Source organism: Lacticaseibacillus huelsenbergensis (assembly GCF_029726355.1).
GTDB classification, from domain to species: domain Bacteria; phylum Bacillota; class Bacilli; order Lactobacillales; family Lactobacillaceae; genus Lacticaseibacillus; species Lacticaseibacillus casei.
In genome coordinates, this window is the sequence record NZ_CP120687.1 from 1,326,443 (window position 1) to 1,787,815 (window position 461,373).

Consider the following 461,373-nt stretch of genomic DNA (forward strand, 5'->3'; position numbering starts at 1 on the left):
ATGGAAGGCTTAAATTGTTTTCAATTTCATATTTTTTAAGAGGCGTGGGTGCACTATGCTGGCTGTTTATAAGTGGCAATCTTCAATTCTTAATATATATGTCCTTATTTGGAATTATAGATAGATCTGCTGCTTCTTTAACTAGAAGTCTAATAATTTCGCCTTTATCCAAAAGAGACGCGACAGTTTTAATGGGTAAAATGATGTTGCCAACAAACATTGGATATGGTCTAGGAGCTGGATTTAGTTTTTTATTGCTCGCTATAAATTGGGGATTAATGCCAACTGTGATTACAAATTCCCTGTCTTTTTTGCTGGTGATTTTTTTATACAGAACGGCATTGAAAGGTGTAGCTGTAACGTCTGGTAAGGTTTTAAAAAAGCCAATATCTATAAAGGTGATAAAGTCTGCATTGGCAAATAAGTTTAGAAGATTGCTTATCATGGAGAATTTCCTGTTTTCTTTTCATAGGACTTTATTGAGTGTGTATGTTCCATTAATAGTTGTCATGTACTTTAAAAACTATAGTTGGCTATCACCGATGGCCTTTATTATTAATACAGTGGTTATTTCCTTATTTCAAGGGAAGGTAAACACCTGGGCCGCTGAAAATAGAAGATATGATAGGCTATGGGTTATATCAGGCGCAATAATAGCAGCTTCATTCCTTGTCACGTCCGTAACAACCGTAATGCATATTGATACTCTCATCTTTATGGCTTTGTTAATGTTAATAGTCAGTCAAGTCTTAGCCGAGTTATTTAGCAGTGCTGCCTTAGCGATGTACATGGTGATTTATAGTCGTTCTGAATCCTTAACCACTGACTTGAGTGCTATAAATTTGGGGGGACAGTTGCAGAACATTTTAGGCCCAACAATGTTTGGTAGCGCAGCAGTGTCATCTAACGGCCTCATATCCTTTCTTATGTTTACTCTAACCGCAGCGGTATCAGCACATGCGTATATGTATCGAGGGTTAAATAAAGAGGAGCTAAAAGATGAACTTTGATGGTGAAGATAAGAGATGGGACGAATACTACAAAAGAGAATGGAATGATAAACGTAAGCCATTGCCTATAGAGAAGATCATAAAGAAGGCTGTTCCTAAACAAAATGCAGGGCTTTATGTTGGACTTGGTACGGGCAGAAATGTTTTTCCTTTATTGAAAGAAGGCTGGAATGTGTATGCCTGTGATATTGCTCACACCAGTATAAAGAATGCCAAAGAAAATTATCCACAATATGCTACTCATTTTGACTATGGAAGCTACACTGAAGCCTTTCCCCATATAAAAGCATTTGATTATACGATTTGTAGTGAGGTCCTGGTCAATGGGAACTTTCCAAATGTCGTAGAAAGATTTCGACTTTTAAAAGACAGGCTCACCAAAGAGGGTTTCTTGATTTTTGAGCTTCCTGCGATAGGCACGGATATATGGCCTAATTGGAAAAGTTTGTCTATGTCAAAAAATGGCAGCTTAAAATTAAAATATAGGGCAGACGTACCTAATAAGCTATATTTGTCCTTTCAAGACATATGCCATTTATTGGAGAATGCCGGTTTTAAAATAGTATACGGGCCTAAACCCGTTAACTCTGAGAGGTCGAGGTACCCTGGCGGACTTATAAGAGACTGGTTAGGCATAGCTCAAAATGTTTCTTTAACATAGCAGTTGCTCAACAACATGCCAGTTTGTTGAAATGATCTTCATTAATTTCAACTATCAATTTATTCGCACTTTTTTGCTAGCCAATATTTTCATCGATGCCTGTCTCATTGGTGGTGTGATGATTTTACGCGGGAAGTGGCAATTCGCATTCGCATTGACGCCTTATCTTTTCATCGAGGCAGGAATTATTCTACTCGTGGCATGGCGGGCACAGCGCAGAGTTTTGGCAACGCTGAATCGCGGACTTTAAGAGCTAGCGCGCATTTAGTAACTGACAAGAGAGGAAAAAGGTACATGATTGAAGTGAAAGGACTTACGAAAAAGTTTGCCCAGCGAATGATCTTTGAAAATGTCAATTGTCAGCTGGTACAAGGTAAAAGCTATGCCATTATTGGTAAAAGTGGTACAGGGAAGACGACTTTTCTCAACATTCTCGGTGGTTTGGAAACCACCACGGCAGGCACTGTCATGGTGGATGATCAGCCGGTTTCAACCAAAAATCTACCTCAGCTGCGGCGGGATAAATTCGGCTTCATTTTTCAGAATTTTGGATTAGTCGATAAGGAAACCGTTGCTTATAATCTGAAAATCGGCTTAGCCAATCAGCGTCTACCACGTCAAGAACAAACCATTGCTATGAAAGAAGTTTTGCAGCAGTTGGGGTTGGCAAACGTTGGCCTGAAGCAACGCATTTTTACACTTAGCGGTGGCGAGCAGCAGCGACTGGCTTTGGCGCGCTTATTGCTGAAGAAACCGACAATTATTTTCGCCGACGAACCCACCGGCTCACTAGATGCAGCCAATGCCGATGAAGTGACACAGCATCTACTTCATGACTTCGGCGATCAAGCAACGATCATCGTCGCCACGCATACAGCTGAGGTCTGGCGCCATTGTGATTACTTGATTCGGGTCGAAAATTGTCGCATCACCATTACCGAAAATATCGCTAAGGGGGAGAAGCTTGCATGAAAAAGGCCAAAATTTTGGATAGTACATTGGCAGCACTGGTCATGGTTGCGGTTGCCGGCATATTGCTGATTCACAATCAATGGACAGATCTTATCAATCCATTCGTACCTGAACAAACAAGCTACGCAAAAGTCCCACAAGGAAAACAGCGTTATCGCAATGTTGAGTTGTATACCGCAACGCAGACAAAGCCGACGCTGGTACTGAAAGAAATGACCGGCTATGATCCGGATGGGAAGTATGTAGCGGTGAGGCACAAGGGACAGTACGTAAAACGTGTGACTTATGTGTCAAAAGAAGCGTTTATTAAGAAGCTACGGCAGTCCTCTAAGTCGGGTACCAAGTGATAATGGCCTATTTTTCTTTTGACTGTTGCCATATCTTAAACCATATATATATTTGCGCGGATAATAACGTCAAGACGGCAATACCGCTCACTGTATAATTTATCCGGGCGAACACCTTAAAAAGGGGGTGGTTTCGAAGTATCACCAGGTAAGAGGCGGATAATGTATACCCAAAATAAGCACATCCAATTGCCATGCCCGGGAGTATAACGAGCGAGCTAAAAGCGAAACGATACTCATTGTAGACGACTGAAAAAAGTGAACTACCTATGGATACAAAGAGCAGAAACCACCAATGTTTACAGAGGTCATGAATCGTACTTGCTAGATAAAGGGGGGGTGAGACTTAAAGTGCCGATAGAGAAGGAAAAAGAAGACTGCAGTGATTATTACTTCTAAAGTAAATACACTGATAGCCAATTTAACCTTTTTTTCATTCACACTTTCTGATATCATTTAGCACTCTCCAACTTTTTAAGGATTAGAGGGCGCGACCTCCAACAAGGGCAGTCGACAACGCCTCATAATTTTATTTGTATTTTCAATAATTATCCAGAATATACGATAATGCAAGCAAAACTTTCGATAAATGCTGATCAAAGGCCTTTTGGAAGTATTAGATCTCAAACAAAAAATTGACATCAATTCAGTCGCCATGGAATAATATGGCTACTATTGGCAGACGTGCAGCTTTTCAAGAAAGAAGGTAGCAGCCATGGCAGTGATTGGGACGATTCTGATAGTGCTGTTGGCAGTTCTGGCGTTGGTTATTGTTTTAGCGTTGATCGTTGCTGGGATACAAACGTTACTGTCTTTGTGGCCGTCCACTAAGATGAAGCGACTGCCGTATCACGTGCGTGCTGGTACAATGTTGGCTTCGCTTTTCAACGTTCTTTATAAGGTAGTCACACTTGGATCCGTTATTTGATCAAAGCAAGGGGGGGGGGCTGAGGATGACACCGAGGACGTTAAAGATTGAAGATCTGATAGCTAAATATTCGGTTCACCCTGAGGCAAAAGCGCAGTTTGATCAGGGTAAGGCTCGTTTAATGACTGCTTATCAATTTATGAAAGCACGTGAAGCCGCCGGATTGTCGCAAAGAGATCTTGCAGTGGCGGCCGGTGTACCGCAAAGAACGATTGCCCGAGTTGAACTGGGCGATAGTACAAGTCTTGACACTTTGCACAAAATTGCAATGGCACTTGGCAAAACACTTGATGTGACTTTGGTAGATGATTAGGCTACAAATTGGTCCATGCAGCGCGCATGGGCTTTTTTGCCGCATTTTTACGATTTATTTTTGGCCTTTATCTAATAGTGATGCGTCAAACTCACGGAAAGTGATTGTCAGAGAAACATCAAGATAAATGCCCAAATGGTGATCGGAGCCGGACAGCTCGCCGATCAAATTGTATTGTGCGGGAAACGAAACTTCTTAGCAGTAAAAAATATGATTGACACTCCCACAATGCCCGTTATACAATCAACCTCCGCGCTTTTAACCAAATAAATGAAGAGGTGATTCGATATGGTCGAGGTTCATTTTGAAACGGTTCCGCAAAGGCCGGATTCGGTGCTGGTTGTTCAATTTTTTAATGGCGGCATTATCTGGGTACATAATTCTAAACGCCAGTGGGAGCTGACGGGTGGCAAGTTGGAAGCCGGTGAAACCCTTGCCCAAGCGGCGGTGCGTGAGTCGTTTGAAGAATCCGGCGCTGTGATTAAGCCGAGCTCAATCGTGCCGTTGGGTTATTATGTGTTACCAACCGGACACGTCACAGCTGTCGTCCGCGCCGAGGTTGATCGACTGGAGGCGATTCCGGCGTCTTCTGAAACCGACGATCGAAAGTTGTCACTTGAACCGTTGCCTGATGCTGACAGATCGTTTCATGACGATGTTTACTGCCAGATTTTCCGCCATATCGGGTGGCCAGATGAGTAGCCGCCGTTACGGCTTACTGCTGAACGGCTCGTCGGTGGCGGTGATGGCGCTGACGCCGGTGATGAACAAATGGTCGATGATCACGCTATCGCCACTGGCTGCGAGCTTTTATAATGCACTTATTTCACTGGTGTTGACGCTGATCACGATTGCGATGACCAAAACAAAAATGGTGTGGATTAAGCAGCCAGTTGTCTGGATTTTAGGACTGACGAATTGCCTTGGCATTTTCCTGCAATACCTGAGTCTCTTTTTCCTTGATCCGGTGAGCGTCGGGTTGATCGGACGGTTTTACATTGTCTTCGCCATTTTGCTGTCGGTGCTTATGCTGCATGAAAAATTCGACCGCCGCGAACTGGTGCCGATTCTGCTTTGCATTGCCGGTACCGCACTGGTATCTGACTTCTCAGGAAATGTGAACAACATCATTGGGCTTGTCTGTGCGTTTGGGTACACCTTCAGCTTCGCTTTGACGAATACGTTAGCCAAAAAAGCACTGACTCAGGTTGATGAGAAAATATTACTCTTATACGACCAAGGCACTGCCGTTGTTATTCTCGGATTGATACTGGCTGGAAGCGGCAAGCTCTCTTTTTCACCCAACATGGGCATGGGTGCCGTTGCCATCTCAGCGTTTTGTTCAGGCTTTCTCGGATTATTACTGTTTTATCGCGGTCTAAAGTTTATCTCGTTTCGCGATGCTAATTTGATCCGAGCGCTTAACCCAATTTTTGTCTTGATCTACTCGTTGCCATTTTTCACGATTCAAATCACTCCGGCGTTTCTGCTCGGCGGCGTCCTAATTGTGCTTTCGATTGTTTGGATGTCGCTGCCGGTTAAGAAGTCGCAAATTGACTAAAATAGTCATTCATAGTAAGCAATCTGTTCAGGCCTAAATGCAAGATCATTAAACGGCCAAAACATTTGTACGCATCTTGTGGGTTGATTATTTTATCGGGATCGCAGTGAGGTTCATCGAATTAAATTTAGCAAATGGAAATCTTTGCGATTATATAAATGACCTGCAATTCCCGGAAAGTTCGGCAATTTCAGGTCATTTTATGTAGGCTGGAATCCGTATATCGGATTCCAGTAAAGTTATCAAGCGATCTTAACATAGACCTTTTTACCCATAGCATGAGCAATTTCTGCTAATTTATTAAATGAGACGTTATCGCCCCGTTCAATTCGAGCAATCGTTGTCTGTGGTACACCGGCACGTTAGGTCAGCTTGTGTGAGGCCTGCCGCTTCCCGTGCGTGATAAAGTGCCAAGGCTGCCGCCGAGCGTTCCTTGTCTAGCGTATAAGCACTGGCAAATTCAGGGTTCTGCATTTCTTTTTTTAATAAGTCATCAATTTTCATGGGTTGAATGCCGTTCCTTTCTGAAATCTATGGATTCTTTATATCATACTCGTGCATATGATATGTATGTATACCGATAGACTTTGACATCTCTTAACTATTCAAATAGGTCTGTTTTGAAGATTGGTGATTTGCATATATTCAAGTTACTTTTTTGTGGAGGTGTCACGCATTCAAAGCCAGTAGTGGATTCAGACAGAGAAAAGGCTAACAATAAGAAATTAGAAAATAATTACAAAATTAAATAATAATTGCATTCTCATTGACAAAAACTCTTGCGAGCGTAAAACCATAACTAACCTTAGTTCATCTGTGCCAACTCACGCTCAGGAGGTGTCTCAATGAACGCTGTCGTATGGCAAACACTAAAGAAGCATCGCGCAGCCTTTATCATCTTGGTGATCTTTACGATGCTGAGTACGAGCCTGATCACCGGTAATACATATCTCGAAGGCAAGTTGCTGGATAGTTTGGTGTATAGTCGCGACCCGCGCTTGTTTGTGCTGTTTTTTGGCTTAATGCTGGGCTTTGGCATACTGAGGCTCGGTATTTCCTTTTTTACAAGTCATATTCAGATTCTGACCAAACAAAAAACGGTACTTGAGTTAAATCGAAAAATCATTTTCCGACTGTTCACAAAAAATACGCTCGGCATCTTAAAGTGGAGCCCGACAACCTTAAGCGCGCGAATTAATGATGATGTAACTGAAATTGTTTCATTTTTCTCTGACACAGTTGTCAGGTTGTGCAGTGTCATTGTGTCGACGCTCACCATTACTGCTTATGTTCTTAGTGCGAATGCTGAAATTTTCACCATTATGGTTGTCTTTTTACCGGTTTATTTTCTTATTTATGTTGTCTTTCATCGAAAAATTTACCGGGTGAGTCTAGAAATAAAAGGCAAACAGAATGACTATTATTCGGCCAGAAACGATTTTATTGGCAGATATGTCGAGATTAAGGGCGCGGAAAATCTGCCTAGTGAGATAGCGCGGCTTGATCAGGTGGGTCACAATCTATTCAAGACGTTCACCAAAAGTTTTTGGATTCATTACTGGATGTCAACCTGGCAAATCGTCATGCAGTTGGCGTTTCAAACCCTTTTCTTTGTGATCGGCGGCTTGGCAGTCTTAAGAGGCAGTATCACCATCGGCTTTTTTGCGATTATTCTCCAGTACTTCGGGCAGTTACTCAATTCAGTCGATCAGATTTTTGGCATTGCCATTGGCGCTGAAGCATATCGGGCCTCACTTGCGCGGATGGAGCAAATTCTGGACATGGCGGACGATCAAACCGGGATGCAGGATGTTGCGCGGATTCACAGGATTGATGTTGATGCTTTTAACATCAAACGATTTGAGAAAAAATCTGATGTACAGGAACTTTTCTATTCGCGTGATCTATCTTGCTCGTTTAAGACACCGGGGTTATACGTTATTTCTGGGGACAATGGCGTTGGCAAGAGTACGTTTGTCCGAACGATGACAGGGATTTACCAGCCAGAGTTGAAGGGCAACATTTCAATTAACGGCATCAAGATGAAGCAAATCGATATGCGGACATTGCGGAAAAAGGAGATCGGTTTTTCGTTTCAAGATGTCCCATCTCCGCATGTGACGGTCCGCGAATATTTAGCCGGAATGACGCAAAACGACCCGTTATCAATGGTCAAAAGGTCACCGCTTTTTGCAAAAGTTTATGATTCGGACGTGTTTAATCTCCGGAATATTTATGATGAGAAGGTCGATGTGCTGTCGAGCGGCGAGTTGCAGTTAGTGCGTCTTTTAGCGGCATTTGGCAAAGAAAATGCATCCATGTACATCTTGGATGAACCGACTGCCAATATCTATCCGGAGATTCGAGCGGCGGTTATTGGGTTACTCAAAGAACTCGCAAAAAGTAAATTAGTCATTGCGATTACTCATGATGATCATCTGCTTCATATCGGTACGCCGGTTGTGATGCAGTGAGGGTTATGTGAGCTGCATTTGCGGCTAAACTTTCAGCTGATGAATTCCGACGAAGCCCGGCATCGGCATTAAGGCGGTATCTTTTAGCGAGGGTGTCGTTTTTTGAGTACAAAAAATCCGCGCAGCTTACGGCCTACGCGGATTGGTGATGATTCATGAGCAATTTCGACAAGATTATTCTAACATGGGTTCATCTAAAAAGCATATTTGTATAGAAACTCGTGACAAACCTCGGCTGACCGACGCACTCGAAAACGCGTTCGCAGTCGCAGAAATCTACGTGTAAGGACCTCAAACCTAAATGGCCAAAACCCAGCCATTTAGGCTTGAGGCCACTTACACTCCGATTTCTAAGCGCTCCTGCTCACGCTTTGAAACGCGCTCACTGGCGCAGAAGTCTGCGTGTAAGGACCTTGGTCGCAATGGCCTAAGCCCGGGCCATCGCGCCCAAGGCCACTTACACTCCGACTTCTAACCGCGCCAGTTCACGCTCTGACCCTCTTTCCAGAATCCGCTTGCACAGTATGGTAGAATAGCTAAAGAAATCCTTAAGTATCTGCGCCAAGTGAAAGCGAGTTTTTCTATATGAAGAAATTGTTTGAACGGATTCGTATGCCGGAGTTTTTGGAAGACATGCGGATGCGGTATGCAGCAATTGCGATGGTGGTTCTTGCGGTCATCGGCATTTTGATCGGAGCCTTGATCCGCCCGTGGCTGGCTTTGTTGATGCTGCTGATTTTAATCAGTCTTGTGGCGACGATTTTTTATGCCCTTGAGACCATTGCCAAGAATACGAATCAGTATATTTCGGATCTTAGTTATCGGATTAAGCGCGGGGAACAAGAAGCGCTGATTAAAATGCCGATCGGGATCATGATTTATGATGAGGATCTGAATATTGAGTGGACGAATCCGTTTCTCCAGAAGTATTTTGGTGATACGGATGTGCTGGGGCAGCCGCTAGAAAAAGTGGATGCCGAGCTGGCTGAGCTGATTCGCAGTCATGAGGACACTAATGAAACCAAAATGGTGACCTGGGGCCAGCATCAGTTTGAGATTATCGTGCAAAAGAGCATTGGCGTTGTCTATTTGATGGATGTCACGCGTTATGCTGAAATTGAAGAGCGCGCGGAAGATGAAAAGATTGCTATCGGGCAGATTTTCATTGATAACTATGACGAAATTACCCAGACGATGGATGACCAGGTTGTCACCAATTTGAATAGTTATGTCACCAACCAGTTGACAGATTGGGCCAACCAATTTGGTATGTTTTTGAAGCGGATCGACAATGATCGCTTTTTCTTACTGGCATATGCCAAGTCATTGCGTGATGTTGAGCGGGATAAGTTCAAGATTTTGGATGCAATTCGGGAAGAAACCTCTAAACAGAATTATCCATTGACGCTGTCTGTCGGGATTGCTTATGGTGACGAAGATTTAGCTCAACTCGCGGTTACGTCGCAAAGCAACCTGGACCTGGCGCTGGGTCGTGGCGGCGATCAGGTTGTGGTTCGGGCTAAAGGTCATGAAGCCCGATTCTATGGCGGTAAAACCAATCCCATGGAGAAGCGGACTCGGGTACGAGCACGCATGGTCGCGCAAGCCTTGCAGGAATTGTTTAAGCAAACCGATAAAGTCTTTGTCGTTGGCCATAAACGGCCGGATATGGATGCCGTCGGGGCAGCGATGGGGATTCGGCGCATTGCTCAGATGAATGGCAAGGAATGTTACATTGTCATCGACCCCGACCACTTGCATTCTGACGTGGAACGGCTGATGGGGCAGGTTGGTCAGGATCCGGAAGTGGCTAATGCCATTGTGACCCCGGAAGCGGCGTTGTCACAAGCAACGGATCAAAGTCTGTTGATTTTGGTTGACCACAGCAAGCCATCGATTTCAGCCGCGCCTGAGTTGTACAAGCGGTTGGCGGCACGAACCGTGATTATCGATCACCATCGGCGCGGGGAAGAGTTCCCGGACAATCCGATGCTGGTTTACATCGAACCATATGCCAGCTCGACGTGTGAGCTGATTGCCGAAATGTTTGAGTATCAGCCGACGAATGTTCCGAGTCTGGATAAGCTTGAAGCAACGGCGATGTTAGCAGGGATTACCGTGGATACGAAGTCCTTCAGTTTGCGGACCGGCACGCGGACGTTTGACGCAGCCAGTTATCTGCGTTCCATGGGTGCTGACGGGATGTTGGCGCAGAACCTGTTGAAAGAAAATATCGACAGCTTCATCCAACGCAACCATTTAATTGACACAATTGAAATGATTGCCCCAAATATGGCACTATGTACTGGGGAAGAAGATAAGCGCTATGATCCGGTGATTGCTGCCCAAGCGGCTGACACCATGCTGTCGTTGAATGGTGTTGATGCCAGTTTTGTCATTACCAAACGGCCCAGCGGTGATATCGGCATTTCCGCCCGTTCGACTGGGGATGTGAATGTGCAGGTCATCATGGAAGCCATGGGCGGCGGCGGCCATTTAAGCAATGCGGCTACCCAGATCAAGGGCAAAACAATCGCCGAAGTTCGCACCGACTTACTTGCTCAGATCAAAAAAGCAGACGAAGACGCGTGACGCAATTGTCATAACGCGTTCACCAGCCCAGAAACCTGCGTGTAAGGACCTCAGGCGCAATGGCCAAGGTCGGGCCATTACGCCTGAGGCCACTTACACTCCGGTTTCTAACCGGGCTGGCTCACGCTCAACCATAACGCGTTCGCCGGCGCAGGGGTCTGCGTGTAAGGACCTTGGTCGCAATGGCCAAGATCGGGCCATCACGCCCAAGGCCGCTTACACTCCGACCCCTAAGCGCGCCGGCTCACGCTCAACCATAGAAAGCAGGGATTTTAAATGAAAGTCATCTTTACACAAGACGTTCGTGGTAAGGGTAATCGCGGTCAGGTGAAGGAAGTACCTGACGGCTATGCCGAGAACTTTTTGATTCGCAAGGGTTTGGCTAAGGCAGCCACTCCGCAAGCCATGAGTGCTTTGCGTGGACAACAACGGCTTGAAGAGAAAAAAGAGGCCGAAAAAAAGGCTGAGGCTGAAGCGCTTAAAGCCAAGATTGAAGACGACAAGACAGTTGTGCAGATTCAAGCCAAGGCCGGTGAAGATTCCCGGTTGTTTGGTTCGATTCCTAGCAAGCAGATCGCCACGGCGTTGGAGCGGCAATATCAGATTAAAGTTGATAAGCGTAAAATCGATTTGAAGCAGCCGATTCGTTCGTTAGGCTTTACTAACGTTCCGGTTAACCTGTTCCCTGGTATCGATGCGCGGATTCGGGTTCACGTGCTTGAACAGAAGTAGAACAGGGCCTGTAGATCAGGTTCTAATTAAATAAGTGACAATCAATATGAAAATCGTGCGTTGAAAGTTTAGAGAGCCTGTCTCCCGACTTTTAGCGCGCGTTTTTGAATGCTTCAGAGGTTATGCGTGACAATGACGGCGAAAAGCGCATAAGGTCGGGCTTTTTCAGCTTAAAATCAGCAATGTTACGTTAAGCGGGAACGCTTGTTTTGGTCAGCGGTTTAACGTAGACTGTTAAGGATAAGTGCTATCACTTTGCAATACTTTAATAGCGAGGTGTTGCAAAGTGAAATGGCTGAATGGAAGGGGACGCGCATGGATAATCAGTTAATTGAACAGCAACCGCCGCATAGTGATGAAGCGGAACGTGCCGTCCTTGGCGGGATTTTTCTGAATGCCGACACATTGCCTGATGCCCAGGAATACGTGACGGCAGATGACTTCTATAAAAAGGCGCATCGGCTTTTGTTCCAGGCGATGACGGACTTACAGGACAACGGGACTGCCATTGATACGGTCACGGTAACGGACTATCTTGACAATCACAACCAGTTGGACGACATCGGTGGTGCCGGTTATATTACCGATTTGGTGGCATCGACGCCGATCGCCAGTAACGTGGTTTATTACGCCAAAATTGTGCAGCAAAAGAGCACCTTACGTAAGCTGATTAACACAGCGCAAAATATTGCCAGCCGCAGTTATACTGAGCAAGACGATGTTGAAGGTCTGGTTGAAGATGCCGAACGCCAGATCATGGATGTTTCCGAGAATCGCAACCAAGCCGGATTTAAGCAAATTAAAGATGTTTTGAATCAAGCGATGGCGCAAATCGATCAGCTGTATCAAAATGATCAGACGATTACCGGTTTGCCGACCGGATTCCGCGACCTCGATAAGATCACGACCGGGTTGCATGAAGATGAAATGATTATTTTAGCTGCGCGCCCGGCTGTCGGGAAGACGGCGTTTGCGCTGAATATTGCGCAAAATGTTGGCACCAAAACCGATAAAAGTGTCGCGATTTTCAGTTTGGAAATGGGCGCGGAGCAGCTGGTTAACCGGATGTTGTGTTCGGAAGGCAGTATTGATGCCAATCATCTGCGCACCGGCCAATTGAATGAAGAAGAATGGCAGAATCTGATTATTGCCATGGGCAGTTTGAGTAAAGCAAAAATTTATATGGATGATACACCCGGTATCCGGATGGCCGAGATTCGGGCTAAGTGCCGGCGACTGGCGCGTGAACAAGGCGACCTGGGGCTTATCATCATTGATTATCTCCAGCTAATTGAAGGCTCTGGTCAGGAAAATCGGCAACAGGAAGTCAGCGCCGTGTCGCGGCAACTCAAGAAGCTGGCAAAAGAATTACACGTGCCAGTCATCGCTTTGTCACAGTTGAGTCGTGGCGTGGAACAGCGGCAAGACAAGCGCCCGGTTTTGAGTGATATTCGTGAATCCGGCTCAATTGAACAGGATGCCGATATTGTTGCTTTCTTATATCGAGACGATTATTATCGCGATGCAGAAGGCGATGACGATGATGACCGAGGCGGCAGTGACGACGGGGATGATAATGTCGGCGAAGTCGAAGTCATCATTGAGAAGAACCGTTCCGGCCCCCGCGGCACCGTGAAGTTGTTATTCGTCAAATCGTACAATAAATTCACAAATATTGCCTATAATGGACCGGATCAGTAAGCTTTTTGAAAAATGACGTACCAAAATGAGTGACGCAAAATAATGTGTTCGTCAGTCTAGAAACCGGGCTGGCTCATGCTCAACTATAACGCGTTCGCCGGCGCAGGAGTCTGCGTGTAAGGACCTTGGTCGCAATGGCCTAAGACCGGGCCATCACGCCCAAGGCCGCTTACACTCCGACTCCTAAGCGCGCCGGTTCACGCTCAACTATAACGCGTTCGCCAGCCCAGAAACCTGCGTGTAAGGACCTCAGGCGCAATGGCCAAGGTCGGGCCATCACACCTGAGGCCACTTACACTTCGGTTTCTAACCGGGCTGGCTCACGCTCAAAATAAGAAAGTGAGGGATGCCGCATGGATGCCATTTTAATGAGTTTGATGACAGCGCTCAATGAACACCTGCTGATCAATGTTTACCAGCGAGATACCGATGATTTTTACACTGGGTATGTGCAGGTTTTGGGTCATGATGCGGTTGTTCTGGGAACCTATAATGATTCGGGGATTGCTGATGGCTGCGCTTTGATTGCCTTTTCAGCGATTGACCAAGTGGAATTTGCCGGCGACGATCTGGATAACATGAATTTTCGGATCGGGTTGGCGCAGTCGGAGCATTTTTTGACGCTTCAAGGTAAGGAAAAGCCGTTTCAATTTGATGCAACTGAGAGCCTGATTTGGCAATTAGCCAAGCAGGCGCAGGCTAGCGAGCAAATGGTCATGGTCGTGGTGGCGGATGACGATGCCTATCTTGAAGGCCGGGTCACGGCGGTCGCCGAGGATCGCTTCAGTATGGCCATATTCAATAAGTTCAATTACACGGATGTTCGGGCGTTGCAGGTTGATTTCTCGGATATTCTGGTGATGGAATTTCATGGCTTGGATCTCAAGCTGGAAACCGAGCTGGTGCGACACCGCGATCAACTACAGCATGTGCCAACGAAGCTGTTTCAAAATGACGGGCAGCTTGAAGGCGTCTTTCAGAATGCACTGGCAGAGAATCGGTTGATTTCAGTTGTGCCAAAAGGGCCGGAAGACCAGTTCTTTGTTGGCCGAGTTAAAGCAGTCAATGACCGGGTCGTGGTGCTGAGTCTGAAGGACATGGCCGGGCAATTTGGCGGCTATATTCTCATGACCCTGCCAAGTATTCAAAATGTGGCGGCTGCTTCGGATTACCTGCAGACGATCAGCTTTTATGAGCAGTGGGATCAAACGCATCATTTCAGTCAGCAACCGGTCCTAAATGCCGACCGGGAGTTTGATCCGAACGATAATCTGGTTAAGGCGATTATTTCCGAAGCAGCTGGTTTTGAACGGGTTGTCCGGATCAAGGTTGCGGATAGCGACGAGCATTTCCTTGGCTATCCGGAACATGTTGATGAAACTGATTTTGATTTGAAACTGGTGGGTCAAGACAGCGGAGAAACGGTGCGCATTCGCTACGGCCAGATTCGTGAGATTGCATTTGGCCACATTTTCGCGTACTTGCAGGAAGCTCAGTTGAAAAACGCGGATCGCTAATGGTTGATTTTTGAAAAGTTACCGCTTGTGGTTGGTAAAATCTAAAAAAGCATGATTCTCACGATGATGAAAGTGAAAATCATGCTTTTTATTTTGGCGCTGGGGGAGCCGAGATTACTTGCTGGTAACTGTAAAGACCTCATCCCCCGCCGCAACATCCTGATCCGTGAAGGCTGTCAGGGAGGCGACGTGATCCATGTTGGTGATGATGGTCATCACGGTGGTTCCTTTGCCGGCTGCTTTGACTGCCGCTAAGTCCATGGTGGCAATTGGCTGACCGGCCTTGACGGTATCCTGGTCGTTGACCTCAACTGAGAACGGTGCGCCGTTAAGCTCGACGGTGTCTAAGCCCATGTGTACCAGAATTTCCAGACCGGTAGATGTGGTCATCGTCCAGGCATGTTTGGTTGGCATGACACTGACAATCGTGCCATCCACCGGGGCAACAATTGTCCCACTGGTAGGTTCGACTGCAAAACCGTCGCCCACCATTTTTTGGGAGAAAACGTCATCTGCAACTTCGGATAGATCCTTCAGCTGCCCTGTAGCTGGGGCGACAAAGTTGATCGCGCCGGTTTGAACGGTTGTTGACTCGGCTTCCTGGTCAGCGGTTGGTTGTTCTGGGCTAGGATCCTCTTCTTGCGAATCAGCTTCATCAATGACCGTGCCATCAGCCGCCGTTGCAACCATGGCACTTTTTGGAACCCCAAAGAAGTAGGTGGCCACAAATCCGCCGGCGTAAGAGGCGAGTAAACCAAAGACGTACGCCATCCATTGGTGGTTGGCAATCAGCGGGATGAGCGCCGCACCGGAAGGACCGATGGTGATGGCGCCGACGTGGCCAAAAGCACCGACAACTTCGCCGCCAATGCCACCACCGATACAAGCGGTGATGAACGGCCGGCCAAGTGGCAAGCTCACGCCGTAAATCAACGGTTCGCCGACACCGAGAATGCCGACCGGGAGCGCGCCTTTGATGAGGCGGGTTAGTTGCTTGTTCTTGCGGCACTTGATCCACAAGGCCAAAGCGGCACCGACCTGGCCACCGCCAGCCATCGCAAGGATCGGCAGCAACGCCGTGAAGCCGGTATTTTTGATCATTTCCAGATGAATCGGTGTGAGAATCTGATGCAATCCCAACATGACCATTGGCAGGAATGCCAGTCCCAAAACAAAGCCAGAGAAGGCACCGCCGACTTGGAGAATCCAGTTGATGGAGCCGACGAGTGAATTAGACACCCATCCGGCAAGTGGCATGATGAAGAAGATCGTTAGTACACCGATGGATAGTAAGCTCAACATCGGTGTGAAAATGATATCGATAGAGTCGGGAATCACGCGGTGCAGTTGGTTTTCAACGAGCGCAAGCAGCCAAACAGCGAAGATGACGCCGATGATCCCGCCTTGCCCAGCCAATAACGGTTGATGGGTGAAAATATTGTTAATCGTCACTGGCTCCACCACGCCTGGCAGGTAAATCAGTCCGCCGATAATCCCACCAAGACCGGGAGTTGCGCGAAATTCGGTTGCCGCATTGATGCCGACATAGATGTTCAGGAAGGTGAACAGACCGCCGTTGATAACTTTTAGAACGGTAATGAATTGGGTCCAGTCTTTTGGCAGCTGGCCGGCAGCTAGCATGTTTGCTAAAATGCCGGCAATCCCGGAAATCAACCCGGCGCCGACAAACGCCGGAATTAATGGAATGAAAATGGCCGAAATGTGTTTCAAAGCGGTGCGCCACCAGGTTTGTTTCAATGATGCTTTGTGGGCAGCGTGGACCTCGGCTGCCTTGGCCTCGACAGCGGATTTGTTGTCTAGATGGTCATTTCCGGTAACAGCGCTGTCCGGGAACGGATCACCTAAGCCGACACCGACTTTAGCGACCATCGCCTGGGCGACTTTGTTGACCGTTCCGGGACCAACGATGACTTGCAGTGTTTCTTCTTCAACGACGCCGAGAACGCCGGGCACCTTTTTCAGGCCAGCCACGTTGACTTTGGTGTTGTCTTTGATGGTCATCCGCACACGCGTCATACAGTGGATCAGTTTCGCGACGTTTTGTGGGCCGCCGACTTGTGCGTAGATGCCATCCCCCATGATTTGATATTTATCTTGCCCCATTTTATACTTCCTCCTCCTGACTTAGTGCAACGGCTTTGCTGATGAAGCCGTTTGCACGATTGAGTAATGTTTGTGCGATGGTGCTGGGTTGGTCGGTCAAAATCATGACAATTGCTAATTTAACGTGCCGATTGGCTGCCTCAAAGGCCTTTGCTGAAGTTGCCGCATCACAGCCGGTTGCTTGTTGAATGATGCGCTGGCTGCGGACAACCAACTTTTCGTTCGTTGGTTGGACATCGACCATGAGATTCTTGTAAACTTTGCCAATCCCGACCATGGCACCGGTTGAGAGCATGTTTAAAACGAGTTTTTGCGCCGTGCCGGCCTTGAGTCGGGTCGAACCGGTGAGTACTTCCGGACCGGCGGGAACTTCAATGGCGATTTCGGCATGCCGGCTGATTTCTGCGCCGGCATTGCAAGCTAGACTAATCGTTGCGGCGCCGACAGATTGGGCGTAGTCGAGTCCGCCGATCACATACGGCGTCCGCCCGCTTGCCGCGATGCCGACAACGACATCGTTGGCGGTCAACTTGCGGTCTTCCAGATCCGTTTTGCCAAGCGCCGGTGAGTCTTCGGCTCCTTCAACAGCAACGGTCATGGCTTTCATCCCGCCGGCAATCAGCCCTTGCACCATTTCCGGTGATACGCCAAAGGTTGGTACACATTCGGCAGCATCCAAAACGCCTAGTCGGCCACTGGTGCCTGCGCCGATGTAAAATAAGCGGCCATTTTGTTTGAACGCGGTGGTGATCGTTTGAATTGCCGCTTCAATGGCTGGCAACGCCTGATGAACGCTTGGGGCAACAGTTTGGTCTTCGGCGTTCATGACAGTTGCGAATTCATGGACGCTCATGGTGTCCAGGTGCATGGTGCGTTGATTACGGGTTTCGGTGGTCATCTGGTCTAAATTGATTGATAAAGTCATCATTTTTCCTCTTTCATTTTTCGTTTTGGCCATTACTGCTTGAAGCGGAGCGCTTGGTGCGGACCAATGTGATCAAGCAAAGGCAGTGCTGCCGGCGCGACATGACCAATCACATTGACTTTCGGATCGGCCGGTAAATCGCAGCGCGTTATTTGGAGTTCGCCAGCGTATCTGCCATAGCGGGTGTTATCAAGGGTAATGCTGCCGCGCGGGCGTTCAACGGTGTGATGCGGCTCCGGGGCGGCGAAAATATGCTCAAGGCGGGCTTCTGCCAGTCGCACGACTTGCTGGGCGACATCCGGGCGATTATGCCAGGTCAAATGATATAAGCGCTCATCAGCGGCTTCGGTTTGAATCAAAAGTACCTGGTCGCTCGTATAGGCCTGAAAAGCAGCGATGCTACGTGGGCTGAGTTGCGGGTCGCCGATGTAAACATGGTCAGTTGCCAATTGCTTGAGGTCCAGATAAGCGGCTAGTGGTAGTAACCCGCGATGAGGCTCAAGTGTTGGCAAGCCGGCAAAAAGGGGACCTCGTTGCTGTGCATCGCCTGGAATAAAGGCCATCGTTTTAAAACCGAGTGTGTGCAGCCAGTGATTTTTTTGCTGGAACCAACATGGATCTAAGCCGGTTTCCGGTCGGGGATAGAAATTGTGCCACGCCTCGATGTGCCTGAGGTTGGCTTTGGCATTGGCCAACTGATCAATGGTTTCGGACGAAAGGGTGCTGGCATTGAGCGCAACCCCCATCGTGTGCGACAGTGCTGCGACCGTGGTCATGTCAATGCCGTCGTCAATGCGCACGCCGTCTAGTTGTAAGGCTTCAATGCCAGAACAGTCCCGCGGCGCAATCCCCAGTCGCTTCAAACTAGCCAGGGAAATATCGGCCACAACCGCCAGACCTAATTGGCGGCAGCTCGTGATTAAGTGGTTTAAACGTTGTCGTAAAGTTTTTGGATCATCTTCCGGTAACTGCAAAGATGTGAATACCCCGGTGAAGCCTGCTTGCTGCATCTGTTTGAGATAAGCTGTTTGTTGTTCATCAGCCGGTTCACTGAGATAGCATGAAAACCCGATCATCCTTATTCCTCCATAAGTTGTGTCATCGCCTGATACTGGTGATGAAGTGACAACCAACAACGAAAGGTGAAAGCCCTTTCGAGATTAAAGATAACCGATTTATCTTAGAATTTCAACATATTTCGTAATTTTTTGAAATAAAGTTTCAAAGATGACTAAAAAATAACGCATCGCTGGCCGATGCGTTCAGGGTGAAACTCGCTTGTTGTTATTTGAAGCCATGGCGCATAAATTCTTTGTAAGTTGTTACCAGCGCCTTTGAATCATCGGTTTGTTTTTTGGAAGTGTCGTAATAGCGGCTGACGTAGGCGTAATATAAAATATCAATTAACATAAACTGTGCGTGTAACGACTGCGTTGCCGCAAATCGATTAGGCGCCTCCATTGGCTGAGACGTTTGAATCACGATATCGGCATAATGTGCGAGTGAGTTGTTGCCGAGTTTGGTCGTGGCAATCACCGGCAGTCCGGCTTTTTTAGCCAACTTAGCGCCCAAGACTGCTTCCGGTGACTCACCGGAGTTTGAAATAAACCAGGTAAGGGTACGCTTAGGATCGGCTGTGGCAGCGACCGGTAGAAACAGGTTCAAGTCATCGCTGAAATGGCAGGCGTAACCGAGGCGTCCCCATTTTTGCGCAATATTTTGCGCGGAAAGATACGAGGCGCCAACGCCGAATAGCAACATCTGCCGACTATGGTGAATCAGATCGGTGATCGTTTGCACTGTAGCTTCGTCAACTTGATCAACCGTTTCGCTTAAAGAGCGCTCGGCATTGGTGCGCAATTTGGTTTTAATGGTAGTCAGACTTTCATCCTTTTGAATTTCCTGATAATCCAGCTCATTAGCCTCACCATTTAAATCAGCGGCCAGCTGCATTTTTAATTCGTTATAGCCGGCAAACTGCAATCGCTGGGCGGCCCGACTGACTGTGGCAGGACTGGCACCGGCAGCTTTGGCAAGTTCATAAACACTCATCGTCAGGACGTCTTGCGCGTGGGTTAACACGTAGTCCACGATTTTCTTTTCGGCTTCTGAAAGTTCACCGCGCGTACTTTGGTAATTACCTTCAACACTCATAATCGAGCTTCCTCCTTCTGAGCACGGTGCAATGCAGTCTAAAAAGGAAATACCGATACATATAATCGATAGACTACAAAGGTTGAGAGCCATGCTCATGTTCGTGCGAGACGAAAAAACGTACAGGTTCGTACGGATTTTGCTATCCTCAAGTCATCATGCCATGAATGACCAAGATTGCCAATGTTTTGGTCAGAAATACAGGATGGCAGATTTTTGTTGAGTGTCAAGCGTGGGATAGCTTCACTTTCGGATTCAGCTAAATAAACCCCGCTTTTCGATATAATTGTTCGTATTTTTAAAGATAAGAAAGAAAATAAAAGATTAAAGTTCGTATTTTCCTTGTCTTCCCTTACCAACCCTGTTAGACTACGAAATGGCGGGCGAATCCCGCACTAATCCGTGAGGAGCGATCGATAAATGGGAACTGTAGTTATTGTCGGCACACAGTGGGGCGACGAAGGTAAAGGGAAGATTACCGATTTCCTGAGCCAAGGCGCCAAGGTGGTAAGCCGTTACCAAGGTGGCGACAACGCTGGCCACACGATTCATGCTAACGGCCAGGTTTACAAACTGCGCTTGATTCCGTCTGGGGTTCTTTATCCGCATCAACTATCTGTGATCGGTAACGGTGTTGTCGTCAACCCTAAGAGTCTGGTCGGCGAACTGGCCCGTCTTGCTGAGCAAGGGGTGACAGGTGAAAACTTACGGATCTCGGATCGCGCCCATGTTATTTTGCCTTACCATATTAAACTTGATAAGTTACAAGAGGCTGCCAAGGGTGCCGACAAAATTGGCACCACCAATCGCGGCATCGGACCGGCCTATATGGACAAAGCGGCCCGTGTCGGGATTCGGATGGCGGATCTGCTTGATAAAGAAATTTTTGAAGAACGATTGAAGGCTAACCTGAAGGCCAAAAATGAAGAATTCGTCAAAGTCTATGACAGCACACCAATGGCATTTGATGATATTTTTGAGGAATATTACAACTACGGCCAGCAACTCAAGCAATATGTTTGCGACACGTCAATTGTCTTGAACGATGCGATTGATAAGGGTGAACATGTTCTTTTTGAAGGTGCACAAGGCATCATGCTGGATATTGACCAAGGGACGTATCCGTTTGTGACGTCATCGAACCCTGCTGGCGGTGTGACCGTGGGTGCCGGTGTCGGGGCCTCCAAGATCGATCGGGTGGTCGGCGTTGCCAAGGCGTATACATCACGGGTTGGCGATGGGCCGTTCCCGACTGAATTACTCGATGACACTGGCGACTTTATTCGCAATGCCGGTCATGAGTTCGGTACGGTTACCGGGCGGCCGCGGCGGATTGGCTGGTTTGACGCTGTTGTGGTGCGCCACTCACGCCGGGTTGCGGGCATTACTGATTTGTGCCTGAATTCGATTGATGTTCTGACGGGCTTGGATACCGTTAAAATCTGTGTGGCTTATGAACGTGATGGCGAACGGATCGAGAACTATCCGGCATCGCTGAAGTTCCTGAGTGAATGCAAGCCGGTTTATGAAGAGTTGCCTGGCTGGAAGGAAGACATTACCCATGCCAAAACGTTAGCGGATTTGCCGGAAAATGCGCGGCATTATGTTGAGCGGATTACCGAATTGCTTGGCGTTGATCTGTTGACCTTCTCCGTTGGCCCGGATCGTGATCAGACAAATGTGATTGCGAATGTTTGGGATAAGGTTGAGTAGGTGAATCACTTCGGAATGTTGGTAGGCTAAGAGCTGCTTGCCGTGCCAAACTGCGCAATCTCCGGCGGTTTGGGGCTGGCGACGCGAAGCTAGAGCGGAGGGCACAGCTTTGAACTCGCAAAAACCGCGATTTCAAAGTCTGGCCTTGTCCTAACCGGGGAAAACCGCCCCGGCAAGGACAATTTCACAGCTGAGCCCCCTCTGGCCTCCGATTGCTCCGCCTTGGCACTAGGGTTTCAACGCGATGACAAATTACCTATACGAAAACGAAGGGCGAATGAATGCCATCTGTCGTGCAGATGAAAGTTCATTCGCCTTTTTTATATACTCCTGCGTAATCTTTCAAATCCCCTAAAAATTCCAATTGACATCAATGCCAGAAGCCGGTATATTCAAAGTAACATATGAACGAATGCTCATATGAACATAAAATATAAAGGTGGTTATGATTCGATATGACGAAAGCGATTGGCTTGTATTTATTTGGTGTTATTGCTTTTATCGGCGGTTTATGGATAAGTCAGCCTCTGCCGCGGGCAACACTGCTTATTTTGGCGGCTGTGGTTGCGGGTTATCACGTCATTGCGGAAGGCGTGGTTCAAACGATTCAGGCTTCAAAAGCGCAGCATCGCTTTTCGCCGAATATCCATATTCTCATGGCATTGGCTGCGATCGGGGCGATTGCGATTGGCAGTTTTGAGGAAGCCGCGATGCTGATTTTGATTTTTGCCGGTGCCCATTTTCTTGAGGAATATGTGGAGAATAAAAGCCGCAAAGAGATTACCGCACTTTTGGCAATGGCACCACTTGAGGCCCGACGCTATGGACATGATGGCGAGTTTGAAGTTGTGCCAGTTGCTGAACTTGAAATTGGCGATCGCCTGCAGATTCTTAACGGGGCCCAGGTGCCGACAGATGGCGTGATTGTTGCCGGAACGGCGAGTCTCGATGAATCGGCGATCAGCGGCGAAAGTATTCCGCGCGAGAAACAGGTCGGCGATGAGGTGTTTGGTGGGACGATTAACGGCCAATCAACCTTTGACATGCGCGTGACGAAGAAAAGCGACGAAACGGTCTTCGCCAAAATTATCCAGATGGTTCAGGCGGCGCAACAGTCGCCGACCAAAATGGCGAGTGTCATTCAGCGGTTCGAGCCGATTTACGTCAAAGCAGTCTTGGTGGCGCTGCCGATTGTTTTCTTAGCAGGGCCATTCTTGCTGCATTGGTCGTGGATGACCAGTGTTTATCGAACCATCGTCTTCTTGGTGGCGGTGTCGCCATGTGCTTTGGCAGCTAGTGCCGTCCCGGCAACGCTATCGGGCATCTCGAACTTGGCTCGTCATGGGGTACTTTTCAAAGGTGGCAGTTATCTGGCGAATTTAACCCAGCTTAAAGCAATTGCGTTTGATAAAACCGGGACGTTAACAGAAGGCCGGCCGGTGGTGACCAACAGTGAGTTTGCGCCGCATGTGGATCAGGCGGCATTGACGGCGATCATCACTGCGATGGAGAAACAAAGTAACCACCCGCTGGCGACGGCGATTGTTGCGCATTTTCCGGCAAGTGATTTGGTGCTTGAATCCGTGCGCAATGAAGTCGGCAAAGGGCTGACCGCCGAGTATCAAGGGCACACTTACACGATCGGCAAGCCGCAGCGGTTCGCGCGTGTCGATCCGATCTATCGGCAGCGCGCCAAGGTACTGGGCCAGCAAGGGAAAACAGTGGTCTTGGTGGCGATTGATCGGCAAGTTGTTGGCTTAATCGCTTTAATGGATCAAGCTAAAAGCAGTGCCAAAGCCGCGATTGCTTACTTGAAGCACCATGACATTCAGCCGGTGATGATTACCGGGGATGGCAAGCAAACCGGCGAAGCAGTGGCCACCGATTTGGGCATCGAACAAGTTGTGACCGATGTGATGCCAGAGCAAAAAGTCTCCATCGTCAAACAGTTGCAGGAAAAGATGCGGCCAGTTGCGATGGTCGGCGATGGCGTGAATGATGCCCCGGCGTTGGCCAATGCCGAAGTGGGCATCGCCATGGGCTCCGGTACGGACGTGGCTATTGACGTGGCTGATGTGGTGCTGGTTAAAAACGATTTGTCCCGCTTAGCTTTTGCCCACCGCTTATCCGCTAAAATGAACCGGATTGTGATTGAAAATCTGCTATTCTCAATGGCAGTCGTGGTGATGTTGGTCATTTTGAACGTGTTGCAACTCACTAACATTGCCTGGGGCGTTGTTTTCCATGAAGGCAGCACCTTGGTTGTGATTTTAAATGGGTTGCGCTTATTGTTGCCGCAGAAACCTTAAGGCAAAAACCGCCTTCGATACAAAAGTCTGCTAAAATGGCCTTAAGTATCGTAAGGAGCCATGCAGATGACAACCAATGATGTTCATACAACTGCCGCCAGCGACAGTGACATTCCCGACGATGAGGGTTTACGTGATATCCTCGAAGTCTTTAAAACTATGAGTGACCCTACCCGGATGCGGATTATTTTGGCCATTGCCAAGGGACCCATCACGGTCAACGAGCTTGCGGCCATGTTAGATCTTGGCCAATCCACCGTGTCGCACCAGTTGCGAATTTTGAAACAGACGCGCCTCGTTGTGGGCGATCGCTCGGGCAAGCAGATTTATTACCACTTGGTCGATGATCATGTTTTGGAGATTTATGAGCTGACTAAGGCGCATATAGAAGAGAAACAGCATGGGCAAATTAGCTGACCGTTAGAGCCTCAGAACAACTAGTCAAGTATAAAGTTGAAACAAACCAGTAGCTTCAAACAAATGCCTTCAAACGAAGGTCTTTGTCTGGGGCTTTTTTGTTACCCAAAAGTATCTTGATGGTTGACTTTAACGGCCATAAGTTTACAGAGCCTCGATATACAGCGATGATGTGCGCCCTTACAGTGAGAATAGAAGCCAGAAAAGAGGAGGCCAAATGGTAATCAATGCGGGGGCTGTGATCAGCACTTATCGGGAACAGACGGGCATTACCCAGCAGGCTTTGGCAGATTTTATTGGTAGTTTGAAGGCGTTAGTTTCAACGTGGGACCCAGGAGTTCCCCGAGCAAAAGGACATTAGAAACAACTCATGAAATACCTTTTTGCATATAAAAGAACATACTATGATGCTGCAAGATACCGCACAAAGACCGACTCGTATAGATCTACAAACGCAAAAAAAACAAAATTAAAACTTACGAGAAATAAAATGCTGCGTTATAATATAGCTATTAAAGGTGTGGGAGGAATGAGATGAAAAAGACTAAATCGGCGTGTATTCAACACAGATCTTGCATTTCCTTTTGAAAGAGGATTATGACCATGAATATGCCATCAAGGCAATTATATGGAGAAGTAAAGAAACATAAGGAATATCTAGAGGAAATCATATAAACCATAAAATCCTCTCGTAAAAACGAGGGGATGGCGGCCCAGTTATTCCTGATATGGGAAATACAATACACCGATAGTCGGAAAACATTCGAACTGATCTTTTAATTGATAATAGAAGAAAACCTTTGGTAGAATTAAGGAGTCAAACAGCGGACAGCGTAGAATTTTGATGTTTCTACGTTGTTTTTTATTTGTCGGATTTTTTGCCAAAGCGTCTCGAATATCGGAAATCTTGTATTGTCTGAGCCGTTTTTCTATTGCACTTTTTGATTTTAGGAGGAAGTATAAAGATGGATTTTTACATGAAATTACCACGTAACAAAAAAGAATTTGCACTATTTATGGGGATTGTTTCTATTGTCTCTGTAAATATTATCGCGCCGCTTATTACCTTTTTTGAGTCAGGATTTCACCTTTATGTGTGGCGAGACGTACTGACGATACTTCCGTTTATCTGGCTGAGTGTGATTGTTATTGTGCTTATTACTTATATACCGGCAGAAAAAATGACAGCTCTGATTGCGGCGAAAGACGACAGTTTCCGCTCTCATATTGTCGTGAATATTTTATGTACAGTATTGATGATGTCTGTTTTTCTGACTGTAATCGGAACATGGATTGGGACACGCGCTATCACCTTAGAACCGATACAGATGTTTTTCTATAAGTGGCCCAGAAACTTTGCTATTTCATTATTCGTTGAAATGTGTATCGCACAGCCGATTGCCAGATTTGCACTTTTACAACTGCATACAAGACTTGATGAAAAAAGACAGTTGGGATAATTAAAAAATGTATAGACTGTTTGAATTCTGACTTTATTTATGCGCAAGCTGAGAAAGAAAATTGATCCGAAGCCTTTGAGCTTGTGATCCTGAATCCAGCCGGTGTGGGCTAACTTTCAGTTGACGGCGTTGAACGGTTTGCCAAGCAGCATCAAATCAGGACCATCGCGGGCTTTAAAACGAGATGCGACCGGTTTGCAGGACGATGAATGATCGTCTTGCGGAACGGCCGCCTTTTTTGATGACACGATAAAGCCGCAGTTATGCGAGTTTGTTATGTTCTGAGACGGATGAGCCGTTATTTTAAAAATCGATCGCTGACAATCAAATGATGCAAAACCACTATATCATGTATAGTATTGTGCCATTACCCACCAAATTTAGTGGTTTAGTGCTTTCATTTGAAGGAAAATCCTGTATACTATATGTATTGATGCAAGTGGAACAAGTCAGTGTACTGGGGGATTAGCCATGATTGAATTTTATACACAAATCAAGAAACGAGACGGGCGCATCGTTGATTTTGATGCGAGCAAGATTAGCACCGCGATTACAAAGGCGGCGGAGAGCGTGGCAGAGCTGTCACCCAGTGATGTGCTGACGATTGATCACTTGACGGATACGGTGACGGCTAAAATTCGCGATCGCTATCATGATGATGTTGAAATCGCCGAGGTTCAGACGGTGGTTGAGCAGACGCTGATTGCAGCCGAGAAGTATGACTGGGCCGAGGCGTATACGCAATATCGGCTGAAGCGGGATTTGGCGCGTAAGCAGAAGCAAGATGTCAATTACAATGTGGCGAAGCTTGTCAATCGTGACAAGAGCGTGGTGAACGAGAATGCCAATAAGGATAGCCGCGTGTTCTCGACCCAGCGCGATCTCACTGCCGGTGCTGTGGCTAAGGCGGTCGGGCTGAAAATGTTGCCGCCCGCTGTGGCCAATGCCCATTTGCGTGGCGATATTCATTGGCATGACCTTGATTACACCCCGTTTATGGCAGAAACCAACTGCTGCTTAATTGATTTTGACTACATGTTGAATCATGGCTTTTGCATTGGTAACGCCGAAGTAGAGCCGGCCCACTCGATTCAGGTGGCGGTGACCCAGATGACCCAGATTATCGCGAATGTGGCTTCCAGCCAATATGGCGGTTGCTCCAGTGATCGCACGGATCAGGTGCTGGCCCCGTTTGCCGAGAAAAATTATCAGAAACATCTAAAGGAATTCGGCGATGTGATTGATGATCCGGCCCAATTGAAAGCGTTGGCTGTGAAGCAGACCAAGAAGGATATTTATGATGCCTTGCAAACGTTGGAATATCAGGTCAACACCCTTTATTCGACGCAAGGACAGACGCCTTTTGTCACCGTTGGCTTTGGATTGGGCACCAGCTGGATCGAACGGGAAATTCAAAAGGATATTCTGAAAATTCGGATTCTTGGTCTGGGTAAAGAGCGCCGTACCGCGATTTTCCCGAAGCTGGTCTTCACGTTGAAGCGCGGACTGAACCTCAATCCGGAAGACCCCAACTATGACGTCAAGCAGCTGGCCATCGAATGTGCCACCAAACGGATGTACCCAGATGTCGTGTCATACGATACCATCAAGCGGCTGACCGGCTCATTCAAAGCGCCGATGGGGTGCCGCAGCTTTTTGCAAGGTTGGACCGATCCCAAGACCGGCAAAGAAGTCAACGCCGGCCGGATGAACCTTGGGGTGATCACGGTCAATCTGCCACGGATTGCCATGGAGTCCAAAGGCGACAAGGACAAGTTCTGGAAGATTTTTGAAGAACGGATGCGTATTTGCAAGGAAGGCCTGCTGTATAAGATCGAGCGCACCAAACAGGCGACGCCGGAAAGTGCCCCGATTCTTTACAAGTACGGCGCATTTGGCAAGCGTTTGGCTGACACAGACAGCGTCGATGATTTATTTAAAAACGGCCGCGCCACGGTATCGCTTGGTTACATCGGCTTATACGAAGTCGGCACGGTTTTCTATGGTTCAGCATGGGAAAAGAATCCCGAAGCCAAGGCGTTTTCCGTTTCAATCGTCAAGGCGTTGGACGATCATTGCAAAGCCTGGGAAAAGCAGTACGGCTATCATTTTTCGGTTTACGGCACACCGAGTGAGTCGCTCACCGATACCTTCTGCCGCGACGACACCAAGAAATTCGGGATCGTCAAAGACATTACGGACAAGGAATATTACACCAACAGCTTCCATTATGATGTCCGCAAATCACCGACCCCGTTTGAGAAACTCGATTTTGAAAAGGATTATCCGCAGTATAGTGCCGGTGGCTTCATCCACTACTGTGAGTATCCGAACCTGAAACAGAATCCGAAAGCACTTGAGGCAGTTTGGGACTATGCCTACGATAAGATTGGTTATCTCGGCACGAACACGCCGATTGATCAATGCTTCAAGTGCGGCTTCAAGGGTGAATTCACGGCGACAGCGAAAGGTTATGAATGCCCGGAATGCGGCAACCACGACCCGGCAACCTGCGATGTGGTCAAGCGCCTCTGCGGCTACCTCGGCAATCCAAACAAGCGGCCGATGGTTCACGGTCGCCAGGAAGAAATTATCCACCGGAAGAAACATATCACGTTTAGCCTGAATCAGGTGGCTAACCGGCGTGACAAGTAGGATGAAATAGCAACAGCATATTAAAACGGCGATCGCGAGAAGTTTCCTGCGATCGCCGTTTTATGTTGGCTGAAATGAGACCTGCGACTTTTTATTTTATTTGACTGCGTGTAAAATGCAAAGCAATTAATTGTTAGATTGAAGCGCTATTTTGAGGAAGACAAACGAGTCGGGAGGTGCAGCATGGTTGCCAATGCATTTACCGCCAGTCAGTGGCAGTCAGCCGAGCAATGGAACAATGGCTGGCTATTTTTCGCTATCGTTGTCATTTTACTCATTGTGAATCATATTGTAATCATTGGCGTTTATGTTCCGAATCGGTTGAAATGGAAATGGGCAGTTATTGTACCGTTTATTTTTATCTGTCTTGGGTTGGCCAGGTACAGCTGGGTTCGGACGACCAGCGCCGCGAATGTCCAGTTCAATCAGTGGGCGAAGCAAATCACGCCCCAAATACGAGTCAAAAAAGCCTCTTTTTTCCGACTTGTGCCAGTTCCTGATAGCGCCATTGAAGCGTACCAAGGACTAAATGAGTATCCGGCTTTTAAAACATTGCCCATGTATGCACACCGGCAAGTCACCGCCCCTGTGACTTATTTGGGGCGGAATGCCAACAGCGTTTATTTTAAATGGCAGGGTATGATTTATCGCTACACAGGGACAACGCGCTCGGGTGATCACGCTGCTTTAATCGGTTATCGTTTTTGGTTAAAAGACCGGAACTACACGCGACTGGGCTTTGTCAATCCATCTAAAACGTTCACTGCGGCTTTAATGATTCCTAAGGGGCAGGCCAAGCGCATCTATCATCCGGTCAAGCAGATTGTGGTCACGCTTGAGAGTATGGATGGCGATTGGACGACTGAGAAGGTATATCGGGGATCCTGATTTACTTGGCAGGCTGATGTTGCGGCCAAATTGGCTTTGTCAGGATCAGCATGAACAGGCTCCCGACAATAACCAAAATGATGTCAAGGCTAATACCGCGATACCAGACAATGGCCAATCCCGTGATTAAAAGTGTGAGACCAAGTAAGCTGAAGCCAAGTGCAGTGAGCCGGCGGGATAAAACTGACCAGTCGGCGAAGATGTCGACTGTTTTTGGGGCGATAAAATGTCCCCAAACTAAAGTGGTGCCAGTAAGTAACCACCAGATGGCTTGCGTCAGCCAGTGTGGGTGGAATCCAAAAAGCGTCGTTGTTGCCATGCCAATCAGAATGGCAACAACTGTGGTTAAGACAGCCATCACAGTTTGCCAATGATTGACCGTACTATCTTTGATCAATTTCTTCTTCAACTGTGGATTATCCAGAATAAGATGATCAAGGGAGACGTCAAATATCCGGGCAATGCGGGTGACCATCTCCAAGTCAGGCAAGTTGCGCTCGTTTTCCCAGTTGGAGACGGTGTGACGTGAGACATTAAGATCATGGGCAAGTTCGGCTTGAGTCATATGATGGGCAGTGCGGATTTGTTGAAGCTGCTTTGAAAAATTCAAATTGTTCACCTCGCTTGGTCTGATTGTGGCAGACGCCATCGGAAATCACAAGGAAGATAAGCATCCGCACGAGCTCGTCATTCGAGACAAGTAATTATTGCCCGGGAAATGCTGGTTTAACCAACACAAAAACGGCTCACAAGATTATAGATGCCACAATCTTGTGAGCCGATCAGCCGTATGACAAGGTTCTGTTTAAAGATGCGCGCCCCAGAGGTTATTGCCAAGTTGTTTGAAAGAAAAGATCTTGTCCCACAGCGCCTTCTCTGTTTCGCTAAACACGAAGTCGTCAGATAATTTAATACTTGGCCCCATGTTGAAAAATGCTTGGAGGGTAGCGTAAAAAGAGACGCCCTCACTTTTCTTTATATCTTTCAAGGTTTGAAGAACATATTTGGCCGTTTCGGAATTGGGATGAGATTCTGCCAACGCACTATTGAGACGTTCCATTGCTTGAACTACTTCGTCCTTTGATACCATGATTGCCACCATCTACTTTTCTAATGACCATGACGTGACTTTCGAAGTTCTTTTCTTTTAAAGATACCGCTATTGTAAAAACGCTTTTAATCAACTGTCAACAATTTGCGATTTGACAGAATCAGATGACAGCTAAGGATTGCCTGAAGGCCGCGGTGCCTCGAGTAAAGACGTTGCTGAAAAGTTGGGCATCAAACCTTTAATCGCGGATTTGATACCTACGAATGGCATTGTACTCATTTCCGTGTTCCGCTTCAGCATTCCTGAACTCAATATCGTTTTGAAGGTTGAGAAAATACCTGTCCGATACCCCGAAGAAACGCCCCAAACGAATTGAGGTGTCAGCTGTAATCTGCTGGCAATCATGTAGGATATCTTCAATGCGCGAAGTCGGGATGCCAAGGGACTTGGCTAGCGAGTACGCAGATAAATTGAATGGGAGCATGAACTCTTGCTTTAAAATCTCGCTAATTTTTGGTGTTGGGATTTTTCCATGGTACCCCCCTTTTTGATAAATATCCTAATAAAATGATAAAAGATGAAGCTTCTGCTGTCTCAGATGATTATAAGCGTAGTGGAGAAATTAAAGCAATAAGAAACACTCCGATTATTGATCGACAGTTTAGATTCCGAAAACATAGGGATTCTGGTAGAATTACTTGATAACGTAAAAGCTAACCGAATAAGATCTGTTTTAGATGGCAAAGTACAAGGGGACTGGACCTTATTCGCAGTTATTGACGACAAACTGTAGATTCAAAATATTTGTAAAATTCCACTTATAAAGGAGACAGGGTATGAAAATTCTAAAATCAACAGATGAGCAAGAGGCTTATATTGAGGACAGATTGGAAGCGTATAACGAAAAAAAGCATCCATTAACCCAAGAAAGGCCGGCGGTGGTCTTTAGTTATACAGCGCTGGAGGGACAGGATGTAATCGGAGGCATCATAGGTTACGCTTCCTTGTATAAGATTGGTTACATTGACACTTTGTGGGTAAATGAAAAGTATCGTCACAAATCCATAGGAACGCAACTTCTAAAAAAAGTTGAGGAAGATTTGCGAACCTTTGGGTGTGAGATCGTCCATTTGGAAACATTTGATTTCCAAGGGCCTGAATTTTATAAGGCTAATCATTATACTGAATTTGGCCGATTGGAGTATCCAACTGCTCAAGTAACGGAAATGTTTTTAAAAAAAGATTTGCGAATTACTGAGTAGAACTATGATGAATAGCGTATCGGTCCGCAGCACCTCTTGTTTTTACAACCCCAACCGTGCTATACTCCAACACGGTGCCAAACCACGGTGAGTTCGTAACGATCGGCGCGTCAGCGTTCAGAAGGTCGAAGCGACTCGCCATTTTTTTGTGAGCGCGAACCGGCGCGTTCAGAAGCCGGAGTGTAAGTGGCCTTGGGCGTGATGGCGGTCTTTGCCATTGCGCCCAAGGTCCTTACACGCAGGCTTTTGCGCCGGTGAGCGCGTTATAGAAAGCAAAAGACAACCCCGCAATTGCCCTAAATAGAAACGCTCCTTAATGCCCCGTCTCCATCAACCACCACCCCAAAACAAAAACCGCAACCAACGCTACCGGCTGCGGCCAAACAAACAATTCAACTGAGCAAGACGTCGCTGATACCCCAAGTTTCAGGACGCCGGCTCAGTGTCTAACTTTTTGGACTTAGCGTGGGCCGTTAATGCTTCCCAATTAACCAGCGGCAGTTGTGCCACGGCACCCAGAATTAAGATCAGTGACCAAGTGAGAATCAGACTCATGGTGACGTCGCCGGTGAAGTGGGCAAGAATCCGGACGCGGGTGTAGGCCATGATGGCGCCGTAAGCAAAGGTGAGCCAGAAAACCAGGCGTTGGCGCTTAGGCTTGTCGCGGTCAACGAACCAAGTCAGGGTGAGGATCGTTGCGGCGGTTTGCGTATGACCAGATGGGAAACTCATGTGGCCGTTTGCCCCGTTTGGATGGAACCAACTGGTGAAGTGCGCCGGGTTGCCATTTAATTCGTATGGACGGAAGCGGCCCCAGAAGGTTTTCATCGCGTTTACAATCTGATCGGACATGATGCAGACTAAGGTGGCCACAAGTGCGACCTTCAATAAGTAACGCAGCTGTTCATCGCTTTTGTGCGAGAGCCAATATTGACTGCCGGCAAAAACCGCAACGTAAAGCACAATGAACAGAATGAGACTGGTGGCACCAGGCAAGGCAAGCTTGCTGCCATCGGAATTTGCCATTCCCATCGGCTTGCCTGCGTTGATGTCGTTGAGCGATGTGATTACCATCGTCATCGCATATTTCAGATAACCGGCCCATAATTCCCAACCGGCGTAGATGACGCTGCCAATAACCATCAGCGTGCGAACGTACCACGCAAGTTGCGAAGAGCGCAGCGCATAGTGACAAACAATATTGCAACTGATCATAATAATCAGCGGTGCTGTCCACAGACCGACATCTTGAAAGAGTGTGGCGAACGGATCGTTCATATCGCCAATGGTTTGTGAAATCTGCCAGTCAAAACCGGCCGCTGTAGCTAACAATAAAAGTAAAATACCAGCAACAATCAGAAAAATATGTTGACGGATCGGAGCGTTTAACTTTTGCGTTTGGTCCATTTTTATACCTCCCTTGTACTTTGAAAATAGCACAGAGTTTGCAGAAAATGGGGGGATTTACGCGACCTGTACGCAACATTTAAGTCACCGATACGAAATTTACAGAGGCTCAGGCAAAGTAGGGTTCGTCAATCGTTAATTGCCGCTGGTCAAAGTCAACGGTTGCCTTTAAGCCGTACGGTAAAATGGTGCGCGGGTAAGCGTGACCGAAGTTGAGGTTGTATAGAATCGGCGTTTGATAAGAAGCCGTTACGTCCAAAAGCACTTGTTGGTACTCGGTAAAATAAGTTTCATTTTGCGGTTTGCCAACCAAAATGGCGCGTACTTGCTGCAGGACACTGTGATCATCAAGATGCCGTAGAAATTGACGATACGTCGTTGGATCGATTTTTTCCTCAGAGGTTTCAATGAAGAGGATTTTGTCTGCCCAGGATTGCGGGAAAAGGTGATACTTCTCGGCAACTTGCGGCTCATCGGAGTAGCGGACAGGATATAGCAAATCGTGAAGGCTATCAAGACACCCGCCGAGCAAGGTACCGGTGATGCGGCCATGACCGCGTAAGGTTAAGTAGCCGTGCTGCTCATGATGGGCTTTGCGCGGCACGCCTAGCTGATCGGCGGAAAAATCGGTTCGCTCTTCATACCATGTCGGACTGGATGTGATCGCCGTGGTCGCCGGGTTTTCAAAGAAATGGTGAAAACTGGCTGCCGTGTAAGGCAGTAACTGCTTATCCAATTCGGCCAGATCGTTCAGGAAGTTTGGCCCATAAAAGGTGGTCATCCCCAGTTGGTAGAACATGAGATGATCGATGGTTGTGTCAGAAAATCCCGTGAAAATTTTCGGGTGATTTTTGACCGCTTCAATAAATTCCGGGTCATCAAGTAGATACGGCACGATTCGATAAGTATCATCGCCGCCGATTGCACAAATAATGCCTTTGATGTCCGGATCGGTCATGGCGGTCTTTAAATCAGCGGCCCGAGCTTCGGGATGCGCTTTTAAATAGGCCTGTCCGCGTAAAGCGTTGGGCATAAAACGCGGCACCAGCCCCATTGCTTCAAGGCGTTTGGTCCCCAGTTCCCGTTGATGCGCGGCAAAGGCTTCCCCTAGTGTCCCTGCGCTTAGACTGACAATGGCAACTTGCTCATGTTGATGCAACTTCGGTGGTTTGATCATTTAACATGCCTCCTTTGGCAATGATTGAGTCTATTATTCATGATAGGTCAGGCACATGCAAGCAGGATTGATTTTCGCGATTCGTTAAAGTTGTGTTTCTACCCGGCATGCTGGTAAGATCGAAGGGTAGCTAGTGAATGCGTGAACGAGGGGATAAATCATGTATACCATTCAAACTGCCGCAACGGTTGGGGCAAGGGGCACGGTGATCACGATTGCACCGCCGATTGAACGGATTCGACCAGGTGATCCGATTCGGCTTAATGGCAAAAGGATTGGCAGAGTGCGCGCGATTGAAAAAGCCAATCATCCGCACCATGTTAACGACAAGCCGTGCACCGGATTAGTGATCACGATTCCGGTCAAACCCGGTGACACCATTGAGTTTCCGCAATCACCACGCAAGTCATAACGCCAGCGGATTGGCGGCGGCGCGACTATTTGATGAATGTGAATAAGCATCCACATTCATTTAAAATAAGCGTAACGCAAAAAATCGGTCTTAACCCACAAGGACTCGTCATGCGAGTTATTGTGGTTAAGACCGATTTTTTAATGTAAATGAGCTAGTCGGCTGACGCGGCCGTCATAATGCCGGCTTCAGTCATCCCGTCTGCATACAGTTTCAACTTGCCATTAATAATGTCCATGACAAGATCGCCATATTCAACACCGTCTGCTTCGGCTTCTTGTGGCAAAAGCGATAGCGGCGTCATGCCCGGCAGGTTGTTGGCCTCAATGACCCATACGCCTTTATCGTTAGCAAAGAAATCGATGCGGCCATAGTTTTGTAAGCCCAAAACATCCATGGTTTGCAGCGACACATCTTTCATTGCCTGATGGACGTCTTCATCTAAATCTTTTGGCGGGGTGATGAAGTCGGTGTATCCGGCTTGGAACTTGTGCTTGAAGTCATACCAGCCAGAATGGACTTTAATCTCAATGGCCGAGAAGGCGCGCCCGTTGACAACGCCTAACGAGAATTCGCGGCCTGGCGTGAATTCTTCAACAATCGCACTGTTATCGAAGCGGAAAACGTCAGCGATGCCACTTTCCAATTCTTCCTGGTTGTGGGCGATGTGCGTGCCGACACTGGAACCGCCAGACGTTGGCTTAACGACAACCGGAAAATCAAACGGCACCTTATGTTCGCCAGGCTGATTCCGTTTGAATTCCTTAAACGCAGCGGTCTGGATCCCGTGGTACAACATGATCTCCTTACTGAAGACCTTGTTCATGGTCATCCCTGAAGCCAGCGGACCGGAGCCGGTATATTTGACATTGTTCAGATCCAGCGTTGCCTGCACCTTCCCGTTCTCACCGTCACCGCCGTGCAAGGCCAAAAAGACAATGTCTGCGGCTTTGCAGATCGCTAAAACATTCGGGCCAAACAGCTGTGTGCTGCCATCTGTCCGTAACTTATTGATGTCAGCGTCAGTCAGGATGGCATCCGAAATCTTCAGATCCTTACTGGTGTTGGCGTCGTCAAAAACCTGGTCGACCGTTTTTCCTTCGAGGTCGTAGCCTAGAAACAGGTCAATAAAGGTGGCCTGCTGCCCTTTTTGTCGCAAGGCGTTTGTGATCCGGTAGCCGCTTGAAATCGACACATTGCGTTCCGTACTCCGGCCGCCTGCTAAAACGACAATTTTCATTGATAGTACCTCCACGTATTATCCGAGTTTGATAGAAACTACAGTTTAGCACAATCCGGTCTAACCGGCGAGAACGGCGCTTGGATTTGCGGTAAAATTAACCGAAATGAAAGGGATTACTAAAATTCGAATCGCCTTAAATTTGAGCAAAAGACTGCAGCAGTGTTAACGAGCGCAGTCTAAGGAGGTCACCATGCAATATTCGTGGTTAACAATGCCCCAGCATCGTTACTTACTGGTAGCTGATCAAGGGAAACTTATTTTTGTCGGGTCGCCTGATGCTGACTTGCAAGAAGCAGAGCACTATGTAGACGGGCCGTTTGAGTTTAATGACGAGGCGATGGAACCGTTTCAAACCGCCCTGACTGCTTACCTCACAGGAAAAACGAAGGCAGTGACGGTGCCGGTAGCCTTTCATGGCACCGCGTTGCAGCAAGCTGTCTGGCAGTACTTGCTAACGATTCCTTATGGTGCGACCAGAACTTATGCGCAGGTCGCAGCAGGAGTCGGTCACGACCGCGCATTTCAGGCAGTCGGGCATGCGGTTGGCCAGAACCCGCTTATGATGGTGATTCCTTGTCATCGGATTTTGCGCAAAGACGGCGGGTTAGGCGGTTTTCGCGGCGGCTTAGCGTTGAAACGCAAGCTGCTGGCGCTTGAACAAGGGGAACGACCACTCTTTTGATCATAGCGGGAATTTCCATAATTTTTTAAAGGGCGATGCGAAAGGTTCTATTTTTATATCAGGATCTTGTATACTGGGTTAGACAAACTAAAAACAAGGGGATATTGAGACATGAAGATTATCGCTTACGGTGCGCGAGTGGACGAGATCCAATATTTCAAGCAGTGGGCCAAGGAAACCGGCAACACGCTTGAGTATCATACCGAGTTCTTAGATGAGAATACCGTTGAATGGGCTAAAGGCTTTGACGGGATCAACTCGCTGCAAACAACGCCTTATGCAGCCGGTGTTTTTGAAAAAATGCATGAATACGGCATCAAATTTCTGGCGATCCGTAACGTCGGCACCGATAACGTTGATATGGCGGCTATGAAGCAATACGGCATCCGGCTAAGTAATGTTCCGGCGTATTCACCAGCGGCCATTGCCGAGTTTGCCTTGACCGATACGTTGTACCTGTTGCGGAACATGGGCAAGGTTCAGGCACAGCTGCACGCAGGCGATTATGAAAAGGCCGGCACCTTTATCGGTAAGGAACTTGGCCAGCAAACGGTCGGCGTGATGGGCACCGGACACATTGGTCGGGTTGCGATCAAACTCTTTAAAGGCTTTGGTGCCAAAGTCATTGCTTACGACCCATACCCAATGAAAGGCGAACATCCGGACTTCGAGTATGTCAGCTTGGAAGAGCTCTTCAAGCAAAGCGATATCATCGATCTTCACGTTCCCGGTATCGAGCAAAATACCCATATCATCGATGAAGCAGCATTTGACTTGATGAAACCCGGCGCTATCGTGATCAACACGGCTCGGCCAAACCTGATTGACACGCAGGCCATGCTCAGTAACCTTAAATCCGGCAAGCTAGCCGGTGTTGGCATTGATACTTATGAATATGAAACCGAAGATCTGTTGAACCTAGCCAAACACGGCAGCTTCGAGGATCCGTTGTGGGATGAACTGCTCGGCATGCCAAACGTTGTCCTCAGCCCACATATCGCGTACTACACGGAAACCGCGGTGCACAACATGGTTTACTTCTCACTGCAGAATCTGGTTGACTTTTTGACCAAGGGTGAGACGAATACGGAAGTAACGGCACCGGCGAAGTAAGGATCAAAGTTAAAACGTGCACGACTCATTGGCGGCTTTGCCAGTCAGTCGTGCACGTTTTTGATTTTTAATGATCTTCAACATTCACTTCAAGTGTCGTATTAAAAGCAGTTCGCCACTTTTGACCGATTGCCGGACTGATTTTTGACGTTGCTTTTAACAACGAATTCACATCTTCCTCGGCAAATTTAGAACCCATTATCTTGAACTGACAAAGCTTCTTCAGAAGATTTGATTGTAAACGAATGAAAAAGTAGGCTTCTGGCAAATGTTGTTCATTTAACCGGTCAAGCGCGGTTAACGCATCGGCATACTTGTGTCGGTGGTAGAGCGACGAGGCTGTTTTATAAAGGGCTTCAGAAAAAAGATCTTGTTGGTTCTGATGCTTTTTTGTCGAAAAGTGAATTAAAAGTAGTCGGGGATAAAGTTGCTCGAAAATGGTTGTCTGGATAAATGGCACACAGTGATTGTAGACCATGTATTCTAATCGATACCAGGTATCTTGCTGGAGAAGGTAAGCTTTGACGAGTTCTGCGTCTGGTTTTGAAAGAAATGAATGGGGATGCTGAATTTTGATAATTGTTGCGGTCACAACGATTGCTCTTAATTTATAGAAAGGTGCGTTCGTTTTCGTATACTGTCTTTCAAGTTGAAGTTGATATGAGTGCAATGCCGTAACATCTTGTTCTAACGATAATCGGGATATTCGGTCTTCAAAAGAATCATTTGAAATGTCAGTGATCGGCAATTGACTTTCCCGTAAATCACTTAGGAGTTCGCAAAATTCTGCCGGGTCTACTTTCAGGTTTTTGAGTAACTGGGAAAAGCTCTCTAACGAAATGTCGGATTGACCATTTTCAAACTTTGAGATTGTACTGATGCTTAAATTGTCAGCAACGTCTGAAATTCGCAAGCCTCTAGAAACACGTATGCTTTTAATAAGCTGTCCTTTGGTGTATTCGGTCATGGCGCAAGCGCCTCCAATTTCATATATGCAAGTATTTTAGCAATCCTATACATACTTTTATAATACGAAAATATATAAAAACTGTGAACTTTTTGTGATAACTTAGTTTTTGTCAAGAAGGTATGCGACTTTCCATTAATGAATGAGATTTAAAGAAAAAATTTTTGAATGAAAACGCATCAATATGTTGAAACACAGAGGAAAGCAAAATATAGAAAGCGGCATATCCTTTTGCAAATCGTATTGATGTAGCCCAAGCATAGGAGGATATTATGGCAAAATCCAAGCAATTAACTGTAGCTATCGTTGCTCTTGCATCAGTCGCAGGTTTTTCTTTTAGTCAGATTGAGGTTAACCACGTTGCGGCGGCAACAACGCCGAGCAAATCAAACGTGGCGTCTAACACAGCAAGCACTTCTGGAATTGATCCGAATAATCCGGTATTACCAGATCAGTCTAAGACGAGGTATATTGATGATTCGCAAGTTCTCGAAACACTAAAGGCAAAAAATCCTACTGCTTATAACAAGATTCCTCAGGCAACGATTGACAGCATAGAGAATAGTGGTTTGCTTCGGCAAGGAGGAACTTATGCGAAGGTTACAAGTGATGGGATTACCATATATATAAACTCTGCACTTGTGACTGTTGCGAAGATCGCTGGTACAGCTGCTATTTCAACTGCTCTTGCATCAGTACTTGACGTTGAAGAAGTTGGAAAAAAATCAGCAGTATTTATTACATCGTCTATGACTGGTATTCTTGATCAGTTTTCAGCAGAACGAGGTATCTGGATGCATTTTACTAATTATGACCCTGGTTCTACAGGTGAAGGGAATCTGCTTCTAAGTAGTTGCGGACAGCAGTAAGACAAAAATAGGCAGTTGTCATTACAGATTTCCAATATAAAAATATTGACTGTTGCGAAAAAAGCGTTCATGTATGGTGGGGGTGGCCAAGATTAAGATCAAAATGACGACACCAAAACTCGTTGGGATTTGTGTGATTATCGGTGCTCTCATTGGGGTGATTGCTAAATATCTAGCCAACTTGGTAGCTAATTCCGTGCTTGAGTGGGCGATCAAAATTGGTGCCCTTGCCGTTGGGGGACTGGCCGGCTATGAACTCTGGAACCATTTTGAAAACAAGAAGAATTCCAAATTGTGAACATGACAAGTTGATTTATGTCGCGAACATTCTGTAAGAAGTTCGTGTACGGAAAGTCGTGATCTTGAAAGGAGCAGCACACAGCAACTGAAAAGAGTGGTTGGATTAAGAAAAAAATGACAACGAAAAAGCTCGTTTGGATTTGCGCGTTTGGTGGTTATCTTTTTGGTGAACTTACCGGTCGCCTAGCCAAAATGGTAAGCAATGGCGTGCTGTCATGGAGTATTAACATTGGCTCTATTGTCGTTGGGTCATTGGTCGCATACGCATTCGGGCACCACTTTGACAAAAGGGAAAAATCTAATTCTTAAACATGACAAAACGCGCTGCCTCCTGTGGATTAGGAAGCGGCGCGTTTTAATATGCCAGCTTTAAATAGAATTAGTGATGACTCTGTGTCACTATCTTTTCGAATGTGTTGGCAACATTCAAATCAAACAAACGGCCGGAACTGTGCCAGCACAAAGCCCGTAACGGTCACCAGTGCGAATGCAGCAAGCGCGCTCCACAGGATGGCTTTACTTAGGTGCTGTTGCTTTTTACCTGCAAAGGCAACTTCGATTAAACCGATTAAACCAATAGCCAACAAAATTTTGACGACTGTCAGCAAAGGGTTGCGGTCGAATGCGAAACGCATCAACACCACACCAGTCACGATCGAAACTAGGTAACAAACTCGCGCGATCATCGTCCACATGACAAACTGCCGCGTGTGACTGAAAATGGCAATCCCAGCTGCAACTGCCAACACTGCCCATGAAATAAGATGTAGCCAAAGCCACATAAAGAAAACCTCCTCAGATCAGCAAAAGTATTAGTTACACTATACCGCTTTTTCTGAAAAAACGGACGATATTTGGGTGTTGCCAGTAAAACACGAACATTAACGATGACTTTTTGAAAAATAAACGTATTTTCTATTGCAAGTTGATGTGTTCTTCGGTAAACTTTTCATATTCAAAGTTTAGGGGAGCGTGTCATGGAAAACTTTTTTCATTTGAAGCAAAATAAAACCACGCCGATGACCGAGGTCATGGCGGGGCTGACCACATTTTTTGCAATGTCATACATTTTATTCGTTAACCCTCAAGTACTATCACAAACCGGGATGCCGGCGCAGGCAGTTTTCCTCGCGACGATCATCGCGAGTGCGGTTGGCACGTTGGTTATGGGATTGTTCGCCAATGTGCCTTATGCTTTGGCACCGGGCATGGGCCTGAACGCCTTCTTCACGTACACGGTTGTCTTCGCCCTTGGGTTTAGCTGGCAGGAAGCCTTGGCGCTTGTCTTCATCTGTGGCGTGATTAATATTTTGATCACTGTCACGAAGATTCGGAAATTGATCATTGTGGCGATTCCGGAAACCATTCAACATGCGATTGGTGGTGGTATCGGGGTTTTCGTTGCGTATATCGGGATCAAAAATGCCGGTTTTCTGCAGTTCACCTCCGAAGCATCAAGCATTAACACGATTAATGGTCAGCCACTGAAGGCCGGTGCGTTGACCCTCAAACATGGGGTTGAATCAGTTGTTTCAAACGGTGGGATTGTGCCGGCACTGGTTAATTTCACTCAGGCCGGTGCCGTGTTGGCCTTGATCGGGTTGGTCATCATGGTCATCTTGAATGTCAAAAAGGTGCCTGGTGCAATTTTAATCGGGATTCTGTTGACAACGATTATCGGGATTCCGATGGGTGTCACCGATTTGCATCTCAGTGCCGCAAATTCCTTTGGCAGCACGTTTGCATCGCTTCAAACAACCTTTGGCGCGGCTTTCTCGGCTAAGGGGATGGGTTCGCTGTTCACGAATCCGGATAAAATCGTGTTGTCCATCATGACGATTTTTGCTTTTAGTTTCTCGGATATTTTTGACACGCTGGGCACCTTCATCGGGACCGGCCGACGTACCGGGATTTTCTCTGATGCCGATGAGCACGCTCTGGAAGAAGGATCAGGCTTTTCATCGAAAATGGATCGGGCACTGTTCGCCGATTCGATTGCGACGGGCGTTGGGTCGATCTTCGGAACCAGTAACGTCACCACTTATGTTGAAAGTGCCGCTGGTATCGGTGCCGGTGGTCGAACCGGTTTGACTTCGGTCGTTGTTGCAGGGATGTTCCTGATTAGCTCGATTTTCGCGCCGTTTATCGCCATTGTGCCGACACAGGCGTTGGCACCGGCGTTGATTCTGGTCGGGATTATGATGATGAGTACCTTCAAGGAAATCGAATGGGAGGATCTGTCACAAGCCATTCCGGCGTTCATGGCATCGATCGTCATGGGCTTTGTCTATAACATTTCATACGGCATTGCGGCGGGCTTCATCTTCTACTGCCTGATCAAGCTGATCACCGGTAAAGCCAAGGAAATCCATCCGGTTCTGGCCGTAGTCACCGTCGGCTTCATCTTGAACTTTGTCATTCTTGCAGCGTTATAAAAGCACGCAAAAACCACTGTCAGGCGGCAGTGGTTTTTGCGTGAACGCGTTCAAAAGCGTGGGCTATTTTGGACGCTCGGCGAAAGACTGAATCTATGCTATGCTCATTTCGAGGTGATTAACAATGGCTCTTAAAGCAATTTTCCATTTAGATACAACTGGGCGCTGGCCCCATCTGGCTTCGAATCTGACTAACTTTTTGACGGCTGAGCCAAATGCTGATCTGGAAGTTCTGGTGAACGGCGATGGCATTACCGTTTATTTTGATCAGGAGGTTGTCGATTTCATTGCTGCCCATCCGCAGGTGAAGTTCTTTGCCTGCCACAACTCGCTAGCGCAACGTCACTTGGATGAAAAGCAGTTGCCGGCGACCGTGGCAATTGTCCCGGTTGGCGTGGTTAAGCTGGCGCAAGCAGAAACGGCCGGCTATGCATATATTAAGCCGTAAAAGTAGCTTAAAGTTTTTCAGCTGGTTGTGGTTCCGTGTTGAATGGGACTAGATTGCGTTCGATGGCGGCGCGCTGATCTTCCAAAAACGGCGGCAATTCAAGGTGAACGCCGGCTTGTTCGTAAGTTTCATCAAGCAAGAAGCCCGGGCCATCGGTAGCAATTTCAAAAAGCAGCTCAGGAATTGGGCGGAAATATTCAGACGCAAAGTAGAACCGATCGACGAAGCCGGAAGCATCCAAGCCGGCTCCGCCGATTTTTTTGATCCAGTAGTGCAGGCTATCGCGATCGTCTGTCCGAAACGCAAGGTGGTGAACACCGCCAAAGCCTTGATAGGCAGCGGGAATCAGACGTTGATAGTCAATGATCACTTGCGCACCATGACCGCCGTGATTTAGCTCAAGTAAAGTATATTGGCCGTCTTTGGCGATCTTTTCAAAGCCAAGTAGATCGGTCATGATGCCGATGAGTTCCTCATAGTGATCGGTGGTGATGTACTCGGGACCGAGGCCGCTGATCGCAAACTCCGGCGGCACGGGTGAATGCCGCCACGGCGTACCTGCAGGGATGCCATGGTTGTGTTCATCGCTAATCAGCTGATATTGTTGGCCATCAAAATCGTGAAACGGTAATATTTTGGCGCCGAATAGTTCGGTGATCGCGTCATGGCGCACACGTTGCTCGTCAAACCGTTTGACCCAATAATTGAGGGCGTCATCGGATGACACGCGAAAACTGGTGCGGGCAATTTCGTTGTTGCCATGCTGGGCTTTTTGGATGCCGGGGAAGTCGAAAAACGTGATGTCCGTTCCCGGAGTGCCCATGTCATCAGTAAAATACAGATGATAGGTGCGGACATCATCTTGATTGACGGTTTTCTTAATGAGATGGAGGCCTAGAATACCACTCATAAAGTGAAAAATCCGTGGTGCGCTTGACGTAATAGCGGTTAAATGATGTAAACCGGTTAATTGATTAGGCATGATGGGCACTTCCTTTTGCTTATATTTAGTAAGTGAAAGGTACCATGCTGCCCACCAAATTGCAAGGGCTTGCGTTTTCCTTAAGTTGATTAAGCTCTTTTCAAAATGTTGTGACCGGCTGCGCTATGGCTCTGATGACATGATATGCTCACCTCATTAACGTAAATCCAGGTAAAGGAGCCCGAGGCGAACATGTTTAACTTTTTAGATAATCCGGATGAATATAAACGGTTGATGAAAATGGAAATATTGATCACGGTCGTTGCCGTGGCTGCCAGTGTCGTGCTCTTCAACTTTGGCGTGCTGACTGGGGCCTTGTTTGCGACCATCGCTGCTGCATTCTTCTTGATGGACGCAATCGTCGAAGGGCTGCGACTGTTAGGAGCATCATGCGGATTCAGCCGCTTCATCGGTACAGCCGTCGCGATCCCGGCATTGGCAGGCTACTTGATGGTGATGATCGCCCGCTTCCCAATTGGCATAGCGTAACGGTGTGAAGGGTATCAGCGGCATAACAGCTGACCAAGCACAAAGACTACTCAAAAAGCGATCTCCGACATGGGGATCGCTTTTTGAGTGTCGCTGGATTGATCTGATCAGAGCTACGCCACTTTAAAAATGAAAGTCCTCTTTATCCGCCACCGCTTCGGCCGTGAGTTCATAACGAACCAGCGGCACCTTACTGCCATCGGGGAGGGTGCGTTCATGCCGATAATCGCCAACCTGCGTGAAGAAGTTGTCGGTTAATAACTTCGCGGCGCGGTCATTACTTGCTGGCAAAATGACATAAACCCGCTTAAGGCCAAGCTCGAAAAAGGCAAACCCGATCATGCGCTTAAGCACTTCGCTCATAATGCCTTGCCCTTGATAAGCAGCTAAAGTTTCAAAACGAATCTGCGCAACAGTCTTCTTCTCGCTAAAGTTCCAGATGCAGAAGCTGCCAAGAAAATCATTCGTGCTCCGGTCTTTAATGCCATAAAGCAAGGCATTATTACTCATCACCAGCCGCATCGAATGATTAATGTAACGCGCAGTATCCGTAATCCTTTGGTCAAATTGACGCCCGGACTCCGCGGCAATCTGCTGATCAGCTCGCAGCTGAAAAACGTCTTTAATCTTAAAAGTCGTCAGCCAGTCCATCGTGTAATGAACCGACATAATCGGATGGTACTTTTCAAAACTCTGCATAGCTTTCCTCCATGATCATGGTGATGACGTAAGCTTACCATAAAAGAGGGTGAGCGTGAGCCGGCGCGCTTAGGAGTCGGAGTGTAAGTGGCCTTGGGCGTGATGGTCGGGCTTTGACCATTGCGCCCAAGGTCCTTACACGCAGACTCCTGCGCCGGCGAACGCGTTATGGAGAAAGGACAAGTCACACGCATCCAGAAACCAAATCAAAAGTGGCCTCGGTCGCAATGGCCCGGTCTTGGCCATTGCGACCGAGGTCCTTACACGCAGGTTTCTGGGCTGGCGAACGCGTTATGGAGAAAGAGGCAAGTCACGCCCAGTTAGAAGCCGGGATGCAAGCGGCCTCAGGGACAATGGCCCGGGCTTAGGCCATTGTCCCTGAGGTCCTTACACGCAGATCCCTGCGCTGGCGAACGCGTTATGGGGAAAGGAACACCCCGGCACCTTGCCGTCACTCCCAACACGAGCCCATTGTAAATGGCATGAACCATTACCACCCGATTTACGAACCGCACCTATCTACCGTTATAAAAGAAATGGTTTGCGGTTTGTTTTTAACGATTATGAGTAATTTGTGAAAATGTTCTTTAGCAACCATTAAAGAACAATTTCACAAATTGATCGCAGCTGACCGGACTAACCGAATTAAATTGACGCCGTTTTCAAGTTGATTTTTAAAATCTTGTATACCAAAGAAATTAACGGGATTAGCCGTTATTTTTTTATTTTTTAAGCCTATAAATAAAAACTGAAAATGACAAACGTCAGAATCGCCTTATATAATCAATAACATTGAGAAAGGGGTGAAACAAATGAAACAGTTTTTTTTTGGCTTTTGTCAGGTGTCATGCTGTTGCAACCACTTACATTAAATGTCGGTTCACAGGCAGCTTCATCAACACCTAGCCCAGTCTTAAATGAAGCGTCGGTTTCACAACCGGATCAACAGGCGCCATCTACTAGCGCCGAAAGCAAGCTTGAGACAAGTAGCGAAGCATCGACGAGTTCGAATCAAGCGATCGCGAGCAGCACCAGCGCGGCGTCTGCCAGTCAGCCGATCGCGAGCGATACGACTCACGAAGCGCTAACTGATCAAGCCGACGACTCAGCGACCCCGAAGCGGCGGCAAAAAAGAGCAGTTCAAGCAACAAGCTCCACTCAATCCTCACCTTTTCTAGTAGGAACTGCTCAAGAATTGGCAGCCGCCATTAAAAGTGGTGAAACGCATATTCGCTTAACCGCTGATATCAATATTGGCGCCGCCGCTATCCCGGTTCGCCAGTCGGTCATCATTGATGGCGATCATAAATACACCTATATGTACAATGGCGGCCTAAACTGGCACCGCGGCATTTATTTCGCGGCCAGTGGCATCCAGATTACGTTTAAAAATATTAAAATCGGCAAGGCTTCTGTTAAACATTCAGCTAATAACTACTACGGCATTGCGCCGGCAGACAATAGTATTAAAAACAGTCAGATCATCATTGAAAATGTCGACTATTACTCAGATTATGGGGCGCAACCGATTCACATTCGCGATAAAAGTAACCAGATTATTTTCAGAGGCAAAAACAATTTTTATACGACGAAAAACCCGGGGTCAATCCTCATCCAGGAATTTGCCGAAGCCACTAATTTTTTATTTGAAGAAGATTCGGACACCACTATCACCTTAGCCAAAGGCGAGGTTCTGGGAACCTTTTGGCCGTCAACCGGGCCGTTGAATCTGGAACTAAAGAAGCGAGCGCGGTTGAAAGTCGATACCACCAATGCGCTTGTCTACACCGGCATCGGCGCAATCCACAACAACCGTATCGTCATTGGTGAAGAGGCGGTTCTGGATGTTAAGACGAATAGAACGAACGCTGGTAACTTAATGTTCTATAACCATGATCTGACCATCGATGTTCAAAGAAATGGCCAGTTATTAGCCGAAACGGTTAGTGCAACCAATTTCAATAGTAACTCCAGTATCAATCTAGGGCCGGGAGCGAAAGCAAATTTAAAAAACGTCAATGGCGATTTCTTCAAGAAAGGGAAAGGCACCATTACGCTTGATAACGCCGATGAATTAACACTTGAAACCGGAAAATGCGGGGGAACGAGTCCCACCGGTTTGGTTTCCAGTAAGGCCAATGTGCGGCTTGAACCTTTTAACCAAGAAACAAAAGGGTACGGGGTGCATGCTGACGGTCAATTACTGACAACCCAAACCGGTGACGATGATTGGATTTTTAACGGTAAGCATGTAAGTCGGCAACCAACGGCACTTCCCACTGATGTTGCAAACCAGGTGGGCAATGCTTCGGTTTTTAAATTAAAGCGGCAATTGGTTCCGAAACCAGCAGGCAAGCTAGCCGTCATTAGTGTGCCGGATTTGGATTTTGGTAGTCAAACGGTCACGGGATTAACCCAAATCTTACGGCCACGGGTTCAAGGCAGCTTGAAAATTGAAGATTCGCGCACGAATGGCTCTCAAAAATCGCGGCTCTATCTTAGAATGGCGCGCCCGTTTAAAAACGGCAATGTGGATGCGACCCGGTGCCTAACCTATACGAATCAGGCCGGTCAGGAACAAACTTTATCCAGTCAGGCGATTCTTGCTGAAGTGAATGTGGGCGTCACGGAACGCGACGTTAGCAGTGAATGGAATACCGCCATTGATAGCTCGGCTCGCGGGTTCAAATTGACCCTGCCGATTGAAAAGCAAAAAATCGGTAGCTTCTCGGGAGAACTGGATTGGTCGTTGCAAGACGTGCCAGGAAATTAAGAAAGGATAAGCCAAATGAAAAAATGGTTGCCACTGGCTGTTCTTTTGCTGGGACTCGCCTGCCACCCACGACTCGTTGCCATTGCAGATAGTCAGTACACGTCGACAGGTGAGGTTGTTTTTGTTGAACCGGCAGCATCTGAGCCTGAACAACCATCAGCGGCACCATCGGCTCAGGCGTCAAGTCACCAGCAACATCAGCCACCAGCGACGTCACAAGCCCCGCCGTCCAGGTCCGGACTCGTTCCGCGACTTGGGGAGCGGCCGGAAATACTTTACGGCTTAATCGGCAGCTTGTTGATCGTCACCATGCTCCTGTTTTTCATCATCAAACAACACAAAGAAGATAAGGAAGAAGGAAAATAAAAATGAAGAAGAGTATCTGGACAGCACCGTTATTGGGATTAACTTTGGTAGGACTTGTAGCACCGGCAGCAGTCAATGCAGCCTCAGCAAACGACATGATTTCAAACGGTGAGGTGACGTTTAAAGCCGACAATTCAAGTACTGGTCCGAAAGATCCGCTTGATCCTACCGATCCTAATCCAATTAAGCCGATCGATCCAAGTAATCCAGGCGGCAACCCGACACCGGGGACAAGCGGCCCGCTGTCACTGGACTTTGCTTCCAGCTTTACGTTCGGCGAAGCAGCGATCAGTAGCGATGATGCCAAATACTATGCGAAGCCACAAGTATTCACCCAACAAGATGGCACGACGGTTGACCGGCCTAATTATGTGCAGGTTTCCGATAAGCGTGGAACTTTTGAAGGTTGGACCTTGAAAGTGAAGCAAGACAAACAGTTCGCCGTGAAAGATGATGCTACCCGCGAATTGATCGGCGCGCAACTGAAATTCAAGAATGCGAGTCTGGTTTCAGCCACCGATTCGAAGTACGCCCCAACCGGTTTGGCATCATTTGAATTGATTCCGGGCACCGCCCAGATTGCCCCGGTTGAAGCGGTCAAGGACCAAGGGATGGGCACATGGATCTACCGCTTCGGTGACGACAAGCAAATGGGCCGTTCCGTTGAATTGTCAGTTCCGGGTAAGACACCGAAGATGGCCAAGGCTTACGTTACCGCGTTAACTTGGACCTTAGAATCAACCCCGGCCAACGTAACACCTAAGCCTTAGTCAAAAATAACCGGATTTTAGCCAGCGTTAGTATGATTTTGCCGATAGCCTCGAGACACCATTTTTAAAAAGGAGATTTCCGTGAAGAAAATACTTTTCTGTTTAGCAGCGTTTGTTGCCATGTTGTTGACCCCTGCCGTGCATGTTTTTGGTTCAGAATTGAATTTTGCCGCAAAGGCTCAGCTGCCAGACAATCAGGTGCACACAGATGTCAGTTATTTTGACATCAAGATGGATCGCGGCGCTAAGCAAACCCTTCACGTTGATCTACGTAATGATACCGAAAATGAGGTCGAAGTCGATGTCGGCATTGCTAGCGCGACAACCAACATTAATGGCGTGGTGGAATATAGTCCGAACGACATTAAACCGGCCAAAAGCCTTGCGTTTAATCTCAAGGATCATGTCAAAGCACCTAGTCAAATCAAAATTCCGGCTAAGGGCAATACGATTTTGAATTTAGATGTCACCATGCCTGATGCCGCCTTGAAAGGGCAGATGGCCGGTGGGATCACGCTCAAAGAGCATCAAACGGAGGATCAGGCCAATGAAGAAAAAGGCAAGGGATTGTCGATCAACAACCGGTTTTCCTACGTCATTGGCCTTGTGCTTCAACAGACGACCCAGCCGGTTACGCCCGACCTGAAATTGAATACCGTTAAACCGAGCCAGGTGAACTATCGCAACGTCATTTCCGCGTCTCTGGAAAACATCACTCCGACGTTCATCAATAAAGTTGCCATTGACGCGAATGTGCATGCCAAAGGGGCCAAAAAGGTGCTTTATCGTGTTAAAAAAGAAGGCATGCAGTTAGCCCCTAACACGACTTTCGATTTTCCGATCGCCTTGGCAGGGAAAGCCTTAGAGCCAGGCACTTACATTGCCCAACTAGAGGTCTATGGTAACCAAAGTTCGGATGGCAAGGTGACGCGGCAAACCAACAGTGCCAAACAACGCTATCAAAATCACTGGACATTGACCAAAGAATTTACCATTACCGACCATACTGCCAAGAATCTGAATCAAAAAGATGTGACCCTGAAGTCAACCAATCATTGGTGGGTCTATGCATTGCTGGCAGTGGTCGCAATCTTGCTCATCGTCATTGTGCTATTGGTGATTGTGCTGCTAAAACGCAAGCACAAAAAAAGCACGGAACGTGAATGAGTAGATTAAACATGTTACAATCTAGGGTAAACATTGATACTTCTTTTGACTTCGGATCAAGCGGCGCTCAACGGGCAGTACCTAAGGATATGAATGAGTTGGCTTAGGTTAAAAGTAGTTGCAACCCAACCAACTATTTTGCTTCATAATGAACGCGATGAACGCGCTTATTAAAAAAATGAGCATTTTCAAGCGGCGCCCAACTTAAACAACAGATTTAAAATCCGCACATTAGGCTGCCAACGTCTGAGGACGCTGACAGCCTAATTGTGCGAATTTTTAGTCATGTATGTGATTTGGATTGTGTAAAAGCAAAATTGAAAGCTTGATTTCATTGATGATGTGGGTATTTGATCATTAGGTGAAGGCACGACATCAGGTAAGCGGGTTGGTTTTAGTCTTAAGGTGAGGGTGGTATTTATGAGATTATCTGAATTGATGGAAAAAAATGATCAAAAGAAACTCCAGCTGCTGCATTATCTTGATCAACATCCAAACCAGAGACTGAGGAATAGTGAATTACAACACAAACTGGATATTTCGTATTATCTCTTTAAACGGCGGACTAAAGAGATTGCCGATGACATTGATACGTTTCAACTGTCTGGTTTATTTGATATTGAAGTGACCGACACGACGACAACTTTGCATAAAAATCACAACACCAACATTTTCGTCTTTTTGAATCATTATCTTGAGCGCTCCTACCAAATTAAAATCCTGATGTTGCTAGTGATGCAACGGCAGAATTTTGATCTCTATGATTTTGCGGAAGCACATTATGTCAGTTATACATTTATGTATAAACGTTTCACGGCGCTGCGCCAAACGCTGCAAAAATGGGGGATTAACCTTAACAATAACAGCGAGCTGACCGGTGATGAGTTAGCCATTCGCTTATTATTGGCGGAACTTATCATCATTACCCACGTCGGTGAAGAAACGTTTGATAACGAGATTCGGACAGCCTTGCATGAACTTCTTGAGCTGATTGACACGCCGGCCATTGCGCCATCAATGAGTCAGCTGATTGAAACCAAAGCCTATTTGCTCGCTAGCCTATTGCGATTTCAACAAGGCTATTTCGTTGCGACTTCACCGGAAGTTGCCAAACTGATCAGCAAAATCCGGCAGCAGGCGCTTGAAGAACGGAGCAAAGTGATTGCGATTTTTCAGACTCATTTTCCCGCCGATGAGCAAGCTATCAACAATGAGTGTGATTACCTAGGTACGTTTCTTGCGATTGTGGGGATCATATCCGCTCCGGCAGTGATTTTTCCGGATGAAGTGACACAAAGAAGCAGCGACTTTATTCGTGGATTTGAAGAACGGTTTGGTGTTACATTAACGTTGGAAGCGAAGCAAAATATCACTTATGAAGTTGATAAATGCTGGATTGATGTTGTTGCCTTTCCGCTTAGAAGTGGTTTCTTTGAATATCATACCGAAATTGCTTATTTTGCCAGAACGTTTCCGGAGTTTTTTGAATATTGTCAGACCTATGTGCAACAACAAGAAGCCGCGCTAGATGATCAGCAGGCCCAATTCATTTTTTATCGTTGCTTACTGACACTGGTGGCGAATGTGCCGCTGAGTAGTGTGCTTGAACCACTGTATGTTTGCGTTGATTTCACTTTGGGGGAAGCTTACAACACCATTATTGAACGGGGGATCAAGCGATTCTCGATGTTAAATGTCAAGGTCACCAATGAAGTGCAGCCGAAGACACGCCTGATCATTACTGATTTGGTTAACGCGTACCGGCATACCGATATTCCTAAAGTGATCTGGCTTTCGCCACCGCGGGCGGAGGATTGGGAGCATTTGATTAGCGAGCTTTTAGCGTTTCGCTTAGTGCCGAATGGTGTTTGAACGACTACTGTAGCAGTCTGCACCTAGAGTGATTAAACGTGAGTGTTTCACACAACTAGTTTTTTTATCCAAGCGTATCTTTTTTTGATCTATAGATTTCTTATGTTATACTCACGATATTCACAACTGGAGGCGAGGCACTATGGAACGAGAAAATGGTTTTTGGCCAGCGATAAAGGACTTCTTCTTTCGTGCTGGTGACTTCAAAGGTGTTAGTTCACGTGCGCAGTATTGGTGGGTGTTTCTAGCTCAAATTCTAGTCGGCGTTGTGGCCGGCGTTTTGATCGGTGTCACCGGGCCCGCGATTCTTAATGGCGAAAAGTCTTTTGGCGCTAGTCTTTTGCAAACGCTGGTGATGTTGCCAGCAATTGCGCTTGGGTATTTAGGTTATCCCCAACTAAGTCTGACAATTCGGCGGTTTCGTGATGCCAAGGTTAGCCCTTGGTTGTATCTAGTATTAGTGATCGTGGCTTTAGCCGGACCACTAATGGCGGCGAGTGGCATGGGACTGTTGCCATTGTTCATTCTACCGATCGTTGCGGCACTGGTAACTTTAATTATCTTGGTGTTACCGAGCCGTGAGCAGGAAGTGAAGCCTTTTCCGGTTCAACCACATTCGCCTAGCACAGTTGGCGTAGGTTTTGGTGCAGCCGTTAAAAATCTCTTCCTTCGCGGCGGCGACTTTACCGGGACATCTAGTCGGAGTCAGTATTGGTGGAGTATTTTATTTTCTGTCCTCATTATGGTCCCTACAGGATTATTCGTTATTTTGTCACTAGTTGCCACATTTGTTGGGGTAGCTGCTGCAGGAAAAATAGAACCGCAAAATGCAGCACATATTTTTAATTCATTAGGCTTTGGTGCTGTCATTTTAGTTGTTCTGTTCCTTGCTATTTTCTATGCATGGTCTATGTTGTCTTTGCCGATGTTGACAGTAACTTGGCGCCGGTTCAGAGATGCAGGCATTAGTCCATGGTGGTTTGTTGCTTTTTATGTCGTGTCGAATTTCGTCTCGGCTCTTCAAGCAAGCAACAAGAACCTTGTTTTAACTTTAATTCCGTTGATTCTCGTTATCGTGCAGATCGTCATTCTTGCCTTACCGCCTAAGAATTTAGGCGACCAATAGTAACCGTATTTTGCACCAAACAATGACGGGTTCATCAAAAAAAGTGCCGACTTCTCAAACGAAGACGAGCACTTTTTAATTTGTTTCACAACATGTCAGTTGACTCAATAAATGCCCTTTGAATCCTCATCAACCAATGGATCGTTGAAGTTCTTGTGGAAGTAGGTGCTGTCGATGACTTTGAACTTGCCGTTGGTGAAACGGGCGATGATTTCGCCATATTGAACGATGAGCGGTTCCGTATTCGGAATTTCGATTTTGAGCCGACCGATTGGTGTTTTGGTGAGGTATTGGAAGTTGGTGCCGAAGAATCCCTTCAGATCTTTCGTAGTTGTGTCCTGCGAGTAAGGTAGGAAGTGGGTCATTTTAGCGGTTGAAAAAGCCGCAAATTCGCCTTTTGGAAATCCTTCTAGCGATGAAGGTGGTTGTGCCATTTTATCCCTCCTGGGGCCTGCGTACGTTGTTGTGACAACGTCGGGTGGTTATGAATTTACTTATCATTATGTTAACACAATAATAGAACAATGGAATGATTGCGTCGCAGCTTGAAAACGCTTAAAATTAGGGCTGGACGTTGATCGGGGGTGAGCATATGGATCAAAGTCTGTTTCAAAATGGTAACTTTCAGCCGTTGGCGAGTCGGATGCGGCCACAAACGCTCGATGAGTTTGTCGGCCAGACCCACCTGTTAGGCAAGAATAAGGTGTTGAGCAATCTCATTGAACATGATGAGATTAGCTCGATGATCTTCTGGGGTCCGCCTGGGGTTGGTAAAACGACCCTGGCGCGGATTATTGCCAGGAGAACCAAAGCACAGTTTGTGACGTTTTCTGCCGTCACCAGCGGGATCAAGGAGATTAAGCAGGTGATGAAAGAGGCTGAGCAGAATCGCGAACTGGGTCAAAAAACGATTGTGTTTGTTGACGAAATTCACCGGTTTAATAAAGCCCAGCAGGACGCTTTTTTACCGTATGTCGAACGAGGCAGCATTATCCTGATTGGTGCCACGACCGAGAATCCGTCGTTTGAAGTGAACGCTGCGTTACTGTCGCGGACGCGTGTGTTCGTTTTGCATGGTCTGACCAGTGCGGAACTGGTTGATTTGTTGCAACGAGCGCTGAAGGATCCACGCGGTTATGGCTTGCAGAAGGTGAAGATCAGCAAAAAGCTGTTGGGGCAAATTGCCGATTTTGCCAATGGCGATGCGCGGATTGCGTTGAATACGCTGGAAATGGCGGTCACGAACGCCGAGACCAAAGGGGATGTTGTCTCGGTTACGCAGGCAGATGTCGCACAATTATTGACCAAAAAGGCCTTATTGTATGACAAGAACGGGGAAGAGCACTATAATCTGATATCGGCATTACACAAGTCGATGCGCAATTCTGATGTGGATGCGGCCATTTATTGGTTGGCCCGCATGCTAGAGGCAGGCGAAGATCCATTGTACATTGCCCGCCGCCTAGTTCGGTTTGCCAGTGAAGACATTGGCATGGCCGATTCCCGAGCTTTGGAAATCGCCGTCACCGTGTATCAGGCATGTCAGTTTATCGGTATGCCGGAGTGCACGGTGCACCTAACCCATGCCGTTACTTATTTGTCACTGGCACCCAAATCCAATGCGCTTTATACGGCTTATGGTGCCGCCAAAAAAGATGCAACCGAAACATTGGCTGAACCGGTCCCGCTTCAAATTCGTAACGGGGTAACTGATTTGATGCAGGATCTCGGTTATGGGAAAGATTACCAATATGCCCACAATGCCAAAGACAAGCTGACAACGATGCAGACCATGCCGGATAATCTGGTGGGGCGAACTTACTATCATCCTACTGATCAAGGTAGCGAAGAGAAAGTCAAAGAACGACTCGAACAGATTAAGGCATGGCACGCGCAACACCCTACCCCTACACCACCGGATACTAAGGAAAAGTCGTGATTGGGACGATACCGGCGCGCACTGGTTCGCGCTCATCATAACGCGCTCACTATAACGCGCTCACCAGTGCAGGACCTGCACATAAGGACCTTGGTCGCAATGGCCAAGATCGGGCCATCACGCCCAAGGCCACTTATGCTCCGGTCCCTGACCGCACTGGTTCGCGCTCACTTATCTATAGGAGGAATAAAAAAATGGCGAAGATTCTCGCAGTCAACGCAGGCAGTTCTACCCTGAAGTGGAAACTTTTTGATATGCCGGCTGAGGTTCAATTGGCCGAGGGCTTGGTTGATCGTTTGGGCCAGCCACAATCGAAAGTTAAAATTAAATATGGTGACGGTCAAAAATACGAAAGTGATACGCCGATTGCCAACTACCAAGAAGCAGTTGCCAGTTTGATGGGCAATATCAAGTCTTTGGGCTTAGTCGAGCATTTGCATGAAATTATCGGTGTTGGTCACCGGGTTGTTGCCGGTGGCGAAGTTTTTGCTGAATCCGTTGTCGTTGACGATGAGACGTTGCTGCAGATTCAAAACCTGCGTGACTATGCGCCATTGCACAATCCGGTTGAAGCTGATTATATTGCGGTTTTCATGAAAATGATGCCGTGGGCGACAGAAGTAGCGGTTTTTGATACGGCCTTTCATCAAACCATGCAGCCTGAGAACTTCCTTTACAGCATTCCTTATGATTATTACAAAAAGTATGGCGCGCGTAAGTATGGCGCGCATGGTACCAGTGTGCGTTACGTGAGCGCTCGTGCTGCTGAAATGCTGAACAAACCATTGGAAGACTTGCGGATGATTATCATGCATTTGGGCTCAGGTTCCAGTATCACCGCAGTTAAAGATGGCCAGTCCATTGATACCTCCATGGGTTTTACGCCTCTTGCCGGGGTGACGATGGGCACACGTTCTGGGGATATTGATCCATCCCTAGTCGCTTACCTGATGAAGAAACTGGATATTCCGGATGTTGGCCAGATGATCCATATTCTCAATAACGATTCCGGGTTACTGGGCATCTCCGGTTTAAGCAACGATATGCGGGACTTGGAAGCGGCCGAAGATACGAATCCGCGGGCGAAACTCGCATTGGATATTTTTGTCAATCGGGTTGTGAAGTATGTTGGCTCTTATGCAGCCTTGATGAACGGCGTAGACGCACTTATTTTCACTGCCGGTATCGGCGAAAATGGGGATGAAATCCGCGACAAGATTATGCGCTCACTGGGCTACCTCGGCGCCAAGATCGACAATGATCTCAATTACAAGTCACATGGTGTCGAAACCGATCTCAGCACGCCTGATTCAACGGTCAAGACGTTACTGGTGCCGACGAACGAAGAGTTAATGATCGTGCGCGACGTGATGGCCTTAAGCTAAGGATCCAGAACAGATTGCAACGATCACGATAAAGGGTTTGTCACAACACAAACCCAAAATAGACGCTAGAAACAAGCTTTATCGCTTGTCATCTAGCGTCTATTTTTTTGCCCTCACTAAAGCTTCGTGGCTTTAGTCAAAAATCTGCACATGGTTCGCTCGCGCGGTGCTGACGATATCTTCAGGCATGGCCTTGTCAGTGGCAATGTAATCCAGCGTATTCATGGGTGCACTCATATAGAGTTGATGTTTGCCAACTTTGGTGTGATCTACCAGCAACATGACCTGGTCTGCGTGCGCCGCAAACGCCCGCTTGATGTTGGCTTCCTGGTCGTTAGCATCAGTTGCACCGGCAGCAATCAGTCCGCGACACGAGAAGATTGCCAGATCGGCTTGGTAATTTTCAATGTCACGCGTCGCTCGGTCGCCACTAATGTTTTCCAGCATTTTATTGACCGCACCGCCAACAAGATTAACGTGCCAACCGTTATGTTTGGAAGCTTCAAGTGCAACCAGAATCCCGTTTGTGACAATGTACAGCTCATCAATAGCACTTAATTCGCGAATTAAAACCAAAGCAGTCGTACTCGAATCAATAAAAAGGCTCATACCGCTTTTGATCAACCGATCTGCCCTTGATGCGACCGTTCGCTTAGCATCCAAATTTAAAGTCACCGAATAATCATAAGGGACGTCTTCAGGTTCCTCGCTTAGCGTTACGCCATTTAGAACCCGTTTGATCAAACCGCGGTTTTCCATATCCAGTGTGTCACGCCTGACGGTAGCGGGACTGACGAAAAGTTGCTTAGCCAAGTCACTATACCGAGCGAATTGTTGTGTGTTTAAAATTTTCAGAATTTGCTCTTGCCGTTGAAAAGAAACCATTAAAGCGCCTTCTTTCCTAATTTGAATGAATTTATGCAAAAATATACCACATATTTGTAAAAATATGAAAAATTATCGATTTACTCGTCACGTGTTGTCAATATTTTTCACAACTCATATACTACACTATGAAAGCGGTTTACGAAAGCGAAGGAGGTTCTCACATTGGCACTTATGGGATTGGATCTCGGTACAACCGGGGTAAAGAGTACGATCACAGACAATCAAGGCAACATTCTCTCTGCTGCCTACCGGGAATATGAGACGTCGGTTCCCAGGGAAGGTGAATACGAGCTGGATCCAAGCGTGGTCTGGTCGGCAACGAAGGAGGTCATTCAGGAATCAAAAAAATTCGTTAAGGAAGATGTACTAGCCGTCAGTGTTTCATCGTTCGGCGAAGCATTTGTTGCGGTTGATGATCAAGGACAGCCGCTGATGAATACGATGTTGCAGACGGATAGCCGCGGCAAAGATGAGTTAAAAGATCTGCTGACACGGATTTCGGCTGAGGACATCAGGAATAAAACCGGGTTGAATCCGGCGGTGACATTCGCGGTACCTAAGATCATGTGGATCAAAAAACACCGTCCGGAACTTTATGGAAAGATTCATCGTATCCTGCTTTACGGCGCTTATATCCTATACAAACTTGGTAATGTTGATGCGATTGATTACACCCTGGCTGATCGGTCGCTGGCATTTAACGTTTCGACCAATGACTGGGATTCGGACATTTTGGCAGCAGCCGGCATTGATCGCAAGCTCTTGCCGAAGTGTTACCGCCTAGGCACCGTGGTTGGGACGATCAAGCCGGAGTTGGCGTCTGAGTTAGGTATTAACGCTGACATGAAACTTGTCACCGGTGCCCATGACCAAATTTGTGTATCGATTGGCGCCGGAACCATCGATGTCGGTGATGCCACTGACGGGATGGGTTCGGTCGATAATATTTCACCAATTTTCACAGATACCAGCCATCTCAAGGAGAATGCCAAAAAGAATTATCCGACGGTGCCGTATCTGGATAACAAATATACCACCATTGCTTACATGTATGATGGCGGCACATCGCTCAAATGGTATCGTGACACGTTTGGTTTTGAAGAAGTTCAGGCGGCCGAGTTATCAGGGGTCAGCGTCTACAACATCTTTGATAAATATGTACCGAAAAAGCCAACGAATTTGTTGGTTCTGCCACATTTTTCCGGTGCAGCGGTTCCTTACTTTGATGAAGATGCACGCGGCATGATCCTCGGACTCTCCGGTGCAACCCGAAAACCTGATATTTATCGGGCATTGATGGAAGGCGTGGCTTTCGAGATGCGCATGAATCTGGACAACATGGAAGCCGGCGGGATGCATGTCAATCATTTGCGGGCGACTGGCGGCGGTTCGCGGTCAGATACTTGGCTGCAAATCAAAGCGGATGTCTTTAACCGCGAAGTCGGCCGTGTTCATATGAAGGAATCAGGAACCATGGGTGTCATTATCATGGCTGGCGTTGCGGTTGGTTTGTTTGATTCTTTTGAAACCGCCATGAAGAAGTTAGTTTCGATCGATAAAGTCTTCAAGCCGATTCCGGAGAATGTTGCCTTTTACAATCACCAGTATAAAAAGTATCAGCAACTGTATGCATTTGGTAAGAAGTTACGGAGCTTATAGGAGGAAAATATTATGGTTTTAGTAAACACAAAAGAAATGATTAAAAAGGCTAAGGAAGGTCACTATGCAGTTGGTTCGTTTAACGTCACCGACATCGAAATGATCCGCGGGATTGTTGGCGCTGCCGAGAAAGAAAACTCACCGGTCATTATTCAGTTTGCGGAGTTGCATGATAAGTATGTGCCACTAGACGTGATTGCGCCGGTGATGCTGAATATTGCCCGCAAAGCAAGCGTTCCGGTTGCGGTTCATTTTGACCATGGCGAGACTTTTGACAATATTATGCGGGCGATTCGGCTTGGATTTACCTCGGTCATGGTCGATGCATCGCAGGAGAATTTTGCCGATAATCTGGCGCAGACCAAAGAAATCGTGAAGATTTGCAAGCCGTTGGATATCACGGTTGAAGCCGAACTCGGGCCAATGAATCGTGAAGGTAGCGGGGATAAGAAAGTGGATTATGCGGATCTGGACAAAACTTACACCAACCCGCAAGAAGCCAAACAGTTCATTGAAGAGTCCGGTATCGATATGCTGGCGGTTGCGTATGGGACGGTTCATGGTGTTTACACGCAAAAGCCGCACTTGAGCTTCAGTCGGTTGAAGGAAATTTCTGATTTGGTTAACTTCCCATTAGTTGTTCACGGTGCATCCGGCTTGACTGATGAAGAATATCGCAAGTCCGTTGAAAATGGCATCTGCAAGATCAATTACTATTCCGAAATGGTTCACCGCGTTGCCTTAGGCGTTCAAAAGAAGTTGGAACAGGATGATAGCGACAAACAACTATTCATCTCAGACGCCAGCATCTGGGAAACCGAAATGGTCGAAAAAGAAATTCGCGGTCGTCTGCGCGTCTTTGGTTCGGCAGGGAAGGCTTAATCACTTTAGAAAGCAGGCGGATAGCCGTGATGCTGTCCGCTTGTTTTTAGAGAAGGAATGTGAGCGCTTTAGTTTACGCTCATCACAAGGAGGTTTTTATTCATGAAATTTCTGGTCGATATGCTTAGCCAGCCTTCCATCATTGCCGGAATAGTTGTTTGCGTAGGGCTGATTGCGCTGCGTAAGCCTTTTACCGAAGTAATTGGCGGCACGGTGCGGGCATTTATCGGGTTTGTCGTCATGTTGGCTGGCACCAACATCATCGTTGGCGCTTTGAATAACTTCGCTAAGCTGTTCACCAAGGCCTTTAACATGCACGGCATGATTCCAAGTAACGAAGCTGCTATCGGTGTGACCGTCGCAAAATATGGCACGGTTGCCACCTTTATCTTCGTCTTCGGACTTGTGTTGAATATTGTGCTGGCCCGCATCACCAAGTTCAAATATATTTTTCTATCAAGCGACCATGCTTTTTACATGGCGTGTTGCTTGACACCGGTGATGCTTTTAGGCGGCTTGAATACGCTTGAAGCGATTGTCTTTGGTTCCATGACCCTCGGCGTGATCCTCTGCGTCTTCCCGGCAATTGCCCACCCAACGATGAAAATTATCACAGGCCGCGACGACATGAGCTTTGCCCACTTCGGCACGCTGGAATACTGGATGTCTGCTAAAATCGGTTCGCTAGTCAATAAAGATAAAAAGTCAAAATCTATTGAAGATATTAATTTCCCGAAATCATTAGCTTTTCTGCAAGATAGTAACGTTTCGGTGACCATCGTCATGACCATTCTGTTCTTCGTTGTGACCGCGGTGGCCGGTCCGGCTTATGTTGGTAAATTGACTAACCTGAATCCATATGTTTGGGCGTTGCTGCAGGCCGCACAATTCACAGCCGGGATCATCGTATTGGTCCAAGGCGTTAATATGTTACTGGCAGAAATTACCCCAGCCTTCAAAGGATTCAGTGAAAAGATTGTGCCAAGTGCTGTACCTGGTTATCCATTCGCTATTCTGTTCAAAGGTACATCTAATGCCTTGCTCGCGGGCTTCCTGGTCAGCCTACTTGGCGGTCTGCTTTCCATGGGCGTTCAGATTTTGATCGGAACCACCATTGTCATCCCAGGGATCGTCATGCACTTCTTCTGCGGTGGGATTGCAGCCATCTTTGGCAATGCCACTGGCGGTCGAAAAGGCGCTTTGATTGGACCATTTCTCGGTGGCATCATCTTGAGCTTCCTGCCACTGATTGCCACCAGTCTTTACGGTGGTTTGGGCTACACCACAACATATTGGTCTGATAGTGATTTCAATACCATCGGCGTTATCTTGGGACTCATTGCCAAAGTCGGCAAGTGGCCGATTATGATCGCAGCACTAATCATCTTTGCCTTCCCATTTGTCTTCAGTGCTTTGCACAAGAAGAAGTTGGTTGATTAATTTACTGGGTCTGATGAGTGGAGTCAGACAAAAAAAGATGCAGGCGGCTAATTTGCTGCTTGCATCTTTTTTATACTCTTGGGGTTAGCAAGACTTCTGTGGCGTTCGCTAGCTAACAAGTTCATTCAGCATTGATCCCTTGATCCGAGTCAATCATGACGCCCTTTGTTTCGTCAAAAACGCAGATATTACCGTAATTGGCTTTGAAGCCCATGTGATTGCCGCCATCAATAAAGTAACGCGGCGATTCGCCTGGGTATTGGATAACCTTGACCGGACATTTCGGATAACCCCCGGTAAAAGTCGTTTCGGCGATCGGCGGCTTAACCTGATCCTCATATTCGCCATAAATCAGCGCGGTCGGCGTGTGACCCGTAATCATGGTTTTATTAAGCGGGTTATGCGCAAAAATCGGGTGTTTACGACTTTGGGTTTGCTTCATATCATAGATATAAGGTTCACGTACCCACATCCGGTTAAACGGCGTTGTTTCCTTTAACGGGTCTGCCAGCGAAAAGTCTAGGCCGGCGTGAATGAGCAAAAGCTTATCAAAAGCAATGGCGGTTGGCATCTCCGCGATAAATGAGATTAACGGTGCCATATGTGTGCGCACCGCTTCACGAAGACTCATTCCTTTGACAGTCGGCGCAAAATCCTTGACCATTTGGCGCAACGTTGCTTTACCGCCATTGATAAACCAAGGATTATCTTTATCAGCCAGGTAGTCTAAGAGCATCTGATCATGGTTGCCCCGCACTGCGATCGCCTGACTATCCTGAACCTGTTCATGAATCTGAGCCAAGACGCGGCCGCCATAAGGGTAGCCATCTATGTAGTCACCAAGATAGACCGTCAGTACATGCGGGTACTTTTCCTGCATCAAACGGACTCGATCCATTGTCTTTAAGTTGCCATGAATATCCGAAACAACAATCATGGTCATCGCAATCGCCTCCTCAACGTCTTCCTGCGTGAGCGATTATGGTCTGATTAAAATAACCGTTACGTACAGTTTACTTTATTTTTTGCTGATTGTGCGATATTAATAAATGGTTAGGGGTGAAAAGATGGATAAACGGCTGATTGTCATGCATAATTTGAGCCGACATTATGGCAAACAGTACTGGTGGCAACAAAATTCGCTGGAAGATTGGCTGATGATGATTTTGATTCAACGGACCAGTTCCAAGAATGTTGCGCAGGCTGTCCATAACTTGCGGCCATATATGAGTGTTAAGCAACTTTTGGCATTGTCGCAGGCCGAACTTGAAGAACTTGTCCGGCCAGCGGGCTTTTATCGACAGAAGGCGCAACGCATTCATGATCTGTTAGTGTGGTTTGTGGCCCAAGGTGGCAGTTTCACCGAAATTGCCAAAAAACCGACCGAACAGCTGCGAAAAACCTTGCTGGCGTTAAACGGCATCGGTAATGAAACGGCTGACGTGATGCTAATGTACACGTTTGGCAAGAAGACATTTGTTGCGGACACTTATGCAATGCGGCTATTTAATCGGCTGGGGTTTGGCCCGTACACGAATTACGCTAAAATGCAGGCCGATTTCGCACCGTTGCTGGCGGATATCAATCTGGATGACGCGCGCGAATGGCATGCGCTGATCGACGAGCACGGGAAGACGCAAGTGCGGCATGCCTATGACGACCACTTTTTACTCCAACCGAATCTAACCGAAGATCAGTGGCCACCGGAAGCGACTCAGGTTGAACCGCCGCACGATGATCCTGGCAGTGGTAAGTGGCGTCACGCAGAAGAATCATCCAACGAGTGAATAGGAGGACGAATTTCATGAATGCAAGTATTGCGGTACAGGTTTTGCCAATGTATCCGGATCAAAAGAAAGTGCTGGAGGTTGTCGATGCGGTGATTGCCTATATTCAATCAACCGGTGTCAATTACGAGGTCAGTGCGTTTGAGACAACCATGGAAGGCGATTACGATCAGCTAATGGCTATTTTGAAGCAGATCCCCGTGGTCACGGCTAAAGCTGGCGGTACGTCCCAGATGGTGTATGCCAAGATTAATTATTTTTCCGAAGATACTGGCTTAACGATTGCCGATAAGGTCGATAAGTTCAAGCATTAGGCAGCCAAGAGTGGCCAAGCAGCCATCAAGCTACCTGTGAGAAAAGCGCTAACGGATTCAGCCAATCACTGGTATCCGTTAGCGCCTTTTCGTTAGTTACTGAATAATGTGGCGATTAGGATCACGCCAATTAATGATCAAGACGAGTACCATCATCACGACGACCATCATGAAAACACCGTGCAGACCCGTGAGAATCGCGGCGGCTGCTTGCGGATTGTGAACTGAGGTGGTTGATTTGGCGCTGATTGCCGCATTGACGGTTTTGAAAGAAAGACCATGCAGGTTCGCCCGAATCACCAAAGTCAGCACGGCCCCATACACGCCAGTCATTACCGTCTGCCCCAGCGAGCGCCCTAGCGTCAAAATACTGGTAGCCGACCCGACATAGCGATCCGGCACAAGATGTTGGCTAAGAACAGTGTTCATGCTGATGACAATCCCCATCACCGTTCCATTAACCATGGCAATCACGTAAAAAGCCCATACCGGAAAATTCGGCGAAGCAACCGTGAGCAGTAAATAGGCGCATGTCAGAATGAAGACGAGCATTAACGACAAGGTTCGCGGTACAAATCTTTTAATCAAGGGACCGACTAGAAAAGATGATGCCAGCCATAAAACGGAACTAGACGTCACCACCAGCCCGGCTGCAGTTGCGCCTAAATGGTACAACGATTGTAACCAAATCGGGAAGTAAACCTGATAACCAATTAAGACCCCACTAAGCAATAATGCCGTCAAAATCTGTACGGTAAAAGTAAAGCTCTGAAACATTTGCGGTGCGATTAACGGATCGGTTGCCCGTTGTTCTTGCCGGAATAGAAGGTACCCACCCACACATGCCAGGACTAACAAAAGTGCCGCCAGCCAGGGCTGTTGATCAAGCGCCTGAATACCTAACAGCAGGGCAATTAATGTAACCGCTAGCCAAGCAATGCCCAGCCAATCAATCGTTAATGACACATGCTTGCGGCTGGGTTCACGGTACCCGACCTGAATGAGGAAGAAGACCAGCATACCTAATGGCACGTTCACGAAGAAAACCCAGTGCCATGACAACTGATCGACCAAAAAGCCCCCAATAAGCGGTCCAACCAAAGCAGACAGACCCCATGCTGTATTATTAAGCGCCATCACGTTCGCACGGTGAGCGAAATCATAGTAGTCGGCAATGATGGTAAACGTCAGCGGCATCACCGCCCCAGCGCCAATCCCCTGCAAAGCACGGGCTAAAATAAGCAATAAAATATGCGGTGCCAAGCCGCTCAGCAAGGTGCCGACTGTGAACAGCACAACGCCCCACTGGAAAATCCCCCGGCGGCCGATCGCATCTGCCAATTTTCCGTAAATCGGCGTGGTAATGGCTGTCGTCAGCAGGTAAGCGCTCATGATCCAGCTTTGATAAGCCAGCCCATGCAAGTCACTAATAATTGCAGGTAAAGCAGTTGTCACAATCGTCACTTCAACCGAAGTCATAAACGTTGCAATAAAAACCGCTGCCATCACCAGGCCGCGGCCTTGAGGTTTCGTTGTTGTCGCCATGTTTGCATCCCCTTAGTACTTACATTGTACCAATCGGGGTCAAGACTTTTAGTATTAGATAACGGAGGAAGGGGGGATGTCGTGCACATTGCTTCGATTGTGCAACTACTATAAAAAGACCGCCCGCCATTTTCTAGCGAACGGTCGTCTTAACTTTTTACAATGCGGGACGTCGTGGATGACGTGGCATGTGACGATCCACCACGATCGCACTTGCCATTAAAATGATAATTACGGCGGCTGCCAGAATCTGATCAAATAGGATCAAACTAAGCGCGCCAACCAAGGCGAAGAACAGCAGCAGCCAATCAATTTGTGATAGTGACAAAACAATCGCCCCCCTAGGAATTAGCCTTAAAAGTCTGTCCAATCATCCTTGTCACCGGCGTCTTTGTCGGGTGAGACGTAGACAACAAGCTCGTCACTGAAACGCTTCAAGCAGTAAGCTGCCGCACCGACTGCCGCGATGGCCACAAAAGTTTTCAAAAAATGGTTTTTCATAGGCTTCCTCCTTCGCGTGCCTCCAGATCGTCAAACCTTGAATCCAACTTTATTTTACCATCACTTTGCGTTGAAACGCGTTCACCAGCCCAGAAACCTGCGTGTAAGGACCTTGGTCGCAATGGCCTAAGCCCGGGCCATCACGCCCAAGGCCACTTACACTCCGGTTTCTAACCGGGCTGATTCACGCTCTCCATAAACGCGTTCACTGGCGCAGAAGTCTGCGTATAAGGACCTTAGGCGCAATGGCCAAAACCGGGCCATCACGCCTAAGGCCACTTATACTCCGACTTCTAAGCGCGCCAGTTCACGCTCTTGTTTAAAACGCATCATTATCGAGAAGCAGCTTGCCAGATTGGCGTTCATAAAATTAACCAAATTAAGATTAAGGCAATTTAAGCGAATTTAAGTCAAAATAAGTGCTTTTTCGTCAATCTGTGTTATACTGAACTCATTAAAACCGAAAGTAGGTATGAGCATGGATACAAAAGTTAAGACTGTTGATTACTCATCCAAGGAATACTTCGACCGAATGACAGAATACTGGCAAGCCGCTAATTACGTGTCGGTTGGCCAGCTTTATTTGAAGGACAATCCGTTGCTGGAACGGCCACTGAAAAGTGAAGATGTGAAGCCGCATCCGATCGGTCACTGGGGCACGATTGCCGGTCAAAACTTCATTTACACCCATTTGAACCGGGTCATTAATAAGTACGACCTCAATATGTTCTACATTGAGGGCCCGGGTCATGGTGGTCAGGTCATGGTTTCCAATTCTTATCTGGACGGGTCATACTCGGAAATTTATCCACGGATTTCGCAGGATAAAGAAGGCATGAAGCGTATGTTTACGCAATTCTCATGGCCAGGTGGTGTGGCGTCACACGCCAGCGCCCAGACGCCGGGTTCGATTCATGAAGGCGGGGAGTTAGGCTATGCGTTGAGTCACGCAACCGGTGCGGTTCTAGATAATCCTGATGTCATTGCGGCGGTTGTGACCGGCGATGGCGAAACGGAAACCGGCCCATTGGCAGCTTCATGGTTTAGCAATACCTTCATCAATCCGATTAGCGATGGCGCGATTTTGCCAATCGTTCATATGAACGGGTTCAAGATTTCTAACCCAACGATCCTCTCCCGGAAGTCGGATGAAGATCTGACCAAGTACTTTGAAGGCATGGGCTGGAAGCCGTACTTTGTTGAAGGCGACGATCCGACCAAGCTGAATCCGGAAATGGCCAAGGTCATGGATGATGCGATTGAAACGATTAAGGCAATTCAAAAGCACGCCCGTGAAACCGGCGACACCACTATGCCACATTGGCCAGTGATTATTTTCCGCTCACCAAAAGGCTGGACCGGTCCTAAGAGTTGGAATGGCGAACCGATTGAAGGCTCATTCCGTGCGCACCAGATTCCGATTCCGGTTGATGCCGAAGACATGGAGCATGCAGATTCTTTGGCAGGCTGGCTGAAGTCCTATCATCCGGACAAACTGTTTGACGAAAATGGCAAGTTGATTCCGGAATTGGCTGCCTTGCCGCCAAAGGGTGACCAACGGATGGCCGCCAACCCGATTACCAATGGCGGCATTGATCCAAAGCCATTGGTTCTGCCGGATTATCGCAAGTATGCGCTGGACAACAAGGAGCATGGCAAGCAGATCAAGCAGGACATGATTGTCTGGTCCGATTATCTGCGTGATTTGATTAAATTGAATCCGCATAATTTCCGTATTTTTGGCCCTGATGAAACCATGAGTAACCGGCTTTACAGCTTGTTTGAAGTGACCAACCGCCAATGGCTGGAACCAATCAAGGAACCGGCTGACCAATACCTGGCACCGGCTGGTCGGATCATTGATTCACAGCTGTCCGAACATCAGTCAGAAGGCTTCAATGAAGGCTACACGCTGACCGGCCGTCATGGTTTGTTCACCAGTTACGAAGCCTTCTTGCGGGTTGTCGATTCCATGCTCACCCAGCACTTCAAGTGGATTCGCAAGGCCCATGAAGAACCATGGCACAAGGCTTACCCGAGTCTGAATGTGGTCTCAACTTCGACCTCATTCCAGCAAGATCACAACGGTTACACCCATCAGGATCCAGGCATTTTGACCCACATGGCGGAAAAGAAGCCTGAATATATCCGCGAATATCTGCCAGCGGATGCGAATAGCTTGTTGGCGATCTCACCAAAACTGTTTGGCTCACAAAACACGGTCAATGTGCTGATTACTTCCAAGCAGCCACGGCCACAGTTCTACAGTATTGATGAAGCAACCGTTTTGGCCAATGCCGGGCTTAAACGCATCGATTGGGCTTCCAATGACGACGGCGTTGAACCGGATGTGGTGATGGCTGCAGCGGGTACCGAGCCGAACATGGAAAGCTTGGCAGCGATCAACTTGTTGCATGATGCCTTCCCGGATTTGAAAATTCGCTTCATTAATGTTTTGGATCTTCTGAAGTTGCGTAGTCCGGAAATCGATCCGCGTGGTTTAAGTGATGCCGAATTCAACAGCTACTTCACCACCGACAAGCCGATTCTCTTTGCTTATCATGGCTTTGAAGGCTTGATTCGCGATATCTTCTTCACCCGCCAGAATCGCAATGTGCTGATTCATGGTTATCGTGAGGAAGGCGACATCACGACACCATTTGACATGCGGGTTCTGAACGAACTTGACCGCTTCCACTTAGCCAAGGATGTCATTCAGCACGTGCCGGCATATGCTGAAAAGGCTGCAGCTTTCATTCAGAAGATGGATGACACGTTGCAATACCACCATGACTTCATCCGTGCAAACGGGGAAGATATCCCTGAAGTGCAGGAATGGACTTGGAAGCCGATTAAGTAATCAGGTCTAAGTGTTGTTTGACGTTAACAGATGAACATGACGAAAATCGATCTCCGCAACTGGAGGTCGATTTTTTTCGTTGAGATATACGTGAAAATTACGCCATTTTGAAAACCAAGACGTTGGCGTTAATCCGACAAAAAAATGTAATCGCATACAATTCCGCTGCATCAGCATTTATGCGACTATGCCAGCTACGAGTTGACGCGATAAGTGACAAAACCGTGAAACAAATGGCAAGAAGTTGTGTAATATCTGTAAAAAATCACTTTACTTTCTCTGAAATCTAATATACTCTTAATGCAATATCATTTTGAGGGTGAGTAAATGAAAGTTAAACGATTAGTTGCAGGAGCCATGATCTTTGCTTCAACCGTTCTTTTGGCTGCGTGTGGCAGCAAGAGTAGCAGCTCAGACACTTTTAATCGAATGGAGAAAGATGTCATCTCCACGATGGACAATGCCCATATTACGGACGTTGTCAGTGGGCAGGCGGCAGTCGATACCGGCGATGGTTTGTACCGGTACAAGGGTAAGAAACTTCAGGCCGCGGTCGCAACCAAAGTGGTGAAGCCGACTAACAATGGTTTGACGTATACATTTAATTTACGTAAAACCAAGTGGAGTAACGGCGATCCCGTGACAGCCAAGGACTTTGTATTTGCTTGGCGGCGCGCGACCGATCCTAAGACCAAGTCAGAATATGCTTATCTGTTCTCAGGCATTAAGAACGCTGACGACATCACGGCCGGCAAAAAGGCACCTTCAACACTGGGCGTCAAAGCTGAAGGCAATTACAAACTTGTCGTGACCTTGGATCATCCAGTGCCTTACTTCAGTACGATGATGGTCAACCCAGTCTTCTTCCCGTTGAACCAAAAGACAGTTGAAAAGTATGGCAAGAAGTTCGGAACACAAAGTAAGTACCTTGTCTTTAACGGACCATTTAAGTTGACTAACTGGAATGGTACCGGTAATTCATGGGATGAAGTGAAGAACGATTCATACTGGAATGCCAAGCAGGTTAAGTTAAAGAAGATTCACGTTCAGGTGGTTAAGGATTCCAACACAGCCGCTAACCTGTACTCAACCAAGAAGCTTGACGATGCTGTTCTAACCGGTGAAATTGCCAAGCAGCATAAAAATGACAAGGATTACGTCGGTGACAAGCAGGGTCGTACCACATACTTGGATATGAACGAAGACAAGGTTCCTGATTTCAAGAACACGAAACTGCGTCAGGCGGTTTCCATGGCGATTAACCGGAAAGAGCTTGCTGATAAGGTTATCGGCGATGGCTCATTCGGTATCCCAACCATCACACCGGAAAACTCAGGCAGCAACCCTAAGACTGGCGAAGACTTTGCCAAGGATGCGGCCAAAGAATCCGAAACCGTTCAGAAGTATGACCTCAAACAGGCCAAGAAGCTATGGGCTGAAGGCTTGAAAGAAGTCGGTAAAACCGGCGAACAAGTTACGCTGACAACAGACGACACGGATGTTGCCAAGAAGACCGGCGAATATCTGCAATCAGCTTTGGAACAATTGCCAGGTATGAAGGTATCGATTTCTTCCGTACCATTTAAGACCCGGATCCAACGGTCATTGGATGGCAGCGCACAGTTCATCCTTTCCGGCTGGCAAGGTGACTTCCCGGATCCAATTTCCTTCCTGGATCTCTATTCAACAGGCAACACCTATAACTTCAGCCACTGGTCAAACAAGGAATACGATGATCTGCTCAAGGCTTCCAAGAACGCCGATGCCAACAATGAGACCAAGCGCTATGATGATCTCCTGAAGGCACAGGTTCTGCTCTCCAAGGAAGCACCAGTCGCAACCCTGTATCAAACCGTTCAAGGACATTTACGCAATCCGAAACTGAAAGGCGAAACCTTCAGCCCGGCCAACATGTATAACTTTGTTGGGGCGTATATGGCGAAGTAGTTTCAACATTTTTGATCAAAACGTTCCCGTTTGTGGTTAATAGCCGTGAACAGGAACGTTTTGTTTGTGTTTGTTGCGTTGATGGTCATAGAGGAGGGCGATGTTTTGGTTCAAGAAAAGGATGATCTTCGATTTCAACTAAACCCCCATGCCAAGTTTGATGTCCGGGCTGCGGTTTTATTAATTCACGACGATCAGGTTTTGGTGACGGTTGAAGCGACGAGCGGTTCTGCAATTGTCCCCGGTGGTGCCGTGAAATTTGGCGAGACAGTTGCAGAGGCTGCTGGTCGCGAAGTTTATGAGGAGCTGCGGCTGAAAGATATGCAACCGTCTCTGGTGGGCGTACTTGAATCATTTTGGGAACAACCGGAGCAAACTTATCAGCAGTTAATACTGGTGCATCGACTTGAATTGTCGTCAGCGCAGGCTGAAGCCGTCGTTTGGCAAGAAGGCTTGCAGGGTCAATGGCTGTCATTTTCAGAGGCGTCTCGGCGAATGCGGCCGCATGCTTTGGCTGAATTTATGCGGCCTAGTGAGACGTTTTTGCATCTTGTTGATCATCACAAATAGTGACACAGTGTCACCTCCCTTATGGCACAAGCTTCACCGGCCAGCTTTACAAGCAGCATCAATTATAAAATGTCTAATTAGAGGTGCTTACTTTGCCTTTACCTGCTAACCTTGATACGCTAAAGGTAGGCTACAGGCCGGAAGGGAGTTGCATTTTGATGGATATAACGACTAGACCGACGTTGCAGCAGTTTTTAGCAGACACGAAGCAAGGCCCTTATGTATCACTGTATCTATCTTGGCCGGACAATACACCAGTTGAGGAATTACGGATTCGGTTTAAGAATATGATGAAGCATGCCAAAGCGGTGATGGGCGAAACCTATCCGAAGACGGATTTCGCGCCATACGCTGCTAAGCTTGAACCGTACGAACAGGATCCGATGTTTTGGCAGACGTGCGAGACGAATGGTATTGGTGTGCTGACAAACGGCACGCAAACGTATGTTACCCCAATGTATGAAACCGTTGATGATGTGGCGATGGTCACCGAGTTGCCGCAGATTCTGCCGTTGATGCTGGATGAGGCGACCGCAACGGATTTCGATATTCTGGCGCTTAATGCCGACAGCATCAAGCTTTACCATAACCACGGCCATCAGGTGCGGCCGGTGTCCTTGCCGGATGACGCGCCCCAGACGTTGACAGGAACGCTGGGCACCGAAATTCGTGGCGGTGAGTTAAACAGTGTGCCTCAAGGTAGCGGCCATGTAACGTACCACGGCCACAATGACAAGTCCGCCGAAAAGGCCAGCGATCAACGCCGCTTTTATCAGGCAGTCGATCAGTATTTGCTCGCGCATTATAGCAATCCGAATAAAATGCCGCTTGTCCTGATGGGCTTAGCCGAAAATGTGGCGGTTTTTCGGGAGATTTCCAAGAATCATCATTTATTGCCAAAGCTTGCGGTGATGAAAAGCCCGGCAACGCTTGATTTTGTCGAATTGGATGATCTACTGGCACCGATCCGCGAAACATTACGCGATCGGCGCCGTCAGCGCTTTGCGGCGACCATCGAAAAAGCCCGCAGCAATGACAGCTACACTGAAGAGCTGACAACCATTGTCACGGCAGCATTGCGTGGTCAACTTGCTATGCTGTTTGTTCAGGCGGGCGCTCGAATTCATGCCCGACTTGATGGTGAACGAATCGAGCGTGAGTCCAAAGTTGCTCAGCATGCCAACTTGTTAAACACATTGGCAGATATCGTGTTAGGCCATGGCGGTCAGGTCGTGGTATTGCCAGAGGAACAACTACCGGCTAAGGTCGGGGCAATGATGCGTTACGCTTGAGTTTGTTTCGGGAAAGATTAGGCGTACCACTAAGCAAAAAGACAGACGCTCATATTTCCAAAATTATTTGGAAATTTAAGCGTCTGTTTTATGGTTCATTTAGTGAGTCTAAGTCAAAGTGGAAGAGCCAGAAGCATTGGGTTTACTGTATGGATCAAGTGCCGATGGGGATAAAAACGGAGGAACCAATATTCTGGTTAAAGGATCAATTCCTGTATACTGCATGATAATTGCCTCCTATGCTAATTCAAGAGTGCCAGTCAATTGTGCTTTTGTTTTAGGGGTGAGGTGATGCGTGATCATGATCACCGTGAGATCTTTTTCGGCTAATAAGGCATCTTCAATGGCTTGGGCACTTTCGTCGTCAATACCAGCCGTGACTTCATCGACAATCAAGATTGGTTTCCTGAATGATAAAGCGCGTGCTAGTGCTAATTTTTGCCGTTGCCCACCAGACAAGTTACTGCCGTGTTCGTGAATATTCGTACTCAAACTGGTGAATGTATTGATGCCAAGAAACTCCACGATTTTATTGAGTGCATTTGAAGCGCTAGGTTTTCCCAATGTTATATTTTCTTGCACACTTTCATTGAAAATATATGATTTTTGATCGACAAGTTCGATTTTGGCATTCAGCATTGATGCTGGAAGTGAGTTTAATTCTAGATCATCAACGTGAATAGAACCGCTGTAATTAGTAAGTCGGCCACTCATCAGGTTGATAAGTGTTGATTTTCCAGTTCCGCTTTTTCCGAGAATGGCATACTTACCACCTTTCTCGAAGCGATAAGAGATATCCTTGATGACAGGCTTTTCGCCATAATTAAAAGAAAGATGGTCAACCGTAAGTGCGTTTTTAAATGAATCATCTTCAGAAGAGAGCGCGGGTTCTTTTGAGGAGGTATCTTTGTGAAGCAATACTGTAACGGATTTCATCTGGAAGATACCTTGAATCATACCTGCGAGATTGTTGAAGACAGTGCCTGCCAACGAACCACTAGAAGAGATGACGCCGACTGTAAAATAACCGCCGACAACTAACAAGCAAGTCAGTGCCAAAACGAGCATTTGTGCTGTTACATTGACACCGCTGATCAACAAATTAACCAAGCCGACATTTTTGGTGTAAAGAACTTTCTCTTTTCCCTGCTGATCGGAAGCAACAGCCAGCTTATGTGTAAAGGCGTTGCCAAGATTGTGGCTGAAAAACACGGAGAATCCGCCAATAATGTCATCCGCTTTTCCTAGAAAAGAACTGTTGGCCGTTGCAAGCCGATTAGTCTCTCTGGTCATAATTTTAGAGAAGAACTGGGGGATGGTCATTGTGAGAAGTCCCAAAATAATAGCGGCCAGTGCCAAACTGTAATGATAGAAAGCTAACGACGTAATGGCAAACAGCAGCGTTGTAACATTACCTAATAGCGAGAAGAACGCATCTAAACCATTTTGTTCGATCATATTGACGTCATTTGTTAGCCATGAGACGTATTCATTATGATTGACTTTCTTGTATTCGGGAATCGATACAGTGCTGAGCCCGTCTGCAATGTCAGTACGCAACTGATTTGTTACCTTACGGATAATTTGTGCCTTCAATACTGAATTCACGTAGCCGATGGTTAGGGTGACGCCCCAGATGGTAATGGTCGACAGTAGCCAAAAGACGACACCGTTAAAGTTTTTGTTGATGAGCTGATCGGTCAAGGGCGCAAGGGTTAGTGAGCTGGCCACTTTTCCAAGCGACTCGATTAGAATCAGTAGGGTTGTTAATAACGTCAACGCCTTTTGTCGCGATAGTAAACTGATAGTTGGTTTCATGGTGATCGCCTCATATTAATTTGATGGCCCTAGTATATGTGGTAATATGATGCCAACAAAAAACGTTTCAGATATGAAAAAGCAGGGGAGCATCATGGAAAAGATTGGCGAAGTTATTCATATTTTTCGTGAGAACAAGGGAATGAGCCAGGCGGAGCTTAGTGACGGGATTCTTTCGAAGGCGCAGTTATCTAAGTTTGAAAGGAATTTAACCCAAATTTCCGCTGATAAGCTTCTGGCACTCCTTGAACGCCTACATGTCACATTTGCTGAATTTGGTAATGCCTTAGCTATTCAGGAAAACCTGTATGAGCAGTCGATATTGGAAGACATTACCAAGGCAATTGTCAATAACAACGGGGGCCAAGCTGCACTGGTAGAAGACAGGGCTGAAGCGCATTTCAAGAATCATCCAGGAAAGTATAATCGGCTCATTTTGATTATGGTTAAAGCCATGATTGCCGATATGAATGGTGAGTCGCTTTCAAAAACCGATGCCAGTTTCTTAGCAGATTATCTGTTTAATGTTGATGGCTGGACCCGATTTGAACTGTTACTTTTCGGGAATACGTTGTCAGTTATGCCGTTAGTAACCGTTAACCAGCTGGCACGGGAATTAGCTTCTCAACTTAATGAGGCTTTGGAAATACACCAAAATCTGCAACTTAATATAAGTCTTCTATACAATGTTGTACTTTTAAACTTAGCGGCTAAGGATTTAAAAACTGCCCGGCTTTTTCTACGCGTGATGAAGAACAGTCATATTGAGGATAACATGATGGCTGAACGATTTTTGATCGCACTCGCAGAAGCACTTTGCACGTACTGTGAAAATCCGTCATCCGAAAATAAAGAGCGTGTCGAGAAGATCGTGGAGATTCAGAAAACCCTTGGATCAACAAGTTTTTTTGTTGCATTCAAGAAACAGGCAGAAATGTTCATAAATGAAACGACACCTTAAATGGCACAACGGTTGATAAAAATTTAAGTCGTTTTAAAAGCGTACTGCTTCGATCAGACTTTCAACTTCTAGACATGCCGACTCACGAATACTACAAAGGCTCAGACATCCAATGCGGAATGCCTGAGCCTTTTAGATTATTTGTAGAAACTTTTAACTGCGATCACGAACCAGCCCCAGCAAAAATCGCCTTCACAATCTGCTCCGCGGTTTTCAAACTCACATCATTAACAAGTGGGCGTGGGCTGGCGGTGGTGAGCCAGTGGACGCCTTCCGTTGGGACACCCCAGAAGAAGAGGCCGGCTTGCGGCTGTTCATTGGCATCGAGCAATTGCTGGGTCCGCCTGTCGATGGCGATCGCGCCTGACTGGAAACGTTTGTCGGCATTGAGTTGCAACTCATACGGATGCGCGTAGCCGTCATGCAGCAGTTGTTGAACGAGCGGATCTTGCGCAGTCGGAGCATTGACGGCCGGAACACGCGCTTCGAGTAAGGCCTTGGCTTGCAAGGAGAATTTTGGATCGCTTGGTGTTTTCAAAAGAAACTGACCGTCGATGCCCTTAATTTGCATGCCTGGCGGTAAGATTGTGACGATACCTGCACCGATTAAGGCCTGCAGTTGATCAATGCGCAGAGCCGGTGGTCCGATCGACAGAAAATCGTTCAGTGAGTTGAACCAGCGCAAGAAGAAGTCGAGATACTGGTCCTGACTAAAGAGGCCGCGTTCGACAAATTGGCGAATGGGATCGCGCATGTCGCGTAAGACCTCCAGTGCACTGGTCAACGGGCCGGTTTTCGTGCCGCGCATCGCCTCGCGGGCATCTTGCCGGAGATAATGCCGCATGAAGTCTTGATAAGGCTGGCCACTGGGATGGGCTTTGGTCGGATCAGCGAGCACATCCCAATCGAGGCGATCTTTGGCGGCGATCGGTAAGGCGCCTAAAGTCGCAACCGGATCCGCGAGAAAATCACGTTCAAACGCTGTCTCGTCAATGTCAGGGTAGCGTTGCGGCAAAAGGAGACGATAGTAAATCAACTCAGCTTCATGCTTTAACCCTTCCCAGAAAGTCTGGCCGCTCACTTCACCGCGGGCCTGCCAGGCATTGATTTGCTCAGGCGTCAGAAATTGCGGCTGCCATTCTTCGCCTGGACCTTTTTGATTGTGGCCTTTAGCACGATATGGAAAACCGCGCCGCGAGCCAGCGAAGATGTGCGGTTCGCGACCGCTTGGGTGATAGGCGAGCAAACCATCTGCGGTTTTCTGAAACCGTCCACCGCGACCTTCCGTTAGCCGGCTCATTAAGTCAAAGAAGCTCAAGCCGAGACCCCGAACGATGACCGGAGCTTGCGGTTCGATGTTGCTGAGGTCGCCTTCTTCCGGAAAGCCCGGTTCCAAATAAAATAGTTTGTGCGTTTTGGCATAGTCGTGTAAGGCTTTTTGATCGCGCGTCAATGAGTTTTTTAAATTTCCCAGCGCCATGACAACTTGGTCGGTTTGCCAGCTTTCCTGGTCGGTTGTGATGGTGAATCCGGGATCTTTTTGATCTAAGCGGGTTACTGTTTGTTGTTTGTAGGTGATCGTATTTTGGCCGGCTTGTGCGCGTAGCAAGTCGAAGAACCACTGCTGATACACGCCGTAAAGCGCGCGGGACGCGTAGCTGTTGAGTCCAAGACTGGCAGCTTGGCGTAACAAAATTGCCCGATTATCCAGTTCAGGGTGGGCATCCAGATAGCCTGCCGCGATCGTCAGTGCCCAAGTGCTCAGATCGGGTCCGGTGATAAATGGCCCGACGTCAGTGACGCTCTGATCCGTAAATAAGGTAATTTGCGAAGCCGCAGTGTTCATAATTAAATTAGGATCTTGATTGATTTTCCATACCCGGCCGCCGATTGGATAAGGGTCGACCAGTACGATGTTAAGCCGGCGCTTAGGGTAGCGGGTCGGTTGCCAACTCAGCAGCCGACTTAAAAGCAGCAAGCCACGCGGGCCGGCACCGATAAGTGTGATGTGCATATTAAACTCCTTTTATGAATTGACCAATTAAGAAGCAACAAAGCTATTATACTTGTAAGCGTCTCAAAGCCGTTAGCGACTTGCTTTAGGTTTCGCCCTTTTCGTGTCATAATGTTTGTATTGATAATCTAGAAGGGAAGGCAGATGCTGATGAAAGTTGTCGTTGTGGGCTGTACGCATGCAGGAACTGCGGCAGTGCGCGAACTTTTAACAAGACACCCGGAAACGGAAGTGGATGTTTTTGAACGTCGCGAGGACATCTCCTTTCTTTCTTGTGGCATTGCCTTGTACCTCGAAGGAACGGTCGGGCGGCTGGAAGATATGTTCTATGCTACCCCGGCTTCGCTTGAAGCACTTGGCCCCAAGGTGCACGTTCATTTGAAGCACGATGTTTTATCGATTGATGCAGTTGATCATCAGGTCGTGGCTGAGGATTTGGCGACCGGCCAGCAGCAACATTATCAGTATGACAAGCTCATTATGACCACGGGCAGTTACCCGGTGATCCCACCGATTTCCGGTGTCAGTATTCCGCGCGTCTTGATGTGCAAAAGTTATGATGATGCGCGCAAGATTAAAGAGAGCGCCAAAGATGCCGATAAAATTGCCATTGTTGGCGGTGGGTATATCGGCGTTGAATTGGCCGAGGCCTATAGCCGCAACCACAAACAGGTCATTTTGATAAATGGCGTGTCGCCGTTGTTGAGCCACTATGTTGACTTGCCACTCAGTAAGGAAATTGCTTCGGTGTTGACGAAACGCGGCGTTGAACTCAAGACCAACACGATTGCCAGACATTTTGACAGTGATGAAAAGCATGTCTTCATTCAGACGGATCAAGGAGAGATTCAGGCCGATTTGGCGGTGGTCTGCGTCGGTTTTCGTCCGATGACCGAATTGCTGGTCGGACAGGTTGAGATGAATCCGGATGGTGCGATTCATGTGAATGATTATATGCAAACCAGCAATCCGGATATTTACGCTGCCGGTGATGCGGTTGCCGTTCATTTTAACCCGACTGGTAAAGATGCTTATGCGCCGTTGGCAACGAATGCCGTTCGCCAAGGGAAAATGGCCGGTGCCAATATTTTTGGCCCGAATATCAAATATATGGGAACACAGGCGACCAGTGCGTTAAAATTGTATGATCATAGTCTGGCGGTTACCGGACTCACACTTGCCCACGCCAAGCGCAATCATCTGCCGGCAGCCAGTGTGACCATGACGGATGATTTTCGACCGCCATTCATGCCGCATACGGTCAAGATTACGATGGTGCTGGTTTACGATACTCGTGACCGCCGGATTCTAGGGGCGCAGTTTTATAGTCAATATGACATTGCCAATGCGGCGAATCTGATTTCGGTCATGATTCAGAACCGCAATACGATTGATCAGCTGGCCTATGTCGATATGTTGTTTAATCCGAATTATGATAAACCATGGCATTATCTCAATTTATTAGGCCAGTTAGCAGTGATGCAGGCAGATAACGCAAAGTTGTAGGGGGAAAATTATGAACGCGTGGAATCTTATCGGACTGTCAGCGTGGGTGATCTTAATTGCCTACTTCATCTTCATCGTCTGGCACATTCGCCGGCGACATATTAAAGCGATCGTCAAATCCGGTCGCCAAGTGCCGGCTTCGGTGGTGCTGGTTGATCTTGCGGAAGTAGCCGTGCTATTCCTGGCGACGGCCGGGTTGGTATGGGCAAGCTGGTTGCGGCCTATCGATTACCGCGACAGTCACGCCGTCACCATCAGCCATAGCGCGCAACCGCTGATCTTACAAACAGGCGACGAGCATTCCTTCTACGTTCGTGTCCACACCGGTAACGGTAAAAATCCGATCCTCTACTACACTTACTGGACGGAAGGCGCGAAGTATGAAAACAATAGTCATAACGCGGAGGTCAGTTCAGGTGCCCAACCCTTAACGCCGCGAGCTGCCGCCTATCCGTGGTCGAAAAAGTATCTGAAACGACTTGATCAAACCGCGGACCAAGCCTATGTTGCAACTGTAACGGCACGCTACCAGCCGGGTTTCCTGAACGGTCTGGGCATGCACGTAGGCCATATTGCTGACCGGTTCTCGATTCTGCGGGTTCCCAATGATACGTTTGTTGAGATTGATCCGGTCGAGGATTAAGTCGAACAGAAACAATCTGATCGTTTGATGCAAAATGTTGCGTCAGGCGATTTTTTTGTGAGTGCGAGCCAGCCCGGTTAAAAACAGAGTGTAGGTTTCAAGGCCCTTACATGCAGGTTTCTGGGCTGGCGAGCGCGTTATGGCCTTTTAAATTGAACTGACTAAAAATTCAGCAAAACCTGATGCTTAAGTGAATGGCTCGGTATTCAGCACATGGTATGATGAAATCATTCACAACCCGATTAAATGAAGGAGGCGAGGGGATGCATCGGCACAGCTGGTGGTTGGTACCCCTATTGTTATTGCTGGGAATCTGCGTTGCTACACTGCAACCGGTTCAGGCGAGTTCAGGAAAATGGTATCGCGATCAAGGGGCGATGATGGGGCCTGAGAGTCGCCGGGTTTTAAACCAGCTAAATGACCAAACGTTTGCCAAGGTTAAAGGGCATCCGCAAATAGCGGTCATAACAGTGGCATCGCTGGATGATGATGACATCGAAGATTATGCCAATGACCAGTTTGCGAAGGCCGGCGTCGGCAAAAAGGACTGGGAAAACGGGCTCCTGCTGGTTCTGTCTCGAAATGACCACAAGTATTGGTTGGAAGTCGGGTATGGTCTAGAGGGCGTCGTACCAGATGGCAGCGCCGACGAGATTGTGACGGACAGCGTTAAAAACCAGCTCAAGGCCGAAAATTACGATCGTGCCATTGCGATGTTTTTGACGAATATCGGGAAGCGCGTCGTTGCTCATCAAAGTGCGATTACAACGCCAACTCAAATTAAGGAAAAACGCGCGCGTGCTGCGGCAATCAAGCAGGCACTGATGATTGCCGCACTGATTTTGGGCGGATTAATGGTTCTTTTCTTTTTGGCGCATGCTGCCATGAATGCGCGGTTGCATGACGCGATGAGCGACCCCGGGGCGATGGCAGCTTTGCCGATTTATGCTGCGGTGACAGCTGCTGGCATTAAGTTGCGGGTAGATTCAGCTTCCTTGCCGTTATTTCACTTTGCTTGGGCGCATGACCAATTACGCGTGATCGGAATGGCTGGGCTAGCGCGACGAAGGTTTGAATCCTGGACGCAGGAGATTCGGTTCACGACGCCACATCCATATTGGTACTATCACAATCTTCAAGGGGCACTCCGGGAACTCTCAGATCAAGAAATCGTCAACGTGCCCACGATAACGGCACTGGCTGATTTGCTGACGCCGGCCTTAACGGAGCGATTGGCAACAGGCAAGCCGTACGAAACGGCATATGCGACATGGCTCAGCGGGCAAAAAAGCATCTCCAGTCAGGAAGCCGCCACAACATGGACGAAGTTTCTTGAAAACGTGAAAGCAACGGATCATTTTTCGGATAAAACTTTGGCAGCAACGTTTTCGGCCATTCTTTTCCATATTCGTCATCCAGACAAGGATCAGCACTTAGATCAAGATGACTTACCGCTGTGGGTGATGTCTGATTTTGGCTCTGGATCCAGCAGTAGTGGCGGAAGTGGCGGATCCGACAGTTTTGGCAGTGGTTTTGGTGGCGGATCCAGTGGCGGCGGTGGTTTTGGCGGCAGCTGGTGACTGATGAATCTGCGAAGTGTGGCGACCCGCTTTTTGAAAATAGCTTGAAAATCACATATCACGTGGGCTAACATTAGAAAATACAAACAAAATGGTGTGCGGTTTTAACTGTCATTATTTAACGCATGAAAACGGGGCTAGATAAATGGAGCAAATACTATTGTTAATGGGCACCGGTTTGCTTGGCGGCATTCTGGGTGCGGTGCTTGGCATTGGCGGCGGGATGATTATTACGCCGATTCTGACGATGCTAATGGGTTTGCCGATTCAATATGCGATCGGTGCCAGCATCGTCTCCGTCATTGCCACGAGTTCAGGTGCGACCATTGCGTATCTCAAAGATGAAATGCTGAACTTGCGCGTGGCGATGTTTTTGGAAATTGCCACGACGGTCGGCGCGGTTTTGGGCGCGATTGTTACCGGGCTTGTGGACGGCAAAGTGCTGTACATTTTGTTCGGCGCGTTGTTGATTTTTTCAGCGTTCAATATGATTCGCAAAATGCGGATGAAAGAAGACGAAGCGCGCCAGACGACACCAGATGAGATTGCGACCAAGTTGCGCTTGAACGGGGCTTATTTTGACAAGGCCACCGGTAAAGAAGTCAATTATACGGTGACCAACGTGCCAGGCGGCTTTGCGATGATGTTTGGCGCCGGTATTGCCTCCGGTCTGTTAGGGATCGGCAGCGGCGCGTTTAAGGTGATCGCGATGGATACGATCATGCACATGCCGTTGAAGCCTTCCAGTGCGACCAGCAACCTCATGATGGGGGTCACCGCGGCGGCCAGTGCAACGGTGTATTATTTTGGCGGGCAATTGCAGCCGCAAATTGCTGCACCACTGGCCATCGGGATCCTCATTGGCGCGACAGTCGGTTCCCGCGTGATGCAGATTCTGCCGACCAAGGTTTTGCGCATGATCTTCATTCCGGTTATTGGCTATATGGGCATTCAAATGGCGCTTAAAGGATTTGGGGTGTCAATCTGATGGACAATAAACTTAAAACCGAAATTGATGATGTCGAAATTATGATCGGCAAGGTCATGCAAGTTGGCGTCATTTTGTCGGCGGTGGTCATTGTTTTGGGGCTGATTTTGCTTATTGCGACCGGGTCGACCGGGTATCCGGCAGGCGTTCACCCGACGCGGGTTGGCGCTATTTTGAGTGGAACCTTCGCCTTAAAACCATACGCCGTGTTAATGACAGGCATTTTTTTGCTGATTTTGACCCCCGTTTTGCGGGTGGTAGTTTCAATTTATGCGTTTGCCGTGGAACATGACCACCTGTATGTATGGATTACGACTGCCGTGCTGATTATCTTAATCGGTGCGATGACGATTGGGTATTTGGGCAATCGTTAAGTCGGTTCCGATATAACGCGCTCACCATAACGCGTTCGCCAGCCCAGAAACCTGCGTGTAAGGACCCCAGACACAATGGCCAAGACCGGGCCATCACGCCTGAGGCCGCTTACACTCCGGTTTCTAACCGGGCTGGCTCACGCTCACATAAAAAAGAGGAATTCCCGATCACAGATAGTTTTCTGTGATTCGGAGTTCCTCTTTTTGCGTTACCAAACCGCCATGGCGCCGTCTGTTCGCGATTCGGACCCGCCAACATAAGTTTGGGTTTCAGGATTGCGCCAGATGACCTGCCCGCGGCCAAAAACGTTGGGTTCAGACTGAACGACAATATGATGTCCGGCGGCAACAAGTCGATTTACCGTCACAGCTGGCACTTCACGTTCGACTTGGACAGTTTGATCGTGCATCCATTGCCAGCGCGGGGCATCTAACGCGGCTTGCGGGTCAAGGCCAAAGTCGATAGTGTTCATTAAAACCTGCAGGTGCCCTTGTGGCTGCATGAAACCACCCATCACGCCAAAAGGTCCGATCGGGGTCCCGTTTTTGGTTAAAAAGCCCGGGATGATGGTGTTGATCGGGCGTTTACCACCTTCAAGGACATTGGGTGACGCGGGATCGAAGGAAAAGTTGTTGCCACGGTTGTTCAAGGCAATGCCCGTGCCCGGAACCACGACACCTGAGCCGAAGCCCATGTAGTTACTTTGAATCATGGACACCATATTGCCATCCCGATCGGCAGTTGCCAGATAAACGGTCCCGCCACTTTGCGGGTCACCAGCTTCAGGCGGTCGGGCCGATTCACCAATCAGTGCGCTGCGGCTAGCGAGATAGTCCGGTGCAAGCAACTGATTCGGATCAAGCTGCATGGCCCGCGGATCCCCAGCAAACTTAAAGAAGTCGGCAAAGGCTAACTTAATCGCTTCAATCTGGTGGTGGACGGTGTCAAATGAATCCCGGTTGGTAAAATGCCGACCCTGCAATAATCCTAATGCTTCTAACGCCACCACACCTTGACTGTTAGGGGGCAGTTCCAACACGTCATAGCCATGATAGTGGAGCTTTAGCGGCGTCACCCAAGCCGGCTGATACGCTGCTAAATCTTTGGCCGTTAAATAACCGCCATTCTGTGACGCAGCCGTAGCGATTTTTTGGGCCAAGGTTCCTTCATAGAAATCGCGCGCCTGTGTTTGGCCAATTCGTGTTAGGGTATCGGCCTGGTCCGCAGATTGCCAAACTTCACCAGTTTGCGGCGCATGGCCATTTGGACAAAAGGTTTTGAACCATTCGTCAAAAATCGCCGGATTAGCTGCCTTTTTTTGGGCTTGGCGATAATTTTGCGCGGCGCGTTCCCAAAAATAAGCGATGGTCTGAGATACGGGATAGCCATCTTGCGCATAAGCGATGGCTGGCGCTAAGTCCTTAGCTAAGGAAAGCTGGCCAAAACGTTCAACCATCGCTGCCCAAGTCGCAGGTGCACCGGGAACATCAATGGAGGTCCAGCCAAACTTGGGCATTTCCGTTAAACCAGCAGCTTGAAGATCTGCAACTTTGAGATTTTGCGGCGCCGGACCGCTACCATTGATCCCATATTGCTGACCGTTAATGCTGATAATCGCAAACGCATCACTGCCAATGCCGTTGGTGGTGGGCTCGACAACGGTCAGACAGGCAGCGGTCGCCACGGCTGCATCAACCGCGTTACCGCCTTGTTGCAAAATCCGCAACCCAGCTTGAGCAGCTAACGGCTGGCTAGTACCCACTATGCCGTACTTAGCATAGACTGACTTGCGCGAACGTGGGTAAGGATTGTTAGGGTTCGTGAAAAAGGACATCGAATCGCCTCGTTTGTGTCGAATATGTAATGTGAGATATAGGTCACAGAATATCACAATCTAAATCTAATGTTAAATGCTTGTTATACCAGCGATATAGGCGTGTCAAGTCACGGGTCACTTTTTAACATTTTTTGTTTTGGTTATTGACATTAAGACAATCTAATTCTAACATTCAATTTTAATAAAGCTATTATTATTTTTATGCGAGGAGGCAAGCGCATGGGTCACTTCATTTTGAAACGGATGCTGCAACTTGTACTGTTATTAATTGGGGTATCGTTCATTGTTTTCTTCAGCATGCACCTAGCGCCCGGCGATCCGGCGCGAATCATGGCCGGACCGGCGGCAACCAAAAGCGATATCGCTGCGTTACATAGGAGCTTGGGGTTAGACAAGCCGATTGTGGTGCAATATCTTGACTGGATTGGCAAAGTCTTGCACGGCAATCTCGGCACGTCATATCAAACATCCCAGCCGGTAACCCAAGCCATTCTCAGTCGCCTCCCAACAACGATTAAATTAGCAACAGCCAGCATGGTTCTGGCATTGATAATCGGCATTCCACTGGGGATTGTTGCCGCCATTAAGCACAATACCTGGATTGATTTTACTAGCACGACATTATCACTGCTCGGAGTGTCCATTCCTAATTTTTGGTTAGGAACGATGCTGATTTTGATTTTCGCCGTGATGTTGCACGCATTGCCAATTGGCGGCATGTCGATGCATTGGTATACGGTCGCTGGTCTAAAAGAATTAATATTACCAGCGATTGCGCTGAGTGCAGGCTCGGCTGCCTTAATCGCACGCACGACACGAGCTACCATGCTTGAAGTGCTGCAGCAAGATTATGTGCGGACAGCAAAAGCAGCAGGTTTGCGGCCTTGGAAAATCATCTTAACCCACGAATTTCGTAACGCCTTGATTCCGATTATTACCGTTATCGGTATCAACTTTGGCACGTTATTAGGTGGAACGATTGTGACTGAACAAGTCTTTACCATCAACGGTGTCGGCCGATTGATGATCAATGCCATCTCAGCTCGAGATTTCCCGGTCGTACAAGGGACCGTATTGTTCATTGCTACAATATTCGTTCTGGTCAATCTAGTCGTCGATATTATCTACGCCAAGGTTGATCCGAGAATTAGCTATTGAACTAGGACCTAGGGCGACGCGTTCAGAAGCTGGGGAGTCAATACTTTAGGACATTTTAAGAGCGACCTTATTGCAAACTTCCGGCTTTGAATGCAACGAATTAGCAAACAGGCAAGGGAGGTAGAACATGGAACGAAATATCTCAGCTGCATCAAGCAAAGTAGTCACCGCAGCAAGCGAAAGTAAAATCAATGCGACTGTAAAATCCGAGGTGCGGTTTTTACGTGTCAAACGATTACTGCACAATAAACTCGCTGTATTCGGGCTAATTGTCATTACGTTGATGATTTTAGTAGCAATCTTTGCTCCTGTGCTGGCGCCAGATAGTCCTTACAAACAAGATCTGATTACCGGAAAGAATCTTGGTATCGGGGCGCCGGGTCATTTGCTAGGGACAGACAACTATGGGCGCGATCTTTTATCCCGCGTGATTTATGGCGCACGTATTTCCTTGGGAGTTGGTTTTTCGGCTGTAGCGATTGGTCTCAGTATTGGTGTTGTGCTTGGTTTGATCGCCGGTTATTTTCAGTGGCTGGATGGCCTCATTATGCGGTGCATGGATGTTCTTTTCGCATTCCCCGGAATTTTGTTGGCGTTATTGATCATTGCCATTTTGGGGACTGGTATTGGGAACATTGTTATCGCCATCAGCATCTGGGCCATCCCCACTTTTGCTCGTATTGTCCGTGGCAGTGTTCTAGCAGTTAAAAACGAAGAATATATCACAGCACTGAAATCGGAGGGTGCCCGCGCGCCACGCATTATCTTTAAACATATTCTGCCTAATTGCATGGCACCGATTATTGTAAATGCAACGATGCGCCTAGGATCAGCTATTTTATCAACCGCAGCACTCAGTTTCATTGGTTTGGGAGCTCAGCCACCGTCACCTGAATGGGGTGCCATGATTGCTGAAGGCCAGTCGATTATGTGGGATGCGCCGCAAGTGGCAGTGGTTCCCGGGATTGCGATTATGCTAGTGATCTTTTCGTTTAATGTTTTTGGTGACGGCTTGAGAGATGCCTTAGATCCAAACGCTAAAATTCGCTAAGTCGAGATGATGAGCGTTAAGTTGGAGGGAATGTGCATGACGAAAAAAACAAGCAAATGGCTTTTAGTTTCTGTATTGACCGCTTTATTGACGACATTGATTGCATTTGGGACTGGTCCAACCAACGTGACGGCAGCAGCTGGGCGCACGTTGGTGTATGGATCAACGGCTGATCCTAAGGGGTTATCACCGTTGTCCACGGCAGATACAGTTTCATCAAACGTCATTCAGCAAGTCTATGAAACACTTTTTCGACAAGATGCCAAGACGTTAAAAGCTAAACCGTGGTTGGCGAAGTCTTATGAGCGTAAAAGTGCCACTGACTGGATTATTCATTTACGCACAGGGATTAAATTTCAAGATGGTACGCCATTTAATGCTGCCGCAGTGAAGTACACGTTTGACCAAATGAAAGATCCTAAACGTGCCGCCCCGCGCGCCTCGTTACTCGAGCCGATTGCGTCGACAACTGTCGTTAATGACAGCACTGTTGAAATTAAGACCAAATATCCGTATGGTCCATTTTTGGCGATGCTAAGCCATCCCAATGCTTCGATTGTTAGTCCAACTGCTGATAAAAAGGGGAAGCTGAATACACATCCGGTTGGTACTGGACCATTCAAGTTTAAGAGCTGGACAACTGGCGATAGCGTCAAGTTAGTACGCAATACAGATTATTGGGGCAAAAAGCCAAAGCTGGCAGGCGTGACATTTAAAACTGTTCCGGATTATGCCACCGCGGTTTCGATGTTACAAACTGGCAAAATTCAGTTACTGGACAATGTGACATCAGATTACTTATCGCGAATCAAGTCACTGACAAATGTAAAGCTGACAAACAAAGTCGGAACGCCAATGCGATATTTTGGCTTTAATATGCAGTCTAATCCAGGTAAGAATAAGAAGTTCCGACAAGCTGCTGCTTATGCAATTAACGCCAAAACATATGTCGCCCAGTTAAACGGTTTAGGAACCTATAATCCTAGCCTGATTGGGCCTGAGCTATTTGGCTATAACAAGAACGACAAGAAAGCTGCGACAACCTATAACCTGAAAAAGGCGAAGGAACTTGTTAAAGCAAACGGCTTTAACAAGAAAACTTATACCATTTTAGTTGGTAACCAACCTGCTTATGTGCAAATGGCCCAAGTCGTTCAGCAGCAACTGGCAAAAGCCGGTATCAAAGTCAAAATTGAAAAACAAGAATGGGCAACTTATCTGACAACGCTAGCATCAGGAAAGTTTGAGGTGACCTTCTCCGGATGGGCGAATAGTACAGGCGATGCAAGCGAACTGTTTTATCCTAACCTTGATTCAAAGAATATTGGCAGTTCCAATTACATGCGGTACAGCAACAAACAATTTGACGCCGAAGTTGAGAAATCACGAGAGACGTTAAATACTTCTGAACGTAAAAAGGCTTTGAGCGCTGCGAATAAGATCGCCATGAAAGACTTACCGTGGATCGTAATGGATCACAATTCCGTTGCAGTTGCGCAAGCTAAGGATCTCAAAGGCGTGACTGTCTTACCAACAGGCATGTGGTACTTGGGCGGAGCTTACTTCAATTAGTCTAAAGTCCGTTAAGCTGAATATGTCTATCTTAGAGAAACCAGTTGGAGGGTGACAGTCATGTTGGAACCAGTCTTAGCAGTTCAAAACCTGAATGTTGATTTTGAAACAGATCAAGGTACCAAACAAATTTTACACGACATCAGTTTAACCGTTCATCCACATGAGACGGTCTGCCTCGTTGGTGAATCCGGTTCTGGGAAGAGTGTTACCTCGTTTTCGGTGATGGGTCTTCTGCCACAAAACGGACACGTTGCCAGTGGTTCGATTCGTTTTGAAAAGCAGGATCTGCTGAAACTAGGCGACAAGGCCATGCGACGACTTCGCGGAGATCAAATGTCAATGATTTTTCAAGAACCAATGACGGCGTTAAACCCGGTGTTACGCATTGGCAAACAGCTGACGGATGTCATTAAAGCCCACCAAGCAGTAGATCGTAAAACTGCTTTTGATCAGGCGTTGGCATTGTTGAAGCAAGTTGAGATGCCTGAGCCTGCCAAAAAATTGCAAATGTATCCGCATGAGTTAAGCGGCGGACAACGACAACGAGTGATGATTGCCATGGCCATTGCTTGCAAGCCGCAGTTGTTGATTGCTGATGAGCCGACAACCGCCTTAGATGTCACGATTCAGGCACAGATTCTCGAATTGATCAATAAATTGAAAGATCAAGAAGGGATGGGTGTTCTTTTCATTACCCATGACATGGGGGTGGTGGCACAAATTGCTGACTATGTGGTCGTCATGAAGCAAGGGCGAATTGTTGAGCGGGGCACTGCACAAACAATTTTTGAGCATCCGCAAAATGCCTATACTAAAAAATTGCTTGCCGCGGTTCCTGATGTTGACGCTCCCCACATCGCGCAACATTCACAGGTAACCGACAAACAGCCATTGTTAGCCGTTCAACATCTGACGAAAGTGTATCAGGATAAGAAACAGCTATTTCGAAAACGTGCTGCTGGACTAAAAGCGGTTAATGACGTCAGCTTTCATATTTATCCCGGTGAAACTTTAGGATTAGTAGGCGAATCTGGCTCAGGAAAGTCAACGTTGGGCAGAACAATTTTAGGATTGGAGCAGAAGACTGCTGGCAAGATGGTTTATGCAGGCAAGGAATTGCCACCATTCAATCATCGTCAAGCCGCATTAATCGCCAAGATGCAAATGATTTTTCAGGATCCGTTTGGCTCACTGGATCCACGTCAAAAAATTGGAGATGCGATTGAGGAAGTGATGGCTATCCATCACCAAATGAATGCGCAAGCACGCCACCAGCGGATGTTGCAACTTTTACAAGCGGTTGACCTTGATGAGGCCAGTGCGAATCGGTATCCATCCGAATTTTCCGGTGGTCAGCGGCAACGAATCGGTATTGCCCGGGCATTGGCGCTTGATCCGAGTTTGGTTGTCTGTGACGAAGCGGTATCAGCATTAGATGTTTCAATTCAGGCGCAGGTGCTAGACTTATTAAAGCAGTTACAAGAGAAGCTGAAGCTAACCTATCTTTTCATTACGCACGACTTGGGTGTTGTTCGGGAAATTAGTGATCGCATTTTGGTTATGTACTTAGGCACCATTGTCGAAACTGGAACAACTGAGCAGATTTTTACGAACCCAGTGCATCCCTACACAAAACGTTTACTAGCAGCAATCCCCCGGCCAAATCCAGAATCAGCGGTCGCAGCCCGTCAACGAAATGAGCGGATCTTGGCAGAACACATTCCGCGGCCCACAAGCACAGAGCTGCATGAGGTTGAACCACTGCATTTGGTAGTTAATTTTTGAGTTATATGGATATACAAAAGCCCCGTCATCAAATTCAGCATTTGATGACGGGGCTTTTCATGCGGCCAACTTACTTACCATTCGGTTTGTGTTCCATGTAATCCTTCAGCGTGGCGACGACGGAAGAATCCGGCATCTCACGCATAGATTTGATGTTGTGGATATGTTCCACTGATACATGGCTGTTTAGCGCCATCTCTGTGTCTGTTAGATGATTTTTGCGCTGGAAGTCGATAATTTCCCGTGAAAATGCACTGATTTGAGCTTTTTCAGCCAAAACGATTCCTCCTCGTGAGCCTTTACTAACAGTATAACGATTTTTGTCAAGGTGCGCACGTATGACATTCAATCGTAACTTTGTCATGATTCATTAGCGAAAATGTCAGGTTATAAAGACGAAATTCAGGATGATATTCGAAAAATAGTCAGGGGATGAACTTAAAGATTGCAAGAGCGAACAAATGTTTGTATAATGAAGATGTACTAAAAGAGAGTGTCAGAACCGCCAACATCCCGATGGTAAAACAGTTGATTTGGCGGCGTTTGGACAAGATTGCCAGTCGCTCGATGTTGTAAGTATTGCCTTGATTTGAAAGGTAAGGTGAGCTTATGGAACACTATGCTTACTTGCAAGACTTAGCCGCTAGTCAAAGTGACCGTGATTTGCGTGTGCGGATTTGGGACAATAAGAATATCATCATTCGGCGAAACCAAAGCCAGCATCAAGGCTTGGCAACCCAAGTTTGGGATGCCTGGTTGCGTCAGGAATTGCGGCGCTTCAACGGATTTGAGCCGATTATCGAAGTGGATGATTTTTCGGGTCATCAGGAAATCAAGTTTTTTAAAGAGAACGAGCTTGCGGATGCTGTTCATTTCATCCTTCAAGGTGAAGGAACCGTTGAAACAGCCAGTTGAATGAGTTGCGGAGTCGCAGTGTGAGTGATACTGCGACTTTTTGAGTGGTCACAGCCAAACATCGCATCTCATCAGTCATGTAAGCTTTTACAACCTCGAAGTTATCAGTATACTGAACTTAATGAGGTGAGGACGATGAAGGCGATCATTTTATACGCATCAATCACAGGCAATGCCAAAGGAATGGCACGGATTGAGCAGCAGTTTTTTGAACATTACGGCTGGGATGTCACGCTTGGCGAAATGATTCAGACGGATCCAAGTAAGATTAAAGACTATGACGTGTTGGTTTTGGCGACATATACCTGGACCGGCGGCGTGATTCCGGAAGAGACACAGGATTTCTATGAGGATTTGAGCAAGATGGACTTTTCTGCGAAGCCGCTGGTTTTTGGCGTGCTTGGCACCGGCGATCCTTATTACGGCAAGGATTACAATACAGCTCCGGAGTTGTTTGAAGCGGTTTTGAGAGCGAGCGGAGCGGTTCAGGGCGCGGAGCCGGTCAAAATTGCGTTGAACGTTAAACAGGAAGAAATGCCTCAATTTGCGGCGTTTACTCAGAGTCTGATTAAGAAAGCAGAAGCGCTTCAAAGTGAGAAGTAACCTGAGGTAGCGTGGTATACTGGAGTCACAAAGAGTTTGCTGGCGCAGGCGCTGGCTCGCGCTCACATTAACGCGCTCCCCAGCGCAGAAGCCTGCATGTAAGGACCTTGGTCGCAATGGCAAAGTGCGCCATCACGCCCAAGGCCACTTACACTCCGGCTTCTAACCGCGCTGGCTCGCGCTCACCAGAAAGTGAGGGGATCTTGATGAGTGAGGAAATTGTTTTCTTCAATCCTGGCGATGCAGTTGCCAATGATTATGACTTTGCTGCTGCCCGGCGCAGTGCGCAAATTTACAAGGCCCAACACGTCGTTGACGAGGGATTGGTTGTTGCAAAAGATAAAGATGGCAAGTACTCGGTTTTCTATGAAGCCGCTGGCACACCTGATTCAAAGGCCAAAGGTGACTATAAGAATGTCGGAAAGTACACGATCCTAGCTCACCTATGACTAAGAACACTTGGTATCGTGTTGCATTGGTGGTGATTGCCATTGTTCTCATTGCCGTTATCTATTTTTTCATGCAGCAGCATCAAATCGCGAATCCTTTTGTGGTTGGCGGTCTTGGCCTAACTTTGGGCGTTGTTCTTGCGCTGCTTTTAGCCAGCTTTTGGCAGCCACATGATTCGCAGAAACACTAGCTTATTGACACCATGATTTTTGTACAAAACAAAACGCCAAACGACCTGAAGCCGACATCGCGGCAAACAAGGTTGCTTGGCGTTTTTTGATTGGAACAGTCGCTGCTTAGCCATTTACAACGTATTGCGGGTGTTTACCGTTTAAAACAGCCAGCGTATTATCGGTGACAATTTTGGCCATGGCGTCACGTGCCTCAACGGTTGCATTACCGATGTGCGGCGTTAGCACAACGTTGTCCAGTGCCTTGAGTCCTGAACTGACATGCGGTTCAGCCTCGTAAACATCTAGGGCAGCGCCGGCCAGACGATGGTCGGTTAGCTGCTTGAGTAGGGCGGATTCATCAATTAAGGGACCACGTGCTGCGTTAATGAGGTAGGCAGTCGACTTCATCGTTGCCAGTGCCTGAGCGTCGAGCAAATGGTGTGTGGCTGGCACCAAAGGCAAATGAAGGGTGACGATGTCGCTTTGCTGCAATAAAGTCGCCCGATCGGTAAACGTTGCTCCCAGTGCCTGTTCGGCTTCAGGTGTCAGTTGATGATGTTGCGTGTAAAGAATTTTGGCATCAAATGCATGTACGCGCTTGGCAACGGCTTGTCCAATCTGCCCCACGCCGATGATGCCGACGGTTTTGCCGGCAAGTTCATGGCCTAAGAAGAACGTCGGCGCCCAGCCGGAAAAACCGGGACCGCGCATTAACCGATCGCCTTCTGTGACCCGATGCAAAACTGCCAGCATCAAGGCTAGTGTCACCTCGGCTGTTGATGTGGTTGAAACTTTTGGCGTGTTCGTCACGAGCACACCCTGCGCTTTGGCGGCGGTGACGTCGATGTTATTGAAGCCGGCCCCGTAGTTTGCGATAAGTTTCAAATGGGGCGCCTTTGCTAGTGTTGCTGCCGTGACTGGCGTTGAAAGTGCTGTAATGAGAACTTCGGTGTTAGCTAAATGGCTTTGGAGCTCCTCTTCGGTAATGAGTCCCTTACCGTTGTACGCGTCAAAATCCACTCCGGCTTTTTGCAATGCCGCGTTGGCGGATTTAGGCAAAGCTGCTGAAACATAAACCTGTGGCATTAATATTTGCCTCCCTTAGGTCAAACCGAACCTACGACAAAATCCATTCATTACTTACTCTTAGTGTAATACAGGTCCCGCCAAATGAATAAGATCACGACCATTTTTTCCAAGCGTCGCTGGCGGGCTGGAACACCTGAAAGGTTAAAAAAGAAGCAAGAACTGACGTGCACGATCAATTTGTGTTACACTGACGTTGGTAACAAAAAGTAAGCAAAGGGGATTGATCGTTGATGGCAACTTTGACGCAAGACATGAAAGACATGATCGGTGCACAGCTTAACTACTTGGCAACCGCCGATGAGAACGGAAATCCGCAAGTCGGCCCAAAAGGCACGATGCGAGTTTTGGATGATCATCACTTGATTTACAACGAAGAAACCGGTAAACAAGCGTGGCACAATTTGCAGTACTCCAAAAAGGCTGCCGTTGCCTCAGTTGATTACAAGGCTTTGAAGGGCTTTCGGTTTGAAGGCACCGTTGAATTTCATAATGATGACAAGATCTTTGAAGATGCGCAGGCATTTGCCAAGGAACGTCACTTGCCAGCAGCCATCAGTGCTGTTGTTATCAATGTTGATCGGATTTACAAGTTGGATGCCGGTCCGAATGCCGGCGATTTGATCGAAGGCTAATCGCGAACCGAATCCGTAAATGGCATTTGGATAAGTTGATGGTTTTTCGATTAATCCGTTAATCTTTTTAATTAACGGATTCATAAACCCGTCGTTGTGTAAACCGCATAACGGCGGGTTTTCTTGTGTCTTCAATTAAATACTAATTGTTATTATTAGCATATTTATTGCGAATGATAAGTTCGGTTCGTTAAGCTTAAGATAGTCAGAAAGTTGTTAGTCATAACGCGTTCCCCGGCGCAGGAGTCTGCGTGTAAGGACCTTGGTCGCAATGGCCTAAGCCCGGGCCATCACGCCCAAGGCCACTTACACTCCGACTCCTAACCGCGCCGGCTCGCGCTCAAAAAGAAAGGATGATTACCATGATGCATTTAATCTGGACACTGATTATCGGTGCTGTGATCGGTTGCATTGGGCAGCTCATCGTTGGTCGGGACATGCCGCTTGGTTGGCTCGGGAATATTATCGGCGGGCTGATCGGTGCGTGGCTTGGCACGGCTTTACTCGGTAACTGGGGGCCGTCACTGGCTGGCATGGCGTTGATTCCGGCAATTATCGGCGCAGTCATTGTTGTTTTCCTCGTTTCCTTGCTGTTGGGATCGACCCGGCGCAAGGCGTAGGAGGCCGTAAAAGATGAAACCGATAACGAAAGGATTATTTGGCCTCGTTGCCGTTTGCGGATTGCTACAGAGTGTGGGCTTTGGGTTGTTGCTTTGGCCCAATCGCGAATTTACCCGGTTCTATCTGCAGCAAGCCGTGTGGTTACGGCCGCTCATGATCGGTTTAACGGGATTGGTGCTGTTGGTCTTTCTGATCATGCTGCTGGTTGCCATTTTCCGGCGGTCAACGGCTAATGCATTGATTTTGGCAGGGGATGATGGTGATTTGACCCTTGATAAAAGTGCCATTGAAAACACGGTGGCAAAAGCAATCGTGGCCCGCCATTTTGCCAAGTCAGTGGACGTGGACGTCAGCATTCGGAAGAAGCAAGTGGCTCGCATGCGCATCGCAGCCTTTTCCGGAAACGGTAAAGAGCTGAAACAGGAAGCCAAGCAGATTGAAGAAACTGCGCGCCAAAAGTTGCAGGAATGTCTCGGCGTTCCCGTCAAGCATGTGCGGGTGCAGTTGCTTCCGGCAACGAAAGTGAAGGCCAAAACTGCTCGGGTCATTTGATGTCGCGGATGGATGAAGGCTGATTGCCAGTCAAACCGGGTGCGCACTCAAGCACCGTTGGCAGCAGTGTTCATCAGCTACGAAAGGGTGATAACAGCATGCAGCAAGGAACAATCGGAGCTGTGATTGGCGTCATTCTTGCCTTTGCCTGGATGCGCTTCGGGTTTATGGGCATGATGCTTGTCGTGATTTTTGGCGGATTAGGTTGGCTCATTGAGCGCTATCTCGTCCCTAACTGGGGCAACCTCATGAGCTGGCTAACGTCTGGCAAAGATGCATTTAGTAAAGGAAAGTAGGTGAGTCGATGGATGCAGTAGCGTCGCCAAAAACCGCACCGGCACCAAAAGCGAATCAGCACGAGACGCTGATGGCCAATAGTCGGGTGACTTTTGAAGATAAGGTCATCGAGAAAATTGCCGCCATTTGTGCCCAGAATGTCGATGGCATTCTGGGGATGGACGGCTCCGTGATGGACAACCTGACGGAGACTTTTTCTAGCGGCGAGAACCTGACTAAAGGGATCTCGGCAGAAGTCGGTGAAAAGCAGGTTGCGATCGATATGGATGTTTTCCTGGAATTCGATAGCAATGCCCAGGCCATTTTCAAGCAACTGTGCGGCAAGATCAGCGCGCAAATCGAGCGCATGACCGGTCTGCAGCTAGTTGAATTGAATATGCACGTTAAAGATGTATTGACGAAACGCGAATGGCAAAAACGTTAAGTTACGAAACGACCTCAAAAAAGGAGCGATTAAAATGGACAACAAGAAACAAAGCGGCATCAATAAGGAATTGAAATTCGACGACGCGGTGATTGCTAAAATCGTGGGCATCACCTGCAATGAAGTCGAAGGCGTATACTCGCTTGAAGGCGGCATGATGGCGAACATCACCGACATGTTCAGCAAAGATGAAGATCCGACCAAAGGCGTTAACGTTGATTTAAGTGATGATCAGGATGTTTCCGTCTCACTTGACGCAACGGTTCGCTACGGTGAAAACGTACCGGAAATTTTCAACAAAGTCACCATGGCGATTGCCAAAAACGTCCGCCAAATGACCGGGTTGAATGTGACTGAAGTTAAAATGACAGTCAAGGATATGCTGACAAGAGAAGAAATTGCCCGCAATGAGGCAAAGGATAAAGACAAGGACAAAGATAAGGAAATGCAACCGGCCTAAGAGCGTGAACTGGCGCGTTTCAATACAAAAGGGATAACCCCAGCCAACGGGGCTATCCCTTTTTAGATACTCTCATTGCGTCCGTTCAACGGTGCAACAGTCAGAAGATTGTCTTCCATAAAATAGTATCCGTTATAAATAGTTGCACACTTTAATCAATTGACCTTCCTACAAATAACCTTTAAACTTTTCACCATTATCAATAAGGAGGCACAGCATTTGGAATATTTGAAATTACTCGGCATTGTTATCATCGTTGTCGGCTTTGCTTTGAAGTGGGATACGACAGCGGTTGTGGTGCTGGCGGCTATTGTCACGGCTGTCTTCTCCGGCATGAGTGTCCCGGACTTATTGACGACATTGGGCCAGAGTTTCGTTGATAATCGCATGGTGTCGCTTTTCTTCTTGACGCTGCCGATGATCGGCCTGGTTGAAAGCCATGGGTTAAAAGAGGTAGCAGTGACCGGCATTCAGAAACTAAAGAAGCTCACGCCCAGTCGCATTTTGAATCTTTACTTAGTGATCCGTGAATTAGGTGGTGTCTTTGGAATTTCATTGTCCGGCCAGGTGCAGTTTGTTCGGCCGCTGATCACGCCAATGGTCACCGCGGCGGCTGAATCCAAACGCAAACTGACGGATAAGGAAATTGATCTTATCAAAGCGCGGTCGGCCGCGACAGATAATTTCGGTAACTTTTTTGCCCAGAATCTGTTTGTGGCAACAGCCGGGGTTTTATTGATCGCCAGTACGATGAAGGGCCTCAAGCATCCGGTTGAGCCGATGCAGGTCGTGTTGGCATCCATTCCGGTTGCGATCATCACATTAGTCGTTGTGGCTATTTATAATCGCTGGTTTGATCGGCAGTTTGAGACTGACCCACGGGCCGATAAAGGAGGCAAACGCTGATGGTGAACACGTTGCTTCTAGTGCTTTATGCCTTGATTGGCGTCGTGATGGCACTGGCCGGAATTGAGTCGTTTCGCGCAAAAGATAATCCAGCGCGTATCGGCACCGGCCTGTTTTGGCTCATTCTGGCGGTTATTTTCGCCTTTGGCACGTTATTGCCGGCGATGGTTGTGGGTATTTTGGTTGTGGTGATTGGCGTACTTGCGCTGTTCAAGCAGATTCAAATCGGAAAAATCAAACCGGTTGACGGTGCACATGCGGCCCAGGCAGCTAAGCGGCTCGGCGGTTGGGTCTTTGTCCCGAGTGTCGTGCTGGCAGTTGTTTCGATCGCGGTTGCCCAGTTCACGAAGCTCGGTGGTCAGGTCGGCATCGGGATTGGCGCAGCAGCTTCCCTAGTGGTCGCGATCATCATGACCAAAGCTTCTGGGAAAATGGTTTATAATGATACGCAGCGGATGGTTCGCTCAGTTGGTGCTGCCGGTATTTTACCGCAATTATTGGCAACCTTAGGCGCGGTTTTCACTGCAGCCGGGGTTGGCTCGCTGACGGCTAAGTTGATTGCCGGCCTGTTTCCGGCTGGAAGTCATTTGGGTGGCGTCATTTTATACTGTGTGGCGATGGCGCTGTTCACGATTATTATGGGTAACGCGTTTGCGGCCTTTGCGGTGATTACCGCCGCGATCGGAATTCCGTTTGTCATTGCCCAAGGTGCGAATCCGGCGATTGTTGCGGCGATTGGCATGACGTCAGGGTATTGCGGGACCTTGCTGACACCGATGGCGGCCAACTTTAATAGTCTGCCGGTTGCGTTGCTGGAAATGGACGATCCATTGGGCGTCATCAAGCAACAGGCACCGATTGCCGTGTTGTTATTGGTGATTCAAATCGGTTTGATGTACTTCTTGGCATTTTAGAAAGGATATTAAATATGAAGATTCTTGTAACGGGTTTTGACCCTTTTGGCGATGATAAAATTAATCCGGCGATTGAGGCGGTTAAACGGTTGCCGGACGAAATTAACGGCGCAACGATTGTGAAGCTGGAAATTCCGACTAAGTTTAACGTGTCTGCGGACGTGGTGCATGATGCGATTGTCAAAGAAAAGCCGGATTATGTGCTTAGCATTGGCCAAGCTGGCGGTCGCTTTGAATTGACGCCAGAGCGAGTGGCCATTAACTTGGACGACGGTCGGATTAAAGACAACGCTGGTTATCAACCGCTGAACCATCCGATTCACGAAGATGGGCAAACCGCTTATTTCACCCAATTACCGATTAAAGCGATGGCAAAGGCCATTCGTGAATCCGGCGTTCCTGCTTCAGTGTCCAACACCGCGGGCACGTATGTTTGCAACCACATTTTTTATCAGGTTCAATACATGCGCGACAAAGAGTTCCCGACCATCAATGCCGGCTTCATGCACATTCCATTTTTACCAGAGCAAGTCGTTGCGCGGCCAGAAACGCCAGCGTTGTCGCTTGATGACGATGTGAAGGGTATCACGGCGGCGATCAAAGCCATTGTTGAGCGTGATGGTAAGGGTGATTTGGAAACGGTTGAGGGCAAGACTCACTGAGGGTGAAGCGTCTTCCACGCTGGTGAGTTAGTTATCAAAGATGCAAGATAGGTGCTCATGCGAAAGTGTCAAATTTTTTCTGTCTGCTTTTTATCCTGTACCATGGGGATCTTACCGGTGATTCAGAATCATTTTGACAATCTCTGACGACAGTTCGATAATGAAGTGGTAACTAAACTCAGAGGCGAAAAAAATGGAATTAGACGGCAAAGAAATCAAGGAAAACGAACAACTGACCGATGCACAGCTGACTGACTTGCACCAGCAATATCAGGCTTTGTGGGATAAATTAAAAAAAGACAACTATCGAACCGAGCATCAGTTCATGGAAGTCTTATATGAAGAACCCGACAACGTCCAGAACTATGAAGCGGCGTTTTTCACGTATCAAATCCGCAAAGATACCGGTGACAATCAGTTCGATCAGTTGAATATCATTTTAAACAATAAACCGACTTTTCATGATCAGCCTGAGGAATTCGTATTTGAGATTAGTGATTATCCTGATATGGATGCGATTTATAAGGCGATCGAAGAAAAGGCCCAGCCTTGGATTAAGGCTCATAAGCGTTAGCATTTTAGCTAGGCTCGTGGTTTAAATATCAATGCGGTTAAAGAACCGATCAGGATTTACAATGACCGATCTTTAACCGCATTCTTTTTGATGCCGAAGTGTCTGATGATCCAAGCACTTCTCTTTTGTCCCAGTTTTGTGATAAGCTGTTGCCAATCAAACCAAACGGAGGCACTTGATTCATGGCGGATACAATCAAAATCGCGTACTTGTACGAAGATCTCATGAATACCTATGGCGACAGCGGCGATGTTAAAATTTTGCGCTATTTGTTGAATCAACAAGGCTACCAGGTGCAGGTCGATAACATCAGCCTCGGCGACGACTTCAATGCCGACGACTACGACTTCATCTTCTTCGGCGGCGGTCAGGATTATGAACAAACCGTGGTCGCTAAGGATCTGCTTCGGTACGCCCAAACTTTAGGCCGGTATATCGAAAACGGCAAACCCATGCTGGCGATCTGTGGCGGCTATCAATTGCTCGGAGATTATTATAAAACCAGCGAAGGTACCGTCATCAAAGGCCTCGGCATTTTGCCACTGCATACGGTGTTCAAGCCGGACAGTCGCATGATTGGCGACACTAAGTACCAAACTGAATTCGGAACCGTTAAGGCGTTTGAAAACCATAGCGGCCGAACCTATTTTGACGACAAGAAAAAACTTAAGCCTCTGGGAAAGATGATTGAAGGGTATGGCAACAATCCTGAAGACGGGGTTGAAGGTATGCGTTACAAGAATACCATCGGCAGCTATTCCCATGGTCCCATTCTCAAAAACCAGAACATCGCCAAAGCCATTGCCAAAATGATCGTGCAAAATCACAAAGACCGCATCGGACAGCCTGCGCACTAACACTGCGACTGGCACTGAACGATTCGGCCTTGATCGCTTTAAAACTTCAGACGCATCAATAAAACGGAAAACTGCCTCACGCCCGAGCCCGAAATGACGCGTGCATGAACAGCAGCTTCCCGTTATTTGTTTGCCTGCGCCCGCACCTGATCGGCATCACCCGTAAACAGGAACAACGGGCCATCTGCCTGTGCCGGATAACTATCCGCCAAATCACCAAGATCCACGACATCAAATCCGATTTTTTCAATCAAATTCGTCACGGTCTGCTTGGCAGTAGCATCATCTCCAGCAATCGGAATCGCAATTCGGTCGCTTGACTGATTCGGCTTAGCCAGACTCCGGATCTTCGTCATGGCGATGGTATTAAATGCTTTCACCACTTTCTTGGTACCGAAGTGCTGTGCCACCAGCTCCGATGAAGTGGTGTGATGCTCGGTCAATGCCAGGCGCTCGCCATCACGGCTGGGAAAATAGTTAGTCGCATCAATCACAACCGCATCGGCTTTTACCTTTGTCGGCAACTCGTCTAAGGCGTTGAACGGCACTGCCAACACGACAATATCCTGATCAGCCGCCTCAGCGACCGTGCCTGCCTCGACCGTTGACCGCATCTCGGCAATAACCGGCGCCAACGAAGCCACACCATGGCGATGGGACAAAATCACCTTTTCACCAACATGACTGAAAAGCTGGCCAAGCGCGCGGCCTACATTACCTGATCCAATAATCCCGATACTCACGCAACCACCCTCCTTGTATAGGTTCATTGAGTGAAAACTGACTTCCACTATTATTATATCGCCTATGGGGAAGAAACGGAAAAGACAGGGTTATTCTGGTATGTTTTAATCATGCTTGGTGCACGTTTTCTTTGTCGCAAAGTGAGTAGATTCAGGTGCGCATGAGAACCGAACATTTTGGCTTGATAAAATAATTTTGAAATATAAACCGCAACCAATATAGCGTAAAGGATTGTGGTCGCATGTTGCGATTACCTGTTTGGTAACTACTATCAGATATATCAGACGCAAAAAACCACTTCATTTCGAGAAGCGGTTTAAAAAGACTTTCCTTTGTAAAATGTTATTTTTGCTGTTTGCTAGTTCCAACTAAAATGGCATTAATACAAAGAAAAGCCAGTGGAATTAACCATACCGAGTTGTTCAATGAGCCAAGAATAACAAAGACTAAGCACGCAACAATAATTATTGTTACTTCAAAAAGGCGGATAGAGTTTTGGACTATGCGTCTGTTAAAGTGATTTTCAAAGCTGGAATTCCCATAAATGAGCAGAAAAGAACTGATTAGAAAAAAAGAGGGTACTGATAATAGGCTTCCAGCAAAGAAGAGGATATATCCCATATTTATTGCTAATGCGATTTTAGTCATATCATATGGTTCGGATTTTATAAGCCAGATTCCTATGCCTAATACTGAAAAATACATGTATTTTTTCACAGCTTTTTTATTAAGCAAGGATACGCATCCCCCTTAAAAATGAACTTGTTCTTAGAATTTTTTCTGATCAAAAACAGAGTATGCTTGTGTGTATTTATTTATGTCAACAACAACGCCAGCGCCAGTATTGTTGTAGGTAATTGAACTGGCCAGCCCCCCAGCATACCATGAAGTGAAAGCGGAACTTCCTGCAAAAGCAGCGCCCATAGCTGCACCGACAGGCCCAGCAGCAAGAGCAAGTGCGCCTCCAATGCCAGGCCCAAAGTAGCCAAAATCTCTTGCAGCATTGTTAAGTTGTTGTGCCACTGCCTTACTTTTCCATGTATCGTAGAAACTTCTACGGTAGTTCCAACCTTCAGCAGTTCCATTGTAATTGTAATATCTGCCGCGTTTTGTGCGTCTTGGGAGTCGTGTTGAATTGATGTCGTTAATAGCAACAGTCAAGAAGTTTTTTGCAGAGAAATTAGAGCCAGTTTCTTTGTTTAACGTTGCAAAGTCGAATTTCTCTACAATTTTCTCAATAGTGTTGAAATCATATACATACTTTCCGTTTAAAACATCCAGCTGATTTGTAATCTCATCCTGCATAGCCAAGAAATCACGCTGGATTTCTGTTCTTGCAACGATTGTCTTTCCAGCTTCTGGCGTGTTTTGAACAGTGGTTGATTCAACTACTTCAGCTGCTTGGACAGGTACCACTGATTCAATTAGTGGCGTAGTAACTAGAGCTGAAACGATTGCTAAGGTTGTCAGACGTATAGCATTGGACATTAACGTTCCTTCTTCAAAATGAGCTCGACTAGTGACAATATAGAAAGCGGTTTCTATATCGATAAAGATATCGTAAATTAATCATTGTGTCAACAAAAACTTGTAATAATGATAACGAACGTTTTTTACATGTATTATTAACGACTGGTTATAAGCAAAAATGATGTTTAAAATTAAAAGCATAAATCGGATTAATAAAAACTTTGAGGGCCGTTAAATAGGTGAAGCAATGTCAGTCACTGCTTGCAAATAAGGAACAAAAGTATCAACAAACACCAATGCTGCGGGTATTGACTGGAAATGTATGGGCAAAACATTGCCACCAAAAAGACGATGCTTGGCACTGTAGCTATGAAATCAAAAATGATGGGATTCTGATCACAAGAAATTCTTTTACCGACTACGATAGCAAATGGTCGCAAAAAGCGCTTATTGAAATGATCTTCTGACACGTCATCATCGCCGTGTCAAAAGTGAAAGAGAACGCATAGAATATGAAAAAGGCCAACGTCCTAAATTGACGTTGGCCAGAATGGGAATGCTTATTCTCAATGATTCATAGAATTAAAGTTTCCTCGAATCTTCCCTTTTTAAATTTTCGCCTTTTTAGCAGGTTGGGCACATAAATGCGACAACCTTTGTTTGATCCTTTCAAGTGATGCGCATTACGATATGCAACAAGCTGAATCGTAACGCGCTAATCGTGAGAATGTTCGAAACTAAGACCTTTTTACGATTTCCGACCATGATGCTAATTGATAATAAAGATCATGTTAGGTGACCTGATCCTTTACATCATCAATCGGAATTTTAGCAACGTCAAGGCCATCAAGTACCTTGAGGCAGTTGGAGGTCTTTAAATGCATGATAAAAAGTCTAGCATTACCGCTACCAAACCAGCCATATCAAAGGTGATGCGTGACGGTCAAGACATGCTGGGTATGCGCCCAGGCTTTTTGATTAGGAAAAGTGAGTAAGCCGCCGATCTGAACAATTAAATACGTGAGCGAGAACCAGAAAAAGGCGAGAACGGCTTTTGGCGTGATCAACCACTTGGAGCCTTCCCAATTAGCGTCATACAAGAAGCCGGCAATCATGGGGATGAAGCCTTCAAGCAAAATCAGCCAGTTGATCAATGTTATCGGTACGAAATAACTGCGATCGACATCGATGAGCCAGATTGGATGCAGACCAAGACTTGGCATCACAAGACTGATGACCCACGCGATGCCAAAGAAAGACGCGAGCAGATATTGAAAGTTTTGGCGCATGGAAAAGAGATAGCTAAGTTGATCCAAGTCACGCAAGTCGCCGGTTTTCAAAAAGTGATGCAATAACGGCAGCAAATTGTGAAAGGCAGTATACCAATGTCCGCGGCTCCACCGGAAACGTTGGGTCATACTGGCGTGCAAATGATCCGGCTTTTCATCATAAATGCGGGCAAAATGATTCCAGCCCACGGTGCCGCCGCTTTCTACAATGCGAATTTCCATTTCAAGATCTTCGGTTAAGCTGTGCGATTGAAAACCATGGTTGGCTTCCAGCCACTGACGCTCAACAACAAAGCCGGTTCCACCGATGCTGTTGTCCAAACCCAGCCGATATTTACTGAGCTGAAAGAAGCGATTCATGGTCCAGTAACTCATCGCGTAACCCAACGTCAGCAGCGTATTGTCATTTTTGCTATCAAGATAGGCCTGGATGGCAGTAAAGTGCTTTACCTGATATTGGCTGTCCAATTCTCGCAGAAGATTAGGGTCGGTGAAGTTGTCGGCATCCAGCACCATTACCAAGTCGTATTGTTGCAGGGTGCCCGAGTCGGTCAGTTCATCCAATGCGTATTGGAGGCCAGCCGGTTTGCCGACGCCGACCCGCTGATAGCGATGGCGTGACGTGTCGACCACCTGAACGCCTTGAGCCGCAGCCAGCGCCGTTGTTTGATCAGTGGATTGATCGCTGACGACCACAATGTGATACGCCGTTTTTGGATAGTCGAGTTGTTGAAGGTGCTCCAAGGTGGATGTGATGACGGCGGCTTCATTGTGTGCCGGAATGAGAATCAGAAATCGGCTCTTAGGCGCTACCAATGGATAATCGCGCCGTGCCTTGCCCCAGCCAAATAGCATCATAAACACATAATACATCGTCAGCAAAAGGACCCAGGTACTGCTGCTAATTACAATCATGAAAATCACGAAGCCGAAGTGGTGAATAAACGGTAAAAAAGAATCACTGATACTGAACAGAATGAGGATAGGGCCACCAATGACAATCAATAGGAACAAAACGAGGGCCCACGAATCCAATTTAGAAAAATGCTTAAACATACTGACTACCCCCTTTGCGCTTTTCGGGTGAGCGTGAACTGGCGCGGTTAGGAGTCGGAGTATAAGCGGCCTTGGGCGTGATGGCGAACTTTGCCATTGCGACCAAGGTCCTTATACGCAGACTCCTGCGCCAGTGAACGCATTATGGTGAGCGTGAACTGGCGCAGTTAGGAGTCGGAGTATAAGTGGCCTTCGTCGTGATGGTCGGGTTTTGACCATTGCGACCAAGGTCCTTGTACGCAGACTCCTGCGCCGGTGAACGCGTTATGGTGAGCGCATTTTTCGGTGCCCCTTTTTGTACCGATCACGCGCGGCTCCAATCCGTTCGTGCACTTAGAAAATCTCGCGTAGCATCGCCCTATTCAGGCAGACTTAACGCGGAAAATTTTCTCCCCCTTGCGTTGACGAACTTACCGAAAAAAGTGAAACGATTGAGCCAAAAAGATTGACTGATGATGCAAAGCCCCTCTTTTTGGATGGCCTTAGATTAGCACGAAAACCTGATTGTAGAATTAGTTATGCTTGTGAACTAGTACACCATATCGACAAGTTGATTTGTGGTAAAATGAAGCGCTTGAAAATTGCGTTGCCTGTGCGTACTTCATGACTAGGCACAAGGTGACGTCACAAGATTTTTGACCCGTTTTCACGTCAAGAATACGGTTGAGCACACGGCACTTTTACGTTACACTTGACGAGTACGTGAAACCTTGTTTGTTCCACAAAATCAATTAAAAAAACGGAGGCAGACATGGATCCAACAGCTTTTGTCCACGCTCTGGCTGATCACGGCATCGTCTTGGATGACCGCCAGCAGGATCAGTTCGCGGCTTATTACCAATATCTGATCAGCGAGAATGAGAAAATGAATCTGACGGGCATCACAGCTGAAGGGGACGTCTACCTCAAGCACTTCTATGACTCATTGACCTTAGGCTTGGTGCTGCCTGAATTACAGAGCCAGCCGTTATCGCTTTGTGATGTCGGTGCCGGTGCGGGATTTCCGTCAATTCCGCTTAAAATTGCGTTCCCGCAGTTAAAAATCACGATTGTCGACTCCTTGCAAAAACGGATTGGCTTCTTAGAACGGTTAACGACGCGTCTGGAGCTGACAGATGTTCAGTTATTCCATGATCGCGCCGAGACTTTTGGTGCTAAAAAATCATCGCATCGCGGCCAGTTTGACCTGGTGACGGCGCGGGCAGTTGCGGCGCTCAATGTTTTAGCTGAACTGTGCCTGCCACTTGTGAAGCCGCAAGGAAGATTTGTGGCCATGAAGGCTGCCGCAACCGCAGAGGAACTCATCGCCGCCAAGCCAGCAATCGGTTTGCTGGGCGGCAAGTTGGTCCAGGATGCGGCGCTAACCTTACCGGAAACCGGCGATCCCCGGCATTTGCTGGTGATCGAAAAAGTGAAGGCAACACCAAATAAATACCCTCGTAAACCGGGGGTGCCAAATAAACAACCATTGGGAGGTGCATAACGCGTGGCATTATCATTTTTTGGCCATAAAAAGCCAAACGACGAAACCGTTGTGCAACAGTTGCCACTAAACGCCATTACGCCGAATCAATTTCAGCCGCGGAAGGTTTTTTCAGCTGATTCGATTCAGGAACTGGCGGCCACGATTAAAGAACACGGCTTGTTGCAGCCGATTATCGTACGTGAATATGCGCCTGACCAATATGAAATCATTGCCGGCGAGCGGCGTTATCGGGCGATGCAGTTGTTGGGATGGGAAAAAGCACCGGCGATTGTCCAGAAGATGGACGATGATGAAAGTGCGTCCATGGCGCTGGTTGAAAACCTGCAGCGTGAAGGCTTGAGCGCGATTGAAGAAGGCCAGGCGTATGTGGCTTTAATGAAGCTGAATCAGTTAACCCAAGGCGCTTTGGCGCAACAACTGGGGAAAAGTCAGGCGTTTGTCGCCAATAAGATCCGGTTGCTGAAATTGGATGCACCGGTGCAAGAAGCCATTATGAAGGGCCTCATCAGCGAGCGGCATGGGCGGGAATTGCTGAAGCTTGGTGATGATCAACAGGCACAGGCATTGCACCAAATCGTGGCCGACAAATTGACGGTGAAGGAAACATCGGCTTTGGTTAATGAATGGCTAAGACCTAAGAAGCCGGAAAAAAAGCCGAAGCCAAAAGTACGCCGGTCAGCGGTTAGCCACGATACCCGCGTTGCCTGGAATACACTGAAACGTTCAGTCAAAATGATTCGCGATACCGGAATGACAGTCACGGCCAAAGAAGAAGATACCGATGACGCTTACCGCATGATTATCGAGATTCCAAAAGAGAAGAGATAGGGGGAGCTCATGACACATATCATCGCTGTCGCCAATCAAAAAGGCGGGGTTGGCAAGACCACAACGACCATTAATTTGGGGGCCTGTCTGGCAAACCTTGGGAAGAAAGTCCTCATTGTCGACGTTGATGCCCAAGGCAATGCTACAAGTGGGGTGGGCGTTCAAAAAGCCCAAGTTGAAAAGGATATTTACGATGTTTTGGTCAACGAAGATCCGATTACCGAAGCCATTTTGCCAACCAAACATAAAAATTTAGCCATTGTTCCTGCGACCATCCAGTTGGCCGGTGCCGAAATCGAGTTAACCAGTCAAATGGCCCGGGAAATGCGCTTGAAACTGGGGCTTCATCCGATCGAGGATCAGTACGACTACATTTTGATTGATTGCCCGCCTTCATTGGGGCAGCTTTCGATCAATGCGTTTACGGCGAGTGATTCGATTCTGATTCCGGTTCAAAGTGAGTATTATGCATTGGAAGGCCTGAGCCAGTTGCTTAACACGGTTCGGCTTGTCCAGAAGCATTTCAATCCGAATCTGGCGATTGAAGGGGTTCTGCTGACCATGTATGATGCCCGCACGAACCTTGGCGCGCAGGTGATCGATGAAGTGCGCAAGTATTTTGGCGATAAAGTATATGCAACCGTGATTCCGCGGATTACCCGATTGGCTGAGGCGCCGAGTTACGGTCTACCAATCGTGGATTTTGATCCAAAGTCGCGCGGATCCGAAGTTTACGAGGCTTTAGCCAAGGAGGTGCTGGCTGCTCATGGCGAATAAGAATAGTAAGGGATTAGGCCGCGGCATTGACGCCATTTTCAAAGATTTTGAAAGTCCTGATCTGAGTGCTAACAATACCGTTGAGGAACTGCCACTGGTCGATATCCGGCCGAACCCGTATCAACCGCGAAAAACCTTTGATCAAGAAGGTTTAAAAGAACTGGCGGATTCCATCAAGCAAACCGGCGTTTTCCAGCCGATTATTGTGCGCAAAAGTGTTTCCGGTTATGAAATCATCACCGGTGAGCGGCGTTTTCGTGCGTCTAAGCTGGCCGGTAAGGAAACCATTCCGGCGATTGTCCGTGATTTCAACGATCCGGAAATGATGGAGATCGCAGTGCTGGAAAACCTGCAGCGCGAGGATTTGACTCCGTTGGACGAAGCGCAGGCTTATGAGACGTTGATCAAACGCTTAAACCTGACGCAAGCAGAAGTTTCCGCGCGGCTAGGCAAAAGCCGGCCGTATATTGCCAATTATTTGCGCTTGTTAACGTTGCCACAGCAAGTTAAGCAAATGCTCAGTGCCAACCAGCTCTCAATGGGGCAGGCGCGAACTTTGTTGAGTCTCAAAGATAAAACCAAGATGGTCAGTGTTGCCAAGAAGACCATTAGTGAAAATCTAACGGTTCGCCAGCTTGAACGGCTAATCAATCAGATGAATGCCGGCACAGGCCGCTCGACATCGAAGGAGAAACCTAAATCACCGTATGTTCGGGCAACCGAAAATCAGTTAGGCGAACGCTTCGGCACGAAAGTCAATATTAATGAAGGCAGTAAAGGCAAAGGCAAGATCGAAATTGATTTTACATCCGAGCAGGATCTCAATCGGATCTTAGCGATGCTAGACGTCAATATCGATTAGCCGGCCAACCCGCTGGAGGTAGACGAATGTACCAATTACATGATTTGGTTCAAATGAAGAAGCCGCATGCATGTGGAACGAATAAATGGGAAGTCATTCGCCTAGGCGCCGACATTAAAATTCGTTGCACCGGTTGCGGCCATATTGTTATGATGTCGCGCCGTGATTTTGAGAAGCGGCTTAAGAAAGTTTTAGGTCAAGCAGAACAGGCAGATTAATATAGAAAGTGTGAAATAACCAAATGGCTTTAACAGCAGGTATTGTCGGGCTTCCCAATGTCGGTAAGTCCACGCTTTTTAACGCAATCACAAAAGCAGGCGCCGAAATGGCCAATTATCCGTTTGCGACCATCGATCCCAATGTGGGGATGGTCGAGGTGCCGGATAAACGGTTGGCGCGGATTGATGAATTGATTCCGGCCAAGAAAATCATTCATACGACTTTTGAGTTCACGGATATTGCCGGAATCGTAAAGGGTGCTTCCAAAGGCGAAGGGCTTGGCAACAAGTTTCTGGAGAATATTCGCCAGGTAGATGCGATCGTGCACGTTGTTCGGGCATTCGATGACGATAACATTACCAGTGTGACCGGCAAAGTCGATCCGTTGGAAGACATGGCCACGATTAACATGGAACTGGCGATCGCCGATTTGGATTCGGTCAATAAACGCTATGCCAAAGTTGAAAAGGTTGCCCGGACCCAAACCAAAGATAAGGAAGCCCAGGCGGAGTTTAAAGTGTTGCAAAAGATTAAGCCGGTTCTTGAAGACGGCGGAATGGTGCGCAGCATCGACTTCGATAAAGATGAACAGAAGATCGTCAAGGGCTTGTTCTTATTAACGAGTAAACCGGTGCTTTATGTCGCCAATATTGCGGAAGAAGCCATGGCCGATCCGGATTCCGTCGATTATGTCAAACAAATCAAAGCCGAAGCAGCCAAAGAAGGCGCCGAGGTGATTGCTATTTCGGCCAAGACCGAAGAGGAAATTGCCGAATTGGATGATGACGAGAAAGCCGACTTTCTGGCAGCAGAAGGTGTCGATGAATCCGGTTTGGATAAACTCATCAAGGCTAGCTACCATTTGTTGGGCTTAGCAACCTTCTTTACGGCGGGCGGCAAGGAAACCCGCGCGTGGACGTTTAAGCGCGGTATGAAGGCGCCTCAAGTTGCCGGTATCATTCATTCAGACTTTGAGCGCGGCTTTATTCGAGCCGAGACGATGTCGTTTACGGATCTGGACAAGTATGGTTCCGTGCAGGCAGTCAAGGAAGCCGGACGTTATCGTTCTGAAGGTAAGGAATATCAAGTGCAAGATGGGGATATCATTGAATTTCGGTTCAATGTTTAACGTGCAAGCCGAAAGGACGCACGCGACGATGATGACTTTAAGATAGGAGTTACACATGGCAAAGAAGCAAGAAACGGACACGAATCAAACAGCGGACAGCGCTGCAGTTGATCAACAGCAGACTGCGGCATCGTCAGCGGCTGATGCGCAGCAGTCGGCAGCAACGGTGGCAAGCAAGAATGCCCATGTTAAGCAGGAGCGGCCAGCTACAACCGTTCCGGAAATGATTGCAAGACTGACCAATAAGAACAACGAGTATGTCTTCAAGCTGCGGCGTGAATTAAAAGACGGCGGTATGAGTGAGGCAGATGAGGAAACCCTGCTCAAAACGATGCTGCCGGAAATGATTACCGCCCAACGGCAAGGCAAACCGGCCACGCAACTTTATGGGCCGGTCACAGTGAAGGCCAATGAAATTCTGCATACGCCAAAACCGGAACCTAAAAAGCCGCTGTGGTTATTGGTCGCCGATCAAGGTTTGTTTTTCATGGCCATTCTTGCGGCTGTCTTCGCCGTGATGACTTACATCAATCCGAAATCGCAGAACAACGCCAGCAACAGCTTTGCTTATCTTGTCATGTTAAGCCTCATGGCCGGTCTTTTCTTTGTGTACTACGCCGACTGGATGGAACGAGACAAGAAGAATCGCCGCAGTGCCTGGTTAGTGCTTGGTGGCGGGATTGTGTTGGTTCTTGCGGTCACCTTTATCGGCGGCGCCCTCATGATGCTTGACACACCATTCACTCGAGCAATGCCGTGGTTTGTGGACGTGATCATCGCCGTGGTCGCGTATGGTTCCCACTGGCTTTTGCAACGTCGGTATCATCTCAAGAGCTTTTTCAGGCGGTAGTGGGTTGCGGTTTAAAATAAGTTGCTTTGTTAATGATGGTCACCTCGATAGTGGGGTGGCTTTTTTTGTGCAAGTGCGCTGGCTCGCGCTCAACTATAACGCGCTCACTGGCGCAGGAGTCTGCGTGTAAGGACCTTGGTCGCAATGGCAAAGTCCGCCATTACACCCAAGGCCACTTACACTCCGACTCCTAACCGCGCCAGTTCGCGCTCACCATAACGCGCTCGCCAGCCCAGAAACCTGCACATAAGGACCTCAAGCCAAAATGGCCAAAGACCAGCCATTTTAACTTGAGGCCACTTATGCTCCGGTTTCTAACCGGGCTGGCTCGCGCTCAACTATAACGCGCTCACTGGCGCAGGAGTCTGCGTGTAAGGACCTTGGTCGCAATGGCAAAGTCCGCCATCACACCCAAGGCCACTTACACTCCGACTCCTAACCGCGCCAGTTCGCGCTCAAAAAAAATAAGTTGACGCCCTGTTTTTCATCCGGTAAACTTCATGTGGGCTTAATCGTAATGATTACGCTTTAGAAAATTTGGGAGGTTTTTTGGATGAATAAGGGGCATCAACAGCAGTACGGACGCGGATTTGTCCTGGCGGCGGTGGCATTGGCAGGTTTTGGCTTGGTGAATGCCCAACCGACTCAGGCGGCAACATCTGCTAACGGTTCCGCTAGTCAGGCAGTTGAGCAGGCATCTGCTGTCAAGTCGGTTGCGGCTAAGGATCAAACGCTGGTCTTTGCATTACTGAATGGCATCGCAGCGAATTATCACCAGGCGATCACAGTGCAGATCGTTGCGGCCGATAATGGTCAGGTGGTCGCGACCAAAACGTTAGCGTCAACTGATGAGTACGAACCGTCAGCATCGATCAGTGGGTTAAAAATCGGCGCCGCTGACGGACTACAGGCAGGACACACATACCGACTTCAGGTTGTAGCTTCCGGTAACCAAGGCTGGAAGGCCGTGCCAGACAGCTTTGTTTACACACCAGGGCAGACAACCAAAATTGAAATGGACAAGTATACTTATCAAAAAGGCGAGCGGGCGTTCCAACTCGTCGACCAGCAGACCAAGCAGCCATTGGCAAACGTGAAAGTGGCCGCTATTCCTAACCTGGTTGATGGCGCTAAGTCGGCAATCGTCAAAACAACGGATGCCCAAGGTCGCGTCACTTTTTCAACAGATGATCCGCAATTCAAGCGCAATGTGTTCTATCATTTTGAATTACCGGACAAGCACGTGACAGTGGGCTATAACTGGAACTTAATCGGCGGCGAAAAGGCGGACGATAAGGCAGCGGTCGTTTCAGTGAAAATGCCTGCGGTTGCTTCCTCAAGTTCGCAGGCGTCTCAGGCAAGTTCGCAAGCATCGCAAAAGCCATCACAAGCACCATCACAAAAGCCATCACAAAAGCCAAGTATCGACCCGTCAGCCCAGTCGAGCCAGCCATCGCTACGTGCATCCTCATCAGCGAGTGCTTCCCAAAAAGCATCGGTTGAGTCGGTAGCAGCACAAACGTCGCAGGCGGCTTCGTCCGCGGAAAGTGGATCAACTCACGGATTGCCAAAAACCGGCGAAGCACTTGGCCAATCAGGACTTTTAGCCGGGCTTGCAACCCTGCTTTCGGCGTTAGGCGCTTGGTTGTGGCGTCGCCAAGGCTAAGAGCGGCCGCTGAAGCGTTAATCGGTTCCCGTTTAAAAATGACAGCAGCTATTAATCCGAACGATAGCTATGATGGTACAAACCCAATGACTAAAATACGAACATTAAATTCTCATATCAAGCATCGCTAATTTTTTGTTCGGACTAGACTGAACAATTATGAGACTTTCTTTCATTTTTAGGCCTATGATACCGGTCTTTTCAAAAAAATTACCAGACACGTTTGACGTGTTCACATTCCGGTAGTACATTAGTCAACAACTAAAAATTGAAAGAGGGATTTACGCTATGAGTCATTGGGATACAAAGTTTGCCCGGCGTGGTTTTACATTTGATGATGTGTTGTTGATACCTGCAGAAAGTCATGTTTTGCCTCACGATGTCGATCTGTCTGTACAACTTGCGGACAACTTGAAGTTGAATATCCCAATCATCTCAGCGGGGATGGATACGGTGACCGAAAGTGCGATGGCAATTGCCATGGCACGCCAAGGCGGTCTGGGTGTTATTCATAAGAATATGAGCATTGCCGCGCAGGCTGACGAAGTGCTCAAAGTTAAACGCAGTGAAAATGGCGTCATTGTGGATCCCTTCTATCTTACAGCCGATAAACCGGTTAGCGATGCAGAAGCATTGATGAAGAAATATCGCATCAGTGGTGTGCCGATTGTGAACAACACAACCGACCGCAAGCTGACCGGCATTATTACCAACCGTGATTTACGATATGTCGATGACAAGAGTGTGCTGATCGATACCGTCATGACCAAAGAAGGTTTGGTAACGGCTCCGGCAGGCACTTCGATCAAGGATGCAGAAGCGATCTTGCAGGCTCGTAAGATTGAAAAGCTCCCGTTGATTGATAAGAACGGCCGGTTGAGTGGTTTGATTACCATTAAGGATATTGAAAAAGTGGTTGAATTCCCGCATGCGGCTAAAGATGCACATGGCCGCTTGCTGGTCGCTGCTGCTGTCGGTGTGACTTCCGATACGTTTGATCGGGCACAGGCGTTGTTAGATGCCGGTGCTGACGCGATTGTCATTGATACCGCCCATGGTCACAGTGCCGGGGTTATTCGCAAGATCAAGGAAATTCGCGAGCATTTTCCACTGGCAACCTTGATTGCCGGTAATGTTGCGACGGCGGAAGCCACGGAAGCGCTGTATGATGCCGGCGTTGATGTTGTTAAAGTCGGGATCGGTCCTGGCTCGATTTGTACCACCCGGATTGTTGCCGGTGTCGGGGTTCCTCAACTGACGGCGGTTTATGATGCTGCTAGTGTGGCACGTAAACGTGGCAAAACGATCATTGCCGATGGTGGGATCAAGTATTCTGGCGACATCGTGAAGGCTTTGGCGGCTGGCGGGAATGCGGTCATGTTAGGGTCACTTTTGGCCGGAACCGACGAAGCACCAGGTCAGTTTGAAATTTATCAAGGCCGGCGCTTCAAGACTTATCGTGGCATGGGTTCGCTGGGCGCGATGGCGCAGGCACACGGCTCAAGCGATCGTTACTTCCAAAGTGGCGTGAATGAGGCCAACAAGCTGGTTCCTGAAGGCATTGAAGGTCGAGTTGCTTACAAGGGCAGCCTTGGTGATGTGATCTTCCAGATGCTTGGCGGCATTGAATCCGGCATGGGCTATGTCGGGGCACCGAACCTGAAAGAGCTGCAAGACAACGCCCAATTCATTCAGATTACCGGAGCCGGCTTACGCGAAAGCCATCCGCATGACGTTCAGATCACGCGTGAAGCACCGAACTATTCTGTTCAATAATTTAAGACGCTATTAAAAAAGTGGCTGAACCTTAAGCCATGGCGACAATAAAAAAAGCGAATGCACTCAACAACAACGAGTGTATTCGCTTTTTGTTTTCCCAAGAGCAATTCGTTAGGAATGTTCAGACATCAGTGCCAAAGCGGAGCAATCGTAGGCCAGATGGGGCTCAGTGGTGAGATTGTACTAGCTGGGCGGTCTTCCCAGCGTAGTACAAGGCCGAGCTTAGAGACTCTGCCGATTTTGCAGAGGCTCTAAGTCGTGCCCACCACGTTCCAGCCCCAGCTGGCCGGAGATTGCGCAGTTTGGCACGCCATGGAACTTATTGCCTAAGAATTTTCTGTTTCGACCTGAATTCATTAAACTATAAACGTTCTGCGGAATTGTGTCACAATATCGTTTGTGTTTAAAACTTAACGATGCCGCAATCGCGCCTGGTGGAAAACCTCAAGTACCTGTGTTCCAAAAGTTGTTGCCACTGTTAATGGCCAGGCGCGTGTCGGCGGCATGATGGTCAACATCGTCTGCAACCATTGCGCGGTTGGTAACAGCTTAATCAAATGATGACCGGAAAATTGCGTAAATAGCAGGTTTCGACTATAAAACCGAATCAAGTGTTGCTTCAGCCGCTGATCAGCGACCGGTAACAACAAATCGTTGCTGTTATTCCGATCGCCCAGGAAAAGCGGCAACGGTTCAAGATCCTGATGCAAATCGAATTGGCGGTGCTTGTGGGCACTGGCCATTGCCGGTGTCAGGCGGAGCATGAATACCAGTTTGCGGTTCGCCGCCCACAACAGCATGTTAGCAATGGCGATATCGGTTGGCGTGAATTCAAACGCAGCTTGGTGCGCTGCCGGACTCAACAATGCGTGCGTCAAAACCGGTTTGAGCCCGGCAACATCGGGCATATCAGGCCAAATAACCTGTAGTTGCTGCACCCCATTTAACCAATGGACGTGCGTGGCAAGCCGCAACGTTAACCAGTCTGACTGTTGGTACAAAAGCCAATAGGTACTGCCGCTGGTATGCGCGATATTGATACCGGCGATTCGCATGTCCTGAGGCAGACTGGCGGCCACAACATTGGTTAATTTTTCCAAAAATGCCGCCTCCTTTTAAGAATGAATAACGCTGCAACCCGCATTTTCTTAGGTTTTTCGTAAAGAATTCCCGCTTCAATTTTGGTACAATGGACATTGATGTGACAGTCCTTACCGATCGTTCTATAAATGGAGTTAAAAACATGAAGATATTAATTGTTGACGATGATAAAGAAATCGTTGAATTACTAAGCATTTACGTTAAAAACGAAGGCTATGAACCGATTCAAGCATACTCGGGAAAAGAAGCGATTACCAAACTCGTGACCAATCCGGATATTGCTTTGATGATTTTAGATATTATGATGCCGAATATGTCGGGCATGGACGTGGTGAAAGAAGTCCGCAAAGACTCGCAGATCCCGATTATCATTGTGTCAGCCAAAACGGCGGATATGGACAAGATTCAGGGTCTGATCACCGGCGCTGACGATTACGTCACCAAACCGTTTAACCCGCTAGAAGTGATGGCACGTGTCAAAAGCCTGTTGCGCCGGAGCCAAAACGAAGTCACCAATCCGGAACCGGATGTCCTTGAGGTTGGCCCGTTAACTATCAAAAAGGACAGCCATGAAGTGACCACGTTGACTGGCAAACAAATTCAGCTGACCGCGTTGGAATTCGGTATTTTGTATTTACTTGCAAGCCATCCCAACCGAGTTTTTTCGGCTGACGAAATTTTTGAGCGGGTTTGGCAACAGGAATCCATTGTTTCGGCGAAAACCGTCATGGTCCACGTATCACATCTCCGCGATAAAATTGAAGAGGCAACTGATGGTGAGAAGGTCATTGAAACCGTCTGGGGCGTTGGTTACAAGGTCGAGGCCTAATTCATGAGCGAAAAAGTCAAACTCACCGCAAAGGAAAAATCCGAACTGTGGATTGAAGGCATTGTGACGGTGATTTTGTTACTGATGCTTAACTTTGCGTTGCTGGTGCTGATTAATCAGATGATCGCGCATAACCCCGGACTGGAAAATGCCATCTGGGGTGTGAAAACGAATTTGACTTTTGGCCGCGGCGGTTTTCACCTCTGGAGCTGGTCGAATCTGTTTCTTACCATGATGGCGATTGCTGACGTGATTGTGGTGTATTGGCGCTTGGCGCGACGGTATCGGCAAATGCAGATGCGCCACGTCATCGCCGAGTTGCATTATATTGCAGACGGCCATCTTGATCATCGGATTAAGTTTGAAGTGAACACCGAGCTGCAAAAGGTTGTCAGCAGCATCAATGCGCTGGTTGATTCGACGGTCAATTCAATGGCAGAGGAACGACGCATCGAGCAAAGCAAGGATGAGCTGATTACCAATGTCAGTCATGATATTCGAACGCCATTAACGTCCATTATCGGTTATCTGGGTTTGATTGAAGACCATCAATACCGCAGTGAGGAAGAGCTGCTTAAATATACGCACACCGCTTATTTGAAAGCCAAACAAATGAAGGTGTTGGTTGAAGACTTATTTGAATATACGAAAGTCAAATCCACCACCACCAAGCTTAATCCGGTTCGTTTCAACATGATTGCGATGCTGGAACAGCTCGCTGCCAGTTTTGAGCTCGAAGCGCATAAGAAACATATGCGGATTCTCGTCAGCGGTGAGCCGAATCCGTTAATGATGGAGGCCGACACCGAGAAACTGGGCCGGGTATTCAACAACTTAATTGTCAATGCGTTGAAGTATGGCCAAGGCGGACGGCATATTTTTCTGGACGCACAGCGCGTTGGCAGCGAGGTCGTTGTGAAAGTTTCCAACGATGGCGCGCAGATCCCTAATGATGCTCTCAATCAGCTGTTTGACCGGTTCTATCGGGTTGAAGAAAGCCGCTCGCAGGAAACCGGCGGAACCGGGTTGGGGCTTGCGATCGCCCAAAGCATTATTGCGTTGCATGGCGGTTATATTTATGCCGATTCCAGTCCGGAGTTGACGAGTTTTGTGATTCATTTACCACTAAAAGTCGGTGCTTCATTGACCGATAAACCAAAACATTCTAATGAGGAAGCAGGAAAGTCAAAATGAAGAAGTTGTTGCGTGGGTTGATTGCCGCCATGGCCGCGGTGTTGATGATTGGTGGTGCTGCTCCGGCAGTCTCGGTTGCTGCTGCGGAAAGTAGCGATACGAATGTGGTTGATGCCAAGGCAGCGGTTGCTATTGAACCCACAACCGGGAAAGTTTTGTACGCCAAGAATGCCGATAGTGTGTTGCCGATTGCATCCATGACTAAGATGCTGAGTATCGAACTGGTGCTGGACGCCATTGATTCGGGAAAAATCAAATGGGACGACAAGGTGACCTTGGACAAGACGATCTGGTCGCTTAGTCAGGATCGCGACCTTAGCAATGTGCCATTGCGGCGGGACGGGTCCTATTCGGTACGCGAATTATATGATGCTTCGCTGATTTATTCAGCGAACGCCGCCATGATGCTACTTGCCAAAACGGTGGCCGGCAGTCAGGAAAAGTTCGTCAATCAAATGACTGCCAAGCTTAAGAGCTGGGGCATTACGGATGCCAAAATTGTCAACGTGACTGGCCTCAACAACAGCCAGTTAAAAGACGCTAAAGTACCCGGTACCGGCGATCAAGCAGAGAACGAAATGTCCGCCAAAGATATGGCCCAAGTCGCGCAACACTTACTTAAAGACCATCCGGAAGTCCTGAAAACTACCAGCATCGCCAAACAGACTTTCCGTAAAGGAACCGATGACGCGATTAATATGGAAAACTGGGACTGGATGTTGAAGGGCCTGGTTTCATACGACAAAAATCTGCCGGTTGACGGATTGAAAACCGGCACATCTGACGCTGCTGGTGACTGCTTCACCGGTACAGTCAAAAAGAACGGCATGCGGATTATCACGGTGGTCTTGCACGCCAATGGGGATGCTAAAACCCGGCGTTTTGACCAAACCAAGAAATTGATGAATCATGTTCTGGAAAACTGGAAGACAGTTCAATTGGCTGATGCTGGACAGAGCATCAAAGGTTATCGCAGTGTCACGGTTAACCGCGGCAAATCCCGGACAACGCCGATTGCATCAGCAGCTAGGGCTGTCGCTGTTGTTCCGTCCGATACCAGTAAACAGGATCTAAAGTATACTTATACACCTGCAAAAGGGGTTAAGAAGAACACGATTGAAGCACCGGTCAAGAAAGGGGCCACGATCGGCCATCTGGAAGTGACAGCAAAGGGTGATTCGCTCGGGTTTGTCGGCGGTGCGAAACGTGAAGGCATCACGCTTAAGACCACCAAGGCAGATCCAAAGGCTAACTTCTTTGTCCTGATCTTCCGTGGGATTGGTGATTTCTTCGGCAACATTTTTTAAGCGACAACAATGATGTTAAGCGGTGAATGTTTTGGACTCCGAAACGGAGATCAACACGTTCACCTTTTTGTTAGGGAGGCGGTCATCATGGTGACTTATCACGAAATTACGCCGGCCGGATTGGCTAGTCTGAAGCAAGAGGTTGAAGATCTGAAAGCGATTCGTCCGGCGAAGATCAAGAATCTTGCCGAAGCCGCAGCGTTAGGCGATCGGTCGGAAAATGCCGAATACAGTGCGGCCAAACGTGAACTGCGGCAGTTGGAAGGGCGGCTGCGGTATCTTGATAAGTTGATTCGTTATGCTAAAGTCACGGCGCCGGCTGCAAGCGACATAGCTGATATTGGCAATATGGTGAAGCTTAAGTTTGATGATGACGATGATCAGGCCACCTATGAGTTGGTTGGCCCGGCAGAAGCTGGCATGGGTGCTGATAAACTCGCCGTCAATTCGCCATTGGGAGCGGCGATCCGGCGCCATCATGCAGGTGATACGGTCACCGTCACTGCCCCAAGTGGCACTTATCAGGTGACGATTCTTGCGATTCAGACAGGAAAAGCGAACGCGTAACGCGTCCCCCCCATTTGAAGTAGTCTGTCAGTTGATCACATGAACAATCAACCTCAAAGCCACGTCAATGCTTATGCTATAATGAAGCTTGAAATAACGGCATATAAAAAGGAGCAGCCCAATGGCACTATCACTTAGAGCTTGTATTTTATTGTTGAAGGAACACCATTTACTCAAAAGCGCGGCCATCCAAACCACCGAAGATGTGGACATGACCGGCATTGCTTATGATTCACGGAAAGTGTCTGGCCCGACGCTGTTTTTCTGCAAAGGGGATAAGTTTCGGCCGATTTATTTGTCGATGGCTAAAGACAATGGCGCCAAAACCTATGTCGCGGAAAAACCGTACGTCGAAGGCAATGGGCTCAATGCCTTAATTGTCCGGAATATTACCAAGGCCATGGCGATTCTTAGCGCTGCCTTTTTCGACTATCCGCAAGATGATCTGTTTGTGATTGCCTATACGGGTACCAAAGGCAAAACCACGGCATCGTACTTCACTGAAGCCATTTTGAACGAAGCGCGTCCGCGGCATATCGCCTTATTCTCAACGATTGACACGGTTGTCGGCCCGGAACCGAATCAACGCTTCAAATCAAACCTGACTACGCCGGAAAGCCTGGATTTATTCCGTGATATGCGGGAAGCAGTTGAAAACGGCATGACCCATCTGGTGATGGAGGTGTCAAGTCAAGCTTATCTGCGCAATCGCGTTTTCGGGCTGACTTATGATGTCGGGTTCTTCTTGAACATCACGCCGGATCATATCGGACCGAATGAGCATCCGACATTTGCCAACTATCTGCACAACAAGCTGCAATTGCTGGTTAACGCCCGTAAAGTCGTGATCAATGCCGAAACCGAGCATTTTGACCAGGTTTATGCAGCCGCGACAACGACGACTTATCCGGAAAGTATTTATTTATTCGCCAGTGCCGGATTCAAGCCTAAACGCGATGATATTGACATCGACTTTCGTTTTGACAGCCAGGAAGCGGACGTTGCCGAAAGTCGCTTTACATTAGTGCCGGTAACGGAAAAAGCGGCCGCACTCAATATTGGCGGCCATTATTCGCTTGCGTTAATCGGCGATTTTAATGAAAGTAACGCGACCGCAGCGATCATTGGTGCCGGATTGGCAGGCGTTGATGCATCAGCAGCAGTTCCGGGGATTGCTAAGGTTAAAATACCCGGGCGGATGGAACATGTTCAGATTGCTGGTCATGGCACGGTTTATGTTGATTATGCCCATAACTATGCCAGCATGAAGGCACTTTTATCATTTTTGAAGCGTTCATACAAAGATCCGCGGATGCTGGTTGTGGTCGGGTCGCCTGGTGACAAAGGCGTTTCCCGGCGGCCGGGGTTTGCCAAAGTGCTCACTGAACTGGCTACGGAAGCTTATCTGACAACAGACGATCCCGGTTACGAAGATCCTGCCAATATTGTCAACGAAATTGACAGCAAAATCGACCACAGTAAGGTCAAAGTTCATAAGGTGCTTGATCGGAAAGAAGCCATCACCGAAGCGATTAAAGCCAGTGGCCCGCAAGATGTGGTGGTCGTAGCCGGTAAAGGCGCGGATCCTTATCAGAAGATTCGCGGCGTCAATACGCCGTGGCCAACCGACATGGCAGTTGTAAAAGAAGTTGGCAAGTCGTTACAGGAAGGCTGATATTAATGCGTCAATTTTTCACGGTAATCGGAGGCATGGGCACACCCGCAACAGAAAGTTACGTGCGGCTGCTTAATCAACGGACGCATGCCCACAGTGATCAGGAATATCTCAATTATATTCTGGTCAATGATGCCACCGTGCCGGATCGAACCGATTACATTTTGGATCACAGCAAACCAAGCTTTTATCCGGATTTACTTGAGGATATCCAGGCACAAAGCTTGCTGAATCCCGAGTTTATTGTGATTGTCTGCAATACGGCTCACTATTTTTACGATCAGCTGGCGGCCGCAACGCCGATCCCGCTGTTACACATGCCACGGCTGGCAATTCGCGACATGTGCGAACGTTTTCCTAATGAAAAACGCGTCGGACTCATTGCCACGCAAGGCACGATCAAAGATGGCATTTATAGCCAAGAGATCGAAAACACCGGACGTGAGGTCGTCTTGGGTGATCAAGCCCTTCAGGATATGGTTACGGAGCTGATCTACAAGTACGTTAAGGAAAAAGGCGAAGTTAACGCTGAATTGTATCACCGCATCTTAAAGCGGATGCATGATGATTTTCATGTCAACGTCATCGTGCTCGGCTGCACCGAGCTGTCATTTGCGCAGGAAAAGGCGGGCGACCATCCGTATCACGTTATCGATGCCCAGAGCATTATCGTCGACAAGACGCTGGCATTAGGCAAAGCCTTCCGCAAGAGCGAAGCGGACGGTAAGGCGCTTTTGAATCAACTAATGGTGTGAGCCGAGCGTGAACAGGAGATTTCTGCGACTGCGAACGCGTTATCATTCATTTTTGAGTGGTAGACGGCCATACAAAACGCTACTTACTTGTGGTAAGCTTAAATTAGTTCTCAAGTAAAGGAGATGCAGAATTTGGCACATTTAACCAAATTGACAGACACGTATACTTTAAACAATGGCGTTGAGATTCCGATTGTTGGCTTTGGCACTTGGCAGACACCTGATGGAGAAGTTGCCAAGCACAGTGTGGAAACCGCATTGGCTGCCGGTTACCGGCATATCGACACAGCTGCTGCCTATGGTAACGAAGATAGTGTTGGTGCAGGCATCAAGGCATCCGGTGTTCCGCGCGATCAGATCTTTTTGACCACCAAACTGTGGAATGCCGATCATGGCTATGAAGCAACCAAAGCCGCCATCGATCGCTCATTGCAAAAGCTTGGTGTTGATTACGTCGATCTTTATTTGATTCACTGGCCAAACCCGATTCAATTCCGTAACAACTGGGAAGAGGCTAATGCCGGTTCGTGGAAAGCCATGGAAGAAGCCTATCAAGCAGGCAAACTGCGGGCGATTGGCGTGTCGAACTTCCGCGCCAAGCATTTGGACGCGTTACTCAAGACCGCTAACGTCAAGCCGATGGTCAATCAGATCTTCCTGAATCCAAGTGATTTGCAGCCGGAAGTCGTGGACTATAACAAGGCACATGATATTTTGAGTGAAGCATATAGCCCACTAGGCACAGGCAAAATCTTTAAAGTCGAAGCCCTTAAGAAGATTGCGGAACGTTACAACAAGAGTGTGGCCCAAGTGGTGCTTCGCTGGTCACTGCAGCATGGCTTCCTACCGCTGCCAAAGTCAGTGCATGACGAGCGGATCAAAGAAAACGCCCAGCTGTTTGACTTTGAACTGAGTCATCACGACATGACGCTGATTGATGCGTTACATGGCGAAGCCGGTTTGGCGACGGATCCGGATACTACTGATTTCTAGGAGCAAAATGACGATGCAGTCAGCATTGTATGACTGCGCAAAACCCTCGCGGGAGACCGCGGGGGTTTTTGTGTGCCGTGACGAAATTTATGAAGGTGAGACGGCCTGCTGCTTTTTGGCATTGATGAGCTGAACGTTGTTTTCAGTCAGAAAATCGCGATATTTTGCGTCAACATCGCCATAGGTGACAATCGCATCGATGTCTTGCAAGGCACCATAAGTGAGAAGCGATACGCGACCAAACTTGGACTGATCGATGAGCAGGATCTTGCGGTGTGCCTTTTTAAAGATCTCGGCTTTGATCAGATATTCGTTGTACTCCGAATTGGACAAGCCGCGTGTCAGCGAAATCCCGGTTGCGGCCATGAACGCCTTGCCAATATTAAAGCGGCTAAAGATGTTCATATCATCAATACCGGTAAACGACTGGGTCCGCCGATCAAAATTCATGCCAATGATGACGAGTTTGATGTTCGCAAGCGGTGCGGCTTGATTGATAATCTGCAGATTATTGGTAACTAAAGTGAACGGAAAATCTGTCGGTAAAAAACCGCCCATCTCAGCAGTCGTGGTCCCGGAGTCAATAAAAATCAAGTCTTCAGGTTCGATGAGTTGGGCCGCAGCGCGTCCGATCTGGTGTTTTTCGGTCGGTGCCGCTAATTGACGCTCACTGTAAACGGTGAGGGCGTTGCCTTTCGTGCTGGGAGTCGTGGTGTTATCCGTCACGCCACCATACACTTTTTTAACGGTGCCGGCAGCGATGAGGCTGGCCAGATCGCGACGAAGCGTGCTGGGAGCGATGTCAAACTTATCTTCGAGTTCTTTCATGGAAGCCGTCTTGACGTCGCTGATATAGGCTTGCATGGCATCAATTCGTTCTTTTCTAAGCATGGATGTCACCTTCTTCATTTCTATAAGCATTTTGATTATAGCATTTAATGACAAACTTTTGAACAACTTTTGATCAACTTACCAGCCGAATCATGATTAATTTCCGGATGAGCAATTGGTCAGCTCCGGCGCCCGAAAAAATGTACCGATTTTCTCAAGAAAAAATGGCAACATTCAAACATAAAATCTGCTTTGATCTATGCGCAAAGCGGCGACCATAACATTGGCTTTCTTTGGCAAAGCCGCTAGTTGTTTGCCTTTATCATACCATCATGGTATAGGAAGATTCATCTTTTTGGCTGGTTTTGTGAATAGCTGGTCATTTTATGAGCAAATGTTGAATACTTTTTAGTTGACTTTGATCTAGTCTGCTTATATGATGGCAATGTGATCATAAAGTAAGCGCTTAACTTTGTACTAAAAAACTTCAGAAAAGTTTGGAGGCTATGGGAAATGCGCAAAGCAGGAATTGTTAACGACAAAGGCGAGGCTGCGCTTGCTCCGCAGACGTCTGGCGGGATTAAATCTGAAAAGTTGCCTAAGTCGGCACGGCGCCGGTTACGGATTATTTCCGTGATTGCGACATTTGGCGGCATGCTCTTCGGGTATGACACTGGGGTGATCAATGGTGCGTTACCATTCATGACCAAGGCAGGAGAATTAAATATGTCGCCTTCGATGGAAGGCTTGGTAGCAAGTTCATTAACGTTGGGGGCCGCTTTTGGGGCAGTTTTGACCGGTCGGATTTCCGATCGTAAAGGTCGGCACAAGGTGATTACCGCACTTGCGATGTTGTTTGTTGTCTCGACAATTGCATCGGCATTGTCACCAACGGCACCAATATTGGCGTCAGTTCGATTCGTTTTGGGTCTGGCTGTTGGGGGCGCTTCGGTCATTGTTCCGACCTTCCTCGCCGAGGTTGCACCGTCAAATCTTCGTGGGCGGATTGTGACCCAGAATGAATTCATGATTGTTTCCGGACAACTGCTGGCCTTTGTGTTTAATGCCATTTTAGGAACCACACTGGGTCATATTCCCGGCATCTGGCGGTGGATGTTAGTCCTGGCTACGATTCCGGCGATTATTTTATGGATCGGGATGAATTTTGTTCCCGAATCACCGCGATGGTTAGCGGCCAATGGCAAGTTGGATCAGGCACTGAGCGTTTTGCGAGAAATTCGGACAGAAGAGCAGGCGCGTGACGAAATGGAAAAGATCCAGATTTCCTTAAAATCGGCACAGGAAGTTAAGAGCGCTTCGATTGCCGACTTGAAGATCGGCTGGATCAGACGGCTGGTTTTGATCGGTATTGGCTTAGGCATCATGCAACAGATTGTCGGGATTAACGTCATGATGTACTACGGAACGACAATTCTGCAGACCACCGGCTTTGGTCAGAACGCGGCCTTGATTGCCAATATTCTGAACGGTGTTACATCGGTGGTCGCAACCATTGTGACGATGCATTTGATGAGTAAATTCAAACGGCGTCAAATGTTATTAACCGGGATTTCCGGTACCTTGTTTTCACTTGTCGGTATTACACTGACCAGCCACTTTCTGGCAGGCAGTCCAATGTTGCCTTATTTCACGATCTTGTTGACGATTATCTATCTGGCGTTCTTCCAAGGCGCATTAGGACCGCTGACATGGTTGCTGCTATCGGAAATTTATCCGGCGCGGATCCGTGGTTTGGGGATGGGATTTGCCACCTTCTTCCTCTGGATCAGCAACTTCTTCGTCGGTTATTTCTTCCCGGTTATGTTGGCAGGCATCGGTATGTCGAATACCTTCCTTGTCTTTGTGGGAGCCAACATCATTTCATTGATTTTCGCATGGCGGTTTGCACCAGAAACAGCCGGTCGTTCGCTCGAAGAAATCGAATTGGACAACAAGTTTGATGACAAGTTCCCGGAAAAGAGCAAGATCAACAAAAATTAAGTTTCCGAAGTCAATTTGTTTGAAAATGTAAGCGCTTCATATCATCCTTGAAAAAGAAGCACGAAAGGAGTCAGTTTCAATGACAACGCAACAAGCAGTGAAGACACTCAAGAATTTTATCAATGGCAAGTGGGTGGATGCCAAAACCGATACCTTCGAAGATGTTTACAATCCTGCAACGGGCGAGGTTCTGGCCCGGGTACCGCATTCAAGTAGCGAAGATGTTGCCGATGCGGTTGCCGCAGCAAGTGCTGCCTTTAAGACCTGGCAGCGGGTATCAATTCCTAAGCGGGCCAAAATTCTATTCAAATACCAGCAGTTATTGGTCGAGCATCAGGAAGAATTAGGCCGGATCGTGACTGAAGAAAACGGCAAGAGCCTGAGTGAAGCAGTTGCCGAAGTCGGCCGTGGTATTGAAAATGTCGAATTTGCAGCCGGCGTTCCAACCTTGATGATGGGCGATTCGCTGACAACGGTGGCGACCGACGTTGAGGCGACCAATTATCGTTACCCAGTCGGCGTTGTTGGCGGCATTACACCCTTTAACTTTCCGATGATGGTGCCATGTTGGATGTTTCCAATGGCAGTGGCAACCGGCAATACGTTTGTGCTGAAACCATCCGAGAAAACGCCACTGACAAGTCAGCGACTGGTGGAACTGTTCCAGGAAGCAGGCCTGCCTGATGGGGTGCTGAATATCGTGAATGGGTCAGTGGATGTTGTGAATGGTCTTTTGGATCACCCGGATGTTAAAGCGATTAGTTTTGTGGGTTCCGAGCGGGTCGGCGAATATGTGTATAAACGCGGCAGTGAGCACTTGAAGCGGGTTCAGGCCTTGACCGGGGCAAAGAATCACACCATCGTTTTGGAAGATGCAGACCTTGATGCAGCTGTGAAAGGCATTATCAGTTCGTCATTCGGATCAGCCGGTGAACGCTGCATGGCAACTTCGGTTTTGGTACTACAAGAAAGCATTGCCGACAAATTCATGGCGAAATTTACGCAGGCGGCTAAGGATATCAAGATTGGCAACGGATTGGACAAAGGGGTCTTCCTGGGACCGGTTATCCGCAAAGAAAATCAGGAACGGACTTTGAACTATATCAAAACCGGGGTCAAAGAAGGCGCCAAACTGGTTTTGGATGGTTCGGAAGAAGCCAAGGAACGCGATGGCTACTTCGTTGGACCGACCATTTTCGAAGACGTCAAAACCGATATGACCATTTGGCACGATGAAATGTTCGCGCCGGTGCTTTCGGTGATGCGGGCCAAAGACTTGCCGGAAGCCGTTGCTATTGCCAATAGTTCCGAGCTAGCGAATGGTGCCTGCCTCTTTACGGACTCAGCCGCATCCATTCGTTACTTCAGGGAAAACATCGACGCCGGCATGTTAGGCATTAACCTCGGCGTTCCGGCACCGATCGCGGTCTTCCCGTTTTCCGGGTGGAAGCATTCGTTCTTCGGCACACTGCATGCCAATGGCAAAGACAGCGTGGACTTCTATACGCACAAGAAAGTTGTGACGGCACGATATGATCAAAGCCGATTCAAGTAAAAGTTCTGCAGCTTTGAAAAGAGGAGGGTCACGATGAGCTTACTGTATCAAAAGCAAAATCAGGAAATTCGGCCAGGCGTGCATTTGATTCAGGATGTCAATGCAAGTAATTCGCCAATGAAATATACGGCAGTCAAGGTTTTGGCGCTTGATGCGAACGCTTCATATGACGAAACTTTGGGAGATTTTGAGGCCGGCATTGTTGTTTTGGCCGGAAAAGTGACGGTAACCGCCGACCAACAGCGATTTGAAGGCATTGGCCAGCGGCAGTCGGTTTTTGACAAAATTCCGACTGACAGCGTTTATGTTGGCACTGGCTTGCCGTTTGGTATCACGGCACAAACAGCAGCCAAGATTTTAATTGCTTATTCGCCAACCACGACGTCTTTCCCGGTTCGTTTGCTTAAAGGCGACATTCATCAAATCGAGCATCGCGGCAAGTATCAGAATAAACGACTGGTGCAAAACATTTTGCCAGACGACCTGCCATTTGCGGACAAATTGTTGCTGGTGGAGGTTTATACGGACTCGGGAAACTGGTCAAGTTACCCGCCGCATCGCCATGACCATGACAACCTGCCGACGGAATCGTTACTGGAAGAAATCTATTATCACGAAATGCAACCAAAGCAGGGATTTGTTTTTCAGCGTGTCTATACAGACGATCACTCGCTCGATGAAACCATGACCGTTCAAAACCAAGACGTTGTGATTGTTCCTAAAGGCTATCATCCCGTTGGCGTTCCAGATGGGTATGACAGCTACTACCTCAACATTATGGCAGGACCGACCCGGGTTTGGCATTTTCACAATGCCCCGGAACATGCGTGGATTATTGATCGGAAGTAGAAAAGGTTGATGCGCAAGGGAGGAAGCATTTTAGATGTCTAAAAAATTTGATTTGATTGCCATTGGCCGGGCAGCCGTTGATTTAAATGCGGTGGAATATAATCGGCCGTTAGAAGAAACCAAGACCTTCGCAAAGTTTGTTGGCGGCTCGCCAGCCAATATTGCGATCGGTTCCGCCAAGCTAGGCCAAAAAGTCGGCTTCATTGGCAAGGTGTCAGATGATCAACTGGGACATTATGTGACCCAGTACATGGCTGAAGTAGGCATTGATACCTCACAAATGGTTAAGGATGATGCCGGCCATAAAATCGGACTGACTTTTACCGAAATTATTAGTCCTGAAGAAAGTGACATTTTGATGTACCGCAATGAAGCTGCTGACTTATATTTAGCGGCCGATGAGGTTTCAAAAGACTACTTGGACCAAGCACAGATGCTCGTCATCTCAGGAACCGGATTAGCGCAGAGCCCGTCACGCGAGGCGATTCTAAAAGCACTTTTGCTGGCGAAGGAACTTGGCGTCGAGGTCATCTTCGAACTGGATTACCGGCCGTATACTTGGCAAAATGCCGAAGAAACCAGCCTGTATTACCAACTTGTTGCTCAAAAAGCTGACGTCATCATCGGCACCCGCGATGAATTTGATGTTTTGGAAAATCATCAGGGCAATACCGATGAGCAAACCATCGCAACGTTATTCCAATACGACGCCAATCTGATCGTCATCAAGAGTGGCGTTCAGGGGTCAAATGCCTACACCAAAGCGGGCGACAAGTATCATTTTGGCGTTTTCAAAACGAAGGTGCTAAAGAGCTTTGGCGCAGGTGATTCGTTTGCTGCCGGGTTCCTGTATGCTTACAGCCATCATCTGGGGATTGAAACAGCCTTGAAGTATGGCAGTGCAGCGGCATCGATCGTCATTAGCCAGTTAAGTTCTTCGGAAGCCATGCCGAACTTGGCGCAGCTGACCGAGTTTATTCAAAAGGCTGAGACGCAGGGGGTGCATTAAGATGAGCGCAATGGAGTTGGAGCCGCAAACAAAAGCGTCGCAACGGTCCGCACCTGACACTGTCCGGCTGACGACCGCACAGGCGTTGGTTCGTTTTTTAAATCAACAATATATTGACGTGGATGGAGAAGTGACACCTTTTGTCGAAGGCATCTTCGCCATTTTCGGACACGGCAATGTGCTGGGGCTAGGAGAAGCCTTACAGGAAGATCCTGGTCATTTGAAGGTCTATCAAGGCCACAACGAACAAGGTATGGCCAGCACGGCGATTGCTTATAGCCGTCAGTTGTATCGCCATAAGATTTTTGCGGTGACGGCATCGGCAGGCCCGGGTTCGGCAAACTTTGTTACGGCGGCCGGCAATGCTTACGTTAACAATATTCCGATTCTCTTTTTGCCAGCCGACACGTTTGCGACACGCCAGCCGGATCCGGTTTTACAACAGATTGAAGTGGATGGCAGCGCAACGACGACCACTAATGATACGTTGAAGCCGGTATCCAAGTACTGGGATCGGGTTGAGCGGCCGGAGCAATTGATGAGTGCGCTGCTTAAGGCATTTGAAGTCTTGACGAATCCGGCGACAGCAGGGCCGGTGACGGTTGCACTGCCTCAGGATACCGAAGGCGAGGCTTTTGATTATCCGCTCAGTTTTTTCAAGAAGCGCGTTCATGTCGTGAAAAGGATTCAACCAAGCGCGGCGGAATTGGCGGAAGCAACACGGATGATCAAGGCAAGCAGCTATCCGGTTTTGATTGTTGGCGGTGGCGCGAAGTTTAGCGAGGCTGGCCCGGCAATCGAGGCGTTTTCGAATAAATTGAAAATTCCGATTGTTGAAACGCCGACAGGGAAGTCCACCGTTTCATCCGCTTTTGCGAACAACATGGGTGGCACCGGCGTTCTGGGGACCGCCGCTGCCAACGATGTGATTGCCAAAGCCGATCTGATTATTGGGGCGGGTACGCGGTATACGGACTTTACGACGGCATCCAAGACCGCCATTGATCCGGAGAAAACCCACATTAGCAATATTAATCTGAATCGCATGCAGTCCTATAAGTTTGATGGATTCCCAGTGGTTGCCGATGTGCGCGATACCATAACGCAACTGACAAACGCGCTGTCTGGATACGAAAGCGGATTTACCGACTTAGCTGACACCAAGGCGGCTTGGCAAAAAGAACGGAACCGTCTGGCACACACGAATTATGATGCGCCGGACTTTACGCCTGAAGTTAAAAACCAATTTAGTCCTGAAACCTTGGCTGAGTACGCGGCAAAACTGAAAACCCATTTCACACAAACTGAAGCAGTGATTGCGGTCAACGACACGATTGATCCAGACAGCATCATGGTCGCAGCAGCAGGTTCACTGCCGGGGGATGTTCAACGTATCTGGGATCCGGTCGAGCCGAACACTTATCACATGGAGTATGGGTATTCCATGATGGGGTATGAGGTTCCAGCAGCCTTGGGCGTCAAGTTGGCGGAGCCGGATAAAGAAAGTTATGCCTTGGTTGGGGATGGCAGCTTTATCATGTTGCATTCGGAACTCGTCACAGCCCTACAGTATCACAAGAAAATCAATATTTTGGTCTTTGATAATTCCGGATTTGCGTCGATCAATAATTTACAAATGGCGCAAGGCAGCAATAGTTACCTGACTGAATTCCGAACAGCCGATCACGATATTTTGACCATTGATTTTGCCAAAATCGCTGAAGGATACGGGGCGAAAACCTACCACGCTAATGATCGGGAAAGCCTGATCGCCGCTTTGGAAGACGCTAAAAAGCAAACCGTTTCAACGTTAATTGACATCAAGGTACTGCCGAAAACAATGACGCAAGGTTACGGTCAAAGCTGGTGGCGCGTCGGGGTGTCTGAAGTTTCCGACAATCCGAAAGTCCAAAAGGCGTATCGGGCCATTCAAGAAGGTATTGATCAGGCGTTTAAATACTAGGAGAAAACAACAAAAGGAGCGATCAACATGGTTGTCAAAGTTGGTGTTATCGGAACAGGCGCAATGGGTCGAGCGCATATTGATCGGCTGACGAATGTCTTAACCGGCGCAAAAGTGGTGGCAGTTACCGACATTAATCAAGAAGCGGCTAAAGCTGCGGTGCGTGATTTTAAACTGGATGCAAAAGTTTACCTTGACGACACGAGTCTGTTACAAGATCCGGATATCGATGCGGTCTTTGTTGTTAGTTTTGGTGGGGCACATGAAGCGACGGTTCTCAAAGCTTTGGATACGGATAAATTTATTTTCACGGAAAAGCCGTTGGCGACAACCTTGGAAGGCGCCAAGCGCATTGTCGACAAAGAAATGGGTAAACCGCGAAAGGTCATTCAAGTCGGATTCATGCGGCGCTACGACGAAGGCATTCATGCGTTGAAGGCCCAGTTGGATTCAGGCATCATTGGGACTCCGTTAGTTGTTCGGGCCAGTCACATCAATCCGGATGTGGCCGCGAACTATTCCAATGAAATGGCGATTACCGATACTTTGATTCATGAAATCGATGAGATGCACTGGTTGCTTGATGACGATTATGCATCGATTCAGATCACCTATCCGCGGCAGTCAAGCAAAGTGAACAACGAAGGATTGCGGGATCCGCAACTGGCGACGTTGACGACTAAAAAAGGCGTGGTTATTCAGGTGCTGGTTCATGTGACGGCGCAATATGGCTATGAGGTCAAACTTGAAGTGGTTGGGGAAACAGGCGAGTTGAAACTGCCGGATTATGGATTTGCGCCAATTGTGCGGACCCAGGCAACGCAACAAACCGCAATGGAAACAAGTTGGGTCAAGCGATTCTTGCAGGCGTATAACACCGAAGTACAGGAATTTATTAATCAAGTGGCCAAGAATCAGTCGCCAATTGGTCCTAGTGCGTGGGACGGCTATATTGCCGCTGTGACCGCAGAAGCCGGCATTCGCTCGCAGAAAGATCAGGAACCGGTTCTCATTAACGTAGCCGCAACACCGGCATTTTATCAAAAGAAACAGGCAGTAAAAGCTTAATGAACCAAATAAATGACTTGAGGAGGATATAAACGATGGCTCAACGGACAGTAAAAATCGGCATAGTGGGGTTAGGCCGACTGGGGAAAATCCATGCGACCAATCTGGCAACCAGTATTCAGCACGCTAAGCTGCAGGCAGCCACAAGTGTTGTTCCAGAGGAGTTGGCGTGGGCCCGCGAAGAACTTGGGGTTGAAGAAACCTATGAAGATTTCGACGATATGGTTCAAAACGCAGATATTGATGCTGTGTTTATTGTGTCGCCTTCAGGATTCCATTTGCCGCAAATTGAAAGCGCTATGAATGCCGGCAAACACGTTTTCAGTGAAAAACCGATCGGCTTGGATCTTGCGGCGATCAAACACACGCAGGCCGTGATCAACCAGCATCCTGATTTGAAATTCCAGCTTGGCTTCATGCGGCGCTTCGATGATTCGTACGTTTATGCAAAGCAGTTAGTTGATGAAGGCAAAATTGGCGACATTACACTCATCCGCAGTTACAGCATTGACCCGGCGTCCGGAATGGAAAGCTTCGTTAAGTTTGCGACCTCGGCTAATAGTGGCGGCTTGTTCTTAGATATGTCGATTCATGATATTGATGTGATTCGCTGGTTCACCGGTAAAGAGATTGACAAGGTTTGGGCGATCGGGTTGAATCGCGCCTATCCGGTTCTGGATCAGGCTGGCGAGCTGGAAACCGGCGCAGCGCTGATGCAACTTGAAGATAAGACCATGGCGATCTTGGTAGCCGGGCGCAATGCGGCACATGGCTATCATGTTGAAACCGAAGTCATTGGAACCAAAGGCATGTTGCGGGTTGCACAGGTACCAGAGAAGAATCTGGTGACGGTGATGAACGAAGAAGGCATCATCCGGCCAACCTCCCAGAACTTCCCTGAACGGTTTGCCCAAGCATTTCTGAGTGAAGAAAAGGCGTTTGTTGACAGCATTTTGCAAGACACTTCAGTCGGGATTACGGCAGAAGATGGCTTGCAAGGTACGAAAGCAGCGCTGGCATTACAGCAGGCATTTGAAAAGAACGATATTGTCAAAGTCGATGACGTAGATAAAAAGGTGGGTGCTTAAATTGACGATTGAGCTAGGAATTGCGCCAATTGGTTGGACAAATGATGATATGCCGGAACTGGGCAAAGAAGTGACATTTGAACAAGCGATTGATGAGATGGCGTTGGCGGGGTACCAAGGAACCGAAGTAGGCAATAAATACCCAAAGGATCCGGCAGTGTTAAAGCATTATCTGGCATTGCGCCATCTGAAGATTGCCAGCGCCTGGTTCAGTGCCTTTTTGACGACCAAGCCGTATGAGGAAACCGAAGCGGCTTTCATTAAACATCGGGACTTTCTTCACGCGATGGGCGCCAAAGTCATCGTCGTTGCGGAACAAGGACATAGCGTTCAAGGAATGCTGGACAAAGCCGTTTTTGATGACAAACCACATTTTACCGATGAAGAGTGGCAGCGGTTGGCGACCGGATTGGAACGATTAGGCGATCGGGCACATGAGGTAGGAATGCAAATTGTGTATCACCATCACATGGGGACTGGTGTTCAAACAACGGCTGAAATCGATAAACTGATGGCGATGACGGACCCAGACAAGGTTTCACTTTTGTTTGACACCGGACATCTGGTCCTATCCGGTGAAGATCCGTTAGACATTTTTAATCGCTACAAAGATCGGATTAAGCATATTCACTTCAAAGACGTTCGCCCGGAGCAAGCTAAGCAAGAACGGGCAGAACACATGAGTTTCTTGGCAGGGGTCAAAAACGGGATGTTTACGGTGCCTGGCGATGGCATGATTGATTTCAAGCCAATTTGGCAAGCCATTCAAAAGAGCAACTATAGCGGATGGATTGTGGTTGAAGCCGAACAGGATCCCGCCAAGGCAAATCCGCTTGAATATGCATTGAAAGCAAAACAGTACTTGGATACCATCATGGCAATCCCACAAGCGGTTTAAAGGGTTAGATTTAGAAGGGGTATGGTCCTTATGGCGTTGATACCAGCAACAACATTGATGCAAGCCGCACTGGCTCACCACGCTGCAATTGGTCATTTTAATATTAATGGTCCCGACTGGCTGGAGACGTATCTTAGCGTTGCTGAAGAAACCAAAACGCCGATTATTGTGGCAACTTCCGATCGGATTATGGATTTTCTTGGGGGCTTCGACTTCATGTCGCGCTACGTGCGTTTCATGATCCAAGCGTTGGAAATTACCGTGCCGGTTGTGCTTCATCTGGATCACGGCTTATCCGTCGAGCACGTTTATCAGGCGATTGATGCTGGCTATACATCGGTCATGTTTGATGGCTCAAAGTTGCCCATTGCTGAAAATGTCGCCTTAACCAAAAAGGTGGTCGCCTATGCGCATCAACGTCATGTATCGGTTGAAGCAGAAGTTGGCAGCGTTGGTGGGAATGAAAATGGCCTAATCAGCGGTGTTCAGTATGCCAGCGTGGCGGATGCGGTCAAAATGGCTGGCACCGGTATTGATTCGTTGGCAGCGGCACTGGGTTCGGTTCATGGCGATTATGTTGGGCGGCCCAAGCTTAACTTTGAGCGGATGACCGAGATTGCCCAAGCAACCCAACTACCGCTGGTTTTGCACGGTGCATCAGGTATTCCTGACGACCAGATTCAGCAAGCAATTCAAACCGGAACGGCCAAAATCAACATCAATACGGAAGTGAACACCGTGTGGACGGAAGCGGTTGCCAAAGCGCTTCAACAAAAACACTCCGGTCACGATCCGCAGCCAATTCTTACAGCAGGCAAGCAAGCGATGGCGCGCCTAGTTGAAAGTAAAATGAACGACTTTCATATTTTGGGGAAAAGTGCCCGGCTAACTGCGATGGAGTGAAAGCGTTACTGATATTGTGTTCAGTAAATCATGAAGTTGATTAACTGAATAGTGCGAATTATGAAAGCAGGGATGATATGCCACTGGTTCGGTTTGACATGTTAAAGGGCCGATCACCCGAAACGATTCAACAGATTTTGCAAATCACGCATGAGGTCATGGTGGCGGCTTTTGATGTACCGGCACGTGATCGGTATCAAATTGTCCACCAACATGAGCCTTACGAAATGGTTGTTGAAGATACCGGATTGGGAATACCGCGCACGGATAAGGTTGTGGTCATTTCATTGGTCAGCCGTGTACGTACCGTTCACCAATTAAAGCAGTTCTATGCAACACTGGCGGAACGGTTATCGGCGGCAGGGCTAGTCGATAAAAACGATCTCATGATCAATGTTTCGTTCAACAATGACCAAGGATGGAGTTTCGGCCAAGGGAAAGCGCAATTTCTGGATGGCAGTTTGTAGGTGAACCATAAGATAGATTGAAAATGCCTTGGCCGTTTCTGGAAGTCTGCAACGGTCAAGGCATTTTCTGTGCGGCTGCAAGACGTGTTAGAAAAGCTGACAACTAGCAGTATCAAAACAGTGTGTGCAAGAAAGCAGAGGCGTTAAATATGACGATTCAAATAGAAAAAATAGCGCTCAATCGAAAAGTGGCGCAGAACCGTTCACTCGAAAGTTTTTTCCAGTTAGCGACAGAGGTTGGCATTCATCAGGTGGAGTTGCGCAACGATATGACGGCGTCCGATCGTCCCGAAACCGTCATTGATCAAATGCCGGTCGCGGATTTTAATGCGTTAAAAGCCAAATATGGCATGAAAATTCTGACCATTAATGCGCTCCAACAATTTAATCAGCCAGCAAAGTTAGTCGCGAATCGGCAACTTTTGACCGGATTGGCCGAGTTAGCGGTTCAAATCGGCAGCCCAGCCATTATTTTCGTGCCGGAAGTTAATCCGCAAGATAACCGAACGCCGCAACAACGACTTGAAGACGCGGCTCACAATCTGCAAGTGTTTGGCGAGATCTTAGCGACTTATCACCTGACCGGCTTGGTTGAGCCGCTGGGCTTTATGGCTAGCACGTTGCGGTATCCGTGGACCGCACAACAGGCGATCAAATTGTCCGGTCGCACGGAATTCAAACTAACTATTGATACCTTCCACTTCTTCTTGGCGCATATAACGGCGGCGCAGTTTAAAGCAAATGTTGACGTGAAGCGAATCGGACTCATCCATTTGTCCGGCATCGAACCGATTCACGAGTTGCGCGAAGTTTTAGATGAGGACCGCATGTTTATCACAGACCGCGACATCATGCAAAATGTTGAACAGGTGCAACTTTTTGAAGCCATGGGCTATCAGGGCAACTATTCCTTTGAAGCCTTCTCGACACGGTTAGCTGCCGAAAGTAACCAGCAGTTGGCGCACGAAATCACCACCAGCATCGCGCAATTGAATCAACCAACGGCGGTTTCAGGCTTGGAGGTGTGAGACCATGAAATTAGCTTACGATCCTTCCATGTTTCGCGACACCATGACGTTGAAGCAGATGTTTGATGAGGTGGCTCGTCTCGGCTATGAATATGTTGAACTTTCGCCACGTAGAGATTTCATTTGGTTCTATGAACATCCGGTAGCGGACACGGCACTGATCAAGCAGGTAAAACGGTATGCTCAGGATGCCGGCGTTAAAATTTCCTCGGTGCTTCCGGTGCAACAATGGTCGTCACCCGATGAACAGGAGCGTGAATTTGCTGTCCGCAACCTGAAACGCACCATTGAAATCACGGCGGCGCTGGGTGTAAAAGTGTTGAATACCGAATTTTCAGGCGATAAGTTCCAGCCACTGGTATCACAAGGGCAGTGGTACAAGTCCATGGAAGAGCTGGCGCCGGAGTTTGAAAAGAACGGCATCACATTGGAAATTCAACCGCATCCCAATGACTTTATTGAATCGAACCTGGCTGCCAGTCGCTTAATCCGTTCGTTGGATGTGGACTGGGTACATCAGGTTTGGTGCAGCTCCCATGCCTTTTATATGGATGACGGGCGCGGTGATATTCGCCAACAGTTTGCCGAATCCGGTGATCTCATTACCCATGTTCTGATTGCAGACACGTTTAACCACAAAGGCAATCAAGGCTTGCGTTACATCATCAATCCGCCAGGCGCACCGGTGACGATCCACCAGCACTTAAACCCGGGCGAAGGTGAAGTCGATTTTGCCACACTTTACGCCGTGCTGCGGGAACGACATTTTAACGGCATCATCACCAACAACGTGTTCGCCTGGCCCGACAAGGTTGACTGGTCGAATAAAATTACGCTGCAATCGATTAAGAATGGTTTGCAGCTTTGACAGGTGCTGCTAGGTCATAGTTTGCGTTTGCTTACTGTGGGTAATTCGCTAAGACTATTTAGTTACTAGTGCCAAAGCGGAGCAATCGTAGGCCAGATGGGGCTCAGCAGTGGAAACAACACAGCGACCGGTCTTTGTCGCTGATGTTGTTAGGCGACTTTGAGACAGTGGTTTTCTGGCTCAAAGCGCCGTCACAGCGTTCCAGCACCATCTGGCCGGAGATTGCGGAGTTTGGCACGGCTTGTAATTTATTGCCTATGCCTTTTTATCTTGTTCAGAACTCATCAAACTGTAAACTTTCTTAAGAAATTATGACTCAACCTCTAAATTAAAATATTTCCGATCCAAAACGACACCTGATGCATGAATTCTCAGATGTCGTTTTTGTATACTTAAAGTGACATAAGCTGCTGATGATTGATTATCGGCGCGTCGCATCAATGGTGGCGCGCACCCGACGAAAGAGTGGGGCCGTCTGACTGTTGGTTTGAATAGCACTGATCATAAACAGCGTATCCATGAGGCTGAGTTCCGCGATTAACGCATGGAGCGCTTCGGTTCGGTAGCGCGATTCTTCGGCAACCGCGACAAACGCGGCATCGGCCATTTTTGCCAGACGAGAAGCCGGTGCGCCGGTGATCACGATAAGCGGCACCTGCTGTTGCTTGGCCAAGTCAGCTAACGCAATGGCGTCTTTATCTTCACCGGAATGCGATGTCAAAATCATGGCGTCATTGGCGCCCAGATGCGTTGCTGCCATGAGCTGCATATGATAATCCGCGGCATAGGAAACGGGGATGGCCGTCCGCAGAAACTTGTGATAGCCATCTAACGCAACAAGATTGCTGGCGCCTAATCCAAAAAGACCGAGATGATCCGCATGGGTAATCCAATTAATCGCTTTAGTCAAGGCAGCCGTGTCCAAGTTGGCCAAGGTAGTTCGGAGCGCATCGATATTGGAGGTGAAGATTTTTTGCGCTAAGGTCTCGACCGAATCGTCCGGGCTCAGTTCCGCAAATAGCTTTTGATCCGGTTCCGGTGGCGACTGAACCAACGCCATCCGCAGCGCCTGGAAGTTCGGATAACCCAACGCCTTGGCAAATCGCGAAATGGTGGCCGTACTGACGCCCGTTATTGCGCTGAGTTCCGCGATATTTGCCTGACTAGCGCGATCCGGATGCGTTTGAAGAAAATCCGCTAATTTCTTTTCTTGGCGACTCAAGTTTGGTTTGTAAATTTGTAGTTGTACCAGAAAATCGTGCATATGCCCCTCCTCCATTTCCTCAAGATGAGTATAGCATTAAATGTATGAATTGAAAATTAATTACGGACACTTTGCTTGATTTTTGTAATTTTTTTACATACAATGGCACCATGATCACGGAGGAGCGCTTTTGACCCCCGAGAAAGTGGTCTTGGCGTTCACATTAACGCGTTCGCCAGCGCAGAAGCCTACGTGTAAGGACCTTGGTCGCAATGGCCAAACCCGGGCCATCACGCCCAAGGCCGCTTACACTCCGGCTTCTAACCGCGCTGGCTCACGCTCACATTAACGCGTTCGCCGGCGCAGAAGCCTGCGTATAAGGACCTTGGTCGCAATGGCAAAGACCGCCATCACGCCCAAGGCCACTTATACTCCGGCTTCTAAGCGCGCCGGCTCACGCTCAGGGAGGGATAGCATATGCAAGTAGGTATGGTAGGTTTAGGCAAAATGGGTATGAATCTGGTCGCGAATATGCGCGATCATGATATTGAAGTGGTTGCGTTTGATTTGAATGATCAGGCGCGGACGGAAGTGGGTCAATATCAAGCGAGAGCTGTTGCCAGTCTGGACGCATTGGTGATGAGTCTGGCGTCACCGCGGATTATTTGGAGTATGGTACCGGCGGGGAAACCAACCGATGCAACGATTAATCAGCTGGCCAAGTTACTGCGTCCTGGCGACATCGTGATTGATGGTGGCAATTCTTATTATCAGGATTCCATCAAGCGAAGTCAGTTGCTGGCAAAAGATGGCATTCACTTTTTTGATGTCGGGACGTCCGGTGGCATGGCAGGCGCGCGGGCCAATGGCAATTTCATGATCGGCGGCGACCAAACGCAATTTGCCAAAATTGAACCGCTGTTTAAAGCCATTGCCGCGCCTGGTGGCTATCTGTATACTGGCCCAGCCGGCTCAGGGCATTATCTGAAAATGGTTCACAACGGTATTGAATACGGCATGATGCAGGCAATCGGTGAAGGCTTCGATGTTTTGGCGCATAGTCCCTATGATTACGACAATGAAGCAGTGGCCAAAATGTGGAACAACGGCTCCGTGATTCGCAGTTGGTTGATGGAACTGGCTGGTAATGCCTTCAGCGACGATGCCGATCTCGAAAAGATTCAGGGGATCATGCATAGTTCGGGTGAAGGCGCATGGACAGTCGAAGAAGCCTTGCGCTTGCACGTGGCAACGCCGGTGATTGCAAGTGCTTTGATGATGCGTTATCGGTCAGAAGCGGCCGATACCATGACCGGTAAAGTAGTTGCTGCTTTACGCAATCAATTCGGGGGACATGCAGTTGATCCCACGACCGGAAAACAAGGCGGCAAGTGAAATAAAGGAGAAGAACGTGATGTCTATCAAATATATGATCGGGGTTGATTTAGGTACAACGAGTACCAAGGTCGTTTTGTTTGATCTAAAAGGCCAAGCAATTGCGACGGCGAATAACCCTTACCCGTTATATCAAGATACGCCGGATATGGCTGAAGAGGATCCGGAAGAAATCTTTGCAGCGACGGTTGGCGGATTAACCGAAGTCATGCATCGCGGGAATGTTCAGCCCGGTGAATTAGGCGGCGTTTCGTTTTCAGCCGCCATGCATAGTCTGATTTTGATGGATGAGCATGACAAACCGATCACACGGGTTATTACCTGGGCAGACAATCGGGCGGCGGCTTACGCGACGAAACTGAAGCAAAGTGACCTGGGGATGACGCTGTTTAAGGCGACCGGAGTTCCGACGCACCCGATGTCGCCGCTGGTGAAGTTACTGTGGCTCAGTGCCGAGCATCCCGAGCTTGTCGCCCGCACGCGTCATTTTATCGGGATTAAAGATTATATCTTGTTCCGCTTTTTCGGGCGGTATGTTCAAGACTATTCACTGGCAAACGCGACGGGCTTGTTCAATATTCATACGATGGATTGGGATGATCGTGCCCTAGATGTCGCCAATGTCCGGCGCGATCAACTGCCGGAGTTGGTGGATACGAGTTATCAGCTGACCGGGTTGAATGCTAATTACGCCGCCGTGACCGGCATTGACGACAAAACACCGTTCATTCTCGGGGCTAGTGATGGCACGCTAAGTAACCTTGGCGTTGGCGCGATTGATCCTGGCGTTTTGGCGGTCACGATTGGCACTTCAGGCGCCGTTCGCGTGGTGACGGATAAGCCGGTTGTTGATCCGCAAGGGCGGTTGTTCACTTACTACTTGGCACCTAATAAGTGGGTCGTCGGCGGTCCGGTGAATAATGGCGGCATCGTGTTCCGCTGGGTGCGCGATCAATTGTTTGCGCCGGAAAAAATCACCGCCGAGCAACTACAGGTTGATTCATATGAAGTTTTGACCGATATTGCCAGCAAAATTCCTGCCGGTGCCGATGGGCTATTATTCCATCCGTATCTTGGCGGGGAACGGGCCCCAATTTGGGACGCGAATGCGCGCGGCAGTTTCTTCGGCTTAACCCGCCAGCATACACGAGCACACATGGTTCGCGCGGCACTTGAGGGCATCGTTTATAACCTGTATATGGTGATGTTGATGATCGAAGGCATTACTGGCAAACCTCGCGCCATTCAAGCGACAGGCGGGTTCGCCCGCAGCGCATTATGGCGGCAAATGCTGGCCGATGTGTTTGAACAGGAGGTCAATATTCCTGAAAGTTTTGAAAGTTCAGCACTGGGAGCCGTGGTGATCGGGATGAAATCGCTAGGGTTGATTGATGATCTCAGTGTCGTCAAGGATATGATTGGCGTCACCAACACACACGAACCGAATGAAGCTAATTTCCAGGCTTATCGGGAATTGTTGCCAATCTGGATTCGGCTAACGCGCAAGCTAGGCAGCGAGTATCAGGCGATTGCCGATTATCAACGCGCGCATCCGGATCCGAGGGCACGTAGCAAAGAACAGGATTAATCAGGCATATAAAATTAGGCGACAGACGCAAACGATCACAAAAGCGGCTGCCACTTTTTATCGATAGTTTTGTAAGCGGTTTCTATAAGCGCGGGCATATGCTCAAATTAACGCGTTCGGCGACTTCTAACCGCGCCGATTCATGTCAAGGAGGACTGAACATGGATTTACTTGTCTTGGTTCTAGGCATTCTATTACTGTTGGTGTTGATTATTAAGTTTAAGTTCAACACTTATGTTTCTCTGATAATAACAGCTGTTGTTGTGGCGCTGGGGCTGGGGATGGCGCCGGCTAAGATCGCCACGAGTATTCAAACCGGTATTGGCTCGCAATTAGGTGAGCTTGCGCTGGTCTTTGGTTTTGGTGCGATGCTGGGACGGCTGGTTGCCGACGCCGGTGGTGCTTATCGCATCGCCCACACGCTGATTAACGCGTTCGGACGCCGGGGTCTTCAATTAGCGGTGGTTTTGGCTTCTTTCATCATCGGCATTGCTTTGTTTTTTGAAGTCGGGATCGTTTTGCTGGTTCCGATCGTCTTTGCCATTGCTGCCGAAGCCGGTGTCCCGATTTTGACACTTGGCATTCCGATGGCAGCCGCCTTGTCGGTTACGCACGGCTTCCTACCGCCGCACCCGGCACCGACAGCCATTTCGACAGCGCTGGGTGCTTCAGCTGGACTGGTGCTGGCATATGGGGTCATCATTGCAGTCCCAACGGTCTACATTGCCGGCCCGCTATTTTCCAAACTTGCCCATCGGCTGGTTCCGGATGCTTTTGAACGGCGTGGCAATTTAAAAGCGTTGGGCCCGCAAAAAACCTTCAAGCTTGATGAAACTCCGGGCTTCGGTATCTCGGTTTTGACCTCGCTGTTTCCGGTTATCCTGATGGCCATTGCAACGGTCTATGAACTGGTTCTGCATGGCGGCAAAACGCCAAAAACACCGACAGGCATGGACAATCTGATCGTCTTTATCGGATCACCGAGCATTGCGATGCTAATCTCACTTCTGTTCGCTATGTGGGCCATGGGTTATGCCCGCAAGCTACCAGCCAAGGATATCATGGCTACGCTGGAAGATGCGGTGAAGTCCATTGCGATGCTGCTGCTCGTTATCGGTGGCGGCGGTGCGTTTAAGCAAGTCTTAATTGATGGCGGCGTTGGTGATTCCGTGAAAAATCTATTCGTCTCATCGTCCATTTCGCCACTGATTCTTGGCTGGTTAATTGCTGTGGTTTTGCGAATCGCCTTGGGCTCGGCAACCGTTGCTGCCATGACCGCCTCTGGACTGGTGTTGCCTCTGATGCAAAGCGCCGGCATCCAACCGGCGTTGATGGTGCTGGCAATTGGCGCAGGATCATTGGCAGCCAGCCACGTCAACGATGCCGGATTCTGGATGTTCCGTGAATATTTTGACCTCACCATTAAGCAAACCCTGCTGACATGGACCTTGTTGGAAACAATTATCTCGGTTGTTGGACTGGGTGGCGTGCTTTTGTTGAGTTTGTTTGTTTAAAGGCAAAAATATTAAAAAGTCGACGATACGTCGGCTTTTTTGCGTTTACAAGCTGAAGCCGATCGTCGCAGTCAGCCGCTCAATATGATAAACTTACGCCATTCACAAATACAGAAATGGAGATCTTTAACTTATGTACGAACCAACCAAAAAACGCCGTGTTGCCGAAGATGTTGCCAAGGTTTTTCCCGAAGAAGTAACGAATCAGCTTTTTGATGTCATTGCCGTGATGCAAAAGGCCAAGCAACTAGTGACGGCGCCGGTGGCGATTGCCTTTTCGGATGATTATACCGATGACGAAATGTATGCCATGATTATTCAAGGTAACCTGGCGCCTGCGCAGGAATTTCCGTTGACCTATAAAGGGGACAAGCCGTTTTTGGGGCATGGCTATATTCTTGTGGTGAAAGATAAGCCGAAGACGATTCGGATTGACTTTAGTGCCGCAAATCCGTTTAAAGCAGATAAAACTAAATAAAACTGGCCTTTTCATGAAAACTTAGGTAAAATAGTAGATCGTAATCGTTACCGTCTACGATTGGGAGGCAGCTATGAGCGAACCAATTTTGTCTGTGAAGCACCTTAGTTTTGGATTTCGCGATCAACAGCTTTATCGCGACCTGAGTTTTCATTTGGATGTCGGCTCGATAACGAGCTTGGTTGGGCCGAATGGGGTGGGGAAGACCACGCTGATTCGCCTGTTGATGGCACAGTTAAAGCCGCAAGCCGGCACGATTCAGTTTCGCAAGCAGCCACCGGTTCGACTGGGCTATGTACCACAATTTCGCAATGTCGACGAAGAATTCCCGCTGTCAATCCGCAGCTTTATTCAGTTGCGGCAGCTGGACCATCTTTTCTTTTGGCATACGCCTAAGGAAAAAGCGGCGCTGAACCGGGTTATCAAAGCGACCCACTTAACGCATATTGCTGACACGCGGCTCGGGATGGCGAGTGGCGGTGAAAAGCAGAAGGCCTATTTAGCCCAGGCGCTGTTGGACGATCCCAACTTTTTGATTCTTGATGAATCGACGGCGAGCCTGGATGTGAATACCAAGCATGAGTTGATGGATCTGGTCCAGGAGCTGAACGAGACCCAGAAGTTAACGGTGTTGTTCGTGACGCATGACTTGAGCCTAGCGAAGCAATATACCAAACAATATTTGCTGTTGACTGGCGATCGTTACGAAATGAAGCCAACTGCCGAAATGGATCTGGCTTCAATGCCGGAAGAGTTGCGCAATGATGCCGAGAATCGCGGGGTGATCGCATGAATTTATTTGCTTATGCCTTCATGCAAAATGCTTTTATGGCTAGCACGTTTATTGCTATCACGACCGGTATTGTCGGCGTCTTTGTGGTTGCCCGTAACATGTCCTTCCTGGCGCACACCTTGTCTGAGGTGGGCTTTGCCGGTGCCGCATTTGCGGTGTTTGCCGGCATTAGACCGCTTGACGGGATGTTGATGTTTACAGCCATTAGCAGTATCAGTGTCGGCCGCATGTCGGTTCAGGCCTCACGCCGGGAAGCGTCGATTAGCGCGGTTTCGAGCTTGTTCATCGGCTTGGGCATTTTGTTTTTATCGCTTTCGAGTGCCAATGCTAGCTATGCGACGACGATTCTGTTCGGTAGCATTATCGGCATTTCGCGCAGTGACGTTTGGCAGCTGGTTGCGTTGGCTGCTGGCGTTTTGTTTACGTTGTATTTTGGGTATCGCCGCCTAGCATTTGATTCATTTGATCCGGTGGGCTCTGCCGCGCAGGGGTTGAAAAGTAAATACATTTCCATTTACTTTCTACTCATTCTCGCGGTGTCGGTTTCGATCGGCGCGCAGATCGTCGGTAGTTTGCTAGTATTCATTTTACTCACGCTGCCGCCTAATGTTGCCAAGTATCTGGGAAGAACCCTGCCGCAGATGATTGTGATTTCCGTCATCACGGCCCTAATCGGAGTCTGGAGCGGCCTTTACCTGGGGTTCCTGACGAACTGGCCAGTGACGTTCTTCATTGCCGCCATTGAGTTTATCTTTTATTTCCTGGCGCTGTGGTATCACCACCAGACAAATTGATTGAATCGTAGGAATGAGGCTGGGTCATAATTCACAGCCAGACTAAAAAAGATGAACATACTCTTGTCGTTATTGAGAGTATGTTCATCTTTTGTTTCTATGGGGTAATTCGGTGAGGTTATTTAAGATATGAGTGCCAAAGCGGAGCAATCGTAGGCCAGAGGGGGCTCAGTGGTGAGATTGTACTAGCCGGGCGGTCTTCCCGGCGTAGTACAAGGCCGAGCTTTGAGACTCAGCCGGGTTTGCTGAGGCTCAAAGTCGTGCCCACCACGTTCCAGCCCCCTCTGGCCGGAGATTGCGGAGTTTGGCACGGCTTGAAACTTATTGCCTAAGCTTTTTTTATTGTTCGGAATTCACTAATCTAAGAGCGTTCTCGTAAAATTATGACTTAGCCTCATTTTCCTGTTAATCTAAATTCCACTAGTGCCGCTCACGCTGCTGGCGCAAAAATTCAGCGACCTCTGCCCGATAGTGGTGGGATTGGTCAAACTGGGCAAGGTAGGCGGCATCGTGGGTGCTTGTCGCGCCAGTGTGCCGCAACTTGGTGTAAACCTCCAGATAAGGCAGTTGGGCTTCCTTGGCCACCGCCAATTCGGCCGAGACGTCATAGGAAACCTGCCGTAAGTTCAGATTGGTGATGGCGCCGTTGCTGAGTTCCAATAATGCGTAATCTGCATAGCTGGTGGTTTGCAACTTGGCGCGCGGTGAATAGGCTTGGCCAATCGAACCGGGATTGAGAATAACCTGACCGCTGCTGGTATAGCGCAGCAATTGCTGATGGGTGTGCCCATAAATCGCAATGTCGATATCTTGACTCGGAGCAATCTGGTCAAAGTTTGCCTGTGGTTGGTCGGGGTATAAGCGATGACCGTGATTAGAGTCTGGCAGATTGTGGGCCAGGCTGATCACGAGGCCATCTTGTTCAAAAACGTCATGCAGCGGCCAATGACGGATGGTCGTCAACATGTCGGCCGTCAGCTGCGGCCACAGATACGCCACTAAGCGACTGAAGTAGACATCGGTGGGTTGCGCCAAGTCGACCGGACCATCTAAAACCCAGAATAAGTCGTCATCCCAGTTTCCTTTAACAAGATGGGTCAGTGGCAAGGCATGCAAATCGTGCCAGAGGTTGGCTGCTCCTGGGCCTGGTAAGAATAGATCGCCAAGAAACCAGTATTCATCTGGATGATGTGCCTGGGCGTCTTTAATAACCGCCGAAAAGGCAGTCATATTGCCGTGAATATCTGATAAAATGGCGATTTTGGTCATGCTTCATCCCACCGTTCGTTCATCGTGACTAATCCTTGCGTGCCTAAATCACCTTTGCCTGCTGCTACCATTTTGGCATAAAGATCTTCGGCCAATTCGGTTGCCGGTAACTGTAAATGCATTTTCTTGGCTTCGTCTAACGCAATGCGGAGGTCTTTGAGAAAATGCTTGGCGAAAAAGCCTGGCGTGTAATCGGCTTGCAGCATGCGAGGACCGTAATTACTGAGACTCCAGTTCGCCGCGGCGCCACTGCCGACGACTTTCAGGATTTCATTCAGATCCAGTCCGGCAGCTTTCCCATAGACGAGCATTTCGCTCAATCCGGTCATCGTGCCGGCAATCATAATTTGATTGGCCATTTTGGCATGCTGCCCGGAACCGGCCGGACCAAAATAATTGACGGATGATGCGATCGGTGCAAACAGCTCTTTGAGTTTCGGCAGTAAGTCTTTTTGACCGCCGATCATGATGGTGAGAGTGCCTTTTTTAGCGCCGATGTCCCCACCGGAAACGGGTGCATCAATGGCAATGACGCCTTTTTCTTTGGCTTTTTCGGCAATTTGCTTGGCCAGTGTCGGGGTGCTGGTGGTCATGTCAATCACCAAGTCACCGGCCTGAGTACCGGCCAGAATGCCATCGCAACCAAAATAGACTGCTTCGACATCTTGCGGGAAGCCGACCATCGACATGACAACATGACATTGTGCGGCAACGGCATGGGGCGACTCTGCCCAGACCGCGCCTGCATCTAAGACCGCTTGCGCATGGGTCTTAGTGCGATTGTAAACGATGACTTCCTGACCGGCTTTAAGAAAATTCTTGATGATCCCGGTGCCCATCACACCAGTGCCAATAAATCCAAGTTTCAAAGGACTCATCCTTTCTGTAAAAGTTCTTCCAATTCCGTTAAACGCTTTTCAAACATCGAAAATGCCGCTTCCAGATAGTCCGGTTTGGTCATATCGACGCCAGCGGTTTTCATGGTATCGATGGCGTATTGCGAGCTACCTGACTTTAAATAGTCCAAGTAGCGGGACGCGGCGTTGGGTTCACCGCTACTAATGCCCGCGGCTAGCGTTGATGCTGCGGCAAATCCGGTTGCATACTGATAGACATAATAATTGTAATAGAAATGCGGGATTCGTGCCCATTCGAAGGCAATTTCGGGATCGCGGGCAACATCCGGTCCATAATACCGGGCATTGAGATCGGCGTAGTAAGTCGCCATGCTGGTTGCCGTGAGTGGCTCGCCTTGTTGGTCCTGTTGATGAATCCAGTGTTCAAATTCGGCAAATTGCGTCTGGCGGAAAACGGTGCCTTTGAACCCATCGAGATAGTAATTCAGGATGTAGGCACGTACTTTGGGATCATCCGTATGGGTCAGGAAGTAATCGGTAAGCAGATTTTCGTTAGTGGTTGAAGCAATTTCGGCAACAAAAATCGGATAGTCCCCATACACATAAGGCTGATTGTGACGCGTGTACCAGCTGTGAACGCTGTGGCCGGTTTCGTGAATCAAAGTATAAAGCTCATCCACCGCGTCATGCCAGTTCAGCAAAATAAACGGATTCGTATCGTAAGACCCGCCTGAATAGGCGCCGGAGCGTTTGCCTTTATTTTCGACGACATCAATGTAGCGGTTATCGAAAATTTCCCGGACATGGCTGAGATAATCATCGCCAAGTGGCGCCAAGGCCTTTAATGCTTCGGCTTTGGCCTGGTCAAGCGTGAACGTCAATGGCGGCTTGCCCGTCAACGGGGTGTAAATGTCATACATGTGCAGTTGATCGACGCCCAAGACTTTTTTCCGCAATGCGACATAACGATGCAAAAGTGGCAGATGGGTGTTGACCTGGTCGATGAGGGTCGTATAAACACTTTCCGGAATGTGGTTGCTTGCCATTGCCGCCGCGCGGGCATTGGCGTAATGATGGGCTTTGGCATTGAAATTGTGCGCCTTGACCTGGCCGCTCAGCGTTTGAGCAAACGTGTTCTTCATGCTTTCGTAAGCACGCAGTAACGTTTCAAAGGCTTCTTTGCGCAATTTTCGCTGAGTTGAGCGAATCAGCTGGCCATACAAGCCGTTACTGAGCTGGACCGTTTCGCCGTCTTCATTTTCGACAAAACCGAATTGCAGGTCGGAGTTGTCTAGGACGTTGAAAGTGGCATGACTGGCGTTCAGCGCATCACCGGCACTGGCAATCAGAGCTTCCGATGCGGTTGTCAGCACATGTTGGCGATTGACGGTGATCGCATCAATAAAATGCCCAAACGGCTTAAGACTTTCAGTGTCGCGCCATGCTGCCAGCTTGTCGGCCGGAATTGCCAGAATTTCCGGATCCAAAAAGGCTAACTGACTGGCCAGCCCGGCGCCGAGACTTTCAGCCTTGGCATTCATCGCCTGATAAGTGGCGTTGCCAGTATCCTGATCGCTTTTCAGGCTTGAATAAACATAGACTTTCTCAAATCGTCGAAAGACTGCTAAAACCGCCTTGATGCCGGTGATGAGCGCAGCGGCTGAATTGCCTAACGTTCCCTTGAGCGCAGCCGCCTCTTTGGCCTGTTCGCGGACAGCTTCAAAGTCGGCTGTCCACGCCGCATCATTTGGATAAATGGTGGTTAGATCCCATGTCAGCTTGGTTGGGACATCTTCACGTACCGGTAAATGTTGCATCTGATCAGCTCCAATTTCTAATATTTCTTTAATGTTACCATATCACGCTGATTTTTGAGCTAAATCCCTTCTTTCTTCATAATTATCTGCTACACTACCGTAGAAACTAAAACTGGAGTGAAGAAGTAATGTCTAAGCAACAAGATTCAAATCTGCGAACGACACATGATAAACCTAAGCGGCGCCATCCGATTCTTCGGGCAGTGGTCGTCATCGCGCTCGTGGCGTTATTCCTTGCGGGCGGCTATGCGGCCAGATTCTACTCCCAAGCGAAGAAAGCCGTGGCGAAAACTTACGATCCCGTCAGCACCAAGGCCGTTGACTCTGACCTTGATGGCAAAAAGCCCATCAGTATTCTCCTGATGGGAACCGATACCGGCGCTTTTGGTCGTAAAGATACCGGTCGATCCGATACCCTCATGTTAGTGACCATTAATCCTAAAGAAAAGAAAACAACGATGGTCAGCATTCCGCGTGATACCCTGGCAGAAATGGTGGGGACTGGCAACGACTCTTCAACCTATGAAAAGATCAATGCAGCGTACTCTTATGGCAAATCAAGCGCAGCTATCAAAACCGTTGAAAAGTTGTTGAATGTTCCAATTAATTATTACGTGACGGTTAATATGGAAGGCCTGCAAAAGATTGTCGATGCTGTCGGCGGTGTGGACGTCAACGTACCATTTACCTGGACAGACGCCAACACCGGTGGTCAGACGTTCAAGAAAGGCAAAGCCCATCTCAATGGCGAACTGGCACTTGCTTACGCGCGGATGCGTGACGAAGATCCGGAAGGTGACTATGGCCGGCAGAAGCGGCAACAGGAAGTCATCAATCAAATTGTCAAGCATCTGTTGTCAGTTAAGTCGTTGACCAATTATCAGAAGGTCATGGATTCCTTATCTTCCAGCATGCGGACGAATCTGACGTTTGATGACATGATGGCGATTGCCCAAAATTACCGGGCTTCAGCGGGCACTATCGAACGTAAGCAACTTCGAGGTATCGGTGTTTACATTGATAATGCTGCCTATCAGGTTATGAAGACCGATACGCTTCAGAAAACGTCAGACGAACTGCGTGAACAACTAGGTTTACAAAGCGAAAAGCTAAGTAACTTCAATACCCGGCAAAATGAAATTAACAATGCGGCCGGTTTTGACTGGACCGCCAACAATCCGGTTTATACGGTTTCGCTTGACGGTGCCACTACTGGGCCGTGATGTTCTGAGATATTTAGTGTCTCAAACCTAGGCATAACCGAAAAAAGACGAAAGAATTCTCAAATCGCAGTTTGCGATGGCGAGAATTCTTTCGCCTTTTTGTTTCTGCATCGAGGCGGGCAAGCCAGCGCGGCAAGCATCGTCCCTTTTACACTCCTTTGGTTCATATACAGCAAGGTTAGTCTGGATCAGGCAGGTCAGGTGCCAATTTTGCCCCGCTAAACTTGGCAGCAATGAAGCCGCAGATAAACCCGATGAGGAGGAATGGTACAAAGTCCATGCCAATGCCAAACAAGGGGATGAAGGTTGAAGCAAAATGTTGAATGGCGGCAAAGAAAGGCAATTGCGCCAAACCGGCAGGCAGCGCGTGAATGGCATCGAGTAAGGCCGGAATCATGGTAAAGGCGATAGTTGTCTTATAGATGCGGGTATTCTTGCCGATCCACGGATGAAGCAGGCCTAACATGATCAAGGCAATGGCCAATGGATAAAGCAGCATCAAGATTGGCGTGGAGTAAGCAATAATCTGATCCAGCCCGAAATTAGCGATGAAAAACGCCCCAATCGTCGTGATCGGTAAAAAGAAATGGTAACCCAGTTTCGGGAAGCGATGGCCAAGGTCCTGGGAGAAGGAAGTGACCAAGCCGATCGCGGTTGTCAGGCAGGCCAGTAAGGTCATGGCACCAAGCAAGGCGGTTCCGATGAGCCCAGTATAATGGGTCATGATTTGATTAAAGGCGGTCCCGCCATTTGCGGTTAATTTAGCAAAGCCAAGGCTGATGGCGCCTAACATGATGAGTAGCAAGTAGATGACCGCCTCGAGCCCCATCGCCAAAGAACCAACTTTCGCAACCGCTTTGGCCCGACTGGAAGCCCGATGCAGCCCCATGAGTTTGAGGGCGGTAATAATCGTCACCCCAAAGCCTAAGCCTGCTAATGCGTCCATCGTGTTGTAACCCTGCAAAAAGCCATTAACAAGATTGCCACTGATTAAGTTGGCGTTACCGGTAAAGCTAATGGTCCGAATGTCACCTTTGATCAAAAGTGCCCAGAAGAAAATGAAGGCTAATAAAATCAAGAAAAGTGGATTTAGCAGTTTGCCAATATAGGTGGTAATTTTGCTTTCATTCCGGGCAAGAAGAAAGGTTGTCAGGAAGAAAATGAACGAAAAGATCAGTAAGCCGATTTGTTGCTGGCCTTTTCCCAAAAAAGGCGAAATTCCAATCGCGTAAGTAACCGTGGCCGTCCGTGGCGAGGCGATGAGTAAGCCAAGGCTAGCGTGGGTCGCAAGCAGGAAGAACAAGGCGAATCCATGACCTGCCGGACGAGCTAGATCGTACATACTACTCGCACGGGTGAGGCTGATAGCCATAATGGACAGAAGCGGCAGTAACACCGCTGATAACAAAAAGCCAATGGCGGCAGGTAGCCAGGCACTTCCGGCTAGCTGGCCCATGTGAATCGGGAAAATCAGATTTCCGGCTCCAAAGAACATCCCGAACAACAGGGAGCCAAGGGTAAGGTACTGGCGTTTGGTAAGTTTGGGTTGTGTTGACATTGAGAATCCCTCCATTTTATAAACGATTGCAATCGCGACACTGACTGCAAGTAGCTTATTGAGGCGGGCATGTGGCGCATTGCCCATAACGCGCTCCCCGGCGTAGAAGCCTGCTCGCGCTCACATCAAAAAAACGCCCTTAACAGTCAGAACTGTTAAGGGCGCGGATCACGCTGTACCACCTTACTTTACCGCCAACGTCACCGTCAGCGGCCTCGCCGCGTACGGCCGGATTCCCGGCGATACGCGATTGCTGTAATGGGCGCAATCCCAGCCACTACTCCCGAAGTCGCAATGGCAACTCGTAGACTACTTTCCACCAGGCAATCAGAGGTCTCTTTCCACCAACCGAGACTCGCTGACACTGACAACCTGGGTACTCTTCTACTCATCGTTTTTGAACATTTGTTGAATTGAAACTTATTTTACAAAGAAATCGGTGAATGTCAAGAATTTTAATTTTAAAATCGTAAGAAATGTATGGGAGTGACTTTTTGGAAGGCATAAAAAAACCTCCTCAGGCTTGTGAAGAGGTTTACCGAACTGATGAATTAGCCAACAACTTCAACGGTTGCTGACATCACACCTGCTGAAGGAATCTGGGAGTTAGGCATCGCGACGTCCAGTTGGTTAGGGTTGCCTGCCGCAAAACTACCGGTGTCATTAACGGTTCGATACCAAACTGTACCATCAGACAAGGTGATCTTCAGACGTGTGCCTTTAGGGAAGACCGAAAGATTGGCAGCAACGCCATCGTATCCCATGTTTGAGCCGAGGACAGCAGGATCGTAGAAGCTTAACTTGAAGGTTCCCTTATTGGTCGTTGTCTGGGTTGTTTGTGCAGTGCTCGTTGATGCTGCACTTGCCGCAGCAGCGTTAGCAGCCGCTTGGGATGCTTGTGCCTGAGCCTGTTGCTCTTGAGCTGCTTTTTCGGCAGCTGCCTGATCTGCAGCCGCTTTTTCAGCTGCTGCTTTTTCGGCAGCGGCTTGTTCTTCGGCAGCCTTGGCAGCAGCCGCTTTTTGATCAGCAATTTGATGTGCTGCTTCGGCAATATCATTTGTGCCGACTGTGATGGTATTTTCATTCTTAGGATTGATCAGTGAATATGCATTCGCCTGTTCAACCTTAGCCTCGTTGCTTAACACAATTGACTTAGCGCTGACTTTACTGTTGTCACTATCAGATGTGGCATGATCGGCAATCGCTTCAACCTTTTGTGAATGATTGCTTGCCATTCCTAACAAAGGTGCCACGCTGAGTAACGTAATGATCGATAATTTAATTTGCTTAGTAAAGATAAAAATTCACTCCTATATTTTGAATAGCCGTCGTTTTGTTCCCCCGAGAACACAAACGAAGTATATAGGTGTGGTGTGTCAATAAAATACCAGCATCATTACAAAAATAGCTAAATTGGTAATATTGTTACGCTGACGTAACAAACGGAATGTTAAATTTTTTCGTAACAATCACTGAACATTTTTCGAAAAAGTGGGTTCAACCCTTGAAGATTCTATGATTTGCGACCATTTTCTACCACAATTTGTGAATTTTTCCAAAATTTATGGGAGCCTAAACTTTTAGCAATCGGGAAATGATATGCTAAATTCACGGCTAAAAAGTCAAAATCGTGACCTTTTATCGAGGGTGGTCAAGACCAAATTGCGGGTTATTCACTTGTAAAAATCGATAATTGGACAGTAAATGTTCTTCCATAAACGCGTTCGCGTGGCCAGAAACCTGCACATAAGGACCTTGGTCGCAATGGCCAAAGACCGGCCATCACGCCCAAGGCCACTTATGCTCCGGTTTCTAACCGGCCACGCTTACGCTCTTCCTTGAAAGTCATTTAACGCGGTTTTCAAGAATCAGGTATAATAAGGCGAGACAAGTGGGGAGGTTTGTGCGGTGGCAATGTATCGGGAAAAGCGTTTTGAGGAGATCAAAAGACTGCTGGCGGTCCGTAATGAACTGAGTATTGACGATATTATGAAAGCAGTTGGCGTTTCTCGCGACACAGCGCGCCGGGACATTGTAGCCTTGGATGCTCAAGGAATTGCCCGCCGAACCCGTGGTGGCTTGGTATCGTTAAACTTCGGCCACAGTATTCCCAGCTACTCGGCTCGATTAAAACGGTTTTCGACCCAAAAGACGAAAATGGCTAAGGCAGCATTATCGCTGATCAAACCGGGCGGCGTTTATTTCATTGATGACTCGACCACGCTGTTGAAATTGTCACAGTCCATTCGGCATCCGGTCACGGTTTATACGCACAGCCTCGACAATGCCATTGCCCTTTCAGTAGAAGAACAGGTTAACTTACATCTTTTTGGCGGCAAGCTTGACCACCACGCGCGGTTCTTCTTTGAGCCGACCATGCTGGAAACTTTGCGCCGGATTGCTTTTGATGCCGCGTTTATCGGCGCAACGGCGATTGCCGAAGACGGCGTGTATTTTTCCTATATGGAAGATGCACAGGTTAAACAAGCAGCAGCGTTATCGGCGCGTCAGGTGGTCGTAGTGTCTGAAACCGAAAAGTTCCAGATTGAAGCGCCTTATCGCGGATTGGAACTTGGACAGATTAGCACGCTGATTACGGACAAGAAATTATCAGCACCGCAAAAACGCTGGTTCGCCCCACAAACAAATTTCATCGTTGGCAGCTGAGCAGTACTTAGCAAAAAAGGATTTGATACGTATTCAACTTAAGCAAACAGCCTATCAGCAACGGATTCACGAGGAGGTGGCGTCATGACAACGCCGCTTGTGACGATTATTGTGCCGGTTTATAACCTTGAGGCATATGTGGCGCATGGTTTACAAAGCCTCTTGGCCCAAACTTATTCCCATTTACAGATCATTGTGATTGATGATGCTTCCGACGATCGGTCACCGCAGATCGTGAGCCATTTTGCCCAGCTGGATAACCGAATTCATGCTATTTTAAAATCGGTTAACCAAGGCGTCTCGGCAGCGCGTAACAGCGGACTGGCGCAGGCCCGGGGTGAGCTGATCGCATTCATGGATGGCGATGACTGGTATGAGCCGGACTTCATTGCCCATGCCGTTAAAATGATGAATCAAGGATGGGATCTCATTGCAATGCCGTTTTTCCGGGATGATCCTGACCCAAAACCGGTACGATCGGGGTTACGCAAGGCAAAACAACTGACGCGCGAAGGCCTGATTCGGCAGATGCTGCATCCAGTGGGTTATATTCGTGGTTATCTATGGAACAAAGTTTTTCGCCGTGACGTTATTGAACGAATGCAGTTGCGCTTCGACGAGCAAATGTCCATTATGGAAGACGAACTATTTACGGCAACTTACGTGATGGCAACGCACCATTTCCTATATACCGGCCATCCGGCTTATCACCATGTGGTCCGGCGCGATTCAGCCACTCAGTCCTTGGGCGTTTTCGGTGCGATTCCCCAACAACTGTATGCTTTATGGCGCATTCATCGCGTTTTGCGCCACGCACGCCGCCGTGCCAAAGCAAATAAGAAGGAAACCGTTAAAATTGATCATTGATCAGGAGGATCATGGACTTTGGCAGAAAATTTAATGACTTTCCCGCAATTGAAACAAGCAGCCAAGAAACAACTGAAGACGGGAACGAATCGTCGGGATCTTATGCTGGCGTATTTGTTGCCGAGCTTGTTGCAGGCCGCGGCGACGATTACCGTTTATTTGATGATCCAGGCGGTGGTGCAAGGCTTCGGTGCCGAAAAAGTACTCACCGATCCGACCGGTTTTCAGGCCTACTACGCCCAAAGCAGTAATGACAGCGGCATGGTGAATACCATTCAAAGCCTTGTGGTGACGATGTTGGCCCAAGGTGTTAACTTTGCGGTGCTGGATCTCGTCCGCAACCATGAACGTGTACGGCCGCTTCAAGCTGTGTTAGGTCTGTTTAACGGTAAATGGTTTTGGGGTTCCATTTCATTGTGGATCTTTATGTGTTTTCTGACACTCATCGGGTTTTCTTTCCTGATCTTTCCCGGGATCATGTTAGCCCTGGGATGGCGGCAGGCGTTTTGGGTCTTTAAAGATGGGCACGAAGCCGATCAACGGTTTTCGTCCATCACGGCATTAATCGGATCGTGGCGCCTCATGAAAGGCTTTAAATCAGATTTACTGGGCTTGTACCTCTCAATGATTGGCTGGTATTTGTTGGAAAATGCCACGTTCCATCTCTTCGACTGGGCGATTAATCCTTATTTGCAGCTGGTTCACGCGAATTACTACGAAAATCGCCGGGCATACAAAATGGCGGCCTTGCACCGCAATGGTTCTGACGTGCACTTTTAGCACAGGCAGGGTATACTGACATCGATTGAAGACGGAGTCAGGAATTGCGTGGTGCTAAAAGAAGAAGGTTGGCGCTGTTATTATGGAAACCGAAGCATATATGACCTTGGCAGAAGTCAAAAAGCGGCAGGCCAGTTTAAAAGATAAAATGCCGCTTGACCAGGCAATTGCCGAAAATATTCAAAACTGGGCACAGTGGCTGCTAGACGAAGGATTTGAAGGCAGCTACTTCACTGCCAAACTAAACGGGAATGCGATTATGATTAGCGATCTCGATGGTCGGCAAGTCGCAACCATCACGACCGATGCGTCTAGTTATGTCGATGCGTTCAAGCAGTCAGATAGAATGACGATGCTGACAGTTCAAAGCAAGTTGCGCCGGCTGATTGACCAGCACGGCATTAAAACGCAGTGAGCATGAGTGAGTCGTAGCGACTGACTGTGCGAAAACAAAATGAAGGACGAATGGATTTCCACATTGTGTGGGAAATCTCATTCGTCCTTTTTGGTGTTGACGATTTGCTGCGTCAGTTTTCAATTAACGGAAATAAAGAAGGATTCAACAGAAACCTTAGACGTTGTCGCTTGCCTCAATCTTGTGATCGTTGAAGGCGGATCCCCAAGCGGCCATGGCTTCAATAACCGGTGTTAAGGATCGCCCAAATGAAGTTAAGCTGTATTCCATCGAACGGTTGTCACTAACGGTACCTATTTTTTTCACGATAAGATGATCAGCTTCCAGTTGTGCCAGCTGCAGTGCCAACATTCGTTCGGTAACGGATGGGATCGCGCGATTAAGCGTGCTAAAACGTGTCGCGTCACCTCTCAAAAGATGATATAAAATGACGCTCTTCCATTTTCCGGAAATGAATTGGACCGTGCTTTGGACGGGACAACCGTCAGCGCAATCATAAACTTCGCGTGCCATAGAGAGGACTTCCTTCGAGTTAAAATGACTTACATTTTTCTCACTTACATTAATATAGTGCTAATCGTATCATAATGTTTGCAAGGACAACAGGGGGTCAGACAAAAAAACTGATTGATCGTTTGGCGAATTATCAGCTTCGGTAGCGACTATCGGCAGACGCTTCCTTTTGTCCCTGCGATCCCGGGATAGGTCATTAACGAATGGATAAGCACACGGAGGTTATAAAATGTTTAACAATCAAATTGTAGCTGCTTTAAAAAAAACGGCGGTCGATTTACCAACTGGGCAGATCGGTCACGACGCCGACGAATGATATTGTCAAGATAGCGCAAGATGCCATCATTGAATCACCAACGGCCTTTAATGGCCAGACAGTGAAAGCGATTTTTCTCTTTGATGAGCATCACGAACACTTATGGGACCTGACAGCTGAACGTTTGCGCTCAGAGGTTCCATCAGATGAGGCTTACCAAGCAACGTTGAAGAAACTAAATAGTTTTAAGGCTGCATTTGGAACCATTTTGTTTTTTGAAGACAGTGCAACAGTCCGGCAAGAAGAGAAGGATTATCCACTTTACCGCGACAACTTTCAAGATTGGGCTGAACAAGCTCAGGGAGGGGCGCAACAGGCGGTCTGGGTCGCGCTTGCTTTGAATAATATCGGTGCCAGTTTACAACACTATAATCCTTTGATTGACGAGCAAGTACGCGAAGCTTTTGCAGTCCCCGCCGAATGGGTGCTCCGGGCTGAAATGCCATTCGGATCCATTGAGGCGCCTGCGGGGGAAAAGTCTTATTTACCGCGGGAGAAACGCTTTGTGGTATTTCAACATAAGGCTGTTTGAGAAAGCAGGGGCGCATACATGCCAGAAGAATCACGCGCTGTGATCATTATTTTTGGAGGATCAGGGGATCTAGCTTCGCGTAAACTATATCCCGCATTATTTAATCTTTATCGCCGCGGCGTGTTGGCTGGACATTTTGCCGTGATCGGGACTGCCCGACGACCATGGAGCGATGAACATTACCATGAGGTGGTTGAAACCGCGATTGCCGGGCTTAACCCGGAGCCGGCGCAAGCACACGCGTTTGCCCAACATTTCTTTTATCAAAGCCATGATGTCACCGATGCGGATCATTACATCACGCTAAAAAATCTGGCGGCTAAGTTGGATGATCAGTTTGCGACGGGTGGCAACCGGGTCTTTTACATGGCGATGGCACCGGACTTCTTCGAAACCATTGCCAGCCATCTCAAGTCCGAACATTTGTTGACAGATGTCGGGTTTAATCGGCTCATTATCGAAAAACCGTTTGGCCATGACTACGCCAGCGCCAAAGAACTGAATGACTCGTTAACGGCAACGTTTGACGATGATCAGATCTTCCGGATTGATCATTACTTAGGCAAAGAGATGATTCAGAATCCTTTGGCGTTTCGGTTTGACAATACGATTTTTGAAGGCATCTGGAATAAGAAGTATATCGACAACATTCAAATTACGTTGGCAGAAGCGGTCGGTGTTGAGGAACGGGCCGGCTATTATGAAAAGGCTGGTGCACTGCGGGACATGGTGCAAAACCACGTGATGCAGGTGCTGTCTTATCTCACCATGGACAAGCCGAAGTCCTTTACCACCAATGATATTTTGGCGGAAAAGGATAAAGTGTTCGCGGCGTTGAAGCCCTATGATCTGGCAACCGCGAAAGCCAATTTTGTCCGCGCCCAGTACGTCGGCGCTGAAGTCGATGGGAAAGCCGTTCGCGGATACCGTGAGGAAGAAGGCGTGGCGGCTGATTCACAAACCGCGACATTTGTGGCCGGAAAAATTATGTTGGATATGCCGCAGTGGCAAGGCGTTCCGATTTATATTCGCACCGGCAAGCGTTTGACGCGCAAATCGACGCAGCTGACACTGACCTTCAAGCCAGTCGCTGCGCCGTTGTTCGGCCAATCCGCCGACAGCAAACCGGACACCTTGACCATTTATATCGAGCCAAGTGAAGGCTATTCGTTACAGCTAAACGGCAAGGCGTTGGGAACTGGCCTCACCATTGAACCGGATGAATTGCGTTACCGTCATGATCCAAAGGCAGCGGCTGCAGCACCAGAGGCTTATGAACGGTTGATCAACAACGTGTTGGAAGGCGATCAGACCAATTTTACCCATTGGTCCGAATTGTCGGCTTCGTGGCACCTCATTGACGCCATTCAGGCAGCCTGGTCACAAGAACCGAACATGCCAACGTATCCGGCCGCAACCATGGGACCAGAGGCAGCGTTTGATTTGTTGTCGCGCGACGGTCGCGAATGGTTCTGGCAACCGCATCGTGTTCAAATGGCTGATTAAGATGGCTATTAAGAGGTGGAAGGCATTAATAGCTTTGATTCCGATTTAACGAATTGCTGGGAAGTGCACCTAAACTAAAAAACATCGTCAAGCCCAGCTTAGGGTCTGACGATGTTTTTTAATTAGGAAATAGCGTGTATCAGAAAATCTTCATCCGATTTAGCGGCCAATACCGCCAAACAACGACTGATTGAATCTTGGACTTATCAACAAAGCCAAAATCACGACTGTCGTGGGAAACCAAACGATTGTCGCCCATGACGAAATATTTTCCGGCGGGGACTTTGGCTGATTTGGTTGACGAAAGTGTCTTGATATTGAAATCATTGGTGAACTTAATACTGGACGGATCCAGTCCCTGTTGACTGGCCCATTTATTAATTTCATCACGTGAAAACTTATGATTCAAATAGGGTTCGGCAATTGCCTTGCCATTAACATACAGTTTGTCGTTTTTGGAACTCACCGTATCGCCTGGCATCCCGATAACCCGCTTGATGTAAAGCGACTTTGGCCGATCAGGCGCATTGATCACGACAATATCGTTGCGTTTAGGTTTCTTGATCCGAACGGAATATAACCGTTCATTATTCTCCAATGTCGGTTGCATTGACGTGCCCTGCACCACATCTTTGCTTAAGACGTAACGCATCAGCAGCTGGGACGCGAAGAAAATAACGACGAAAAGAAGCAGAAACTCAAGGATCGTTCTTAAGGCGGATTGATTGTTATTTTTCAAAATGACACCTTCCGGTACAGATTAACCTTAGTCTACCACAAGCGTTCTATCCACGACTAGAAAGTTCGTCTTTCAATCATACTTCGGGAAAAAGCCGCTTTTTTCTGCTTGCCGACATAGATCAACAATCTGGGCGTATTCAGCTAGCATCAAGCACCAGCGATGCGGCAGGCTTGTGTAACCATAGGCCAAGCCTGCTAAGCCGCCGGTCAACGCGGCCGCGGTATCAGTCGCACCGCCGAGCATGAGCGCATTTAAAACCGCATCGTGATAATCCGGCCAGGTTTGGAGTGCGTGTAAGGTTCGGGCCAGTAAACTTAGTGGATCTGTGGCAGTGCCGTCTGGCGTCTGAGCCTCGAATTGTGTGTTAAAGGCGGCAAAAGCAGGTTGATAAGTTGGCTGATCAGCAAAGTACGCGCCGGTTTTGTTGATGCCAGTGGTGATCGCCGTGGGTAAGTCAGGGGCATCGGCAAGTAGTTCAATTGCAATTTGGGTATAAACGGCAGCAGCGATCATATTTTCAGGATCCAGATTGGTGAGCGTGACGAAATTTTGAAATAGTCGGCTGCCTTCTGCCTTTTCGAATAGCTTGGTGTCAAAAGTTTGGTAAGCAAAGAAGGCAAAGGGCAATGTGCGAATCAAAGCCCCTGGTTCGTTAGGCGCCGCTGTGGCTTTTCCCGTCGTCAAGGTCGTTTCGATACTCGGCCAAATATCAGGATTTCTTTTTCCGTAGGGTGCGTACTCGCCGTTTTTGAACCAAGCTTGGTAGGCATTGACCAGTGCATCCTGGTCGAACCCATGCTGCAACGCATCCAGACCGGCCAGGGTGAGGCCTGTCTCATCTGAGTAAGTGCCGGCTGGCTGATTAAACGTGCCATAGCCCTTCATCCCAGTCACCGGCGAAGCGGCTAACTCAGCCTGCGTTTGGCCCTTGACCGGCAGTCCCAAAGCATCACCGATAGCAAAGCCGACTGTGGCGTGAATCAAACGTGATTCCATGATGCCCATTATTTGTCTCCTCCTTATATAAGAAAGCGCCCATTATGCATGTCGCAGGCACAGCATCAGCGGACGCTATGTTTGCCAGCGAGATGCGTCATGGGCAGCACCGATTAATCATAGACATGAAGTTATTATTTCCCTAGAAAAGAAGAAATTGCAAAAGATTTGCCTCGTTGTAAAACAACAGTGGCTGTGATAGCCTAGCAAGCAGTAGCTATTTTCAGAAAGCCAGCCTGCCAATTGTTTGATTAAGGCTTTGGTGTACGGCTAGCAAGGCAGCCAAGCACGTCGCGGTAAGCACGATTGAGTGTGCCCGTGATGCTTGGATTTCAGGAAAAAGTTGATCCATTTGGCAAGATGCCCTGCAATGAGCAAAAGGTGCTGCCGGCATTTTAGTTGGATCAATGACGGTTCATAGATTAAGGAGAACGCATGAGTGTTTTAACCGTAACCGGGTTGTCACAACGGTTTTTAGATAAAGTGTTATATCAAGATGCCAGCTTTCAGGTGAACATCGAGGACCATCTTGGCGTGATTGGCCAAAATGGGGTTGGCAAAAGTACGTTAATCAAGATTTTAACGGGAGCCTTGACGCCGGATGCCGGTAAAATCGTCTGGCAAAAACACCTACACGTCGGGTACTTAGACCAATACGCGAACTTGGTGCCTGGCCAAACCGTGATCGAATTTTTGCGTACAGCCTTTGAGGAACTTTATCGCAAAGAAGCCAAAATGAATGAGATTTACGCAGATTATGCGACAAACCCGGACGATGCGCTGTTGACAAAAGCTGGCGAGCTGCAGCAGGAACTGGAAGCTGGCGATTTTTATGAACTCGAAACCACGATTCAAACTGTGGCGGAAGGTTTAGGCATCACTGCCATGGGGATGGATCATCCGGTTGACGCGCTTTCTGGTGGGCAGCGCTCAAAATTGATTTTGGCAAAATTACTGCTTGAAAAACCGGACATGCTCCTACTCGATGAACCGACCAATTACCTGGACGTGTCGCACATTGAATGGCTGACCGACTGGCTCCAGAACTTCGAAGGAGCCTTTATTGTTATTTCTCACGATTTTGATTTCCTCGAAAATGTGACCAACGCGGTTTTGGATATTGAGTTCGGCCAGATCACGAAATACACCGGCACTTTGAAACAGGCCATGCGCCAAAAGGAAGCCGATCACGAAACTTACCTGAAGGCATTTGCCAAACAGCAGGAAACGATCAAGAAAACCGAAGCATTCATTCGCAAGTTCAAGGCCGGGACGCGCGCCACAATGGCTAAAAGTCGGGAAAAGCAACTGGCCCGCATGGATAAATTGACGCCACCGGGAACTCGTTCTAAAGCCCACTTGGCGTTTCCTTACCTGCCAGTGAATCGGCAGATTTTGGTCGATGTGAATAACTTGGTTGTTGGCTATGATCAACCATTGTTGCAGCCAATCAATTTTTCAGTTGCAAAAGATCAGATCATTGCGTTTGAAGGGTTTAATGGGGTCGGTAAATCGACGTTATTAAAAACGATCCTTGGGTTAATTCCGGCCATTAGCGGCAGTGTCGAAATTGCCGACAACGTGGTCTTTGGGTATTACGAGCAGGAACTACATTGGGATCAGCCTAAGCAAAGTCCGGTTCAGTATTTGCAGCAACGTTTCCCGGCGTTAACCCAAAAAGTTGTCCGCCAGGTGCTGTCGCGAACTGCTTTGACAAGTGAAGAGGCCAATAATCCGTTAACCATGCTGTCCGGAGGCGAACAAGCCAAAGTCAAATTGGCAGAGCTCATGTTGCAGACCACCAATATTCTGATTGTGGATGAGCCAACCAACCATTTGGACGATGACACCAAGAACGCATTGCGCACCGGACTACAACAATATCCCGGCGCCGTCTTGCTCGTCTCACATGAGGCAGGCTTTTATGATCGATCCTGGGTGGATACGGTTGTTAACGTGGAACAGTTACAAGTTAAGGCGTGATTCAATTTCCGTCTGAAGCAAATCAACTAGGCTAATTTTCGTGAAAAAAAGGCGCTACCGACAAAATGGAATTGTCGGCAGTGCCTCTTTTTGGTGTTTAGTTCGTATTGGAACGCGCAGTGGCATGTTGAATTGCTAATGATCCGAATGCCAAACCAGTTGCGTATAGGTATAAGTGAGATGATCAGTGACTGGCATGTGGGCATTTTCGTTTCCAGTCAGCGCCTTGGAAAGCTGGCTGGCCGCCTTTACACCCAGGGGCACGGTTAGCTCAGGCAAAAGATCGCTAATCGTTGTCTGCTCCTCAAGATGATAAGTCAGCGTATGCGATTTGAACGGAATGTGGTGGGCACGTAACCAGCGCTCATAGCTGGCAACGCGACTAGGGTCTGCCTGATAAGCGACCGGCACGGTTTGGCCTAAATAAGTTAGCGCGCGATCCATCAAAGCGTCAGACTGTTCGCTTTGAAAGTTCAACACAACGCTTTGATTAGCCCAGTCGGTTAACAATGACAGTTCATTGGCCTCCAGCGTGGGCAACTGGCTAACAAAAATAAGATCGGCAGCAGGCAGCGTTTCGAGCTGATGCCAATCGGCGGTTATGAAGTTGACCGATGTAGTCGAATTGGCTGTTAGCTGTTGCCTTGCATAAGCCAGCATGGCAGAAGACCAGTCGATTAACGTCAGTTGTTGGACATGCGCGGCGAAGCGAGCGGCATAGCGGCCGGTCCCGGCAGCAAGGTCAACGAGTGACTTAGTCGGCAGCAGCCCTTCAGCGAGCAGCCATGCGGTGACATCTCGAGCAATTGGCAAACGTGACGCTTTCTCGGCCGCGGCGTAGTCCTCGGCGAATTGATTCCAAAAGGCCCGATCTTCTTTCATGAAAAGATATTTCCCCTCTGAAAATTTTTTTGAAAAAGTAGTTGACTTAAACGGAGAACCTGCGTAGTATATTACGAGTTGTCAGTCATCAAAATAGTTTAAACCGCACAGCGATTTAAAAAAAGATGTTGACAAAGGATTGCCAATTTGATATTCTAATTAAGTTGTCGCTTGGCAACAAAGTCGTCCTTTGAAAACTGAACAAAGTTTCGTTTAAATGTGCAGGGTCCTTGATACTTCGGTATCGAGGCAAAAAGTAACATTTGCGAAGTCAATTCGCTAGAACAACAAATCGAGCTATTCGAACAGCTCATATTTATATGAGAGTTTGATCCTGGCTCAGGATGAACGCTGGCGGCGTGCCTAATACATGCAAGTCGAACGAGTTTTGGTCGATGAACGGTGCTTGCACTGTGATTCAACTTAAAACGAGTGGCGGACGGGTGAGTAACACGTGGGTAACCTGCCCTTAAGTGGGGGATAACATTTGGAAACAGATGCTAATACCGCATAAATCCAAGAACCGCATGGTTCTTGGCTGAAAGATGGCGTAAGCTATCGCTTTTGGATGGACCCGCGGCGTATTAGCTAGTTGGTGAGGTAACAGCTCACCAAGGCGATGATACGTAGCCGAACTGAGAGGTTGATCGGCCACATTGGGACTGAGACACGGCCCAAACTCCTACGGGAGGCAGCAGTAGGGAATCTTCCACAATGGACGCAAGTCTGATGGAGCAACGCCGCGTGAGTGAAGAAGGCTTTCGGGTCGTAAAACTCTGTTGTTGGAGAAGAATGGTCGGCAGAGTAACTGTTGTCGGCGTGACGGTATCCAACCAGAAAGCCACGGCTAACTACGTGCCAGCAGCCGCGGTAATACGTAGGTGGCAAGCGTTATCCGGATTTATTGGGCGTAAAGCGAGCGCAGGCGGTTTTTTAAGTCTGATGTGAAAGCCCTCGGCTTAACCGAGGAAGCGCATCGGAAACTGGGAAACTTGAGTGCAGAAGAGGACAGTGGAACTCCATGTGTAGCGGTGAAATGCGTAGATATATGGAAGAACACCAGTGGCGAAGGCGGCTGTCTGGTCTGTAACTGACGCTGAGGCTCGAAAGCATGGGTAGCGAACAGGATTAGATACCCTGGTAGTCCATGCCGTAAACGATGAATGCTAGGTGTTGGAGGGTTTCCGCCCTTCAGTGCCGCAGCTAACGCATTAAGCATTCCGCCTGGGGAGTACGACCGCAAGGTTGAAACTCAAAGGAATTGACGGGGGCCCGCACAAGCGGTGGAGCATGTGGTTTAATTCGAAGCAACGCGAAGAACCTTACCAGGTCTTGACATCTTTTGATCACCTGAGAGATCAGGTTTCCCCTTCGGGGGCAAAATGACAGGTGGTGCATGGTTGTCGTCAGCTCGTGTCGTGAGATGTTGGGTTAAGTCCCGCAACGAGCGCAACCCTTATGACTAGTTGCCAGCATTGAGTTGGGCACTCTAGTAAGACTGCCGGTGACAAACCGGAGGAAGGTGGGGATGACGTCAAATCATCATGCCCCTTATGACCTGGGCTACACACGTGCTACAATGGATGGTACAACGAGTTGCGAGACCGCGAGGTCAAGCTAATCTCTTAAAGCCATTCTCAGTTCGGACTGTAGGCTGCAACTCGCCTACACGAAGTCGGAATCGCTAGTAATCGCGGATCAGCACGCCGCGGTGAATACGTTCCCGGGCCTTGTACACACCGCCCGTCACACCATGAGAGTTTGTAACACCCGAAGCCGGTGGCGTAACCCTTTTAGGGAGCGAGCCGTCTAAGGTGGGACAAATGATTAGGGTGAAGTCGTAACAAGGTAGCCGTAGGAGAACCTGCGGCTGGATCACCTCCTTTCTAAGGAAACAGACTTTAAGTCTGACGGAAACCTGCACACACGAAACTTTGTTTAGTTTTGAGGGGACGACCCTCAAGCACCCTAGCGGGTGCGACTTTGTTCTTTGAAAACTGGATATCATTGTTGTAAATGTTTTAAATTGCCGAGAACACAGCGTATTTGTATGAGTTTCTAATATAGAAATTCGCATCGCATAACCGCTGACGCAAGTCAGTACAGGTTAAGTTACAAAGGGCGCACGGTGGATGCCTTGGCACTAGGAGCCGATGAAGGACGGAACTAATACCGATATGCTTCGGGGAGCTATAAGTAAGCTTTGATCCGGAGATTTCCGAATGGGGGAACCCAGTACACATCAGTGTATTGCCTGCAAGTGAATTCATAGCTTGTCGGCGGCAGACGCGGGGAACTGAAACATCTCAGTACCCGCAGGAAGAGAAAGAAAACTCGATTCCCATAGTAGCGGCGAGCGAAGTGGGAAGAGCCCAAACCGAGAAGCTTGCTTCTCGGGGTTGTAGGACTGGACATTGGAGTTACCAAAGTTCGACGTAGTCGAAGTCAGCTGGAAAGCTGCGCCATAGAAGGTGAAAGCCCTGTAAGCGAAACGGCGAACTCTCCGTCCAGGATCCTGAGTACGGCGGAACACGTGAAATTCCGTCGGAATCCGGGAGGACCATCTCCCAAGGCTAAATACTCCCTAGTGACCGATAGTGAACCAGTACCGTGAGGGAAAGGTGAAAAGCACCCCGGAAGGGGAGTGAAACAGTTCCTGAAACCGTGTGCCTACAATTAGTCAAAGCCCGTTAAGGGGTAATGGCGTGCCTTTTGTAGAATGAACCGGCGAGTTACGTTTGCCTGCGAGGTTAAGATGAAAAGTCGGAGCCGGAGCGAAAGCGAGTCTGAACAGGGCGAATGAGTAGGCAGATGTAGACCCGAAACCAAGTGACCTACCCATGACCAGGTTGAAGGTGTGGTGAAACACACTGGAGGACCGAACCCATGTATGTTGAAAAATGCTGGGATGAGTTGTGGGTAGCGGTGAAATTCCAAACGAACTTGGAGATAGCTGGTTCTCTCCGAAATAGCTTTAGGGTTAGCCTCGGAGGATGGATCATGGAGGTAGAGCACTGTTTGAACTAGGGGCCCATCAAGGGTTACTGAATTCAGATAAACTCCGAATACCATCGATCTTACTCCGGGAGTCAGACAGTGAGCGATAAGGTCCATTGTCGAAAGGGGAACAGCCCAGATCACCAGTTAAGGTCCCTAAATTTATGCTAAGTGGAAAAGGATGTGGCGTTGCACAGACAACTAGGATGTTGGCTCAGAAGCAGCCACCATTTAAAGAGTGCGTAATAGCTCACTAGTCGAGTGGCACTGCGCCGAAAATATACCGGGGCTAAGCATAATACCGAAACTGTGGGTGCACCCGTCAGGGTGCGCGGTAGGAGAGCGTTCTAAGGGCGTTGAAGGTCGATCGTGAGGACGGCTGGAGCGCTTAGAAGTGAGAATGCCGGCATGAGTAGCGAAAGATCAGTGAGAATCTGATCCACCGTATGACTAAGGTTTCCTGGGGAAGGCTCGTCCTCCCAGGGTTAGTCGGGATCTAAGGCGAGGCCGCAAGGCGTAGTCGATGACAAGCAGGTTGAGATTCCTGCACTAGTTTATTTTGTTTAAGCGATGGAGGGACGCAGGAGGCTAAGGAAAGCGCACGGCTGGAAAAGTGCGTCCAAGCCGCAAGTCTGGTGGCGAGTGAAATGCTTGCGACCATAAGGACAAGCGGTGATGGGGAGCGAAATTAAAGTAGCGAAGTTCCTGATGTCACACTGCCAAGAAAAGCTTCTAGTGAGAAATAAACTACCCGTACCGCAAACCGACACAGGTAGTCGAGGAGAGTATCCTCAGGTGAGCGAGCGAACTCTCGTTAAGGAACTCGGCAAAATGACCCCGTAACTTCGGAAGAAGGGGTGCTGACCGCAAGGTCAGCCGCAGTGAATAGGCCCAAACAACTGTTTATCAAAAACACAGGTCTCTGCTAAATCGAAAGATGATGTATAGGGGCTGACGCCTGCCCGGTGCTGGAAGGTTAAGAGGATGAGTTAGCGCAAGCGAAGCCCAGAATTGAAGCCCCAGTAAACGGCGGCCGTAACTATAACGGTCCTAAGGTAGCGAAATTCCTTGTCGGGTAAGTTCCGACCCGCACGAAAGGCGTAATGATTTGGGCACTGTCTCAACGAGAGACTCGGTGAAATTATAGTACCCGTGAAGATGCGGGTTACCCGCGACAGGACGGAAAGACCCCATGGAGCTTTACTGTAGCTTGATATTGAGTGTTGGTACCGCTTGTACAGGATAGGTAGGAGCCGTAGAGATCGGAACGCTAGTTTCGATGGAGGCGTTGGTGGGATACTACCCTAGCTGTATGAACACTCTAACCCGCGCCACTGATCGTGGCGGGAGACAGTGTCAGGTAGGCAGTTTGACTGGGGCGGTCGCCTCCTAAAATGTAACGGAGGCGCCCAAAGGTTCCCTCAGAATGGTTGGAAATCATTCGCAGAGTGTAAAGGTAGAAGGGAGCTTGACTGCGAGACTGACAAGTCGAGCAGGGACGAAAGTCGGGCTTAGTGATCCGGTGGTTCCGTATGGAAGGGCCATCGCTCAACGGATAAAAGCTACCCTGGGGATAACAGGCTTATCTCCCCCAAGAGTCCACATCGACGGGGAGGTTTGGCACCTCGATGTCGGCTCATCGCATCCTGGGGCTGTAGTCGGTCCCAAGGGTTGGGCTGTTCGCCCATTAAAGCGGTACGCGAGCTGGGTTCAGAACGTCGTGAGACAGTTCGGTCCCTATCCGTCGCGGGCGCAGGAAATTTGAGAGGAGCTGTCCTTAGTACGAGAGGACCGGGATGGACGTTCCGCTGGTGTACCAGTTGTGCCGCCAGGCGCATCGCTGGGTAGCTATGAACGGAAGGGATAAACGCTGAAAGCATCTAAGTGTGAAGCCCCCCTCGAGATGAGATTTCCCATTCCTATATGGAAGTAAGACCCCTGAGAGATGATCAGGTAGATAGGCTGGAAGTGGAAGTGCAGCGATGCATGGAGCGGACCAGTACTAATCGGTCGAGGACTTAACCAAGTAGAGCGTGAGCAGGAGCGCTTAGAAACCGGAGCATAAGCGGGCCTGAGTTCGTTGGCCGGGTTTTGGCCAATGGACTCAGGGTCCTTATGTGGAGGTTTCTGCGACTGCGAACGCGTTTCGATGAAATACACTGGTTCCCGACAACACAAAACCAACAATGATAGCCAGTTTTGAGAGCGCAAAGTTCTCATAAGTGTGGTGGCGATAGCAAGAAGGATACACCTGTTCCCATGCCGAACACAGAAGTTAAGCTTCTTCACGCCGAGAGTAGTTGGTGGGAAACTGCCTGCGAGGGTAGGAAGCTGCCACGCTAAGATAAGATCCGGTCATATTGACTGGGTCTTTTTTTGATGAGCGTGAGCCAGCCCGGTTAGAAACCGGAGCATAAGTGGGCCTGAGTTCGTTGGCCGGGTTTTGGCCAATGGACTCAGGGTCCTTATGTGCAGGTTTCTGGGCTGGCGAGCGCGTTATAGAACGCGGAAATCTGAACTCACACTTGCCAACCATAGAACAGGTCTTCCATTGAGACTCTTTGCCATTGCGACCGAGGTCCTTACACGCAGGTTTCTGCGACTGGGAGCGCGTTATAGAAAGCGAAAGTCAGATTTCACGTTTGCCAATAATAGAACAAACTCCCAATTGATATTTGTTTAAAGCCACTTACACGCAGACTTCTGCGCCAGTGAGCGCGTTAAGAAAGCAGAAGTAGGAATTTCAAACCTGCCTTAAACAGAACAAAATTCATAACTCTCCACAAACGGAAAATCAAAAAATAATCTTGAAACAACAGTACCATGCGTGCTACATTGCAGAAGCAAGCGGAAAAGGGGGCCATAAAATGCCAGTGAATGCGACGAAAGAGACACTAAAGGAGTTGACCGCTACTGGAACGGTGGTTGTCGACTTTTGGGCGCCGTGGTGTGGGCCTTGTAAGGTGGTTGATCCGATTTTAAGTGCGCTTGAAAAAGAACTGTCAGGGCTAAAAGTAGTGCGCTATAACGTGGAGGCGGATGCTTCGGTGCCGCAAACGTTGAGAATCATGACAGTACCGACAATAGTAGTCTATCAACAGGGACAACCAAAAGAAAAAGTGAGCGGCGTTTATGCTAAAGAAAAACTGAAACGTTACTTTGAAAAGAAATTAGAGGCAGCGCGATGACACACTTAGTTGAACAAGCGCAAATGCAGACCCCAAATCGTGTCTTAGCTACCTGCCTTTTAGCCGGGCGAATTATGATCGAAGGCGGTTCGGAAATGTATCGGGTGGAAGACACGATGCGCCGAATCGCTTTTAACGCTGGTCAACCGCAAACGTTGGTGTTCACGACGCCAACTGGGATTTTTGCCAGCATCGAAAATCAACCGTATATTCAGGAACGGCCGATTAGCAAACGCTCGATTGATATGGAAAAAGTCTCCCGGGTGAATCAGCTTTCCCGATCGTTTGCTGACAAAGAAATTGACTTGGATGCATTATATGCGGCACTGCTTAAATTGGATCAGAATACGCCCTTCTTTCCAATTTGGTGGCAAGTTATCGGTGCGGCCGTTGTCAGTTTGACCTTAATGGTTTTATTTGCGCAAAAATACAACTGGTTTGATATGCCCTTGGCGGCGTTGGTTGGCGCACTTGGTTTTTGGGTGAATATCAAGGTGAATGCCTTAACGAATATTCGCTTTATCAGTGAATTACTCGGCGCTTTGGTTGTCGGATTAACGGCCTGGATCGGTGTTAAATTAGGGTTAGGTCATGATCTGGATGACATTATCATCGGTGCGATTATGCCGCTGGTGCCGGGTGTGGCGATTACCAATTCGATCCGGGATATGTTGGCCGGGCACCTGTTGTCCGGCATGGCGCGGGGCATGGAAGCGATCTTAAGCGCCTGTGCCATTGGTGTTGGGATTGCCATTATTTTCCGGTTCTTTTAGTGAAGGAGGCAGTGCTCTTGCCGTGGTTTGTTGCGTTATTGATCCAGCTATCTTTTAGTTATTTAGCAACCGTTGCGTTTGCGGTGATTATCAATGTTCCGCGCAAGGCACTGAATCTTGCTGGTTGGGCTGGCATGATGGGCTGGCTGGCATACTGGCTATTGATGGAGGCAGGTATTGGCCGGATGATGGCTAACTTGACCGGTGCCTTTGTCATTGGGGTGTGCGGCATCTTCTTTGCGCGTTATAAAAAAATGCCTGTCATTATCTTCAACATCCCGGGATTTGTCCCATTGGTGCCAGGTGCCGTTGCCTATCAGGCGGTTCGCGCGGTGGTGATGGGGCAACTGGATAGCGCTTTACAATATGTCAGTCGCGTGATCATGATTGCCGGTGCGATTGCGGTCGGTTTTATGTTGGCGCAACTCTTGTCAGAATTGTTGTATAAACAGGCAGTCTTAAAGCCGAAAAAGTGATATACTGTCTCTATGCGATGAGTCGAGTAAGCACGGTTCTTGTGCTGAAAGTTGCAGCTGACTGGTTAAAAGCCACCCGCCGGATTGTGGGGTCAGCGATCTCAAGGTTGTGGAGCCAGCGAGATCCTATCCAAGTTAAATTGGGTACTGTAAAAATTGGCAGTCAAGCTTAATGCTTGGCTGCTTTTTTTCGTTTCACGCCGTTTTGGCTGTTTTCACTCTGTTTTTTTAAAATCAAAAAAAGTTCCGAAATCATTCACTTATTAACAAAATTATGAGAATGATCCCCTTGATTTTAGTGATATTTCACATTAGGGCAGCGTCTGGAAAACGTTAAGATAGCGACACATCAGCTGCTTTTGTTAAACGTGCAAAAAATTGAAAATTTAAGTTGACTTTTTGCGTGAATCCAATTAGTATTCTAACCAATCATTAATTTTAACAGGAGAAGGCGATTCAATGTCATCTATGTGTATGTCATCTAAAAAGAGCAATATTCGTCAAAGCATATGCTTAGTCTTGTTGTTGATGCCAGGGACCCGACAGTTTGATCGTTAATGGTCAGCGTATCGAGCCCCGTTTTCGTATTGACAATGGGGCTGATACTTGGCACCCATTCGTCGGAATGGGTGCCTTTTTGTTAAAGATTAATGAAAATGCTAAGGATGTTAAAAAGGGGGAACCAAAATGAAAAAGAGCGTTGTGAAAGCCTTGATTGGCGCCGGGGTTGTTGCCATGTCCATGCTGGCACTGACCGGTTGTGCGACCAAGAGTGCGGCGAATAAAGGAAATACGGCGGGTACTACGATTAAGATCGGCGTGAATATGGAACTGTCCGGTGCCGTGGCTGGTTATGGCGAGCAGGAAAAGCAAGGGGTCGAGCTGGCAGTTAAGCAGATTAATGCTGCTGGCGGCGTGAAAGTTGGTAACAGCAAGAAAAAGCTGACGGCAGTTTATCGCGACAACAAGTCGTCAACCAGCGGGGCGGCGTCGGTTGCGGCGCAGTTGGCAAATAACGAGAAGGTCGTTGCTATCGTTGGGCCGGCGACGACTAATAACGGGACGGCTTCGATTCCAAATATCACCAAAGCGGCAGTGCCGATGGTGGGGCCAAGCGCAACGGATCCTAATTTTACCTTGCAGAAAAACGGTCAGGTGCAGCCTTACGTTTTCCGCGCCTGTTTCACGGACACTTTCCAGGGGCAAAAAGCCGCGGTGTTTGCCGATGACACGTTGAAAGCAAAAAATGTGGCAATTATTGCCGACAACTCAACGGATTATGGCACTGGCTTGGCTAAAGCGTTTAGGAAGAAGTTTACCGGCAAGGTCGTAACCACGGAATATTATCAATCAGGCGATAAAGACTTCAATGCCATGTTGACGAATATTAAAAACAAAAAAATCGATGCGATTTATGCGCCGGGTTACTATTCTGAACTGGGCCTGTTGATTAAACAAGCGCGTCAGTCCGGGATCAAGGTACCGATCATTGGGGCAGATGGCATGGCCGATCCTAAACTGGCGCAGATTGCCGGCAACGAAAATGCGACCGATGTTTATTACACCACGCCATTTTCGACGTTGGCTGCCAATCGCAGTTCGCTGGTTAAGACGTTCATGAATAACTATCAAAAACAGTACAACGCGAGTGCACCAACATTTTCTGCGCTGGCCTATGATTCGGTTTACATGATCAAGCAGGCCATCGAAGATCAAAAGTCAGCGGACTCGGCAAGTATCGCTAAGGGGCTGGCGAAAATTAAGAATATGCCTGGCGTGACCGGTACAACCAGTATTGATAGTAAGCATAATCCGGAAAAGCCGATTGCAGTTGAAGAACTGACGCAAGGCAAGATTACGAAGGCCTATACCGTTAAATAGGCGTTTTCCACAGTTCTGGGAAGGGGGGTACTAACTTTGCAGACCATGATGCAACAAATGATCAATGGACTTTCACTCGGCAGTATTTATGCCTTGCTTGCGCTGGGCTACACCATGGTCTATGGGATCATCAAGTTGATCAACTTCGCTCATGGCGATATTTATATGCTCGGCGCGTTTTGGGGTTATTACGCGATTAATTTTTTACACTTAGGGTTTGTTGGCGCTTTATTATCGGCGATGGTGATGGCCAGTCTTTCAGGGGTTTTAATCGAGTATCTGGCGTATCGGCCATTGCGTAATTCACCGCGGATCGCCGCTTTGATTACCGCGATCGGCGTATCGTTTTTCCTTGAAAATGGCATGTCGTTCCTTTTTGGCGCTAATGCCCGGAATTTTCCGCAAGTAATCACCACCAAAACTTATTATGTGTTCGGCGTGGGAATTTCTAATGTGCAACTGCTGATTTTGTCCACATCGTTGCTGCTGATGGTGTTGTTACAATTCATCATTAAGCAAACCACGATGGGGAAGGCGATGCGCGCGGTTGCGGTGGATCCGCAGGCGGCGCAACTGGTTGGGATCAATCCGGATCACGTTATCTCGTTCACCTTTGCTTTGGGTTCAGCCTTGGCAGGAGCGGCCGGCGTTATGATCGGGCTTTATTACAACTCGATCGATCCTTTGATGGGGATGGTGCCCGGGATCAAGGCGTTTGTCGCGGCGGTTGTCGGCGGCATTGGCTCAGTGCCGGGTGCGGCAGTCGGTGGCTTCCTGATCGGTCTGCTGGAAACCGGCGTGCAGGCCATTGGTTTGTCGGCTTACAAGGACGCGGCGGTTTATCTGGTTCTGATTTTGGTGCTGGTTGTTTTGCCGGCGGGCTTGTTCGGCAAACGTCAACGGGAGAAGGTGTGAGCGCATGCTAAAAAACTTACGCAGCAAATTAATCTGGTTGGCGATCATGGTCAGCGGTTTTGTTCTGATCAATGTCGGGGAATTGACCGGCGTGATCAACACCTTTATCGAAAATGCCTTGGTGACAGTTGGCATTAATATTATTTTGGCAGTCGGGTTAAACCTGATTATCGGGTTTTCGGGTCAATTTTCACTGGGGCATGCTGGCTTCATGGCCATCGGTGCCTACGCAACGGCGATTGTGACGCAAAATATGGCGACACCGCTTGGCTTTTATCTGGCGATGGCGCTGGGGATGGTGATTGCGATCGTGGCGGCGTTGATTGTCGGCATTCCGACCTTGCGACTGCGCGGCGATTATCTGGCCATTGCGACCATGGGAGCGGCGGAAATTATTCGCGTGGTGATTAACAATCTGAAAATCACCAACGGCCCTGCCGGTATGTTCAACATTCCGCCGCTGGCATCATGGCCAACGGTTTACATCTTGATGTGCGTGACAACGGTGGTCATCGTCAACTTTATTCATAGTCGCGCCGGGCGTGCGGTGATGGCAATTCGTGATGATGACATTGCGGCCGAATCGATCGGAATTAACCCGACCAAATGGAAATTGGCCGCGTTTGTGTTAGGCGCCGCGACTGCCGCGATTGGCGGATCGTTGCATGCCAGCTATTTGCAAACCATTGCGCCAGGGGACTTTGGTATTATGAATTCGATCTCACTGCTCATTATTGTGGTGTTGGGTGGTGTCGGCAGTATGACTGGGACGTTTGTGGCGGCGATTGTCTTGGGGATCATCGACACGGCGTTACAGAATTTTGGCACGCTCCGTATGGTGATTTATGCACTCGCTTTGATTTTGCTGATGGTCTTCAAGCCGTCCGGACTACTGGGACATTACGAACTTTCTTTTGGGCGTAAACGGCGCGCGCGAAAGGAGGCAGCATCCTCATGACGAACCAACTTGTAATCGATCATGTCAGCAAAGTGTTTGGTGGGCTGAAGGCAGTCGCCGATGTAAGTTTGACCATTGAGCAAGGTGCATTAATCGCGTTAATCGGTCCTAATGGGGCTGGCAAGACCACCTTGTTCAACATGTTGACTGGTGAATCCGGGCCAACGACTGGAAAAATAACCTTAACGACTGCTAACGGTGATGTCGACATTACCAAAAAGAAGGCGTACCAAGTTGCCAAGTTAGGCGTTGCCCGAACCTTTCAAAACATTCGGTTGTTCGGCGCCATGTCAGTGAAGGAAAATGTGCTGGTGGCCAGAACCCATCTGTACCACGAAGATTTTCTCGGAACGGTTTTACGCTTGCCTCAATTTTATCAACGGGAACATGACGTCGGCGCGGCGGCTGATGAGTTACTGGACTTTTTTGACCTAGCTGATGTCGCAGATGAACCCACGGCGAGTTTGCCTTATGGGACCCAGCGGCGCGTTGAAATTGTTCGCGCTGTCGCTACGAAGCCACAGTTATTATTTTTGGACGAGCCAGCAGCGGGGATGAATCCGGAAGAAACGGCTGATTTGAGTCGGCTGATCGCCCGGGTGCGGGAACATTTTGGCATTACCGTGGTGTTGATTGAACATGATATGTCGTTGGTGATGAATCTGGCTGAATATATTTATGTGTTGGATCACGGCGCGATGATTGCCGAGGGTACACCGCAAGTGATTCAACGTGATCCGCAAGTTATTCGGGCTTACTTGGGAGGTGACGTGCATGCTTGAGGTCAAAGATCTGGTGGTCAATTATGGCGGGATTCAGGCGGTCAAAGACGTCAGCTTCCGCGTTCACACCGGCGAAATTGTGGCGCTTATCGGGGCGAATGGTGCGGGTAAAAGTACCATCTTGAAAACTATCTCAGGCTTGTTGCGGCCGCGTTCCGGCACCATCCTATATGAAGATAAAAACATTGTGGGCATGGCGGCCGCTAAAATCGTAAAAATGGGGATCTCGCAAGTGCCAGAGGGCCGGCATATCTTTGCTGGGCTGACGGTCAGCGAAAACTTGCAGATGGGTGCGTTTGGTCTCAAAGACAAGCAAGCTGCCAGCGACCAGTTGGCGGTGGTTTACGATCGTTTTCCGGTTCTAAGGGAACGGCTCAATCAGGATGCCGCAACTCTGTCCGGTGGCGAGCAGCAGATGCTGGCAATGGGACGCGCGCTCATGGCACGGCCGAAGCTTCTTTTGCTGGATGAGCCATCGATGGGCTTATCCCCGATTTTCATTCAGGAGATCTTCGACATCATTACCAAAATCAACGAACAAGGCACCACGGTTTTGTTAATCGAACAAAATGCCAAGCAGGCGCTGGCAATTGCAAATCGCGGGTATGTTTTGGCCAGTGGGACAGTGAAGTTGACCGGTACAGGTGCGGAATTGCTGGCGGATCCAGCGGTTCAGGCAACTTACCTAGGTGCGCAGCCGGCGACTTGAGTGGAAATCAAAATTTTAATTGTTTTGAATAGGTGGCCATGAGCTGCTTATTTTTTGGTCAAAAAGCATGGCTTCAGCAACCAGGCTGGCGTAGTATGGAAAACGAATGTAATTTTTAAACGAAGTCATCAAAACATCTGTTGTGAACGACATCAGGAGGATGAAAATTGACATTAACCGAACACCAGCAGTGGCTAGTTCACTTTTACCAGAAGCACAATTGGTACGCTTATAGTCCCTTCATCCGACTTAATTTTCTGACCGAAGAAACCGGTGAATTATCGCGGGCGATTCGGGCGCTGGAAATTGGTCGCGATCATCCGGGGGAACCGGTTAAAAGTCAGCATGCCTTGGATGCCAATTTGAAAGAAGAATTGGCGGATGTTCTCGATCAGGTTCTGATTCTAAGCGACAAGTTCGGTATTGATCCGGAAAGTTTGCTTGAACAAAGCGAACGAAAGCTGACGCAGCGGTTTAAGCGCCATGCGTGAAGCCTGAGTCTTGCCAGCTAGTTTAGATCTTTTGTGAATCGGATCGGGTAACTAGCAAAAAACAGGCCACCGCATGAATGCGATTGACCTGCTTTTTTTATGCTTCAATTATCGCGGCTTGTTCATCAAGGATTCTGACTGCCGTCACGTGGCGCTGGGCCGACACCACGGCCGCTACCGCCTTGTCCTGGACGAACGCCTTGTTGATTTGGTGTTGCGACCATGTATTGACTGATTAAATTAACAATTTGCCTGTTTTGCGGCAAGTCACTGTGGCCGGCCTCGTCACCCGAAACGGTGATTTGGGTGTAATGGGCGACCTGATTTTGGAAAATATACTTCCCTGCCTCGACACTTTCGATCGGCACGGTGCCGTCACCATCGAGGTTTTCGGTTCCGGCAATCGAGTAAACGGTTAGGGTGCTCGGCAGCTTGTCCCGACTGGTAATGAAGTCGTTCAACATCTGGGTGCGGTTGTTAGGGTTACTTTCTTCAAGATTATATGGCGTCCCAATCGTCATGAGGCGGGTCATCTGCACGTCGGACTCGTTGTAATATTTTTCGAGAAAAAGCGTGAAAATGAGGCCGCCGTTACTGTGGCCAATGCCGCGGAAACGATTGAAGTTATAGGTTTTGGCCAGCTGCTTGAAGGCAATATTAAACCACGCTGCCTGCTTTTTGATGTTGTTGTAGCCGTCCTTGTTATTTTCAAATGCGACAACAATGTACGGCTCGGTGTCACGCGCAGCGATTTTCCCACTATAAGTCAGCGTGCCATCCGTTTTCACCGTAATCTTCAGGAGACTGTGACCATTCGTCTGGTTGTTGAGTTGGGTGATTAAGGTGTTAAAACGGTCTTCAGTCGCCGAGCTCCCGGGAATTAAGATGATGGGCTGCATCCGCGAATTATGGACGACTCGTGCCGATTTGACGTTTTGGGCCATCCATTTGGTTGCTGGGAACACGACTGCTCCGATGGCAAGAATGCTGAAAAGAATAAGCAGCCATCTGCGCCAGTGTTTAATCATGATGATCACCGACTTTCGCTGATTCAAGACTGACAGTTTCGGCCAACCGGACAAACGGCGCGTAAATCAACACCGAGACGATTAAGCAGATCACGGCCACCACTAAGGCAACCAGATTGCCGTTCGTGCCAAGAAACGCTGCCAGCGGTCCCGGCGTGGTCGTCGGCACCGTGTAAACCGAAGGCGGCATGAGACGCAGACGAATGGCGGCCCAGGCAATTACCATGTTGACCAAAGGCGTGATCAAAAACGGCACTAATAGAATCGGATTAAGGGTTACCGGCCACCCGATCATCACAGGGGAACTAACATTGACCAAACCCGGCAGAAGCGATAGCCCGGCAATCCGCCGTAATGGTTTGGATCTTCCTACCCAAAGTGTCGCAATAATCAGCGCTAATGTCATGCCGACGCCGCCAAAGCTGGCAAACGGATGGTAGATGGTATTCATGGTGATCGGGTTAGGCACGTTGAACAAATTAGCGTGTTCCAGCGCATAGTTTAAGTTCGCCGTGCCAGTCGTACTTCCTGACTGCACCATTAACGGATTAATGGGACCTTCAATTCCGCCCCACCACATAAGCGCATTGATCGTTGTGACCAACGCAAGGCGAAGCGATACATGCGGTATGTTCGTGGCCGGCACCTGGAAAACGACATAGAAAAGACCGATAAAACCTTCTGTTGACACAAAAGTAAGACCGTAAGTGATCGCAACACAACTAATAAGGATCAGTACAGTCAACCAAGTGCCCCGCAAACCGCGACTGATTAGGCCGGCGATGGTGTAATGTTGTGAGGGTTCCTCAAAATCGGCGTGGGTGAAGCGAAATAACCAGCCGATCAGCAAGCCGAAAACAATGGCGATGAATAAGCCGCGATAGCCGAAGTTGTTCATCTGGAACGGCGATTGAGCATTGCGCTGTGCATTAAAATTCAAAATTAAAAAAGCACCGACACTGGTGAGCGCCGCCAGTGAATCATCTTTTTTATAAGAACGGGCAATATATTTTGCAACAAAGAAGGCAGCCATAACGGACATCAGGTCAACGGTCACGGTTTCAATGATCAGCAACAGCGTGCGGATTTGGTTGTAATGAGGGATGACATTGTCGAGATTGTAGATGACCGCAAAAAAACCATTGCGTGAAAAGACGCTTAGTTCTAGCATCTGGGCCCACGCGCCGACCATGACAAACGGGAAAATGACAGCAAAAGTTTGCTGAAGTGCCCGATAAATCCGGTTATGCCGCAATCGAACACTGTTTGCCACGAGCATGGGAAGCAATCTTTGCATGAGATTGCTCATTACTGCCATCTCCCTTAATTTTTATTTGATGAAGTTCTATTAAGGTTATTCTAACAAATATTAATGTGGGCGAGTAGCCTTAAGCCGGAATCTTGACGAGTTTAACGATTTGCTGAAAAAGTAGGAATGAGAACTTATTTTCCAGCATGCAAGGGCTTCCGTACCATGGTATTCTTAAGTTAGGACAGTAAACGGAAACGCGTTCGCTGGCGCAGAAACCGGAGTGTAAGGACCTTGGTCGCAATGACCAAAACCGGGTCATCACGCCCAAGGCCACTTACACTCCGGTTTCTAAGCGCGCCAGCTCACGCTCTTAATTTTTGGAGGCGTAAAAATGAATAAGAACGAAAAACCATTGGCAAAGTATATTGATCATACCTTATTGAAACCGGATGCAACGCAGGACGAGATTGATGTCGTTTTGGATCAGGCAAAGCAGTATGATTTTGCCTCGGTTTGCATCAATCCTTATTGGGTTGCGCGGGCTGCGGCCAGCTTACACGATACGGACGTCAACGTTTGTACCGTGATTGGATTCCCGCTTGGCGCCAACACAACGCAGACCAAGGTTTTTGAAGCCGGTCAGGCGCTTGATGAAGGCGCAAAAGAAGTCGACATGGTCTTGAACATCGGCGAGCTAAAAGCAGGCCATGATGACCATGTTCGTGCCGACATTCAGGCCGTTGCGGATATGACCCATGCAAAAGGCGGCTTGTTGAAAGTCATCATTGAAGCAGTTCTGTTAACCGATGAGGAAAAGGTAACGGCTTGCAAGTTGGCAGCTGCTGCCGGCGCTGATTTTGTCAAGACGTCAACTGGCTTTGCTGCGGGCGGGGCAACGGTGCATGATGTTGCGCTTATGCGGCAGACAGTTGGCGATAAGTTGGGCGTTAAAGCCGCTGGCGGTATTCACTCCTATGCCGAAGCCAAAGCGCTGATTGAAGCCGGCGCTGATCGGCTAGGGGCAAGCGCCGGTGTGCAGATTTTGAAGGAAGCGGGGGAGGCATAGTATGGCATTTGAGCGAGTTATTACCATCGTTCTAGACTCGATTGGCATTGGCGAAGCGCCGGATGCAGCAAAGTTTCATGATACAGGCGCCGATACACTTGGTCACATTGGTGATTATTTTGGTGGGAAACTAGCGCTGCCGAACTTGCAGGCGATCGGGCTGGGCAATATCGATCGGAGAACGCCAATTGCTGGGGTTGGACCACTGGGAAGTCCCAGCGGCTATTTTGGCAAGATGGCGGAGATTTCTGCTGGTAAAGATAGTATGGATGGCCATTGGGAGATGATGGGTCTGCCGGTCACTGAACCGCTTGGCTATTTTCCTAAGGGCTTCCCGGCTGACTTGATTAAGCAAATCGAAGACTTTTCCGGGCGCAAAGTGATTCTTAATAAGCCGTATTCCGGCACCGAAGCCATTAAGGATTATGGTGAGCAGCAGTTGAAAACCGGTGATCTCATTGTTTATACGTCCGGTGATTCAGTGTTGCAGATTGCCGCTCAGACCGATGTGATTCCGCTTGAAGAGTTGTATCGGATTTGCCGCTATGTCCGCAGTATTACGATTGATGCGCCATATCGAATCGGCCGGGTCATCGCTCGGCCATATGTTGGCACCGATCCGACAACCTTCACCCGCACCAGTGATCGCCACGATTATACGTTGCAGCCGGATAAGCCGACCGATCTCGATCGGCTGCAAGGAGCTGGCGTGCCGACTTATGGTATCGGGAAAATCAATGACATTTTCTCGGGACAAGGCTTAGACGATGGCGTGCACACCGTCAGCAACACAGACGGCATGGACAAAACGATTGAAGCGGCGAAATCTGACCGTAAAGGCTTTATTTTTACGAATCTGGTCGACTTCGATGCCATGTATGGTCACCGGCGCAATGCCCAAGGTGATGGCGAGGCGTTAATGACGTTTGACCGCCAGCTGGGTGATTTACTGACGGCTTTGCAGCGCGACGATTTACTCATGATCACGGCCGACCACGGGAACGACCCGACTTTCCGCGGGACGGATCATACGCGCGAATATGTACCATTGTTGGCTTACAGTAAGCAATTCGTTGGCAATGGTGATTTGGGTGTCCGATCGCCGTTTGCTGATTTAGGCGCCACGATTCTCGACAATTTCGGCGTCAGCGGCAATCAGGTCGGCCAATCATTTCTGAGCTTGTTAAAATAACACAACCCAGCGAAAGGGGATCAACAATGAGTACACATATTGCAGCTCCAAAAGGCGCCATCGCGGATATGGTGTTGTTGCCAGGCGATCCATTGCGCGCCCAATACATTGCCGAGAACTTTTTGGAAAATGCGACGCGCTACAACACCGTTCGCAATGCGTTTGGCTTCACCGGAACGTTTGAAGGCCGGCGCGTGTCGGTTCAGGCAACAGGGATGGGCATTCCGTCGATTTCGATTTATGTCAACGAGTTGATTCAGGATTATGGCGTCAAAACGCTGATTCGCGTGGGTACGGCCGGCGGAATGGGCAAGGACGTCAAGGTTCGTGATGTGGTGTTGGCGCAAGGCTCATCGACAGATAGCAGCATCATTTTGAATACCTTTGGCGCTGGCATGTACTTTGCGCCTTTGGCAGATTTTCAGCTATTACGCGAAGCAGCAAATTTGGCAGATGACAGTTCGATCCGCTACCATGTTGGTAATGTACTAGGCGAAGACCGTTTCTATAATGATGAAATGGATCGCCAAAAGCTGATTGACTACGAAGTATTGGCAACAGAAATGGAGACGCCAGCGCTATATTTGCTTGCAGCTAAGTTCCATGCACAGGCGTTATCAATCCTGACCGTCTCGAATCACTTGATTACAGGCGAAGAAACCACCGCTCAAGAGCGACAGACCAGCTTCAATGACATGATCGGATTAGCACTCGGCGTGGCTAAAAAGGTTCCTGTACGTTAAATAACATATAAATTTTATGTATACCAGCAATGTTGTTTCGATTGTTTTTCAGCTGTAACAGCAATTTAATATGCGAACAAGTGGGAAACGTGTTATTCTGTATATGGTATCTTAAGAAAAGGTAAATGACAATTGAATTGTAAAACTCAGTCTCATGCAATTATTCAGTCGAAGAATGGAGGAGTACATACATGGTAAAATCTAAAAAAGTATGGTCAGTAACGGCAGGCTTTGTTGGTGCTGCCGGTCTGGCGGCTTTAGCAACCGGTGCTAATACTGTTTCTGCATCTACAACGGGAACGGTCAACTACAAGACCGGTGCAACCACCGTATGGAATAGTCCATCATGGAACCACGTAAAACGCTATGTAACGTTTGGCGACACGGTGCAGCTATTAGGTAAGACAGTTGATCACAATGGTGCGACTTGGTACAAGGTTGGCGACAACCAGTGGATCCCTGAGCTCTATTTGAACGTTGACGGGAAGACTGCTCAAGTTGAAGCACCAGCATCAACTGCTAGCCAGGCTCCTGCTAGCCAAGCGCCAGCAAGTCAAGCACCGGCGAGTCAAGCGCCTGCTAGCCAGGCGGCACCTGCAGCGACTCCAGCAGCCACCCAAAGTGCTAACATCCAGCTCTATGTTAAGAATGTTGGTTCGGCTGTGACCGTTTGGGCAACGCCTGCATACGGTCGCGCAACGGGGCAGTATCTTGAAGGTCAGCAGTCCGTCACAGCTGTGGCACAACAGCAAGCAAATGGTGAAACATGGTACCAGCTTTCTAACGGTGGCTATGTACCTGCACGCTTTGTCAGCACGACACCTGTAGCAGCTGCACCGCAATCCACAGCACCACAGTCGACTGCTTCAAGCGCAGCTGCCCAACCTGCACAATCTGCTGCGTCACAGGCACCTGCTTCAAGCTCAGCAGCACAACCAAGCCAAGCGCCAGCATCACAGGCACCGGCTTCTAGTGCAGCATCGTCAGAAGCAAGCCAAGCTCCGGTATCACAAGCGCCTGCTTCAAGCTCAGCTGCTGAAAGTCAGGCTCCAGCAGCATCACAGGCACCAGCCTCAAGTTCTGCTGCACCGGAATCAACGGCAAGTACAACGACGACTCCTGTAGCTTCTTCATCGACTGCCCCTCAAACCGAGCAGTTAAGTGCAACGCAGTCGACGAATAATAACAACAATACCAATACAGCGACTGTATCGGCAACTCAGACTCAAACGTCTACCGACACCTCTCGTCAGGCTAAGGTTCAAGCGGTTATCGCCGTTGCTGAACAGCAAATCGGTAAGCCATATATCTGGGGCGGCAAAGGCCCTACAGGCTTTGATTGCTCCGGCTTAATGTACTATGCATTCCTGCATGGTGCAGGTGTTAACATCGGCGGTTGGACCGTACCACAAGAATCTTCAGGTACGCAAGTTTCTCTGGACGCGCTTCAACCAGGTGATCTCCTCTTCTGGGGCAACCATGGTTCAACAACCCACGTAGCGCTTTACATCGGTGGCGGCACCATGATTCAGGCACCGCAACCGGGTGAAAACGTTAAGTACACCGCATTGGCATACTTCCAGCCTGACTTTGCGGTTCGTCCGGATCTATAAACTTAAATTGAATAATCTTTTTCAAAGAAGAACGTCTTTTAGCGAGGCGTTCTTTTTTTGGGGGTGATTCTTTTCAATATTCGCCAGATAAAGACGACTGGACTGGTGCGCCTTGCTGTCTTTACGTTTGTTCTTTTTTGTTTATTTGAACAGCCTGGAAATCCCTATATATAGGCGTTGTCGGCCCAACAAAATCAAAAAATGAAAAAAGTTGTTTATTAAGCGTTTACATTAAAACGGTTACATGTTATAGTCAATTTGTTGAATACAGGAACACATGTGGATCGTTACTATTCAATTAGGCGTAACCACGGCAGTCGAAGATAGCTTGATATCTTCGACCGACCGTGGTTTTTCTATTGCCATTTTTTGTTTAGCAGTTTATAGCATTGACCCGGATCGCGACCGGCGAAGGCATATTAATTTTTCACCTAGAAAGAAGGCTAACTCATGCAAGTCATTGTGAAACGACTTGAGAAGCATCAGGCTTTATTTGAAAAGATCTCGCGAAACATTTACTTGATGGCCATTAAAGATGGTTTCCTGGCAGCAATGCCGATCATTCTGTTTTCCAGTATTTTTATTCTTTTGTCGAATATTCCGCCATTAATTGGGATCAAGATCCCCACTGATTTGAACGCATGGTTTAATAAGATTTACAACTATACCATGGGCTTTGTTGGATTTTACGTTGCCGGAACGACGGCGAAGGCGTTGACCGGCTCCATGAACCAGCGCATCAAAGGTGGACGGTTCATCAACAATACATCAACGATGATGGCCGCAATGGTCGGGTTCATGTTACTGGCGATCGGAACAACCGGTAAAGGCAACTTCTTGCCGACATTCTTTGGTACCCAAGGCATTTTGTCAGCATTCGTTGCGGCGTTTGTGACTGTATGGGTTTACAAGTTCTGTGTTGAACGCGATTTAACCATCAAAATGCCAAAAGAAGTACCGGGCGCCATTTCCCAAAATTTCCGCGATATTATCCCATTCGGTGCAGCAACGATTGTCTTCTCACTGATTGATGTCGCAGCCCGAGCAGCTTTTAAAGTACCGTTCAGTGCCATTCTGGCCACCGTTTTGGCCCCGGTCTTCAAAGGCGCAGAAACTTATCCGGGCATGATGCTGATTTGGTTCCTGATTCCAATGTTTTGGTTCCTTGGTGTTCATGGGCCATCGGTTGTTAAACCGGCACTTGAATCTGCATTGTTTGGGAATACGACGGCAAACTTAGCACTTTTCAAAGCTGGCCACTTCCCATACCATGCCTTGACCGAAAACTTCGGTAACTTTGTTGGCGAACTCGGTGGTACCGGTGCAACATTTATCGTGCCATTTTTGTTCATGTTCTTTATGAAGTCAAAACAGCTAAAAGCTATTGGCAAAGCTTCCTTCATACCAGTTATGTTTGCGGTTAACGAACCGCTGCTGTTTGGGGCCCCGATTATTTTGAATCCATACTTCCTGGTGCCATTTGTGTTGGCACCGGTTGTCAACGTTGTGATCGGTAAAGCATTTATTGACCTGCACATCATGCATGGGTTCATGTACTTCATGTCTTGGGCATTGCCGGGGCCGATTGGTGCACTGATTGATACCGGCTTCCAGTGGACCTCGCTAGTGCTCATGGCGATTTTGCTAGTCGTGGACGCGCTTATCTACATGCCGTTCATCAGAGCATATGATGCGGAACTTCTTCAAGAAGAAGCTGCAGTTGATGCCGCCGATGCTGGCGCCGTCGCAACTGCAACAGCAGCTGGGGCAGGAGAAGTTGCTGCTGAAGCCGATGCTGCAACTGCTCAGGAATTTCCGGAACCAGCGGATGTCAAAGCAGCCAAAGCCGAAAACGCCTCGACTGATGATGGGCAAACTGCGAAAGGTCCCCGCAAGCTTGATCACGAATTGAAAGTTTTGGTTTTGTGTGCTGGCGGTGGGACGAGTGAGCAGCTAGCCAACGCGCTGACTGATGGCGCCAAAACGTATCATGAACCGATCGTTGCCAGTGCTGGTGCCTACGGATCACATCATGATATTTTACCGAACTATGATATGGTGGTTTTGGCACCGCAAGTCCGGACTTATTATAGCGATTTGAAGCATGATACAGATCGATTAGGCATCAAGCTTGTGGCAACCAAAGGCCAGCAATATATTGCTTTGACCCGCGATCCTGAGAAGGCGCTGGACTTTGTTGTCAATCACTACAAAGAAAGCGATACGAAAGAGACGCCTGCGACAGAATAACGTTGTGTCGAATCAAACTGAATACTGATAAAAAGAAAGATAAGGCGGTGTACCAATGTTGCTAAGGGTCAAGCAAGTGTATAACAACAATGCTGTACTTGTAGACGTTGGCAACGGTAAGGAGGCAATTCTTCAAGGCAGAGGTATTGGTTTTAGCAAACGCAAAGACGATCAAATCGATCCCAAAAAGAGTTCGGAGATACTGTATCTCAATGATGCACAAGTGAAGAACCACTTTACGTCATTGCTTAAGGATGTGCCAATTGACATCGTTGTCGCCACGTTCGGTGTGATTGGCATGGCGAAGAAGACGTATCATTACCCAGTTTTGAATTATATTTATGTCACGCTGACCGATCACGTTTTCCAAATGTATAAACGTCTGACCGCTGGCAAATACCAAGCGAGCCCGGCTCCGGATATTCGCGATCGTTATCCGTTGGCTTATCAGATTGCGACAGAGGCAGTCAAACGCCTTAACCATGATCTGGGCGTCCATTTTCCCGATGCCGAAGTGAAAAATATCGCGTTGCATTTTATTAATGCTAAAGGTGTGGATGGTGACTTGGATCCGACCGTGACGCTCACGGCGCGCGTTAATACAATCGTGACGCAGGTTTTTGCTAAATATGGTCTGAAACGGAGCTTAACGAATCAAAACTATTTTGATCGATTGATGATCCATCTCCAGTATCTGGTCGAGCGATTAAACACTGATGAACAAGATGAAGCTGATCTTGATCCAAAAATCGGGCAAGACTTTAAGCGGCTTTATCCGAAATCATTTGCCATTGCCATGGAGATTTGCACGGAGCTTGAGAAGGCTTTGCAGATTAAGCTTAACGAAAATGAACATGTCTATTTCATCATCCATATTCAGCGGCTCATTCAAGAACCGCAAACACCTGCACCTCAAGATTCATAACCAAGGAGGAAATTTTGATGGCAACTAAAGAAGAAATTTCAATGACCGGTTTTGCAATCGTTGCATACGCTGGCGATGCGAAAACTGATTTGATTGAAGCGCTGAATGAAGCGCGCAAAGGGAACTTTAAACATGCGCGGTCATTGGTTGAAGAGGCGCGCCAAAGCATTAACGAAGCACATAATGAACAAACCAAGCTGCTTAGCAAAGAAGCAGGTGGCGACAATATGGATGTCACTTTTATCATGGTGCATGGGCAGGATACCTTGATGACCACCATGATGTTGTTGGACACGATTAGCTTCACGATCGACGAGTATGAGCGGCTGGCTGCGATTGAAAAACAGCTGGGCATCGCGCTGCCAACAAACGACATCCATTAGTAAGACCAAAGGAAGGAGCATCATCGTGACGAGCTTATTAAAACGCGTCCAATCATTACCCAAAGGCTTTGTCTGGGGCGGCGCAACCGCTGCGTATCAGGTGGAAGGTGCCACAAAAGTAGATGGCAAAGGCAAAACGATGTGGGATGACTATCTCAAAGCACAAGGCCGCTTTTCACCTGATCCTGCCAGTGACTTTTACCATCTGTATCCGGAAGACATTGAGCTTGCCAAACTATATGGTTTAAATGCGATTCGGGTATCGATTGCGTGGACACGGATTTTTCCCAAGGGATATGGCGAACCCAATCCTGCCGGCGTAGCATACTATCATCGCTTGTTTAAGTGTTGCCTGGACAACGGCATTACCCCATATGTTTCCTTGCATCACTTCGATTCACCAAAGACCTTATTTGATGATGGCGACTGGTTGAATCGCAAGAACATTGATTATTTTGTCGACTATGCTGACTTCTGTTTCAAAGAGTTTTCCGAAGTCAAAAATTGGTTCACGATCAATGAGCTGATTTCGCTAGCCTTTTCCCAATATATTCAAGGCAATTTTCCGCCAAATCATCATTTTGATGTGACAAGTGGGATCCAGGCCCAACATAACGAATTGTTGGCACATGCGCGGGCGGTCAATCTGTTCAAAGAGAAAGGTTATCAAGGGCGCATTGGATTGATTCATGTGTTGCAGCCGGTTTATCCGTATCCGGACACGCCGGCCAATGAGCATGCGGCAGCACTTGAAGATGCTTTTATGAACCGCTTCTTGCTGGATGGCACGTTTAAGGGTGAATATACACCGGAAACGATGGCGCTGATTAACGAATTGCTGGAAGCCAATGATGCCAAGCTGAAGATCGAACCGGGCGATATGGACATTCTGAAAAAGGCCTCCACGCAAAATGATTATTTTGGTATGAATTATTACCAGCCGTCTTTTGTCGCTGCCTATGAAGGTGAAAGTACCAATTCGTTCAATGGCACAGGAGAAAAGGGAACCAGTTCCTTCAAGTTCCAGGGTGTCGGCCAACATGTTAAGAAACCTGACGTGCCAACGACCGACTGGGATTGGAACATTTATCCCGCGGGCATGTACGATATGCTCAAACGCGTCGCGATGGAATACCCGAATAGCAAAACGATTTATATCACCGAAAACGGTCTTGGCTATAAGGACAAGTATGAAGGCATTGGTCAGCTTATTGACGATGAAAAGCGCATCGACTTTATTGACCAGCACGTTGAGGCACTGCTGAAGGCGCGCAGTGAAGGCGTTGACGTACAAGGTTACTTTGTCTGGTCATTGCAGGATCAGTTTTCCTGGGCCAATGGTTACAATAAACGCTATGGTTTGTTTTACGTGAATTTTGAAACACAGGCACGGGAAATCAAAAAAAGTGCGCTGTGGTTCAAGGAGCTAGGGCAGACACTAAAGGATTAATGGGATCACAAAAAGCAGACAGGTCATCAGCAAGTATCGGCTGATGACTGTCTGCTTTTTTGAATATAATACAATTTTGGTTCATTAGGAACGCGCTACAGGTAAACAGGTTGAGATGATTTAAGCCACCGGTTCTTTATCCGCCGCGTTAGCCTTTTCAACCGCCGCCATTGCCACAGCGTTGACCCAGTTGATCGGCTGATCGAAGTTTGGCTGGAACAGCATATCGACCATAGCGAGGGTTTCGATGGTCATGTGGGTTTGGATGGCCAAGGAGATGACATTGGCGCTTTGGCTGATGTCGTGTTTGGAGAAGAATGCGCCACCTTTAACTTCGTGCGTCTGCGGATCCCAGGTCAGGCTGCACAGGACCGGTGTGGTGGTGAGCATGAAGTCCGGGCGATAGTCTTGCTCAATGGTGACACTATCAAGTTTAAGTCCGCGAGCCTTCGCGCCTTCGGTTGTGAGCCCAGATGCGGCAATGGCATGATCAAAAAGTTCAACTGCCGAACTGGCTTGCGTGCCGAGGTACTTCTCGGTCGGGGCCACAATGTTTTTACCAACTAGAATGCCTTGACGAACAGCATTGGTTGCCAATGGAATATAGTCGTGCTTGCCCGTTGGATTATAATGCACAGCCGCGGTGTCACCGGCGGCAAAAATAGCTGGATCGCTGGTTTGCATGTAGGCATCAGTGATGATGGCGCCATTTGGCATGGTATCAAGATGATCCTTAAGCAAGTCGGTGTTTGGCCGGAAGCCGGTGCACAAAATCGCAATGTCGGCAGTATAGGTACCCTTGTCGGTTGTGACTACAGTCTCACCTTGATCATTTTTCGCAAAGCTGGTGACCATTTCGCCGAGTGCTAAGTGAACGCCATGATCGGTGTAAAGTTTTTCAACGCGATCGGTGATGGTGGCGTCAAAGTTCTTTGCCAACACCCGCGGCAGGCCGTCGATTAATGTGACCTGCTTATCGGTGACGGCATATTGTTCGGCAAGTTCAGCACCGATATAGCCGGCGCCGATGACAATCGCACTTTTAATGGTTGGCGCCAGATCTTTTAAGGTTTTGGCATCTTGCCAGTTCTTGCACAGGTGGACGTCCGTATCATGAATGCCCGGGATATTTGGAACGATCGGAGTAGAACCGGTGGTGTAAACCAGTTTGTCATAAGTATCAGTGGTGATCTCGCCAGTGTTTAGATCCTTGACTTCAACGGTTTTGGCGTCGGGGTCAACGCTGAGGACGTCATGCTCCATCTGCATATTGGCGCCAAGCTTGGCAAGCGCTTCGGGACTGGAATAGAACATCTTGTTAGGATCGCTGACATGATCACCGACCCACAAGGCGATGCCACAGGAGAGAAATGACAGGTTGTTGTTGCGCTCGTAAACGGTGACATTTGCGTCTGGGTGGTCGGTTAGAATCTGTTGGGTCGCAAACGTACCAGCATGGGTGGCACCGATAACAATAATTTTCATAGATAGAACGCTCCTTTGTATTTTTGATAATGATTTCACAAAGAAAGTGTAACACAATTAATTGTGTGCGGCTATATTGTCCGGGGTCTTTTTTGTGAAAAAATAGTTAAGAAGCGTTTTCACCATGTCCTGTTAATCTTGCAGCCAGCGGCCGATCATTTCTAAATGGTGCATCAACTGGAACTTCCGGACAACGCCAAGGCCGGGAAAATGGTGATCGGCAGCGGCCTTCATGAGCGCCGTCACTCCGGCCGTTTGTGCTTGGGGATGATAGGGCAGCCAGGCGGCAAGTTGTGTGAGGATTTCGAAAAATTTGGCTTGTGGGTTGGTGAAGTCTTCATTATTGACGGAGACAAAATGATGCAGCCGTAAGGAGCCGTCAGTTGCCGGGTAGACTAAGTGGATCGCCAAGGCGCGCTGAGGGAAGCCGTGCTCAAAGTAGTCTGAGGTGGCGAGCGGATAGTCAGCAAAGCCAACGCCGGGCAACATGTCAAGCGAGTACTGATAAAACTCGTCTTGCAGCAGGCCGTACGCCGATGTATGCGAATAGACGGTGAAATGGTCATTGAGATACACAGCATGCCGCAAACCTAACCGCCGAACCCGTGCCTCGTCCGGTACTAAAGCGAGTTGGCGGCGCGCCAGCAGTTTGGCTTGGGCAGCGGTGGTGGCAATGATCAATGGTGCTGGCTGGGCATCAAAAATCCGCGCGACTTGCACTGATGGACTAAGCATCGGCAGGTGGCGCGGTGTTGCCAACAGTCGGTAACTGCCGACTTGCGGATTCTGAATCACGTAGGCCGCGTGGGCAGTTTTCGTTAGTGCCTGCGTGGTCTTGGTCAAGCCGGGGATGTCTTTGACAGGTTCAAGCACCGGAATGACGGTCGCAGGTAGTCGCTGGCTGTTTGCCAAGGTGGTGATCGCTGCCAAGTCGTATAATTTTCCGCGAATGATAGGGAAATAGTTCATGATAAGCGATCCATTTTCAATGTTGCCACTTCCGCATTGAGGGCGTCGACTTCTTCTTGAAGCGCAGTGATGGTCGTGTTGTTGAGGTCATCGACAAACTGGTCATAAAGATTTTTATCGGGATGATAAATATCATAGTCAGCGGTTCGTTTTCGCAGTTCGGTAAACAATTCCGCAGTGGAAAATTGTCCGAGTCCTTTGGCGACTTGCTTGGCTTTGACGACTTCACGATTCAGACTGGCGATGAAATGATCGGTTAATTGTTCTTCCGCGACCTGTAAGCTCTGACGTCGCGCCGGTTTCGCGATTGTCAGCGTGCCAGGCGTGCTCACTGGAACGGCACTGGCAGCAATGGCCGCCTTGGAGAACGGGTGGTAGACGAAGACGCCGATGCCGGCTGGAATTTCGGCGACGACCGCTTGATAAAGCCGCTGTGGCAACACAAAGTAATTATAATGGCCAACAAAACTTAAGCGGGCCTGACTGTGGAAGTCCGCTTTCGTTACTTTTAGCTCAAAACAGCGCCAAATCGTTTCATTTTCCTGCTTTTGCCGTACCAAGGTGTCCACAATGCCGAAATCATCGGGCATCGTGACTTCTTCAACAGCAGTGGCCCCTTGTTCTTCCCAATAGGCATACAACGTCTTTTCTAGATCACGCGTGAGCTGGGTCTTCATGATGTGCCTCCCAAAAGTGAGTGAGTAACTGAGCGAGTTGCGCCGGATTGCGACTAACCTGAGCGTGCGTCCAGTGGTCCGGAAACAGGCGCGCGTACCGTGGCGTCACAAACCGCTCATCGATGAGCAAAATAACCCCGACATCCTTAGCACCACGAATCACTCGGCCCCCCGCCTGCAAAACATTGTTAAAGCCAGGCAGTTGATACGCATAGGCAAATCCCTGACCTGAATTTTGGTCAAAATAATCCCGCAGCTGATCGGTTTCCGCATTGAGTCCCGGTAAGCCAACCGAAACAATGGCAACGCCGATTAGCTGGGTACCGCGCAGATCAATGCCTTCTGCAAAAATTCCGCCAAGAACGGCAAAGCCAATCACTGGCTCATGGTCGGCTTTGAAATGATCAAGAAAAGCTTGACGATCCGCTTCGGTCATGGCATTTTCCTGGACGCAAGTTTTAAGCGCGGGATTGGCAGCGGTAAACGCGGCATAAGCGATTTTTAAATAAGCGTACGACGGGAAGAAGAAAAGGTAATGGCCTTTTTTGGCGCTGACTAAGGTTGTGAGACTCGCAATCAGTTGCGGCAGGTCCTGCTCGCGCCGGCGATACGTGGTGTTGACGCTTGTATCAACGATGACGGCCTGATTCTGCGGGTCAAACGGCGACGGTAAGGCGTAAGTCAGACTGTTGTCAACGCCGCCCAGTAACTTTTGAAAATAAGGCATCGGCGATAAGGTGGCGGAAAACAACACGGCACCGCGGCCCTTTTTCAGTGATTCATCGACAAAATGCGATGGATCCAGGCACAATTCTTTGACTGTGACAACGCCATGATCCTTAGTAATCTCGGTTTTGAACGTCTCATCGTAAAAATCGCCAATGCGCAAATATTGATTTGCCAGGAAGAAAACCGGTAACACGAGATCAACGGCGGGCTGCAAGGCGGGCGTTGGCGGTTCGGCTAACCAATCGTGGACTGTTTCGGTGAACTTGGCGAGGGCATTGGTAAGGTCATCAAGCGGGGCTTCTTCAAAAACAGGCGATTGTTTCATTAATCGCTGATCGGTGATGGCTGACAGGGTGTTTACGATCCGAGTGATGGCGCGCCGCAGCTTGGTGAGTGCCGCACCTTTGTATGGGGACAGTGCTTTCTTGAGGTTGGCAAAGTCCTGATCGGTGATGCTGGCGGTATACATGTCCCGCGCCCGACTCACGAGATTATGAGCCTCATCAACTAAGAAAAACTGACTGTCGTCGGCATCGCTAAAGAACCGCTGCAAAAAGACTAACGGATCAAACAAATAATTGTAGTCGCAAATAATAACGTCACAAAACAGGCTGGCGTCTAGCGAAAATTCAAATGGATCGACCGTGTGTTTTCGCGCATAAGTCTCGATGACGGATCGGGTGATTTGGTCTTCATGTGCTAGGAGGTCATGCAACGCTGACTTTAAGCGGTCGTAATAGCCCAGCATGTAAGGATTTTGACTGGGATCGTCTGGCTCATCGGCAAAAGTGATCGTGTCTTTAGCCGTCAGCGTGATACTTTTCGCCTTAAGCCCCGAGCCTGCCATCAACGCCATCGCTTGCTCGGCTACACGTCGCGTACTTTGCTTGGCGGTTAAATAAAACGCTCGCTGAATCAAGCCGCTGCCCATAGCTTTGACGGTCGGAAAAAGCGTCGAAATAGTTTTACCGGTACCGGTGGGCGCTTGGACGAAAAGGCGCGCGCTGCTGTAAATGGCTTTGTAAACCGCGGCGGCGAATTCGTGCTGGCCGGCACGATACTCGGGAAAAGGAAAATCAAGCGCATCAATCGACTCATTGCGGCGCTTGATGATGTCGCTGCGTAGCTTGAGCCAATCGGTGAATTCTGTCAGTAAATCCGTGAAATCATCAGCCAGTTCGGCAGCCGTTTTGGTTTCAGTGAAGCGAGTGACGGTGTCAGTGCTGGTTTGCACATACACCAAGGTGATGGTCGCGTGGTCAAGGTGACGTTGTTGACAAAGTAAGTGACCATAAATACGTGCTTGAGCCCAATAGCGATCCTTGGTATTTTGGGTGCACTCTTCCCATGGTCGGGCGCTGGTTTTGATTTCTTCGACGGTTAATGTCTTGTTGTCATCGGTCCAGATCCCATCGGCACGGCCTTCGAGTTGGTAATCTTCATCTTCGACGGTAACCGTGGTTTTTAAATAGACTTCTTTTTCGTAATCAGGCTCATGGTGAGCGGCCTGCAACTTGCGGTGGATCTGGCTGCCGATGATGGCGGTATTATTTGAATTGCTGGTAATCGGGTTGAGATCGCCGGTACGAACGGTTAACTCAACAAATTCCCGAATACCAATACGATTATGCGCCATCACCGGGTCCCCCTTTAATGTAGTTGAAAATATAACTAGCCTTCAGTATAGAACATACATTCTGTTTGGGAAAATGGCTCACCCATGATTTTTAAGGAATTCCGGGTGTTCCTTGGTTTTTATTTTAAATAGAGGCATAATAAGGGGTGTCAAGACATATGACAAATACGGCGGCTTGCAAACACTGTCGATCGGTAAGCCGCGACATCAAATGAGGGACATAAGATGAAGAAGACTAGTTTCTGGCGTTTGTTAGGTTTTTTGGGTGCGATTTTGGTCTTGTTGACCGCTTGCGGTAAGCAAAGTTCAGCAGCCAAATCGTCGTCATCCAGTGCACCAGTGAAAATTACATACTGGCACCGGATGACAGGTTCTTATGACAAAGCATTGAACAAGCTCATTACGAAGTTCAATCAAAGTCAAAAGAAATATAAAGTGGTTGCGACGTCACAGGGATCTTACAATGCGCTGCAGCAAAAGATTATGGCTGCAGGCAAATCCAAGACCTTGCCGACGATGGCCCAGTCACCTTATACCAATATTGGTGACTATGTGAAGAATCAACTGTTGTTACCGTTTGACTCCGAAATGTTGAACGGCTCGGATAAGTTGAGCAGTAGCCAACTTAAGGATATTTACCCAAGCTTTTTGGCCGCCGGGAAGTATAAAGGTAAATACTACGGTCTGCCATTCTCGGTTTCGACTTCGGTGCTTTTTTATAACAAGCGTCTGATGTCACAATATAATATCAGCATGCCAAAGACATGGGCAGATTTTGCGGCTGATCAGGATAAGTTAAAAGGGACGGACATTAACGCTGTCGAGCTGGATCAAAGTTACGATGTTCCGTTAGAAGGGATGGCTTACGGTGCAGGTAGTCAACTGATTACCCCAAAGCTAAAAGCTAACCTGAATGCACCTAAGACGTTGGCCGCCGTCAACCAGATTCTTGATCTGCGCAAGAGCGGCGCATTGAAGACGGCGGGTGAAGATCAGTACTTCAGCGTCCCGTTTGCAAATGGTAAAGCCGTCTTTGGAATTGGCTCATCAGCCACCGTGCCGGTCTTATTGCAACAGGCACCAAAGAATCTCGAATGGGGAACCGCTGTGATTCCTGAATATGAAGGCAAGCGCAGCAATCCATTAAACGGAAACTACAATGTCTTGTTCAAAGGCGCATCCAAGGCGCAACAAGCCGGCGCATGGGCATTCCAGAAATTCCTGTTGAAGTCGGAAAATGCTTCACAGTGGGCGATGGATTCCGGTTATGTACCAGTAACCAAGAGCGCATCCAACAGTACGACCTTTAAGAATTACCTGAAGAAACACGAGCAATACAAAGCAGCGGTTTCTGCCGTGCCGCAAAGCTTTGCATCAACCGTCTTTGCCGGCTACACAGATTACCGCAACGACCTTATGAGTACAGTTGACAGTACCTTGACGAAAAACGTCAGTGGCGAAACCGCATTTGATCAGCTGCAGAAGCAGACTGAGAAAATTTTGAAAGAAAATTAGTAATGGTGTTCCACTAGGTTAGTGGTACCTTTCATAGTCTGAAAAATGACCGAACTGCCAGATTTTTTGGCAAGTTCGGTCATTTGCTTACAGATTCAAATTTTATTTACGCTCATACGTAAGCACGAACCAGCCGTACACAAGAAATATGATGCCGAGTGTTGCGATTCCTAATGAGTTGATTAAAGTATCTATCGTCAGTCCGTCTTTCGAGGTGAACCAAATCAGAGCGCTGACAAACATGATCGCCCAACTGATTGAGTAAATCAAACATGCCTTTTTATGCGATTTCATAGCATCTTAAAACCTCCATGCTGAGTAAATTGGTGACATGATATTTGGAAATAATGTCATTGTACCGTTAACCGAAACTAATAATCAAATAATGTTATGATTACAAAAAGAACTATCTAATTATTAGCTAAGAACTTTATTTATATACCAATGCTTATAACCCCAAAACTTTATAAAATTACTTAACTACAAGGAAATATGAAACTCATTTTGCCGATTTTTTTGCTGGTTCAATTGGCGAAATACCGTAACTGTGGCGTATTCAACGCAGACACAATTCCCTTATGGCGTTTGCGTCACCCAACCTCGGTGGGCTATGATGGTCGGAGGATTGTTAAGTATTAAAGGAGACCATTATGGAAATCAATGTACACAAGTTTCAGGAAGCAGTTTTAGCAGGCACTTTCGAGCATACAGAAGTGCATCTGACCGCAGCCGCTTTTAAGAAAGACGGCGTTGATGCCGCGATGGAGAAGGTGTTTGCGGATGTCCGCAGCGCAATCGAAAAGAACCAGTTGATTCAGGCTGATTTGGTCATCGACTTTCCTGAGCCGACCACAATCACAGTTGAAACCGGCGTGATCAACCTGCCGTTTGCCAACGTCAACAAAATTACGAACTTCCTTGAACCGGATGAAATCGTCCCGGTCCGCGTTTATTTAATCGTGACTTCGCCGTTTGTCAACGTTTCCGGCTTGCGGATTGACGAAGCTGCAACGGCCGCTGATTATCTGCAGGACTTCGCAACGATCAATGACCAGATGATTGCCTCCGTTCAGGAAAAACTGGATCACATTCAAACCGAGATGGCTAAGCCTAAGGAAATCGCCAAAGAAGTTCCAGCCAATAAACAAAAACCGACAGCCAAAAAAACAACCAGACGGACTGCCACGAAGAAACGCACCACGACGCGAAAAACCACCAAGAAAACGGCAACTGCAAGTAAAGCAGCGGCGAAAACCACCACAGCCAAAAAGACAACGACACGAAAAACCGCTAAAAAGTAAACGAGAAAATGTTGTTCCGAATAGCCAGTGATACTTAGTTGGATCGCTGGCTATTTTCATGCACGCAGAAATGGACATCTCAATGTTCAAAAACGTAAACAACGATGCGGTAACAATTCATCTGAGGAAAACGTGAGAATGATATGTGAAAACGGTCGATTGAATTGAAATGAAAACGATTGCATATTATTCTTGTGATGTTGGCGGAATAGGCCAATTTCGTTTTAGACACCAACCATAGGGGAGGTCGAATTTTTGAAAAAGCAGGGGATACACGTTTGGCTCTTGGCACTTGCGGTACTACTGGGTATTGCCGTGGGTTTGAAGCAGCCGCCGAAGCAGGTCGCAGCTGCCGATAATCGATTGCAAAGTGTCTTTTCGATTGATGCTGGGCGGAAATACTTTTCGGTTGATCAGTTGGAAACGATCATTGATCGGGCGCACACGGACGGATACACCGATGTGCAGATTTTATTGGGTAATGATGCGTTACGCTTCATGCTGGATGATATGAGTCTGACCGTTGACGGGAAAACATATGCCAGCGATGCGGTTAAGCAAGCCGTACTTGCCGGGAATCAGACTTACTACAACGATCCAAACGGCAATGCCTTGACGCAAGCCGACATGAATGCGGTTTTAAAATATGCTGCAGCGCGCGACATTAACATTATTCCGCTGATCAATAGTCCCGGCCATATGGATGCGATTTTGACCGCGATGACGAAGCTTGGGATCAAAAATCCGGCGTTTAATGGCTCCAAACGAACAGTTGATTTGAATAACGACACAGCCATTGCGTTCACCAAGGCTTTGTTGCAAAAGTACGTTAGCTATTTTAAAGACCACGCCACGATTTTTAATTTCGGCAGCAACGAATATGCCAACGATGTCGATACCGGCGGCTGGGCCAAGCTGCAACAAACCGGCACTTATCGCAAATTTGTGGCGTATGTAAATGACTTGGCTCAGATGGCGGAAAATTCCGGATTGAAGCCAATGGTGTTTAATGATGGGATTTATTACAACGATCGCACGGATTTCGGTACGTTTGACCAGAATCTCATTGTGTCTTATTGGACGGCAGGGTGGTTTGGCTATGACGTTGCCAAGCCGGAATTTCTGGCGAATAAAGGCTTAAAGATCATGAATACCAACGATGGCTGGTACTGGGTGTTAGGGCGCATGACCGGCAATCTGTATAGTTATGAGACTGCGGTTGCCAGCTTAAAGAGCAAAAAATTTACGGATGTACCGGGCGCTAGCAGCACGGTTCCGATTATCGGCAGTGTTCAGGCAGTTTGGGCCGATAACCCGAGCGCACAGCTGGATATGCCTGCACTCCTGAAACTGATGGATCAATTTTCCACCACATATACTGCCTACATGCCACGGCCGGCGGATTACAGCAAAGTTGACGCTGCGATTGCCACCGTGCCGCGGCAACTGAGCCAGTATACGGATGCTTCGTTAGCCAAATTAGAAGCAGCACTTAATGCGGTGATCCGCGGTAAAAAGGCCAATGAGCAGGCAATCGTTGATGGCTATGCCCAAGCGATTACCGCTGCCGTTAAGGGCCTGCAGCTGCGTGGCGCTGATTACAGCCAAGTCGATGCCGCGACCGCAACGGCCAAAAAGTTAGACCGGCAGCATTACCAAGACTTTGCTGCAGTTGATGCTGCGATTGCGGCTGTGAAACGCGGTTTGGACATCACCCAACAAAATAAGGTCGACGCTATGGCGAATGCGATTCAGGCGGCGATCAAAGGACTGGCACTTAAACCGACACCACCAAAAGTGCCAACGCCGTCAACACCGGAACCCGCACCAAAACCGACAGCGGCCGCGCCAGCAAAAGAGACAAACAAGCAACCGCCGCTACCAGGTACGGCAGAAGCAACAACACCAGCACTAATGCTCGCAGGCGCTTCGTTGCTCGCCAGCATGGGCCTGTTATACTGGCGCCGTCGTATGACAGATTAGTTATTTTTAAACTGACAATAACGCCCGCTGCGCTTAATTGCGCAACGGGTTTTTGGTTGCCCAAAACCGGTCAAGTGGCCGGCAACGACCCGTTTACCAGCGAAAGGAGCCAACATGAACCACAATTTCTGGAAACAATGTGCAACAGCAGTGCAAAAATTGCGCTTTCATAAATGCAAAAGCAAGCGTTTGCAACAGCTTACAGGCGGTCTAGACTTTTTAATTGGAAAGGGGGAACGGCAATTTGAAAGATAAAAAGCTGTTGATTCTGGACTTTTTACTGAAGCACGGCACGGTTCATTACGATCAAATTGCCGAAGCGACCGGACTTTCCGAGCGGACCGTTGGCAATTACTTAAATCGGCTGGACGCGGACTTATCGCCATATGCCGTCAAATTGGTGCGCAAGCGCAATGTCGGCGTCTCTTTAGACGGGCCGGCCGACCAAAAAGCCCATTTGTTGCGCAGCATTCATGGTCAGGAAGGGTTCACCTCGCAAACAGCGCGTGAGCATTATCTAATGATCAAGTTGCTGCTAACCAACCGGCCGTATACCCTCAGCAAGCTTGCTGACGACCTATTTGTTAGTCGCCGAACCATCGACAACGACTTTAAGTCCGTCAAGCGAGTCTTCCGAGAAAATCACGTAACCGTGCAAACCAGTCGAACCGGTATTCAGGTGACCGCCTCCGAATCACGGCGGCGCCATATGTTGGCAAAATTGCTTCGCGGTTACTGGGGTGAAAGCCTGTCCGTTGCCAAGCAAAAAGACGGCGAGGTGGTCCAGCAGATCCAGTTGCCGGCGTATCTGAATCATTTAGTCAATCCAGCGACCACCAAGGCGGTTATGCAGAGCTTGGCTGAATTTCTGAAACAGTCAGACTTGATCTTTTCAGATTATGCACTGCAATCGTTGGCCATTCATCTCATTATCGCTTGCGAGCGCCCCAAAAAAGCCGCACCGGCACCGGTTCACCCAGCGCCACTGCTGCCGGAAACCAAGCAATTATTAACCCTTGTGACGAAGCATGTGCACCGGACGCTGGACAATGCCGACGCGCAACAAATCAATGCTCACATAGCGGCGATTCTGGATCGGCAGGTCAGTGATGCCCCGGCCGCAAGCATTGAGGAGCAGGCAGCACCGGTACTTAGACAGCAGATTGCCGGGTGGCTAACCGGGATATCGCCGGACACGCGGTTACTGGAAGATTTAAGCGTTCATCTCAGCGGCGCACTGGCCCGGATTTCCCGGGGGATGACGATTCCCAATCCCTATACGGAAGAGATCAAACGCAACTTTCCAATGGCGTTTGATGCGGCTGCTCAGCTAAGTATGGCCGTTGCAAAACACTACCATGTCACCTTTAACGATGACGAGTCCGGCTTTCTCGCCCTACATTTTGAATCCTTCTTCGAACGGCAACATGCCGCAGACCGCATTTCAACGGTGGTGGTTTGTTCCAGCGGTGTCGGGACCAGCCGCTTGCTCGCCCAACGCCTGGAAGAACGCTTCCGTGAAAAGTTAGTCATCACTCGGACAATCGGCTTGGCAGACCTGATGCGGCAAACGATTCCCGAGACGTTGATTATCAGCACGGTGCCGATCCAAGGGATGCGCCAACCAGTGGTGATCGTGAATCCGTTGTTGTTGCAACATGACATCGAAAAAGTCGCGCAGCAAGCTGATCGCCTGCGTTTTGGAACAGATGGCGATGCTTTTCTCAGCCTGTTAGATCCAAAACTGGTTTTGCCGAATTTGCCGCAGACTGATCAACATGCGGCCATGCAGGCAATGATTCGGCAACTGACAAAAAACGGTGTGTTTGAAGACGAAACGTTGCCGCTGAAACTGGCCGAAGATCGCGAAAAGCTCGCGACAACGGCGATGCGCCTCGTCGCGATTCCCCATATCTCGCCGGAAATGGTTCAGCGGCCGGCAATTGCGCTTGGACTGGCACCCGAAGGCATCGACTGGTCCGGGCAGAAGGTCAAAGTGGTCTTTTTCCTCGCACTCAATGCGGCTGCACCCAGCGATCAGCGCCGCATCTACCAAGTCATGAATCGAATGATTGATGATCGCCTATTTTGCGAAAAGCTGGCACAAAGTCCGACCCCAGCCAGCGCGTTAAGAATCTTATCTGAATATGTTCATAAAGGAGCGAACGAATTTGAATGAAGTCAATGTCACCACTGATGTCCACACCGATGTTGCCGTCCCTGCCGATAAACATGCGGCACTTGGGACCATTGCAACGATTTTAAGCACGAACCGCCCAATTTCAGCTGATGAGTTGCGTGATAACCTCATTGCACGCGAAGACGAAAGCAGCACGGGATTTGGTAACGGCGTAGCTATCCCACACGCCAAGGTCAACGGATTAACTGAACCTTTTGTTGGCGTCGTGACGTTTAAACAGCCTGTTGCGTGGGATTCTTTGGACGGTCAGCCTGTCTCGATCGCCATTGTCCTGGTAATGCCAGATCAAAACGGTGCGGACAGGCTGCATTTGAAAATGTTGTCGAAACTGGCGCGTAAGTTAATGGACGATGATTTTATCAAAGCCTTGAAGGACGCGCAGCACGATGGTTCACAAATGACCAAAGTACTGGATCAAGTTTTGTAAAAGGGGGAATTTTTGATGGCAAGTTTTGTTGGTGTTACCAAATGTCCGGTTGGCATTGCCCACACCTATATGGCAGCCGAAAAGCTGCAAAAAACCGGGCAGGCTGACGGCTATAAAGTTAAAGTTGAAACGCAAGGTGCGTCAGGCACTGAAGATAACTTAACCGCTGATGAGATTAAAGCTGCTGATTTTGTTGTTTTGGCCATTGATGTAGCCATTGATGGCATGGAGCGGTTTGTCGGCAAGCGCGTTGTCTTTTCAACGACGGCGGAGGCGATTAAGGATCCGCAAAAGCTGGTTGATGAAGGTAAGCATGCCGATGTTTATACTGGTGAAAAACAGCACACTGCTGAAAATGAAGCCGATGCTGAATCCGAAGACACGGCCCATGAGCAGAGTCCCGTGATTAAACAGTTGCTAAACGGGGTTTCCCACATGATTCCGTTTGTCGTAATTGGCGGGTTATTCATTGCCTTGTCCATCGCATTGGGTGGCCATGCGACCGCTAAAGGGATGGTTGTAGCGCCTAATACGATTTGGTCAACGATGAATCAAATTGGGACGATTGGCTTTAGTTTGATGATTCCGATCTTGGCCGGCTTTATTGCGTACGCGATTGCCGGCCGCGCAGCCTTGGCTCCGGCGATGGTCGGCGCTATGGTTTCTAACACGCCAGCTATTTTAGGTACCAAAGCAGGGACCGGTTTTCTGGGTGCCATTCTAGTTGGTTATGCTGCTGGTTATTTAACCAAGTGGATGAACTCCTGGCCGATTCCTAAGAGTCTGCGGGCCGTGATGCCGATTTTCGTCATTCCGCTGCTCGGCACTGCAATTATCAGTGCAGCCTTTGTCTATCTGCTGGGTAGTCCGATTTCCTGGTTGATGACGGCACTGCAAAACCTGTTGACGTTCTTGTCCAAGAGTCCGTCCACGAGCGTTGTCTTAGGGCTTGTTTTAGGTGCGATGGTTTCAATTGATATGGGTGGTCCGATCAATAAGGTTGCCTTTCTTTTCGGGGTCGCGTCCATTACTGCAGGCACGCCTGAAATTATGGGTGCCGTTGCCTGCGCGATTGCCGTACCGCCGTTGTCATCCGGGATTGCGACGTTGTTCAAGTCGGAATTGACCAGTGATGAAGAAAAGACGGCTGGCGTATCGGCCATTTTGATGGGGCTGATTGGTATTACCGAAGGCGCGATTCCGTTAGCAACCGCACATCCTAAACAAGTTTTCCCGGGCATTATTATCGGTTCCGGGGTGGCCAGTGCTGTGGGGATGGTCTTCCACATTACCGATGCCGTGCCGCATGGTGGCCCGATTGTCGGCGTACTGGGTGCGACGAACAACTTAGGCTTATTCTTCCTGTCAATTTTAATTGGGGTCATCGTCTCGACCGCCATTATCGTATTCCTCAAGCAGCGCGCTGTTGCCCATCAAAAGAGCATGGCATCTGCTGAATGACGCAAATCAGCCCGCTGCGCATCTCTTGCGTAGCGGGCTGTCAGTGTTTTCCAACACCAAGGATCATCATAGTGGTTAATTGTGATGAAACGTTGAATCAATTAACGAGTTTGGTTAACTTTAAAAATTCATAATGCGGTATTTTGATGAAGGGGAGCATCCGATATCGGGTGATTGGCCTAGAGCAATCGTGTATAATGGGAGTCGATAGCAGGAAAAAGCAGTCATGACACAGCCAACTGCTGGTCAACGCGACTAAAAGGAAGTGGATCTTTTGACAGAACCATTATTTTTGAAACCATACTTCAATCCCAAAATTTGGGGCGGACGTAAACTTAAAACAGAATACGGGTTTGATATTCCTGACGGTAAAATCGGTGAAGCCTGGATCATCTCAGGGCATCCGCATGGACCGGCAACGATTGAAAATGGGCCGCTCAAAGGCAAGACGTTGCGTGAAGCCTGGCATGAAGACCCGGCTTATTTCGGGCCGCAGCATAGCCAGGAATTTCCGCTTTTGGTGAAAATTTTGGATGCCGAAGCGAGCCTGAGTGTACAGGTGCATCCGGATGACGCATACGCAGCTGCTCATGAGGCCAAGGGCGAGCTGGGTAAAACCGAATGCTGGTATATTTTGCAAGCTGATCCGGGATCATACTTGATTTACGGTCATCATGCCAAGACGCGTGAACAACTGAAGGACATGATCGAGGCCGGCGACTGGGAGCATCTGTTGCGCAAATATCCGGTGAAAACCGGTGACTTTGTTTATGTGCCAAGCGGGACGATTCATGCACTTAACAAGGGGATTGTCGCTTTGGAAACCCAACAGAGTTCGGATACGACATATCGGCTGTATGATTACGACCGAACCGACGATCAAGGCCATAAACGCGAGCTGCATATCAAGCAAAGCCTTGACGTGACCACCGTACCGTTCCAGGATCCGAAGCTGGACATTACCAAGCAGCAAGTACCAGGCGGCCAGATCACGACCTTTGTCAAGCCACCGTTGTCGCCACATTTTGCCGTTTATCGTTTGGATATTGACGGCACGATGCCGTTTACCCAGCAAGCACCTTATACCAATGTCACCGTTCTCGAAGGCGAAGGCACCTTCACGGCAGACGGTCAGGATTATCCGATTAAAACCGGTGACAGCTTCCTGATTCCTAACCAAATCAAGGCATGGCAGTTCACCGGCAAACTTGCCATTGTCACATCGACACCGGGTGTGGATGCATAATTGGAAAGTGGCGAGCCAATCAATCTCATGCCGTGCCAAACTCCGCAATCTCCGGCCAGCTGGGGTGGCGACGCGAAGCTAGAGCGGAGGGCACGGCTGATCCCCATCTGGCCCCCGATTGCTCCGCCTTGGCACTAGGATCTAGTAATACCAACAAACTACCCATGAAGAAATTAACAACGAACTTACCTCTCATCAACATTTTGAGGTAGGTTCGTTTTTTACTGTCGCGAATTGTCTGACAGTCGCTTTCCTATAAGCATTTGAAAGCTTCATTAGCACCCGAAAAATTAGCCAAAAATGAGAACGCTTTCGTATTGATATTTTTATATCAAGCAGTTGGTTAAGCGAGAGAAAATCTGAATATTTGCGTCTGTGGTATCTTTTCGTGACAACATCGTGCGACTGGTATGGACCACGGCAAATCAAAAGGGCAGATTCGCCAGATTAGAATTAGATCGTTTCCGTTGACAATCAGAAGTGCAAGCGCATACACTACTAAGTGGTTGGTACCACGTGGAGGTGAGGATATGGAAAAGGTTCCGTTGACTAAACAGCTGGTAGATCAGCTGGAGACATTTATCAAGGAAAAACTTCAGCCCAATGACAAGTTGCCGTCCGAGCGGGATCTTAGCGAACTGTACCATGTCAGCCGAAATACGGTTCGGTCAGCGCTGGACGAATTGTTCCTGCGCGGCTTCATTTATCGCAGTACCGGAAAAGGCACGTTTGTTGCGGAACGATTTGACGAACGAACCGATGTCAGCGGCTCGTACAGTTTTACCAAACAGATGCTAGCCATGAATCGCCAACCCGTGACCAAGATTCAGCGGCTGGAAAAAATCGCGGTACCGGCAAATATTGCCAAGCGGATGCGCATCGATCCAGGGACGCCGGTTTATGTATTGGATCGACTCCGGATTGCGGACAAACTACCGATGATGATCGAACGCAGTTACTTACCGGCGTTAACCGTGCCGGATCTTGAAAAAGACGCTTTGGAAAAGTCACCGTTGTATGACTGGCTGGAAGAGCACTACGGCATCCATATTGCGTCGGTTGACGAAGCGTTCTTCGCCGGCTTGGTTTCACCGGAAGACGCCAAGCTGCTCAGGGTCGCGCCGGCATCGGCATGCTTGAACATTCGGCGGACGACTTTTGCAGACACTGGCGAGATCGTTGAGTATACCTTGAGCGTGGCGCGGGCCGATCAATTTGTTTATCACGTTCATCATGTTAATCACTAGGAGGATGGATAATTTGTTTGAAAAGACAACTGAAGAATTAACCAAATTAGGGGCACAGATTACGACCGCTGAGATCAAACAGCAGCCGGAGTTGTGGCAAGAAGCGTTTGACAATTACACCCGTGACAAAGAAAAGATTACTGCTTTTTTGAAACAGGTCACGGATGCCGCTAACGGTAAGCAGGTTCGGGTTATTTTCACCGGTGCCGGGAGCTCCCAGTATGTCGGCGACACGGTAACCCCGTACTTGCGGGCACATGGCGATCGCAGCAAGTTTGTGTTTGAATCAATCGGTTCGACCGACATCGTGTCAGCACCTTACGATTTTCTAGAAGCTGACACACCAACGATTCTGGTTTCCTTTGCTCGTAGCGGGAACTCGCCAGAAAGCTTGAAGACGGTTGAACTAGCGGAACAAGTGGTGCATAACCTCTATCAAATCAGCATTACCTGTGCGCCTGAAGGTCAGTTGGCTAAGAAATCCGCCAGCGAAGGCAAGACGTTACTGCTGTTGCAACCGGCTGGCTCTAACGACAAAGGCTTTGCGATGACCGGCAGCTTCTCCTGCATGACATTGAGTGCACTGCTGGTATTTGATACCGCTAGTGACGCGGACAAACAACAGTGGGTCAAGGCGATCGCTACGATGGGTCAAGAAGTCGTTGATCGCGAAGCTGAAGTTCAAAACGTCATCAATCGCGATTTCGAACGCATCGTTTATCTGGGCTCCGGCAGTCTCGGTGGATTAACTCGGGAAACGCGGCTGAAGGTTTTGGAACTGACAGCTGGCCAATACGCCACGATGTTTGACACGTCAATGGGCTTCCGTCATGGTCCTAAGAGCTTTGTGAATGACAAGACCTTGCTGTTCGACTTTGTCAGCAACAATGCCTACACCCGTCAATATGACATTGACGTGCTTGAAGAAGTCAAAGGCGACAAGATTGCTCCTTCAGTGATGGCAGTTGGCACCAAGCAAGACCAGAACTTCTCAGGCGACGGTTTCTATTTTGAAAATGGCCTAAAAGATCTTCCTGAGGGTTATCAGGCTTTGCCGGACGTGATGTTTGCCCAGACCTTGGCACTTTTGGCTTCCATCAAGGTTGGCAACTTACCTGACACTCCATCACCGACCGGAACCGTTAATCGGGTGGTCAAAGGGGTTATCCTCCACGACTATTCAGGTCAGGAATAAGGTTGGCGTTGTCATGGTGCAAGCCGGCAAGAAAATCGCGTCGGGTTGCATCGCTTAAACTGGGAGGCAAATGTTCATGAGTTATTACATTCACGCCGCAAAGTTTTTCCTTAAACATGCGACTGAAATCGGCGGCTATCTGGAAATTACCGATGACGGAGAATTCGGCGAGTATCTACCGGAAAATGCCAAGCCGGATGGCGACATCGTGGAACAACCCGGTAAGTTGATCGCGCCGGGCTTGGTTGACACTCACATTCACGGCCTTTTGGGTCATGATGTGATGGACAACAGTTGGGACGGCATTGAGACAATGAGCCAGAACTTGGTAAAAGCCGGCGTCACCAGCTGGCTGCCGACCACTTTGACCGGTTCATTTGATCAGCTGAACGACGTCTGCAAAACCATCGCCGCACATGCTGGAGAAGAAACCGGCGCTAAGATCCAAGGCATCTATTTTGAAGGCCCGTACTTCACCGCGAAACACAAGGGCGCGCAGAATCCGAAGTACTTCAAAAACCCGAGTGAAAAAGAATACGATGCTTGGCAAACGTCTGCCAATGGCCTCTTGAAAAAGATTGCCATTGCGCCTGAGCGTGACGGTGCCGTTGCCTTTACGCGGTATGCGACTGCCGACGGAACTGTGGTCGCACTTGGCCACAGCGATGCCACGTTTGAACAGGCAAAGGCATGCGTTGATGCTGGTGCGACCGTCTTCACCCACACGTTCAATGGCATGAGTCCGTTGAATCATCGGGAACCCGGCATGGTCGGGGCCGCGATGTACCTGCAAGGCGTTGACGACGAGTTGATCTGCGACGGCCACCATGTACGGCCTGAAGTTGCCACCACGTTAATTCGGCTAAAAGGTGCGGAACATATCGCGCTGATCACCGATTGTATGCGGGCCGGTATGATGCCGGATGGCGATTATGTTTTGGGCGAATTCCCGGTTTATGTCAAAGACGGCATGGCGCGGTTGAAAGATGGCGATAGTTTAGCCGGTTCCGTGTTGGAATTAAAAGATGCGTTGACAAATTTGCTGACATGGAATGCGGCGACACCGGAAGCGATCATTCGGATGGCGACCCAAACGCCAGCTGTTTCGTGCAACATTGATGGTCAGTGCGGCAGCATTTTACCAGGACGAGCTGCTGATTATCTGGTGCTGGATACCGATTTGACGCTTCAGGCAACGTATTTAGACGGCAAAATGGTTTATCAAGCCGAAGCATGAGAGCTTATGTGACACAAAACCTGTGAAAATCGGGACTAATGTGTGAAACTAAATGGTGTTAGCAGGACAGCTGTTATGAATGAAAGGGGGCCAGGCCTTCATGACGACTTTTTCGATCGAGCATGATTTTATGTTGGATGGCAAGCCGTTCAAGATCTTATCTGGCGCAATTCATTATTTTCGGGTTCATCCAGACGATTGGTATCATAGTTTGTATAACCTGAAAGCACTGGGCTTTAACACGGTTGAAACGTATGTGCCGTGGAACTTACATGAGTATCGCGAAGGCGAGTTTGATTTCAGCGGCATCCTCGATATTGAACATTTTCTGGATGTGGCTGAAGATCTTGGCCTGTACGCGATTGTGCGTCCGTCACCGTATATTTGTGCCGAATGGGAATTCGGTGGGTTCCCGGCATGGCTGTTGACCAAGTCCATGCGGTTGCGCACCGATGATCCAAATTATCTGCAAGCGATTGATCGTTATTATGCAGCGTTAATGCCGCATCTGGTTAATCATCAAGTCACCCATGGCGGCAACGTCCTGATGATGCAGGTGGAAAATGAGTACGGCTCATACGGTGAAGACCACGATTACCTAGCGGCGCTTGCCGAATTGATGAAGAAACATGGTGTGGATGTACCATTGTTCACCTCAGACGGACCGTGGTCAGCAACGTTAAATGCCGGCAGTATGATCAACGATGGTATTCTGGCAACCGGCAACTTCGGCTCGGCAGCCGATAAGAACTTTGATCGATTGGCAGCATTTCATCAGGCGCATGGTCAGGATTGGCCGCTCATGTGCATGGAATTTTGGGATGGCTGGTTCAATCGCTGGGGTGAGCCGATCATTCGCCGCGATCCTGACGAAACGGCCGAGGATTTGCGAGCGGTTATTGAGCGCGGCAGTGTCAATCTCTACATGTTTCATGGTGGCACCAATTTCGGGTTCATGAATGGCACGTCCGCACGTAAGGATCACGATTTGCCTCAGGTGACCTCCTACGATTATGACGCCCCGCTCAATGAACAAGGCAATCCTACCCCGAAGTATTTTGCCATTCAAAAAATGCTTCATGAGGTCTTACCGGACATTCAGCAAGCCGAGCCGCTGGTTAAACCGATTATGGCGCCGGCTGAACACCCGCTGACGGCCAAGGTTTCGTTGTTTGCGGTGCTTGATCAGCTTGCTAAGCCGGTCGCAGCCGCCTATCCGCAAACTCAAGAGTTTTTGGGCCAGTACACGGGTTATACCTTGTACCGCGCGCAGCCGTTGATTAGTGGCACTGACAAAGGGACGCCGGCCAAATTGCGGGTGATTGATGCCCGCGATCGGGTTCAAGCTTATTTGGATCGGCACTGGTTGGCGACCCAATATCAGGAAGCCATAGGCGATGACATTTTATTGCCACAGGTTGAAGGCCATCACCAGCTTGATTTGTTGGTCGAAGATATGAGCCGGGTTAACTACGGTGCCAAAATTGAAGCGATTACCCAGTTTAAGGGCATTCGAACCGGTGTGATGGTTGACCTGCATTTTATCAAAGGTTATCAGCAGTACCCGCTGGACTTGAATCAGGCGCCAGAACTGGACTTTTCAAAAGATTGGCAGCCTGAAACGCCGGCGTTTTACAAATACACGTTTGATCTGACAGAGCCGCACGATACTTATCTGGATTGTCGCGGATTCGGTAAAGGAGTGATGCTGGTTAATGGTGTCAATGTCGGCAGGTTCTGGGAGAAGGGACCCACGTTGTCACTGTATGTGCCAGCGGGACTCCTGCATGCCGGGCAAAATGAGGTCATCGTGTTTGAAACCGAAGGCCGCTATGCCGAAAGCTTGAAAATGGCTGACCACCCGATATTTGTAGAACCTTAACGCGTTCGCCAGCGCAGAAACCTGCGTGTAAGGACCTTGGTCGCAATGGCCTAAGTTCGGGCCATCACGCCCAAGGCCACTTACACCCCGGTTTCTAACCGCGCCGGTTCACGCTCACGCATGATGAGGAGGAGTAGAAAATGGCTATTATTGCAGCACGTATTGATGGTCGCCTGGTCCATGGCCAGGTTGCCAACCTTTGGACCACCAAACTGGGTGCGACCCGAATTATCGTTGTCGATGAGGCAGCATCCAAGAGTGACATCGATAAAAGTGGGTTGCGGATGGCGACCCCGGAAACAGTTCGGTTGTCAGTTCTTGACGTTAAGACCGCTGCTAACCACATTTTGAACCACAAATATGATTCTCAGCGGGTTTTCATTGTCGCAAAACGGCCGGAAACATTTTTGGCCTTAGTCGAAGCTGGCGTGCCGATTAAGGAATTGAACGTCGGCAATATGTCCCAGACAGATCAGACTCGGTCCATTACCAAGTCAATCAATGTGGTTGATGATGACGTTGAGACCTTCAAGAAGCTGGATGCCGCTGGTGTTCACTTGATTGCACAAATGGTTCCGGGGGATCCCGCAGCAGATTTCATGACGCTGCTCAAAAAAGGATAGGGGGAGTCAACAATGATTGCATGGTGGCAAATAGCACTTTTAACATTATATGCAGGTTATCAAATCCTTGATGAACTGCAAATTTATTCAGCCATGAGTTCACCGGTTTTTGCCGGGTTAGTATCAGGTTTAGTCATGGGCGACATGAAAGCCGGTTTGATGATCGGTGCGTCCGTTCAGTTGATGGTTTTAGGGGTCGGCACATTCGGTGGGGCATCTAAAATCGATGCGAACTCCGGGACGATCCTGGCAACGGCTTTCTCCGTTAGTTCAGGGATGAAGCCGGCTGCAGCGGTTGCTGCGATTGCGGTTCCAGTTGCAAGTATCATGATTCAGACCGATATCTTAGCACGTTTTGCCAACACCTTCTTTGCACATCGGATTGATAAGATGGTTGACGAATATAACTACAAAGGTATCGAACGTTACTTCCTTGCCGGTGCACTTCCATGGGCACTGTCACGGATGATTCCGGTTGGTTTGGCGCTTTCCTTTGGTGGCGGCTTTGTTACCAACGTGGCACATGTCTTGAACACAAGTTGGAAATGGTTAGGCGACGGGCTCACGACTGCCGGGGCAGTTCTACCGGCTGTCGGGTTTGCGATCCTGCTTCACTACCTGCCAGTTAAGAAGCACTTTGCTTATCTATTCCTTGGTTTCACCTTCACGATGCTTTTCACAACGCTGTTTGGCAGTGTCCAGATGTTGGGTACGGCGATGACTGAAGTTACCAAGAAATTCACGGCAAACTTCAATGGCCTGTCCATGTTAGCGATGGCATTCATTGCCTTTGCCTTTGCTGCGATTGCTTACCAGCAGTCAACAGCACTGCACGATAGCACTGGTGGCGGTAGCGGTGAAAGCGGTTCTGCACCGAAGAAGAATACCAATGAAGAGGGGGAAATCACCGATGATGAACTCTAATAAACCCACTTACAAATTAACGGATAAAGATTTCCGGCAGATTAATCGGCGTAGCTTGTTCGGCTTCCAGTTGGGTTGGAACTACGAACGAATGCAGGCATCAGGTTACTTGTACACGATCCTGCCACAACTGCGGAAGATTTATGGTGATGGCACACCTGAACTGAAGAAAATGATGAAGACGCACACCCAGTTCTTCAACACGTCTAACTTCTTCAACACCATCATCACCGGGATTGACTTGTCAGTCGAAGAAAAAGAAGGTATCGCCGGCGAAGAAACCGTCGTTGGTATGAAAACCGGGTTAATGGGTTCCTTCGCTTCCATTGGGGATTCAATCTTCGCTGCTTTGATTCCTGCCATTTTCGGAGCCATTGCGGCTAACATGGCGCAAGAAGGTAACCCAGTTGGGGTGTTCATCTGGATCGCCGCCCAAGTTGCCATCATGGTCTTCCGGTGGAAACAGTTACGGATTGCGTATAACGAAGGGGTTTCCTTAGTTACCACCATGTCGCATCGTTTGGCTGCTCTGACCAATGCCGCAACGATCATGGGGGTCTTCATGGTTGGCGCGTTGGTTGCAACCATGATTAACGTTAAGTTCGCCTTTGCACCAAAGATCGGCAATGTGCCATTGGACTTCCAGAAGTATTCGGATATGATTATTCCTAAGCTGTTACCAGCTTTGATCGTGGGTGCCATCTACTGGCTGCTTGGCCGTAAGCACATGACCTCGACTCGGGCAATCTTCATCGTCTTGTTCGTATCCATTGCACTGTCCGCCTTGGGTGTCATTGCAAAAGGCTAATCAAGTACGTTAAAGTTTTAGTTGTAAGCATGAGCTGCTCCAGCCATATCTGATTGCAGGTATCATTAAACAGTCATGCGATTTTAAATCATCATGAACCGCGGTCGGTTGGACCGGCGCATGTTAAAGGAGTTTTACGAGATGAGCAAATTAGTTTTAATCAGTCATGGTCAGTTATGCGAGGAACTCAAAAAGAGTGCCGAAATGATCATGGGACCACAAGATGATATCGCGACAGTTGCGTTGCTGCCGAACGAAGGACCTGAAGATTTTCAAGCCAAGTTCAAAGCCGCAATCGAAGGGGCCGATGATGTTACCGTGCTAGCCGATCTCAAAGGCGGCACCCCCAACAACGTCGCTGCCCGGGTGTTGGCAGAAGGCGGCAACTTCGACCTTTATGCCGGCATGAACCTGCCAATGGTCATCAGCTACTTGAATGCCCAAATGCTGGACATGAAGCCTGATCTGCTAGGCGACGGTAAAGCTGGCGTAGTTTATATCAACGATATCGTGAAACACTAGTCAGTTTTGAATGACTGAGGAAAGCCTGTGTCCGGTTGGATGCGGGCTTTTTTCGTATCTGAACAGGGGAGGCGCGGCTGTCTATTTGTCCTGAAATAACTCGTCGATTTTTCATTTATTTGTCAATATGGCTCGATGGTAACCTGATCGAAGTAAGGTTGAAATTGCGTTGGATCAACAAAGCCCGTTTTTGCCTGCATCGTATTCAGCATCCCCGTTGTCATGGCTGTTTTCAAAATGGCTTCGTCGGACTGATTGTCGTGGATACTGATTGCCAGTCCAGCGAGTGTTGCATCACCAAAACCAACAGGATTTACCACGTTAATTTTGGGGATAACGGCGTGGTAGAATTTATCACCATGCTTGGCAAAAGCACCCCGGGCACCCAACGAGACGACGACCCATTCAACGTCACTGAAGATCGGTTCCTGCAAGTCCTGCTTGAGTGCATTAAAGTCGGTTTTATCAACATGATGTCTGAGTAACCCGCCTAATTCTTCATCATTAGGCTTAATCAGCTTCGGTTTAAGCGGAGCTTCGAGTGCATGGCGAAGGGTAGCACCAGATGTATCGAGCAGAACAGGGACGTTTTGGTGCTGGGCATGTGCAATCAGCAACGTATAATAAGTTTCCGGCAATCCTTGTGGTAGCGAACCAGAGATCGTGACTAAGTCTGCCTGGGTCAACAACTGGTCAAAATGCATCAGAAACTTCTCAGCGTCCGGTTTGGTAATGAATGGACCAGCTTCAAGAATTTCAGTTTGATTTCCTTGATCATGTAAAATCGCAATCGAACTTCGAGTCTCTGCGTGAATCGATAAAAATTCGTGCTGAATCCCTTCTGTATCAAGTTGATGTTGTAGCCACTGGCCGAAGTAACCACCAATGAAACCAGTAGCGAGGATGTCATGATGAAGTTGGTGAATGACGCGTGAAACATTAAGCCCCTTGCCGCCCGCAGTTTTACGGACGTTCTTAACACGATTAACGGTATCGATGGCTAAGTGTTCTAAGGGATAAGCGACATCGATCGATGGATTTAAAGTGACTGTCAAAATCATATTAATTGCCTCCATAACAAAAGCCGATGCTACAAAGAATCGGCTTTTTATTGATCACGGTTTCTCAGCTAAACGCGATTATCCACGCGATTTACCACCGGAAACATTGACAGTTTGACCTGTCATATAACTCGAACGGTCGGAGAGGAAATAAGTGACCAAATCGGCAACTTCGGATAACTTACCGCTGCGGCCCAATGGAATAGTTGATGTTTTTGCGTAACCTGCCCGCAACTGTTCAACAGTTTCATGGCGTGAGTAGGCTAGTCCTTCCTCATAGGAAAGTGTCCGTAAACCTGTGGCCTCCAGAACACCAGGAGCAACGCCGATCATACGAACGTTATATTGTCCCAGTTCTTTAGCCCATGCACGGGTAAAGCCATTGATAGCACCTTTTGTACCGGAATAAATTCCTGCACCTTGCGAACCTTCCAATCCAGATTCGGATGACATATTAACAATGACCCCTTTATGTTGCTTGACCAACTCTTTGACGATGATGGAAGAGCAAAGCCAGACACTTTTGACGTTAATGGTAAACATCTTGTCAAAATTAGCTTCATCAATCACATATTTGCCATCCGGATCGGTTGGATCAGTCAGAATTCGCGGAATATTAATACCGGCATTATTAACTAAGCCGTCAATCTGGCCGAACTTTTCTTTAGCAACTTTGACCATATGCTCTACCTGATCCCGCTTGGTGACATCTGTCTGAACAAACAGCAGGTTATCATCCTTAAAGCTGCCTTCCTTAAGATCGGCGTTGATGACTTTAGCGTGATTGCTGAGCAGATCTTTAACAATCGCATCGCCAATTCCTGATGAACCACCCGTTACAACAAATACCCGACCATCAATATTCAACCAATCAGTAGCCATAATTTAATTCCTCCTAAATAAGTGTGAGCGTGAATCAGCGCGGATACGCAGAAGCTTATTCGCCGATGAACACTCTAAAATATTTCTCAACGAACCCAAAATCGAAAGTTATTTTTCCTTATCATCAGTTACATAAAGCCGCTGACGCTTGTAGGCGATGTACGTGTATGCGAATGCACCGATGAAAAGAATAGCGATCACGATAAACCCAATGCCGACCTGTCCAGTGAAGCCTTTGGTTAACAAATAAGTGATCGGCGATCCGGCTTGGTCAAGCGAGGAGACTTGCTTGCCTTTTGCCAGTAAGTTTGTTGCGTGACCAAGCGCAATTTCTAATGGATACATCTGATTTGAAATCCAGATAGTGATGAACATGATCACCGAGCCAGAGATCAAGGTGCGGAAAATATTTCCTTTGTGAACTCCTGTCGCAATAGCGATGAAAAAGCCGATTGTTGCTAAGTCGCCAAAGGGCAGGACGCGATTTCCGGGAACAAGAACGGCAATCAACAAGGTAATCGGAACGAACAAAAGTCCGGCTGCAATAACGTCTGAATTACCAAGCAACAAAGCCGGATCCATCCCGATTGTGAACGAACCGCCTTTAAAATGCTTGTCCATGATGACTTTGGCACCTTGTGAAATCGGGATAAGGCCTTCCATGATGAATTTAACGACAACGGGCATCAATACCATGACTGCCGCCATCTGGATTCCCAACTGCAATGATTTACCGATTGGGAACTTAGCCAATAACCCGATAATGACACCTAGAATCGCACCGATAATGGAGGGTTGGCCTAAAACGCCAAATCGCTCTTCGACAGTTTTAGAAGTAATCGTAATCTTATTTAAACCCGGGATAGCTTCGATCAAATCATCAATTGGTTTGGCAAAAATGCCCATATACGCAGAAGTCCCGTGTGGAATAGAGATTCCTTCCAGTCCGAAAAAGTTATCTGTGACCGGCTTGAAAATGTCACCTAATTTATAGGCAATTGCTGCATGAATGCAGATAGCAACGATCCCCCAAGTAAAACTGCCAGTAGCCAGTTGGACAATGGCGCCCGTAAATGCCATATGCCAAATGTTCCATATATCAACGTTTACCACCTTGGTCATGCGTGTGAGCAGCATGACCACGTTGACGGCGATGGCAACTGGAATGGCAATCAACCCCATGGCTGATGCCCATGCCATTGGCGAGGTCCCGGGCCAGCCGATATCAACAACGCTTAGCCCTAAATTAAAGTTTTTCGCCATTGCTTCAGCGGCTTTGCCAAGATTATCGGTCAAAAGCGAAATGACCAAATTAATCCCGACAAAGCCAATCCCAATTGAGATCCCGGCGCGTAGTGATTTGCCAATGCCCTGGCGCAAGGAAATGCCCAGTATGAAAATGATGATCGGAATCATGACGCTTGGTCCCAAATCAACAATGTATTGGATGACTTGCATGGTGCTACCTCCTAAAAGTTAAAATTCCCAACCTAAAAGACAGAGATTATAACGATTGTCCATTAAAAGAAGACCAGACCGTGACCGTCATGAATTTTCCGCCGATTAGTGAAAGCCCTTACACGAATGATGATAAACACTTCTGGGAAAAATGCAAGCTATTTGTTCGAATATTTCGGTATATACCCAAGGAAAAGCGCTTAAATAATTTAAAAGTTAGTGAATTTAATATTAGGGTAAGCGCTTGCATTAATCTGGATTAGCGACTATGATGGCTCTATAAACCGATTAAAGGGATGGAGCGTGATCAAGATGGCATTGTTAAACAAGAATCTGATTCATCGGAATGCAACGTTTCTAGACGCTGACGATGCATTGAAGTCAATGGCAGCGGCAATGGTTAAAAATCAGTATGTTAAATCTTCATTTGTTGATGCGGTGGTGAACCGCGAACACCAATTTCCCACTGGTTTGCCTACGGGTGGCATTATGGTTGCCATTCCACATGCTGATTGGACCAATGTTAATCGCGGAACGATTTCTGTCGCAACGTTGAAGGAGCCTATTGTTTTTAAAAATATGGGCGATCCGGAAGAAGATCTGGCAGTGCGGTTAATTTTCATGTTAGCGGTCAATGAGCCACATGCTGAAGTGACATTGTTGAAGGATTTGATGGGCATCGTTCAGAATCAGGCGACATTGCAAGGACTACTTGATGCAAAGAGTGATGACGAATTATTTAACCGGCTTGAAGACATGTTTCGTGATGTCACCGTTGATACAGGAGAAAAGGAGCAATTAAAATGAAGAAAATTATCGTAGCGTGTGGATCAGGAATTGCGACGTCAACTGTTGCTCGGAATGCCTTAGAGGAAAAGCTTAAGGCAAAAGGCATTGATGCTGCCCAGGTATCAATGGATCAAACCTCAATCCCCCAGCTGCGTTCCAAGGCTGATCAGTTTGATCTAGCTATCACGACTGGAAAATTCACAGAGGACATTGGCGTGCCAGTTTTAAACGGGCTACCATTTTTAACCGGTGTGGGTGAAGATGAGCTCGTTCAAAAAGTCATTGATGCGCTTGATTTGAAACCTAAGGCTTAGCGGATTGGATTCTCATGGCTAACTGATAACAAGCGAGTTCAGTATCTTGAATTGCCACTCAAACATGGTATGATCGTACTGTGTTGTTTTGCTAAATGAACATGAGGATGAAGCATGTTGGTTATGCTTTTAATGATCTGAAACTTTCAGAAATTAAAAAGAGGGATAGCCCTCTTTTTTTTATTGAAAAAAGGGAACTGTGATCGTTTACTTAAAGTGGGAGGTGTTTATGTTTGAAATATTTTGGTGTGACGCTTGCATCCGCTGAAGCTACGCATATCACCCGTGATAACTTTTTTGAACCGCTCGACTTAACGATCAGAAAACGATTATTATTTAATTATGCTTTGAAAAATCGTCGATGGATTAAAGTCAATGGCTTTTTGCGGCGTCCGGGGGACTGGATTAATGAGAAAGAAGCCTTTGAAGTGACTAATCTGACTTCGCGTTTGCCACTAGAGCAACTTCAACGTCGTTATCCGGACTATTATCCACTCATCAACAAATCCCAATGGCTTCAGCATCGCGATGAAGCTCAGCAGCTTTTCGATACTTTCATTCCAAAAGTGAAACGGCGGAAGCGTGCACGGTATGAAGACGAAATCATGGAATTTTGTCAGGATAATGGCTTTCAACAAATTGATTCCCTCCGAACACATACTGCCAGAAGTGCGGGTGCATATGTGATCGTCTTGGATGATTATTTGTCGATCTATTTCAGCGTGGTGCCCAATATTGCGACCGCTATTACCGCTCATTGGGATGCCTTGCTTGATTTGGATGCTATCACGGCACTTGACGCCTTGCCCATCGATGCGTTTAAGCCGCTGGATACAACCCGCATTTTCGTGAGGACCACGGAAAAAAGAAATCTTGAAAAGCTCAAAAACGAATTAACGGATCTCGTGCCGTATCGATATACCCTTAATCAATCTTCTCCGGGGCTGCCAGGGATGGGTAGTTCACAAGAAACCAATCTGGCCCTCTTTCCTAAGGGGGTTGAAGTTCACGATGCCATGGGCGGCTACGAACTATTCGAATATGATCTTGCCCACGAGCTGAATATCCATCCCCGAAAAGACGATAAAAAGTAGTGCACGTTCAACACCCGCATACCACGATGCAGAATTGGCGGTATGCGGGTGCTGTTTTTGCGAGTATGATGGACGAAATGACACGATAGCGTTGCTCTTATTGGATACATCACATTTTTTTGAAAAATTTAAGGTAGAATGCTTTTGTAATCTTTTCAATAACAGTACAATGGAGAAAGTCACTTTTAAAATGAAAGCAGGTATCTGAATGGATGACAAACTAAAGATCATTGAATTGCTCAAGCACCAAGTGACAGCTAAAACGGCTGAATTAACGACCGAGAATATTCAGAAAACAACTCAAGACATTCAAGATTTGCTCAAAATCCTCAATGATGTCGCTGCAATCGATTTCGTTGCAACGCCGTCTGAGACACCTACTAAGCAAGAACTGGCAACAACTTCTGAAGAAACAACCATTGAATCTCCCGCTCCAAAACCGATCGTCACCACGCAAGTAGAAAAACACGAGCAGGTGCCGCAACAGCCTAAAGTCAGCAGCGAGCCTGAAGTGCCGTTGTTGTCAGAACACTGGCTGAATAATCACAAGTCGTATATTGGCCGGTTCCATTTGGATTTGAATGGTGGCCATGTCGGGTCCATTAAAGTCTCTGAAAGTAAGCTACATAAAATGTCGAACCCACCGGAAAACGGCGACTGGGTGAGAGCAGATGAGTATAAAGATGGCGATTCAATGAATTATAAAATGACGACACTGAAGCGCGATCCGTTGCCGACCGATATTGTGCGGCTGAAGTTTCTACCTGCCGTCTTCCGCCAAGATGTGAAGCGCTGGTACATTGAATTTAAATCACCGGAACATGAAACCACACAGCAATTGCTTTTGGGCGATTATGATGTGATGCTATTTAAGCTGAAGCCGGGCGACTACATCGACTATGCCTATCGCCGCGGTCAGGAAATTGATGGCAAAATCATTTGGCGCTACACGAATTCGGCCGCAGTGGCCACCCGCATGAAGCAAAAGTTTGCCAAAGCGAGCGATACGGAGTCTAATCACGAGACGGCTGCGAGTCGTCAAACGCAATACAAAGCTACGGTCAATAAACCGGCCAAACGGAAGCAACGCGCACTACAACAGGTATTTGCCAACAAGCAACTGTTGTTAGTCTGCATCGAAAATTCTGGCATGCCGCGTAAAGTTAAGCGCAACGTGGAAGAACGCGGCGGCAAGCTGATTTTATCGCCGCGCTCAGACTCCAACGCCATGTTAAAGAAAAAAGTGCAAAAAGCCGATGTGGTCATTGTACCGACTGATTTTGTCGACCATGGCCAGATGTTTGCGGCCAAAGATGAGGCGAAACGCATCGGCAAGCCGATCTGGATGGCCAAGAACACCAATGAGCGCAACATGCTTCAATGGTACAAGCGTCATTTTCCTAATGAAGCTAAGACGCCAGCGATGGATTATGAAGCATAGTTAGCTTTGTTTTCTGAATGATGGCGAGTGCTCAGCATCATTAATCATAAGTGTAAAAAATGGATCCTAGCGAGACGTAATTTAGTCTGCTAGGATCCATTTTTTGTCATTATTCTGTGTTTCGGGCAATTTTACAGGAGTCTTCTTCCATTGCTGGCCATTCAGCATAGTTAGCGATGATGCGATCCAGCGCTTCCTTGAGCAAGGGGCGCGGCATGCCGATGTTGAGGCGGACAAAGCCTTCGCCATCAGCCACAAAATAGCTGCCGACAACGCAGGATAAGTCAGCTGCGGTGAAGAACTGTTTCATGCTGGTCTCGTCAGGGAAAAGCCGATGCGTGTCAATCCAAGCTAGAAAACCAGATTCGGCTGGCATTACCTTCATCTCGGAAATCGCGGCGAGGCGCGTTTTTAAATAGTCAAAATTGGCAGCGACATAAGCGACCATCTCATCTAACCAAGCATCGCAGTCTGTGTACGCGGCGATAAGCGCTGGAACGGCAAAACTGTTGGGTGAGGTGATCGAGTTGGCGCTGAATTGTTGGCTGAGCCGCGCCCGAATTGCGGGATCGGGAATGACCACATAGGATGTCTTCAGACCACCTAAATTAAAGGCTTTGTTGGGTGACAAACAGAGAATGCATTGCGACTGAATAGCTGGGTCGGCTTGCCAAATGCTGGTAAAGTTGACGCCGGGATAAACAATATCGCGGTGAATTTCATCGCTGATCAGTAAAACATGATGTTGTCGGCAGAGCTCAGCTACTTTCGCCAGTTCCGCCGCCGTCCAGACCCGACCGGAGGGATTTTGGGGGCTGCAGAGAATGAATAACTTGACATCAGGGCGTTGCATTTTGGTCGTCATGTCGGCGAAATCAAAGAAGTAGCGGCCTTCCTTAATCGCCAATGGGCTGGTCACGAGCTGGCGGTGATTGTTCTGAACCGCTTCGGCGAAAGGATCGTAGGCAGGGGTGTTGATTAAAACCGCCTCACCGGGTGCCGTAAAGGCTTGGACAAGATAGTGTAGTGTCGGGACGGTGCCATAGCTCAGCTTGATCCAGTCTTTTTCAAGCTTCAGCCCGAATCGACGGGCATTCCAGGCGATGACGGCGGTGTAAAAAGCTTCAGGAATATAGGTATAGCTATAGTCTGGCACTGCCGCCCGCGCCATCATAGCTTGGTGAATCGGCGGAGCAACTGGAAAGTCTAAATCGGCCAGATCCATGGGAATCGCATCTGGCGTTAGGCCGAATTTTTCAGCGAGCACCTGATCAGCCCACTTGCGCGCATTGCCGGCTTTGCGGTCGAAAAGGGTGTCAAACTGGCTCATTTTCCACAACCTCCAGTTGGATTAAATGGCGCGGTGTTTGATTCAAAACGCGGGCACCGGTTGCGGTGATCACCACGTCATCTTCGATTCGCACCCCGCCAATGCCAGGCAAATAGGCGCCTGGTTCGACCGTCACGATCATGCCAGGCTGTAAGATCGTCTGGCTGCGCGGGTTGAGAATCGGCTGATCGCCGCCTAGCCCCAGCCCGTGGCCGAGACCATGGGTGAAGCAGTCGCCATAACCAGCGGCGGTCAAAACGCCCCGCGCGATTGCGTCAACTTCACGGCCTTGCATCCCCGGCTTGATGGCGGCAATCGCGGTTTGCTGGGCGGTGAGAACGGCTTCGTGCACCGCCGCCAGTTCGGGAGCAGGCGAGCCGATGGCAAGTGTCCGTGTCATATCTGATTGGTAGTCATCGAAAACCACTCCGAAGTCAACCGTGATCAGCTCGCCTTCCTCCAAACGCCGAGCAGTCGGCCGGCCGTGCGGAAACGCTCCTCGTGGGCCGCTGGCGACGATCGGGTCAAACGCCATCGCAGACGCCCCTGCTTCCAACGTGTAAAAATGCAGCCAGGCACTAAGCGTTTGTTCGCTGACCCCCGGCCGAATATGCGGGAGGAGTTGGGCAAAAATGGTGTCTGTAACTGCGCAAGCAGCCGTTACCGCAGCAATTTCCGCTTCATCTTTAACCGTCCGTTGCCGCGCCACGAGATCATCGGCAAGGGTGAGGGCCCATGCCTGGGACGCTAATGCTTGATACTCCGCGATTGAAAAGCCGCTGCTGACTAGACCGATGCGCTGGCTACCTTGCGTTTTTAAGCAGTCGATCAATTGTGGCAAATAACTGCCTTGAGGGACTTCGACATTCGTAAATCCTTGGGTATCGGCGGCTTCAGCACGGTAACGACCGTCGTGAAGCTGCAGTGCCTGCGTTGGCGTGACGATCACATACACGCCACTGCCCGGTAATGCACCGACATAGCGTTTGCTTGGCCGATCATGCAGCAGCAAAGCGTCTAATGCTTCGGCTTCCAGAGCTTCTTGTAACTTGGTTAAGTGGCTCATTCTTTTCCTCTCATTCCATACATACCTTTGGAAAAAGGGTGCACATCAATCAGGCGGCACCCTTAGCAACATCTATTTTCCGCAAACTCGGCTGATTAAAAGTCGAGATCCAATCCAGCCAAGGTATCTTCGTCTTCTTTTGAAAAGATTGACTTTTGGGCAGCTTTTTTGGCTTCATCGCGTAATTCAACGCGTTCCATCACCTTAAAGAATGGCCAGTAAAGTGCGACCGCCAAAACCAGTTGCAAGGCGTTGGCTAAAATCGTGCGGTAGTCGCCGTTGGTTAAGAAACCTTCCAGGAAAACGCCGACATACGGTGGGTTGAAGATCGGTTTGGCAATCCAGCCCCAATGCATGAAGAACATCGGCAACGTCCCAATGATGGCGCCACCGAAAACGTGCGGGATGAACATAATCGGATTCAGGATAATCGGCGCGCCGAAAAGGATCGGTTCGTTGATCCCGAACAAAGCCGGGAATAGGGAGATTTTACCGATTTTACGATACCGTTTACTCTTGGATAACATGCAGGCAACCACGCAGCCGATCGAGATGCCGCAGCCGGTAAAACCGAAGAAGCTGGAAACCGCGCCGGCTGTGTAAAAATGGGGAATGGCTTCGCCGGCATTCATCGCGGCAATATTTTCGGCGATGAAGGTCACCATAATCGGACTGGTGATTGGTGAGAAAACCGATGAGTGGATACCGAAGAAAAAGACGGTACAGATCGCAAAGTTCAGGGCTAAGACGGCCCATGGATTGTCCATACTGCCGACCAGTGGCGCCAAGAAGCGGGTCAAAATGCTTGGCGGCAACTCGCCAGCTATGTTTAAGAAAGCAAACCGGCCGGCAATAAATGCGCCACCGGTAATGAGGGTGACCGGAATCAGCTCAAATGAACGGGACACGAAATCCGGTACCCCTTCAGGCATTTTGATCGTCAGGTGGTGTGTTTTGCACCAGTGATACAGTTCCACCGTCAGCAAAGCGACCAGCATCCCGGTGAACAGTCCGCGAGCGCCAAGGTTGGCGACATCTAATTGGCCGGCTTTGTTGAAGGTAGCGACCATCATCAAAAAGGCAAAGCCAGACAAGGTGACGCATCCAGGAATATAGAGCTTGTAATGATTACCGAGGTTGTAGGCAATGGATAAACAGGCATATAGCCCGATCATGCCAATAGACAACTTGACCGGTAAATCAAACAGTGCGGCGTTGCTAGTAATGAACTGCGAAACAGCATTTTTAGGTCCGAGCATATTCGGCAACGCCGGAATGATGGTGAAAATACTACCGAGAATGGTAAAAGGCGTCATCGCCACCATTCCAGCCTTAATCGCGCTTAAGTGGCGTTGATTATCCACCTTGTGCGCAATCGGCATGAAAAAACGATTCATAAACGCTTCAAACTTGTTAAACATCGCAGGTTTTACTCCTCTCCTTCGCCAGGGGCGCGCTATCGTAAGTCTTAACCAGCGTGCTTCTTCTGGTATTTGGCATGTGTCACCAGCGCCAGCTTCATCACAGTCGCACCATCCATCTGACCGTAAACGTCCTTGTCGATCACGGCATAAGGAATGTGCCGCGGTTCGCAGATTTCGCTAATGTAGCCGGTTTTGTGACCGATTTGCGGCCCGACCAAAACGATGTCATAGTTATCGATTTCGTCCTCCAGACCATCGACGGGAATGGCATTGAAGTGAAAATCAGCTTCATTCAGCTTGCGGCTGTCTTTCACAACCTTGGCCATATTTTGCATCAACATATTGGTGGAAAAGCCACCAGCACAACATAAAAGAATACGCATTTGGAAGTTCCTCCTATTTTTGAGTGTTGGGAATTGGCATAGCAATTTTTTTAACCGCGTCTGCTCACGCTCTGCTTTCAAAAATATCAATCATTGTCTCAATCAAGTCCCTCGCCAACTGGCTAGTCATGTAGTGGTCTTGGGCGTGGACCATGAGCAAGTTGACGGGTTCGGGGGTATGATCAGGGTCAAATTCTCGACTGATCATGGCGGTTTGGGCGTTGTGAGCGGCGACATCAATTTCTTTAGACTCCGCCAACAAATTGCGCGCGCGGTCAAAGTCGCGTGTTTTCACCGCTGCCAACGCCTCGAATGCTTTGGTTTTACTTTCGCCGGCGTTCGCAATGAGTTGCATGATTTCAAGTTCTTGGGTGGTTGCCATAAAACGCTCCTTTAAAATGCCAGCAGTGGTAACGCGGCTGGCTGGATTTTTTCATCAGGGATTAGGACGACTGGAAGCCGCCATCAATGGTGCTAAAAAGTGTGGGCAGCTTCGACCAGTTGCAACGACATTTGCCGGCACATGGCAGCATATAAGGCGACCATGTGATCAACATCGGCTGCTTGGGCGAGCGATTGGGCACAGTGGCCATAGCGACACGGCAAAAAAGTCACGACCGTCGGAATGCCAGCGCCGACTTTATGCGCCTCACCGCCATCGGTACCACCGCCATTAAACATGTCCAGTTGCAATGGCAGGGAAGCCGCAGCTGCGGTCTCTTTGACGAATTGCTGCAGTTGACGATTCGGCGCCAACGTGCGATCAAAGTGCGTAAGGATCGGCCCCTTACCGACCTGACGCTGGTTCACTTCGCTGCGCTCGCGGGGATGTTGAAAAGTCGCGACATCCACAATGAAAGCCAGATCCGGTTGAATTAGTTGGGTGGCGGTTTTGGCACCGCGAATGCCGACTTCTTCGCTGCTAGTCGCGGCAAAATGCAGCGTGAACGGCAACTCTTTATCGGCAAGCTCTGTCAAAAGCCGCGCACCGACATAGCAGCCGAGGCGATCATCTAATGCTTTACCGCCAAAAACGCCTTTCGTAGCATATTCGCTGAATTCGGTCGCAAAGGTGACCATGTCGCCGATGTTAATGCCCAACGCGGATACTTCATCAGCCGAATTGGCACCGACATCGCACAACACTTGATCAAAGGCAGGCAGCGATTCATCGCGAATGACTATTCCCGGTAGCTTTTCTCCGGCAACCGTTGTGACCCGAACGCTTTGCCAGTGGCTAGCAGCAGGTTTAACCCCGCCGACAACCATCAAGCGTAAGAGGCCTTCGGGTGTGATCGTCCGGACCATATAGCCGACTTCATCCATGTGGCCATAAATCATGATTGAAAACTGCGGCTTGGCAGCTCTTTTGGTAAAAATCAGACTACCAAGGCCATCCGTCTGGGTAGCAAAGCCACACGGTGCTAAATAATGGCGTAAAATGTTGCGCACTTCGCCTTCGTTGGCGGCGATTGCGTCGGCATTGCTTAACGCAGCCATTAGTTGTAAATCCATGTTGATTCCGCTCCTTCCAGCGCTGTGCGCAAGATTTGGTGAAATGACGAAAATTCGGTTTGCTGAACTAGTTTGTTGATGGCGTCCGGCTTTTGCATTAAGGCCGCCAGTTGCATGGTTAACGTACGGTGCAAGGGAAGCTGATCCTGTTTCAAGGCGATCAGCCAGACAAGGTGCACCGGCCGGGTTGTGTTGGTGGCGCTGTTTGGCAAAAGAATGACGGCGACTGCATTTTTCTTGGCGTTGAATGACAAGGGATGCGGAATCGCGATGCCATTGTCATAGATGGTCGGCAGAAAATCTTCCCGCTGAAGCACCGAAGCCGCATAGTCCGCCTGCCCGCAGTAATCGGCCATTGTCGCGGTGACGGTGGTCAGCAGGCTGCGATAGTCAGTTGGCGTCGATTGCTGGAAAAATAGCGATGGAACCAACAAATCGGCCAGTGACGCTGTCGCATTGTGGCGAGAGGCGACCGATAATTCGTGACGCAAATGCGCAAAGTCCAGATCCGAAGCAACTTCGTCAATCCGGATCACCGGACAGTCAAACGATTCGTTTAAGGTAGTTACCGTAAACAACAAGTCCGGTGATAGCTCGTGAATCGCAGTTAACTCGTTAAGCCCGAATGTCTGAATCATGGCTTCAGGAAAAATTCGCCGTAAGCGTAAGCACAAAAGCGTCGCAATCCCGCCGCCGGTACCGCACACGACCGCAATTCGGTAGCCGCCGCGGCTCCATTTTTCATGGGCCTGCTCTAGCGGTACCAACAGGTGGGTTGTGAGGTAGCCGATTTCGGTTTTGGGCACATCAATTTGATATTCCTGGCTCAGCCACTGCGCGAATTGGACCGCCCAGTTAAATGCGATCGGGTAATCCCGTGCCAATGGTTCCAGATTCAAGCCCGCCAAACTTTGGTGTTCCTGCAGCCGACCAATCAAGGCCAAGACGTGGAAGTACATGAGTGACAGGAATTCCGGATGCGTGGCGAAGTTCGTTTCGTGGCGCTCATCTAATGCCGTGAAGTAAGCTTGAAGTTTAGCTTTCAGTCGATCATGATCCAGCCGGGTCGTCAGTTGTTTGCGTTTTGCCGCAAAACTGACGATTAAAAATTCCCAGGCTTCCGTCCCCAAACGGATGTCGGTCACCACGTCTGCAAATGGTGCATCGTCAGGCGCAGGTTGTGGTTGCTGACCGGTGACGGCCAACGACCAGCCAATTTCACTGGCAAACTGGGCCGTTACCGGCGGATCCAGTCCTAGTGGTTGCACTTGTTGCGTGAGTGTTGAGTGGCGGGGTGGCAACCCATATTGTTGCAAGGCAAGAATCCGACTTTGCCAGTGGCAGCACACCCGCACCCCATAATGTGCTTTGCGTTCTAAGGTCAGCGGCGTGCCAACAAGTAACTTATCCAGCTCCCGTAAATCACGTTGCAACTGCTTAGGACTGATTTGCTGGGTTTCCGCCAGCGTGGCGACCGTGAGATATTGCGTCGTTGTCAACAAGAGACGTAACAACTCCGGGATTCTTTTAGCAGGCATCTGTGGTTGTGCTTGCTGCTTCATGGCGGCTAAATAATCCGCCAGAAGTTGCGAGTCTGTTACCTGGAGTTGATAACCGCGACCACGTTGAAAGCAAATCTGAAAACCGGTCGCATCACGATTCAATAACCGTAAATCATTTTGCAATGTTCGCCGCGAAACCCCAATCGCCTCGGCCAAAGCCGCTGCGGACATCGCACCGTTTGCCTGTAGTGCTTGAATAATCATGTGTTCACGCAAGTAAGTTCCCCCAATCCGTAAGCGCTTTCAACGATGATGTTATTATGCCGGAAATAAGCGCCTGCCAAAAGCCCCACTTTTGCAGCTTGGCATGGCAAAAATGGCGGGGTTGTGGCAGTCGCTTAGAAAGTGAGCGAAAGTTTTGCTCACTTGTAGACGCTCAGTGCTTTTTAGTTGATTTGTCCTTATATACGTCATATAATCATTTTGACGTATATAAGGACAAAAAGGCGGATGAACATGAATGACATTAAAGGGCTTGACGCGCTGTTGAAAAAGTATCACACCTTTGTCAGTGGTACGGCACGCCGTTATGGTATTTCCTCATCAATGCTTAAAAGTGCTGTCAATATCGGCCGTATCTCGCGTGAAGAGCGTGGCGTTTACGTCGAAGATGGTTATACATGGGATGACTTTGCGGTTCTGTCTCAACGATATACTAAAGGCATCTTCGCGTTGGATACGGCCTTATTTTTGCATGGCCTAACGGATCAGCTCCCTGACCGATTTATCATGGCTTTTCCGCATGGATACCGGAATCCTCGTTTAGCGGAATATGGGGTTGTGCCAATTTATTATGTCTCTGACCGGTATTTTCCAGGGATTACAACTGTCGAAACTCCTAACATGGGAATCGTGCCAGTTTACTCGGTAGAAAGAACAATTCTTGAATTTTGGGAGCGCGCAGATGTAGCGCCATATATGCGCAAAGAAGCCATTAACAATTATATGTATGAATATGGCAACAGTGTTGAGTCGTATCGTAAACTCAAGGAACTTAAGGAACAACTATATCCCAGGAGTGATATTTTTAAGTTGTTGGAGGTTCTTAACTGATGGACCCTTACGCAAATCTGTCCCCTCAGAAGATTGCCAATACATTGGTGAGCATGTTAAATCAAGCTTAATCTGATGAAACTGTGCTAGATTAGTGGACTTTATTGAAAATTAGATTAGATTGAATCAAAAACATTATTTCCAAAGTAAAGACGACCAGCTTCTCACAGAACTGCATGTGCTTGCAGTCCGAGGAAAGTTGGTCGTCTTCGTTTCGATTAAAACATATGATTTTAAGACGGAAACCAGCGTCACCAGCCGTAAGATCATTGCGAAACCAGTCATCAACACTGTATGGCTCTTTAAACCACCGTGCCGTCAGCGTTCAGCTGTGCCATATGAATTAAAGTTTCGGCAATTTTACCCATGGCCTCTGTGGAGACAACCTCATAAGGACCGTGGAAATTAATGCCGCCGTTGAACAGGTTAGGTGTCGGGATACCTTGATAAGTAATTTTTGAACCGTCTGTCCCACCGCGGAACGGAACGGTTTTAGGTGTGAGTCCGGCCGCCTTGATCCCAGCTTCAGCTAAGCGGAGCGGGTAAGGATCCTTGTTGATGATGTCGGCCATGTTGTAGTACTGGTCGTACATGGACACTTTCAAACGTGGGTGGTCAAATTGCGCATTGAGTTCGTCAATAACTTTTTTAAAGTAGGCTTTGCGGGCCTCGAATTGTTGGTGATCGAAGTCGCGAATAATGTAAGTTAGTTGGGCTTCGCTGATTTCGCCATGAAACTTCAAGAGCAAGAAGTAGCCTTCATGACCGGCACTGAATTCCGGACGGTCAAAAGCGGGCAAGGCAGCGTCGAGCTGGCGCCCAAGCGTGTTGGCATTCACCATCAGTCCCTTGGCTTCCCCCGGATGAACTGAGGTGCCTTCAATTGTCACCGTGGCTTGCGCAGCATTGAAGGTTTCATATTCAATTTGCCCCGGATCGCCGTTATCCAGTGTGTAGGCAAAATCAGTCGCAAAACCCTTGGCGTCAAATTTATCGGCGCCGACACCGATCTCCTCGTCCGGTCCAAAACCAAACTTGATGAGGCCATGTTTAATTTCCGGATGAGCCAGCAAATACCGCGCCGTCGCCACTGCACCGGCGATTCCGGCTTTGTCGTCAACACCCAGTAAAGTGGTGCCATCGCCAGTAATAAGTGTTTGACCAAAATACTGCTTCAAAGCCGGAAACTGCTCAACGGTCAACCGCAACCCGTTAGCAAATTCAATCGGGCTGCCATCGTAATGCGGATGAACTTGTGGCTGCACGTTTTCGGCATTGTAATCCGCCGTGTCCAAATGAGCGATGATGCCAAAACTTTTGACCGGCTTGTCGGTGTTAGCCGGCAATGTGGCCGTTACGAAACCGTTTTTTGCATTTAAGCCGACATCCTGTAGCCCTAAGTCTTGCAACTGCTGGACCAGTAACTTGGCCAATTCTGTTTGGCCCGGCGTCGAGGGGGTCGTGTCGCGTCCCGGATAAGAGCGGGTGTTGATTTTTGCATAACGGATAAAGTCTGCCTGTATTTGCGCTAAATCAAGGTCAATCGTCAATGAGAATCCCTGCCTTTTCGATGAGAAAAATATTAACATTACATTGCAATAAGTTTGAATCTGGCTTAGTATTTTGTCAATAGCGCAATTTGAGAATTATTGGAGGGATACATATGTTTAGGTCAAAAAAATGGCTTTTGGCGTTACCATCAGCCGCACTCGTCCTTTTGGCCGCCGGTTGCTCATCAAGCAGTAGCGGTCAAAGTGGGCAATCAAGTACCAATCAAACGCTCAATTGGTCAGAAACATCAGCAATTGTGACGAACGATCCTTCGCAATCAACGGATACCGTTTCTTTTCAGGTCCTAAATAATACTCAAGAAGGGATTTACCGGTTAACCGACAAGGGGCAAAAGCCGCAGTTGGCACTGGCTAAAAAGGTGACGACCAGTAAAGATGGCATGACTTACCACGTCACCTTGCGCAATGCCAAATGGAGCAATGGCGATCCAATTAGGGCGCAGGACTTCGTGTATAGTTGGCAGCGCACCGTCGATCCTAAGACCAAAGCCACCGATGCGTTCTACTTTGCGCCCGTGAAAAATGCCACGGCCATCACCAAAGGCACCAAGCCAGCATCCGATCTGGGCATCAAAGCCACTGACAGCCATCATTTGACCATCACGCTGGAAAATCCGACCGCTTACTTCAAGAAGCTGTTGGCGTTCCCTCTGTATTATCCGCAGAATCAAAAAGTGGTTGAAAAATATGGTAAAAAGTATGGGACTTCCGCAACCACACAGGTATACAGTGGCCTGTTCAAGTTGACGAAGTGGAATGGTACCGGTGATAGCTGGACACTTGCCAAAAACCCGCAGTACTGGGATAAAAAACACGTCAAACTGGCTAAGGTTAATGAAACGGTCATCAAGGATGTCCAAACCGGGATGAACCTTTATCAAACCAAGAAGTTGGATTCAATCGTTTTGACTGGTGAGCAAGCAGCTGCCCATCTTAATGACAAAGATGCGGTTAAGCGATTGTCTTCCAATATGACGCGGGTCGATCTGAATCAAAAACAGGTTCCAGCATTCAAGAATCTCAAAGTGCGCCAAGCTTTTTCCATGATGATTAACCGCACCGCGCTGACCAAGAATGTTTTGAAAGATGGCTCTAAGCCAGCGCTGGGCTTCATTCCAGTCGGGCTGCACACCAATCAAAAAACCGGCGCAGATTTTGCCAAGACAACGCAGGTGAAAAGTGCGGTGGCGTATGACAAAACCAAGGCCAAGAAGTTGTTTGAAGAAGGCATGAAAGAATCGGGCCAGAGTCAGCTGAACTTAACACTGCTAGCCGATGATACGGATGTTTCCAAGCAGGTTGCCGAATACCTACAAGGTGCGTTTGAAAACCTGCCGCATGTCAAAGTGACGATCAAAAGCATTCCGAAGGCACAACGGCTGCAAGCCATGAACGCCGGCAACTATGACATGGTGGTGACGGTGTGGCAGTCGATTTTCGCTGACGCCTACAACTTCCTGGACGTCTGGATCAGCGACTCCAGTTACAATTCATCAGGCTACAAAGATGCCAAGTTGGATCAGTTGCTAAGCGAAACCGAAACCAAGTACGGCAACGATCCGCAAAAGCGCTGGACCATGTTGCAAGACGCCGAAAAGATCTTGATGAAGGATCAAGGCACTTTGCCGCTATATCAAGCTGATAACCTGCAGTTGTTACGGTCAAACGTGAAGGGATTGTCATTCAATCCTAACGGGACACCGTATGACTTCAAGACGGCTTATCTGAAGTGATCATTAAGTGAAAATAAACAGCCCATCATGCTATGCACATAGAAACGGTGCAGCATGATGGGCTGTTTGCATGCTATGAAACCAGCAGCTACATTCTTCGAAAGAAGGTAATGACTTTGGTTTTAGAACTATAGTACGTCACAATCCTAAAGAAAGGAGTAGTTTCTTATCTTGTGAAAGATGCACCTGACTGAATGTTTCAGTTTGTCTTGCCCTGCTGACATTAGTCATTGTGCTGATTGACCGAAATAACACAAAATAGCCGTTCCGCACAGCCAGTGAATTAACGGCTACTTTGTGGCCTTAAATGAGTTGCTGTTAAATATCATTTTAAAAGAGCTGGTGTTGACGCACCGAACTCTTTTGTATGGATATAAAAGCATGCAACTAAAGAAGCATCAATAGTGATATGACGTTCCTGAAGCCGCTTAACAAACGTTTAATAATAACGAATGCTATTCTAAAAAGTGGTTTCTATTCTAATCAGCCTCATGTTACAATAAATTCAGAATGCTACGCGACGGCAGCTACGAACTTCGAAAGAGGGTGATAGCTATGGTTTTAGGACTGTAGTGCATCGCAAATCTGTAGAAAGGAGTAGCATTTTTGTCCGTAAAGGATGCACTTGAGCTGATGCTCCAGTTTGGCAGTTTCATTCTTGCCTTACTGGCATTAGTCATCGTGCTAACCGAACGGGACCGCAAAAAATAGCCGTCACGCCTGGCAAGCGAATTGACGACTATTTTTTGCTAGTCTAATATGAGCTGCCGTTAAATGGCATTCCAAGGGGCTTGGTGTTTACGCACCGAGCCCTTTGTACGTTTTTATTATATCATGCAGATTCCAAATGCGCTACAGCAGTGCTTTAAACTTTTATAAATATTCGACAAGAATCAAATAATAACAATTAGTATTTTAAAAGGCATTAACAACGTCAACTAAGCACATGTTACAATAAATTCAGGATGCTACGCGACGGCAGCTACGAACTTCGAAAGAAGGTGATAGCTATGGTTTTAGTACTGTAGTGCATCGCAAATCTTTGGAAAGGAGCAGTATTGTGCCAGTCAAAGACGCACTTGACTTGATGCTTCAGTTCGGCAGTTTCATTCTTGCCCTACTGGCGTTAGTCATTGTGCTAATTGACAGGAATAACACAAAATAGCCGTCCCGCACAGCTAGCGAGTTGACGGCTATTTTGTAGCTTTAAACGAGCTGCTGTTAAATATCATTCCAGAGAACTTGGTGTTCCCGCACCAAGCTCTTTGTACGTTTTATTATATCATGCAGATTTCGAATCTGCTACGGTAACGTATCAAAAACATACTCACGAGCTTAAAGCTTGCGTGTAAGGATTCATGACTAACTCGACCTGCTCAGGTTCTTCGATGCTAAGACACATCCACGCACGCACGACTTTCCTGTAGCGCTTCCAAATAAAAAGTGATATACTGCCGTTACAATCGAATAGAAACATTTGGGGTGCTGTAAAAGCTGAGATGATACCCATGGAACCTGATGCAGTTAGTACTGTCGCAGGGAAATGTCGTTAAGATCAATCGTTTTTAATGATGCTTATTTGTGATTTCATGGACCCCGCCGATGATTTGGTGACGGGTCCTTTTTTGTTGAGCGCGAACAGGAGCGCTTAGAAATCGGAGTGTAAGTGGCCTTGAAGTCCAAATGGCTGGGCTTTGGCCATTTGGACTTCAAGGTCCTTACACGTAGATTTCTGCGACTGTGAGCGCGTTATAGAACGCGGCAGTTAGACTCCGCATGTGCCCAAAATATAACAAATTCCCCGCGTAAAAATCGCACCATTACGTCTGGGCTTTGGCCATTTAGGCTTGAGGTCCTTACACGCAGATTTCTGCGACTGCGAACGCGTTATAGAGCGCGGACGCCGGTCTTTACCCAATTGCGGTCTGAAGTCCTTACACGCAGACTTCTACACTGGCGATCGCGTTATGGTGAGCCACCGCGCTTTTTGATTTGGCGGGTGAGCCAACATGAGACACAGGTAAGCTTCAAAATGATGAATTGATCGTGCTTGGCCCCCGTTTGTCTTTATTTGAAGAAATGGGGGTTATTTTTATGGATAAATGGTCGTTGCGCGATGTTGTGTTGCTGGCATTTCTGGCCTTTCTGTTTGGTGGTGTCTTTATGGGTGCCGATGCGATTTACGCGTTGTTGGCAGCGGCATTGACGCCAATCGGTTATGCGCCGTTTGCCAACGAAATTCTGTTTGGTATGTGGGTAATGGCAGCACCGATGACCGCCATGTTGCTGAAAAAGAAAGGCAGTTCGATTTTAGGTGAATGTTTGGCGGCGCTGTCGGAGATGCTCTATGGATCCTACTTTGGCCCGGCTGTGTTGCTGTCCGGTTTTGTTCAAGGCTTGGGTAGTGAAGCGGGATTCATCGTGACCCGTTATCGGCGCTATGACACAGTGAGTCTACTTTTGGCCGCAGTTGGGACGACGGTTTTCAGTTTTACCTATGAGTACTTCAAATTGGGGTACGGCGCATACAGTCTGGGTATGATTCTGGCGCTGGTGACAGTTCGCTTGCTGTCGGTTATTTTCTTCGGCGTTGTTTTGGTTCAACTCGTAATGAAACTTTATGAACAAGCCGCTGGTGTCAAGCGACTGGCTGGCAGGTCGTAAATGATGGGAATTGAACTACGAAAATTGCGATTTCAGCGGGATGGCCCATTGTTTGACGGTCTCGATTTCGAATTTACGACGGGCGCAATGACCGTTCTGACCGGCGACAGTGGCAGTGGTAAGTCGACCTTGCTCAACTTGATTGCCGGATTTGCGCCACTGACTTATGAAGGCACGATTTTGGTGGATGGACAGGATAATCGCAACGCGTCTATGCAAACGAAAGCAAGCCGAGTGGGAATGCTGTTTCAGAATCCTGATCAGCAATTTACCATGCGAACCTTACGCGGTGAACTCAACTTTGCTCTGGAAAATCTCGACTTGCCGGCTGATGTGATGGCGAAACAAATCCGGCAGGCGGTGGCGCTAGGTGAAACCGATGACTTTTTGGATCGGGACTTACAGACACTTTCCGGTGGTGAAAAGCAGCGCGCGGCGTTAACGGTTTTGCTGGCGATGGATGCACCGGTTTTGTTGCTAGATGAGCCGTTTGCCAGCATTGATCCGGCTAGTCGGCAGCAACTCATTACCAAGTTGGGTAAATTACGCGATGCGGGGAAAACCATTGTCATTGCCGACCATGACTTAAGCGATTATGCCGGCGTTGCCGATGAACTTGTGTCCTTGAAAAAGGGACAGCTGATCCGCTTGCCATTAGCAACACTCACCACAATTCCGACCCATTTTCATTTAACGCAAACCGATGCGGCCACGACGCCCTTGTTTCATCTTGATCAGGTGGTTTGTGCCCAGAATCGCCGGGTGTTGATTCGCGCGGCTGACTGGCATTTTAATACCGGCATCACGACCCTGACTGGCGCTAATGGCAGCGGTAAGTCGACGTTGTTGCGGGCCATGGTGCAACTGCATCCTTATCAAGGTCGCATGTTTCTCGGTGAACGGCGCTTGTGGCGCAGACAGCGATTGTTCCAGACGATGACGCTGGCGGTGCAAGATGCCACCAAGCAGTTTGTGACGCTGACGCCTGCGGATGAATTAAAGTTCGGTGCCCCGCTCACGGCGGAAGTTCGCGAACGCCAACAAGCGGCCCTCGACTATCTGGGATTGACGGAGAAGCAAACCGGCAGCTTGTATCACTTGAGCGACGGGCAAAAGAAAATGATTCAACTAATTGCCATGTTGAGCCTGGACCGGTCCTTTTTACTGCTAGACGAGCCGTTTAGCGGGCTGGATGAGCGTGCGTGTGCATTTTTCACCGCATGGATTAAGGAAAAAGCAGCTGAGGAAGCCTTCTTGATTGTGACCCATCGGCTTGCTCCGTTGGCCGGTGTGAGTCAACAGCATGTTCGGTTGGCTGATCAACACTTGGCGGTGCTTGGGGAGTGAGAAGATGTTGCCAAAAAAGACCAATGCGCTGAATCTGAGTTTGCTGATACTGCTTTTGACGCTTGAAATATCGTTCAGTCATTCGGTGAAACTTGACTTGGCGTTGATTGGTTTAGCTACTGGTTTTCTGCTGTGGCGGCGTGCATTTAAAAGTCTAGTTGTTTTAGCGTTGCTCCCAATGATACCGGCGGCGAGCACATACTGGGCGATCACCTTACACGGTACGGATACGTCCTACGCGTTGTTACTGTTTGTGCGGACTTATGCCTTCGCCGCGCTGGGCTTGGTGTTTCTGATCGGTGTCGATCTAGAGGCGTTGCTGCTGTGGCTGGAACAACATAAGCTGTCGCCTAATTTTGTCTACGGCTTGCTGGTTGTCATTCATGCCTTGCCGCAAATCATGCATGAGGTTGCAGCGATTCGCGAAGCCAGTCTATTGCGCGGGCAAAAGCTGCATCCGTGGTCACCCATGATTTACGTCAAAGTGATTTTTGTCGCCATGTCGTGGCAAGACGAGTACGTCAAAGCCATGTACGCCCATGGTTATACAGAAGGCGCCAAACGAAACGTGCGCCGCGCGATCATTAGCTCACGCCGCGGCTTGGTTGCGGCAGCGGCACTATTTCTGCTTTTGAATGTGTTGGTTCGATAGCTGTTGTCATGGCCATGAGGCGAAAAACCTGTGATACGGACGAGAACATTGATTAACGAGAGGATGAAAAATGAAATTTTCAGAACTTGCACGGCAACAGGTCGTGCCTTATTGGGAAGGGAGTCTGTCGCATCCGTTTCTGACTGAGTTACAGGATGGAACGCTTGATTCGACGATTTTCCGGTTTTACCTGATTCAGGATGCGTATTATTTGAAACACTTTAGCCATCTGTACGCATTGATTGCCAAGCAGGCGCAAGAGCCTGAATTGAAAACTTACGCGGAACAGTCTGCGGCTGGCTTGGCGGCAGGCGAGTTGGCTGTACGGCAGGATTTTTTTGAAACCTTGGCGATTACTGATGACGAAGTAGCGGCGACGGCGATTGCCCCGACAGCGTACCATTACGTTTCGCACATGTACCGCCAGTTAGTCGAAGGCACGCCGCATGTTGCGATTGCGGGGATGCTGCCGTGTCCATGGCTTTATCAGGAAGTCGGGCAATATTTGGCGCAGCGCCAGTCACCAGTGCCGATTTACCAGCGCTGGATCGAAACCTATAGCAGCGATGAAAATGCTGATGACCAGCAGGCAGCAGTCGCACTGGTTGATCGGCTTTACGAGCACAGCACACCAGCCGAACAACAACAGATGATTGCCGCTTTTAAGATCAGTTCACAGATGGAATACAGTTTTTGGGAGATGGCCTATCGCTTGGAAGCATGGCCAAAAGGGAGGATCGCCGATGGGGCAAAACCGCGTTAAACGGCTGGCCATGTTAGCCATGATGATTGCATTGGATGTTGTGTTGTCGCCGTTGTTTCGGATTGAAGGGATGGCGCCGATGTCAAGCGTGGTCAACGTGGTCGCTGCCGTTGTGATGGGACCGCTATACGCCACGGTGATGGCCTTTGCCTGCGCCATTTTACGGATGACGCTACTGGGCATTCCGCCACTCGCCTTAACCGGTGCGGTTTTCGGAGCATTTTTAGCCGGCATCGGTTATCGCTTGGGCCGGAAAAATTGGTGGGCCGCTGCTGGCGAGATTCTGGGCACCGGTTTGATCGGTTCGCTGCTGTCGTATCCGGTGATGGTTTGGTTCACCGGCAGCAGTCAGTCCCTTTACTGGTTTGTATACACGCCACGGTTCTTCGGCGGATCCATTTCCGGCTCGCTCATCGCACTATTTGTTTTATATGAGTTAGATCACAACGGCATCACGCGCCGATTGCAAAAAATTTTTTGAGTGTGAGCCGGCGCGAGTGAGCGCATTATCGTCAACCAAAATAGGAGGAGCAAAACCCATGACACAATCAATTACCGAAGTATTCGCAGATGCATTTAAAACCACTTTTCCCTTGAAGTCGTCGCCGCTGGTAGACTGCATCACCAATCCCGTGACGATCGAATCGATGGCCAATGCGCTTTTATATATCGATGCCAAGCCGGTGATGGCTGATCTCCCGGAAGAGTTCCCGAAACTTTTCACCCAAATTGACGCACTATTGCTGAATTTAGGCCACATTTCGCCTGAACGTAAAGATAGTCTGTTGGCGGCGGGACGTTATGCTGCAGAAACGCATAAGCCGGCTGTGGTGGATCTTGTCGGGGTGGCAGCAACGCAATTGCGCTACGACATCGGCCAGCAGCTATTGCAAAATCACCCGAACGTGGTCAAAGGCAACATTTCCGAGATGCGCCGTTTTGCCGGGTTGAAAAGTACCGGCCGCGGCGTTGATGGCAGTCAGCTGGATCAAAGTGCGACGGCGCTTGCCGAATTAACGAAGGCCTTGCAGGAACTGACCGAGCGATTCCCGAACACGACATTTTTGGCAACGGGGGAGACGGATTTAGTTGTCAGTGCAAAAGGTCAATGGCGCTTGGAAAATGGGGTGCCACAACTCGATCGGTTTACCGGTACCGGCGATATTGTTGGCGCCTTGACTGCAGCCTTGCTGAGCATCGGCCTGTCGAACGATGAGGCGGTTGTTTTAACTGTGAGCTATTTCAACTGCTGCGCTGAGGTGGCCGCGGCCCAAAATACGGCAGGCGGCATCGCTTCATTCCGGGAGAAGACGTTGGATCAATTGTCGTTGTTGGCTGATCAAGCAGATTGGGTGCAAATGGTGAAAGGAGAAGCTTTATGAAACCAGAAGACCTGAAGCTTTATTTAGTGACACACCGCTATGACGAGTCGCAGGCAGCGTTTTTAGCCAAGATTACCGCGGCGTGTGAAAATGGCGTCACCATGGTTCAGCTGCGGGAGAAGCAGTTGAAAACCCGTGATTATTACGCGTTGGCCGAGAAAGTTAAGACGATCACTGACCACTACCACATTCCGCTGATGATTGATGATCGCGTGGACATTGCCTTGGCGGTTGATGCAGCAGGGGTACACATTGGCGATGACGAATTGCCGGTGGCAGTGACCCGCAAGCTGATCGGACCGGATAAAATTCTGGGAGTTTCGACCAAGACGCTGGCCACGGCCACGGCTGCTGCGGCGGCAGGCGCGGATTATCTCGGTGTCGGGGCGATTTTCCCAACGCCAACCAAGCCGGACTCGCCGGTACTTAGCATCGAGACGCTCAAGACCATCACGGCATCCGTGCCGATTCCGGTAGTAGCGATTGGCGGCATTAAAGAAAGTAACCTCGACACTTTCAAAAACACAGGCATTGCCGGCGTGGCGATTGTCAGTGAAATTATGCAGGCATCGGACACGGCCCAGAAAGTTCGCGCAATCAACCAGAAATTGAAAGAGGTGTTGTGACATGGGTAGCGTCAATCGCACCCCTCAAGTCGTGACCATTGCCGGGTCGGACTCCGGCGGCGGTGCCGGCATGCAGGCCGATCTGAAGACGTTTCAGGCCCGCCATGTCTTTGGGATGAACATTGTGGTGGCACTCACGGCGCAAAATACGTACGGCGTTCAGGCTAGCTTGCCGATTCCTACTTACTTTATTGATGCGCAGTTTCAGTCATTAGCTGCTGATTTTGCCATCAAGGCCGCCAAAACGGGGATGTTGGCTGATAGTGAACACGTGGAGGCGGTCGTTCGCAATCTGCAGCAAGTCGACTTCGGACCGCTAATCGTCGATCCCGTCATGGTTGCCAAGGGTGGGGCGACGCTGCTTGAACCGGAGGCCGTTGCAACGATCAAAAGTAAGCTACTACCACTAGCCGATGTGGTGACGCCTAATTTGCCGGAAGCTGAGATCATCGTGGGGAAACCGATTAAAACGAATGCCGACACGGTCGCAGCGGCGCAGACCATTCAGCAGCTCGGCGTCAAAAATGTCATCATCAAAGGTGGCCATCGCAGCGAAGATGAGCAGGCGGCCGACTATATTTTGCTTGAGGATGGCAGCAGTTTTTGGCTGAGCGCGCCACGAATCGCCACAGCCAATACCCACGGCACCGGCGATACATTCTCGGCATGCATTGCCGCGGAATTAGCCAAGGGTCAGCCATTAAAAAGTGCTATCGTAACGGCTAAAGCCTTCCTTCAAGGCGCCATCAGCCAAGGCATTTTCGTCGGCCATGGCCACGGACCGACCAATCACTGGGCGAAGTTAAGCGATAAAGTGCGCATGAGTGAGACTAGGTAATTTTTAGTATCAACGATGAACCATCATCCAGGAAGATAAGGGTGATGGTTCATTTTTTATGTCGTCAAAATTTTTGGTATAGGGAAAAAGTTTCACACACATGACTTAAAAATCACGAACTTTGGACGTTGGCTGTTATGTAACAGTTTGTGCTTACTAACGAGACACTGGGTTAATTAAGATGATTAAACTGGCTATTTTGCACCGCTAACGACATGGATACACTTTTAACTTTCAGGTGTAGCAGAAGAACACGTCAATAAAGTTAACCATGATCACATTCTCCTATTTTGTTTCATAAAAATCGAATTCTTTTAATTGACAGCGCTTCCATAATCGCGTTAAGCTTGATTCGCAAAGTTAAGTAAAACGTTTTACCCAAAGATGCAGGCAGGGTCGTGGATGTTATGAAGAAAAAAGTCTCAATTACTGATGTCGCCAAAGAAACCGGGCTTTCGGTGACAACTGTTTCGCAAATTTTGAATGGCAAAGGTGCGCGGTTCAGCGAAGCGTCACGAAAACGGGTACTGGCAGCTAAGGAGGCACTGGGCTATGAACCGGATTTATTTGCTCGTGGTTTGGTCGGCAAGCGCGGCAACTCAATTGGCGTGGTAATCCCGGACATGATGAACCCCTTCTTCGCCAGCTTTGTGGTCAGTGTTGAAAAGGCGGCAATCCCACGTGGCTTGTTCCCACAGATCTTTTCCATCAACGGGTTTCATGAAAATGTTGACTATTTTATTCGTCAGTTTCTTGGCGGGACGCAGCGGGGATTGATTTTGGCCGCACCAGAGGCTTCGCAGGAAATTGTTCAAAAAGTGGGCCATCAACTCAGCCTGCCGATGGTGTTTACGGATCAGGCGACCACGTTGATGACCGGCGATAGCATTCGAATTGACGAGCGCCATGCAGGTTTTTTGGTTGCGGATCATTTGCTGCAGCTGGGGCATCGGCGGATTGCACTGGTGTTGCCAGAACTGCTGACCATCAACTTGCAGGATCGCCTCGCCGGATACCAGCAAGCCTTTGCGACCCATGGCGTTACTTTTGATCAAGCGCTGGTTTTCCGTAGCAGCTTCGATCCAGAAGGCGGACGGCAGGCAGTCGCGCAAATTGTCAAATCCGACGCCACGGCAATTATTGCGATTAATGATGATGTTGCCAGTGGTGTTTACCGCGGTTTGTACGAGCAGCACAAACGGATTCCGGAAGATTACGCGGTTGTCGGATTCGATGATGTCACGCAAGCTCGGTTCATGACCCCAGGCTTAACCACCCTGGCGCAACCGGTTGACCAACTTGGCCAGCAAGCAGTTGAGCTGCTGGTGGCGCAGATGAGTGGCGAACATAATACGCGCAATGCCGTTGAACTGCCGGTGAAGCTGGTAAAGCGCGGATCGACGCGCTATGTTACACTTTAGAGAAATTTTGGAGGAAGAAAAACGATGCCTAATCATGTTGTTGTTATCGGCAGTATCAATGTCGATGCTATTTTGCACATTCAGCGGCTGCCAAAGCCTGGCGAAACTATGGAAATGGACGCCTTTTCGCAGGCGGCCGGGGGGAAAGGAGCTAATCAGGCCGTTGCGGCGGCGCGATCTGGCGCCAAAACCAGCTTCATCGGTCGGGTCGGCGATGATGCCAATGCGGCCTTTATGCGTGGTGAATTGGTTAAAAATAAAATCGACACGCAATACGTGAGTACAACGAGCGGCGAGCAAACCGGACAAGCTTATATTTTGCTGCAAGCGTCCGGACAAAATTCCATTATCATTCAGCATGGGGCTAATTTTGATCTGACGCCAAACGATGTGCAAAAAGCGGCAACCTTTATTCAAACCGCCGATTTTGTGGTGGCCGAGTTGGAGACCCCGGTAGACGCAACGACGGAAGCCTTTAAGATCGCTAAAGCAGCCGGGAAGGTGACCATTTTAAATCCAGCGCCGGCGCAAAAAGACTTACCGCTAACACTGCTGAAAAATGTGGATCTCATCACACCGAATGAAACCGAAAGTGAATTGATCACGGGCATCCCGGTGACAGACGAAACCAGCATGCGAGCCTCGGCGACGTATTATCACGAATTGGGCATTCGCGGCGTGATCATCACGTTGGGCTCGAAAGGGTCGTTCATTTCGCTTGATGGTCAAGCAACCATTGTGCCAGCCTTTAAGGTGAAGGCAGTTGATACCACGGCGGCAGGTGACACGTTTATCGGCGCTTTGGCCAGCGTCCTGCAGATCGATCTCAAAAATATTGTCGAAGCCGCCACCTATGCCAGTATGGCCAGTTCCTTTACGGTTCAGAAGTTGGGGGCGTTCCCATCGATTCCGCTGGGGGATGATGTTAAGGCGGCATTGAACGAGCATAAATAATTTATTAAGGGCAAATCATGGAACGAGAAAAATCGCGCCGATCTCTCAATAGTGGAGAAATCGGCGCGATTTTTAAGTGGGTGAAACAGACATTCAATTAATACAGACTGGCAACATATGGTTTCATGACAGTCACAACTTCGCCGCTGCCAGTGCCTTCGATTAGTGCAACGGTCAGATAGCTGTTCTTGTCGGCATCCATAGCAACTAGGAAGCCATTTTCTTTGCCATCAGTGTCTTGCTTTTGCTTGAGTTCGGCGGTGCCGGTTTTGGCGGCGATGGTGTGGCCGTCGATGGCAAGATCATGCGCCGTGCCGGTTGGGTCGGAAACGACATGGGTTAACGCTGTTTTGACGGTATTAGCCGCGTTGGCCTGCAAGACGCTGGTACGTTTACCTTTGGTGTCTTGGATGAGGGTCGGTTGCTGCATGGTGCCGCCGTTCGCGATTGCACTGTACATGGCCGCCTGCTCGATCGGCGATAGGAGCAATTGTCCTTGGCCGTAAGCCGTATCAGCTAAAAGCGTTTCGGAAGCGAGCTTGCCGGAGTTAGAGATCTGGGCTTTTTTCATCGTCAGCGGTAAGTCGGCTTGAGTTTTGAAAAGTGGTGCGAGGCCTTTGAGATAAGCCGAAGCGCCCATTTTCAAAGCGACTTGGGCGAACCAGATGTTGTCGGAGTTGACCAAGGCTTGGGTCATATTCTCCGGCGAAGCATTGACGGTCCGGGTCACCTTGTAGTCACCCCAAGAGGCGTCCTTCTGCCATTTGAGGCCGGAAATTGACTTGGTTGTGTCTGGCGTAATCGTCTTGTTTTGCAAGGCGATGGCCGCTGTCAACATCTTGAATGTTGAGCCGGGAGCGTAACGCTGGGCGAAGCGACTGAGGAATGGCAAGGATTGATTGTTGGCGTACTTATCGTAATCGGTCTGGCTGATCCCGTTGACGAACGCGTTCGGGTCATAGCTAGGCGCACTGGCCAGCGTCAGCAATTCGCCATTTTTCGGGTTCATGGTCACCACGCTGCCGGATTTGCCAGCAAGTTGGGCATAAGCCGTTTTCTGCTGGTCGGCATCAATGGTCAGCTTCAGATTCTTACCGTTCACGGCTTTTTTGCTTAAAAGTGGGTGAACGTTGCTGCCGTTTTGAATCGAAATGGTGCCGCCATCGGTTCCGCGCAGTTGCTTATCATAAAGTTGTTCCAAACCGGTTTTGCCGATTTTGCTGTTGGCAGTCAGGGTCGGATCTTTGCGGATATCCTCTGCGGTTGCCGTGCCGACATAGCCGATCAGCTGTGCAGCGGCTTCGCCCAATGGATAAGTGCGGGAGCCGATTGTCTGATAGGCAGCACCGGTTAATGTCGGTGAGTCGGTGACGACTTTGACCGGGACAAACGTGTCATCGGTGACCCAGGATTGCTTGAGTAACGTTTCGAGGCTGGTCACCTTCACGTTCCACGCTGCGGCAATTTTCTCGAGGTTGGCTGTGCGCTCGTCGCCGCTGCCTAGCTTACCCGGAACAAGTCCAGCCTGCGTCACATCCCCGTTCTTAGCGAGCGGTTGGTCGTTGCGATCGAGAATCTGACCGCGCGTGGCGGCAGTGACATCAAGTTGCACCGTGTCCTTGCCATACATAGAAGGGAAAAGCAGACTCGGATCCCAGCGTATCAGCCACTTGTTGCCGGATTTGACAATAGACGCATCATAATGCTGGGTGTTCAGTTTGCCAACTTTGGTATTCATGGTGGCATCAAACGTCATTTTGTAACTCTTGGCATCCTGCTTCTTGGTGGTCACTTTACTGATTTTAATGTTGCTGGCACCAACCCGATCGAAAACGGCCTGATTGCGGGCAACCAATGTTTTCGGCGTATAATCCCAGCCCGGTCCGGAAAGGTGCTTGGTATCCACTTGCTTGACGGCCTTGGTATATTGGCGCTTGGCAAATGCTTGCGTATACGCTTGGGCCGTGGCCTGAACCGCATCAGCTTCGGACTTGGCTTGATACCAGTGATAAAAGCCAAAGCCGCCGCCGATAATGACCACGGCGGCAATGACACCGCCAATCACGGTGAGGGTCGTTTTTTTCATTTTTAATTCTCCATTCTGAGAGTTCGCCGACTCTTGCGCCGGCGAACGCGTTGCACATGTCCTAAAATCCCAACAAGGTCATTCTACGCTTCGAACTGTGCGGAGGAAACTTGGGGAAACTAAAAAATGCCTTAGAAAAAACGAATGTTATCTCTAAGACTTGTCTATTGACGGGCATTGACGGCAATAGAAATTCTCACAATTAATGATGATCGGCATGTAAGTCTTTTCGAAAAATTTTCAATGAGTTGAATGTTTTCATCTACCCAGCTTGAATCTTCAGCTTCATCAGTTGCTCAATTTTTATAAAACTATCTTCAAAATAAAGTATTGACGAATTTATAAACTTAGGTTAGCCTAACTTTAGTACGTAACCATTACGAATAAGGAGGGATCGCCATATTAAAAGTCAACCATATCACCGTCAGTTATCAGCGGAATCTCAATGTTGTCGAAGATGTTAGTTTTGAAGTGAAGGAAGGCGAAATCGTTGGCATTATTGGGCCAAACGGTGCGGGTAAGTCTACATTAATCAAAGCTATGATGGATCTTATTCCGCATCAAGGCAATGCGGCGATGGACGGGCAGCCGTTAGCGAAACAGGCCCAGAAGATCGCGTACGTTCAGCAAAAAAGCAATATTGACCTAACGTTTCCCATCACTGTGCGCGAATGTGTGGCACTGGGTCTGCAGGCGCATGCCAATATGTTCGGCTACACTGGAAAAAACGAAGGTAGAGCGATCGCGCAGGCACTGGAAATGGTGGGCATGACGGATTTTGCCAAACGTCAAATCGGGCGGTTATCGGGTGGTCAATTGCAGCGCGTTTTGATTGCCAGGTGTCTGGTTCAGGAAGCCGACCTGATTATTTTGGATGAACCGTTTGCCGGCATTGATAACCGCAGCGAGTCAGCCATCATGATCGTTCTGCGTAAGTTGCGGGCGGAAGGAAAGACCATTTTAATGGTGCATCATGATTTAAAAACCGTTCGCTCATACTTTGACAGTGTCGTGATGATGAATGTCCACATGATCGGTGCGGGTCCGGTTGCGACAACCTTTACGGACACGAATCTTGAGCAGGCGTATGGATTACCCATGCATGTCAATCAAGGAGGACAGTCATGAAACTCATTTTTCTGCACGATTTAGCTGAATTTCATTTTTTGCAGAATGCCCTGCTGACCTCCATCACAGTTGGCATTGTTGCCGGAGTTATCGGAAGCTTTGTGATCTTACGCGGGATGTCCTTGATGGGCGATGCCATTTCACATGCGGTCCTTCCTGGCGTCGCGGTTTCTTTCATGGTCGGTGTGCCCACAGTAGTAGGCGCTGCAACTTTTGGCATTGCGGCTGCGATATTAATTACCTTGATTCGCCAACACAGCTTGATTAAAAGCGACACCGCCATTGGCATTATTTTCAGCTCGTTTTTGGCGCTCGGGGTTATTCTGATCGCACTGGTTCACACAACCACCAATCTGTTTCATATTTTGTTTGGGAACGTTTTGGCCGTTCAAGACAAAGACATGTATTTGACCATCGGGATTGCGATCGTCGTCATCACTTTGGTTGTGCTATTCTTTCGCCGACTTCGATTGACATCCTTTGATCCAGTGATGGCGCAGGCGATGGGGATTCATACCAACGCTTATCATTACCTGTTGATGGTGATGCTGACGCTGGTTGCCGTTGTGTCGATGCAAAGTGTCGGCACGATTTTGATTGTGGCTTTATTGATCACCCCGGCGGCAACGATTTATCTTTTTGCCAATCGGTTACGCACCATGGTCATCGCTTCCGGCGCACTGGGCGGCCTGATTTCTTTTGTCGGATTGGTGATTGGCTATTCGTTTAACATCGCAGTCGGTTCCTGCATCGTGCTTCTCGGTACATTTGTTTTCATCGTATGTTTTCCATTTTCCAAAAAGCAGAACTTAATCAAACTACCTATTGGAGGAAGATCATGAAAAATAAGAACCGTAAAAGAGTCCTCGTACAAGCAGCGATCGTTGTGACGGCACTTATCGGGCTGACGGCTTGCGGCTCCAAAAACAAAAGTTCGGACAAAGCGGCTCAGTCGGGGTCAAAAATTTCGATCGTTGCCACGGATACGATTATTGGTGACATTGCTAAAAACGTGGCCAAGGATAAAGCCAAGATTCACGTGATCGTTCCGGTGGGCCAGGATCCCCATGAGTATGATCCGTTGCCTGCGGATGTGTCAGCGACCGGGAAGGCAGATGCAATTTTTTACAATGGGATCAATCTCGAAAATGCGCCCGGCGCGTGGTTTACCAAAATGATGAACAACGAAGGCAGCAAAGCAAAGGCTAAGGCGGTGGCGGTGAGTGATGGCGTGGACGTGATTCACCTGCAAGGTAAAGGCGAGTCTTCGAAACAGGATCCGCATGCCTGGCTGAGTCTTGCCAACGGGATGATTTATACGCGCAATATTGCGAAGAAACTTGAAAAAGTCGATCCGAAAAACGCGGCTTTCTATAAGCGTAATGCGGCCACCTATGAAGCCAAGCTGAACAAGCTGCACCAATCAGCTAAAAACAAGTTTGACAAAATTCCGGCTGAGAAGAAGCTGATTGTCACTAGCGAAGGCTGTTTCAAGTATTTCAGCAAGGCCTATCAAATTCCATCTGCGTATATCTGGGAGATCAACACTGAAGAAGAAGGCACGCCGGAACAGATTTCGACGCTGGTTCGTAAATTAAAGGAGACGAAAACGCCATCGCTGTTCGTTGAAAGTAGTGTCAATCCGAAACCGATGCAAACCGTCTCGAAGGATACCGGGATTCCGATTTATGCCACGCTATTCACCGATTCTATTGCTGCTCCGGGTAAAACTGGCGACAGTTACTATGGGATGATGAAGTGGAATTTGGAAAAGATTGCGGCCGGACTCGAAAAATAGTGTTTGAAAAAGCGAAACATTGCACATATATGAGTCATCAGAATTAACTGAAAATCCACACAAGAAGCTCAATGAGACAATGATCCCGTTGAGCTTTCTTGCATGATAGGTAGCAGTTTTTATATTCGGCAGGGCAAAAAACAAGGCAAAGTTTTTAAATTTGCTTGCGCAAGCAAATAAACATCTCTATAATGACAACAGGAGGTGAGGCCGTGATTAAACGCTGGCTGATTCTCATCACCCTTGGTTTGTTCTTCTTTATGGTCATCATTGACGGGACGATTGTTGTCGTTGCCGTGCCGACCATCGCCAAGGATTTGGCGGTAAGTCCGAGCCAAGTGAACTTATTGTTGACGGTTTATCTCACAACGATCAGTGTTTGTCTGTTGTTTTTCGGGCAACTGGCTGATCAATATGGACGATCGCGTCTATTCATTTGGGGCACGTATCTCTTTCTGATTGGTTCCGGGTTAGCCGGATTTGGTAGTCACTTTCAACTGGTTTTGGCAGCTCGCGTTGTACAGGCGGTCGGGGCCAGTATGACGATGGCAACGAGTTATGCGATTGTTGCCGATGTTTTCCCCCCTGCGCTTTTGGGGCGTGCGTTGGGAATCGAGTCGATTTTCATTTCGGCAGGGGCACTGGCCGGTCCGGGTCTCGGCGGCTTAATCTTAAGTCGGTTGCCCTGGGGCTACATTTTCTGGGTGAACTTACCCATCGGTTTGCTTTGTTTGTTAATTGAATGGGCCGTTTTTCCGAGAGTGACGGCAGCTTCAGGGAAAAGGAGGGTCGATCACCATGGATTTCTGCAGCTCATTGTTATTGGCGGGTTGTTGCTGCTGCTTCAAATAAACCACGTCCCGATGCTGACAGTTGGGTTACTAGTGCTGATCGGCGGTGTCACCTACCTGTTTTGGCGGCATGAGCGGCAAGCGCCGGACGCGATGCTGGATACGCGGCTGTTCAGGAACCAGCGCTTTTCGCGGAATCTGGCGGCTTCGTTTTTGAATTATGTTGCGGCGTATTTTTTCACCTTGCTCGCGCCGATTTATCTGCAACTCATCCTGCGCGTGCCGGTTGCCGTGTCTGGGTATCTGCTGATGCTGACGCCGTTGACCGCATTGGTGGCCAATCCACTTGCTGGATTCCTCACTGATCGCTGCGATCGGCGCCGGCTCATGGTGATCGGCCTGCTGCTGCTCGTTGTCACGAACGCCGCCTTTGCACTGGTTCCCAATCAAAAAGTGCTCTGGCCGTTTGTCATCGTGTCGGTTGTCTTTGCATTAGGAACGGCACTGTTCACGAACCCGAATAGTGTTGTGCTGATTCAGAGTGTCGATGCAAGTATGCGGGGACAGGTTGGTGCCGCCACCTCACTGGCACGTCAGCTAGGGATGAGCATTGGCAGTGCGGTTGCTGGCCTGGTCTTTTACCAAACGCTCGGCCTGATCCGCCCCAATGTCACCGCGGCTAACGCAGGAGCACCGGCGTTACTCACGGCGCAATGCGTCAGTTTCTTGCTTGCGGCTGGGCTATTTTTAATTGCAGCCGTGATTTTGGGAAAGAAGGTTAAAGATGCAAAAAGAACCGGATGAGTTAATTGCTAAGGTCAATATTTTGGCACGTAATATTCAGCACGACTTGGACGAAGCACTGGCGCCGACCGGACTCAATGCCAGTAACTATTACTTTATTTTAAAACTTGGCACCGCAGATGAAATGAGCCAAGAAGCTTTGTTCAAGATGATTCACCTTGATCCTAGCAATGTGACGCGCAGATTGGCACAATTGGTTACCTTTGGGTTAGTGGTCAAGCGGCGCTCCGATAAGGACAAGCGCGCATGGGTCATTAGCCTAACGCCAAAAGGTCGTAAACTAGTGCCACGCGTGGCGCAAATTGTTGCAGGATATGAAGAAATGCTCACTGAGAAGATGCATATCGATAATAAGACCAAGTTTGGACACATGTTGGATCAGCTTATTGAAACGGAAAAGGAGTTGGAATTTTGAAAAACGAATTCATGAACTTACTGCCTATTCCCCAAGACTTTCACGTGGTCGAAACCAATGTCCGCAAACGCAACAGGGCAAGCGTCACGGTCGAACGATTCCAAGACACTGATGACATCACGCCTAATAACAAACATCTGACCGTGGTCACCGACCAAAAAGGCCACTTGATCAGCTTCAACTCAAGTGCTTTCAAAAACGGTGGGCATTTACCAGCTGCGGACAAGGCCTTGGAGCAGGCCATCACCTTGTTCAATCAACTCGATCCCGACTATGCTGCCGGCTTGAGTTACATGCGCACCGAGCGCCAAGAACGGCATTATGAAGACAACGGTGTACATGTTTCGGCACCGGTCTATTGGATCAAGTTTGCCCACCGGAACGGTTCCTACAACTGGGTCACCATCGGGCCAGACAACCAAGTGATCGAAGTCGAACGTGAATCGTTGTGGGACTATTTTGGCAATCGGCGCGCGACGGAGATGTGGAACAACGATAACTGGGTCTTGGCTAGAGAAGGCAAGGCGCCGCAGTTGTCAGCACCGGATGCGTTAGCGTAACGAGGTGACCGGATGGCTAAACCGGATTTTGACACACTGATCAGGCGACTGGGCGATTTGCAAGAAGAGGCCCGCCGTCTGGAAGAAGAGGACTATATCAGTGCACGGTACAAAGGGTATAGTTCCGAAGGCCTCACTTTGGAAGAGGTGATGGCGCGGTTGAAAAAGGTCGAACGCGAGATTGCTAAATTGGAAGAGCGGTTGACGCGTTTGGATGATGAGGTGTAGCGCGTTGTGATCATGGTTTAAGCTGATCAAGTTAGCTTGATACCTTGGGAAATGTTAGTCAACAGAAACGCGAGAAGATCGGGTTTAACGGCATGACTTGTCGTTGAACCCGATCTTTTTGATACGGTTTTAACTGGTCAGCGATGACTGCCAAAAGTTGTTTTGGGTCGGTCCAGCCAGCAATAGAATGACCCGTTTGCATATACATCGTTGTACCAAACGTTTTCAAAGTTGCTGTGATTGTTTCGATGTCAAAGGTACAACGTTTCGTCTGGGATAGGTGAATTGACAAACGTGCTGATGGTGTCCTGGATGCTGTTGAGTTCTGTCTGCGACATTGGTTTTGCCTTTCTGTTGTGATGGCTGCGTTTCACGACCGCTGCGATTGGGTTCGTATGTCGTTATCATAAGCGAGTTGGGGTAGTGAAACAAGGTTTATAGATTAAGCGTCAAATATTGCGGAGTGCCTTAGTGGTATGTATTCAATGTACATATTTCCCAAAAATAAATATTCGTATGGATTGACGAAAACGAAATATACGCTATAATTTAAATACGATGAATAATCCAAAATTCGAATCTTATAAACGACCCAATGGACACGATGAATTCAAGGAATGGCTTTACGCACTTCCAGAGAAAGATGCTGCAAAACTTCTGCGAGTGATTGAAGAAACCGAAAAAAACGGAATGCTTGTCGCACAGCGTTTAAAATGGGTTAAGAAAATTAGCTCAAATTTGTATGAAATTAGAAGCAACGTAGCATCCAACATTCAACGGGCCCTTTATTTTCACGTCACAGATAATCGCTACATTATTACGCATGGCTTCACTAAGAAGACAAACCAGACTCCTGCAGCAGAAAAGAAACATGCTGAAGAGCTGAGGAAGGAATGGTACGCTCATGAAAATTGATGACATGATTAAGGAAAAACGTAAAAACCCAGAGTTCAACAAGGCATACGAAGCGGAGGGAGAAAAGCTTGCCACTGCGGTCGCACTTTATCATGCAAGAGAGGCTGCTGGTTTGACTCAAGCCGAGTTAGCTGAGAGAGCCGACACGACACAAGCGACTATTGCAAAAATTGAGCGGGGAGATAACGTCTCATTTGAGAAGCTTCAGTCTCTTGCCCATGCTCTGGGTAAAAAGCTTATCGTCAAATTTGGCTAACAGAATCAAGATCCTACCAAATGCTAGTACTCGACAGATCACCCACCCTATCAACACACTGGATGGGTGATTTTTGTCAAAAGCAGAAACGAATCCATCATGATCATTGCTAGAACCGTGTATGGTTACCGAACGCATCGTACAATATTGTCTGTTAGAGCTTTAACCATATTAAAATAGTTTTGACAAGGAAGGAGATGGACATTGTGCTCGAAGCACGTACTGTTCAGCTTGATAATTCGTTAGCATTAATTCTACCAAAAGGCAAAGGGTTCGCTGAGAAACAAATTTGGCTTCTTGTACCATTAGATGATGGTGAACCTGGCTATACACTGACCCCTAAGCTTAAGGATCCATATGTAGGTAAAAAGAAGGGATCAATGTATGTTCCCGAAGAATGGCCAGACTTTGGCTATCGCAATGTGGAGTAGTATGACGAAATAAGAATTTTTTTCGGAAAAATTACGTTTGTTTTAGTTGACCAAAACTAGGTCTAACGATATTGTTTAATCAGGGTAGAGTACTGAATGTCATTCGAAGATCACCGCGGCTTAGTCAACCGCATATTGATAGATCGTTCGAATGCGTAAACGCCTTACAGCGTATTTGTAAGCATACTTGGCTACCGCCATAACTATTGCGGCAGTAATGGTGGCGGCTTCCTGACAATGGAAGCCGTTTTTTTTGCAAAAAAGGTCCAGTGTAATCAGCGCTAAACATCTGCATGACTTACCGCATCGACCACAATCTGCAATATCTAACCCAACTTTTGCAAAAGTTGAGAAAAGCCCACAACTTTGTTAACCTATTCACGTATAATAGTAAGCGCATTCGCGGAGGAGGGCTTATTTTGAAAAAGTGGGTTAAAGTTACGGGAATACTAGTGCTGTTGGGCGCTATTTTGGTTGGCTGTAGCAGTTCGGCAAGTTCAAAATCCAGTTCATCAAGCTCAAAATCGAGCAAGACGACCAGCACTAAGGTGACAAGTGGCGCTTCGCAACAGACTTATACAGATCCCAAGATGATGAAGGGAAAGTATGACATTGTGATCATCGGTGCCGGTGGTGCGGGGATGACGGCTGCGATTGAAGCCAAGCAGCAAGGTATGAATCCGGTCATTTTTGAAAAGATGCCGGTTGTTGGCGGCAATACGCTGAAAGCTTCGAGTGGCATGAACGCTAGCCAGACAAAAGTTGAAGCTGCCCAAAGCGTTAAGGATAGCAATGACCTCTTCTATGAGGAAACGTTAAAAGGCGGCGGTGGCACTAACGATAAGGTGCTGCTACGCTATTTTGTCGATAACTCTGCTAGCGCCATTGATTGGCTCGATTCTATTGGCATCAAGCTAGACAAGCTGACGATTTCCGGTGGAATGTCCGTCAAACGCACCCATCGGCCGCATGATGGCTCGGCGGTAGGTGGTTATCTGGTTGATGGACTTGTCAAAGAAGTCAAGAAAGAGAAGATTCCACTGTTCGTTAACACTGACGTTACCAAGTTAAATGAAACGAACGGTAAAATCAGCGGCGTGACTGTGAAGATCAACCAGGATAAAACCAAGAAAATTGCGGCCAAGGCTGTGATCGTCACGACTGGCGGTTTTGGCGCAAGTAAGAAGATGATCAAGAAGTACCGTCCGGATCTCGCCAATTACGTCACAACCAATCAAGCCGGTGCAACCGGCGACGGCATCAAAATGATTGAAAAAGTCGGTGGTTACGCGATTGATATGAACAAGATTCAGATTCACCCAACCGTTAACCAAAGCAAACACATCCTTATTGGCGAAGCAACCCGTGGTGAAGGCGGTATTTTGGTCAACCAAAGTGGGAAACGCTTCTATAACGAAATGAACACGCGTGACAAGGTCTCCGCTGCCATCAACAAGCAAAAAGGTAAATATGCATGGGTTGTCATCGACTCAGGTGTGCGGCAGCGCTCAAGTGCCATTGACTTCTATATTAAAGACAAGCTTGATGTGAAAGGCAACACGCTGGCGGAACTCGCCAAGAAAATGAAGGTTCCAGCTGCAACGTTAGCCAAGACTGTTGCGACTTGGAACAAGGCTGTCTCCAGCAAAAACGACACTGAGTTTGGGCGCACGACCGGGATGGATCACGGCCTCACCACTGGCCCGTACTATGCCTTCAAAATCGCGCCAGGCATTCACTACACGATGGGCGGCGTAAAAATCAACACGAAGACTGAGGTACTGACCAAGCAACAACAACCGATTCCAGCGTTATACGCAGCTGGCGAAGTCACCGGCGGCCTGCATGGCAATAACCGAATCGGCGGTAATTCCGTCGCTGACATCGTGATCTTCGGTCGGCAGGCAGGGACACAGGCGGCGGCTTATGTGAAGTCGCAGGAGTGATTTGAATGGATTAAGGGCGCTTCTCTTGATGAGGGGCGTTTTTTTATGCCATTCGTGCTTTTTTAATCGGTCACTCAAGGTTTTTCCGGAGGTAGGAAAAAAGTCTGTAAGCGCAGCCAAAAATAGAAGTTAGGATAAGATTGTAAACAAATAAAGCAGCGAGGTGGAACAAAATGAAAAAAGTATTGTTAATCTGTGGTTCGGGCGCCTCTTCAGGTTTCATGGCAGCGGCTGGACGAAAAGCAGCAAAGAAAGCCAAAGTTGACCTCGAATTCAAAGCGCGATCCGATTCGGAATTGGATGATTACTTGAAAGGGAACGACCTATTGTTAATTGCGCCGCATCTCAAATACATGTTAGCCGATGCGACCAAAGAGGCTGCTCCGTTTGGCGTAAAAGTCGCGATTATTCCACAAAAGGTCTACGGATCCCTCGATGGGGCCGGCTTGGTCAAGTTTGCAGAAGAAGAACTCAGTAAGTAAAGAAGGGGAGAATAACATGGGAGAAAAGGTGAATGAAGAACAGGAAACATTTGATCGGGATGACTTGAATGAAATATCTATGCAAGTGATCCTGCACGCTGGTAATGCTCGCGATCAACTGCTAAATATTTTAGACAAGCTAGCTGATCCCACGATTGACGAAGCGGTGATCGAAGAAGACTTCGCCAATGCCAAAAAAGAATTGAATGAAGCTCATTCGAAACAGACAACGATGATTCAAAAGGAAGCAGAAGGTGAATTTATTCCGTATTCTGTTCTATTCGTTCACTCGCAAGACACACTAATGACCGTTCAAAGTGAACTTCTGATGACCGAAAAAATGATCAAGATCGTCCGATCATTGCGGGATAGTTGATTAAAAGGAGGGAGTAACTTATGCAACACTTTATGGATTGGAGGACCGATTCGTTTGCCCCAAAGGTGAATAAGCTCGCGAAGAATCCGTGGATTGCAGCGGTGCAAGATGGGATTCTTGCTGCAATGCCAATGATCTTCATCGGTTCCTTTGCCACTATCATTGGTATTCTGAGAAACTACTGGCCAGCAATTCCAGATATTAGCTATATCAGCACATTCAGTTTTGGACTTTTTTCCTTATTTCTGTCGTATCTGGTTCCAGAAGCTATCATGAACCGTAAGAAGCACAAAGATGTGTCGCGGCAAGCGGGTCTTGCTGGGATTGCATTTTTCCTTTTACTGATTTATCCATCGATCAGTGCCAAGGGGATTATTTCGTTTGATGTCAACAGTCTTGGGACTGGTGGCATGATTGCCGCTTTGGTGGCTGGCATTTTCGTTGGCTTTGTTATGAACATTTTTGCCAAAATGCAGATTTTTGGGGAAGATTCAGCCTTACCGGACTTTGTGGCGATGTGGTTTAATACGCTGATTCCGATTATCGTCATTTTATTTGTTGGTTGGTTATTCACCTTCCAACTACACTTTAACCTTTACACAGGGATCAATGATCTATTCAAACCTTTACTGGCACTTGGCGGCGGCTTCTGGGGCTTTGTGATCATTAACTTTATCGGCTTCAGCTTCCTGTACACTTTTGGTATTTCTACCTGGGTTATTTATCCGATTCAGTCTGCGATTGCTTTGCCGGCTATTGCGGAAAATGCGAAGAACTTTGCAGCTGGTGCCGCTGTAACCAATATTTATACGAATGAAGCAGTCGATCTTTACATCATTGGTGGCGGTGGGTCTACGTTGGCGCTTTGTATCATGATGGCCTTCATGGCAAGATCAGCGCGTCTGAAGGTGGTCGGTCGTGCAGGGTTGATCCCATCTATCTTTAACATCAATGAACCGATCATTTTCGGAGCTCCAGTTGCATTCAACCCATTGCTGATGGTTCCGATGTGGATTATGGGTTTGATCGGCCCGATTGTAACTTGGTTCGCACTTTCATGGAGACTGGTTCCTATCCCACATTCAGTCTTCCAGCTATGGTATGCGCCATTCCCAATACTCGGTTATATTGTCACTGACTCAATCGCCGGGGTTATCTTCACGACAATCATGTTCGCTATTTCTTGGCTCGTCTACTACCCATTCTTTAAAGCCTATGACCGGCAAGAGGTTAAAAATGAGGCGAGTGACGATGAGGATGAAGAAAAAAGTGACGAAAGTGAAGTGAGTGGCACAGGGCCTGACGATGGTGTTGAAGCTATCGTCAATGTTGAAGTGGCAACAGGCGCTAATTAGACTCAGATGAGAAGGTGGGTACACATTGAAGGTCAACGATACGGATATAGTTGAATTCCTGCGTAAGCGATCAGGCTGGGTCACTGCGGAAACAATTGCTCGTCAATTTGGTGTGTCGCCAAGAACTATAAGGAATCATATTCAATCTATTAATACCGCTGACCTTGCCGTGCTTTCCGGTCCGTTGGGTTACAAAGCAAAAATGTTACTTCACGGTTGGAAAGAAAAAGTTGATGATCAGGAGAGCGATATAGGGCAGAAACTGTTATATGAACTGTTAGATAGTCACGGAAGTAGCGTCTCCTTAGACGAGTTTCTAGCAAATCATTATCTATCTGAATCGAGTGCTCGTGATATTATCCGCGATTTTAACAGGGACCACTCAGCAGATAATGTTCAGGTTGTGGAGAAAAAGCGTCAATTAAGATTAATCGGAGATGAAAGTGATAAAAGAAGACTGTTCAAGTCGTTCTTGCACTCAAACAGATCCGCATCCGTTCCGGAAGTCAATATTCAGAGAATCCAAAGGTTAATTCCGGATATCCCACTGCTAGATATGGAAAAGATAGTCAATGAAACGGTTAACCAGGATTCACTCACGATCAACCAATACCAGCTGTTTGATCTATTGATGCACTACGCGATTTCAGTTAATAGAATCCAAAATGGGAAAGCGATGCATCGGCTTTCAGCGACACATGAAGAGTTAACTGGACGCAATGAATATAAGTTGACGTTACGAATAACCGCTCAGCTGGAGAAAAGATATTATATCAAGTTTTCCAAGGCTGAAATCGATGGTTTAACACTGGCACTTATCGGTAAAACCATCATCAAGAACTTTTCGTCAATGCATCTTGGGAACCTAAGCCGCTTTGTTCCAGAGCGAGTTATTGAGGAGACCCAACGAGCACTGGAAAAGGCAGATGAAGAGTATGGATTTAACTTACAGAATCCGAGCTTTAGCGTTAAGTTCATCATTCATGTTAATAATGCCCGTGATCGAGCGACATACCATGACCTGGATCAACAAGACGTGAACCAATTCAGCCTTTTAAAGCAAGAATATCCTTTGTACTATGACCTGGCTTTATACATTGGTAAACAACTGCAAAATAGCCTGCATCTGACGATGAATTCTCAAGAACTAACCTATATCATCCTGCATTTAGGAGCGTATCTGAACACCGATGATATTGACCGCATCAACACTGTGCTGATATCGCCTTCTTATTATGATATTGGTAACGAATTAAAAACCAATATTTCTAGAGAGTTCAGACAGGACATTCAGATTTCTGCAGTCTACAATGCACTGCAAGTCGAAGAACTGAAGAAGTTGCGTTCAAAACTGGTCGTTGCCACGATTGACACAAGTATTCCGTTTGATAAGTCTAATTATGTTGTCAGGATTCATCCATTCATGACCTCTCAGGATCATGAAAAAATTGAACGGACAATCAGCGTTATCCGCCGGGCAAATCGGGTGGATGAAATCGTTGGATACTTTAAGCAGTATACGTCAGCGGATAATTTTCTGATTGATCCTCAAATCAGTAAAAGGGACGCTCTTTTCAGCCGTGTGACCAAATTGCTGACTGAGCGGGGATTTGTTTCACCGCAATATTATGATGAGCTGAGTGAACGGGAACAACTTTCACCGACCAGTTTTGGGAACATCGCAATCCCACACCCGCTCAACATGAAGGCTAACAAGACAGGGATCTTTGTTGTCATCGATCATGATGGCATCCAGTGGCATTCATCCACAAAGGTCAACATTGCTTGTTTCATTGCGACAAGTAAAGCAAATCAAAAGGTGTTTAGCATCGTCCTTCAGAATCTGATCAATATTTTGTCGGTCAAGGAGAACGTTGACCAAATTCTGAAAGTTGATAATTACGAAGACTTTCTTAGCGTATTAATTCAAATACTGAAAGGTGGATATGATACAAATGTCTAAACTAAAGTACACAGATAAGTTCCCCAAGGATTTTCTATGGGGTGGGGCTATTGCAGCCAACCAAGCTGAGGGAGCTTGGGACGTTGATGGCCGTGGACCAAGTCAAGCTGACACCATGTTGTTGCCGGATAAGTATTCAAGAACCGTCTCACTCGGTACTGATATGCATAAATCGGATATAGAAGCGGCTTTAACGGATACCAAAGGAAACTATCCACGGCGTCGCGGCATTGATTTCTACCATACTTACCCAGAAGATTTAGAATTAATGCACGAAATGGGCTTCAAGTGTTTCCGCACCTCTTTCAGCTGGAGCCGAATTTTTCCAAATGGAGACGAAGAGAAGCCGAATGAAGAGGGATTGAAGTTCTATGATCGGTTGATAGACAAAATGCTGGAGCTCGGCATGGAGCCGGTCATGACCATTTCACATTATGAAATGCCGGTCACTTTGATAACGAAGTACGGCGGATGGACTAACCTGAAACTCATTGACTTTTTCGTTCGTTTTTCAAAAGTGTTGATTGATCGCTATAGTAAGAAGGTCAAGTACTGGATCATTTTCAACCAGATCAACGATGTCAGTGACTGGGGCGAATACGCAGGTTTAGGTATTTTGAAAGGCGAATACCCGGATCAACTAACAGCTCGTTACCAAGGTGTTCACCATCAATTCGTTGCCAACGCCAAGGTGGTTAAGTACGCTCACGAGGTTAATGCCAATCTTCAAATGGGCGTCATGTTGGGGTTAACGCCTGTCTATCCGGCGACCAGCAAGCCTGAAGACACCATGACGGCTTATAACCTCTGGCGGCGAGAAGACTTATTCTTCTCAGATGTCCTGGTCGAAGGCGAATATCCGGGTTATATGATTAGATATTTCCATGATCATAACATTGATGTGGACGTTAAACCAGACGAGCTGAAGTTGATCAAAGATAACCCGGTCGATTATGTTTCGTTTAGCTATTATTACAGCACCATTGCAAGCGCTGACCAACCGGACAAACGACAGCTTAACCCAAACATCGAAAAGTCAATTTGGGACTGGTCGATTGACCCGACTGGCTTTAGATATGGATTCGACTTTTTGTGGGATCGGTATCATTTACCATTGTTCGTTGCGGAAAATGGGTTAGGTGCACTGGACAAAGTCGAAGACGGAAAAGTGCATGATCAATATCGTATCGATTATCTCCGTGCTCATGTTGAACAGATGCGTGAGGCGATCAAAGATGGTGTCAATATCTTCGGCTATGCGTCATGGGGTCCAATCGACATTGTGAGCTACTCGCAGGCGGAAATGAGCAAACGTTACGGATATGTCTACGTAGATTTAGATGACAAAGGCAATGGTAGTGGGAAACGAATTCGTAAAGATAGTTTCTACTGGTATCAAAAGGTTGTTGAAAGTAATGGCGAGGATTTGTAATAGCCAGGGCTATGAAAGTCGGTCAAACTCTTTTTATAGAAAAGTGCTGGCGATTTAAAGCGGATCGTTCACGCGAAGGCGGTTTCCTTGATGGGGAGCCGTTTTTTTGCGTCTAATCAAGGGTATCGCTCACGAGGTGTACTTTGTTTCCCAAGTAAAAGAAAAAGGTTCTACTTTTCGGAATGTAAGCGCTTGCCTAGTATAGAAGCTGTAAGGGGGTAAGACAATGCGAGAAAGATTGACGAATCTTCTGCGAACATTGTTGGACAGTTCAGAGAACTCGTTATCGGATTTAAGTAAACAATTCAACGTCACGACCAAAACCATTCGGAATGAGATTCAGGTTTTAAATGAAGTTTTGGCGGAGAAAGGGTTGCCTTTATTCGATATCAAAAGAGGTGTTGCTTATAATCACATTTCAACGCAACAGCTGCATTCGCTGTCTGATGTACTTGACTTTAACAGTATTAGTCAAGGCGCGTTAACCCCTGAACAACGAAAAGTTTATCTGTTGCTGGATTTACTTCAGGCAAGGCATCCCGTTTATCTTGTCGATGAACAGGGAGCGATGCAGATTAGCAAAAGTACGATGGATGCCGATTTGCGCAACTTGCGGGCTGATTTAGCGAAATATAACTTAACGCTCACAACCAGCCCAAAGTTAGGTGCGCAGATCGAAGGTAATGAACGATCCATTCGTACCATGTTTGGGGATGTCTTAACCCGCCAGCACGCGTTAGTCACTTTAATCGGTCAACAGCTGATCGCCAGTGGCATGTATGTCGACAAAATGAAGGAAGTCTTTAACCAACAAGATGTGACTTACATCAGCGATCTCTTGCTAAGGTGTTTTCCAAATGGTGCCTTGGCAGCGAACGACATGTATCGCCAGCAAGTGACAGTATTGCTCATCATTTGGCTACACCGAGTGCGTAGCGGACATTATGTTAAAGACGATGAGACAGCGGTTGACCTCAATAAGGGAAACACGCGCTTCCTCAATGAGTTGATCCAGCACTATGACTTAACGATTGATATCAGCAGTGAGCTGGGTTACGTCGGCTTTTTGATTAACAGTTTTAATCGTCGCGGGGCGATTGATCTGGATGACTGGGTTAAGGCCCAGATTTTCAGTGTTGCGCTGATGGATTATATGGAAACAGAAATTGGCTTTCCTTTTTCCAAAAATGAAAAGCTTTTTGAAGAGCTATACAACCACATGACTGCTTTGTTCAAACGCCTGTCGCGGAATATGAAAGTGGTTAATCCGCTGAAAAAGACCATTCAGCAAGGATATAGTCCAATCTATGATGCCATTAATCGATTCTTTACGGCTGGCCCTTATCAGTTAACGATGTCCGATGATGAGACAGCCTTTCTTGCCATGTATTTTTCAGCAACACAGGCTGAAGATCGGCAGCGTCAAGATTATCAGTATCAAGCCGCAGTTGTCTGCAACTTCGGAACAGCGACTGGTCGGGTTTTGGCCGCAAAACTTGAAGAACGCTTCAACATTGATGTTCTTGCAGTTCTCAGCACGTCAGAAGTGGGGATTCTCCGTAAATTGCCAGTCAGTTTGGTTTTCAAGACGGTCGACATGCCTATTGAGGAGATCCCCAGTCTGAAGGTAAACCCGATTCCGTCAGAAGTTGATTTGAATCGCATCGCAGCCTTTTTAAAGAAATATGCAGCGCTGACAAAATATGAAGGCCGGACTTTAGATCCAACTAGATTATTTCAAAGCATTCTGGACGCGCTCAAGGCACACCAAGTCTCGGTTGATAAGGGGTTGCTGGCTGATTTGCAGGCAGCGTTTAAGGATAACCATGTCGAAATCAATGAAAGGGAGGTTCAGCCTATGTTGAAAGACTTAATCAACGACCAGCAGATCCTACTTCAACAGAAAGCTGATGATTGGGAAAATGCGATCCGTCTTTCGGCAAAACCATTGCTTGATGAGGATTACATTACCGAGCATTACGTACAAGCGATGATTGATTCAGTAAAGAAATTCGGTCCGTATATTGTCATTGGACCTTCCATCGCGCTAGCCCATGCGCGCCCGGAAGATGGGGCAAAGAAGCTGGGCGTCACCATCACGACGTTAGCAAAGCCAATCAACTTTGGCAATCCCGACAATGATCCTGTGAAAATCATCTTCTGTCTTGCGGCAATTGACAATTATTCGCATCTCAACATCATGAAAGCTATTGTTCAACTCATTAATGATCAGCAAAAGGTTGATCAACTGGCTCAACAAACGGATATCCAGCAATTCAAAACGATTTTGTTTAACGAAAAAACCTCAAAGGAGACGATTTAAATGAGTAGAAAATTAACGATTTACTTTATTTGCGGGGCCGGGTTAGGGTCTTCCTTAGCTTGCCAAATGACAGCAGAAGACGTTTTAAATCGCCTGGGTTTGGATGAAAATCTCGAACACGAAGCTATTTCATCAACGCCAGGATTACGAACGGACATCATTGTATCGGCAGAAAATTTTGCTTCACAATTCAAACAATATGATCTTGATCCAGCTATCAAGTTTGTCTTTTTGCACAACATTGTTGATCCTGCTGAGATTGAGGCCAAGCTTGTGCCAGTCATTAAGGAACTATCCGCAAAAGCCAGCTGATTCAGCACAAACGCGTTAGGAGGAATGAATCATGGTTGTGGTTAACTTTATTATTCAAAATATCCTGACCCAAGCTGCCATCACCATTGCATTAATCGCGATGTTGGGTTTGCTCTTACAGCGTAAATCCTTTGGTGCAGTTTTAACCGGGACGTTCAAGACACTATTAGGCTTCCAAGTGCTTTCCGCGGGATCCGCCATTATTGTCACGGCATTGACTTATTTCGGCAAGATTTTCCAACATGGCTTTCACTTGCAAGGCGTTGTTCCCAGTATTGAGGCGATTAACGGTCAAGCGATGAATACGCTGGGCTTAGGGAATGAAATTGCCTTGACCTTCTTAGGCATCTTTATTGTTAACATCCTGATTGCCCGATTTTCACCGTGGAAATATATCTTTTTGACCGGACAGGCACTTTTGTGGATGTCAACGATGACGGTTGTCGGTGGGAAAATGGCCGGGCTCAATTCTGTGCTGACCATTGTTGTTGGCAGTATCATTGGCGGGATCTTTGCCGTCGCAATGCCCGCCATTGCTCAACCGTTTGTTCGTAAGATTACGAAAGGCGATGCTATTGCGCTAGGCCACTTTTGTACGATCGGCTACATGGTAGAAGCCGGCGCTGCGTGGGTGTTTGGTGAACGAGGCGAAAAGAAACATTCGATTGAAGACATTAAATTACCGAAGTATATGGAATTTCTGCAAGACACGTATCTGTCGGTTGCGGTTGTGATGGTGCCGTTGTTCATGATTACGGCGGCTTTTGCAGGCCCTAAATATGCCGGAAATGGTACGAGTCTGAACTATATCATGAATGCGTTTATGATGGGCATTCAATTTGTGGTCGGCGTCTACGTTCTGCTCGCTGGCGTTCGGCTCTTACTTGGTGAAATCGTTCCGGCTTTCCGTGGCATTGCGATGAAGCTGGTACCTAATGCCAAGCCGGCACTTGACTGCCCGGTACTGTTTCCTTTTTCACCTAATGCGGTCATTCTGGGCTTTATTACCACCACGATCGGCACTGTCATCGGCATGTTCTTGATGCCTGTTTTCGGTCTGGCGGTTATTCTGCCGGGGATGCTGACGAACTTCTTTGCCGGAGGGACTGCCGGTATCTTCGGTAATGTTGTCGGTGGTCGGCGCGGCGCCATTATCGGCGGTATCATTCACGGCTTATTCATCACGTTATTGCCGGCGCTACTAGTAACGGCCTTGACCTCGTTTGGCTTCGTGAATGCGTCAGCAACGGACTCGGACACCATTGTTGCCATGCTGATGTACGCGTGGATCCTGACGCCGATTCTTAAAGCAGTTTAAAGAAAGGGGCATGGATATGTTTGGCGGTTTATTTAAAAAGAAAGATGCTCAGAGACCCTCATCTGCGGTGTCAAAACAACGTGATCAACCAATTTCGTCAACCGATGCTGCGGATCTGAAGGAAAAAGTTGCCAGTTTAACGGAACAAATCAAGCGAACAACGGACGATAAAGAAAAGCGGCATCTTTTATATAACCAACTAGGCGCTGTACAAGCAAAATTAGGGAACGATTTGGCGGCCATTGCTGCGTATGAAGCGAGCATCAAAGACAAAGAGGAATTCGGGGATGCTTATAATGCTTTGCTGAATCTGTATGAGGTACAGCGGAAACAAGCGGCAAAAGCAAAGAACGATGACGATATTCAGAAATGGGTTAGCAAAACAGATTCGTTGCTTGATATGTCGAAACGCGTCATGCGGTCTGGTTTTGGCTATTAATCTAGGAGGCAATCATATGTACAAGAATTTAAAGCAATTAATGGATGAAGCACAAGCACTCGATTACACGGTCGGCGCCTTTAACGCGCACAATTTAGAGATGGTGCCACCAATGATCATGGCGGCCAAGGACGCAGGCTCTCCTATTATCATACAAACCAGTGTGGCAACGGCTCAATATGTCGGCATGAAGAACTTTGTTGCTGTTTGCAAGTCGATGGCGCAAGACTTATTAGTTGATGTGGACCTGCATCTTGATCATGCCAAGTCGTTTGATGCCATCAAAGAAGCGATCGATGCCGGTTATTCCTCGGTCATGTTTGATGGCTCGGCCCTGCCAAATAAAGAAAACATGGAACGTGCACGACGGGTGGCCGACTATGCCCACGAACATGGCGTCTCTGTTGAATGTGAGATTGGAACAATCGGCGGAACTGAAGAAGGCGTAACAGTTAAGGAAGGACGTTACACAGATCCGCAGCAAGCAATTACGTTCCTGAATCATGTAGATGTTGAAGCTCTGGCAGTCGGCGTTGGTACGCATCACGGCCAATTTAAATCAAAAACCAAATTGAACTGGCCTTTAATTGAAGAATTGCATCAAGAAATCAGTACGCCAATGGTCATTCATGGTGGCACTGGCGTTAATGAAGCCGATTATCATCGATTAACTGAGAACGGATTCCGAAAATTCAACGTTGGGACAGAGTTGTTAGTTGGTTGGACCCGCAAAGCAAAAGAGATGTTTGGCCAGACAGAAGTCAATAACTCTCTGCGCAACAACATCGAGCCATGTAACCAAGTCGTTTATGATATCGTCAAACACAAAATAGGGCTGTTCTTAAATAAGGACGCAGAAGTTCCAGTGAACGCATAAAGCGATAGGAGGAGACGACACGATGGCTGTTGATACACAAGCTTTGGTTCTGTTAGCAGGCGCGCCTGGTACTGGCAAAACGTATGCGGCAAACAAAATCATGCAGGCAATCAGCGGGTTCGTGTCGCTGCCGCTCGATCTTTTTAAAGAGCACCTCTACGATGAGCTGGGTTTCGACAATCTTCAGGAAAAGCAAACGCTTGATGCCGAGGCAAGGACACGTTACTACCGTGGCATTGATATTCTGATGAGCGAACACAAAATGATTCTAGGCGATTACCCGTTTAGCCGTCTGCAAAAACCAGCACTCGAAAAGTTGGCCGCAAAGTATCATTACCCAGTCATCACAATCCGTTTAGAAGCAGACATCAAAGTACTTTATAATCGCCAGCGTCAGCGCGATCTGTCTGATCCCCGCCACCTTGGCCATCTCATGAATCATTACCATCGTGGTGATACCCTTGAAAGTATTAACGAAAAACCCGATGGCATGCCTTCGTTTGAAGTGTTCAGCAACCGAGTGTGTGATCGCGGCTATCAGAATTTTCAGATTGGCAGGCTGATCAGGGTGGACGTGAATGATTATGCGAAGGTGGATTATCAGACGCTGGTGGCACGATTGAAGGAGTTTTTGAAGGCATCGGCTGTCGGACAAATAGGTTGAAGATATGAGACTACTTTGTTGACGAGTCTGTAAAACCTATCGTAAGACTTGGAGGTTGAGAAGAGATCATCGAGATAAACTCTCGATGATCTCAACCGCGAGTTAGGGAGCTAGCCTTGCATGGCTGGCTTTTTTTGTTAGTGACAAGGATTACATTCTGCAAGGACGAATATGAGCCTTGACACATACTGAAGCGGACAAAAACATACTGAAGCGGGAAAATAGCACAAAAAGTTTACTGGTGCAGACAAATAGTTGACTAATCTGTCATTTCTAACGTATAATTTAGGAGTTGAGAAAAGGCCACCGGGGTGCGACCCGATGACCTCGAACGCGGTTCAGATGACTTTGGGGTAAGCTAACTTTGACGGTTAGCTTTTTTGATTATCGCATACGCTTTAGCGCTACTGGTAATCAGTATGCTTAGCGCGATAATAATCGACGCCACATCCAAAAAGTGGCAACCCCCTTTGTCTCCTGAGTCTGGCATGGCCATCACCTCCACGGTTCAAAAAATGTTGAGTGGTGTGTGCCATCCAATCCGCTAGACTAAGAAGTGAGGGTAATTAGTCCTCTTTCTCTGTCATGATTCAAGTCTATAGGTTGTTGCGTATCCAGTCAATAAGAACACGTTGCAAGCTTTAAACGCTTTATGTAGAGATATCACTTGTGGTCGACATGTTTGATTTTTCAACTTAACTAATTAGTAAGTTGACGAATCAGCCATTTCTAACGTATAATTCAGATATTGAAAAGAGGCCACCGGGATGGGACCCCGATGACCTCGACGCGAGTTAGAAGGACGTTGGAGAAGCTAGCCGAAACGGTTAGCTTCTTTTAATATCTTGGTTGCCAGAGCGTAGATGTAATACGCCTTGGCAATGATCAAGATAGACAACGCTATTTCTAGCGTAGCCAAGTCCTCCGATCCTTCCGTTTAGCAGGGTTTCACCTCCGAGAGCTAGAATATTGAGGGGTGTTCCTTGCTAATTCGCTAACCTAAGTGAAGAGGGTAATTGCTCCTCTTTCTTAGCCATGCATTTAGTGTGTAGAGTATACTATATGTCGTCAATAAGAACGGAATTATGAGATAAATTGGCTGACATAATAAAGCTTGTTTATGTTGACGAGTCAGCCATGTTTATCGTATAGTTTTGGTATCCAAGTGGCGATTTTTTTCGTTTTACAAATTTGGCATGGCTGCCACCTCCACGGTTTAAAGTATTGAGGGTGTGTGCCATTACTATAGCTCTGTCTGGTAAACTTACCGGGCAGAGCTATTTTTTTAATCAAATATGTACACGAATACACAAGAACTGTTTTCAAGATTTCACTATAAGCGCTTATTTACAGGCAGTGTGAGTCGAAAGCCTAAAAATTACTGATGAGCAGCCTTGACTAGTGAATAAATTCACTTACAGTAGTTATTAGAAGGTTAGGACGATAGTGTCATTTACAACCGAAACCACTTGTTTGTTTTCATTGCGCAAGAATACGTCATTCACGACGCTTATAATCTGAGAACGCTTAGAATTTTTGACACGGGTACCATGAAAGCATTCAATCCAGTCTCTGAAGGTGTCAGGGACATTTACATGTTGGATCGGAAGGGAAAGAACGCGCATGATTAAGATTTTACTGGGTTTAATTGTACTTATTAACTTAGGTTTCCTTTTCTATTTTGTACGTGATTTGCTACGGCACCGCTCGGAAGTCATGACGGAACCGGCAACAACTTGGGCCTTACCATTCAGCTCATTCCTGATTTTTCTTCTTTCGACGTTTGGCATTTCCGATTTCGCCATTAGCACCGCACTGTATCCTAAGGTCAAATGGGTATCGATCAAAAAACTTCCTGGTACCTTGAATACGCAATGTGTTATTCCGGTGGCTGCCATGGCGCTTTCATACATTACTGCCATTACGGTTGATATTAAAACGTTGGCGATTTGCATCATTGCGGCGGTGATCGGTGCCTATATCGGGCCACAGTTTGTGGTTAAGCTTCCCGGTGACACCATTAAAAAGTTTGTCACGGCTGGCTTGCTGATTGCGGCATTGATGATTTTGGCAGGCAAGTTCAACTGGATTCCCGCTAATGGAACGGCCACGAGTTTATCTGGTTGGAAGCTGATATTGACGGCTGTTTTATTGTTCGTGTACGGCGCGTTGAACAACATTGGCATTGGCTCGTATGCCCTGACGATGGCGACTGTGTATGCCATGGGACTCAACCCGTCAGCAGCTTTTCCAATCATGATGGGTGCCGCAACTTTTTCTGTTTCGACGAGTTCCATTCAATTCGTCAAGTTGGCAGATTATAGTCGGAAAATCACTTTATTCACGTCGACTTTTGGCGTTTTGGGTGTTTTAGTTGCCGTTTTCTTTGTGAAAAGTCTGGACACCAGCATGCTCCAATGGCTGGTGATCGTGGTGTTGCTATATTCCGTCATCAGCATGGCATTGTCGCTGCGGCAAAAAGAAGAAGCATAACTTGTTGACTAAATTTTGGATGATGGAGGTTATATGATGCGGATTTTGACGAAAAAAGATGTGCAAGCAGTTTATACGATGAAAGATGCGATTGCTGACGATAAAGTTGCGCTGGCGGCTTATTCTAAGGGCGATGCGACTGTGCCGTTGCGGGCCAACATTGATGTTCAGGCGTAACACGGTCAGAGCCTCTACATGCCGGGTTATGCTGCAGGTGAGCAACCCGCGCTCGGCGTTAAAATCGTCTCCGTTTATCCTGATAACATCGACAAGGGCTTGCCGAGTGTCCCAGCGACTATGGTCAGCCTGGATCCCAAGACCGGCATTGTGTCGGCGATCATTGACGGAACCTACCTGACGCAGCTACGAACCGGTGCGCTTCAAGGGGCGGCGACCGATCTACTGGCTAATCCTGACGCTAAAGTGGCCACGTTAATCGGGACGGGTGGTCAGGCTCCAACACAGCTGGAAGCGATGCTCAATGTTCGTCAGTTAACCCGCGTCTATGTTTCTGATATCGACCATGAGCGTGCAGCAAAGTTTGCCCAAGACATGACTGCTCGTTTTGGTAAGCAGTTCAATGCCGACATTCTGCCAGTCAACGATCTTTCTAAGGCGATTCGGGCATCGGATATCATTACATCAGTTACGACTTCAAAGCAGGCAACCTTTGATGCAGCTGATGTACAACCCGGCACCCACGTTAACGGCATTGGCGCCTATACACCAGAAATGCATGAGATTCCGGCCGAGCTTGTTCAACGGGCGGACAGCGTCATTTTCGATACCATGGACGGCGTTTTGGCGGAAGCCGGCGATATGATCACGCCGTTGAAAGAAGGGTTGGTCACCAAAGCGCATTATGACGGCGAACTCGGGCAGTTGATTAATGGCAAAATCAAGGGTCGGCAGCAGCATGATCAAGTGACGCTGTTTAAAGCCGTTGGTACGGCCGTGTTGGATGTGGTTGTGGCTGAGAAGATTTTGCAGGCGGCGGATAAGCAGCATGTGGGGACGAGTGTGGATCTTTAGTGCTGAATTGTTGAAAAGTGGCAGTTGTGACGTGAAGATGTCGCAACTGCCACTTTTGCTTACCAAAAATTCGGAAGTGGAAGTATGATCAAAAAAACGAGTAATACAACGTTGTATTTTTAGATACAACGTTGTATAATTTGAAGCGAAATGAAAGCGCATTCAATTCACGAGGAGGAAAGACTATGTCAACAACCAGTCCTGCACCAACGATCATCAGCACCGATCCTGGCATTGATGACGCAGTAGCGATTGCCATTGCGTTAGGCAGTCCAATGCTAGATGTACAACTCATTTGTCCCATTGCAGGGAATGTAAGCGTGGAGAAGACAACACTTAATACCCGGCGTTTGCTTACTTTTTTGAATAAAGCACCGCGAGTTGTTCAGGGCAGTAGTAAACCACTTTTGCGGCCGCTTAAAGATGCAAGTGGTGTTCACGGCAAGACGGGGATGGATGGGTATCCCTTCCCAGAGCCTGCTATGGAAGTTGATACGTCGATTCCTGCGGCGGTTGCCATGCATGAAACCGTGATGGCTAATTCCAGACCAGTAACGCTTATCGGTATCGGGCCGTTAACGGATATTGCTCTCTTTATTCATCAATATCCCGACGATCTAAAGAAGATCAAAGAACTTGTTTTAATGGGCGGGGCACTTGGACGCGGCAACCTTGGCGTTTTATCCGAGTTTAATTTTGGAACTGATCCTGAAGCCGCAAAGATTGTGTTTAATAGTGGTCTGCCAATTCGAGTTGCACCGATGGAAATTGGGCGACAAGCAAAAATTCTACCTGAAACATCGGAAAAGATTAAGCAGTTAGGCAAGGTTGGCGACATGTTTTATGCGCTGTTTTCCAAATATCGCGGTGGAAGTTTCAAAACTGGTTTGAACATGTATGATGCGCTTGCTGTAGCGATGATTCTTGAGCCGTCTTACTTCAATGAAGTAACAACCCACGTGGAGATTGAAACGCGTGGCGAATTTACAGCGGGGGCTTCACTAATCGATCTAAAAGGGTACTTAGGAAAACCTGATAATGCAAGTGTTGCTACTAACGTTGATTCAGAAAAATTTGAAAGTTGGTTTGTTGATGCGATTGCTGCAACTGCCAGTTTGTAGGTGACTGACAGTAACTAATGATCGCGTGAGGTAAAAAGAAAGACAGTAGGTGCCATTCTCTTATGAAAACACGAGGGTGGCGATGTTTTTCATGAGGGGGATGACATAATGAATGCAATTCTTGTCTCGGTTATCGGTATTCTAGCCGTTGCCATCTTAGTTTACATGCTGTTGAAGAAGAACGACATCAAGATGACATTATTGGTTCTTGGTATTACGTTAATGTATCTTGCTATCTTTCTAGGGAATAAAATCAAAGTCTCTGCATCGACTGGGACCGTGTGGCTTGATCCTTTTCAGGCAGTGGTAGATCAGTTTACTAATACGCTTGTCGGTCCTGGCTTTGTCATTCTGATTTTAGGCGGATACAGCGCCTATATGAGTCACATCGGCGCTAATCACGTCACAATTCAGGCGTTAACCAAGCCAATTGCCAAGATTCGATCGGTTTATATCCTAATACCGATTGTCTTCTTGATCGGTAACTTGCTATCACTCGTCATTCCTAGTGCGTCTAATTTGGCCATCATTTTGTTGGCGACTTTATACCCTGTTTTGCGGGCAGCAGGTATGAGTCGATTGTCAGCAGCGGCCATTATTGGCACATCGGCGACCATTGTTCCAACGCCCTTAGGTTCAGATAATGTTGCGGTTGCGGCCCAATTGCATATGGCCGTGACAGACTATGTTTTTAAAAGCCATGCGCTGGTTTCAATTCCGACATTGTTAGCGATTGCGGTGGTTCATTATTTCTGGCAAAAGCATGAAGATAAGGTTGATCCAGAGACACTGACCTACGATAAAGAAGTTGCAGAGAACCACGATGACGGCATTGACTCAAAGGAAAATGTTAATTCCTACCACGGTTTAACTGCGTTTGTTTATGGGTTATTACCATTGCTACCCATTGTTTTGCTATTGGCGATTTTCTTTACAAACATAGTGGCTGGCACAAAGTTAAATATTAACGTTCAATTGGTAACGTTGATCAGTTTTGTTGTGGCAGTGATCGTTGAATTGCTTGCCAAACGAAAAGTTCAAAACGTGCTTAAAGGCACTAATTCCTTTTTCACTGGAATGGGCGATGTAATGAGCATTGTTGCCTTGCTGGTGGCCGCCCAAACTTTTGTGCAAGGGTTAACTTCCTTGGGTATCATTGAGCTAATTCAGAATTCGATGACGCATATGAGTGGGTCGGGCATCGTTCTGCCCATTGTTATGGTTCTGTTCACCGCGGTCATTGTTCTATTAAGCGGCAGTGGCACAGCGTTGGTTTTTGCGATGATTCCACTGATCATTCCACTATCCAAGGCTGCGGGGATTGATCCAGTCGCGTTGTCAATTCCGCTTCAGCTTGCCGGTAACTTGCTACGCGCGGTTTCACCAGTTGCTGCGGTGGTGTTGATTGTGGCAGGAACAACCAAGTTATCACCTATTCAAATCGTTAAAAGAACGTCGGTGCCGATGGTCTTCGGTGTCGTGATGATGCTTGTTATGTCCCTGATACTTTTCTAGGCCTGACAATTAAGTTCAATTATTCCGGTTTGGTAGATGGTAAAATGGTGATGCTGCTTTCATGGTAGAATGAATTAAGTCATAATTCAGCCTGAAAGTGGAGAAAGACAATGCATCGTTCACCGAAGTATGTTCAAATTTACAACCAGATTTTGAAGATGATCAAACAAGGCCAACTAGCGCCAGGTTCTAAACTCCCTTCTGAGGAGGTACTCACCAATGAGTTTGAGGTTAGTCGCGTGACGCTACGTACGGCTTTGTCGTTGCTTAAAGAAGACGGTTTAATTCGCAGTATTCACGGACAAGGGCATTTTGTCGAGGCCGGGGAAAAAAAGACGAGTGGTATCGAAACGCTAGGCAATCCGATACTAAAAGGGCTTGTGCCGACAATTGAGCGGCGGGAGGCTTACTATCACGAAAACCAACCGAGTGAGTTCACAGACCAGCTGTTTGACAGTCACGACGAGCCGTATGACACACTTAATATCTGGTATCAGAATAATGGCGAGAATATTGGGAACACGTTGGCTATTCTGTTGCCAGAAACAGTGACCATGTTTCGCATTAACTTGAACCAGCCAGATAGTATCATTAACTTTTTGGAGAAATCCGTTTATCAAAAAGCTTCAAGATCATCGGTATCGATTACGTTGTCTGATCGCCAGCAGAAATCGTTTCGCCGCACCTTTAGTGACACAAGCCCGTTAATTTTGATGACAGAAGACATCTTTGGCCTGAATGGCGAAAGGCTCTTGCAAAACAAACACTATATTCCTGCTAATTTATTTAGAGTGAACGTTGTTAGAATTCAGCATGATTTACAAAGTCAAATTAGTCCGGTGGATTGACGCAATCAATTCTAATTAGCCAACTACCACTTGAAAAAGTTCCATACCACAAAAAAGCCGCCCCGATTTTCCTTTTCGAAAATCAGGGCGGCTTTCTCATGAGCTAAAGGAGGAAAATAATGAACTGCTAATCTTAATCAACAACCACTGACTAACTAAAACCCGCCTTCACTATTCTCGGCATCACGTACGGACAATCCTGCTTCCTTCAAGAAATCAGCGAACGGCCGCAAATCTTGCGCTTCGTAACGTTTGACGAATGCGTCGATTTCTTCTTGGGAGAATTTGGCTGGGTCGAGTTGCAGTTTTTCTACTGGCATTGGCCGATCGCCGGAAATCACTGCGTCAATTAAAACCGGTTCTGTTTTGGCGATCTCTTTTGCCTTGGCGAAGGTTGGAGCTAGGTCTTCGATTTTGGTGACCCGGAAGCCTTTCATGTTGACGGCTTTGGCAACTAGGCTGAAGTCAATGTCATCAAATTCGACACCAATGAAGTCATTTTTGTTAGTGTCTTCTTGTTCATCTTTAATGAAGGCATATTGCTTATTGGTGAAGATCACGTTAATGGCTGGCAGATGGTATTGAACCTGCGTGACCAGATCCTGCATGGTCATCGCTGCGCCGCCGTCTCCGGACAGGTTGAAGATTTGCCGATCCGGGAAGTCCAGTTTGGCCGCGATGGCACCAGGGATGCCGACGCCCATCGTTGCGAATAAGTTGGATGTGAAGTGACGATTTTTCGGCGTTAAATTCAGATTCCGGTTAGCGTTTAAGTTGATGTCGCCAACGTCAATCGAGAAAATAGCATCTTCATCCGCAATATCATTAACTGCCTTCAGAACCTGATAGGCTTGAAGCTCGCCGAATTGCTTGTTTTCCAGTTTGCTTAGATAGTCACGCCAGTTCTGTCGGTTGGCAAGATTGGCTTTCCACCATGGCGTTTCCTCGCGTTCGCTGACTTGTTCAAGCACTTGTTGCAAGGTTGCTTTGGCATCAGCTAAAATGGCAACTTCTGCCTGGTGGCGTTTACCCAATTTAGCCGGATCAACGTCAATCTGTAAGAAATGCTGCGTGTTCTTGAACGCATTCGAGACTTCAGCAAAAGGATAGTTATTACCGATAAATAGCACCGTGTCTGCTTGGGCTAAGGCTTCATTTGCTGGCTTTTGGGCGACGCGGTTGGCGGAACCTAAGTATGCTGGGTAACTGTCAGGAACAATGCCTTTAGCCGGATAAGTACTCATAAGTGGAATCTTCAGCAATTCACTAAGTTGTTGCAGCTCCTTGCCGGCGGTGTATGCGCCGATGCCATAGTAGATGACTGGGCGTTTGGCGTCGACTAATTGTTGCGTCAGCTTTTTCACCAAGTCAGGGTCAGGAACCGGGAGCAGCGGCTTTTGGTGATTGATGGCTGAAGCATACCAGCTATCTTGGGGAATTTCCTGCCATGGCAGGTCCACCGGAATTTGCACCACCGACACGCCTTGGTTGGCATAAGCGCGGCGGATGGCTTCATCAATCACGTGCGGCAGGGTTCTGGCGCTAACGGCGGTCACGTTATAAGCGGCAACGTCAGCATAAATCGGATTTTCATTCATTTCCTGAAAAGTATCCATATTCATACCGGTCGTGCCGAACTGACCGATCAATGCTAGCACCGGCACATGGTCTTCGCGCGCATCGTACAACCCGTTCATCAAGTGCGTGCCACCCGGTCCAGCTGAGCCAAAGCAGACGCCGATTTTGCCAGTCAACTTTGCATCAGCCGCCGCGGCCATCGCCCCGACTTCTTCATGCCGAACCTGAATATAATGGATGTTTTCCCTTTCGGCAGATAAAGCATCCATGATTGAATTAAACGAGCCACCCGGAATCCCGTATAAATGATCCACCTGCCATGCTTCCAAAACCTTCACCACTGCAAGACCAGCGGCAATGGTTGAACGATCATTGGTCATCTTCAACATCTCTCCTCGTTGTTGGAATACTTTGCACTATTAAATTTTACACAATCTAACGGCTTTAATATAGCATGACTTCAAATTAAGGGCAAGCGCTTACACGTTGAGAGGCGGTGTGGCGCTGTTTTTTTAGTGTTTTTTGGGAAAATGGGAGTCTTGTTTATCGTTGATGAGATCTTTTGAGTTGGCTTGGATGCAGAGGCAAAACATCGTCTTAGTATTTTGAAAGTTTGAATGCTTTCAATGATAGGGTTGGCCACCGTATAGTTGACATGTTGGATTTGGTTTAGAAAGGTAACTTTTGTGTCCCCTCCAAAGGACAGAATTCTGTAAGCGCTTTCTAATCAACTTGCGATAATGATGATGGAAGGAGATGAGACCAGATGACCACCGATCTTGCGCAGTCAGTGATTCATCTACTTCAAGACCAACAAGGTTTCATGACTTCTAATGAGCTGGCCGGAAAGCTTCAGGTTTCTTACAAGACGATTCAGCGGGTTGTGAGCCGCATCAATCGTGCTTATGGCAATAACGTGATTACATCTGAGAAGGGTCGTGGTTACAAACTAGACTATGAACGTTTTTTGTTAAGTAGACTGAGTGGCAAATCGCCGCGAGATCTCTCGCTGCCAGCAGAAAGGCAAAAGGAACTGTTGAAGCGATTATTGTTAGCAACACCTTCCAAATTAAAAGTTGCCGACTTAGCAGCGGATTTCTTTGTTAGTGAATCTGTCATTCAAAGCGATGTCAGCTCTTTAGAACCTTGGTTGAAAAAGTATGATTTGACCGTTACGCGCGTTAACCGAACACTCAGCATTCGAGGTGAGGAAAAAGACATTCGCGATGCTTTGATGGAGGTGATTCTTGGCTTGAGCAAAGACACAACCGTGAACTTTGAAGCGGTGAAACAAGGATTGGCGGAACATGATGCAACCTTTGCACTTAAACAAGTGGATGTTGTCGAGCAATTTTTAAAAGCGGATCTGCCATACCCTTACGATGTGAACTTATTCTCGCATATCTATGTGTTGATCAGTAGAATTCGTAAATTTGTCAAGCTTCCGATTGAGGATCGCGATATTACCCGATTAAAAGATAAGGTGCATAACTATCCAGATCTCTTCAGCGTCAGCGAGATTGTCAAACACAACTTGGAGAACTATCTTGGCGCACCGATATCGGAGAATGAAGTTTATTACTTGTTTCAGTATTTAATTTCGGCGCGATTTACCGGAACGGACTTCAAAACAAAAGCGGGGACATCAGCTTATACGTTTTCCGACGCTCTGATAACGTTGGTTTCTCAAGATGTTCAATTGCCCGATGACGCGCCGGCGATGATCGATGAACTCGTTTCACATGTCGCACCGATGTTGAATCGTTTGGAGAATAATATCCGCCTTCCCAATGCCTTACTGAAGGAAATTCAAGACGAATATCCTAAAGTCTATCAATCAGTGCTTCATGCCGCGGGAAAGCTAACCAAGAAGTTTGATTTACCTGAAATTTCTGCCGATGAAGTCGGTTTTCTTTCGCTTTACATTGCCAAATACGTGGAAAGTTCAAAGAAACCAAAGAAGGCAATCGTGATTTGTACGACTGGTCTTGGATCGTCTGAACTCATTAGCGCCAAAATTCGTAAAGATTTGCCCGAACTGGAAATCCTGGATGTGATCTCGAATCTGAATCTAGGAAAGTCGTTAGCTAAACATCCAGACGTAGATATCCTTATCAGCACGATTAATCTTCCCGAACAAAAACACATTCCGCAAGTTTTAGTAAGCGCTATGTTTACAGCGAAAGATAAAGAAAAGGTTGAAGAAGCATTGAGGGGGCGGCGAGATGGTTAAACCAGTGATACTTCGCTTTGAACCTATTTCGGAGGGAGAGATAAAAAGGCCTGTCGATAAACAAGCTGTCCTAAGGGCGATTTCTGATGCATTGGCAAAAGTTTCTGGACAAGAGGTTGCCCAGATCCAATCGGCTTTTTTAGAACGAGAACGTATCGGCAACACTTCTTTAACGTCAGGAATCGTCATCCCCCACGCCGTCTTAAATGGCCGCCAATCGCCTATCCTTGGCATTTTCAACTATCCCCAAGGTATTCAGGGCTGGGAAGATTTAGACGGCCATCCTATCACGCATGTTTTGGCCATTTTAATGGGTAAGGCGGGCATTACAGAACAAGAAGCAGATGATATCAAGCATTTCTTTATGGCATTAGCTTTACCGAACTTTTTACAAAAAATATCAGACACGAAGCAATCGCAAGCCACGATTGCCGTCATTAAACAACAATTGGAGGAAAAATAACATGTTAGTATCTGGAGATCGTTTATTGCAAGTCGCTAAGGAACATCACTTTGCCATTCCGGCATTCAATGCAGGCTCAGGACAATTATTTACGGCAACCTTGGAAAAGGCTGAGGAATTGCAAGCACCGTTTATTATGGCGATTCACCCAACCGAGCTTGATTTTCTACGAGACAGTTTTGTCGCTCAGGTCATTGATGCCGCTAATCATACAGATTTGCCGATTGCGTTGCATCTTGATCACGGGGCTTCGTATGAGCAGGTGATTCACGCTATCCACCTTGGATTCACCAGCGTGATGATTGACGCTTCGTTGACGGATTATGAACACAATGTTGCGTTGACCCAAAAAGTTGTTGAAGCAGCGCATGCAACCGGCGTATCAGTGGAGGCTGAATTAGGTACCATCGCTGACACAGGGAATGATGTTGAAGGTCATTTAACCGACAACGTGCAATACACCGATCCGGAAACTGCTAAGGAATTTGTTGAAGCAACTGGTGTGGACTCGTTGGCGATTGCGATTGGCACAGCCCATGGTCTGTATCCAAAAGATGTGAAGCCGAAGCTGAAGCCGGAAATCGTTAAGGCTGTCGCAGCAGCCGTTGATGTCCCGCTCGTTTTACACGGTGCTTCAGACAATCCGGATGACAAAATTGCGGAAGCGATTGAATACGGTATTAATAAGATCAACATTTCTAGTGACATTAAGATTGCCTTTGCCAAAGACTTACGGACGGTGCTTAATGAAAACGACCCAGACGAAATTCGGGAACCTAAAGTCCTGTTCCCATCACCAATGATTGCGACCCAAAAAGTTGTCGCACAGAAGATCAAATTATTCGGTGATGTTGATCGGACCAAGCTGTATTACCAAAATGAGCCGGTTAACGAAATTCCTTATGACGTTAAAAACTTCCAAGTTGAACATTTCAGCGCCTGATGTATCTGAAAGGGAGTCTGATTTTATGGAACAAATTGAAGACGTGCTTGATCCAAGGTTGATCAAGCTTAATTTAGAGGCGGCGTCAAAGCGGGATGCCATCACCCAACTGTCAGAAACACTGAAAGCGGCTGATTATATCAATGATGTTCCTTCTTTTGTTCAAGACATTTATCTAAGAGAACAGGAAGGCATGACAGGCATTGGGGACGGAATTGCGATTCCGCATGGGAAAAGTGATTATGTGACCAAAGTTGGGGTGGCCATTGGCATTTTCAACCACGCGATCGAATGGGAAACCTTAGACGGAAAAGGCGTGTCGATTGTCATTTTGTTCGCCGTCAGCAATGACACGGCGTCTGCTCGTAATCAGTTAAAGTTACTTTCGTTATTTGCCGCGAGACTGGGACATGAAGAGGTCATTGCGAAGCTTAAAAAAGCTACCAGTCCGGCAGAAGTCATTGCGGCTTTCACTGAGAAAGAAGGTCTGGAACAATGAAAATTGTTGGTATTTCCGCATGCGCAGCGGGAATTGCGCATACTTATATTGCTAAGGAAAAGATTCTTCAGGCTGCCAAAGATGCCGGGGACACCGCACACGTTGAAACACAGGGCACCATTGGCACGGAAGATGCATTAACGCCTGAAGAGATTAGCCAAGCTGATATTGTTTTGCTGGCTATTGACGTCAAAATTTCAGGCAGAGAACGTTTCGCTGGTAAAAAGGTTGTTGAGGTGCCAACTGATGTTGCGATTAAAAGTCCCAAGAAGCTCATTGCCAAACTTCATGAGCTGACTGGGCAGCCCAGTTAAACGAGGTGAGGACTGATGAAAAAGATTCAGATTAAGCAACCTGCGCTCACTGCGATTTCATATTTAATTCCGGTCGTGGTTGCAGGTGGTTTCTTACTTGCGGTTGGGAACATTATGGGTGGTAAGAACTTAGAAGCCGTCAAAGAAATGGCCAATATTTGGGATGCTTTCTCGACTATGGGCGGTTTAATTCTCGGTATGTTGCCGATCGTCGTTTCAACAGGGGTGGCATTTGCAATCGCCGATAAACCGGGAATTGCGCCAGGACTACTTGTGGGGCTCATTTCCAGAGTGATCGGGGCAGGGTTCCTTGGTGGTTTGATCGGTGGCTATGTTGCCGGTTGGGCAGCGCTTATCGTGATCGCTTATGTTAAGGTGCCGAAGTGGGCAGCAGGCTTAATGCCAACGTTAATCATTCCCTTTTTGGCATCACTCATCGCCGGACTATTCATGTTTTATGTTCTAGGTGGGCCGATTGCAGCCGGGACGGTATGGCTCACAGGTTATATGAAGACATTGGATACAAGTCAGAAGTTCCTTTATGGGATGATCATCGGCGTCTTGGCCTCGATTGATTACGGTGGTGCGATCAACAAAACCGTATTTGCCTTTGTCTTGGCACTACAGGCTGAAGGCATTAATCAACCGATTACCGTTTTGATTCTGGCTTCGATGGTGACGCCGATGGGCTATACCTTGGCTTACTTCTTAGGCAAGGCAGTTCACAAAAATATCTATACGCCACTCGAAGTCGAAACCTTGAAAACTGCTTTTCCGATGGGATTGGTCGAAATCACGGAAGGTAGTTTGCCGATTGTCTTAAATGATTTATGGCGAAGTATTGTGGCGACCGGTATTGGTGGGGCTGTCGGCGGAGGGTTCTCCATGTTATGGGGAGCCGACTCAAAGATTCCCGCCAGTGGGCTGTTCGCGGTGCCGACCATGTCCCGGCCATGGGCATTTATCATTGCATTGATCATCGGCAGTGTTGTCACGGCACTTGTCTATCTCATTTTAAAGAAGCCGGTTTCTACTGAAGATATACAGGAAGAAAAAGAAGAAGAGGACTTGAATCTCAAAGATCTTAAAATTTCGGATTAAGCCAATCTAAGGAGCTACCACATGACAAGTGAGGCATTTATAGGTAATGAAGCGCAAACTTCTGGTGCCCAGTTAGTCCAGTTTCTTGAGGGTAAGGCGACTGGTTTGAAAGCTATTCGGATGTACAACCAGGCTGGCTTGAGTTTACTGGTGACGCCAGACAGAGGGATGGATATTCCGGAGTTAAAAGTCCATGGCATCAATATTTCATTTATGTCGTCGACTGGTTTAGTGAATAGCACCTATTTTGTTGAGAATGGCAGTCAGGGATTTATGCGAAATTTCAATGTCGGCTTTTTGACAACCGGTGGCTTGAGTTATATGGGTGCTTCTGACGACCCGCAACTGGGCTTACACGGAACGATTAGTAATACACCAGCCGAAAATTTCGGGCATCAGACAACCTCGTCAGTCGTAAAAGTATCCGGTGCTGTGCGTGAAACATCGATGTTCGGCGTGAATTTATTGTTGAAGCGCGAAGTCGTCATACCCAAAACGGAGACAAAAATAAGAATTCATGATGTTGTGACGAATGAAGGCATGCAGACGTCACCGTTAATGATGCTGTATCACATGAACTTTGGGTATCCTTTCTTTAGTCCTGATACCCGATTAATGATGAATACAGTCAACCCAACCGATCGCGACGGGAAGTTGGCGATTGACTGGAACCAGTTCGATCAGCCCCAGCCTGGCACGACAGAAAAAGTTTACTTTCATGATTTCTCGGATCAAAGTGACAAAGATTTTCAATATCGACTTTTGAGTCCAACAACTGGGTTGCAGGCAACGGTGACAATTTCACCTTCGATGCTGTCGATCTTGAATGAATGGAAGCTGACTCAAACCAAAAACTATGTACTCGGATTAGAACCTGCCACCAATAATGTTAATGGACTCGAAGCGGCAAAACGCGATGGAACATTACAAACGATTGAACCTAATGAGGCAGTGACATTTGACTTAGAGGTTGAGTTTTCAAAAATGGAGGTGTCGGACTAAATGAAACGCTCTGAAATCAATCATATTTTGAAGGATTCAGAAACTTTTCTCAAAGAACATCAGGTGTTTTTACCGCCTTTTGGGCGCTGGTCGCCAGAACAATGGCAAAATCTCGATGAGTCTTATCAAGAGATCACGGATAACATGCTCGGATGGGACGTGACCGACTTTGGCTCAGGGAATTTTCAGGAATATGGGTTAGTGGCGTTTACGTTTCGGAATGGCAATTACAGGGAACCGAAGAAGTACCCCAAACCATATTGTGAGAAAGTGCTACTTTTAAAAGAAGGACAAGAGTTGCCTTATCATTTCCACCGGTTAAAAGAAGAAGATACCATTAACCGCGGTGGCGGGAATCTTCAAATCACGGTTTGGAATGCTACGGAAGATGAAGCGCTGGATAAAGAAAGCCCAGTGCATATTGTCAAAGATGGGCATCAATTGGTGCTGGTTCCTGGAACGGTGGTCACGCTTCATCCAGGAGAAAGTCTCACGACGACGACCCGGATTTACCATAAATGGAACGTTGAGACTAACTCTGGCGACGTCATGGTTTGGGAAGTTTCATCGACAAACGATGACAATATTGATAATCGTTTTCTGAAAGATATACCACGTGTGCCGGATATTGATGAAGACGAGGCACCATATCGTCTGTTGTTCGGTGATTACAAGAAATTGGTATAAAGGTAGGCCTGAAGACGTTGGTGCTTCAGGCTTTTTTAAAACAGCATAAATGATCAGTTAGTACGTGTGTGCACTGGGGATGTGATATCGTTGAACAATGTTATCCGTGATCGAGGAGGTAGAAAATGACAAATGATGTTGTCCTGGGGATTGATTTAGGAACGAGCTCAGTGAAGGTGATGGCGTTACAACGAAGCGGAAAATTTTATACGCATGCTGAACCGCTAACTTTGATCCATCCCCAAAACGGCTATAACGAACAACGCCCCGAGGAGTGGGTCACGCAAACATTTAAAGCCATTCGCGGCGTTTTGTCTGCTAACCAGATTTCAAGGGAAGCCGTTAAAGCGATTGGCTTTTCGGGGCAGATGCATGGTTTAGTTGCTTTAAGCGCTGATCAGCAACCGCTAAGGAATGCCATTTTGTGGAATGATACGCGCTCTTCATTGGAAGTTGAAGCAATTCAAGCGCGGATGGGGCAACGCTATGTCGACATTACCGGAAATCGTGCCGTTGAAGGATATGTATTGCCCAAACTATTGTGGATGCAAAAACACGAACCAGCTATTTGGAATCAAATCGAAAAAGTGCTGCTGCCGAAAGATTATTTGCGGCTAAGTATGACGGGTATACTGGGGACCGACTATTCAGATGCGACAGGTACGGGCTATCTCGACATTGCCAAGGGTACATGGAGTCAGACTGTTCTTGATCATTTCGGGATATCGCTTAGCTGGATGCCAGAATTAATGGATTCAGGAACTGTTGTCGGTGGTTTGACGAAAACCGCTGCCGAAGCTAGTGGACTTTTGCCAGGAACGCCGGTGACCGTTGGCGGTGCTGATAATGCCATGGGCGCGATTGGTGCTGGCGTTGTCAAAGAGGACCAGTTAATGTCCAGCATTGGCACTTCCGGAGTGGTGTTGCATCCAGAAAAGAGCCTGAATTTAAAATATCAGGGAAGGCTTCAACTGGAAAGACACGCCCTTAAGTCACATTTTTATTCGATGGGCGTTACATTGGCTGCTGGTAATTCGCTGAGCTGGTTTCGCGATACTTTTGGTGGCGACAAGCCGTTTGAAACCATTGTTCACGATGCCGCATCCTCGCCAATTGGCGCTAACGGCGTCTTATTTGCACCATACTTGTCAGGAGAACGCACGCCTTATTTTGATCCCCACGTTCGCGGTGGCTTTATTGGTATTTCAAACGGAACGACTTTTAATGATTTTGCTCGGTCCGTTTTGGAAGGTATCGTCTTCTCGCTTAATGACGTCCTCAATTTATATCGCCAGTTCGGCGTTTTGCCTACTGAAGTGATTGCGATCGGTGGCGGTGCCAAAAATCGATTTTGGGCACAGATGCAAGCAGACATTTTTGACTTACCGCTTAAAGTACCAATCGTTGATGAAGGCCCAGGATATGGCGCAGCCCTCGTCGCGTCCGTGGCGGCCGGATGGTACCCAGATGTCAGTTCGGCCATTGATGCGTTGGTGCGGTATGGTGACACCTATACGCCGATTGCCAGTAACCGTGATGCTTATGAGCTGATCTATAAGGAGTATCAAAAGTTGTATCAGCGACTTGTATAGGATTTAGGAACTCTTGAATAACGTCCGAGCGAATCGGGCGTTTTTTGGTGTGGAAGTATTTCTGCATCTTCATAACAGAAGAAATTTTTGATGTCACACCTGTGTGACAAAAAGGTGATTAAGTTTGTAAGCGGAATCATTTAGTATTAGGACTGTAAGATAGAAAAGAGGGACAGACAAAATGGCAATGTTCACAAAAGATAATATGATCATGGATCTTCAGGGTACAACTCAAAAAGAAATTCTGGAAGATTTGGCGAAAAAAGCTTATGCAATGGGCGCTGTTCAAGATGCTGCTGCTTTGGTTTCGGATTATTTAGCTCGAGAGGAAGAGTCAACAACAGGATTTGGCAACGGGGTGGCCATTCCTCATTCAAAATCGGACAACAACCTCAAAGCAACGATTATTTTCGGGAGAAGCCAGCAGCCGATTGAATGGCAATCACTTGATGGCCAACCAGCGAACACATTCATCAGTTTGATTGTCCCTACAGCTGAAGCGGGCGTTCATCTGCAACTACTAGCGAAACTCAGTCGTCAACTCGTTCATCCTGATTTTGTTAACGTACTGAAAAACGGCAATCAAGATGAAGTCTATGAATTGATTGATAAGACAATTCAGTAATCGCAGTGTGAAAGACACCTGCTGCTAAAAAAGGAGGAGAGAATCATGGCAAACTTGAAAATTGTTGGTGTCACCAACTGTCCTGCTGGGATTGCACACACGTACATGGTGGCCGAGGCAATTGAACAAAAAGCTAAGTCCTTGGGATATGAAGTACACGTCGAAACTCAAGGAGCTAACGGAATTGAAAATAAGCTAACCCCTGCAGAAATTGCCGCAGCTGACTACGTGATTTTGGCACTTGGCAAGGGCATGAGTTCTGAAGACAAAGCGCGTTTTAATGGCAAGCAGGTCATTGAGCTTCCGGTTTCTGAAGCATTGAAAAAGATTAATGTCATTTTTGATAATTTGCACGACGAAGCCCATTTATACACGGCTTCAAAAGTTCAATTAGGTGACCGTGAACAAACTGATGGGATTATGAGTCACTTGATGGCCGGCGTCTCGGCCGCACTGCCATTTGTTATTGGCGGTGGCTTGTTGATGGCCTTAGGTAGTCTGATGGTCCAATTTGGTGCGGCCAATGTTGCACCAAAGGCCGGGCAGATGGCGTCGCTTGCTTGGGTGCTGAACACTGTCGGTGGATTGGGCTTTACGATGATGATCCCGATCATGGGTGCTTACATTGCGTATTCAATCGGTGACAAGCCTGCCTTGGCACCGGCTTTCTTGGTAACGTATCTTGCCAATACGCCAGCTATCTTGGGCACACAAGGCGGGGCTGGCTTCCTTGGCGCGATTGTCATTGGTTTAAGTGTTGGTTATTTTGTTAAAGCGTTCCGGAAGGTGAAGTTAGGCAAGACCTTCCAGTCAACGTTAGGGTTCCTGATTATTCCGTTTGTCACACTGTTGCTCTTTGGGTTGGTGACCTATTACTTGTTAGGACCAGCGATGGCTTGGCTGATGGCAGCATTGCTGAGCTTCCTACGAAGCATCCCACCAGAGATGAAAATTGCTGGCGGATTCTTGGTTGGGGCCATGTTAGCCTTTGATATGGGTGGCCCAATCAACAAAACAGCTTGGTTCTTCGGATTCTCACTGCTTAGTTCGCATGTTTACACTTGGTACGGAATTGCCGGAGTAGTCACCGTCTTACCGCCAATGGCTGCAGCAATTGCGACATGGCTTAAGCCGGGATTATTTACCAAGCAAGAGCGTGAATCAAGTTGGCCTGCTATGTTAGTCGGGATGACCGTGGCGACTGAGCCAGCTATTCCGTATGCATTAGCAGCACCTGTACCGATGATTACCGCTAATACCTTGGCAGGGGGCATTGCTGGTGCTGTCTCAATGGGCCTTGGGGTCGAACGATTGGCACCAGGACTGGGTGTGTTTGATCCATTGATCGGCTTGTCCCGTCCGGCATGGGCCTATTATATTGCTTTGGCAGTTGGGCTTGTCTTGAACGTTTTATTCGTAATTGTGTTCAAGTCAGCATGGCTCAAGCGCCAAGAGCGTAAAAATGGCATTTTACCTTTGGATGATCAATCACAAAGTACGATCATCGATAGTGGTACGACTGTTTCTGCAAGTTCGTCGCAACATGCTCAGACAGCCAAAACCGTGTCCCCAGAAGCTGCAAAGAAATAGTTGGTAAGTGTGATGGTGCAGGGGCTGAGGTCTCTGCACTTTTTTAGAAGAGCGTGAACTGGCGCGGTTAGAAGCTGGAGTGTAAGTGGCCTCGGGCGTGATGGCCCGGGCTTAGGCCATCGCGACGAAGGTCCTTACACGCAAGCTTCTGCGCCAGTGAACGTGTTTAGAAAGAGATGATGCATTTTGACGAAATATGATTTTGATCACGTGATTGATCGACATGGCACTTTTAGCACACAGTGGGACTACATTGCAGATAGATTTGGCCGTAATGACATTTTACCTTTTTCCATTTCTGATACGGACTTCCCAGTGCCGGCTGAAGTGCAGGAAGCATTAGAGGCCCGATTTGCGCACCCTATCTATGGTTATACCCGTTGGAATCATGAGGCATACAAGAATAGTATCGTGCACTGGTTTGAGAAAGACGGCCACACAAAGATTGATCCTGACTGGATTGTTTATAGTCCAAGTGTTGTTTTCACGATTGCCACGCTGATTAGGATGAATTCACAGCCGGGTGATGCTGTAGCAGTCTTCACACCAATGTACGATGCCTTCTATGGTACGATTGAAAAGAATGATCGCATGCTGGTGCCGGTTCGACTGAGAGCCGCAGATGAAGGATATCAGATTGATTGGGACAGTCTGGAAACGGTCTTAGCTGAAGAACAAACAAAAATATTCCTACTGACAAATCCGCATAATCCGACTGGTCGCATTTTTTCTAAAGCCGAGCTAAGAAGACTGTACGAGCTTTGCCAATCTAATCATGTCTTCCTGATTTCTGATGATATTCATCGCGACATGGTTTATCTGCCACATGTTTATGAACCGATAACAAACATTGGTTTAAAAGATGTTGCTTTGTGTTGTTCAGGTTCAAAAACATTTAATACGCCAGGGTTGATTGGGTCGTACGTTTTCTTGCCAGATCCAGATTTGCGCACGCAGTTTTTGATCGAACTGAAACAAAAGAATGCATTGTCTTCAGTTAGCATTTTCGGTATGTTAGCACAAATCGCTGCTTATAACGGGTCGGCAGACTATGTTGAACAGCTGGTTGCTTATACTAAGAAAAATCTGGAAACAGTGGCTGCTTACTTGCATGAAAACATGCCAGAATTGAAGTTTTCACTGCCAGATGCTACCTATTTAGCTTGGATTAATGTCAGTGGTCTGGGGCTGAGTTCGGATGCGTTACAACATCGGTTAGTTGATATTGGACACGTGGGGATTATGTCGGGGAAGACTTACGGCGATGCACGTTATTTGAGAATGAACATTGCGTGCCCTCAAGAAAAATTGTTGGATGGACTGGCACGCTTAAAGAAAGGAATCAAAGGATAGTATGCTACCCCTCAGAGAAGTTAAAATCTTACGCCTTTTGTCCCAGCAAGATTTCTCTGGGGACGAACTGGCGAAGCAATTAAAAGCATCGCGACGCACGATTGTTAGAGATATAGCTGCCATCAATGATGAAATTCAGAAAAATCGAATCGGCAGTATTACAGCGCAGAATAAATATCATTTGACCACACTGAATCCGGGAAAATTAACCACGCTATTAAATACGAGCCGGGACGAAGCCAATGAAATCCTGCTGCGCTTGTGCATGCAAAAGACCATTGCAATGGGTGACCTTACGTCTGATATGTTTTTATCTCGTGCCCAGGTGACAGATTATCTCACCGACTTAAATAGTGATTATCAGGATCTTTTGCATATCTCCACTCGGCCAGGCACCGGTGTAACGATCAACATGAAACGATTAACGCGAATCGATCTTGCCGCAGACTGTCTTTTTGAATTTCCGCAACTACTCGCCAAAGTTGCTCCGGGAATTGAAAATACCCAGCGTATTAACACTTATTTAGCCCAAAACGCTTGTCCTTATATGACATGGGTCATCGACAGTCAGTGGCGAGCCCAGGTTATCAGTGCTTTTATTTGTCGGAGCTCGGCAAAAACGTATGACTCCGAAACAGCGGTGACAGCTGGGGTGAATCAATTTGTTCAAAGTCGTGAGAAGCTCTTGGCTGGTCTGATTGCCAAGCACACAAGTCTTATGAAAAGTTTTTCCAACATGGCGGACAAGTTCCAACTAGAAGCAATCGGACAAAAAACGTTAGAGTCTCTGTTCACGCATTTTGGTCGCGAATGTGCATTTCCGCGGCCACTAAGCACCTTGAGTAACTATGATATTACGCGATTAGCCGCGCAAAATCCGGTTGCATTTGATTTTGCCCAAGCAGTCACTGATGAACTGTTAAAGGCTGACAAGCAAATATGGATGGATGCAAACTTCTTGGCTCTCTATATTGTCCAAGCAATTAATCAACGAGAGGTCAAACCAGTCAAGATTCTCTTTTTGGCACCGCGCATGTCACTAGCGCAGATTAATGCCACCATTATCCAGCAAAAGCTACACAATATTGTGCTTGATACAGTTCACAGCTTGACCGAAGCAGAATCAGCATATGCAAAAGGGCACTTTGATTTGGCCATCGCCAATGTCAGAAATGATGTGATCGAGCAATCCTCAATTAAGTTTGCCTTGACCTTTTCCGCCGTTGCGTCTGAGGATGACATGACAACGCTTGAACAGTTAGTTAATGGGCAATATTATCACGACAATATTGCCGCTATGCTAGCGCCAAATCACTTTACGAATGTCGCTGTAACAGACAAATTTTTGCCAGCGCTAAAGAAGGGGCTACAAATCTTTTCCGACGCGGGGCTATTGGCTGAAGAGGATTTGGTCAAGATCGTTGAACGTGAAGAAGCCGGCAATCAATTAGTCCTAAATCATATTTCGATACCACACATCGTAACAGCGAGTGTCTCAGATTACCGGTTATTTGCAATTAAGCCGGAAGAAAAAGTGACGGTCGAGAATCAAGAAGTCTATTTAATGGTCATTGTGCTAGTGGGTACATCGCAGGCAGAGAAGAACACGATTTTTAGCTACCTGTATCAAACGCTAAGACAGTATTCGACTGCTAACATTCGGCAGGTTCAAAGCTATCAGCAGGTTATTGCGCTGCTCAGAGGGATGGGGGAATTTGAGGGTTAGAGATGCATTTAAAATAAAGCAAGTTCTTTAAAGTGTCACGAGGTAAACATGGCTATAAGTTTTATACGAACGGCAAAGAATTTGATAATGCGGTCTAAACCTGGCTTTTAGCGGATTTGATTGCAAAAACGCTAAAGCAACAAATAGGGATCCTTGGTAATTGCTATATCAAAGCTTTGTCGAGAAAATATCCGCCACTCATCTTTAATCGATGAATGACGGATATTTTAGTATTGGATTGTGAAATTTATAACAAGAATGGGAGGGAGGCGATCCCCGTTCACCAAAAAATGGCCAGTGCAATGGCCAAAAGTTTGGTAAGCGCTTTCAATAAAACCGGCTATTCTTAAATTACAGGAGAGGCTGACTATGAACAGAAAAGATAATCGTGAATATAGGCTTCAACTTTTATTGGCACAAACGACTAATTTTTTAACTGCTGACGAACTGGCTGCACGTTTAGACATTTCAAAGAAGACAGTTTACCGCTTAATCAAGCAAGTGAATGAAACCGCAGACGATGGGACAGTCATTGAATCAGCTAAAGGGAGAGGATATAGGCTAAATCAAGAAAGATATATTTTGCAAAAAGGACCGTCTCGCGATGACATTGAGGATATATCACCAGCTGATCGCCAAGAGAGGGTTATGGAGGCGCTACTACTGGCCTCGCCAAAAGCGTTGAAGATTCGAAGGCTATACAGCGACTTTTATGTTGGGGACTCAACGATTACAAATGATGAGAAGGTCATATCGAAGCGTTTAAAAAAATATGGACTAAATTTAACGCGAAAAAATAGAACCCTGCAAATAACAGGGAGTGAGCCGAATATTCGTAAGGCGATTGTTGAAATAACGCAAGCGTTAAACTTTGTTGATATTGATGACCTTAAAGGAACAATGAAGGCTGGATTTAATCATTACGACATGTCGCTTGTCTTAGAACAGATATCTACAATTGAAAAAATTCTTGGAGAGAAAGTCCCTTATCCGTATAATGTCAATCTTTTTTCACATTTGTACATTCTCATATCAAGAGTTAAGCAGGGGATGATCGGTTGTCAAAACTCGGTGTTGACGCTTGAAGAGAAGGAAACAATGGCAACTGAACCAAGAATTGCGAAAATTGCCAGGCAGACTATTGACAACATCGGGCGTTATCTCCATCGACATCTACCAGATGTTGAACAGTATTATTTGTTTCAATATTTGGTCTCGTCCCGGCTGCCAGATTTATCCGACAGGCCGTCAAGCTTTTCAAAAGTTGTCATGGATGTGGCAAATTATTATTTGCACGAGGTTGGTCATCGACTAAATTTGGAGACTAGCGGTACCGCGAATTTTCGGGATTTAGCAAGTCACGTTAAGCCGATGTTGAATCGCTTGAAGAACGACATTCGAGTTAAGAATGTCTTGCTCGATCAAATAAAGCTTTCTTACCAAACAATCTTTGATGTAGTAACTGAGGTTTCAGCAGAGCTGAGCGAAAAGTACCATTTGCCACAGATTAACGCTGATGAAAATGGCTTTATCACACTATACTTCGCACGTATGAGTGAAGTTCATCAGCTGCCGATACAAACGTTAGTCATGTGTACAACGGGTATAGGCACATCGGAGCTTTTAAGAGCAAAAATTCAGAAGCATTTTCCTGAACTAGATATCGTCGATGTTGTTAACACTCGTGAGTATCAGCAGTATTTAAGAAAATACCCACAGACAAAACTGATCATCACGACCGTCGCACTAAGAAATAAGCTGCCTGTAAGGTCATTATTAGTCAGCGCGATGCTGAATTCAGACGACCAGGCAAGAATTCAAAAAGTAATCGAGGAAATTCGAAATGAAAAATGATCTTATCTCTATATTTTCGAATTTAGCTTTAAAAGACCGAGCTGATGCTTATCAGTTTGCTGCTAATCAGATTTTCCCAGACGATGTTTTGAAAGCACACAGGCTAGTAATCGACTTACTGGATAGGGAGAACTTGGGGAGTATTCAAGTGGCAGATCATGTCATTCTTCCGCATGTAGAAGGAGATTTTATTCCTAAAACAAAACTTCTAATTATTAAGCCGCAAACTAACCTGAGAAAATGGAGCCCCAGTATTCATGATGTACAGGTTATGGTGTTTATATTTTTAAAAACAGATGAAAGTAAACGCACCAAATTACAAATCATTGACATCATGAGGAAGTTAGGCAAGGAGGAATTTATTCAGCTGTTGTTAAGAGAAACCGACGCGGGCACCTTATCTGAACTATTTTGGGACTCGACTCAATCATAAAGACTTAGAAGAAAGCCAAGAACAAAAAGACACTTAGTAGGTGGTAATGAAGATGGATGTAGTTGATATTATTGATCCCCGAATTGTAGATCCAAATGTAAAAGCAAGAAACAAATCTGAGATTGTTAATAAACTTGCCGAGGATTTGTTCAATTACGGTTATATCGATGATGTGCATGCCTTTGTTGATGATGTTTACCTTCGTGAATCTGAAGGGCAAACAGGCATTGGTGATTATGTTGCTATTCCCCATAGCAAGAGCAAACATGTTCAGAAGATAGGTGTTGCTATCGGAATTAGCAGAAACGAAATCCCATGGGAAACACTTGATGGTAAAGGCGTCAAGGTGGTTATTCTCTTCGCCGTTGGTAATGATCAGAAGGCGGCCAAGACTCATTTGAAGCTTTTATCGCTTTTTGCCAAGAAGTTGGGGAACGAAAAGGTTGTTCATAACCTATTGCGAGCCAGAGATAAAGATGATGTTGTGAATGCATTTAAATGAATGGGAGGAAGCAAAATGAAAATTGTCGGCGTTGCCGCATGTACTGTTGGCATTGCGCATACCTATATCGCACAAGAGAAGTTAGAGAACGCAGGGAAAAAGGCTGGGGCCGAAATTCACATTGAAACTCAGGGAACAATCGGCGTTGAAAATGAACTTACGGCTAAGCAGATACAAGATGCGGATTTAGTTATTTTAGCAATAGACGTCAAAATATCTGGGGAGGAACGTTTTAAAGGCAAAAGGGTCATTCAGGTTCCAACAGAGATTGCCATTAAGTCTCCTAACAAATTAATCGCTAAAGCCAAAGAAATCATTGCTACAGCGTCTCACGCTCAGGCATAACAACATGAAGATTTGGAGGGGTAAAAATGAAGGCACTTAAATCACTCAACATCAAGAGTAACTTATTGACGGCCATCTCTTACTTGATACCGATTGTGTGTGGGGCCGGTTTTATGATCGCAATAGGCATGGCATTTGGCGGTCATGCTCAGGATGCGCTTATTCAGGGAAAATTTAATTTCTGGGATGCTTTGGCAACGATTGGTGGCAAAGGACTAGGCATGTTGCCTGTTGTCATTTCGACTGGCATCGCATTTGCTATTGCGGCAAAGCCAGGTATTGCTCCGGGTTTCATCATTGGGTTAACTGCTAACGCCATTAGTGCCGGCTTTATCGGTGGTATCTTAGGCGGGTTTCTTGCAGGGTATCTCGTTTTAGGAGTTCTCAAGTTCATTAAAGTCCCAGCTTGGGCAAAAGGCTTAATGCCGACACTACTGATACCATTCATTGCTTCCATAATCGGTGGCCTAGTCATGGTGTACATCATCGGCGCGCCGATAGCTGCACTTACGGCAATGTTGACAGGATTCTTAAAGAGCCTTAACTCATCATCACTACTCGTTTTTGGTGCAGTGATTGGATTGTTAAGTGGTGTGGATTATGGTGGACCGATTAATAAAACTGTTTTTGCTTTTGTGCTTACTCTGCAGGCAGAGGGGTTGAATGGTCCTATTACCGCCTTGCAACTTGTTAATACAGCTACTCCGATTGGATTTGGCTTGGCTTTCTTCGTTGCAAAGCTGTTTGGGAAAAACATTTACACGAAAGTAGAAGTAGAAACGTTGAAGTCGGCAGTACCAATGGGAGTTATCAATATCGTTGAAGGTGTTATTCCGCTAGTTATGAATGATATCGTTCGCGGCGTGATTGCGACTGCTATTGGCGGTGCAGCAGGTGGTGCAGTGTCAATGGTCATGGGAGCTGACGCCACGGTACCTTTTGGTGGATTCTTGATGATTCCAACAATGTCACATCCATGGGCTGGGGTAGCCGGATTATTAGTGAATATTCTGGTGACAGCCGTCACTTTGGCGCTTATTAAGAAGAATGTTAGCGAAGAGGATCTTGAGAAGATTAATGAAGCTGAAGAAGAAGATATTGACTTGAATGATATCAAAGTGATTTAAAGTGTGAGCTTTGGGAGGAGATTGAAAATATGAAGTTCTTTCTTGATACGGCAGATGTAAAAGCAATTAAACAAATCGAAAAGTTAGGCTTAGTTGACGGCGTTACCACTAATCCGACCATTATTTCTCGTGAAGGTCGAGACTTTGAAGAAGTTATTCGAGAGATCGGTCAAATTGTCAATGGTCCCATTTCTGCTGAAGTTACTGCTTTAGATCCAAAAAATATGGTTGAGGAAGCAGAAAAAATGGCTAAGTGGTCCGATAACGTGGTGATTAAACTCCCTATGACAGAGTCAGGACTTCTGGCGACACATTATCTAAGTCAGGAAGGCATTAAGACAAATGTGACACTTGTTTTTTCGGTGACGCAAGGTCTTATGGCAGCAAAGTCAGGAGCAACATTTGTATCGCCATTTGTTGGCAGGCTAGACGATATTGCTGTTAATGGAATGGAACTGGTAAGCAAGCTGCGGCAAATATTTGACCGATATGAATTTACAACTGAAATTATTGCAGCAAGTATTCGGAACCGTGAGCACGTTGAACAAGCCGCCCTGAGTGGCGCCCACATTGCAACGATTCCACCGCAGTTGTTTAAGAGCCTGTGGTATCACCCATTGACCGACCAAGGTGTTGCACAGTTTACGAAGGACTGGGAAAAGTTTAAACAGAATAGAGGTTGAAAAGATGAATCAAATTCAGTTCTCACCATCTCTAATGACGATGAATCTTGATAAATTCAAAGAAGAGATTTCTTATTTGAATTCGAAGATTGATTCCTTCCATATAGATATTATGGATGGGCACTACGTCAAAAACCTCAGCTTATCTCCGTGGTTTATTCAAGAGGTCAGAAAGATCAGTGATTTGCCTCTTTCAGCTCACTTAATGGTCGATGAACCAGACTATTGGGTTGATCAATTAATCAAAATTAAATGCGATTGGATTTGCATGCATATTGAGGTGTTGAACGGTATTGCGTTTAGACTTATTGATCAAATACATGAGGCTGGGTTAAAAGCAGGAGTTGTGTTAAACCCTGAAACGCCTGTCGATGCTATTTATCCGGTTATTGACAAGGTTGATAAGGTAACGATCATGACGGTTGATCCAGGATTTGCCGGTCAGAAATTCATTGGCGAAGCACTGAAGAAGATTGTGGAACTACGAAGGCTACGTGGCGAAAATGGTTTTCAGTACCTTATCGAGATGGATGGATCTTCTAATCGTCAGAACTTTAAGAAAATTGCGGAAGCAGGACCAGATATTTATATCATTGGTCGCAGTGGGCTGTTTGGTCTATCGGAAAGCATCGAAACTTCCTGGGAATTGATGCAAAAGGACTTCCAAGAAATGACTGGTATAAAGCTGCTTTAGTTTTACCGAAATTTGATGCAGTTTGGAACTTTTTCAAAAAAGGGGAGAGGAGGTTCTTTATGCTCAGGGAGTTGGTAACACCTGAAATGGTCCAATTAACCGATCGAAAGATGGACTGGAAGGAAGCTATTAGATTCGCGGCACAGCCATTAAAAAACTTTGGCTTCATCGAATCACGTTACATTGATGCAATGATTGAAAAGGTTGAACAGTATGGTGCTTTTATTCACATTGGCAAGGGCATTGCGATGCCTCATGCTCGACCTGAAGACGGCGCGCTAAAAGTTGGAATCTCGATTCTGAAAGTGGCGAATCCGGTACTCCTTTTGGGCCAAAAAGAACATGCAGTGACATTTTTTATATGTCTTTCTGCCATTGATGATACAACCCATTTGAAAGCTTTAGCTGAGTTAGCAACGTTTTTGTCGGATGAGCCCAGCCTGAATCGACTGTTAGCTGCTAAAAGTAAAGACGAAATCATTTCACTATTAAGTGGAGGAGGAGATTGAAATGAAAATTGCTGCTGTGTGCGGATCGGGACTCGGTTCAAGTTTCATGGTTGAAATGAATATTCAGAGTGTTTTGAAGGATCTCGGTGTCACCGGAATTGAAACCGCACATTTTGATGTTGGGAGCGCAACAGAAGGCAGCGCAGATTACTTCTTCGTCGGGAAGGATTTGGCTGATAGTCTCAGCACCTTAAAAAACGTGATTGTCTTAGACAGTATTATCGATAAGAAAGAATTAAAGACCAAAGTGGAGGCACTGCTTAAAAGTCAAAACTAAAATTTGAAACACTAGCATAGGAGGAGTACCAAAATGAATGGGATTTTAAAAATATTAATTGATATTGCTAGTACGCCAGCCATTTTAGTTGCTCTAATTGCGATTCTTGGCTTGGTTTTACAGCGAAAGCACGTTAGTGAGGTTCTTAAGGGTGGCATTAAAACATTTGTCGGTTTCCTAGTGTTAACTGCTGGTGCAAATGTTGTCACAGGATCTTTGACGCCTTTCGGTAAGATGTTTCAACAAGCCTTTCACGTCACCGGCGTAGTTCCAAATAATGAAGCAATCATTGCTATTGCTATCAAGAACTTTGGAACGGCGACGGCTTTAATCATGCTTTTCGGAATGGCTGCAAATATTCTTTTTGCCAGAATCACCAAGTTTAAATATATCTATTTAACGGGACATGCATTTTTTTATCAGGCGTGTATCATAGCTGTTATTTTGACAACAACCCGCATGAATAACGTTCTGATGATCATTGTCGGCGGAATATTTCTTGGAATGTGTGGCGCTATCTTTCCGGCGATTATCCAACCATTTACGAAGAAAATTACCGGCACGGATGATGTCGCCCTTGCCCATACCGGAAATTTTGGCTATATGATTGCTGGATACATTGGCAAGTGGTTTGGAAATAAGAAGAAATCAACGGAAGATATTAACTTTCCTAAAGGCTTGTCATTTTTACGCGATTCAACCGTCAGCATTGCTTTGACAATGATGGTTGTTTATCTGATTGTCGCTATTTTCACAGGATCGACCTATATCGAAACCAAGCTAAGTGCGGGGACTAACTTTATTGTTTTCTCACTTCAACAAGCTGGTACTTTTGCAGCTGGGGTGTATGTGATTCTTGCAGGGGTACGAATGATTTTGGCAGAAATCATTCCCGCCTTCAAAGGAATTTCTGAACGACTGGTTCCCAATTCAAAGCCCGGTCTTGACTGCCCTATTGTTTTCCCTTATGCACCTAATGCAGTGCTTATTGGCTTCTTTTCAAGCTTTATTGGTGGCATCGTCAGTCTCATTATCATGGCTATGGCTGGCACGACAATCGTTATTCCAGGAGTTGTTCCTCATTTCTTCTGTGGTGCAACATCAGCTGTTTATGGGAATGCGACAGGTGGAATTCGCGGCGCTGTCTTGGGCTCATTTGTTCAAGGAATTGTCATTAGTTTTATGCCGCTTTTCCTGATGCCATTGGTAAGCAACTTAGGATTTACAGGATCCACTTTCTCTGACACGGATTATGGCATCATCGGGTTACTTCTCGGACAGTCGTCCCGCATGGGTGGGCAGATTGCCGTCATCGGCGCGGTCATCATGATTGGCATTGTGATGTTTGCACTGACAGCCATTGGTAAAAGGAAAATAAGTAAGGATGAAGAAACGGCATAGTGTTTATTGAAAGGGTGGACTAGTTTGAATTCGAATGAATTATCTAAACTGACAAGACTTGCTGCGAAAATTAGATATGGTGCCATTAAATCAATTCAAGAAGCAGGACAAGGTCATATCGGCGGATCATTGTCGATCGCAGACACTTTAGCAGTTCTTTACGGAAAACAGATGCACATTAACCCGCAAGAACCACATTGGTCAAATCGTGATTGGTTGGTTCTTTCAAAAGGCCATGCGGGGCCAGCGCTATATAGTGCTTTAGCAGCATCGGGGTTCATTGATGATAGTGTCCTAGCTACCTTAAACCAAGGTGGGACAATCTTACCATCACATCCTGACCGCAATAAGACCCCCGGAGTTGATGCAACAACGGGATCGCTTGGACAAGGGACATCACAAGCAGCGGGGATTGCAACCGGACTAAAGCAGAAACATTTATCATCATATGTTTATCTGATTGTCGGAGATGGTGAGCTAAACGAAGGACAATGTTGGGAAGCGTTCCAGTATATTGCTAGCAATAAGCTAAACAACTGTATCGTGTTCATAGATAACAATAAGAAGCAACTTGATGGTTGGACAGACGACATTATTCGACAATTCAATATTGCCGACAAAATGCGAGCATTTGGCTTTTCGACTGTGACAGTTGATGGTCGTGATATTAAGCAAATTGATGCTGCCATTGATTATTTAAAGACCATCGAAGATTCTGCAGTTTGCATTGTTCTCGATACGATAAAAGGAGCAGGAGTTAAACTTTTTGAAGACATGGAGGATAACCATTCTGTTAAGTTTGGTAATGAAAAAATCAATAAGGAAACGGACGAAGCATTGATAAACTTGGAGCAAATTTTTGAGGGGGAGAAAAATGTTTAAATTGACTGAACAAAGAACGAAGGGAAAAGAGCTTAGGCAGACGGTTGTTGATACCCTCAATGGATTGATGGAGAAAGATGATCGGATTATCGCCCTTGATGCTGATCTTGGTGGAGCCAGTAATTTTCTCCAATTTAAGCAAACGCACCCTGATAAATTCAGTGACGTTGGCATCTCGGAAGCAAATATGGTGGGGGTCGCTGCTGGACTAAGTTTAACTGGTTTTACGCCTTTTATTCACACCTTTGCGCCCTTTGTAGCACGTCGAGCCCTTGATCAGTTGTTTGTATCTGGTGCTTACTCAAAAAACACGATCAATATATTTGGCTCTGATCCTGGTTTCGCCGCCGGGTTTAATGGGGGTACTCATACAAGCTATGAGGACATCGGAACCCTTCGGACAATTCCTAATATTGTTATCTGTGACGCAGCAGATGAAATACAAATGAGCTGGGTCATTAAAGCCTTTAGTCAGATGAAAGGCATTCATTACGTTCGCGGAAATCGGAAAAGTGTACGATCGATTTATGAGGCAGGCTCTGATTTCAAGCTAGGTAAAGGAAATCTTATTCGGAATGGCTCGGACTATCTGATTGTTGCTGCCGGACAGCTAGTCTCAGAGGCACTAGATGTTGCAGATATTTTAGAAGAGCAAGGATTAACGGCAGATGTAATCGATATGTTTACCATCAAGCCGTTAGACCGTGATTTGCTGTTGAAACGGATGGCATACAAGAAAGCCGTTATGACCATCGAGAATCATAACATCATTGGTGGTTTGGGCAGTGCCGTTGCAGAAGTGATGGCCGAGAATCGAATTTCTATTCCACTCAAGAGGATTGGATGCAATGACAGGTTCGGACAAGTGGGCACTCCAGAATTTCTTCAGGAAGAATACGGGCTTACAACACCGAAGATATATGCGCAATTGAAGCCCTTTTTAGAGAAAAGTAGCGGTGGACGTCGCGAATCAGATTTGATTGCTGTTAAACACATTAAGAACTAAATTGAATATTTGTGGTGTAACTGCATGAAAACACAAAACCGGCTCTGTGTCGAAAAACAGAGTCGGTTTTGCTTTTTGATCAATTTATTTGATCAAGTTTATTTATTTGTTTAGTAGGTCTTTTAGTTCTACTTTTTCATTTTGCGGCATAATTTGGATGAACACATGAACGCCCTTATCAATTAACCGCTTGAAAGATTCGTTTTCTTGGGGGCTTGTCGAGATTGTGTGATATAAGCGTTCACGACCTTGTTTAGCCCCCATACCACCCAAGTCGATTTCTTTGATGTCGATACCGTGATCCACTAGATATTCAAGCGTCTCTGGAACTTTTGCTAGTATAATGGTTGGTGCCTCGAGCGGTTCAGATAAAAATTGCACGCCATCTTCCTTATTGAAGACGCCAATTGCCATCGTATCAGGGATCGCATTCTCAAGAACATTGATCATAAAATCGTCTTTTGCGACTGCATCATCGATAACAAGTACTTGCTCTGCGTGAGTAATACGGCTCCAGGCTGTCATGACTTGCCCATGAATAAGGCGATCATCAATTCTTGTTAAGACTAAGTTTTGCACGCTTGTTACCTCCATTCGTTAATTTGATTAATTCAACACCAGCGTTTTTAGGATCTAAGGCGATTTGAGTCAAATCCTCGAGCGTAGTTGTTTCTGTTCGAGATGTGACTACGGAAATCAAGATTGGAATATTCATACCTGAAATTAGGATAAACTCATACTTCTGTTTCAAAGAAGCTGCTGTGTTATAAGGTGTCCCACCCTTTAAATCAATGAAAACCATTGTTTCACCAGTGAGTGAAGACAAGAGCTGATCTACTTGATTGCGATAATTATCTGGATTTTCTCCTTCATGTAGTTGAAGTGCGTGCAAATTTTTTTGCGGTCCAGCAATCATTTCGAGACTTTTTAACAACCCTTCACAAAAGGGCCCGTGACTGAGTAACACGATGTTAATCATATTGATTTAACCTCCGCAATTTTCTACGCTTTGACAATTCCAAGAACATTCAAGTAGGAAAGAAGTATGCCAGCTATAAAAATGCCTAAAATGATCCAAGTTGGATTGACTTTTTTACGTACCAAATACCAGACAAGAACAGTGATGCCAAGAGGAATTAACCCAGGAGCTAGCTGATTTAGAATACTTTGCAGTTTCATTGTACTCTTGCCAACTGTCCAGACCAGTGGTGTGCGAACGGCAACACGGCTAGCGGCCATAGCACCAACAACCATTAATCCAACGATACTAAAAGCATTTGTAACTTTTCCGATCAAACCATTTTTTAAAATGGAAATGACAGATTCTTTACCTTTCCGATAACCAAACATGAACATAATGTAGCCTATCGTGTAGATAACGAGTTCGAAGATCACTGTGAACATTACTGGCCCGAGGTAATTTCCTTGTAAGGCTAGTGATGCACCAACACTGGCAAGAATTGGAAAGAAGATACCTTGCTGAACAGTGTCGCCGATACCAGCAGCAGGGCCCATTAATCCTGTACGAACTGAGTTAATATCATCTGCAGAGACATTTTGCCCATTGGCACGTGCTTCTTCCATCGACAATGCAACACCGTGAATAATAGGGCCGACCATGTGGGGTTCAGTATTGAAAAAGACCATATATTTCTTTAGTTCATCAGCTTGTCGATCCTTCGAATAGAGCTTACGAATAGGATGAATCATCATATTCGTAAGTCCAAGAGCCTGAAGACGTTCATAGTTGTAAGCAGCCTCGTCGCTTTGTTCCCACAACCACGTCTTCACGAGATCTGAATGGGTTAATTTCTTAGTGTATTGGATAGTTGCAGCTTCAGAAGCCGATGCGCCATTTTGGGTAGGTGTTACTTCTTCGGCGGTGCCTCGTCTGTTCTGTAAGGTCAGCCGACGTACTTTTTTCTTCGGAGATGTCGCATCCGCAGCTTCTTTGCTAGAATGACTCTGACTAATAAAGACAAGAAATGCAATGCAGGCAGAGAAGATAGCGATTGCCATAATGTCGAGTTTCAAGTATACAGTCAGAAAGAAACCGATAATAAAGAATGCATTGAGTTCTTTTTTTCCGAGATAGTTGAGAAGCATTGCGATCCCAAGGGCAGGCATTAAACCACCAACAACTTCAAGAGCCGTTGTGAACTTTGCAGGAATAGCGGAAATAAGCGATGTCGTCCAACTTTTGCCAAACATGACTAAGCAAAATGCAGGAATGCCATAGACAATAAAGGCAACAATGAACGAGGGAACATAATTTAGAAAACGAATTTGTCCAACTTTGCCTTCGCTAAGTGCTTTATCTGCACGATGAACCCAGAAAGAGTTAACGGTCTGGTAAATTTGAACCATCAGAAGCCCTAAAAGTGAAAATGGAATGGCAAAAGTAACGGCTAATTTAGGATTAGCACTTGAGAGAATTGTTAATGCTGAACCGTAAATCCCAGCGACCATGGTGTTACTTGGCATCACACCTCCTGCATTGATCCATCCAAGATACACTAGCTGTATATTAGCACCCGCTAGCATACCCAACATTGGATTCCCCATGAAAATCCCAACTAACAGACCAGTTGTTAGTGGATAAGTCATACATCGAGTGATAGGTGCAAAGAACCACCACTGTGAGATGATTGCTAATAAAGCAACCAAAATGGCTGATAATAGCATTGTTTACCCCTCCTTTGGGAACAGCTATGTCGGCTACAAAATCGAAAAGCCTAATGCGTTAACGTCCTTGTGAAAACCTTGAACAGTATCAAGAGAGAGTTTCTTGGGATCCAGACCAATCATCTTCATCTTTTCAAGAATAGCGTTAGTGACAGTGATGATATCAATACCTAGATTATCAGCTTGGAAAATGTTTAGTAATTCTCGTGAACTTGCCCACAGTAGGCTTGCTTGTGGGTATTGATTAACAAGATCTTGGCTTTTTCTCATCAGCGGGATGGGATCCACGCCAGTATCAGCAAGTCGGCCGGCAAAAACGGAAATAATGTTATGGGTTTTGGGAGATAAGGCATCTGCAACCTCTTTTACTTGTTCATAGGTCAGAATAGCAGTAGCGTTCACTTGGATTCCTTCGGCTGATAACTTTTTGATAAGTGGTGCTGATGATTCGCCTTTGGTATTGGTGATAGGAATTTTAACAAAAACATTTTTACTCAGTGCAGCTAGTTTCTCCGCTTCTTTCTTCATTGTTGGAAAATCGTCTGCGAACACCTCGAACGAAATTGGCAAGCCCTCAACAGCTTTTAAGGCAGCTTTTGCAAAACTCATATAATCAGAGATGCCAGCACGTTTCATCAAAGTTGGATTGGTTGTAAAACCGCTAATTGGCCATTTGCTTTTGGCTTCAACCATTCCTTCTATCGATGCGCCATCTGCATAAATTGCAACATTAAAGTCCTTCATCATGAATCCTCCTGATTGGTATATTTGCGGTAACGTTTACGCAAAAATCAAAAAATTGAGCCGTTTGGCACGGCAGGCTTGGAATGGCTGTTATTGCTAAGTCCATTCGAATTTGGTATTATTGTGTAAACGTTTTCGCATCTTTCACGGTCTATTAAACAACGAGTCCTGTGAAAAGTCAAACAAAAAATCTTGGTGATGATTGTGTCAAATAAAAAGAACGTCTCAATCAAAGACATAGCGCAATTAAGCGGCGTATCAGTTGCAACTGTGTCTAGAATTATGAACAATAGTGGTCGATATTCTCAAAAAACTCGTGATAAGGTTCTTAAAATCATCAGGGAAACAGGCTATGAACGTAATTCGCTGGCAACAAGTTTACGTATTAACAAATCGAACATGATTGGAATCTTAGTACCGGATATTGCAAACGAGTTCTACGCTTCGGTTCTAAAAAAAGCTGAGCAGGCTCTGTTTAAACTGGGCTATTCAACAATTATTTGCAACACTGAACGAAGTGTTGAGCGAGAAACAGCCTATTATCGAATGTTAATTGAGCATCGTGTGGATGGCCTTATTTCTGTATCTAGTGCCAGCAACCAGATGCCGCTTTCAGCGAAATATGCAATTCCTATTGTTTTTATTGATCGAGACCCACATTCTGCTTCTGAGATGATTGTTACCACTGATCATTATGCAGCGGGGAGGGATCTGACACGATTGTTGCTAAGTCAAGCAGATGATTTATGTCTTGTTATGACCAAGTCGCGTCCTTCCTCAACAATGGATCGGGTGCAGGCATTTAAAGATGAACTTTCAGATCGAGGAATTAGTGCAGATGGTAGCATATTGGCGTTAAATACGACCTCTGATAAATTTTTACAACGACATTCTGATCTGGAAAACTTCATTCAAATCAAACATCAAGAAGGCAGACGCCTTGGAGTTTTCGCAATTAACGATAATGTTGCTTATATGGTTCTTCAAGTTGCAAAAAGGTTTCATCTAAGTGTTCCTGAAGATCTGATCGTAACTGGTTTTGACGGTATGTCAATTGCTTCCATATCACAACCGACAATAACGACAATTGTCCAAGATTCAACAGCAATTGCCAATCAAGCCAGTCAATTATTGGTTGATGCGATCAAAAAGAATAACGATAACGATGTCCAACATGGGACGATACATGTACCATATCAGCTCGCTCAGAGGAAAAGTACCTTACCGGAAGCTAAGAAGTGAGATACGTTGAAACCCCTTTCACTTTGACATAAAATAGTATTCAAAGTTGGACCACAAGGGGGAATGTAAGTGGAGATTAATAAAATTCTTAATAACAATGTCATTGTAGTTAAAGATGACCATGGTTTCGAGAAAGTTGCGATGGGGAAGGGAATTGGCTTCAAACGTAGCGCTGGTGAACAACTAGATCCGACCGTAGTCGATAAGTTTTTTTCTTTACAGAATGATGATATGCAATCGCACTTTTCGGCTTTGATGGCGGAAGTGCCTTATGAAATACTACGCGTCACGGAACAGTTCATTGATCAAGCAGCAAAGCAGTTGGGTCAAAAGTTGAACGCTAGCTTGCATGTATCACTGGTAGATCATATTTATCACGCACTTAAACGTTACGAAGAAGGGCAATTAATTACAAATTCGTTAGTATACGAAATTCGAAATCTCTATCCAAAGGAATTCATGTTGTCCAAACATTTTTTGGAAATGGTTGCTGCGGAGACAAACGTTCACTTGCCACTTGATGAGGCTGGTTTTGTAGCGATGCATCTCATTAATGCGGAAATGAACGAGGAGATGGGGACGACAATCGCGATTATGAAGGAAGTTTATGCCATGCTCAATATTATCAAGTATGCTTTTCACGGTACTTATGATGAGCATTCATTAAACGATTATCGCTTATTGACGCACCTCAAGTTCTTTGTTCAGCGGATCATACAGGATGCCATGCTTCAGGGCAATGACTTGGAACTGTACTTGTTGATGAAGCAGAAGCATCCGGATGCGTATCAAGTTAGTTGTAAAATTGCGAATTATGTTGCCAATACATTTGGAATTACGTTGACAACTGAAGAAATGCTATATCTGATGATTCACCTTAATCGACTGCAGGTGCGCGCAAGCGAGCGGGAAGATGCTTCGCCGTGAGTCGCTCGTTATTGAGTCATTGGAGGTTAGCGAAACGGCTTATTTGTGGAAAAACCATTTGCGATCTTAGCAAAAGACCTAGATAAAAAAAGCTTGACACACGTAAATGTAACCGTTACCATAAAGCCATCTTAATAATTCAGTTGAAGACGAGTGGATTGTGACTGTTCGGCAGGCGAAACCTGGGCTTTGACAAAGAAGTATACAGCATTCTGTATGCGTTCTTTGTCAGTGCTCAGGTTTTTATTTTGCCCTAAAGCCACTAAATCAAACGAAACTCGTATATCAAGCTGTATTACTAAGCAACAAACTGCAATGAGTTTAAGGAGGAGATGTTCAATGAATGATCAACAACTAGCCGAGCAAATCTTGGTACAAGTCGGCGGGGAGCATAACGTGAAGTCGCTGGTACATTGTGCGACGCGACTGCGCTTTAAGTTAAAGGATCGGGCATTAGCTAACAAGGAACAGATTGAAGCCTTGGAACGGGTTGTGACCGTGATGGAAAGCGCTGGTCAGTTTCAGGTGGTCATTGGAAACACTGTGAGTGAGGTGTACCAAGCGTTTGGGAAGATTTCTGGTTTGATTGATGAGGATCGCCAGGAAGATACGCAAGATAACGCAAATGAAACGATTTTTGGCCGATTTGTTGATCTAATCTCAGGCTTGTTTACGCCACTTTTAGGTGTCATGGCGGGTGCGGGGATCTTAAAAGGGCTTTTGGCAATCGCAACCCAGCTGAAGTGGGTGATGCCGAATACTTCGACTTATATCATCTTGAATGCAATCGGAGACAGTTTGTTCTATTTCTTGCCAATTTTGCTGGCAATCACGGCAGCACGCAAGTTTAAGGGCAATCCGTTTGTGGCGGTCACGATTGCCGGAACACTGGTATATCCTACGATCATCACTTTGGCAGATCCGGGAAAGTCGGTTGACTTCTTTGGCATTCCTTTGGTGATGGTGAAATACACCTCGACAGTTATTCCGATTATTTTAGCGATTTACATTGCTAGCATTTTTGAAAGATATCTAAATCGGTATTTACCCACGAGTATCAAAAACTTTGTTACACCAGCCATTGTGCTTGTGACTGTGGTACCTCTGACATTAATGCTATTTGGTCCCTTTGGTGTTTATGTCGGCAATGCCTTAGCAGCTGGTTTGACAGCGGTTTTCAATATCAATCCCATCATAGCAGGCGCACTGATGGGAGCGTCGTGGCAGATTCTGGTTATCTTCGGATTGCACTGGGGAATTGTGCCGGTGATGTTGAATAATATTGCTACCTTGGGACGCGATCCGATTAAACCGGCGAACGCCATTTCTGTTTTTTCGCAGGCGGGGGCTACATTAGGTGTCATGCTAAGAACGAAGAACAAGCAGTTTAAAGCCTTGTCAGCATCGGCGGTCATTTCGGCACTGTTTGGCATCACTGAACCGGCTGTTTACGGGGTGACCTTGCGCTTGAAACGTCCCTTCATTATCGGCGTCGTCTCGGCTGCTATTGGTGGCGGGATTGTTGGCTTTTCAGGAAGTGCCGGTTATGCAGCGGGGCCTTCCAGTATTCTGATGATACCTGCTTTTTATGGGAAAAACGGTGAAGGTTTTATCGGCTTCCTCGTTGCGATTGCCGTTACATTCATCACCTCGACAGTGCTGACCTATTTGATTGGTTTTGAGGATGTTCCGGAAAAATCGGGTACAAGCAAAAAGGATACTGAGCCATTAAATGCAAAGACGCAACCATCGAAGGCCATTACCATTTCTAGTCCGGTAACAGGGAAGCTTTGCCCGTTAGAAACAATTGCCGACAAAGCATTTTCGTCAGGTGCTTTAGGTCAAGGCGTGGCTGTGGTACCAGCTAAAGGTGAGATTTTGTCGCCAGTTGAAGGTACAGTGACAGTTGCTTTTGAGACTGGTCATGCTATTGGGTTAATGGCGGATGATGGTCCCGAAATCCTAATCCATATTGGGTTGGATACAGTGAAATTAAACGGTCAATACTTTGAGCTGAAAGTGAAGCAAGGCCAACGGGTGCAAGTTGGCGATCCACTGGTTCATTTTGACTTAGATGCTATTAAAGCTGCTGGATTTGATTTGACCACGCCGATCATCTTTACCAGCATTGCACCTTATCAAAGCATGGAGTTAAGCAAGCAAGAACAGATTGGCGTTGGCGAACATTTAGCAACACTTGTGTAGAAAGGAAGATGAACATGCAAAAGACGAACGTATTTCCAAAAGATTTTCTATGGGGTGGCGCCATCGCTGCCTGTCAAACAGAAGGGGCATATTTAGAAGACAATAGTGGCCTTGCTGTTTCGGATGTTTCCTTTTTTGATCCGAAACTAGATCGTCAAGATTTGGCAAAGCACCGTCGAATAACATCGGAAATTATTGAAACCGCAATGGCTGATACCGGTACCGCGCGTTATCCTAAACGACATGGCGTTGACTTTTACCATCGCTATAAAGAAGATATCGCGCTTTGTGCGGAAATGGGATTTAAGGTGTTTCGTTTCTCCATCAAGTGGAGCCGGGTTTTCCCGACTGGTGAAGAGCTAGCACCAAATCGGGCAGCGTTAGATTTTTACGATCGTGTTCTAACGGAAATTGAAAAGCATCACATGATACCGCTAGTGACGATTTCACATTTTGAGATGCCTTTAGCGTTGGTTAATCGCTACAATGGGTGGGCAGATCGGCGCGTGGTGGACATGTTTTATCGGTATGCTGACAGTTTGTTCGCACGTTTCGGTCAGCGTGTACCATATTGGATTTCTTTTAATGAAATTAACGCTGGTCGGTTTTCAACGTTTAAGTCAACGGGTGTGGTGGAAGATAAGAGTGCGAACTACCTTCAAGATTGTTATCAAGCTGTTCATCATCAGTTTGTTGCCGCGGCTAAGATCACGAAGCGGTTACGTGAAATCAATCCTAATGCCAAGATGGGATGCATGATCGCGCGGTTTACCACTTATGCCGCTACTAGTAAGCCAGATGATGTCTTACAAATGATGCTAGACGAACAACATGACAATTTCTTCTATACAGATGTGATGGTGCGAGGTGCCTATCCGCACTACATGAAGCGTTTCTTTGCCGAAAACAATGTGAAGATTGCTTGGGCAACGGAAGATGAAGCGTTGTTGAAAAAATATACAGCTGATTATTTGGCATTTAGCTACTATGTATCGAACGTGACAAGTGCGGCTCCGGAGGCTTCGGCGACAACGGAAGGGAACTTAAGAAGTTCTCTGAAGAATCCTTATCTCGAAAGTTCCGCGTGGGGATGGCAGATTGACCCCAAAGGACTGCGTTATACGTTAAACACCTTTTACGATCGCTACCAAGTACCGCTGTTTATTGTCGAAAATGGCCTCGGCGCAGAGGACGTTCCCGATGAAAAGGGTCAGGTAGTTGATACGTATCGAATTGACTACTTACAAAAACACTTAGAACAAGTTAGAGAAGCGCTGATAGATGGGGTGGATCTCCTTGGTTATACAGCATGGTCGTCTATTGATCTGGTTTCCTCAGGTACGTCGGAAATGTCTAAGCGTTATGGTTTTGTCTACGTCGATCAAGATGATGAGGGCCATGGAAGCCTCATGAGAACGCGCAAAGCATCTTTTTACTGGTACCAGCAGGTGATTGCCTCGAATGGCGAGGCTCTGAGTTATTCGAAGCAAACTCATGTCGCATTAACCGAATTGTGAGACCGCTAGAGAGCTGATGTAGCAGTAGCTGGTTACTGTAAGAACGCGGAAAGTTAAAATCAGAAGATCATTCCAAAAATATCCTCGAACCGGGCAATTAGGTTTGGGGATATTTTTGCTGTGTGCGAGAGTTTAGTAACCGGCTTGAGGGTGCAAATGCGGTCACGCTGGGATTCGGGGAATTATTTTGGACAGCTCAGGAAGAAACCGTTTACAAAACGGACGTTACCTGCTAATATAAAGTCATTCGAATGAATATTCATTCGAATGACTTTTAGAACGCAACGCGCGCGTTACTTTCCCAAGAAGATTTTCATTACAAAAAATAAAGTGAGGGAGATTGCTATGACCAAAAAGACAATCATGCTTGTATGTGCTGCTGGTATGTCCACCAGCATGCTCGTTAAAAAGATGGAGGATGCTGCAGCAAAAGAGGGTGTCGATGCAAAGATCTTTGCAACTTCTACGGCCGATGCTCATGACAAACTGGATTCCGAAAATCCTGACGTGTTGATGTTAGGACCTCAAGTTCGCTATCTGGAAAATGATTTCAAGAAAGACTTAAGCATTCCTGTTGAGGTTATCAACATGCAAGATTATGGGCTGATGAAGGGTGACAAAGTTCTCAAAGCGGCACTTGATTTGATTGACAAAAAGTAGGGGGCTCTTATGGACGAGAAACAACAACTTGTGGTGATGCAGCTGATCATGGCTGGAGGCAATGCAAAAGGATCTGCTTTTGAAGCGATTAAGGCTGCTAAAACCGGTGACTTTGACACTGCAGAGGCAAAGCTTAGAGAAGCTGATAAGTTTTTGGCAGATGCGCACAATGCCCAAACCGGGATGTTAACAGATGAGGCTCAAGGTCATCATCAACCGGTCTCATTATTAATGGTTCATGGTCAAGATCACGTTATGAATGCTATTACTTTTCGGGATTTAGCAGGGGAAATCGTTGATCTTTACCGAAAGATTTTGGAAAAGCCAAATAGCTGAGGAGGATGTCAACGCAATGCCGTCACCGAATAAATCAAAGTATGACAAAGGTCGCCGAGACCTGAGCCTAACCAGTATGTATTTTAATCGCTATCTATTGATCCGGTACACGACCGCTGCTTTTTTCTTTGCTAATTTATACTGGTTTGTTTTGAGCTTTAGTGCTGTGGGATTTATCAAGTGGTGGCCATTAGCTTTATTAATCATCACTACGGCAGTAGCAGTTGAACAAGCCAGCAAATATTGGCGACGAGACAATAAGTTGCCAGTTACCAAAATAGGTTACCTTGTGCAACTGCTCAGTAATTTTGGCTCGTTGGTATTAGTTACGACTGGCTTTGGACCAAATGTATTTCCATTTTTCGGGCCAAAAGGGATATCCCTTGTCACGACCATATTACTAATCGGCATGGGGTTAAGCTTCTATATTTTGGCGCGAGTTCATTTGATTGAAACAAACAAAGATCGGTATCTGAAGCAGATTCACAGATTCGCTCAAAGCCTTGAGTAAACCGAAATGGGGAGAAAAATATGGATTCAAGCAACAACAAGTTATTTAAGTTTATGAATGATCATCTAATGGGGCCAATGGGAAAGCTTGCCTCATTTAGAATTGTGCGTGGTGTCATGGCTGCAGGGATGGCCTCTATTCCGTTCACGATTGTCGGATCAATGTTCTTGATTATTAGTGTGTTGCCACAAAGTTTTCCAGCTTTGGCTGGGATTTGGAAAGTTTCCTTTGATAAGATCGCTAATCTTTACATGTTAGCAAATGGTGCCACGATGGGAATTTTGGCGCTATACTTTTGCCTTGTTTTCGGATATGAGTACACGCGAATTCAGGCGCAAGAAGAGAAAATTGATATTAATCCTTTAAACGGTGCCTTGCTTTCCATGATGGCTTTCTTTATGTGTATACCAGAATTAGTTTTTAAAGGTGGGACAGCAACATTAGTCACAGAAATTACAAAGGATAGCAAGATTATTGATGGTTATGCGATTGCGGGCGGTGTCACCCGTCTTGGAACCACAGGTATTTTTACAGCCATCATCATGTCTATTATCGCCGTGAAGTTATACGCGTGGTTTGTTAAAAAGAATATTGTCGTTAAGATGCCTGACACAGTTCCGGAAGGCGTTTCACGTTCATTTACAGCATTAATTCCGACAGCAGCTATCGCGTTAACGGTAATTGTCATTAATGGCGTGTTAATGGCCTTTAATACCGACATTTATAAGATTGTGGCGATCCCGTTTGGCTTTGTGACGAATCTGACAAGTACGTGGGTCGGTTTGCTGGTTGTGTACTTCATTATGCATGCCCTCTGGATTGTTGGTATCCACGGAGCAACAATCGTAACGTCATTTTTAACGCCAATTGTTCTGTCCAATATGCAGTTAAATCAAAAAGGTGCCAATATTCCATTTGCAGGTGAGTTTAATAATTGCTTTGTCACAATTGGTGGATCTGGTGCAACGCTTGGCATGGTTGTTTTCATTGCGTTTTTTGCAAAATCAGCTCAGCTGGGTGCTTTGGGTAAAGCATCGCTTGTACCTGCTTTCTTCAATATTAATGAACCCATTTTGTTTGGGATGCCGGTTGTTTATAACCCGTATACTGCGATTCCATTTTTCTTGGCGCCAATGGCTTCAATGACGATCGCTTACTTTGCAATTGACTTACATCTTGTTAAGCCGATGATTGCTCAACCTGCATGGCCGACACCACTTGGGTTATCTGGATTTATCGGAACTGCAGGGGATTGGCGAGCCATTGTGCTTGCGTTCGTTTGCGCCTTTGTTGCCTTTCTCATCTGGTTCCCGTTCATTAAATTTTATGATGGCAAGTTATATAAAGATGAACAAGCCAAGGGTGCGGAAGAAGCAGCTGCTTAATTAAAAAGATTTGTAGTCATATCGATTACGGTGAAGAGGAGGAAAAAATTTGTCAGCATTTCCTAAAGGTTTTCTATGGGGTGGCGCGGTTGCCGCTCATCAATTCGAAGGTGGATGGGATTCAGACGGTAAAGGCGTTAGCATTGCCGATGTTATGACGGCGGGTGATCATCAAACCAGTCGGCGGATCACGGATGGTGTTAAACCAGGTGAGAATTATCCGAATCATGAAGCCATCGATTTCTATCATCGCTATAAAGGGGACGTTGAACTTTTCTCAGAACTTGGCTTGAATTGTTTTCGGACAAGCATTGCATGGAGCCGCATTTTTCCAAACGGGGACGAGGATCAACCTAACGAGAAGGGCTTGAAGTTTTATGATGATCTGTTTGATGATCTTTTAGCCCATCACATTGAACCCGTTATTACGCTATCGCACTTTGAAATGCCATATCACTTAGTACAAGCTTATGGTGGATGGCGTAATCGTAAGCTCATTGATTTTTTCGTTAGATTTGCGAAGGTTGTCTTCGATCGTTACAAGGATAAGGTCAAGTATTGGATGACCTTTAACGAAATTAATAATCAGGTTGGCATGTTGAACGAGTGGTCTTTGTTCACGAATTCAGGTTTAGTTATCCAACCTAGTGAAGATAAAGAAAAGGTCATGTTTCAAGCAGCTCACTACGAAGCGGTAGCTAGTGCATTGGCAGTTCAAGTCGGTCATAAAATTAATCCTGACTTCCAGATTGGCTGTATGGTGGCGATGGGGCCGGTTTATCCAGCAACGCCAAATCCAAATGATGTGTTTAAAGCAGAGCGACTCATGCAGATGAATTATTATTTGGCTGACGTTCAAGTGAAAGGGCGTTACCCACGGTTCTTAGAAAATTATTTTGATCGGCGCAAGTTTGATCTGGACATAACGTTGGAGGATCGTGATGTTCTATTAGCTGGGAAAGTCGACTATATTGGCTTCTCGTACTATGCATCACATGTTATTAAAGCCCAAGCTGACGAACCCAAAGATTTCATCACGCTAGGCAACAACCAAGAAGTTAAAAATGAAACACTCCAGCGCTCGGACTGGGGTTGGGAGATTGATCCTGTAGGTCTCCGGTATGCGCTTAACTGGTTCAGCGATCGCTATGACGTGCCACTATTCATTGTTGAGAATGGTCTGGGTGCTTTTGATAAGGTTGAAAAAGATGGCAGTATCCATGACGATTATCGCATTGATTACCTCCGTCAGCATATCGAGCAAATGAGATTAGCAGTTGAAGTCGATGGGGTTAACCTGATGGGCTACACGCCATGGGGAATCATTGATCTTGTGTCTGCAGGGACTGGGCAGATGGACAAACGTTACGGTGTTATTTATGTTGACAAGGATGATCAAGGAAAGGGATCGCTTGCCAGAAGCAAGAAAGATTCTTTTGACTGGTTCCGCAAAGTGATTCAAAGTAATGGGGAAGACTTAGCCTGATCAGATGGTTAGCGTTTTCACCGAAGCGTCTTTGCCCTGTAAGCAAAGGCGCTTTTTGTGTAGCATCAAGAAAAGCTTAAGCGCTAGTTCACAAGTTTAAATGGCGTTATAATTCAATCTAAGACTTTGATTGAGTAAACACTAACTGGCGAACATTAGGGGAGAGAAAAAAGTTGTCACAGCGAGAAAAAAACTACGACACAAAGGAGCTTGTGAATCAGCTTCTAAAAGATATTCAGCAAGGTGTGATTCAGGATGCAGAAGGCCAGCTTCCAACTGAACCCGAGTTAATGAATCAATATCATGTGACACGATACACACTACGACAGGCTTTAAAGAATCTGGCTAATCTTGGCTATATTTATCAGGCCCATGGGAGTGGTACCTTTGCACGTCCGCATCACGTAGAAGGCGCAATTTCTCTTCAAAATAACGTTGGATTGACCGAAGAGATGGCGAGGCAAGGAAAAGTCGTCAAGACGACACATATTAGTCAAGAGGTCGTCCCGCTGGCAAAAGCAGACTTTATTCCCGAGAACCAGAAGTTGGATAAAGCAACCGAACTGATTTCGGTAATTCGGCAGCGAAAGTTGGATGATGAACCTTTTTTGGTGGAGCATTCCTACTACTTAAAATCCATTGTAGGAGAAATTCCTGATCGTTCGCTTAAGGGTTCTCTATTTGCATTTATCAATCAAAAGCCTGGGTTGAAAGTGGGGTTTATTGATTCTGTCATTGAGTGCGAGATGATATCTGGGCTGCCAGCGCGATTTTTTAATGTCCCAGATGGCAGTCCCAGTCTTGTTGTCCGCGATGACTCATATTTAAGTTCGGGAAAATTATTCGCGTTTTCCAAAATCTTTTACGACTTTCGCAAGACTAAATTCTTTATGCTTAAGAAAATGCGCTGAGTCTGGATTGAAGTAAACTCGCGTCTTAGCTTCAAAAAGGCGGGGAGTCAACGACCGACACTCAAACGAAGGTTAAAATAGGTTTTGCATTTATGCACAACGCTCGGATGTTCAATTTCTCCCCATTCCACCTTTACACCCGAACGTTTCTCCGATAAACTCAGATTACATTCAGCTAATACAGATTCAGCCCTTGGGTGTAACAGCGGTACGATAACGCACTCACAGGACTGAATCATCTAGAAAAGGCTGAACAAAATAGACGCGCGTCGGTATGCTCGCATCTGATTTGCGGGCATACCGGTGCATAGGGGGACAGAAAATGGCGAAGTTAGTGTTACAGACGGATTTTGGCTTGGTTGATGGTGCCGTTGCGGCGATGTATGGTGTCGCTTATGGGGTGGATGGCGACTTGTCGATTCATGATTTGACGCATGAGATTCCACCGTATGATATTTTTGCGGCGTCTTATCGGCTGTATCAGACGACGAAGTATTGGCCTGAGGGAACGGTTTTTGTGTCGGTGGTTGATCCGGGTGTTGGCAGTGATCGGCGGAGTATTATCGCGGAGACGACTGATCATCATTTTATTATCACGCCGGATAACGGAACGCTGACGCATTTGGCGAAGTTTGTGGGCTTGAAGCGTGTGAGCGTGATCGATGAAGCGTCGCATGCGCTGCCTGGGAGTCAGGAGAGTCATACGTTCCATGGCCGGGATGTTTATGCTTATAATGGCGCTAAGTTGGCGAGTGGCCAGATTTCTTTTGAGGATCTTGGTCAGCCAATTTCGCCTGACGAAGTGGTGATGTTGCCGCTGGGCGAAGTGACGGAAGGCGATAACCAGATTGCCGGCACGATTGACATTTTGGATATTCGTTTTGGCTCGTTGTGGACGAACATTCCGCTGGATACGTTTAAGAAGTTGGGTGTTGAGCCGGGCGAGCTGGTGCAGGTGTCGATTTATTATCGGGATCAGATGCGGTACCAAAACCAGATGCCATTTACGCGGACGTTTGCCGCTGTGCGGGTTGGCGAGCCACTGGTGTATGTGAACTCCTTGCTGAATCTGGGTGTGGCGATTAATCAGGATTCATTCTCGAAGCTGTATCACATCGGCACCGGTGTCGATTGGCATATCACGGTGAAGCGGCTTTCGGTATAATTGACACGTCGTATGAGTCATGTGAAAAGTGCCCCGATGTGTCGATGGCCAGGTCATGATGGTTCATCCGTGAAAAGATAACGTTCATTCTTATAGGAGGATTCGGTATGCGAGATCACAAAGTTTTGAGTGTTCGGACAGTTGTCGCAATTGGTATTGGTACGGCTATTTTATTTATTTTAAAAAGATTTGCAGTTATTCCAACAGGCATTGCGAACACGAACATTGACATTTCCTATGGCTTTCTTGGCTTCATCGCCACGCTTTTTGGACCGGTCGCAGGCTTCTTTATCGGCTTTTTGGGCCATGCCTTGAACGACTTTACCCAGTACGGCCAGCCGTGGTGGACCTGGGTGTTTACCACTGGATTGGTGGGCATGGTGATTGGCTTGTTCTGGAAACGATTCAACATTGAAGCAGGCAATTTTGGCATGAAAAAGATTGTCGCGTTCAATGTTCTGCAAGTGATTACTAATGTGGTTAGCTGGAGTTTGATTGCGCCGACGCTGGATATCATCATTTATAGTGAACCGGCGAATAAGGTTTATGTTCAGGGGATTGTTTCGGCGATTTCAAACAGCATTGCGACCGGCGTGATTGGCACAATTTTGTTGGTGGCTTATGCTGCAACCCGGACACGTTCTGGCAGTCTGAAGAAAGAGTCTTGATATGACGGTACCAGCAATTCAACTTGAACATGTGACATTTCAGTATGACAGTCAGGCGGAGCCGACCTTGCACGATGTCAACCTGACGATCCAACCTGGCGAAAAGGTGTTGATTGTCGGGCCCTCGGGATCGGGAAAATCGACCCTAGGCAACTTGATTAATGGCCTGATCCCGCATGCATTTCCCGGGAAATTGAGCGGTACCGTCAAAGTCAACGGTGCGGTGGTGCAGGATCAAAGCCTGGCCGCCTTGTCGGTGAATGTCGGAACCGTTTTGCAGGATCCTGACGCTCAGTTTGTCGCATTAACGGCAGGCGAGGACATTGCGTTTGCGTTGGAAAATAGCGCGGTTGCTCCCAGCGAGATGCATACCCGCGTCAAAAAATGGGCCGATCGTTTGAAAATTGGCGACTTGCTGGCGCAGGCACCGCAATCCCTTTCCGGTGGCCAGAAGCAGCGCGTGGCGATGGCTGGCGTTTTAATTGACGAAGGCGACGTGTTGCTGTTTGACGAACCCTTGGCGAGTCTCGATCCAGCGACAGGCGAAGCATCGGTGGCGTTGATTGACGAGTTGCATCAGGCCTATCACGTCACCGAAGTCATCATTGAACACCGGCTGGAAGACGTTTTGCGGCGGCCGATTGATCGGTTGGTGGTAATGGCAGATGGCCGCATTTTAGCTGATGACACACCGGAGAATTTGCTGCGCGGACAATTGCTGCAAAAAATCGGCTTACGGGAACCGTTGTATCTGGAAGCAGCCGAATTTGCGGGCATTGATTTGAAGCAAGCGTCCCATCTAGCGGATCTTGAAACGTTTGATGCGCCGGAACTCGGCGCGAAGCTTGCGACTTTCACCGAAGATGCGCCAACTGTGGTCGCAGAGGAGCCGCAAGCACCACTTTTAACGGTGGATGCACTACAGTTTGCGTATCCAAAAGGACGTCAAATCTTCACCGATCTTAACCTCACGCTGCATCACGGTGAGATGGTGGCGCTAGTTGGGCGGAATGGGGTTGGCAAGTCAACGCTGAGTCATTTGATTGCGGGATTTTTGACTCCTAGTGCTGGCAAGATCACGTTGGACGGCGAAGATCTGGCAGATTGGTCGGTCAAAGAGCGGGCAGATAAAATCGGCTATATTCTTCAGGATCCGAATCAGATGATCAGTAAACACCTGATTTTTGATGAAGTTGCCCTTGGCCCGCGGTTGCGCGGCTGGGATGAGGCACGCGTCAAAGATGCTGTGTTGGCGGCGCTCAAGGTTTGCGGGTTGTATCCGTTCCGTTCATGGCCGATTAATGCACTGAGTTACGGCCAGAAAAAACGGGTTACCATTGCGGCAATTTTGGTACTTGAGCCGGCGTTGATGATTCTTGACGAGCCGACTGCCGGTCAGGATTGGCGGCATTTTACCGACATGATGCGCTTTTTGACCAAGCTGAACGCGCAAGGCATCACGATGATGTTGATTACCCATGACATGCATCTGATGTTGGAATATGCGCAGCGGGCGATTGTTCTTGGGGATGGCGGTGTTTTGATGGACGCCACACCGGCCACCGTCTTGACGAATCCGGCTGTCATCGAGCATGCCTCATTGGCGCAACCAAGCCTTTACCGGTTAGCCAAACGCTTGGGCCTTGATCCGCTGGCATTTACTCAAGCAGTCATTGATCAAGAACGGAGGGTCCGCCAATGAATTCACTTTTTGGATACGACCCGCAAGATACGTGGCTGCATCGTCTGACCGGTGCCACCAAGATGTTGGCGTTTCTTGGTATTTCAGTGATTGTCATGGCAAGTTATGATACACGTTTCGTGTGTGCCGTGATGCTGGCGTCGATTATTTTGTTTGCGCAAGCCAAAATCCGCTGGCATCAAATTAGCCTGGTCGTGAAGATCATTACGATTTTTGCCGTGGTCAATCTATTGCTAGTGTTCGTCTTCTCGCCGCAGTATGGCGTCGGTCTGTATGGCAGCAAACATGTTTTGCTCCACGCCGGCTACTTCACGATCACACAGGAGCAGTTATTCTACGAACTCAACCTCGCGTTGAAATACATCGTGACTGTGCCGCTTGCCTTGATCTTCTTGATCACGACCAACCCAAGCGAATTCGCGGCGAGCCTCAACAAGTTGCATGTTTCGTATCGCATCAGTTATTCAGTCGCACTGGCCTTGCGCTATATTCCCGACGTGCAAGCCAACTTCCGGCAAATCAGCTTAGCCCAACAGGCCCGCGGCTACGAGCTGTCACGCAAAGCCAAGCTGTTCCAACGCTTAAAAGGCATGGGCCAGATCCTGATGCCGCTCATCTTCACCAGTCTCGATCGAATCGATCAAATCAGCCAAGCCATGGAACTGCGCCGCTTCGGCACCGGCAAACGGCGGACATGGTACATGGATCAACCGTTACGGACGCCTGATTGGCTGGTGCTGGTGGGCGTTGTGGTGATTATTTTGGTTGGTTTGGTGCTGTTTCATGTTAATGGCGGGCGGTTTTATAATCCGTTTCGGGGATGAGTTGGGAAGTAGCAGCTTATTTTCATAGTTTATAAAAAGTTCGGCGGTCATTTTTTGATGATCACCGAACTTTTTATTTTTATGCAGCTCCGTGCTAAAAGGAAGCGGCAATCTGGATCAGATGTGGTATACAAAAGGCACTCAACATCCTGTATGTGGAGGAATTGAGCGCCTATTGATTTCTGAGTTAGATGTTTGTTAACTTCATAGAATTAAACGGCAGCAGAAGTTATTCTAATTAATCGCCACTGACAGCCGCTTTTGCCCGGTTGTAAATTGGTTTGCCTTCTTCCATGTCTTCAAGCGTGCCAATTTTGGTACCCTTTGAGTAATAACCGTCCAGTAAACCAAGTTTTTGCATAAGGGTTTGCTTGAAAGCAATATCAGCATTCCACTCAACGGTATCTACAATTGCTAATGCAGAGTGCAATGCCGTCAAGCCATCGACTCCTTTGCCTCCAGTCGTGATAAGAACACCGTGACTGTTCAGAAGATACATGTGGGGGATGGCCTTGTCGCCAATTTTTGCAATGTTTTGTGCGACAAGCTCTGCTAGAGGTTCTGAGCAATTTGGCTCGAACGGCAGAGTTTCGATAAAGCCAACCTTCTGAGTTGCTTCGGTGATGTTAGGCATATTTAAACCACTTGTCGCCCAAAACATAGCATTTTTTGCGTGTGAGTGAAAGACACAGCGGATGTCAGGGTTAGCATCATAAACTGCCTCGTGCATATTGATTTCACGAGTCAAATTTCCTTCACCTGCAATGATTTTTCGTGTGTGTGGTTCAACAACTAAAATTTGTTCTGGTGTTAGGTGTCCAAGATATGCTTCAGACATCATCGTTGGCGTCATGATAATGTATTCTTTGCCAGTATTGTTGTCAGTCACTTTAAAAGAGATGTTGCCACCTGCAATATTGGTATCATCACGTTCCATTACGACCTGTACTACTTTAGCCAAATCTTCACGCTCATGTTCAAATACAATTCGTCCCTTCGGTGTATTAAAATTATTCATTATAAATTAATCTCCTTTTTTGTATGATTCGCTTGTTTAATGACATGTGATTTGATTAAATCAGCCTTAATATCTGCTCTTCTTTTCTCGTTCTCTGAAAAAAGAGTTGTGTATCCTTTATTCTTGATTAAGAGCCCGAGGATGATGACGAAAACATTTAACCAGTAGATCTTTGTTGTAATAGCTATAACAAAGATTCCAAATGCAACAAAGCTTGCAAACGTCCAAAACATTTTCATGACTTTTCTTTTTTTCTCAAGCATGTTATCAGACCTTTATTCTTTTGCGGTGATGGGGGCAGCGGCTTTACTTGCACTATCAGTATATTTTTTTGCTGGATTAGGATTCTTTTTAAACGAACGGTAGACGATCCAGAAGAGGGCCATCAACAATGCTAGTCCCAATAGCGCTAACCAATTGCCTTTGAATCCCTGTGCCATTAAGAACCGAAGATCAGGTGCTTCAATCGAGCTCCATGAGACTGTTGAACCCTTTGGAACGTTAATTGCTTGAGTCGATTTTGCCAATGCGGTGAACTCATTAGCAAAGAACGTACCTCCGTAGAGGAATAATGGCTCATAAATAATCCCAAGGACAACCATACGCAGTAGGTTTCCTCCAGTTAACAACAAGCCACCAACGCCTAAACAATAATTGATGACGCCCGCAAATGGTAGGATTGTATTGCCTGGTAAAACGGCAGCATATAGAATACTGATGGGGATTAGGATAACCATTGTGACCCAGAGCTCCGTACTTTGACCTAAAATAGGCCAGTCAAGTCCGATAACGAATTCACGATTTTTAAATCGTTTTTTCATAAAGTTACTCATAGTCGTGCCAAATGGGGTTAATGAATCCATGAAGAATTTGGCCATGACTGGGAAGATTGCCATGATTGCTCCAGTTGTAACTGCAAGATTCAAAGCTTTACCTATCGAGTAACGTCCTGCTAATGCAAGGATTAAACCGATAATGAAACCCATAACAACTGGTTCCGAAATAATCCCAATCTTTTTCTTCAGAGCCTTCGCGTCCCAGCGACGATTAAAGACAGGAATGTAATCCATTAACTTGTTGACTGGCGCCATGAGAACTGCCGTGAAAGCTTCAATGTGGGTTGTAGTAACACCTGGGTATCCAAGCATGTCATGGATTTCTTCGGACCACATGTCACCAAGCTTCAGCATGACAACAACTTGAATGGCACCAGCAATAAACGCCCAAACATAACTTGAAGTAGTTGAGTACACCATATAGCCAGTTAGTGCAACACCCCAGATATTCCACATATCTGCATTGATAACATTTGTTGTTTTTGTCAGTAACATGACTAAGTTGACACCAATCTCGACCGCGAAAAAGATGAATGCTAACGGCCAAGCCCAGGTGATCGCTGCTGCACCTGTCCAACCAAAGTCAACAGTTGGCAGGTTAATGCCAGTATTTGTAGCTAAAGCTTTAGCAGCAGGGCTAACTGCAGCAACCAGTGCGTTAATTGCCATTGTCATGCCAACAAAGCCAACACCGAGATATAATCCGGAAAGTATGGCTTTTGAGGCTTTCATGCCAAATGCAAATCCTAAGACCATGATCAGAGCCGAAACGACAACTTGAGGACCAGGAGATAGGATTGCTTGAACAATATTATTCCAATTCATAACTTTTCCTCCAAATTTCGAAAACTAATTATGCTGAGTTGATCCTAGGACTGCTTGCTTTATTTTTTCATTGGCTTCATCCTCACCCATACCTGTCAACCACGGGACTCCAACTACTTCTGTCACATGATTTGCTTCGATTGTTTCTCGAAGATCATCATCGGCAGGCGCAATGCCAACATAAGCAATGATATCCGGATTGGAGTCGATTCTGGATTTCGCGGTTTCTACCGGATGGGGCTCAGCATGTGCTAACCCATCTAAACCTTGCTCTTCCAAGAAATCGTTAATTTTGTTTGCTACTTGTGGACTAGTCGCTACGCCAGAGCCACAACATACGAGAATGGTTTTCATAATTATTTCCTCCTAGTTGACACTTATTTTTGTGAATTGTTCTGACAGTAAATGATACATCTTGGTTTCATCAGTGGTTTTCAAGAATTCCTTGACGAATTCTTGGTCTTTAAAAGCAGACATTATTTGGGCAAGTAAACCAACCTGCTTAGAAGGTTCCTTAATTCCCAAAAACAGAAAATTACTTGTGGACATGGGTTTCATATCGCCCATCTGTTTCCAGCCAATTGGGGTATTGGTTTTTACAACATAGATAAATGGCTTCAAAACAAATTCAGGATCTACGTGGGGTAATGCAATTTTTAAACTTGGAAACATAAGGCCTGTTGGAAATTTAGCCTCACGGTCTATTAACCCCTTCCCGTAGTCCTTGCGTGCATATCCTTTATCATGTGCGACTGAAGCAACCGAGTCGAACAATTCGCGTGAGGAAGTTGATGGGTTGTTAAGATCAATCAGTTCCTTTGAAAACATTGATTCGTACAATTTGTATGCTCCTTTCAAAATGTTTGATCTTGTAAAAAATGATCAACTTTGTTTCACTTCGTATAGTAAGCGGTTTCTGTTTCGTTGTCAACAAATTTAAACTAATTTTTTAAGAACAGAAATTTGGCCTTATAACATAAACAAGACGCAGATCTTCAAATTCTTAAGGTAATCTTGGCATTACACCAGTCGAACATACTTGAACATTTCCGGAATACAAGTTATGATGTGAACATCGATTAACTTGGACAGGAGATGCATTAACATCATGATGAAGGCGCAACGCCAAAGTGCCATATTGGCATTACTGAATTCCGCTGAAGGTAAATCACTAACGACCACCGAGATAGCCAAGAGCATGAACGTGGCTTCGATGACGATTCGAAGAGACTTAAATGAAATGGCTCAAGAAAAGCTTATTAATCGGGTTTATGGAGGAGCTTCGTTAATTAATGAAAAATCAACTAAGGAAAAGACGCAGGTTCAGCGTGAGTCCAAGATTGAAATTGGAAGAGTAATAGGTTCGTTGATTCATCCCAAAGCAACAATTTTTCTGGGAGCGGGCACGACAATTTATGCCGCCGCTGACTTTCTACCAAAAAAGGATGATGTTAAGTATATTACGAACTCAGACTTAATTTTTCGGTACTTGGTTAATAAAGATATCAATGTGTTTCTTACCGGTGGCTTCTATCACAAAATAACAAATGAATTTGTGGGAAGCATTGCTGAACAAACGCTCAGCAACTTTATTTTTGACTTAGCATTTATTAGTACAAATGGGGTCTTTGACGATCAGGTTACTACGGCCAACTTTGATGAAGGAAACATACAAAAAGCGGCCATGAAACGGAGCAAAAAAATGTACGTTGTTGCTGATCACACTAAGTTCGGACGAGGCGATTCCTTTAGCTTTGCCCAATTAGAAGAGTTTACAGGTCTTATCACTGATTCAAGGATTTCACAATCTGATTTAAAACACTACCGAGAAATAACTGGTGTGCTTGTAGGAAAGGCGGATAGCAATGCTATTGACAATAACAACTAATCCATCAATTGATGTTGTTTATCAGACTAATTTCTTTAAGCTTGGTCAGACTAACCGAGAAGTTAGTCATTACCAAGTTATAGGTGGTAAGGGTATTAATGCTGGGAGAGTAGCTTCAATCTTAACTGGGAATAAAGAGAATGTTGCTGCTATGGGCTTCGTCGGCAGAGATAATTCAGCTGGTATTATCCAAGATTTACAGGAATACGGCGTTGTTAATAAGATGATCCAGGTTCCTGGGAAGACTCGCTTTTGCTATACCATCATTGATGGTAAGGGACAGAAGACAGAACTCAACGAAGTTGGACAACAGATTTCGACTGAAGAAGCCAATCAGCTTCTTGAACAAATATCGTCTTTAACGAACCTAAATGGTGTGTCAATTAATGGTTCCCTGGCCCCAAATCTTCCGGAAAATTTTTATTCTCAAGTGATACGTACTGTGAGGGAAAAAAATCCTCGGGCAAAGATTGTTCTGGATACCTCCGGTGCAGCTTTGAAATCAGTCCTTATGGGAAAAGATCTGCCAGACTATATTAAGCCCAATAGTGAAGAACTTAGTGAGTTACTGGCTACTGACGTTGTGGAAGAAAAAAATGCCGTACTTTCCGCACTAATGAACCCTATTTTTAAAAACATTCCAAACGTGCTGGTTTCAATGGGTGCGCATGGAGGTGTGGCAAAAGTAGGCATAGAAACTCCTAGGTATTATAAAATTAAAATTTCATCGCAATTGGCTGTCAATCCTGAAGGCTCTGGAGATGCGATGATTGGCGGAATTTTATCAGCCTTGGCATATGGGAAAAGTAATATTGATGTTATTAGGGCCGCAATGGCAGCTGGGATGGCAAATGCTGTAGAGGCGAAAACAGGTTTCGTTCAAAAGTCTACTTTTAATCGCTTTTTGAGAAGTGATAAGGATATCCATGTTCAAATAATTAAGGCAGTGCCAACACCCATAAAATAGTAAAAAATGAAGCCGATGCTTTTAAGACATTCAGTCTAGGCTCATTGAGATTTAGTTTGTAGTTTGCCTAGCAATGAATGGGTTGAGATTTTTCGAATCTAACCCTTTTTCAATCGTAACGTGTATGTGAGAAATGGATATTACACAAACGTGTATAAATATTTCCGCAATCTGGTTTACTCGATTGTGAGATAGTTGACAGGCGGAACGACTGTATTGCAAATTCGTTTAATTGAAACAAAGTACATTAAAATAGCGGCGATTAATTCCAGCAAGGTTCTGTCGGCCATGGGAATTAATCGCCGCTTTCATTAAATATGTTGTTGATATATTGCGCCCAAAATATGTTCTAATGTTGTGCGAATTAACATTGTCCAAAAAGTATATAAAATGCCACTATTATGCGTTTTCGAAAATAGAACAACACAATTGGACTCAACTTTTTTGTGAATTCATAGTCTGGAAAAACAACATAATGACATTTTTTAGCAACAAACATAGCTCTTTACCAGATGATTTGCTCGTATTATGAAAGCGCAAACAAAACCAGCATGCTTAAAAAATACGCGTATGACACCGGTTCTATTGCTAGGCAGTACATTGATGAGGAGGAGCACGATGACAACAGCAAAACTATGGGAACAACCTGAATTAACCGACATTAATCGAATGGTGCCACGAAGCCATTTCGAAACTTTCTTTCCAGGTGAGTACAAACAACCGCGGCATTACCAATTACTAAATGGCACATGGCAGTTTAAATTCTTAGACGCGCCGGAATATGCGCCTGCAGATTTTATGGCGAGTGACTTTAATGATCATGACTGGGATCAGATTCCTGTGCCAAGTAACTGGCAGTTGCAAGGTTACGGGAAAATGCATTATTCCGATCTCTGGTATAACTTTCCGATTGACCCGCCTTTTGTGCCACGGGAAAATCCGACGGGACTGTATCGGCGAACTTTTACGGTAGATGAAATAGCGGCGAGTGAACAATATATCATTGGCTTTAATGGCGTTGATTCGGCTTTTAAGCTGTATCTCAATGGCGAGTTTATTGGATATAGCAAGGGTGCACGGCTGCCAGGCGAGTTTGACGTTACGAAGGCGTTGAAACAAGGGACCAACACGATCGCCGTTGAAGTCGTTCAATGGTCGGATGGTACGTATCTTGAAGATCAGGATATGTGGTGGTTAAGTGGACTATTTCGCGACGTGAGCCTTTATTCGCGCCCACAAAACGGCCTTTATGATGTTCGTATTCGCACCTACCTATCGAATGCATACCGTACTGGCGAACTGGTAGTCACACCGACTTTGACGGGTAGTAGTGTCTCGTCAGAAATTCACTATGAGTTAACTAAAGATGGTGCAACATTGGTAGATCAAACGCTACCCGCTGATGTTTCTTTGGATGCGACTATTGACAACATTCAAGCGTGGTCTGCTGAAGCACCGCATCTATACGATTTAACCATGACGGTTTTGCAGGACGATCAACCGCTAGAGGTAGTACGACAACGGGTTGGTTTTCGGCAGATCGAGTTGGATGGCAAGACCTTTTTAGTCAATGGCCAAGCAATTAAGTTTAAGGGCGTCAACATGCATGATTACAGCGCTACTAAGGGGCGGGTCATGTCTGAAGCTGATCTCAAAAAGAATATTATTTTGATGAAGCGTCACAATATCAACGCGATCCGCACGTCACATTATCCAAAAGCACCGTACTTTTATGACCTGTGTGACGAATTAGGCATGTATGTCATTGATGAGACTGATCTTGAGTGCCACGGATTTGAATTGACCGAGCGCTATGACTGGATTACTGATGATCCGCGCTGGAAGACGGCATACGTGGATCGGATGCGCCGTACGCTACAGCGCGATAAGAATCATCCATCGATCATCATGTGGTCACTGGGCAACGAGTCTGCTTTTGGAGATAACTTCCGGGCAATGGCAGCTTACTGTAAAGCCGAAGATCCAACGCGTCTCGTCCATTACGAAGGTGATTTTGAAGCTGAGGTCAGCGATGTTTATTCGACTATGTACACTTGGCTTGAACATGATACCAAGATGACGATGGCGGATGTTCTTCAGAAAACTCAAAAGCCGCACATCTTATGCGAATATGCCCATTCAATGGGTAACGGGCCTGGTAATCTGAAGGAATATCAAGATCTTTTCTACGGTCATAAGCAGTTGCAAGGTGGTTTTATCTGGGAATGGTTTGATCAAGGCGTTGCGACTAAGGAAGGTGATCAGACCTATTACCGATATGGTGGTGATTTTGGTGATCAACCTAACAACGGCAACTTCTGTATTGACGGCTTGATTCGCCCGGATGGGAACCCATCGACAGCATTGACTGAAGTTAAAAAGACGTTTGAACCTTTCCAGATAGCGGTGCGTGACTTAGCAACGCAGACCATAACGATTACGAACCGGCTTGATTTTCTGAGTTCGGATCAATTCAGCTTTGCTTATGAGCTGGAAGCTGACGGTCAGACGGTCGCAAAAGGCAAACTTGATTTACCGACTATTCAGCCGGGAACTGCTAAAACGGTTAAATTAGGTATTCAATTGCCAAAGTTTAACGCTGAAACCATTTATAACCTGCATTTACTCACTGAACTCAAGGAAGCAACCGCTTGGGCTGATGCCGGCACGGTATTGTCACAATCAGTCATCAATCTGCAAAGGCCAAAATTTCAAGTGGCTCATCAACAGACGACCGCGTTACAGGCAACCGAAGATAACACCACGATCACGGTGACGGGCGGGGATTACGAATACCGGTTCGATAAAATCAAGGGAACTTTCAGTCTGAGTCATGCTGGAAGCGACCTAATTCGCGACGGGATTAAGATGAACTTCTGGCGTGCGCCAATCGACAACGACATGTATTTGCTGGATGACTATTACAACAAATATTTCCTGAATCTTTGGCATGAGAGCACCCGCGAAGTTCATTTGCAGCCCCAAACAAATGGCAATTATGTTGTTAGCTTAACCAAGCAAGTGGGTACGACCAATAGCGGTTGGTATTACATGATCCAGCAACAATATACCATTCATCAAGATGGCAGTTTTGACCTTGATGTCGTAGGCAAGGCGAGTGGCAAACGCGATATGGCTCCGGAGATGCTGCCACGAATCGGGGTCAAAATGACCTTGCCGAAAGCTTATCAACAAGTCTCCTATGATGGCCTGGGTCCTACGGAAAACTATCGCGACTCACACCAAGCAGCATATTATAGTCACTTCACGAGTAGCGTTGACGATTTATTTGTGAACTATGTGAAGCCGCAGGAAAATGGCAATCATATGGATACAGATCGACTTGCACTCACAGATGGCCAACATCATCTGACGTTGACGATGACAAAACCACTGAACTTCAGTGTGTCTAACTATGCTGATGAAACGCTGGAGGCTGCAAAGCATACGATTGATCTTAAACAGTCAGATAGGCTGAACCTGTATTTGGATTTCCGGCAAAACGGTTTAGGGACGAATTCTTGTGGCCAGGATCAACTTAAGCGTTATCGCTGCAAGTTTGATGATTTTGAGCTTGGTTTTAACTTCAAGGCGAATTAGTGAAAACGTCATAAAGAAAGGAAGTGTTTTCCAATGTCAGAAGATAAATCACGGCAGCGGTTAGGTTCGGCTGCTTTAATGTTGATGACTTTCTCGGCGGTGTTTGCTTTTCCGAGCATCGTCAACAACAGCATTCAAATTGGCCTTGCGACAATTCCCGGTTATATTTTTGGCAGCCTTTTCTACTTCTTGCCGTTCATTTTGATGATTGCTGAATTTGCTTCGGCTAACTCTGATAAAGAGTCAGGGGTGCATAGTTGGCTGGAAAGTGTACTGGGTAGTAAGTTCGCTTTCCTGGGAGCATGGTCGTATTTCTTCGTCAATTTGTTTTTCTTTGTTTCATTGTTGCCTAACACCCTGATTTATGGCTCATATGCGTTGCTAGGCCATAACGTTTTTGGCGGGGCTATGGGGACGAAAATTATCTCAATTCTGTCAATTGTTTTGTTCTGGTTAGCCACGTGGGTTTGTATTAAGGGGGTCTCGTGGATTTCGACTGTCACCAATTTTGCCGGAACTGCGCGATTACTGATGGGCGTGATCTTTGTTGTCCTTGCCTTTGTGGTCGTCATGGGGATGGGCGAAAAGCCTGCTCAAGACTTCAGTATGAAGGCAATCACCCCGACGTTTAACTGGACATTCTTCATGACCATGGCGTGGATTTTGCAGGCCGTTGGTGGTGGCGAAAGTATCGGTGTTTATATCAAGGATACGAAAGGCGGCAACAAGACCTTTGTACGCACTATGATTATTTCGACCCTTATTGTGGGCTTAATGTATGTTCTCGGTGCTATCGCGGTTGGTTTCGTTGTTCCAAAGTCAGTTTTGGCCGGCAACTTCTCCAATGGGATCTTTGATATTTTCAAGATTTTAGGCACGCATTTTAACATTCCTGGTAATGTGATGGTCCGGCTCGTTGGATTAATTCTCTTTATTGGGAGTTTGGGATCTCTAGCCCTATGGACAGCAGCGCCGGTTAAAGTCTTCTTCTCCGAAATTCCTGAAGGTGTCTTCGGTAAATGGATGGTCAAAACCAATCAGGAAGGTAATCCAACGAATGCGCTGATCGTGCAAGGCTTTGTTGTAACGCTGCTGATGATCGTGCCAGCGCTTGGCATTGGTAATCTGGATAGCTTCTTGGAAACCCTGATCAACATGACCGCCGCAACTTCCTTACTGCCAGTCTTGTTCCTGTTGATTGCTTATATCATGTTGCGATGGAAGAAAGACGATATGCCGCGCGACTTTCGCTTTGGTAATCGAACAGTCGGGTTGATTGCAGGGATTTTCCTGCTATGCGTTTTCCTGTTCGTCTTCTTTATGTCCACTGTGCCTGACCCGCATCTGATTGCTGAGGAACTGGCAGGTCATTTACCAAAAGGAACTGCTAGCCCGATCGGCACGTTACTATACAACGTACTTGGTGTGGTGATTTTCATGGGTGTCGCTTGGATATACTGGGATCGCTATGAAAAACGCGAACGGCTAGCAAAGGCTGAACCAGTATCCCATTAAGTTGATTTTCAATTTTAAAGAATTGGCATGGTCGCGGCAATTACCGAGGCCATGTTGGTGCATTGAGCTGCTTTTGAGGAAGATAAAAGGGGTCGAACATTGGCACAGATGATCGCATCGACACAGGTTAAACGCGTGTTAAAGACACGCCATCTTTCTATGATTGCGTTAGGCGGCAGCATTGGCACCGGTCTGTTTGTTGCTAGCGGGTGTGCAATCGCTACTGCTGGGCCGGGCGGAGCAATCGTTGCGTATATTGCGATTGGCTTGATGGTCTTTTTCTTGATGACCAGTCTTGGTGAGATGGCCACTTATTCGCCGGTTTCGGGATCGTTTTCCGAATATGCCAGTCGGTTTGTTGATCCGGCTTTGGGGTTTGCGCTGGGATGGAATTATTGGCTGAATTGGGCGATTACCTTAGCAGTGGATGTTTCAACAACCGCGATTGTGATGCACTTTTGGTTACCCAATTTACCGGGATGGGGCATCTCGGTTGGCTTCCTTGCGCTGATTTTTGTCATCAATTTTGTTTCTGCAAAGTCGTTTGCGGAGACCGAGTACTGGCTATCTTTGGTCAAAGTTGTAACCGTGATTGTTTTCTTGGGTGTTGGTGTTTTGACTATTGTTGGTATTATGGGCAGTGATGGTGCGGTTGGTTTGGGGAATTATACAACCGGCGCAGCACCCTTTGTCGGAGGCTTGCCCGCAACGCTCTCGGTATTTGTGGTAGCAGGCTTTTCCTTTCAAGGTACGGAACTGATTGGTATTACAGCGGGAGAAAGTGAGACTCCGGAAACCAGCATTCCCAAGGCAATCAAACAGGTTTTCTGGCGTATCCTATTGTTCTACATTTTATCAATTGCCATCATCGCAGCGATCATCCCATATACCAGTCCCAACTTGCTTGGCTCTTCGGTTAATGACGTGGCTATTTCTCCATTCACGCTGGTTTTTAACCGAATCGGGATGGCCGGAGCAGCTAGTATCATGAACGCTGTGATTCTAACGTCGGTGTTGTCTTCGGCCAACTCGGGGATGTATGCTTCGACTCGCATGCTATGGGCGATGGCAGGCTCAGGGTTTGCACCGCGCATTTTTAAAAAGACGAATCGTCGTGGCGTACCAATTGCTGCGTTGCTTTTGACCACACTGGTTGGCGGCATGACTTTTTTGACCAGCATCATGGGCCCAGAGGTCTATCAATTATTAGTGGCAGCATCAGGATTGACTGGATTTCTGGCGTGGCTGGGGATTGCGATCTCGCATCTTCGTTTCCGTAGGGCATTCATCAAGCAAGGTCATTCATTGAATGAGTTGGCCTATCACGCTAAATGGTTCCCGGTCGGTCCAGTGCTTGCGATGGTGATGAGCTTGATTGTGATCATTGGTCAGGATATTGGGTCGCTAACTAGTTTTGCTTGGCGGCGGCTCTTGATTTCCTATATGTCGATACCGCTATTTATCGGTTTGTTTGTTTATTACAAAGTTAAAAATAAGACCAAACTGATTCCACTTGACCAGATTGATTTAACACGCCGCCGGGAACGGCGCTAGTATTTTGAAGCTATTTTGGAATAGGTCACTTAAATAAACGCAATTTCAAAAAGTTCCGAGTTTTACGAGGGTAAGGTTAAAGAGGTTTATCAGAATAACCACTGGAGGAAAAAATGAAGAAGCTGATTAAGTACGTGGTTGTTGGCTGTGCGAGTCTCATTTTATGTTTCTGCGGCATCATGTTAACTCGTGGGACAGTCGTACATGCAGATACCATCAACGATTATCCGAATCTGTTAAATGTTGGAGGGAACCCAACTAAACATATTTATTCCGCAAATAAAGACGTTTCGACTAACAAGTATTCACATTTTTCAGACTTAGGAGCTTGGCATGGCTATTATCAGCCAATCAAGCGGGTTGCGTCGACCTTGGGCGGTTTTCCTGGCCCAATGATTATCGCTGAAGAATATCCGGTAAATCTGTCGCACCAGCTTTCGCAGCTCAACTTGGTTAACCGCAAGACTGGTAAAAAATACAGTTTTAAAAATGCCAAGGCAACATTCACATCGTATCCCGGACGGTTAAATCAGATTTACACGTTTAAGGATCTTGAAGTGACTTTAAATTTGATTTTTACTTCAAATCGGACGGCGCTTATCCAAACAACGTTAAAGAATAGAACCGAGCAATCGTTAGATCTCAAATGTGCTTGGACAGGGGACATCATCAATAAATTACGTGCTGGGGAAAAGGATATCTCCTTAAAACAGCATTTGGTAGCGACGAATGACGGCGTACAAGTTGCTTTCCAGAAAGTTCGTAATGACAATTATTACATGACGACCGATCAAAACAAGGTGACTGTGGCATACAGTCGACCAGTCACAACGACAATTACTGGCAACCAGTACAAAAGTAGTATGAAAGACTCGATCAGTTTAGCTGCAAAAGGGACAACTGATTTATATACGGTAGAGTCCTATGTCTTTAATGCAGCAGAACAAGCAAAAGAAACAGCGAACTATCAAGATTACTTCACCAATGCAAAACAGTATTTTGAAAAAAATGCAGCCCGTTGGAACAATTACCTCAACAAAGCTGTTTCTTCTGACCAAAAGAATGTGAAGAAGAAAGAGAAACGCGATCGGGTCGCCATTAAAAGCGTCGAGACGTTGATCAATAACTGGATGAGTCCTGCAGGAGCCTTAAAGCATGACGGAATTGTTCCATCGATGTCCGATCAGTGGTTTGTGGGATTATGGGCTTGGGACTCTTGGAAAGAAGCTTCTGCCGTGGCCGAAATTGATCCAACCTTGGCGGAAAATACGATTCGCGCTTTGTTTGATTATCAGATTCAAACCAGTGATAAAGTGCGTCCTCAAGATAGCGGGATGATTCCTGACGCCATTTTCTACAACAAGAACAAAGAGCGTGGCGGTGACGGCATTAATTGGAACGAACGCAATTCTAAGCCGCCATTAGCTGCATGGGCAGTGTGGCAGGTATATCAACAGAACCATGACAAGCAATTTCTTGCGGAGATGTATCCGAAGCTCGTTGCTTATCATAATTGGTGGTACACAAATCGTGATTTCAACAAGAATGGGTTGGCTGAATACGGCGCAACAGTTGATCCATTACATTTTAAGAAAGTTAAAGGCAAGAAGGAGCCAGATACTAAGGCGATTATCCTGGCTTCGGCGTGGGAATCCGGAATGGACAATGCCGTTCGTTTTGATGCCAAAGGTGTTGGCAAGGCGGACAAAGGCGTCAAAATTCGGGAAGATAAGAATAGCGATGGCAAGGTGGTCGGGTATTCCATTAATCAGGAATCAGTCGATCTTAACGCATACTTATATGCAGAGAAAGGCTACCTAACCTTGATGGCAAAAGTCTTGGAGAAACAAGATGATGTGACCAAATATACGACTGAGGCAGCAAACCTCAAAAAGGTCATCAACCAAGATTTTTATGATCAAAAGACCGGATTCTATTACGATCGCCAAGTGAATGGGAAGCAGTCTATGTTGCTGAGCAATCGCGGCAAGGGAACTGAAGGCTGGATTCCACTTTGGGCTAACTTAGCCACAACAAGTCATGCAAAAGGTGTTGAAAAAGTCATGATGAACAAAAAGATGTTCAATACTTACATGCCTTTGCCAACTACTTCGCGCGATAATAAGAAATTTACCGCGACGAAATATTGGCGTGGACCGGTTTGGCTTGACCAGGCGATGTTTGGTGTTGAAGGGTTGCAAAATTATGGGTACACCAAGGACGCTTTGGCGCTGACGGACAAACTTTTTGATCATGCACAAGGACTAAATGGCACCGGCCCTATTCGTGAGAATTACAATCCTTTAAACGGTAACGGACTCAATTCCATGAATTTTAGCTGGTCTTCAAGCGTCTATTACATGCTCCACCACAACATATACGGCACCGAAGAAACCTCATCCCAAACAGCTTTCAATCGCCGCCCTTAACAACCAATAACCATTGCGATCCGTAAAAGGTTCACAATGGTTATTTTTTCGCCTTAAAAATATAACGAAACGGAGCGCGAAATCTGGTTCTAAGTGTTAAGCTATGGTCATGTAAGCGCTATAGAAAGAAACGGGTTCGAATTATGTTTAAGGAAAACAAGTGGCTGCGAACGGATCAGTTTGTGTGTCCGGAACTGTCGGTTTTTGAAGTGGGGTATGAGGACGTTCATCCGCGGGCGCCTTATCAGTATGAACAGCTGGATTACTACTTGCTGCATTTTATTCTTCAAGGCGAAGGGCTGTTCTTTATTAACAACGAAATTCACCAGTTGTCACGCGGGCAGGGCTTTTTGATCCCGCCTTTTACGGATAACAACTATTATCCCTTGATTGGCAACCCGTGGAGTTATCGGTGGATCGGCGTTCGCGGGACAGGCGCTGAGGCCGTTTTTAGAGCTGCAGGCCTGGGGAAGACCAATTTTGTTTATAGGCATCAAGATGTTCATCAAATGGATCGCTTATTTGGCGAGGCTTACGATTATTTTAGCGGTGATCATTTGTATGGCGCTTTGGGGAAGTTCTATGAAATTGTGAGTGCCTTGGTTGAGGATTATCAGCAGGAGACGCGCTTGGGCGTGCTTCCTACTCAGCAGTATGTATTGCAAGCCGTTGAGATTCTTAAGAATGAGTATGCGGACAACACGTTGAGAATTGATGACGTGGCAGCGCGCGTTAAAGTCGAGCGTACTTATCTTTACCGCATTTTCATGAGCAATCTCGGCGTTTCGCCGAAAAGTTATTTGATGCAGCTGCGGATTAATCAGGCAATCGAGTTGTTGCGCAATACTAACGATGCGATCGGCGATATTGCGATCAAAGTCGGATTTACCAGTTATCCGCAATTCGCAAAGGCGTTTATGAAGGCGCGAAGCATGTCGCCCTCGGCTTTTCGGAAGGCAATTTCGAGCGGCGAGCTGAGTCCGCGGAAGATTGATTGAACAAGGCTCATCATTTTGATCTGGCAAATATTAGTACAGATGAGTTCAAAACAGATCGCCGCGTACTGGCCGATTTTCTGCAGGTCAAGGAATAATGTAACCATGTCAAAATAAGCCAAGTTGGCTGCATATGTTGTGAGAACAGGCGTGTCTGGGGCAATTCCCTGGACGCGCTTTTTCTTGTCCAAAATTTCAACGTAGCTGTTCCCACAAACAATTGAACAAAAATTTTCTGCGCAATACATTCCAGCAAAATGCCGTCGCAACAATCTTTTTCAAATAACCAACTCCAACTATCAGTGCCAAGCCTTATTAAACCAACCTTCACGGCACTTCATTGCGATCAGACAACCCCCTTCATCATCCGTTACACTACGCCTATCGATATCGAAAGACATGAGGCGCCGGATTGGATGAAGGATGGCAGTAGCACAGAAAGGATTTTCGTTGTTTCTTGAGCACCAAGCCGTGGTTTACGGTGCATTAGCGAAGTTGGGTATTCGACCGCATCATAGTGATTTTCAGGATTGGCGGGATGAGGGGATGTTGGTGTATCTCAACTACTTCAGCCGGTATCGCGATCCGTTAACGGATGAGGCAGCGATTACCAAGTTTAACAAGCTGGCGTGGCGGTTTGTTTTCCTCACGTTGATGCAACGGATGCAAAAAGTTCGGCATCGGCGGGAGTTGGAAGAAGCACCGGCCAATGCGGCAGTGTTGCAGACGACCACCGTGGCCACGTCACCCGCTAGCTTGGAGCAGTCAGTGGAATTGAAGCAGCTGTTGCGCCAGCTTGAAGCTATTTTGACACCGGTAGAACGGCGGGTTTTGCAGCTGCGGTTAGCTGGCTTACCTGATACCGGTATTGCGGGGGAGTTGCAGGTGAGCCGGCAACGGGTTTTAAAAGTGCGCAAGCAAATACAGGCGAAATATCGGCAACTCGAATTGGAGGAATTTTTAAATGGATAAGGAATTATTAACGTATGTTTTGGATCAGGCAGTTGGTGTTGTCATTGCCGTGATTTTACTCACGCGAATTGAACGGCGACTCGATACGCTGATCACGAATATGGGCACTTTTATGGTCAAGCTTGAAGGCAAGCACGAGAGATAGGAGGGAAAAGATGGCGATTTTAATGGCAGATGTCAGCAGTTGGCAGCCGGATTCGGAGAGCTGGTTTCGTAAGTTGGCCGATTTTGGCGTCAAGGCGGTGGTGGTGAAGCTGACAGAAGGCACCACTTATCAGAATCCGAAAGCAGTCGCCCAATTAGCGGCCGGGCGCAAGGTGGGGATGCAGGTGCATGCGTATCATTATGCGCATTATCGCAATAGCGCCGAAGCGGTTGCGGAAGGCCGGTTTTTCGGTTTGGCGGCGCGGGCGCTTGGAGTATCGACGCAGAGTGTGATGGCGGCAGATGTGGAAGCACCGGAATTAACCGGTGACCTGACCGGCTTGACGAATGTGTTCATTCAAACGGTCAAGTCGCTGGGGTATCCTCACACAGATCTCTATACGATGGCCAACTGGATGAAAACCGGCCGTTTTGATCGGGTGGCGTTGATTCCCAAGAATTTATGGATCGCGAGTTATGGCGTTGATCAGCCGGGGATCGACAATGTGGGCACGTGGCAGTTCACCAACAATTTTCATGGGCTAGGCGTCGACATGAGTTATGATTTCTTCGGCCACTACACGACCCGACTTTCAGGTGAGCTCAACGGTGGCGTGGTTCGAGCGCCCACCGTCCGGTATCATAGCGTTCAGGCAGGCGAAAGCTGGTGGGCGATTGCGCATCGGTATGGCCTGAACATGGACAACCTAGCCGCCTTGAATGGCAAAACCATCTACAGTGTGATTCATCCCGGCGATCAGTTGCGGTTGAATTAGTTGAAGACGAAAAGAACAATCGTTGATTTGGCGAACATAGCTAAATCAATGATTGTTTTTGTTTGTGCGTAAACTAGCGTGGACAGAATGCCTTAACTACAGGCTTTTGCAGACTGAATCGTGTCGCTGAAAACATTCATGAAAAAATTTTGCCAAAGTGTTGACACGGTGTCACCTTCCGTGTAGACTACAGGATGTTAAGCAGTGACACGGTGTCACCAAGGAGGATAACGATGGTTTTATCAACGTTTGAACATTTAGATGAAAATAAACAACAACGTATTTTAGCTGCGCTGGTAACTGAATTTTCCAAGTATCCATTGGCGCAGGCGCAAGTCGCGCGGATCGTCAAGCAGGCCGACATCGCTCGCGGCGCGTTTTATAAGTACTTCAGCGATTTGAAAGATGCGTATCAATACGCTTTTAAAGAAGTGATTGGGCGCTTACACACGGGGATCGCCGGGCCGGAAATGCGGCGTGATCCATATGCCGCCACGGTTGCTTTTCTGCAGGAAGCTGATGAAAGCCAGGATCGTGATTTTATCCGGCAGCATTTTACCAAAAATAGCGGGATGGTGTCCGTTGGCGAACCGCCGATTGCTGCCAATGCGATCGAGTGGGCCGTCACAACGCTGTGCCACAGTGCGATTTCCCAGGCCCTAGCCAATCCGGAGCAAGCGGACTTAATTTTAAAAAACTTGAAAGCAGCTCTTTTACAGCTGCACGTGAAGGAGTCGTGAGTCAATGTATCTCTCATTAAAAGAAATCTGGCATGAAAAATTACGCTACGGTCTGATCGTCGCGATGATGCTGTTGGTCACCTACCTAGTGTTCATTCTGAGCGCACTGGCCAACGGGTTGTCGCAACAGAACACGCAGGCGATTAACTCGTGGGACACGTCGCGGGTGGTGTTGGCAAAAGATTCGGACATCAATTTGAGCCAATCGTTGTTGACGTCTCAACAAACCAAAGATCTCAACTTAGGCAAGTCGCAAGCTTACGTCGGAACAATCGGCGTAGTCGCGACCAGCAGCAAGCATGACGAAATCCGCTCGACCATGATCGGGCTTGACTGGGATCAGTATATTGGCAAGGACATGAAACTGGTCAGTGGCCATCGAGCTAAGGGCGACCATCAAATTGTGGTGGATACGGAATTCAAAGATAAAGGCTATGCGCTTGGCGACAAGGTTAAGTTGAGCACGAAAGGCAAGCGCTATACCATTGTTGGTTTTACCGAAAATGCCAAAATGAGCGTCGCCCCGGTTGTTTACGGCACCATGAACGCTTGGCGCACCTTGCATAATCTGCCGAATACCTTCACGGCTAGCGGCATTGTTTCCAAGTCGAACAATTTCCAAGTCAACACAAGCGACCTGAAGACTTACTCGGCGAATACTTTTATCCAGAAACTGCCCGGTTATTCGGCCCAAAATAGTACCTTTACCTTTATGATCGGCTTTCTGTTTGTGATTTCACTGATTGTCATCGCCGTGTTCCTCTACATTTTGACGATGCAAAAACTGCCAAACTACGCGGTATTGCGGGCGCAAGGTGTGCCGTCCCGGACGTTGGTCATCACGACCATTGCGCAAGCTCTGATTTTGGTCACATTAGGTCTGGCCTTAGGTGGTGCGCTGACGGCTGTCACGGCGCAGTTCATGCCGATGGGCGTCCCGATGATCTTCTCGCCTCAACTTAACGTCGCCATCGTCATCGGCATTCTGCTCACCGGTTTTCTCGGTTCGATCATTCCCATCCGGACCATTTTAAAAGTCGATCCTGTTACCGCCATTGGAGGTTGATCTTATGTCAGCAATCGAATTAAAACACATTATTAAAAATTTCAAGACCCCGACAAGCAACGTTGAGGTACTCAAGGATGTCAATTTTAGCGCTGATTCTGGCAGCCTATCATTGGTATTAGGTCCGTCCGGTTCAGGTAAAAGTACATTTTTGACCATCGCCGGCGGTATTCAAACGCCGACTGAAGGGGTGGTCACGACTGCCGGGAAGAATCTTGAACAATTGTCCGGCAAGGCGCGCGATGCCCTACGTCTAGATAACATCGGCTTTGTGCTTCAGTCTTACAACTTAGTACCTTATCTGACGGTCGGCGAACAGTTTAAGCTGGTTGATAAGATCAAGCCAAAAGGCAACCTCAGTCATGAGGCCTTGGAAGCATTACTAGACGATTTAGGAATTGCCAACTTGGTAAACCAATATCCGGCATCATTATCAGGGGGCCAGACCCAACGCGTTGCTATTGCTCGGGCACTTTACCCGGACCCAGCGATTGTGCTCGCTGATGAACCGACCGCGGCTTTGGATAGCCCACGGGTCGCGATCGTCGGCCAGCTGTTAGCCGACCTCGCCCACAAACACAACAAAGCTATCGTCGTTGTCACCCACGATGTCCGGCTGGAACAGTTTGCGGATCGAAAGTTCACACTGCTCGATGGCCAATTAAAAGAAGGCGCGCCGAAGTATGCTGCGTAAGTTTGTGGCGGCACATTGATCATACGAAAAAGGGCCAAGCACAATTGAAAAGTGCTTGGTCCTTTTTGCATGGCTGATGAAAGGCATTAGCCCAAATGCCTTTTGTCAAATAAACAATAGTCGATTAAAACCGGGGTTCGCCTAATGCGTGTTGCGCAGCTAGGTTCAGCAGGCTCCACTGCCGGTCGAAACCAGGTTGGAAGAAGAAGTCGGCTTCGGCTAAATCTTCTAGGCTCAGGCCATGTTGAACGGCGAGCGCCAAGACATTGCCTTGCGCAGTGACGTCGTACGTTGATAAAACAGCGCCACCGAGCAGTCGATGAGTTTGCGGGTCAAAGACAAGATTGACGCAAACCGGGGGATTACCATTGCCTTCCGGTACATAGGCCGGGCGAAGGGTATCCGTATAGAACGAGGTGTCAACCTTAACCCCTGAGCGGCCGGCTGTGAACGTGTTCAGACCGGTAGCCGCAAAATGATAATCGAAAACGCTCAATGCGCTGGAGCCAACCACGCCGCCAAATGGACGCGCCGGATGTTCTGCAAAAATGTTAGCCGCAAGATAGCGTGCTTCACGCCGGGCAACCGTTGCCAGTGCAATCGGCACCTTTTGCTGGGCGGCAACCCCGTAAACCAGTGTTGCGTCGCCGATAGCGTATACATCAGGCAGGTTGGTGCGCAGATATGGATCCGTGTTAATGAAGCCACGGTCGTCAAGGTCAACAGTACCTTTCAGCCATTCCGTTGCCGGCTTAACCCCAGCAGCTTGAATGACCAGATCCGTCGCAACATCGCCCGCATCGGTCTTCACGGCGCTGACGGCACCGTCACCGGCAAAGCTTTCGATTTTGACGCCGAGTTTAAGCTCAACGCCTTTATCGGTAAGTTCCTTGGCGATAATGTCGGTCATATCCGGATCGAGATAAGTGCCCAATGGCCGATCAATGATATCCAGTAGTGTGACTTCTTTGCCCGCTTTCCGGCTGGCTTCGGCCGCTTCAATACCGATGTAACCGGCACCGATAATCGTAATATGTTTAACTGCCGGATCTTCCAGCTTTGCTTTAATTTTGGTTGCCCAGTCGTAACCGCGCATCAGGAAAATATTTTTCAAGTCGTTACCAGGAACTGGCAATGAATTCGGCCGCACGCCGGAACTCAGAATCAATTTATCGTAAGGATAGTCCTGTGCCGTGCCATTCTTCGTGTCGCGGACAGTCACGGTTTTGACATCAGCGTTGATCGCCGTGACCTCATGATTGTTAAGGACATGGGCGCCGCGCTTGATCAAATCATCCGGGCGGAAGTTCCGCACGTCATTGACGTCCGTCACCTGGTCTTCCAGGAAAAGTTCCATCCCACATGACATAAAGGAAACAAAATCACCCGCTTCAAACATGGTAATATCAGCATCCGGATACCGATGCAGTAACTCCAAAACGCTTTGGTGACCACCATGTGATGCTCCAACAACAATAATCTTTGGTTTGTCCACAATAAATTCCTCCTCGTATGTAGTAACCGCCTTCAACCTCGCGATTCCACCTCTATATTAGAATAGTTACAATCTGACGTCAATGGCTGACTGCAATTAATTATCGCACAATTTTATTTTAGCTTTGCCTAAACCGAGTGTACCAAAAAAACGCTGCAAAGGGCAGTTATCTGCCTTGCTACAGCGCTTTTGCAGAATAGCTTGGTTAACCAAGTCAAATTTAGATGATTTTGAAGTGCTTCAACGCCTGGACCACGCCATCTTCATCATTGCTGGCGGTGACGTAATCAGCTTGGTCTTTGACAACGTCCCGACCATTGGCGACTGCAACGCTGGTGCCGGCAAAATCAAACATATCCAAATCATTATGTTCGTCGCCAAACGCGATCACGTCATCTGGATGCAAGCCCAGATACTGGGTCAGCTGTGCCAATCCCCAGCCCTTGTTGACACCGCGGGGCATGATTTCCAACATGAACGGCATACTGCGGATGACGGTAAAACGATTGCCAAACTCCGCCTCAGCTTGCGGTTGGATTTTAGCGAGATTTTCCGGTTCACCCAGCAACAAGCCCTTAGCAATCACAAAATCATTCGGCATTTCCTGAGGCTCACGCACCTTAATCCCGGCGTGGTTCTCCCACGCCTGCAAAACCGTGTACTTGCTGATATTACGATCAGCTGTATACACGTCGCCAGCAGGAGTGATAACGTTGCTGTCAATTTCGGCCGCCGAAACATGGGTCGCAAAAGTCGAAAAGTCCTGATAATCCTGATGATTCAGAAACTTCTGGGCAATAATTTTGCCGTTGGTGCTCTGTACCACCCCGCCGCCTTGAACAATGACATACTGATCGTCTCCATGCAGCCCCAAAGCGTCCAACGTGGTTCGAACGCCCGGCAACGGTCGCCCGGTGCACGGAACGATTTTAATCCCCTTAGCCTGCGCCGCCTTCAACCCACGGATGGTGGCAGACGACAACTGCTTGTGCGAGTCGAGTAGTGTGTCATCCAAATCGACTGCGATCAAGCGAAACATGGCAGTCACATCCCTTCTTGAAGTCAGCTTAGCATGGAAAGCGGGCGGCAACAATGTGGAAAAGGGAGGCAACGCCAAAATTGCATGATGTGCATCGACAAGGCTTTCGATAAGTCAGAATTCTAAACCTCCCCATGCCGGCCAACATCTAGCAGGCGGACAACATCAGTCTCAAGCCGATAGATCAACAGCCAGTTACCCTTAATAAACAGTGCACGATCGGTTTTGCGTTTCTTAATAACATGATCGTCATACTTTTCCGGCAGTGGTTGGCCTGAACGCAAGTAGTCCAATACTTGTTGATAGTCCGCTTGTGTAAATCGTCCGGCTTGGAGAAGGTGCTTGAGATGTTTTTTGAAGCGCGATTGTTCGATGATCTGGCGTGTGGGCATTTGTGAGAAGGCTCCTTCGTTTTCTTAAGCGTAACGCTAAAAAGATATGGTGAACATTCTTTAATTCAATGCCTTATTTTTACGCTAGTTTTCAAACTAGTTTTGAATTAGAAACAGAATTTCAAATTTAGTTCTTCGGTGATTAAATTGCCTTTTTTGAAATCGATACCAAAAATTGTTGACATTTATATTGAAAGCGCTATATTAGTTGTGTAAATAAGGAACGAATGGGGGCGGCGACAAATGGCAACGATTTCAGAAGTTGCAAAATTAGCAGGTGTCTCAGTATCAACAGTTTCACGGATTATTAATCATCGGCCTCATGTTTCGCCACGAAAAGCTGCACTTGTCGCAGATGCGATGAAAAAACTAGGATATCAACCACTACAGGCTGCGCGACAAATGCGCGGCTCTGGGTCGCAGACGATTGCGGTGACGGTACCTTATATTACAAACCCGTTTTTTTCTGAATTGGTGGCGGCAATTGAACGAACAGCAGATGAGCGTTCATACAAAACCGTTATCGTGCAAACTTTTGGTCAAAAAAGTCATGAACGGAATGCCTTGGATTTCCTGAAAACAAACCAAGTCGATGCCGTGATCATGTGCGCAATTGAAAATGACTGGGATTTGATTAAGCAGTATCGGCAATATGGCATCATTGCTGTTTGCAATGAGTATGTTGCTGATGATGACACATTGATGGTGCACGCTGACCAAGAAAGTGGCATGTATGCTGGCACCAAATATTTGCTCAATCAAGGTTACCGCAACCTAGCTTTCTGCACAGGGCAAAAAGCTATTCGCTATGAAGCGGAGGCTGAGGATCTCAACAGTGATCGTTATCGCGGTTATTTGCGAGCTTTGCGTGAGTTTGATTTGGAGCCTTCTGTTGAATGGCAATTCACTGATATCAACACGATTGCAGATGGGCAAAATGTTTTGCAGCGATTGATGGCTATGAAGCAGCAGCCTGATGCGGTGATTGCCGGTTCTGATCAAGTAGCAGCCGGTATCATTGCCGAGGCGCAGGTTATGGGCTTAAAGGTTCCGGAAGACCTTGCCGTCATGGGCTTTGATGATCAACCGCTGAGTCAAGTTGTAGCCCGCCCACTAACAACCATTCATCAGCCGGTTCATGAGATTGGCGATCAAATTGCAAATATGGTGGCAAACGAGCTAGAGGGCAAATCGATTTCGGATAAGCGAGTTGTTTTACCGCTTTCTGTTGTGGTTAGACAGTCAGCCTAAAAATTTTAGTCAAAATTGGTATCAATACCAAAAAAGTGGAGGTAGTTTCTTATGACAGTTGTATTAGCCAGAGTAGATCAGCGTTTAGTTCATGGTATCGTTGTCAATCAATGGGCGGCAGAGGTTCAACCAAAACGATATATGGTCATTGACGATGTTGTCAGTCAAGATGAAAACGTCAAGGCCAGCATGCGATTAAGTAAGCCGGCGGGCACAGGCATGTCGATCATCAATACTGAAAAAGCTTTGACCAACTTTAAAGCGGGCAAGTATGATGCGCAGCGTGTATTTGTCATTGCAAAGGAGCCTAGCACGATGCTGAAGTTGCTGGATGCGGGCATTGAGATTCCACGCGTCGACATTGGCATTATCTTTGCGGAAGATGGGCGAACGCAAATCAGCAAATTCGTTTCAGTCAACCAACAAGAAGTGGCTGATTTTAAGGAGTTGGAGAAACGTGGTGTCCCAGTGAACATTCGTTATGTCCCGGCAGATGCCCCGGTGCCATTTGATAGAGCGCTTGAAGGGAAAACCATTCAGTAGTCCTTGATCAAGCGGACAAATAATTTGCGGAGAACCCACAGAATAATGCGTTTTTGAGATCAGAAATTAAAGTAGCTTGGGTCAGGCATCATCGCCCTAGCTAGCCGAGTTGGTTTCTATCTAAACGTGTTTATGTTCATCATAACGCGCTCACCAGCGCAGAAGCCTGCATGTAAGGACCTTGGTCGCAATGGCAAAGACCGCCATCACGCCCTAGGCCACTTACACTCCGGCTTCTACCCGCGCTGGCTCGCGCTCAGGAGGAAATATCATGCCTCATATTTTGCAAGATATCTTAATTATTTTATTGGCATCATATGCTACGTTGGACAACCAAGGCATTACCATTATGAACTATTGGCCGGTCACGGTCGGACTATTCGCTGGACTGATCATGGGCGACCTACCAACAGCAATGACGATTGCCGGCACATTTCAACTCATGAGTCTAGGTGTGGCGGGCTTAGGCGGTGCTTCGGTTCCCGATTACGGACTGGCGACAATTGTCGGGATTTATCTTTCTGCACGAACCGGTGCGGGATTGGGTACCGCCGTGGCGGTCGGCCTACCTGTAGGACTATTAACGATTCAACTGGACGTTGTGATTAAAATCATCAATAACTTTATTGCGCACAAGGCTCAAGCTTATGCACATGCAAAAGAATTTAGCAAAATGCGAATGATCAATTGGCTTGGACCGTTGTTCTTTGCGCTTAAGAACTTTATTCCCATGATTCTTATTGTCACAGTTGGCCCATCTGCCATCAGTGCTTTACTAAAGGTCATTCCTAAGTGGCTTACTAATGGCCTGACGATTGCCGGCAGTATGTTACCGGTCGTAGGTATTGGCATGTTAATGCACTATATGCCGCTGAAGAAATACATTTGGGTACTCATGATTGGGTTTGTTATGTCAGCTTACTTGAAAGTGCCGATTCTTGGTGTTGCCATTATTGGTCTGGCGCTTGGCATTTACACCTATCAGAATCTGATTAACGCTTCTAAGAAAAAAGAGGTTGCTGCTGTAAACGGTGCCGATGCCGCGGAGGACGATGAAGGAGACGACTACGATGAGTGATGTACAACCGAAATTGACGAAGAAAGAACGTCATAGTGCGATCCTTCGTTACATGGCGATGGGCGTTAACAATTTCAACTACGAGACGCAACAAGGGCCATCAGTTGTCTGGGCTTTTTCCAAAGTCTTGCGGAAAATTTACCCTGATGACGATGACTATGTAGCTGCATTGGATAATCATTTTAAATATTTCAATACCACAACTGCAATGGCGGGGATGATTTTAGGCGCGACATTGGCCATGGAAGAACGCGATGGCATTAAGTCAAAGGACGCAGTGCAGGCACTAAAGACTTCTTTAATGGGACCGTTCGCCGGCGTTGGTGATACGATCATCTGGATTCTATTGCCAACAATTATGGGGTCTATTGCCGGTTACATGGCACTTCAAGGGAATCCACTAGGGGCTATTATTTGGATTTTGGTTGATATCCTGTTGTTCTGGGCCCGAATTAAATTGTTTGATATTGGCTATGATTCCGGTGTTAAGTTGGTCACAACAATGGCCAATCAGCTCAGTGCCTTTACCGAAGCAGCTTCGGTTATGGGAATTACTGTTGTCGGGACTTTGATCGCAACGGTTGTAAAGGTCTATACGCCACTTCAATTTCAGTTTGGCAAAGTAAAGCTAGCCATGCAGACCGGGATTCTCGACAAGATCATGCCTGCACTTTTGCCGGCGTTAGTTGCATGGATGGTTTATAAATTGCTTGGATCAAAAAAATGGACGCCAAATCGCGTGATTATTTTGATTCTGGCGATAGCTTTGGTAGGCTCATTCTTCGGCATCTTAGGGGTACAGCCAACCAAGTAGATGAGATACGACAATTAAAAGAAGGGCTGATATTTTGAATCAAAAAAATCAAATCAAAGGTGATCATTTTCGTTTTACGGTTCTGACTAACAAAATGATTCGCATGGAGTATCAACCCGAAGGTAAGTTTGAAGATGCAACAACGCAGACCGTCACGAATCGTGATCTAGGTCAGTCGGAGTTTCGGGTCGAACATAATAAGGATGGTTTTGTGGTTCAAATTGAAACGGACTCCTTCCATCTTTATTATCGAGGCGGCGAATTCAATGGTGAGAACTTATTCATTGACACAAAATATAATTACCAGACACATTATCCCCGCTGGCATTACGGAGATGACGATCCTAAGAATTTACTTGGAACTGCCCGGACGTTAGACGGTGCTGATGGTGCCATTCCACTTAAGCCGGGAATCATGTCGCGGAGTGGCTTTGCGATCTTAGATGACTCCCAAAGTATGTTGCAGTCTGGGGATACAGTTAGCCAACGTTCAGCCTCAGAGATTGATCTCTATGGGTTTGCTTATGGCCATGACTATCGCGCAGCATTACGTGATTACTACCGATTGACTGGCTTTCCACCTTTAGTACCACGTTTTGCACTAGGCAACTGGTGGAGTCGGTTTTATCCGTATACCCAAAAAAGTTACCTTGATTTGATGGCGCATTTCAAAAAAGCCGGTGTGCCGATTTCCGTTGCAGTCTTGGATATGAATTGGCATGTTACCGATATACCGGCTCAGTATGGAAGCGGTTGGACTGGCTATACTTGGAATAAAAAGCTGTTTCCAGAACCTGCCAAATTTTTGCAAACTCTGCATGAACAAGGCAAGCACGTGACTCTAAACGTTCATCCGGCGGCGGGGATTCGCCCATCTGAAGCGAAATATGGGCAGGTCGCCAAAGCAGTTGGAATCGATCCGGCCTCAAAGCAACCAGTGCTATTTGATTTAAATAATCGGAATTTTGTGCGAGCTTACTTTGATTTAGTGCATCATCCGCTTGAACGGGAAGGTGTTGATTTTTGGTGGCTGGATTGGCAGCAAGGAGCGGCGCGGTCACAAAAACAAATTGACCCATTGTGGGCGCTGAATGTATTGCACTTTGAGGATCAGCAACGGAAAAAAGGCGATCAAGCACTAATTCTCTCCAGATATGCCGGCCCCGGAAGTCATCGTTATCCGATCGGGTTCTCAGGGGATACCGTAGCTAGTTGGCAATCTTTGAAATTTCAACCTTATTTCACTGTAACAGCTACGAATATTGGGTATACATGGTGGAGCCATGATATTGGCGGGCATATGCACGGGCACTATGATCCGGAACTTTCATTAAGATGGCTGCAGTTTGGTGTTTTTAGTCCAATCATGCGACTCCATAGTTCGGACAATCCTTTTATGGGCAAAGAGCCATGGAATTATGACGAGGTTACTGCCGAAATCATGACTCAATTTATGCGATTACGTGCACAATTGGTTCCTTATCTATTCACGGCCGATATTTTAACGCATCAACAGGGACAAGCCTTGATCGAACCGATTTACTATCACGATTCAGAAGTTAAAGAGGCATACCAGTTTAAGAATGAGTACTTTTTTGGCTCCGAGATGCTTGTTGTGCCGATCACATCACCTAGTGATCAAGAGACTGGATTAGCAAGTGCAACTGGTTATGTGCCTGCAGGAGACTGGACAGATTTCTTCACGCACCAGATGTATCATGGCCCGGCAATCGTGAAGTTTCATCGTGAGGCTTCACATTATCCGGTGTTGGTGCGTTCAGGTGGGATTATTCCGTTGGCCCTCGATCCCATGGCATCGACAGATACTTTGCCAAATGCGATGACGATCAAACTTTTCCCGGGGGAGCGCCATGCTTATGTGTTACGAGAACAAACGTCATCAGGAGAAGCACAAACCAAGTTTACATGGGATCCGCAGGCCAACATATTTGCGATTAAAGTGGCTGATCCAGATGGTGTGATTCCGGCTAAGCGGACGTATCGACTCGACGTTGTTGGATCTGCTGAAAAGATTAAGCCAGTTAATGGACATCATAACCAAGAGATGAGTCTTGCTATGAAGTCGCAAAATCACGAGACAGAAAAAATGGCGCAGATTTTTACGGTTCTTCAGCAAGCCAAAGTGGATTTCGACTTAAAGAAGCAGTTATGGCAAAGCATTCAGAATATGCCAACTATTAAGACGGCCCTAACCGTGACGAGTCTTGCTCCCAAGAACCTGAGTGATGCGCTCTTAGAGATACTTTTAAATGATCACGCTTGAATTCAAAAATACGCTGGTTTAGTTGATCAGAGGGTGTCTTTCAAGCATTAAAAACGACTGATTGAAGAGACAACAAGGAGGAAAAGACAAATGGAACGCACAATTGTGTTAGCATCGCACCATCGACTTGCAGAAGGTTTGAAAGATACGCTTAATTTTATTAGCGGCGGCGGTCAAGATATCGTGTCGATGGCAGCATATTTAGACAATCAACCGGTTGAAAATCAAGTCGATGCTTTGATGGCATCTTTTCCCGCTGATCGCGATGTGATTGTATTAACTGACATGATGGCTGGCAGCGTTAATCAAAAATTTTTTAAATATCGAACGCGCCCGCATACACATATTATTAGCGGTATGAACTTGCCATTAGCACTTGGCATCGCAATGGCGCCGACAAATGAGTACGTGAGTGACGACCAAATTAATGACCTGATTCAGGAGGCAAAGAATGCGATCGTGAATGTCAATACGCTCCAAGTCGAGGCAGATGACGATGATGAATAAGGTGCCTTGGTGGAAAAAGAGCGTTGTGTATCAAGTCTATCCAAAAAGTTTTAATGACAGTAATGGTGATGGCATTGGCGACCTGAATGGCATCACTGCTAAGTTGGATTACTTGGCAGATCTTGGTGTGGATGTGCTTTGGCTGAATCCAATCTATCAATCGCCGCAAATTGATAATGGCTATGATATTTCAAATTATCGAGCTATTGAACCGCAGTTAGGAACCATGGGTGATTTTGAACGACTTTTGAAGGCAGCTCATACACGCCATCTGAAAATCATTTTAGATTTGGTTGTCAATCACACTTCTGACTTACATCCGTGGTTCCAGGCTGCCAAATCGTCAAAAAATGATTCGCATCATGACTTTTATATTTGGAAAAAGCCTGTGGACGGACATGAACCTAATAATTGGGGTTCAAGCTTTGGCGGTTCTGCTTGGACATATGAAAAGGATCTGGGCGAATATTACTTGCATCTTTTTGCCAAACAGCAACCAGATCTTAACTGGGAAAATCCGCGTGTTCGTCAAGAAGTCTATGACTTGATGCAATTTTGGCTGGATAAGGGTGTAGACGGTTTCCGGATGGATGTCATTTCACTTATCTCCAAAGATCCAGCGTATCTTGATGGTCCTTTGATTCAAGGGAAGGCATATGGAAGCTACTATGCCGGAGCGGCAAATGGGCCCAAAGTACACAAGTATTTACAGGAAATGCACAAGCGAGTGCTTTCGTCCAAAGACATTATGACAGTAGGCGAAACACCGCATACAACCGCCAAACAGGCGCAACTATACACCGCGGCAGATCGACATGAGTTGGATATGGTTTTTCACTTTGACCACATGCATCTTGATTATGGTCAGTATGGCAAGTTTTCAACTAATCGATTCAAATTAACTGATTTGAAGGCAGTTCTTGCACGTTGGCAAACAACATTGGCGCAGGTTAACGGATGGAACAGTCTTTATTGGAGTAACCATGATCAGCCCAGACCGGTTACACGATTTGGCGATGAGGGCCAGTATCGGGTTCGGTCAGCCAAGATGCTAGGAACGGTTTTGCACATGCTTCAGGGAACGCCCTATATCTTTGAAGGCGAAGAACTCGGTTTAAAGAATGTTCATTTTAAACAGTTGAGTGATTACAACGATCTTGAAACCAAGAATATATTTAAAGAGCTCACACAACTGCATCATGAGAGTGAGCAGGAGGCAATGCAGGCGATTTATTTACATTCGCGAGATAATGCGCGGACGCCGATGCCATGGGATGCAAGTGAGCAAGGTGGCTTCACGACCGGTAAGGCATGGCTGAAATTGAATCCTGATCATCAGGAAATTAATGCAGCCAAGGATCTTGCTGACAGCGATGGCGTTTATCATTATTATCAACGGCTGATCAAACTGCGTCACGGGGAGCCCTTGGTCACAAGCGGAGTTTTTGAGCTTTTAGATCCGGAAGATCCGAATCTTTTCGTTTATTTACGTAAAGGTGAAAAGGAAACCTTATTAGTTGCTGGTAATTTCTCCGCAAAAACTCAGAAGTGGCAAACTCCAGAGTCGCTCCAACAGCAAGCAGCAACTATTTTAATCTGTAATGCAAATTTTTCGAAACAACTTGGTAGCACTTTAACGTTGCCTCCCTTTGGAACTGTGGTTTATAAATTAAAGCAATCGTGATAATGGTAACACTCATTTGAAGAAGCCGGTACTTAAGTGAAAGTTGAGAAGGGGTATTTGATGAATCGTCTGACCTTATATCGGGTGCATCTTTCAATATGATTCACAAGATAATCTGTTTGCAAAATACGTTGACCGCTACTAAGATAAAGCCATCAAAGCAGCGATGTAACCGTTGCCAAAATTGCTGCTCTGATTTCAAAATTTTAAGTTAGAAGCAATGTCTACGAGGTGTAGATGAAGGGTGATGCTTAATGGCAGTTGACGAAAAACAAGCGCTCATTGCTAAGATGCTGAAGCTTCAACACCTTTTCGAGCCGCAAGCGGACGAGATATCCCAAGAAATTGTTGTCAAAATCAAGCAGGTTGTCGATCGGTTGGCCAAGAAAAGGATACAAGGAGCCAACATTGAACCCGAAGTGCATCCGGTCAGCATTTTTATTAGGGACCAAATGTTAGATCATCACTATCAGATCACGACTGAGCAACGCGATGCGCTTTTTGATATGGAGGAAGCGGCGCAGGAGATTGCTAAGAAGTTTTTCATTAGCTTTCCAGGCATCAGTGGGCCCCTGTAGTTGCAAGGTATCTGGAAACATATAAACAAAAACACAAGCGGCACCACCTCATGTCGATTCATGAAGTGGTGCCGCTTGCGTAGTTTAAGAAATAGTATGGGATCAGTTTGCTTAAACAAAAACGCTTTTTCGTTTCAAATATGATACAGACCAAGCTTCGCCAGATCTTTTTTTAACGAGTTAACAAATTCCACGCAGTCACCCGCTTTTAAAGCCTGTAGAGAACTATCAATCAATTGATCACCTTCTGCTCGTCGGCCCGTTTGAGTCAGTAATATTCCCTTGTAGTAGTTTAGCAACACCCGTTCTAGTAGAAAGGATTCTGGCAGCTTCTTTTGTTCGAGAATTGCCAACGTTTTTAGAGCATGCTGGGTTTTCCCATGGCGGATGAGTAACGCAACGGTATTTAGCAACACATTGATGCAGGTCTCGTAAACGCTGGTGAGGCCAATGTAGATGGAACATTTATCTAACAGAGTTTGCGAAAAGACCGTGATAGTTTCGATCGGCAGTTGAGTCATGGTATTGCCGTAGAGAACCAATTCAAAGTTGCCCCAATCTTCACACTGAAATAAGTAGTTGGTGAGCACATTTAAGTGGACTTTATCAGACAAGGGTTTCTTTTCTGCCTCTGCGCGAACGCATTCGGCCATGATCCAGTTCAGTTGGTCAAAAATTGAATGCGAGTTTTGCCAACGCGCATATTCACTATCTGCCAAGCGCTTAAGGCCCGCAAAGTCATTGTTTAGCGCAGATTGCGTTAAATTTGTCGCGAACTTGTTGTCGTATAAAGGCTCAAAGTGATTCATGACGACCGTGAATTCGAATGGCGTGATATAAAGCTTTTTAAGCAGATGGAAAAATCGTTTCGTTGATAGATCGGATGTCCCGTTTTCGAATTTTGAGATCATGCCTTTGGACACAACGTCATCGGCCAAAGAGCTAAGGGTGATACCGCGCGATTCTCGTAAGTATTTAAATGTTGCCCCAAAGTTTTCGATGATGAACCGCTCCTTGTTTCATATTTTAAACGTATCGGTTATCAGTCATTTTAGCGACTATCGTGTGAAGTATCAATAAACGATAGAAGATGCAGATACGTTGAAGCATATGAAAAGAGGAACTAACATGAAAAGTTATTTAAAACACGAACATGGACGCACAGGTATCAACATTATTTGGATTGTGGTGAACGTTCTTCTATACACTGGGACGTCGGTTCTTTTGACTTTCACAACGAACGCAATTTTTTCTAGGGATATGCGCGCTTTGTTGGTGTGGTCGGCGATTAATTTCTCGGTTTGGGGAGCCTTTCTGATCAGCAATTATTTTCAGGTGGTTTTTCAAGAGAAATTGACTCAGCGGATTATGGTGGACATCCGGGACACCATCTCGAGGAAAATTGTTGGCAGCTCATACGCGCAGTACCACAACAAAACGACCGGTGAGTATCTTTCCGAATATGTCAATGATGTGGGCAACATTGAAAGTAATGCGATTAAGAAGTTCTTCACGTTGCTTTCCGATGGCACAACCGTTGTCTTTTCAACCATTGCGCTTGCTGCGTATCATCTGCTGTTTATCCCGGCGATCCTTCTTTTGTCGGTGTTGATGCTTAGGGTGCCTTCGCGGCTAAGTCGACCTATGACCTCAGCAACAAAAACAATGTCGAAGGGTAACGCAGCCTTTTCAAATCAAGTGACCAACGTGCTTAATGGCTTCGATGTTTTGTTTAATGCTAATAAATTAGGCAAGCTTCATGACTTGATTAAGTCTGCCGCAAAAAAATACGCCGCGGTCAAGGTGGCTTATACGAAGACCAATGCGCGCGTTTCGAATTTGATCGCAGCGCTGAGCATTTTCTGTCAGGTGATGGTTGATATCATGACCAGCATACTTGCGATTCTTGGCGCCATTCCGCTTGGGGCAATTAGTTCAACCGGCAGTATTGCTGCCAACATTTTTAACTCACTGTCGAGTTTAAGCAATGACACTGTGCAAATTAAGGCGACTTATCCCTTATTTGATAAGGTTAGCGCCGGCGCTTCAAAGAAGTTGCCATCTGCCGAAAAAACGCCAGTACCTGTCTTTCATCATGCTTTAAGAGTGGTTGATCTTAGCTATGCGATTGACGGCAAACAGATTCTCAACCATTTGAATCTCACGTTCGAGCGCGGTGGCAAGTATGCGATTATTGGCCGCAGTGGTGTGGGTAAAAGTACCTTGCTGAAAATTCTGGACGGACAGATTACCGATTATACGGGACATGTTTATATCGACAACAAGGACTTGCGGGCAATGAGCATGGCGGAGCTAACCAAGGTTTCGCAGTACGTTGATCAAAACGTTTATTTATTTAACGATTCCGTGGCAAACAATACATCACTGTGGGAAAACCAGTCGCGGTCTAAGCATCGCCTACAAGAAGCTTTTTCAAAGGCAAAAGTCGATTTTGTTGAATTCCCGGGTCAAATCATCCAGGAAAATGGTCAGAATTTATCAGGCGGCCAGAAGCAACGCCTGGCTTTAGCGAGGTTCTTCTATGCACCAAAACCCATTGCTTTTGTTGATGAAGGGACGTCGGCGTTAGATGCCAAAACGGCTAGACTTGTCACTGAGGAATTCTTGAAGGATCCTGATATGACGCTGATTGAGGTGAGTCACCATCTCGATCATGAGCTAAGAGGTGCGTATGATCAGGTGATTGATTTAGGCGCGTAGGAGTGGATACTGAGAGACTTTTATATTTTAGGATGCAGTAAGCAAAATAAAAGGAGGCTAAGGAAATCCCTAGTCCTCCCAAGATCAAAAAGCCATTTTGAGTGGAATGAAACTAACTTCTCACCGCTTCAACTTATCCATATCCGCCAGCGGACTGTTGTACAGTTTCGCGTAAAAGCCACCAGCGGCCAGTAACTGTTCATGCGTGCCGGATTCAATGAGCCGGCCTTGGTCGATGACGAGGATTTTGCTGGCGTGGCGAATGGTGGAGAGGCGGTGGGCGATGACGAAGCTGGTGCGTTGCTGCATGAGGCGGTTCATGGCGCGCTGGACGTCGGTTTCGGTGTTGGAGTCGATGGAGGCGGTGGCTTCATCGAGAACCAGAACCGGCGCTTGGGCCACAAAGGCGCGGGCGATGCTCAGAAGTTGACGTTGGCCTTGTGACAGGCGGCTGGCGTTTTCGCTGAGCAGGGTGTCGTAGCCGTCTGGCAGTTGGCGAATAAACGTGTCAGCATTGGCGGCTTGAGCAGCGGTTTCGACTTCGACGTCGGTGGCTTCGGGACGGCCCATCCGAATGTTTTCGCGGATGGTGGCGGTGAAAAGAAACGATTCCTGTTGCACAACGGTCACCAGGCGGCGCAGGTTCGCGCGAGTAAGGTCGGTGACGTTATGGCCGTCGAGGGTAATGCTGCCGCTGGTGAGTGGATAGAGATTCGTGAGCAGGTTCATGATCGTAGTTTTACCAGCCCCCGTCGGCCCGACGATGGCGACCACTTCGCCTTGGTGTGCGGTGAAACTGATGTCGTGGAGGACTTCGGTTTTACCGTCATAGGCAAACGAAACGTGATCGAACTGCACATTGCCGGCTGTGTGGGTCAGCGTCAGTGCGTTTGGCAAGTCTTTTTCCGGCTCGGCGTCCACGACCTGGAAAACCCGTTCGGCGGAGGCCAGCGACAGTTGCAGGGTGTTGATCAGGTTGAGGATGTTGTTGATGGGGCCGGTAAAATTGCGCAGATAAATAAGAAAAGTGAAGATGACGCCGACCGTGATGCTCGTGCCGCCATGCAGAATCGCAAGCGCGCCGGCAAACGTGATCAACAGGTAGGCGAAGTTATTGGTCATGTTGTTGAACGGACCGATGACACCGGAAAAAAGCTGCGCCCGATACGCCGCGGCCGTGTAGCGGGCATTGGTTTCATTGAAGCGGTCAAGCGTGTCTTGCTGGTGATCGAAAAGTTGCACCAGCTGCTTACCGGCCACATTTTCTTCGATTTGCGTGTTGAGACTGCCGAGTGCTTCCTGTTGCACGGTAAACGCCCGCTGGGTAATTCGCGCAGCTGCCCGCGAATAAAAGAAGGTCGCAACCGAGGCCAGAACGACAATCCCCGTCAACAAAGGACTGAGCAGCAGCATCGCAATGCCCATTCCGATGACACTGATAATCCCAGTGTATAGCTGCACGAATGTCTGCATCAGCGCCGTGTTGATATTATCGACATCGTTGGTCAATCGACTCATAATATCGCCATTGTCATGGGTGTCAAAATAGCGCATCGGGAGGCGTTGCATTTTAGCAAATAAATCATGGCGAATGGCGGCGCTGGTGCTTTGTGCGACTTTGGTGGTGATACTAGTCTGAAAATACGTGAAAACACTGCTTAGAAAATACATGCCTGCCAACAAGCCGCTGACGATCAACAGTTCGCGCAGTCGGCCTTTGGTGATAAATTGGTCGACCACAATGCCGTTGACGCGGTTGCCGATGATGGTGGCTAAGGTTGTGAAGAGTGTTAACCCAAAAACAATGAGTAATTTACTGCGATCCGCATTGAGGTAGCCCCAAATCCGGCGCACGGTTTGTTTCCAATTCACTAAAGTTACTTTTTCCGGATGCAGGTTGCGCGGGCCGCGGCGTCCACCGATATTAATCAAGGTACTCACCACCTAACTGGGTTTGAACAAGTTGCGCGTAAAATGGCGAACTTTTGACGAGCTCGTCGTGGGTGCCGCGGGCAGTGATGCGACCGTTTTGCATGACGATGATCTGATCGCAGTCCATGATGTTGGGCACACGTTGGGAAATGATAATGGTCGAGCGGTTGCGGCGATTTTTGACCAGCGCGTCCTGAATGGCGGTGTTGGTTTCCTGATCGACCGCACTGGTGGCATCGTCCATGACCAGAATATCCGGATCGGGGATGATCGCGCGGGCTAGATTCAGGCGCTGGCGTTGGCCGCCGGAAAAGTTCTTGCCGGCTTCTTCGACTGGTGCGGTGTAATCTGTCCCGATGAATTCCGTGGCACTGGCGATGGCGACACCCGAGGCTAGTTGTGCAGGTGTAGCTTGCGGGGCACCATAATCCAGATTGCGCTCGACAGTGCCGGAGAAAAGCAACGAATTTTGCAAGGCAACGGTGATCTTTTTATGCAACGATGCCAAGCTGATTTGCTGAATATCGGTGCCGCCGATGGTAATGCTGCCTTGATAGTGCTCGTAAAGCCGCGTCAGCAATTCGATGAGTGTGGTTTTACCGGAACCGGTTGAGCCAATAATGCCAAGCCACTGACCGCTGGGAACAGTGAGGTTGATGTCATCGAGAATCGGCCGACTTTTGGAGAAGCCAAAGGTGACGTGGTTAAACGCAATGGTGCTATCGGCCGGGGCAGCCAGCGTCCCAGTTGCTTCGGTGCCGGCTTCTTCGGCCAAAACGGCACTGACCCGCGCACTGGAGGTGACGGCTCGCGAGAAGGTGGTGATAAGGTTGACGGTGTTGGTCATGGCGGTGGTGATTTGAATCATGTAATTAACAAATGCCATGATTTCACCAGTTGTCATACTGCCGGCGATTGCAAGATTGCCACCATAGGCCAAGGCGGCGACCACGGCGAGGTTCAGAACCAACATAATCAGCGGCGCCAAGGTAACCGTTGCGAGTACGGCGCGCTGGCTGATTTGCTGCAGGTTGTGATTTTCGGTGTTGAACTGAGTGCGTTGATGGTCTTCCAGAACATAGGCTTTGATTGTTTTGGCCCCAGTCAGATTTTCACTCATGATGCGGTTCATGACGTCCACTTGTCCTTGCATCGCGGTATAAAGCGGCAAGGAGCGGCGGACGACAACGTAGATATAAATTGCCAGAATCGGCAAGGCGATCAGGACAATCCATGAAAGTCGCGGCGACACGATCATGGACATGACAATCCCGCCGAACAGTAACATCGGCGAGCGGATCAAGCCACGGGTGAGCATGCTGACCATGGTCTGCATCTGCGTCACGTCGTTGGTAATTCGGGTGATCAAGGTTTCCGGCTTCAGCGCTTGCGGATCGCGATCGGCTAACGCAATGGCCAGCATGTGGCTGCGCAGATTCTGCCCCATTTTCAGCGCCGCGTATGATGAAAAGGCATTACAAATGGCGCCGAGCGCAAACGCCGCTACGGCAATGACTGCCATGAGGATCGCGGTCTGCCAGACATAGGTCATATCCTTGCGCGCCAAGCCGACATCCACGATCCTGGCCATCAAAGTCGGCTGCTGCAGATCCAGCAAGGCTTCACCCATAATGGCGATCGGCGCCAGAAAAAAGCTCACCCGCGCCCAGCCATGCATGTGGTCGAACAAGATTTTCAGCATGTCAATTGCCTCCGTTTTACTTATGAAGCCATTCTACGGCGGGAATGGAAAAGTTGCATGTGATTGGCTTGTTAAGTGGGTTGATGAGGGGGTTGGGGGGTTGTGGATGGGCGTTGGATATGGTTTGGGGCGGTATTGGGAAAGATCAGGTGAACGGCTTGGAAGCAAATAAAAGCTCTAGAGTTCCAAGTGATTTGGAATTCTAGAGCCTTTAAAACAAATGCACAATATTGGCATCGTTGTAGCAATCATCGGCAATCAAAAAGACTATCACTAGATTTCTGGCACGGAAGTCTAACGGTCTTTTTTGATTGTTAACCCAGTGCTAGTAGTGTCCCTAGCAAAAATTATTTTAACACGGAGGACTTTTTGCTAGCAATGATAACACCACCAATGAATTCATGTGATTTAATAAGACCGACCGCATTCAAGCCATCAAGCAATGGCTGTATGATCACGCTGTATTCGGTGTAGATTAACTCCTGGTACAGTTGAGAGAAATCCTAAGATACATTAATTAAAAAACCCACGATATGATTGGTCGTGGGCGTAGCATCTGATAAGCTATGACTAAGCAGAAAGTTAAATAAGCGGTGGCGCTTCGCAATCGAAAGAAGGTGATGCCGATGGTTTTAGGACTATCGAACCACATTCCAACGAAAGGAGGTGCCAGTTTGTCGTCTGTGATTGACGCCTTTGCGGCAATCACGGCTGGCCTCGGCTCGGCCATTGTCATGGTCAACGTGTTCACACGTTTGATCAAGGCTTTGGAGAAACTGTGTGATGCAGTTTACGAGCTGAAGCAAGCGCTCGGAAAATTCCGAGAAAAGTAGGCAGACTAAAAGCCGCGTTAACTTTGACGAGGAACCGCGGCTTTTAGTTGCGACATAGTCACCGTGCTTTTGACGGTTCTGCTGTTTTACAAGGGGCGTCTTGTTTGTGCAAGGCGCTCTTTGCTTACAATACTCATTATAACAGGTTCGAATTCACAGTGGAACCCGTTTCCGGTAACTTGTGTAGTGCATAGATCATAGCTCATACCCACATTCAAACGGAGGTAGGAAAGTTGAAGCATAAAACGCTTAGGGTCATCACTGGCATTTTTTCAACCGGATTACTACTTTTAATTCTCGTCTTTTTGACGTATCGAGTTCATCGTAATGGCAGCCGTATCGGAACATTGCAATCATATCTGGCACTAATGGTCATCATGGGGGTGACGCTATTACTGATGATGGTTGCAGACCGCACTTTTTTGCTTATCACCGGACGTCACTTAACCAAGATGTTCGTAGAACTGCGAGATGCCATTGACGAATTGAAGGAAGCACTCAGAAGACTCCGGGAATAATAGTAGATAAAATAAAAATGCGCAGGCTTCGGCAAGAGTTTGCCTCTTTTAAATGTTCCTTGAACTTGAGCCCTCTAAAAATTGTTAATGATAAATCCGATATTCCTGTCCAGTTTGTTTTCCCTGGACACTTTTCAAATAGCCCGTCGCCGCAAGCTTTGCCGGGATGGGGATAAAACCTGCATACGAATCCTTGAGTTGGTCGTAAGATTCTTCTACGATCGTCGGGCTCACACAATTGATTCGTAAACCGCGCTTCAGATCGATCGCGGCTGACTTAACGAATGCTGCTACGCCACCATTAGCCATCGCTCCAGACGCACCACCTGCAATCGGATCGTCTTTGGTGACGCCGGTGGTTAAGGTGATGCTGCCGTTGTCATTGAGATGGTGTTGGCCGACCAATACAAGATTGATTTGACCGAGAAGCTTGCTAGTGACCGCAACCATATTATCCGCCGGTGTCATCGTGTCCAATGGCATAACCTTGACCGCGCCCGCTACATTGATGATTGCATCAATGCTGCCAATCTTGGCAAACATAGCCTCAATACTTGACAGATCGGCAATATCAACTCTTACATCGCCTTGATGCCGACTAGCAGTGATGACGTCATACCCATACTTTCGCAATAATTGCGCTACTTGTGACCCGATTGTCCCGAACGCACCAATCACAACGACTTTCTTCATGAAAACGACCCGCTTTCTAATAAAATTTTGCCAGCGCTTTTGCCTGATTCAAGCAATTCATGGGCTTTTGTATGTGCCAAGTTAAGCTTCTTCGCAGAAGATCCTTAAACATATCGACCTTGATATTTTGTTTTGGCCAGCTTGGTGTATTTCTGGATAAATTCCCCTTTGGCCTTGGTGTAAGCATCGCGATTGTGCTCGAATTGATGCCACAATTTAATTTTTAAGGTCTCGTACTTTTTGGCTACTTCTGGATGATTGTTCAGGTAATCTCTGAAATACAATTCATCGTTATCGCCGGCAAACCTTAAATGTAAATGGTAAACAGATTTAGCGAAGCCGTGAACTGTATACCCTTTGTTCAGAGAAATTCTTTCCTTTTCGTCAGACATAATGATGTAGCCATTTCTGGAAAGCTGTTCAGCTACATCGACCAAATTAGTTTTTGGCGATACCTCAACCAAAATATCCACGATCGACTTAGCCCAAATGTTTTTAATGGCTGTGCTGCCAATATGACTGATTCTGACGACGGCGACATTCTGCAATATTTTGCGAATTCTGCTTGACTCTTGTTCATAGTCAGTTGCCCATTGTTTCTGGGGTTCAGTCAGCGAAATTGGAAATAGTTGCCATAGCTCTTCTAAAGTCAATTCAGACAGCGGTTTAGTCATTTTGTTTTCCCCTCTTGCGGACAGTGTACGTCTCGAAATAGATGGGAACAAGTTAGGCTGCCGAGGATGCTTATATCAGAGCATTATTTATTCGTTGCCCCAATATACTGAAACAGGCTATTCGGCGTGTATTGAACGCCCTTAACTGATGGTTTTGTCAGATGGACAGTACCCCACTGGTAAAGCGGAATGATTCCCTGCTCTTTGGTGATCAACCGGTTAGCTTTGAGCAAATCGTTCCAGCGGGCTTGCGGCTTGGTAGCGTCTTTGCCGGCAGCATTAGCCATGTATTGATCATATTCTTGACTGCTCCAGCTGCCGGAAAAATTGCTGACAGAACTGGTGTAACGGGTTAGAAAGTTTTCGGCATCCGGATAATCAGGACCCCATATGCTGGCCATCATACCGTATTGATGCGCCGTGCCCATCTGCAGCCAACTTTTCTGCGGCACGGTTTTAATCGTCATTTTGACCTTGATACCGGTCGTCGAAAGACTTTGAAAAGTGCCTTGCAGATACTCAGCTGTTTCTTTTGCTGCCGGCGTGTCATTTGCTAGGAATGTAAAGTTAAGTGTTTTTTGCCCGACTTCAGCCATGCCTTGTTTGAAAAGTTGGCGGGCTTTTTTGAGGTTGTAGGTGGTGTACTGGACATATCCGCCTTTAAGCGACTCCTTGGCAAAGTCAGCGCCGGTTTTGGCATTGTAAAAGAGATTAGTGGTTACAGCACTGGTTGCCGGAGTTGACCCATCACCTAAAACTTTGCTAATGAAAGCTTTTCGGTTAATTGCCATCGATAATGCTTGTCGGACTTTGGTATTACCAAAAGCGGGAACTGCTTGACTATTCATTCTAAGATAGGTTTCCCACGGCTGCTTGATAACATGGTAACCACTCTGACCTTTGGCGGCCTCAGCCGTTTGCCCTGTCACTGAGACATCGTCCAACTTACCGCTCTTGTATAGATTCATCGCCGTCGAATTTTCTTTGACCGCTTGATAGGTGATTTTCTTTAAATGTACGTTTTTGGCGTTCCAGTAATTGGGATTCTTAACCTCGACCCATGAATCATCGGTACCTTTCCAATTTTTCAGGATAAATGGACCGTTAAAGGTAAGCTGAGCGGAAGTCTTGGCAAAGTTCTTGCCATATTTTTCGACAGCTTTCTTTTCAACTGGGTCAAAAGTCTGCAAGCAGGTCATACTTTTAAAATATGGAATCGGTTGATCAAGTGAGACGACGAATGTGTATTTATCCGGTGCCTTGACGCCTAATTGTGAGGCAGCCATTTTACCTGCTGTGATGGCATCAGCGTTCTTAATGCCACTCATGATAAAGGCGTAAGGGGACTTCGTGGCTGGGTCGACAACCCGCTGCCAAGCAAAGACGAAATCAGGTGCCGTGACGTCGGTACCGTCTGACCACTTACTGCCATGGCGTAGGTGAAACGTATAGGTTTTTTGATCAGATGACACGTCAGTTTTGACGGCCAGGTCAGATGTTAACTTTTTTCCCTTATAGCGATAGAGTCCCGCCATTGTGTCCGTTAATGTTTGGCCAGAAACAGCATCCGTAAATTGCGCCGGATCCATGGTCGCGATAATGTCGGATGTCATCGTCTTATATGTATTGTTACCACTGGTTTTTGAGGATGATTGCTGGCCGCATCCTGCCAGTAACAGCGTGATCGAGAAAGCTGATGCAATTTTTGCGAGCCGTTTCAACATGTAATCTCCCCTTTTTCTAATTAAATATAAATTCAATGATGAAACTATAACACTTGCTTAATTGTGTCGCAAACTCAATCACTATAAGAACGCCGTTGAAAAAGCAGTTCCTAATCAGGGGAAAGAACAGGTTGACGCTTATATTCGAACGAGTAAAATGAAAAGAAAATGAGAGAAGGCGTTATGGTGCAAATTAAGAAGATTCAAGTCTTTCGCCGCCCGATCACTTTACATGAGCCGTTCAAAGTTGCATTTACCACACTCTATAAACTCGAGACACTGATTATCAAAATCACCACCGACACTGGCTTGATTGGCTATGGGGAAACGAACCCACTTGAGCAGGTGACCGGCGAGAGCATTGATACGGAAGAGGTTGCCCTCAAGACTTTGTCCCAAGCGTTAAGTGCGAGTGATCCGCGCAGCTTAGAAGCCATTCACGCCAAAATGGATGCCTGTTTTGCTGGACATACCGCGGCAAAAGCGGGGATTGATATGGCTTGCTGGGATTTGCTTGGAAAAGATACCGGGTTGCCGGTTTATCAATTGCTGGGTGGTACCGGGAACGTTTTAACCAGTGATTGTACCATCGGGATTAATTCGCCGGAAAAAATGGCGCAAGAAGCGAAACGGCTGGTCGATCAAGGATACAGAGAACTTAAGGTAAAAGTCGGCATTCAAGACGCTGATGATCTTGCAGCTGTGCAGACGATTCGTAAGGCAGTTGGCCCAACGGTAGATTTGCGCCTGGATGCCAACCAAGGATGGAACCCTAAACAGGCTGTTCGGATGATGCGAGCCATTGGCGGTGCTGCTTCGGCGGTTGAACAGCCATTGCCAGCTAACCGCCTGGATCAGATGCCAGCAGTATGTCGGCAAATTGATCAATTGGTGATGTTGGATGAAAGCGTCCATAATGCCAGCGATGCCTTTGCGGCGGTGCGGTCAAATGCGTGCGATATCATTAATATCAAATTGCAAAAGTCGGCAGGGTTGTCTGGCGCCGAGCAGATTAACGCGGTGGCTGAGGCGGCTGGGATTCCGTGCATGGTGGGCTGTATGGCGGAAACGCGCATCGGCATTGCTGCGGCAGCGCATTTTGTTGCTGCCCACCAAAATGTCCAGTATGCTGATTTGGATTCTTTTTTGCTATTTGATGAACCGGCGTGGTTGCGCGGTGGGTTTACGGCGGATGCAGGAAAATATCAGCTAAGCGACAAACCGGGATTAGGCATCGAATGCGATCTGTAAAAGCTGTTTGAGCTGTTGACAGTGGTTACTATAACGCGTTCACCGACGCAGAAACCTGCATATAAGGGCCTCGGTCGCAATGGCCTAAGCCCGGGCCATCACGGACCAAGGCCGCTTACACTCCGGTTTCTAAACGCGCCGGTTCACGCTCACGCTAGGCTAGGAGGTCTTTATGACAACTTTTAAATTTTATCAATCGGGTTTACATTTCGGTACGTTCGAATTGACTGATCAAACCATTACATATTCTTGGTTAGGTAGTCGGGAAAAAACGTTAAACGATGACGATAATGCGATTTTTAAGACATACGGCGAGCTTGATATTCAGGCAACGTTAAAGCGGTGGCAAGATGGCGGCTACGCGGACTTTTCAAAGGCGGATCATTTTAAAACCGCTTGGGGCGCTGAATACCAACGGGCCGATGAACATCATTGGATGAATCGCGGGCCAAAGTATGCGGTTGACTTGATTGAGGCTGATGATCAGATTGTCGGGTTTCAGGTTTGTGCGCGTAATCTGACCAGTGTGCTGATTCAACCGGGATACGAGGGTTATAGTGTTTTGGCTAAGTGGCAGGAAGCGGGGTACACCGCGACGCCAGGTCACGCACATCAACCATTCACGGCTTGGGCGCCCATGCGTGATGGTGTCGGTTTGGCGGCAAGGGTGATTTTACCCGCCGGATCCGGACCATTTCCAATCGTGATGGAACGAACGCCTTATGGTCGCGAGGTTTATGTGGCGAGTTATATGCGTTATGTTTTGCGGGGCTATGCGGTGGTATTACAGGATGCGCGTGGCCGCGGTGATTCGGAAGGCGAATGGTTGCCGATGATCCACGAGCAGGATGACGGCGATGACACGCTGGATTGGATTGCTGCCCAGCCTTGGAGTAACGGCAAGGTAGGGATGTCTGGCGGCTCATATGGCGGGTATGTTCAGTGGGCTGCGGCTGCCAGTGGTAATCCGCACCTTCAGGCCATTGTTTCGATGGTTACGGCAGGTGGGCCATTCACTGATACTTACTATCGTCGCGGCGCCCCGTTTATGGCACAGGTAGCATGGTCGATTGCGACGGACGGCCGCCACTTTAATTCGGCATTAACCGATCGCGATGACTGGGATCAACTCATGAAGGTTCGGCCGATCGAAAAGATTCCCGAGATTGTTCTGGGGCATCCGCAGTATGGCATGACCCAATTTATGCGCCATAATCATTATGATAGTTTCCTCAACCGAGGGGACTGGTTTGCCAGACGCGACAAAATTAAAGTGCCGGCGCTCATTCAAAGTGGCTGGTACGATGATGATGGTATCGGCTCGACTGAAGCCATTGCGGCGACGGCTGACTATCCGTCCGACAAGCGCCGGATTATTCTTGGTCCTTGGCTACATGGCGGCAATGCCCAGTATGATTTAGGACCGGTTCACTTAGGCGCCGAAGCACTGCGGCCAGATATTGATCTGATTCACCAGCAATGGTTTGATCATTTTCTTAAGGGCGTTGAAAATGGCGTCGCTGCGGGCCCATTGGTTGAATACTATACCGTTGGCGAAGAACGCTGGCATACAGCAGCATCTTTTCCCCCAGCAGGCCTCGTCAAGGTCTTACATCTGGGCACAGATGGCAGTTTGGCAGCGTCCGCGCCAGCAGCGGGAACTGTCAGCTATGTTCACGATCCGAGCAATCCCGTGCCTAAGTTAATTTCGGTGACCCAGAATGAATTCGAATTTCCGGCTGATTATCAGGAAGTTGAAAAGCGTCCGGATGTGGTTAGTTTTACCACGAAGGAACTAACAACCCCGCTGCGTGTCGTTGGCCAGGTGAAGCTTGATCTGTGGGCGTCATCCAGCGCCGTCGATTGTGACTGGGACTTCCGGGTCTTGGATGTCACGCCGGATGGGCAGTCCATACAAATGGCAGAAGGCACGATGAATGCCAAGTTCCGTGACAGTTTGTCAGAGCCAAAATATCTCAAGCCTAGCAAGGTGACCCATTTTACCGTACTTTCTCAGAAAACATCCTATGAATTGCCAGCCGGCCATCGCCTGCGTGTCGACATTCAAAGTTCGGCTGGCGGATTTGTTTTTCCGAATCCCGGAACCGAGGAAGGCTTTGCCAGTGACCGCTTCGTGAAGGCGACGCAGACGATTAGCTGTGGTGGCGAACATGCCAGTGCGATTCGTTTTGTTAGTGATCAGCCAGAGAACTGACGAACCGCGCCAGCTCACGCTCTTGGTAAGAAATTTGACATTTGCGAGTAAAGGCCGTATATTCCTAACAACTAATCAACACTTTGAGAAGAAGAGTAACCTTGGCGCAAATGATTCAGCGAACCCGGTTGGTGGAAAAGGGGCATTGGCAAGAAGGTGAAGATGAGCTTCGAATAGTGATTCGTGTGGTTAACGCCCATGGATCGGCTGCAGCCGTTATCCTGCCAGGTATCAACAGGTACTGGAGGCGGTGTGTTAATAACATCGCGAATAAGGGTGGTAACACGGCATGGTCGTCCCTTGACTACGAAAAAGTAGTCAGGGGGCGACTTTTTGTTTGCAGCAGGAGCAAGTTTGAAGGTCACTCAAAACAAGGTGTTGAGACGGTGATCGTGAAAATAATTTTTGTCGAGGTTTCTATCGGCCATGTTCACGGTGGCTGATCATTTGAGGGGGCTGTGTTTATGAATCGTTGGAAGAAAATAATCGTCACAGGAATTGCTTTGGTGTCACTTTTGACGCTGGTCGCTTGCGGTAAGGCTGCGAATGATAGCAGTGCTGCCAGCTCAAGCAGCAAGCCCATCGTGCTCGGCAGTAGTGGCTCGGATTATCAGATCTGGCAACATATCGCTAAATCGCCGCAAGCCAAAAAGGCGGGACTGACGATTAAAGTGAAGCAGGTCACGGATGGCAACGTAATTAATGCTTCGACTGCTGAAGGGCAACTTGATGTAAATGCGTTCCAGTCGTATGCCTATTTTCAGCAATACAATAAAATCAATCCAAGTCAAAAATTGGCCGCACTTGGGACAACCTATCTTGAGCCGATGGGATTGTATTCAAAGAAGTACAAACATTTAAGTGACATTCCCAATGGCGCGACGATTGGCATTTCAAATGATCCAGCCAATGCGACCCGCGGGCTATTACTACTTGCGGCCGCTAAATTGATCACGCTGAAGCCGAATTTTAATGCGCTGAGTACGGTGAAAGACATTCAGACGAATCCTAAACAGCTGAAATTTAAAGAAGTGGAAACCACGGTGCAGACGCTGCCGGACGTTGATGCCGAGCTGATTTCCAATACACGCGCCTTGGATGGCGGGCTTAACGTTTTGAAAGATTCACTTTTCCATGAAAAATTAACCCAGAAAACGCGGGCAAATGTCAATATTCTTGCAACTGCAGCCAAGAACAAGAACAATAAGCAGTTCAAAAAACTCGTGAAACTTTACCACGATCCAACGCTTCAAGCCTGGATCAAGAAGACTTTTTCCGGGACGAAGCTTGAGGTTAATAAGCCGATCAGCTACCTGCAAAAAAGTAACTAAGTGAGTTTACCTGGCTGAAACGCGTTCACTGGCGCAGAAGTCTGCGTGTAAGAACCTCAGGCGCAATGCCAAAATCGGGCCATCACGCCTGAGGCCACTTACACGCCGATTTCTAACCGCGCCAGTTCACGCTCTTGTCAATTTCCGCGGTTCCTATGTCATTCTGGATCTGTTATAATGGACACGTAAAAGAGACGCCTTGCCTCAACAAAGCGTCCCTTGTTACAGCAGAACCGTATTAAGAACGGTGGCTTACATCGCAAACTAAAAGCCGCGATTGGTGTCCAAAGTCAACGCGGCTTTTAGTATATTTATTTTTTTCGGAATAATCCGAGCGCCTGCTTTAGCTCGTAAACTGCAAAGCACAGTTTTCTCAAAGCCTTGATCAAACGGGTAAACGCGTTGACCAAAACAGTGAACGAGCTGATGCAAACCGTGATTGTCGCAAGTGCGGCAATCATAAACACACCGGCACCTCCTTTCGTCGGAATGTGGTTCGATAGTTTTTACACCATCGGCATCACCTTCTTTCGATTGCGAGGCGCCACCGCCTATTAACTTTTCTGCTCATTCATAGCTTATCAGATGTCACACCCGCGACCAATCATATCGCGGGTTTTTTAATAACTAAAAGTCTGAAAAGATGTCAGAGGTTAAATGAACCTAAAGTGCTGACTGAACAAGCGTATAATAACAACTGTACTGTTAGATCACGTGATTCAATTTTCTTGAAGGAGGTTTTTCTATATGTGTTCATCTATGACGATCAAATCGCTTCAAGGTGATATTTTCTGGGGCCGAACGATGGACTATAACACGAGTTTCTTTCACGAGACACCGGCTGGCGGCGTTCCGGGGAAAATCGTGAGTCTGCCGGCCGATCATCAATTGCCGGCGCAAAGTGGAACTTGGACAACCAAGTATGCTGCGGTTGGCGTTGGTGTTGATCAGAGTGTCGCTTTATTTGATGGCGTCAACAGTGAAGGACTTGCTGGCGATTTGCAGGTGCTGGTTGAGTGCAGCTGGGCGAGTGCCGTTTCACTGGCGAAACGCAACTTGAAACCGATCAAAGGTGAAGAGTTTGTTAGCCTGGCCTTGACGACTTGCAAAAACGTTGCCGAGGTACGGGAACTGGCCGGTCAATATGGCTTGATTGACGAACCGCTCCAGTTTGGCGGTCAAGGCGTTAAAATTCCGCTGCACTACACGTTTGTGGATCCGTCTGGCGCTGGGTTAGTGATTGAGCCAACCGATCATGGAGCCTTCAAGCTTTATGACAGCATTGGCGCGATGACGAATAGTCCGGAGTATCATTGGCACACCACTAATTTGCGCAACTATGTCAGCCTGAACGATCGCAATTATCCTGAAGGTGCCGATCTCGGTGACCACCATCTTGACCCGATCGAACTGGGAACCGGTTATGGCATGTTCGGCTTACCAGGTGATTACACCTCCCCGTCGCGGTTTGTCAGAGCTATGTTTGTGTCCCGCAATCTTGATCCGTTTGAAAGCAAAGATGGCATCCGCGTGCTTTATAATGCCTTCAAGACAGTCCTGATTCCGCAAGGCTTGGGTCGCGATCCTAAGCATGACATTTTGACGGACTACACCCAATATTGGTCAGGCTATGACTTAAGTAAGCGGGCGCTTTACGTTCAAGATTCAAACACGCTAACCATGACCACCAAGACGCTCGACCCGACCGTTACGGAAGTCACCTATGACGATTTGGTAAAAACGGAACAGTTTAATCAACTATAAAAAATCTCCAAAAACTCATCACAAAAACGCCGCCAAATAGGGAGCTCCCCTTTGACGGCGTTTTTGCACAATGCTATAAATTTTATCGTTGCCGTTTTTGCCGTTTGTTCTTCTGCCACTCGGCCATGGGAATAATCTGATCCGAGTCGGCGTGACCGGCTGTTTTGGCGTGGCCTTTTCGCGGGACCGGCTTTTTGGTCAAGGCTTCCTTAATCTGATTTTGCGCCGTGTCAGCTAGGGATTTCATTTGGGTTGCCGTCCACAAGTGGGTGCTGGCGGTGGACTTGATGAAGATGGCTAAGGACTGCCCCAAGCCTTCCTGCTTATCCGGTGGCACGAGCTTGGTGTCGCGCAGCAATAGCAACAGCGCAGCGCCAATGTCCTGGCTGGTCCATTCTTTCGGCTCGTGGCCAAACATGGCTTGAATCGTGTGAATTAGGAAAAAGATCACCGCGCCAAAGAATTCTTCGTCCTGAGTGGCTTCTGGCAGGTGATGCCAGGCCTTTGAATCGAAAAAGACCATCAGCTGGTCGACTAGGATTGACATGCTTTCGGAATCAACATCAAGATCGCCAGCAGGATCAAAGCCAATATCACGCCCGTCAGAATCATCAGCCATCGGAGACGCAAGCTCACCATCTTCGACTAACCCGAGGACATAGGTTGTTGTGAGCAATGCGCCCATTAATGCATCAATGAAGTCGACAATCGTCAACTTGACGCGTTTGGTGCGAATCAACCAAATCATCATGGCTTTAATGAGCTCTGAAGCAACGGCGATCGCTTCGCTGCGGCGGCGATCGTCATCGTTGACCTGTTGCAGTGTCGTTTCGAGTGCAATCGACACCGATTCAGCAGAAAGTGTCTGAATGGTGGAGCGTAGATTCTTGAATGACGCAGCAAAGAAGGTGACCAGAATGGCGCGAATTTCTTTTGGTGGTACTTTTCTAAAATCCGGATCCTGCATCAAGGCTGCATAGTCATCGCTTTTTTGAAAATCAGACCAATAAAGATCGATTTCCTTGCTAGCATGTCGTTGCAGTTTTTCTTGGTAATCCATGTTGCCCTCCACTTCTTGTTGTTACGGGTTTGCTTATCTTCAGTTTAACAGTTGTTCGCCCTTGCTCACATGAAAACTTGCTTTGTTTTCTAGAAGAAATTCATAGCAGCAAAAGCCCTGTGATATGGATGCTTTCGAGAGCCGCTATTGCTTAAAATTTAGTCAAATAAAATCGGCACCAAAGACAGAATACGCGTCTTTGGTGTCGATTGACTGTAAGTGTGGTGGATAAATGATTTTTACCTGCACAGGTTACTTCAGTGGCAGTTTATTCGAACATTTTCTTCGTTGCCCGCATCAGCGTCTTAATATCCTTGTCGTATCTTGGCGTTTGGACAAGGTGACTCATCGGGATGCCGGTGAAGTGATAGGCAGCAATTTCGCCTGAGCGGACAGCGCTTTGTTCCGTGAAGACCATCTGGAATGGCTGTTCGACGAATTCACCGGTGAAGGCGAGGTTCGTTGAGTGGGCCGGAATGACTTCGGGACGATCGACTTTGGCGCGATTGTTGAAAAGTGCCGAAGCATATGGCATGTAGACTGGAATATTGTTGATGATGCTGGCCATAATCGCATCTTGGTGATCGCGGATATTGCCGGGACCCGGATCGACTTTTGCCAATTGGCCGATCAGTTCAAGTGCCATTTCCTTACCGGTCATTTTGATATACGGCTTGTTCACAAACTCACCGTAACGTCGTGGATAGAGGAAATAGCCCCAAAGAACGGTCTCGTTTGGCTTTTGGGTGGTGAAGTGCGGCTGATGATGCACGACAATCGACATCATCACGTCTTTTTGCCCAAGCGCCGTGATCGGCTGGGTGGATAAGAAGGAATTCAAGGCATTCCCCGGAAGCTGCGTTGTGATGCGCTCGATTTCATTGAGCAGCAGGTGATCCTTGGTGGTCAAAGTAAAACTGACCCATTCGCTGGCGGCGCGATCAGCAAAGAACTTATCAGGATTGCCAAGGTTATAAAAATGTTCAGTGGCTTGTTTCCATAGGCCAGCTGCGGCACCTTGATCCATGTTTTCAACGGCCGGGTGGTCAAAGTCGCCTTGCGTGGCCGAATCAGTGATGGAGCCATTGGTAAAGAAGACGGCAGTGTCATCATCAACATCGACATGCTCGGTTTTGGCGGTTTCAGTGTTCAGCATGTTGAGACCGGTGACGGTGATTTCATCGGTCATAGCCGTATCTTTAAACTCAAAATCCGTGACCCGGCGATTGAGAATAATCCGGCAGCCTTGATCCTTCAGGTAGTTGATCAGCGGCAACATGATGCTTTCGAATTGGTTGTAACGGGTGCGGTTAACGCCCACCAGATGCTCGATTTGCGTAAACTCATAAATCATCATGTGCATGTAACGCCGCAACTCTTGCGCTGAACTTTCAATCCGGAACGCGAAGGTTGTTTCCCACATGTACCAGAAATTCGTCTGGAACATATGCGGATCATCTTTGAAGTAATCAGCAATGCTGACATTGTCGAGTTTTTCTTCTTCTGAGTCTGGCATCATAATCAGCTTGGTTAGCAAAAGACGATCCGTGTTGTTCAGCCCTAGATGGCCAGCCTGAATGATGCCGATGCCGCCTTCCATCAGCCGCGCCTTGTCAAAAGTGCGATGCTGGGCATCAAACTGCCGGGTATCTTCTTCAGCCGTCAATCCCGGTTCAGTTGCCGAGGGGATCCGACTCAACAGATCCATCAAATCAACATAGGTCCGATAGTTCAGCATGCGACCGCCGCGTGCCACATAGCCTTTGGTGTTTTCCATGGGATGAACCTTATTCCAGTACTCATCTGCCGCATCAGCAGCCGGAGCACCGTCATTTGACCCGTGATCGTCCAGTGAATAAAACGTGATTTGATTGCCCTGCCAATGACCTTCCTGAATCAGATAAACGGCGGCCGCCATATTCGCCAGCCCAGCGCCGATCATGATCGCCTTATGCTTGATCATCTTTTAGTCCCCCTAACGACTTTCAAACTTCTTGTATGCATCCGCGTCATCTTTGAACAGTTCCATTTTGTTAGCGAAGTACCAGGCTGTTCCCCCGGTCACCAAGGCCAGGCTGAGTGCCGTCCATAAAAGTTTTTTCATATAAAAACGCTTCCTTTCCGTCTATAGCTATAGTATAGCCATCCGAAAAAGAAGCGTCTTTAGTCAAAATGTGGCGTTTGTTCGAAAATTAAGTTCTTTTATTGTGCGCTTGCTTGTGCACAATGAACGCAATTGAACCGTTAAGCATGAGATCAGCACGTTTGATGAGGTCGTCTTCGGGTTCCTGTAACGACTGTGATAACCACAACAAAACCTGGCCGACAATCGCGGCGGCATAAAAATTACAGATGTCCGCAACCATTTTGGCAGGCGTGGTCGGATCAATGTCCAGGACTACTGGCTTGACCATGTCAGTCGCGGACTGGAAAAGGAATTCTTCCAGCATGTCGCGACCAACGGAATTAAAGGCGTTCAGACAAAATGCCTGATTGGCCAGAATGTAATCGAGCACCAGCCGATACTTGGCTTCCCAGGTGGCCGCCCCAAGATTCTTCATGACTTTACGGCCGATGTCAGCTTCAAACGTCCACTTCAGGAGGCCGTAAATATCTTCAAAATGATAATAAAACGTGTTGCGATTCACGTGGGTTGCGGCACTCAATTCCGCAATGGTAATGCGATCCAGCGGTTTATGCTGCATGAGCTGCTTTAAGGTGGTCGCGAGTTGCCTTTTGGTCTGATCGGATGTGGCCATCAACATCATTGCTCCTGTAGTTATGCTAAAAGTATCGAGTTGGTTGGGTTGGGACAAAAGTTTGCCATGCCACTGCTAGGCAGCGACAGGTGGGAAGGTTACTTGACTTTCAACGGCTTCAACTGTGCCTCGATTTTATCCAGTGTCACGTTGGCTTCAAGTAACGCAGCCGCGGCATAAGCGCCTTCGACAAACGCTACGTCATAGACATGCATTTGTTTGTCGCTGACTTCTTCAGCGATGTCGAGATTCATTTTGGCGCTGCCGAGATCATAGAAAACCAGCAACTCGGAAGCCGGGTTGTCGTTAATGGCTTTTTGAATATGGTCAAGATCGGTGCCGATTTGACCGTCACTGGTACCGCCGGCTGTGGTGATTGGCACATCCTTGGCGACTTGTTTGATTAGCGTTTCAAGGCCGCTGGCGATGGCCGGTACGTGGGAAACGAGCAACATGCCCATTGCCATAGAATCACGCTCCTTTGGGATTTAGCAGTTCACGCTCTTGCATCAAGGTATGCTTTTAGTAGCTCACCAGTCGAAGCTGCGCCTGGGTCAATGTGGCCGACACTCTTTTCACCGAGGTAAGAAGCGCGGCCGCGTTTGGCGGTCATTGGCTTGGTGGCTTCGACCAGTTTGTCAATGGCGTCATCGGTCAATTTGTTTTGCTTGATCAAATCAGCAGCAGGTGCCCAGACATCTAACATGGTTTTGTCGCCAGGCTTAGCTTGGCCGCGTTTGGCAATACCCTTGGCAGCTGCTTCGACAAGGTCGCCAAAGTCAGTGTCGGTTTTGGCGAGTTTGGCCATTTCCAGAAAAGCCGTTCCGTACAACGGACCACTGGCGCCGCCGACTTTACTGAGCATCGCCATGGCAATCGTCTTGAAGTCTTGCGCCAGATCATCGGTTGGCGGTGTCTTTTCGAATGCTGCTTTGATCGCATTGACGCCGCGTTCCATGTTGTTACCATGGTCGGAGTCGCCGATCACGCGGTCAAGTTCGGTGAGATGATCTTTTTGATCGGCAATCCGGTTTTCAAAATTCGTCATCCATTTGGTTAATGTCTCAACGTTTAACATCAGTATCCCCCCAGCCTACAGTATGTGCAGATGCATTCAGATAAGTCAGCCATTGCGGATCGTCCAGCGCCAGCATCGTCAGCGAAACGCCAGCCATGTCGAGCGATGTGACATAATTGCCTGCCTTGGTGAAGCTGGCTTCGAGGCCTTGGGCATGCAACTCGTTCAAAACATCGCCCATGAAAATATACTGCTCGGACAGTGGGGTCGCACCCATGCCGTTGACCAGCACCGCGTATTTATGAGCTTTAGGATCTTTGAATTCAACCGTTAGCTTGCCAATGAGCTGCTTGGCTAACACTTTGGAAGTCGGTAGCTTTTCCTGACCGGTGCCGGGTTCGTTGTGAATACCGACGCCAAACTCGATTTCATCTGGCTTCAGATCAAAACCGGGCTTGCCGACTTCCGGCACAGTCGCAGCATGCAAGGCAACTGCGAACGACTTGGTATTTTTAACGACCGCATCGCCTAGCTTTTTGAGGTCATCAAGGCCTAATCCAGCCTCGGAAGCTGCGCCGAGAATCTTTTCGACAAAAATCGTGCCGGCAACGCCGCGACGGCCCTGTGTGTACAGTGAATCTTTGACGGCCACATCGTCATCCACGACGACTGACTCGACTTTGATGTCATCGACGCTGGCCAGGTCCTTGGCCATGTCGAAGTTCATGACGTCACCGGAGTAATTCTTGACGATCATGAGAACCCCTTCGCCTTGGTTAACTGCCTTGATTGCGGCGTAAATCTGGTCGGGCGTCGGTGAGGTAAAGACTTGGCCGGCCACTGCGGCATCAAGCATGCCTTGGCCGACATAACCGGCATGCAGCGGCTCATGCCCTGAACCGCCACCGGAAATAACACCGACTTTTGCATGTTGCTTAAATGCGGCGTCATTGCGGACGACCGCCGTTGTTTCAGGAATCTGTTTCAAATATTGCGGATAACTGGCAGTGAGACCAGCAATCATTTCCGGGACAATATCGCCCGGGTCATTGATAATCTTCTTCATATTTGCAACTCCCTTCTAGTTATCAGTGTACCGCTTTCAGTGCTAAAAAGTCAGGTCGTCAGCTAAGAATAACAAGGGGAATCTTAATGGTGGCGGCGTTTGTAGTGATCGGTTTTAGATCGCGGGTCAGAAAATAAAAACGCCTCGTTAGGCACATTTTGGCTTAACGAGACGAAGAGGTGATGCAACGGTTAGTCATCGAAATCGGTGACAGTTTCGATGGTGTAGTTGCCGCTATTTTTAAGTAATTTTGAAACCGGGCAGCGATTTTCAATTTCTTCGGTGAAGGATTTGGCGGTATCCAGATCGACGCCTTTCACCATAACCTGGGCATGAACCAGAAATTGATACTCAGCACGGGCGCCGATGAACGCCACCTTCACGCGAACTGCGCCGGTATGTGGCAGTCCGTGTTCTTTTTCAACGGCTTCCAATGTGGCTTCAAGGCAAGTGCTCAACGACAAGCCCAAAAGCTGTTCAGGGTTGGTCCCTGGATGGTCATTCATCGGGCTGCTCGTCTGAACCTTCAGTCCGCCTGGCACATAAGCGTGACCTTCCAGTCCTTCGTCGTTAATGGCTTCAGTTGTGTACAGTGGGTGATTCCAACGTTCGTCTTGCATGAAAATTCCTCCTCGTGGATTGTCGATAGACTAGGGCTCTTGGAGCAGAAACTTATCGGTTATGCCGGTGCCTAGGATCCTTAATTCAGCTGTGGCATAACTAGGTAACCATATTAAGTATAAACGCTTACATGTGTTCAGTAAACTGATGTTCTTTTCTCTCAAGCTAAGACTGGATTACGATTTAAAGATTCTGGAAATTGATTTATAAAGGATCACAATCAGAATAATATCGTTTCCAACACCAAAAGCTAACGCTGTGACTAGAAGCAAACCTCCACCAACTTGGCCATAAAGAACGCCAAGGACTGAAGCAATAAAGAAAGTTGCAAAGGCTGCAATCCATAATTTTCGCATTTTGATTGACACCTCAAATCCAAATTAGCCATTTTTGGCTCTTTATAGATTACCGCATTAATGAGGAATTTTATGCTAATATGAAGTCATTCATATTTTTATATTTCGAAAAGAAACGAGGTACTTGCGTGGCGGACTATGCAGCAGGATCCATTTATCGCGAGGTGCGGCGAAGACGTGACTTGAAAATCAAAGAAGTAAAGGCGGATTTACACCAATCAACAATTTCCCACTTAGAGCACGATCAGAGTGACATGACGTTGCGGACAATGATGAAGATACTTCAGCCAACGTTTATGTCTGCCGAAGAATTCTGCCATTTGATTGATGATAAACGCGAGACAGCAACGTCAATTTTTAAACAGATAGCTCACTATTATGACTCGACAGATCTAACTGGCTTGACGCAATTGTTGAAATCATATAAGGAAAAAAGTCAACCAACAACGCCTAACAGGCTCATAGAGTTGATGATTCAAAGTTTTATCGATGAGTTGTCTGAGCGGGAGTCTTCATTGTCCAAAGATGATTGCGATTTTGTTCAGGATTATCTATTACAACCTGGCAGATGGTTTAGCTTTGAATACATATCTTTCGCTAATCTTGTATTCTCGCTACCCGGAAAGATTAATTTAAGAATCGCAAAAAAGATGTTTCACGCTTATCAGCAATTTCATCTGCCAAGCTACGATGAGTTGCTAGTAAATGCCTTATATAATTTATCTGCTTCTTTCATCGACCAAGATGATCCTTCTTCGGCAACACGGCTTTTAAACTTTTTAGATCTAGAAAAATTAGACCGCCACGTTCTGTACATGCGGCATCATGTGACCTTTCTGAAGTTGATGATTCAGTTTAAGTTGGAGCCCCTAAATCGAGAAAATTTAAACAAGCTGAAGGTCTTTTTAAAAGCCACAAAGCTGATTGATGAGACTCTTTTTGAAAAGAACATCGACTGGCTCAAATCTTTAAAAATTGATCCAGATACAATTTTAGAGAATGCTTAGCAGGGCAAGCTCATTGCGACTATTATAACGACGCCATCAGGTCAAAAAACAACGACTTTTGCAAATGGTCATAGACCACGAAAGTCGTTGTTTTTTTACTTTTCCTGAATTTTCGTTTTCTGAAGTTTTTTCTTTTGCTGACTTAACTTTGTCTTTCGTCCACCTTCCCAAATGCTGATTAGTGCCATAAGTCCGACAATGGGAAGAACAATGTCAATAACGGAGAAATGTATTTGACCTTGAGTGATGAAATAAATATATGCAACGACCAAAGATACTGGCAAAATCGCTCCTAGTATCTTGCTGCCGATGTAACCAAAGAAAGTCTGTAGCAAGATGATGGCAACTATCATCACTACTTCAAGTATGATGTACGGCATGGCCCGTCTCCTTATCTTTTGAACGCTTACGTAAGATATGGACTTGAGTTTGTTTTACAATCTTCGAGGAAATGATTCTTTACAACTTTAATATAGCTAAATTCTATTGGATTGGTCAACAAAAGTGGACTGTACTTAATCGTTAAGTTGAATGAATTAATAAAATATAAAGACCGGATTTTTGAATCGGACGCAATATGTTTATTTTTAACTATTTGTCACTCAAATCCGGCTTCTGATAAGGTTCCGGATCATTGGCGTGTTCAGGTGGGCGTTGTTCAAAGCCAAGTTCCTTGGTGATGAGTGGGCTGCCTTCCCAGATGAGGTGTTCGAGCAACGCCATCGTGGTTTGGGCATCACTCAAGGCTGTGTGGGAAGGTAAGTCAATGCCGAGTGCCTCTTTGTAGTATTGCAGTGAAGGGGTGTGCTTTTTGCCGATCCCGAAAGTTTTACGGGCTAATGTGGCGACATCGAAGGTTTGAACAGGTGGCACATCGATCGCGAGGCCGGCGCGAAGGGCGCGTAGGTCATTGCTGAGTGCGAAGCCGACAACGAGTTCATGCTTCAATAATTGCTCGACGGCGGTTTTGGCAAGCGGCAACGGTTGTCCGTATTGGTTCAACAAGTCATCGGTAATCCCGGTGATTTTGACCGAGAATGGCATCACGTGATGGCCTTCGGGTAGTTGGGTGAAAATGTCAAACGCACCTGCGACTTGATGACCACGCACCCGTAACAAGCTGATTTCGGTGAGGTCAAGTTGGTTGCGATCGGCCACAAACTCTGTATCGATCACGATGTAGTCGCCCCGAGCCAGTCGATCGATGACGTCTTTTTGCGTTTTTAACGGTGCCTGGTCTGAGGCAAGCTGGGCCATAGTTGGCGGGTCTAACTGCAGCGACTTGGCCGCGCGCTGGTTGGCAGATTGCACTAACGGCGCTTTTTCCTGCGCAAACTTGGCTGCTAGTTTGGTGGTTAAGCGGTCTGCTTGTTCTTGCCGTTGGTGGCGCAAATCGGTCAGGGTCTGATCGGCTTGGCCTAAGGAAATGCCAAAAAGCCTGGCCAGCCAAGTAGCAGGGGCAGTCGGCATCGTCGTCAAGACATAGGTGCCTTTGAGATCAAGCAAAGAAAAGACTACCTGACCGTTTTCAAGCCAATTTTGCAACCCAAGGGCGAGGAGATGAACCCAGTCACTAAACGGCTGCATGATGATTGGCAATTTATCGGCGGCTCTCATTTGATCCAGTTGTCGAGCAGCGCTAGAAACAGCTAGCGTAAGGCCGCGGGCGAGGCTTTTGCGGTGATTACCAAAATCCTGAACCGAAAACATGATGGGAAGCAGCGGACCGCGCGGGCGCAACATGTCACGCAATCGGCTACCTTCAGGATACCAACGAGCCAGATCGAATTGCACGTTTCCTTGAATGTTGACCCGATTAACGGTTGCAGACTGGTGTGGCCGGTACTCACGATGCTGAAAGAGCGCCATGAGTTCATCAACGCGAATGCGCACGGCTGCGGCATTATGCGGTTTGGCAATTGGGTCGCGCAATAACTTATTCAACTGACGCCGTGCCTGTCGCGGCGAGCGCATTTTCCTTTTTCGATTAGTGGACCGCGCCATGCTGCAACTCTCCTTACTTGGTATTTGACATATACGAACAGTATACCAAGAGTGAAGAAAATTTGCTTTGGGGGATCAATTATGGCCGATACTGCGAGCGGTTAGACGCAAAAAATGATTCGGACGTCCACTTATTTTTAAGAAGTTCCTTGTTTTCACCGATCATCTGTGGCATAACTGTTGTATGGATATCAAACAATCAACAGACGCAACAGCTTTCAAGCAGCGAATTTTCTTTGCCTTGTCCGAGCCGGGACGTTACACGATTGTGCGCATGCTTTACCACGTGGGCCACGAAATGGGGTGCAATGAGCTTAACCAGCACGTGGAGATTGACAAATCAACGATGTCATATCATTTGCGCACGTTACGTGAAATCGGCATGATTACCACACGTGTTCAGGGACGGCAGAAATTTGTCACGTTAAATACCGATAAGATTGAATCTGTCTTCCCGGGATTACTTGCTGAGCTGTAAATAAGCACATGGTTGCTTATTTTTTAGCGACAATTGTTTGATAAATTTAAAACTATAAAACAGATTGGAGACTTTTTGCATGAAAGAACGCAGACTCTCGCTTTTATTTTTCCTCGTTATGTTCGTAATTGGCACAGATACGTTTCTGGTTTCACCTTTATTACCGACTTTGACCCGGTATTACGGCATTTCAACGAGTCTTTCCGGTCTCATTGTCAGTGCGTACGCGGTGGGTTACATGCTGTCGGCGTTGCTGATTGGCCCGGTTTCCGATCGTCATGATCGTAAACGCATTTTAGTTATCGGTCTAATTGTCTTTACCCTCGCCACTGCCGGGTGCGGACTGGCCAATACGTTTCCGCTGATGCTCGTCACCCGATTCATTGCCGGCATTGCCGCTGCGACAGCCGGTCCGCAGATCTGGGCGGCGATTCCTGTACTTTTTCCCAAGTGTCAGGTGGTCAAAGTCATGGGCTACGCCACAGCGGGTTTGGCGGTTGCCCAGATTGTCGGCGTTCCGCTTGGTAGTTATTTGGCCGTTATCTCGTGGCGTTTTCCCTTCTTCTTTGTTGGCACGATTGCACTGATACTGACATTGTTGGTCGCGCGGTTCATGCCCAGTCTTAATGAAGTTAGAACCGCTCAGCCAAAATCCAGCATCTACGGTCAGCTTTTCCAGAACAAGCCGGTACTTAAGTTATTGGGCGCGTACTTATTGTTTCAGACGGCAAATTTTACCGGCTTTGCGTTCATCGGTACCTGGTTCGCGAAAAGCTTTGGGCTCTCGGTGGGCACGATCGGCAGCTTTATTCTGGTGATCGGTGTCGGGCAGTTTGTCGGCAGTTTGATCGGCGCTCGACTGGTGACGTGGTTAGGTCAGCCGCACGCGTTCCTGCTTGAATTCCTGTTGTTCATCAGTGGCTATGTCGTTTTGCCATTGGCTTCGTCGGCGTTAGTCGCAACGATCATTCTGGCATTGATTTACACCATTGGCGGCGCGCTGTTGCCGTTGTTCATGAGCACTTTGCAAGATCAAGCGCGTTCAGCCCGCGGCACCATTTCCTCTTTGGCCAACGCGGTGATGTATCTTGGCGAAGCAATCGGCGGCGTTGTCGGTGGTATTTTGATTAAACAGTTCACGGGCTTCTCCGGCATTGCAGTGTTTACCGCTATTGGGGTAACCCTTGCGATGTTGTTGTACGCACGGCAAGGCTATTTTAATTATGGCTGGCCGAAAATCCCGTGACTTTAGTCATGGGATGGACAGGCCCTGTCAACGCCTGTTAGGGTGTTTTGTTAGTTCGTTGTACTTTTGTTCGTTGATGTAATTCTCAACCGCGTCCTTGCCCATGTTGCCAAGGGTACTCATGTAGTAGCTGGGTGACCATAAATGCCCACCCCAATCTTGAGAATGTCGAATTTCTGGATGCCGTTTGAGAAAGATAAAGGCACTTCTACCCTTGAGCGCCTTGATGGCACTGGTTGGTGCCTTGCTAGGCGGAAAACTGATCAAGACATGGACATAATCGGGCATGACTGCCATTTTTTCGATCACAATCTCATTATCATCGGCGACCTTTTGCAAAATGCTTTTCATTTCGTCTGCCAGTTCCTTAGTTGCAAAAGTTTGATTGCGATATTTCGTGACCCAGATCAAATGGTAATGAAAATTATAGATATAGCGTCTGGTATAAACCGCGGCTTGGATTTTTTCTTTAGTCATAAAAGTTACCTCAATTGTTAGAGTCATTGACGAATGCTATAATACCATTATAGCAAGAAAAGAGGTGATATTAAATGAAGTCAATGGCACAATTAGAATATCATTATGGATTGAAGGTTCGCGTCTACCCAAGTGATCACCAAAAGAAATTGATTAAGCTAAACAGCGATGCCAGTCGCTTCGTCTATAACGAGATGGTTGCGATCGGTAAAGAACTCTGGCAATTAAAACAAGTTAAGCTACCAATTGATACGGTTCAAGATCGAATCAAGCAACTTGAACTACGGCAAAATGCCAAGCAGATGTCAAATCATTTCCAATTCTTAGAAGACAAGCGAATTGACAGTCTTGCTAAGGCTAACGCTATCCGAAACTATCGCAAGGCATGGAAAGCCTTTCGGAAGGTTCATAGTACTGGCGTCCCAAAATTCCACCGCAAAAGCTATGCGTGGGGCTACCAAACTAATTGCCAATATATCCAGCAGAAAACGATGCAGCTAACCAACGGGACCATCTGCTTTGAAGATGATAAGCACGTCTTAGTGCCTAAATTAGGGCGTCTACGCATCAAAGGTTCACACAAACGATTATTGAATCGAAAAGCAGAAACTCGTATTGGCACTGTCACGATTACTAAGGACACTGCAGACCGTTTCTTTTTATCCATGCAGCTGGGTTCTGATACACCCTTCACGACGAAGCCTGCCAAGACCAATCGGCAAACTGGCATTGACCTCAACACGGAAAACTTCTTGACTACCAGTGATGGCAAAGTCATAGCCAACCCGCACTACTATCGAACAATTAAGGGACGATTGGCTAAGGAACAACGCATTTTGTCACTCCGCGCCCGAAGGGCAAAGAAAGAGCATCGGCCGCTACGCAACAGTAAGAATTACCAAAAACAGCGCTTGCTAGTTGCCAAGATTCATGCACAGGTTCTGGATCGTCGTAAGAACTTCTTGCACAACGTCTCAACCACACTCATCAAGAACCACGATTTGGTGGTTGCAGAGGAATTGCGTAGTAAGAACTTACTAAAAAATCATGCCTTGGCCATGAGCATCGCAGACGTAGGCTGGCGCACATTCTTAGGAATGCTAACTTACAAGGCTGACCTTTATGGTCGCCAGTTTGTAACGGTCAGTCCTAAGAATACCACTCAAACCTGCCATCATTGCGGCTTCGTCATGGGAACAGAAGGCACTGATAAGCTTACGCTGGCTGATCGAGAATGGAACTGTCCTAAATGCCAGACCCATCACGTTCGCGATCACAATGCCGCTCAGAACATACTGATCAAAGGTATTGCTAAATTAGCCTGAATAGGCTCGTCCCTATGGCAACCTGGGGACGCTAAAGGCACTGGTAATTGCCGTGTAAGACAAGCAGTTCGTAGAACTGCCTGCAGTGGTGTATCTGTGCAAATTGTGATTCAAGCGCTCGTAACAGGGGTGCTTGCTCACAAGCCACTGACTTTAGTCAGTGGTGGTTGACGCAGCTGCAAACAAGCCGCTGATGATTCGTAATTTTTTGCATAGAGGTATTGTTCCGAAAAGTAGCAAACGATATAATTGACGCAAGAACATATGTTTGCTGTTCGGAAAGAAGATGCCATCATGCAGGAAAATTTAGCGCAGGAAATCTTATTGTTGTTAGGCAGTGGGCGGTTTTTAACGACCAAAGAAATCGCTAAACTGCTAAACCATCCAGAATCAAGTGTCAAAAGCGAATTACTTAAATTGGTGCATGCTGAGAAAATTAACCGGCGACATTTTGCCGGTCGCGATTATTTTCAAACGGTTAAGCCACAGACGGAGCCGAATATCCTCAGCACAGCAGCGGAACAATACTTGGATCGGCGTCATGCAGCGGAAAAACTGGGTGATGCGCGGACTTGTTACCATCATTTGGCCGGAAAAGCTGGCCTAGCCTTGTTTGACCAACTTTTAACGCAAAAACTCATTACCTTGACGACCGCCAACGCCTATCGATTGACGGAAAAAGGTCAGCACGTTTTGGCGCGGTACCTCGGTCACCCAGTGCGCCAGGAAAAGGTTCAGACTTGCATCGACTTTTCAGAGCGCCGGGTTCATTTAGCCGGTAAATTAGGGGATGAACTGCTGACAAAGCTGGTGGCTAATCATCAAATGACCTTGAGCGGGAACAGACTCGTCCGGGTTTTACATCCAATTGATCAGCAATCATTGGCGGTATCCCATGTCAGTTGAGCGACAACGGTGTGCGTGGGGTGAAACCGGCAATGCCTTGATGCAGCAATACCACGATGAAGAGTGGGGCAGACCCAGTCATGACAGCTGCCACTTGTTTGAACTCTTGTCGCTGGAAATTATGCAGGCAGGCTTGAGTTGGCAGACGGTTTTGAACAAGCGGTCAGCGTTTAAGGCGGCCTTTGCCAACTTTGATTATCGCCGGGTACAGCAGATGACCCCCGAAATTCCTGTACTCTTGCAAAATCCACAAATCATCCGGAATCGTCTGAAAGTGACAGCGATTATCAACAACGCGAATGCCATTGCAAAGCTGGCTGATAAAGGCGAGAACTTTGATCACTACGTCTGGGCATTCGTCAAAAATCGGCCGATTCAACATCACATCACAAGTCATGCGGAAGTTCCCAACACAACCGATTTGGCCAAGCGCATGGGCAAGCAAATGAAGAAGGACGGTTTTAGTTTTACCGGTCCCGTCGTCATCTACTCGTTTATGCAGGCAGCAGGGTTAGTCAACGATCATGAAACCAGTTGCTTTGTTTATCAGTTGCTGGAAAAATGAAAGTGTTAACCGATATTCGTCGATTGGAATGCTGACAACGCTTATCAGAACGCTAGGAGGATTAACACTCATGGAAACAACCATTCGCAAATTTGGAGATTCAATTGGTGTCATTATTCCAAAAGAGTTTCATGCAAAAGTTGGCGAAAAGTATCAGATTCACAAGATCGCTGATACATTTGTTTTGACGCCAGTTCACAAAGATTTGTTTGCTGACGAAACGGAATGGTATGGGTTTAGAGATAGTGTTACGGAAAGCGATCGTGAGTGAGATGAGAGCGCACTTTTATAGCAAATAATATTCCATAAAGGATGCCGAGTACTGAACGTTTCTGAAAGATCAAAAAGCACGCCACCTCTTGTTGAAGTGACGTGCTTTTTGGTTGGCAGCCATGCGGATTCGCTGAAGATGCAATAGAAGTCTGCCGTTAAGAACAACCTATCTTGAGTTATTAGTCGTCAATATCATTGTGCAAATCCTTCAGTAAAGCGCCGACCGTCTTAAAACTTTTGGTCCGGCCAGCTTTGACATCCGCTTCTGCAGTTTGCAGCTGGCCTTCGACAATTATCTCAGGAGTAAATGGCAGTTCACCAGTGTCGCTAATATACTTCAAATACATATTAATGGCAGAGGACATGTCCAATCCCATACTATTGATGACGCGGAGAGCGCGATCTTTTGTTTCTGTATCAACTTCAACGTTAATGCCTGATCGAGATGCCATTGCTGTCAACCTCCTTAGGCCATTGTTGCTTTATTATGACGCAAAACCGGCGATATTGTCACCCGTTATAAATGCCATGAAGAGTTCGAGAAATCCTCAATGAAAACTGAATTAAAAAAAGCCCACCCGCACCAAATGCGAATGGACTCATTAAACTCAAAACGGTTTAAATTAAAGTGCTTCAGGAACCATCTTGACAGGCTTGTTGCCGATCCAGCCGGTGATTTCCTTGAAGGTGTCTGTGATGGCATCGGTGCCTGGCTTGAGCATCTTACGAGGGTCAAAGCCCTTGCCTTGTTGATCCTTGCCAGCTTCGATGTATTCACGGGTTGCTTTAGCAAAGGCAAGTTGGCATTCGGTGTTGATGTTCAACTTGGAAATACCCATGGTGATCGCCTTTTGAACTTGTTCTTGAGGGATACCGGAACCACCGTGAAGAACGAGTGGCATCTTAACGGCGTCATTCAATTCTTGCAAGCGGTCGAAGTGCAGGCCTTTCCAGTTGTCTGGATATTGGCCGTGGATGTTACCAATGCCGGCTGCCAGGAAGTCGATCCCGGTAGCAGCCAAAGTCTTGGCTTCTTCAACGTCAGCTAATTCGCCTTCGCCGACAACACCGTCTTCTTCACCGCCGATGGAACCAACTTCGGCTTCAACGGAAATGCCCTTGGCGTGAGCCAGCTTAACGATTTCCTTGGTCTTTTCCAAGTTATCTTCAAAGTCGAGGTCGTGGCCGTCGAACATCACGGAGTTGTAGCCGGCAGCAATGGCTTCCTTAGCAGCTTCGTAATTACCGTGGTCCAAGTGGATAACAACCGGAACGGTGATGCCCATGGCTTTAACCGTTGCTTCGATCATGGTTTGGCAAAATTCATAGCCGCCCATGTACTTAGCAGCACCCATGGAAGTCTGGATGATAACCGGAACATTCAATTCTTGAGCACCGGCGAGAATGGCACGGGTCCATTCCAAGTTGTTGGTGTTGAAGGCACCGATACAGTAGTGACCTTTATGTGCAGCTTTTACAAGCTCTGCAGCGTTAACTAATGGCATGTAGATATCCTCCTACGAAATATACAATTCACAACCGTTGTATTCTACCATAGATTGCAAGAGAAAAGGGCGAGAAAATGATGAGATCCTGACGGTTTAAGTGACGGGTTTTGCGGGAACCAGTCATCATTGTCCTCGCCAAATAATGAGAACGCTCTCATTATTCGAATGATCGATTCATACACTACGTAGCGGATTTCACAAGCGACTTTAAAAACAATAAAAATAAAACAGCTTTATCACGCTAGTTCTAGGCGCTATTTGATTGCTAACCTCCAAAAATAGATTATATTTTCACAAGCGAATTATACCAGTATAAATGAAACCTTGCTAAGAATGATTGACCATAGAAATCAAAGAACTAAGGTGAAGATAGTAACAGATTGAGAACAATTGAGTTGTTCACACGAAAAAATAGTCAAAAGAGGAGATCTTGATATGGCAACAAAAGCAGCAGATCAGTTAGTCAGCGTTTTGATGGATTGGCAAGTGAAGCACGTTTTTGGCCTGCCAGGTGATTCGATTGATACGACCGTTGATGCGTTGCGCCGCCATCAAGACAAGATTAAATTCGTTCAGGTTCGGCATGAAGAAGTTGCGGCACTGGCTGCCTCGGCAACGGCCAAGCTGACTGGTGGCCTTGGCGTTTGCTTGTCAATTGGCGGTCCGGGTGCCATCCATCTGTTGAACGGTTTATATGATGCCAAAATGGATCACGCCCCGGTTTTGGCACTGTTGGGACAGGTCACGACCAGCAATCTGAATGAAGGCTTTTTCCAGGAAGTCAATACCCCTAAGCTGTTTGATGACGTGGCGGTTTATAATAAAACGGTCATGGCTTCGGATAATTTAGGCCAGATTGTCGATACGGCGATTCGAACCGCGTTTACGGAAAAAGGCGTAGCGGTTTTGACGATTCCGGATGACTTGCCGGATCAAAAGGAAACGACGAGTTATCGCGACAGTGCTGCGGCCTTTGCGTTGAACGTGCCGGAAGTTGATCCTAAGCAGCTGGATGATGTGGCTTCGCTATTGCAGAAGTCGCAGAAGCCATTAGCTTTGATCGGCCGTGGGGCGGAACATGCCGGGGAACAGGTTCAAAAGTTTGTTGAGGCCAACCACGTCCCGTTTATTCAAACGATGCCGGCTAAAGGGACGGTTGCCGATGATCATCCTAATAGTCTGGGCAATGTCGGTAAGCTCGGCACCAAGCCGGCTTATGAAGCGATGAAGGCAACTGATTTGCTGTTCATGATCGGTACCAACTACCCGTACACACCTTACTTACCCGATGAAGGACAGGCAAAATGTGTCCAGATCGATACGCAGCCGGAAAATCTGGGCAAGCGGTACTCGGTTGATGTGGCGGTCGACGGTGATGTCGAAAACTTTTTGACCGAGCTGAATGCCAAGGGATCGTTACGGGATGACGATCGCTTCTTGAAAGCTTGCCAGAAAAATATGGAAAGTTGGGACAAGTGGATGGCCGAAAAGCGTCTATTGACCACGAACCCAGCCTCGCCGGAAGCAGTCTTTGCCACGATTGATCAAACCGCGCCAAAAGATGCGGTTTACTCAGTTGATGTCGGGACGTCGACGTCATGGGGTGCCCGTTTTCTAAACGTTCAACCAACGCAGAAATATACTATTTCGGCTTGGTTAGGCACGATGGGCTGCGGTCTGCCGGGCGCGATTGCCGGAGCCGAAGCCTTCCCGAAGCGGCAAAATATCAGTGTGGCTGGTGATGGCGCGTTTGCCATGGTCATGCAGGATTTCGTCACGGCTGTTAAGTACAAGCTGCCCATTATCATGGTTGTTTTGAACAACCAGAAATTAGCGTTCATCGAATATGAACAGCAAAGTGCCGGTCAGTTGAATTATGAAATTGATTTGGCGGACATGGACTATGCCAAGATTGCTGAAGCTGCTGGGGGCGTTGGTTACACAGCCCACAGCAACGACGAGTTCAAGGAAGCGTTGACCAAAGCCTATCAGGAAACGGATAAGCCGGTTTTGATCAACACCTATGTTCAAGACGACGCCCCGCTACCAGGCAAAATTGTCGGCGAGGAAGCGAAGGGTTACATGAAGTATGGTTCCCAATATCTTGAAAATTACTGGAAGATTCCATCCATGCCACCGTTGAAGGACATTATGCGGCAGTTCTTCTAACAGAAGTTCAATTATTAATGGCGGTGCAAGGGATGTACTCATTAGAAAAAGCGCGAATTTTCTAAATGGAAACTCGCGCTTTTTCTATTGCTCATAAATCATTTGGTATGAAGACGTGCGCTTTTGTTAAAGAGTTGACAGCCACACAGCCATTTCCTTATGCCATGCTTTACGCGCCTCAGTGCTTGGCGACATGTTGTTTAACGTGATGTGCGTTAACTGTTTGTCAAATGAAACGTCAAAGTAGGCCCAGAACCCAAAAACGTGACCGTTGTGTGCCAGCCATCCCGGGGTTTTAGACTTCATCCAGCCCATGCCGTAAAAATCGTGCGTCAACGTTAATGCCTCACGCCAAGCTGATGCAGGCAAAATCTCCTGATGCAAGGTAGCTTGCGCCCATTTGGCCAAATCGGTAACCGAACTGACCACGGCGCCATCGCCACCGGTGTAATCGCCGCGGCCTAAAGCCACTGGTTGGCCGTTGGTAAAATCTAGATCGTCGTAACTATTTGCCTCGGCGGCCTGGGTTCCGAAACGGGTTTGGGTCATTCCCAACGGCTGGAAAAAGTGCCGTTCGATGAAATCGCCCAGCGGCATATTCGCGACTTGGGCAATGATGTGGCCAAGTAGGAAATAATTACTATTTGAATAAACCCCTTTTTCATCCGGCGCAAAATCTAGCGGATGGCGGTTCAATAAGTCAAGGACTTGTTGAAGGGCATTACCCTGAACCAGATCTTCCAGTATCGGGTAGCTTAAATGGGATTCACTGGCGTTCGGCATCTTTTTGGTGTATTCGGCTAACAACAATTCAGTGTAGTCAGGAATGCCGCTTGCCATGTGCAGCATCTGGCGCAAGGTGATCTGCTTGGCGTACCGATATTCTGGCAGATAGTCCGACAACGGCGCATCAATGTTCAGCGCCCCATCCGCATCCAACAGCAACATGCTGTCGGCCGTAAATTGCTTGCTTAACGATCCTAAACCGCTAGTAGTGTGGATCGTGAATGGTTCTTGTTTCGCAAAATCCGCCATGCCGTTTTGCCAGTGGGACAACTGATGATTGGCATCCACTAACATGGTGGCACCATTGAGATGATATTTTTCATTGATAGCTTGATAGCCGTTCCAATCTGTCACGAAAAGGCCTCCTTTTAGCCGAAAAAACGTTGAGGCAACGATAGCATGCATCGCACTGCTTTTCAAACTAAAATATCATCATTGGCCAATGAGAATCTAATTGGGGGCTTTACTTGCCATACCGGTTGCATCCTCTTGCCTGGACTGCGATGACGGCCTTAATCACTGAAGGAGGAAACACAGATGGCTGCGATTTATGATAATCCGGATTTTTTCAAGGCATATAGCCAAATGGATCGCTCGAAAAAGGGCTTAGCCGGGGCGGGGGAGTGGCATGAGTTGAAGACGGTTTTACCGGACTTTACCGGTAAACGGGTGCTTGATCTCGGGTGCGGTTATGGTTGGCACTGTCGCTATGCCGCTGATCATGGCGCTAAAAGTGTGCTTGGCATCGATACGTCAGCCAAAATGCTTGCCAAGGCTTCTGAGATGACGGACGACAAGCGGATCACGTATCGCCAGCTGGACATGCAGGCCATCGACCAATTGCCGGGGCAGTTTGAAGTCATTTTAAGCTCGCTAGCCATTCATTACATTGCCGATTACGCTGAGCTTGTCGGTAAGATCAGCAACAAACTGCCAATTGGCGGGCAATTTGTCATGTCCGTGGAACATCCGATTTTTACGGCCCAAGGCAATGAGGAGTGGGTCACGGACGAGCAGGGCCACAACCTGTACTGGCCGGTTGATCGTTATTTTGACGAGAGCAAACGGGAAACCGACTTTTTAGGCCATCGAATCAAAAAATACCATCGGACGTTGACGACCTATTTGAATACCTTGCTCGACAACCATCTGCGACTGGATCGCGTGATTGAGCCGACCCCGACTGCTGAAATGGTCAAAACCATTCCCGGTATGGCAGATGAGTTGCGCCGGCCGATGATGCTGATTGTGGCAACGACCAAAACGGCGTGAGCAATCGTGCCTGTCTATTGTCGCCAACCCTTTCACGGCGTATACTCATGAAATCAAAACTAAAATGAATAGAAGGAAATCGCTCGTGAAACTAAGAATTGGTATTCCCACAGACGAACTGATCGAAGTCAATCCCGTGATGCCGAATAATCATCCTGCCTATGTGCCCCATGATGTCAAAGAGGCGTTTATTCACCTTGGTGCGCTCCCGCTCGTTTTGCCGTTTCCTGATGATGTCAGTCAGACCGAACAGCTGGCGCAAGATGATATGGCCTTGGTCGACGGCCTGATGCTGCCAGGCGGCCCGGATGTGGATCCGACGCTCTATGGCGAGGAACCGCATCCCAAGATCGGCATGACGCTGTACCAAAAAGATTTGTTCGAAATTGCCTTGATTAAGGCAGCCCTAGCCGCAAACAAGCCGATTTTTGGTATTTGCCGCGGGATCCAAATCATGAACGTTGCCATGGACGGCACGTTGTATCAGGATCTTGAACAGCAATATCCTGATTTGAAAATTCAACATCCCCAAGCCACATTGGGTCAGTTTGCGACCCATCATGCCGAATTAACGCCTGGTAGTCGCTTGGCTGATTTGTACGGTAAGGAGACCATTAAAGTCAACTCCCGCCATCACCAAGCAGTTAAAACTGTCGGCAAGGGGTTGAAGGTGACAGCAGTTGCGCCGGATGGAGTGGTCGAAGGAATGGAGTCCACGGACAACGATCTGTTCTTAGGTGTCCAGTGGCATCCGGAAAATATGTGGCAGCAGGAAGATCCTCAGCAGCTCGTTGTTTTCCAGGACTTTTTGAAACGGGTTGCAGATCATCAGAAGTAGTTTTGTGCGGTTTAAAGAATCGCGCGAAAGCCGGTATCATGCTTGTGCTTGTCATGATCAGACGAAGAAGCACAGGCTAGTGGTGTCTATGTTATTTCGTGGTTTGATGCAACAAATTCGATTGGTGGTTATCACTACACAATGTATAAGATTGCATCGTATTGACGGTGTGCGTTGCGCACGTCCCCCTTGCCCCAAACAGCAAAGACCAATTCTAAATGCACCAAAGAAGCCATACGATTATTGCGTATGGCTTCTTTGGTGAATTTCTTTCAACTTGAATATCGCTAGGTTGCTTGGCTTCGGTCAAAAGCCCTTCATGATGTTAAGGTAGATGACTTTGCCATGAGATAGCCTTCACTCAGGTTGTTTTATGATTCACTGTTTTGCAGAACGGTATATAACTTTTCCAAATCTCTAATTGACATAAAGTTGGATAAGTCTAACGAACCATTGGATTTGACAATAACCCTTTCAGAAAGAATGCCTCGCAACATGTCATCTAGAGTATGTTGTGAAAACATTTTTTCTTGTTGGAAATTCTGCAGGCGAATCAGAAGTTCATTTAGTTTCTTTTTCCTTTTGTAAATATATAAAAAGTTGATTAAAGGGCCTATAGCCAAAAATGCTACGATGATTAACACTATAATCAAGTTATTCATATCTCGGAAAAAGCTCCTATTTAAGTCAAATTAGTGAACGTAATTGGTGCTCATGCACATTGATAAGCTTGTTGCTCCACCAAATGCGGCTCCGAACGCTGTGAAACTTGCTGAACCGATTAGCACGCCCCCAATTAAATTCGGGATACATTCTCTGAACTTCTTGCCGCCGGTGACTTGCTGCAGTTGAGAGTTCGAGAGATCAATCACACTAGGGTTTGAAAGGTTATCTAGCCGAGACATTTAATAGCACCCCCAACCATTCCAAGGTTCGCACCGATAACAGCCCCGCCGATCGTTCCGATTCCGGGAATCGCTGACCCACCCCAAGCGCCAGAAGCTGCGCCCTTGGCTAATCCAAAGAGAAAACCGGGTATGCAATTTTTCCCTTTTCCACCGGCAATGACGGCTAGAGATTGATCATTTAGGTTTTCGTAAGCGTTGAGCGATAAATCCATATAAATACCTCTTTTCTTGTATTTGAGAGTTTTAGTTGCCTACGTTGTGAATTATAAGTGCTAAACAAGCTTTGCGTAAGTGACAATTCGTCACCTTGTAAGATCATCTAAATTCACATCCAGTATTTCTGCAAGATCAATAAACACAGCAGTATTAGGCAAACGAGAGCCGGACTCGTAGTGGGTAATTGCGGTACGGTCAATTTTGAGTCGCTCTGCGAGTTCTGCTTGTGTCATTTTCCGCTTTATACGATACTTTTTTAGATTGTGCGGAATACGCTCAATCCCGCCACCCTTAATTAATAGCAACGCCAATTCATTAAGCGAGTTACTATTGAGCCAAGTTTCGCCAGTTTTCCTCAAAAAACTTTCTTTGCGTTTGGAAGTCAAAAACATTTTGTTTTTTAGTTGTCTTTTGTTCAAATAAATTTCCTCTTCGACGGTTAGGCGATAAGCAGTGGTGTAGTTGATTTTAAAATTCCAGTAAAACAACGAGTTGTACAAGGCTGTGGTCAAAAAGTCTTCTGAAGAATCTTCAGACGTGGTTGATAGCGTCAAAATCGGATGGGTACTCGATTCAAATTTAGTAAATCATAAATTGGCTTTTATGACCAGCACGACAAAAACTAGGATTAGTGGCACCCAACTCCAAAAACAGTTTTCAGAAAATCTTTTCTTTTAGCTAGAATCATGTAAGATTGAAGCCGAGTAGCATTGACGAAACGGTTGTTGTTTAATGAAGCTATCTGGTGCGAGGTAAGGGCACCATAACGCGTTCACCGGCGCAGAAACCTACATGTAAGGACCTTGGTCGCAATGGCCTAAACCCTGGCTATCACGCCCAAGGCCGCTTACACTTCGGTTTCTAACCGCGCCGGTTCACGCTCAAACAAGGAGGAACCGGAATGGACGATGAAGCCGTTATTGAGCAGCTCACGGAGAAGCAGACCGAGCTGATTGAGTTTTTGTATGTGGACTATAACGGACTGACGCGGGGAAAGGTGATTCCGCTGGCTAGCCTGAAAGCCAAGCTGGCTGACGGGATCGGCTTGACCAAAGCAACGCTAAATGTCAGTGAGCGCGACACCATTTTGCCGGTCGCCGACATGACACCGATTGGGGAATTGCGGTTGATCGGGGACGCTGCTTCGGCGCATGTGTTGCCTTATATGCCACAAGTGGCAACCTTGATGGGCGATATTTATAATCTTGATAAAACCCCTTATGCTTCCGATCCGCGCACCATTTTAAAACGGGTGGTCAAGCAGTTGGCTGACGCAGGCTTCACCGTGAAAATGGCTTATGAAAACGAGTTCGAATTGTTCACTGGGGATAAGGATCATCGCGAACCGGCCATGCCGCGAGTTGCCTTTTCAACGGAGTCCATGGATTTTGCTTATCCGTTCATTCTTAAAACGATCAATCAACTGCAGCAGGTCGGGATTATGCCGAATGCCTATTATCCGGAAGGCGGCATTGGCCAGCATGAATTGAGCATGTTGCCGCAGGATCCAGTGACCGCGGCAGACAATGAAGTGATTTACAAACGGATCATTAAAAACACCGCCAAAGATTTTGATTTGTATGCCTCTTTTGCGCCGAAGCCCCTTGTCGATTCGGCTGGCTCCGGCGCGCATATTCATTTATCGTTGTGGCGCGGACAAGAAGATGCCTTTTTCGATGCGGACGCGCCGATGCAGCTGTCCAAGACCGGTCAGTATTTTGTCGGTGGCGTATTGAAACATATTCAAGGCTTGCTGGCGCTGACCTGTCCATCGGCTAATTCCTATCAGCGGCTGGCTCCGGGGCATTGGAGCAGCGCTTATGCGACCTATGGCAAGGACAATCGCGAGGCGGCGGTGCGGATTCCGTCGACGGCGTGGGGCGATCCGGCTAGTTCGATGAACATTGAGCTGAAAGCGAGCGATGCGACGGCAAATCCGTATTTGGCATTTGCCGGCTTGCTGGCGGCGGGGCTGGATGGCATTCAGCACCAGACGCAACCGGGTGATTATTGTGATGTGGATCCGGCAACGTTAAGCGAAGCCCAACGCAATGAGATGGGGATTCACCGTCTGCCGCAGTCATTGAACCAGGCGGTCGACGCGTTCGTGACTGATTCGCTTTTCCACGACGTGTTCGGGCCGCAACTGATCGATGCTTACGCCAAAATCAAGCGTGAAGACGATCAATATTATTCGAAGTTAGCATTAGAGAAAATTGCGGCATTGCACCGCGAGCTATATTGAATTGCAAGTTGAAGAACTAATTTCGGCCATCATCATGAATGGTGACCGCTGTGCATGAGGAGGAAACATTTTGGACGACCTAACGGAGTTTGTCGACCAAGTCCCATTGTTGGACCATCACTGTCATTTCTTAATTAACGGGAAAGTGCCGAATCGCGACGAACGGTTGGCGCAGGTGTCGACAGAGGCGGACAATGATTATCCGCTCGCCGACACCAAAAACCGCTTGGCCTATCACGGCTTTTTAGCTGTAGCCAAGCAATTTGCCCTCGATGCCAAGCACCCGCTGGCGGCGATGAATGATCCGGGTTATGCCACTTATAATCAGCGCATTTTCGGCCACTATCGCTTTAAAAAATTGCTGATTGATACCGGATTTGTGCCGGATGACGCGATTCTCGACTTAGATGAAACTGCTAAGCTAACCGGTGTGCCGGTGAAGGCAATTTATCGTCTAGAAACGCATGCTGAAACGTTCATGCTGAAATCAGACAATTTTGCGGCTTGGTGGCAGGCTTTTAGTCAGGACATTCAACAGGCGAAGGCACATGGCTATGTCGGCTTCAAATCAATTGCGGCTTACCGCGTGGGGTTGCACATTGAACCGGTTAATCTCATGGAAGCGGCTGCCGGGTTTGATACCTGGAAGAACTCCGGGGTCAAACGGTTAACGTCCAAGCCACTCATCGATTACATCCTGTACCATGCAGCGCCGTTGATCATGGCGCAGGATCTGCCGCTGCAATTTCACGTTGGCTATGGCGACGCGGACACGGATATGTATCTGGGTAATCCGTTACTGATGCGTGATTTCCTGAATGCCTTTGCCAAAAAGGGACTCAAAGTGGTTTTACTGCATTGCTATCCATATCATCGCGAAGCCGGCTATTTAGCTAGCGTCTTTCCGAACGTCTATTTTGACATTTCGTTGCTGGACAATCTCGGCCCCAGCGGCGTACAGCGGGTTTTTGATGAAGCGGTCGAACTGGCGCCGTACACACGGTTGCTGTTTGCCTCCGATGCCAGCACGTATCCGGAAATGTATGGGTTAGCGGCGCAACAATTCAAACAGGCACTGATCGGGCATTTTGCCTCCCTGCCATTTGTCGATCTGGCGCAGAAAAAAGCTTGGATCAACGCGATTTGCTGGCAGACAGCGGCCAAGCTTTACCACCAAGAAGAGGAGTTTGTGAATTAGTTATGGAAAAACGCAAAAAATTAACCTTGCTTGAGGTCTTCGGACTCTCAATTGCGATGGTGGCGCCAACCGGGGCGATGTCGTTTAACACGGCAAGTGCCGCCGCCAATGCCGGCATCAACATGCCAATCGCTTTTTTGCTTGGCGGCATCGGCGTCTTGTTTGTGGCGATTTCGTTCGCGGAACTGGGCAAGCGGATTCCCGGCGATGGCTCGGCTTATGCGTATAATGCCAAAGCACTTGGCGAAAAGGCCGGCTTCATTTCCGGCTGGTTATTGGTGTTGACGTACGTGACGTTTGTGTTTAGTTCCGGCGCCATTGTCGGCAACTTTGCCAATGTCTTTCTCAGTCATTTAGGCGTACATCTACCGGTGAATCTCTACAACATTTTGGTTTTGTTGCTTGGCGGCTGGCTGAGTCATAAAGGCATTGAATTTTCGACGCGCTTGACGCTGGTCCTTGAATTGCTGGCGGTATTGGTTTTGAGTGTGCTGACGGTTGTGATTATTTTTTCCGGCGGTCGCAGTGGTAACTCGGTGCAGCCGTTGATTCCGCAACCGCATATGGCGACCGGTTTGGGGATGGGCATGGTGTTTGCGCTGATGTCCTTTGCCGGATTTGAAGGCTCGGCAACGATTGCGCCGCGCGCCACGAATCCGCGTAAAGCGATTAGTATTGCCTTGCTGGGGGCCGTGAGCTTTGCGGCGATTTTCTATTTTCTTGTCAGTTACGCTGAAGTGATTGGCTTCGGCTCCGCGCACATTGGCGATCTTGCAAAAAGTACGGCACCCATGAACTTCCTGGCGACCCATTATCTGGGGACCAATGCCGCCATCTTCATGGACTTCGCGGCGATGGTCAGCTATTTTGCCTGCTATTTCGGAGCGCTTAATGCCGGCGCGTTCATGTTGGAGGCGTTAGGTAAAAGCGGTTATCTGCATCCGTGGCTGGCGGTAGAAAGCGGAGACAAGCAGACGCCGACGCATGCGCTTGACAGCATTACCGGACTCGCGTTGATTGTGTATGTTATTTTCGCGATCGGTTTGGGTGTGAGTGCCAGCGATATGTATAACTGGTTTGGCACGATCGGGATGCTAGGGCTGCTGACGGTTTACGTGTTGGTGAATATTGGCGCGATCGTTTACTTCCGCAAAGACAAAGGCCGGTCGATGTTCAAACATGTGTTGGCGCCGGTGATCGGGATTCTCGTACTCATTTATCCGATTTACACGAGTCTCTGGCCGATTCCGGCATTTCCAATGAACACGTTTCCTTACATCGCCATCGTCTGGTTCCTGATTGGGCTATGGGTCGCGACTAAGCGGCGAAAAGTTGAAACGCGGTTGGAAGATTTTTGATTTGTTTGGAATTTTGACGAAAAAAGTGCGCTTGACATGTTGAGATGTCAGCGCATTTTTTAATCTCGCTGTTCTTGCTCAGTTGCCACAGCTTTAACATGAGCAGTGCCGGTTTTGACGTACTTTTCAGTACCGTCTGCAACGGCTTGGCGATAATAGTGTTGCTTGTATTCAATCGTGTTCAGCGTTTGTTCCAGTTGCTTCATCTGGTTTTCGACCGCGGTGTGGAGCTGATTAAAGAAGTCCAGCCGCTTGGTGAGGGTGGCGTCGCCTTCGAGATTCCACTGCATAAACGTGCGGATATCCTTAATCGACATACCCGCCGTTTTAAGGCAATTGATCATTTCCAGTGCGCCAAGATTCTGGTCGGTAAAACACCGCACACCTGCTTGATCTTTTTGCAGGTCAGGGATGAGTCCTTCCTTATCATAGTAACGAATAGTCGGAACGGACAGATGGGTGATCGCGGCAACTTCGCCGATGGTGTATGAAACTGACATGACAGCCTCCATTATTGTTTGTGCGGCAGCGCACATGTTGCAAAAAGAATTGACTTGCCCTAAAGTCGACTTTAGGGGATAAAGTGAGTGTAGCACGTAAGCCGACAGATGCAAAATTGCGTTCATCGGTGTTTTTTACGCCCTTATCGGCGAAAAAAATGCCGTTATGGCTTGTTCAGCAATCTTTTAAAAGGAGCGAGGCTATCTTGTTAGAAGAGACATATACGTTAACGAATGGGGTCAAAATTCCCAAAATCGGCTTTGGCACCTGGATGATTGATTCGGATGATGCAGCGGCAAAGGCCGTTCATGAAGCAATTGATGTCGGGTACCGTCACATTGATACGGCAGAAGCTTACGACAATGAGGCCGGGGTTGGCGAAGGTGTGCGGGCATCCGGTGTGGCGCGTGAAAATATTTTCGTCAACACCAAGCTCGCGGCCGAGATCAAGGACCACGACACGGCCGTCAAAGCTATCGACGGCTCGCTTGAGAAGCTTGATCTGGAATATGCGGACATGATGATCATCCATGCACCGAAGCCATGGGCCAAATATGATGAACCGGAGCGGTACTTCGAGGGGAATCTGGAAGCCTGGCGGGCATTGGAAGAAGCCTATAAAGCCGGCAAATTGCGCGCCATCGGAGTTTCTAATTTTGATCCCACCGATCTCAAGAACCTACTGGATCATGCTGAAATTGCCCCAATGGTTGATCAGGTTTTAGCGCACATTACCCAGACACCGTTCAAAACGATTGACTTTGCGCAAGAGCATCAGATATTGGTCGAGGCTTATTCACCGTTTGGCCATGGCGAGATGTTCAAGAATAAGGACATCCAGAAAATGGCAGCTAAGTATCAAGTCTCCGTTGCGCAGTTGGGCATGCGCTATCTGCTGCAGCTGGGCTTACTGCCGCTGCCAAAAACCGTTAACCCTGACCACATGAAGGCTAATGCGGAGGTTGATTTTACCATCAGCGACGATGATATGGCGATGCTGAAGCAGATGAAGCCGCTAACCAACTATGGCAAATATCAGTCATTCCCAGTTTACAGTGATCGATTGAGCTAAGCCCACGGACCGGCAACAACGACCTTGCCAATCATGTGACCGGATTCGACCAGTGCATGCGCCTTCCTCAAGTTGGCAGCATTCAACGGCTGTAGTGTCTTAGTTAAGGTGCATTGAATCGTGCCGTCATTGAGTAAGCTGGCAACTTTGTCGAGAATGATCCCTTGGGAAGCGAGATCATAACCATACCAAGACTTCGAAAACATCCACTCCCAGGCAAACGTGGCCCGCTTTTTGGTCAACTTTTGTAAGTCAATACCGCGCCGATTTTCCGTAATGGCGGCAACCCACCCGTCAGGACGAATCATGGTGGCGATTTCGTTCCAATGTTCGTCTAGATGCGAGAGGTTAAGGATGTAGTCAACATTTTTGAAGCCGGCTGCTTTTAACTGTGGCGGTAATGGCTGACGGTGATTCAAAACGTGATCGGCGCCATGTTCTAGTACCCATTTTTGTGACTCCGGGCGCGAGGCAGTGGCGAGTACCTGCAGGCCAGCGAGGTCGGCAAGTTGCGTCGCCATTGAGCCAACCCCGCCTGAGCCGTTAATGATCAAAATGCTACGCTTCCGATTTGCCTCTTTGTGGTCAAATGGGATGTGTAGTTTTTCGAACAACGCTTCCCATGCGGTGAGACTGGTCAATGGCATGGCGGCAGCTTGGGCATCGGTGAGCTTAGCCGGAGCGTGACCGACAATCCGCTCGTCAATCAATTGATATTCGGCGTCACTGCCGGAACGTTTGTAGCTGCCAGCATAGAATACCCGATCGCCTACGTGGAACCGGGTAACGTCATGGCCCACAGCGGTCACAATCCCCACGGCATCCCAACCAATGATCTTCGGCTGGGCAAGGCGTGCATGACCTGCGCCACGCGTTCCGGTATCGACCGGATTCACCGAAACTGCCCGGACATTCACTAATAAGTCGTGGCCTTCAGGTGTTGGTGTCGGTAACGTCAAATCTTCTAAACTATTTTTCTGTTCAATCGGTAAATGCTGCGTAAATCCAATGGCTTTCATCAAAATGGCTTCCTTTCGTTTGCTTTCTTAACCTTTCACCTTGTATGTTAGCCAGCATGCACTAACATAGTAAGTGAGCAAATTGTAAGTAACTTGTAGGAAAGCAACGAGGGGGCCTTGTGATGGATCGTGAACTTTATAATTGTGCTGCAGGATGCCCGGTTCAAAATACAGTTGATCTGATTTCGGGAAAATGGAAGAGTGTGATTCTCTATCATCTTTTTAAAGGAGATGCCACCCGCTTCAGCACGCTGAACAAGGCCATTCCTTCAGTGACCCAGCGCATGTTGGCGTTACAATTGGCGCAACTTGAAGGTGATGGGATTATTTACAAGAAAGTCGGCGATGAAGATGGTCGCGCCACGGAATATGGCTTAACCAAGTTAGGCCAAACATTGGCGCCGGTGATCGACGCCATGGCAGCCTGGGGTAAGTTTTATCAGACGCAGCAGCCTGCGCTGGCATGAACGGTGACGATATATTTTCTTTTATTCATCAACCAGTTAAGCAAAAAGGCATCGTCGAAAATTCGGCGATGCCTTTTTGGATCTTTTGCATTAAAGATAAGCCTGATAAAACAAGACAACCGCAAGCCCGATTGCGAAGATCCCAACCGCCGTTTTGATCACGTGCGATGGAATCAAGCGGACAATCATTGGACCGAGAAAGCCGCCTGCGAACAAGCCGATGCAGACCGGAATTAGAACCCACCAGGCAATCGGCATCGAGAAGATGAACATGATTGACGTGACCGTGTTGTTCACAAGCGATGCGAGGTTACGCATGGCGTTGTAAGTTGCATACGGGCCGGCGACGATGCGCGAGAGCACCGCGATCATCAACAGTCCGGCACCGGCGCCAAAATAACCGATATATAACCCAACAAGCATAATCAGCGCATAACCGAATCCTTGTGCAAGTTTGCGATGGGTAGCCTGATCGGGATCTTTTTTCGGCGTCAGGATCATGACCCCGGCCAGGAAAATAATAAACGGAACGACTCTTTTGAAGCTGGCATTGGAACTGTGAATTAAGATAAGCGCTCCTAAAACGCCGCCAAGGGCATTAAGTAATGTGATGAGTAGCGCTTGGTGCCAGTGGCCTTTTAATTCCCGCCGCGATGAAAGGACCGACGAAGATCCGCTAAACAAAAGACCGATTGTGTTGGTTGCATTGGCCGTAATCGGGGAAATCCCGACCGACAGCAGCATCGGGTAAAGCGTGAGTGCCGCCATTCCCACCGTGCCATTGAGGATGCCGGCAATCAGGCTCATACCGAGTAAATACAAGATTGTTTCGAGCGTCATAAGCTCGCCTCATTTGATTTGTTTTTCGGGGTAAATCTGTTTTCTTTTAGTATTTTACACCCAATATCATCTTATCAAGCTTAGCATTTGCGGATACTGTTGTCGCTTTTGAACGTTGTGAATCTGCAGACTGATTGGTTTTCTTTTGTCGGTGAAAACAGTTATTTATCGGCTAGTGTCAGGAGTCTTGTCAATGGTATGGCTGAAAATAATTTGCTATACTCAAGAAAAAATTCGGGTGATACTGGAGGTGGCGACGTGAAAAAGCTTGAAATTGCCCATTTGGATAAGGCCTTTGATCAGCAGGTTTTATTTAAAGACGCCAATTATACGTTTCAACAAGGTAAGATCTATGGCTTGCTGGGGCGCAATGGTTCTGGTAAGTCGACGTTGTTCAACATGATTGTCCGTAACCTGCCGATTGATAGCGGCACGATTGCGGTTGATTCGGATGATGGCCAAGGGCTGATCACAAATTACTCGGATACGGCAGTTGGTATGGTCTACACCCAGCCACATTTGCCGGCATTCATGACCGGCGTTGAATTCGTTGACTACTTTATCGCGATTAACCGCGAACGGCTGGAACGGATGCATACAACGGTCAAAGCGGCGGACTTTTTTGATATGGCTGGGCTGGGTAAGGCAGATACCAATAAGTTGTTGCGCGACTATTCGGAGGGGATGCGCAATAAGCTGCAAATTGTGGTGTCGTTGATGCTGAAGCCGCCGGTGCTGTTACTCGACGAACCGCTGACAACCGTCGATGTGGTGGCGGCGCATGAGATGCAGCAAATGATCGTTGCGATGAAGGCCGACTCGGTAGTTGTCTTTTCCACGCACATTATGCAGCTGGCGCAGGCCATCTGTGACGCGGTGGTGCTGTTGCATCAGCAGCAACTCACTGAATTGACGGGACTGGATATTCACAGTCAGGCATTTGAAGACGCCGTGATTGCGCGATTAAGTGACGAGGTGCAGGCAGATGCGTGATGCATGGCGATATTACTGGTTTCAAGCGCAAACCGATGCGACTACCGGGGTGAATGGGATCATTTACTTTCTACGGCGGATCCCGTTTTTAGGAAAAAAGATTCCGACTAAGTGGTATCGAACCGGGGCTTTGAAAAGTCTTTTGGCCATTTTGTTAAATTTCATGATGCTGCTGACCAAGCCGGTGATAACCCTCTTGATGATGGGCTTGGCGTTCCTGGTCGGCAATGCTTACAACGATTTCATTCATCCGCTCCCATCCGACTTCACCTTGCGAATCATGGTTGCCGCGGTGGTTTATTCGCTGGGATGTCTCATGCTTCGTGGACTGATTTTTCGATATGCAGCGATTAATATCAAAACGATTAAGCTTGGCGAGTACTTTTCGTTGGATCGGGTTGCGTTAGTTCGGGGTACTTTGTTGATCAATCAGATCATTGTGGTTGTGATTGGCCCGTTTCTGCCGCTTTTTATTCTGGCACTTATCACCCGTAATCTATGGTTGTTGCTGGTTGGGCTGGAAATGGCCATCTTTAGTTGGCATTGGCAGGCGTTTCTGCCGCGCTTGGCGTGGTCACACCGGCAACTGGGCTTAATGGCACAGATCATTTACTGGGTGAGCCTGTGGGGTGTGGTTGCCGGCGTGATGATAACCGGCCAACTCGCGGCATTTGTTAACGGTGTTTTCTCACCTTTAGGATTCATTATCGGCTTGTTCGCTTTGCTGGCGATGGCATGGTATATTCACCGCTTTTCTGATGATATTCCGTTTTTGATGGCATCCATTCAGCAGGCGACCATTACTTTGAACATGGTAACGTCTTCCCGGGATCAGCAGTTTTTGGCCGCTGGTAAGGCGATGCAGAAAAAGTTGACGCTGGACACCAAAGTAACGGTCAAGCCAACCAGCCGATCCGGTAGTAACTATCTGAATGCCTTATTATTTGTCCGTTATCGCCAGCAATTATGGAAAAAGTTGCGGACGCGGCTGTTATGGATTGGCAGCATTGGCGTTGGAATTTTAGTACTCATCAAACTTTTCGCCGTTCATTCGGTCGGCGATTTGACGTCGATTTATGGTGGCTTGTTCTTCGCAATGTACCTGTCATCACTCGGCGCCCCGATCGTTCAACTCTTATTTGTTAACTGCGACTCGGCCATGTTGTACTATCCGTTTTATCGGCAACCGAAAACCATTTTGGCCGGGTTCTTCTACAGATTCTGGCGGATTGTCCGGTACAACGCAGTCACAGGCGGGCTGATTTTTCTGTTTATTTTTGCGCTGCAATTCGTTTCATCGGTACCGGATGCGGTGAACTTTTATTTGGTGTTACTGCTGGAAGTTTGCGGCATGGTGCTGTTCTTTTCTTTTCACGACTTGTTTATCTACTATTTAATCCAGCCGTTTACGGACGACATGTCGGTCGTTTCACCGCTGTATCGGTTCTTGTACTGGGGGATGTACTGGGTGGCGTGGGTTTTCACCCAAGTGCAATTTTCCGGCTATGCATATGCCATTTTGATTGGTGTGGTGACGCTGATTTATGTGGCAATCGGCACCGCGGTGATTTATCGGGTGGCGCCGAAGACTTTCCGGATTCGGTATTGAGGTTTATCTTGTGGTGGCAAATGGTGGCGTGTTGCTAGTGGGAGTGAAGCTTTCGACAAAATCCGCTGAAAAATAATAAAAAGGCCAACCACTTCATTCGGAAAAAGGTGGTTGGCCTTAATAGTAGTTTGGGCTGACCGTTCGTGCAATTCCAAATTTCTGGTATACGGTACATTGGAATTTAGAAAAGCACCACGATCTTGAGAAATAGAAGGATTGCAAAGATGAACGCTGCTAGCATCACGACTAAAAAAATGAGTGAGGCCGGTCTTTTGACTTTTAGTTTGAAATAATCATAAACCAAATAGCTCAAAAAGCTGATCGGCACAACGGTAGAAGAAAACACGGTGAGGGGCAGAGGCAAACCAGAAAACAATGAATCCAGCGTGAAGTATCCGGCGATCCAAAAAGTTAAAAAAGTAAGGAAGTGCTTGTAACGTTTTTTAAAGACGTCCTCGTTATTCATTTGAATCACCCCGCTGTTTTAAATCCTACATGTCAGCAATGTTGCGATACGGTCGGATTTATCATAGCTTGACGATTTTAAGAAACACAAGTAGTACCAAAAGGAGACCCAGTACCGCAAAGATCAAAAGGCTCAGTTTTGCTGGTCGTTTGACTTTTAGTTTGAAATATTCGTAGATCAAATATCCCATAATGAATAATGGGATGATTACCACGACAATTATATTGAGGATTAGTGGTTTATCGGTGAGTTCAAACCCGTTTAAGAGTAAATATCCGGTGTTCCAAAAAATATAAAATCTTAAATCGCGTTTGTAGCGCTTTTGGAATACGTCATCGTTATTCATTTGAATCACCCCGCGAAAGTAGGTGCTTGTCAAAGGTTGTTAGGCGAAAAGTTGCTTATACGATCGCTTTGTATTCGGTTACATTATAGAGCCGATATTGTTATTTGGTCAACAATTGGTTTTGTGACTTCAATTCCCATCAGGACAAGAAAACTACAAGTTTCAAAATAAGAGGTATATGTTATCTACGAGCTGGAAATCTCGTTATTTTAAATTGGCTCATTGTGGTCGCATTCAAACTGATAGGTGACGTCCTGTTCAATGAAAAACGATGCGCTAAAACGGTGACATGTACCACAGGCTTTGGTTAAACCGGACTTTTCACTGATTAGATTCCTACACTTGGCGTATAATGAGCGTAATCTAACAATTTGAGGAGGAAAGTCATGAGCGAAGCAGCACATTTCTATGAAACTTTTCAACCGTCGCATTATGATCTCTATTTGGATATTAACCGGGAGGCCAAGACCATTAGCGGCAAGACTTCGATTATCGGTGAAGCGAAGCAGCCGAACATTGCGGTCCATCAAAAGTATTTGAAGGTTGAATCCGTTGAGGCGAACAACCAAGCAGTCCCGTTTACAACCGATGATCCTGCCGAGGCCGTGCGGATCACGTTGCCAAAAGCAGGCGATGTGAAGTTGACGATTACCTACACGGCGCCGTTGACGGATACCATGATGGGCATTTACCCGTCTTACTACGAAGTGGACGGCGTCAAGAAGCAAATCATCGGGACCCAGTTTGAAACCACGGCGGCGCGGCAGGCTTTTCCGAGTGTTGATGAACCTGAAGCCAAAGCAACATTTGATTTGGCGATTAAGTTTGATGAACGTCCGGGCGAGACGGTGATTAGTAATATGCCGGAAGTGCGTGAAATCAATGGCGTTCATTATTTTGATACCACGGTGCGGATGTCGACCTATCTGATTGCGTTTGCGTTTGGCGAGTTGCAAAGTAAGCAGACCACGACGAAGAGCGGCGTTAAAATCGGCGTTTTTGCCACGAAAGCGCACAAGCCTAACGAACTGGACTTTGCGTTAGATATTGCCAAGCGTTCGATTGAATTTTACGAAGACTTTTACCAGACGCCTTATCCGTTACCGCACTCTTGGCAGCTGGCATTGCCGGACTTTTCTGCCGGTGCCATGGAGAACTGGGGCCTGGTGACGTATCGGGAAGCGCTGCTGACGATCGATCCGGACAACACGTCGCTGGAGACCAAAGAGCGCGTTGCCACGGTCATTGCTCATGAGTTAGCGCATCAATGGTTCGGTGACCTTGTAACCATGAAGTGGTGGGACGATCTCTGGTTGAACGAAAGCTTCGCCAACATGATGGAATATGTTGCAGTGGACGCGTTGCAACCGGATTGGCACATCTGGGAAGCTTTCCAAACGCTGGAAGTCCCGATGGCGTTGCAGCGTGATGCCACGGATGGTGTGCAGTCGGTTCATGTGCAGGTTGAAGATCCGGCTGAAATCGATTCGCTTTTCGACAGCGCGATTGTTTACGCAAAAGGGGCACGGATGCTGGTGATGGTTCGTGCGTTAATTGGCGACGATGCCTTGCGCGCCGGTTTGAAGGCTTACTTTGAAGCCCACAAGTTTGGTAATGCCGCGGGCGCCGATTTGTGGGCAGCATTGGGTCAGGCTTCCCATCTTGACGTTGGTAAAATCATGCAGTCGTGGCTGGAACAGCCGGGTTATCCGGTTGTAACTGCCGCGGTGGTGGATGGCAAGCTGACCCTGTCGCAACAACAGTTCTTCATCGGTGCAGGCAAAGACGTCGGCCGTCAATGGCAGATTCCGTTGAACAGTAACTATGCAGTCGCACCACAGATTTTTGCTGATAAGCAAGCGACATTGGGCGACTATGCACAGTTGCGTCAAGATAGCGGCGAGCCATTCCGGGTTAACGTAGGCAACAACTCCCATTTCATCGTGCAATATGATCAAACGCTGTTAACTGATATTCTGGATCACCTTGACCAGCTGAATGCGATTGATCAGCGTCAGATCCTGCAAGATTTGCGGCTGTTGGCAGAAGGACGGCAAAATTCATACGCTAATATTGTGCCGTTGTTACCGCGTTTTGCCGAAAGTCACAGCGCGATTGTCATCAATGCCTTGTATCGGGTTGCCAATGATTTGAAGCAATTTGTGACACCTGATTCCTCAGATGAAGCCCAGCTGAAAGCATTCTTCGATCAGCTCAGCGCAGGCCAATTTAAGCGTCTCGGCTGGTTGCCTAAGCCAAACGAAACCAATGATGATCAGTTGACGCGGCCATATGTGCTAAGCATGGCACTTTATGCTAAAAACGCTACGGCTATTGCGCAAGGTCACGACCTTTTCACGGCTAACAAGGATAAATTGTTGCAGTTGCCAGCAGACGTGCGGATGTTTGTGCTGCAAAACGAAGTGAAAAACTTTGGCAGCGCCGCCTTGTTCGATCAGTTGTTGACGGCCTACAAGCAGACCACGGATTCAAGTTATAAGGCAGACATTCTCGCTGCCTTAACCAGTACGCCGGATAAGGCCTTGATCGGGAAAATTGTTGATCAGTTCGAAAATGCCGATACAATCAAGCCTCAGGATTTACGCTCATGGTTCCGCGGCGTATTGAACAACCATGTCGGCGAACAAGCTGCATGGGACTGGATTCGCAAAGAATGGTCATGGCTGGAAAAGACGGTCGGCGGCGACATGGAATTTACCACCTATATCACCGTAATTGCCGGCATCTTCCGAACCGCAAACCGGCTTGACGAATTCAAAGCATTCTTCGAGCCTAAACTACCGACGCCAGGGTTAACTCGTGAAATCACGATGGACACCAGCGTCATCGCCAGCCGGGTTGATTTGATTCAGGCCGAGCAACAAGCAGTTAATGGGGCGGTTGCTAAGGCGGTTAAGTGAATTTAATTCGCGAATGATGACTGGAAACAACTATACACAGGATAACGTTACAATTCGCTGTTTCAGTCATAGAGACAAGTATATTTCCAAGAGGTTTTTGGAGGTGTGCTTGTTTTTTTGTTTCCGTAAAAGTGACTTGGTAGGGCGTTTAAGATAGTAGTGCCAAAGCGGAGCAATCGTAGGCCAGAGGGGGCTCAGTGGTGAAATAGACTAACTTAGTTGATAGATATTGATCAGGCCAGATCAATATCTATCACTTTTTTGTTAGAGTGAGCGTGAAGCCAACGCCGTAGATTACAACTTGGCATTTAATGCCGTGGGTGAAATTGGCGGGCTTCATTGATCCTGAGAGTCTGGTCGCAGTCTAATGGGCGCTTTGACGCCGTGTATTGAAAAGTAGATGACCAGGATCCAAAAATTTGAAGGGTGGTAATTACATGCGTATTGCAATTGGTCTGGATGTGAGTTCTAAACAGACTTCTGTTTCGGTTGTGGCGGAACCACAACGAGAAGTCGATTCTTGCACCATTACTAATGATTTACTGGGTTTTGACAAGTTGCTTAAGTTAATCCATCAATACTCAGATCAGGATACTGAACAGATCCCTGAAGTGGTCTTTGAAGCGACCGGTGTCTACTCGCGGCGACTCAAGCATTTTCTGGAGATACATGCAGTTCCCTACATGCAGCTTAATCCGCTTCAAGCCAAGCATGATTTATCAATGATCAAGGGACTTCACGGGAGAAAGACTGATCGCATGGATGCACTCGGCCTCTCACAAAGTCAGTTGATCTTGAATCGTAGTAAATCGTTTGTCGAGGATCCAGTGTACATGGCCTTGAAAGACTTAGATCGCACTTATCAAGAGGCAGTTCAGGATTTAGTGACGAACAAAAATCGCCTACATCGATACCTGCAGTTAACTTTTCCCGAGTTGGAACACGTTACAGGAACGACTGATGGTATTTTCTATTGGCGGCTTGTCCAAACATTCCCACATCCACAGATATTGTTAAAGTCTCGTCAGAACTTCGATGCTTTTGTGGAAACACTGCGGCATCTAACGCCGTACCCGACATCCGAACAACGGGCGAAATCAATTGCGGACAAGCTTGGCAAAGTAGCACTGACGGCCGCTCCAGCCGTCTCGGCAGTACCAGTTGAGTTAGAACAGGTTCAATACATTGCGGGTGAGCTAATCAGGCTCTCAGCACGGCGTAAACATTTGATTAAGGAAATGTGCTCTCTAGCTATTCCGCTACCCGAGCTAAAAATCTTTGAATCCTTACCTGGCATTGGGGTAACCTCCGCCGTAACTTTGTTAGCAGAACTTGGCGATTTAACCCGTTTCAAGAAAAGCAATCAGGTTAATGCTTACGTAGGCATTGATCTTCGTCATTATGAATCAGGTGACTATACGGCAAGCGATCATATCTCAAAGCGCGGTAATCCATACGCTCGTAAGATTCTCTATCGCGTGATCAATTGCATGGTTTCCTCTGCGGCCAGATCCAACAAACCCAACCATATCGTTGATTATTACAAAAAGAAAAAGCAATCTTCTTCGGCGGTCGGAACCAAGAAGATTGCCATTGCATCTGTTTCACGTCTCATCAGGACACTCTACAGTTTAGTTATTAACAATCAGACCTATGTCTATCGCATCGCAACTAAAGGCCGATAGGCAACATCTGATTCAACACTTATTCTAACAACCTCCGTCAAAAAATGAAATACCGAAGGCTTAGTTTAGTGTACTCAAATTTTTAGATCATGGCGTTATCGATACGCCACAAGAAAACCGCAAGAACACTGAAAAACCTAATGAATGAGACTTGACTTCTGGTAGAAAATTGTACTAGTCGGGCGGTCTTCCCGGCGTAGTACAAGGCCGATCTTTGAGACTCTGCGGGTTTTGCAGAGGCTCAAAGTCGCGCCCACCACGTTCCAGCCCCCTCTGGCCGGAGATTGCGGAGTTTGGCACGGCAAGAAGCGTATAGACTAAATTTTTTATACGCTTTGGAGCCAGTCCATGGCGAAAAAGCAACTGCCTTTTTAGAAAAATCTAATCCATATCTATACATTTTCACGGGAAATAGGGGCTGCTAAACCGGTACACTGGAGAACAAATTCCTGTTTTTCCAAAGGCGGGATTTGTTTGGAGGGATATTCGTGGCAGACACTAAGAAACAACTGCGCTGGTATAACGTGGCTTTGATTGCGTTCGTCTCGGTCTGGGGCCTGGGCAATGTGTTTAACAACTATGCACAACAAGGCCTGTCCGTTGTGACCAGCTGGATTCTGATTATGCTGATTTACTTCGTGCCATATGCCTTGATCGTCGGCCAGCTTGGTTCAACCTTTAAGGATCAGGCGGGCGGCGTTAGTTCCTGGATTAAGGAAACCGGCAGTGTGCGGCTGGCTTATTACGCTGCATGGACCTACTGGGTGGTGCATATTCCGTACCTGGCCCAGAAGCCGCAAGCGATTTTGATTGCGCTCAGCTGGCTTTTCAAAGGCAATGGTAACTTTGTCAACACCGTATCGTCGATGACCGTGTCGTTGATCTGTCTTGCGCTGTTCTTACTTTTCTTATGGCTGTCATCACGCGGCCTGACGACCCTGAATCGTATCGGTAGCATGGCCGGCACCGCGATGTTCTTGATGTCGATCCTGTTCATCATCTTGGCGGTCACAGCACCTTTGATGGTCAAAGGCGTCCATGTGGCCACGCCGGACATGGGCGATTTGCACACTTACTTACCGAAATTTGATTTAAATTACTTCACCACGATTTCCATGCTGGTCTTTGCGGTTGGCGGGGCGGAAAAAATTTCGCCATACGTCAACAACACCAAACATGCTTCCAAAGAATTTCCGTTGGGGATGTTGGTCCTTGCCGGCATGGTTGCGTTCTGTGCCTTGCTGGGATCTTTTGGCATGGGCATGTTGTTTAACAGTCACCATATTCCAACCGATCTCATGTCTAATGGCCCATACACTGCGTTTGCGATGCTTGGCAACTATTACCACCTGGGTAATATCTTTGTCATTCTCTACGCCATCGCCAATGCGCTTGCTTCGATTTCAGCTTTGGCCTTCTCAATTGATGCCCCACTGAAAATCCTGCTGAGTGACGCCGATCCGCATTTTATTCCTAAAAAACTACGGCGGATCAACAAAAAAGGCACGCCGATTAACGGTTACTGGATGACCGGGATTCTGGTCAGCATTCTGATTATTGTGCCGGCGTTGGGTATCGGCAACATGAATGAGTTATACAAATGGCTGCTGAACCTGAACTCGGTCGTGATGCCACTACGTTATCTCTGGGTCTTCTTGGCGTATTACCTGCTTAATCGCCATCTTGAGAAGTTCCAAGCAGACTACATGTTAGTGAAAAACAAACACGCGGGCATGCTCATTGGCGGCTGGTGTTTCTTCTTCACCGCATTTGCCTGCTTACTGGGGATGCTGCCGAAAATCAGCTATCTAAGCGATCCCGGCACATGGTGGTTCCAAATGGGCCTCAATGTGATTACGCCGGTGGTGCTCTTGGCATTGGGACTCGTTTTGCCAATGTTGGCCCGGCGCAACGAGTTAACCACGGAATAAACTGCGATATGAAAAAGGATCTGCTACCGAAGAGGGTGGCAGATCCTTTTTTGACCTAAAGATGATGTTCGCGAATCGCGGTCAACATTTTCTTTTCAGGGTAAAAGTGAATGAGCAGCAGCAAGATGCCGTAAAGCAACAGGGGCAGCCAGACATAATTCAAATCAATCATGCCAAGGGTTGCGGCATTTTGGCTGGTGTTTGGAACATAACCGGTGAGGTCGAACAAGCCAGCGGTGACGAGGCCGCCGATGCCGAGACCGAGGTTGACACCAAAGTCGTTGCTTGAGGCGAAGAAGCCTTCAGCTTGGGCGCCGAGGGTGATACCGTAGCGAATGGTGTCGGCTAACATAATGGAAACCAAGCCGACGATCATGCCTTGACCGATGCTGTTGACCAGAATGCCGAAAAATAGCAACCACAGCTGGCGCAGGTACACGCCCCCGGCAATGACTAATTGTCCGGCCAAGCCAATCAGCATCCCCAGGCGCATCGTGTGCTTGTTCCCATAATGTCCGGCAATGCTAATAATCAGTAAGACGCCGATCAATGATGAAAACGTAAAACTATTGGCCCAGGAAACCAGATTCTGATTGTGCAACGTGTATTTGAAATAGTAAACCGTCGTCTGGTTCTTGATCGCCGTCAGCAGCCAGTACGTGAAAATGACGCCTGACAGAATCAGCCACGGCTTGTTACGAACCGCGATTTTGGCAACCACGCGAAAAGGTTGATGGGCGATTTTTTTCTGGGTAAAGCGCTCACGAATATGCACAAAGGTGTTGAGAATTAATAGTAATGAAATGCCGGCAAACAAAGCCATGGTTAAAAGAAAGCCGTGCTGATCATTGCCGCGGCCGAAAAATGCCACTAGCGGTAAGGTGAACACGGCTACAATAATCTGAACGGAACTGCCGAAGAACTGGCGGATAACCCCGAGCAAAGTCAGCTCCTGTTGATTTTGGGTTAGCGTCGGCAGAACCGAGGTGATTGGCAGGTTAACTGCGGTGTAGAGGAATCCCAAGAGGAGGTACGTCGCATACGCCCAAAGCAGCTTACCATTAGCCGACCAGTTTGGGGTGACGAAGGTGAGCACCGCAAAAACGGCATAAGGCAGTGCGTACCAAAGGAAGAACGGCCGGCTTTTACCAAAGCGCGAGTGGGTGTGGTCGATCATCAAACCGACCACCGGACTTTCGAAAACATCGGCAACGCGGGCGATCAGGAACAGCAAGGCGACCGCGCCGGCACTCAATCCGTAAATGTCCGTGTAGAAATACAGTAGATAGGTTGTCATCACCTGAAAGACCAGATTATCAGCCGCGTCGCTCAGGCCGTAACTGATGCGTTCAGGCCACTTTGTTTGTTGTGCAGTCGGCTTTTTTTGCATCCGCAAACCTTCTTTCGTGGATAACTGACACGAAACATGTACGACTGCATTCTTCGGATATTAGCAGTCGCTTTTAATCATGCTTTTCCCGCAACATATCACTGATCACGATTTGGTTAACCGTATTCCAAACCATGTGCCCAACAGCTTCGGACAAATGTTCTTCCGCCGGTTGATCTTTAGCAGGCGGTACGATTTTCAGCGCAGGCATCGCCCAAAGATGAGCACCGGCCCACACGCCAAGTCCCCACATGCTGCCATAACCCAATTTAAACAACGGAACATAATGACCGGCAACAGCATAAAGCGCACCGAGGCTTGACGAAAAGCCAAAGTGAACCAAAAGACTAACCCAAGGAATCTGATGGCCGGAATAAGTGTAAGTGGCGTGGGTTTCCGCCGGGGTGAGGCCGTGCTGCTGCAAAAATTGTTGCGGCGGATTGGTGGCATCACGTTCCGGTGTTCGCGGCGGTAAAATATTTTCCCAACCCAACTTGACAAGCCCTGATACTAAGCCCGCAACGGCCCCAACCGCCGCCAGCTTTAAGACAGATGACTGAGTTTGTGTACGCATATAAGCGACCTCCCTAGATGAATGCGTCGAGAACTTTAACACTTCTATTTTAAAACAGCAGTACAGTTTTGGCATGTGTAGATAACAAATTGTAAGTGTTTATTGCCAGATGGGTAAGGAGCCCATTGCTATTGGGCAATGGTAGCTTGACCAGCAGCTATTATTGATGAATGTCGGCGTGATGCGCGTGAACAAAATCAATAAAGTCAGTCGCAGCAGGGGACTGATAATGGTCTTTTAAAGTAGCCATGTAGAATATCCGCTGCCAAGTAGGAAAACTAAGCGGAATGATTTTGACTGGCAGGGTTTTAAGGATTGGCATATTAGGCACCAGCGCAATGCCAAACCCGTTGGCGACCAGACCAGCCACTGCTTCGTCTTCTTCAATCGCATACACGCTGTGAGGCTGGCCGCCACATTCGGCAAAAAGTTGGCGAATAATCGGTGCCAGACCGCTTCTTTTCGAGAAAGTAACCTGGTCGAAGGCGAGCGTTTCACTGAGCTCAATGCGCTGACGAGTCGCTAAAGGATGATCCAGTGGCGTGATGACAACGAGTTCTTGCGATGCAATCGGAAAGTAAGCAATATCCTCTTGTTCGTCAACCTTTGAGCAAAAGCAAATATCATAATTTTTAGACCGCAATCCTTGAATAATCTGTGGCGATAAACCATTTTCGTTCGTGAATTCAAAGCGGACGTCATCGTGACTTTGTTGTAGAAAACTGCGAACAATGCCGGGAACCCAGCGTGTGCTTAGGGTGCGTAAGGCAGCTAACTTAATGACCGTTTGCTCCGTGTTTTGATGCTGCAGCTGTTCAATGCCGCTGTCAAGAATGGTAAGCGAATGCTCAACGATCCGCCTGAACTCACGGCCTTCAGGGGTTAAGACAATATTGCGCCCTTGCCGGACAAACAAAGCAAGGCCAAGCTCATCTTCGAGCCTGTGAATGGCGTTGCTAAGACTGGGCTGGGTAATGTTTAATTGGCGCGCTGCCTGGGTGTAATTCTGTAACTTAGCCAGTGTGACGAAATAGCGCAAGTGAAAAAGGTTCATGATTTGCCTCCAGAGTGTCTACAAAGCGAACAATAGCTTCCAGCTATAGACGCCCCCATTATAATGAATTAGAAGTCGCTTGTGCAACCGCATACAATTTAATTTGTAAACAAGATTGAAAAAATAATCACAAACGATTTTGGGAGGCATTATCATGACACTTGCACATCCGATTACAGTCAGCTCATGGACATTAGGCGACCAATGCACTTTTGAAGATCGCGTCAAAGCTGCCGCAAATGCAGGCTACGACGGGATCGGCTTACGGGCTGAGACTTACGTTGACGCGTTGAATGAAGGCTTAACCGATCAGGATATTCTCGACATTTTAGACCGCTATCACATCAAGTGCACAGAGGTGGAATACATCGTTCAATGGTGTGAAGAACCGCGGTCTTATGAACAAAAATATAAAGAACAAACGTGTTTCCACATGTGCCACTTGTTTGGCGTTGAACATATCAATACCGGTTTGATGGAAAGTTATCCGGTTGATTTTACAGCGAAGAAACTTCAACAGTTGGCTCATCGCGCGGCACTCGCTGGCGACCTTATCATTGCACTTGAGCCGATGCCATATAGTGGCATGCCTGATTTAAAGAAGACTTGGGCCATCCTTCAAGGGGCCGGGGCGCCAAATATCATGATGCTTCTGGACATGTGGCACTGGGTACGGGCCGATCAGCCATTTGATCTGCTAACCAAGGAACAGGCCAAACGTGTCATCTCGATTCAGCTTGATGATGCTTACAAACGTCCGTATGCCAAGAGCATTTTACGCGACGAGTCGATGCATGACCGCCTCGCCCCGGGAACTGGGTTTGAAGACCGCACGGAAAAATTCATCAAAATGATCAAAGATGCTGGCGTGGATCCAAAGGTGATCGGCGTTGAAGTTATCTCTGATCAGTACATGGCCAAAGGGATCGACTGGGTTGCTAAGTATACGTACGACAATACCGTTAAAACTTTGCAAGCAGTTTGGCCGGAGATTTTAAAACCAGCTGTGGCCACTCATTAGAACTGGTAGGTTAACTACTCGGAATGAAAGATCGTAAGTTTTAAAGCCCAATGCAGAGGCGTTTCGGTTCTGGTTGGTTTCACAGCGTTAAGGAGGAAATTTTTCATGGCAGATTGGCTAGGTTTAAAAGATAAAGTTGTGGTCGTGACCGGTGCAGTTGGCGGCATGGGCACCCGTTTTTGCGAGGCATTTGCCGAACACGGTGCCAATGTTGTTTTGGTGGATATTAAGAAAGAAGCCACTGAAACTGCTGCTAAAGCTTTAAGTGAAAAGTACGGGGTTCAGACGTTGCCACTAGCGACTGATACCACGAACGAAGATGAAGTTGATAACGCAGTAAAAGCCGTTGTTGCAAAGTTTGGACAGGTCGACATTCTCGTGAATACAGCCGCAATTTTACGATTTGCCCCATTTGAAGACTTACGTTTAGACGAATGGAAGACGGCATTGAACATTAACTTGACGGGCTATTTTCTGATGTCGCAACGATTCGGGCGCCAGATGATTGCCCAACATCATGGAACGATGGTGCATATTTCGACTGTCGCGGCGGTTTTCCCTGAGACATACAGCGGTGCATACAGTACCACCAAGGCTGCGGTTAACATGCTATCCAAGCAAATGGCGGCAGAGTGGGGCCAGTTCGGCATTCGCAGCAATTGCGTCATGCCATGTCTGGTGAAGACGCCGATGTCCGCTGACTTTTACAAGGATCCGAAAGTGTTGGATGGCCGCGAACGGCTGGTTGCCAGTCGGCGAATCGGCGATCTGGACGATATCACAAACGCCGTACTGTATCTGAGCAGTGAACGCTCAGATTACACAAATGGCGGCGAACTGCGGGTCGATGGCGGCCTTGGTATCATGATGCAGGATATGATCCCCAAGCCAGGCGGTCGCCGGGAATATGCTATTAAAGCCCATCAAGCTAAAAAGTAAGCGTGATGGCACGGAAGTAACTTGATCGCACAGCCGATCAGGTTCTTCTTTTGAAAACATTCGTGAAATTATGAACTTAGTGGAGGCATTGATAATGGAAACTTGGATTTCAGGAACGACTGGTTTGTTGTGTTTGCTTGGCAGTCCGGTTGGCCATTCTGGCTCACCGGCGATGTATAACTTTAGTTTTCAAAAACAAAAAATCGATGCAGCTTATCTTGCGTTTGATGTCAAAAAAGACCAAATGCCCCAAGCACTGGATGCGATGCGCTTGTTCAAAATGCGCGGCGCCAATATCACCATGCCGTGTAAGAATGTCGCGGCAACCTTAATGGACGAACTTTCGCCGGCCGCCAAGATTATCGGTGCGGTCAATGTCGTGGTGAATGATCATGGCAAATTGATTGGCCACATTACGGATGGCATTGGGTTTGTCCGTAACTTAAAAGAACAAGGCGTGGCAATTAAAGATAAGCGTTTGGTTGTTTTGGGCGCAGGTGGTGCTGCGACGGCGATTCAAGTGCAGGCGGCTTTAGATGGTGCACGTCAGGTAACCATTTTTAACCGGCAAGATGAGTTTTATCCGCGCGCGGAAGCAACTGCCAAAAAGTTAGCCAAGGCCGCGCCGGATGTGGAGGTGGTGATTGAGCATTTGGAAGCTGCCGATAAGCTCAAAGCAGCCATTGCCGCCGCGGATATCCTCGTCAATGCAACCACAGTCGGCATGAAACCTAACGACGGCGAGTCCCTGGTTAATCCCGATTTTCTCCGTCAAGATTTGGTTGTTGCCGACACGGTTTACAATCCATTGAAAACCAAATTGATCGAGGACGCAGAAAAAATTGGTGCCAAAGTTGCGCCGGGTAAAGGCATGTTGCTCTGGCAAGGTGCTGCCGGGTACAAATTATGGACGGGGCAGGATATGCCAGTGAAAGCTTATCAAGCGTTTGAAGCTGGGCAGTAAGGCAGCATAACGGAGGCAAGTTGAACGATGAAAACCAAACATAATCATTTTTTGCCAGGTGCACTAGCACTCTACTTTTCCTACGCGATGTTGGGCATCGCCTCGTCTATCCTGAGTCAGTATAAGGCGCAGTTCGCGGCTAACTGGGGTGCCCAGCAATTGAGCAATGGCACGATTGATGTCAGTATGGTGGTCTCCGTAATTGCGGCGTTTGGATTAGGCCGCCTGATTGCCTATCCATTTGCCGGGCCGGTGTCAGATCATTTTGGCCGGAAAGTTTCCGGAACGATTGGCATTGCGTTGTATGTCGTTTTCTTTGTGGGCATCATCATGGTGCACCAGTTCTGGGCAGCTTATCTCATCGGCATTCTTAATGGGATGGCAAACTCGTTTCTGGATACTTGTGTTTCGCCGAGTCTCATGGAGATGTTTCCCGAGTCCGCTTCGATTGCGAATTTGTTGACTAAGTTTGCAGTCGTGGTTGCCCAGTTTGTTTTGCCATTCTTTATTGGTGGGGTGGCTGCCGCAGGACTTTCTTTTCGAACGATCTTCATCATCTGCGGGGTGGCATTAGCGGCAGATGCGCTTGCCATCATTGTCTTCCCGTTTCCCAAGCGCGAGAAGCCACAGCTTAGTTCCACCGGTTCGCCTGAAAAAATGCATTTCTCACTAGGCTCGGTAGCGGCCATTTTAATTGGCTTCACCAGCTCGACCACGTTCATGGTTTGGTTAAACTGCAATCAGGAACTGGGTCTGGCGTATGGCGTCAAAAATCCGGCAACGCTGCAATCGTTATATGCAGTTGGCGCTGGCATCGCCGTGTTGTTGACCGCCCGCTTAATTAAATCCGGCCTGAAGGAAAGCACGGTTTTGATCCTCTATCCGGCAATTGCCGTGGTGATGCTTGTCTTATGCTATTTTGTCCAAACGCCAACGATTCTGTACATTGGCAGTTTCGTGATCGGCTACGCTGCAGCTGGCGGCGTCTTGCAACTTGCGACTTCAACCACCATCAATTTCTTTCCTAGCCACAAGGGAACCGCAACGTCACTGGTCATGATTGCCTCAAGCATTGCCAATTACGCCGTGCTTTCCGCAGCAGCTGGTTTGACCAAGGCCTTTGGGGATGCGGCGCCGCGGATGATTATTCTTTTGAACATTGGGATTACAATCATCGGCATTGGTTTAGCGTTGATTGTGAAAGCGCAGGAAAAAAGAGTGCTAGAAGTTGCACGGGCACACTAAATATGGAGGCTTCGGGATGTCATTAAAAGATGAAATCGATGGTCATACAGCGTTGGCAGGACTATTCGCCCATCCTGCCGGGCACTCGTTATCACCAGCGATGTACAATGCAACATTTGAAAAATTAAGGCTCAACGACGCGTATCTGTCTTTTGACGTTGATGCTCCAGAGCTTGCCCACGCCTTGCAAGCCATGCGCAGTCTGCATTTTTTAGGCGGTAATCTGTCGATGCCCAATAAGCAAAAGGCGATACCGTTATTGGACAAACTTTCACCTGCTGCGAAGTTGATCGGTGCAGTGAATACCATCGTCAATGACCATGGCGTGTTGATCGGCCATATCACTGATGGGACGGGCTTTATGGAAGCTTTGCGCCATGACGGGTTGGATATTCGCGGTGAAAAAATGACGCTAGCCGGTGCTGGTGGTGCGGGAACAGCTATTGCGATTCAGGCAGCCTTAGACGGTGTCAGTCAAATCAACATTTTCAATCGCCGCGATGCTTCGTGGCAAAATGCTCAGCGCAACGTTGCGATTATCAATGACCAGACGCATGGGCACGCGATGTTATTTGCGCTTGATGATCAAGCCGCGTTAAAAGCCAGCATCGCCGATTCAGCGATTTACGTTGATGCAACGCCAGCCGGAATGAAGCCGCTGGAGCACGTTAGCAATGTTCCTGATGGCGAATGGTTCATGCCAGAGACGATCGTGTTTGATACGGTTTATGCACCACGTGAGACCAAACTCATGCAAATCGCGAAGCAGGCAGGCGTCAAGCACGTCTACAACGGCATCAATATGTTAATCAATCAGGGGGCAGCCGCTTTCCATCTATGGACCGGACTGCAGATGCCGGTTGATGATATTCGCGAAACGGTGTTTGGCGAGCCGGCGGTTGTCACGCACGCGTAAATGGACTGGTATTTCAATCGCTATAGCAGAAAATCAATATATTAATAGAAAGCTTGATGCATCAAAGCCGATGCCATCAGGCTTTTTTGCTTAAGATCGTCAACTAATCGAATAAAAAGAATTTACGAATATGTTAGCGCAAAAGGTTGTTATTAGCCTTACATTTAGTTAGTATATAAGTACTGAAAGGGAGGATACTATGAAAAACCTCATTGCATTTAATCGATGTTGGCACGGTGTGACTGATCAGGGTATCCCCCTGATGTGTCCGGGCAAGTGACGACGCGCGACAGTTTAGTCCGCGGTCATGCGCAAAGCTTCTTTTAAGGTTGAGTCGTTACTATCATGAGATAGGAGGTGAATCTTGACAAAATCGCCACTCAAGATCGGTATTTTAAACGTCATGCATGATAAGGCCGATACCAAAACTCGGCTGCAACACGTCTTGACGCGCACTGAGATTCCGGTTGAATTGCATTTTTATTACCCCATGACCCATTACGCAGGACGTGATGTGCCAGAGGCGGTCAGTTCGATTTTAGATCCACTGGATATTCACGAAGCGGCGACAATGGATGGGTTCATCATCACGGGTTCGCCGATTGAAACCTTAGAGTTCGATCAAGTGCATTACATTGCCGAGGTACGGACGCTTTTGAAAACGTTGGGGCAACATGTACCGAATCAACTCTATCTTTGCTGGGGCGGCATGGTAGCACTGAATTATTTTTTTGGTGTCAGTAAGCTTATTCTTCCCCACAAATTGTTCGGCGTTTACCCACAAACGATTCTGGAACCACATCCGCTTCTGCAAGGCTTAAAAGATGGATTCAAGGCACCACATGCGCGTTATGCCGAGATGGATGTTCGCGATATTCGTACCGATCCGCGATTAACGATTAATGCGACCACGACAAAAGGCAAATTGTTTATGGTGACGGAACCAACCAACACCCAAACCTTTGTCTTTTCGCATATCGAGTACGATCGGTGGGGACTGGATGCGGAATATCACCGCGAAATCGCCGCGCATCCCGAGATCGACTACGCGCGCGCTAAACACTATTACCATCACAAAAACGATTATGATCATCCGAAGTTTAATTGGAAGAAAACGCAGCGAACGATTTTTGACAATTGGATTCGGCATGTTGCCGACCATCGTAACGAAGATCGTTCAATGCCGATATGATAACGCGTGAACTGTCCTAACCGCGGCGGTTCACGCTCACATTAACGCGTTCACCGGCGCAGGAGCCTGCATGTAAGGACCTTGGTCGCAATGGCCTAAGCCCGGGCCATCACGCCCAAGGCCACTTACACTCCGGCTCCTGACCGCGCCGGTTCACGCTCACAATATGGAGGCTTTAATATGGTCACAGCAGCAGATAATATTACAGGTTTGATTGGCAACACCCCGTTACTCAAGTTAAATCGCGTTGTACCTGAAGGCGCAGCTGATGTTTATGTAAAGCTTGAATTCTTCAATCCCGGTGGTTCCGTGAAGGATCGGATCGCGCTGGCAATGATTGAAGATGCTGAATACAAAGGTGTTTTGAAGCCAGGCGGCACAATTGTCGAACCGACTTCTGGTAACACAGGTATTGGCCTTGCTTTGGTTGCGGCAGCTAAGGGGTATCATCTGATCATCACGATGCCAGAAACCATGAGTGTCGAGCGCCGGGCGTTGATGCGCGGCTATGGGGCAGAATTGATTTTGACCCCAGGCGCAGATGGCATGCCGGGTGCGATCAAAAAAGCCGAAGCACTCAGCAAAGAAAATGGCTACTTCCTGCCGATGCAATTCCAGAATCCCGCCAATCCAGACGTACACGAACGCACTACCGGACAGGAAATCATCCGGTCATTTGATGGCGGCACGCCGGATGCGTTTGTCGCGGGTGTTGGGACAGGCGGCACGTTAACCGGTGTCGGCCGTGCTTTGCGGAAAATCAATCCAAACGTCCAGATTTACGCTTTGGAAGCAGCCGAGTCCCCAATGCTCAAAGAAGGCCATGGCGGCAAGCACAAAATCCAAGGCATTTCAGCCGGCTTCATCCCAGATGTCTTGGATACGAACCTCTATCAAGACATCGTCGAAGTGACAAGCGATCAGGCCATCGACATGGCGCGCCACGTCAGCCATGAAGAAGGCTTCCTGCCAGGTATTTCAGCCGGTGCCAACATTTTCGGCGCCATTGAAATTGCCAAGAAACTCGGCAAAGGCAAGAGCGTCGCAACCGTTGCACCGGATAACGGCGAACGGTATCTGTCGACAGATTTGTTTAAGTTTGATGATTAAGGTCAATGAATGCCGTGCCTAGCCAAACGATGCGTAGGTTGTGGCGTTGTGGGTGCAAATCTTTGACACTTAGAAGAGGCCAAAAACGTTCAATCCTTTGATGTTAAAGGGATTGGGCGTTTTTTGTTTTGGGTCGATTTATCGTAAACTTTTGAGACTTCGGGGGGAACAAAGTATTCTTACCCCTTAACTAGGCTTAAATGGTCACCGTTAATCTAACCGTCAGTTTTTGCTGAAAGTTATCATGTTCTTTGCAACGTCGGCTGACAAAAAATGTTTAATACCAAATAAGTTTCGAAAAGTGATAAGGAGGTAAGGAGTAACTACTATGATTTGTTACCAAAATAACCGTATTTAAAATGACAACATAAACAACATTTGAAATAATTACCTTCTGGGTTCTGTCAGATATATGTATACGAAAGGAAGATGATAGATGATGAATCTAGAACAGGACAGGAAGAAAATTAAAGCAATTAGTGTTGGTTATATCCGTGTCTCGATTAGTGAAGATCGGCAAAAATTGGGATATGACATTCAAAAGCGAAAACTCAAAGAACGCGGAGTTGACTACATTTATGGTGAGACACTTAGCGGAAGAAAGGATGACCGCCCAGAGTTTTTAAAGGCGCTCAGTAAAGCTAAAACACTGGCGGCAAAGGGCTATCAAGTGACTTTTGTGGTTTACAAACTTGATAGATTTGCTAGAAAAATGAGCACAATCTTGAACGTGCTGGAAGATTTAAAGCAGGCAGGTGTCAACTTTATGAGCTTAAGCGAGAATGTTGATACATCAACTGTTAGTGGCATTATGATGATGCAACTCTTGGGAGTGTTCAGTGAATTTGAAGTTAACACGATACGGGCAAGGACGCGGGAAGCAATGGCGCAAGCTAAGTTAGAAGGTAAAATAATTGGCCGGCCGCCATTAAGGGGCAGCGTTAAGGAAAAAGTTGCAGAGCTATACCAAAAGACCGCTTTGCCTGTGGAAACGATTGCGCTGCGATGCAATGTGTCACGGCGTTCAGTTTATCGGATCGTCAAGATATTTGGAATATCAAGACGAAAAGATGAGTTTAATGGTGGTAAATAACAAGAGTGATGTTATAATTAAAATCGTAATTGGACGAACCAATGATGCCACAAGGGAACGTTTTTGGCACTTCGACTTAAAAAATAGTACATATCTTGTAAGCTTTGCTGCGATTACATTTCAAAAATCGTTGTAAGGCTTTTTTTTGTGCCTGTCTTTAACGTTCCCTTGTGGCACTTAATAATCCCAGCGAATCCTATTACAAGTTGGAATTAATACTACACGACTGCGCATCTAAAAATAGCAGTTAGTTAGTCGGAGGAGGAAATGAACAATGGAAATGACCCGCAAACAACGTCAAATGGAGATGGCGCTGGAGGAACGAATCGAGCGAAAAAGGCTTGTTCATTCCAAGCGCCTGGGGTGGTTGACACTTGGTATGGCTAGCGTGACACTGGCAGCCCTTGGAGCAACCAATACAACGGGACAAGTCGTTAGCGCATCAGCTAATAATAACATCAAGACAAACCAGGTGACACAGACACAATCATCTGGTGGGAGAGATTGGGTTTTGCGTCCAGTAGCTGATATCAAAGCACAATTCGAAGCATCAGATAAAACTGTCTATGACATTAAATGGGGGGATACCTTATCGACCATCAGCGAGGCATTGAACGAATCAGGAGTTACGACCAGTGTTGATCGTTTAGCCGAGATCAATCATATCGCAAATATTGATTTAATTTATGCCGGGGCTAAATTGCGTATTGCTGGTACAGGTGATAATGCAACGGTCACAACCAAAGATTCAACAGGAACGAATCAAACTTATAACCTGAATCCAGCCAAACCAGCTACTGTAAACCCAGCAGATCGGGCGAAGACGAGTACACAAACATCGACACAGCCAGCTGGCACTAAAGGCTCGACTAATAAAACTAACGCGCATTTAAACGGGTCGAGTAATGCCTTGAACTCAAAGAATCAAACAAATCAGGCTCCTGGTAATGGCACCTATGATGCCAGCAAGGCTGTGACCAACTCGACCCAACCCGTTAAGCCGGTTGGACCTGGAAACCAAGGAAACACAGATGATCCCGCTAAGCAAACAACAGTTACTGTAAATGCTGTAGTTATGGGGAAAACAGTTAAACAATTAGCGCAGTTCAAAGCTGTAATCGGAAAAGAAGGCACTTATACTGCGCCGGAGAGTTTTACAGTTGATGGGGTTGAGTATGATCGCATCGGAAAGGCTGACTGGCCCTTTGTTGTGAAACCTGGTTTGGTGGTTAATGTGGGTTATATTGCGATTCCAACGACTAAGGATGTCATTGTCAATGCGGTTGACGCCGACACCGGTAAGATGATTTTGAGCAAACGCTATACCGACATTAAAAACACTGGTCATCAGAAATTCTCAGTGGCGGATGCATTTGGGGAACAACTGAAAGATGCTGGTTACACGTTGGTTGGTGCGGATACTCAAGATCTTGTACTCAATAAGGACGCTCAAACGGTGACCTTTAAGTTTAAAAAAACCAATCCTTCGGCAACTGCCATAACCATTAAAGCAGTTGATGAAAGTGGCAACGAAATCGGGCAATTTCTTAAATCTGGTGAGTCAGGCAAATTGCTGACAGTAACAGCTCCAGTTATTAATGGTTATGATGTTCAAGGCGACAAGGAACAGACCTTGACAGTGCATGATGGGGCAACTATAACGTTCACATATAAAGTTCATCAAGCGCCTGCGAAGAGCACCACGATTCAAGTTAAGGCAGTTGATGAAAGCGGCCATCTTTTGAAATCAGATACTAAAGCAGCCAGTATTGGTGAGCGTGTCACAGTGAACGCGCCTATGATTGATGGTTATGATTTGCAAGGCACATCACAACAAACAGTTACTGCTAAAGACGGGCTAACAGTTACTTTTGCTTATACAAAACATGTTGTAGTACCGGCTTCAGCAAATATTAAAGTCCAGGCAGTTGATGAAAATGGTACAGTACTGAAAAGTGAGACCCAAACAGCTCAAGTTGGGAAGCAGATTGCCATTTCAGCACCAACTGTTGATGGCTATGATTTACAGGGCGCACAACAGCAAACAGTGACAGCTCAAGATGGCATGACTGTTACTTTCAAATATCACAAGCAAGATGAGCAAAAGTATCCGACTGACATCACAATTATTGCAGAGGACGATGGTCATCGTGAGCTGAAGCGCTATACCCAGACGGCCAATATCGGGGATGAAATTACAGTTGATGCGCCTGATATTCCTGGCTATGAGGTTCAGGGTGCTAAACAGCAAACAGTGACGGCTTATTCCGCTTTGTGGGTAACATTCGTTTATAAAAAAGTTCCGAATCCAATTGACATTAATGTCGTCACTCAAAATCTGATCACATTATTAAATCAATATCGTGTTTCAAAGGGGTTGCCCGCTTTACGCGTAGATACACATTTGATGGCAGGTGCCAAAGTCCGTTCAGAACAAGAGGCGGAAGCGCTTAACGCTGGGCAGGAACTTGATCATCAACTACCGGATGGTGAAGATTTTGACAAGGAAGCAAATTTGAAGCAGTTTGCAGGATTCGTAGATGGGGAAAATGCTGGTGCAAATTGGCGTAAAGATGAAGATACCAATTTGTCACTTGCCCAGAAACTGATGGATCAATGGAAATCCGACGCACCGCATGATGAGAACATGCTTGAACCGCGATATACAGATGTTGGTATTGGTGTAAGTTCTGGCAATGATGGAATGTACGTTGCTGTTCAAGATTTCGGAACCAGAAAGTGACTTCTTTGATTGCAGCGGAGTTTGATAAAAACGATGTAATTGCTTTTGTTTATTGAAGGAGGTTATGCGAATAAGCTTAATACCCCTTAAACATCAACGATTATGAGCCGAACGGAAACAAAAAGTTTTATGGCAGAAGTATTTACTAAACGTTGTGTAGGTTTACGCATTGGTTGGGAGAATGTGAAAATGACAGATAGTTTTTGAAGTTATTATAAGAAGGGGGATTTAATTATCGCAGGTGGACACTGGGAACCCGGGAAAACATTTCAAGAGCTTCACTGGGTAGAAGATAACCATGATGGTTGTGGATGCATCGGTTGGATCATTTTAATCGCCATCCTTTTTGGGGTATTAGCTTTCATCATCCAATATCTTTGGGTGATTTTAATCATCGCAGCGCTTGGTTTTCTGATCTGGTTTTTAATTAAGTAAAGATTCATGGAGGAGAAAGAAAAATGCAAATGACAAGAAAAGAACGTCAGCTTCAATTAGCGTTGGCGGAAAGGGTAGCACATAAACGGTTAGTACACTCCAAACATCTCGGCTGGGTGGTTATTGGGATGACCAGTGCTGCTTTGGGCGGTTTGGCCTATGTTACGAGCGGCCCCACCCAAATCGTCGGTGCCCGAACTAGTGAAAAGGAACCCTCAGGTCAGGTTACCACAGCGCACGCGAGAACTAATCAGGTTTGGACGTTACGCCCGGTAAGCGAGATAAAGGCACAAATCCAAGCATCAAATAAAAAGATCTATGATATTAAATGGGGGGATACACTTTCTACAATTAGCGAGGCACTCAATGAATCTGGGATTACCACAAGCGTTGAGCGGCTAGCTCAAATCAACCGTATTGCTAATATTGATCTGATTTACGCTGGCGCGAAGTTATATCTTCAAGGAAGCGGAGAGAACGCGACAGTGACGACCAAAGGCAGTAATGGTAACGCGCAAACGTATAATTTAAATCCTTCTAAACCAGCAGTTGCAAGCTCCTCGGATAAAGTGGCGGTACAGACGGATAAAGGCACTAAAGTGGTACCCTCAAAGACAGAAGATGTTAAAGTGGGGCAGACGACTTCTACCTTTGGTGGGGGACAAACCAGTACTTCAATTTCCACAATGCCAATTGGGACCGACAAACCAACCACTCCAGAATCCTCAACAGATAAGGCAGTTACCTTAACGATTAAAGCCATTGGTCCGGATGGCAAAATTCTGAAGACGAGAAATATCTTGGGGAAAGTCGGTTCTAATGTAACAGTTTCTGCGCCACAGGTTGCCGGATATGAATTAGTTGATGGCGTGTCAACGGTTAAGCATGTAAAACTTGACAATGGGAATACTTCTGTAGAATTTATGTATAAACGTGTCGTGAAAAACATTTCTAAGTCTGTAATAATCAATAAAGATGATCAAGGGGACACGTTACCAAATAAGCCGGATTTAAGTAAATATCGTTTATTAACGTCTACAAGCAAAACAGAAGTTCAAACAATGTCGAACGGCGATACAATGAGCACCACCACAACGACAGTTACGTATCATAAAATCGCTCGGAAAACGCAAAGAGTGATTCATAACGTTGACGAGAGCGGCAATGAGTTGGCGTCCACAGAAGGCTTAATGCTTTTAAAGACGGGAACCACTTATAAAGATATTGTGGCTGATAATGGTGATGTAACAACAATTTTAACGACTACAAATGTTTACAAAAAATCACCTGTAAACTCAAAAACGGGCACTATTACCGTTAAGTATGTGGATGCTGACACCGGTGATGTTATAAAACCAATTCAGACATTAACAAGAAATGTCGGTGATAACTACGAGGTCGCTGCTCCCCAAATAGAAGGGTATATACTTGAAGGTAATAATAGTCAGTCCGTAACCGTATCTGTAGATGGCAATACGATAACCTTTAGTTATAAGAAAAAAGCTGGTGTGCATGACACAAGCAAGTATGTGATTAAAAACATCGACGAACAAGGTAATTCATTAGGCGATAAACCTGATGCCACTAAATATCATAAAATCTCTGAGTCAAAACCAGAGAAAACTAATGTTCAAAAGTTACCGAATGGGGATACTGTTACAACCTATACCAGTACTATCACTTACCATAAGATTGTGAATACGAATAAAGCCGTGACAACGAATGTTGATGAGACCAATCACGCGCTAGGTAATAATCCAGATACTTCCAAGTACAAACGGATGAGTTCGTCTGAAGCGAGGAATACTTCTATAGCTAGTAATGGCGATACAACTACGACGGTTACAACTACCTTTGTGTGGCATAAGATAGTGAATGTTAACAAGACGGTGACTAAGAATATTGATGAAGCAGGTAGTGATTTAGGACAAGAAGTTTCTACGACTGATTTTCATAAGTTGACTACAAGTACACCTGTTAAATCAGTAGCGACCGCAGAAAACGGCGACACCGTTACAACATACACGACAACTGTGACATACCACAAGATTGCACGAACAACCAAACATGTAGTTATTAATGTTAATGAACAAGGGCAGTCGCTGCAGTCGATTGATGGATATGACTTGGTTAAGTCATCTGACACATCTACTAATAGTGTTGCGGATAATGGTGACGTGACCACAATTATCACAACCACTAGCGTCTATAAAAAATCAGTAGTGATTCCAACGACTGCTAAAGTGACTATTGTTGCTCGGGAAGTTGATGGAGGTGTACTGAAGACAAGTGTTGTTGACGCAGAAATAGGTTCTACCTATACGGTCCATGCACCGGCAGTTGACGGGTACGACTTGATTGGAGAGCAGTCTCAACAGGTGGTGGTTTCGGCGGAAGGAAATACAGTTTCTTTCGGTTATGAGAAGCATAAGCCCACCCCCGTTTATTCAACCGTTACTGTTATCGAAAAAAATGCTGACGGTCGAGTAATGGGTTCACATTCTGTTCAAGCCGAGATTGGTACGAACTATGTTGCAGAAGCAACGCAATACGGTGGATATGACTTACAAGGGCCAAACACTCAGACGATAAGAGTGAGTCCTGATGGTAATACGGTCATCTTTGTTTATAAGCTTCATGTATACAAATTAGATACAGATGCTATTGCGAACCGATTAGCGCAACTTGTGAATGAGTGGCGCCAACAAAATGGAGAATTGCCGCTAAAGCAGGATCCAAATTTACAAGCCGGATCAGCTGTTAGAGCTCAACAAGAGGCAGATGCAGCTAATAAAGGAGGAATTAATGCTGCTGATCACTACCTACCAGGTGGACAGATATTTAGTTTTGAGCCACATCTAAAACAATATGATTCTTACCACATGGCAGAAAATCTTTTAGTAACTACTGGACATGATGTTGAGTCTGTTGCTCAGGGTGCTTTTGCACAGTGGAAAAACTCCGCTGATCACAATGCAAATATGCTGGGGACTTATACGGACGAGGGATTATCAGTCGTTCAGCTGGACAATGGCATGTTCTTGGCATTACAAGACTTTGGTGAAAAGCCAAAATTTAATTGGGATGTCACACCGTTTACTTTTCACGGAAAACAGGAACAGTATTTATCGGTTCTAAAGTCCGCAGCAGGTGTGACTGATCAGGATGTGATAGATTCTGCTAACCGGCAGGGGATAGGCAATGTCTTTGAGGGAAATTACTACATTAGCAATCACATGCTTAAGACTAAAGACGACCTTGATGGTTGGATTGTTTCCGGCTATGATGACCCCAATATGCAAAAGTCAATTTGGACTCAAGGCAAAGCAATGGTTGGTATCGCAGTGATGAAAGATGGAACTATCATAGGTTACGTACCAGTGGACAGAGCACTTTCCAAACCGGCAAATCAACTTATTGCTGAAGGATACATTCCTTGGTAGTCGTAAATGACGGTAAGGAGTGACTATGAGGAAAATATTTACATTATTTAGCTTGATAAGCATTCTATTTTTAAGCGGATGCAATTCATCAACATCACCGCCAAGCAAGACAAGTAAAGTTATTGAGTCAAAATCCAACATAATGAAAGTTGTGGGGCGCGATTTTGCCGGCGTTTATGTCGGCAAAGGAACAACCAAGGATCCGACTTACCGATACAGCATACATTTCGGCCAAAATGGTCAGTTTGTGCAAGATATCATTGCCTCGAAAGGTTATGCAGGCCGTTTTACTGAGAAAGGCACTTACACGATAGATCGGAAGAGCAAAAAAATTGTGATGACTATCAAAGGAGTGACTGAAGAACGTTTTGCCAGCGATAATGCCTTGACAGCCGGGGAAGCACCAACCGCATTTTATGAGCGACATGACTCGAGTTCAGAAAGTCCACTCAATGAAGCCGAAGATCATCCAATTGATATTAAGATTGGAGCAGAACACCTCATTGGGTCGGTGAATGGCGTGAAGCTCTATCCAACCAAAAAGGCCACGGTGAACTATACAAAACATTATGATGCTGAAGAAGCAAAGTATAGAAAATCTGGAGGTTGGGTTTCAGGCCGAACATTTGGAACTGGAGGCATATTAATCTCCTTTAAGGCTGGGAAGTTTATCTTTCAGTTTGCAACACTTGAAGACCCTATTCATACGGTGACGTCCGCTGAGGGGACTTACACGTTGTCTTCAAGTGGTCGCAAAATAAGCCTGATCTTTTCATCTTTCACACCTCTGTATAAAGGACCAAAAGCTGAGTATTACCAGTACACCACAATCGCGAGAAGCCCATTTGAAAATATTAAAACTGCCAACTTGACAGTTATTTCTGAAAATGAGTTACGAAGCGATGCTATTGGTTCTATAGAACCTCTGAGTTTGGGCTCAGAAGATGCAGGGGATCACTATCCAAGCTTAATGAATCAATGGTCAGTTACAAATACCAAAGACAAAATGAGGAAGGTTCAAAATTTAGGTGTCACGGATATCTTTCCTACTGAGGATGATTTTGCAAAATGGGTTATTTCTGCTGCTACTGAATCTGATGGTTCTGATATCGAACTTACGGGGAAAGGTACTGATGTTACTGAGGATGATGAAAGAGTCGACGCAACCTTTAAGTACGAGGCTTCTTATTTACGCGCTGGAGCAGCTGTTCCGGGTATCGTTGGTATTACTGCGGACGGTCGACTATACGCGTATATAATCCTTACAAAAGGTAGATATATGCAACCTTCTCAGTTTTGGCAAGATAAGTACGAGGCGTATCGAGATTTGAAAATGGATAATTGAAGACAACGCGATACGGAGAGACTCATTTATCGACATGAGGGGTCAACAAAAGTGAGTTATGTATCTTGTGAATTCGATTAGAATATCAGGAAAGGTTGATTCGGCAATCTAAAAGATAGTATTTTAAACATGGATTTTGTTGAACAGACGTCTATCCCCAACTGAAATGCTATCACCGTGAAAGTACGGGCGATTGATAGACACCAAAAGTAGTAGTGCCTGGTGGGTAACCACCAGGTGTTTTTTTACTTATAAACTTGAACACAAAAAGTCTTTAGATACGTACGGACAGACTGATGGCTTAAAGACTCTCTTGAAAACAATGCTGGTAAAAACCCACACCGCAAAGGCAAAAGCGCTATAATAAAACTCGTAAGTCTCCATGGTGCAACGGATAGCATAATGGTCCTCGAAACCACAGATCCGGGTTCGAATCCCGGTGGAGGCATTATTTAGCTTTCTTTAGGTTATTTTAGCTTTTTAAAAAGCTTATGTATCAGCATTTACAGCAATTTAGGTATCTTTATAGTTACTTTGTTTTTATTTTTCGGGGGACAAAAAGGGGACAAACACAATCATAGCTGATCCATGAATAACACGGCCTTATGTGCTTCTTGTTTTCTCTGTGAGTCTAACAAATGACCATAGACTTTCATCGTAATAGTCACGTCTGAATGACCCAACCGCTTTGAAATATAATAGATGTCGACGCCTTTGCTGATCAAGTAGCTGACGTGGCTATGACGCAACCCGTGAAAGGTGATCTGCTTATCTTCAGGGATCCCAGCTTTGTTCTGAATGACGTGCAGGGCTTTGTTACATGCGCTGTCTGTAATCACGTTGTGACGTGGATCACGCATAATCATCTGGTCTTCGTCACGATATCCAGTACGAAGATAAGATGCTGCTTGTTCCTGATGGATCTTATTAAGAAGCTCAATGACGCTGGGCGATATCTCAATGTCGCGAACTGACGAATCAGTTTTAGTTGGTTTGAATCCTGTTCCATACAAATGATCCCAAGAACGCGTAACGTGAATGACGCAGAGCTTAGTATCGATGTCAGGCCAAGTTAAAGCCAACACTTCAGATATTCGCATGCCAGTCATCGAGCCAATATAAACAGCAAGCGCCCCGATATTGCGGTACGAAGCCCGTTCAATAGCAATTGCTTTAACCTTAGCGAAATCACGGCTGTCTAGCACCTTTACTTTCCCACTAGAGCGCACGCCTGATGTCTTCGTTCCAAAGGTAAAATCAGAAAATAGAATGCGTTCATTGATTGCCGCTTTTACCATCCCACGAACATAGCTGTTCATCTTGGTAACGATATCTTTCGAACGCTCACGTGGCCGCTTTCGTGTGGTTTTCTCCTTGCGATCTTTGCCAGCAGCAAAATCGTTAATAAATTTCTGCCATTCGATAGGTCGAATAGAATTAAGCTTTCGGCCATCAAATCGGCTCTTTAGGTGCTTTCTGAAAAGTTTGTAACGGTATACAGTGTTGATTGACTTGCCATTGATTCGGTATGCTTCAGCCCATTGATCCCAATAATCAAGTAACAGAACGTCTTGTTTTGATGGATCGCCACCACGTTTGAGGTCATCTTCTACAGCTTCCGCAGCATCTTGCGCAGATGATTTAAGCCGATACCCGCCGTGTGAAGCAACCAGCTGTTTACCGGCGGAGTCCGTATACTTAACCCGGTATTCCCAATATTTGCCGCGTTTCCTAAATGTTGCCATGCGAATTGCCTCCTTTTCTGGTAAAATCGAGTATACAAAGAGCCTTATGACTCCGAGTATTTGTTAGGCGTCTACCCGTTCACTTTGGTCGGTGGGGTAGGCGCTTTTTGCGCTATTTCCTGCCTGCTTTTTTCTTGTTAAGTGCCTCGTTTACGTTACTGAGCGGAATATCTTTGATGAATCGTTTTTCTCTAATTCTAGAAAAGGGGACAACGATCTTGTCGTTTAGTTCTGTTTTTTCTTTATCAGTGAAGACTTCGGTGTCTGAAATGTCTAGGAGAACTGAGTGCTCATATTTTTTGATCGGTTCTCCTTCAAAATTTTTCCAAGTTTTTTCGCCAAACTTATAAGAGATTACTGTAATTGGTTTCATAGGCTTTACCCCCTACAATCTGTGTGGGTTTTTGTGATATAATTAAGTGAATGAAATTCATGCAAAAAGAAATTAGGTGAGTATAAATCATGGAAATGCAACAACTAATCTTAGCGGGTATCCCTGGGTTCTTGACTTTCATATGGCTCGATAAGCTAGATGCTATTCATTTCGATTTGCCAGCAAGACAGGCAGATCGTACTATCGCTTTGATTCTGATATCTATGCTGAATGCTGCTGGTGGCCTCGCAATTTACCAGCAAATCTGGGGAACAGTTGGTCACAGCTTCTGGAGTGAATTTGGCCTTTTCGTAGTTACGCTGATTTTGTCTGTTCCATTAGCCTTCACTTACTATTTCTTAATTAAGCTAGGAAATTCATGCCTGATATGGATACAAGAACAATTTCACGTTGCCACCGTATTGCCAGGGTCGCCGCTAGTTGAGGCATTAAAAAATAAAGAATACAGTGAGGAAAAGCTTGTCATCATTTTCGACTTTAGCGACAAGCTTATCTCTAGTGGTTACGCCAATCGCCTACCTGGAAGCGACGACCCAACTCAACAAATCGGGTTGATGACATATGGACAGGATTGGACCGTGAAATTGGCACAGAAAAAATATGATGAGTCTCCACAAAACAGTGAACAAATCATTGACTTCGACCGACAATTGAAAATTTATATTATCGGAATCAATCCTTATTCTTAGAAGATGCCGAATCCGGCATCTTTGGTTTGGGGGGAACAGGGTCTTTGTGAACTAATTTGATTGAACGATTTTGTACATTTCTGTCGAAAAAGAGGCCGGATTTTTTATCTGGCAAACTTTTAGCTTTATCTGAGTTGTCTTTTTGCAATTTCTTTTCCTCCACATAATCTAATTGCTCCTCGACCACAGCGGCCGGGGGTTTTTTGTATCCAGCCAACACTCAGTTAAACTGCTCGACATTTTGATCATCGTCTTGATCACTAGCGCAAGCGGTTGTTGCGCCAGCCAACAAAACAATGAGTAAGATGGCAACTATCTTTTTTAGCATGATGACTCACATCCTTTACTTGGTATGTGGCACAAGCCCCACTCTCCGGCTTGCACGGAGACGCCGCTTGCGTTGGGGAAGGGACTAAATAAGACCGAACAGTATAATTATTATAATAATTGGTATTGTGCATCCTAAAGTCATCGCACAACCGAAGTCGCTAAAAAATTTCCCGGTTTTGTCAACTGATTGTGAAAACTTATCAGCACCATTGGCAACTTTTTCCCATGAATTGATTGGCATACCGTTCTGATGTTCACCTGGATAAATTATTTTAGCCCCGCAGGTGGGGCAAAAGCGCTCGCCTTTAAGCTGATGTTTACAATTCAGGCAATAAGGCTTTCTTTTTGCTGCGTACATTTTTTTGCCGACTTCAGACCATTCTTCACCGGAATTATTGTTGAGCGTCTTAGCTGGTTGCTGATCTTCGGCGATAAGTTTTAAAGTTACTGGGTCTCTATAAGTTTTGACAGTAATAGAACCATCGCTTCGTGTACTTGTTTGTTTATATGTCCCCCCGTGTATAGATACCCACAGTTCCACTTTGTCATTTAGATACAAGGCTGAGAATGTTTTGACTTTGTCGTTCGGTATCTTTCCAATGAAGTACTTAGTTTGCCTAATTTCGGCATATACTTTCCCATCAATATCGACTGAAACTGGTTGATTTAAGGCAGCAAACTTACTTAGTTGCCATATCTTATTTTCAAAAGCAGTATCAATAATTTCGGAGTTGCCGAGACCATCATATGCTTGCCCTGCATCAACCTGGTCTTCCGGTAACAGATTCATTCATTCAGAAATCTGAGAGTCTTGAGTATCTAATAATGTGCATATTTTTGTCATAATCCAACATCAACATCTTTCTACAATTAATTAATGACTTTTCCGATTATACTGATATCATCTGCTTTTACCAGTTGGTTGCAAGCTAATTCAACAATGAACAGTCAGTAGTTTTCATAAAACCGTTCAATGCATTGAACGGCAGAATCCTCTAACCATTGCGGTATCGCTAAATCATTCATGAATTGGTCAATGTTTGCTGATTCTTCTGGAATGTCTGCGAAATACATTGGAACGATAATTGATAGCGCACGTTGGTTGGCTCCATTCTCTGTACGGCTTTTAGTGTATTGATTTGTGTATCGAAGCTTACCGTTATCCCCGTTGAGAATATGTGCACATTCATGAGCTGCTTGAAATGGCAACTCATTTGCATTCGGCCATTTGTTGTTAAGAATAATTAGGCGAGCTTCTGTATCAACCAAAGGGCCTTGGTCCTCGTGTAAGGGGATAGTCGAGCAGCCTATATTGTGATCCCAAGCATAGTCAATCACCTGATTCAACAAGTCCTCTATATGATCATTCATGACGATCACGCTTTTTGCTGCTATTATTGCGTCGTTCCAAAATAGCTTGAATGATTTCCCAATCGTCTTGGCGAACAGGCTGTCCTTGATAGGTAAAGATGTTTGTTCCTGACAGATCAACAGGTTTAGAACCTTCATTGTCAGGATTGGGGTTATCCGTATTGCCAAGTAAATAATCCACAGAAACTTGAAGAACATCAGCAACTTTCTGAACATTCTCGGTAGATGGGGTCATCTTTTTCCATCGATAGATGCTGTTAATGCCTATACCTGCTTTCAGAGCTAATTTTTGGAGTGACCACCCTCGATTTGAAGCTAGTGTTTTTATTCTGTCGTAAGTACTCATGAGACGAGTTCTCCCGGTCATGACGAATTATTTATCACAAGTGGTTTACAATTTATCACGTGTGGTTTACTATGAATTCATCAAGTAATTAAGCAAACATCAACAAGCTAATCCATCCATGTCTTTGGCGATAACGGTGGATAAGTAGATCATCTGTCTTATTTGCTATGCCATTAATTTACCACTCGTGATAAATTAATGCAACAACTTGATTGATTCTTTAAATGTAAGGGAGGTGAGTACATGGTAAACGTTCAGCTCAATTGGACTGCTAATCGTAATGACTGGAAAGGCTACTTATTACATTTGAATTTGTCACAGCTCGACATTGCGAAATTTCTCGGTATCAGTGATCAGGTAATGGCAATTCTGGTTAAAAAGATGACTGACGGTCAGGGATTAACTGCTAATCAGATCGACAAAGACCGTTGGAAGCGAGCTATTGAATACGTCAAATATAAGCAGTCACAGCAAAAGAAGATGACGGTATGAACGGGCTAATCAAACTTCATGTGGAATAGGGAGGAAGATAAATGATCAAGCCGATTGATGCAATTCGCAATGAGCTTCCAGTGGTTACGTCCAAAACGTTAGATCTATTTGAGTCTGCTGTTAGTCAAGAACTACAAAAAAGAAACCCAAAAGCCACATTCCAAGTTAGCATCCTTGGGATGGCGGTATTGGGCCTTCTGGTGGCAACAAGGCTAGAGGAAGTCTCTGACATTAACAACTGAATCAAGCATTGTCTGTGCTGCGGACATGATAACAAACGCTTGGACAGCATCATCGACACTGGAGGGATCGTAAATCTTAGGGGTGTGGGCTTTGGGATTTCGATAAAGAAATATTACGGTTCTAAGAAGGTTACGTAATCCGGAATATATGTCTCTGTCGGTTTCCGTTGCAAGCATGTTGCCCTTAATAACGAGTATTGGTTGCTTGTCCGAAAACACGGTGCTTACCAAACTATTGCCATCTTTTTGTATGCCTGAAAGTTGCTGAATTCGATTAACGACACCCTTGCTTGCTTCGAAGATGGCGTGAAAGTAGTCGCCTTGAAGAAATTGTTCGTTGCAGAATTTCATCACTAGAGGGTGAACATTGAGTTCTGTAAGTCGAGCGCTAAGAGTTTTTAAGCGTAGCTGGGCTTCAGAAAACGTAGTCGCGGTTTTTGCTGATGCGATTCTTCCACTGTCATCCAAACAATAACCATAAAAAATAAGGCATTCATTTATCTCATATCGTAGGCGGCCCCATTCTTCTGGCTTTGAAATAAAGTCTTGAGGTCGAGCAATGTACTGGATGGCTCTAAAAAAGGGGCGACTATTGTGTGAAGCATTACACTCGTGCCTAATTATTTCGTCTAAACGACGCCATTTGGTAGACGCTTTGAACCATTGATTGTCAGTTTGTCTTTGAAGATCATAATCGAAAAATCCAAGCAAAGAAAACATTTTGGTGATTTTGGGCCCAGTCGTATATTCTCCCAAGATTTTAGATATATTTTCAACAGCTACGGCATCAATTGGTTTGGACATTACATTCCCTCCTCGTATATTTAAATTACAACCAAGTTCTTGGATAGCTCCGTACTTGGATGTTGCGTGATATTCTCTAGTTGTTCATTGGATTTGGGTCCAACTGGTATAGGCTTTTCCCTCCTGTTGCTAGCTATTGCTAGACTTCACCCCGAGACTGCCGCCCAGATGAATCGAACAAGCACAAACCACAAGCTGCGGGGGCTGGAGATCAGTTCGGTGACTCGCGTTTCACCGAGCAGCTACTGATCCTCAGACAGACTGCTCATACTGCGAGGAAGTACTGTAGGTTCATAATTAGGGAATATCGCGCAGCGCCCAAGCCTATCCATAAATCAGAACAGAAAGGAGGTCCAATTCGATGAACTTGAATGTTGGTATTGATGTTTCAAAAGCAAAGCTTGATTACTGTGGCTTGGATTCTGCCAAGAAGGTTATTTTCCAGGACAAGACCACGAATACCCCTGACGGGGCCGGCCAAATTGAGAAATTAATCCTGGAATGGGCTAAACGCCAAGATGATTCACTAAAGATCGTGATTGGCATGGAAGCCACCTCGGTGTACAACATCCACCCCACACTTTACTTTGAACAAAGCTCAGCGCTCAGTGCGTTGGATGCCACTGTCGTCACGTTGAACCCCAAGATGACTCATCGTTACAGCCAATTGTTCGATGACGACAAGACTGATACCATTGATGCCTTCCACATCGCAGACTTTCTGCGCATTGGCCGGTATCAAGTGCCAGTGACCCGCGACGAGAAACACATTGCCTTACAGCGGCTCACCCGCGAACGGTATCACGTCGTCAAACAAATTACAGATGGCAAAAACCACTTCCTCAACAATCTGTACTTCCGATTGAACACACTGGAAGCTGAGCTACCGACTTCTGTGTTCGGAAACACGATGATGACGGTGCTTAGCGGTGAAAAGTACACACTGGACGAAATCGCTCAGATGCCCTTACAGACGCTTACTCAAGATCTTAACCAATTGTCCCACGGTCGCTTTGGTGACCCAGAGGCGATCGCTAAGGCCTTACAAAAAGCCATCCGTAGCTCTTATCGCTTGAGCAAGACGGTTGCCGATTCTGTTGACCAGGTCATGGCGATTTACATCAACCAGATCCGGATGTTACAAAAGCAACTAAAAGCCCTAGACAAGAGCATCACCGACCTGTGTGCCGTCATTGATGGCTCACAGTCAACGCAAAGTATTCCAGGCGTTGGCCCAGTCTACTCGGCTGGACTACTGGCTGAAATTGGTCAGATTGAACGGTTTCCGAGTGAAGCTAGTTTGGCAAGCTATGCCGGACTGGTTTGGCGCAGAAGTCAATCCGGAAACGGTGAGCGGCAACTAACGCCGCGCACGCATAACGGCGATCAGTACTTACGCTATTACCTAATTGAAGCTGCCAACTCGGTAAGAGCGCATGATCCCACATTTGCCAGATTTTACGACAAGAAATACCGGGAGGTGCCAAAATATCAACACCGACGTGCTTGTGTCATGACTGCAAGAAAGCTGGTACGCGTGATCTATGCATTACTTAAAAACCACGAGTTGTATAAACCAGCCAAAGCGGTCTAGCGCGCCAAGCGTCAAGTTAGGGCTTTAGATTCACCTAGAGAAATTACTAAATCCCTGGGCTGGGGGAAGTATACCCTCTGAAAAATGAAACAAGTCTAGATAATTTGAATCACTCCCTTGACTTCAGACCACAAGTCTTATGAACTATTATCCCACTGACGGAGGGCAGCAAACTATGAAAATTCATGAAAGAAGGAAACGCATTGAATGAACCACAACCAATTGAACAAAACGGCCAGCGTGTACTGACAACCGAACAACTTGCAGAATTGTACGGAACGACTGTTGGAGTCGTTCAAATGAACTTTAAACGAAACTCGAATAAGTTCATTGAAGGAAAGCACTTCTTCAAGCTGGAAGGGGAGCAACTTCGGGCATTCAAGAACGAACCGACAAATTGTGGGTTCGTTGGGAAAAATGCAAGTGCTCTATATCTCTGGACTCGCCGCTGCGCCGCACGTCACTCAAAAATGCTTGGTACAGATCAGGCTTGGGATATGTTCGACAGTCTGGAGGAGAACTACTTTAATCCGAAAACACGGCTTCCACAGACGCCAGAAGAAAAGCTTGCTTTAACCATGGAAGTTGCTACTCGAACTGTAAAACGGATTGAAAAGCTTGATGGTCGTGTAACTGATCTGGAAGAGAAGGCTTTGCTGGCACCAGGTGAATATAACTACATCAGCAAACAAGTCAATCGAGCTGTTGCAAATTATCTGGACGTACATCACTGCAAACTTAACGCAAAACAGCGCAGCCTCTTTTATCGCGATATTAACCACGGACTAAATGACTACATCGGAATCAAGATACGTACACAGTTACGTAAGAAAGACTTCGATAAGGCTGATGACTTTATCCAGAATTGGACGCCATCAACAGCAACTCTCATGAAAGCACGCGAGATTTCATTATTGGAGGACCAACAACAGGAGGCTATCTAAATGAATGAACGCCCAAAGGAAAAGTTAACCAATGTCGTTAAAGTACAGGACAAAGATGTTGAAGACCAAGTAACTGGAATGGTCATTGATCTTCTCAAACAAAAAGGCTTCACATTTGCCAACTTTGAATCAGTTGTAGCACGTGTGAAGTCTCACTATCAGAACAACGCAACTATTTAGACCAGGTGTAACGGTATTGTTCGCCTGACCCATTTTCGGCAATCAGATACCAACGGCCAGCTCCAGAAACCCGAATTGTAACTGGGGACTCATCATAGTGACCTCCGAAATATGTAAAGTGGTCACCACGTTGGTGAGCGTTGAAGTTTGCGTGATCCACCAAGTAAACGTTCGCAGCGTGCGGAAGTTCGACTGTAACAGCTAGAGCTCCGCCCGGATTGTCATAATAAGGGACTTGCACCATGAAGATTCACCTCCTTTCGGTTTCATTATCCGTCAGGAGGCGATCACAGGAAAGGAGAAAATGCCATGCCGTTGTTGCAGGTTGTTGAAGATGATCAGATTTCAAGCAAAAAGTATTTAGCGGTTGAAGAAGAAGAACTGGCAAAGATGATTGAGGAGAACCAAGAGTTAAAACGCAAGCTAGCAGCACGAGGCATGTGGACGCTCACCACCGCAACAAGCTATGTCGAAGGACATAACAACACGTGGGTAGTTAACAATATCTTGAACGTCCCACGCTTCCACAAGTTCTTGCAAGATACCGTGGTTTCATATCCACCGCCTGGCAAAAAGGGGTATCTGTTTCATCCGAAACCATGGCTCGACTTCTTAGACAAATGGTTCTCAGAGATTTCAAGGTCGCTTAGAGAGAAGGGTAAATAATGATTGGTTATTTACTAATTGCTGGTGGCTTCGGCGTGATCGTTGGCCACTGCTTAGGCCACAGCGGAAATTGGAGGAAGTGGATTGAATAGCCCGGAGACCAAATTGAACAAAAAATATTCTCCAATATTTGGCGATGGTATTAGTGTTTCGGCCAATGATGTTCAAATGGCAGTTGATGGTATTGTCGCGACTTTGAGTAGGCATACGAGCAATCTTGCGGAAGCAAAAGCAATTTTAGACTTGATAGATCTTGATCAATACGCTGAATTAAAACTGATTAAATAGTCTTTCCGCGCTCGTTATGTAAATGGATTTCGCTACTTCATCTGTTTTTGTTGGTACCGGCGTGATGTGGTCGAAGGACGTGGCCACATCAGCGTTAAGCAAAAAGTCTTTTGTTTCTTTTTTACCAAACTCATCTGAATAAGTTATGGACAAAGAAAACTTTCTGGTTTTTAACTCAATTTCTGAGTTTTTGACTGAAATAACGGCTGCATAGGTCTGGTCGGGTGCTATCAGCTGATTAGAAAATAATTCAAAAGGGTTGTTTTCAAACTTTAGTTGCCCACTGTCAATAGCCGGATCAGCCTTGACTGATAAGATTGTTGCTCCTGTTCGGCCAAAGTTCTTGATCATTAGGTAAATTATTGTAGTTTGCGAAGATCTGACAACTTTAAGAAAAGAAACGATGTACGGCTTGTTTGCATCACGTTCTGATTTAGAACTTCGTATTAAAGCGATTGTTGATAGAACAACAGCCACTATCGAAGTCAGAGCTTGTACGACGCTGGAAAAGAGTTCGTATTTATTCATTCTAATCACCTCTTCGTGATTATCGCACAAAAGGGAGCAAACAATATGCTCTATTCACAGCTTAATCAACGAAATAATTGGCAAAACAAAAACCGCTAAGCGCTAGCACACTTAACGGCCAAAAATGAGGTTTCACATTGATTGACCTCATTATATCACAGAAAGAAATGAGGTAAAACAATGGCCAGAGAAATTGGCAAGCAACTTGACCGTCTTGAATCACTTGCATACAAAGTAAGAACTGATCAGTACCTTTTGGATTATTTGAGAGAATGGGCAGAAACCAAGTGCGATCTATTCAGGGATGATGATCCTCACATGACCGATGGTGAGAAGATTCAAGACCGGCTGTTCCTAAAAGACAACTTTAAAAAATACATGGATATCTTGGGTCAAACATCACTCGATATGATCAAATTCGAAGCAGACTTAATGGATGTTCGCCAAAACATTGCCGATCAATGCTTTCATGAAGGCGGTGTCGATCATGAATGAGAAGCCTGGTTACTATGCAATCATCCCAGCAGGTGTGCGCTATGACAAACAGCTGCCACAAGGAGCCAAGCTCTTGTATGGCGAGATCACGGCACTCACCAATAAGAACGGTTACTGCTGGGCATCGAATGACTATTTTGCAAAGCTCTATTCGGTTAGCATCGGCACTATCAAAAGTTGGCTAAAGTGTCTCGAAGACAATTCATATATCCGCAGAGTCATCAAATATAAAAGTGGAAGTAAGGAGGTTGAACAAAGATTTATTAGTTTAGCCCCTCGGTCAGAAAACTTACCCCCCTCGGTCAGAAAATTGACCCACCCCCGGTCAGAAAACTGTCCAGAGAATAATACAAGTATTAATAATACAACAACATTAGGGGAACCGGAGCTCATTAATTTTTGGGAGAAAAACGGTTTTGGTTTTATCAGCCCAAAGAACCGTGAAGACCTCATGTACTGGGTAGATGATTTCAAGAAGATTGGCTCAACTGACGAGCAGGCAGTTCAGGTAGTCAAACAGGCCATGAGCAACGCAATTGACAATAACGTGCGTCGTTATAGCTATGTCAATGCCATTTTAAAAAATTGGGAATCCTTAAGGCTTACTAGTTTAGAGGCAGTGACGGCCTATGAAGCCCAACGAACACAACGCCAAAAGTCAAAATCAACGTCACGGCAAGCATCTACAGACGTTTATCAAAACCAAGGGGATGTCCAAGATGAAGACTTACCTTGGTAGAGAAGAGGCGTGTGATGAGCAATCTTGAAACTAATCAAGGACGTTTAGCAGCGATCGAAACATTTGCTGAACGTTGTCCCGATTGTGGCAGCCTCTTGTATCGCCCGAAGGGATTGAGCAAAGTAACCGGTAAAAAAATGGCCGGAGTGTGCATGAATTGTGGCTATAAACAGCCACCCACGGAGCCTAAAAACGTCACGCCAGATATGGAAAAAGAGGCCCGCAAGAACCGCACCGTTGGATACTACCTAGCTTATTCGGTATTTAGTACAGACGCGATTATTGCAAAGGATTTCAACAACTTCCATACAGATGGCAGCCTTGGACAGCAGCAGTTGAAACTCTTCGCTGTCGGTTTGTCTAACAAAATATGCCGTAACGAGGTTGTACACGCATTGATTATCGGTGACACAGGAGTTGGCAAGTCACATATTGCTAACGGCATATTAATTGATACTCAGGCCAAGACCGGTTATCGCAAAACATGCCTTTTTATTGACTGGAACGCTTTAATGCAGAGACTCAAGTCTGGCATGAGTGCTAATGCACAAGATGTGCGAATGAAGAACGAGAAAATTATGCATGAGATTGGCAAGGCTGATGTGGTTGTGATCGATGATCTAGGCTCCGAGCGTGGTAGTGATTTTGACCGCCAGACGGCTGATGATGTTTTCAGAATGCGGGAAGACAAAGCAACTATCGTGACAACCAATTTGCACGGACAAGATCTGAATAAGAGGTACGGCGAGCGAACTATGTCCCGTATGGCCAAGCACGGCCAAGGAAATAGCTTTGGCGTTAAAGGAATCCTAGATCAGCGAAAAGAGGCGTTGCCTTGATGAAAGAATACGTGATTATGGACACGGAGTTTAACTCAACCAGTAATCGAGCAATTCAAATATCAGCAGTCAGAATTCGAGACGGTCTGCACATTGCAGATCAGTTCAACCGATTCATTCCATCACCAGATAAATTTGATCAGCTTCACATCATTAGGACAAGTAACATGCGATACAGCGACTATTTAGCTTTACCAAGCCTGCAGCAAACAGTGCGTGACTACGTGGCCTGGATGAGAACTACGATTGACATTGTGGGCTGGTCGATTGAAGGCGATGCGGGCCGCATCAGAGAAACATTTAAAAAGGGGTCACATGGCATCCCCAAGAACTGGAAGTTTATCGACATCGCAGACATCGTTGAAAAGCGGTATAGCTTTAATGCTACGCCTCCGCTGCAAGGACTGGCGAATGTTCTAGGCATACCAGTAAACCGTACTCACAACGCGCTAGATGACTGTTTAAGGACATTTGGAGTTATCAAGGCATTGGAGTCACGAGACGGAAAGCTATTTTGAGGAGAACAAGCTTGAATTTAGCAAAGAAAAAGTAGGAGGAAATACTATGGATAAATTAAATTTGAATCTGAACGAACTGGCTGATGGGGCCATTAAAGAAAAGTTGACAAAGGCATTGGCCCAGGTTGCCAATAACATTCTTGATCCTAATACTGATCAGAGCAAAGCACGAAAAGTTACCATTGCGCTTAACTTTAAGCCTGACGATAGCGGAGTCGTTAAGCTTACAACCGATGTCAAAACAACGCTAGTACCAGACATCAGTGTCACCACCAATGTATTGCTTGGACGTGGCGAGGACGGATATATGGAAATGAACGAGTTAAAGTCAGGTACACGAGGGCAGGAATACTTCGACCCAGATGATAGTACGCTAAAAGACGACAAAGGTATCCCAATTAAAGACGATAAGGTAACAGACGCACCGATTGATTTCCGAAAAATCAAGAACGCCAAGGAGGCCAACTAATATGACAACAGAAGCAGATGCACTTAAATTCACAGCAGAACAGGCAGTTACTGCAAATGGTAAACGAATTATCGAAACAAAAAATCGTCAATTTTTGATTAATGGTAACGGTGATATAAGGGAATTTAGACCAAATGATGGAGCAAACGAAGCGTTACAAGTTCACACATTGACTGCAGTTGTCGATTATATCGGGAAGGTCAGCGAACGTTCTGCCAGTCCCTTAATTGTGCAAGTAGTCGATGAGAACAGCGTATTCGTATTAGGAGAGCTCGATGATTTTGGCAACCGGGAAGTCTTGATCAAGGCCAAGGCAATGCATCCCTGCTACCCATACGGTCAATGGCTGGATTCGGAATCATTCATCATCGCACTGCAGGCACAATTCATGACCACTGAGGATGGCAAAGTGTTGCTTAAATTTGTTGGTAATCTTAAAGACGAATCTGCACAGACGATGGTTGATGACGGTGTAAGCCAAGTTGCAACCGCACGCAGTGGTGTGGCATCCGTTGGCAAGGTAGTTGTCCCGAATCCAATCTCACTACGGCCATATCGTACATTTCTGGAAGTTGAGCAACAGGAAAGTGATTTTGTCTTTCGGATGCATGAAGGTCCAAAATTGGCGCTCTTTAGTGCTGACGGTGATGCGTGGCGGAACACAGCAATTGATCTTGTTGCCGAATACCTTAGTGAGAAGCTTGTAAAATTTAGCAAGCACGTGACAGTACTTGCGTAAGGAGACATAACATGGCTAATAAAGTGGAAAGGGAGTCGAATTCGACCCCCTTAACCAAGAAACAGAAAAGCTGTCAGTATTGCCAAGAGCCGCATAAACCTATTGAAGCAGAAGATGGTAGTTTTCTGCGAATAGGTATGTCTGGTGGGAACTGTTGGGACGGAGTTCATCCTGAAAAAATAAATGGTGCGGCAATACACACCTGCACCGCAGTCGGATTTGATAATGCTGAGGTTGATGAACCGATTGCAATCAATTATTGTCCGATGTGCGGACGTAGGCTGGAAGCAAAGCAATGATTGCCGTCATCTTGCTCATCGCAGTTGCTTCAATATGGGCGTGGGCTAACTGGGAAAGAGGAAAATGAAATGAATTCGTTATTAATAAAGCTACTTATTTGCGCGGTTATTACTGTAGTCATATGTGCATACTTCTTTTGGCTGCTTTTTGATCATTTTGTTAGCAATAGGCGCAGCAAGACGGTTCAAATTGGCAGCACGGTCTTCATCGTCAGAATTGGCAAAAAGCAATATGTATCTTACTTCAGCAAATGTAGCAAGGAATTTAAGACATCAAGCGAAATTGATTCATCTAAACTATTTGTGCTAAGGCATGACGCTGAAGCTGCTGCAGAAGTTTCTGGCGGGATTGTATTAACCTTGCCAATCAACATTGACGATCCAAACGAACTTAAATATTAGCAGGAATAATCCTGATTCAATGTAAATAAAAAGCGCGCCTGATGAGGGACGCGCTGGAGGCCAGACGTACGATTGAGAGTAAATGAAATCAAAGATTAGGAGTTGGCCTCCAATGACAGTATAGCAAACGCACATGTTGAAAGTACATTTAAAAGCATCAAAAAAGCGCGCCGGGTGTTGACGCGCTCTGGAGGCCAAACGTACACGTGATTGATAGCAAATGGAATCATTTAAAAGGAGTTGGCCTCCGTATGCAGTATACCAAAAAGCGCGTCACATAAGCAACGCGCGGGAGGTGCTTGAATCAGATTGTTCCCCCAACTTATAAGGTTAACACGCATAAGAAAGCATCTCCAAAGGTAGTATAGCAAAAGTCGCCCTGGATTAACAGGACGACTCAGTCTAACAAATCGAATTATTTGAACAGCAGGTATATCACAAAAAACAAAAGCGCACCACGAAGGCACGCTTATCCTACAAACCCAACCAAATCATACCATAAGGAGTGGACGCAGTGGTGCGAGCAACGAGATATTTTAGCCCAATTGATCATGATAAAACAATTGAAAACGCCAAAGAGGTCTTGGGGAACTACTGGCATCACAAGCGGCTCGCTCAACGCACCAAAATAGCGCTCAGAAGTCCCGTGATGGACGGCATGCCTAAGTCACCTAGCTATGGAAATAAAGCCGAGGACAAGCTCGTATCGCACGCTGACGAGCTGTACTATATAGCGTGCTGTGAAGGCGCTATTGAATCTATAGAGAATGAAGACTACCGGATCATTTTAGTTGAGAGCTATCTGACTCCAAAGACGACACGTAAATCCAGCCTTCAGTTAGCCGCTCACTTGCATGTTGACCGAACGACCCTTTGGCGACAAACACAAGAAGCTCTCTATGCTTTTGCTGAAATATGTCCGCTAGTGAAACTAGATGCAACATCCGTGCAACAATGATGCAACAAAAAACACGCTTTTCTGCCTTATTATGTTATTGTGCCAAAGGTGAGAAACCTGAGACACCGCTTTTTTCCTCCGAGCCTCAGTGATGATAAAGCTGTGGCAAGGCGTGGCAAATGGACTGGCTGAGATAGTCAGGCGGGTTCGATTCCCGCATGCCACATTGCCAAACTAAGGCGTAAAATCTGAACTTTGGCAACCCGACCTGATAAAGAAGTGCCGCTTAAAATATCAGGAGGTGCGTTAAAAGACTAATGCTAGGATACCCAAATGTGTGATATGGCATTTGTCGTCTATGTCTAGCGGCTTGGCATAGAACGAGGCCGAAGAAACGAGATGTTGTGGGACCAAATCCCACCGGCCTCATTGTCCAGTTTAGCGACCGGACACAGCTTGCGATGACCCCATCTGACACTGTGAGAGCGAGCAGCAGACATATGAAGCACAGATATCACCTCAATGTAGTATTCCAGTTCACGCTGGGGTACTATTTTTTGAGGTGATTAGAAATGAGCTTTATTTCTGGATTTTTGACTAAAGACTTTTGCTCAATTGTGGCAGATAGAAGAATGTCTCAAGGAGCAAAAACGGTTGGGGAAAACTATAAAAAATTTATGTTAGCCGAATCAAACATTTTGATTGCAACTACAGGAAACGCTCAAGTTGCTGACATAATAAAGGACTTCATAAAGCGATTACATGTTCAAAGCAACGGAGCTCAGTTAAACTGGCAACTTTACGTAAATGTGATCCAACAGTTTGTTAAGGAAACGTTAAAGGAGGCAAAAGACATAGATGGAAATTGTGTAAATCAAATTGTTGTTATTTGCGGAGTTAATGGTAACAAAATCATGGCTTTGGCATTTGGACAAACTGACGCAGGTTATATTCAACGTGAGTACTTGCCTGAGGAAAATGAGCAAAAGTTCTTTACTATGACTCCTCCAGGTGTGAATCCAGATGCCGTCACTAAGGAGTTCATCTCGATTACCAACAAAATCGAGATTAGAACATATAGTGACATAGTTATAGTTCAAAGCAAATTGCAAGATTATGTGGCAGAAATCGATTCGGGAAAATCAGTTAATACACATAAGATGGGGATGGGGGCGAGGATAGACGGAATCAACGGAAGATTTAAAGAATGGTCCTCTGGTAATTAAACTACCCGAGTTTTTAGACTCGGCCGGGGATCAATGCCCAGAGATTTCGGGTGGGAAAGTTGATATTATTTGGCTTTGACGCTTCGGCGTCTTTTTATTTACACGAGCACTCCGCCAAACGGTGAGGTGCTATTTTTATGCGACGGATTTACAATTCAAGTGCAACAAACTAGTCAAATAGAAAAGACTCATAGCCTGAGTCCTTGTAAAATGGAATCACCATAAGACCAACTACAAGGAGAACTCGACTATGAGTCCGTACACCCATCTTACCTTAAAAGACCGTGAATCGATACTGCTTGGTATCTCTACAGGCAAAACTCTTGATACCATCGCCAAAGAGATAGGTCGTTCCAAGAGTACAGTCAGCCGTGAAATTGCACGTAACGGCGGCTGGCGGAGCTATTCGGCAGCCACCGCTCAGGACCGCTACCGGCGGGTTCGCTTGGCTAGCAGGCGTCCTCGGATCCTCGATCGACCGGGGACTCGTGACGCTGTCATTCGATATATCACGGTGCTACATTGGTCGCCTGAGCAGATTGCCGGTCGCTTGTCACTAGAAGGCAGTCCTATTCGCATCAGCTATTCGACTATCTACAGATGTATCTACCTAGATAATCTCGGCGTTCCATTGAAGAGCCATGGTGCTCGCGGGCTACCAAGGCTGCTTCGACACCGAGGCAAGACGCGCAAAATCAAAGGCACCATAAATGAACGCCGGGGGCGCTTCAATGACGTGCCATCAATTCACGACCGACCCCGGTCGGCAGAAAATCGCAGCTGGTTTGGTCACTGGGAAGGCGATACAGTACGCGGTAAAACAGGACACTCTGCATTAGTAACATTAGTTGACCGTAAATCACGCTATCTGCTTTCGAAGCGAACGGCCAACGCAAAAGCTGACACTGTTAGAGACGTCATGATTGAGCTGCTTGGTGCCTTACCAGCTAACCGAGTAAGAACAGTGACTCCTGACCGTGGAAGGGAGTTTGCCCGGTACAGGGAGCTGGCAGAACGCCTGAATACAAAGGTCTTCTTTCCTGACCCACACGCGCCTCAACAACGAGGAACTAACGAAAACACCAGGACTGATTAGAGAATACTTTCCCAAGAACACAGACCTAGACCTTCAGAGCGACCAGGAAATTGAGACTTACATTGAACAACTGAATAATCGACCACGCAAGGTCTTAGGCTGGAAGACGCCATCAGAAGTCTTCATGGGTAAAAAGTTGCACTTGAGTTGACAATTCGTCGCAACAAAAAACCTCCAGCTACCCAGGCTGAAGGCATGCATGAGGGAAGTAAATGTGATTGCAAGGGTGGCTTGCCTTGCACGATCAGTATAGCAGATGAGTTTATCAAATACGTAAAGCTCTGGTACCGGATTTGTACAGGTTTAAAAAAGCAACAAAAAAGCCGACACTTTGCCGGCCAGTTAATTAGTCTTTTTTATCTGTGCTGAGCTTGCTTTTCACATCATCTACTGTGTCTTTAACAGCATCTTTGGCATCATCAAGCTTTTCCTTGGCTTTACCAAGTATGCCTTCTGCTTTGCCCTGTGTTTCGCGAGCTTTATCACCTGTTACTTTGCCTTCAACTTCTTTTGCTTTACCGGAGATCTTGTCCTTGGTGCTGTCGACTTTACCATCTAAACTCATAGATATTACCTCCTTTTAACATCAATTATCATATAAGCTTATACAAAGTGCAACAAAAAAGCCCTCAGAGACCAGTCCAAGGGCCAAAAGGATGAAAAAACGAAACGTATGTGTGAATAGTAGCAATTGACTTGGAGGAGAACGGCTACTGCTCACGACTACATAATAGCACATTCCTTGTATAAGTATACTAAAAAAGCCCTCGGTTGGGGGCCGAGAGCTAGAAGATTAGGGTAGTACCGAGGAGTGAAAATGAGTATTTATCTGGAACAATTTAATTTTAGCTTATTGAAATCTTTTAAGCAACAAAAAAGCTCTCGGGGCCGAATCCGAGAGCCACAGGAACAACGGAAGTTCTTTATCAGAAAGTAGAGCAGCGTCATCAAACTGCTCACGGCCATTATATTTCGGGAGGCGAGTAGATGCAATGGACAGATGAACAGATCGGTGACATTAGGAAGCTCGCCTCTGAAGGCTTTACAAGACGCGAGACAGCCGACAAACTTGGAATTAGCTATGATGCGCTTCAGGGAAAAGCAAGACGGCTTGGGATCGAGTTCCAGAAGCCACTGAAAAATGAATACGATTCAGACGGCACAAATAGGGAGACACCGTCCGCTGACAGAAAAGTCGCTCTTAATGCTGATGGTAGTCAAACAGTCACGGCCTTAATGAGACTCAAGCATGAGCCAAATAAAGACCCACGAACTTTGATGGAGTTGTGTGGATACGATCCTGATAAGTTCGAGATGGTCTTAGGCGACTACAAAGTGTATGAGCAGCATAGTACCGAAGACGGCACAGTTCCGCAGTATAGCATTCATATTCGCGTAAAGCCGAAACAAGGCTTATCGATAAATGAAATGGCTGAAGCGTTCAACGACAAAATCATTCCGGTCAATTACGGCATGAAGAAATCGGGCGATCGCAACTTAGTCATCCCATTGCCTGACCTGCATTTTGGCTGGACAACATTCGCCGATCTAAAAGACATGGTGAGTCAACTTAGAGAGATAATCATGGACGGCTACAACGAGATTGTGATCGAGCAATTGGGAGATCTATTCCATAGTGATCAGATTCATGTAACACAAACGGTTAGAGGAACGCAACTAGATCACGCAAACATGCGTCAGGCATTCCATGATGCTGTGAAGTTGTTTGATCAGATTATTCCGCTGGCAATTGAATATAGCAATCACGTCTCAATCAAGAGCGTGTTCGGTAACCATTCAGGTGATCTCGAATACGCTTTTCTTTATGCACTGATAGATCGCTATCCACAAGTACACGTTGATCTCAATGACAGCAATTTGGCAACCGACTGGCGCTGTGCATACTTGCTAGGGCATGTTGGCATTATGCTCGCACACGGAGATGTAGCCAAGAACAACTGACAGGACTTTTTCCATTTGAGTACAAAAAGATATTCAATATGGCAAAAACATACGAACTTCACTCAGGCCACTATCATAGCGAGCGGTTTAAAGATGATCGTGGCATTATGTGGCGCCAGCTTGGAACAGCAAAGCCAAATGATCCCTATGAGATTAAGAATGGCTTCACCACGGGCAAACATCTGCTGTATGCGTTCGTTTATGACGACACGCGATTGAGGTGTACTTATGAACTCAACTAATGCGATGAAGCGAGTCGGGTACGGATATGTAAGCCACACAGAGCAAGCAATCATTGAGAAACTATCGAGAGAAGAGAAACACATGCAAGCAATCATCTACACAAAGCCACACTGCCAAAAGTGTCGGCGAACAGTATTCAAGCTGTCACGAGTCATGCCAGTGCAAACCATCACAGCAGACGCGGACGACTACGAGCGGTTCCGCAAGCTAGGCTATCGTTCAATGCCAGTCGTAACAATCTACGAAGCAGACGGCACACACGATGAATGGTGCGATTTAAGGGTTGATAAGATCAAGCAGTACACGGAGGGAAACATATGAACGGAAAATTAATTTACTTGGTTGATAAGGATGAGTATATATTCATAACAACTATTAATTGGCAAGAATGTCAATGGTCCGGACAAAAATTGTCCGGTTCTGCCGAATGCGTATGGTGGCTCCTATGCTGTAATTACGGACAAAAATAGTTTGTGCGATAATTGACAGATGAGGAATATTTTATGACCAATACAGCTATTCGCTACACCCCCGAATTTAAGCAAACCTTGATTGATCTTCATGAAAAAGGACACTCATTCAAAGAACTACATGAAGAATACGGTCCTTCCTTAGACACTATTCGCAAATGGGTTCAGGCGGCCACTGTCATTGCCATTGATCATCAAGGTACTGCTGTGACCAACGAACAGTTCAAGCAACTTCAAAAAGAAAATCGCCGTTTGAGGGAAGAACTCGATATTTTAAAACGAGCGGCGGTGTTGCTGGCAAAGCGTTGGATATACTCCTTCTTGGGTAGACAAGCAAATAATTAAAGCTTGTCTTCCTAGGGAGGAGTTTTTGTATGGGCCGAAAGGGTTCCAGATACACGCTGGAGGAGAAATTATTCTATATTGGTCTGGTTCGTGAGGGTGGCTGGGCACCTTGGGCTGTCCAGCGAGAATATGGTGTTAGGCATAATCAGGTTCGACAATGGCTTGAACGCTTTGAAGCAACCGGTGTAGACGGCCTCAAACCCAGAAGCGTTCATCAGAAGTATGCTGAGGAGTTCAAATTAGAGATTGTTCAGAAATATCTTGCGGGGCATACATCGTACCCAGTACTAGCCCGAGAATATGGTATCCCCGACAATAGCGTTATTGTTCGGTGGGTTTCCCTGTATACTAGTGGTCAACCATTACAAACCACTGGGAGGGCCAGACCAATGAAGGACGGACGCAAAACCACACAGATTGAACGTATCGAGATTGCACAATGGACCATTGCCAATGACTACAACTACGGCGCAGCGATGCAGCAATTCAAGATCTCCTACGGGCAGGTATACGCCTGGGTCAAGAAGTTCAAGCAAGGCGGCGAATCTGCCTTGGAAGATCGGCGTGGCAAGGCCAAGAAAGACAATGGGCAACTGACTGAGATCGAGCGTCTGAAGCTCGAAAATAAGCGACTACAAGCGCGACTGGTCCATGTGTCAACGGAGGCGGCAGTACTAAAAAAACTCCAGGAATTGGAAAGAAGGAATGCCGGTCAGACGAACAATATCAGACCATTCAACAACTTGCACAAGAAGTGAACCCAGACGCAGGCAAGCTCTACGGTATTAGCAAGGCTTGCCGGATGATGGGCGTCTCAAGAGCAGCCTACTACAAGTGGACACATCGTAAAGTGACCGTCCATGAGCAGGAGAATCAGGCCATCCGGGACTACATCATTGAGCTCGAAGAGAAGAATCACTACGTCTTCGGCGTTAAACGGCTCATGACGTACATCAACGCGGAGACGCAATACCACGTGAGTCACGGCCGAGTTCGCCGAATCATGCGGTTGGCAGGTATCCGCGCCTCCATTCGTGTGGCAAAGCGTGACCGTCAAGTGGAGAAGAAGGCGTTTCTCCTCGTCAATAAGCTCTACACCGTCAACATGGGGCACGCCTTCCACCCAGTCGCTCCTAACGTAGTCTGGGTGACCGACTGCTCAGAGATCACCTACGGCAAGGACAACAAACAGAGGCTACGGCTAAGCGCCGTAAAGGATCTTCATGACCACAGCGTGATTGCTTGGTGCGTAGCACCGACAGAGACGGCTGATTTGGCTACTAAAACAATGAAACTGGCCATCGAGAATAACGATGGTATCAAGCCTGATACCGTACACAGTGATCAGGGCACGGCTTATACAAGTAGCACCTATAACACGTTCCTGGCGGGCGAAGGTATCACGCACAGCATGTCACGACCCGGGACACCAGGTGATAACAGCCCGATGGAGAGCTTGTGGAGTCACCTCAAGATCGAGAGATTTTCCTTTGAGCACTGCTTATCGGAACTAGAAATGATGAAGCGTATTGAGGCGGCAATCAACTGGTATAACAACGAACGCCGCCAAGAAACACTAAACGGCATGACCCCGATGACATACCGGAATCATGCCGTAAAGAAAACTGCATAGGCACTTTAATTATTTTACCTGTCTACTTGACGCGGACCAGCGCCAACGCTTTGCCAGCAACACCGCCGCTCGTTTTAAAATATCGAGTTCTTCCCTCAAACGGCGATTTTCTTTTTGAAGTTGCTTGAACTGTTCGTTGGTCACAGCAGTACCTTGATGATCAATGGCAATGACAGTGGCCGCCTGAACCCATTTGCGAATAGTGTCTAAGGAAGGACCGTATTCTTCATGTAGTTCTTTGAATGAGTGTCCTTTTTCATGAATATCAATCAAGGTTTGCTTAAATTCGGGGGTGTAGCGAATAGCTGTATTGGTCATAAAATATTCCTCATCTGTCAATTATCGCACAAACTATTTTTGTCCGTAATTACAGCATAGGAGCCGGTTCGATCAGTGACGGTTGATCACGGTAAAGAGTTTTCCTGCGATCAGGCGCTTACAAAGCGCTATCGGATACCGGTTTACTTTTGCCACGCCTATCACCCGAATGAACGGGGCACAAATGAACGGTTCAATCGAGAACTTCGCTACTATTTCCCGAAGGGAACACAGTTTGATCAGGTTTCAGAGGCCAATATTCAACGAGCCACAGCGCTTATCAATAACAAACCCAGAAAATGTCTTCATTGGCAAACACCCTGGCAAGCAGCGAGCAAGTCTCTTTCTAGCTGGTAACTTTATTATTGCAATCTAGGACCAGCATAAGTTTGAGTTTTAAAATCAACATTTTGAACTGAAGCATTAACATCAGGAATAGTTGCAAGTTCTTTTTTAGTTGCTAAGAATTTAGTTGGATCAGAAATTGCAATTGGATAACTACCAGCTCCCGTTGAAACTTGCTTAGAAGCTGTCTAAAATCTCATCACGAATATGACCGGCCCCCTTCGGGGTGTTTGTTACTTCACCTTGGAAACACACTTGCTTATTTGAATCCATTCCACAATAATCAAGCTTCAATTTTGAAACATCAATACCAACATTCAAGTTCATTGATTCAGACCTCCTTTCCGTTCTTATTTTGGATAGGCTTGGGTGCTGTGTGATACTCCCTAATTATGAATCTTCAGAACATCCTCGCAATTTATGAGTAGACAAGTCATCCAATGACTAGCTGCTTGATAGAACGCGAGCTATCAAAATCATCAGCTAACACTACAGCTTGTGGTTTGAACTTAAACAATTCATCTGGGCGGCATTCTTAAAATGTAGATAAACTACAGGAGGCGAAAGCCTATACCAGTTGGATCCGAATCCAATGAACAATTAGAGAATATCACACAGCATCCAAACAGCGAAGCTGGTCAATACTTGAATACATTTTTAATAATACGAGGAGTGGTAAAAATGAGAACTCGGCGGATAATGCTGACTAGTGCGATCATCATCTGCGTCCTGTTAATATTTGTCTCAATCAATGTTGCACTCATCGGCTTGACCCTGGTATTGTCGTGGACAAGCTATCAGCTGCTGATCAAAAAAGACTATACGCTGCTGCAGACTAGCATATTTCAAAACGTCTCACTTAGGATGCCTGATTTTGACAAATTAAGTCAGGAACAAATTTCAACCTATCAGCGGACAGCTTATCGGGTTGGCTGGTGGATCCTGGCAAGTACGATTGCCTGTGTTATTGTGCTGATTTGTTTGAATCTTTGAATTCGAAAAAATGATATTAAAAAAGTTCCGAAGCAAAATTGCTTCGGAACTTTTTTCGTGTATCTATTGAGGATTAATCTTCGTCGTCTTCCTCATCCAAGCCTTCTCGTGGTGTCTTACCAAGCAAGGCCTGCAGAGTAGCGATGTTGTGGTTGTTATCTTGCAGCAGGCCAACCAAATGTTGTGCCAAGACTGGACGGTCTTCTTTTTCAGCCAGCTTAATTGCCCGGGTGACAAACATGTTCTCAGTGTCATAGTCGTGGACGAAGTCGTTGACCAGCCACTCTACAGATTCATATTTGTTCTGGCCGTTTTCTTCCAGCATGGTGTACTCTGTGAATTCCTTTTGGGTACTTGGCGTAATTAAGGCCTCATCGATTAAGACCGTGCCCAAGGCATCCTTTTGGTCGTACGCCTGCTTAAGTAAGTCGCCGAATAGGACTTTCAGCTGTTGGGCCGACATTCCCTTCACATACCATTTTGCCATCTGGAGTTTGTTGGATAAAACTTCCAAATTGGCAACGATGTGGCCGGTCATCGCACCAGCCGTTGGGGTATGGTGGTCGATATCTGCTTGCTTAACTTCTGCTTCAAATAATTTTTCGGGGGTTGCTGTTGTCATATTCTTCACCTATTTCACTTTCATTGATTGAACTTCATAGCCTAAATCAGTTACCGTGTCTGACAATTTGTCTGCGGAAATTTTATCGCCGTCAAAATCAGTTTTGACTTTGGCCGCATTGAACAAGACTTTGACGTTTTCCACACCATCCTGCTTTTCAAGTGCGCCCTTGATCTTTTGCATGCATGACGGGCATGACAGCGCGTCTAATTGTAAAATTGCTTTACTCATATTGATAACCTCCATCTCATTTACTGTTTTAATGATAAATCCTATTCGCCAACCGATAATTGATCTGGATCAAGTTTGGCAGCTTTTGGCTGATAATTAATTAATCGCATTGCGTTGAAGATGACAACCAGGATACTGGCTTCATGGACAAACATTCCGCTGGCCATGTAAATAAAGCCGAGAATCAAGCCAATCAGGAGGGCGACAACCGTCGCAATGGCGATGAAAATGTTCTCCTTGGTGTTGATGACCGTTTTTTTGGAAAGTCCATATGCATGGATCAATTCATTGAATCCTGATGACATCAAGACGACATCAGAGGTTTCAACCGCCACGTCGGTTCCACTTCCCATGGCAATCCCGATGTCAGCCGTCACTAATGACGGACTGTCGTTGATGCCGTCGCCGACAAAGGCAACCTTGTGGCCTTCCTGCTGGAATTGTTTAACGTATTCGACTTTTTGTTCCGGCAAAAGTTCTGCGTGGACTTCGTCAATGCCGATTTGTTCTGCAACGGCATTGGCTGTCTGCAGGTTATCACCGGTCAGCATAACCGTCTTCTTGATGCCGAGTGACTTGAGTGTCGCCAGGCTTTGCTTAACGCCTTGACGAATCACATCCGAGATACCAAGAATGGCTTGAATTTGCCCGTCGAAGGCAACGATAACTGTTGAACTGCCTTCGCCTTGGATGTTTTCCAAGTCTTGACGTTGTTCAGACGTCAAATCAACATTTTCATCGTTCATCATTCTCAAATTACCAATTAAAACATTTTTACCGTTGGCAGTTGCCTTAACGCCACGGCCTTTGACTGTGTCAGCATCGGCAACTTGAACGTCCTCAAACGGAATATGATGATCACCTGAGAATTTAACAACTGCTTGTGCCAATGGATGATCCGACTGCTTTTCAACGGCTGTGGCAATTTGCAAGGCCAACTGGTCTCTTGAGTAATCTTTGAACTGAGTAACCGCCGTTTTCCCTTCAGTCAGGGTCCCGGTCTTATCGAATACCAACGTGTCGACATTGGCAAAGGTGTTCATCACTTCACCGCCCTTGATCAAGACACCGTTTTTCGCACCATTACCGATTCCAGCCACGTTTGAAACCGGGGCGCCGATGACCAAGGCCCCAGGGCAACCCAGAACCAAGACGGTAATCGCTAATCGGAAATCTTTGGTAATCAAACCCACAATCAGTGCAATGATCAAAACTGCCGGAGTGTAATAAGTCGCAAATTTGTCAATAAACTTTTCTGCTGGCGACTTGGTGTCTTGAGCATCCTCAACCAGTTCAACAATTTTGCCAAACGTGGTGTCGTCGCCAACCTTGGTTGCCCGAACTTTAAGTGTTCCGTTGTCTAGGATGGTGCCAGAGAATACCTGATCGCCAGTGCCCTTAGTGACTAATTTTGATTCACCAGTAATACTGGCTTCGTTGATATGACCGAATCCATCCACAATTTCACCGTCAACCGGAATCTGACCGCCGGCTTTGACCAAGACGACGTCGTCAACGTCGACAAAGTCAACATCAGTCTCCTCAGTATTGCCGTCATCGTCCACAACCATCGCCGTTGTCGGTGCCATTTCCGTCAAGTTTTTAATTGAGTGGCGGGTTTTAGCCAACGTTTTGTCTTCCAAAAACGTTCCAAATAAGAACAAGAAAGTGACGATTGCTGATTCATTGTACTCACCAATGATGAAAGCGCCAATCACAGCAATACTGACAAGTAATTCGATGCTGATCGTTTTAAATCGGAGTGCGGAAACTGCCCGAAGAACGATCGGCACAGCTGAGATAATTGAAGCGGCGATGAATGAAACCGTGTAGACCATATCGCTGTCAACAACTTTCCCCAGCAAGCCTACGCCAATCAGTATTGCCGTTATCAATGTAATTTGATTTGTGTGTTGATTAATATATCTTTGAAATTTCATAATCCCCGATCCATTTCTTAATTGATGTCTTTAGTATATGGTGGTTCGACCGATAAAGAATTGACGTGGATCAAGTTTGAAATTTTTGTTTGGGTAATTAATGGCGAATATTTTCTTGGATTTTTGGGTGGTTCGCGATAATGGCGTTTCCAGAGAGCATATGGATCGTTAAATTTTCAGCGATCGAACTCTTCTTAGAAGCTGTCTAAAATCTCTTAAGTAATAGTGCTAAAAACGCTAAAACGACCATTTGCAGACTGGTGGTTAATTGACGCTCACAATTTTTCCAAAGTCGCCGACAATTCTCTAGCCAATTAAAAGATCGTTCGACTACCCAACGTTGGGGCATGACTTCGAATCGATGCAACTCATTGCGCTTCGCAACCTGCACGGTTGCGTTTAAATTACTGGCTACATCGAGCTGAAAATTAACGCCTGAATAACCACCATCAACTAAGACATTTTGAACCTGGCGTAAATGCATGGCATGTAAAGCGATCATGGCACTGGCCCCGTCTCGATCAGAGACGTTCGCTCGCGTCATGTGAATGGCCTGCGGAAAGCCATTGATATCAACTGCCAGATGGCGCTTAATCCCCGAGATTTTCTTACCAGCGTCGTAACCTTTGTTTTCAGCAGTAGCGGTGTTTTTGACGCTCTGAGCGTCAACGATAATAAAGGAAGTTAAAGCTGAACGTCCTTGGTAAGTTCGCCGAGCAATGACAATTTTTTTAAAACTTGTTCCAATAAAGAATCAGCCGTAGGCTCAGCTTTAGTTGACCAAATTTTGTAATAGTTGTAAACTGACCGCCATTCTGGGAAATCACCGGGGACTTGACGCCATTGGCAACCGGTTTTCAAGACATATAGGACCGCACAGAAGACCTCGTAGAGGTCATATTTTCGAGGCTTAGTTCGCTTACGAAAATTTTCTAAAGCTGGTCGAATTAATTCAAATTGTTGCCGAGTAATATTGCTGGGATAATTTTTCATAGCTTAAACTCGCTTTTTACATAGAAGTATATCAAAAATCATAGATCTTGGACAGCTTCTAAAAATTGAGTAAGACAGCTCTTACTGGTTACATCTAATCCGACTGTTGGTTCATCGAGTACTAAAAGATCGGGTGTTTTTAGTAAACAAATAAGAATGGATATTTTTTTTTGCTGACCTGTAGAAAGGTCGCCTACTTTACTGTTCAGAAATTTATGTACCAAATACTAGGATAGGAGCAGATTCCTGAGACAACTTTTAAGAGAGGGTATAATGAATAAATCATCTCTCAAAAGGAAGGAATTTTTACATGCCAACTCGTTACGACAAAGAATTCAAACAAAACATTATCAACCTATATAAGCAAGGCGAATCAGCTGCCCAACTGGCCAGAGAATATGGCATTGGCTATTCAACAGTTCATAAGTGGATCCAGGGCCAGGCCAAAACTCAATCCGGTAAATCGCCAGACGAAATCAAAGCGATGGAAAAGCGACTGGCTTCGCTGTCTGAGGAGAACGAAATCCTAAAAAAAGCCCTGGGCTTCCTTGCGCAGAAGTAACCAATATCTTTGATTACATTCACCAAGAAAGCCATCACCACCAGGTAACCAAGATGTGCCGAATCCTCGGTGTTTCCAGAGCTCAGTATTATCGTTATCGATCCCCAAACCTTCAAAACGCCGGGCCGAAGATGCGGGCTTGAAACAACGGATTCTGCGGATCTTTGCGGAATTTAAGCAGCGATACGGTGTTATGAAGATCCACCATGAATTGAATCTGGAACTTCAACCACTGCAGCTTCGGTGCAGTCCACGACGGATTTCCCGGCTCATGAAGGAACTGGATATCCACTCCGTTACCGTCAATAAGTGGAAAGCGGCTTCGGCTTCCAAAACCAAGGTTGAACAGCGTCCCAACTTGCTTAAGCAGGATTTCTCGACCACTGGTTTAAATCAAAAATGGACCGCTGATATGACGTATATTCAAACGAAGCGTAATGGCTGGTGTTACTTATCAACCATCATGGACCTGCACTCACGACGGATTATCGGCTATTCGTTCTCAAAAAAGATGGCTACTGATTTAGTCTTAAAGACCCTTGAAAGCGCGGTTAAAAATCGAACCATTACTGGGGACCTGATTATCCATACGGATTTAGGATCACAGTATACCAGCGATGATTACAATCAACGTTTAACTGAGCTACATATCCGCCACTCATACAGCCGTAAGGGTTGTCCGTATGATAATGCGCCAATGGAATCCTTTCACGCTTCCCTCAAAAAGGAATGTGTTTATCCAGTGCCGGTCTTTGAAGATTATGAAACTGCCGCTGCCGTCCTTTTTGAATATGTGCATGCTTTCTACAATAGGAAGAGAATTCATAGTTCACTGGGCTACCAGACCCCCTTACAAGTTGAAATTGCAACACTTACGAGCCAAATGGCCGCCTGATTTAATGCTTTCCAGGGTTCAAATAAGTTATTAATCGCGATTAATGATTTATTTGAGCTGTGGAAGGTAAACGCGGTCTTGAATGTCTCTTAAAATCTGTCTCAAATATTGACTTCAATCCAGCTAAGACGACGGTAGCTAAACGCAACGAGTTGCATATGTTCACGGTGTTACCGCAACGATGGATCGTTGAACGTTCATGGCGTTGGCTAGACAAATGTCGGCGACTTTGGAAAAACTGTGAACGTGCCCTTAACAGCAGTCTTCAAATGGTTGTATTGGCCTTCCTGAAGATAGTTCTTAAAAGATACTAGACAGGTTCTTAGCCGTCCATCTGGTATACTAAGTCCAAACGAGTAAAATGTATTTTGACACACATGTAAACGATTCACAAGTGACTTTTTCACATTTCACAAGCAAGGAAGGTAGACATGAAACGAATATCGGCCGGAGCGGTTAAATTCCAGTTTTGGTTCACAGAATTTGTTCAAGCAATGGGTATGGCTAACGATAACGATGATTTCACGGTGTTGCGCCAACAGATCCTGGCAGAGAATACGTTCCATGCCTCCTCCCATGCCCGGCTGATCACCACGACCGGTGTGGTTTTACGGCGCGTGGGCTCACTCACGCCAGCGATGCGGGCACTCTTTGATCAGCTCGATCCAGTCAATCAGCGCATTATGAATCTTATCGCCATCATGAATACGGAGCAGTTGATGTATGCCTTCATGTATGACGTCTTCCGTCCGGAACTAATCCTGGGTGACCGGCAGATTGAAGCTTACGAAATGGCAGCTTTTTTTAAGAAACTGCCGTTGACGCATAAAGAGGCTGCCCATTGGACCGAGGAAACATTGAGGAGACTGCAGTCCACTGTGGCGCAGTATCTGCGCCGGGCCCAAATCGTTAAGGACTACAAGGACACACTGGTGATTGAAAACTATTTGCTCGATGAGCGCTTGGCAGACCGGCTGCGCGAAGAAAACCACTTGGATTACTTAGCAATCCTGACGGGGAGGACGTCGTAATGGTACCACTGAAGAAGAAGTTTCAGGACTTGCGGGAAAAGATCCAAACGCAGTCATTTCAAGAGAATCGGGGCCTGTCGAACGAGGTTGGTTACTATATTTTCGACTATGATCCCGAGAAAGAACTATATGTCCGCGGCGAAATTGGCGATATTATCCGCCAAGAAAAAGCGGCGCCTACGGGTGTCACCATTCAAGTGTTCAACCTGTTCACCATCATGTTGACGATTGTTGATCAGTTCGGCTACCGGGAAGCATTCATTGATCTGGAAAAAAGTAATGGTATCACCCAAGTGATTGACTGGATGAACAACATCATGGAGATGAACGAGGAACATAACCTAGTGGTGCAGTATATCAGCGACCATTTGAACAAAGATGGTCCCACCATCGTGTTCATTACCGGTGTTGGGCAGGTTTATCCAATTATCCGGGCCCACAAGGTGTTGAACACCATGACCCAGGTCATTGACCAAATTCCGGTCATGATGTTCTATCCAGGTAATTACAACAGTGTGCGGTTGCAGGCCTTCGGGGAGCTGCAGGAAGACAACTACTACCGCGCGTTTCATTTCGAATAGGGGAGATAACAATGCAAATACGCGACTTATTTGTTAAACCGATTGATCGAAATATCCAAGGCGTCATCAAGGTTGGCCAGGATGCAGACGCTAACGTGAAGCAAGAACTGGACGAGTACGTTGTTACCCGAGAATTGAAAGGCCACTTTGATGACTTCTTTGCGGCCTATGAGAAAAGCATCAACCATGATACTGATGAAATGGGGGTCTGGATCTCCGGTTTCTTCGGTTCTGGTAAATCACACTTTCTGAAGATCCTTTCCTATCTGTTGGAGGATCGGAAAGTTGACGGCAAGAGCGCCATTGATTATTTCAAAGAGAAAATCAATGACCAGATGACGATCAACCGTATTGAGCTGGCTGCGCAACAGCCAACCGACGTGGTGCTGTTCAATATTGATTCCAAAGCTAAGACTGGTGCCAAGTCAGATGACAATACCATCATCAATGTTTTCCTGCAAGTGTTTAACGAAATGCAGGGCTTTTCGAGCACCAATTTTTGGATTGCTGAAATGGAGCGCCAACTAGTTGCGCAGGGTAAGTACGACGCCTTTAAGGACAAGTTCACGGAGTTGGATAACACTCACATGGATTGGACGGTTGGTCGGGATCATGCCATTTTCAAGAAAGGCACGATCAAAGATGCCCTAGTGCAAGTCGATGCATACAGTGAAGAGGATGCCCAGGGCTTGATGGATCAATTGACGACATCTTATCAAGTCAGTATTGAGGACTTCTCTAAACTGGTGGCCGCCTATATCAAGAAGACCGGTAAGCGGGTCGTTTTCCTGGTGGATGAAGTCGGCCAGTTTGTTGGAGAAAGTACCCAGCGGATGCTTAACCTGCAAACCGTCGTTGAGGACTTGGGGGCAGCTACCCATGGTAAGGCTTGGGTAGTTGTTACTTCCCAGCAGGCTATTGATACTATTACGGACAAAATCAGCGGTCAGGACTTTTCCAAGATTCAAGGCCGGTTTGCGACCAAGATCAGCATGAGTTCGGCCAACGTGGACGAAGTCATTCGCAAGCGGCTGTTGGCAAAGACAGAGCCGGCTACAACACAACTTGCGGCAGACTACGAGGCTAACGCAGCCGCAATCAATAACATGATTGATTTTGACGATGGCGTGGATCGGCCTAAGTTCCGTTCAGGGGAAGATTTTGCGGCGACGTATCCGTTCGTTCCGTATCAGTTTAACTTGCTGCAAAATGTGCTTACAGCGGTCCGGACCCACGGCTCTGATGGTAAGCACTTGTCTGAAGGTGCACGGTCGATGCTGTCCCTGTTCCAGGAATCTGTGGAAGCTATCATGGACCAGCAGGATACGGCACTGGTGCCATTCAGCTTGTTCTTTGAAGGCCTGCGCCAGTTCTTGGACCACACCCATAGCATCGTGATTGCCCACGCGGTGGACAACGACACCGTTGATCCCACCCATGAAGAAGATAACTTCAACGTCCAAGTACTGAAAGCACTGTTCATGGTCAAGTACTTGAAAGACTTTGACGCGACGCTGAACAACATCGTGACGTTGATGATTGACTCAGTGGATACTGATCGGGTTGAATTGCAGAAAAAGGTCCAGAATGCGTTAGCCATTCTGCGGCAGCAACGGTTTGTCGAGAAAAACTTGGATAACTACGAATTCTTGACCGATGCGGAACAGGAAGTCAACCAGGCCATCAGCCGGGAAGAGGTTCTGTCAGGCGAGTTGGAAGATCGGATGGGCAACTTCATTTTTGATCCGAAGACCGGCATGACCAATAAGTACACTTACCCCAAGCTGAAAGGCCGTTACAATTTCACGTTGAATCAATACGTGGATGAAACTCCCCAGGGCCGGACCAACAATGACATGACGATCCAAGTCATCACGTCTTTGGATGGCGCCAATAATCGGAATGAAGCCAACCTGCTGCTTCTGTCCATGGATCCGTCTAAACATAAGATCGTGGTTGATCTGCCGAGCACGGACGACTACCTCGGCGACTTGCGGCGGGCGGAGCAGATTGGGAAATTTGTCATGCTTGGCAACGCCCATGCCGACGCTCGGTTCAACTTTATCAAGGAACAGCGGACTGCTGAACGGCAGCAGCTGTTAGTCAAGGCACGGGAGCGGATTATGACGGCTTTGGAACAAGCAGACGTTTATGTTGCCGGACATAAGATTGAGGGCGGCAAAGACTTCCAGGGGCGCTTCACAGATGGTTTGAAGATGTTGGTGGATGATACGTATCGCAGTTTAGGACTCATTGATGCGGCCAAGTCGTCGTCAGATATTACGCAAATCCTGGATCAGGATAATGAGTTGGCAGTATCCACGCAGGAAAACGAGCGCGCGGTCCAAGCAGTGTACAGCTGGCTCCAGCGGACGATGCAAAAGGACAAGCATGTGACGTTGCAAGCCATCTTAAACAACTTCAAGGCCATTCCCTATGGCTATATTGAGGACGACATCGAATGGCTGGTGGCCAAGCTGCTGGCGGATGGCAAGATTCAAGCTAATCTACAGGATCAAGTACTTTCTCCGGTCAATCTGGCGTACAGGTCTCAGGATATTGCCAATTTCCTGACCAAGAAGCAATACGCAGAACAGATTTCAATTCAGGTGAAGAAAGACATCAATCCGTGTTACCTGCGGGAAATGAAGGACGTCGCCGATCAGGTCTTCAATAAGCGGTCATTCAGTGCAGCTCAGCCGGATCTGATGGTGGCTGAATTGAAGGAGAAGATTGCCAAGGACAATGGGACGCTGAAGTTCTTTGATCAAAAGAATAGTTCCTTCCCGGGCCATGAACTGCTCAAAAAAGGCAGCAAAATGTTCAGTGAATTACTGGCCATTAATGATGCGGAAACTTTCTACGACAAGATCCATACTCGTTATGATGATTTGCTGCAGTGGGCGGATGACATGAGCGACAAGGGTATCATGGATTTCTATTTCAGCGATCAGCAGCAGACAATTTGGACGCGGGGATTGGATGATATTGCGCGGTACAAGGCATCCCATGACTTCTTCACCAGCACGGCTTTGGCCGAGGACTACCAGCAGCTGAACAAACTGCTGAATGAGGACCGAGCTGGACGTGTTATCCAAGAAATTGATGGTGTTCATCAGAAGTTTGTGGATACCTTTGCCAAGATTATGGACGATCACCAGAAACAAGTGACCGACAAAATCCAAGCAGTCAATGAAAAGGCCAAACAGCGGATTAACGATTCTTCCACCGGAGATGACTTCAAACAGCAACGGCTGGCGACGTTGACGGAGCAGATCAAGCGAATTATGACCGAGGCTGAGGAAGCGCCAGATCTGACGCGCTTAGAGGCCAAACCGGCAGCAGCTGATGCGGTGTTAAGGCGCATTACGCAGAGCTTGGAAAATGAGGAGCAGCGACTAGCAGAAGAACAGAAGCTGGCTGAGAAAGAGCGGCTGGAAGAACTCGCTCGGAAGAAAGCGGCCGAGGTGGAGAAAGTATCCCCGAAGCCGAGTTCAGACGAGGAATCCATTAAGCTTGTGGATCCGCTTCCTGCTCCTGGCCCCAATCCGGCGCCTCAACCAGAACCTGCAGCGCCTGTTGTTATTCAAACTAAGTATCTTGAAGCCGATCAACTCCCCATTGAACGGGAATGGTCCATTTCCTCTGAAGATGACGTAAACCGGTATGTTGAGAAGCTTCGGCAGGCATTGCTGGATCAAGTTAAAGAAAACCAGATCACGAAGTTTACCCTCTAGCAGACAATAACGGCTATTCGTGGGAGTGGCCGTTATTTTGAAAGGAATCGCAATGGATAAAAAGAAGATTCATGATTTCGCG

At 47.2% G+C, this 461,373-nt stretch carries 437 protein-coding genes, 1 tRNA gene, 3 rRNA genes, 8 pseudogenes and 1 riboswitch (2 of these 450 only partly in view); of the genes and pseudogenes, 329 read left to right on the forward strand and 120 right to left on the reverse strand.

Going from position 1 to position 461,373, the window contains the following annotated elements:
* From LHUE1_RS05945 to LHUE1_RS05985, 9 genes are all read left to right on the forward strand, one after another.
* Positions 1 to 1,010 carry the 3' portion of an MFS transporter gene (locus LHUE1_RS05945; protein ID WP_044112649.1) on the forward strand. Its footprint begins 217 nt before the window's first position, so the window shows 1,010 of its 1,227 coding nt (coding positions 218-1,227); the start codon falls outside the window, past its left edge; its stop codon occupies positions 1,008 to 1,010.
* Positions 1,000 to 1,671: a class I SAM-dependent methyltransferase gene (locus LHUE1_RS05950; RefSeq protein ID WP_049172653.1), complete on the forward strand. Its 672-nt coding sequence runs from the start codon at positions 1,000 to 1,002 to the stop codon at positions 1,669 to 1,671. The genes LHUE1_RS05945 and LHUE1_RS05950 overlap by 11 nt, the downstream gene beginning before the upstream one ends.
* Before the next feature lie 31 nt (positions 1,672 to 1,702).
* On the forward strand, positions 1,703 to 1,921 hold the full coding sequence (locus LHUE1_RS05955) for a hypothetical protein (RefSeq protein ID WP_010490058.1): 219 nt from the start codon (positions 1,703 to 1,705) through the stop codon (positions 1,919 to 1,921).
* Between the two features lie 44 nt (positions 1,922 to 1,965).
* On the forward strand, positions 1,966 to 2,643 hold the full coding sequence (locus LHUE1_RS05960) for an ATP-binding cassette domain-containing protein (RefSeq protein ID WP_049172656.1): 678 nt from the start codon (positions 1,966 to 1,968) through the stop codon (positions 2,641 to 2,643).
* Positions 2,640 to 2,990, forward strand: a complete 351-nt coding sequence (locus LHUE1_RS05965; RefSeq protein ID WP_049172658.1) for a YxeA family protein — start codon at positions 2,640 to 2,642, stop codon at positions 2,988 to 2,990. The genes LHUE1_RS05960 and LHUE1_RS05965 overlap by 4 nt, the downstream gene beginning before the upstream one ends.
* Positions 2,991 to 3,705: 715 nt before the next feature.
* The gene (locus tag LHUE1_RS05970) at positions 3,706 to 3,918 is read left to right on the forward strand and encodes a hypothetical protein (protein ID WP_049172661.1); all 213 of its coding nucleotides are present in this window, start codon (positions 3,706 to 3,708) and stop codon (positions 3,916 to 3,918) included.
* 25 nt (positions 3,919 to 3,943) lie between these two features.
* Positions 3,944 to 4,231, forward strand: a complete 288-nt coding sequence (locus LHUE1_RS05975; RefSeq protein WP_049172663.1) for a helix-turn-helix transcriptional regulator — start codon at positions 3,944 to 3,946, stop codon at positions 4,229 to 4,231.
* Positions 4,232 to 4,519: 288 nt separating this feature from the next.
* Positions 4,520 to 4,933, forward strand: a complete 414-nt coding sequence (locus LHUE1_RS05980) for an NUDIX domain-containing protein (RefSeq protein ID WP_049172665.1) — start codon at positions 4,520 to 4,522, stop codon at positions 4,931 to 4,933.
* Positions 4,926 to 5,792 (forward strand): DMT family transporter, encoded by an 867-nt coding sequence (locus LHUE1_RS05985; RefSeq protein ID WP_277848274.1) that lies wholly within the window; start codon positions 4,926 to 4,928, stop codon positions 5,790 to 5,792. The genes LHUE1_RS05980 and LHUE1_RS05985 overlap by 8 nt, the downstream gene beginning before the upstream one ends.
* Positions 5,793 to 6,034: 242 nt before the next feature.
* On the opposite strand, the pseudogene LHUE1_RS05990 reads toward LHUE1_RS05985, so the two are convergent.
* A pseudogene (locus tag LHUE1_RS05990) lies at positions 6,035 to 6,296 on the reverse strand (helix-turn-helix domain-containing protein).
* 341 nt (positions 6,297 to 6,637) lie between these two features.
* Here LHUE1_RS05990 and LHUE1_RS05995 point away from each other — a divergent pair.
* The 5 genes from LHUE1_RS05995 (at position 6,638) to LHUE1_RS06015 (ending at position 14,808) form a co-directional block, all read left to right on the forward strand.
* Complete coding sequence (locus LHUE1_RS05995; protein ID WP_049172668.1) at positions 6,638 to 8,266, forward strand: ATP-binding cassette domain-containing protein; 1,629 nt, start codon at positions 6,638 to 6,640, stop codon at positions 8,264 to 8,266.
* A 585-nt stretch (positions 8,267 to 8,851) separates the two neighbouring features.
* A complete protein-coding gene (locus LHUE1_RS06000) occupies positions 8,852 to 10,858 on the forward strand; it encodes a DHH family phosphoesterase (protein ID WP_010490037.1) in 2,007 nt (668 codons plus the stop codon).
* A 276-nt stretch (positions 10,859 to 11,134) separates the two neighbouring features.
* The gene (rplI, locus tag LHUE1_RS06005; RefSeq protein WP_049172872.1) at positions 11,135 to 11,590 is read left to right on the forward strand and encodes a 50S ribosomal protein L9; all 456 of its coding nucleotides are present in this window, start codon (positions 11,135 to 11,137) and stop codon (positions 11,588 to 11,590) included.
* Between the two features lie 315 nt (positions 11,591 to 11,905).
* Positions 11,906 to 13,291 carry a replicative DNA helicase gene (dnaB, locus tag LHUE1_RS06010; RefSeq protein WP_049172874.1) on the forward strand — a complete coding sequence of 462 codons (1,386 nt, stop codon included), beginning with the start codon at positions 11,906 to 11,908 and terminating at the stop codon, positions 13,289 to 13,291.
* Positions 13,292 to 13,644: 353 nt separating this feature from the next.
* Entirely contained in the window at positions 13,645 to 14,808 is a 1,164-nt protein-coding gene (locus LHUE1_RS06015) for a hypothetical protein (protein WP_049172979.1), read from the forward strand.
* Between the two features lie 114 nt (positions 14,809 to 14,922).
* Here LHUE1_RS06015 and LHUE1_RS06020 read toward each other — a convergent pair whose 3' ends face one another.
* The 4 genes from LHUE1_RS06020 to LHUE1_RS06035 form a co-directional block, all read right to left on the reverse strand.
* The gene (locus LHUE1_RS06020) at positions 14,923 to 16,932 is read right to left on the reverse strand and encodes a glucose PTS transporter subunit IIA (protein ID WP_277848275.1); all 2,010 of its coding nucleotides are present in this window, start codon (positions 16,930 to 16,932) and stop codon (positions 14,923 to 14,925) included.
* Between the two features lies 1 nt (position 16,933).
* Positions 16,934 to 17,857, reverse strand: coding sequence for an N-acetylmuramic acid 6-phosphate etherase (gene murQ, locus LHUE1_RS06025; protein WP_049172977.1), 924 nt, complete (start codon positions 17,855 to 17,857; stop codon positions 16,934 to 16,936).
* A gap of 32 nt (positions 17,858 to 17,889) precedes the next feature.
* A complete protein-coding gene (locus tag LHUE1_RS06030) occupies positions 17,890 to 18,933 on the reverse strand; it encodes a DUF871 domain-containing protein (RefSeq protein WP_049172975.1) in 1,044 nt (347 codons plus the stop codon).
* Positions 18,934 to 19,141: 208 nt separating this feature from the next.
* Positions 19,142 to 20,011, reverse strand: a complete 870-nt coding sequence (locus LHUE1_RS06035; RefSeq protein WP_010490024.1) for a MurR/RpiR family transcriptional regulator — start codon at positions 20,009 to 20,011, stop codon at positions 19,142 to 19,144.
* Positions 20,012 to 20,431: 420 nt separating this feature from the next.
* On the opposite strand from LHUE1_RS06035, the gene LHUE1_RS06040 reads away from it, so the two are divergent.
* The 7 genes and pseudogenes from LHUE1_RS06040 to LHUE1_RS06070 all read left to right on the forward strand — a co-directional run bounded on the left by LHUE1_RS06040 (position 20,432) and on the right by LHUE1_RS06070 (position 29,453).
* Complete coding sequence (locus LHUE1_RS06040; RefSeq protein WP_047106616.1) at positions 20,432 to 21,724, forward strand: adenylosuccinate synthase; 1,293 nt, start codon at positions 20,432 to 20,434, stop codon at positions 21,722 to 21,724.
* Between the two features lie 455 nt (positions 21,725 to 22,179).
* The gene (locus LHUE1_RS06045; protein ID WP_277848276.1) at positions 22,180 to 24,033 is read left to right on the forward strand and encodes a heavy metal translocating P-type ATPase; all 1,854 of its coding nucleotides are present in this window, start codon (positions 22,180 to 22,182) and stop codon (positions 24,031 to 24,033) included.
* 66 nt (positions 24,034 to 24,099) lie between these two features.
* Entirely contained in the window at positions 24,100 to 24,450 is a 351-nt protein-coding gene (locus tag LHUE1_RS06050) for an ArsR/SmtB family transcription factor (protein ID WP_047106614.1), read from the forward strand.
* A 217-nt stretch (positions 24,451 to 24,667) separates the two neighbouring features.
* Positions 24,668 to 24,787 (forward strand): annotated as a pseudogene (locus LHUE1_RS06055) (XRE family transcriptional regulator); the annotation flags it as partial.
* A gap of 628 nt (positions 24,788 to 25,415) precedes the next feature.
* Entirely contained in the window at positions 25,416 to 25,910 is a 495-nt protein-coding gene (locus LHUE1_RS06060; protein WP_049172970.1) for a hypothetical protein, read from the forward strand.
* A 471-nt stretch (positions 25,911 to 26,381) separates the two neighbouring features.
* Positions 26,382 to 28,565 carry an anaerobic ribonucleoside-triphosphate reductase gene (gene nrdD, locus LHUE1_RS06065; protein WP_049172969.1) on the forward strand — a complete coding sequence of 728 codons (2,184 nt, stop codon included), beginning with the start codon at positions 26,382 to 26,384 and terminating at the stop codon, positions 28,563 to 28,565.
* A gap of 183 nt (positions 28,566 to 28,748) precedes the next feature.
* Complete coding sequence (locus LHUE1_RS06070) at positions 28,749 to 29,453, forward strand: hypothetical protein (protein WP_049172967.1); 705 nt, start codon at positions 28,749 to 28,751, stop codon at positions 29,451 to 29,453.
* 1 nt (position 29,454) lies between these two features.
* On the opposite strand, the gene LHUE1_RS06075 is transcribed toward LHUE1_RS06070, so the two are convergent.
* The 3 genes from LHUE1_RS06075 to LHUE1_RS06085 form a co-directional block, all read right to left on the reverse strand.
* Positions 29,455 to 30,063 carry a helix-turn-helix transcriptional regulator gene (locus LHUE1_RS06075; protein WP_049172966.1) on the reverse strand — a complete coding sequence of 203 codons (609 nt, stop codon included), beginning with the start codon at positions 30,061 to 30,063 and terminating at the stop codon, positions 29,455 to 29,457.
* 195 nt (positions 30,064 to 30,258) lie between these two features.
* Positions 30,259 to 30,543 carry a hypothetical protein gene (locus LHUE1_RS06080; RefSeq protein ID WP_390882700.1) on the reverse strand — a complete coding sequence of 95 codons (285 nt, stop codon included), beginning with the start codon at positions 30,541 to 30,543 and terminating at the stop codon, positions 30,259 to 30,261.
* A 199-nt stretch (positions 30,544 to 30,742) separates the two neighbouring features.
* Positions 30,743 to 31,060, reverse strand: coding sequence for a HigA family addiction module antitoxin (locus tag LHUE1_RS06085; RefSeq protein WP_275043036.1), 318 nt, complete (start codon positions 31,058 to 31,060; stop codon positions 30,743 to 30,745).
* Positions 31,061 to 31,340: 280 nt separating this feature from the next.
* Between LHUE1_RS06085 and LHUE1_RS06090 the strand changes: the two genes are divergently transcribed.
* A complete protein-coding gene (locus LHUE1_RS06090; protein ID WP_053091163.1) occupies positions 31,341 to 31,766 on the forward strand; it encodes a GNAT family N-acetyltransferase in 426 nt (141 codons plus the stop codon).
* Between the two features lie 426 nt (positions 31,767 to 32,192).
* On the opposite strand, the gene LHUE1_RS06095 is transcribed toward LHUE1_RS06090, so the two are convergent.
* Both LHUE1_RS06095 and LHUE1_RS06100 read right to left on the reverse strand, forming a co-directional pair.
* Complete coding sequence (locus tag LHUE1_RS06095) at positions 32,193 to 33,173, reverse strand: phosphatase PAP2 family protein (protein ID WP_277848277.1); 981 nt, start codon at positions 33,171 to 33,173, stop codon at positions 32,193 to 32,195.
* Positions 33,174 to 33,282: 109 nt separating this feature from the next.
* A complete protein-coding gene (locus LHUE1_RS06100) occupies positions 33,283 to 34,350 on the reverse strand; it encodes a S66 family peptidase (RefSeq protein ID WP_277848278.1) in 1,068 nt (355 codons plus the stop codon).
* Positions 34,351 to 34,510: 160 nt separating this feature from the next.
* On the opposite strand from LHUE1_RS06100, the gene LHUE1_RS06105 reads away from it, so the two are divergent.
* Positions 34,511 to 34,762, forward strand: coding sequence for an MlaD family protein (locus LHUE1_RS06105; protein WP_010489986.1), 252 nt, complete (start codon positions 34,511 to 34,513; stop codon positions 34,760 to 34,762).
* A gap of 154 nt (positions 34,763 to 34,916) precedes the next feature.
* On the opposite strand, the gene LHUE1_RS06110 is transcribed toward LHUE1_RS06105, so the two are convergent.
* Positions 34,917 to 36,002, reverse strand: a complete 1,086-nt coding sequence (locus LHUE1_RS06110; protein ID WP_010489984.1) for a D-alanine--D-alanine ligase family protein — start codon at positions 36,000 to 36,002, stop codon at positions 34,917 to 34,919.
* Between the two features lie 193 nt (positions 36,003 to 36,195).
* Between LHUE1_RS06110 and LHUE1_RS06115 the strand changes: the two genes are divergently transcribed.
* The gene (locus LHUE1_RS06115; protein ID WP_049172961.1) at positions 36,196 to 36,687 is read left to right on the forward strand and encodes a methylated-DNA--[protein]-cysteine S-methyltransferase; all 492 of its coding nucleotides are present in this window, start codon (positions 36,196 to 36,198) and stop codon (positions 36,685 to 36,687) included.
* A 111-nt stretch (positions 36,688 to 36,798) separates the two neighbouring features.
* The gene (locus tag LHUE1_RS06120; RefSeq protein WP_049172960.1) at positions 36,799 to 37,800 is read left to right on the forward strand and encodes a D-2-hydroxyisocaproate dehydrogenase; all 1,002 of its coding nucleotides are present in this window, start codon (positions 36,799 to 36,801) and stop codon (positions 37,798 to 37,800) included.
* 67 nt (positions 37,801 to 37,867) lie between these two features.
* Here the strand turns inward: LHUE1_RS06120 and LHUE1_RS06125 are convergent, their stop codons facing one another.
* Complete coding sequence (locus tag LHUE1_RS06125; RefSeq protein WP_049172958.1) at positions 37,868 to 38,767, reverse strand: helix-turn-helix domain-containing protein; 900 nt, start codon at positions 38,765 to 38,767, stop codon at positions 37,868 to 37,870.
* Positions 38,768 to 39,039: 272 nt separating this feature from the next.
* On the opposite strand from LHUE1_RS06125, the gene LHUE1_RS06130 reads away from it, so the two are divergent.
* Both LHUE1_RS06130 and LHUE1_RS06135 read left to right on the forward strand, forming a co-directional pair.
* On the forward strand, positions 39,040 to 39,636 hold the full coding sequence (locus tag LHUE1_RS06130) for a hypothetical protein (protein WP_049172957.1): 597 nt from the start codon (positions 39,040 to 39,042) through the stop codon (positions 39,634 to 39,636).
* An 82-nt stretch (positions 39,637 to 39,718) separates the two neighbouring features.
* Positions 39,719 to 39,934, forward strand: coding sequence for a hypothetical protein (locus tag LHUE1_RS06135; protein WP_152902794.1), 216 nt, complete (start codon positions 39,719 to 39,721; stop codon positions 39,932 to 39,934).
* A 433-nt stretch (positions 39,935 to 40,367) separates the two neighbouring features.
* Here LHUE1_RS06135 and LHUE1_RS06140 read toward each other — a convergent pair whose 3' ends face one another.
* Entirely contained in the window at positions 40,368 to 40,718 is a 351-nt protein-coding gene (locus LHUE1_RS06140; protein WP_049172954.1) for a YisL family protein, read from the reverse strand.
* A gap of 195 nt (positions 40,719 to 40,913) precedes the next feature.
* On the opposite strand from LHUE1_RS06140, the gene LHUE1_RS06145 reads away from it, so the two are divergent.
* Entirely contained in the window at positions 40,914 to 42,371 is a 1,458-nt protein-coding gene (locus tag LHUE1_RS06145) for an NCS2 family permease (protein ID WP_049172953.1), read from the forward strand.
* A 124-nt stretch (positions 42,372 to 42,495) separates the two neighbouring features.
* Positions 42,496 to 42,819 carry a DsrE family protein gene (locus tag LHUE1_RS06150; protein WP_049172951.1) on the forward strand — a complete coding sequence of 108 codons (324 nt, stop codon included), beginning with the start codon at positions 42,496 to 42,498 and terminating at the stop codon, positions 42,817 to 42,819.
* 7 nt (positions 42,820 to 42,826) lie between these two features.
* Here LHUE1_RS06150 and LHUE1_RS06155 read toward each other — a convergent pair whose 3' ends face one another.
* Positions 42,827 to 43,801 carry a ring-cleaving dioxygenase gene (locus tag LHUE1_RS06155; RefSeq protein WP_217774432.1) on the reverse strand — a complete coding sequence of 325 codons (975 nt, stop codon included), beginning with the start codon at positions 43,799 to 43,801 and terminating at the stop codon, positions 42,827 to 42,829.
* A 192-nt stretch (positions 43,802 to 43,993) separates the two neighbouring features.
* On the opposite strand from LHUE1_RS06155, the gene LHUE1_RS06160 reads away from it, so the two are divergent.
* Positions 43,994 to 44,290: a hypothetical protein gene (locus LHUE1_RS06160; RefSeq protein WP_049172946.1), complete on the forward strand. Its 297-nt coding sequence runs from the start codon at positions 43,994 to 43,996 to the stop codon at positions 44,288 to 44,290.
* Between the two features lie 123 nt (positions 44,291 to 44,413).
* On the opposite strand, the gene LHUE1_RS06165 is transcribed toward LHUE1_RS06160, so the two are convergent.
* Entirely contained in the window at positions 44,414 to 44,989 is a 576-nt protein-coding gene (locus LHUE1_RS06165; RefSeq protein ID WP_049172944.1) for a GNAT family N-acetyltransferase, read from the reverse strand.
* Between the two features lie 835 nt (positions 44,990 to 45,824).
* On the opposite strand from LHUE1_RS06165, the gene LHUE1_RS06170 reads away from it, so the two are divergent.
* The 6 genes from LHUE1_RS06170 to LHUE1_RS06195 all read left to right on the forward strand — a co-directional run bounded on the left by LHUE1_RS06170 (position 45,825) and on the right by LHUE1_RS06195 (position 53,063).
* Positions 45,825 to 47,762 (forward strand): pectate lyase-like adhesive domain-containing protein, encoded by a 1,938-nt coding sequence (locus LHUE1_RS06170; RefSeq protein WP_390882701.1) that lies wholly within the window; start codon positions 45,825 to 45,827, stop codon positions 47,760 to 47,762.
* A gap of 15 nt (positions 47,763 to 47,777) precedes the next feature.
* On the forward strand, positions 47,778 to 48,128 hold the full coding sequence (locus tag LHUE1_RS06175; protein WP_049172940.1) for a hypothetical protein: 351 nt from the start codon (positions 47,778 to 47,780) through the stop codon (positions 48,126 to 48,128).
* 2 nt (positions 48,129 to 48,130) lie between these two features.
* Positions 48,131 to 48,898, forward strand: a complete 768-nt coding sequence (locus LHUE1_RS06180; RefSeq protein ID WP_049172939.1) for a WxL domain-containing protein — start codon at positions 48,131 to 48,133, stop codon at positions 48,896 to 48,898.
* An 81-nt stretch (positions 48,899 to 48,979) separates the two neighbouring features.
* Positions 48,980 to 50,065 (forward strand): DUF916 and DUF3324 domain-containing protein, encoded by a 1,086-nt coding sequence (locus tag LHUE1_RS06185; RefSeq protein WP_049172937.1) that lies wholly within the window; start codon positions 48,980 to 48,982, stop codon positions 50,063 to 50,065.
* Positions 50,066 to 50,485: 420 nt separating this feature from the next.
* Positions 50,486 to 51,937 carry a helix-turn-helix domain-containing protein gene (locus LHUE1_RS06190; RefSeq protein ID WP_049172935.1) on the forward strand — a complete coding sequence of 484 codons (1,452 nt, stop codon included), beginning with the start codon at positions 50,486 to 50,488 and terminating at the stop codon, positions 51,935 to 51,937.
* A 142-nt stretch (positions 51,938 to 52,079) separates the two neighbouring features.
* Entirely contained in the window at positions 52,080 to 53,063 is a 984-nt protein-coding gene (locus LHUE1_RS06195; protein ID WP_277848279.1) for a DUF805 domain-containing protein, read from the forward strand.
* A gap of 104 nt (positions 53,064 to 53,167) precedes the next feature.
* Here the strand turns inward: LHUE1_RS06195 and LHUE1_RS06200 are convergent, their stop codons facing one another.
* On the reverse strand, positions 53,168 to 53,497 hold the full coding sequence (locus tag LHUE1_RS06200) for a hypothetical protein (protein WP_025013579.1): 330 nt from the start codon (positions 53,495 to 53,497) through the stop codon (positions 53,168 to 53,170).
* Positions 53,498 to 53,655: 158 nt separating this feature from the next.
* Between LHUE1_RS06200 and LHUE1_RS06205 the strand changes: the two genes are divergently transcribed.
* Together LHUE1_RS06205 and LHUE1_RS06210 are read left to right on the forward strand one after the other, a co-directional pair.
* Positions 53,656 to 55,002, forward strand: coding sequence for a replication-associated recombination protein A (locus LHUE1_RS06205; RefSeq protein ID WP_274784177.1), 1,347 nt, complete (start codon positions 53,656 to 53,658; stop codon positions 55,000 to 55,002).
* Positions 55,003 to 55,196: 194 nt separating this feature from the next.
* Positions 55,197 to 56,387 carry an acetate kinase gene (locus tag LHUE1_RS06210; RefSeq protein WP_049172928.1) on the forward strand — a complete coding sequence of 397 codons (1,191 nt, stop codon included), beginning with the start codon at positions 55,197 to 55,199 and terminating at the stop codon, positions 56,385 to 56,387.
* Positions 56,388 to 56,519: 132 nt separating this feature from the next.
* On the opposite strand, the gene LHUE1_RS06215 is transcribed toward LHUE1_RS06210, so the two are convergent.
* Positions 56,520 to 57,272: a DeoR/GlpR family DNA-binding transcription regulator gene (locus LHUE1_RS06215; RefSeq protein WP_049172926.1), complete on the reverse strand. Its 753-nt coding sequence runs from the start codon at positions 57,270 to 57,272 to the stop codon at positions 56,520 to 56,522.
* Positions 57,273 to 57,437: 165 nt separating this feature from the next.
* Here LHUE1_RS06215 and LHUE1_RS06220 point away from each other — a divergent pair, with 165 nt between their 5' ends.
* From LHUE1_RS06220 to LHUE1_RS06230, 3 genes are all read left to right on the forward strand, one after another.
* Positions 57,438 to 58,934, forward strand: a complete 1,497-nt coding sequence (locus LHUE1_RS06220; RefSeq protein ID WP_049172924.1) for an FGGY-family carbohydrate kinase — start codon at positions 57,438 to 57,440, stop codon at positions 58,932 to 58,934.
* 12 nt (positions 58,935 to 58,946) lie between these two features.
* Complete coding sequence (locus LHUE1_RS06225; protein WP_010489931.1) at positions 58,947 to 59,816, forward strand: class II fructose-bisphosphate aldolase; 870 nt, start codon at positions 58,947 to 58,949, stop codon at positions 59,814 to 59,816.
* A 102-nt stretch (positions 59,817 to 59,918) separates the two neighbouring features.
* Positions 59,919 to 61,256: a PTS ascorbate transporter subunit IIC gene (locus tag LHUE1_RS06230; RefSeq protein WP_049172921.1), complete on the forward strand. Its 1,338-nt coding sequence runs from the start codon at positions 59,919 to 59,921 to the stop codon at positions 61,254 to 61,256.
* A 121-nt stretch (positions 61,257 to 61,377) separates the two neighbouring features.
* Here the strand turns inward: LHUE1_RS06230 and LHUE1_RS06235 are convergent, their stop codons facing one another.
* A complete protein-coding gene (locus tag LHUE1_RS06235; RefSeq protein ID WP_025013585.1) occupies positions 61,378 to 62,199 on the reverse strand; it encodes a metallophosphoesterase family protein in 822 nt (273 codons plus the stop codon).
* A gap of 124 nt (positions 62,200 to 62,323) precedes the next feature.
* Between LHUE1_RS06235 and LHUE1_RS06240 the strand changes: the two genes are divergently transcribed.
* Both LHUE1_RS06240 and LHUE1_RS06245 read left to right on the forward strand, forming a co-directional pair.
* Positions 62,324 to 63,043, forward strand: a complete 720-nt coding sequence (locus LHUE1_RS06240) for an endonuclease III domain-containing protein (RefSeq protein ID WP_049172916.1) — start codon at positions 62,324 to 62,326, stop codon at positions 63,041 to 63,043.
* A 17-nt stretch (positions 63,044 to 63,060) separates the two neighbouring features.
* Positions 63,061 to 63,357, forward strand: coding sequence for a thiamine-binding protein (locus tag LHUE1_RS06245; protein WP_049172914.1), 297 nt, complete (start codon positions 63,061 to 63,063; stop codon positions 63,355 to 63,357).
* 96 nt (positions 63,358 to 63,453) lie between these two features.
* Here LHUE1_RS06245 and LHUE1_RS06250 read toward each other — a convergent pair whose 3' ends face one another.
* The 3 genes from LHUE1_RS06250 to LHUE1_RS06260 all read right to left on the reverse strand — a co-directional run bounded on the left by LHUE1_RS06250 (position 63,454) and on the right by LHUE1_RS06260 (position 65,403).
* Positions 63,454 to 64,902, reverse strand: coding sequence for an MFS transporter (locus tag LHUE1_RS06250; protein WP_049172912.1), 1,449 nt, complete (start codon positions 64,900 to 64,902; stop codon positions 63,454 to 63,456).
* Between the two features lie 157 nt (positions 64,903 to 65,059).
* Entirely contained in the window at positions 65,060 to 65,230 is a 171-nt protein-coding gene (locus LHUE1_RS06255; RefSeq protein ID WP_191978422.1) for a hypothetical protein, read from the reverse strand.
* Between the two features lie 26 nt (positions 65,231 to 65,256).
* Positions 65,257 to 65,403, reverse strand: a complete 147-nt coding sequence (locus LHUE1_RS06260) for a hypothetical protein (protein WP_047106576.1) — start codon at positions 65,401 to 65,403, stop codon at positions 65,257 to 65,259.
* A 478-nt stretch (positions 65,404 to 65,881) separates the two neighbouring features.
* Between LHUE1_RS06260 and LHUE1_RS06265 the strand changes: the two genes are divergently transcribed.
* From LHUE1_RS06265 to LHUE1_RS06280, 4 genes are all read left to right on the forward strand, one after another.
* Positions 65,882 to 68,263: a phosphoketolase family protein gene (locus LHUE1_RS06265; RefSeq protein ID WP_279280284.1), complete on the forward strand. Its 2,382-nt coding sequence runs from the start codon at positions 65,882 to 65,884 to the stop codon at positions 68,261 to 68,263.
* Positions 68,264 to 68,590: 327 nt separating this feature from the next.
* Positions 68,591 to 70,210, forward strand: a complete 1,620-nt coding sequence (locus tag LHUE1_RS06270) for a peptide ABC transporter substrate-binding protein (RefSeq protein ID WP_049169054.1) — start codon at positions 68,591 to 68,593, stop codon at positions 70,208 to 70,210.
* An 81-nt stretch (positions 70,211 to 70,291) separates the two neighbouring features.
* Positions 70,292 to 70,780, forward strand: coding sequence for an NUDIX domain-containing protein (locus tag LHUE1_RS06275; RefSeq protein ID WP_277848287.1), 489 nt, complete (start codon positions 70,292 to 70,294; stop codon positions 70,778 to 70,780).
* 158 nt (positions 70,781 to 70,938) lie between these two features.
* Positions 70,939 to 72,072: a baeRF6 domain-containing protein gene (locus tag LHUE1_RS06280; protein ID WP_049169055.1), complete on the forward strand. Its 1,134-nt coding sequence runs from the start codon at positions 70,939 to 70,941 to the stop codon at positions 72,070 to 72,072.
* 237 nt (positions 72,073 to 72,309) lie between these two features.
* Here the strand turns inward: LHUE1_RS06280 and LHUE1_RS06285 are convergent, their stop codons facing one another.
* A complete protein-coding gene (locus LHUE1_RS06285; RefSeq protein WP_049169057.1) occupies positions 72,310 to 73,890 on the reverse strand; it encodes an ATP-binding cassette domain-containing protein in 1,581 nt (526 codons plus the stop codon).
* Between the two features lie 94 nt (positions 73,891 to 73,984).
* On the opposite strand from LHUE1_RS06285, the gene LHUE1_RS06290 reads away from it, so the two are divergent.
* Positions 73,985 to 74,851, forward strand: a complete 867-nt coding sequence (locus LHUE1_RS06290; RefSeq protein ID WP_049169068.1) for a helix-turn-helix domain-containing protein — start codon at positions 73,985 to 73,987, stop codon at positions 74,849 to 74,851.
* Positions 74,852 to 75,014: 163 nt separating this feature from the next.
* Here the strand turns inward: LHUE1_RS06290 and LHUE1_RS06295 are convergent, their stop codons facing one another.
* Entirely contained in the window at positions 75,015 to 76,865 is a 1,851-nt protein-coding gene (locus LHUE1_RS06295) for an FAD/NAD(P)-binding protein (RefSeq protein ID WP_049169058.1), read from the reverse strand.
* A gap of 144 nt (positions 76,866 to 77,009) precedes the next feature.
* Between LHUE1_RS06295 and LHUE1_RS06300 the strand changes: the two genes are divergently transcribed.
* The 5 genes from LHUE1_RS06300 (at position 77,010) to LHUE1_RS06320 (ending at position 81,956) form a co-directional block, all read left to right on the forward strand.
* Positions 77,010 to 78,371, forward strand: a complete 1,362-nt coding sequence (locus LHUE1_RS06300) for an FAD-dependent oxidoreductase (RefSeq protein WP_049169059.1) — start codon at positions 77,010 to 77,012, stop codon at positions 78,369 to 78,371.
* 10 nt (positions 78,372 to 78,381) lie between these two features.
* Positions 78,382 to 79,014: an LVIS_2131 family protein gene (locus tag LHUE1_RS06305; protein WP_049169060.1), complete on the forward strand. Its 633-nt coding sequence runs from the start codon at positions 78,382 to 78,384 to the stop codon at positions 79,012 to 79,014.
* Positions 79,015 to 79,277: 263 nt separating this feature from the next.
* Positions 79,278 to 80,594 (forward strand): TPM domain-containing protein, encoded by a 1,317-nt coding sequence (locus LHUE1_RS06310; RefSeq protein WP_217774429.1) that lies wholly within the window; start codon positions 79,278 to 79,280, stop codon positions 80,592 to 80,594.
* A gap of 145 nt (positions 80,595 to 80,739) precedes the next feature.
* Complete coding sequence (locus tag LHUE1_RS06315) at positions 80,740 to 81,582, forward strand: sulfite exporter TauE/SafE family protein (protein WP_025013497.1); 843 nt, start codon at positions 80,740 to 80,742, stop codon at positions 81,580 to 81,582.
* Positions 81,582 to 81,956 (forward strand): DUF1634 domain-containing protein, encoded by a 375-nt coding sequence (locus LHUE1_RS06320; RefSeq protein WP_010489898.1) that lies wholly within the window; start codon positions 81,582 to 81,584, stop codon positions 81,954 to 81,956. The genes LHUE1_RS06315 and LHUE1_RS06320 overlap by 1 nt, the downstream gene beginning before the upstream one ends.
* Positions 81,957 to 82,165: 209 nt before the next feature.
* On the opposite strand, the gene LHUE1_RS06325 is transcribed toward LHUE1_RS06320, so the two are convergent.
* On the reverse strand, positions 82,166 to 83,791 hold the full coding sequence (locus tag LHUE1_RS06325) for a gamma-glutamyltransferase family protein (protein ID WP_277848280.1): 1,626 nt from the start codon (positions 83,789 to 83,791) through the stop codon (positions 82,166 to 82,168).
* A 222-nt stretch (positions 83,792 to 84,013) separates the two neighbouring features.
* On the opposite strand from LHUE1_RS06325, the gene nikB reads away from it, so the two are divergent.
* The 4 genes from nikB (at position 84,014) to LHUE1_RS06345 (ending at position 89,363) form a co-directional block, all read left to right on the forward strand.
* Positions 84,014 to 84,952, forward strand: a complete 939-nt coding sequence (nikB, locus tag LHUE1_RS06330; protein WP_047106558.1) for a nickel ABC transporter permease — start codon at positions 84,014 to 84,016, stop codon at positions 84,950 to 84,952.
* A 127-nt stretch (positions 84,953 to 85,079) separates the two neighbouring features.
* A complete protein-coding gene (locus LHUE1_RS06335; RefSeq protein WP_053091142.1) occupies positions 85,080 to 86,003 on the forward strand; it encodes an ABC transporter permease in 924 nt (307 codons plus the stop codon).
* Positions 86,004 to 86,039: 36 nt separating this feature from the next.
* Positions 86,040 to 87,575 carry an ABC transporter substrate-binding protein gene (locus LHUE1_RS06340; protein ID WP_277848281.1) on the forward strand — a complete coding sequence of 512 codons (1,536 nt, stop codon included), beginning with the start codon at positions 86,040 to 86,042 and terminating at the stop codon, positions 87,573 to 87,575.
* A 60-nt stretch (positions 87,576 to 87,635) separates the two neighbouring features.
* A complete protein-coding gene (locus LHUE1_RS06345) occupies positions 87,636 to 89,363 on the forward strand; it encodes an ABC transporter ATP-binding protein (RefSeq protein ID WP_049169063.1) in 1,728 nt (575 codons plus the stop codon).
* Between the two features lie 70 nt (positions 89,364 to 89,433).
* Here LHUE1_RS06345 and LHUE1_RS06350 read toward each other — a convergent pair whose 3' ends face one another.
* Positions 89,434 to 89,640, reverse strand: coding sequence for an LBP_cg2779 family protein (locus tag LHUE1_RS06350; RefSeq protein ID WP_277848282.1), 207 nt, complete (start codon positions 89,638 to 89,640; stop codon positions 89,434 to 89,436).
* A 332-nt stretch (positions 89,641 to 89,972) separates the two neighbouring features.
* Between LHUE1_RS06350 and LHUE1_RS06355 the strand changes: the two genes are divergently transcribed.
* The 4 genes from LHUE1_RS06355 (at position 89,973) to LHUE1_RS06370 (ending at position 91,521) form a co-directional block, all read left to right on the forward strand.
* The gene (locus LHUE1_RS06355) at positions 89,973 to 90,278 is read left to right on the forward strand and encodes a hypothetical protein (RefSeq protein WP_025013495.1); all 306 of its coding nucleotides are present in this window, start codon (positions 89,973 to 89,975) and stop codon (positions 90,276 to 90,278) included.
* Positions 90,279 to 90,413: 135 nt separating this feature from the next.
* Complete coding sequence (locus LHUE1_RS06360; protein ID WP_049169064.1) at positions 90,414 to 90,881, forward strand: flavodoxin domain-containing protein; 468 nt, start codon at positions 90,414 to 90,416, stop codon at positions 90,879 to 90,881.
* 206 nt (positions 90,882 to 91,087) lie between these two features.
* Positions 91,088 to 91,330: a hypothetical protein gene (locus tag LHUE1_RS06365; RefSeq protein ID WP_010489886.1), complete on the forward strand. Its 243-nt coding sequence runs from the start codon at positions 91,088 to 91,090 to the stop codon at positions 91,328 to 91,330.
* A complete protein-coding gene (locus tag LHUE1_RS06370) occupies positions 91,327 to 91,521 on the forward strand; it encodes a hypothetical protein (protein ID WP_049169065.1) in 195 nt (64 codons plus the stop codon). Before LHUE1_RS06365 ends, LHUE1_RS06370 begins: the two co-directional genes overlap by 4 nt.
* 106 nt (positions 91,522 to 91,627) lie before the next feature.
* On the opposite strand, the gene LHUE1_RS06375 is transcribed toward LHUE1_RS06370, so the two are convergent.
* The gene (locus tag LHUE1_RS06375; protein WP_277848283.1) at positions 91,628 to 92,590 is read right to left on the reverse strand and encodes a 2-hydroxyacid dehydrogenase family protein; all 963 of its coding nucleotides are present in this window, start codon (positions 92,588 to 92,590) and stop codon (positions 91,628 to 91,630) included.
* A gap of 233 nt (positions 92,591 to 92,823) precedes the next feature.
* Here LHUE1_RS06375 and LHUE1_RS06380 point away from each other — a divergent pair, with 233 nt between their 5' ends.
* From LHUE1_RS06380 to LHUE1_RS06430, 11 genes are all read left to right on the forward strand, one after another.
* A complete protein-coding gene (locus LHUE1_RS06380) occupies positions 92,824 to 93,225 on the forward strand; it encodes a pyridoxamine 5'-phosphate oxidase family protein (RefSeq protein ID WP_010489882.1) in 402 nt (133 codons plus the stop codon).
* Between the two features lie 362 nt (positions 93,226 to 93,587).
* On the forward strand, positions 93,588 to 93,845 hold the full coding sequence (locus LHUE1_RS06385; protein ID WP_025013491.1) for a GlsB/YeaQ/YmgE family stress response membrane protein: 258 nt from the start codon (positions 93,588 to 93,590) through the stop codon (positions 93,843 to 93,845).
* A 13-nt stretch (positions 93,846 to 93,858) separates the two neighbouring features.
* On the forward strand, positions 93,859 to 94,398 hold the full coding sequence (gene amaP, locus LHUE1_RS06390; protein WP_010489878.1) for an alkaline shock response membrane anchor protein AmaP: 540 nt from the start codon (positions 93,859 to 93,861) through the stop codon (positions 94,396 to 94,398).
* A gap of 98 nt (positions 94,399 to 94,496) precedes the next feature.
* On the forward strand, positions 94,497 to 94,694 hold the full coding sequence (locus tag LHUE1_RS06395; RefSeq protein ID WP_010489875.1) for a hypothetical protein: 198 nt from the start codon (positions 94,497 to 94,499) through the stop codon (positions 94,692 to 94,694).
* Between the two features lie 8 nt (positions 94,695 to 94,702).
* Entirely contained in the window at positions 94,703 to 95,119 is a 417-nt protein-coding gene (locus tag LHUE1_RS06400) for an Asp23/Gls24 family envelope stress response protein (protein WP_049170094.1), read from the forward strand.
* Positions 95,120 to 95,153: 34 nt separating this feature from the next.
* Entirely contained in the window at positions 95,154 to 95,579 is a 426-nt protein-coding gene (locus tag LHUE1_RS06405; RefSeq protein WP_025013488.1) for an Asp23/Gls24 family envelope stress response protein, read from the forward strand.
* A gap of 219 nt (positions 95,580 to 95,798) precedes the next feature.
* Positions 95,799 to 96,485 carry a DUF969 domain-containing protein gene (locus LHUE1_RS06410; protein ID WP_049170096.1) on the forward strand — a complete coding sequence of 229 codons (687 nt, stop codon included), beginning with the start codon at positions 95,799 to 95,801 and terminating at the stop codon, positions 96,483 to 96,485.
* A complete protein-coding gene (locus LHUE1_RS06415) occupies positions 96,485 to 97,399 on the forward strand; it encodes a DUF979 domain-containing protein (RefSeq protein ID WP_049170097.1) in 915 nt (304 codons plus the stop codon). The genes LHUE1_RS06410 and LHUE1_RS06415 overlap by 1 nt, the downstream gene beginning before the upstream one ends.
* A gap of 14 nt (positions 97,400 to 97,413) precedes the next feature.
* On the forward strand, positions 97,414 to 98,061 hold the full coding sequence (pcp, locus tag LHUE1_RS06420; protein WP_049170099.1) for a pyroglutamyl-peptidase I: 648 nt from the start codon (positions 97,414 to 97,416) through the stop codon (positions 98,059 to 98,061).
* 193 nt (positions 98,062 to 98,254) lie between these two features.
* Positions 98,255 to 98,635 carry a hypothetical protein gene (locus LHUE1_RS06425; protein ID WP_049170101.1) on the forward strand — a complete coding sequence of 127 codons (381 nt, stop codon included), beginning with the start codon at positions 98,255 to 98,257 and terminating at the stop codon, positions 98,633 to 98,635.
* A 182-nt stretch (positions 98,636 to 98,817) separates the two neighbouring features.
* Complete coding sequence (locus LHUE1_RS06430; RefSeq protein WP_049170103.1) at positions 98,818 to 99,492, forward strand: type 1 glutamine amidotransferase; 675 nt, start codon at positions 98,818 to 98,820, stop codon at positions 99,490 to 99,492.
* A gap of 122 nt (positions 99,493 to 99,614) precedes the next feature.
* Here the strand turns inward: LHUE1_RS06430 and LHUE1_RS06435 are convergent, their stop codons facing one another.
* From LHUE1_RS06435 to LHUE1_RS06450, 4 genes are all read right to left on the reverse strand, one after another.
* Positions 99,615 to 100,235: an NADPH-dependent F420 reductase gene (locus tag LHUE1_RS06435; RefSeq protein ID WP_049170105.1), complete on the reverse strand. Its 621-nt coding sequence runs from the start codon at positions 100,233 to 100,235 to the stop codon at positions 99,615 to 99,617.
* Positions 100,236 to 100,578: 343 nt separating this feature from the next.
* The gene (locus LHUE1_RS06440) at positions 100,579 to 100,971 is read right to left on the reverse strand and encodes a hypothetical protein (RefSeq protein WP_053091150.1); all 393 of its coding nucleotides are present in this window, start codon (positions 100,969 to 100,971) and stop codon (positions 100,579 to 100,581) included.
* 33 nt (positions 100,972 to 101,004) lie between these two features.
* Positions 101,005 to 101,724, reverse strand: a complete 720-nt coding sequence (locus tag LHUE1_RS06445; RefSeq protein ID WP_049170107.1) for a hypothetical protein — start codon at positions 101,722 to 101,724, stop codon at positions 101,005 to 101,007.
* A 905-nt stretch (positions 101,725 to 102,629) separates the two neighbouring features.
* Positions 102,630 to 104,051, reverse strand: coding sequence for a glycosyltransferase family 2 protein (locus tag LHUE1_RS06450; protein ID WP_049170111.1), 1,422 nt, complete (start codon positions 104,049 to 104,051; stop codon positions 102,630 to 102,632).
* A gap of 751 nt (positions 104,052 to 104,802) precedes the next feature.
* Between LHUE1_RS06450 and rsmG the strand changes: the two genes are divergently transcribed.
* From rsmG to guaB, 9 genes are all read left to right on the forward strand, one after another.
* Complete coding sequence (gene rsmG / locus LHUE1_RS06455; protein ID WP_049170113.1) at positions 104,803 to 105,534, forward strand: 16S rRNA (guanine(527)-N(7))-methyltransferase RsmG; 732 nt, start codon at positions 104,803 to 104,805, stop codon at positions 105,532 to 105,534.
* A gap of 3 nt (positions 105,535 to 105,537) precedes the next feature.
* Positions 105,538 to 106,365 carry a nucleoid occlusion protein gene (gene noc, locus LHUE1_RS06460; protein ID WP_049170114.1) on the forward strand — a complete coding sequence of 276 codons (828 nt, stop codon included), beginning with the start codon at positions 105,538 to 105,540 and terminating at the stop codon, positions 106,363 to 106,365.
* A gap of 9 nt (positions 106,366 to 106,374) precedes the next feature.
* Entirely contained in the window at positions 106,375 to 107,142 is a 768-nt protein-coding gene (locus LHUE1_RS06465; protein WP_010489840.1) for a ParA family protein, read from the forward strand.
* On the forward strand, positions 107,132 to 108,004 hold the full coding sequence (locus LHUE1_RS06470) for a ParB/RepB/Spo0J family partition protein (protein ID WP_049170116.1): 873 nt from the start codon (positions 107,132 to 107,134) through the stop codon (positions 108,002 to 108,004). The genes LHUE1_RS06465 and LHUE1_RS06470 overlap by 11 nt, the downstream gene beginning before the upstream one ends.
* Before the next feature lie 26 nt (positions 108,005 to 108,030).
* Positions 108,031 to 108,222 (forward strand): DUF951 domain-containing protein, encoded by a 192-nt coding sequence (locus LHUE1_RS06475; protein ID WP_049170118.1) that lies wholly within the window; start codon positions 108,031 to 108,033, stop codon positions 108,220 to 108,222.
* Between the two features lie 23 nt (positions 108,223 to 108,245).
* A complete protein-coding gene (gene ychF, locus LHUE1_RS06480; protein ID WP_025013233.1) occupies positions 108,246 to 109,352 on the forward strand; it encodes a redox-regulated ATPase YchF in 1,107 nt (368 codons plus the stop codon).
* A gap of 55 nt (positions 109,353 to 109,407) precedes the next feature.
* A complete protein-coding gene (locus tag LHUE1_RS06485) occupies positions 109,408 to 110,202 on the forward strand; it encodes a DUF1129 domain-containing protein (protein WP_049170120.1) in 795 nt (264 codons plus the stop codon).
* Between the two features lie 553 nt (positions 110,203 to 110,755).
* A complete protein-coding gene (locus LHUE1_RS06490) occupies positions 110,756 to 111,868 on the forward strand; it encodes an LPXTG cell wall anchor domain-containing protein (RefSeq protein ID WP_049170122.1) in 1,113 nt (370 codons plus the stop codon).
* Between the two features lie 288 nt (positions 111,869 to 112,156).
* Positions 112,157 to 113,644, forward strand: a complete 1,488-nt coding sequence (gene guaB / locus LHUE1_RS06495; protein WP_025013236.1) for an IMP dehydrogenase — start codon at positions 112,157 to 112,159, stop codon at positions 113,642 to 113,644.
* Positions 113,645 to 114,057: 413 nt separating this feature from the next.
* Here the strand turns inward: guaB and LHUE1_RS06500 are convergent, their stop codons facing one another.
* A complete protein-coding gene (locus LHUE1_RS06500; RefSeq protein ID WP_049170126.1) occupies positions 114,058 to 114,747 on the reverse strand; it encodes a hypothetical protein in 690 nt (229 codons plus the stop codon).
* A gap of 143 nt (positions 114,748 to 114,890) precedes the next feature.
* Between LHUE1_RS06500 and LHUE1_RS06505 the strand changes: the two genes are divergently transcribed.
* From LHUE1_RS06505 to LHUE1_RS06535, 7 genes are all read left to right on the forward strand, one after another.
* Entirely contained in the window at positions 114,891 to 115,577 is a 687-nt protein-coding gene (locus LHUE1_RS06505; RefSeq protein WP_010489824.1) for a response regulator transcription factor, read from the forward strand.
* A 3-nt stretch (positions 115,578 to 115,580) separates the two neighbouring features.
* Positions 115,581 to 116,771: a sensor histidine kinase gene (locus tag LHUE1_RS06510; RefSeq protein WP_049170127.1), complete on the forward strand. Its 1,191-nt coding sequence runs from the start codon at positions 115,581 to 115,583 to the stop codon at positions 116,769 to 116,771.
* The gene (locus LHUE1_RS06515) at positions 116,768 to 118,078 is read left to right on the forward strand and encodes a D-alanyl-D-alanine carboxypeptidase family protein (protein ID WP_049170129.1); all 1,311 of its coding nucleotides are present in this window, start codon (positions 116,768 to 116,770) and stop codon (positions 118,076 to 118,078) included. Before LHUE1_RS06510 ends, LHUE1_RS06515 begins: the two co-directional genes overlap by 4 nt.
* An 87-nt stretch (positions 118,079 to 118,165) precedes the next feature.
* Positions 118,166 to 118,645 carry a transcription elongation factor GreA gene (greA, locus tag LHUE1_RS06520; protein WP_049170130.1) on the forward strand — a complete coding sequence of 160 codons (480 nt, stop codon included), beginning with the start codon at positions 118,166 to 118,168 and terminating at the stop codon, positions 118,643 to 118,645.
* Positions 118,646 to 118,766: 121 nt separating this feature from the next.
* Positions 118,767 to 120,320, forward strand: a complete 1,554-nt coding sequence (locus LHUE1_RS06525; protein ID WP_039639704.1) for a UDP-N-acetylmuramoyl-L-alanyl-D-glutamate--2,6-diaminopimelate ligase — start codon at positions 118,767 to 118,769, stop codon at positions 120,318 to 120,320.
* A 5-nt stretch (positions 120,321 to 120,325) separates the two neighbouring features.
* Positions 120,326 to 121,075, forward strand: coding sequence for an aspartate/glutamate racemase family protein (locus LHUE1_RS06530; RefSeq protein ID WP_049170133.1), 750 nt, complete (start codon positions 120,326 to 120,328; stop codon positions 121,073 to 121,075).
* 132 nt (positions 121,076 to 121,207) lie between these two features.
* The gene (locus LHUE1_RS06535) at positions 121,208 to 122,068 is read left to right on the forward strand and encodes an aldo/keto reductase (protein WP_049170135.1); all 861 of its coding nucleotides are present in this window, start codon (positions 121,208 to 121,210) and stop codon (positions 122,066 to 122,068) included.
* A gap of 87 nt (positions 122,069 to 122,155) precedes the next feature.
* Here the strand turns inward: LHUE1_RS06535 and LHUE1_RS06540 are convergent, their stop codons facing one another.
* Positions 122,156 to 122,959 (reverse strand): DeoR/GlpR family DNA-binding transcription regulator, encoded by an 804-nt coding sequence (locus LHUE1_RS06540; protein WP_049170137.1) that lies wholly within the window; start codon positions 122,957 to 122,959, stop codon positions 122,156 to 122,158.
* 453 nt (positions 122,960 to 123,412) lie between these two features.
* Here LHUE1_RS06540 and LHUE1_RS06545 point away from each other — a divergent pair, with 453 nt between their 5' ends.
* The 12 genes from LHUE1_RS06545 to LHUE1_RS06600 all read left to right on the forward strand — a co-directional run bounded on the left by LHUE1_RS06545 (position 123,413) and on the right by LHUE1_RS06600 (position 136,596).
* Complete coding sequence (locus tag LHUE1_RS06545; protein ID WP_047106529.1) at positions 123,413 to 124,900, forward strand: sugar porter family MFS transporter; 1,488 nt, start codon at positions 123,413 to 123,415, stop codon at positions 124,898 to 124,900.
* Positions 124,901 to 124,979: 79 nt separating this feature from the next.
* Positions 124,980 to 126,455 carry a CoA-acylating methylmalonate-semialdehyde dehydrogenase gene (locus LHUE1_RS06550; RefSeq protein ID WP_010489805.1) on the forward strand — a complete coding sequence of 492 codons (1,476 nt, stop codon included), beginning with the start codon at positions 124,980 to 124,982 and terminating at the stop codon, positions 126,453 to 126,455.
* A gap of 33 nt (positions 126,456 to 126,488) precedes the next feature.
* Positions 126,489 to 127,304, forward strand: coding sequence for a 5-deoxy-glucuronate isomerase (iolB, locus tag LHUE1_RS06555; RefSeq protein ID WP_049170140.1), 816 nt, complete (start codon positions 126,489 to 126,491; stop codon positions 127,302 to 127,304).
* Between the two features lie 34 nt (positions 127,305 to 127,338).
* A complete protein-coding gene (iolC, locus tag LHUE1_RS06560) occupies positions 127,339 to 128,313 on the forward strand; it encodes a 5-dehydro-2-deoxygluconokinase (protein ID WP_049170142.1) in 975 nt (324 codons plus the stop codon).
* A 1-nt stretch (position 128,314) separates the two neighbouring features.
* Positions 128,315 to 130,276: a 3D-(3,5/4)-trihydroxycyclohexane-1,2-dione acylhydrolase (decyclizing) gene (iolD, locus tag LHUE1_RS06565; RefSeq protein ID WP_277848284.1), complete on the forward strand. Its 1,962-nt coding sequence runs from the start codon at positions 128,315 to 128,317 to the stop codon at positions 130,274 to 130,276.
* A gap of 27 nt (positions 130,277 to 130,303) precedes the next feature.
* A complete protein-coding gene (locus tag LHUE1_RS06570) occupies positions 130,304 to 131,344 on the forward strand; it encodes a Gfo/Idh/MocA family protein (protein WP_217774426.1) in 1,041 nt (346 codons plus the stop codon).
* 35 nt (positions 131,345 to 131,379) lie between these two features.
* Complete coding sequence (gene iolG / locus LHUE1_RS06575) at positions 131,380 to 132,432, forward strand: inositol 2-dehydrogenase (RefSeq protein WP_049170148.1); 1,053 nt, start codon at positions 131,380 to 131,382, stop codon at positions 132,430 to 132,432.
* A gap of 1 nt (position 132,433) precedes the next feature.
* Positions 132,434 to 133,330 (forward strand): myo-inosose-2 dehydratase, encoded by an 897-nt coding sequence (iolE, locus tag LHUE1_RS06580; protein ID WP_213291469.1) that lies wholly within the window; start codon positions 132,434 to 132,436, stop codon positions 133,328 to 133,330.
* Positions 133,331 to 133,360: 30 nt separating this feature from the next.
* Positions 133,361 to 134,233: a class II fructose-bisphosphate aldolase gene (locus LHUE1_RS06585; protein ID WP_049170152.1), complete on the forward strand. Its 873-nt coding sequence runs from the start codon at positions 133,361 to 133,363 to the stop codon at positions 134,231 to 134,233.
* A gap of 77 nt (positions 134,234 to 134,310) precedes the next feature.
* Positions 134,311 to 134,700, forward strand: a complete 390-nt coding sequence (locus tag LHUE1_RS06590; RefSeq protein WP_049170154.1) for a tautomerase family protein — start codon at positions 134,311 to 134,313, stop codon at positions 134,698 to 134,700.
* A gap of 149 nt (positions 134,701 to 134,849) precedes the next feature.
* Positions 134,850 to 135,728, forward strand: coding sequence for a TIM barrel protein (locus LHUE1_RS06595; protein ID WP_049170156.1), 879 nt, complete (start codon positions 134,850 to 134,852; stop codon positions 135,726 to 135,728).
* Positions 135,729 to 135,732: 4 nt separating this feature from the next.
* A complete protein-coding gene (locus tag LHUE1_RS06600) occupies positions 135,733 to 136,596 on the forward strand; it encodes a sugar phosphate isomerase/epimerase family protein (protein ID WP_010489784.1) in 864 nt (287 codons plus the stop codon).
* A 421-nt stretch (positions 136,597 to 137,017) separates the two neighbouring features.
* Here the strand turns inward: LHUE1_RS06600 and LHUE1_RS06605 are convergent, their stop codons facing one another.
* The gene (locus tag LHUE1_RS06605; protein WP_049172628.1) at positions 137,018 to 137,860 is read right to left on the reverse strand and encodes a MurR/RpiR family transcriptional regulator; all 843 of its coding nucleotides are present in this window, start codon (positions 137,858 to 137,860) and stop codon (positions 137,018 to 137,020) included.
* Between the two features lie 417 nt (positions 137,861 to 138,277).
* Here LHUE1_RS06605 and gnd point away from each other — a divergent pair, with 417 nt between their 5' ends.
* The 6 genes from gnd (at position 138,278) to LHUE1_RS06635 (ending at position 144,362) form a co-directional block, all read left to right on the forward strand.
* Complete coding sequence (gene gnd, locus LHUE1_RS06610) at positions 138,278 to 139,195, forward strand: phosphogluconate dehydrogenase (NAD(+)-dependent, decarboxylating) (protein ID WP_049169214.1); 918 nt, start codon at positions 138,278 to 138,280, stop codon at positions 139,193 to 139,195.
* Positions 139,196 to 139,214: 19 nt separating this feature from the next.
* A complete protein-coding gene (gntK, locus tag LHUE1_RS06615; RefSeq protein ID WP_049169213.1) occupies positions 139,215 to 140,783 on the forward strand; it encodes a gluconokinase in 1,569 nt (522 codons plus the stop codon).
* 161 nt (positions 140,784 to 140,944) lie between these two features.
* Positions 140,945 to 142,297 carry a gluconate:H+ symporter gene (locus tag LHUE1_RS06620; protein WP_049169212.1) on the forward strand — a complete coding sequence of 451 codons (1,353 nt, stop codon included), beginning with the start codon at positions 140,945 to 140,947 and terminating at the stop codon, positions 142,295 to 142,297.
* A 133-nt stretch (positions 142,298 to 142,430) separates the two neighbouring features.
* Positions 142,431 to 142,775 carry a hypothetical protein gene (locus tag LHUE1_RS06625; protein WP_025013473.1) on the forward strand — a complete coding sequence of 115 codons (345 nt, stop codon included), beginning with the start codon at positions 142,431 to 142,433 and terminating at the stop codon, positions 142,773 to 142,775.
* 73 nt (positions 142,776 to 142,848) lie between these two features.
* Positions 142,849 to 143,568: a metal ABC transporter ATP-binding protein gene (locus LHUE1_RS06630; protein ID WP_049169211.1), complete on the forward strand. Its 720-nt coding sequence runs from the start codon at positions 142,849 to 142,851 to the stop codon at positions 143,566 to 143,568.
* Entirely contained in the window at positions 143,565 to 144,362 is a 798-nt protein-coding gene (locus tag LHUE1_RS06635; RefSeq protein WP_010489770.1) for a metal ABC transporter permease, read from the forward strand. The genes LHUE1_RS06630 and LHUE1_RS06635 overlap by 4 nt, the downstream gene beginning before the upstream one ends.
* 420 nt (positions 144,363 to 144,782) lie before the next feature.
* On the opposite strand, the gene LHUE1_RS06640 is transcribed toward LHUE1_RS06635, so the two are convergent.
* From LHUE1_RS06640 to pepF, 3 genes are read right to left on the reverse strand one after another with little or no spacing between them, the layout of a single operon-like run.
* A complete protein-coding gene (locus LHUE1_RS06640) occupies positions 144,783 to 145,631 on the reverse strand; it encodes a metallophosphoesterase family protein (protein WP_049170433.1) in 849 nt (282 codons plus the stop codon).
* Positions 145,628 to 146,509 carry an NAD(P)-dependent oxidoreductase gene (locus tag LHUE1_RS06645; protein WP_049170436.1) on the reverse strand — a complete coding sequence of 294 codons (882 nt, stop codon included), beginning with the start codon at positions 146,507 to 146,509 and terminating at the stop codon, positions 145,628 to 145,630. The genes LHUE1_RS06640 and LHUE1_RS06645 overlap by 4 nt, the downstream gene beginning before the upstream one ends.
* Complete coding sequence (pepF, locus tag LHUE1_RS06650; protein WP_277848285.1) at positions 146,506 to 148,305, reverse strand: oligoendopeptidase F; 1,800 nt, start codon at positions 148,303 to 148,305, stop codon at positions 146,506 to 146,508. The genes LHUE1_RS06645 and pepF overlap by 4 nt, the downstream gene beginning before the upstream one ends.
* Positions 148,306 to 148,433: 128 nt before the next feature.
* Between pepF and LHUE1_RS06655 the strand changes: the two genes are divergently transcribed.
* Positions 148,434 to 149,528 carry an LCP family glycopolymer transferase gene (locus tag LHUE1_RS06655; protein ID WP_047106504.1) on the forward strand — a complete coding sequence of 365 codons (1,095 nt, stop codon included), beginning with the start codon at positions 148,434 to 148,436 and terminating at the stop codon, positions 149,526 to 149,528.
* 178 nt (positions 149,529 to 149,706) lie between these two features.
* Here the strand turns inward: LHUE1_RS06655 and brnQ are convergent, their stop codons facing one another.
* A complete protein-coding gene (brnQ, locus tag LHUE1_RS06660; RefSeq protein ID WP_049170461.1) occupies positions 149,707 to 151,086 on the reverse strand; it encodes a branched-chain amino acid transport system II carrier protein in 1,380 nt (459 codons plus the stop codon).
* A gap of 551 nt (positions 151,087 to 151,637) precedes the next feature.
* Entirely contained in the window at positions 151,638 to 152,321 is a 684-nt protein-coding gene (locus LHUE1_RS06665; protein ID WP_049170464.1) for a hydrolase, read from the reverse strand.
* A gap of 673 nt (positions 152,322 to 152,994) precedes the next feature.
* On the opposite strand from LHUE1_RS06665, the gene LHUE1_RS06670 reads away from it, so the two are divergent.
* The 4 genes from LHUE1_RS06670 to LHUE1_RS06685 all read left to right on the forward strand — a co-directional run bounded on the left by LHUE1_RS06670 (position 152,995) and on the right by LHUE1_RS06685 (position 155,815).
* A complete protein-coding gene (locus LHUE1_RS06670; RefSeq protein ID WP_010489757.1) occupies positions 152,995 to 153,753 on the forward strand; it encodes a DeoR/GlpR family DNA-binding transcription regulator in 759 nt (252 codons plus the stop codon).
* 84 nt (positions 153,754 to 153,837) lie between these two features.
* The gene (locus tag LHUE1_RS06675) at positions 153,838 to 154,620 is read left to right on the forward strand and encodes a glycosyltransferase family 2 protein (protein ID WP_049170444.1); all 783 of its coding nucleotides are present in this window, start codon (positions 153,838 to 153,840) and stop codon (positions 154,618 to 154,620) included.
* An 18-nt stretch (positions 154,621 to 154,638) separates the two neighbouring features.
* The gene (locus LHUE1_RS06680) at positions 154,639 to 155,400 is read left to right on the forward strand and encodes a DUF975 family protein (RefSeq protein ID WP_049170446.1); all 762 of its coding nucleotides are present in this window, start codon (positions 154,639 to 154,641) and stop codon (positions 155,398 to 155,400) included.
* Between the two features lie 82 nt (positions 155,401 to 155,482).
* A complete protein-coding gene (locus tag LHUE1_RS06685; RefSeq protein WP_049170449.1) occupies positions 155,483 to 155,815 on the forward strand; it encodes a hypothetical protein in 333 nt (110 codons plus the stop codon).
* Positions 155,816 to 155,971: 156 nt separating this feature from the next.
* On the opposite strand, the gene LHUE1_RS06690 is transcribed toward LHUE1_RS06685, so the two are convergent.
* Positions 155,972 to 156,328 carry a winged helix-turn-helix transcriptional regulator gene (locus tag LHUE1_RS06690; RefSeq protein WP_217774425.1) on the reverse strand — a complete coding sequence of 119 codons (357 nt, stop codon included), beginning with the start codon at positions 156,326 to 156,328 and terminating at the stop codon, positions 155,972 to 155,974.
* A 275-nt stretch (positions 156,329 to 156,603) separates the two neighbouring features.
* Between LHUE1_RS06690 and LHUE1_RS06695 the strand changes: the two genes are divergently transcribed.
* The gene (locus tag LHUE1_RS06695; protein ID WP_277848288.1) at positions 156,604 to 157,176 is read left to right on the forward strand and encodes a nitroreductase family protein; all 573 of its coding nucleotides are present in this window, start codon (positions 156,604 to 156,606) and stop codon (positions 157,174 to 157,176) included.
* Positions 157,177 to 157,194: 18 nt separating this feature from the next.
* Positions 157,195 to 158,682: a glucose-6-phosphate dehydrogenase gene (gene zwf / locus LHUE1_RS06700; RefSeq protein WP_279280288.1), complete on the forward strand. Its 1,488-nt coding sequence runs from the start codon at positions 157,195 to 157,197 to the stop codon at positions 158,680 to 158,682.
* Positions 158,683 to 158,821: 139 nt separating this feature from the next.
* Here the strand turns inward: zwf and lepB are convergent, their stop codons facing one another.
* On the reverse strand, positions 158,822 to 159,421 hold the full coding sequence (lepB, locus tag LHUE1_RS06705; RefSeq protein ID WP_010489740.1) for a signal peptidase I: 600 nt from the start codon (positions 159,419 to 159,421) through the stop codon (positions 158,822 to 158,824).
* Positions 159,422 to 159,493: 72 nt separating this feature from the next.
* On the reverse strand, positions 159,494 to 160,429 hold the full coding sequence (locus LHUE1_RS06710) for an ADP-ribosylglycohydrolase family protein (protein WP_277848363.1): 936 nt from the start codon (positions 160,427 to 160,429) through the stop codon (positions 159,494 to 159,496).
* Positions 160,430 to 160,855: 426 nt separating this feature from the next.
* Here LHUE1_RS06710 and LHUE1_RS06715 point away from each other — a divergent pair, with 426 nt between their 5' ends.
* Positions 160,856 to 162,403, forward strand: a complete 1,548-nt coding sequence (locus tag LHUE1_RS06715; protein ID WP_049170010.1) for an ABC-F family ATP-binding cassette domain-containing protein — start codon at positions 160,856 to 160,858, stop codon at positions 162,401 to 162,403.
* Between the two features lie 135 nt (positions 162,404 to 162,538).
* On the opposite strand, the gene LHUE1_RS06720 is transcribed toward LHUE1_RS06715, so the two are convergent.
* Positions 162,539 to 163,285 carry a class I SAM-dependent methyltransferase gene (locus LHUE1_RS06720; protein ID WP_049170012.1) on the reverse strand — a complete coding sequence of 249 codons (747 nt, stop codon included), beginning with the start codon at positions 163,283 to 163,285 and terminating at the stop codon, positions 162,539 to 162,541.
* 316 nt (positions 163,286 to 163,601) lie between these two features.
* On the opposite strand from LHUE1_RS06720, the gene LHUE1_RS06725 reads away from it, so the two are divergent.
* The 12 genes from LHUE1_RS06725 (at position 163,602) to LHUE1_RS06780 (ending at position 176,455) form a co-directional block, all read left to right on the forward strand.
* Positions 163,602 to 165,171: ribosomal RNA gene (locus LHUE1_RS06725) — 16S ribosomal RNA — on the forward strand.
* A 219-nt stretch (positions 165,172 to 165,390) separates the two neighbouring features.
* Positions 165,391 to 168,308: ribosomal RNA gene (locus LHUE1_RS06730) — 23S ribosomal RNA — on the forward strand.
* Between the two features lie 197 nt (positions 168,309 to 168,505).
* Positions 168,506 to 168,622: ribosomal RNA gene (gene rrf / locus LHUE1_RS06735) — 5S ribosomal RNA — on the forward strand.
* The 16S, 23S and 5S rRNA genes sit together here, the layout of an rRNA operon.
* 527 nt (positions 168,623 to 169,149) lie before the next feature.
* The gene (locus LHUE1_RS06740; protein WP_049172076.1) at positions 169,150 to 169,470 is read left to right on the forward strand and encodes a thioredoxin family protein; all 321 of its coding nucleotides are present in this window, start codon (positions 169,150 to 169,152) and stop codon (positions 169,468 to 169,470) included.
* Positions 169,467 to 170,243, forward strand: coding sequence for a threonine/serine exporter family protein (locus LHUE1_RS06745; RefSeq protein WP_277848187.1), 777 nt, complete (start codon positions 169,467 to 169,469; stop codon positions 170,241 to 170,243). The genes LHUE1_RS06740 and LHUE1_RS06745 overlap by 4 nt, the downstream gene beginning before the upstream one ends.
* Positions 170,244 to 170,260: 17 nt before the next feature.
* Complete coding sequence (locus LHUE1_RS06750; RefSeq protein ID WP_010492690.1) at positions 170,261 to 170,719, forward strand: threonine/serine exporter family protein; 459 nt, start codon at positions 170,261 to 170,263, stop codon at positions 170,717 to 170,719.
* A 687-nt stretch (positions 170,720 to 171,406) separates the two neighbouring features.
* A complete protein-coding gene (locus LHUE1_RS06755; RefSeq protein ID WP_049172073.1) occupies positions 171,407 to 172,600 on the forward strand; it encodes an ABC transporter substrate-binding protein in 1,194 nt (397 codons plus the stop codon).
* A 36-nt stretch (positions 172,601 to 172,636) separates the two neighbouring features.
* Positions 172,637 to 173,515, forward strand: coding sequence for a branched-chain amino acid ABC transporter permease (locus LHUE1_RS06760; RefSeq protein ID WP_049172071.1), 879 nt, complete (start codon positions 172,637 to 172,639; stop codon positions 173,513 to 173,515).
* Positions 173,516 to 173,519: 4 nt separating this feature from the next.
* Complete coding sequence (locus LHUE1_RS06765) at positions 173,520 to 174,473, forward strand: branched-chain amino acid ABC transporter permease (protein WP_049172069.1); 954 nt, start codon at positions 173,520 to 173,522, stop codon at positions 174,471 to 174,473.
* Complete coding sequence (locus tag LHUE1_RS06770) at positions 174,470 to 175,255, forward strand: ABC transporter ATP-binding protein (RefSeq protein ID WP_049172067.1); 786 nt, start codon at positions 174,470 to 174,472, stop codon at positions 175,253 to 175,255. The genes LHUE1_RS06765 and LHUE1_RS06770 overlap by 4 nt, the downstream gene beginning before the upstream one ends.
* Positions 175,248 to 175,964 (forward strand): ABC transporter ATP-binding protein, encoded by a 717-nt coding sequence (locus LHUE1_RS06775; RefSeq protein WP_049172066.1) that lies wholly within the window; start codon positions 175,248 to 175,250, stop codon positions 175,962 to 175,964. The genes LHUE1_RS06770 and LHUE1_RS06775 overlap by 8 nt, the downstream gene beginning before the upstream one ends.
* A 167-nt stretch (positions 175,965 to 176,131) precedes the next feature.
* The gene (locus LHUE1_RS06780) at positions 176,132 to 176,455 is read left to right on the forward strand and encodes a MazG nucleotide pyrophosphohydrolase domain-containing protein (protein WP_047107746.1); all 324 of its coding nucleotides are present in this window, start codon (positions 176,132 to 176,134) and stop codon (positions 176,453 to 176,455) included.
* A gap of 125 nt (positions 176,456 to 176,580) precedes the next feature.
* Here LHUE1_RS06780 and LHUE1_RS06785 read toward each other — a convergent pair whose 3' ends face one another.
* Together LHUE1_RS06785 and LHUE1_RS06790 are read right to left on the reverse strand one after the other, a co-directional pair.
* Positions 176,581 to 177,483 (reverse strand): alpha/beta hydrolase, encoded by a 903-nt coding sequence (locus LHUE1_RS06785; RefSeq protein ID WP_049172065.1) that lies wholly within the window; start codon positions 177,481 to 177,483, stop codon positions 176,581 to 176,583.
* Entirely contained in the window at positions 177,476 to 178,792 is a 1,317-nt protein-coding gene (locus LHUE1_RS06790; protein WP_049172063.1) for a PTS sugar transporter subunit IIC, read from the reverse strand. The genes LHUE1_RS06785 and LHUE1_RS06790 overlap by 8 nt, the downstream gene beginning before the upstream one ends.
* A gap of 334 nt (positions 178,793 to 179,126) precedes the next feature.
* Between LHUE1_RS06790 and deoC the strand changes: the two genes are divergently transcribed.
* The 8 genes from deoC (at position 179,127) to lacG (ending at position 188,357) form a co-directional block, all read left to right on the forward strand.
* Positions 179,127 to 179,801 carry a deoxyribose-phosphate aldolase gene (gene deoC / locus LHUE1_RS06795; RefSeq protein WP_047107744.1) on the forward strand — a complete coding sequence of 225 codons (675 nt, stop codon included), beginning with the start codon at positions 179,127 to 179,129 and terminating at the stop codon, positions 179,799 to 179,801.
* Between the two features lies 1 nt (position 179,802).
* Positions 179,803 to 180,993 carry a phosphopentomutase gene (locus LHUE1_RS06800; RefSeq protein ID WP_049172062.1) on the forward strand — a complete coding sequence of 397 codons (1,191 nt, stop codon included), beginning with the start codon at positions 179,803 to 179,805 and terminating at the stop codon, positions 180,991 to 180,993.
* Positions 180,994 to 181,019: 26 nt separating this feature from the next.
* Complete coding sequence (gene deoD / locus LHUE1_RS06805) at positions 181,020 to 181,736, forward strand: purine-nucleoside phosphorylase (RefSeq protein ID WP_049172059.1); 717 nt, start codon at positions 181,020 to 181,022, stop codon at positions 181,734 to 181,736.
* 191 nt (positions 181,737 to 181,927) lie between these two features.
* Positions 181,928 to 183,349, forward strand: coding sequence for a cell wall hydrolase P75 (gene msp1, locus LHUE1_RS06810; RefSeq protein WP_049172057.1), 1,422 nt, complete (start codon positions 181,928 to 181,930; stop codon positions 183,347 to 183,349).
* A 450-nt stretch (positions 183,350 to 183,799) separates the two neighbouring features.
* The gene (locus LHUE1_RS06815; protein ID WP_277848189.1) at positions 183,800 to 185,599 is read left to right on the forward strand and encodes a PTS lactose transporter subunit IIBC; all 1,800 of its coding nucleotides are present in this window, start codon (positions 183,800 to 183,802) and stop codon (positions 185,597 to 185,599) included.
* Between the two features lie 55 nt (positions 185,600 to 185,654).
* Positions 185,655 to 186,524, forward strand: a complete 870-nt coding sequence (locus LHUE1_RS06820; RefSeq protein ID WP_049172053.1) for a PRD domain-containing protein — start codon at positions 185,655 to 185,657, stop codon at positions 186,522 to 186,524.
* Positions 186,525 to 186,541: 17 nt separating this feature from the next.
* Positions 186,542 to 186,907 (forward strand): PTS lactose/cellobiose transporter subunit IIA, encoded by a 366-nt coding sequence (locus LHUE1_RS06825; RefSeq protein ID WP_025013247.1) that lies wholly within the window; start codon positions 186,542 to 186,544, stop codon positions 186,905 to 186,907.
* Positions 186,908 to 186,932: 25 nt separating this feature from the next.
* Entirely contained in the window at positions 186,933 to 188,357 is a 1,425-nt protein-coding gene (gene lacG, locus LHUE1_RS06830) for a 6-phospho-beta-galactosidase (protein WP_049172052.1), read from the forward strand.
* Between the two features lie 120 nt (positions 188,358 to 188,477).
* On the opposite strand, the gene LHUE1_RS06835 is transcribed toward lacG, so the two are convergent.
* The 4 genes from LHUE1_RS06835 to LHUE1_RS06850 all read right to left on the reverse strand — a co-directional run bounded on the left by LHUE1_RS06835 (position 188,478) and on the right by LHUE1_RS06850 (position 193,853).
* Entirely contained in the window at positions 188,478 to 189,842 is a 1,365-nt protein-coding gene (locus tag LHUE1_RS06835; protein ID WP_277848190.1) for an FAD-dependent oxidoreductase, read from the reverse strand.
* A 132-nt stretch (positions 189,843 to 189,974) separates the two neighbouring features.
* Positions 189,975 to 190,811 (reverse strand): sce7725 family protein, encoded by an 837-nt coding sequence (locus LHUE1_RS06840; protein ID WP_213291467.1) that lies wholly within the window; start codon positions 190,809 to 190,811, stop codon positions 189,975 to 189,977.
* The gene (locus LHUE1_RS06845; protein WP_049172048.1) at positions 190,808 to 191,488 is read right to left on the reverse strand and encodes a hypothetical protein; all 681 of its coding nucleotides are present in this window, start codon (positions 191,486 to 191,488) and stop codon (positions 190,808 to 190,810) included. Before LHUE1_RS06845 ends, LHUE1_RS06840 begins: the two co-directional genes overlap by 4 nt.
* Positions 191,466 to 193,853 carry an ATP-dependent DNA helicase gene (locus tag LHUE1_RS06850; RefSeq protein ID WP_213291466.1) on the reverse strand — a complete coding sequence of 796 codons (2,388 nt, stop codon included), beginning with the start codon at positions 193,851 to 193,853 and terminating at the stop codon, positions 191,466 to 191,468. Before LHUE1_RS06850 ends, LHUE1_RS06845 begins: the two co-directional genes overlap by 23 nt.
* 225 nt (positions 193,854 to 194,078) lie before the next feature.
* Here LHUE1_RS06850 and LHUE1_RS06855 point away from each other — a divergent pair, with 225 nt between their 5' ends.
* From LHUE1_RS06855 to LHUE1_RS06925, 15 genes are all read left to right on the forward strand, one after another.
* Positions 194,079 to 195,368, forward strand: coding sequence for an ABC transporter substrate-binding protein (locus tag LHUE1_RS06855; RefSeq protein ID WP_049172044.1), 1,290 nt, complete (start codon positions 194,079 to 194,081; stop codon positions 195,366 to 195,368).
* Positions 195,369 to 196,018: 650 nt separating this feature from the next.
* Positions 196,019 to 196,669 (forward strand): hypothetical protein, encoded by a 651-nt coding sequence (locus LHUE1_RS06860; protein ID WP_049172041.1) that lies wholly within the window; start codon positions 196,019 to 196,021, stop codon positions 196,667 to 196,669.
* 255 nt (positions 196,670 to 196,924) lie between these two features.
* Positions 196,925 to 198,652, forward strand: a complete 1,728-nt coding sequence (locus LHUE1_RS06865; RefSeq protein WP_277848191.1) for a family 20 glycosylhydrolase — start codon at positions 196,925 to 196,927, stop codon at positions 198,650 to 198,652.
* A 244-nt stretch (positions 198,653 to 198,896) separates the two neighbouring features.
* On the forward strand, positions 198,897 to 200,831 hold the full coding sequence (locus LHUE1_RS06870) for a BglG family transcription antiterminator (RefSeq protein WP_049172037.1): 1,935 nt from the start codon (positions 198,897 to 198,899) through the stop codon (positions 200,829 to 200,831).
* Entirely contained in the window at positions 200,824 to 201,279 is a 456-nt protein-coding gene (locus LHUE1_RS06875) for a PTS sugar transporter subunit IIA (RefSeq protein ID WP_049172035.1), read from the forward strand. Before LHUE1_RS06870 ends, LHUE1_RS06875 begins: the two co-directional genes overlap by 8 nt.
* A 15-nt stretch (positions 201,280 to 201,294) precedes the next feature.
* The gene (locus tag LHUE1_RS06880; protein WP_277848192.1) at positions 201,295 to 202,740 is read left to right on the forward strand and encodes a PTS fructose transporter subunit IIC; all 1,446 of its coding nucleotides are present in this window, start codon (positions 201,295 to 201,297) and stop codon (positions 202,738 to 202,740) included.
* Positions 202,741 to 203,014: 274 nt separating this feature from the next.
* Positions 203,015 to 203,986 carry a mannose-6-phosphate isomerase, class I gene (manA, locus tag LHUE1_RS06885; RefSeq protein ID WP_049172031.1) on the forward strand — a complete coding sequence of 324 codons (972 nt, stop codon included), beginning with the start codon at positions 203,015 to 203,017 and terminating at the stop codon, positions 203,984 to 203,986.
* Positions 203,987 to 204,516: 530 nt separating this feature from the next.
* On the forward strand, positions 204,517 to 205,233 hold the full coding sequence (locus tag LHUE1_RS06890) for a GntR family transcriptional regulator (RefSeq protein ID WP_277848193.1): 717 nt from the start codon (positions 204,517 to 204,519) through the stop codon (positions 205,231 to 205,233).
* Positions 205,234 to 205,246: 13 nt separating this feature from the next.
* The gene (locus tag LHUE1_RS06895) at positions 205,247 to 206,428 is read left to right on the forward strand and encodes an SIS domain-containing protein (RefSeq protein WP_049170478.1); all 1,182 of its coding nucleotides are present in this window, start codon (positions 205,247 to 205,249) and stop codon (positions 206,426 to 206,428) included.
* A 76-nt stretch (positions 206,429 to 206,504) separates the two neighbouring features.
* The gene (gene nagA / locus LHUE1_RS06900) at positions 206,505 to 207,665 is read left to right on the forward strand and encodes an N-acetylglucosamine-6-phosphate deacetylase (RefSeq protein WP_277848194.1); all 1,161 of its coding nucleotides are present in this window, start codon (positions 206,505 to 206,507) and stop codon (positions 207,663 to 207,665) included.
* A gap of 100 nt (positions 207,666 to 207,765) precedes the next feature.
* Positions 207,766 to 209,547 carry a glycoside hydrolase family 35 protein gene (locus LHUE1_RS06905; protein ID WP_049170483.1) on the forward strand — a complete coding sequence of 594 codons (1,782 nt, stop codon included), beginning with the start codon at positions 207,766 to 207,768 and terminating at the stop codon, positions 209,545 to 209,547.
* 140 nt (positions 209,548 to 209,687) lie between these two features.
* Positions 209,688 to 210,170 (forward strand): PTS system mannose/fructose/N-acetylgalactosamine-transporter subunit IIB, encoded by a 483-nt coding sequence (locus LHUE1_RS06910; RefSeq protein WP_010492740.1) that lies wholly within the window; start codon positions 209,688 to 209,690, stop codon positions 210,168 to 210,170.
* A 12-nt stretch (positions 210,171 to 210,182) separates the two neighbouring features.
* Positions 210,183 to 211,094, forward strand: a complete 912-nt coding sequence (locus LHUE1_RS06915) for a PTS mannose/fructose/sorbose/N-acetylgalactosamine transporter subunit IIC (RefSeq protein WP_047107722.1) — start codon at positions 210,183 to 210,185, stop codon at positions 211,092 to 211,094.
* Entirely contained in the window at positions 211,081 to 211,902 is an 822-nt protein-coding gene (locus LHUE1_RS06920) for a PTS system mannose/fructose/sorbose family transporter subunit IID (RefSeq protein WP_010492745.1), read from the forward strand. Before LHUE1_RS06915 ends, LHUE1_RS06920 begins: the two co-directional genes overlap by 14 nt.
* Before the next feature lie 141 nt (positions 211,903 to 212,043).
* On the forward strand, positions 212,044 to 212,424 hold the full coding sequence (locus LHUE1_RS06925; protein ID WP_010492747.1) for a PTS sugar transporter subunit IIA: 381 nt from the start codon (positions 212,044 to 212,046) through the stop codon (positions 212,422 to 212,424).
* 122 nt (positions 212,425 to 212,546) lie between these two features.
* On the opposite strand, the gene LHUE1_RS06930 is transcribed toward LHUE1_RS06925, so the two are convergent.
* The 3 genes from LHUE1_RS06930 to LHUE1_RS06940 all read right to left on the reverse strand — a co-directional run bounded on the left by LHUE1_RS06930 (position 212,547) and on the right by LHUE1_RS06940 (position 215,825).
* On the reverse strand, positions 212,547 to 213,485 hold the full coding sequence (locus tag LHUE1_RS06930) for a hexose kinase (RefSeq protein ID WP_277848195.1): 939 nt from the start codon (positions 213,483 to 213,485) through the stop codon (positions 212,547 to 212,549).
* 78 nt (positions 213,486 to 213,563) lie between these two features.
* Positions 213,564 to 214,367 carry an SDR family oxidoreductase gene (locus LHUE1_RS06935; RefSeq protein WP_049170490.1) on the reverse strand — a complete coding sequence of 268 codons (804 nt, stop codon included), beginning with the start codon at positions 214,365 to 214,367 and terminating at the stop codon, positions 213,564 to 213,566.
* Between the two features lie 108 nt (positions 214,368 to 214,475).
* The gene (locus LHUE1_RS06940; protein WP_049170493.1) at positions 214,476 to 215,825 is read right to left on the reverse strand and encodes a PTS galactitol transporter subunit IIC; all 1,350 of its coding nucleotides are present in this window, start codon (positions 215,823 to 215,825) and stop codon (positions 214,476 to 214,478) included.
* A gap of 312 nt (positions 215,826 to 216,137) precedes the next feature.
* Here LHUE1_RS06940 and LHUE1_RS06945 point away from each other — a divergent pair, with 312 nt between their 5' ends.
* The 4 genes from LHUE1_RS06945 (at position 216,138) to LHUE1_RS06960 (ending at position 219,463) form a co-directional block, all read left to right on the forward strand.
* The gene (locus LHUE1_RS06945) at positions 216,138 to 216,632 is read left to right on the forward strand and encodes a PTS sugar transporter subunit IIA (protein ID WP_049170496.1); all 495 of its coding nucleotides are present in this window, start codon (positions 216,138 to 216,140) and stop codon (positions 216,630 to 216,632) included.
* Positions 216,629 to 216,928: a PTS sugar transporter subunit IIB gene (locus tag LHUE1_RS06950; RefSeq protein WP_049170500.1), complete on the forward strand. Its 300-nt coding sequence runs from the start codon at positions 216,629 to 216,631 to the stop codon at positions 216,926 to 216,928. The genes LHUE1_RS06945 and LHUE1_RS06950 overlap by 4 nt, the downstream gene beginning before the upstream one ends.
* 233 nt (positions 216,929 to 217,161) lie before the next feature.
* Positions 217,162 to 218,022, forward strand: coding sequence for a hypothetical protein (locus LHUE1_RS06955; protein WP_049170502.1), 861 nt, complete (start codon positions 217,162 to 217,164; stop codon positions 218,020 to 218,022).
* 208 nt (positions 218,023 to 218,230) lie between these two features.
* Positions 218,231 to 219,463 carry a DUF2325 domain-containing protein gene (locus LHUE1_RS06960; RefSeq protein WP_049170504.1) on the forward strand — a complete coding sequence of 411 codons (1,233 nt, stop codon included), beginning with the start codon at positions 218,231 to 218,233 and terminating at the stop codon, positions 219,461 to 219,463.
* Positions 219,464 to 219,572: 109 nt separating this feature from the next.
* Here the strand turns inward: LHUE1_RS06960 and LHUE1_RS06965 are convergent, their stop codons facing one another.
* The 7 genes from LHUE1_RS06965 to LHUE1_RS06995 all read right to left on the reverse strand — a co-directional run bounded on the left by LHUE1_RS06965 (position 219,573) and on the right by LHUE1_RS06995 (position 226,959).
* Positions 219,573 to 220,793, reverse strand: coding sequence for a MalY/PatB family protein (locus LHUE1_RS06965; RefSeq protein ID WP_049170507.1), 1,221 nt, complete (start codon positions 220,791 to 220,793; stop codon positions 219,573 to 219,575).
* Entirely contained in the window at positions 220,780 to 221,859 is a 1,080-nt protein-coding gene (locus LHUE1_RS06970) for a M24 family metallopeptidase (RefSeq protein WP_049170510.1), read from the reverse strand. Before LHUE1_RS06970 ends, LHUE1_RS06965 begins: the two co-directional genes overlap by 14 nt.
* A gap of 95 nt (positions 221,860 to 221,954) precedes the next feature.
* The gene (locus tag LHUE1_RS06975; protein WP_047107718.1) at positions 221,955 to 223,280 is read right to left on the reverse strand and encodes a PTS sugar transporter subunit IIC; all 1,326 of its coding nucleotides are present in this window, start codon (positions 223,278 to 223,280) and stop codon (positions 221,955 to 221,957) included.
* A gap of 47 nt (positions 223,281 to 223,327) precedes the next feature.
* Positions 223,328 to 223,666: a PTS sugar transporter subunit IIB gene (locus LHUE1_RS06980; protein WP_010492769.1), complete on the reverse strand. Its 339-nt coding sequence runs from the start codon at positions 223,664 to 223,666 to the stop codon at positions 223,328 to 223,330.
* Between the two features lie 64 nt (positions 223,667 to 223,730).
* Complete coding sequence (locus LHUE1_RS06985; protein WP_049170515.1) at positions 223,731 to 224,048, reverse strand: PTS lactose/cellobiose transporter subunit IIA; 318 nt, start codon at positions 224,046 to 224,048, stop codon at positions 223,731 to 223,733.
* Positions 224,049 to 224,140: 92 nt separating this feature from the next.
* Positions 224,141 to 225,181, reverse strand: coding sequence for a M20/M25/M40 family metallo-hydrolase (locus LHUE1_RS06990; protein WP_277848196.1), 1,041 nt, complete (start codon positions 225,179 to 225,181; stop codon positions 224,141 to 224,143).
* Positions 225,166 to 226,959: a BglG family transcription antiterminator gene (locus LHUE1_RS06995; RefSeq protein ID WP_049170523.1), complete on the reverse strand. Its 1,794-nt coding sequence runs from the start codon at positions 226,957 to 226,959 to the stop codon at positions 225,166 to 225,168. The genes LHUE1_RS06990 and LHUE1_RS06995 overlap by 16 nt, the downstream gene beginning before the upstream one ends.
* A 240-nt stretch (positions 226,960 to 227,199) precedes the next feature.
* Here LHUE1_RS06995 and LHUE1_RS07000 point away from each other — a divergent pair, with 240 nt between their 5' ends.
* A complete protein-coding gene (locus tag LHUE1_RS07000) occupies positions 227,200 to 227,796 on the forward strand; it encodes a type IV toxin-antitoxin system AbiEi family antitoxin domain-containing protein (RefSeq protein ID WP_049170525.1) in 597 nt (198 codons plus the stop codon).
* Positions 227,797 to 228,098: 302 nt separating this feature from the next.
* On the opposite strand, the gene pepT is transcribed toward LHUE1_RS07000, so the two are convergent.
* Positions 228,099 to 229,346, reverse strand: a complete 1,248-nt coding sequence (gene pepT / locus LHUE1_RS07005; RefSeq protein ID WP_049170529.1) for a peptidase T — start codon at positions 229,344 to 229,346, stop codon at positions 228,099 to 228,101.
* Between the two features lie 113 nt (positions 229,347 to 229,459).
* Here pepT and LHUE1_RS07010 point away from each other — a divergent pair, with 113 nt between their 5' ends.
* The 13 genes from LHUE1_RS07010 (at position 229,460) to rbsK (ending at position 241,747) form a co-directional block, all read left to right on the forward strand.
* Positions 229,460 to 231,100, forward strand: coding sequence for a peptide ABC transporter substrate-binding protein (locus LHUE1_RS07010; RefSeq protein WP_277848197.1), 1,641 nt, complete (start codon positions 229,460 to 229,462; stop codon positions 231,098 to 231,100).
* A 606-nt stretch (positions 231,101 to 231,706) separates the two neighbouring features.
* Complete coding sequence (locus tag LHUE1_RS07015; protein ID WP_049170534.1) at positions 231,707 to 231,811, forward strand: putative holin-like toxin; 105 nt, start codon at positions 231,707 to 231,709, stop codon at positions 231,809 to 231,811.
* Positions 231,812 to 232,160: 349 nt separating this feature from the next.
* Positions 232,161 to 232,265 carry a putative holin-like toxin gene (locus tag LHUE1_RS14360; RefSeq protein WP_049170536.1) on the forward strand — a complete coding sequence of 35 codons (105 nt, stop codon included), beginning with the start codon at positions 232,161 to 232,163 and terminating at the stop codon, positions 232,263 to 232,265.
* A gap of 303 nt (positions 232,266 to 232,568) precedes the next feature.
* Positions 232,569 to 232,659: riboswitch (TPP riboswitch) on the forward strand.
* 535 nt (positions 232,660 to 233,194) lie between these two features.
* The gene (locus tag LHUE1_RS07020) at positions 233,195 to 233,764 is read left to right on the forward strand and encodes an ECF transporter S component (RefSeq protein ID WP_049170539.1); all 570 of its coding nucleotides are present in this window, start codon (positions 233,195 to 233,197) and stop codon (positions 233,762 to 233,764) included.
* Positions 233,765 to 233,767: 3 nt separating this feature from the next.
* Complete coding sequence (locus LHUE1_RS07025; protein ID WP_049170781.1) at positions 233,768 to 235,111, forward strand: ABC transporter ATP-binding protein; 1,344 nt, start codon at positions 233,768 to 233,770, stop codon at positions 235,109 to 235,111.
* Between the two features lie 4 nt (positions 235,112 to 235,115).
* Positions 235,116 to 235,763 carry an energy-coupling factor transporter transmembrane component T gene (locus tag LHUE1_RS07030; RefSeq protein WP_049170542.1) on the forward strand — a complete coding sequence of 216 codons (648 nt, stop codon included), beginning with the start codon at positions 235,116 to 235,118 and terminating at the stop codon, positions 235,761 to 235,763.
* Between the two features lie 70 nt (positions 235,764 to 235,833).
* Positions 235,834 to 236,526, forward strand: coding sequence for a thiaminase II (tenA, locus tag LHUE1_RS07035; RefSeq protein ID WP_049170544.1), 693 nt, complete (start codon positions 235,834 to 235,836; stop codon positions 236,524 to 236,526).
* Entirely contained in the window at positions 236,507 to 237,007 is a 501-nt protein-coding gene (thiW, locus tag LHUE1_RS07040) for an energy coupling factor transporter S component ThiW (RefSeq protein ID WP_049170546.1), read from the forward strand. The genes tenA and thiW overlap by 20 nt, the downstream gene beginning before the upstream one ends.
* Positions 237,008 to 237,065: 58 nt before the next feature.
* A complete protein-coding gene (locus LHUE1_RS07045; protein ID WP_049170548.1) occupies positions 237,066 to 237,908 on the forward strand; it encodes a hydroxyethylthiazole kinase in 843 nt (280 codons plus the stop codon).
* Positions 237,905 to 238,534, forward strand: a complete 630-nt coding sequence (thiE, locus tag LHUE1_RS07050) for a thiamine phosphate synthase (protein ID WP_277848198.1) — start codon at positions 237,905 to 237,907, stop codon at positions 238,532 to 238,534. The genes LHUE1_RS07045 and thiE overlap by 4 nt, the downstream gene beginning before the upstream one ends.
* A 1-nt stretch (position 238,535) precedes the next feature.
* A complete protein-coding gene (gene thiD / locus LHUE1_RS07055) occupies positions 238,536 to 239,372 on the forward strand; it encodes a bifunctional hydroxymethylpyrimidine kinase/phosphomethylpyrimidine kinase (protein ID WP_049170553.1) in 837 nt (278 codons plus the stop codon).
* 407 nt (positions 239,373 to 239,779) lie between these two features.
* Positions 239,780 to 240,793, forward strand: a complete 1,014-nt coding sequence (rbsR, locus tag LHUE1_RS07060) for a ribose utilization transcriptional repressor RbsR (RefSeq protein WP_049170782.1) — start codon at positions 239,780 to 239,782, stop codon at positions 240,791 to 240,793.
* A 24-nt stretch (positions 240,794 to 240,817) separates the two neighbouring features.
* On the forward strand, positions 240,818 to 241,747 hold the full coding sequence (gene rbsK / locus LHUE1_RS07065; RefSeq protein ID WP_049170555.1) for a ribokinase: 930 nt from the start codon (positions 240,818 to 240,820) through the stop codon (positions 241,745 to 241,747).
* A gap of 97 nt (positions 241,748 to 241,844) precedes the next feature.
* On the opposite strand, the gene pbp4 is transcribed toward rbsK, so the two are convergent.
* Positions 241,845 to 243,833, reverse strand: a complete 1,989-nt coding sequence (pbp4, locus tag LHUE1_RS07070; protein ID WP_049170557.1) for a penicillin-binding protein PBP4(5) — start codon at positions 243,831 to 243,833, stop codon at positions 241,845 to 241,847.
* A 399-nt stretch (positions 243,834 to 244,232) separates the two neighbouring features.
* Between pbp4 and LHUE1_RS07075 the strand changes: the two genes are divergently transcribed.
* From LHUE1_RS07075 to LHUE1_RS07210, 28 genes and pseudogenes are all read left to right on the forward strand, one after another.
* Positions 244,233 to 244,961 (forward strand): metal ABC transporter ATP-binding protein, encoded by a 729-nt coding sequence (locus LHUE1_RS07075; protein WP_049170561.1) that lies wholly within the window; start codon positions 244,233 to 244,235, stop codon positions 244,959 to 244,961.
* A complete protein-coding gene (locus LHUE1_RS07080) occupies positions 244,958 to 245,803 on the forward strand; it encodes a metal ABC transporter permease (RefSeq protein WP_049170563.1) in 846 nt (281 codons plus the stop codon). The genes LHUE1_RS07075 and LHUE1_RS07080 overlap by 4 nt, the downstream gene beginning before the upstream one ends.
* Positions 245,800 to 246,759 carry a metal ABC transporter substrate-binding protein gene (locus LHUE1_RS07085; protein WP_049170566.1) on the forward strand — a complete coding sequence of 320 codons (960 nt, stop codon included), beginning with the start codon at positions 245,800 to 245,802 and terminating at the stop codon, positions 246,757 to 246,759. The genes LHUE1_RS07080 and LHUE1_RS07085 overlap by 4 nt, the downstream gene beginning before the upstream one ends.
* Positions 246,760 to 246,971: 212 nt before the next feature.
* Positions 246,972 to 248,354 (forward strand): MFS transporter, encoded by a 1,383-nt coding sequence (locus tag LHUE1_RS07090; RefSeq protein WP_213291463.1) that lies wholly within the window; start codon positions 246,972 to 246,974, stop codon positions 248,352 to 248,354.
* Complete coding sequence (locus tag LHUE1_RS07095; protein WP_049170570.1) at positions 248,335 to 248,769, forward strand: MarR family winged helix-turn-helix transcriptional regulator; 435 nt, start codon at positions 248,335 to 248,337, stop codon at positions 248,767 to 248,769. The genes LHUE1_RS07090 and LHUE1_RS07095 overlap by 20 nt, the downstream gene beginning before the upstream one ends.
* Complete coding sequence (locus LHUE1_RS07100; protein ID WP_049170573.1) at positions 248,766 to 249,329, forward strand: hypothetical protein; 564 nt, start codon at positions 248,766 to 248,768, stop codon at positions 249,327 to 249,329. Before LHUE1_RS07095 ends, LHUE1_RS07100 begins: the two co-directional genes overlap by 4 nt.
* A gap of 12 nt (positions 249,330 to 249,341) precedes the next feature.
* Entirely contained in the window at positions 249,342 to 249,557 is a 216-nt protein-coding gene (locus tag LHUE1_RS07105; RefSeq protein ID WP_010492819.1) for a hypothetical protein, read from the forward strand.
* Between the two features lie 558 nt (positions 249,558 to 250,115).
* The gene (locus tag LHUE1_RS07110) at positions 250,116 to 250,472 is read left to right on the forward strand and encodes a type II toxin-antitoxin system RelE/ParE family toxin (RefSeq protein ID WP_049170576.1); all 357 of its coding nucleotides are present in this window, start codon (positions 250,116 to 250,118) and stop codon (positions 250,470 to 250,472) included.
* Positions 250,462 to 250,728 (forward strand): helix-turn-helix domain-containing protein, encoded by a 267-nt coding sequence (locus tag LHUE1_RS07115; protein ID WP_049170578.1) that lies wholly within the window; start codon positions 250,462 to 250,464, stop codon positions 250,726 to 250,728. The genes LHUE1_RS07110 and LHUE1_RS07115 overlap by 11 nt, the downstream gene beginning before the upstream one ends.
* A 206-nt stretch (positions 250,729 to 250,934) precedes the next feature.
* Entirely contained in the window at positions 250,935 to 251,159 is a 225-nt protein-coding gene (locus tag LHUE1_RS07120) for a hypothetical protein (RefSeq protein ID WP_049170581.1), read from the forward strand.
* A gap of 419 nt (positions 251,160 to 251,578) precedes the next feature.
* Positions 251,579 to 253,105, forward strand: coding sequence for a flavocytochrome c (locus tag LHUE1_RS07125; protein ID WP_049170584.1), 1,527 nt, complete (start codon positions 251,579 to 251,581; stop codon positions 253,103 to 253,105).
* A gap of 173 nt (positions 253,106 to 253,278) precedes the next feature.
* Positions 253,279 to 253,587: a PTS sugar transporter subunit IIB gene (locus LHUE1_RS07130; protein WP_049170587.1), complete on the forward strand. Its 309-nt coding sequence runs from the start codon at positions 253,279 to 253,281 to the stop codon at positions 253,585 to 253,587.
* A gap of 16 nt (positions 253,588 to 253,603) precedes the next feature.
* Positions 253,604 to 253,963, forward strand: a complete 360-nt coding sequence (locus tag LHUE1_RS07135) for a PTS lactose/cellobiose transporter subunit IIA (RefSeq protein ID WP_049170589.1) — start codon at positions 253,604 to 253,606, stop codon at positions 253,961 to 253,963.
* A gap of 20 nt (positions 253,964 to 253,983) precedes the next feature.
* Positions 253,984 to 255,318, forward strand: a complete 1,335-nt coding sequence (locus tag LHUE1_RS07140; protein ID WP_277848199.1) for a PTS sugar transporter subunit IIC — start codon at positions 253,984 to 253,986, stop codon at positions 255,316 to 255,318.
* Between the two features lie 25 nt (positions 255,319 to 255,343).
* On the forward strand, positions 255,344 to 257,281 hold the full coding sequence (locus tag LHUE1_RS07145; RefSeq protein ID WP_049170591.1) for a BglG family transcription antiterminator: 1,938 nt from the start codon (positions 255,344 to 255,346) through the stop codon (positions 257,279 to 257,281).
* Positions 257,274 to 258,713, forward strand: a complete 1,440-nt coding sequence (locus LHUE1_RS07150) for a glycoside hydrolase family 1 protein (protein WP_152902746.1) — start codon at positions 257,274 to 257,276, stop codon at positions 258,711 to 258,713. The genes LHUE1_RS07145 and LHUE1_RS07150 overlap by 8 nt, the downstream gene beginning before the upstream one ends.
* A 226-nt stretch (positions 258,714 to 258,939) precedes the next feature.
* The gene (locus LHUE1_RS07155; protein WP_277848200.1) at positions 258,940 to 261,036 is read left to right on the forward strand and encodes a BglG family transcription antiterminator; all 2,097 of its coding nucleotides are present in this window, start codon (positions 258,940 to 258,942) and stop codon (positions 261,034 to 261,036) included.
* Entirely contained in the window at positions 261,037 to 261,348 is a 312-nt protein-coding gene (locus LHUE1_RS07160) for a PTS sugar transporter subunit IIB (RefSeq protein ID WP_049170597.1), read from the forward strand.
* Positions 261,349 to 261,379: 31 nt separating this feature from the next.
* Positions 261,380 to 262,666 (forward strand): PTS sugar transporter subunit IIC, encoded by a 1,287-nt coding sequence (locus tag LHUE1_RS07165; RefSeq protein ID WP_049170599.1) that lies wholly within the window; start codon positions 261,380 to 261,382, stop codon positions 262,664 to 262,666.
* A gap of 16 nt (positions 262,667 to 262,682) precedes the next feature.
* Positions 262,683 to 263,105 carry a hypothetical protein gene (locus tag LHUE1_RS07170; RefSeq protein WP_277848201.1) on the forward strand — a complete coding sequence of 141 codons (423 nt, stop codon included), beginning with the start codon at positions 262,683 to 262,685 and terminating at the stop codon, positions 263,103 to 263,105.
* Positions 263,106 to 263,121: 16 nt separating this feature from the next.
* Complete coding sequence (locus LHUE1_RS07175) at positions 263,122 to 263,982, forward strand: class II fructose-bisphosphate aldolase (protein WP_049170601.1); 861 nt, start codon at positions 263,122 to 263,124, stop codon at positions 263,980 to 263,982.
* 22 nt (positions 263,983 to 264,004) lie between these two features.
* The gene (locus LHUE1_RS07180) at positions 264,005 to 264,646 is read left to right on the forward strand and encodes an AAA family ATPase (RefSeq protein WP_217774612.1); all 642 of its coding nucleotides are present in this window, start codon (positions 264,005 to 264,007) and stop codon (positions 264,644 to 264,646) included.
* A 1,442-nt stretch (positions 264,647 to 266,088) separates the two neighbouring features.
* Positions 266,089 to 266,277 (forward strand): annotated as a pseudogene (locus LHUE1_RS07185) (TrmB family transcriptional regulator); the annotation flags it as partial.
* Positions 266,270 to 267,139, forward strand: coding sequence for a sulfite exporter TauE/SafE family protein (locus tag LHUE1_RS07190; protein WP_049170604.1), 870 nt, complete (start codon positions 266,270 to 266,272; stop codon positions 267,137 to 267,139). The pseudogene LHUE1_RS07185 and the gene LHUE1_RS07190, both read left to right, overlap by 8 nt.
* Before the next feature lie 36 nt (positions 267,140 to 267,175).
* Positions 267,176 to 268,171, forward strand: a pseudogene (locus LHUE1_RS07195) (ornithine cyclodeaminase family protein).
* A gap of 185 nt (positions 268,172 to 268,356) precedes the next feature.
* Complete coding sequence (locus tag LHUE1_RS07200) at positions 268,357 to 269,292, forward strand: nucleoside hydrolase (RefSeq protein WP_049170605.1); 936 nt, start codon at positions 268,357 to 268,359, stop codon at positions 269,290 to 269,292.
* Positions 269,293 to 269,400: 108 nt separating this feature from the next.
* The gene (dcuC, locus tag LHUE1_RS07205) at positions 269,401 to 270,807 is read left to right on the forward strand and encodes a C4-dicarboxylate transporter DcuC (protein WP_049170608.1); all 1,407 of its coding nucleotides are present in this window, start codon (positions 269,401 to 269,403) and stop codon (positions 270,805 to 270,807) included.
* A gap of 110 nt (positions 270,808 to 270,917) precedes the next feature.
* Entirely contained in the window at positions 270,918 to 271,655 is a 738-nt protein-coding gene (locus LHUE1_RS07210; RefSeq protein WP_049170610.1) for a GntR family transcriptional regulator, read from the forward strand.
* Between the two features lie 155 nt (positions 271,656 to 271,810).
* Here the strand turns inward: LHUE1_RS07210 and spxB are convergent, their stop codons facing one another.
* Complete coding sequence (gene spxB / locus LHUE1_RS07215; protein WP_390882695.1) at positions 271,811 to 273,622, reverse strand: pyruvate oxidase; 1,812 nt, start codon at positions 273,620 to 273,622, stop codon at positions 271,811 to 271,813.
* A 377-nt stretch (positions 273,623 to 273,999) separates the two neighbouring features.
* Here spxB and LHUE1_RS07220 point away from each other — a divergent pair, with 377 nt between their 5' ends.
* The 25 genes from LHUE1_RS07220 to LHUE1_RS07340 all read left to right on the forward strand — a co-directional run bounded on the left by LHUE1_RS07220 (position 274,000) and on the right by LHUE1_RS07340 (position 297,074).
* Positions 274,000 to 275,466, forward strand: coding sequence for a BglG family transcription antiterminator (locus LHUE1_RS07220; RefSeq protein WP_049170613.1), 1,467 nt, complete (start codon positions 274,000 to 274,002; stop codon positions 275,464 to 275,466).
* A complete protein-coding gene (locus LHUE1_RS07225) occupies positions 275,459 to 275,929 on the forward strand; it encodes a PTS sugar transporter subunit IIA (RefSeq protein WP_049170615.1) in 471 nt (156 codons plus the stop codon). The genes LHUE1_RS07220 and LHUE1_RS07225 overlap by 8 nt, the downstream gene beginning before the upstream one ends.
* Before the next feature lies 1 nt (position 275,930).
* Positions 275,931 to 276,872: a ketose-bisphosphate aldolase gene (locus tag LHUE1_RS07230; RefSeq protein WP_049170618.1), complete on the forward strand. Its 942-nt coding sequence runs from the start codon at positions 275,931 to 275,933 to the stop codon at positions 276,870 to 276,872.
* A 25-nt stretch (positions 276,873 to 276,897) separates the two neighbouring features.
* Entirely contained in the window at positions 276,898 to 277,371 is a 474-nt protein-coding gene (locus tag LHUE1_RS07235) for a PTS sugar transporter subunit IIA (protein WP_049170620.1), read from the forward strand.
* The gene (locus tag LHUE1_RS07240) at positions 277,368 to 277,685 is read left to right on the forward strand and encodes a PTS fructose transporter subunit IIB (protein ID WP_049170622.1); all 318 of its coding nucleotides are present in this window, start codon (positions 277,368 to 277,370) and stop codon (positions 277,683 to 277,685) included. The genes LHUE1_RS07235 and LHUE1_RS07240 overlap by 4 nt, the downstream gene beginning before the upstream one ends.
* A 15-nt stretch (positions 277,686 to 277,700) precedes the next feature.
* Positions 277,701 to 278,786 carry a PTS fructose transporter subunit IIC gene (locus tag LHUE1_RS07245; protein ID WP_049170624.1) on the forward strand — a complete coding sequence of 362 codons (1,086 nt, stop codon included), beginning with the start codon at positions 277,701 to 277,703 and terminating at the stop codon, positions 278,784 to 278,786.
* Positions 278,787 to 278,807: 21 nt separating this feature from the next.
* Positions 278,808 to 279,788 (forward strand): aldose 1-epimerase family protein, encoded by a 981-nt coding sequence (locus LHUE1_RS07250; protein ID WP_049170626.1) that lies wholly within the window; start codon positions 278,808 to 278,810, stop codon positions 279,786 to 279,788.
* Entirely contained in the window at positions 279,789 to 280,475 is a 687-nt protein-coding gene (locus LHUE1_RS07255; protein WP_277848202.1) for a D-lyxose/D-mannose family sugar isomerase, read from the forward strand.
* Between the two features lie 125 nt (positions 280,476 to 280,600).
* A complete protein-coding gene (gene xylB, locus LHUE1_RS07260; protein WP_049170628.1) occupies positions 280,601 to 282,067 on the forward strand; it encodes a xylulokinase in 1,467 nt (488 codons plus the stop codon).
* Positions 282,068 to 282,248: 181 nt separating this feature from the next.
* A complete protein-coding gene (locus LHUE1_RS07265; RefSeq protein ID WP_049170631.1) occupies positions 282,249 to 282,692 on the forward strand; it encodes a PTS fructose transporter subunit IIA in 444 nt (147 codons plus the stop codon).
* 45 nt (positions 282,693 to 282,737) lie between these two features.
* The gene (locus tag LHUE1_RS07270; RefSeq protein WP_049170633.1) at positions 282,738 to 284,282 is read left to right on the forward strand and encodes a PTS fructose-like transporter subunit IIBC; all 1,545 of its coding nucleotides are present in this window, start codon (positions 282,738 to 282,740) and stop codon (positions 284,280 to 284,282) included.
* Positions 284,283 to 284,468: 186 nt separating this feature from the next.
* Positions 284,469 to 285,635 (forward strand): MalY/PatB family protein, encoded by a 1,167-nt coding sequence (locus LHUE1_RS07275; RefSeq protein WP_049170635.1) that lies wholly within the window; start codon positions 284,469 to 284,471, stop codon positions 285,633 to 285,635.
* Between the two features lies 1 nt (position 285,636).
* On the forward strand, positions 285,637 to 287,361 hold the full coding sequence (locus LHUE1_RS07280) for a putative frv operon regulatory protein (protein WP_049170636.1): 1,725 nt from the start codon (positions 285,637 to 285,639) through the stop codon (positions 287,359 to 287,361).
* Between the two features lie 369 nt (positions 287,362 to 287,730).
* Complete coding sequence (locus LHUE1_RS07285; protein WP_049170638.1) at positions 287,731 to 289,215, forward strand: BglG family transcription antiterminator; 1,485 nt, start codon at positions 287,731 to 287,733, stop codon at positions 289,213 to 289,215.
* On the forward strand, positions 289,205 to 289,648 hold the full coding sequence (locus tag LHUE1_RS07290) for a PTS sugar transporter subunit IIA (RefSeq protein ID WP_049170640.1): 444 nt from the start codon (positions 289,205 to 289,207) through the stop codon (positions 289,646 to 289,648). Before LHUE1_RS07285 ends, LHUE1_RS07290 begins: the two co-directional genes overlap by 11 nt.
* 52 nt (positions 289,649 to 289,700) lie before the next feature.
* Positions 289,701 to 290,150 carry a PTS sugar transporter subunit IIA gene (locus LHUE1_RS07295; RefSeq protein ID WP_049170643.1) on the forward strand — a complete coding sequence of 150 codons (450 nt, stop codon included), beginning with the start codon at positions 289,701 to 289,703 and terminating at the stop codon, positions 290,148 to 290,150.
* Between the two features lie 15 nt (positions 290,151 to 290,165).
* Entirely contained in the window at positions 290,166 to 290,495 is a 330-nt protein-coding gene (locus tag LHUE1_RS07300; protein ID WP_049170645.1) for a PTS fructose transporter subunit IIB, read from the forward strand.
* A gap of 26 nt (positions 290,496 to 290,521) precedes the next feature.
* Entirely contained in the window at positions 290,522 to 291,622 is a 1,101-nt protein-coding gene (locus LHUE1_RS07305; RefSeq protein ID WP_049170648.1) for a PTS fructose transporter subunit IIC, read from the forward strand.
* A 29-nt stretch (positions 291,623 to 291,651) separates the two neighbouring features.
* Entirely contained in the window at positions 291,652 to 292,305 is a 654-nt protein-coding gene (gene fsa, locus LHUE1_RS07310; RefSeq protein WP_049170649.1) for a fructose-6-phosphate aldolase, read from the forward strand.
* 4 nt (positions 292,306 to 292,309) lie between these two features.
* Complete coding sequence (alsE, locus tag LHUE1_RS07315; protein WP_049170652.1) at positions 292,310 to 292,999, forward strand: D-allulose 6-phosphate 3-epimerase; 690 nt, start codon at positions 292,310 to 292,312, stop codon at positions 292,997 to 292,999.
* Between the two features lie 59 nt (positions 293,000 to 293,058).
* Complete coding sequence (locus LHUE1_RS07320; RefSeq protein WP_049170653.1) at positions 293,059 to 293,508, forward strand: PTS sugar transporter subunit IIA; 450 nt, start codon at positions 293,059 to 293,061, stop codon at positions 293,506 to 293,508.
* 1 nt (position 293,509) lies between these two features.
* Complete coding sequence (locus tag LHUE1_RS07325; protein ID WP_049170655.1) at positions 293,510 to 293,785, forward strand: PTS sugar transporter subunit IIB; 276 nt, start codon at positions 293,510 to 293,512, stop codon at positions 293,783 to 293,785.
* Between the two features lie 33 nt (positions 293,786 to 293,818).
* On the forward strand, positions 293,819 to 295,186 hold the full coding sequence (locus LHUE1_RS07330; protein ID WP_049170656.1) for a PTS ascorbate transporter subunit IIC: 1,368 nt from the start codon (positions 293,819 to 293,821) through the stop codon (positions 295,184 to 295,186).
* Between the two features lie 24 nt (positions 295,187 to 295,210).
* Entirely contained in the window at positions 295,211 to 296,068 is an 858-nt protein-coding gene (locus LHUE1_RS07335) for a transketolase (protein ID WP_053091153.1), read from the forward strand.
* Positions 296,061 to 297,074, forward strand: a complete 1,014-nt coding sequence (locus tag LHUE1_RS07340; protein WP_279280230.1) for a transketolase family protein — start codon at positions 296,061 to 296,063, stop codon at positions 297,072 to 297,074. Before LHUE1_RS07335 ends, LHUE1_RS07340 begins: the two co-directional genes overlap by 8 nt.
* 102 nt (positions 297,075 to 297,176) lie before the next feature.
* Here the strand turns inward: LHUE1_RS07340 and LHUE1_RS07345 are convergent, their stop codons facing one another.
* Genes LHUE1_RS07345 through LHUE1_RS07360 form a run of 4 tightly spaced genes read right to left on the reverse strand, consistent with a single transcriptional unit; the run spans position 297,177 to position 300,503 of the window.
* The gene (locus LHUE1_RS07345; RefSeq protein ID WP_049170662.1) at positions 297,177 to 297,653 is read right to left on the reverse strand and encodes a PTS system mannose/fructose/N-acetylgalactosamine-transporter subunit IIB; all 477 of its coding nucleotides are present in this window, start codon (positions 297,651 to 297,653) and stop codon (positions 297,177 to 297,179) included.
* On the reverse strand, positions 297,625 to 298,053 hold the full coding sequence (locus tag LHUE1_RS07350; RefSeq protein ID WP_049170664.1) for a PTS sugar transporter subunit IIA: 429 nt from the start codon (positions 298,051 to 298,053) through the stop codon (positions 297,625 to 297,627). Before LHUE1_RS07350 ends, LHUE1_RS07345 begins: the two co-directional genes overlap by 29 nt.
* 23 nt (positions 298,054 to 298,076) lie before the next feature.
* On the reverse strand, positions 298,077 to 299,759 hold the full coding sequence (locus tag LHUE1_RS07355) for a PTS system mannose/fructose/sorbose family transporter subunit IID (RefSeq protein ID WP_049170668.1): 1,683 nt from the start codon (positions 299,757 to 299,759) through the stop codon (positions 298,077 to 298,079).
* 33 nt (positions 299,760 to 299,792) lie between these two features.
* A complete protein-coding gene (locus LHUE1_RS07360) occupies positions 299,793 to 300,503 on the reverse strand; it encodes a transaldolase (RefSeq protein ID WP_080978122.1) in 711 nt (236 codons plus the stop codon).
* 204 nt (positions 300,504 to 300,707) lie between these two features.
* Here LHUE1_RS07360 and LHUE1_RS07365 point away from each other — a divergent pair, with 204 nt between their 5' ends.
* From LHUE1_RS07365 to LHUE1_RS07430, 14 genes are all read left to right on the forward strand, one after another.
* Positions 300,708 to 301,745, forward strand: coding sequence for a LacI family DNA-binding transcriptional regulator (locus LHUE1_RS07365; protein ID WP_049170786.1), 1,038 nt, complete (start codon positions 300,708 to 300,710; stop codon positions 301,743 to 301,745).
* A 69-nt stretch (positions 301,746 to 301,814) separates the two neighbouring features.
* Positions 301,815 to 302,672: a BglG family transcription antiterminator LicT gene (gene licT, locus LHUE1_RS07370; protein ID WP_049170672.1), complete on the forward strand. Its 858-nt coding sequence runs from the start codon at positions 301,815 to 301,817 to the stop codon at positions 302,670 to 302,672.
* A gap of 339 nt (positions 302,673 to 303,011) precedes the next feature.
* Positions 303,012 to 304,877 carry a beta-glucoside-specific PTS transporter subunit IIABC gene (locus tag LHUE1_RS07375; RefSeq protein WP_049170674.1) on the forward strand — a complete coding sequence of 622 codons (1,866 nt, stop codon included), beginning with the start codon at positions 303,012 to 303,014 and terminating at the stop codon, positions 304,875 to 304,877.
* 14 nt (positions 304,878 to 304,891) lie between these two features.
* The gene (locus LHUE1_RS07380; protein WP_277848203.1) at positions 304,892 to 306,394 is read left to right on the forward strand and encodes a glycoside hydrolase family 1 protein; all 1,503 of its coding nucleotides are present in this window, start codon (positions 304,892 to 304,894) and stop codon (positions 306,392 to 306,394) included.
* A 345-nt stretch (positions 306,395 to 306,739) separates the two neighbouring features.
* Positions 306,740 to 307,054 (forward strand): PTS sugar transporter subunit IIB, encoded by a 315-nt coding sequence (locus LHUE1_RS07385; protein WP_049170680.1) that lies wholly within the window; start codon positions 306,740 to 306,742, stop codon positions 307,052 to 307,054.
* A 9-nt stretch (positions 307,055 to 307,063) separates the two neighbouring features.
* Entirely contained in the window at positions 307,064 to 307,390 is a 327-nt protein-coding gene (locus LHUE1_RS07390) for a PTS lactose/cellobiose transporter subunit IIA (protein ID WP_049170683.1), read from the forward strand.
* 16 nt (positions 307,391 to 307,406) lie between these two features.
* Positions 307,407 to 307,901 (forward strand): hypothetical protein, encoded by a 495-nt coding sequence (locus LHUE1_RS07395; RefSeq protein ID WP_049170685.1) that lies wholly within the window; start codon positions 307,407 to 307,409, stop codon positions 307,899 to 307,901.
* 20 nt (positions 307,902 to 307,921) lie between these two features.
* Complete coding sequence (gene celB / locus LHUE1_RS07400) at positions 307,922 to 309,286, forward strand: PTS cellobiose transporter subunit IIC (protein WP_277848204.1); 1,365 nt, start codon at positions 307,922 to 307,924, stop codon at positions 309,284 to 309,286.
* A gap of 49 nt (positions 309,287 to 309,335) precedes the next feature.
* Complete coding sequence (locus LHUE1_RS07405; RefSeq protein WP_049170690.1) at positions 309,336 to 310,772, forward strand: 6-phospho-beta-glucosidase; 1,437 nt, start codon at positions 309,336 to 309,338, stop codon at positions 310,770 to 310,772.
* A 173-nt stretch (positions 310,773 to 310,945) separates the two neighbouring features.
* Positions 310,946 to 311,683, forward strand: a complete 738-nt coding sequence (locus tag LHUE1_RS07410) for a GntR family transcriptional regulator (protein WP_049170692.1) — start codon at positions 310,946 to 310,948, stop codon at positions 311,681 to 311,683.
* Between the two features lie 322 nt (positions 311,684 to 312,005).
* On the forward strand, positions 312,006 to 312,848 hold the full coding sequence (locus LHUE1_RS07415; protein ID WP_049170695.1) for an SAM hydrolase/SAM-dependent halogenase family protein: 843 nt from the start codon (positions 312,006 to 312,008) through the stop codon (positions 312,846 to 312,848).
* Positions 312,849 to 312,955: 107 nt separating this feature from the next.
* Entirely contained in the window at positions 312,956 to 313,516 is a 561-nt protein-coding gene (locus LHUE1_RS07420; protein WP_049170697.1) for an ECF-type riboflavin transporter substrate-binding protein, read from the forward strand.
* Position 313,517: 1 nt separating this feature from the next.
* Positions 313,518 to 315,218 carry an ABC transporter ATP-binding protein gene (locus tag LHUE1_RS07425; RefSeq protein WP_049170700.1) on the forward strand — a complete coding sequence of 567 codons (1,701 nt, stop codon included), beginning with the start codon at positions 313,518 to 313,520 and terminating at the stop codon, positions 315,216 to 315,218.
* A complete protein-coding gene (locus tag LHUE1_RS07430) occupies positions 315,215 to 316,042 on the forward strand; it encodes an energy-coupling factor transporter transmembrane component T family protein (RefSeq protein WP_049170703.1) in 828 nt (275 codons plus the stop codon). The genes LHUE1_RS07425 and LHUE1_RS07430 overlap by 4 nt, the downstream gene beginning before the upstream one ends.
* Positions 316,043 to 316,280: 238 nt before the next feature.
* On the opposite strand, the gene LHUE1_RS07435 is transcribed toward LHUE1_RS07430, so the two are convergent.
* From LHUE1_RS07435 to LHUE1_RS07450, 4 genes are all read right to left on the reverse strand, one after another.
* Positions 316,281 to 317,060: a class II aldolase/adducin family protein gene (locus tag LHUE1_RS07435; protein ID WP_049170705.1), complete on the reverse strand. Its 780-nt coding sequence runs from the start codon at positions 317,058 to 317,060 to the stop codon at positions 316,281 to 316,283.
* A gap of 275 nt (positions 317,061 to 317,335) precedes the next feature.
* Positions 317,336 to 318,721: a PTS galactitol transporter subunit IIC gene (locus LHUE1_RS07440; RefSeq protein WP_049170710.1), complete on the reverse strand. Its 1,386-nt coding sequence runs from the start codon at positions 318,719 to 318,721 to the stop codon at positions 317,336 to 317,338.
* 24 nt (positions 318,722 to 318,745) lie between these two features.
* Positions 318,746 to 319,075 carry a PTS sugar transporter subunit IIB gene (locus tag LHUE1_RS07445; protein WP_049170713.1) on the reverse strand — a complete coding sequence of 110 codons (330 nt, stop codon included), beginning with the start codon at positions 319,073 to 319,075 and terminating at the stop codon, positions 318,746 to 318,748.
* A gap of 12 nt (positions 319,076 to 319,087) precedes the next feature.
* Positions 319,088 to 319,561 (reverse strand): PTS sugar transporter subunit IIA, encoded by a 474-nt coding sequence (locus LHUE1_RS07450; protein ID WP_049170715.1) that lies wholly within the window; start codon positions 319,559 to 319,561, stop codon positions 319,088 to 319,090.
* Positions 319,562 to 319,829: 268 nt separating this feature from the next.
* Here LHUE1_RS07450 and LHUE1_RS07455 point away from each other — a divergent pair, with 268 nt between their 5' ends.
* The 13 genes from LHUE1_RS07455 to LHUE1_RS07515 all read left to right on the forward strand — a co-directional run bounded on the left by LHUE1_RS07455 (position 319,830) and on the right by LHUE1_RS07515 (position 336,061).
* Positions 319,830 to 320,609, forward strand: a complete 780-nt coding sequence (locus LHUE1_RS07455) for a DeoR/GlpR family DNA-binding transcription regulator (protein ID WP_049170717.1) — start codon at positions 319,830 to 319,832, stop codon at positions 320,607 to 320,609.
* Complete coding sequence (locus LHUE1_RS07460) at positions 320,587 to 321,576, forward strand: 1-phosphofructokinase (RefSeq protein ID WP_049170719.1); 990 nt, start codon at positions 320,587 to 320,589, stop codon at positions 321,574 to 321,576. The genes LHUE1_RS07455 and LHUE1_RS07460 overlap by 23 nt, the downstream gene beginning before the upstream one ends.
* Before the next feature lie 618 nt (positions 321,577 to 322,194).
* Positions 322,195 to 325,176 (forward strand): beta-galactosidase subunit alpha, encoded by a 2,982-nt coding sequence (gene ebgA, locus LHUE1_RS07465; protein ID WP_049170723.1) that lies wholly within the window; start codon positions 322,195 to 322,197, stop codon positions 325,174 to 325,176.
* A gap of 33 nt (positions 325,177 to 325,209) precedes the next feature.
* A complete protein-coding gene (locus tag LHUE1_RS07470; protein ID WP_049170725.1) occupies positions 325,210 to 326,691 on the forward strand; it encodes an amino acid permease in 1,482 nt (493 codons plus the stop codon).
* Between the two features lie 99 nt (positions 326,692 to 326,790).
* Positions 326,791 to 328,245 carry an amino acid permease gene (locus LHUE1_RS07475; RefSeq protein WP_049170728.1) on the forward strand — a complete coding sequence of 485 codons (1,455 nt, stop codon included), beginning with the start codon at positions 326,791 to 326,793 and terminating at the stop codon, positions 328,243 to 328,245.
* 113 nt (positions 328,246 to 328,358) lie between these two features.
* Positions 328,359 to 330,674, forward strand: coding sequence for an MGH1-like glycoside hydrolase domain-containing protein (locus tag LHUE1_RS07480; protein WP_049170731.1), 2,316 nt, complete (start codon positions 328,359 to 328,361; stop codon positions 330,672 to 330,674).
* A 143-nt stretch (positions 330,675 to 330,817) separates the two neighbouring features.
* The gene (locus tag LHUE1_RS07485) at positions 330,818 to 331,672 is read left to right on the forward strand and encodes an AraC family transcriptional regulator (protein WP_049170734.1); all 855 of its coding nucleotides are present in this window, start codon (positions 330,818 to 330,820) and stop codon (positions 331,670 to 331,672) included.
* Positions 331,673 to 332,092: 420 nt separating this feature from the next.
* On the forward strand, positions 332,093 to 332,641 hold the full coding sequence (locus LHUE1_RS07490) for a sigma-70 RNA polymerase sigma factor region 4 domain-containing protein (protein ID WP_049170736.1): 549 nt from the start codon (positions 332,093 to 332,095) through the stop codon (positions 332,639 to 332,641).
* Positions 332,634 to 332,786 (forward strand): YvrJ family protein, encoded by a 153-nt coding sequence (locus tag LHUE1_RS07495; protein ID WP_010492908.1) that lies wholly within the window; start codon positions 332,634 to 332,636, stop codon positions 332,784 to 332,786. The genes LHUE1_RS07490 and LHUE1_RS07495 overlap by 8 nt, the downstream gene beginning before the upstream one ends.
* A gap of 10 nt (positions 332,787 to 332,796) precedes the next feature.
* Entirely contained in the window at positions 332,797 to 333,561 is a 765-nt protein-coding gene (locus tag LHUE1_RS07500) for a GH25 family lysozyme (RefSeq protein ID WP_049170739.1), read from the forward strand.
* Between the two features lie 233 nt (positions 333,562 to 333,794).
* Positions 333,795 to 334,301, forward strand: coding sequence for a TetR/AcrR family transcriptional regulator (locus LHUE1_RS07505; RefSeq protein WP_049170741.1), 507 nt, complete (start codon positions 333,795 to 333,797; stop codon positions 334,299 to 334,301).
* A 4-nt stretch (positions 334,302 to 334,305) separates the two neighbouring features.
* Positions 334,306 to 335,367 carry an ABC transporter permease gene (locus LHUE1_RS07510; RefSeq protein ID WP_049170744.1) on the forward strand — a complete coding sequence of 354 codons (1,062 nt, stop codon included), beginning with the start codon at positions 334,306 to 334,308 and terminating at the stop codon, positions 335,365 to 335,367.
* A 4-nt stretch (positions 335,368 to 335,371) separates the two neighbouring features.
* Positions 335,372 to 336,061 carry an ABC transporter ATP-binding protein gene (locus LHUE1_RS07515; protein WP_010492914.1) on the forward strand — a complete coding sequence of 230 codons (690 nt, stop codon included), beginning with the start codon at positions 335,372 to 335,374 and terminating at the stop codon, positions 336,059 to 336,061.
* A 124-nt stretch (positions 336,062 to 336,185) separates the two neighbouring features.
* Here the strand turns inward: LHUE1_RS07515 and LHUE1_RS07520 are convergent, their stop codons facing one another.
* The 3 genes from LHUE1_RS07520 to LHUE1_RS07530 all read right to left on the reverse strand — a co-directional run bounded on the left by LHUE1_RS07520 (position 336,186) and on the right by LHUE1_RS07530 (position 338,987).
* A complete protein-coding gene (locus tag LHUE1_RS07520; protein WP_217774609.1) occupies positions 336,186 to 337,556 on the reverse strand; it encodes an FAD-dependent oxidoreductase in 1,371 nt (456 codons plus the stop codon).
* Between the two features lie 220 nt (positions 337,557 to 337,776).
* Positions 337,777 to 338,595 (reverse strand): Cof-type HAD-IIB family hydrolase, encoded by an 819-nt coding sequence (locus tag LHUE1_RS07525; protein ID WP_049170749.1) that lies wholly within the window; start codon positions 338,593 to 338,595, stop codon positions 337,777 to 337,779.
* A gap of 122 nt (positions 338,596 to 338,717) precedes the next feature.
* On the reverse strand, positions 338,718 to 338,987 hold the full coding sequence (locus LHUE1_RS07530; RefSeq protein WP_049170752.1) for a type II toxin-antitoxin system RelE/ParE family toxin: 270 nt from the start codon (positions 338,985 to 338,987) through the stop codon (positions 338,718 to 338,720).
* A gap of 243 nt (positions 338,988 to 339,230) precedes the next feature.
* On the opposite strand from LHUE1_RS07530, the gene LHUE1_RS07535 reads away from it, so the two are divergent.
* From LHUE1_RS07535 to LHUE1_RS07570, 8 genes are all read left to right on the forward strand, one after another.
* Positions 339,231 to 340,238 (forward strand): LacI family DNA-binding transcriptional regulator, encoded by a 1,008-nt coding sequence (locus tag LHUE1_RS07535; RefSeq protein ID WP_049170756.1) that lies wholly within the window; start codon positions 339,231 to 339,233, stop codon positions 340,236 to 340,238.
* 51 nt (positions 340,239 to 340,289) lie between these two features.
* Positions 340,290 to 340,781, forward strand: coding sequence for a PTS system mannose/fructose/N-acetylgalactosamine-transporter subunit IIB (locus LHUE1_RS07540; RefSeq protein WP_049170759.1), 492 nt, complete (start codon positions 340,290 to 340,292; stop codon positions 340,779 to 340,781).
* 271 nt (positions 340,782 to 341,052) lie between these two features.
* Entirely contained in the window at positions 341,053 to 341,859 is an 807-nt protein-coding gene (locus LHUE1_RS07545; protein WP_049170762.1) for a PTS mannose/fructose/sorbose/N-acetylgalactosamine transporter subunit IIC, read from the forward strand.
* Positions 341,852 to 342,673 carry a PTS system mannose/fructose/sorbose family transporter subunit IID gene (locus LHUE1_RS07550; RefSeq protein WP_049170764.1) on the forward strand — a complete coding sequence of 274 codons (822 nt, stop codon included), beginning with the start codon at positions 341,852 to 341,854 and terminating at the stop codon, positions 342,671 to 342,673. The genes LHUE1_RS07545 and LHUE1_RS07550 overlap by 8 nt, the downstream gene beginning before the upstream one ends.
* 34 nt (positions 342,674 to 342,707) lie before the next feature.
* The gene (locus tag LHUE1_RS07555; RefSeq protein ID WP_049170765.1) at positions 342,708 to 344,957 is read left to right on the forward strand and encodes a glycoside hydrolase family 31 protein; all 2,250 of its coding nucleotides are present in this window, start codon (positions 342,708 to 342,710) and stop codon (positions 344,955 to 344,957) included.
* A gap of 90 nt (positions 344,958 to 345,047) precedes the next feature.
* Entirely contained in the window at positions 345,048 to 345,464 is a 417-nt protein-coding gene (locus tag LHUE1_RS07560) for a PTS sugar transporter subunit IIA (protein ID WP_025013722.1), read from the forward strand.
* On the forward strand, positions 345,457 to 347,148 hold the full coding sequence (locus LHUE1_RS07565) for a glycoside hydrolase family 13 protein (RefSeq protein ID WP_080978123.1): 1,692 nt from the start codon (positions 345,457 to 345,459) through the stop codon (positions 347,146 to 347,148). Before LHUE1_RS07560 ends, LHUE1_RS07565 begins: the two co-directional genes overlap by 8 nt.
* A gap of 254 nt (positions 347,149 to 347,402) precedes the next feature.
* A complete protein-coding gene (locus tag LHUE1_RS07570; protein ID WP_025013723.1) occupies positions 347,403 to 347,726 on the forward strand; it encodes a hypothetical protein in 324 nt (107 codons plus the stop codon).
* Positions 347,727 to 347,860: 134 nt separating this feature from the next.
* On the opposite strand, the gene LHUE1_RS07575 is transcribed toward LHUE1_RS07570, so the two are convergent.
* The gene (locus LHUE1_RS07575; protein ID WP_049170769.1) at positions 347,861 to 348,727 is read right to left on the reverse strand and encodes a helix-turn-helix domain-containing protein; all 867 of its coding nucleotides are present in this window, start codon (positions 348,725 to 348,727) and stop codon (positions 347,861 to 347,863) included.
* 127 nt (positions 348,728 to 348,854) lie between these two features.
* Between LHUE1_RS07575 and LHUE1_RS07580 the strand changes: the two genes are divergently transcribed.
* On the forward strand, positions 348,855 to 350,447 hold the full coding sequence (locus LHUE1_RS07580; RefSeq protein WP_049170771.1) for an ATP-binding cassette domain-containing protein: 1,593 nt from the start codon (positions 348,855 to 348,857) through the stop codon (positions 350,445 to 350,447).
* A 120-nt stretch (positions 350,448 to 350,567) separates the two neighbouring features.
* Here the strand turns inward: LHUE1_RS07580 and LHUE1_RS07585 are convergent, their stop codons facing one another.
* Together LHUE1_RS07585 and LHUE1_RS07590 are read right to left on the reverse strand one after the other, a co-directional pair.
* The gene (locus tag LHUE1_RS07585) at positions 350,568 to 352,379 is read right to left on the reverse strand and encodes an ABC transporter ATP-binding protein (protein WP_277848206.1); all 1,812 of its coding nucleotides are present in this window, start codon (positions 352,377 to 352,379) and stop codon (positions 350,568 to 350,570) included.
* Positions 352,372 to 354,081 carry an ABC transporter ATP-binding protein gene (locus tag LHUE1_RS07590; protein WP_277848207.1) on the reverse strand — a complete coding sequence of 570 codons (1,710 nt, stop codon included), beginning with the start codon at positions 354,079 to 354,081 and terminating at the stop codon, positions 352,372 to 352,374. Before LHUE1_RS07590 ends, LHUE1_RS07585 begins: the two co-directional genes overlap by 8 nt.
* 626 nt (positions 354,082 to 354,707) lie before the next feature.
* Here LHUE1_RS07590 and LHUE1_RS07595 point away from each other — a divergent pair.
* The gene (locus tag LHUE1_RS07595; protein WP_277848208.1) at positions 354,708 to 354,914 is read left to right on the forward strand and encodes a hypothetical protein; all 207 of its coding nucleotides are present in this window, start codon (positions 354,708 to 354,710) and stop codon (positions 354,912 to 354,914) included.
* Between the two features lie 233 nt (positions 354,915 to 355,147).
* The gene (locus LHUE1_RS07600; RefSeq protein WP_049169666.1) at positions 355,148 to 355,432 is read left to right on the forward strand and encodes a hypothetical protein; all 285 of its coding nucleotides are present in this window, start codon (positions 355,148 to 355,150) and stop codon (positions 355,430 to 355,432) included.
* Between the two features lie 84 nt (positions 355,433 to 355,516).
* Here the strand turns inward: LHUE1_RS07600 and LHUE1_RS07605 are convergent, their stop codons facing one another.
* The 3 genes from LHUE1_RS07605 to LHUE1_RS07615 form a co-directional block, all read right to left on the reverse strand.
* Positions 355,517 to 356,125, reverse strand: coding sequence for a short chain dehydrogenase (locus LHUE1_RS07605; RefSeq protein WP_049169664.1), 609 nt, complete (start codon positions 356,123 to 356,125; stop codon positions 355,517 to 355,519).
* Between the two features lie 104 nt (positions 356,126 to 356,229).
* The gene (locus tag LHUE1_RS07610) at positions 356,230 to 356,799 is read right to left on the reverse strand and encodes a GrpB family protein (RefSeq protein WP_217774606.1); all 570 of its coding nucleotides are present in this window, start codon (positions 356,797 to 356,799) and stop codon (positions 356,230 to 356,232) included.
* A gap of 83 nt (positions 356,800 to 356,882) precedes the next feature.
* The gene (locus tag LHUE1_RS07615) at positions 356,883 to 358,523 is read right to left on the reverse strand and encodes a peptide ABC transporter substrate-binding protein (protein WP_049169661.1); all 1,641 of its coding nucleotides are present in this window, start codon (positions 358,521 to 358,523) and stop codon (positions 356,883 to 356,885) included.
* A gap of 186 nt (positions 358,524 to 358,709) precedes the next feature.
* Here LHUE1_RS07615 and LHUE1_RS07620 point away from each other — a divergent pair, with 186 nt between their 5' ends.
* The 4 genes and pseudogenes from LHUE1_RS07620 (at position 358,710) to LHUE1_RS07635 (ending at position 363,320) form a co-directional block, all read left to right on the forward strand.
* The gene (locus LHUE1_RS07620) at positions 358,710 to 359,774 is read left to right on the forward strand and encodes a mandelate racemase/muconate lactonizing enzyme family protein (protein WP_049169676.1); all 1,065 of its coding nucleotides are present in this window, start codon (positions 358,710 to 358,712) and stop codon (positions 359,772 to 359,774) included.
* A gap of 172 nt (positions 359,775 to 359,946) precedes the next feature.
* Complete coding sequence (locus tag LHUE1_RS07625) at positions 359,947 to 361,989, forward strand: CocE/NonD family hydrolase (RefSeq protein WP_049169659.1); 2,043 nt, start codon at positions 359,947 to 359,949, stop codon at positions 361,987 to 361,989.
* 131 nt (positions 361,990 to 362,120) lie between these two features.
* A pseudogene (locus LHUE1_RS14330) lies at positions 362,121 to 362,303 on the forward strand (hypothetical protein); the annotation flags it as partial.
* Positions 362,304 to 362,453: 150 nt separating this feature from the next.
* Entirely contained in the window at positions 362,454 to 363,320 is an 867-nt protein-coding gene (locus tag LHUE1_RS07635; protein WP_049169657.1) for a MetQ/NlpA family ABC transporter substrate-binding protein, read from the forward strand.
* A 311-nt stretch (positions 363,321 to 363,631) separates the two neighbouring features.
* On the opposite strand, the gene LHUE1_RS07640 is transcribed toward LHUE1_RS07635, so the two are convergent.
* Positions 363,632 to 363,787, reverse strand: coding sequence for a hypothetical protein (locus tag LHUE1_RS07640; RefSeq protein ID WP_191978404.1), 156 nt, complete (start codon positions 363,785 to 363,787; stop codon positions 363,632 to 363,634).
* A gap of 280 nt (positions 363,788 to 364,067) precedes the next feature.
* Between LHUE1_RS07640 and LHUE1_RS07645 the strand changes: the two genes are divergently transcribed.
* Positions 364,068 to 365,084, forward strand: coding sequence for a linear amide C-N hydrolase (locus LHUE1_RS07645; RefSeq protein ID WP_049169655.1), 1,017 nt, complete (start codon positions 364,068 to 364,070; stop codon positions 365,082 to 365,084).
* 82 nt (positions 365,085 to 365,166) lie between these two features.
* Here LHUE1_RS07645 and LHUE1_RS07650 read toward each other — a convergent pair whose 3' ends face one another.
* The 9 genes from LHUE1_RS07650 to LHUE1_RS07690 form a co-directional block, all read right to left on the reverse strand.
* Complete coding sequence (locus tag LHUE1_RS07650) at positions 365,167 to 366,144, reverse strand: hypothetical protein (RefSeq protein ID WP_025013082.1); 978 nt, start codon at positions 366,142 to 366,144, stop codon at positions 365,167 to 365,169.
* Between the two features lie 268 nt (positions 366,145 to 366,412).
* Positions 366,413 to 368,107, reverse strand: a complete 1,695-nt coding sequence (locus LHUE1_RS07655; RefSeq protein ID WP_049169653.1) for an oleate hydratase — start codon at positions 368,105 to 368,107, stop codon at positions 366,413 to 366,415.
* A gap of 12 nt (positions 368,108 to 368,119) precedes the next feature.
* Positions 368,120 to 368,248: a hypothetical protein gene (locus tag LHUE1_RS07660; protein ID WP_049169651.1), complete on the reverse strand. Its 129-nt coding sequence runs from the start codon at positions 368,246 to 368,248 to the stop codon at positions 368,120 to 368,122.
* A gap of 88 nt (positions 368,249 to 368,336) precedes the next feature.
* Positions 368,337 to 368,903 carry a TetR/AcrR family transcriptional regulator C-terminal domain-containing protein gene (locus tag LHUE1_RS07665; protein WP_049169672.1) on the reverse strand — a complete coding sequence of 189 codons (567 nt, stop codon included), beginning with the start codon at positions 368,901 to 368,903 and terminating at the stop codon, positions 368,337 to 368,339.
* 98 nt (positions 368,904 to 369,001) lie between these two features.
* The gene (dhaM, locus tag LHUE1_RS07670) at positions 369,002 to 369,370 is read right to left on the reverse strand and encodes a dihydroxyacetone kinase phosphoryl donor subunit DhaM (RefSeq protein WP_005686376.1); all 369 of its coding nucleotides are present in this window, start codon (positions 369,368 to 369,370) and stop codon (positions 369,002 to 369,004) included.
* Between the two features lie 29 nt (positions 369,371 to 369,399).
* Positions 369,400 to 369,981 (reverse strand): dihydroxyacetone kinase subunit DhaL, encoded by a 582-nt coding sequence (gene dhaL, locus LHUE1_RS07675; protein ID WP_049169650.1) that lies wholly within the window; start codon positions 369,979 to 369,981, stop codon positions 369,400 to 369,402.
* Positions 369,968 to 370,987, reverse strand: coding sequence for a dihydroxyacetone kinase subunit DhaK (gene dhaK, locus LHUE1_RS07680; protein ID WP_049169647.1), 1,020 nt, complete (start codon positions 370,985 to 370,987; stop codon positions 369,968 to 369,970). The genes dhaL and dhaK overlap by 14 nt, the downstream gene beginning before the upstream one ends.
* Before the next feature lie 191 nt (positions 370,988 to 371,178).
* Positions 371,179 to 371,607 carry an OsmC family protein gene (locus LHUE1_RS07685; RefSeq protein ID WP_049169646.1) on the reverse strand — a complete coding sequence of 143 codons (429 nt, stop codon included), beginning with the start codon at positions 371,605 to 371,607 and terminating at the stop codon, positions 371,179 to 371,181.
* A gap of 177 nt (positions 371,608 to 371,784) precedes the next feature.
* Entirely contained in the window at positions 371,785 to 371,964 is a 180-nt protein-coding gene (locus tag LHUE1_RS07690; protein ID WP_049169644.1) for a hypothetical protein, read from the reverse strand.
* A 128-nt stretch (positions 371,965 to 372,092) separates the two neighbouring features.
* On the opposite strand from LHUE1_RS07690, the gene LHUE1_RS07695 reads away from it, so the two are divergent.
* Positions 372,093 to 372,971: an Rgg/GadR/MutR family transcriptional regulator gene (locus LHUE1_RS07695; protein ID WP_049169670.1), complete on the forward strand. Its 879-nt coding sequence runs from the start codon at positions 372,093 to 372,095 to the stop codon at positions 372,969 to 372,971.
* 95 nt (positions 372,972 to 373,066) lie between these two features.
* Here the strand turns inward: LHUE1_RS07695 and LHUE1_RS07700 are convergent, their stop codons facing one another.
* Positions 373,067 to 373,339: a hypothetical protein gene (locus LHUE1_RS07700; RefSeq protein WP_049169668.1), complete on the reverse strand. Its 273-nt coding sequence runs from the start codon at positions 373,337 to 373,339 to the stop codon at positions 373,067 to 373,069.
* Positions 373,340 to 373,562: 223 nt separating this feature from the next.
* Complete coding sequence (locus tag LHUE1_RS07705; protein WP_049169642.1) at positions 373,563 to 374,975, reverse strand: 3'-5' exonuclease; 1,413 nt, start codon at positions 374,973 to 374,975, stop codon at positions 373,563 to 373,565.
* 184 nt (positions 374,976 to 375,159) lie between these two features.
* Between LHUE1_RS07705 and LHUE1_RS07710 the strand changes: the two genes are divergently transcribed.
* Positions 375,160 to 375,453 (forward strand): ArsR/SmtB family transcription factor, encoded by a 294-nt coding sequence (locus LHUE1_RS07710; RefSeq protein ID WP_010492997.1) that lies wholly within the window; start codon positions 375,160 to 375,162, stop codon positions 375,451 to 375,453.
* Between the two features lie 79 nt (positions 375,454 to 375,532).
* On the forward strand, positions 375,533 to 376,699 hold the full coding sequence (locus tag LHUE1_RS07715) for an MFS transporter (protein ID WP_277848211.1): 1,167 nt from the start codon (positions 375,533 to 375,535) through the stop codon (positions 376,697 to 376,699).
* A gap of 27 nt (positions 376,700 to 376,726) precedes the next feature.
* On the opposite strand, the gene tnpA is transcribed toward LHUE1_RS07715, so the two are convergent.
* Positions 376,727 to 377,176, reverse strand: a complete 450-nt coding sequence (gene tnpA / locus LHUE1_RS07720) for an IS200/IS605 family transposase (protein ID WP_213291583.1) — start codon at positions 377,174 to 377,176, stop codon at positions 376,727 to 376,729.
* A 74-nt stretch (positions 377,177 to 377,250) separates the two neighbouring features.
* On the opposite strand from tnpA, the gene LHUE1_RS07725 reads away from it, so the two are divergent.
* The 4 genes from LHUE1_RS07725 (at position 377,251) to LHUE1_RS07740 (ending at position 380,243) form a co-directional block, all read left to right on the forward strand.
* Entirely contained in the window at positions 377,251 to 378,501 is a 1,251-nt protein-coding gene (locus tag LHUE1_RS07725) for an RNA-guided endonuclease InsQ/TnpB family protein (RefSeq protein ID WP_213291582.1), read from the forward strand.
* Positions 378,502 to 378,795: 294 nt separating this feature from the next.
* Complete coding sequence (locus tag LHUE1_RS07730) at positions 378,796 to 379,407, forward strand: hypothetical protein (protein WP_049172217.1); 612 nt, start codon at positions 378,796 to 378,798, stop codon at positions 379,405 to 379,407.
* Positions 379,397 to 379,972, forward strand: a complete 576-nt coding sequence (locus LHUE1_RS07735; protein ID WP_049172215.1) for a DNA-3-methyladenine glycosylase I — start codon at positions 379,397 to 379,399, stop codon at positions 379,970 to 379,972. Before LHUE1_RS07730 ends, LHUE1_RS07735 begins: the two co-directional genes overlap by 11 nt.
* A gap of 70 nt (positions 379,973 to 380,042) precedes the next feature.
* A complete protein-coding gene (locus LHUE1_RS07740; RefSeq protein ID WP_049172214.1) occupies positions 380,043 to 380,243 on the forward strand; it encodes an AbrB/MazE/SpoVT family DNA-binding domain-containing protein in 201 nt (66 codons plus the stop codon).
* A gap of 181 nt (positions 380,244 to 380,424) precedes the next feature.
* On the opposite strand, the gene LHUE1_RS07745 is transcribed toward LHUE1_RS07740, so the two are convergent.
* Both LHUE1_RS07745 and fba read right to left on the reverse strand, forming a co-directional pair.
* Positions 380,425 to 380,697, reverse strand: a complete 273-nt coding sequence (locus LHUE1_RS07745) for a type II toxin-antitoxin system RelB/DinJ family antitoxin (RefSeq protein WP_049172212.1) — start codon at positions 380,695 to 380,697, stop codon at positions 380,425 to 380,427.
* A 171-nt stretch (positions 380,698 to 380,868) separates the two neighbouring features.
* Complete coding sequence (fba, locus tag LHUE1_RS07750; protein WP_010493008.1) at positions 380,869 to 381,750, reverse strand: class II fructose-1,6-bisphosphate aldolase; 882 nt, start codon at positions 381,748 to 381,750, stop codon at positions 380,869 to 380,871.
* A gap of 438 nt (positions 381,751 to 382,188) precedes the next feature.
* Here fba and LHUE1_RS07755 point away from each other — a divergent pair, with 438 nt between their 5' ends.
* Positions 382,189 to 383,922, forward strand: coding sequence for a pyruvate oxidase (locus LHUE1_RS07755; protein ID WP_049172210.1), 1,734 nt, complete (start codon positions 382,189 to 382,191; stop codon positions 383,920 to 383,922).
* 126 nt (positions 383,923 to 384,048) lie between these two features.
* On the opposite strand, the gene LHUE1_RS07760 is transcribed toward LHUE1_RS07755, so the two are convergent.
* Positions 384,049 to 385,062, reverse strand: coding sequence for a serine hydrolase domain-containing protein (locus LHUE1_RS07760; RefSeq protein WP_049172208.1), 1,014 nt, complete (start codon positions 385,060 to 385,062; stop codon positions 384,049 to 384,051).
* Positions 385,063 to 385,245: 183 nt separating this feature from the next.
* On the opposite strand from LHUE1_RS07760, the gene LHUE1_RS07765 reads away from it, so the two are divergent.
* Both LHUE1_RS07765 and LHUE1_RS07770 read left to right on the forward strand, forming a co-directional pair.
* Complete coding sequence (locus LHUE1_RS07765) at positions 385,246 to 385,980, forward strand: class I SAM-dependent methyltransferase (protein ID WP_049172206.1); 735 nt, start codon at positions 385,246 to 385,248, stop codon at positions 385,978 to 385,980.
* 85 nt (positions 385,981 to 386,065) lie between these two features.
* A complete protein-coding gene (locus LHUE1_RS07770) occupies positions 386,066 to 386,818 on the forward strand; it encodes a gamma-glutamyl-gamma-aminobutyrate hydrolase family protein (protein ID WP_049172205.1) in 753 nt (250 codons plus the stop codon).
* A gap of 371 nt (positions 386,819 to 387,189) precedes the next feature.
* Here LHUE1_RS07770 and LHUE1_RS07775 read toward each other — a convergent pair whose 3' ends face one another.
* From LHUE1_RS07775 to LHUE1_RS07785, 3 genes are all read right to left on the reverse strand, one after another.
* Positions 387,190 to 387,480 carry a hypothetical protein gene (locus tag LHUE1_RS07775; protein WP_049172203.1) on the reverse strand — a complete coding sequence of 97 codons (291 nt, stop codon included), beginning with the start codon at positions 387,478 to 387,480 and terminating at the stop codon, positions 387,190 to 387,192.
* A 230-nt stretch (positions 387,481 to 387,710) separates the two neighbouring features.
* Positions 387,711 to 387,938 carry a Blp family class II bacteriocin gene (locus tag LHUE1_RS07780; protein WP_053091159.1) on the reverse strand — a complete coding sequence of 76 codons (228 nt, stop codon included), beginning with the start codon at positions 387,936 to 387,938 and terminating at the stop codon, positions 387,711 to 387,713.
* Between the two features lie 90 nt (positions 387,939 to 388,028).
* On the reverse strand, positions 388,029 to 388,361 hold the full coding sequence (locus LHUE1_RS07785; protein WP_049172197.1) for a helix-turn-helix domain-containing protein: 333 nt from the start codon (positions 388,359 to 388,361) through the stop codon (positions 388,029 to 388,031).
* A gap of 482 nt (positions 388,362 to 388,843) precedes the next feature.
* On the opposite strand from LHUE1_RS07785, the gene LHUE1_RS07790 reads away from it, so the two are divergent.
* From LHUE1_RS07790 to LHUE1_RS07800, 3 genes are all read left to right on the forward strand, one after another.
* On the forward strand, positions 388,844 to 390,187 hold the full coding sequence (locus LHUE1_RS07790; RefSeq protein WP_217774601.1) for a glutamine synthetase family protein: 1,344 nt from the start codon (positions 388,844 to 388,846) through the stop codon (positions 390,185 to 390,187).
* Between the two features lie 70 nt (positions 390,188 to 390,257).
* Positions 390,258 to 391,385 carry an amidohydrolase family protein gene (locus LHUE1_RS07795; RefSeq protein ID WP_049172193.1) on the forward strand — a complete coding sequence of 376 codons (1,128 nt, stop codon included), beginning with the start codon at positions 390,258 to 390,260 and terminating at the stop codon, positions 391,383 to 391,385.
* A 2-nt stretch (positions 391,386 to 391,387) separates the two neighbouring features.
* Complete coding sequence (locus LHUE1_RS07800) at positions 391,388 to 392,743, forward strand: APC family permease (RefSeq protein ID WP_277848214.1); 1,356 nt, start codon at positions 391,388 to 391,390, stop codon at positions 392,741 to 392,743.
* 59 nt (positions 392,744 to 392,802) lie between these two features.
* Here the strand turns inward: LHUE1_RS07800 and LHUE1_RS07805 are convergent, their stop codons facing one another.
* The gene (locus tag LHUE1_RS07805) at positions 392,803 to 393,243 is read right to left on the reverse strand and encodes a MerR family transcriptional regulator (protein WP_049172191.1); all 441 of its coding nucleotides are present in this window, start codon (positions 393,241 to 393,243) and stop codon (positions 392,803 to 392,805) included.
* A 206-nt stretch (positions 393,244 to 393,449) separates the two neighbouring features.
* Between LHUE1_RS07805 and LHUE1_RS07810 the strand changes: the two genes are divergently transcribed.
* Complete coding sequence (locus LHUE1_RS07810) at positions 393,450 to 394,316, forward strand: aldo/keto reductase (protein ID WP_049172189.1); 867 nt, start codon at positions 393,450 to 393,452, stop codon at positions 394,314 to 394,316.
* On the opposite strand, the gene LHUE1_RS07815 is transcribed toward LHUE1_RS07810, so the two are convergent.
* Complete coding sequence (locus LHUE1_RS07815) at positions 394,313 to 395,335, reverse strand: zinc-binding alcohol dehydrogenase family protein (RefSeq protein ID WP_049172188.1); 1,023 nt, start codon at positions 395,333 to 395,335, stop codon at positions 394,313 to 394,315. The two genes, LHUE1_RS07810 and LHUE1_RS07815, sit on opposite strands and share 4 nt — an antisense overlap.
* Before the next feature lie 122 nt (positions 395,336 to 395,457).
* On the opposite strand from LHUE1_RS07815, the gene LHUE1_RS07820 reads away from it, so the two are divergent.
* On the forward strand, positions 395,458 to 395,802 hold the full coding sequence (locus LHUE1_RS07820; RefSeq protein WP_049172186.1) for a winged helix-turn-helix transcriptional regulator: 345 nt from the start codon (positions 395,458 to 395,460) through the stop codon (positions 395,800 to 395,802).
* Between the two features lie 90 nt (positions 395,803 to 395,892).
* Here the strand turns inward: LHUE1_RS07820 and LHUE1_RS07825 are convergent, their stop codons facing one another.
* Positions 395,893 to 396,642, reverse strand: a complete 750-nt coding sequence (locus LHUE1_RS07825; RefSeq protein ID WP_049172184.1) for a sulfite exporter TauE/SafE family protein — start codon at positions 396,640 to 396,642, stop codon at positions 395,893 to 395,895.
* 258 nt (positions 396,643 to 396,900) lie between these two features.
* Here LHUE1_RS07825 and LHUE1_RS07830 point away from each other — a divergent pair, with 258 nt between their 5' ends.
* From LHUE1_RS07830 to LHUE1_RS07855, 5 genes are all read left to right on the forward strand, one after another.
* Positions 396,901 to 397,635, forward strand: a complete 735-nt coding sequence (locus LHUE1_RS07830) for an ABC transporter ATP-binding protein (RefSeq protein WP_049172182.1) — start codon at positions 396,901 to 396,903, stop codon at positions 397,633 to 397,635.
* Complete coding sequence (locus tag LHUE1_RS07835) at positions 397,628 to 399,244, forward strand: hypothetical protein (RefSeq protein WP_049172181.1); 1,617 nt, start codon at positions 397,628 to 397,630, stop codon at positions 399,242 to 399,244. Before LHUE1_RS07830 ends, LHUE1_RS07835 begins: the two co-directional genes overlap by 8 nt.
* Before the next feature lie 1,198 nt (positions 399,245 to 400,442).
* Entirely contained in the window at positions 400,443 to 402,977 is a 2,535-nt protein-coding gene (locus LHUE1_RS07840) for a M1 family metallopeptidase (protein WP_217774600.1), read from the forward strand.
* Between the two features lie 437 nt (positions 402,978 to 403,414).
* Positions 403,415 to 404,662: an IS110 family RNA-guided transposase gene (locus LHUE1_RS07845; protein WP_049170424.1), complete on the forward strand. Its 1,248-nt coding sequence runs from the start codon at positions 403,415 to 403,417 to the stop codon at positions 404,660 to 404,662.
* A gap of 488 nt (positions 404,663 to 405,150) precedes the next feature.
* Complete coding sequence (locus LHUE1_RS07855; protein ID WP_049169407.1) at positions 405,151 to 406,593, forward strand: amino acid permease; 1,443 nt, start codon at positions 405,151 to 405,153, stop codon at positions 406,591 to 406,593.
* Between the two features lie 55 nt (positions 406,594 to 406,648).
* Here LHUE1_RS07855 and LHUE1_RS07860 read toward each other — a convergent pair whose 3' ends face one another.
* The 3 genes from LHUE1_RS07860 to LHUE1_RS07870 form a co-directional block, all read right to left on the reverse strand.
* Positions 406,649 to 407,983 (reverse strand): MFS transporter, encoded by a 1,335-nt coding sequence (locus LHUE1_RS07860; protein ID WP_049169408.1) that lies wholly within the window; start codon positions 407,981 to 407,983, stop codon positions 406,649 to 406,651.
* Between the two features lie 73 nt (positions 407,984 to 408,056).
* Positions 408,057 to 408,557 (reverse strand): DUF1440 domain-containing protein, encoded by a 501-nt coding sequence (locus LHUE1_RS07865; RefSeq protein WP_039639621.1) that lies wholly within the window; start codon positions 408,555 to 408,557, stop codon positions 408,057 to 408,059.
* Positions 408,558 to 408,717: 160 nt separating this feature from the next.
* A complete protein-coding gene (locus tag LHUE1_RS07870) occupies positions 408,718 to 409,611 on the reverse strand; it encodes a LysR family transcriptional regulator (RefSeq protein WP_213291580.1) in 894 nt (297 codons plus the stop codon).
* A 154-nt stretch (positions 409,612 to 409,765) separates the two neighbouring features.
* Here LHUE1_RS07870 and LHUE1_RS07875 point away from each other — a divergent pair, with 154 nt between their 5' ends.
* From LHUE1_RS07875 to LHUE1_RS07930, 12 genes are all read left to right on the forward strand, one after another.
* Entirely contained in the window at positions 409,766 to 410,632 is an 867-nt protein-coding gene (locus LHUE1_RS07875; RefSeq protein WP_213291579.1) for a sugar phosphate isomerase/epimerase family protein, read from the forward strand.
* 105 nt (positions 410,633 to 410,737) lie between these two features.
* Complete coding sequence (locus LHUE1_RS07880; protein ID WP_217774598.1) at positions 410,738 to 411,571, forward strand: SDR family NAD(P)-dependent oxidoreductase; 834 nt, start codon at positions 410,738 to 410,740, stop codon at positions 411,569 to 411,571.
* A gap of 94 nt (positions 411,572 to 411,665) precedes the next feature.
* Positions 411,666 to 412,535, forward strand: coding sequence for a shikimate dehydrogenase (gene aroE, locus LHUE1_RS07885; RefSeq protein ID WP_049169412.1), 870 nt, complete (start codon positions 411,666 to 411,668; stop codon positions 412,533 to 412,535).
* Positions 412,536 to 412,562: 27 nt separating this feature from the next.
* A complete protein-coding gene (locus LHUE1_RS07890; protein ID WP_049169413.1) occupies positions 412,563 to 413,780 on the forward strand; it encodes an MFS transporter in 1,218 nt (405 codons plus the stop codon).
* A gap of 16 nt (positions 413,781 to 413,796) precedes the next feature.
* Entirely contained in the window at positions 413,797 to 414,696 is a 900-nt protein-coding gene (locus LHUE1_RS07895; protein ID WP_049169414.1) for a shikimate dehydrogenase, read from the forward strand.
* A 364-nt stretch (positions 414,697 to 415,060) separates the two neighbouring features.
* Positions 415,061 to 415,888, forward strand: a complete 828-nt coding sequence (locus tag LHUE1_RS07900; RefSeq protein ID WP_049169415.1) for a homoserine O-succinyltransferase — start codon at positions 415,061 to 415,063, stop codon at positions 415,886 to 415,888.
* 180 nt (positions 415,889 to 416,068) lie between these two features.
* Complete coding sequence (gene cysK / locus LHUE1_RS07905; protein WP_010493076.1) at positions 416,069 to 416,998, forward strand: cysteine synthase A; 930 nt, start codon at positions 416,069 to 416,071, stop codon at positions 416,996 to 416,998.
* Between the two features lie 436 nt (positions 416,999 to 417,434).
* Positions 417,435 to 418,091 (forward strand): recombinase family protein, encoded by a 657-nt coding sequence (locus LHUE1_RS07910; protein WP_049169702.1) that lies wholly within the window; start codon positions 417,435 to 417,437, stop codon positions 418,089 to 418,091.
* A gap of 274 nt (positions 418,092 to 418,365) precedes the next feature.
* Positions 418,366 to 420,834, forward strand: a complete 2,469-nt coding sequence (locus tag LHUE1_RS07915) for a MucBP domain-containing protein (protein ID WP_049169701.1) — start codon at positions 418,366 to 418,368, stop codon at positions 420,832 to 420,834.
* A 464-nt stretch (positions 420,835 to 421,298) separates the two neighbouring features.
* Positions 421,299 to 424,712, forward strand: coding sequence for a MucBP domain-containing protein (locus tag LHUE1_RS07920; protein WP_449273589.1), 3,414 nt, complete (start codon positions 421,299 to 421,301; stop codon positions 424,710 to 424,712).
* 25 nt (positions 424,713 to 424,737) lie between these two features.
* The gene (locus LHUE1_RS07925; RefSeq protein ID WP_049169699.1) at positions 424,738 to 426,057 is read left to right on the forward strand and encodes a hypothetical protein; all 1,320 of its coding nucleotides are present in this window, start codon (positions 424,738 to 424,740) and stop codon (positions 426,055 to 426,057) included.
* Positions 426,058 to 426,433: 376 nt separating this feature from the next.
* Positions 426,434 to 426,505 (forward strand) — tRNA-Arg (locus tag LHUE1_RS07930).
* Between the two features lie 127 nt (positions 426,506 to 426,632).
* Here the strand turns inward: LHUE1_RS07930 and LHUE1_RS07935 are convergent.
* Together LHUE1_RS07935 and LHUE1_RS07940 are read right to left on the reverse strand one after the other, a co-directional pair.
* On the reverse strand, positions 426,633 to 427,802 hold the full coding sequence (locus LHUE1_RS07935) for a site-specific integrase (RefSeq protein WP_003569067.1): 1,170 nt from the start codon (positions 427,800 to 427,802) through the stop codon (positions 426,633 to 426,635).
* 112 nt (positions 427,803 to 427,914) lie between these two features.
* Positions 427,915 to 428,175 carry a hypothetical protein gene (locus LHUE1_RS07940; protein ID WP_003573997.1) on the reverse strand — a complete coding sequence of 87 codons (261 nt, stop codon included), beginning with the start codon at positions 428,173 to 428,175 and terminating at the stop codon, positions 427,915 to 427,917.
* 89 nt (positions 428,176 to 428,264) lie between these two features.
* Here LHUE1_RS07940 and LHUE1_RS07945 point away from each other — a divergent pair, with 89 nt between their 5' ends.
* A complete protein-coding gene (locus LHUE1_RS07945) occupies positions 428,265 to 428,885 on the forward strand; it encodes a hypothetical protein (RefSeq protein ID WP_279280231.1) in 621 nt (206 codons plus the stop codon).
* Here LHUE1_RS07945 and LHUE1_RS07950 read toward each other — a convergent pair.
* The 4 genes from LHUE1_RS07950 to LHUE1_RS07965 form a co-directional block, all read right to left on the reverse strand.
* Positions 428,869 to 429,105 (reverse strand): hypothetical protein, encoded by a 237-nt coding sequence (locus LHUE1_RS07950; RefSeq protein WP_003572177.1) that lies wholly within the window; start codon positions 429,103 to 429,105, stop codon positions 428,869 to 428,871. The two genes, LHUE1_RS07945 and LHUE1_RS07950, sit on opposite strands and share 17 nt — an antisense overlap.
* A gap of 192 nt (positions 429,106 to 429,297) precedes the next feature.
* On the reverse strand, positions 429,298 to 430,005 hold the full coding sequence (locus LHUE1_RS07955) for a putative zinc ribbon protein (RefSeq protein WP_279280232.1): 708 nt from the start codon (positions 430,003 to 430,005) through the stop codon (positions 429,298 to 429,300).
* Between the two features lie 158 nt (positions 430,006 to 430,163).
* The gene (locus tag LHUE1_RS07960) at positions 430,164 to 430,586 is read right to left on the reverse strand and encodes an ImmA/IrrE family metallo-endopeptidase (RefSeq protein ID WP_003572182.1); all 423 of its coding nucleotides are present in this window, start codon (positions 430,584 to 430,586) and stop codon (positions 430,164 to 430,166) included.
* The gene (locus LHUE1_RS07965) at positions 430,579 to 430,932 is read right to left on the reverse strand and encodes a helix-turn-helix domain-containing protein (protein ID WP_003572184.1); all 354 of its coding nucleotides are present in this window, start codon (positions 430,930 to 430,932) and stop codon (positions 430,579 to 430,581) included. The genes LHUE1_RS07960 and LHUE1_RS07965 overlap by 8 nt, the downstream gene beginning before the upstream one ends.
* Positions 430,933 to 431,175: 243 nt before the next feature.
* Here LHUE1_RS07965 and LHUE1_RS07970 point away from each other — a divergent pair, with 243 nt between their 5' ends.
* The gene (locus tag LHUE1_RS07970; protein ID WP_003574003.1) at positions 431,176 to 431,424 is read left to right on the forward strand and encodes a hypothetical protein; all 249 of its coding nucleotides are present in this window, start codon (positions 431,176 to 431,178) and stop codon (positions 431,422 to 431,424) included.
* Positions 431,425 to 431,465: 41 nt separating this feature from the next.
* A complete protein-coding gene (locus LHUE1_RS07975) occupies positions 431,466 to 431,666 on the forward strand; it encodes a hypothetical protein (protein ID WP_003572187.1) in 201 nt (66 codons plus the stop codon).
* Here the strand turns inward: LHUE1_RS07975 and LHUE1_RS07980 are convergent.
* Positions 431,637 to 432,470, reverse strand: a complete 834-nt coding sequence (locus LHUE1_RS07980; RefSeq protein WP_003586916.1) for a TIGR02391 family protein — start codon at positions 432,468 to 432,470, stop codon at positions 431,637 to 431,639. The two genes, LHUE1_RS07975 and LHUE1_RS07980, sit on opposite strands and share 30 nt — an antisense overlap.
* A gap of 361 nt (positions 432,471 to 432,831) precedes the next feature.
* Between LHUE1_RS07980 and LHUE1_RS07985 the strand changes: the two genes are divergently transcribed.
* The 3 genes from LHUE1_RS07985 (at position 432,832) to LHUE1_RS07995 (ending at position 435,188) form a co-directional block, all read left to right on the forward strand.
* Positions 432,832 to 434,064, forward strand: a complete 1,233-nt coding sequence (locus LHUE1_RS07985; RefSeq protein WP_039639065.1) for an IS110 family RNA-guided transposase — start codon at positions 432,832 to 432,834, stop codon at positions 434,062 to 434,064.
* 185 nt (positions 434,065 to 434,249) lie between these two features.
* Positions 434,250 to 435,008, forward strand: coding sequence for an ORF6N domain-containing protein (locus tag LHUE1_RS07990; protein WP_279280233.1), 759 nt, complete (start codon positions 434,250 to 434,252; stop codon positions 435,006 to 435,008).
* Positions 435,009 to 435,188, forward strand: coding sequence for a hypothetical protein (locus tag LHUE1_RS07995; protein ID WP_003572193.1), 180 nt, complete (start codon positions 435,009 to 435,011; stop codon positions 435,186 to 435,188).
* Here the strand turns inward: LHUE1_RS07995 and LHUE1_RS08000 are convergent.
* The gene (locus LHUE1_RS08000) at positions 435,181 to 435,432 is read right to left on the reverse strand and encodes a DUF1883 domain-containing protein (RefSeq protein WP_003606636.1); all 252 of its coding nucleotides are present in this window, start codon (positions 435,430 to 435,432) and stop codon (positions 435,181 to 435,183) included. The genes LHUE1_RS07995 and LHUE1_RS08000 overlap by 8 nt on opposite strands.
* A gap of 65 nt (positions 435,433 to 435,497) precedes the next feature.
* Between LHUE1_RS08000 and LHUE1_RS08005 the strand changes: the two genes are divergently transcribed.
* Positions 435,498 to 435,854: a DUF771 domain-containing protein gene (locus LHUE1_RS08005; RefSeq protein WP_003586919.1), complete on the forward strand. Its 357-nt coding sequence runs from the start codon at positions 435,498 to 435,500 to the stop codon at positions 435,852 to 435,854.
* 84 nt (positions 435,855 to 435,938) lie between these two features.
* On the forward strand, positions 435,939 to 436,142 hold the full coding sequence (locus LHUE1_RS08010; RefSeq protein WP_003572201.1) for a hypothetical protein: 204 nt from the start codon (positions 435,939 to 435,941) through the stop codon (positions 436,140 to 436,142).
* Here LHUE1_RS08010 and LHUE1_RS08015 read toward each other — a convergent pair.
* Positions 436,125 to 436,670: a hypothetical protein gene (locus LHUE1_RS08015; protein ID WP_003586921.1), complete on the reverse strand. Its 546-nt coding sequence runs from the start codon at positions 436,668 to 436,670 to the stop codon at positions 436,125 to 436,127. The genes LHUE1_RS08010 and LHUE1_RS08015 overlap by 18 nt on opposite strands.
* Positions 436,671 to 436,850: 180 nt before the next feature.
* On the opposite strand from LHUE1_RS08015, the gene LHUE1_RS08020 reads away from it, so the two are divergent.
* The 11 genes and pseudogenes from LHUE1_RS08020 (at position 436,851) to LHUE1_RS08070 (ending at position 444,541) form a co-directional block, all read left to right on the forward strand.
* Positions 436,851 to 437,165 carry a hypothetical protein gene (locus tag LHUE1_RS08020; protein WP_003661649.1) on the forward strand — a complete coding sequence of 105 codons (315 nt, stop codon included), beginning with the start codon at positions 436,851 to 436,853 and terminating at the stop codon, positions 437,163 to 437,165.
* Entirely contained in the window at positions 437,158 to 437,904 is a 747-nt protein-coding gene (locus LHUE1_RS08025; RefSeq protein ID WP_003589923.1) for a DnaD domain protein, read from the forward strand. The genes LHUE1_RS08020 and LHUE1_RS08025 overlap by 8 nt, the downstream gene beginning before the upstream one ends.
* Before the next feature lie 14 nt (positions 437,905 to 437,918).
* The gene (locus tag LHUE1_RS08030; RefSeq protein ID WP_003574014.1) at positions 437,919 to 438,743 is read left to right on the forward strand and encodes an ATP-binding protein; all 825 of its coding nucleotides are present in this window, start codon (positions 437,919 to 437,921) and stop codon (positions 438,741 to 438,743) included.
* A complete protein-coding gene (locus tag LHUE1_RS08035; RefSeq protein ID WP_003574016.1) occupies positions 438,743 to 439,261 on the forward strand; it encodes a 3'-5' exonuclease in 519 nt (172 codons plus the stop codon). Before LHUE1_RS08030 ends, LHUE1_RS08035 begins: the two co-directional genes overlap by 1 nt.
* A gap of 46 nt (positions 439,262 to 439,307) precedes the next feature.
* Complete coding sequence (locus LHUE1_RS08040; RefSeq protein ID WP_003564822.1) at positions 439,308 to 439,730, forward strand: hypothetical protein; 423 nt, start codon at positions 439,308 to 439,310, stop codon at positions 439,728 to 439,730.
* A gap of 1 nt (position 439,731) precedes the next feature.
* Positions 439,732 to 440,469 (forward strand): hypothetical protein, encoded by a 738-nt coding sequence (locus LHUE1_RS08045; RefSeq protein ID WP_003572217.1) that lies wholly within the window; start codon positions 439,732 to 439,734, stop codon positions 440,467 to 440,469.
* A gap of 11 nt (positions 440,470 to 440,480) precedes the next feature.
* On the forward strand, positions 440,481 to 440,768 hold the full coding sequence (locus tag LHUE1_RS08050) for a hypothetical protein (protein WP_010493149.1): 288 nt from the start codon (positions 440,481 to 440,483) through the stop codon (positions 440,766 to 440,768).
* 69 nt (positions 440,769 to 440,837) lie between these two features.
* Positions 440,838 to 441,170 (forward strand): hypothetical protein, encoded by a 333-nt coding sequence (locus tag LHUE1_RS08055; RefSeq protein WP_003586929.1) that lies wholly within the window; start codon positions 440,838 to 440,840, stop codon positions 441,168 to 441,170.
* Positions 441,171 to 441,684: 514 nt separating this feature from the next.
* Positions 441,685 to 442,128 carry an ArpU family phage packaging/lysis transcriptional regulator gene (locus LHUE1_RS08060; RefSeq protein ID WP_010493154.1) on the forward strand — a complete coding sequence of 148 codons (444 nt, stop codon included), beginning with the start codon at positions 441,685 to 441,687 and terminating at the stop codon, positions 442,126 to 442,128.
* A 512-nt stretch (positions 442,129 to 442,640) separates the two neighbouring features.
* Entirely contained in the window at positions 442,641 to 443,294 is a 654-nt protein-coding gene (locus LHUE1_RS08065) for an Ntn hydrolase family protein (protein ID WP_003586931.1), read from the forward strand.
* A gap of 250 nt (positions 443,295 to 443,544) precedes the next feature.
* Positions 443,545 to 444,541: pseudogene (locus LHUE1_RS08070) on the forward strand (IS30 family transposase).
* Positions 444,542 to 444,736: 195 nt separating this feature from the next.
* Here LHUE1_RS08070 and LHUE1_RS08075 read toward each other — a convergent pair.
* Positions 444,737 to 444,955, reverse strand: coding sequence for a CsbD family protein (locus LHUE1_RS08075; RefSeq protein WP_003573729.1), 219 nt, complete (start codon positions 444,953 to 444,955; stop codon positions 444,737 to 444,739).
* 422 nt (positions 444,956 to 445,377) lie between these two features.
* Between LHUE1_RS08075 and LHUE1_RS08080 the strand changes: the two genes are divergently transcribed.
* From LHUE1_RS08080 to LHUE1_RS08100, 6 genes are all read left to right on the forward strand, one after another.
* A complete protein-coding gene (locus LHUE1_RS08080; RefSeq protein WP_016363326.1) occupies positions 445,378 to 446,352 on the forward strand; it encodes a GcrA family cell cycle regulator in 975 nt (324 codons plus the stop codon).
* Between the two features lie 38 nt (positions 446,353 to 446,390).
* A complete protein-coding gene (locus LHUE1_RS14425) occupies positions 446,391 to 446,594 on the forward strand; it encodes a hypothetical protein (RefSeq protein ID WP_016363325.1) in 204 nt (67 codons plus the stop codon).
* On the forward strand, positions 446,581 to 446,916 hold the full coding sequence (locus LHUE1_RS08085; protein WP_010493173.1) for a thioredoxin domain-containing protein: 336 nt from the start codon (positions 446,581 to 446,583) through the stop codon (positions 446,914 to 446,916). The genes LHUE1_RS14425 and LHUE1_RS08085 overlap by 14 nt, the downstream gene beginning before the upstream one ends.
* A gap of 182 nt (positions 446,917 to 447,098) precedes the next feature.
* Positions 447,099 to 447,410: a transposase gene (locus LHUE1_RS08090; RefSeq protein ID WP_003582149.1), complete on the forward strand. Its 312-nt coding sequence runs from the start codon at positions 447,099 to 447,101 to the stop codon at positions 447,408 to 447,410.
* Between the two features lie 29 nt (positions 447,411 to 447,439).
* Entirely contained in the window at positions 447,440 to 448,168 is a 729-nt protein-coding gene (locus tag LHUE1_RS08095; protein ID WP_003582147.1) for a helix-turn-helix domain-containing protein, read from the forward strand.
* Entirely contained in the window at positions 448,165 to 449,043 is an 879-nt protein-coding gene (locus tag LHUE1_RS08100) for an IS3 family transposase (protein WP_012491054.1), read from the forward strand. Before LHUE1_RS08095 ends, LHUE1_RS08100 begins: the two co-directional genes overlap by 4 nt.
* Before the next feature lie 9 nt (positions 449,044 to 449,052).
* On the opposite strand, the gene LHUE1_RS08105 is transcribed toward LHUE1_RS08100, so the two are convergent.
* Complete coding sequence (locus tag LHUE1_RS08105; RefSeq protein ID WP_279280234.1) at positions 449,053 to 449,361, reverse strand: transposase; 309 nt, start codon at positions 449,359 to 449,361, stop codon at positions 449,053 to 449,055.
* A gap of 63 nt (positions 449,362 to 449,424) precedes the next feature.
* Here LHUE1_RS08105 and LHUE1_RS08110 point away from each other — a divergent pair.
* Positions 449,425 to 449,718: pseudogene (locus LHUE1_RS08110) on the forward strand (IS30 family transposase); the annotation flags it as partial.
* A gap of 165 nt (positions 449,719 to 449,883) precedes the next feature.
* On the opposite strand, the gene LHUE1_RS08115 reads toward LHUE1_RS08110, so the two are convergent.
* Positions 449,884 to 450,033, reverse strand: coding sequence for a hypothetical protein (locus tag LHUE1_RS08115; RefSeq protein WP_003582468.1), 150 nt, complete (start codon positions 450,031 to 450,033; stop codon positions 449,884 to 449,886).
* Between the two features lie 354 nt (positions 450,034 to 450,387).
* Between LHUE1_RS08115 and LHUE1_RS08120 the strand changes: the two genes are divergently transcribed.
* Positions 450,388 to 450,699: a hypothetical protein gene (locus tag LHUE1_RS08120; protein ID WP_056995917.1), complete on the forward strand. Its 312-nt coding sequence runs from the start codon at positions 450,388 to 450,390 to the stop codon at positions 450,697 to 450,699.
* Positions 450,700 to 450,772: 73 nt separating this feature from the next.
* On the opposite strand, the gene LHUE1_RS08125 is transcribed toward LHUE1_RS08120, so the two are convergent.
* The 5 genes from LHUE1_RS08125 to LHUE1_RS14365 all read right to left on the reverse strand — a co-directional run bounded on the left by LHUE1_RS08125 (position 450,773) and on the right by LHUE1_RS14365 (position 454,709).
* Entirely contained in the window at positions 450,773 to 451,321 is a 549-nt protein-coding gene (locus tag LHUE1_RS08125; protein ID WP_003582473.1) for a ferritin-like domain-containing protein, read from the reverse strand.
* Positions 451,322 to 451,330: 9 nt separating this feature from the next.
* Positions 451,331 to 451,552 (reverse strand): heavy-metal-associated domain-containing protein, encoded by a 222-nt coding sequence (locus tag LHUE1_RS08130; protein WP_003582479.1) that lies wholly within the window; start codon positions 451,550 to 451,552, stop codon positions 451,331 to 451,333.
* A 41-nt stretch (positions 451,553 to 451,593) separates the two neighbouring features.
* Positions 451,594 to 453,492 (reverse strand): heavy metal translocating P-type ATPase, encoded by a 1,899-nt coding sequence (locus tag LHUE1_RS08135; protein ID WP_016377436.1) that lies wholly within the window; start codon positions 453,490 to 453,492, stop codon positions 451,594 to 451,596.
* Positions 453,493 to 453,697: 205 nt separating this feature from the next.
* Positions 453,698 to 454,485 (reverse strand): IS5 family transposase gene (locus LHUE1_RS08140; RefSeq protein WP_279280235.1). Its coding sequence is split into 2 segments (ribosomal slippage): positions 453,698 to 454,227 and positions 454,227 to 454,485, totalling 789 coding nucleotides; the frame shifts between segments, so codons are not numbered across the junction.
* A 38-nt stretch (positions 454,486 to 454,523) separates the two neighbouring features.
* Positions 454,524 to 454,709, reverse strand: coding sequence for an ATP-binding cassette domain-containing protein (locus LHUE1_RS14365; RefSeq protein WP_080687497.1), 186 nt, complete (start codon positions 454,707 to 454,709; stop codon positions 454,524 to 454,526).
* Positions 454,710 to 454,795: 86 nt separating this feature from the next.
* Between LHUE1_RS14365 and LHUE1_RS08145 the strand changes: the two genes are divergently transcribed.
* The 7 genes and pseudogenes from LHUE1_RS08145 to pglX all read left to right on the forward strand — a co-directional run.
* Positions 454,796 to 455,047, forward strand: coding sequence for an IS3 family transposase (locus LHUE1_RS08145; RefSeq protein ID WP_002816285.1), 252 nt, complete (start codon positions 454,796 to 454,798; stop codon positions 455,045 to 455,047).
* A 55-nt stretch (positions 455,048 to 455,102) separates the two neighbouring features.
* Positions 455,103 to 455,942, forward strand: coding sequence for an IS3 family transposase (locus LHUE1_RS08150; RefSeq protein ID WP_003680802.1), 840 nt, complete (start codon positions 455,103 to 455,105; stop codon positions 455,940 to 455,942).
* Between the two features lie 134 nt (positions 455,943 to 456,076).
* A pseudogene (locus LHUE1_RS08155) lies at positions 456,077 to 456,256 on the forward strand (transposase); the annotation flags it as partial.
* Between the two features lie 117 nt (positions 456,257 to 456,373).
* On the forward strand, positions 456,374 to 456,973 hold the full coding sequence (locus tag LHUE1_RS08160; protein WP_019900165.1) for a BrxA family protein: 600 nt from the start codon (positions 456,374 to 456,376) through the stop codon (positions 456,971 to 456,973).
* Positions 456,973 to 457,554, forward strand: coding sequence for a DUF1788 domain-containing protein (locus LHUE1_RS08165; RefSeq protein ID WP_019900164.1), 582 nt, complete (start codon positions 456,973 to 456,975; stop codon positions 457,552 to 457,554). The genes LHUE1_RS08160 and LHUE1_RS08165 overlap by 1 nt, the downstream gene beginning before the upstream one ends.
* An 11-nt stretch (positions 457,555 to 457,565) precedes the next feature.
* Positions 457,566 to 461,291, forward strand: a complete 3,726-nt coding sequence (brxC, locus tag LHUE1_RS08170; RefSeq protein ID WP_279280236.1) for a BREX system P-loop protein BrxC — start codon at positions 457,566 to 457,568, stop codon at positions 461,289 to 461,291.
* Positions 461,292 to 461,343: 52 nt separating this feature from the next.
* Positions 461,344 to 461,373: the 5' end (the start) of a BREX-1 system adenine-specific DNA-methyltransferase PglX gene (gene pglX / locus LHUE1_RS08175; protein WP_279280237.1), read on the forward strand. 3,618 nt of this gene lie beyond the right edge of the window; 30 of the gene's 3,648 nt are visible here — the first part of the coding sequence; the start codon lies at positions 461,344 to 461,346; its stop codon lies beyond the right edge, outside the window.

Bases quoted from the DNA above. Each gene is read 5' to 3' on its own strand.
- LHUE1_RS06485 (WP_049170120.1), top strand. From the start codon at position 109,408: ATGGCAAAGAAGCAAGAAACGGACACGAATCAAACAGCGGACAGCGCT.
- LHUE1_RS05975 (WP_049172663.1), top strand. From the start codon at position 3,944: ATGACACCGAGGACGTTAAAGATTGAAGATCTGATAGCTAAATATTCG.
- LHUE1_RS07470 (WP_049170725.1), top strand. From the start codon at position 325,210: ATGTCAGAAGATAAATCACGGCAGCGGTTAGGTTCGGCTGCTTTAATG.
- xylB (WP_049170628.1), top strand. From the start codon at position 280,601: ATGACAAATGATGTTGTCCTGGGGATTGATTTAGGAACGAGCTCAGTG.
- LHUE1_RS07375 (WP_049170674.1), top strand. From the start codon at position 303,012: ATGAATGATCAACAACTAGCCGAGCAAATCTTGGTACAAGTCGGCGGG.
- LHUE1_RS05950 (WP_049172653.1), top strand. From the start codon at position 1,000: ATGAACTTTGATGGTGAAGATAAGAGATGGGACGAATACTACAAAAGA.
- LHUE1_RS07160 (WP_049170597.1), top strand. From the start codon at position 261,037: ATGAGTAGAAAATTAACGATTTACTTTATTTGCGGGGCCGGGTTAGGG.
- dhaK (WP_049169647.1), bottom strand. From the start codon at position 370,987: ATGAAGAAGATTATCAATGACCCGGGCGATATTGTCCCGGAAATGATT.
- LHUE1_RS06855 (WP_049172044.1), top strand. From the start codon at position 194,079: ATGAAGAAGACTAGTTTCTGGCGTTTGTTAGGTTTTTTGGGTGCGATT.
- LHUE1_RS07840 (WP_217774600.1), top strand. From the start codon at position 400,443: ATGAGCGAAGCAGCACATTTCTATGAAACTTTTCAACCGTCGCATTAT.
- LHUE1_RS06250 (WP_049172912.1), bottom strand. From the start codon at position 64,902: ATGGCGACAACAACGAAACCTCAAGGCCGCGGCCTGGTGATGGCAGCG.
- guaB (WP_025013236.1), top strand. From the start codon at position 112,157: ATGAGTCATTGGGATACAAAGTTTGCCCGGCGTGGTTTTACATTTGAT.
- LHUE1_RS07660 (WP_049169651.1), bottom strand. From the start codon at position 368,248: ATGAAAAAACTTTTATGGACGGCACTCAGCCTGGCCTTGGTGACCGGG.
- LHUE1_RS07985 (WP_039639065.1), top strand. From the start codon at position 432,832: ATGAACTTGAATGTTGGTATTGATGTTTCAAAAGCAAAGCTTGATTAC.
- LHUE1_RS07705 (WP_049169642.1), bottom strand. From the start codon at position 374,975: ATGGCGCGGTCCACTAATCGAAAAAGGAAAATGCGCTCGCCGCGACAG.
- celB (WP_277848204.1), top strand. From the start codon at position 307,922: ATGGATTCAAGCAACAACAAGTTATTTAAGTTTATGAATGATCATCTA.
- LHUE1_RS08165 (WP_019900164.1), top strand. From the start codon at position 456,973: ATGGTACCACTGAAGAAGAAGTTTCAGGACTTGCGGGAAAAGATCCAA.
- LHUE1_RS07135 (WP_049170589.1), top strand. From the start codon at position 253,604: ATGGGAGAAAAGGTGAATGAAGAACAGGAAACATTTGATCGGGATGAC.
- LHUE1_RS08135 (WP_016377436.1), bottom strand. From the start codon at position 453,492: ATGAAATTTCAAAGATATATTAATCAACACACAAATCAAATTACATTG.
- dcuC (WP_049170608.1), top strand. From the start codon at position 269,401: ATGAATGCAATTCTTGTCTCGGTTATCGGTATTCTAGCCGTTGCCATC.
- thiW (WP_049170546.1), top strand. From the start codon at position 236,507: ATGGGGCAAAACCGCGTTAAACGGCTGGCCATGTTAGCCATGATGATT.
- LHUE1_RS06070 (WP_049172967.1), top strand. From the start codon at position 28,749: ATGGTTGCCAATGCATTTACCGCCAGTCAGTGGCAGTCAGCCGAGCAA.
- LHUE1_RS07285 (WP_049170638.1), top strand. From the start codon at position 287,731: ATGAACAGAAAAGATAATCGTGAATATAGGCTTCAACTTTTATTGGCA.
- LHUE1_RS06140 (WP_049172954.1), bottom strand. From the start codon at position 40,718: ATGTGGCTTTGGCTACATCTTATTTCATGGGCAGTGTTGGCAGTTGCA.
- murQ (WP_049172977.1), bottom strand. From the start codon at position 17,857: ATGACTTTATCAATCAATTTAGACCAGATGACCACCGAAACCCGTAAT.
- LHUE1_RS07080 (WP_049170563.1), top strand. From the start codon at position 244,958: ATGAAACTCATTTTTCTGCACGATTTAGCTGAATTTCATTTTTTGCAG.
- LHUE1_RS07940 (WP_003573997.1), bottom strand. From the start codon at position 428,175: ATGAAACCAATTACAGTAATCTCTTATAAGTTTGGCGAAAAAACTTGG.
- LHUE1_RS06210 (WP_049172928.1), top strand. From the start codon at position 55,197: ATGGCGAAGATTCTCGCAGTCAACGCAGGCAGTTCTACCCTGAAGTGG.
- LHUE1_RS06400 (WP_049170094.1), top strand. From the start codon at position 94,703: ATGGATGCAGTAGCGTCGCCAAAAACCGCACCGGCACCAAAAGCGAAT.
- LHUE1_RS06985 (WP_049170515.1), bottom strand. From the start codon at position 224,048: ATGGCAACCACCCAAGAACTTGAAATCATGCAACTCATTGCGAACGCC.
- LHUE1_RS07430 (WP_049170703.1), top strand. From the start codon at position 315,215: ATGAATTCACTTTTTGGATACGACCCGCAAGATACGTGGCTGCATCGT.
- LHUE1_RS06910 (WP_010492740.1), top strand. From the start codon at position 209,688: ATGGCTATTATTGCAGCACGTATTGATGGTCGCCTGGTCCATGGCCAG.
- LHUE1_RS06605 (WP_049172628.1), bottom strand. From the start codon at position 137,860: ATGCACGATTTTCTGGTACAACTACAAATTTACAAACCAAACTTGAGT.
- LHUE1_RS06325 (WP_277848280.1), bottom strand. From the start codon at position 83,791: ATGTCCTTTTTCACGAACCCTAACAATCCTTACCCACGTTCGCGCAAG.
- LHUE1_RS06665 (WP_049170464.1), bottom strand. From the start codon at position 152,321: ATGGCAAGCAATCATTCACAAAAGGTTGAAGCGATTGCCGATCATGCC.
- LHUE1_RS06195 (WP_277848279.1), top strand. From the start codon at position 52,080: ATGGAACGAGAAAATGGTTTTTGGCCAGCGATAAAGGACTTCTTCTTT.
- LHUE1_RS06335 (WP_053091142.1), top strand. From the start codon at position 85,080: ATGGAACGAAATATCTCAGCTGCATCAAGCAAAGTAGTCACCGCAGCA.
- LHUE1_RS07815 (WP_049172188.1), bottom strand. From the start codon at position 395,335: ATGAAAGCCATTGGATTTACGCAGCATTTACCGATTGAACAGAAAAAT.
- LHUE1_RS07560 (WP_025013722.1), top strand. From the start codon at position 345,048: ATGGAACGCACAATTGTGTTAGCATCGCACCATCGACTTGCAGAAGGT.
- LHUE1_RS06450 (WP_049170111.1), bottom strand. From the start codon at position 104,051: ATGTTTAAGCATTTTTCTAAATTGGATTCGTGGGCCCTCGTTTTGTTC.
- LHUE1_RS07945 (WP_279280231.1), top strand. From the start codon at position 428,265: ATGGAAATGCAACAACTAATCTTAGCGGGTATCCCTGGGTTCTTGACT.
- dnaB (WP_049172874.1), top strand. From the start codon at position 11,906: ATGGATAATCAGTTAATTGAACAGCAACCGCCGCATAGTGATGAAGCG.
- LHUE1_RS08050 (WP_010493149.1), top strand. From the start codon at position 440,481: ATGGCTAATAAAGTGGAAAGGGAGTCGAATTCGACCCCCTTAACCAAG.
- LHUE1_RS06645 (WP_049170436.1), bottom strand. From the start codon at position 146,509: ATGAGTCCTTTGAAACTTGGATTTATTGGCACTGGTGTGATGGGCACC.
- LHUE1_RS07955 (WP_279280232.1), bottom strand. From the start codon at position 430,005: ATGAATCTGTTACCGGAAGACCAGGTTGATGCAGGGCAAGCATATGAT.
- cysK (WP_010493076.1), top strand. From the start codon at position 416,069: ATGGTCACAGCAGCAGATAATATTACAGGTTTGATTGGCAACACCCCG.
- LHUE1_RS06430 (WP_049170103.1), top strand. From the start codon at position 98,818: ATGGCGGATACAATCAAAATCGCGTACTTGTACGAAGATCTCATGAAT.
- LHUE1_RS06505 (WP_010489824.1), top strand. From the start codon at position 114,891: ATGAAGATATTAATTGTTGACGATGATAAAGAAATCGTTGAATTACTA.
- LHUE1_RS06965 (WP_049170507.1), bottom strand. From the start codon at position 220,793: ATGAGCCAGTTTGACACCCTTTTCGACCGCAAAGCCGGCAATGCGCGC.
- brnQ (WP_049170461.1), bottom strand. From the start codon at position 151,086: ATGTCAACACAACCCAAACTTACCAAACGCCAGTACCTTACCCTTGGC.
- LHUE1_RS06825 (WP_025013247.1), top strand. From the start codon at position 186,542: ATGGCAACTAAAGAAGAAATTTCAATGACCGGTTTTGCAATCGTTGCA.
- LHUE1_RS07860 (WP_049169408.1), bottom strand. From the start codon at position 407,983: ATGCAAAAAAAGCCGACTGCACAACAAACAAAGTGGCCTGAACGCATC.
- LHUE1_RS08030 (WP_003574014.1), top strand. From the start codon at position 437,919: ATGAGCAATCTTGAAACTAATCAAGGACGTTTAGCAGCGATCGAAACA.
- LHUE1_RS07290 (WP_049170640.1), top strand. From the start codon at position 289,205: ATGAAAAATGATCTTATCTCTATATTTTCGAATTTAGCTTTAAAAGAC.
- LHUE1_RS07780 (WP_053091159.1), bottom strand. From the start codon at position 387,938: ATGGATTTATCGCTCAACGCTTACGAAAACCTAAATGATCAATCTCTA.
- LHUE1_RS06975 (WP_047107718.1), bottom strand. From the start codon at position 223,280: ATGTTTAACAAGTTTGAAGCGTTTATGAATCGTTTTTTCATGCCGATT.
- LHUE1_RS06020 (WP_277848275.1), bottom strand. From the start codon at position 16,932: ATGGGGCAAGATAAATATCAAATCATGGGGGATGGCATCTACGCACAA.
- LHUE1_RS05985 (WP_277848274.1), top strand. From the start codon at position 4,926: ATGAGTAGCCGCCGTTACGGCTTACTGCTGAACGGCTCGTCGGTGGCG.
- LHUE1_RS06585 (WP_049170152.1), top strand. From the start codon at position 133,361: ATGGCGTTGATACCAGCAACAACATTGATGCAAGCCGCACTGGCTCAC.
- LHUE1_RS06240 (WP_049172916.1), top strand. From the start codon at position 62,324: ATGGATAAACGGCTGATTGTCATGCATAATTTGAGCCGACATTATGGC.
- LHUE1_RS06175 (WP_049172940.1), top strand. From the start codon at position 47,778: ATGAAAAAATGGTTGCCACTGGCTGTTCTTTTGCTGGGACTCGCCTGC.
- LHUE1_RS06275 (WP_277848287.1), top strand. From the start codon at position 70,292: ATGGTCATAGAGGAGGGCGATGTTTTGGTTCAAGAAAAGGATGATCTT.
- LHUE1_RS06270 (WP_049169054.1), top strand. From the start codon at position 68,591: ATGAAAGTTAAACGATTAGTTGCAGGAGCCATGATCTTTGCTTCAACC.
- LHUE1_RS07350 (WP_049170664.1), bottom strand. From the start codon at position 298,053: ATGATTAACATCGTGTTACTCAGTCACGGGCCCTTTTGTGAAGGGTTG.
- LHUE1_RS07725 (WP_213291582.1), top strand. From the start codon at position 377,251: ATGAAGTCAATGGCACAATTAGAATATCATTATGGATTGAAGGTTCGC.
- LHUE1_RS07265 (WP_049170631.1), top strand. From the start codon at position 282,249: ATGGCAATGTTCACAAAAGATAATATGATCATGGATCTTCAGGGTACA.
- LHUE1_RS06300 (WP_049169059.1), top strand. From the start codon at position 77,010: ATGCTGATGAAAGTTGTCGTTGTGGGCTGTACGCATGCAGGAACTGCG.
- LHUE1_RS06015 (WP_049172979.1), top strand. From the start codon at position 13,645: ATGGATGCCATTTTAATGAGTTTGATGACAGCGCTCAATGAACACCTG.
- LHUE1_RS06945 (WP_049170496.1), top strand. From the start codon at position 216,138: ATGGCATTGTTAAACAAGAATCTGATTCATCGGAATGCAACGTTTCTA.
- LHUE1_RS07395 (WP_049170685.1), top strand. From the start codon at position 307,407: ATGCCGTCACCGAATAAATCAAAGTATGACAAAGGTCGCCGAGACCTG.
- LHUE1_RS07225 (WP_049170615.1), top strand. From the start codon at position 275,459: ATGGTTAAACCAGTGATACTTCGCTTTGAACCTATTTCGGAGGGAGAG.
- LHUE1_RS07000 (WP_049170525.1), top strand. From the start codon at position 227,200: ATGAATGACATTAAAGGGCTTGACGCGCTGTTGAAAAAGTATCACACC.
- tnpA (WP_213291583.1), bottom strand. From the start codon at position 377,176: ATGACTAAAGAAAAAATCCAAGCCGCGGTTTATACCAGACGCTATATC.
- LHUE1_RS06525 (WP_039639704.1), top strand. From the start codon at position 118,767: ATGGCACTATCACTTAGAGCTTGTATTTTATTGTTGAAGGAACACCAT.
- LHUE1_RS07820 (WP_049172186.1), top strand. From the start codon at position 395,458: ATGGATCGTGAACTTTATAATTGTGCTGCAGGATGCCCGGTTCAAAAT.
- LHUE1_RS07665 (WP_049169672.1), bottom strand. From the start codon at position 368,903: ATGGCCACATCCGATCAGACCAAAAGGCAACTCGCGACCACCTTAAAG.
- LHUE1_RS06635 (WP_010489770.1), top strand. From the start codon at position 143,565: ATGAATTTATTTGCTTATGCCTTCATGCAAAATGCTTTTATGGCTAGC.
- LHUE1_RS06445 (WP_049170107.1), bottom strand. From the start codon at position 101,724: ATGTCCAATGCTATACGTCTGACAACCTTAGCAATCGTTTCAGCTCTA.
- LHUE1_RS06225 (WP_010489931.1), top strand. From the start codon at position 58,947: ATGGTTTTAGTAAACACAAAAGAAATGATTAAAAAGGCTAAGGAAGGT.
- LHUE1_RS06840 (WP_213291467.1), bottom strand. From the start codon at position 190,811: ATGAACTATTTCCCTATCATTCGCGGAAAATTATACGACTTGGCAGCG.
- LHUE1_RS06510 (WP_049170127.1), top strand. From the start codon at position 115,581: ATGAGCGAAAAAGTCAAACTCACCGCAAAGGAAAAATCCGAACTGTGG.
- LHUE1_RS06595 (WP_049170156.1), top strand. From the start codon at position 134,850: ATGACGATTCAAATAGAAAAAATAGCGCTCAATCGAAAAGTGGCGCAG.
- alsE (WP_049170652.1), top strand. From the start codon at position 292,310: ATGAATCAAATTCAGTTCTCACCATCTCTAATGACGATGAATCTTGAT.
- LHUE1_RS07245 (WP_049170624.1), top strand. From the start codon at position 277,701: ATGAAAAAGATTCAGATTAAGCAACCTGCGCTCACTGCGATTTCATAT.
- LHUE1_RS06860 (WP_049172041.1), top strand. From the start codon at position 196,019: ATGGAAATCAATGTACACAAGTTTCAGGAAGCAGTTTTAGCAGGCACT.
- LHUE1_RS06110 (WP_010489984.1), bottom strand. From the start codon at position 36,002: ATGAAAATTGTCGTTTTAGCAGGCGGCCGGAGTACGGAACGCAATGTG.
- LHUE1_RS06790 (WP_049172063.1), bottom strand. From the start codon at position 178,792: ATGAGCAATCTCATGCAAAGATTGCTTCCCATGCTCGTGGCAAACAGT.
- LHUE1_RS07190 (WP_049170604.1), top strand. From the start codon at position 266,270: ATGATTAAGATTTTACTGGGTTTAATTGTACTTATTAACTTAGGTTTC.
- LHUE1_RS07875 (WP_213291579.1), top strand. From the start codon at position 409,766: ATGACACTTGCACATCCGATTACAGTCAGCTCATGGACATTAGGCGAC.
- LHUE1_RS07730 (WP_049172217.1), top strand. From the start codon at position 378,796: ATGCAGGAAAATTTAGCGCAGGAAATCTTATTGTTGTTAGGCAGTGGG.
- pcp (WP_049170099.1), top strand. From the start codon at position 97,414: ATGAAGATTCTTGTAACGGGTTTTGACCCTTTTGGCGATGATAAAATT.
- LHUE1_RS07485 (WP_049170734.1), top strand. From the start codon at position 330,818: ATGTTTAAGGAAAACAAGTGGCTGCGAACGGATCAGTTTGTGTGTCCG.
- LHUE1_RS08125 (WP_003582473.1), bottom strand. From the start codon at position 451,321: ATGACAACAGCAACCCCCGAAAAATTATTTGAAGCAGAAGTTAAGCAA.
- LHUE1_RS07690 (WP_049169644.1), bottom strand. From the start codon at position 371,964: ATGCGAAAATTATGGATTGCAGCCTTTGCAACTTTCTTTATTGCTTCA.
- LHUE1_RS07320 (WP_049170653.1), top strand. From the start codon at position 293,059: ATGCTCAGGGAGTTGGTAACACCTGAAATGGTCCAATTAACCGATCGA.
- LHUE1_RS06905 (WP_049170483.1), top strand. From the start codon at position 207,766: ATGACGACTTTTTCGATCGAGCATGATTTTATGTTGGATGGCAAGCCG.
- LHUE1_RS07880 (WP_217774598.1), top strand. From the start codon at position 410,738: ATGGCAGATTGGCTAGGTTTAAAAGATAAAGTTGTGGTCGTGACCGGT.
- LHUE1_RS07435 (WP_049170705.1), bottom strand. From the start codon at position 317,060: ATGAATAATTTTAATACACCGAAGGGACGAATTGTATTTGAACATGAG.
- LHUE1_RS06355 (WP_025013495.1), top strand. From the start codon at position 89,973: ATGGAACACTATGCTTACTTGCAAGACTTAGCCGCTAGTCAAAGTGAC.
- LHUE1_RS06950 (WP_049170500.1), top strand. From the start codon at position 216,629: ATGAAGAAAATTATCGTAGCGTGTGGATCAGGAATTGCGACGTCAACT.
- LHUE1_RS06260 (WP_047106576.1), bottom strand. From the start codon at position 65,403: ATGAAAAACCATTTTTTGAAAACTTTTGTGGCCATCGCGGCAGTCGGT.
- LHUE1_RS07390 (WP_049170683.1), top strand. From the start codon at position 307,064: ATGGACGAGAAACAACAACTTGTGGTGATGCAGCTGATCATGGCTGGA.
- LHUE1_RS06425 (WP_049170101.1), top strand. From the start codon at position 98,255: ATGGAATTAGACGGCAAAGAAATCAAGGAAAACGAACAACTGACCGAT.
- LHUE1_RS06235 (WP_025013585.1), bottom strand. From the start codon at position 62,199: ATGACCATGATTGTTGTTTCGGATATTCATGGCAACTTAAAGACAATG.
- LHUE1_RS06295 (WP_049169058.1), bottom strand. From the start codon at position 76,865: ATGCACATCACACTTATCGGTGCCGGCCCGCGTGGCTTGCTGCTTTTA.
- LHUE1_RS07590 (WP_277848207.1), bottom strand. From the start codon at position 354,081: ATGCTGAAAATCTTGTTCGACCACATGCATGGCTGGGCGCGGGTGAGC.
- LHUE1_RS06515 (WP_049170129.1), top strand. From the start codon at position 116,768: ATGAAGAAGTTGTTGCGTGGGTTGATTGCCGCCATGGCCGCGGTGTTG.
- LHUE1_RS08130 (WP_003582479.1), bottom strand. From the start codon at position 451,552: ATGAGTAAAGCAATTTTACAATTAGACGCGCTGTCATGCCCGTCATGC.
- LHUE1_RS07380 (WP_277848203.1), top strand. From the start codon at position 304,892: ATGCAAAAGACGAACGTATTTCCAAAAGATTTTCTATGGGGTGGCGCC.
- LHUE1_RS08055 (WP_003586929.1), top strand. From the start codon at position 440,838: ATGAATTCGTTATTAATAAAGCTACTTATTTGCGCGGTTATTACTGTA.
- LHUE1_RS07115 (WP_049170578.1), top strand. From the start codon at position 250,462: ATGAAAATTGATGACATGATTAAGGAAAAACGTAAAAACCCAGAGTTC.
- LHUE1_RS07895 (WP_049169414.1), top strand. From the start codon at position 413,797: ATGTCATTAAAAGATGAAATCGATGGTCATACAGCGTTGGCAGGACTA.
- LHUE1_RS06740 (WP_049172076.1), top strand. From the start codon at position 169,150: ATGCCAGTGAATGCGACGAAAGAGACACTAAAGGAGTTGACCGCTACT.
- LHUE1_RS07425 (WP_049170700.1), top strand. From the start codon at position 313,518: ATGACGGTACCAGCAATTCAACTTGAACATGTGACATTTCAGTATGAC.
- LHUE1_RS06080 (WP_390882700.1), bottom strand. From the start codon at position 30,543: ATGGTATCAAAGGACGAAGTAGTTCAAGCAATGGAACGTCTCAATAGT.
- LHUE1_RS06835 (WP_277848190.1), bottom strand. From the start codon at position 189,842: ATGAAAATTATTGTTATCGGTGCCACCCATGCTGGTACGTTTGCGACC.
- LHUE1_RS07455 (WP_049170717.1), top strand. From the start codon at position 319,830: ATGATGAAGGCGCAACGCCAAAGTGCCATATTGGCATTACTGAATTCC.
- greA (WP_049170130.1), top strand. From the start codon at position 118,166: ATGGTGACTTATCACGAAATTACGCCGGCCGGATTGGCTAGTCTGAAG.
- gnd (WP_049169214.1), top strand. From the start codon at position 138,278: ATGCAAGTAGGTATGGTAGGTTTAGGCAAAATGGGTATGAATCTGGTC.
- LHUE1_RS08120 (WP_056995917.1), top strand. From the start codon at position 450,388: ATGAGAACTCGGCGGATAATGCTGACTAGTGCGATCATCATCTGCGTC.
- LHUE1_RS07180 (WP_217774612.1), top strand. From the start codon at position 264,005: ATGGCTGTTGATACACAAGCTTTGGTTCTGTTAGCAGGCGCGCCTGGT.
- LHUE1_RS06345 (WP_049169063.1), top strand. From the start codon at position 87,636: ATGTTGGAACCAGTCTTAGCAGTTCAAAACCTGAATGTTGATTTTGAA.
- tenA (WP_049170544.1), top strand. From the start codon at position 235,834: ATGAAATTTTCAGAACTTGCACGGCAACAGGTCGTGCCTTATTGGGAA.
- LHUE1_RS07615 (WP_049169661.1), bottom strand. From the start codon at position 358,523: ATGTTGAAACGGCTCGCAAAAATTGCATCAGCTTTCTCGATCACGCTG.
- LHUE1_RS06395 (WP_010489875.1), top strand. From the start codon at position 94,497: ATGCAGCAAGGAACAATCGGAGCTGTGATTGGCGTCATTCTTGCCTTT.
- LHUE1_RS07775 (WP_049172203.1), bottom strand. From the start codon at position 387,480: ATGAATAACTTGATTATAGTGTTAATCATCGTAGCATTTTTGGCTATA.
- LHUE1_RS08000 (WP_003606636.1), bottom strand. From the start codon at position 435,432: ATGGTGCAAGTCCCTTATTATGACAATCCGGGCGGAGCTCTAGCTGTT.
- LHUE1_RS07765 (WP_049172206.1), top strand. From the start codon at position 385,246: ATGGCTGCGATTTATGATAATCCGGATTTTTTCAAGGCATATAGCCAA.
- LHUE1_RS06040 (WP_047106616.1), top strand. From the start codon at position 20,432: ATGGGAACTGTAGTTATTGTCGGCACACAGTGGGGCGACGAAGGTAAA.
- LHUE1_RS06105 (WP_010489986.1), top strand. From the start codon at position 34,511: ATGTATACCATTCAAACTGCCGCAACGGTTGGGGCAAGGGGCACGGTG.
- LHUE1_RS06970 (WP_049170510.1), bottom strand. From the start codon at position 221,859: ATGAGCCACTTAACCAAGTTACAAGAAGCTCTGGAAGCCGAAGCATTA.
- LHUE1_RS06000 (WP_010490037.1), top strand. From the start codon at position 8,852: ATGAAGAAATTGTTTGAACGGATTCGTATGCCGGAGTTTTTGGAAGAC.
- LHUE1_RS07010 (WP_277848197.1), top strand. From the start codon at position 229,460: ATGTTTAGGTCAAAAAAATGGCTTTTGGCGTTACCATCAGCCGCACTC.
- LHUE1_RS05965 (WP_049172658.1), top strand. From the start codon at position 2,640: ATGAAAAAGGCCAAAATTTTGGATAGTACATTGGCAGCACTGGTCATG.
- amaP (WP_010489878.1), top strand. From the start codon at position 93,859: ATGAAACCGATAACGAAAGGATTATTTGGCCTCGTTGCCGTTTGCGGA.
- LHUE1_RS06930 (WP_277848195.1), bottom strand. From the start codon at position 213,485: ATGATTTTGACAGTCACTTTAAATCCATCGATCGATGTCGCTTATCCC.
- LHUE1_RS07025 (WP_049170781.1), top strand. From the start codon at position 233,768: ATGGGAATTGAACTACGAAAATTGCGATTTCAGCGGGATGGCCCATTG.
- LHUE1_RS07920 (WP_449273589.1), top strand. From the start codon at position 421,299: ATGACAAGAAAAGAACGTCAGCTTCAATTAGCGTTGGCGGAAAGGGTA.
- LHUE1_RS07235 (WP_049170620.1), top strand. From the start codon at position 276,898: ATGGAACAAATTGAAGACGTGCTTGATCCAAGGTTGATCAAGCTTAAT.
- LHUE1_RS06675 (WP_049170444.1), top strand. From the start codon at position 153,838: ATGACAACGCCGCTTGTGACGATTATTGTGCCGGTTTATAACCTTGAG.
- LHUE1_RS06980 (WP_010492769.1), bottom strand. From the start codon at position 223,666: ATGCGTATTCTTTTATGTTGTGCTGGTGGCTTTTCCACCAATATGTTG.
- LHUE1_RS07140 (WP_277848199.1), top strand. From the start codon at position 253,984: ATGCAACACTTTATGGATTGGAGGACCGATTCGTTTGCCCCAAAGGTG.
- LHUE1_RS08040 (WP_003564822.1), top strand. From the start codon at position 439,308: ATGGATAAATTAAATTTGAATCTGAACGAACTGGCTGATGGGGCCATT.
- LHUE1_RS07490 (WP_049170736.1), top strand. From the start codon at position 332,093: ATGGCAGTAGCACAGAAAGGATTTTCGTTGTTTCTTGAGCACCAAGCC.
- LHUE1_RS07845 (WP_049170424.1), top strand. From the start codon at position 403,415: ATGCGTATTGCAATTGGTCTGGATGTGAGTTCTAAACAGACTTCTGTT.
- LHUE1_RS07525 (WP_049170749.1), bottom strand. From the start codon at position 338,595: ATGTTTCGCTTGATCGCAGTCGATTTGGATGACACACTACTCGACTCG.
- LHUE1_RS07535 (WP_049170756.1), top strand. From the start codon at position 339,231: ATGGCAACGATTTCAGAAGTTGCAAAATTAGCAGGTGTCTCAGTATCA.
- thiD (WP_049170553.1), top strand. From the start codon at position 238,536: ATGGGTAGCGTCAATCGCACCCCTCAAGTCGTGACCATTGCCGGGTCG.
- LHUE1_RS08090 (WP_003582149.1), top strand. From the start codon at position 447,099: ATGACCAATACAGCTATTCGCTACACCCCCGAATTTAAGCAAACCTTG.
- LHUE1_RS07745 (WP_049172212.1), bottom strand. From the start codon at position 380,697: ATGGCATCTCGATCAGGCATTAACGTTGAAGTTGATACAGAAACAAAA.
- LHUE1_RS07735 (WP_049172215.1), top strand. From the start codon at position 379,397: ATGTCAGTTGAGCGACAACGGTGTGCGTGGGGTGAAACCGGCAATGCC.
- rbsR (WP_049170782.1), top strand. From the start codon at position 239,780: ATGAAGAAAAAAGTCTCAATTACTGATGTCGCCAAAGAAACCGGGCTT.
- LHUE1_RS05980 (WP_049172665.1), top strand. From the start codon at position 4,520: ATGGTCGAGGTTCATTTTGAAACGGTTCCGCAAAGGCCGGATTCGGTG.
- LHUE1_RS07515 (WP_010492914.1), top strand. From the start codon at position 335,372: ATGTCAGCAATCGAATTAAAACACATTATTAAAAATTTCAAGACCCCG.
- deoC (WP_047107744.1), top strand. From the start codon at position 179,127: ATGAATAAGAACGAAAAACCATTGGCAAAGTATATTGATCATACCTTA.
- LHUE1_RS07990 (WP_279280233.1), top strand. From the start codon at position 434,250: ATGAAAGAAGGAAACGCATTGAATGAACCACAACCAATTGAACAAAAC.
- LHUE1_RS08065 (WP_003586931.1), top strand. From the start codon at position 442,641: ATGAGCTTTATTTCTGGATTTTTGACTAAAGACTTTTGCTCAATTGTG.
- LHUE1_RS06415 (WP_049170097.1), top strand. From the start codon at position 96,485: ATGGTGAACACGTTGCTTCTAGTGCTTTATGCCTTGATTGGCGTCGTG.
- LHUE1_RS07970 (WP_003574003.1), top strand. From the start codon at position 431,176: ATGGTAAACGTTCAGCTCAATTGGACTGCTAATCGTAATGACTGGAAA.
- deoD (WP_049172059.1), top strand. From the start codon at position 181,020: ATGAGTACACATATTGCAGCTCCAAAAGGCGCCATCGCGGATATGGTG.
- LHUE1_RS06230 (WP_049172921.1), top strand. From the start codon at position 59,919: ATGAAATTTCTGGTCGATATGCTTAGCCAGCCTTCCATCATTGCCGGA.
- LHUE1_RS06550 (WP_010489805.1), top strand. From the start codon at position 124,980: ATGACAACGCAACAAGCAGTGAAGACACTCAAGAATTTTATCAATGGC.
- LHUE1_RS06380 (WP_010489882.1), top strand. From the start codon at position 92,824: ATGGCAACTTTGACGCAAGACATGAAAGACATGATCGGTGCACAGCTT.
- LHUE1_RS07340 (WP_279280230.1), top strand. From the start codon at position 296,061: ATGTTTAAATTGACTGAACAAAGAACGAAGGGAAAAGAGCTTAGGCAG.
- LHUE1_RS06685 (WP_049170449.1), top strand. From the start codon at position 155,483: ATGGAAACCGAAGCATATATGACCTTGGCAGAAGTCAAAAAGCGGCAG.
- LHUE1_RS07020 (WP_049170539.1), top strand. From the start codon at position 233,195: ATGGATAAATGGTCGTTGCGCGATGTTGTGTTGCTGGCATTTCTGGCC.
- LHUE1_RS06915 (WP_047107722.1), top strand. From the start codon at position 210,183: ATGATTGCATGGTGGCAAATAGCACTTTTAACATTATATGCAGGTTAT.
- LHUE1_RS07305 (WP_049170648.1), top strand. From the start codon at position 290,522: ATGAAGGCACTTAAATCACTCAACATCAAGAGTAACTTATTGACGGCC.
- LHUE1_RS06465 (WP_010489840.1), top strand. From the start codon at position 106,375: ATGACACATATCATCGCTGTCGCCAATCAAAAAGGCGGGGTTGGCAAG.
- msp1 (WP_049172057.1), top strand. From the start codon at position 181,928: ATGGTAAAATCTAAAAAAGTATGGTCAGTAACGGCAGGCTTTGTTGGT.
- LHUE1_RS06305 (WP_049169060.1), top strand. From the start codon at position 78,382: ATGAACGCGTGGAATCTTATCGGACTGTCAGCGTGGGTGATCTTAATT.
- LHUE1_RS07360 (WP_080978122.1), bottom strand. From the start codon at position 300,503: ATGAAGGACTTTAATGTTGCAATTTATGCAGATGGCGCATCGATAGAA.
- LHUE1_RS07890 (WP_049169413.1), top strand. From the start codon at position 412,563: ATGAAAACCAAACATAATCATTTTTTGCCAGGTGCACTAGCACTCTAC.
- LHUE1_RS07925 (WP_049169699.1), top strand. From the start codon at position 424,738: ATGAGGAAAATATTTACATTATTTAGCTTGATAAGCATTCTATTTTTA.
- LHUE1_RS06570 (WP_217774426.1), top strand. From the start codon at position 130,304: ATGGTTGTCAAAGTTGGTGTTATCGGAACAGGCGCAATGGGTCGAGCG.
- LHUE1_RS06850 (WP_213291466.1), bottom strand. From the start codon at position 193,853: ATGGCGCATAATCGTATTGGTATTCGGGAATTTGTTGAGTTAACCGTT.
- LHUE1_RS06600 (WP_010489784.1), top strand. From the start codon at position 135,733: ATGAAATTAGCTTACGATCCTTCCATGTTTCGCGACACCATGACGTTG.
- LHUE1_RS07610 (WP_217774606.1), bottom strand. From the start codon at position 356,799: ATGACTAAACCGCTGTCTGAATTGACTTTAGAAGAGCTATGGCAACTA.
- LHUE1_RS06200 (WP_025013579.1), bottom strand. From the start codon at position 53,497: ATGGCACAACCACCTTCATCGCTAGAAGGATTTCCAAAAGGCGAATTT.
- LHUE1_RS06470 (WP_049170116.1), top strand. From the start codon at position 107,132: ATGGCGAATAAGAATAGTAAGGGATTAGGCCGCGGCATTGACGCCATT.
- LHUE1_RS06475 (WP_049170118.1), top strand. From the start codon at position 108,031: ATGTACCAATTACATGATTTGGTTCAAATGAAGAAGCCGCATGCATGT.
- LHUE1_RS06045 (WP_277848276.1), top strand. From the start codon at position 22,180: ATGACGAAAGCGATTGGCTTGTATTTATTTGGTGTTATTGCTTTTATC.
- LHUE1_RS07635 (WP_049169657.1), top strand. From the start codon at position 362,454: ATGAATCGTTGGAAGAAAATAATCGTCACAGGAATTGCTTTGGTGTCA.
- LHUE1_RS07415 (WP_049170695.1), top strand. From the start codon at position 312,006: ATGGCGAAGTTAGTGTTACAGACGGATTTTGGCTTGGTTGATGGTGCC.
- LHUE1_RS06035 (WP_010490024.1), bottom strand. From the start codon at position 20,011: ATGAGTGTTGAAGGTAATTACCAAAGTACGCGCGGTGAACTTTCAGAA.
- LHUE1_RS07210 (WP_049170610.1), top strand. From the start codon at position 270,918: ATGCATCGTTCACCGAAGTATGTTCAAATTTACAACCAGATTTTGAAG.
- LHUE1_RS07355 (WP_049170668.1), bottom strand. From the start codon at position 299,759: ATGCTATTATCAGCCATTTTGGTTGCTTTATTAGCAATCATCTCACAG.
- LHUE1_RS06365 (WP_010489886.1), top strand. From the start codon at position 91,088: ATGAGTGAGGAAATTGTTTTCTTCAATCCTGGCGATGCAGTTGCCAAT.
- LHUE1_RS07460 (WP_049170719.1), top strand. From the start codon at position 320,587: ATGCTATTGACAATAACAACTAATCCATCAATTGATGTTGTTTATCAG.
- LHUE1_RS06160 (WP_049172946.1), top strand. From the start codon at position 43,994: ATGTTTAACTTTTTAGATAATCCGGATGAATATAAACGGTTGATGAAA.
- LHUE1_RS06215 (WP_049172926.1), bottom strand. From the start codon at position 57,272: ATGGTTTCTTTTCAACGGCAAGAGCAAATTCTGAAAATTTTAAACACA.
- LHUE1_RS06285 (WP_049169057.1), bottom strand. From the start codon at position 73,890: ATGAAACCAACTATCAGTTTACTATCGCGACAAAAGGCGTTGACGTTA.
- LHUE1_RS07110 (WP_049170576.1), top strand. From the start codon at position 250,116: ATGAATAATCCAAAATTCGAATCTTATAAACGACCCAATGGACACGAT.
- LHUE1_RS07155 (WP_277848200.1), top strand. From the start codon at position 258,940: ATGCGAGAAAGATTGACGAATCTTCTGCGAACATTGTTGGACAGTTCA.
- LHUE1_RS07975 (WP_003572187.1), top strand. From the start codon at position 431,466: ATGATCAAGCCGATTGATGCAATTCGCAATGAGCTTCCAGTGGTTACG.
- LHUE1_RS07480 (WP_049170731.1), top strand. From the start codon at position 328,359: ATGAAGAAGCTGATTAAGTACGTGGTTGTTGGCTGTGCGAGTCTCATT.
- iolD (WP_277848284.1), top strand. From the start codon at position 128,315: ATGAGCGCAATGGAGTTGGAGCCGCAAACAAAAGCGTCGCAACGGTCC.
- LHUE1_RS06960 (WP_049170504.1), top strand. From the start codon at position 218,231: ATGGATGACAAACTAAAGATCATTGAATTGCTCAAGCACCAAGTGACA.
- spxB (WP_390882695.1), bottom strand. From the start codon at position 273,622: ATGTTGAAGATGACCAATGATCGTTCAACCATTGCCGCTGGTCTTGCA.
- LHUE1_RS07095 (WP_049170570.1), top strand. From the start codon at position 248,335: ATGCAAAAAGAACCGGATGAGTTAATTGCTAAGGTCAATATTTTGGCA.
- LHUE1_RS07580 (WP_049170771.1), top strand. From the start codon at position 348,855: ATGAAAAGTTATTTAAAACACGAACATGGACGCACAGGTATCAACATT.
- LHUE1_RS06845 (WP_049172048.1), bottom strand. From the start codon at position 191,488: ATGAAGACCCAGCTCACGCGTGATCTAGAAAAGACGTTGTATGCCTAT.
- LHUE1_RS08015 (WP_003586921.1), bottom strand. From the start codon at position 436,670: ATGAATAAATACGAACTCTTTTCCAGCGTCGTACAAGCTCTGACTTCG.
- LHUE1_RS06710 (WP_277848363.1), bottom strand. From the start codon at position 160,429: ATGGGCATCATGGAATCACGTTTGATTCACGCCACAGTCGGCTTTGCT.
- LHUE1_RS06370 (WP_049169065.1), top strand. From the start codon at position 91,327: ATGACTAAGAACACTTGGTATCGTGTTGCATTGGTGGTGATTGCCATT.
- LHUE1_RS06030 (WP_049172975.1), bottom strand. From the start codon at position 18,933: ATGATCGGGTTTTCATGCTATCTCAGTGAACCGGCTGATGAACAACAA.
- LHUE1_RS07800 (WP_277848214.1), top strand. From the start codon at position 391,388: ATGGAAAAACGCAAAAAATTAACCTTGCTTGAGGTCTTCGGACTCTCA.
- dhaM (WP_005686376.1), bottom strand. From the start codon at position 369,370: ATGGCAATGGGCATGTTGCTCGTTTCCCACGTACCGGCCATCGCCAGC.
- LHUE1_RS07550 (WP_049170764.1), top strand. From the start codon at position 341,852: ATGAGTGATGTACAACCGAAATTGACGAAGAAAGAACGTCATAGTGCG.
- LHUE1_RS06100 (WP_277848278.1), bottom strand. From the start codon at position 34,350: ATGATCAAACCACCGAAGTTGCATCAACATGAGCAAGTTGCCATTGTC.
- LHUE1_RS06320 (WP_010489898.1), top strand. From the start codon at position 81,582: ATGGACAATAAACTTAAAACCGAAATTGATGATGTCGAAATTATGATC.
- LHUE1_RS06925 (WP_010492747.1), top strand. From the start codon at position 212,044: ATGAGCAAATTAGTTTTAATCAGTCATGGTCAGTTATGCGAGGAACTC.
- LHUE1_RS07030 (WP_049170542.1), top strand. From the start codon at position 235,116: ATGTTGCCAAAAAAGACCAATGCGCTGAATCTGAGTTTGCTGATACTG.
- LHUE1_RS06155 (WP_217774432.1), bottom strand. From the start codon at position 43,801: ATGCCTAATCAATTAACCGGTTTACATCATTTAACCGCTATTACGTCA.
- LHUE1_RS07500 (WP_049170739.1), top strand. From the start codon at position 332,797: ATGGCGATTTTAATGGCAGATGTCAGCAGTTGGCAGCCGGATTCGGAG.
- fba (WP_010493008.1), bottom strand. From the start codon at position 381,750: ATGCCATTAGTTAACGCTGCAGAGCTTGTAAAAGCTGCACATAAAGGT.
- LHUE1_RS06715 (WP_049170010.1), top strand. From the start codon at position 160,856: ATGAGTGTTTTAACCGTAACCGGGTTGTCACAACGGTTTTTAGATAAA.
- LHUE1_RS07530 (WP_049170752.1), bottom strand. From the start codon at position 338,987: ATGCCCACACGCCAGATCATCGAACAATCGCGCTTCAAAAAACATCTC.
- LHUE1_RS07300 (WP_049170645.1), top strand. From the start codon at position 290,166: ATGAAAATTGTCGGCGTTGCCGCATGTACTGTTGGCATTGCGCATACC.
- LHUE1_RS06920 (WP_010492745.1), top strand. From the start codon at position 211,081: ATGATGAACTCTAATAAACCCACTTACAAATTAACGGATAAAGATTTC.
- ebgA (WP_049170723.1), top strand. From the start codon at position 322,195: ATGACAACAGCAAAACTATGGGAACAACCTGAATTAACCGACATTAAT.
- LHUE1_RS08045 (WP_003572217.1), top strand. From the start codon at position 439,732: ATGACAACAGAAGCAGATGCACTTAAATTCACAGCAGAACAGGCAGTT.
- LHUE1_RS06770 (WP_049172067.1), top strand. From the start codon at position 174,470: ATGACGAACCAACTTGTAATCGATCATGTCAGCAAAGTGTTTGGTGGG.
- LHUE1_RS07240 (WP_049170622.1), top strand. From the start codon at position 277,368: ATGAAAATTGTTGGTATTTCCGCATGCGCAGCGGGAATTGCGCATACT.
- LHUE1_RS07835 (WP_049172181.1), top strand. From the start codon at position 397,628: ATGCGTGATGCATGGCGATATTACTGGTTTCAAGCGCAAACCGATGCG.
- LHUE1_RS06375 (WP_277848283.1), bottom strand. From the start codon at position 92,590: ATGCCACAGGTTTATGTTTCAGCAGCTTTGCCTAAATCCGCCAACGCG.
- LHUE1_RS07825 (WP_049172184.1), bottom strand. From the start codon at position 396,642: ATGACGCTCGAAACAATCTTGTATTTACTCGGTATGAGCCTGATTGCC.
- LHUE1_RS06310 (WP_217774429.1), top strand. From the start codon at position 79,278: ATGCATCGGCACAGCTGGTGGTTGGTACCCCTATTGTTATTGCTGGGA.
- LHUE1_RS06490 (WP_049170122.1), top strand. From the start codon at position 110,756: ATGAATAAGGGGCATCAACAGCAGTACGGACGCGGATTTGTCCTGGCG.
- LHUE1_RS07270 (WP_049170633.1), top strand. From the start codon at position 282,738: ATGGCAAACTTGAAAATTGTTGGTGTCACCAACTGTCCTGCTGGGATT.
- LHUE1_RS07105 (WP_010492819.1), top strand. From the start codon at position 249,342: ATGGCTAAACCGGATTTTGACACACTGATCAGGCGACTGGGCGATTTG.
- LHUE1_RS07150 (WP_152902746.1), top strand. From the start codon at position 257,274: ATGTCTAAACTAAAGTACACAGATAAGTTCCCCAAGGATTTTCTATGG.
- LHUE1_RS07565 (WP_080978123.1), top strand. From the start codon at position 345,457: ATGAATAAGGTGCCTTGGTGGAAAAAGAGCGTTGTGTATCAAGTCTAT.
- zwf (WP_279280288.1), top strand. From the start codon at position 157,195: ATGCCAGAAGAATCACGCGCTGTGATCATTATTTTTGGAGGATCAGGG.
- LHUE1_RS07445 (WP_049170713.1), bottom strand. From the start codon at position 319,075: ATGAAAACCATTCTCGTATGTTGTGGCTCTGGCGTAGCGACTAGTCCA.
- LHUE1_RS07200 (WP_049170605.1), top strand. From the start codon at position 268,357: ATGTCAACAACCAGTCCTGCACCAACGATCATCAGCACCGATCCTGGC.
- LHUE1_RS06245 (WP_049172914.1), top strand. From the start codon at position 63,061: ATGAATGCAAGTATTGCGGTACAGGTTTTGCCAATGTATCCGGATCAA.
- LHUE1_RS06060 (WP_049172970.1), top strand. From the start codon at position 25,416: ATGGATTTTTACATGAAATTACCACGTAACAAAAAAGAATTTGCACTA.
- LHUE1_RS07915 (WP_049169701.1), top strand. From the start codon at position 418,366: ATGGAAATGACCCGCAAACAACGTCAAATGGAGATGGCGCTGGAGGAA.
- pepF (WP_277848285.1), bottom strand. From the start codon at position 148,305: ATGCAACATTTACCGGTACGTGAAGATGTCCCAACCAAGCTGACATGG.
- LHUE1_RS07645 (WP_049169655.1), top strand. From the start codon at position 364,068: ATGTGTTCATCTATGACGATCAAATCGCTTCAAGGTGATATTTTCTGG.
- iolC (WP_049170142.1), top strand. From the start codon at position 127,339: ATGTCTAAAAAATTTGATTTGATTGCCATTGGCCGGGCAGCCGTTGAT.
- LHUE1_RS08085 (WP_010493173.1), top strand. From the start codon at position 446,581: ATGAACTCAACTAATGCGATGAAGCGAGTCGGGTACGGATATGTAAGC.
- LHUE1_RS06815 (WP_277848189.1), top strand. From the start codon at position 183,800: ATGCAAGTCATTGTGAAACGACTTGAGAAGCATCAGGCTTTATTTGAA.
- LHUE1_RS07255 (WP_277848202.1), top strand. From the start codon at position 279,789: ATGAAACGCTCTGAAATCAATCATATTTTGAAGGATTCAGAAACTTTT.
- rsmG (WP_049170113.1), top strand. From the start codon at position 104,803: ATGGATCCAACAGCTTTTGTCCACGCTCTGGCTGATCACGGCATCGTC.
- LHUE1_RS06190 (WP_049172935.1), top strand. From the start codon at position 50,486: ATGAGATTATCTGAATTGATGGAAAAAAATGATCAAAAGAAACTCCAG.
- LHUE1_RS06775 (WP_049172066.1), top strand. From the start codon at position 175,248: ATGCTTGAGGTCAAAGATCTGGTGGTCAATTATGGCGGGATTCAGGCG.
- LHUE1_RS07625 (WP_049169659.1), top strand. From the start codon at position 359,947: ATGACAACTTTTAAATTTTATCAATCGGGTTTACATTTCGGTACGTTC.
- brxC (WP_279280236.1), top strand. From the start codon at position 457,566: ATGCAAATACGCGACTTATTTGTTAAACCGATTGATCGAAATATCCAA.
- LHUE1_RS07965 (WP_003572184.1), bottom strand. From the start codon at position 430,932: ATGAGTACTTACGACAGAATAAAAACACTAGCTTCAAATCGAGGGTGG.
- LHUE1_RS05955 (WP_010490058.1), top strand. From the start codon at position 1,703: ATGATCTTCATTAATTTCAACTATCAATTTATTCGCACTTTTTTGCTA.
- LHUE1_RS06820 (WP_049172053.1), top strand. From the start codon at position 185,655: ATGTTGCTAAGGGTCAAGCAAGTGTATAACAACAATGCTGTACTTGTA.
- LHUE1_RS05995 (WP_049172668.1), top strand. From the start codon at position 6,638: ATGAACGCTGTCGTATGGCAAACACTAAAGAAGCATCGCGCAGCCTTT.
- LHUE1_RS07910 (WP_049169702.1), top strand. From the start codon at position 417,435: ATGATGAATCTAGAACAGGACAGGAAGAAAATTAAAGCAATTAGTGTT.
- LHUE1_RS06620 (WP_049169212.1), top strand. From the start codon at position 140,945: ATGGATTTACTTGTCTTGGTTCTAGGCATTCTATTACTGTTGGTGTTG.
- LHUE1_RS06280 (WP_049169055.1), top strand. From the start codon at position 70,939: ATGGATATAACGACTAGACCGACGTTGCAGCAGTTTTTAGCAGACACG.
- LHUE1_RS07165 (WP_049170599.1), top strand. From the start codon at position 261,380: ATGGTTGTGGTTAACTTTATTATTCAAAATATCCTGACCCAAGCTGCC.
- LHUE1_RS07495 (WP_010492908.1), top strand. From the start codon at position 332,634: ATGGATAAGGAATTATTAACGTATGTTTTGGATCAGGCAGTTGGTGTT.
- LHUE1_RS06720 (WP_049170012.1), bottom strand. From the start codon at position 163,285: ATGAAAGAAGATCGGGCCTTTTGGAATCAATTCGCCGAGGACTACGCC.
- LHUE1_RS06120 (WP_049172960.1), top strand. From the start codon at position 36,799: ATGAAGATTATCGCTTACGGTGCGCGAGTGGACGAGATCCAATATTTC.
- LHUE1_RS06145 (WP_049172953.1), top strand. From the start codon at position 40,914: ATGGAAAACTTTTTTCATTTGAAGCAAAATAAAACCACGCCGATGACC.
- LHUE1_RS08035 (WP_003574016.1), top strand. From the start codon at position 438,743: ATGAAAGAATACGTGATTATGGACACGGAGTTTAACTCAACCAGTAAT.
- dhaL (WP_049169650.1), bottom strand. From the start codon at position 369,981: ATGTTAAACGTTGAGACATTAACCAAATGGATGACGAATTTTGAAAAC.
- LHUE1_RS07980 (WP_003586916.1), bottom strand. From the start codon at position 432,470: ATGTCCAAACCAATTGATGCCGTAGCTGTTGAAAATATATCTAAAATC.
- LHUE1_RS08025 (WP_003589923.1), top strand. From the start codon at position 437,158: ATGAATGAGAAGCCTGGTTACTATGCAATCATCCCAGCAGGTGTGCGC.
- LHUE1_RS06150 (WP_049172951.1), top strand. From the start codon at position 42,496: ATGGCTCTTAAAGCAATTTTCCATTTAGATACAACTGGGCGCTGGCCC.
- LHUE1_RS06405 (WP_025013488.1), top strand. From the start codon at position 95,154: ATGGACAACAAGAAACAAAGCGGCATCAATAAGGAATTGAAATTCGAC.
- LHUE1_RS07250 (WP_049170626.1), top strand. From the start codon at position 278,808: ATGACAAGTGAGGCATTTATAGGTAATGAAGCGCAAACTTCTGGTGCC.
- LHUE1_RS06205 (WP_274784177.1), top strand. From the start codon at position 53,656: ATGGATCAAAGTCTGTTTCAAAATGGTAACTTTCAGCCGTTGGCGAGT.
- LHUE1_RS06165 (WP_049172944.1), bottom strand. From the start codon at position 44,989: ATGCAGAGTTTTGAAAAGTACCATCCGATTATGTCGGTTCATTACACG.
- LHUE1_RS07960 (WP_003572182.1), bottom strand. From the start codon at position 430,586: ATGAATGATCATATAGAGGACTTGTTGAATCAGGTGATTGACTATGCT.
- LHUE1_RS06385 (WP_025013491.1), top strand. From the start codon at position 93,588: ATGATGCATTTAATCTGGACACTGATTATCGGTGCTGTGATCGGTTGC.
- LHUE1_RS07710 (WP_010492997.1), top strand. From the start codon at position 375,160: ATGGATATCAAACAATCAACAGACGCAACAGCTTTCAAGCAGCGAATT.
- LHUE1_RS07330 (WP_049170656.1), top strand. From the start codon at position 293,819: ATGAATGGGATTTTAAAAATATTAATTGATATTGCTAGTACGCCAGCC.
- LHUE1_RS07505 (WP_049170741.1), top strand. From the start codon at position 333,795: ATGGTTTTATCAACGTTTGAACATTTAGATGAAAATAAACAACAACGT.
- LHUE1_RS06625 (WP_025013473.1), top strand. From the start codon at position 142,431: ATGTACGAACCAACCAAAAAACGCCGTGTTGCCGAAGATGTTGCCAAG.
- LHUE1_RS06095 (WP_277848277.1), bottom strand. From the start codon at position 33,173: ATGGACCAAACGCAAAAGTTAAACGCTCCGATCCGTCAACATATTTTT.
- LHUE1_RS07220 (WP_049170613.1), top strand. From the start codon at position 274,000: ATGACCACCGATCTTGCGCAGTCAGTGATTCATCTACTTCAAGACCAA.
- iolG (WP_049170148.1), top strand. From the start codon at position 131,380: ATGGCTCAACGGACAGTAAAAATCGGCATAGTGGGGTTAGGCCGACTG.
- LHUE1_RS06180 (WP_049172939.1), top strand. From the start codon at position 48,131: ATGAAGAAGAGTATCTGGACAGCACCGTTATTGGGATTAACTTTGGTA.
- LHUE1_RS06125 (WP_049172958.1), bottom strand. From the start codon at position 38,767: ATGACCGAATACACCAAAGGACAGCTTATTAAAAGCATACGTGTTTCT.
- pbp4 (WP_049170557.1), bottom strand. From the start codon at position 243,833: ATGAAAAAAACGACCCTCACCGTGATTGGCGGTGTCATTGCCGCCGTG.
- gntK (WP_049169213.1), top strand. From the start codon at position 139,215: ATGTCTATCAAATATATGATCGGGGTTGATTTAGGTACAACGAGTACC.
- LHUE1_RS06530 (WP_049170133.1), top strand. From the start codon at position 120,326: ATGCGTCAATTTTTCACGGTAATCGGAGGCATGGGCACACCCGCAACA.
- LHUE1_RS07510 (WP_049170744.1), top strand. From the start codon at position 334,306: ATGTATCTCTCATTAAAAGAAATCTGGCATGAAAAATTACGCTACGGT.
- LHUE1_RS07230 (WP_049170618.1), top strand. From the start codon at position 275,931: ATGTTAGTATCTGGAGATCGTTTATTGCAAGTCGCTAAGGAACATCAC.
- LHUE1_RS06935 (WP_049170490.1), bottom strand. From the start codon at position 214,367: ATGGCTACTGATTGGTTGAATATTGATGGTCGGGTATTTGTTGTAACG.
- LHUE1_RS06540 (WP_049170137.1), bottom strand. From the start codon at position 122,959: ATGCTTAGAAAAGAACGAATTGATGCCATGCAAGCCTATATCAGCGAC.
- LHUE1_RS08080 (WP_016363326.1), top strand. From the start codon at position 445,378: ATGCAATGGACAGATGAACAGATCGGTGACATTAGGAAGCTCGCCTCT.
- LHUE1_RS07170 (WP_277848201.1), top strand. From the start codon at position 262,683: ATGTTTGGCGGTTTATTTAAAAAGAAAGATGCTCAGAGACCCTCATCT.
- LHUE1_RS07685 (WP_049169646.1), bottom strand. From the start codon at position 371,607: ATGCAAGACGAACGTTGGAATCACCCACTGTACACAACTGAAGCCATT.
- LHUE1_RS06340 (WP_277848281.1), top strand. From the start codon at position 86,040: ATGACGAAAAAAACAAGCAAATGGCTTTTAGTTTCTGTATTGACCGCT.
- LHUE1_RS07605 (WP_049169664.1), bottom strand. From the start codon at position 356,125: ATGAAGAAAGTCGTTGTGATTGGTGCGTTCGGGACAATCGGGTCACAA.
- LHUE1_RS07130 (WP_049170587.1), top strand. From the start codon at position 253,279: ATGAAAAAAGTATTGTTAATCTGTGGTTCGGGCGCCTCTTCAGGTTTC.
- LHUE1_RS07175 (WP_049170601.1), top strand. From the start codon at position 263,122: ATGTACAAGAATTTAAAGCAATTAATGGATGAAGCACAAGCACTCGAT.
- LHUE1_RS08105 (WP_279280234.1), bottom strand. From the start codon at position 449,361: ATGACCAATACAGCTATTCGCTACACCCCCGAATTTAAGCAAACCTTG.
- LHUE1_RS07650 (WP_025013082.1), bottom strand. From the start codon at position 366,144: ATGGATTACCAAGAAAAACTGCAACGACATGCTAGCAAGGAAATCGAT.
- LHUE1_RS07545 (WP_049170762.1), top strand. From the start codon at position 341,053: ATGCCTCATATTTTGCAAGATATCTTAATTATTTTATTGGCATCATAT.
- LHUE1_RS07325 (WP_049170655.1), top strand. From the start codon at position 293,510: ATGAAAATTGCTGCTGTGTGCGGATCGGGACTCGGTTCAAGTTTCATG.
- LHUE1_RS06130 (WP_049172957.1), top strand. From the start codon at position 39,040: ATGGCAAAATCCAAGCAATTAACTGTAGCTATCGTTGCTCTTGCATCA.
- LHUE1_RS05960 (WP_049172656.1), top strand. From the start codon at position 1,966: ATGATTGAAGTGAAAGGACTTACGAAAAAGTTTGCCCAGCGAATGATC.
- ychF (WP_025013233.1), top strand. From the start codon at position 108,246: ATGGCTTTAACAGCAGGTATTGTCGGGCTTCCCAATGTCGGTAAGTCC.
- LHUE1_RS07715 (WP_277848211.1), top strand. From the start codon at position 375,533: ATGAAAGAACGCAGACTCTCGCTTTTATTTTTCCTCGTTATGTTCGTA.
- LHUE1_RS06090 (WP_053091163.1), top strand. From the start codon at position 31,341: ATGAAAATTCTAAAATCAACAGATGAGCAAGAGGCTTATATTGAGGAC.
- LHUE1_RS07045 (WP_049170548.1), top strand. From the start codon at position 237,066: ATGACACAATCAATTACCGAAGTATTCGCAGATGCATTTAAAACCACT.
- LHUE1_RS07870 (WP_213291580.1), bottom strand. From the start codon at position 409,611: ATGAACCTTTTTCACTTGCGCTATTTCGTCACACTGGCTAAGTTACAG.
- LHUE1_RS08020 (WP_003661649.1), top strand. From the start codon at position 436,851: ATGGCCAGAGAAATTGGCAAGCAACTTGACCGTCTTGAATCACTTGCA.
- LHUE1_RS07295 (WP_049170643.1), top strand. From the start codon at position 289,701: ATGGATGTAGTTGATATTATTGATCCCCGAATTGTAGATCCAAATGTA.
- LHUE1_RS07420 (WP_049170697.1), top strand. From the start codon at position 312,956: ATGCGAGATCACAAAGTTTTGAGTGTTCGGACAGTTGTCGCAATTGGT.
- LHUE1_RS07570 (WP_025013723.1), top strand. From the start codon at position 347,403: ATGGCAGTTGACGAAAAACAAGCGCTCATTGCTAAGATGCTGAAGCTT.
- LHUE1_RS06315 (WP_025013497.1), top strand. From the start codon at position 80,740: ATGGAGCAAATACTATTGTTAATGGGCACCGGTTTGCTTGGCGGCATT.
- LHUE1_RS08095 (WP_003582147.1), top strand. From the start codon at position 447,440: ATGGGCCGAAAGGGTTCCAGATACACGCTGGAGGAGAAATTATTCTAT.
- LHUE1_RS07865 (WP_039639621.1), bottom strand. From the start codon at position 408,557: ATGCGTACACAAACTCAGTCATCTGTCTTAAAGCTGGCGGCGGTTGGG.
- rbsK (WP_049170555.1), top strand. From the start codon at position 240,818: ATGCCTAATCATGTTGTTGTTATCGGCAGTATCAATGTCGATGCTATT.
- nikB (WP_047106558.1), top strand. From the start codon at position 84,014: ATGGGTCACTTCATTTTGAAACGGATGCTGCAACTTGTACTGTTATTA.
- LHUE1_RS08145 (WP_002816285.1), top strand. From the start codon at position 454,796: ATGCCAACTCGTTACGACAAAGAATTCAAACAAAACATTATCAACCTA.
- LHUE1_RS07790 (WP_217774601.1), top strand. From the start codon at position 388,844: ATGGACGATGAAGCCGTTATTGAGCAGCTCACGGAGAAGCAGACCGAG.
- nagA (WP_277848194.1), top strand. From the start codon at position 206,505: ATGAGTTATTACATTCACGCCGCAAAGTTTTTCCTTAAACATGCGACT.
- rplI (WP_049172872.1), top strand. From the start codon at position 11,135: ATGAAAGTCATCTTTACACAAGACGTTCGTGGTAAGGGTAATCGCGGT.
- LHUE1_RS06755 (WP_049172073.1), top strand. From the start codon at position 171,407: ATGAAAAAGAGCGTTGTGAAAGCCTTGATTGGCGCCGGGGTTGTTGCC.
- LHUE1_RS06765 (WP_049172069.1), top strand. From the start codon at position 173,520: ATGCTAAAAAACTTACGCAGCAAATTAATCTGGTTGGCGATCATGGTC.
- LHUE1_RS08115 (WP_003582468.1), bottom strand. From the start codon at position 450,033: ATGAACTTGAATGTTGGTATTGATGTTTCAAAATTGAAGCTTGATTAT.
- LHUE1_RS06800 (WP_049172062.1), top strand. From the start codon at position 179,803: ATGGCATTTGAGCGAGTTATTACCATCGTTCTAGACTCGATTGGCATT.
- LHUE1_RS06630 (WP_049169211.1), top strand. From the start codon at position 142,849: ATGAGCGAACCAATTTTGTCTGTGAAGCACCTTAGTTTTGGATTTCGC.
- LHUE1_RS07540 (WP_049170759.1), top strand. From the start codon at position 340,290: ATGACAGTTGTATTAGCCAGAGTAGATCAGCGTTTAGTTCATGGTATC.
- nrdD (WP_049172969.1), top strand. From the start codon at position 26,382: ATGATTGAATTTTATACACAAATCAAGAAACGAGACGGGCGCATCGTT.
- LHUE1_RS06590 (WP_049170154.1), top strand. From the start codon at position 134,311: ATGCCACTGGTTCGGTTTGACATGTTAAAGGGCCGATCACCCGAAACG.
- LHUE1_RS06990 (WP_277848196.1), bottom strand. From the start codon at position 225,181: ATGGATTTACAACTAATGGCTGCGTTAAGCAATGCCGACGCAATCGCC.
- LHUE1_RS06640 (WP_049170433.1), bottom strand. From the start codon at position 145,631: ATGACCAAAATCGCCATTTTATCAGATATTCACGGCAATATGACTGCC.
- LHUE1_RS06690 (WP_217774425.1), bottom strand. From the start codon at position 156,328: ATGGCACGCGAAGTTTATGATTGCGCTGACGGTTGTCCCGTCCAAAGC.
- LHUE1_RS06880 (WP_277848192.1), top strand. From the start codon at position 201,295: ATGGCAAGTTTTGTTGGTGTTACCAAATGTCCGGTTGGCATTGCCCAC.
- LHUE1_RS06545 (WP_047106529.1), top strand. From the start codon at position 123,413: ATGCGCAAAGCAGGAATTGTTAACGACAAAGGCGAGGCTGCGCTTGCT.
- iolB (WP_049170140.1), top strand. From the start codon at position 126,489: ATGAGCTTACTGTATCAAAAGCAAAATCAGGAAATTCGGCCAGGCGTG.
- LHUE1_RS06890 (WP_277848193.1), top strand. From the start codon at position 204,517: ATGGAAAAGGTTCCGTTGACTAAACAGCTGGTAGATCAGCTGGAGACA.
- LHUE1_RS05970 (WP_049172661.1), top strand. From the start codon at position 3,706: ATGGCAGTGATTGGGACGATTCTGATAGTGCTGTTGGCAGTTCTGGCG.
- LHUE1_RS06940 (WP_049170493.1), bottom strand. From the start codon at position 215,825: ATGCAAGTCATCCAATACATTGTTGATTTGGGACCAAGCGTCATGATT.
- LHUE1_RS08160 (WP_019900165.1), top strand. From the start codon at position 456,374: ATGAAACGAATATCGGCCGGAGCGGTTAAATTCCAGTTTTGGTTCACA.
- LHUE1_RS14425 (WP_016363325.1), top strand. From the start codon at position 446,391: ATGGCAAAAACATACGAACTTCACTCAGGCCACTATCATAGCGAGCGG.
- LHUE1_RS06050 (WP_047106614.1), top strand. From the start codon at position 24,100: ATGACAACCAATGATGTTCATACAACTGCCGCCAGCGACAGTGACATT.
- LHUE1_RS08075 (WP_003573729.1), bottom strand. From the start codon at position 444,955: ATGAGTTTAGATGGTAAAGTCGACAGCACCAAGGACAAGATCTCCGGT.
- LHUE1_RS07085 (WP_049170566.1), top strand. From the start codon at position 245,800: ATGAAAAATAAGAACCGTAAAAGAGTCCTCGTACAAGCAGCGATCGTT.
- LHUE1_RS07805 (WP_049172191.1), bottom strand. From the start codon at position 393,243: ATGTCAGTTTCATACACCATCGGCGAAGTTGCCGCGATCACCCATCTG.
- fsa (WP_049170649.1), top strand. From the start codon at position 291,652: ATGAAGTTCTTTCTTGATACGGCAGATGTAAAAGCAATTAAACAAATC.
- LHUE1_RS06115 (WP_049172961.1), top strand. From the start codon at position 36,196: ATGCAATATTCGTGGTTAACAATGCCCCAGCATCGTTACTTACTGGTA.
- aroE (WP_049169412.1), top strand. From the start codon at position 411,666: ATGGAAACTTGGATTTCAGGAACGACTGGTTTGTTGTGTTTGCTTGGC.
- thiE (WP_277848198.1), top strand. From the start codon at position 237,905: ATGAAACCAGAAGACCTGAAGCTTTATTTAGTGACACACCGCTATGAC.
- LHUE1_RS06745 (WP_277848187.1), top strand. From the start codon at position 169,467: ATGACACACTTAGTTGAACAAGCGCAAATGCAGACCCCAAATCGTGTC.
- LHUE1_RS07995 (WP_003572193.1), top strand. From the start codon at position 435,009: ATGAATGAACGCCCAAAGGAAAAGTTAACCAATGTCGTTAAAGTACAG.
- LHUE1_RS07740 (WP_049172214.1), top strand. From the start codon at position 380,043: ATGGAAACAACCATTCGCAAATTTGGAGATTCAATTGGTGTCATTATT.
- LHUE1_RS06785 (WP_049172065.1), bottom strand. From the start codon at position 177,483: ATGATTAAACACTGGCGCAGATGGCTGCTTATTCTTTTCAGCATTCTT.
- LHUE1_RS07595 (WP_277848208.1), top strand. From the start codon at position 354,708: ATGGTTTTAGGACTATCGAACCACATTCCAACGAAAGGAGGTGCCAGT.
- LHUE1_RS06290 (WP_049169068.1), top strand. From the start codon at position 73,985: ATGGAAAAGATTGGCGAAGTTATTCATATTTTTCGTGAGAACAAGGGA.
- LHUE1_RS06360 (WP_049169064.1), top strand. From the start codon at position 90,414: ATGAAGGCGATCATTTTATACGCATCAATCACAGGCAATGCCAAAGGA.
- LHUE1_RS07440 (WP_049170710.1), bottom strand. From the start codon at position 318,721: ATGAATTGGAATAATATTGTTCAAGCAATCCTATCTCCTGGTCCTCAA.
- LHUE1_RS08005 (WP_003586919.1), top strand. From the start codon at position 435,498: ATGCCGTTGTTGCAGGTTGTTGAAGATGATCAGATTTCAAGCAAAAAG.
- LHUE1_RS06265 (WP_279280284.1), top strand. From the start codon at position 65,882: ATGGATACAAAAGTTAAGACTGTTGATTACTCATCCAAGGAATACTTC.
- LHUE1_RS07655 (WP_049169653.1), bottom strand. From the start codon at position 368,107: ATGATCAAGCATAAGGCGATCATGATCGGCGCTGGGCTGGCGAATATG.
- LHUE1_RS06655 (WP_047106504.1), top strand. From the start codon at position 148,434: ATGTCTAAGCAACAAGATTCAAATCTGCGAACGACACATGATAAACCT.
- LHUE1_RS07935 (WP_003569067.1), bottom strand. From the start codon at position 427,802: ATGGCAACATTTAGGAAACGCGGCAAATATTGGGAATACCGGGTTAAG.
- LHUE1_RS07280 (WP_049170636.1), top strand. From the start codon at position 285,637: ATGCTACCCCTCAGAGAAGTTAAAATCTTACGCCTTTTGTCCCAGCAA.
- LHUE1_RS07755 (WP_049172210.1), top strand. From the start codon at position 382,189: ATGGCAACAAAAGCAGCAGATCAGTTAGTCAGCGTTTTGATGGATTGG.
- LHUE1_RS07385 (WP_049170680.1), top strand. From the start codon at position 306,740: ATGACCAAAAAGACAATCATGCTTGTATGTGCTGCTGGTATGTCCACC.